The sequence below is a fragment of the Ochrobactrum sp. AN78 genome (genome assembly GCF_029909885.1).
GTDB lineage: Bacteria > Pseudomonadota > Alphaproteobacteria > Rhizobiales > Rhizobiaceae > Brucella > Brucella quorumnocens.
Map to the genome: position 1 here is coordinate 230,687 of NZ_JASAMU010000002.1, position 458,480 is coordinate 689,166.

The window sequence follows — 458,480 nt, forward strand, 5'->3', positions numbered from 1 at the left end:
TCGCCAGATCGACCTTTTCGTTCCAGTTCTGCCCCAACGCACCGCCATTCACGCTTCTGATAAAAACGTCCCCAATGGCAATGGCCGAATGAAATATGTGCCCGGCTCTGACATCATAGAAGCCGATTGCTCGTCCATAGGGCAGCGCCGAATAGCCATTCCACAGCTCTCCAGCTTTGAAATTCAGCAACGGAATCCAGTTTTGTCCAGATGTGCCGCGTAATGTATGCTCTGAAATACCAGCGCCCAGTAGGAACCGCATATAGGCGGTAATGTCGTAGCAAATGCCATCCATTACATCGATATTGACCTGATCGCCAATATCCTGTGCCGCGGCCAGTTGATGACCGCGATAGAACTGACTTGACCGGTCGGTGCGCACAAAGTTTTCGCCATAGCCGGTTAGATGCATAGAAAATCTCCACTTAATCAGATCGGGCAGATCGAGAAACCGCTCCGTTTTGGCTAAGGCTATATTCCTGTGATTTGGGAGAGTTGGTGTAGCTGACGGTTCTCTCAGGGGAACCACAACCCCAAATCTTGAAAAGTGGTCGCAATATTCCCATCTGCAGTATCGTCATGTCTTAGCTAAAAAGCGCATCCCGAAAAAGTGAAACAGTTTTCGGACGAAGTGTGCGGTAAAAAGCGCGTTAACTGGCTGACAGGAGTTTGAACGAAAGATGGATAGCGTCAAAATTGATGAAATCCTCGAACCCGGCGATGAGGGAGACTTCAACAATCGCAGCGAGCGGGTGAAAAAAGGATTCTGGAAGACCGCACGCCGTGCCGGTCGCATGGTCCCGTTCATGGATGAGGTCGTAGCTGCCTATTATTGTGCGCTCGACCAGAACACACCGACGCGCGTGCGTATGACACTGATGGCAGCGCTTGCCTATTTCGTTCTGCCTTTCGATGTCATCCCCGATATGTTGGTCGGCATCGGCTTTACCGATGATATTGCAGTGCTGATGGCGGCTCTGACTGCAGTTCGCACGCATATTACCCCGGCACATAAAATTGCCGCCCGTGAGGCCCTGCGCGACGAGGAAGAGGCAGCTTAAAGCAACCTCCAGTCTTCACATTTTTGTTATGGGGCATCATCACGATGATGATGCATTGACGCGATATGACAAACTCTTGCCGCTTTCTTTTGGATGAAGTTGGCAACGGGATCGCGGGGCCTTGGCCTGACTGCTCAAGTTTTCTTTCAAAACTTCACCGTTTGGTAACCCAGATTAAGGCACATTAAGGGTCACCAAACGGGACGGCGTGTTGAACGGCGACATCCCGATATTCGACTTTGAAGCAAACGAAAGAGAACCGGTAAAAAACCATGCTTGGAAAATCGATCGTCGCGGCTTCGGTGTTCACGATTGCAATGGCGGGCTCGGCTCTCGCCCAGACACCGACCCAGATTAAGCAGTTCGACGCCTGGGGCGCCTACAGCTATCAGTCAGGCAATGGCAAGGTTTGCTATGTCCTGTCCGTTCCGACGCAGAAAGCGCCAGCCAATGTTGATCACGGCGACAACTTCTTCCTCGTGAGCCAGAAGCCAGGGCAGAACATCAGCTTTGAGCCACAGTTCATGGCTGGCTACGAGCTGAACGCCAATGCGAATGCCAAGGTCATCGTCACCATTGGAAACCGCAATTTTACAATGTTCGTCAACGGCAAATCCGGCTGGATGGAAAACGCCGCCGAAGAGCCACAGCTGATTGCAGCGATGCGCGGTGGTTCAGATATGAAAGTGCAGGCACAGTCCAAGCGCGGCACCAAGACCAATTACACCTATTCGCTCAAAGGCATTTCGGCAGCACTCGCAGCCATTCAGAAGTGCAAATAAGCCAGTCGGTTCAAGCTAAATTACTAAGCCGGGGCTCCGCTCCGGCTTTTCTTTTCGATACCGAACCTATCATACTGCATATCAGCTAAAACATAGAGCGGGATGACGGAGCGAATATTGTGTGCTATGTCCGCGCGCAACAGGCTCGCATAATCAAATGAACGAGCCCATATATCCATGTAATTGGTAGTGTTTATCGGCGCGCTTTATGCGGCGTCCTCAACAGTTGAAAACAGATGTCCATTTCATTCGACTTAACCATTGATGATACGCGCGACCAGCTTGCCCGCCGTGTGCGCGCAAATATGGAGCAAAAGCCGTCGCTCATCGGCATGTCGCGCGAAGAAATGGCCGAGGAGCTGCTCAAGGTCGGCGTAACGCCAAAGCAGGTCAAGATGCGCATCGCGCAGCTCTGGCATTGGCTCTATGTGCGCGGCGTGTCCGACTTTGCAGATATGCGCAATATCTCCAAGGACCTGCGCGTTCTTCTGGCCCAGCATTTCACCATTGCGCGTCCGGAAGTCGTTGAAGAACAAATCTCGCAGGATGGCACGCGCAAATGGCTGTTCCGCTTTCCGCCTCGTGGCGCTGGACGCCCCGTCGAAATCGAATGCGTTTATATTCCTGAAGAAGGTCGCGGTACGCTCTGCATTTCCTCACAAGTAGGCTGCACGCTGACCTGCACTTTCTGCCATACCGGCACACAGAAGCTGGTACGTAATCTCACCTCAGAAGAAATTCTGGCACAGTTGATGACGGCCCGGGACCGGCTTGGCGATTTTCCAGACACGAACACGCCAGACGGCGCCATCGTTCCGGCCGAGGGACGCAAAGTTACCAATATCGTTATGATGGGTATGGGCGAGCCGCTTTATAACTTCGAGGAAGTGAAAAAGGCTCTGCTGATTGCGTCTGATGGCGATGGGTTAGCGCTTTCCAAGCGCCGCATCACGCTTTCAACTTCAGGCGTTGTGCCAGAAATCTACCGCACCGGCGAAGAAATCGGCGTGATGCTGGCAATTTCGCTTCATGCGGTGCGTGATGAATTGCGCGACCTTCTGGTGCCGATCAACAAAAAATACCCGCTGGAACAACTCCTCAAGGCTTGCCGCGAATATCCGGGTCTGTCGAATGCCAAGCGCATTACGTTTGAATATGTGATGCTCAAGGATGTGAATGACAGCATGGAAGACGCCAAGCTTTTGGTAAAGCTTTTGCGCGGGATTCCTGCCAAGATCAACCTGATCCCATTCAACCCATGGCCTGGCACCAACTACCAGTGTTCCGACTGGGAGCACATTGAACGCTTCGCTGATTACGTGAATGCTGCAGGCTACGCCTCGCCGATCCGTACCCCGCGCGGCCGTGATATCCTTGCTGCCTGCGGTCAATTGAAGTCGGAATCGGAACGCATGCGCAAGACTGAACGCCTGGCGCTCGAAGCCATGATGATTGCCGGACACGGAGACTAAGCGCGTTTGACCGATACATTCGATTACATCACGCGTTTTGTTGTTATTGTTTTCGGCTATTGCTGCGCGGTTCTCGCCGCAGGCTATTTTCTTGCCGCGGTTCTTTACGGCCAGTTCGACCTCAACGCGTTGCTCCGGCACGATGTTGATGGTAACGCCGCTTTCAACCCTTTTGTTGGAAATTGGGGCTCTGAAGGTTTTAAGGCTGCATTGCACTTGGGTGGATTCTTCTTTGCAGGCATTGCAGGCGTATTCAGCTTTTTCCCAGCACTTGGAATGGTCATCTATAGTGAGACCAAGCCTGTAACATCTTCGCTTTTCTATTGCGTAGGTGGACTGCTGATCAGCTTGTTTGCCATGATCTCAATCGGCCTTTTCACATGGCAGATGGAACCGATCGATTCATTCTCTGTCATGCTTTACACCACCGTCGCCTGCTCTGGCATTGTCGGCGGCTTCGTTTATTGGCTGATTGCCGGTCGCAAAGCCGGACGATTGTTAGCCCGCCCGGCTGAATAGCGATTTACTTAGCCTGTGCGGTGATGATTTTCAGCGCGAACGCTGAGAAAACACCGGCGAAAAGCCAATCCACAATCCGTGTGACCGTTGGGTTTTTCTTGAGAAGACCGGCAAACCTGTCTGCTGCAACCACCATAGGAATGGTGAAAGGCAGCGCTAGCGGAATGAACGACAGGCCAAGGAAGAACAGTTTTCCCATGGCGTGCGGATCATGTGCCGAAACGAACTGCGGCAGGAAGGTCATGTTGAACAGAATGATCTTCGGGTTGAGCAGATTGATGCCAAGCCCCGTCGCCCAATTCTGAACCAGCGTATGCTTCTTGCCGCCGTTTTTTTCCGGCGAGAATGCCGAACCTTTGCGGATCGCCTGCACTGCAAGCCAGACGAGATAAACTGCACCCACCACCTTCAATGCAGTGAAGGCTGCAGGCGAAGCGAGGATGAGCGCTGAAAGCCCAAGCGCTACCATGCTCGTATGCACAACAATGCCGGTGCTTGCACCTGCCATACAGGCAAAACCGGCTGCCTTACCTTCAGACAAGGCACGACCGACAAAAAGCGTCATATCCGGGCCAGGCGTTATGGATAAAATTGCAGTGGCGATCACGAACTGGACGAAGATGGTCCATTCGGGAATGAAGGTCAGATTTGTCAGAAAAGACATCGAGAGGCACTCCGAGAATTCGCGGCAAGCTAACGCGAATTCATTTCCGCCGCTATAGGATTTTTTAAGCCTTCTTGGAGACTCTTATTTATGCGTATGCGACCCACCCGCGATAGGTGAAAGACGCATAAAAAAGGCTCAGATTTTTGAAGCCCGCATCATGTATCAGCGTCTCATCCTGTTGCGGCGTAAGAATATGCAAACGCTCATTGATTGCAGCACTGGCTTTCACTGCACTTGCCAGATCGACACCGGAATCATTCAAAAAGGCAGAATAGCGCGACAGCCACAATGCTCGCTCATCAGCATCCTCTTGCTCAAAACTGAAATGCGCCATGATAAATGGTGCGTCGAGTTTCAGACGTCGATAAACGTCTGCAAGAGTTTGTCTGCGCGTTTCCTCATCGAGAAAATGCATGGTCAGCAAACAGACCGCTCCATCAAACGGTCCCAGAGCTGCGCTGTCGATATAGCCTTCCTGGAAATTCACGCGATCCGTATTAGGGCCAAGACTTTGCCGCGCCAATTCCAGCATTTCTGCGGAAGGATCGACACCTTCAAAGGTCCAATGCGGATGATTTTCAGCAAATAGCTTGAGTTCAAGACCACCACCCGCACCCAACACCAGAATACGTGCGGTATCGGGGACGTGTTCAGCAAGCAGCAAACGAGTCATACGCTGCATATCCCGAAAACCCGGCACAGCCTTCGGCGGCCCTTCTACATAATGCGCGACAACCTGCGGATCGTTAAATGGATTGCTTGATTTATTCATGTAACTTTTATAGTTACAAATCAAGATGGCAGTCAAGACTGTCCATATTGGCAGATGAAGCTTTCTTTTCGCCGACAAAGCGCCATCCGGCTTGCGCGCGGCTTAGCAACTGATAAAAGAACTGCAACATCCTGTTCTACAGCCCTTTGGGCTACAATCGCATCTCAGACGGAAGTGAACTATGAGCAAGCTGAAAGACGTTAAAAAGGTCGTTCTCGCCTATTCCGGCGGTCTCGACACCTCGATCATCCTGAAATGGTTGCAGACTGAGCTTAACGCAGAAGTCGTCACCTTTACCGCCGATCTTGGCCAGGGCGAAGAGCTTGAACCAGCACGCAAGAAAGCTGAAATGCTGGGCATCAAAGAAATCTTCGTTAAGGACGTGCGCGAAGAATTCGTGCGCGATTTCGTCTTTCCGATGTTCCGCGCCAATGCCGTTTATGAAGGCGTCTACCTGCTCGGCACATCGATTGCCCGCCCGCTGATCTCCAAACACCTCATTGAAATCGCCAAGAAGACCGGCGCCGACGCTATTGCGCACGGCGCAACCGGCAAGGGTAACGATCAGGTTCGCTTTGAGCTTTCCGCTTATGCGCTGAACCCGGACATCAAGATCATCGCTCCATGGCGCGACTGGACATTCAAGAGTCGCACGCATCTGCTCGAATTTGCTGAACAGCACCAGATCCCGGTTGCCAAGGACAAGAAGGGCGAAGCGCCGTTCTCCGTCGATGCAAACCTGCTGCACTCTTCGTCTGAAGGTAAGGTTCTGGAAGATCCGGCAATCGAAGCGCCTGAATATGTGCACATGCGTACGATTTCGCCAGAATCAGCACCTGATACACCAACCATCATCAAGATTGGCTTTGAAAAGGGTGATGCCGTTTCGATCAATGGCGAACGTCTGTCGCCTGCCACACTGCTTGCCAAGCTCAATGATTATGGCCGAGACAATGGCATCGGTCGTTTAGACCTTGTTGAAAACCGTTTCGTGGGCATGAAGTCGCGCGGTGTCTACGAAACCCCAGGTGGAACGATCCTGCTGGCTGCCCACCGTGCCATCGAGTCGATCACGCTCGACCGAGGGGCTGCGCACCTCAAGGATGAGCTGATGCCACGTTATGCAGAGCTGATCTATTACGGCTTCTGGTTCTCACCGGAGCGCGAAATGCTGCAGGCCGCTATCGACCTCAGCCAGCGCCACGTTGAAGGCGAAGTCACGCTCAAGCTCTATAAGGGCAATGTGATCGTGACTGGCCGTGAAAGCGATAAGTCGCTTTATTCCGACAAGCTCGTCACATTTGAAGACGATCAGGGCGCTTACGATCAGAAGGACGCAGCAGGCTTCATTAAGCTCAATGCACTTCGTCTGCGTACACTCGCAGCGCGCGACCGTCGCTAGGCCTTTAAAAGCACGACAAAAAGCCCGCCTCCCGGCGGGCTTTTCAATTCAAGAATACCTAAAAGACACACAGACATGGGGCATGAGATTTTGCTTCTCTATCTGGCGCTGCCTGCCTGTATTTTACTCGGCATTTATCTGCTGATCCGCTGCGTTTCCATCCTATGGAAAATCATTGCGCCTAATGTCCGTCACCGTTTTCCAGCTGATAGCCAGACGCAAAATTTTCATTTGCCAAAGGTAGGGCGATATATGATCAGCATCGTGTTTCCGCCGTTCACTGTTCTCACTGGAACGGCTTATTTCTCAGCCCAATTCACTATCAAAGCACACGCGTCTGGCACACGGGTTCCCTATCACTCCGCAAGCCGTTCTCTGCTAAGCGTCAGACGTACAGATATGCGCGGCTATGCTGCTCACGCCTTGGGTTATTTTGATTGCAACGTGCCGGGTGATTACGAGATTACCTGTCTTAATCCTGAAAATATCCGTGCGAATTTCCAGCTGGAAGTATCACCTCACGTTTCCTTTCTGAAGCTCGCGCCAGTCATTTTAGGAACCATTCTTGCAGCAGGAATGAGCATAGGTGGAACGATTGTTTCGCTACTTTGGATGACTGGCAGGATTGGTTGAGATTCAGCTGGCGTGCTTGATACCCGCCAGCATCTTTTCCTCGCCGGGGCGCAAGGTCAGCACCCGAACGCCATTGGCAGTGACAGCCACGGTATGCTCGAACTGCGCCGACAATTTTCCGTCGCGCGTTACCACCGTCCAGCCGTCCTGTTTCGTCTTCACCTTGGCTGCGCCTTGATTGAGCATTGGCTCGATGGTGAACACCATACCTTCACGCAAACGCTCACCTGTGCCCGGCTTGCCAAAATGCAGAACCTGCGGCTCCTCATGCATCTCGCGTCCAATACCATGCCCGCAATATTCGCGCACCACACTGTACTCATGACGCTTGGCGTATCGCTCGATGGCATAGCCAATATCGCCCAGCGTTGCACCGGGACGCACAGCGGCAATCCCCTTCCACAGTGCCTCATAAGTCACACGGACCAACCGCGAGGCAAAGGGAGCAACTTCACCAATCATGTAAGTCTTACTGGAATCGGCGATATAGCCATCCTTCTCCAACGTGATATCGAAATTGATGATCTCGCCATTCTCTATTGTGTCATCATTCGATGGCATCCCGTGGCAGACGACCTCGTTCTTCGAGGCATTCAACACATAGGGATAATCATACTGCCCTTTACTGGCGGGCCGCGCATTCAGATCCCGCGTGATGTAATCCTCGACCAGATCATTCACCTGCATCGTTGTCATGCCAGCAAGCGGCGTGCGGTCAAGGAGCGCAAAAACCGAGGCCAGCAATGCTCCCGATACTGCCATCTTTTCCACTTCGGCAGACGTCTTGGTCATGATGGCCTGACCACCATGACGGAAAGCTCTACCTGCGCTGCACGCAATTGCATCTGAACAATTTCATTGAATGACATGTCGGGATTGGCCTGCGCCAGCATGCCGATTTTCATCCAGTATTCGGCTTGTGCATTGATCGAGCGACACATGACATCGCTCGCCTTGCGCACTTCCTCATGCAGTTCGTCGTCGATTTTCACAATGCCCATAGCTCTACCCAGTTAAGTGATCCGTATGCGAAATATATATGTTTCGTATATACGCGTTTATCAGGTTTTCTCAATCATCGTTGTATCATAAAATGAATTGATTTTAATATGGCGCCATACTATATGGTGCCGTATGGATATTATAGAGCAAAAACATCACGCCCTGTTGAGCGAACTGAAACGTCGGAACAGCCCTTCTATGGGCGACCTCAAAACCTGTTTTGAGGTCTTATCTCTAGCTGCGGCAATAGACCGGGATTGCGCCAATAGGCTCGCGCCCCACAAGCTTTCTGAAGGTAAGTTTGTTCTGTTGTTTTTGTTGCAGAACGCACCTGATGGCCTTTCTCCGCACACACTTTCAGAGCGCGCGGGTGTAACACGCGCGACGATCACCGGCCTGCTGGATGGGCTGGAGCGGGATGGCTTCGTCAAGCGTCATTCCGACATGCAAGATCGCCGTAAGCTGACTATCCAGCTGACGCCCGAAGGCGCCCAACTGGCGCAACAGCTTTTCGATGAGCATACGACGTGGATTGCAAGCCTGATGAGCGATCTTTCTCTCGGCGAACAACAACTTCTGAGCACATTGCTACGTCGCATCTGGAGCCGCACCGATGCGGGACGCTCTTTCAAGATCAACGACACCTTAAGGGAAATGACATGACCTATTATCTCGCCGAGCTTTATTCTCCGAAATCGAGCTGGCACGCACTGAGCCCTGAAGACAGGCAAGCCTTCTTTGAAAAAGTCGGCGTAGGTATGGGTGGTCTTGCAGCTCTTGGTATCGAAGCCCTGGCTCTAGGTCCCGTTGATGCAACAAAGCCTTATGCACCGAAACAGAGCTTCTTTGCCATCTGGCGTTTTCCAGACGAAGCAGCACTCGATATGTTGATTGCCGGAATCACTGCTACCGGCTGGCACGATTATTTTGACACCATCAATGCAACAGGCGCAGGCACTGATCTTCCCGGCCATCTTGCGCAATTGGCAGCTGTGCCTTTCAAAGAAGCAGCCTGACCTGATAGATCCGCGGCTATAAATGCTCCGCCTTAGAGAGGCTATCTGATAAAACCAGATCGAAATACCCTCTAAAACGGAGCATTTTTCTTATCCACATTTCCTCACAGCTGATGCCGCTTGACTCTTGCTTCACACGATTCAATACTAGAACATATAGAGAACAAATGATGGAATCTAAACGTGAGCGGCATCGACATCGCGGCGTTGCGGTGCATGGTTACGGCCATTGAAGGCAACGACCCACAAGACAGTTTTGCAAATGAGGCACTCACGGGCTTCGGACGTGCGCGCAGCTTCACACTTGGTTTTCCCGGTATAAATGATGCTTTTCCGCATGGTCTTGCAGGCGATGCACTGCATGAGGTTTTTGCTGAAAACCCCGGCGCACATATGGCGGCAACTGGCTTTGCACTGGCGCTTGCGTTGCGGGCTTCGCAGGCACAAAGGCCGATCATATGGATCGAGGAAGAAAGCGCATCAAACGAATATGGCGGACTTTATCCGCCGGGCCTTCATGCCTTCGGTATTGATCCGTCGCGTCTTTTGATTGTGCGATGCCCCACTGCACAAGACGTGTTGAAGGCGGCGGGTGATGTATTGGTAGCAGGCAACGGCAGCAAGGCAGCGCACCTCGTTGCGGGCATCGTTGCCTCAGTGACAGGCAAACCGAAGTGTCTGGATCTCACAGCCTCGCGCCGTCTGCTTCTAGCGACCGAGACGGCCCAGCTTCCAGCGATTTTACTGCGTAGCCATCGGAGTGCAGTGCAAAGTGCCGCTGTCAGCCGTTGGCGTATAGCCCCTGCTCCGTCGCAGACCAGTGGGGCAAATGCGCCAGGAAAACCTGCCTTTGCAGCCGTTCTGGAGCGGAATCGCCACGGCACATGTGGTCAGTGGATCATGGAATGGAACAATGAAACCCTTGAATTTGGTGCAAGAGAAAGAGCAGGCCGAGCGTTCGTTCCTCGCACTCTGGTTCCCCTTTCTGCCGACGGATCGGTTACGCCGCGTCGCATCGCCTGAAACTGTGCGTAATCTGCCGCTTGTCGTCACTGAACGCACCGCCAATGCGCTACGAGTGACAGCAGTGGATGCAGCTGCAGCCACGCTCGGCATCTTTCCCGGCATGGCGCTGACTGATGCACGCGCACGGGTGGAGATGCTTGATGTGGCACCTGCCATGCCGGAGCGCGATGCAGCCCTCGTCAATCACCTTGCTCATTGGTGCGAGCGTTACACGCCGCTTGTGGCGTTCGACCCGCCGCATGGTTTGATGCTTGATATTACGGGTTGTGCCCACCTCTTCGGTGGGCTTGCAGCCATGCGTATTGATGTGACGAAGCGCATGGAACGAGCAGGCTTGTGCGTACAGGCAGCGATTGCCGATAATGCTTTTGCCGCACGGCTTCTGGCGCGCGGAACCAAAGGCGGTGTGTTTGACCTGGCACAAGCCGATGCGCTTTTGCCTCGCCTGCCGCTTTCTTCCCTTGAACTGGCAGAGGCCAGTGAGACAGGTCTCAAACGTGCAGGCCTCAAGCGCCTTGGCGACGTCATGCAGCTTCCGCGCTCTGCCCTTACGGCCCGTTTCGGTCCTGATCTTGCGGCCAAGCTTGACCGACTGGCACGGCAGACGCGCGCGCCGATTTCGCCACTGCGTATGATGTCGCTTGCCACTGTCGAGCACAGGCTTTCGGAGCCGATCACCGTCATGGAGCTTATTGAGCAGATATTACAGGAACTGGCACAGGAACTGTTCGCGAGGCTTGAAAAAGACGGTAAGGGCGCAGTCCTCATTGAAGCATCTTTTTTTCGGGTGGATGGTCAGGTTCGCCATATTCGGATTGAAACGGGTCAGCCTTTGCGCGACATCCGGATTTTCTGGCGTCTTGCGCGCGAGCGGCTGAATGCGCTGACAGATCCGCTCGACGCGGGTTTCGGCTTCGACATGATCCGGCTTGCCGCCCTTCGCAGCATCACACTCGCGCAGCATCAGACCGGACTTGATCAGCACGAAGAAGACGATGCCGGCTTCAGCCAGCTCATTGATCGATTGTCAGCACGGCTGGGTCCACAGCGCGTTCTGGTCACATTTCCACGAGATACCCATATGCCAGAGCGTGCCTTTGGCCTGCGGGCTGCTCTTCATTCGACGCGTCAAAATGAGGCAAGTTATCAAAGTGCTGCCGTCCTGCCAGGCGATCCGCCTGCACGACCTATAAAGCTGTTTCATCCACCACAGCTGATTGAGACAACAGCCGAAGTACCCGACAGTCCACCCTCGTTCTTCATATGGCGTCGGGTCCGTCATCATGTGCGTCTTGCCGAAGGACCTGAGCGGATAGAACAGGAATGGTGGCTCTCTATCGGTCAGACAGCCCAGGACTTGCGCGATTATTATCGGGTTGAAGACGAAGACGGCCAGCGATTCTGGATTTTTCGCGAGGGGCTTTATGTGGGCGATAATCTGCCACGCTGGTTCCTGCATGGGTTATTCGCATGATAAACCGCTATTATGAAATGGCTGCGGCCTCCAATTTTTCATTCCTCAGTGGTGCATCGCATCCGCAGGAACTGGTGGAGCAAGCCTATGCACTTGGGCTATCCGGCATAGGAATAGCCGATCGTAACACGCTGGCCGGGGTGGTACGGGCGCACGCTGCCTGGAAGAGTTTTCGCGACACGTGCAGCTTCCGGCTTTTCATCGGTTGCCGACTGACCTTCATTGACGGAACGCCGGAGATGGTGGTTTATCCGCGTGATCGTTCAGCCTATGGTCAGCTTTGTCGGTTGCTCACAGAGGGCAAGACACGCGCTGCAATCAAGGGCGAATGCCATCTTCTTTGGGCAGACTTACAGTTTCGGGCACGACAATTCCAGATCGCTGTGTTTCATCCCGAAAATCCGGGACCTGAGTTTTCAACCCGGTTGGCAGGCATCGCTACCGCAGCACCCGGCTGCGTCTGGCTGGCGCTTGCCATGCCGCATCAGGGGCAGGACGGACGACGCGCAGAACAGATTGCCCGTATTGCAACCGAAACCGGTGTGCCTCTTCTCGCCACCAATGACGTGCTTTATCATCATCCCGACCGCCGCGCTTTACAGGATGTGTTGACCGCCACACGCCATCACACATCCGTTTTTGCCGCTGGTCGGCTGCTTGAGAAAAATGCCGAGCGCCACCTGAAACCAACCCATGAGATGGTGCGGCTGTTTCGAAACTATCCGCAAGCAATCGATGCCACGTCCGACTTCACTGCCTCCATCACCTTCCAGCTCGATGAACTGAGTTATGATTATCCTGATGAGCCAGTGCCACCAGGCAAGACACCGCAACAGCATCTGCATGATCTCGCATGGGCAGGCGCTGCCCGGCATTATGGTGCGGATACGATACCGGAAAAGGTCAAAGGGCTGATCAACAAGGAACTAGCGCTGATCGAACAGCTCAACTATGCGGCCTATTTTCTAACCGTCAATGACATTGTGCAATATGCGCGCTCCAAGAAAATTTTGTGTCAGGGGCGCGGCTCAGCAGCCAATTCCGTGGTCTGCTTCTGTTTAGGCGTTACCGGCGTGGACCCGACTGAAGTGGATCTTCTGTTTGAGCGTTTCATTTCGGCCGAACGCAAGGAACCGCCGGATATCGACGTCGATTTCGAGCATGAGCGGCGCGAAGAGGTCATGCAATATGTTTACAGGCGCTATTCGACTGATCGTGCGGCCATTGTAGCGACTGTTATCAGTTATCGTTCGCGCAGCGCCATTCGCGATGTCGGCAAAGCACTGGGACTGACCGAAGACGTCACAGGCGCGCTTGCCAATACAGTCTGGGGCATATCGGGCGGTGGGATCGACAAACAGCATATCCGACAGGCGGGGCTTGACCCCGACAATCCGATCATAAGGCGCGCGGTAGAACTGGCGCTGGAGCTGATCGGCTTTCCGCGCCACCTTTCGCAACATGTCGGTGGCTTTGTACTCACCCGAGACCGGCTGGATGAGACTGTGCCAATTGGTCCTGCGGCGATGGACAAACGTTCTTTCATCGAATGGGACAAGGACGACATCGACGAAGTGGGCTTGATGAAGGTCGATGTGCTGTCACTTGGCATGCTTACCTGTATTCGCAAAGCCTTCGATCTCATTCACACGCATAAGCCTCAGCATTATGATGGCAAGAAGCTGACGCTCGCCACACTGCCGCGCGAGGACAAAGCCGTCTACGACATGCTTTGCAAAGGCGATTCGCTCGGCGTGTTTCAGGTGGAAAGCCGCGCACAGATGAACATGCTGCCACGCCTGCGCCCACGAACATTCTACGATCTGGTGATTGAAGTTGCCATCGTGCGCCCAGGCCCTATTCAGGGTGATATGGTGCATCCCTATCTGCGGCGGCGGAACGGTTTGGAGCCGGTGATATACCCCTCTCCGTCACCAGAGCATGGGAAGCCCAACGAACTACGCAATATTCTGGAGAAAACCAAAGGCGTGCCGCTGTTTCAAGAGCAGGCCATGCGTATTGCCATAGAGGCCGCAAAGTTCACGCCCGATGAAGCCAATCAGTTGCGCCGTGCCATGGCAACCTTCCGCAAGATGGGCACCATCCATACCATGCAGGAGAAGATGATCGACGGCATGGTGAACCGTGGCTACGACCGGACGTTTTCCGAGAACTGCTTCAACCAGATCAAGGGATTTGGCGAATATGGTTTTCCCGAAAGCCATGCGGCGAGCTTTGCGCACCTCGTCTATATTTCCGCATGGCTTAAATGCCATCATCCAGAGGTGTTCGCGGCAGCTCTTCTGAATTCCCAGCCCATGGGGTTTTATGCGCCTGCCCAGATCGTGCGCGATGCGCGCGAGCATGGTGTGACGGTGTTGCCTGTTGATGTGAATTTAAGCCAGTGGGACAATATTCTGGAGGATACGCTCGATATTCGACCAGCGCTTCGGCTCGGCTTTCGCCAAATCGATGGACTATCCGAAAATGCTGCAAAACTTCTGATTGCCGGTCGGCATGAGTCTTACCGTACCATTGAGGACATGCATCGACGCCTGCGGATTGACAGGCGCGCCTTCACGCTGCTTGCCGATGCCGATGCTTTCGGCTCACTCGACATTGACCGGCGCGCAGCCCTCTGGGCCGTACGTCGTCTGCCCAATGATGAAACACTGCCACTGTTCCGTGCCGCCGAAACAAGTGAACTGGCGGAAGAGCCAAAAGCCCACCTGCCAGCGATGGCAGCGTCCGAACATGTGATTGCCGACTACGAGACGACGCGACTTTCACTCAAGGGACATCCGCTACAATATCTGCGCGAAGGTCTGGCTGCGACAGGAGTCTCGACCTGTCACGCCGTGCAAGAGGGAGGCAATGGCCATCGCATGAAAGTGGCCGGTATTGTCACCGTACGCCAGCGTCCCGGCAGCGCCAAGGGCGTGGTGTTTCTCACCATCGAAGACGAAACAGGCATTGCCAATATCGTCGTCTGGCCAAAAATCATGAAGGCTTTTCGCCGTGAGGTGATGGGCGCTCGTCTCATCCGCATTGAAGGCCATGTCCAGCGCAGCCCTGAAGGCGTCGTGCATCTGGTGGCCGCAAAGCTCGAAGACCATTCAAACGCACTGATCGACTTAAGCGGTCGCGACCCGCAACGGCTCATTGCGCCATCACAGGCTGCGCATCACCCGAGAAACGTAAGAATTATGCCGAAATCCCGCGATTTTCACTAGAGCATTTCTGGATTAAGTTGAAGCATGATAAATTCTCTAACTATTTGTTTTTACGCACATCTTGTTTCGAAAACCGGCTCCCACTTTTCGGGACGTGCTCTAAAATAGCTAATTCCATGTGCCTACAAAGAACACCGCACAATAATGCAGTGCTGCGCCAACCACGACGAAGCCGTGCCAGATGGCATTCTGAAACCGCAGGCGTTCCCACACATGAAAGATCACCCCCAGAGAATAAACCATGCCGCCTGCCGCAATCAGCCAAAACACGGCCGAAGGCAATGATTGCACCATGGTGTCATAGACCATGACACCACTCCAGCCCAATGCCAGATAAAGCAGGATCGACAACCGATCAAAGCGACCCGGCATGAACAGCTTGAGCATGATGCCAACAAAAGCCACGCTCCACACAAAGAGCAAAAGTGGTATGGCGCGATCACCCATATGGACAGCAAAGGGCGTATAAGTTCCAGCGATCAGCAGATAGATCGCCGAGTGATCGAAGCGACGCAGGAACCATTTGGTGGGTGAAACCGGCCAGATATTATAGACCGCGGAAATTCCGAGTGCTGCAAGCAAGCTCGCGAGATAGACGCCGGACGAGATTAACGTGGCTGCAGACATGTTCGGCAGGAAATAAATGAGCATTGCAATGGCACCCGCAAAAGCAAGCGCCACACCCAGCACATGGACCACACCATCTGCCCAAAGCTCGGCCCGATCATACTTCCATTTAATTGGATAAGGCAGTTTTACATCCATCACACACGCTCACGTCTTCTAAGGCATCTCTCCCAAAAGTGGGCATCAGTTTTGGGAGACACCGCAACACTCTTTTGTTAAAGCATTTCCAGCAAAAGTTGGAACCGGTTTTGCGTTCGGAAATGCGTAAAAACAAATAGTTACAGCGGTTCCAACGAGTCAATAATAACTGGAACCGCTGTAAGACAGCAAACTGCCATCGCTTTGCAGCGTCAAGATTACAGTTTGTCGGATGGGGCTATTGCGCGGAAGGCGTATAGGAAGCCTGAATTGGTGCGACACCTGGCAACGGAGCAACAGCTGCATCTGGCAGAGTTGCCGTTTCGGATGACGCAGCGGCAGCATCGCGGGTCGGACCGGTACGCTTCCAGCTGCCATCAAGCCCGGTTTCCTGCAACAATCCCTTGCGCTTAGCATCGTAATAGTAGCCGCGTGCATAGAAACGAACGGCCTGACCTTCATCACCACCGGCAACCTTATACGCACCCGAGAGGTAACGAACCGCGTATTTCAGATTTGTTTCGGCGTCGAGAAGGCCCTTGGCATTGCCCTTATAACCCATGCCGCGCGCAGTTGGATGGCTGATCTGCATCAGTCCCCAATATGGTCCATTGCGCGCGCCCGGATTGAAGCGGCTTTCGCGATGCACAACGCGGCGCACCAGACGCTCCGGTACATCATAGGCAACAGAATATTTGGTAATCAGCGCATCAAGTTCTGCCGGCGCGTGATCGGGTGTCTCAAACGCCATGTTAGCAGCCATGGAAGCTGGAGAGGCTTCCGCCTGCGCACCAGCATAGGCCATCATTGGCTCGGACTGGCCGCGAATGCCCGGAATAGGGACATTGGTCGGGAGAACCGGGTTTTCCAGCGATGCAACTGTCTGCATTCCATCAGCAGGAGTGGCCGCATCCGCAACTGTGGTTGCGCCTGCGGCTGGAGTTGCCGTGTCGCCCGTTGCAGATGCGGTAGCCGTTGAATTTTCAGCCGGCGAAATCAGTGCGGTCTTTGCAGGCTTTCCGTCACTTGTCGTGTTACAGGCGCTGAGAGCAACTGCACAACCAAGGAGAAGAGCGCCTTTAAGAAAGGTCAGAGAAAGCGGTTTTGATTGAGCTTTTATACGCATGAGTGACCGATCCTATGAATCGAAATCTTGTTCGATACGTTTTTCGAGTTCAACCAGATCTGCTGGTAGAGGCATGCCTGTGGCTTTGAGCGCATTGAGCTTTTCGCGAACTGTCTCGCGAATCTCATGAACGTCCTGCGGCTGGTTAACCATCTGCTCAAACAGCAGAGCAATTTCCGCCTTGATGTCCTCGAATGCCATAAGACCCTCTTGGCTTGAGCGGGTCCGTTTTGCGACCCGGTTCAGTCAATATTCTTTCAATCGATAACCGTCATCTACCACGCAAAATACGTGAAGCGAAAGCCCAGAACGTCACGGACGTGTCAAAATGAATATTTCAATCGGTAACAGAACGCTCTTAAACCTTACAAAATACGCGGCAGCATCGTATCTATCGCATTGAATTCATGCGCGAAAATTCCAAAGTCATCCAGGCCGAGACCACCATCGGGATCGAACAGATAAATGCTCATCCAGACGAGCGCACATGTCAGCAAAATCGCCAATATCGTCAAAAGCAGAAGGCGGCGACCGAGGGCGGCTTTGTGGCCGGCTCCGTCCTGTGGTGTCTTGTTCATGTTCAATCGTCGTTTGTGGCGTTCAAATCTTCGGGCGGTGTACCATGTTCTGACGGTGCTGCAAGGTATCCGTGCTGCACGAGCGATTTACGCAAAATATGGATGATGGCCTCGGTCTGGTTCAGACCGGGATGCTTTTCGTTGATAAAGCGCTCAAGGGCGTCATGTATGTCAACGGGAAGATAGGTGCTCATCATTCCTCCTTCGAAAGGTTCTCGATACGCCAATCATTTCTGGCTGTTTCTGGCCGTTTCAGGACAGGATTTCGTCAAACAACTTTCACCGAAATCGTGCCGACACCATCCACATTTCCCTGCAGAATGTCTCCCCGCTTCACGGCACCCACACCGGCCGGTGTGCCGGTATATATCAGATCACCCGGTTGCAAGACAAAGAGAGACGAAAGATACGCGATGGTTTCGGGCACTTTCCAGATCATCTGGTTGAGATCACCTGCCTGACGCTGCTCGCCATTGATTTTCAGCGTAATTGCGGCTGATTGCGGATGACCGACTTCAGACACCGGCACGATGGCCGAGCAAGGTGCTGAATGTTCGAAGGCTTTCGCCACTTCCCACGGGCGACCGGCCTTTTTAGCTACAGCTTGCAAATCGCGCCGCGTCATATCAATACCGACCGCATAGCCATAGACATGATCAAGTGCCGTCTCGACCAAGATATCGCTGCCGCCTTTCTTGAGCGCCACAACCAGCTCGATCTCGTGATGCACGTCTTCGGTCTTTGGCGGATAGGGGAAATCGCCACCATCAATCACAAGGTTATCTGGGTTTTTCTGGAAGAAAAAAGGCGGGTTACGGGTTGGATCGCCGCCCATTTCGATGGCGTGATCGGCATAATTCTGGCCGACGCAATATATGCGATGCACGGGAAAACGTTCTTCAGTGCCCTTCACAGGCACAAAAGTCTGCGGTGAGGGCGCGAAAACATAATTGGTCATGAATGGCTGATCCCGTGAGAATTCTGATGCATTTCCAGCACAAGTACCTGAGCTTATTTGCGTGGGATAATGCGTAAAAGAGTTAGTGCAGTTCCAAAGATTCTATCTTAACTGGAGCCGCCTGCCTGCATCATGCAGGCAGGAATCGGCTGCTGCAAGTCTCGATAATACAAATTTCCGTCACGTCTTATGTCGAAGCGACCACGTATTCCGCATCGCGTGAAGTCGAAACCACGAGTTCGGCATTTGGAATATCATTGGAAAGCGCCCGCTCCCGGGCTGCACCTTCAGTATGCCCGTAATCGAGCCACCGCTGGATAAGACGACGCTCCAGTTCCGCAAAAGGCACGTCCAGAAAAATAGTCATATCGAAAAACGGCGCAAGGCGCGTCCACGGCTCCTGGTTTAGAAGCAGATAATTACCCTCAACCAGCAGAACCTGATGCTCGCCCCTAACGATTGATGCGCCAGCACGCGCCAGATCCAGCGTGCGGTCAAAAGCTGGAATGACGATGTCTTCAGAGGCTTTTTTCAAGCGCTCCAGAAGTACTGCAAAGCCTGCGCAATCAAAGGTCGGCGGCGAGCCTTTGCAGCTGCGCAACCCACGCTCATCTAGGATTGCATTATCGAGATGAAACCCGTCCATGGGCACGACCACGGCAGGTCCAACACCGTCTTTATTGATCGCGTCCCGCAGAAAATCCGACAGGGTTGACTTGCCCGCGCCGGGAGGTCCAGCGATCGCGACAATCAGACGATCTTGCTTGTTTGAAAGCCGTGCAAGAATTTCCGCAGGCAGACTTTCAGCTGGACAACGTGTCATAGGATGGAGCCTCAATCGAAAATTAGAAGAGTTTCTGTAAAACAGCACACAGTTTGTTATTTTCAAACAATAAGTTTGATCTATCTTGTCTTGCAATGACCGCAAAGACTGATCACTTGCTAATTCAAATTATTGAATCGAATGGGAAAATTATGACTGTCAAAACAGTTGCCACCACGCCCTTTCAGGATCAGCAGCCCGGCACCTCCGGACTGCGCAAGAAAGTCCCGGTTTTCCAGCAGCCCAATTATGCTGAAAACTTCATCCAGTCAGTTTTCGATGTGCTGGAAGGTTTCAAAGGTAAAACCCTTGTGGTCGGCGGCGATGGACGCTTTTACAATCGCGAAGTGATCCAGAAAGTCATGAAATGCGCTGCTGCGAACGGCTTTGGTCGCATCATGGTCGGTCAGGGTGGTATTCTTTCGACCCCCGCCGCATCCAATATGATCCGCAAATACAAGGCTTTCGGCGGTTTGATTCTCTCTGCGAGCCATAACCCCGGCGGGCCCAACGAAGATTTCGGTATCAAATACAATATCGGGAATGGTGGCCCGGCACCGGAAAAGATCACCGAGGCGATATTCGCCCGCTCCAAGGTGATCGATCAGTATAAAATCGCTGAAGTTGCAGATATCGATATCGACACGATTGGCACGGCCAAAATTGGCGAGACTGAAATCGTCATCTTCGATCCGGTTACGGATTATGCCGAACTGATGGAGAGCCTGTTCGACTTTGACGCAATCCGCGCCATGATCAAGGGCGGCTTTGGCATCAAATTCGATGCCATGCATGCCGTCACCGGCCCTTACGCCAAAGAAATTTTCGAACGTCGCCTCGATGCACCAGAAGGCAGCGTGATGAATTTCATGCCGCTGCCGGATTTTGGTGGCCATCATCCGGACCCCAACCTCGTCTATGCCAAAGAGCTTTACGACCTGCTGATGTCGGATAATGCGCCCGATTTCGGTGCAGCATCGGATGGCGATGGCGACCGCAACCTCATTATCGGTCGTGGCGTCTTCGTGACCCCATCCGATTCGCTCGCCATGCTTGCAGCCAACGCGCATCTGGCGCCGGGTTACAAAGATGGCATCAAGGGCATTGCGCGCTCTATGCCGACGAGTGCCGCTGCTGACCGTGTGGCGGAAAAGCTCGGCATCGGCATGTATGAAACACCAACTGGCTGGAAATTCTTCGGCAATCTGCTTGATCATGGCAAGGTCACGATCTGCGGCGAAGAAAGCTCCGGCACCGGCTCAGATCATGTGCGCGAGAAGGACGGGCTATGGGCCGTTCTCCTCTGGCTCAACATTCTGGCAGTGCGCAAGGAAAGCGTAAAAGCCATCGTGGCAGAGCATTGGGCGCGTTTCGGACGCAACTACTATACGCGCCATGATTACGAAGCCGTTGATTCCGACATAGCAAAGAAGCTTGTTTCTGATCTACGCGGTAAGCTTGCAAGACTGGCTGGCACGAGCGTCAATGGCCTCAAGATCGAGAAGACCGACGATTTCGCCTATCATGATCCGATCGATCATTCGGTAAGCGAACATCAGGGCATCCGCATCTATTTCGAAGGCGGGTCGCGCGTCGTTTTGCGTTTGTCAGGCACCGGCACATCGGGAGCCACTATCCGCATTTATATCGAGCGCTACGAAGCAGATCAGGCCAAGCACAATCTGGATACGCAGGAAACTTTGGCTACTCTGATTGACGCCGCCGAACAAATCACTGAAGTGAAAAAACGCAGTGGACGAACCGAGCCGAGCGTAGTTACCTAAAGCCAGTTTCCACTCTTGGGAGACGAACTATAATAAAAAGGGCCCGAAAGGGCCCTTTTCTAGTTTAGTCAAAAACAATCGCCGGAGCGGTCTTTCCAGCTCCCTTGCCCGCCTTCATGTTTTCCCAAACTTTGCGAGCGATTTCGCGATAGATCACCGCATGTTCGCTCTCCGGCTCCACGACTGTAATTGGCGTGCCATTATCGGAATGGGCGCGTACATCCATGTGAAGCGGCACTTCGCCCAGAAAAGGCACGTTCAGCCGTTCAGCTTCCTTGCGTGCACCACCATGGCCGAAAATATCGTAACGCGTGCCGGTATCAGGCGCGATGAAATAGCTCATATTCTCCACAATGCCCAAAAGCGGTACATCCACCTTACGGAACATGTTAAGGCCCTTGCGCGCATCGATCAAAGCCAGATCCTGTGGCGTAGACACGATGACTGCGCCCGCGAGCGGAACCTGCTGCGCCATGGTGAGCTGTGCGTCGCCAGTGCCGGGAGGCATATCGACGACGAGTACATCCAGTTCGCCCCACGCCACTTCACGCAACATCTGCGTCAGCGCCGAAATGACCATCGGCCCACGCCAGATCATGGGCGTGTCTTCTTCCACCATGAAGCCCATGGACATGACCTTAAGGCCATAATTTTCCATCGGCTTCAGCGTACGGCCTTCAATCGTTTCGGGTCGCCCCGAAAGACCGAGCAGGCGCGGCATGGAGGGCCCATAAATATCTGCATCAAGAATGCCGACCTTAAGCCCATTGGCCAACATGCCGAGTGCGAGATTGACCGCCGTCGTAGATTTACCAACGCCGCCCTTGCCTGATGCAACAGCGATGATCGCCCCAACACCGGGAACGCCGGGTTTGCCAGCAGGACGTGGCGGGGAAGCATGACTATGGGCGGCGGCAGGAGCTGGAGCCGGTCGTGGCTGAGGTTTCGGTGGTGGTGGAGCATCATCGCTGGTCCGACCACCTTTCTTTTCCGCAGTCAGTGTCACCAGCGCACCGGACACGCCCGGGATTTCCTTCACTGTTTTTTCAGCGGCAAGCCGCATCGGCTCAAGCGCATTTGCACGATCCGCCGGGACTGTGATGGAAAAGAAGACCTTGCCGTCGGCAATAAAAATATCCGACACCAGACCGAGCGACACGACATCGCTTTCAAAATCTGGACCTGTTACGGCCTTTAGCCGTTCCAGAACCTGTTCACGCGTTACGCCTGACATTATTCAAACCTCGTCTGCAGCAAGCCCTCGTCTGCAACACGCATTGAGCTTGCCCGCTTCGCATGTCTTGAGATAATCCAGTTTTAGCCAAAAGGCCAATAGATCCGATGAAAGAGTTTCCAGCAGGCAGGTGACATCATGGCTAAAGCCGTCCATTCAATGATACGCGTTCTCAATGAGGAAAGATCCGTTTCCTTCTACGATCAGGCCTTCGGGTTGAAGATCGCGGAGCGTATCGATTTTGAAACTTTCACGCTGATCTATCTGCGCAATGAGGAAACTGATTTTGAGGTCGAGCTGACCGTCAACAAAGGCCGTACTGAACCTTACAATCTTGGCGATGGTTATGGACATCTCGCCGTTGTCGTCGATGATCTTGATGCCGAATACACACGCTTCATGGAGCTAGGGCTCAAAGTCGGCAAGCTCGTAGACTTCAAGAATGGCGATGTCCAGGTCGCGCGCTTCTTTTTCGTGGAAGACCCGGACGGTTACAAGATCGAGGTCATTCAGCGCGGCGGGCGATATGTGTAATTAGGCAGTAAGGCAGTATTGCCGTTAGAACCTTACACAACCAAACATGCTGACCTATTCCCTTAAAGCGCTGCTATTTGACGCTTGGCAAAGACGACCATGATGAATTAGTTAAAGCTCTGCACAAAGGAGAAGCTGAGAGTTGAAGGCCGGTGCTACACATTTGCGGGTGATGCTGGCAGTACGCTTGCTAAGCGTACTGGCGCTGATGCTCGTTGCTTTCGCACACAAGCCGATCAATATCGCATCTGCTGAAGAGTTGCTGCTTGCAGAATATGTTCTGCCCGATGGCACTTATCCGGTGCTCTGCATCACTGATCATGCGGTTGATAAAAGCGGCCATGCCCGCGATCAGCATCTGCACAACAGCAATGTCTGCGAAGCCTGCCGAATTTCATCTGCATACCTGTGCCCGCAACCTGCTCCATCGACAGGGGCAGCACCGCAAATGGCTTTGGCGCTTACAGTTGTGCCATCCCAGCCTGTGCTCTGGCGTGACATCTATCCGCCATCGGCGCCGCCACAAGCGCCCCCCTTCGCCTGAAACCAGTCTTTCAACGCGTGCTTAAAGCTAAGCTGCGCCCGAACACATGACTATTCAGGTTTATCACAATGAAAAATTTTCGTTCTTTCGCACCTGCCGTTTCTATTATTGCTCTTTTTGCTTCCGCAGGGATAGCAACTGCCCATTCATCGCTTGAAAAGAGCGAAGCTAAAGCAGGTGGCTTCTATAAGGCGGTCGTTCGTATTCCACATGGTTGCGAGGGCAAGGCTACAACGGCGGTAAAGGTCGAGCTGCCAGAAGGTTTTATCTCTGCACAGCCGCAGCCAAAAGCGGGCTGGAAAGTTGAAACCGCCAAAGGCGATTACGCTGAGAGCTATAAGGTCCACGGCAAGGATGTGACCTCCGGCGTCAAGCAGGTGACATGGAGCGAAGGCGATCTGCCGAGCGATTTTTACGATGAGTTCGTCGTGGTTGGCCAGCTTGCAAAATTCGACAAGGACACAACACTCTCCTTCCCCGTAACGCAGTTCTGCGGAACCGATGATTCCGTTGCCTGGACCGAGATTGCCAAAGAAGGTCAGAACCCGCACGATCTGGAGCATCCTGCTCCGCAGCTTCAAGTGCTGGCAGCGACCGACTCCGATGAACATGTCGGCCACGGTGGGCATGGTTCGCATAACGACCAGGCAAATCATGGCGATCACGCCATGGCCCCAATCAAGGTCGGAGATCTAACAATCACCGCCCCTTCGATCCGCGCCATGGTTCCAGGTGCGAAAGTCGCTGGTGGTTTCCTGACCATTGCAAATGAAGGCAAGGCCGCGGACAAGCTGGTTAGCGTCAGCACCACAGGCGTCAAGCGCGTTGAAATCCATGAAATGAGCATGGAAAATCAAGTCATGAAGATGCGCAAGCTCGACGGCGGGCTGGATATTCCAGCGGGAGAATCCGTGGAGCTGAAATCGGGCGGATATCATCTGATGTTCATCCAGCCGGAAACGCCTTACAAGGAAGGTGACAAGGTTTCCGCGACGCTGGAATTCGAAAAGGCTGGCAAGATTGATCTCGAATTTCCAGTGACCCCGCAAAGCGGTAAATCCGACGACCATTCAAATCATTAAAGCATGTCTCCCAAAAGTGGAAACCGGTTTTGGGATAAAGAAATGCGTTAAGATAAACGATTAACGCGCGACACGCTTTAGAGCGCGTTTCGATCTGATTGGATCAGATCGGCGCTCTAATTATCTGTTTTAACGCGCATCTTTGTCCGAAAACCGTTTCACACTTTTCGGGATGCGCTTTAATATTGAGAGCAAAGGGCGATGACGCGCTTCTCTCCGTGCTTTATGCGCCCGTTTGCCGCAACCGCTACCCCGTTGTAGCGGTTGCGTTCTTCGCTTATTGCTGTAAACATGAATGTAATAGTCTAGAATAATTCTACACTATTGAAATAATTCACCTTTTTAAAAGCTGAGTAATTGACTCCAGATCAATTTGCAGCTTTTATGCGCGAGAGTTATTTTGTGCAACCTTTGATGTCTGGGCCTTGAACCCTTTCGATTGGAGGACCCGATGATCGGTCTCAGTGAATGCCGGTCCGCAAATGTGGATGGATTGCCATGGCAACTTCATCTTTTGCCGACCGGATATTGCAATGCGCGAGGGGAAACAGAACGCCTCGCGAAGCATAAGCAGCAAAGCTGCACATTTGTTCGGCCCTCTGAATGGAGGCGAACATGAATATGCGTATCTCGGAGCTGAACGGCACCAATAGCGTGGGCTATTATGATCGCCTGCCGGAAAAGCTGGTGCTTGAAGGCTATCGCCGCTGGACTGCCGGTTTTGAAACCGGATCGATCATTCCCTGGGAAATGACCTGGGGCCTCTATTCGGAAGTGCTTGGGACCTCTGAAGCAAAGCGTGCAATCGCCGAGCTTTCCCAGTTTATTCGTGTGCTGCGCCATTGTGCAAGCTGTCAGCTGCGCGCATTTCCATTCGACTCGCACCATGTGTGCCGAGAGGAATGTCTGACGCTGGGCCTGATTTCAGGTATCCAAAATCAGGATGGCTTGCTGCTCGATACCTGCCTTGAGGCAATCGCCTGTAAACGGCGTTGCGACGATGTGGCAGATGCGGCCCGCAATTTTGCCGACACATTGGCCGATTTCGGACAGACTTTGTTGCCAATACCGATCCATGCCATCGACATTGCTTTGAACATTACCCGTCGCGCGACCTTTCACTAATTTCAGGAACGCTGCGTAGGAAACCACTTTGATTGAGACCGCTCATTGCGGCGCGAGGAGAACAAAATGCAAGCCAGAACCGAACGACGCCTCGGCTTTGTTGCAGCCATTGCTTTGACGACAGCAGCCTTTGCCATGCCGGCAATATCCACCCAGATGGCGCAAGATATGACCGCCCCGAAATCACAGACACTCCACGCTTCAGTGGATAGCATGAAGATTGAGCTTTCACGCCTCGTCGCTTTTGCCGACACAGCAGCCAAGACAGGTCGTTACGAATAATCGTCGCGAACGAAGCATCCGAATAACCGGGCAATACGACCTCCAGTCAGCCCGGAAAACTTTAGAGCGTGTGCATTTCCTGAATGCACACGCTCTTTTCTCTTTGCGCGTCTTATCCGAAAACCGCTTCAAATTTTTCCGGATGCGCTCTAATTCTTTTGCGAGATGAAACACCGATCATCCAACGATGATCGGTGCCTTTCCCTGAACACGATTATATAGATCAATGATGTCCTGATTCATCAGGCGGATACAGCCCGACGACATCGACTGGCCAATCGACCACCATTCAGGTGATCCGTGGATGCGATAACCCGTGTCGCGACCATTCTGGAAGATATAAAGCGCACGCGCGCCGAGCGGGTTTTGCGGACCCGGCTCCTGACCGTTGCGATACTTTTCAAGGTCTGGCCTGCGCTGGATCATTTCCGGCGGAGGCGTCCAGCGCGGCCATTGCTTCTTGTACTGAACATTGGCGCGGCCCTGCCATTCAAAGCCCGCCTTACCGATGCCAACGCCATAACGGAGCGCTTCACCACCAGGGAGCACGTAGTATAGGAAGTGGTCCTTGGTGCTGACCACAATCGTTCCCGGCGCTTCGCCTGTCGGATCCGGCACTATCTGGCGACGGAATTCTTTCGGCACTTTGGCATAAGGAATCGCTGGAAGCGCATATTGCCCTTCCTGCACCGCCGCATACATCACGTCAGGTGTAGTGATCGCCTTGTCCACGCTGATTTGCGGACGCATCGGTGTAATGCCGCCGGTGGACATCGGATCGACGTTCATCTGGAATGCAGACATGTCCATCGTTTGTGAACAGCCCGTAACGCCACCCAGCAAGACAGCACCCGTACCGAGCAGAAAATGACGACGGCTTAATTTCTCATTCAACTTAGACATACAAATCGCCCAACTCGAAACAATCGGCAAAATGCCTTCTTATCGTTTCGACAATTTGCGTCCTTATGGTTGAGGAAGCGTTAATCCACTCGCGTAAACGTTAAGAAAAATGGTTGCCGCCAATTGTTGATTAATAAAAAAGGCCGGGCATGAGCCCGGCCTTTTTGATCAAATTCTGCCGATCGATCAATAATCTTTTTCGTAGAAAATACCGCCGCTGGAATCGCCTTCCGATCCCAAAGCACCCTTGACCTTGAGGTTTCTGGAAATGTCGAGATTGACGGTGCCCTTGGTCGAACCGCCGGAACCAGCTTCCACGCCAAGATAGATATTATCGCGAATATAACGACCGGCGCGTACAGCGGTTTCGCCCTTGCTGTCGGTTACGACATCAATATCGTCCAGGCCCGTTCCCTGGCGCAGTTTGCCCATCAGCGAGTTGTTGGAACCGCCAGCAAGTTCGGCCGCTGCGGCTGCGAGCTGCGCAATCTGGAAGGCCGACAATTCGCCAATCGAGCGCTTAAAGATGAGATGAGCAAGTACTTCATCCTGCGGCAGTTCCGGCGAGGAGGAGAAGACGATATTGAGATTATCGACCGTGCCAGTGACTGTCACAATGGCCGTAATATCATCACCTTCGCTGCGCGCAACGAAATTAAGCTGCGGATTAAGATCACCCACCAGCGTTACGTGACCTTCATCAAAGGTAATGCGCTGACCAAGAATACCGATGCGGCCACGGATCAGGTCGAACGAACCCACCGGTTTGATATCCGTCACAGGTCCGGTCAAACGAACGCGTCCACCCAATTCCGTATCGAGGCCGCGACCCCGCACAAAGATCTGGTTTGGCGCGTTCACAGTGACATCGAGACGTGGCACTGTTGGACGTGCTGTCGGTGTTGGCACCCTGCTGCGGCGCGTCTCTACCTTGGCACGATCGAGCGTTGCCTGAACATTCTTTGGCGTATTTATATGGCGAACAGGAACGTAAGCCGCTCCGCCGCCGAGATTTTCTGGAACCGTAATCTCGGCACGATCAACATCAATACGGCCTGAAATCAGCGGATCGCGCATCAGCGGGCCGGTGATCGAGATGCCGCCATTGACGGTCGCGACTACCAGCTTGCCGTCCGCGTAGCGAGCACGGTCAAGCTTGATGTCGATATTGGCAGGGAAATTGGCCGCTGCATTGGTCGAGATCGTGCCGGTCGCAGAAATTGCGCCACCGCTGCCAAAAGCTGCATTGACCTGACGGAGTGTAATGGTCTCACCCTCCATCGCCCCCATGACATTGATGTTGTTGAGGCGAACATTAGTTTCAGGATCAATGAACTGTGCGCCAGACGTCGAGAACATACCGCGCAGCTGCGGCTTATCAAAGCCACCCGAAACACTTGCTGTGAGCGACAGCGTACCACTTGCCTGCGCACCGCGATCCGCGAGGAAGCGATTGGCGAGCGCCAGAGGCAAGCTGCCCGAAACATTCACACCGAGCCCCTGTCCCGAGAACGGCACCTTGCCGTTTGCGGTAACATTGAGGCCCTGCGGGCCATCAACTGTCAGCGAGGAAATATCGACGGCCTTAGCGGCGTAATTTCCTGCAGCCTGAAGGCTCAAAGGTGCTAGGCCATTATCGCGCAGAGGTTTTGCCGCCAAACCTGTGCCACGCAGATTAAAGCTTGCGGCTGGATTGGTGAGAGGGCCTGTAATGCGCGCCGTGCCTGTTACATTGCCGGCAAGGTCCTGTCCCTTAACGGCACCATTAAGAGCAGTCAGCGGCAGATTGGCGAGATTGATATCGACCGCCATGTCGCCCTGCCCAAGCGGTACTCCGCCCTTCGCAGTGACATCGATGCCGCCTCCGCCCGTGACATGGGCATCAACATTCAGACGATTGTTGTCGGAGCTGCCCTTTGCATCCGCATTAAGTGCTGCGATGCCTTGATTTTTCAGCTCAGCTGCAGTCAAGCCGCGCGCAGCAATATCGAAAGCCGCATTTGGCTTTTCACGCGTACCTGTGACGCGTGCCGTACCGTTGATCGTACCGCCGAGGCCAAGCTCAGGTTTGAATGTATTGGCAAGTGCAAGCGGCAGATTGGAAAGAGCAACCGAAAGATCAAGACGCTCTCCGATTGCACCATTGACCTTGACCTGACCGTCACCCGTATTGACGATGATATCGCCAAACGAGATGTCGCTTCCCTTCATGGCAATGGTTGCAGGTGCCGCAAGCGTTGCTGACAATGCGCCTTGCTTCACGTCGGCCGATGTCAGCCCCAGTTCAAACCCGCCGTCCTTGGGTTCAAGTGAGCCGGCAGCATTCGCAACCGTACCAATTTTGAGTTTGGTGCTGGCCGTAAAATCAGTCTTTGTGCCGGTTGCATTGGCCTTGGCATCGAAATTATCGATCCCAAAAGTGCCGACCAGAATGTCGCGGGCACCCGCGGCACCATCCACAACCGGAACACCGAACAGGTCCTGTGCTGTGAGCGCGATGTCAGCAGACGCAATGTGATTGCCGTTGATCTTCAGACCACTGGCCTTGGCATTGACGGTCGCATTCTGGCGCTCGCCATTTGCATCTAGCGTGATGTCGGCATTCGCAGCGCCTGTTGCATCGGCAAGGAAAAGGGCGGCAGCCGTCGAAATATCCGGCGCATCCACATTTAACTGACCAGCCAGCAGTCCCTTGGCGTTCTGTGTGAAATTGCCCGAAAGATGCGCGCCACCTGCGTTGAAGACGAGGTTCGTCAGACGCTTCTCGTCATTGACAATATCGATCAGCGACCCGATATCGACGCGTTCTCCATTAAGGAATGCACCGCCTGCAAGCTTGCCTGAAAGCGATGCACCCGTAGTTGCATTGCCATCCAGAAGCGCGTTGAAATCAAGAGCCCCTTCGGAAAGCTTGCGGTCCGCAAGCGCCCCTTGTGGAGCATCGGCGCGTAGTGCCAGTGCAATCAGCTTGTCCTCGCCGCGCGCGCTGCCTTTGATCGTCATGCGACCGGAGGCTTTGTCAGACAGAAGCTTGAGATCAGACAGCGCGACGCCAAAATCGAAATCGGCTTTGTCGGATGCGAAAGAGCCATTAGCGGTAATTTCGCTCAGCTCGTTGCCGATGCGAAAATTGCGCGCAGAAAACCCTTGTGCGCTTCTTGCGATTCCACCGCTCAGCTGAACATTGCCGTCAAGAATATTGTCGACCGCTTCCGTGCCGGTGCGCATATTCTGTGCGTTGCCATCCAGCATAAAGTCAAACGCACCGCTGATCGGGCTAAGATTGCCTGATGCCTTCACATCAATGCTGCCCGCCAGATCGCGATCGGCCAGCGCACCATAAGGCGCGAGGCTTGCGACCTTAGCGAGAATATCGCCGTTGAAAACAAAATCATTGATCTTACCCTGAAGCTCTAAGCTGAGGCCGTTGCCTTCGATGCTTGCTTTGTCAAGATCGACAGCAGTACCGGCACGCCAGCCACCTGCGATCGCCAGATCAATTTTGTCGCCAAGCGCCTCAGCAATTTTTGCGTCTGTCGCATCGATACCGCTCACGCCGCCCTTAACATCAAAGGTTACACGGCGATTGGCGGCATCGTTGAGGTTTTCAGCAGCGCCACCCATGTCGAGCGCGATGCTCGACGCGGAAACAGTCGCATTCTTGAAGCCAGCAATCGCAAGCTTTCCGGTCCAGTCATTGGTCGGACGGTCGCCGTAAGCAATCTGAAGCGTTGCATTGTTGATGGTTGTCTCACCACCCTTGACCGGCAAGAGCACCTGCCCCTTGCTATCATCCTGAATATTCGCATCAACGCGCAGCTTGTTCAGAAAGCCATCGCTGCCCGATTCCGCAGAGGCTTTCACCTTCAATGCAGCCGTCGTCAACGCCAGATCGTCAAGGCGGAAACCACCACCATCTTTCAGAAAACCGTTCGCAGACAAGGCAGTTTCAGCACCAAAGAAGTCGCGAAATGCCGGAGGAACCAAAACAGCGATCGGACCATCCACACGAGTTGCAAAGACGCGGCCATCGGCCTGACGCGTCAATGTGAAGCCACCTGTCAGCGTGCGATTGCGATTGGTATCAAGTGCCAGGTCAATCTTGAGATCGTCAAGCGTTCCCTTACCCGTCAAAGTGAGATCAACCGGCGGGCGTCCATCGATATTGAGCAGATTGGCGACGATGCCATTGGCAGGCTCTGCGACTTTGAGATCAAGATCAAGCTTCTGATCGGCATTGGCATAAGCCGCTCTGAGCGCAAAATTGCCGCCCGGCCCATCAAGACGCTTGATATCAAAGGCTGAATTCAACGATCCGTCGGCGAGCGACAGATTGCCGTTGAGTGATACTTCCGACTGAAGCCCAAAAATATCCTGCCCAAAATGCAAGCGCGCCACATCGAGACTATCGATATTGACCGAGAGCGGTAGCTCCGGCAGGCTGAAGCTTGACGATTCCGGCGATGGCAGGCTGTTGTCCGGCAATGGCTTGCGGATGATATCGATACGCTCGGCCACCAACGACTGGATGCTCAGGCGACCAGTGAAGAGTGCCGTACGGCTCCAGTTGAGCTTGGCATTCTCGATACGCAGCCACACGCCTTCACGGTCGGCAATGGTTATAGCGCCAACACTTGCTTCAGACGACAGCAGGCCACTCAAGCCCGAAAACTGGATACGACGGTTCGGTGCGGAAAGTTTGCTCTCCACAAAAGAAATAAAATACGACTTCTCTTCTTCCGCCTGCTCCTGCGCGACCACAGGAATGGCAAAGAGAATGAAGGCTAAGAGTGCGAGAAATCTGGTCAAAACGCCTGTCCTATGCCTACGTAGAACGCATAGCTCGGATCGCCCGAGCGGCGGTTAAGTGGAAGTGCGACGTCAAGACGGATAGGTCCAAGCCCTGTCAGGTAGCGCAGACCCAAGCCCGCGCCGATACGCATTTCTTCCGAAAAATCTGGATAGGATTGCTCGCCCACATAGCCCGCATCGACAAAGCCGACCACACCGATGGAATCGGTTACGCGTGTGCGTACTTCGCCCGATGCCTCGACCAGAGAGCGACCACCGATAACGTCGCCAGTCGATGTTTCAACACCAACGCCACGATAGGAATAGCCACGGATGGAACCGCCGCCGCCTGCAAGGAAGAGCTGATTCGGTGGGAGATCTTCAATCTCCGCACCGACGATAGAACCAACTTTCACGCGGCCTGCAAGAATCACGCGGTTTGTTGCGCCAAAACCGTAATAGGCACGGCCTTCCGCGGTGAAACGGGTCGCAAAATTGCCCCGCTGGAATTCGTAGAACGGTTGAACATTGCCTTCGAGATAAACGCCGGAGCTTGGATCAGGCTTGTTGTTACGGCCATCATAAAGGAGATTGCCTTCAAGCCCGCCGGTCGTGAATTCGCGTGTTCCGAAATAATCGTCATCGAAGCGGCCATGGCTCGCCTTGGCATAAAGCGCACCTGAAAGCTCATCGCTGAAAATCTGCGTAAAACCGGTTTTCGCGTTGATCGAGGTTTCGGTATAAGCGTCGAGCACTTCGCGCTTGGCATCAAGTGCGGCCACGAAATCCGTATCCGGTGTGAAAACGCCCGGCTTCGTGAAGCTTGTGCCAACCATATAGGTGAAGTTGGCCGGATCGAACGAGTTGTCCTGCGAGCCACCGACACCGCTGACCTTGGCATCAAAGCGCAGACGCTCGCCTTTGCCAAACAGGTTGCGATGCATCCAATATCCAGTCACACCAAAACCATCGAGCGTCGAATATTCAGCACCAAAGCCAAAGCGGCGTGGTTTGCGCTCCTGAACATTGAGCGTCATCGGCAGACTGCCATCCGGTTCAATCTGCTCGGCTTCCTCAAAATTCATTGCACGGAAGACTTCCATGCGTCCAAGACGCTTCTTCGCCTTCTCAATATCGTGTGGATCATATTCCTGCCCCGGTTTCAATCCTGTCATCCAGGCGATGAATTGCGGGTCCATACGCGCAGTACCCACCACGCTTACAGGGCCATAATGTGCCTTGCGACCAGGATCGAGTGATACGTCGGCTGCAAGCGTGTTTCCATCGTGATCGGCGACGATATCTTCGCCTGTCACCTTGGCTTTCGCATAGCCTTGCTGACGCCACGCTTCAACCGCAAGACGTTCAGCTTTCAGGATTGTACCGGAACGTGCAACTTTGCCCGGTGCGAAACCTGCTTCTTCAGGCGATTGCACCTTGTCTTTCTTATCGACAGGTGGTGGCGCGATATTGGAAATTGCCGTACGCGAGAACAAAAACTGCGGACCGGGATCGACTGAAATATCGATTCTGGCATTGTCGGGAATATCCGCATCTACGGGAATGTCGTTGGCTTCGCGTCCATCAACCTTGATGGAAATCGTGCCGCCATAGCGCCCTTCGCCATAAAGCGACGACAGGATACGGCGGTAATCACCGCGTGCCTTGGCAAGCAGTCCAGCGGAACCTGAGGCGGGCTTATCCTCGTCTGAAACCAGACCGGATGCGCCTTCAATAACAGATTTCAAATCCGCATCGCTGCCATCGGCATTCTTTCGACTGCCTGTCGCTTCTACATTCACTGAATAGTGTTTCGGATCAGAGATGACCGCATCGGCATCTTCCGTCTTCTCTTTACCCCAAAGACGGACGCCAAAAATTTCGAACGCCAATGCAGGCGACACCGTCATTGAAGCAAATTGCACCGCGAGCGCGAGCACAATGAGACTTCTTCCCTGTATCGTCCTGTTACTCCAAGTCATACACGTTACTGTCCGGTTTCTATTTCACGACCGCTTGGGTAGCGCTTCGTCCTCCCCCAATCCCAGGACGATTCAGGGATTAACATAGAGTAGTGGGAAGGCCAAGCTTCAACCCAAATGCGTTATGACATTTCAAGCCCGGATGAGATTTAATCTAAGAAAAACCGAATATACGCGACGGTCCGATTAGAATCTCAAAGCGCTTCCAAAGCTCAAAGGTCAACTATTCCCTATTTTGAATAGATTGAGTCAATGGAGAGTTAATGGAGAGCGTTAATATTGAGACTGCTAGAATGCGTTTCGATCTGACCGGACCAAATCGGCTCGCTAATCATTTTTCTACGCGCATCTTATCCGAAAACCGCTTCACACTTTTCGGATAAGATGCGCTCTAAAGTTGGAACCGCTCAGATAACAAAATGATTGCGGCCCGCTGGAGGGAGGGGAGTCCAGCGAGCCGCGGATCAGGTCATCAGGAGGGGAAGATAACGACCTGATATTTAAAAGGCCGCTGTTATTTTTAACGCCCGGCGTGCATTGGCCTCATGTTTCCAAAATGCATGCCACCGCCGCCGAAACCACCGAAGTGATCTGGGCCAGACGTGAAACGTGGTCCTACACCCCGACCAGGCCCCCAGTTTCCACGTCCGCCGTTCGGCCATCCTCTGCCGCCCCATTGCGGGCCATGCCCCCAACGTGGGTTCCAGCCATTGCGTCCACCACCACGATTGGACTGGCAGTTGCGACCGATACAACCATTGATGTAATTCGGGCCACCGCGCCAGCCGGGACCACCACCCCAGCCTGGTCCCCAATAGCCACCGCCCGATGCCCAACCTAAACCGAGACCGAGTCCGAAGCCGGGAGCCCAACCATTATCGTATCCGTCATTACTGACGATTACGGTCGTGTTGGATGGGGCAGCGTAAGCGCCATTATACGAACCAAAGCGGACATAACGCGCCGAGACGAAACCAACACTGCTGCCATTATAAATCTGGCACCAGCCGTTGCGGCAGGAACCGGCATTAACCGTAATACCTGCAGGAAGTGTTGCAAGCCGTCCGTAATTTGCACCTGGGCCGGAGCGAACATTGACTGAAGCGGATATATAAGCCGTAGCCGCAGAAGCAATTGCGGGAGTGAAGAGTGCTGAGGCTACAATTGCCATACCAACAAGGTGGTTTTTTACGAGCATATTCTTAAATAAAGACATCACAAATTCTCCAAAACACAGAGCAAATAGAGACGAATTAATTATCAAACGCGATGCATACTATAACAATATTGCTCACAGTGCAAACAACATACATAAGAATGGTAAATCTATTACTTATATTAGAGCAATCTATAATTAGTTATCTGCGATATATATGTTGCGTTTACAATAAATTGATTAAAATTTTACATTTATTTACTTATATAATTCGAACTGCCGATTGGGTCGCTCTTCAGATATTTTGGGGCAAACTTTGCGCACTCGCGAAAACCAGCCGCCGTATCCTATCTGCGTCCGAAGGCAACACGGGATTATAGACGATCATCCCAAGGTCCGGACGTCCGTCGACGGCGAATCCCGAATATTCAAGTTCCAAACGCCCAAGCTTTGGATGCAAAAGTCGCTTGGTTCCTTCGCTGTAAATACCGATGTCATTGTCACGCCAAAGAGCTGCAAATTCCGCGCTTTGTTGACACAGTTCCTCGACCAGTTCAGTAACCTCCGATGCCGCTCCAGCACGTGTCGCATCGGCGCGAAATGCCCCCACTACAAAGCGGGCCACCTCGCCCCAGCCATCCTGTTTGGCCCTGATGTCGGAATTGCAAAAGATCCGTTTGAGAATATTGCGATCTTCCGGCGGCAGAGTGCTGTAATCTGCCAGCACAATTGCGGCGGCCCGGTTCCATGCCACAACATCCCATGTGGCTGTCTTGATGATCGCAGGGCTGGTTACCATTGCGTCGATCAGACGTTGCAGCCGAGGAGTGATTTCTGATGGCCGTTTGTAAAACACTTCGGGAGGATGACCGAAGGCAAGCATGAAAAGATGTTCGCGCTCCGGTTCAGTCATCATCAGTCCGGCCGCAATCCGATTTAGGACATCCGTCGAGGGTGAGCCACCCCGCCCCTGCTCAAGCCAAGTGTACCATGTTGGGCTGATATTGGCGCGCTGCGCTACCTCCTCACGCCTTAACCCGGGCGTGCGGCGGCGACCTGCAGCAAAGCCCAAGGCGGTCGGATCAAGCCGCGCACGACGGTCTTTGAGATATGAGCCAAGCAGGGAATTGGTCTTTTCCGACATGGTTTGCCTGTTAGTTATTATACTATGATAATGTCACTACTTTAATAGGATGATTAAGCATCGCAGATTGTCGCCAGAACAACAAGGAGACCATCTTCATGCGAATTTTTCTTACAGGCGCGACGGGCTTTATCGGTTCGCATATCATCCCTGAACTTATCTGGGAGGGCCATGACGTGCTCGGCCTCACCCGCTCCGATGCTGGCGCTGAAAAGCTCGTAGCGGCCGGAGCAGAAGCACATCGCGGTGATATCGAAGACCTCGAAAGCCTGCGTCGAGGTGCTGCTCAATGCGATGCCGTCATACACACCGCGTTCGACCATAACTTCGCGAACTTTCAGGCCAACTGCGCGAAGGATCATCGCGTGATCGAAGCCCTTGGCTCTGCGCTTGAAGGGACTGAGCGCCCGCTCGTCATAACCTCAGCCACTGCCATGGGAGCGGCAGTTCCTGGTGAACCTGCTGTCGAAAGTCACTTCAATCCCCATCATCCCAACCCACGTGTGGCTTCAGAACTAGCGGGATATGAGCAGTTGCAACGCGGCGTCAATGTATCCGTTATGCGGCTTTCGCAAATCCACGACACACGCAAGCAAGGCCTTGTGAGCGAACTCATCCCGCTTGCGGTCGGGTCCGGGGTCTCAGCCTATATCGGCGAAGGCGCCAATCAGTGGTCGGCAGCCCATATTGATGACACTGCGCACCTCTACCGGCTTGCAGTGGAGCGGGCGGAACCGGGCGCGCGTTATCATGCCACAGCCGAGCAAGGCATTGCGTTCCGCGCGATTGCTGAGGCCGTCGGCGCAGCGCTCAATCTACCGGTGGTATCACTTAATGGGCAGGAAGCGGCTGAACACTTTGGCTGGCTTACAGCATTTGTCAGCAAAGATATGTCGGCGTCAAACACATTGACACGCGAGCGGCTCGGCTGGAATTCACTCGGACCCGGATTGCTGGAAGATCTGGAGCAATTGGAGCGATGAAATAAGAAGAGTTATATGCTTCCAAAATGAAAGCGCCCCGGAGGGAACCGGGGCGCCACGCGGCTTTTAAGGGGGAGAGGGAGGAAAAAAGCCGCGGAACCGGGCCGTCAGGCCTGGTATCAGATGATCAGAAGGCCGGCCAAAACCGGCCTTTTGAAATGCGTTTATGGCAGATTACGCGCATCGTCCGGCGTCATATACATCGGCATCATGTTGGTATCGAGGTGATGCATGACCCAGATAGAACCAGCAAGCACGATGGCCAGAATGATGACCGTGAAGATCAGCGCGAGGATGTTCCAGCCATTTTCCGACTTCGGGTCAAGGTGCAGGAAGTAAACCAAATGCACCACGATCTGAACAGCAGCCATACCGATGACGATTGCTGCAGTCGTTGCTGGCGTAAAGTAACCGTTCATTGCCAGCATAAACGGAACGATGGTGAGAATGATCGCAAGAGCCAAACCAATCAGGTAGGACTTCAGGCTGCCATGTGCGGCTTGATCGTGTGTTTCGTGTCCAGAGCTCATCACAATACACCCAGCAGATAGACAAGGGTAAAGACGCCAATCCAGATGATGTCCAGGAAGTGCCAGAAGAGGCTCAAGCACATCACGCGCGTCCGATTCTTTTCAGTCAGGCCGTCACGCAGAAGCTGGGCCGAAAGCACCAGAATCCAGACCAGACCTGAAGTAATGTGGAGACCGTGCGTTCCGACCAGCGCAAAGAATGCCGAAAGGAATGCCGAGCGACCCGGTCCTGCACCTTCAACGATCAGGTGATGGAATTCATAGATTTCCATGACCAAGAACGCTGCACCTAGCAGGAAGGTAACGCCCAGCCAGAACAGAACACCTGCACGGTTATTCCTGTACATCGACAGCGTCGCCAGACCATAGGTCAGGGACGACGCCAGCAGCAGCATGGTTTCAGTCAACACAAACTGCAGGTCGAAGAGTTCACGGCCGGTTGGGCCGCCCGCGAACTGATGCGCCAGAACGGCATAGGTTGCAAACAATCCCGAGAAGAGAACGCAGTCGCTCATCAGATAGATCCAGAAGCCGACCAGCGTGGTCGACCCTGCATCATGATGATCTTCGTGAGCGGGATGCTCGTTTCCGCCCTTGAAAGGGCCGGTAGTCGTAACGGTCGCGCTCATGGATCAGGCCTCCTGAGCATTCAGTTGCCGAGTATGTGCGTCTTCGACGCGCTGTACTTCATCGGCCGAGACATAGAAGTCTCTGTCATTGTTGAAGGAGTGGGCGATAGCAACTGCGAAGACCGCGATAAACGATGCAATTGCCAGCCACCAGATATGCCACACCATTGCAAAGCCAAATGGAATGCACAGGATACCGATGATGAAGCCTGTTCCGGTGTTCTTCGGCATATGAATGCGAGCGAACTTTTCGGTACGACGAACATAACCGTTCTGTTTCATATCCCACCAGCTGTCGTGATCACGCACGTGCGGAACTTCAGCGAAGTTGTAGAATGGTGGAGGCGAAGAAATCGACCACTCGAGCGTACGTCCAGTACCCCAGGAGTCGCCATCAACGACGCGCAGTTTTTCACGATCGCGAATAGAGATCATGATCTGGAGAACCTGGAAGACGATACCAAGCAGGATGATTGCAACGCCGATAGCGGCAATGATCAGGTAGATGTGCCATGCCGGATTTTCGGTGTGGTTCAGACGACGGGTCATACCCATCAAGCCGAGCACGTAGAGTGGCATGAACGCCATGATGAAGCCAACGAGCCAGCACCAGAACGCCTTCTTGCCGAGACCTTCATGCAGCTTGAAGCCGAAAGCCTTTGGCCACCAGTAGATGAGACCGGCAAAGCAACCGAACAGAACGCCCGAGATGATCACATTATGGAAGTGGGCGATCAGGAATACGGAATTGTGCAGCACGAAATCTGCAGGCGGAACAGCAAGCAGAACGCCCGTCATACCACCAACAACGAAGGTACACATGAAGCCGATGGTCCACATGACCGGCGTTTCCATGCGGACGCGCCCCTTATACATAGTGAAGAGCCAGTTGAAGACTTTTGCACCTGTGGGGATCGAGATGATCATGGTCGCAACGCCGAAGAAAGCGTTTACGCTTGCACCGCCACCCATGGTGAAGAAGTGGTGAACCCAGACGAGGAACGACAGAATGGTGATGGCAACGGTCGCATAAACCATCGACGCATAGCCAAACAGGCGCTTGCCCGAGAAGGTCGCAATGATTTCGGAGAAAACACCGAAGCAAGGCAGAACCAGAATATAGACTTCCGGGTGTCCCCAGATCCAGATGAGGTTGACATACATCATCGGATTACCGCCACCATCATTGGTGAAGAAGTGGAAATTCAGATAACGGTCAAGTGACAGCAGAGCGAGTGTCACAGTCAGGATCGGGAACGCAGCCACGATCAAGACGTTCGAGCAGAGTGCGGTCCAGGTGAAAACCGGAACCTGCATCATACCCATGCCGGGAGCACGCATCTTAATGATGGTGGTGATTAGGTTCACGCCCGAAAGCAGCGTACCCATACCGGAAATCTGCAGGGCCCAGATGTAATAATCCACCCCGACATCTGGACTGAACTCCTTGCCGGAAAGTGGCGGGTAAGCCAGCCAGCCAGTTTTCGCGAATTCACCGATACCGAGAGAAAGATTGATCAGGATCGCACCAGCAACCGTCAGCCAGAAGCTCAACGAGTTGAGGTATGGGAATGCCACGTCACGCGCACCGATCTGAAGCGGTACGGCAAAGTTCATCAGACCAACAATGAAAGGCATTGCCACGAAGAAGATCATGATCACGCCGTGAGCGGTGAATATCTGATCGTAATGGTGCGGCGGTAGGAAGCCTTCATTGGCGCCAGAAGCCAAAGCCTGCTGGGCACGCATCATCACAGCGTCCGAGAAGCCGCGGAACAGCATCACGAAGGCCAGGATGATGTACATGATGCCGATGCGCTTGTGATCGACAGAGGTCAGCCAGTCGTTCCACAGAACGCCCCACTTTTTATAGTAGGTAATGGCTGCGAGAATAGCGAGCGCCCCACCAGCTATCGCGGTCAGTGTGACCATGATGATAGGCTCGTGATAGGGGATCGCTTCGAGCGTAAGTTTTCCGAACATTTCTATTCTTACTTCGATTGGAGTGCGATCAGCAGCTTAGCCCCGGATAGAACATCGGGGCTAAGCTGCATCGGCAAATCAGTTTTCAAGCTGCGTAAGACGCTGCGGCTGGATGGCGCAAATGATGTCATTTGCCCACAGGCTGAAATCGACCGGCGATGACTTGCGTAGATTTGCGCGAGCGGCTTGAGCCATCTGGGCCTGATGCATCTGATCATCAAGGCAGACGGACTTGCCGTCCCAGCAACGGTTCACGATGTTATGAAACAGTGCCTTGTCATTATAGGCAAAGTGCTGAACCGGAGACTTCTCGCTCGGCTGAACGAGCGAAGCATAACGCTCACGCGACAGTTCCTGACCCGACGCCTTGGCATCGGCGATCCATTTGTCAAAGCCTGCCTGATCAACAGAATGAGCCTTGAAACGCATCTGGGCAAAGCCCTGACCGCTATAATTGGCGGAAATGCCGTCAAACACACCTTCATGATCGGCAATCAGGTGCAGCTTGGTCTGCATGCTTGGCATGGAATAGACCTGACTACCGAGCTGCGGAATGAAGAAGGAGTTCATGATATTGCTGGAGGTTAGCTTGAAATTGACCGGCACACCGACTGGCATTGCCATTTCATTGACCGATGCAACACCCTGATCCGGGTAGATGAACAGCCACTTCCAGTCGAGCGCAACAACTTCGACATTGATAGGCTTCACATTGGATTCCAGCGGACGATAAGGATCAAGCTTGTGCGTGGCGATCCATGTCACTGTACCAAGAACCACAATGATGGCGCATGGAATAAGCCAGACAGCAGCTTCAATCTTCGTCGAGTGATGCCAATCTGGCTTGTACTCTGCCTTGTCGTTGGTGGCACGATACTTCCAGGCGAAGTAAAGGGTCATAAAGATGACCGGCAGCACGACGAGAAGCATCAATCCAGTCGCAAAAAGCATGAGATCGCGTTCTGCCACACCGATCTCTCCCTTCGGAGAGAGCAGGACCTGGTTCTCGCAGCCGGCGAGGAACGCCGTGAGGGCCAAGACGGCGAACGAAACGATCGTCCGGGGGGTGCCGTGTTTCATTTGTCTTTCCATCCTGCGCGCAGAGCTTTTGCTCTGGTGCATTCGTCATTTCCTAGATTTCGGTAAGTTCTGAAAATTTCAAACGTACCGTTATAACGAATAATTCCGTTTGTCACGCGTCAGACCAAAAATGTATTGGATCGAAATGTCGCGGCTGCATATGCAATGTGAGTCATAATCGCCCCACCCGGAATCAAATTGGATAAAACCAATTCCCGTCGGTGGCTCCCTACAAGTTCATCTCTGAATTTTCAAGACGATATTCAATGTTAAACTGAAAGTGATTAAATCTTACTCGAAAATCAAATATATAGAATTCATGAAGATTAAATAATACTAATAGAGTTTATTCAAATTTGCGAAGGTTAATAAGTTCAACATATAACAGCTTCGACATTGCCTATAACATAGCGATGCAAATAACTCTATGCATTTCGCTTCGCATTGGACTCTAGAGGGCTCTTCAATCTGATTGAATCAGATCAGCGCTTTAACGTTTTATTTTAACGCGCATCTTTTCCGAAACTGTTTCACACTTTTCGGGGTGTGCTCAGATCGATTCCAGTTCGTGTTTTGATGTTATAGGTTACACTTGCAGGAATATGATCTAACGGAACGCTTATGATTTTTGGTAATTGGCCGATTGAAGAAACTGAAGGAGCGATGCTTGCTTATGCAATTACTGCAGGCTCCCACAGCTTTCGAAAAGGCACTCTGCTCACACGCGATCAGATCAAGATACTAGGACAGCAACGCATCACGCATGTTTTTGCCGCGCGCCTTGAGGAATACGACATTGGCGAAGATGAAGCGGCTCTTGCTATCGGAAAACTGCTGATTTCAGACAATATAGAGCCGGGCAAACCTGTTACTGGTCGTATAAATCTCTTCGCCCGTCACGACGGACTGTTCCACGCAGATGCGACAGCCATCGACAAAATCAACCTGCTCGATTCACGCATTTCGGTCGCAACCTTGCGCAACGATTGCCGCGTTAACGGCGGCCAGATGGTGGCTACGGTTAAAATCATTCCCTTTGCCGTCCCGGCAATGCTGATCGAGAGCCTCCACATCTTACAAGGCGGGCAGAACGTTCTTGATGTCAGATCATTCAAGGCGACGAAGATTGGGATGATACAATCTCAATTGCCCACCATACGTGACACCGTTCTCGACAAAACAACGGAGTTGATTGCCAAACGCGTGGAGCGCAATCACGGCTCAGTCATAAAGGAGTGTCGTGTTGCTCATGAACAAGATGCAATAGCAAAGGCAATCGACGAACTTCTTTCGTCCTGCGATGTGGTCCTGATCTTCAGCGCCGCTTCAATCGCAGACGCAGCTGATATTGTTCCGCGCTCAATCGTGGCGTCTGGCGGAGAGATTTTGCGCATAGGAATGCCGGTTGATCCGGGCAACCTTCTCGTTCTGGCACAGTGCCGCACCAAACCTATCGTCGTCGCCCCCGGATCAGCGCGCAGTGCTCGCGAGAACAGCCTCGACTGGGTTCTGGATCGCCTGATGGCAAACATGGATCTTACTGCAAATGATCTTGGGAAAATGGGCGTTGGAGGGCTTCTGCTTTAAAGCTGCCTCCGAAAAGCGTGAAATAGCTTTCTGAAAACGCTTAAGCGTCGTAGTCGAACACAAGAATGCCTTCGATGCCATTTTCGGCAAGTTCGACAAGCCTTGTTCCAACAATCACGTGGTCAGGGTGAGGAAGATAGGCATTGCGCGCTGCTGTATCCGCAAAATCGACGACAAAGCCATGCCGGAAACCCTTCTCCAGAGCTTCAGGACTGACATTCCCGCCTGTGCTGACGGCAACAATGCCATCAATCTTATCCCGCAGCGCGATAACCTGATTAAGCGCATCCTCAATATCACCAGACCCGATATCAGACCTGAACCGAATAAGAACGATGTGGCGTATCATTCGTTACCTCCCCATGAAATATCGCGCCACATTAGGACGCATCGCGGAAACTGTGAAACGATTTTCAGGAAGATATGTATGAAATCAAAAGCCATGGGCATGAGGAAGTTTTCATTCCCGATTTCGAACGGCTCCGGTTAAGAGTGAATCGTTGGGGCTGCGTCTCACTCTTTTTCGTTAGGTAGTTTCGAACGAAAGCCGCACCACTCCCCCTGAAAGGGCAAATGCGGTCAAAGTCCAGTGTGTCGTTTCCAAAACGAAAAAGGCCGGGCTGAACCCGACCTTCCGCTTTCATTCTGGTTGCGCCAGTACATCCGTGGTCGCATTGCCGAATGAATTCCCGATACATAGAGAGATTTAGCACCCGTCCATTTCAAGATTGTGACAATCACAAACATTCCGCCTGATTGCCTAAGGTATTTGCAGCCAAAACCAAACAGGCTGATAGTTCAGCTCTTAACAAATTGCTCGCCCTTGGAGCGGGGTTCGCTCTCAATCAATGAGATCAACGCTCCAATTGTTCGCTTTTGCGCGCATCTTTTCCGAAAACCGTTTCACAGTTTTACGGATGCGCTTAAATCAAACTGCTTCCGATCACGCTGCCATTGGCGTGTGCGTCGGTTCCTGATGGTTGTATTCCCAAACCTCGATCAAACATTGCCGCATCAGATCAAGATCCACCGGACCAATCCGGCTTAGTACGAGATCCAGCTCATCAGGCTCCACACCTCTGTTGAGAAGCTCAACGATTGCCTCGGTCAGAACTCTTTTGTCGTCAAATCTATAGCGCTGCATAAAACCTGCTCCGCTAATTGCCCCATTATGATACAGACAGACTAAACCAGTATGGTTAACCGAAGCTTACCTTTTGATAACCATTCCGGAAAAATCGGCCCCCGCTTGTTGGTTCATTTTCGTATTGATTAGTGATACCAAACCTAAAAAAGCCCCTATTAAATAAAATCAAAATATATTCTTATAACAACAATATTGCGCCTTATTCTTACTACATAGATTGAGGAATCCAAGCAAAAAACAATTTCGCCCTTCATTTAATCATGTGCTTTTAAATGAAAACCGTGAACTTCTTCAAAAGTCATGCATCATGGTCTTTAAACCGCATGCGCTTGCCCAGCCTCCTGATCCTAATCGGAGCAGGTTTTCTGGGCGGCTATCTTGTTACGATTCAATATAAGGGTAATGTCCATACAATCATCGCAGGACAAGCCTATCGCTCCAATCAGCCAAATCCGTCTCGTATCACTCAGCTGCAAGCACTTTATGGCATCAAGACGATCATAAACCTGCGCGGCGCTGAGCCTGGCGCAAAATGGTATGATGAAGAGGTTGCAACTTCCAAGGCCCTCGGCATTCAACACACTGATTACGCGATGTCGTCCAGCCGACAATTGACGGCCGAGCGAACACGCGAACTCATCACGCTCATGCAAAAAGCTGAAAAGCCGATCCTTATTCATTGCAAAGCGGGATCCGACAGAACCGGCCTCGCCGCAGCGCTCTATGTAGCGGCCGTCGCCAAAGGAAGCGAGCGCAAGGCCGAAGGCCAGATGTCAATCGTTTACGGTCATTTCGGCGTTCCATTCAGTCCGACTTATGCAATGGAGCAGAGCTTTGAATCTATCGAAGCTGAACTTGGCTTTCCCGGTTCCTGAAAATCGAACTAAAATTGGGAAGCGCACTGCGAGCCCAAAACAAAAACGCCGGGGATGAACCCCGGCGTTTTCTGTTATTTCAGACAGAGATCAGTCGAGACCGACGATCTTGCCATCCGACCACTTGAACACGTCGAAGCTTGGCGAAGACAGATCGCCCGTTTCGCCGTAAGTCAGCTTGCCGATAACCGTTTCGATTGGCTGACCGTCACGAAGAGCCTTCGCAACTGCTGCTGAATCGTCAGTCGTACCGGCGCGTTCAATACCGCTCGCAAGAACCTGAACAGCGGCATATGCATTCATTGTGAATGCTTCGACCGGAATGTTCTTGGCTGTCAGCGCATCAACAGCTTCCTTCGAAGCCGGGTTTTTGGTCGCATCAACGGCGTTGGTGAAGAGCGTGCCTTCAGCATTGGTGCCACCGATGGCCCAATATTCGGTATTGGACAGGCCTTCGCCGCCGAGGATCAAAGCTTTGAGGCCCGCATCATGCAGCTGACGGGACAGAAGACCGCCTTCACCATGATAGCCTCCGAAGTAAACGATTTCGGTTCCGGCGGCTTTCAGCTTGGAGACGAGCGCGCTGAAGTCCTTGTCGCCTGGGGTAACCGAATCATATTGAACTTCGGTGATACCGCCTTTGTTGATTGCAGCCTTGAAGGAATCTGCGAGACCCTTGCCGTAAGCGCCCTTGTCATGAACGATTGCGACCTTCTTGTCTTTGAAGTTCTTCAGGAAATAGTCGGCCATGACATCAGCCTGCTGGTCATCGCGGCCGCAAGTGCGGAACACGTTTTCCAGACCACGTGCGGTCAGATCCGGGCCCGTTGCGGTTGGCGTAACCATCAGAACGCCGTTTTCCGAGAAAACGTCGGAAACAGGAATTGCCACGCCGGTCGTGACCGGACCCACAACGAACTTGATGCCGTCGCCAACGATCTGGTTGGCAGCCGAAACGCCCTGCTTTGGTTCACCGGCGTCGTCAGCAAACTTCAGAACGATTTTTTCGCCCTTAATCCCACCCTTCGCATTGATGACTTCAACGGCGGTTTCCGCGCCCTTCTTGACCTGATCGCCATAAGCAGCAACCGGACCGGTAAGCGGCGCAACGACGCCAATCGTGATATCTGCATAAGCGGCACCGGCGAAGCCGAGTGTAGCGGCGAAAGCCACGCTGGAAAGCAGTTTCAGATTCATTCTTTTTCTCCTTTGGTGAGGTCTCGTTTTTTCCCGATGACCTCAGACAACCCATGCCGGTCAAATCTCAGCGCGCTTGCGCTGCCGATTTACCGGGCCCTCCCTTTTTTTCATCGTACGATCTCAAAGGGTCAATCCAAAAGCACGCCGCACCATCACCCTTTTCAGGCGCCAGAGCCATAATATTATCCGAAATCGCACCTGCTCTTTCGGAATCATGCTCCAGAATGGGAGCGAGCTTTCATGATGTAATAAGAATGCATTTCCGGCTTCCGATTGCAAGGGGCCAAGTGCCCGCAACTACAACGAAAATCGGCCTCCCAATAAATGCCTACCCTCCTCTTTTCCATGATGGTGAAAGCTTCGCAAAAAAGGCCGCGATCCCCTCGGCGGCCTCTGGCGTTTCCCATGTATCGGCAAGGCGGGTGAGCGTCATTTCGATCACTGCTTCATCAATCGGCGCGCCGAGTGAATGCACCAGCCGTTTTGAGGCCGCGACCGCTGCCGGGGCCGTCGAGAAATAGGGTTTTATCTCAGCTTCAATCGCTGCATCGAGACTCTCGAATTCGACCACCTCGTGCAGCAAGCCCATATGCCTTGCTGCTTCTGCATCAAACAGCCGTGCCGAGGTGAATGTGCGCAGCGCATGCGCCTGACCGATGCGAGCCACCACATAGGGGCTGATGGTTGCAGGAATAAGTCCTAGTTTGGTTTCCGTCAGCCCGAAGCGTGCGCCGGTCAAACCAATCGCGGCATCGCACACGCTGATAAGGCCAACACCGCCGCCATAGGCTTGCCCGTTGACGCGCCCGATCAATGGCTTTGGCAGGTCGCGCAAGGCTTTCAGCATCAGCGCCAGCTTGCGCGCCGCCTCAATACGGTCCGCGCGCGTTGCATTCACCTGTGCCTGCATCCAGCCAAGATCGCCGCCCGCACAAAAACTTGCGCCACTGCCCGTCAGTACCACGATACGCACAGCATCATCATTTGCCAGTCGAAGCGTTGCGTTTAGCAGCTCATCGATCATCAGATCGGAAAGCGCATTATGCTGCTCAGGACGGTTCAGCGTCAGTGTCGCGACGCCGCGCTCATCGACAGCAATGCGGATCGTCTCAAAGTCTGTCATGCCGCCCTGTCCTGCCGTAGCGCCTGTGCGAACAACGCGGCTGATCGGAGCCTGTCGATATCAAGGCCGGTTTCAAAACCAAGTCCATGCAACATCTCGGCGACCAATAGCGTATCGACGTTGCCCTTGGCACCTGGTGCAAATGGACAGCCGCCCAAGCCTCCGACCGAAGCGTCGAACACGCGCAAGCCGTTCTCCAGACTGACGCGAATATTATCAAGCGCCCGCCCATTGGTGTCATGGTAATGACCGGCAAGACTGTGTGCAGGAGCGATGTTCAAAACTGCATCAAGCATTGGTGTAACCGTTTCCGGTGTTCCTCGCCCGATTGTGTCGCCGAGGCTCACTTCATGACAGCCAAGCGAAAAGAGCTGTTCCGTGACATCAGCCACTGCCTGCGGGGCTGTTGGACCATCATAGGGGCATTCCACCACGCAGCTTACATAGCCGCGGATAGCCAGACCGTCATTGATGGCAGCTCCAATGACCGGTGCAAGCCGCTCGATGCTTTCCGCAATCGTGCAGTTGATATTGGCCTTGGAGAAACCTTCGGAAGCCGAAATAAAAACGGCAATTTCATCGACACCAGCAGCGGCTGCCGCTTCATAGCCCCTCATATTCGGCACCAGTGCCGAATAACGAACGCTGTCGGCACGGCGGATACCAGCCATGACGTCCGAAGCATCTGCCAGTTGTGGCACCCATTTGGGGCTGACGAAACTCGTTGCCTCTATACGGGAAAATCCGCAATCGGAAAGCCGGTCGATCAGTGCGATCTTGTCACGAGTCGGCACAAAACGTTTTTCATTTTGCAGGCCGTCACGCGCTGCCATTTCGACGATTTCCACGTGCTCAGCCATGTTCTTCCTCCAGTTCGATTAACAACGCACCCTCGTTGACCTGATCGCCCGCAGCAACGCTTACAGACGCGACCTTGCCATCACGCGGCGCTGTCAGTGAAAGCTCCATCTTCATGGCTTCCATCGTGACCATCCTTTCGCCTTTGGCGACGTTGGCTCCTTCGACAACCGAAACCAGCCTTATCAATCCGGGCATCGGCGATAGAATACGGCTTTCGCCTGAAGCTTCCTCTTGCCCACTGACAGACTGCACATGATGAAATATGGTGTCGTAGCCTTCAAACTGCACGGTTACATCGTCACCGATACGCAGAACAGACGCCGCAGCAACGCGGCCATCAATAGCAAACCGAACCAGACCATTGTCGTACGAGCAGACTTCGAGACCGCCAAAGACGAAGTCGAAATGCCTACTGCCTTTGATGGTGAAGCGCACCAACTGGCGCTCGCCGTGATGATCGAGCAGAACCGAATGCGATGCATCACCCCACAAACGAAAGCCCGGCAGGCGCGCCCAGGGATCGCTTTCTTGCGGTGCATTGAGAAGATCGAGCGCACCGAGTACAGCCAGTGCGAAAGCAATCTCGGAAGGCTTCTCGTCCCTGAACAGAACGGCCGTCTCACCTGCAATCAAGCCAGTATCGACATCGCCTTTACGGAAAGCCTCAAGCTTGCAAAGATCGGACAGGAACTGCCGATTGGTGACAAGTCCGGCGATACGAGTTTTGCCCAGCGCTATATCGAGCCGGTTCAGCGCCTCGTCGCGCGTTGCTCCATGGGTGATGATCTTTGCGATCATCGGATCGTAGAACGGCGTGATCGTATCACCCGTACGCACACCTGAATCGACACGTGCATTTTCCGGCGGTGCAAACAGTGCAAGCTTGCCTGTTGCGGGCAGAAAATCGCGCGCCGGATCTTCCGCATAAATCCGTGCCTCGAAAGCCCAGCCATTGATCGTAAGCTCGTCCTGACGTTTCGGCAAAGCTTCGCCTGATGCCACACGCAACTGCCATTCGACCAGATCAAGTCCGGTAATTGCTTCCGTCACAGGATGCTCAACCTGTAGCCGCGTATTCATTTCCATGAAGAAGAAGCGGTCGGCGCGAAGTCCTTCCGACACATCGGCGATGAATTCCACCGTACCCGCACCACTATAGCCAATAGCTTGTGCGGCCTTGACCGCAGCCTCGCCCATCGCAGCGCGCATCTCCTCCGTCATACAGGGGGCAGGTGCTTCCTCGATCACCTTTTGGTGGCGGCGTTGCAGCGAACAATCGCGCTCAAACAGATGCACGGCATTGCCAAAACCATCGCCAAAGACCTGTACTTCGATATGGCGCGGCTTGGTCATGTATTTTTCGACCAACACCGCATCATCACCGAACGAAGCTTGCGCCTCGCGCCGAGCGCTTTCAAGTGCAGTTGCGAAATCCGCGCCCTGATCGACACGCCTCATACCCTTGCCGCCGCCACCAGCCCGCGCCTTGATGAGCACCGGATAGGTGATTGCATCAGCCTTATTTTTAAGAAAAGCGCCGTCCTGATTGTCACCGTGATAGCCGGGCACGACAGGCACACTTGCTTTTTCCATCAGCGCCTTGGCGGCGTCTTTTAAGCCCATGGCGCGGATGGCTTTGGCCGAAGGGCCGATAAAGACAAGCCCCGCGGCCTCGACTGCGTCCACAAAGCCTGCGTTTTCAGACAAGAAACCATAACCCGGATGGATGGCTTCTGCTCCGGTATCCATGGCAGCTTTTATGATCGCTTGGATATTGAGATAGCTTTGCGCGGACGGTGCCGGGCCGACATGCACCGCCTCATCGGCCATTTCGACATGCAGCGCATTCGTGTCTGCATCGGAATAAATTGCGACAGTGATAATGCCCATTTTGCGTGCGGTGCGGATAACCCGGCAGGCAATTTCTCCGCGATTGGCAATCAGTATCTTTTTGAACATCTGATCGCCCTCACATTCTAAACAGGCCGAAACGCGTCAGCTCAACCGGCGCATTCAGCGTTGCAGAGAGTGAAAGACCGAGCACTTCGCGGCTCTTGCGCGGATCGACAATACCGTCATCCCAAAGCCTTGCCGACGCATAAAGCGGGTGGCTTTGGCGCTCGAACATTTCCAGTGTTGGGCGCTTGAACTCCGCTTCTTCCTCTGCCGACCAGCTACCGCCGGTTCGTTCAATCCCATCACGCTTGACCGTTGCCAGCACGCCTGCCGCCTGTTCGCCGCCCATCACCGCGACGCGGCTGTTCGGCCATGTCCACAAAAAGCGCGGCGAATAAGCCCGCCCCGCCATGCCGTAATTGCCCGCGCCATAGGAGGCGCCAATCAGCATGGTGATTTTGGGCACATTGGCGGTCGCAACTGCCGTCACCAGCTTGGCACCGTTCTTGGCTATGCCTTCGGCCTCATATTTTCGCCCGACCATGAAGCCGGTGATGTTTTGCAGAAAAACCAGCGGAATATTACGCTGGCAGCAAAGCTCGATGAAATGCGCGCCCTTGAGTGCTGCTTCAGAAAACAGCACACCATTATTGGCGATAATGCCGACCGGCATACCGTAGACGCTGGCAAAACCGCACACAAGCGTGGTGCCGTAGCGCGCCTTGAACTCATCGAAATCGGAACCGTCGACCAGACGTGCGATCACCTCGCGCACATCATAGGGAATGCGCGTATCGGCGGAAACGACACCCAGGATTTCTTCCGGGTCATAAAGCGGGGGAGCGCCGTCGCCTCTTGGAATGAACCCGCGCTTTTCGCGGTTGAGATTAGCAGCAATCGCACGCGCAATTTGCAGTGCATGCGCATCGTCATTGGCCAGATGATCGGCAACGCCGGAAAGCCTTGTATGCGTGTCACCACCGCCGAGATCTTCCGCGCTCACCACCTCTCCGGTTGCAGCTTTGACCAACGGTGGACCCGCCAGAAAGATGGTGCCCTGATTGCGCACGATCACTGTCTCGTCGCTCATGGCAGGCACGTACGCGCCGCCTGCCGTGCAAGAACCCATGACCACGGCGATTTGCGGAATGCCCGCCGCCGACATTTGCGCCTGATTATAAAAGATGCGCCCGAAATGATCGCGATCCGGGAATACCTCATCTTGATTAGGTAAGTTCGCACCGCCTGAATCGACCAGATAGATGCATGGAAGGCGGTTTTCGCCAGCGATCTCCTGCGCCCGCAGATGCTTTTTCACGGTGATAGGATAATAGGTGCCGCCCTTCACCGTCGCATCATTGCAGACGATCATGCATTCGCGGCGAGATACACGCCCGATGCCGGTGATAATGCCGCCTGAAGGCGCTGCACCCTCATACATGCCGTGAGCTGCTGTCAGCCCTACTTCCAGAAAAGGCGAACCAGGATCAAGCAATTGCGCGACGCGGTCACGTGGCAGAATTTTCCCCCGCGAAACATGGCGTTCACGCGCTTTCTCGCCGCCACCATCGATGGCAAGTTGAGAGGCTTCCGCTACGACATCGATCGCCGCCAGCATCGCCTTGCGATTGGCTTCAAAAGTGGTGCTGCGGGTCGAGATTTCTGATTTCAGAACCGGCATCAGCGGGTCTCCTGAAAGAGTTCCCGCCCGATCAGCATCCGCCGGATTTCCGACGTACCCGCACCAATTTCATAAAGCTTCGCGTCACGTAAGAGACGCCCGGTCGGATAATCACTGATATACCCATTGCCGCCCAGTGCCTGTATTGCCTGCAACGCCACCTGCGTGGCGTTTTCAGCTGCATAGAGAATGCAGCCAGCCGCGTCCTTACGCGTCGTCTCGCCACGATCACAGGCCGCTGCCACCGCATAAACATAGGCGCGTGAGGCATTGAACAGCACATACATATCGGCAAGTTTGCCTTGCATAAGCTGAAACTCGCCAATCGGTTGGTCGAACTGCTTGCGCTCATGCACATAAGGCACGACGACATCCAGACAAGCCGCCATGATACCAAGCGGACCACCCGCCAACACCACGCGCTCATAATCCAGGCCGGACATCAGCACATTGACGCCCTTGCCCACCTGCCCAAGCAGATTTTCAGCCGGAACTTCGCAATCCTCAAACACCAGTTCGCAGGTGTTGGATCCGCGCATGCCAAGCTTGTCGAGTTTTTGCGCTGTCGAAAAACCCTTAAAACCTTTCTCAACGAGAAATGCGCTAATGCCGCGCGAACCTGCCGCCAGATCGGTCTTGGCATACACCACCAGCACATCGGCATCAGGACCATTGGTAATCCACATTTTGTTGCCGTTGAGAACGTAACTTTCGCCGCGCTTTTCAGCGTGCAGCTTCATCGAAACAACGTCAGAACCAGCCCCCGGTTCGGACATGGCGAGCGCACCGACATGCTCACCGGAAATGAGTTTTGGCAGATATTTTGCGCGTTGTTCGGGAGAGCCGTTACGCTTGATCTGATTGACACAGAGATTGGAATGCGCGCCATAGCTCAGGCCAATCGACGCCGACGCGCGGCTGATTTCTTCCATGGCAATGCAATGAGCGAGATAGCCCATACCAGCACCGCCATAGTCTTCAGGAGCAGTGATCCCAAGCACACCAAGCTCACCCAGTTCACGCCACAGATGCATGGGAAATGCGTTGTTGCGGTCGGTGTCGGCAGCAAGCGGCGCAATGCGGCTTTCCGCAAAACGGCGCACAGTATCCCGAAGGGCTTCGATCTCCTCGTCAAGACCGAAGTTCATGCCCGATGCAAACATACTCGTCCTCCACAAGTTCTGCCCGGCTGCTGTTTTTAAGAACAGCTATGTTCCGGTCAGAGTGTCCCGTGGCGATCAAATAGGCAATGGGTTTGCGCGGCGTTCTGTGGCTATTTATTACCCTATAACGAAATTATCTTTCGCTGTCTAATCCTGCTCAAGATCGACAAGATTGCGATAAAGTTCCAGTGCTTCCGGGTTCGCCAGCGCTTCCCTGTTTTTCACGTCGCGTCCGTGCACAATGTCACGCACGGCAAGTTCAACGATTTTTCCAGACTTAGTACGCGGAATATCTTTGACCGCCACGATCTTCGCTGGCACATGGCGCGGCGTAGCACCTGTGCGGACTTTCGTCTTGATGCGTGCTTTCAGATCATCGTCAAGCGCAACACCCTCAATCAACCGCACGAACAGCACCACGCGCACGTCATGATCCCAATCCTGCCCGATGCAGAGCGCTTCCACGATCTCCGGCATCTGCTCTACCTGATTGTAAATCTCCGCCGTGCCGATCCGCACACCGCCTGGATTGAGCGTCGCATCCGAACGGCCATGAATGATGATGCCATCATGCGCGGTCCATTCAGCGAAATCGCCATGACACCAGATATTGTCGAAACGCTCGAAATAAGCCGCCTTATATTTCTCGCCGCCCGGGTCATTCCAGAATTGGAATGGCATAGAGGGGAAGGCTTTGGTGCAGACCAGTTCGCCTTTTTGCTCACGTACCGGCTTACCATCGTCGTCCCACACATCGACAGCCATGCCGAGACCCGCGCCTTGAATCTCGCCTTGCCACACTGGCTCGGTCGGCACACCGAGTACGAAGCAGGAAACGATATCCGTACCGCCTGAGATTGACGCCAGATGCACATCCTTCTTGATCCCCTCATAGACGAAGGCAAAGCCTTCCGGCGACAAGGGCGAGCCGGTGGAGGAGATTGTCCGCAGTGCGGAAAGATCATGCGTCTCGCTGGGCTTCAATCCCGCCTTCGCTACAGCATCGATGAACTTGGCCGACGTGCCGAAATAGGTCATGCCTTCGGCTGCCGCATAGTCAAACAATGCGTTCCCATCAGGATAGAAGGGCGAGCCGTCATAGAGCAACAATGTTGCGCCGGTGGCGATGCCTGACGCCAGCCAGTTCCACATCATCCAACCGCAAGTAGTGAAATAGAAGAAGCGGTCACCATCCCGTATATCAGCATGAAGCCGCAGCTCTTTCAGGTGCTGCAACAACACGCCACCTGCACGATGCACGATGCATTTTGGAATTCCGGTCGTACCCGAAGAAAACAGGATGTAAAGCGGATGATCGAATGGCTGGCGGGTGAATTCGACCTCTTTTGCCATGATTGATGCAAGTGCATCATCAAGCGCAATGCCCCTCTCGGCTCGGCTTGCAACAGCTTCTGCCTCACCAAGATAGGTCACGATGACGGATCGTTTTAATCCCGGCAACTTCGCCGTCACTTCTGCAATCTTGTCGGATACGTCTATGCGCTTGCCATTGTACCAGTAACCATCGCAAGCGAAAAACAGTTTTGGCTCAATCTGACCGAAGCGGTCCAGCACACCCTGAACGCCAAAATCCGGCGAGCAGGATGACCAGACAGCACCAATCGACGAGGTCGCCAGCATGAGAGCCACGGCTTCCGGCATATTGGGCATCATACCCGCGATACGATCACCGGGCTTTACCCCTTCTGCCAGCATAAATTGCTGGATCTTAGAGACGAGTGCATGAAGGTCATCCCATGTCAGGCGGCGCTCGACCTTGTTCTCCCCACGAAAGACGATTGCTTCAGTCTCGCCTTTCTTGTGCAGGAGGTTTTCTGCGAAATTGAGCATGGCTTGAGGGAAAAATTGCGCCGTACGCATATGGCCTTCGTCGATAAGAGCTATCTCGCCACGTTCACCAATTACATCGCAGAAATCCCAGAGCGACGTCCAGAAACCGGCACGATCTTCTACGGACCAGCAATGCAATGCCTGATAATCGGCAATTTTCCGACCTGTCCTCTCCTCTGCCTGCACGCGAAACTTCTCGAGCGCGCTTGCCGCGATGCGCCTAGCATCGGGTTGCCACAGCGGATGGATGTCAACGGAAATAGCCTCTTTAATCATCATTCCTCCCAGAATCATGTGAAGCTGAAAACCGTCTTCCGGTCAGCTCCAACACGAATTTCTAAAAGAGACTTGCCGCCTCGTCCATGCCTTTGCTGAGAAACATATTTTCTTGATGCAATGCGATGTTCTTTACAAAGGTCAGGCGGTTCCCTCTGGAAGCGGCAACTTCGTAGATTCATCTTCTTGGTTTACCCACGCATTAATGCGCATAACGAGCCAGCGATTGATTGGGTTTTCAAAAAGGTGCCAAGCGACAACTGCTGCCAGAAGGCTTGCCGAAACACCACCACCGATCAGCAATATTGCCCCCATTGTGGTCTCTCCCCAATGTTGCGGAATGGCATTGAAAAAGACGAGCCCTACGAGAGGATGCAGAATGAAAATGCCGAAGCTGTATCGGGACAGCGTTACCAGTGGACGAAGCCGCAGCGGCGTATAGATATTCTCTATGGCGGCAAGATAAAGCACGTAAAGGCAAAAATAGAGAAAGGCCAAACGCAACGGACCCTCCAGCGTGGCCGGCTCGCCTGCAACGCTTTCTGGATGATAAAATAGAAAGATCATCAGACAAGCAGCGAGCGCAATCTTAATTAAGATTGCTGGAACTTTATGGTGCGTTTGCCGTGCAAGCCACATTCCAAAGAGGAACGACGGCAGAGCGCGTAAAACGCCAATATCAGCAAACTGAATACGAGTGATCGACAATACATTCAGCTTCTGCGCCAAATATTCCCCGCCCATCACAGCAACGATGATGACGATGAGGATCAAGCCTCCAAGACGGTGGCACAGAATGTCGAACAGCGGAAAACAGAGATACATCAAGAAGAGCGCGCTCAGCGACCAGCTGACGTAATTATAAGAAAGTGTTCTTCCGAGCCCCCAATCGTGAATAAGCAGCAATTGCGTGAGCCCATCCGACAGGCTCATATTGGGTTCAGCAGTAGGATGAAGCAGGCCGGTGGCAGTGAGGACAGACAGAAGCGCAAAGCACGCAAAGGTTATTGCGTTTAGCGGATAAATTCGCGCCAGACGCTTTCCGACAAAGCCAATATAATGGCGCCTATTCCATATATAATTATCTCGACGTGCAAGAAACAATCCAGAAACAATAAAAAAGACATCGGTAAAATAAGAGAATGTTAATATAAGCTCTTGCAGGTGATCGCTCTTCACGGGAAGCCGGAAGGAAAAATGAAAGATTGCGATTCCCAAGCACAGAAGAAACCGCAAACCGTCGAATTCAGCAATCCTCTTCATTCAACGTATCACTGACAATTGTTTCAATGAAACTTCAGTAGCAATATTGAGTGCAAAGTCGAGCGAAACTTAATATTGGTAAATATAAAACCAAATCAGGTTTTTCTGAATGTTTTTGTAAATCTAACATCACTGGGGATTTTGGTGGAGCCAAGCGGGATCGAACCGCTGACCTCTTGCATGCCATGCAAGCGCTCTCCCAGCTGAGCTATGGCCCCATCCGGCCTCTTTCGAGGTGGGCCAGACAGGAATTACTGTCTGGTGTGGCGGCTTATTAAATGGCTCGCTACAGAAGATCAAGAGCTAAATCACAACTCTTTTGGTATCTGCCAAAAATAATTTGCCGATTATGCTCAAGCTGCCTTCAAGATAGGCCAAAGCCGCAAAAAGAAATATTAAAACGCAACAAGGCGGCCCAATGAGCCGCCTTGTTGAAACTGATCCGTGAAGACCGGATTAGACTTCTTCGTCGTCACCGCCGACGCCGCCACCCAGAATACCGGATACGTCGTCGTCTTCGTCTTCCTCTTCTTCGAGGAATGTATCGTCATCATCGTCGCCAAGATCGACGTCGTCGTCGATTTCCGGCAGATCTTCGCCGCCCTTGGCTTCGTCGTCCGCATCCTCGAGAGAAACGAATTCTGGCTTTTCCAGTGCGGTATCCAGCTCTTCGGCTTCTTCTTCCTGTTCGGCCGCACGGCTTTCCGCTACAGTCGCTTCAAAATACGACCGTGGGTACGAAATGCCGGTGTAAGGCGAAACAATCGGGTCGCGATTGAGATCGTAAAACTTCTTGCCCGTTTCCGGATCGATGCGCTTGGTACCAAGTTCAGATTTTGCCACGTTTAGCCTCGTGAGTTTTTATCCCTGTCGTGCCTGTGGCACTCCACGCCTCTTGTTGTCCCCGTCGCGCCTGCGACGTTTTAGGCCGCTTGTTCATCCGGGTCACAAATTCATTCAAACCGCGTCTGCTACGCTTACATGCTTTAAGCTCGCCATTATACTCCAAACCTTCAGTTGGTGAGGAGAAGGCGTGAAGCGCGCCTTACGGTGTTGTTCGGTGCATAAACGCAATTTGCAGCTTTTGTCAAAGCTAAAGACTCATTCTGCTCTCTTACAATGCCTCAAATCACGCATTGGCGGATGACCCCGCCCTGTTCCTGTGCTAGGAAGCTGCCGCTTTGATCAATCCCGCGTGAATAACGCCCAAATGAGACAGTGAAAAATCCATGTCCCATTCTGCATCCCCGAAACCTGCAATCGCCCGCCATTCTGAGGCACTTAAGGGTGAAATCCGCATTCCGGGTGACAAATCTATTTCCCACCGCTCCTTCATGTTCGGTGGTCTCGCATCAGGTGAAACCCGCATTACAGGTCTGCTGGAAGGCGAGGACGTCATCAATACAGGCCGTGCCATGCAGGCCATGGGCGCCAAGATCCGCAAAGATGGTAATGTCTGGGTCATCAACGGTGTCGGCAATGGCTGCCTGTTGCAACCAGAAGCGCCGCTCGATTTCGGTAACGCCGGAACCGGTGCCCGTCTCACCATGGGCCTCGTCGGCACTTACGATATGACGACGACCTTTATCGGTGACGCATCGCTGACCTCGCGCCCTATGGGCCGTGTGCTTAATCCGCTGCGTGAAATGGGCGTTCAGGTAAAGGCTTCCGAAGGCGATCGCCTGCCGCTGACATTGACAGGCCCAAAGACAGCCAATCCGATCAGCTATCGCGTGCCTATGGCTTCTGCGCAGGTGAAATCTGCAGTTCTGCTTGCCGGCCTCAATACGCCAGGTGTCACCACCGTCATTGAACCGGTCATGACGCGCGATCACACTGAAAAGATGTTGCAGGGCTTTGGTGCCGACCTTTCGGTCGAAACCGACAACGAGGGTGTTCGCCATATCCGCATCACCGGACAAGGCAAGCTTATCGGCCAGACCATCGACGTGCCGGGCGATCCTTCATCAACAGCCTTCCCACTTGTGGCGGCGCTGCTTGTTGAAGGTTCGGATGTCACCATTCGCAACGTGCTGATGAACCCGACCCGCACTGGCCTTATCCTCACTTTACAGGAAATGGGCGCAGACATCGAAATCATCGACCCGCGTCTTGCGGGCGGTGAAGATGTTGCCGATCTGCGCGTGAAATCCTCAAAGCTCAAGGGCGTTACTGTTCCTCCGGAACGTGCGCCTTCGATGATCGATGAATATCCGGTTCTGGCGATTGCGGCTTCTTTTGCTGAAGGCGAAACCGTGATGGACGGGCTGGATGAGCTGCGCGTGAAAGAATCAGATCGTCTTGCAGCCGTCGCACGCGGTCTCGAAGCCAATGGCGTCGACTGCACGGAAGGCGAAATGTCACTCACGGTTCGCGGTCGTCCAGACGGCAAGGGCCTGGGCGGCGGTACAGTTGCCACACACCTTGATCACCGCATCGCAATGAGCTTCCTCGTCATGGGGCTGGCTTCAGAAAAGCCCGTCACTGTGGATGACAGTACAATGATTGCAACCTCGTTCCCTGAATTCATGACCATGATGCCGGACATTGGTGCGAAAATCGAAGTAAGCGAGCAGCAATGACAAGCTTCGTCGTTGCCATCGACGGACCAGCAGCTTCGGGCAAGGGAACTCTTGCCCGACGCATTGCCATTCATTACGGTATTCCTCATCTCGATACCGGGTTAACCTATCGTGCAGTTGCGAAAGCGCTGCTCGATAAGGACTTACCGCTCGATAATGAGGCGATTGCGGCGGAAGTCGCCCTTCATCTCGATCTGCACGAGATGGACAAGAACGTGCTTTCTGCCCATGCCATTGGCGAGGCGGCCTCCAAAGTGGCTGTCATGCCTGCGGTACGACGCGCACTTGTTGAAGCGCAGCGTAATTTTGCAGCCGCATTGCCATCAAGCGTGCTTGACGGACGCGATATCGGAACGGTCGTCTGTCCACAGGCCGAAATCAAGCTCTTTGTGACTGCCTCGCCGGAAGTGCGTGCACAGCGCCGCTTTGAAGAGATTGTCGCAAAAGGTGGCACGGCCGATTTCGATAAAATTCTGGCCGATCTCAAGACGCGCGACGAGCGCGACATGAACCGCACGGATTCGCCGTTGCGGCCTGCGGAAGACGCGCACTTGCTAGATACGAGCGAAATGAGTATAGAAGCGGCATTTCTTGCGGCGAAAAAGCTGATTGATCACGCTTTCGCGCAGCACAAGGCATAATATCGGGATAGTCGCGAGACTTTCTGGTATAATTATGCCCTAGAAATGCTGGATAATTCGGGGTTTGTTCCTATATAGGTCTCACCCGCATTTATAACCTGACTTCGCGTTCCACGCGCCGGTTGTCCCAAAGGGACGGAACCGAAGGACAGGCCTAACGCAACGCTAACCCCCGGCGCCGCATCCGATGTTGTTTCATACCGGATGCATCAGGAGTATTTATGTCTGAATTCAATCCCTCTCTCGCAGACTTCGAGTCGCTGCTGGCCGAATCCTTTGCCAACAATGACCTTGCAGAAGGTTATGTTGTAAAGGGTCGCATCGTTGCCATCGAAAAAGATATGGCAATCATCGATGCAGGCCTCAAGGTCGAAGGTCGCGTACCGCTGAAGGAATTCGGCGCGAAGGGCAAAGACGGCTCGATGAAGCCGGGCGACGAAGTTGAAGTTTACGTTGAGCGCATCGAAAACGCACTCGGCGAAGCTGTTCTGTCGCGCGAAAAAGCACGTCGTGAAGAAAGCTGGGGCAAGCTCGAGCAGAAGTTCGCCAATGGCGAGCGCGTCGATGGCGTTATCTTCAATCAGGTCAAGGGTGGTTTCACCGTCGATCTCGATGGCGCAGTTGCATTCCTTCCACGTTCGCAGGTCGACATTCGTCCGATCCGCGACGTTACCCCGCTCATGCACGTCCCACAGCCTTTCGAAATTCTCAAGATGGACAAGCGTCGCGGCAACATCGTTGTCTCGCGTCGTACCGTTCTTGAAGAAAGCCGTGCGGAACAGCGTTCGGAAATCGTTCAGAACCTTGAAGAAGGTCAGGTTGTTGAAGGCGTTGTCAAGAACATCACCGATTACGGTGCGTTCGTTGACCTCGGCGGCATCGACGGCCTCCTGCACGTTACTGACATGGCATGGCGCCGCGTCAACCATCCTTCGGAAATCCTCACCATCGGCCAGACGGTCAAGGTGCAGATTATCCGTATCAACCAGGAAACTCATCGTATCTCGCTCGGCATGAAGCAGCTCGAGAACGATCCTTGGGATGGCATCGGCGCGAAGTACCCGATCGGCAAAAAGATCACCGGTACTGTCACGAACATTACCGACTACGGTGCATTCGTCGAAATCGAGCCAGGCATCGAAGGCCTGATCCACGTTTCCGAAATGTCGTGGACCAAGAAGAATGTCCATCCGGGCAAAATTCTTTCGACCACTCAGGAAGTCGAAGTCGTTGTTCTCGAAGTGGATCCGGTCAAGCGCCGCATCTCCCTCGGTCTCAAGCAGACCCTCGACAACCCATGGACCACGTTCGCTCAGAAGTACCCACAGGGCACGATCGTTGAAGGCGAAGTCAAGAACAAGACCGAATTCGGCCTGTTTATTGGTCTCGACGGCGACGTTGACGGCATGGTTCACCTCTCCGACCTCGACTGGAACCGTCCAGGCGAACAGGTTATCGAAGAGTACAACAAGGGTGAAGTCGTTAAGGCTGTCGTTCTCGATGTTGACATCGAGAAGGAACGCATCTCGCTCGGCATCAAGCAGCTTTCCGGCGACAAGGTCGGCGAAGCAGCAGCTTCGGGTGAACTGCGCAAGAACGCCGTTGTAACCTGTGAAGTCACAGCAGTTACCGATGGCGGTCTTGAAGTTCGTCTCGTCGACCACGACCTCGACAGCTTCATCAAGCGCTCTGATCTGTCTCGTGACCGCGATGAACAGCGTCCAGAACGCTTCACCGTTGGTCAGAAGGTTGACGCTCGCGTCATCGCCTTCGACAAGAAGACCCGCAAGCTGCAGGTCTCGATCAAGGCACTCGAAATCGCTGAAGAAAAAGAAGCCGTTGCTCAGTACGGTTCGTCCGACTCAGGCGCTTCGCTCGGCGATATTCTTGCTGCAGCCATGAAGAAGTCGGAAACCAACTAATAGGTTCTGATCTTCTGCCAAAAATGAGAAAGCCCGCCATTCGGCGGGCTTTTTCTTTTCTGCATATGCATATCCATAAGAGCTTCGGCGCTTAGTTCTCAGACGAGTTTTGAGCTGATAAGAGTGAGATTCAACGCTCTAAACTCCTTTTAATTGAAGCACGATCTTATCGACCCTCGTTTCACTCTGCTCGGAATTATGCTTTAAAATTCCATCCTCACACGACGCCAAGCAGATGGATGAGACCCAAGCTGATTGCCCCCAGAACCAGCAGCGAAAGAATGGCCGTAAGCGTTACGCGTCCGCCCGCTGAGGCAACGGAGCGTATATCGACACCCAATCCCAGTGCAGCCATGGAAATAATCGTCAAGGCTGTCGATGCGAATTGAATGCCTGGCAGAATGGTGTTCGGGATGAGATGCAGCGAGCGCAGCGCCATCATACCGAGAAATCCAATGATGAACCAAGGCACGAGTTGCAGGAAGCCGGGCTTTACCTCTGCGTCCTTGTTACCGGCCAGAACCGATAGCGTCAGAATGACCGGACCCAGCATCAGCACGCGCACCAGCTTGACCAATGTTCCAAGCTGCACGCTGATGGTGGCTATCGGCGCAGTGGCTGCGAGAACCTGCGGCACGGCATAAACCGTTAAACCCGCGAGAATGCCATATTGTGTATGTGACAGGCCCAGCAGTGGCACCAGCAGCGGCAGGCACAGCACGACGACAACACCGAGAATGGCAGTAAACGCGATTGAGGCCGCGACATCTTCGCTGTCTGCCCCAATGACTGGTGCTGTGGCCGCGATGGCCGAGTTGCCGCAGATTGAATTGCCACAAGCAACCAGAACGGCCATGCGATGAGGCAATTTAAACAGCCGCCCGATGCCATAGCTGAAGGTAATCGCCATCATCACAACGCAGGCAATGCCGAGTATTAAGCCTGGTCCGGCATCAATCACAGCACTTGCACTGATGGAAGCACCGAGCAAGACAACGGCAATCTCCAGCAGCATCTTTGCCGAAAAGCTGATGCCTTTGGCAAATTGCTTGCCGGGGCGAAAAATGCTTCTGACTGCAGTCCCGATCAGGATCGCCAATACCAGCGCTTCGAGCCAAGCTTTGCCCGTATAGTGCTCCTCGACCTTTTCAAGCCCGACAGCAACTGCTGAGACGGCGAGGCTAAGTGCTAGGCCGGGGAGAATGTTCTTGAATTTATTCGATGGTGCGGCTGTCATCTGGTTTGGCATTCACATCTTGAGAAATATTTTCCAATCAGATGCCGCATTTCTTCTGTTCATTCCATCGCATTATATGTCACAATTCATTCGATAAAATCGAACGATTGACGCTATGACACTGGAACAATTGCGTATTTTCATTGAAGTCGCCGAGCGTGAGCATCTCACCCGTGCTTCCGAAGCGCTTCATCTGACGCCATCGGCGGTGAGTTCAGCGATCCGAACGCTGGAAGACCGCTATGGTGCGATGCTTTTCAATCGCATTGGGCGTCGGATTGAGCTGACCGGTGATGGGCGTATGTTTCTCGATGAAGCCCGCGCGACACTTGCGCGAGCACAATCGGCGGAGCGTATGCTTTCGGAGCTTGGCGGCGGCAAACGCGGCTCGCTTGCCATACATGCGAGCCAGACCATCGCCAGCTACTGGCTACCGCCCTATCTCGCACGGTTTCATGCCGCCTCACCCCTCATCGATGTTCGGCTAACGCTTGGCAATACAGAAAGTGTGACTGAAGCTACCGAAGCAGGGCTTGCCGATATCGGGCTGGTTGAAGGCGCTGTTCAGGCACCCACACTTTCATTGCGCAAGGTCGGCACAGATCAGCTCATTGTCGTCACACGACCTGATCACGAATGGTGCGATGCCGGTAAGCTCGCATGGGACACGCTGTTTCATGGAAAGTGGATACTGCGCGAACTTGGCTCAGGCACCCGCAGCGTATTCGAGGATGCAATGCGCGTCGCAGGCTACAATCCTTCACGTCTTAACATCGCACTGGAATTGCCATCCAACGAGGCCATCTGCTCTGCCGTATTGTCTGGCAACTATGTCACCGCGATTTCTGAACTGGTGGCAGCGCCACATCTTGCCGCGGGCACGCTGGTAAAAGTCAACTTCGTGTTGCCACAGAGACAGTTCCTCATGCTTTCGCACAATGATCGCTATCAGACCAAGGCGCTCAAATCTTTCGCCGACATGCTGATGAAAGAACCAGACATGTCGCGCACAGAACAACTCCCCGACCGATAAGCGCTGTAGGCTTCCAGCACGGGGATGTCCCCCGCACATCTCGACCCCATTATGCGGATCGGGACTGATCCGCACTGTCGATCTGGAGGAGGTAGACATGAGCAGGAATAGAGGCGTCGTGTATATGCGCCCGGGTAAAGTCGAAGTTCGTGACATTGATGATCCGGTATTGAGCGCACCTGATGGTCGCAAACTTGATCACGCCGTCATCCTGAAAGTCATCACAACCAATATTTGCGGCTCCGACCAACACATGGTGCGTGGTCGTACCACTGCCATGCCCGGCCTTGTGCTCGGTCACGAAATCACAGGCGAAGTGATTGAAAAAGGCAGCGATGTCGAAATGCTTGAAGTGGGCGACATCGTTTCGGTACCATTTAACGTCGCCTGTGGGCGCTGCCGCTGCTGCAAATCGCAGGACACAGGTGTCTGCCTCACAGTCAACCCCTCGCGCGCCGGTGGCGCTTATGGCTATGTCGATATGGGCGGCTGGATTGGCGGGCAAGCGCGCTATGTCATGGTGCCTTATGCAGACTTCAACCTGCTGAAATTTCCAGATCGTGAACAGGCCATCGAGAAAATTCGCGACCTGACCATGCTTTCCGACATTCTGCCCACCGGCTTCCATGGTGCAGTGAAGGCTGGCGTTGGGGTAGGCTCGATCGTCTATGTGGCAGGTGCCGGTCCTGTTGGGCTTGCTGCAGCAGCATCCGCCCGCATCCTGGGCGCTGCAGTCGTCATGGTTGGAGACTTCAATAAGGAACGTCTTGAGCACGCACGGAAAGTGGGCTTCGAGCCGATTGATCTGTCCGCCAGCGATCGCCTCGGCGATATGATTGCCGAAGTAACCGGCAGCAATGAAGTGGATAGCGCCATTGATGCGGTAGGCTTTGAAGCACGTGGTCACAGTGGCGGTGAGCAGCCGGCAATCGTGCTCAACCAGATGATGGAAATCACGCGCCCTGCCGGTTCCATCGGCATTCCAGGTCTTTATGTGACGGAAGATCCGGGTGCTGTCGACAAGGCAGCCCAGCAGGGAAGTCTTTCCTTACGCTTTGGTCTTGGCTGGGCAAAGGCGCAGTCTTTCCATACAGGACAGACGCCAGTGGTTAAATATAATCGCCAACTGATGCAGGCCATTTTGCACGGACGTCTGAACATTGCCGAAATCGTCAATGCGCAGGTGATTTCGTTGGATGACGCACCACAAGGCTATGAAAGCTTCGATCAGGGCGTGGCGAAGAAATTCGTCCTCGACCCGCACGGGATGCTGACAAAGGCCGCTTAAAATACTGATGCCGGGAGTTTTGGCTCCCGGCAATCAACGTTAGCGAATTGATTTTACCAGTTCAGGCTGGGTGAAGCAGGTCGGGGCCATTCCATTCTTGGATTGCCACAGACCGATTGAGCGGCGGGTTTTAAAGCCAGGCAGGCCATCAGCCTTGCCAACATCATATCCCTGTGCCTGCATGCGCTTTTGCATGGCCTGAATGTCAGAACGGTACATGGTGCCGACATTGCCCCATTGTGTTTGGAAATCGCCCGCGCCATAGGCAATGCGATCACCAACATGACCGATGAATAGCGCATAAAGATCGCTCATATTGTAATCTTTAATCACGTAGAAATTAGGCGTCACGATGAAGGCTGGGCCATAGCGACCAGCGGGCATAAGCAAAAAGCCTTCGCCCTTCATTTCATTGGCAGGAAATGCCTTGCCGTTAGCACGACTGATGCCGAGCTTTGCCCACTCGCCAAACGTCTTGCCCTGATCAGGCCCTTCCAGCGAACAAGAAACACTCTGAGGCACATTGACCTCGTAGCCCCAATCGCGCCCGCTCTGCCAGCCATGGATTTTGAGATAATTGGCAATCGATGCCAGCGTATCCGGGACTGAGTTCCAGATATCGCGCTTGCCATCGCCATCAAAATCAACGGCGTGTTTGAGATAAGAAGTCGGCATGAATTGCGGCTGACCGAGTGCGCCGGCCCATGAACTTTTCATCGAACCATTGGCAATGTAACCGCGCGAGGTGATCTCAAGTGCTGCGATCAGCTCCTTGCGGAACATGTCCTTGCGCGTTGCCATGAATGCTTTGGTGCCGAGCACTTCAAACGCATTGTATGGAATCTTGACCGTACCGAAGCCCGACTCACGTCCCCAAATGGCGACAACGATGCGCCCCGGCACGCCATATTGCTGCTCAATTTTTTTAAGCAGACTTGCATTCTGGCCAAGACGCGCCTTGCCACCACTGGTGACGGAACCAAGCGTCTTGACGTTGAAATATTTGCCAGGGGCACCGAATTCGGCCTGCTTCTGTTCTTTGGGCGTCGTTGGCTTTTCGCCGGGAATCACCAGATCAGGCAGCTTCCAGTTGATGGTAACGCCTGCAAAAGCTTGTTCGAAAATTGCACGTGAAACGCCGGCAGCTTTGGCTTCAGGCCAGAAATCTTTTTCTATCCAGTTGCGATACTGGCTTTCAATTTGCGCTTTGGACGGTGCTGCAATCGATGGAGTAATGGCAGAAGCCGCGAACAGGCCGAGAGCAAGTTTCAAGCTTCGGGTCCATCTTCCTGCCATCACGCCTGTCTCCAAATTTCAGAATGTTTATAGTGCGGTTCGCGCTCGCAGAGCTGCTGCAAGCGTTCCTTCGTCCAGATAATCAAGCTCACCACCCACTGGCACACCATGCGCAAGTCGTGTGACACGCACATCGAAATCGGTTAGCTGATCGGTAATGTAATGGGCGGTCGTCTGCCCTTCCACCGTCGCGTTAACAGCAAGAATCACTTCCTTGATTTCGCCAGATGCTACGCGTTCAACCAGCCCTTTGATGTTGAGATCATCCGGACCAATGCCATCAAGCGGCGACAGCCGCCCGCCAAGCACATGATAGCGAACATTCATCGTGCCAGCCCGTTCCAGGGCCCAAAGATCGGACACGTCTTCCACGACGATCAGCATGGATGGATCGCGGCGATCATCAGTACAAATGGTGCAAGGATCGGATGTATCGACATTGCCGCAGCATGAGCAGATGCGCACTTTTTCGGCAGCATCCTGCATCGCCCCGCCCAGCGGGATCAGCAGCGCTTCTTTCTTCTTGATCAGGTGCAGCGCCGCGCGGCGTGCCGAACGCGGGCCAAGCCCCGGCACACGGGCCAGAAGCTGGATAAGACGTTCGATTTCAGGACCGGCTATACGTTTGGACATGCTGCTTTGGGACGTAGGGCTGCTTCGGGGAGTAGAGGAATAAGGATGTAGGCAACGGCAGCAGAGGAGCAATCATGCTCTCTGCTGCCTTACTCTATCAAAACGGCAACTTGAAGCCCGGAGGGATCGGCAACCCAGCGGTCAGTGACTGCGTCTTTTCGGCCATTTCGGCTTCGAGCTTCGCCTTGGCATCGTTGTGGGCCGCAATGATCAGATCTTCGAGGATTTCCACCTCTTCTTCCTTGGCAAGCGACGGATCGATCTTGAGAGCCGATAGTGTGCCTTTGCCTGAAAGCGTGATCGTGACCAGACCACCACCCGAAGATGCGGTTGCTTCAAGATTGGCAATCTCGTCTTGCATGGCCTTCATCTTGGCCTGCAATTCTTTCGCCTGCTTCATCATGCCCATCATGTCACGCATGGGTTCACTCCATAGTCTTTTAAAATTCAGTCGTCGTCAGAAGGCGCGCCAGGCACGTCTTCAATCGTATCCAGATCAATATCGTCATCGTCACTCTGTTCTGCAACGGCAATACGGACATCCGTAATCTTTGCGCCAGGAAAAGCAGCCAAAATGGCGGCAACATCCGGGTCTGCCCGCGCATCGGTGACAAGATTGTCGCGACGCTCGGTTTCAGCTTCCGCAACCGTCTGTCCTGAAACATCACGCGCTACGGTCACAATCCAGCGAATGCCGGTCCAGTTAAGCAGGCGCTGCGAGATATCGCTCGGCAATGATTTCGGTGCATCATCCGTCAGGCCGATTTCAAGCCGCCCGGCGGCGATGGATGACAATCGCACGCAGTTCTTGACCAGAATCTTGAACTGCATGTCACGATACTTGTCAGCCAGAGCAACGATATCAGCAAGGCTGTTGATCGGCACCAAAGGCTGAAGCGTATTATCGACGAATTGCTGGGGCGCAGGAGGCTGTACTGGCTGCGGCTGTGTTTCCACAAGGCGCATCGCAGTCGCAGGTCCACCCGATACGGGCATCATGGACGACGCAATTGCATCCGCATTTACCCGTGCCTCGGACTGAGAGCCACCATTAGGCTTTGCTCCACCCGATGGCTGCGGACGCGATGCCGAAACCGAACCGTTCTCCAGTCCCTTCAGCGCTTCATCGAGCGTTGGCAAATCGGCAGCATGCGCCAGACGGATCAACAGCATTTCAGCTGCCTGAATAGGACGGGTTGCGGTGTCGACTTCCGCAATGCCCTTGAGCAGCATCTGCCATGTGCGCGAAAGCACACGGACCGAAAGCTTTTGCGAAAAATCGCGGCCACGCACACGCTCATCTTCCGACAGCGAAACATCTTCCGCAACGTCAGGCGTGAAGCGCAGGCGCGTCACCAGATGATTGAAGTCTGCGAGATCAGTCAGCACGACCGACGGATCAGCACCGACGTCATATTGCGCACGAAATTCGGTCAGAGCGCCAGCCACATCGCCACACATTAGCATCTCGAAGAGATCGATAATGCGCGCACGGTCGGCAAGCCCCAGCATGGAACGCACTGCCTCTGCCGAAACATGACCAGCGCCATGGGCAATCGCCTGATCGAAGATGGAGAGCGAATCGCGGGCCGAGCCTTCGCCCGCGCGCGCAATCATCGCAAGCGATGTATCGTCGACCTGGATCTGTTCGGCTTCCGCAATCCGCCGCAGATGTGCGGCCAAAGTGCCCGATTCGATGCGGCGCAGATCAAAACGCTGACAACGCGACAGGACCGTGATCGGAACTTTTCGGATTTCGGTGGTAGCAAAGATGAACTTCACATGCGGCGGCGGTTCTTCAAGCGTCTTCAAAAGGCCGTTGAAGGCCTGATTGGACAGCATGTGCACTTCGTCAATGATGTAGACTTTGTAGCGTGCCGAAACAGGGCGATAACGCACCTGCTCTATAATCTCGCGGATATCATCGATACCCGTATGGGAGGCCGCATCCATTTCGATCACATCGACATGGCGGCCTTCCATGATAGCCTGACAATGTTCGCCAAGCACTGACAGATCGATTGTCGGCTGGTCAATAGAATCAGTCTTGTAATTGAGTGCACGCGCCAGAATGCGCGCCGTCGTGGTCTTGCCCACACCGCGCACACCGGTCAACATCCAGGCCTGCGCAATGCGGCCAGTCTCGAACGCATTTTTCAGCGTGCGAACCATCGGCTCCTGACCGATAAGATCATTAAAATTCTGAGGACGATATTTGCGGGCGAGAACGCGGTAGGCGCCATCGGCGGCCAAGTCTGCGGATTTCGTGTCCATTGCGACCCTTCCGTTCCCTGTTCGCTTTTTTCCAATCTCGAAACTCTAAACAGTTTGGATCGGAGACGAAAGTGCCTTCGACAGTGGTTTACTGCCAATCAACAGCCATCATCGTCGTGAAAGAAAAGGTGGGAGGCTGGCACGGCGACCCGTGCCTGGCTCGTTAGGGCTGCTTCCTTCCGGACCTGACCCGGTTGGCGAGTGGCTCGTCCACCACCAACCTCCCACGCTGCATATCGTCAATTGCGAAGCAAAAAGCAAGCGAAGGGTCAAAAAAAATGATAAGAAATCAGTTATGGAACAGTTTGAACTCGATAAACGGCTTGATGCCGATACTTTTTCAGTCGCCAAGCTCGGCTTGTGCGAACTGCGTCTCATGAATGACAAGCGCTGGCCATGGCTGATCCTCGTGCCGCGCCGCGCAAAACTGGCTGAAATTCACGATATGACGCCGCTCGATCAGACCATGCTGACTTTTGAAGCCGCCATTGTTTCACAAGCGCTCAAGAAGGCAACTGACTGCCACAAGATCAACACCGGCGCTTTGGGCAACATTGTTCGTCAGCTCCATATGCATGTGATTGCGCGCAATGAAGGCGATGCTGGTTGGCCCGGCCCTGTCTGGGGTCATGGCACCCGCGAAACCTATGGCGACACAGATGCGCACACGCTGATCGAAAAAATCCGAACTGCCCTCTAATTCCTCCCTGAAACATTCTCCCGAGATCATCATGGCTTTCCGCCTTTACGACCTGCCGGAAATTGAACCGAGCCGTCTCGTCGGCTTCGCTGGCAACCGCATCGACCGTCTTTCCGAAAAGCGACAGGATGATTCGGCTTTCACCGCACTGGAACTGCCCGAAACGCGGATAATGATTCTGGGCGGAAGCCGACTGCTTCTCAATTACACAAAAGACAGCGCTCCTCGCGCGCTATTTACACTGAAAGAAGCTCAAGCTTTTTTGCCCGATCTGCATGAACCGGTGCTGCTGGGTTTACAGGACGGTGCACCGATGGTTGCACTCACGGCTCCACTTGATCCCGACCAGCTTGAGGCTCCCTATAAGGCGCAGGATTATCGCAGCATTTATATGGAAGGTCTTGTGCCCGCCGATATCATCGGTGCGCTGGCACAGGCTGCAGCCCTAACTGCATGGCATAGCAATCACCGATTTTGCGGACGTTGCGGCACAAAAAGCGAAATGCGCGCCGGTGGTGCAAAACGCGTCTGCCCAAATTGTGGAGCCGAACATTTTCCACGAACCGATCCGGTCGCGATCATGCTGCCCATTCGCGGTGAAAAATGCATTCTGGCACGCAGCGCGCACTTCGCTGCCGGGTCCTATTCTTGCCTTGCAGGTTTTATCGAGCATGGCGAGACGATTGAAGCCGCCGTTCGCCGCGAAAGTTTTGAGGAAATGGGGTTGGCGATCGGGCGCGTTGGCTATCACGCCAGCCAACCATGGCCATTTCCTTATTCACTGATGATCGGTTGCCATGCCGAAGTGCTGTCAGACGATTTCGCAATCGACCGCGCGGAGCTCGAAGATGGCCGCTGGTTCGAAAAAGCTGAAGTGCGTGAGATGCTTGCTGACACACATGAAAATGGGCTGCGTGTCCCGGCAACCGGAGCTATTGCAACCCATCTGATCAGAGCCTGGGCCGAGAACTAGAGCGGCTCAACCGCTTTAGTTCTTTGTTTGCGCATTTTCCCTCCGAAAAAGCGGTTCCCCGTTTTGCGGGAGATGCTGGAATTATTCAGCTGCCAGCAGCTGCGTACCGCGAATGTCGCTCCCCTTATAGACACCAAGTACGCGCACTTCTTTGGAGAAGAATTCAAGTTCTTCCAAAGCGAGCTGCACATTGCGGTCTTCCGGATGACCTTCGATATCCGCGTAGAATTGTGTCGCGATAAACCGGCCGCCCAGCTGATAACTTTCAAGCTTGGTCATGTTAACGCCATTGGTCGCAAAGCCACCCATTGCCTTATATAGCGCGGCGGGCACGTTACGCACACGGAAGACAAACGTGGTGATGATACGTTCGTCTTTTTCCGGGCGCGGTTCCCATTTCTTTGTCTTCGAGAGAACAACGAAGCGGGTCACGTTGTCTTCCGCGTCCTCAACATTTTCCTCTATGATATCAAGACCATAAAGTTCAGCCGCGAGACTAGGTGCAAGAGCTGCCATCGAACGATCCTGCAAATCAGCCACAAGGCGAGCCGCGCCTGCGGTATCGCCTGCGATCACCGGCTTCCAGCCATTACTCCGAATGATGTTGCGGCACTGACCAAGCGCATGGATATGGCTGTGAACCGTCTTGATCTCATCGCGCTTCACACCGGGAAGAACCATGAGCTGGAAATGGATCGGCAAGAAATATTCGCCAACAATGTGCATATCGGCAAGCGGCAGCAGGTAGTGAATATCTGCAACGCGACCCGCAAGCGTGTTCTCGATCGGAATCATCGCAAGATCAGCAGCACCGCTTTCTACAGCGTTAAACGCATCTTCAAAAGTCGGACACGGTAAAGGCTCCATATCGGGAAACATGTTGCGGCAAGCCGTGTCGGAATTGGCGCCCGCTTCACCCTGAAAGGAAATCCGGTTGGTCTTCATCGTGTTCGTACTTTCTCAAATGTCCTCGAAGAGCTGAGGGCTTTCTTGGTTATAAACCCTTTGCGATAATTTCACGTGCCCGGTCAAGATCAGCCTGCGTATCAACGCCCAGCGGAACTGTTTTGACGATCTCTGCGTCAATGCGCATTCCATCTTCAAGTGCACGCAGCTGTTCGAGCTTTTCGCGCTTTTCAAGCGGCGACGGTCCAATCTTCACAAAGCGCTCAAGTGCTGCACGGCGATAAGCATAAAGCCCAATATGATGGTAGAGCGGGCCGTCGCCATAAGGAGCTGTCGCGCGGGTAAAATAAAGCGCACGCAGACGCTCACCGCCGGGCTGTGGTGAACCGACAATCTTCACCACATTCGGATTGATCTTTTCTTCGTCCAGTGTGATTTCGACGCCAAGTGTCGCAATATCTGCAGGCCCATATTCCAAAGGGCGGAGCGCACGACGGATGGTTTCCGGATCGATCGTCGGCAGATCGCCCTGCACATTGATGATCGCCTCAACTTCACCCTGCGGATCAACTTTCTGAAGAGCCTCATAAATGCGATCAGAACCCGATTCATGATCGCCGCGCGTCATAATGACCTCATGACCATGCGCCCGAACAGCTGCAAAAATCTCTTCACTGTCAGTCGCGACCACGGTGCGTCCAAGCGATGCCGCCGCCGCACGATCTGCCACATGCACGATCATCGGCTTGCCGCAAATATCGGCCAGCGGCTTGTTCGGCAGGCGTGTTGAAGCCATCCGCGCCGGTATAAGTGTCAGTGTTTTCAAAGTCTGAAGCATGATCGCCTCTTGGTGTTTAATTTGGCCGTAAAAGGTCTGTTGAAGCCTTCTGGCAATCTTTATCTGCACGGCAAATGCAGCAAAAGTGTCAAAAAGTCACGGGTCTGGAACCCCTTATAGGTGTTGCATCACCCCTGTAAAAGACCTAGTTTCCGCCCGACGCCGGGGAGAGACTTGCCAGCCTTTTAACACAGGTTTTGCATGCCGGCTTTGGAGGGCGTTGAGTAGAGGGAGCGCTGACCGGCGATGAATTCAACCCGGACTAATAAGTTTATCATGGCTTTTCTGGCAACGGTTTTCGTTGTTATGACGACGGGCATTCTGTCCGACACGCTGTTTCATGCGCCAGCCCCTGAGAAGCCAGGTTTCATAATCGAAGCGGCAGAGGCTTCGACTGGTGGGGAAGCTGCACCAGCCAAGGAAGAAGTGTCGATTGCTACACTGATGCAATCCGCTGATCCGGCACGCGGCGAAACCGTCTTCAAGCGTTGCGCAGCATGCCATACAGGCGAAAAGGGTGGCGCCAACAAGGTCGGACCACATCTTTGGGATGTTCTGGACCGTCCGGCTGCCTCTGTTGAAGGCTTTGGCTATTCGGCTGCAATGAAGGAATTCGGCGCAGGCGGGAACAAGTGGGATTATGAACATCTCAACAAGTTCCTCACTTCGCCAAAGGGCTTCATCAAAGGCACGGCTATGGGCTTTGCTGGGGACAAGAAAGACAATGAACGCGCCGATCTGATCGCTTATCTGCGCACATTATCTGACAACCCAGCGCCGCTTCCAACCGCTGACGCGGCTCCTGCTGAAGGCACGGAAGCCAAGCCAGAAGGTGCAGCCCCTGCAGGCGAAGCAGAAAAACCTGCGGAAGCTCCAGCTGGAGAACAGAAGCCTGCCGAACAGGCCCCTGCTCCGGCACAGCCTGCCCCAGCGAACTAAGCTGATTAAATTTCAAGAAAAAGCCGGGTTTCGACCCGGCTTTTTTATTGCCGGCATGTTTTTTCAACTTGTGCCTTTCTTCCTCCGCAAAAACCCATAAAAATCAATTCGACAATATCCGAAGCAGAAACGGAGATGCTGGATGAGAGGTTTTTGGGCGGGAGCGTTCGCGGTCACCATGCTGGCGAGCACGGTATCGTTTAGTTACGCAACGGATGCCGCGCCAGAATGGCGATATGCATCAAGCCTTATCGGCGAGCCCAAATATCCGGCTGATTTCAAGCATTATGATTATGTGAACCCTGATGCACCCAAAGGGGGCGTCCTCAATCAGGTTGCAGTCGGTACGTTCGACAGCCTCAATCCATTCGTGGTTCAGGGTGTTGCCGCCGCAGGCCTCGCCGATTTCGGCGGCGGGATGCTCTACGATACATTGATGACCGATGCGCTTGATCAGGGCTCAACGCAATATCCGTTGATCGCTGAAGCTTTGCAGTATCCTGATGATTTTTCATGGGTGAAATTCAAGCTCAATCCCAATGCCAAATGGCATGATGGAGAACCGATTACCGTCGATGACGTGATCTGGTCGTTTGATATTCTCAAGAAGCAGTCGCCGCTCTATAACAAATATTATGGCGATGTGGAGAAAGCCGAAAAGACCGGCGACCATGAGGTAAAGTTCACCTTCTCGCAGTCAGGCAACCGCGAACTGCCACAGATCGTGGGGCAGCTCGCAATCCTACCCAAGCATTGGTGGGAAGGCAAGGATGCGCAAGGCAAGCAGCGTGACATCAGCCGTCCGACGCTGGAAATTCCACTCGGATCGGCCGCCTACAAGATCAAGAGCATGGTGCCGGGCCGCTCCATCGTGTGGGGACGTGTTGCCGATTACTGGGGCAAGGACCTTGGCGTCAATGTTGGGCGCAACAACTTTGATGAAGTGCGCTACGAATATTACTTCAATGAAGATGCGACGTGGGAGGCCTTCAAAAAAGGTGGCCAGTACGATTATCGTAATGAGAATCGCGCTCAGCGCTGGGCGGAGCAGTATAACTTCCCAGCCGTGCAGCGTGGCGATGTCGTCAAGAAATCCTTTCCGTTCAATGCTGTTGGCCGAATGCAGGGCTATTTCCTGAATACACGCAAGGAGAAATTCAAAGACCCGCAAGTGCGTCAGGCACTGACCTATGCGTTCGACTTTGAAACCATGAACCGCCTGCTGTTCTTCAATCAGTACACGCGCATCAACAGCTATTTCGCGGGCAACGAACTACAGCTGAGCGGTGCACCGACGCCAGAAGAAAAAGCAATTCTTGAAACTGTGAAGGATTCGCTTCCGCCCGAAGCGCTGACTGAAGAATTCAAGCTGCCAGTCTACGATACTCCACAGGCAACGCGCGATAATCTGCGCAAAGCGCTTCAGCTTTTTGGTGAGGCAGGCTGGAAACTGCAAGGTAACAAGCTCGTTGATGCCAATGGTCAGCAGTTCACGATCGAATTTCTTGGTAAAGATCCAACCGACGAGCGCATCTATAACCCGTTTGCCGCAAGCCTACGCAAGATCGGTATCAATGCGACTGTGCGTATTGTCGATACAGCTCAATACCAGGCCCGCGTCAATGATTTCGATTATGACGTAATCACTTCGATCACGGCACAGACTGCCTCTCCTGGCAACGAGCAGCGCGATATGTGGGGCTCGAAAGCCGCCGACTTCAAAGGCAGCCGCAATTATGCGGGTATCAAGAACCCGGCCATCGACAAGCTGATCGACCGCATCATCTATGCCAAGGATCGTGATGAGCTGGTGGCGGCGAGCCACGCGCTCGACCGCACATTGCTGTGGAACTATTACGTCATTCCACAATGGTATTCAGACCACATCAACGTCGCCTATTGGAACAAATTCGGCATGCCGGAACAGCAACCCGACTATCTTGGGATTGACCCATTCTCGTGGTGGATCGACCCGACGAAAGAAGCCAAGCTTAAAAACAATTCCGACTAGAGTGGCCTCAATTAAGATTGAATGGTTGAAACCGTTCTATCTATTTGTTTTTACGCATTATCCTACGCAAAACCGCTTCGCACTTTTGCTGAAAATGCTTTAAGGACGCCTTTCCAATGTCGGGCTTTCATCTCAATCGCCGCCATTTCCTTGGACTTTCAGGCAGTGCCGCTCTCGCAGCCTGCTTTCCGGAAATTGCTGTTGCAAAGCTCCCCACAGACAAGCCCTTGCATGGTCTATCTGCCTTCGGCGAACTGAAGTATCCGCCCGATTTCGCCCATTTCGACTATGTGAACCCCGATGCGCCAAAGGGTGGTACCTTTACGCTGGCGCCATCCACATGGGTGTGGAACCAGAACACGGAGACTTTCAATACGCTAAACACGCTGACGTTCAAGGGGGATGCGCCGCCGCGCATGGAGCTGACCTTCGACACATTGATGGTGTCAGCACTTGATGAGCCCGACGCTGTTTATGGCCTGATCGCTGAAAATGTAACACTATCCAAAGACCATCAGACCTGCCTCTTCAAGCTGCGCAAAGAAGCTCGTTTTCACGATGGTTCGCCAATTGAAGCGAAGGATGTTGTGTTCACTTACGAGACGCTTAAGGAAAAGGGACATCCGCAATTAAGGCAGATTCTTGCAGCGCTCGAAGCTGTAAAAGAAATCAGTGAACGCGAAGTGCAGATGCATTTTTCGGCTGAAAGTGGCCCCAATGCCATTCTCGACGCAGTTACACTGCCAATTCTCTCCAAAGACTGGTTCAAGGAGCGAAATTTCGATGCGACAGGCCTGGAACCGATCCTTGGATCAGGTGCTTATCGCGTCGGGAAAGTCTCTGCCGGGCAAGCGATTGAATATGACCGGGTTGATGATTATTGGGCCAAGGATTTACCAGTGCAGCGCGGCTCCAGCAACTTTGGCCGCATCCGCATTGAGTTCTACCGTGATAGACAGCCAGAATTCGAAGCCTTCAAGAAAGGCAATATCGATTTTCGATCTGAAAACGTAGCAAAGAACTGGGCCACAGCTTACGATTTCCCTGCCATTCAGCAGAATAAGATCATCAAGCGCACATTTCCAAGGGAAAAGCGCCCACTCATGCAGGCGTGGGCGATCAACCAGCGCCGCGAGCGTTTCAGCGACCCACGTGTGCGTGAAGCGATCAATCTGTGCTTCGATTTCGAGTGGACCAATGCAAACCTGTTCTATGATACCTACCAACGGTCGCAATCTAACTTCAACGGTTCCGACTTTCAGGCCGTGGGCATGCCGACTGCTGATGAACTGAAGGTACTTGAACGATTTCGGGGCAAAATTCCCGAAGCGGCCTTTGGCGAAGTCCCTGTCATGCCTGTTTCAGATGGTACAGGCCGCGACCGCAAGCAGTTTTCCCGCGCTATCGAGTTGATGGAAGCTGCAGGCTTTGAGCGAAACAAAGGCCAGTTTCACGGCAAAAACGGTGAAAAATTCACGCTCGAAATTCTAAGCAATTCCGAATCTCTCAATCGGGTCTACAATCCTCTTGTCCAGAAAATGCGCGCCATTGGCATCGATGCCAGTGTACGATTGGTGGATCCGAGCCAATACCAGGCCCGCATGCAGGATTTCGACTTCGATCTCGTCGGCATTGCGATGCAGTTTGGCGCAACGCCCACCAAAGAATCACTGGCTGGCATGTTCGGATCAGAATCAGCCAAAACACCCGGAAGTTATAATCTTCCCGGCACATCTGACCCCATTATCGACGCATTGATCGAGGATGTGGGCAAAGCATCCACGCGTGACGAACTGGTCGCAACAATCAGGGTGCTTGATCGGTACTTGCGTATCAGGCTTGAGTGGATTCCAAATTGGACGGTGGCGAATCACCTGGTAGCTTATTGGGATCGTTTTGGTTTCAAGGAGCCAAAGCCTGATTACGGCTTTCCAGTCGAGACGCTTTGGTGGATTAAAGCATGAGCCCGAAAAGTGGAAACCGGTTTTCGGGATCATGCTCATAATAAACAAGAAGGCAAAAACTGTTGGCAAGCCATAAGAACAAAATGAACATCCGGAGCATTGAAGGCTGATGGGCGCTTATATTTTACGCCGCCTTCTCCTGATGATCCCGACCATCTTGGGCATTATGGCCATATCTTTTGCCGTCGTTCAGTTTGCCCCCGGTGGGCCAGTTGAACGCGTCATTGCTCAGCTTTCCGGTCAGGGTGGCGATGCGTTAGACCGCCTTTCCGGCGGTGGCGGCGACTTCGGCCAGAGTGGCATGGATAGCGGCTCCGTCAACTCCAAATATCGCGGTGCGCAGGGCCTCGACCCGCAATTCATCGCTGATCTTGAAAAGCAATTCGGTTTCGACAAACCACCGCTTGAACGCTTCGGTCTGATGCTCTGGAACTATATGCGCTTCGATTTCGGGCATAGCTATTTCCGCGATATCAGCGTGATCGACCTCATCAAGGAAAAGATGCCAGTGTCGATTTCGCTCGGTCTGTGGCTCACATTCCTGTCCTATCTGATTTCGATCCCGCTTGGCATTCGTAAAGCGATCAAGGAAGGAACGCGTTTCGATACCTGGACCAGTGCGATCATCATCGTCGGCTATGCAATTCCGAGCTTCCTCTTTGCGATCCTGCTGATCGTGCTTTTTGCGGGCGGCTCGTTCTTTGACTGGTTCCCGCTACGCGGCCTGACCTCACCTGATTTCGCGCAAATGTCATTCTGGGGCAAAATCGGCGATTACCTTTGGCATATGGTGCTGCCTGTGACTGCTTTGGTGCTCTCGGCCTTCGCCACCACCACGCTTCTGACCAAGAATTCATTTCTGGAAGAAATCCGCAAGCAATATGTCACGACTGCACGTGCCAAGGGCCTGACCGAAAATCAGGTGCTTTACGGCCATGTTTTCCGCAATGCAATGCTGATCGTGATTGCCGGTTTTCCGGGCGCTTTCATCTCGGCCTTCTTTACTGGCTCGCTGCTGATTGAAACCATCTTCTCGCTCGATGGATTGGGCCTGCTTGGTTATCAATCGATTATCAATCGCGATTATCCGGTCGTGTTTGCCAATCTGTTCATTTTCTCGCTGATCGGGCTTCTCGTCGGACTCCTATCCGATCTCATGTACACATGGATCGATCCGCGCATCGACTTTGACCGGAGGGATGTGTGATGACAGATACCATTCTCACCCCGGCCACAAAACCTGTGAAGCGCCCATTCCTTTCGCCGCTCAACCGCCGCCGTTGGCAGAATTTCAAAGCCAATAAACGCGGTTACTGGTCACTGTGGATTTTCCTGTTTCTGCTTGTTGCAGCGCTCTGCTCCGAGTTTATCGCCAATGACCGCCCCATTCTCGTTTCCTATAAGGGCGAATTGCTGGCGCCGGTTTTTGTCGACTATCCGGAAGAGAAATTTGGCGGCTTTTATGCCGTGACCGATTATCGTGATCCCGTCATTCAGGACGAAATCAACCAGAATGGCTGGGCCATCTGGCCGCCGGTCCGCTATTCCTACAACACCGTCAATAACGATATTCCGGAAGCAGCTCCCTCAAAGCCTTTCTGGCTTTATACCGAGGAGCAGCGCTGCCAGCGTTATCCGCAAGGGGTGAATGATCCCAATTGCATTGTCGGCAATTTCAACTGGCTCGGCACTGATGATCAGGCACGTGATGTCTTTGCGCGTGCGCTTTACGGCTTCCGCATTTCTGTGATGTTCGGCCTGATCCTGACGTTCTTCTCGGCAATCATTGGTGTGACGGCAGGTGCAGTGCAGGGTTATTTCGGCGGCTGGGTTGATCTCATCTTCCAGCGCGTCATTGAAATCTGGTCATCGATTCCGGTGCTTTATTTGCTGCTAATTATAGCTGCGATCTTACCGCCGGGGTTCTGGGTGTTGCTCGGCATCATGTTGCTGTTTTCATGGGTCGCTTTCGTTGGCGTGGTGCGTGCGGAATTCCTGCGCGCCAGAAACTTCGAATATGTGAATGCGGCGCGCGCCCTTGGTGTGAAGAACGGCACAATCATGTGGCGACACCTTTTGCCCAATGCCATGGTTGCAACACTGACCTTCTTACCGTTCATTCTCAATGGCTCCATCACCACACTCACTTCGCTTGACTTCCTTGGGTTCGGATTGCCTCCGGGCTCTGCTTCGCTTGGAGAGTTGCTCGCGCAGGGCAAGAACAACCTTCAGGCGCCGTGGCTTGGTATTACCGGCTTTGTGGTGATCTCATTGATGCTGTCGCTTTTGATCTTTATTGGCGAAGCAACACGCGATGCATTCGATCCACGAAAGGCATTTCAATGAGTGGGCCAACGACCGGATCAATGAATAAAAAGATGCTTCTTTCCGTCCGTGATCTTTCGGTGGCCTTCCGTCAGAACGGCGAGGAGCGAATTTCCGTCGACCACGTTTCCTTCGATATTGCAGAGGGTGAAACCGTGGCACTTGTCGGTGAATCCGGTTCCGGCAAGTCAGTTTCTGCGCTGTCTATTCTCAAGCTCCTGCCTTATCCGGCAGCAAGTCATCCATCCGGTGAAATTCTTTTCAACGGCAAGGATTTGATGACGGCATCAGAGCCTGAATTGCGCCGCGTGCGCGGCAATGATGTCACCATGATTTTTCAGGAGCCGATGACCTCGCTCAATCCGCTGCATTCAGTGGAACGGCAGATCAGCGAAATCCTCAAAATGCATCAGGGTATGGGTGATCAGGCCGCACGTGCACGAACGCTGGAGCTTTTGCACGAGGTTGGCATTCGTGAACCGGAAAAGCGCCTGAGCGCCTTCCCCCACCAACTTTCAGGCGGTCAGCGTCAACGCGTGATGATCGCCATGGCACTTGCCAATAAGCCAAAGCTGCTGATAGCCGATGAACCTACAACCGCGCTCGATGTGACGGTGCAGGCGCAGATATTACAACTTCTCGCAGAGCTTAAAAGCGCTCAGGGCATGTCGATGCTCTTCATCACCCATGATCTTGGTATCGTGCGCAAAATCGCCGATCGGGTTTGTGTGATGAGCAAAGGTAAGATCGTCGAAACCGGTCCGACCAGGGAAATCTTCGACAATCCGCAGCATGAATATACAAAACATCTTCTCGCGGCAGAACCAAAGGGCGAGCCTCCGCTGGCTGATCTCAGCGCAAAGAAGGTGATGGAAGGCAAGGACGTCCGCGTCTGGTTCCCGATAAAGAAAGGGTTCCTGCGCAAGACCGTTGATCATGTGAAGGCAGTGGACGGCATCAATATCGAATTGCGTGCCGGTCAGACGCTCGGCGTTGTCGGAGAATCAGGGTCCGGCAAGACAACACTTGGTCTCGCTCTTTCACGCATGATTTCGTCGCAGGGTGAAATCCGCTTTGAGGGACGCGATATTGCGAAATACAGCTTTAAGGACATGCGCCCGTTGCGTCGCGAAATGCAGATTGTGTTTCAGGACCCATTCGGCTCGCTGAGCCCACGCATGACCATTGCCGATATCATCGCCGAAGGGCTTCTGGTGCATGAGCCGAAGCTGTCGGCCGACGCACGTGATGAACGTGTGGTGGCGGCACTCAAGGAAGTGAACCTCGATCCCGACAGCCGCTTCCGCTATCCGCACGAGTTCTCGGGCGGTCAGCGCCAGCGTGTCGCGATTGCGCGGGCGATGGTTCTCAACCCGAAATTCGTCATGCTGGACGAGCCGACCTCAGCGCTCGACATGAGTGTTCAGGCTCAGGTGGTCGATCTTTTACGCGCATTGCAGAAAAAGCATGACCTGGCTTATCTTTTCATAAGCCACGACTTGAAAGTGGTGCGGGCGCTGGCCAATGATGTGCTGGTGATGCGCAATGGCAAGGCAGTCGAATATGGAACGTCAAAGGAAGTCTTTGCCAATCCAAAAACCGACTATACCAAGGCGTTGATGGCGGCGGCCTTCCACATGGAGGCTACCGAGGGAGAAATAAGACAATGACGACAGCGGACAAAAAAATCTTTCTGTCTTTGACCAACTGGGATCCGGCTATTTGGGTCGACAGCTTTAAGACACACGCGCCTGAGCGCAATGTCGTGACTGAACGTGGCGAAACCGATCCAAGCGTCGAGTATGCGCTCGTCTGGAAGCAGAAGCCCGGCTCGCTGGCCAATCTTCCAAATCTCAAAGTGATTTTCTCGCTCGGTGCTGGCGTTGATCATGTCTTTCACGATCCGCACATTCCAGACGTGCCGCTCGTGCGTGTTATCTCAGATGATCTCACCATGCGCATGACCGAATATGTGGTCTGGCAGGTGCTTGATCACCATCGTCTTGGCGCAAATTACCGCAAACAGCAGAAGAACCGGGTCTGGCATGAAGACCCGCGCCAGCCAGCGGCCCATGAAGTGACTGTCGGTATCATGGGGCTGGGGGTTCTCGGTCGCGATGCAGCAGCCAAGCTCAAGACGCTCGGCTTCAATGTCACCGGCTGGAGCCGTCGCCCCCAGGAAATCGAGGGCGTTCAGAGCTTCAACGGCAAGGAAGGCTTCGTACGCTTTCTCAAAACGGCCGATATTTTCGTCTGTCTTCTGCCTTTGACACCTGACACCAAAGGCATTCTGTCGATGACCATGTTTGCGCAATTGAAAAGCGACGGCCCACTGGGCGCGCCTGTGCTGATCAACGCAGGTCGTGGCGGCTTGCAGAACGAAGCGGATATTCTGGCAGCACTGGATCGCGGTCTGCTTTCGGCTGTAACGCTTGACGTTTTCAATCAGGAACCGCTGCCAGTTGATAGCCCGCTCTGGACACATCCGAAAGTGACGATCACCCCGCATTCGGCTGCAAGCTCGTCAGCATCTGCCATTGTTCCCCAGATCATCCGTCAGATTGAAGCTTTCGAGCGTGACGGAACTTTGGAAAATGTGGTGGATCGCACCACGCAATATTAAGTTAAGTCCTAATTGAAATCTTTCCGTCCTCGCCGACCATCACGTGATGGCCGGCGAGTTTCTTTTGGGCCTCCCGATCATACTCGACGGCAATCGGCACGTCATGTCCCATCTCGCGCGCAACGATGAGACCAAGAAGCAGAATGGCATCTGGTTCGTGCAGAACAATCGCCGCCGGGGCCAGGCCAGCATGAACCAGTTCCAGCAACACGGCTGCCGCAGAAGACGACCCGATGGTGCCCGGCAGGCATAAGACATAACCCGAAATGCTCTGACCATGTTCAGGATGACGAACATCGGCGATACGGCCGGTTTTGGGATCAACACCGCCCCAGAAACTGATAGGGGCTGAGAGGACCAAAGCCTGAGCTTGAGCAGCCTTTCCGGCGACGAGGACGGACGATGTGAAAGTGATTTCACTCACGCTGCCTGCCTCGCAAAAATCGGGCGGCCAGCGACAGCACTCTCAACGCATTCCTCAAGCGACCCATACAGCACGCCATAGCCCGTATTTCCCGGCGCATAATGGGCAAATTTACCCGAATTGGTCATCAGAACGGCATTATCCTTAGTTGGCAAAATAGGTGTGACAACAACGCAAGTATCAGCGACAATCACAACGCCTGCTTTTTCAAGCAGTTGTCTGCGCCCATTCTTTTCCAGTTCCACAAGAGCATGTCGTCCGGTGCAGGCATAAAGCGGCACGGCCAGCTTGCGGGCAGCAATGGCATTTTCAAGACGGTCGAACTCAGCAATCGACAAATGCGGACTGCCAATAGCAACCGCATCAATCGCATCCACATGGTCGACCGTCGACAAACGTTTGCGCGTGGCCTCAATCATTTCCTGCGTCACATGGATGATGCGTTCAGGCCTCTGATGCTGAAGGGCGGTTTCAAGATCGGGTGCTTCCGGCGTTACACCGGCAACATGGAAAAGCCCGACTGAACCCACCGAGGCTGCGGCAGCACCAAAAGCTTTCAGTGCATCTTCATCCGGGTGCACACGGGCTCCAGCCACCACGCCAATATTTGTGCCCATACTGCGCCCAAACAGGTTGCCTAGAATCGGCCATGCGACCTCAGAACCAAGAAACGCAGGATTGATTGCCGAAATATCGAGAACGACCGTCGCGCGACGATTCTCAGTTCGATGCAGCCCGTAATCCGGCGCACGACCAGCGATAGCACAAGCTATATCGAGGAAATCGCCATAACGGTTGGTCCGTGCGCCCAGCACGGAATTACAAAAAACAACGGCATTCGATTCGCCCCAGGCAACATCGGTTCCTTTTTCCGGGCGATGACCCGCCTGATAAGGCGCACAAGTCCAAGTCGGCTCGCAACCAAGCTTGATATAGGCGCGCATCATGCGCTTGGCCATTTCCGCCTCATGCTGCGGCAGGAGATTGTGCGAGCAACCGGTGAGATCGATGGAACCAACATTCAGCGTTGCGCGCACTTTGGTTTTCGCACCACCATCAACCAGCCTTTCGGCAAACAGCGTACCGCTGTCCCCATGATAGAGCGCACCATCAATATGAGCTGAAGCAATTGGGATAAGACGCGGTGCGCCCATCAGTCGTGCTGTATCAGCCACAATACGCATAGCCATCGCGGCACCTTCGCCCTCAGCACCGGACGCTATCGACTGCTCTTCATGCGTTAATGTCAGTGCCACGTGTGATCTCCTTGCGCATGGTGATCGATGTCGTGCGCGTAAAGCCAGTATGAGCCGTCTCCGCTACCTTGCGATAGCCTAATTTCTCAAAGACCGCATGGTTGCGCGTAAGCTCAATGCGGGTCTGCAGCTCCATCACGGGTTTGCCACACGTTACTGCATGCTGCTCAACCTTTTCCACGAGGTTGCGCCCAGTCCCCTGACCTTCAAAGCCACGGGCGACTGCGAGCTTGCCAAGATAGAAGTGATCATCTTTTTCCTTGATGAACACACAGCCTGCCAGTTCTTCACCAATGAAAGCTGCAAATCCCGTTTCGTCTTTCGCCTTCTCCTGCAGATTATCTGCCGTCAGATGGCGTGCGGAAGATGGTGGATCAATAATACCATCCATATAGGCAAAACTCTCCTGAATGAGCCGGAGAAGATCTTTCCAGCGATCAAAATCCGAACCGATGAGGCAAATGCGGAGAGCCGTCATTTGGGTTTACGTGCCTTATAGCGAATGATTTCGAACCGCACATTCAATGCATTGTAGAGCAGAAGCCGACCAACAAGAGGCTCACCAATACCGGTCACCAGCTTGATCACTTCCATGGCCTGCAAACTGCCAATCACCCCCGGTAAAACGCCTAAAACGCCAGCTTCTGCACAAGTCGGCACTGAGCCCGGTGGCGGCATGTCTGGAAACAGATCGCGATAAGATGGATTGGGATTGCCGTCAGCACCACTGGCATAAGGCATAAGCACCGTGACTGTTCCATCAAAGCGATCCATAGCGCCCGTCACCAGAGGGCGCCCAGCCAAGGCTGCAGCGTCAGCCAGCGCATAACGGGTAGCAAAATTGTCAGAGCCATCGACAACAACGTCGTAATCGCTGATGAGAGCTTGTGCGTTCTCGGCATTGAGCCGCAACGAATAGCCTTTGACCTTCACATGCGGATTAATGCGAGCAATAGAGACCTTCGCACTCTCGACCTTCGTTTGACCGACGCTTTCCGTATCGTGGATCACCTGCCTTTGCAGGTTCGACAATGAAACCGTATCGTCATCGACGAGGCCGAGCGTGCCTATACCGGCAGCGGCCAGATATTGCAGCACAGGCGCGCCAAGTCCGCCTGCGCCCACAACAAGGACGCGAGCAGCTTTCAGCATTTGCTGACCTGGGCCACCGATTTCCGGCAGCACAATATGGCGCGCATAGCGCTCCAGTTCTTCGGATGAAAAGGGCTTTGATGGTGCATTCATGATGCTTGAACATAGGCCCGCTCAAATGACCTGTCAGCGATTATTTTTAGATTCTTGTCAGTTCGCCCGCCGCCACGTTGAAAAACTGCGCGTCGCCTTCTAGCGCTTCGAACAGCGACCGGTCGGTGCCAGTCATGAAGGCCTGCCCACCAAGATCATCCAGAATTCCGAACAGAGCGGCACGGCGCCCGATATCGAGGTGAGCCGCAATTTCATCAAGCAGCAGAATCGGCGCCATGCCCGAAAGCTCGCCCGTCAACCTTGCATGCGCCAGAATGAGGCCGATCAGCAACGCCTTCTGCTCGCCGGTAGAGCAAAGTGCTGCAGGCATGGATTTGGGCCGATGCTGAACAATGAGATCAGTACGATGCGGGCCATCCAAAGTGCGTCCGGCAGCGCGATCCCGAGCACGCCCGTCGCGCAATGTGCGCCGAAAATCCTCTTCAAGATCAAGGGCTGCTTCCAAACTAATCCGTTGTTCAAGCGATCCTTCGAGAAAGCAATCCGCTTTGGGAAATGGACCGTCACTGGGAAGCCGCTCAATCATCGCAGCAATCATACGCATTGCTTCAGCGCGCGCAGCAGCGATCGCGATGCCAAGTTCGGCCATTTGGCTTTCAATCGCTTCCAGCCACTGATTATCGCTGTTTCCGTCGCTCAACAGACGATTGCGAGAACGCATCGCCTTTTCATAATCAAGCACGCGCTTGCCGTGACTGGTATCGATTGCCAACACCATGCGATCGAGAAACCGTCGCCGATCCGATGCGCCGCCGGTAAACAGCCCGTCCATCGACGGAACAACCCAGAGAACGCGCGCATAATCAAGGAGTTCATCGCCTGATGCGGCAATACCATTGATACGGACCTTGCGGCCACCTTCGCCGCCACCTGCAGTACCTGTGCCGATTTCGACATCGCCATAAATCATACAATCGAGTGATGCGTGGATGGCAAAGCCATCATGCTTAATTTCGGGCCCATTCGTTCGCGCGACATCATCATAGGATGCGCGCCGCAATCCCCTGCCCGGAGACAGGAAGGACAAAGCCTCAATGAGATTGGTTTTGCCTGAACCGTTTTCGCCAGTCAGCACAACATGGCCGGAGCCAAGCGGCAACGTGAGTTCCGAATAATTACGGAAATCAGAAAGTTTAAGCCGCCGGACCGAGACTCGATCCGGACGGCTTAGATTTGGTTCAGAGATGCTCACGATCTGTTTTCTTTAAGGTCCTAAACACGCATCGGCATCAGGACATAAAGCACATCTTCGTCACCCGTATCGCGCACGAGTGTCGGCGAACCGGCATCGGCCAGCATGAAGACTGCTTCGGAACCGGAAAGCTGGCTTGTGATGTCGAGCAGGTACTTTGAGTTGAAGCCGATATCGATCGGATCAGCATCGTAATCGGCAGCCAGTTCGTCAGTAGCACTACCCGAATCGGGATTGTTGACCGTCAGTGTCAGCTGGCCATCGGCAATAGAAAGCTTAACCGCACGGCCACGTTCGCTCGAAATGGTGGAAACGCGATCAACAGAAGCCGCAAAATCCTGACGGCTGATCGTGAGCCTCTTGTCATTGCCCGAAGGAATCACGCGCTGATAATCCGGGAATGTGCCGTCGATCAACTTGGAAGTTAGAACGACGGAACCAACTGTAAAGCGAATCTTCGCATCTGACAGTTCAACCGACACAACAGTGTCCGGCACATCAACGAGCTTCTGCAGTTCAGCAACAGTTTTGCGCGGAATGATGATGCCTGGCATTCCTTCCGTGCCCGACGGTGCTTCCAGCTCAGCGCGAGCAAGACGATGACCATCGGTTGCAACTGCGCGCAGCTTCAGTGCACCGTCGCTTTCAATGGCATGGAAATAGATACCGTTGAGATAATAGCGGGTTTCTTCCGTCGAGATCGCAAACTGTGTGCGGTCGATGAGGCGCTTTAAAGCCTGCGCATCGATGCGGAAGGAATGCGAGAACGAACCGGCTGTCAGTTCCGGGAAATCAGACTGTGGCAGGCACTGCAAGCGGAACGATGACTTGCCCGAAATGACGGACATCGAGCCGCCATCGGGGTTGGTCGACAGCATGACTTCTGCGCCATCAGGCAGCTTGCGCACGATATCGTAGAGAAGATGCGCTGGAACCGTTGTTGCTCCGGCCTGTTCGACCATGGCAGCGGTTGCTTCGTTCACTTCAAGATCAAGGTCCGTTGCCTTGAGCGCGAGGCTTGCGCCTTCGGCTTGCAAAAGCACATTGGACAGAATCGGAATCGTGTTGCGACGCTCCACGACACGGTGGACGTGGTTGAGTGACTTGAGAAGGTTTGATCGCTCTAGGGTAACACGCATATTGAAACGCACTCGCTCTCTAGGACAGGGCAACCGCGTAACGGGCAGATGCCCCCATCAATAAGGCGCCTTAGCGCCAGAAGGTTTGCTAAAGTGGCAGATTTTTGAGCCGAAAAGCAAGCCCACGCCGCATCGCAAAACGACACGGCGCAGGCTTTTTAACGAATTTCTACAGATCAAGCAGCCTGATCGTTGATGAGGCGCTTCAGCAGCTCGAGTTCCTGCGCCAGCTTGCCATCGGCACCGACCAGATCTTCGATCTTACGCACAGCATGAAGCACAGTGGTGTGATCGCGCCCACCAAAACGACGACCGATTTCCGGCAGCGAACGCGGAGTCAGCATCTTGGCCAGATACATGGCAACCTGACGCGGCTTCACAATGGTGCGTGTGCGGCGATTCGAAAGCAGATCCTGCTTCGACACATTGTAATGACGTGCCACGATACGCTGAATTTCTTCAATGCGAATACGCTTAGGTTCGCCAACGCGGGTCAGATGGCCGAGGAGTTCATCGACACGGTCGATGGACAGGTTTGGCTCGAATGACTGGCGGAACAGAAGCTGGTTGAAAGCGCCTTCCAGCTCGCGACCCGACCCGGTGACGGTGCGAGCAACATGCGCGAGAATTTCATCGTCAATGTTGAGGCTTGAATCTTCAAGCTGTGCGGTCGTGAGGCGACGACGCAGCATTTCAACACGCATTTCGTAATCAGGTGCTGCAACTTCAAGAGCAACGCCACCCTGAAGGCGCGAGCGAACGCGGACATCAAGTGATTCCAGCTCCGATGGCGGGCGGTCTGCTGCAACAACAACTTGCTTGGCGCTATCGAGCAGCGTGTTGAGAAGATGACAGAACTCATGCTGGATCGACTTGCCCTGCAGAAACTGCATGTCGTCGATGACGAGCAGGTCGATGTCACGCAGCTGTTCCTTGAAAGAAAGCGCATTGTTGTCGCGAATCGCAGTCGCAAAACGCCACATGAAATATTCGGCAGTCAGGTAAACGACGCGGGCCTTTTCCTGACGCTGCAGGGCAGCCGCCGCAATCGCCTGCAAAAGGTGAGTCTTACCAAGACCGACAGATGCATGGATGAAAAGCGGGTTGAAGCGCACGGCACTTGAGCCTGCTTCTGCAATGGTGCGGGCAGCAGCAAGAGCCACGCGGTTGGATGCACCATCGATGAAAGAATCAAACGTGTAACGCGGATCGAGCGGGGAGCCGAGAACCGAACCGGAAGCCGATTCTGCCACGACAGCGGAGCCACGCTTTTCAGCGCTTGGCTGACCAACTGGGAAAACGACCTTTTCACGCATGGCGGAAGGTGACTTGGCGTCAATGGCTTCGTTGGTTTCAGCAGGTGCTGCAGTGCGAACGACACGGCTCACTCCGCGCACAACCACTTCAACTTTGAGAATCTGCGGGTGTTCTTCCTGCCATAGTTCGGTCAGCAGTTCAGAATAATGATTGTTAATCCATGAGCGAAGGAAAGCTGTCGGAACCGACAGGCGAACCACGCTTTTGGACAGATCGTCGAGCTTCAGACGGCCAAACCAGCTTGAATAGATCTCGCTGCCGACGCGGGCTTTCAGCTTTGCTGTCAGACGTTCGAAAACGTCATCACCGACGACATTACCAGCGCTCACCATGAGGCTGTTTTCTTTTCCAGTAGCAGAAGATCCATGGATACGGTTCGCATGCGCATCATCACCCATCGTTGCCGTCGACTTACCAGTCATCATTGCCATCGTCTCGCCTGCCTTCACATTCTTACGCGCCATTTTTGCGGCGCTTGTCGTTATTTCCTGCATTAGGTCCGCCGGACCTTATGATCCAGTCGCCTCGCGGGTACTCACTTCACACTGGCCCTTAACTCAGAGGGCCAAACACAAACTCAAACAGTCCACACTTCAAACAGCTGTCGTGGATCGGTGCCCGGATGCTCCTTTCCGGCTACGCGTTACGACTCATACAATTCTTACTCAAGGCTGATTGCCCGGAACGGGTCTTGCGACAACCATTCAATTAACGAAGATGCGCCTAAAACAGCATTCCGGTTAATGAATGGTAAGCAATAGCCATGAGAGACAAACTTAATAGGAACAGGGCCTTAAAGACCAGAACTCAGCACCCGCGGACAAGACTGCCCACGTCAATTGAAGACTCAATGTGATGCTAACTCCGGGCCGTGGGCCCACCCCTCTGATGTCCTGACTTTAGCGAAGCCTCGCGGCAAAGAGCAAGCCTAAGATCTGCAGTTTTTTCTTCAATTAAGACTTGCATGGTCGATGCCGTGGGCCAGAGAATCGGGCGTCAAAGAAATAACACCTTTGGATTCAATGCGTTTCCCGAACCGATTTTTTAGGTGGCCACGATATGTTCTCCGACAAAATAAATTTTAAAAAAATGGCTTGACTCAGACGGTCTTCCGAGTCCCTTGCGAGCCCTGTGGATAACTGTGGATAAAGATTTGCAAGTTTTTGAAAATAAAGAGAAATTTCCGTCATTCATTTTTCCGAGAGCTTGGAAATTATTGAAATAATATAAAATATCTCTAAAAAACATGCCCCTAGTTTAATGGGTGCTGTTCTTTAAAAAAGTTCCAAAAAAGAAAACCCGGCTAACAATGAGCCGGGTTTCTAAAACCTAGTTTTAATTTTAGGTTATATTAGGCGTTCAATGCCTTAACGCGTGCAGCAAGGCGCGAAACCTTACGAGCAGCGGTATTCTTGTGAACGACGCCCTTTGAAGCAGCGCGCATCAGTTCAGGCTCAGCAGCCTTGAAAGCAACCGATGCTGCTTCCTTGTCGCCGCTCAAGAGCGCATCTTCAACCTTGCGGAGGAAGGTACGAACGCGCGAGCGACGCGACTTGTTGATTTCGGTGCGGGCAGTGATCTTGCGCACTGCCTTCTTGGCCGAAGGAGTATTGGCCATAAATGCCTCTCTTTTTCTGTCAGCAGCCCACTGGATATAACCGTCGGGCACAAAACCTCTAGGGCAGCCATAGTGCCTAGGGCCGCCGATCCGTGGCGGGCTTATAGATCAGCTTTGCTCCCGCGTCAACGAGGATTCTGACGAGCAACTAAGCCAAAAGGCCGGATACGCGGCCTTCCGGCTTAAATTCGAGCCTCAAATAAAGCCCACCCGGCTAAACTGCCGCGGTCTGATTGCCTCTTATGATCAGACGATCAGCGATTCTTGAAGGATGGCGTGCGCTTATCGATGAAAGCGGACATGCCTTCTTTCTGGTCCTCAGTGGCAAAAAGCGAATGAAACAGCCGGCGCTCAAAACGCAGTCCTTCATCAAGTGTGGTCTCATAGGAACGGTTGACCGATTCCTTCACCATCTGAACTGAAGGCTGCGAGAAGGAGGCAATGCGCTCGGCAGCTTTCAATGCTTCCTCGATCAGTTCTTCAGGCGCCACAAGGCGCGAGACAAGACCACAACGCTCGGCTTCTTCCGCATCCATCATGCGACCGGTCAGACACATATCCATGGCTTTGGATTTACCGACATAGCGCGCAAGGCGCTGTGAGCCGCCCATGCCCGGCATAACGCCAAGCGTGATTTCCGGCTGTCCGAATTTGGCATTAGTGGCTGCAATAATGAAATCGCACATCATAGCGAGCTCGCAACCGCCGCCCAGTGCATAGCCCGACACGGCTGCAATGATCGGCTTGCGCACACGATCCACTTTGCACCAATCGGCAAACATGTCCTGCAAATAGGCGTCAACGAAGTTGATCGGCTGCATTTCCTTGATATCGGCGCCGGCCGCAAAAGCTTTTTCCGAACCGGTGAGCACGATCGCTCCGATTTTACCATCGGTGTCGAAAGCAGCCAGGGCTTCGGTCAGCTCTTTAAGAACTGTACTGTTGAGCGCATTGAGCGCCTGCGGTCTATTAAGGCGAACAAGACCAACGCCACCGCGCGTCTCAACAACGATCGTTTCATAGGCCATGGAATAGTTCTCCTCCTTCATCAGATCAGAATTTGCTGGACAAGGTGTACTGCCGGTTTCCGTTTGGCAAGATCAGCCAAATATCAACTTTGACATGATGCGCAGAAAAAGGTCGATCGACCCGCCTGCACTGCGCGCTCAATCATGCCTGTGCAGCCCGGAGCACGACAAGGTTGCGCCTCGCGCCCATAGACCGAGAATGAGTGCTGAAAATAACCAAGGGCACCATCGGCCTGAATATAGTCTTTCAAACTCGATCCACCAGCGGCGATGGCTTCTGCAATTACGGTGCGGATATCCTCGGCAAGGCGATCAAGCGTCTTCTTGTCTTTCGCAAGAGAACCTGCCGCACGCATGGGCGAAAGCCGCGAACGCCACAAAGCCTCGCAAACATATATATTGCCAAGCCCTGCGATCAGTCGCTGATCGAGCAGTGCCGCCTTTAATGGCGTCTTGCGACCTTCAAAGAGTGTGCCCAGTAATTCGCCGGAAAGCCGGTTGCCTGTCGGCTCAATGCCAAGCCCTTTGAGCAAAGGATGATCATCAAGCGCGCCTTTTTCAGCAAAGAGCATGAAACCAAAGCGCCTGGGGTCATTATAGATGATGCGCGCTTTTGAGCCATCCTGGCGCAACATATGAAAGACGACATGGTCATGTTTGGCGATTTTGGATCGCTCATGGTGAAAACCGCCGGGCATGCCCTCTGCATCATCCGCTTCAATGCGAAACGAACCGGACATGCCAAGATGGCTGATAATAGACAGCCCGTCATCCAGATGCATGGTCAGATATTTCGCACGGCGTCCCAGCGCCTCGATACGATGGCCTGATATGCGCTCTATGAATTGATCGGGAAAAGGAAACCGCAGATCGGGTCTGTTTTGCTCCACCCGCTCGACATTTGCGCCTTCCATGAAGGGCTGCAACCCACGGCGAACCGTCTCGACCTCTGGCAATTCCGGCATTGATACTCTTCCCAGCAAATAGTTCAGCCAGACTCATATAAGCCCCAGCAACTGCATTTGCCATCCGTTAACCCAAACCGGATCGAAGTCGCGCTCAAGCCTCTCTGGAGCGATATTAACGCTTTATTTTCCTTGTTTCTTAAACTCATCACAATTGGCGGGCATTAAAAGGAACCCCAACGAGACTTCAGCTCAGGGTAAGTAACATGCCGGCTTTGATGACGCGCTTTTTCAAGAACAGATCGGGTGCAGCGATGATCGAATGCACGCTCATCGGTGCGCTTGCCATTATTGCTGTCATCAGTGGCATGGCGCTCTTCGCCGGAAAACCCGCTTCTGCTTTCGATTACAACGCAGCCGCACAGGTTCAGTTCGTCGAACGAAACTAGAGTAGTTCTGGATTAAGTTGAATCATTGGAAATGCTCTATTTTTTTGAGCACATCTTATTCCGAAAACCGGTTCCCACTTTTCGGGATGTGCTCCAAGTTGTTTGGCCTTCATACAGAATTGAAAAGCCACCCGGTTCCCGCCGGATGGCTATTTGCTTATTAAAGTATCTAGCGCATCGTACTTTGTGGCCCCAACAGGGCGCATGGCGCTCTAAAAGTTTTCACCGCCGAGGAATGTCATGACCGTTAAGATCGTTACCGCAAAATCAGCAGACAGCCGCCCCATCTGGTTCATCGGAAAGAACAAGGTCGATCAGGCGGCTCTGACACCTGATGCTCAGTCCTGGGCCGGGGCGAATGATTTCAACGGGGAAGCCGGACGCGTTCTTGTGCTACCGGGCAAGGACGGATCAATCGCTGGCGCTCTGTTTGGTACAGGCGATGACGAACAGGGCGGTCAATCGCTGCTTCTAGCTGGTAAGCTTGCCCGCAGTCTGCCAGAGGGTGATTGGCATATTGAAGGCAATCCTGATCATGCCGAACTGACAGCACTCGCATTTCTCATGGGCGGCTATAGTTTCACGCGCTACCGCAAGGGCAATGGCAAGACGATCCGTCTGGCAGTTCCCGAAGGCGTGGATGCCGCTGAAACACAGCGTATCGCCGATGCTGTAACGCTTGCCCGTGATCTCATCAACACGCCGACCAATGACATGGGGCCTGATGCTCTGGAACAAGCGGCACGCGATCTTGCTTCCAAAAATGGTGCAACGATTAGCACAGTGGAAGGCGATGCTCTCCTGAAACATAATTTGCCCATGATCCATGCAGTAGGTCGTGCCGGCAGCATCGCACCGCGCCTGATTGATCTCAAATGGGGCAAAGACAGCGATCCAAAGATCACGCTCGTCGGCAAAGGCGTGTGTTTTGATACCGGTGGCCTCGATATCAAACCTGCAAGCGGCATGTTGCTTATGAAGAAAGATATGGGCGGTGCCGCCAATGTGCTGGGCCTTGCCTCCATCATCATGGACGCGAAGCTCCCTGTTCGATTGCGTGTCCTGATACCAGCTGTCGAGAACGCAATCGCGGGTAATGCATTCCGCCCAAGTGATGTTCTGCAAAGCCGCAAGGGATTGACGGTTGAAATCGGCAATACCGATGCCGAAGGTCGACTGGTTCTGGCAGACGCACTGGCACTGGCCGATGAAGAAGAACCTGAACTCATTATCGATATGGCAACGCTCACAGGTGCCGCGCGCGTAGCGCTCGGTCCGGATTTACCGCCTTTCTATACGCATGACGACACCCTTGCAGCAAGCATTGCAGAGAGGGCTGCTAAAACAGCAGATCCACTCTGGCGTATGCCACTCTGGCAGCCATATGCGCAGAAGCTTTCGTCGCGCGTAGCAGACATCAATAATGTCACCACCGATGGCTTTGCAGGCTCTGTGACGGCTGCATTGTTCCTGAGCCGCTTTGTCGAGAAGGCGAAAAGTTGGGCACACTTCGACATCTACGGCTGGGTGCCGGTAGAAAAACCTGCCTCTCCGATTGGTGGTGAAGCACAGGCAATCCGCGCCCTCTACCAGCTTCTCAAAGAGAAATATCCTGCCCAGAAATTGGCCCGATGACTGGCCCAACGATGGCCAAAGGAAATCGCTTGCCTGCAAAGCAAAAACAGCATTGAATGATACGGGTCCGAAACGATATTGAACGCATCGCGAAAAGCGTGAAGCGGTTTTGGGACAAGATGCGCGTATTGAAAGCGGCTTGTGATTTATGCCCGTTGAACTGAAACCTTTGCAGGCACTAACATTGCTGCGAACCTTGTCGCTGGAGCAGGTGCGGGACGAGATGCCCGATCTGACCACGCGTCAGGTGGCTATTCTTTTGACCATTTATCTGGAGCCCCCGCCGCATACCGTGCGAGGGCTCGCAGCCAAACTGAATGTCACCAAGCCGGTGATTACGCGTGCTCTCGATACGATGGGAACGCTCAATCTTGTATCCCGGCATCGTGATGAAAAAGATCGTCGAAATGTGCTAGTAAAGAGAACAGTTACTGGCGCACTTTATGTCGAAAGATTGGGCGATCTGGTGATCGCTAAGGCCAGGGAGTTACCACTGTGAGCATGCTCGACCGTCGCTTAAACGCCTATCGTCCCGATCTCGCTGATGAACGGTTGAGCGGGAAGGTTGAAGCGAGCCGTTTTACTGCTGGCACTTTGATGCAGGTCTCTGCGTCCGTCGTCGATCTTCGTTCTGAACCACGACCGGACAGCGGCCCACAAACCCAGATCATTTTCGGCGATATGGTACGCGTGTTCGAAGAGCAGGATGGCTGGAGCTGGGCGCAGGCCGAGCGCGACGGCTATACAGGCTACGTATCCTCAGCCTCGCTGGAAAAACCAGGCGCGGATGCGACGCATATGGTCATCGTGCCGCGCACTTTCATCTACCCCGGTTCTGATCTTCGTTTCCCGCATACCAAGGCTCTTTCGCTTGGCTCGCGCGTTCGCATTGTCGGTTCCGCTGAGACACGCGGCACACAATATGCACTGCTTGAGAATGGCGAAGCCCTGATTGCAGGCCACCTTGCGTCCCTTGATCAGCATGCGCCTGACTATGTAGCCGTTGCTGAGACCCTGCTGCACACGCCCTATCTATGGGGCGGAACATCGGGCTTTGGTATTGATTGCTCCGGTATCGTTCAGCTTTCCATGTGGGTTTCGGGCCGCAAAGTCTTGCGCGATTCGGATATGCAGCAGAACACCCTCGGCGAGATCATCGAACCGGATGCTGACTATTCCAATCTCAAGCGCGGTGATCTGGTGTTCTGGAAAGGTCATGTCGCGATCTGCGCATCGCCTGACATGCTGATCCATGCCAGCGGCCACACTATGACAGTGACCATGGAGCCACTGAACGATGCAATCAAGCGTATCGCCTATCTCTATGACCTGCCAACTCTGATCAGAAGGCCATAAGCGTGAGACGATGACGGGCAAAGGAACAATATGGATCGCTGGGCTGATTTTCGGCCTCGGCGCCTTTTTCCCTTCCGCCGTCTCCTTTGAAAGAATTGCTCGCATGACCATTACCGCTTCGCCAGCCAGCTTTGCCAGCGTCAATGGCATTGAGATGTATTACCGCGTCGTGGGTAAAGGACCGCCAATTCTTCTCATCCATGGCGGCTTATCAGACCAGCATGTCTGGGACGCGCAGCTGCCAATTCTTGCACGTGATCACACGGTGATTGTCGCAGATAGCCGTGGTCAAGGACGCTCAACGCGCACGACCGATCCACTCACCTATGAGCTTATGGCCGACGATTATGTAGCACTGCTGGATTATCTCACCATCGGCAAGGTCGATCTTGTCGGCTGGAGCGATGGTGGCATTATCGGCATTGATATTGCCATGCGTTATCCCGAGCGGCTTAAAAGCCTGTTTGCGCAAGCTGCCAATGTCACGCCAGAAGGCTCGACCGGCTACATGCTGGCGCGCGCTGAAGGCAAGCCGCTTCCCGAACTGCGCCACTATGAAAGCATCGACAAGGAAATCCATGCCTTATGGGCGAATGAGCCGAACTATACAGCTGAAGACCTGTCGAAGATAACGGTGCGAACCGCCATTGTAATCGGTGATCACGATACAGCGGTCACGCGAGAGCATACCGAGTTTATTGCGGATCATATTCCCGGTGCACGGCTGGTTATCCTGCCCGACTCCGGTCACGGCGTCCCGGCCGAAAATCCCCGGCTCTACGCACATACAGTGCTGAAATTCATTGCCGGCGATAGTCTTGACGGTTCGGTTACGGCCAGCAAATAGCTTCAAACACGATTAGGCAGGACACGATCCGGTGGGCGATGACCATCGACGAAAGCCCGGATATTGATAATCACCTTGTCGCCCATATCCACACGGCCTTCGATCGTGGCCGACCCCATATGCGGCAGCAAAACGACCTTGCCTTTTTCAGCAAGCGAAAGAAGCTGCGGATTGACGGCCGGTTCATGCTCGAACACATCGAGCCCCGCGCCCGCAATCTTGCCCTGTTCGATCAGCTCGACCAGCGCATTCTCATCGATAATCTGACCACGCGCCGTATTGACCAGATAGGCTGTCGGCTGCATGAGCGCTATTCTGCGGGCTGAAAGCAGGTGAAATGTTGCCGGTGTCGATGGGCAATTGACCGAAATGATGTCCATGCGAGCTAGCATCTGGTCGAGACTGTCCCAATAGGTCGCCTCCAGCTCTTCCTCGACCTGCGCGCTGACACGCTTGCGGTTGTGATAATGGATCGAGAGGCCAAAAGCCTTAGCGCGCCGTGCGACGGCAGTACCAATGCGGCCCATGCCGACGATACCGAGGCGTTTGCCCCAGATGCGGCGTCCCAGCATCCATGTCGGCGACCAGCCCGGCCATTCTCCATCGCGCTCGTTCAGTACATTCGCGCCCTCAACGAGCCTCCGAGGCACCATCAGTAGCAGCGCTAAAGTCATATCGGCAGTGTCTTCAGTCAGCACGTTGGGTGTGTTGGTGACGGTAATGCCTCGTTTTGCAGCTGCAGCCACGTCAATATTATCAACGCCATTGCCGAAATTAGCGATCAGTTTGAGATTTGGTCCCGCCTGCTCAATCGCCGCCGCATCGATCACATCAGTGATGCAGGGTACGAGAACATCAGCCTCTTTCATCGCAGCGATGATTTCAGGCTGTGACATGCGATGGTCGTCTATATTTAAACGTGCGTCGAACAATTCCCGCATTCGGGTTTCAACCGGGTCCGGCAGTTTTCGGGTAAGAACCACCAGTGGCTTCTTTTTGTTCGACATCTCCACCCCATTTTTTGAGCAAAGCTCTAAAAGTCGCTTTCAAGCATTTTCAGGCGCAAAACGCGGTTCACAATTCCTGAAAATCCTTTAACCAATATCCCGCGTTGAGACCTCCTTAACCAAGAAGGTGCAATATGGGATATTGCTTCGGCTGCACATCTCTAGCAAGGCGGCGCGGCAAAGACAAAGAAAAACAGAATCGTAAAATGGCAACAGAGCAGTCTCAGCATTCCTCACAGGCATGCAAAAGCCAAAACTCTTGTACCCGTTTTTCGATCACAAGCGGGAAACCCGTGTAGTTATTCGTTTTCAGAGTTTCAGTCGGTCCCTCCCCCTTGCCCTGAAACTGCTCGACATGACAGGACGGCGAGAGGTCAGAATTGTACCGAGTACTTTCGCAACGCTTTTTTATGGCAGTGCTTGGCAGCATCGTAATGCTGCTGGTCATTGGACCGCTTGGCGCATCGCACCAACATGCCGCAATGGCTCAAGCGACATCAGGCACGACACTGGGCGCAAGTGGCCTGCCCGTGCCACGCTTTGTGAGTCTCAAGCCTGCGCGCGTCAACTTGCGCGTGGGGCCGGGCCGTGACTATGCCGTGTCCTGGCTCTTTATGAAGTCGGGTCTGCCTGTCGAAATCATTCAGGAATACGACAACTGGCGCCGCATTCGCGATGCTGATGGCACCGAAGGCTGGGTTTATCAGTCACTTCTGTCGGGCAAGCGCACAGCAATCACCGCACCATGGCTCAAGAATAATGAAGGTTCGATGATCACCATGCATCGCGACCCAACCGAAACCTCGGGGCTTGCGGCAGAAATCGAACCCAATGTGATCGGCACAGTTCGCCAATGCAATGGCCAGTGGTGTCGAATGGACATGCAGGGCACTCGCGGCTGGATCAAGCAATCCGATCTCTGGGGCGTTTACCCCGACGAAGTTTTCGACTGATCCACGAAAGCAAACGTCGACGCTTGACGAGTAAGTGCCAGTGACGGTACTTCTCTCAAACAAATTAAGAAGGAGTTTTATGCGCAGAAGTTCATCGCTGCCGTTTTAACGGATTTGAACCCCGCCGTTGCGGTGGGATATTTGTGCATACCAAAACTCTGGAATAATCATGAAAAATATGTCGGTTACGATCCGTGCCTATGAGGCTGCGGACAAAGAAACCTTATCGTCAATCTGGTATTGCGCTTCTCTTGAAGCTCATGCATTTCTGGGATCAGACCTGCTTCGCGATCAGCAAAAGCTGATCGAAGACGTCTATCTCGAAAAGGCCGAGACTTGGGTTGCTATCATAGATAACAAGCCTGTCGGCTTTATCGGCCTACTGGACAGTTTCATCGGTGGCTTGTTCGTCAATCCAGCCGCTCAAGGCCATGGTATAGGGCGTAGGTTGATTGCCTACGCTTTGGCGATGAAGGGCGAACTTTCGCTCGAAGTTTATGTCAATAATGAAAGAGCATACCGCTTCTATAAGCAACTCGGCTTTCAGGAAATCAGCCGTCGTGCTGAAGACGATAACGGTTTTCCCTTTGCCAATATCGAGATGCAATTGAAGGATTAAAAAAAGCGGGGCGATCACTCGCCCCGCTCCGGCATTTCAGATTAACCCAACTATTACCAGGCCGGGATTACCGAGCCCTTGAAGGTTTCAGCGATAAACTGCTTCACTTCCGGGCTATGATAGGTGCTGATCAGCGTCTTTACCCATTCGGCATCCTTGTCAGCCGTACGGACGACCAGCACATTCACGTAAGGTGCTTTTTCACCTTCGCGGATAAGTGCGTCACCTGCCGGGTTCAGGCCAGCTTCCAAAGCGTAGTTGGTGTTGATGACAGCAGCGTCCACATCTTCAAGCGAGCGAGGCAACTGTGCGGCATCCAGTTCCACAAACTTCAAGTTCTTCGGATTTTCCGTTACATCAATGGACGTAACCTTCAGGCCCTTGGCAGCATCAAGCTTGATGAGTCCATTATCGGCGAGCACCAGAAGTGCACGGCCACCATTGGTCGGATCGTTTGGAATAGCAATGGTGGAACCGTCTGCCAGCTCGGAAACATTCTTCAGTTTCTTGGAATACATGCCCATCGGGAAGTTGACCGTCGGCGCTACCGTTTCAATCGGAAAGCCGCGATCTGCTACCTGATTATCGAGATAAGGCTGATGCTGGAACGAATTTGCCTCAAGCGAACCATCAGCCAAAGCCATGTTGGGAATCACATAATCAGAAAATTCCTGAATATCGATCTCGACGCCCTTGGCGGCTGCGACTTCCTTGACCTTTTCCATGATCTGCGCGTGCGGACCGGGTGTCACTCCAATGCGAATCTTCTCAGCGAAAGCACTCCCGGTTGAGAATAGCGCGAATGCGGTGGCCGCAATGATCAACTTACGCATAGATGTCTCCAGTCAAATCGTTTTCGACGCATTTATGCTTGGTTGGGAGGTCAGCGTTAAATGCGCCTGTGAAAGGTGATGGGGCGGATGAATCACTTTAGACCACGATGCGCAACAAAAAAGCGGTCCAGAAGACCGCTTTCTCAAAATCGATATCGGAACGCTTAGCGCGTTTTACGGCGCAGGCGGACGATAATATCCACATTGACGATTTCCATACCTTCAGGTGCTTCGGGCATATTGGAAACCGTTGGCTGGCCGCGCTCACCATGCGGAATATCGAAAACCACATTCTCCCCTTCGAGGAAGAAATGCTGGTGATCGGAAATATTGGTATCGAAATAGGTTTTCGACCCCTCAACCGCGATAATGCGCAGCATACCGGCTTCGGTAAACTGATGCAGCGTGTTGTAGACGGTCGCAAGCGAAACCGGTACATCGGCGAGCACCGCTTCTTCATGAAGGTCTTCAGCGGACAGGTGGCGATCGCCCTGAGCATAGATCAGGTTGGCGAGCGAAACACGCTGACGCGTCGGGCGCAAACCAGCGCCGCGAAGTCGTTCTTCCATTGAAACCATCGAGTGGTGGGCATGATAATTCTGCATATTCACCCTTGGATCCGTCACAAGCTTGTAGCAATTTCGTCAAACATTGAACGGGCTGTTGCCCATTGCCTACTGACATTGATATATGCCGTTGCGAATTAAGTATCAATAGGCATGGTAATTCCCTGCTTTTTTGGGAAAACCCTCTGCAATATTTTACTGCCGGAAACAGACTGTGTTAGGGATGTTCCGGAAACGACGACAACCCGGTCGGTCCTGACAACAGGAATGACCACATCAGAATGATCCTCAAGGGAGGCGTAATGGCAGAACAGAAATCGAGCTACGGGTATGAAGAGCTCCTCAGCTGCGCACGCGGCGAGTTGTTCGGTCCCGGCAATGCACAGCTCCCCCTGCCACCAATGCTGATGGTGCATCGCATCACCGAAATTTCCGAAACCGGCGGGGAGTTCGACAAGGGCTTTATCCGTGCCGAATACGATGTAAGCCCCGACGACTGGTATTTCCCATGCCATTTTCAGGGCAATCCAATCATGCCGGGCTGCCTTGGCCTCGATGGCATGTGGCAGCTGACAGGCTTCTTCCTCGGTTGGCTCGGTGAGCCGGGCCGCGGCATGGCGCTGTCCACCGGTGAAGTGAAGTTCAAGGGCATGGTTCGCCCTCACACCAAGCTTCTGCAATATGGCATCGATTTCAAGCGCGTCATGCGTGGCCGTCTGGTGCTGGGAACGGCTGACGGCTGGCTGAAAGCCGATGGCGAAACAATCTACAAAGCCAGCGACCTACGAGTCGGCTTGTCAAAAGATGGCGACGCCCAAAGCGCCTGATCATCTACAATTCACGGGCGCGACTGCAAAAAATATCGAGTTTTCATGCAGCCGCGCTCAAAACATGCGAAGATCGCACCTATGTAACCGGGTACAACGGTCAGCCTTCACCGGTTGATCTCACGGAACAGGTGTAAAGGAGAACGCGATGCGGCGTGTGGTCGTAACGGGTATGGGGATTGTATCCTCAATTGGAAATAACACCGAAGAGGTCACGGCCTCGCTGCGCGATGCCAAGTCCGGCATCTCACGCGCTGAGGAATATGCCGAACTCGGTTTCCGTTGCCAAGTTCACGGCACCCCCAAGATCGATGTCGAGGCTCTCGTCGACCGCCGCGCCATGCGTTTTCATGGTCGTGGCACGGCATGGAATCATATCGCCATGGATCAGGCGATTGCCGATGCGGGGCTTTCGGAAGACGAAGTCTCCAATGATCGTACCGGTATCATCATGGGTTCGGGCGGTCCTTCTACACGCACGATTGTCGATAGTGCCGACATCACCCGTGAAAAAGGTCCGAAGCGCGTTGGACCGTTTGCCGTGCCGAAAGCCATGAGCTCGACAGCATCGGCAACGCTTGCAACCTTCTTCAAGATCAAGGGCGTGAATTATTCGATTTCGTCTGCTTGTGCGACGTCGAATCATTGTATCGGCAATGCCTATGAAATGATCCAGTATGGTAAGCAGGACCGCGTTTTCGCGGGCGGCTGTGAAGACCTCGACTGGACCCTTTCAGTGCTGTTTGATGCCATGGGTGCGATGTCGTCCAAATATAACGACACGCCTGACAAAGCTTCGCGCGCTTATGACAAGAACCGCGATGGCTTCGTTATCGCCGGCGGTGCTGGCGTTCTCGTGCTGGAAGATCTGGAAACTGCGCTTGCGCGTGGTGCCAAGATTTATGGCGAGATCGTCGGTTACGGCGCAACTTCTGACGGCTACGACATGGTTGCCCCATCGGGCGAAGGTGCCGTGCGCTGCATGAAGATGGCGCTCTCGACCGTCAAAGGCAAGATCGACTATATCAATCCACATGCGACCTCGACACCCGCAGGTGATGCACCGGAAATCGATGCGATTCGCCAGATTTTCGGCTCAGGCGATGCCTGTCCGCCAATTGCGGCTACCAAATCGCTGACCGGTCACTCGCTGGGTGCCACAGGCGTGCAGGAAGCCATCTACTCGCTTTTGATGATGCAGAACAATTTCATCTGCGAAAGCGCTCATATCGAAGAACTGGATCCTGCATTCGCGGACATGCCTATCGTTCGCAAACGCATCGATAATGCTCAGCTCAATACCGTGCTCTCCAACTCGTTTGGATTTGGTGGCACCAATGCAACGCTGGTCTTCCAGCGCTATCAGAGCTGACGGAGAGGGACAATATGGAAGGTCTGATGCAAGGAAAACGCGGCCTCATTATGGGGGTCGCGAATAACCACTCGCTGGCTTGGGGAATTTCAAAGCAACTCGCGGCACAGGGCGCAGAACTCGCATTCACCTATCAGGGTGATGCACTCGGCAAGCGCGTGAAGCCGCTGGCCGAACAGGTTGGTTCGGATTTCGTCCTGCCTTGCGATGTTGAAGATATCACATCGGTCGATACCGTTTTCGCTGAAATCGAGAAGAAGTGGGGAAAGCTCGACTTCATCGTTCACGCCATCGGCTTCTCCGATAAGACCGAACTGAAGGGCCGCTATGCAGACGTCACCACGCGCGAAAATTTCAGCCGTACAATGGTGATTTCCGCCTACTCCTTCACGGAAATGGCGCAGCGCGCAGAAAAGCTCATGAAGGACGGTGGTTCGATCCTGACGCTGACCTATGGCGGTTCCACCCGCACGATCCCGAACTACAATGTCATGGGTGTTGCCAAGGCAGCCCTCGAAGCAATGGTTCGTTATCTGGCTGCCGATTACGGTCCGCAAGGGATTCGCGTAAACGCGATCTCGGCTGGTCCGGTTCGCACGCTGGCCGGTGCTGGTATTGGTGATGCACGCGCAATCTTCAGCTATCAGCGCCGCAATTCACCGCTGCGCCGCACCGTCGATATTGACGATGTCGGCAAATCGGCACTCTATTTGCTGTCTGATCTTTCGAGCGGTGTCACCGGTGAAATCCATTATGTGGATTCCGGCTACAACATCGTTTCGATGCCAACGCTGGAAGAGCTGAAAAGCTCAGACGCTGAACGCGGTGAATAAGCCAAACAATTAAAGAAAAGGCCGCCTCATCGGCGGCCTTTTTTCATTTCATTTCTTAGCATCGAATATTTTGAAGCCCTTGGCATCTTCAAGAACGGTCACATTCTTGAACAGGCTCTTGAGCGTCACCTCGTAGGGCAACTGACGGTTTGCGACCATCAATAGACGACCACCGATCTTGAGTCGCGAAGCAGCTGCAGCGATAAATGTCTGCCCAAGCGACATGTCGGTTGCACGACCTTCATGGAAGGGCGGGTTCATGATCACGGTATCATAAATACCCGCCATTTTTTCGCTCGTCGCATCAAACCAATTGAACGAGAGCGGCACGGATGCGCCAAGACATTCCAGATTACCGCGTGCGGCTTCCAGCGCCTCGTAATCAGCCTCAAAAAGATCAATACTCTTGATGCGGTCGGCATATTTGAGGCTCTGTGCCGCGAGATAGCCCCAACCTGCGCCAAGATCGGCAACGTTACCGAAAACGATCTTCTCCATATGTGGGACCAGCAGTGCCGATCCCTTATCGATCGCGCCATGCGAGAACATGCCGGGTTCGGTGCGGAATACATCATCGATCACACTTTCCGGCGGACGCAGGGCCGCAATGAAATCGTCGCTGAGATCAGCAGGCCGTTGAAGCCAGAATGAGACTGCGTGGTTCTTGGAAAGCCTGTCACTGATTTCTGCGATATTGCCGACCCATTTGCGGAAACTATCGACGCCGAGCTTTTTGTCGCCGGAGACGACGATCCAGCCGCCCGGCTCAACACGCGCCAGAAGCTCCGAAAACCACGCTTCGTTGCGTCCGCGGTGCTTTCCGAGCAGGAGCAACCCACCGGAATAACGCGTGCCTGCGGCAAGCCTTGGCTCAACCTGAAAGCCTTCCTTTTTCAGCGCCAGCCAATCAGGTCGCCAAGGTTGCAGGCAGGTCAAAGCCCGCTTCCATTCGTCCTCAAGCAGACGGTCTGCAGCGATACCGCAGCCAAGATAGGTTTGCCCTTCCTCGGGAAGGTCCAGAATCCCCTGATCGAAGGGAAGAAAGAGTGTTTTTTGTGCCGGTGTCATCATGGCTCATCCATGGTCTTGAATTGATTCACGTGCAACAAAAAAGCGCGCCTTTTAAGCGCGCTTTTATAGTTTGATAGAGACAGCGTTTCGCTTACCGCATGATCTTATCCAAAAAGTCTGTAACTTTTTGGGATCAAGCGTTATTCAGCGTCAGCTTCTGCCTTCTTTTCTGCAACAACTTCCTTGCCGGTTTCCTGATCGACAACCTTCATCGACAGGCGAACCTTGCCACGTTCGTCAAAGCCCATGAGCTTGACCCAGACTTTCTGGCCTTCCTTAACCACGTCAGTGGTCTTGGCAACGCGGTCGGAAGCGAGTTGCGAGATGTGAACCAGACCGTCACGTGGGCCGAAGAAGTTTACGAACGCGCCGAAGTCAGCGGTCTTAACAACCGTACCTTCGTAGATTTCGCCAACTTCTGGCTCAGCAACAATCGAATGAATCCACTTCTTGGCGGCTTCGATTTCCTTGCCGTTCGACGAAGCGATCTTGACCGTACCATCGTCTTCGATGTTGATCTTCGCGCCAGTCTTTTCGACGATTTCACGAATAACCTTACCGCCCGAACCGATAACATCACGGATCTTGTCGGTAGGAATGTTCATGACCTCGATGCGTGGAGCGAATTCGCCGAGTTCTTCACGCGACGTCGAAAGAGCCTTGCTCATTTCGCCGAGGATGTGAACGCGACCGCCCTTAGCCTGTTCCAGAGCGACCTTCATGATCTCTTCGGTGATACCGTCGATCTTGATGTCCATTTGAAGCGCAGTGATACCGTTTTCAGTACCAGCTACCTTGAAGTCCATATCGCCAAGGTGATCTTCATCACCCAGGATGTCGGAAAGAACCGCGAAACGCTCGCCTTCCTTGATCAGACCCATAGCAATACCAGCCACCGGGCGGGTGATTGGAACGCCTGCATCCATCAGCGCCAGCGACGTGCCGCAAACAGTTGCCATCGACGAAGAACCGTTGGATTCCGTGATCTCGGAAACGGTACGGATCGTGTAAGGGAACTGTTCAGCTGCTGGCAGCATTGGGTGGATCGCACGCCATGCAAGCTTGCCGTGGCCAACTTCACGACGACCCGGCGAACCCATACGGCCGGTTTCACCAACCGAGTATGGCGGGAAGTTGTAATGTAGCATGAAGGATTCTTTGTACGTACCGGTCAGAGAATCGATCATCTGTTCGTCTTCGCCGGTGCCGAGCGTGGCAACAACGATTGCCTGCGTTTCACCGCGGGTAAACAGCGCCGAGCCGTGGGTACGTGGCAGAAGGCCGACTTCTGAAACGATTGCACGAACAGTCGACAGATCGCGACCATCGATGCGGTTGCCTGTGTCGAGAATGTTCCAACGAACAATCTTCGCCTGCAGGTGCTTGAAAACGGTCGCAAACTTCTCAGCCGAGAATTCTGGCTCTTCAACACCCTCTGGGAAGAAGTGAGCCTTCGCTTTGGCCTTAGCAGCGTCAACAGCGACGTACCGGGCCTGCTTTTCGGTGATCTTGTATGCATCCCGCAGATCGTTTTCGACGACTGCGAGCATCTTGGCTTCCAGTTCCGACAGATCTTCCGGCTGAAAATCACGTGGTTCCTTGGCAGCAACTTCAGCGAGCTTGATGATCGCGTCGATAACTGGCTGGAAGCCCTTCTGACCGAAAACAACGGCGCCGAGCATAACTTCTTCAGAAAGCTCCTGAGCTTCCGATTCAACCATCAGAACAGCATCAGCAGTACCGGCAACAACCAGATCGAGCTTGGATTCTGGCATTTCGTCGATATTCGGGTTCAGTACGTATTCGCCGTTGATATAACCAACGCGAGCGCCGCCGATCGGACCCATGAAAGGAACGCCGGAAATGGTCAATGCAGCAGAAGCTGCAACCATCGACAGAACATCGGGATTGTTTTCAAGGTCGTGCTGAATGACGGTCAGAACAACCTGTGTGTCGTTCTTGTAGCCATCAACGAAAAGCGGACGGATCGGACGATCGATCAGGCGCGAAACGAGGGTTTCGTTTTCACTTGGACGACCTTCACGCTTGAAGAAGCCACCTGGGATTTTACCAGCTGCGTAGGTCTTTTCCTGATAGTTGACGGTCAGCGGGAAGAAATCCTGACCTGGCTTTGGTTCCTTGGCAGAAACAACAGTCGCTAGAACGACGGTTTCGCCATAAGTTGCGAGAACTGCACCGTCAGCCTGACGCGCAATCTTGCCGGTTTCCAGAATGAGCGGACGACCGCCCCATTCGATTTCAACTTTATGTGTGTTGAACATATCTAGTCCTTATGTGGAGACGCCGCGCAAAAGCGCTGGGACATCATCCGGGTTGGCGGACATGCCACGGGCAAGACAACGGGAAGTTCAGCTTTGATAGTATGATCCCGAAAACCGGTTCCCACTTTTCGGGATCATACTTTTCCCGGGTATTCTCTGATCCGAAAAGTCTGCAACTTTTCGGGATCGTACCCGCCGAACTACCTGCAATCCTGCCCCATGACTGGTCCAGGTCATGAGCCTCATGGCTCGGTTGGCATGACGGAATGCACCCAGTGCGCCGTCTCATGCCAGATGGGCATTTGCCCTATAAACGCATTCTCTTTCAGGAAAGCGGCTATCCGCTCGTCCTTAGAACACAGTAATATCTGCGCATCGTTCTGGATACGCTCCAAATCAAACGGGCGACGTTTGAAGACGTCGCCCGATTTTACCGTTAGCGGCGCAGGCCGAGACGGCCGATCAGCGCCTGGTAACGTGCCTGGTCGATGCCCTTGACATAGTCAAGAAGACGACGACGCTGCGAAACCAGCTTCAGAAGGCCGCGACGCGAATGATTATCATTCTTGTGGCCCTTGAAATGATCCGTAAGGTTCGAAATACGCTCGGAAAGAACGGCAACCTGTACTTCAGGAGAACCGGTATCGCCTTCCTTGGTAGCGAATTCCTTGATAAGTGCTTGCTTGCGCTCAGCAGTAATCGACATCGTACACCCTTTCTTGATGAGAGGAAAAAGAGACGCCCAGGCCGGGATGTCGTCCAGCGCGGGCCATTTACACGATCTGACGTATTTTAATACGATCGCTGAGGGGCATATAGTGCAAAAATGGCAATAATGCCAGCGTCAAATATGCTCCGGCTGTTTAGCCCGCAGTAAACACGCGCTTCGGCTTGAACTGACCATGCTCGATATAGCCAATTGCAAGTAACTTGCCGTGTGCTGTTACACAGGCTTCATCGGCTTCCAAGGGTGCATCGCGGCCACGCAGGATAACCGGATTCCCAAGACGCACCCTCTGCGCCTGATCATCTGTCAGTGGAACCTGTGGCAGGCAATCAAGAGCAGCACCCGTATCGATGACAAGAGCGTCAAGAGCCGAAAAGTCACGGCGTGGTGCCGGCTGTTCGATAACCTCGGCCTCAGCATCGGCCTCGCCCTCTTCCTTCTTGGGCGGGAGCGGTGGCCAGACTTCTTCAAGCTCCGTCAGTGTCACCAGATCCTCTTCGGTGAAAGGAGCTACTTCGATGCGGCGCAGATCAGAAATGTGACCAAAGCAGCCAAGATCGCGGCCCATGTCGCGGGCAAGTGAGCGCACATAGGTGCCCTTCGAACATTCGACTTCAAACTCGGTGCGATCAGCATCCGGCGACCCCACCACTTCCAGACGATCAATCTCGACTTCACGGGCCGGGATTTCTACCGTCTCGCCTTCACGTGCCAGATCATAGGCGCGCTCACCCGCGATCTTAATGGCAGAGAACTGCGGCGGAACCTGCGAAATCACGCCGGTATAATTTGGCAACAAGGCCTGAATGTCGTCGCTGGATGGGCGATTGTCGGAATTCTTGGTGGCAACGCCTTCAAGATCGTCGGTGGAGCGCTCTTCACCCCAGGTCACCGTAAAACGGTAAACCTTGGTGCCGTCCATGACGTAAGGCACAGTCTTGGTGGCTTCACCAAGTGCAATGGGCAACATGCCGGAAGCAAGCGGATCGAGTGTACCGGCGTGACCGGCCTTTTCAGCATTGAAAAGCCACTTGATCTTCGAGACTGCTTCGGTCGATCCCATACCTTTCGGCTTGTCAAAAATGACCCAGCCAGAAACCGGACGGCCTTTTTTCTTGCCCCGTCTTGCCATGCTTTATTCGTCTCCATTGCGGGAAGCGTTATGATCCGCTTCGTCATTTTCTTCATCGTCACGCACTAGATCGCGCGCCACTTCCGGGGAACGGAGCAGAGCATCGATCTTTGAAAAATTGTCAAAGCTCGTATCAGGCCGGAAACGGAATTCAGGCATATATTTCATTTGTGCGAGGCTTGGAGCCACGCGACCACGAATGAATTTCGCATTTGAGGCCAATGCCTTAATTACAGCCTGAACGTCAGAACTGCCGAGTGGTGTGATGAAACAGGTCGCGATCTTGAGATCAGGAGACATGCGCACTTCCGATACGGAAATAACGGTCTTTGCGATCAGATCATCGCGAATTTCACCGCGCTGAAGCACCTGAGCCAATGCGTGACGCACCTGCTCGCCCACGCGCAGCTGTCGTTGAGAAAGGCCGCCCGAGCCTTTCGGATCTGGAGAACGTGCCATAAGTTTATCCTCGATAGACGACCAGATATCGACGCGCTGCCATCAAAGGCTGCTCGACAATGTGGTCATGAATTGAAAGCGCAATCTACCACAGTTCCGATGGGAGTCAGACCCTCAGAACCGGGCGCGAAATACCCGCCCGCATTGTCTGCGGACGGGTAGAAGTTTCGTTTGGCTGTCGTTTATTACAGCGTACGCGTAATGTGCTCGACGCGGAACGCTTCGATCGTATCGCCTGCACGCATATCATCGTAGTTTTCGAACGCCATACCGCATTCCTGACCCATCGGTACTTCCGACACTTCGTCCTTGAAGCGCTTGAGTGTCTTGAGCTTGCCTTCGTGGATAACCACGTTGTCACGGATCAGGCGTACACCTGCACCACGTTCGACCTTACCGTCAACGACGCGGCAACCGGCAACCTTGCCCACCTTGGTGATGTTGAAGACTTCGAGAATCTCCGCATTACCAATGAATGTTTCGCGGCGTTCTGGCGACAGAAGGCCGGACATTGCTGCCTTAACATCTTCAATCAGATCGTAGATGATGTTGTAGTAGCGGATTTCAGTACCCTGCTGATCGGCTGCATCACGTGCCTGCTTGTTGGCACGAACGTTGAAGCCGATGATCGCTGCATTGGAAGCTTCGGCCAGCGATACGTCGCTTTCCGTAATACCACCTGCACCCGAATGAACGATGCGCGCACGCACTTCGTCGGTACCCAGCTTTTCGAGAGCGGTAATAATCGCTTCAACGGAACCCTGCACGTCGCCCTTGATAACAAGCGGGAATTCCTTCGTGCCTGTCACCTGCAACTGGCTCATCATCTGTTCAAGCGAGCCGCGCTGGCCAGACTGACGTGCAACAGCCTTATCGCGAGCAAGGCGCTGACGATATTCGGCAATTTCACGGGCCTTGGATTCGTTGGCAACGACGGCAAAACGATCACCAGCCTGTGGTGTACCCTGAAGACCGAGGACTTCAACCGGCATTGCAGGACCAGCTTCTTTCACATGATCGCCATGGTCGTTGACCAGAGCGCGCACGCGGCCCCATTCGTTACCGGCAGCGATGATATCACCCGGACGCAATGTACCCTTCTGGACCAGAACGGTTGCAACCGAACCACGGCCACGATCAAGCTGGGCCTCGATGACCACGCCTTCTGCCGTACGGGTCGGATCAGCCTTGAGGTCAAGAATTTCAGCCTGCAACAGAACCGCTTCAAGCAGCTTGTCGAGGTTGATCTTGTTCTTGGCCGAAACCTCGACGTCGAGCACTTCACCACCCATCGATTCCACGAAGACGTCGTGCTGCAGCAACGAAGTACGAACCTTCTGAGGATCGGCAGCTGGCTTGTCGATCTTGTTGATGGCAACGATGATCGGAACACCGGCCGCTTTGGCGTGGTTGATCGATTCGATCGTCTGCGGCATGACGCTGTCGTCAGCTGCGACCACCAGAATGGCGATGTCGGTTGCCTGCGCACCACGAGCACGCATTGCGGTAAAGGCAGCATGACCCGGCGTATCGATGAAGGTGATTTTCTGGCCGTTCTGTTCGACCTGATAAGCACCAATATGCTGTGTGATGCCACCAGCTTCACCCGATACCACATTGGCCTGACGGATCGCATCGAGAAGCGAGGTCTTACCGTGGTCGACGTGACCCATGATGGTAACAACAGGAGGACGCGACACGAGTGCTGCCTGATCATCCACCACGTTGAAGATACCTTCTTCAACGTCGGATTCAGCAACGCGCTTAACTGTGTGGCCGAATTCTTCAGCAATCAGCTGCGCCATATCGGCATCGATCACATCTCCCGGCTTCATCATCTGGCCCTGTTTCATCAGGTACTTGATGATGTCGACGGAACGCTCAGCCATACGCTGTGCGAGTTCCTGAAGTGTAATCGTTTCAGGCACGGTCACTTCACGAGAAATCTTCTCGCGGGTTTCCTGCATCTGAGAACGCTTGAACTTTTCCTGACGGCGACGCATTGCCGACAGCGAACGCGAACGGCCTTCATCTTCCAGATTGCTGGAGATTGTCAGCTTGCCACGACGGCGATCATCTTCGGTCTTGGTGACCTTTGGCGTGCGCACTTCCGGCTTTGCGGGTGCACCGCGACGAGCGGCAGTCAGACCACCGCCACGACGATCATCGTCATCACCGCCGGCTCCGCCTGGCTTGCGCTGCTGGCTCTGTGGAAGCGGCTTGTTTGCAGTTGGGATAACATCAGCAATAGCAGGGGCTGCCGGACGCGCATTCTGCTGCGGACGGCCACCTTGTGGGGGACGACCCGAATGCTGCGGACGACCACCCTGCGGTGCAGGACGGGAATCGCCGCGCTGTTCCGAACGGCCTTCCGACTGTGGCATGCGCTTGTTTGCTTCCACCTCGGCACGCGCCTTGGCTTCTGCTTCTGCCTTCAGACGTGCTTCTTCCTCTGCCTGACGGCGAGCGGATTCTTCACGTTCCTTGGCGCGGCGTGCATCTTCTTCGGCGCGACGCTTGGCTTCTTCAGCTGCGCGAACACGATCTTCCGCATCACGAACCAACGCACCTTCGAGCGCGCGGCGACGTGCATCCATTTCCGAACGTGACAGCGTATTCAACACCATACCCGAGCGATCAGACTGGCGTGGGCGCTGTGACTGCTGGCCGGGGCGCTGCTGATTACGCGGCTGCTGCTGTGCAACATGCGGCCGAGGCGTCGTTACAGGCGCTGCAGGTCCTGCTGCCGCAGGAGCCTTTGGCTGCTGCGGTGCAGGCGTCGCTGCGGGTGCAGGTGCCTGTGGAGCCACCGCTGCGGGAGCTGCTGGTGCAGGTGTCGCTACAGGTGCGGACGTCGCTGCTGGTGCAGGCGTCTGTGGGGCCGCAGCTGCGGGAGTTGCCGGAGCAGGTGCAGCTACAGGCTTTGGTGCCGCTACTTCAACTTCAGGCTTCTCATCAGGCCGTGAGAACTTGCGCTTCTTAGTTTCAACGACGACAGCCTTCGTGCGGCCGTGGCTGAAATTCTGGCGCACGGTGCTCTGCTCAACGCCTGGCCGCTTGATGGTCAGCGTCTTCTTGGAGTTGACGCTCAGCGTCTTGTCGTCGTTTGTTTTATCGCTCATTACGTTTCCGTTTCCTTCGCAGCTTCAGCCGCTTTACTCGAGCAGTATCCAATCAGATCAGATCATTTTGAATAATGCTCCAGTCATCCACTTCAGTGCATGATCCGTTTCGGCAACCAAGCCGAGTTTCCAGTTCATGCTCCAGAGCGGATCCCGTCTTCTCGGGATTAAGAGAACCGCTCTACTAATTTATACCACAGCAGTGTCGGACTGCCGTTTCAATTTCATAAAGCGCGCTCATGCAATCCTTGAGGATCACGCGCTTTAAACCCTATTTCTTCACCTGTCGTGATCGGAAACTGGCAACCGCCTTTCCGCGACAGTTTTATTGGCGCAGCTTCAAACGGGAAACCGGTTCCCACTTTTCCTTAAACTGCGCTAGTGGCTTTCACCACGATAGCGATGCAATAAAAGCACCCTTTGCACCACACCGACGGATGCCTTTCCGTCGAGCACGGCTGCATGTATCACATTTCCACCCCCAAATGCCAAATCCATTTCTTCTCCTTTGAAAAGAGAGAAGGCCGGGATTTCGGGGCCATCCATATGCACCACCACGCGACGGGCCTGATCAAGCTTGCGAACCCCATCGGAGGCCGCTTCCTGAGCATGCAACACAAGTGCCGCAGCGCCCGAGCGGATCGCCTGATCCACCTTGGTCGATCCAGACACCACAGCGCCTGCCTTGCGCGCCAAAGCCAGACTGCCAAGTGCGGATTTCGTCAGCAGCTGGTCAACCAGCGCGCCTAGATCTGCCTGTGGCGTTACGCCTTCCTTCAACGCCCGCGCAAAAAGCTTGCGCTTGACGGCTTCATCGACCAGACGCCGCTCGGCCTTGACCCAACAGCCTCTGCCGGGCAGGTTTCGCTTAAGGTCCGGCACAACCGAGCCATCGGGACCTGCTACAAAACGGATCAGGTCATCAGCAGAACCGCTTTCGCGCGTGACGATACAGGTTCTGTCATTCATATCCTGCTCCACACACAACTCCAAGCTCGGCGCAACTCCAAGCCAGGTCGGGCTTTGCCATCGATCACCATCAACTCAATTACAAATCTGGCAGCGGCCTAGCAGAGCTTACGTCACTTCTCAACATGAAACTCTGAAACAGCAACTTTTGCGCCCGGATCGCTCCGGGCGCAAAAGCATTGTGTTCTGATACTTTACGAAGCGGCTTCTTCCTCGCCAGCTTCAGCATCTTCGTCGGTTTCAACCGAAACCAGTTCGTCTTCCGTGATCCAACCAGCCTTCAAACGCGCGGTAAGGATCATCTGTTCCGCGTCAACACGAGAAACATCGAATGGCGTCAGGATACCGGTATGAGTAACCGTTTCGCCGTCTTTGCGTTCACGCCAGCCAACAAGATCGTCAACGGCATAACCAGCGAAGTCTTCGATGTTCTTCACGCCATCTTCGCCAACCGCAACCAGCATTGCTGTGGTCAGGCCTGGAAGATCGCGAAGTTCGTCTTCGACACCAAGCGCCTTGCGACGGTCGTCCTGCTCGCCTTCGATGCGTTCCAGGAATTCGCGTGCACGTTCCTGAATTTCACCGGCGGTGTCTTCATCGAAACCGTCGATAGAAGCGATTTCGCCTGGCTCGACATAAGCAAGCTCTTCAACAGAGGCAAAGCCTTCGGAAGCCAGAACCTGACCAACCATCTCATCAACGTTGAGGGCTTCCATAAAGAGGTTCGAACGCTCGGCGAATTCCTTCTGGCGACGTTCGGATTCTTCGTCTTCCGTCAGGATGTCGATATCCCAGCCGGTCAGCTGCGAAGCAAGGCGCACGTTCTGACCGCGACGACCAATTGCCAGTGATAGTTGGTCATTCGGGACGACAACTTCAATACGTTCTGCATCTTCATCGAGAACAACCTTGGCAACTTCAGCAGGCTGAAGCGCGTTGACAATGAAGGAAGCCGCATCTGGCGACCATGGAATAATGTCGATCTTTTCGCCCTGCAGTTCGGCAACAACAGCCTGAACGCGGGAACCACGCATACCAACGCAGGCACCAACCGGATCGATCGATGCATCGCGGGATACAACGGCGATCTTGGCGCGCGAACCCGGATCACGGGCAACCGACTTGATTTCGATGATGCCGTCGTAGATTTCCGGCACTTCCATGGTGAAGAGCTTCGCCATGAAGGATGGATGGGTGCGTGACAGGAAGATCTGCGGACCACGCTGTTCACGACGCACGTCGTAAACATAGGCGCGGATGCGATCGCCATAGCGGAATGCTTCACGCGGGATCAGTTCGTCGCGACGGACGATGGCTTCGCCACGGCCGAGATCAACGATCACATTGCCGTATTCCACGCGCTTGACTGTACCGTTGGCGATTTCGCCAACACGATCTTTGAATTCGTCATACTGGCGGTCACGCTCGGCTTCGCGCACTTTCTGCACGATGACCTGCTTGGCTGACTGAGCAGCAATACGGCCGAAATCCATTGGCGGCAGCTGGTCGGCAATGAAATCACCAACCTGCGCATCGGGATTGCGATCACGTGCAGTGAACAGCGAAATCTGCGTGGAATAGTCTTCTACGGTTTCGACCACTTCGAGAAGGCGCTGAAGCTTGATCTCGCCCGACTTCGCATTGATGTCGGCGCGGATGTTGCTTTCTTGTCCATACCGCGAACGCGCTGCCTTCTGGATAGCATCGGCCATGGCCGCAAGAACGATCTCGCGGTCAATAGACTTCTCACGTGCGACCGCGTCAGCGATTTGCAGAAGTTCCAGCCTGTTTGCACTGACTGCCATAGGTCTCTCCTTGGTGACGCATCCGGTCTTCTTCGAGAACCGGACGCCTGAAACTCACTTTGAAACTTATTTCTTTTCCGTTTCGGATTCGGCTTCCGGTGGCGCAAACTCTTCAGCCTCACCATCAAGATCAGAACCGTGACCATCGCCCAGGTCATCTCCGGGAATGCGGCCTTCACGTAGAGCTTTGTCTTTGCGCAGCGCATCACGGATTAGATCATCGGTCAGAACCAGACGCGCATCCGAAATCAAATCGAATGGGATGCGGACGACAGGTTCGTTTCCGTAAGAAATCTGATCGCTTTCAATCACGACCGAATCTGCATCGCCGATCACAATACGACCACGAAACTTCTTGCGCCCTTCATGGACGATAGAGGTTTCAACCTTGGCAATATGTCCGGCCCAATCCGAAAAATCGGACTTGCGAACCATCGGGCGATCAATGCCCGGCGACGAAATTTCCAGATGATACTTGCCGCTAAGCGGATCTTCAACATCCAGAACCGGCGCGACTGTTCGGCTCAACAATTCACAATCTTCAACCGTCATGGTGCCATCAGGGCGCTCGGCCATGATCTGCAATGTCTGACCGTTAAGGCCGGACAGGCGCACACGCACAAGGCGAAAACCCAGCGTGTTAATCACCGGTTCCACGATGTTTGCTACTTTTGCATCGATACCCGTTTCGCGAATGATGCGATCATCTGCGCTTACGGCTTCAACTGCGTGTTCCTGTTCCGTCACCCGATAAACCTTTTTTACAGAGCCGTAAGTAACAAAAAAGAGCGGGACCGGGGGGACCCACTCTTGTTCAAACGACCAAGAATTTGAAACTTATATACCAGCGGATGCGAATTTTTTCAAGGCCGCAATTTGCTTCCGTTTCAAAGCCGAATGAATGTCAGATAGGCTGCACGGCGGCCTTCACGAAAAGCCTTGGCCTCGTAGCGCGTACCTGGCCAGCCCTCATAGGCGTCGTTCCAGTCGGATGGTCCTTCTGCCTGCCATTCAAAAGCGTCATGTCTGCCACAATGCTGGAGTGTCCAGTTAACGTAATGCTCGATATCGGAAGCAAAACGGAATCGTCCACCCGGCTTCAGCACACGCGCGAAACGATCAAGGTTTTCGTCGCTCACAAAGCGGCGCTTCCAGTGACGACGCTTATGCCATGGATCGGGATAGAAAAGGTCGATACCAACCAGCGAAGCATCCGGTAGCCAATCGAGGACGGCTGTCGCATCCTCATCGTAAAGACGCAGATTGCTGCGTGGCGCTTCATCAAGGGCGGCCAGCATTTTGGCCATGCCGTTGACGAAAGGCTCTACGCCGATGAAACCTGTGTCAGGATAACGGCCCGTCTCGTTATGGAGATGTTCGCCACCACCGAAGCCGATTTCCATGCGCACATTTTCGACTGGCACTTCAAACAGCGAGCGCAAATCCTGTAGCGTAGCTGTGTCGAGGTCAATTTTCAGGCGCGGCAGCAAATCCTCAAACAGATTACTCTGATGCGGACGAAGTGGCTTGCCATGACGGCGGCCGAAAAAGTTTCCGGCCGCGCGTACAGGATGGGATTCATCAGTCATTTATCGCGATTCCAGTCAGAACGGGGTTGCTGGACCTGCTCTAACTTTTTTATTGTGGCGCTTTTCCAGCAAAGTTGCTTCTCAGTTTGCTGGAAATACTCTCCAAACAATCAGGCTGAAAGAGCAGCCTTCAATGCCTTGGTGAGATCGGTTTTCTCCCAGGAGAAGGAACCGTCACGACCCGGCTTGCGGCCAAAGTGACCGTAAGACGAAGTCTTGGCATAGATAGGCTTGTTAAGATCAAGATGTTTGCGGATGCCGCTCGGCGAAAGATCCATGACCTTGCGCAATGCTTCTTCGACCGCCGATTCATCCACCTTGCCGGTGCCATGTAAATCGACATAGACCGAAAGTGGCTGGGCGACGCCGATAGCGTAGGAAAGCTGGATCGTGCAGCGGTCAGCAAGGTTGGCTGCAACGACATTTTTTGCAAGATAGCGCGCTGCGTAAGCGGCAGAGCGGTCAACCTTGGTCGTGTCTTTGCCCGAGAAAGCACCGCCACCATGCGGAGCGGCACCGCCATAGGTATCGACGATGATCTTGCGGCCCGTCAGGCCTGCATCACCATCCGGTCCGCCGATGACGAATTTGCCGGTTGGATTGATGTACCAGTTGCAGTTTGCCGCAATTGGCAAATCTCCAAGCGCTTCACGAATGTAAGGCTCGACAACCGAACGGACCTTCTTGGAATCCCAGCTTGCATCGAGGTGCTGTGTGGAAAGAACGATCTGGGTTACTTCCGCAGCCTTACCGTTCTCATAGCGCACAGTGACCTGGCTCTTGGCATCGGGTCCGAGCTTGCCTGGATCGCCTTCACCCTTATGACGGGCTTCTGCCAGCTTTTCGAGAATCTTGTGCGAGTAATAGATCGGAGCTGGCATCAGATCCGGTGTTTCACGGCAGGCATAGCCAAACATGATGCCCTGATCGCCAGCGCCTTCTTCACCCTGACGGTCGGCTGCATTATCCACGCCCTGCGCGATATCGGCGGATTGTGGGTGCAGAAGCACGTCGATTTTCGCCGTACGCCAGTTAAAACCGTCTTGTTCATAACCAATTTCGCGGATCGCCTTGCGGGCTGCAGAACGGAAACGGGAAGGATTGATTAGAGGATGGCCTGCCTTGTCGTGAGCGACAGAGCCGTCCTTATTCTTCTTCAGGAAAGTTTCAGGTACCCGCACTTCGCCGGCAATAACCACACGATTGGTGGTGGCAAGCGTTTCACACGCGACACGGACGGTCCAGGGGTCAACGCCGGTACGGCGCGCCTCCTTGTAAATCATGTCTACGATTTCATCGGAAATGCGGTCGCAAACCTTGTCCGGATGACCTTCGGACACCGATTCGCTGGTGAAGAGATAAGAACTGCGCGACACGGGTAACCCCTCTTGAAAATCCAACGGAGCGAATGTCCGTTATGGAAACACAGTAGCGCCCGGAGTGATAAACAGGTTCCGGGCACATCATTGTGTTAGCGAAGTTGGGATTGGACCGTCAATGGATATTCTTGTTGCGACACAGCGTTGCTGGAAAAAATCCTTCCGGCTTACGCTTTTGTGAACAAATGAAAGCGCATCGTTTGAGTTTTATTCAAACGATGCGCTTTCATTATTTTCTTGAAGTGTTTCTTACGCCCAAAACTGCCCCCACGTTTGGGAGCCGTGTTTGAGGCCTTATTCGCCTTCGGCGGCGAGCGACTTCACCAGATCGATGATCTTGCGGCGCACTTTCGGATCCGCAATTTTCGTGAATGCACGGGTAAGCTGCACACCTTCATTCGAGTTCAGAAAGTCAACAACGTAAGTCGCTTCATTGTCCTCGGCAAAGCCCGCCTGCGATGTGGGGTTTGAACCGGGCGCATCTTCAAAAAAGAAGGCCACAGGAACCGTGAGAATGGAAGAAATCGCCTGAAGACGGCTGGCGCCAACGCGATTGGTGCCTTTTTCGTATTTCTGGATCTGCTGAAATGTGATGCCGAGGCTTTCGCCTAATTTTTCCTGACTGAGACCCAGCATATTGCGACGAAGGCGAATGCGGCTGCCCACATGCACATCAATGGGGTTGGGTTTCTTCTTATTCTCAATCATACGGCTTTCACTCCTCGCAACCGCGAGCTTTCATTCATGGCCTGTTCATCCGAACAGGGATAAAATACATTGTGGGAGGTAGTCAGACTGGTTTTCGAAAGAAACCGTCACAGCGAGAGCATAACAGCTTAACAAAATTGCCGTGTCAATGAAAACGCCGTCGGAAAGACAACCTGAACCACACGCATACGGCGAGTAGGGTTAATAGGAGTGAAAGAGTCTGTTTGCTGCCCGGTGCGGTGCCCCAAAATGGGACACGCTCTTCAGGTAAATAGGCATCAATTACACCGACAGCATCGAGTGGCAATTCCTCGATGATTCGACCATAGGCATCAACGACGGCCGAAATTCCATTATTAGCTGCACGAACCAATGGCAGGCCCTGCTCGACGGATCGCACCTGCGCCTGTCGAAAATGCTGATAGGGACCCGGCGTATCGCCATACCATGCATCATTCGTGACGTTCACAATCGCCGTCACTTTGCGGCCCGTATAGGACAGTTCATCAGGGAAAATCGCTTCGTAACAGATCAATGGCAAGAAGGTTTGTCCTTCCATCACATTGATTGCGTGACGCGCCTTTGCCGCCGTAAAGCCGCCCGGCATTTCCACCACTTCCTGAAGCCCTAGACTGCGCAAGATACCTTCAAAGGGCAGATATTCACCGAAGGGCACAAGGTGCACCTTATCGGTATAATCAGTGATCCGTCCCTGACCATTGATCGTGAGGATCGAATTGTAATAACGCGGGTCGCGCCGCGGCACGAGTTCTTCACGCACCGCCCCTGTAAGCAACACCTGATCGTCGCCAATCACATCACCAATCAGCGCGAGTGCTTCAGGCGTCGATGACAGAATGTAAGGCACAGCCGTTTCCGGCCAGATAACCACATCAGGCTTCGGTTTTCCCTCTGCAGGTAGCAGTTGCGTCATGGCAATAAACTTATCGAAAATCGCACGACGTTCATTGTTGTCCCATTTCAGGCTCTGCGAAATGGACGGCTGCACAATCCGGACCGAAAGCGTTGTCCGATCCGCATCCAGAGCTGGTGCTTTCGACAGGGTCCATGCGCCAAAGCCGATATGGGCAGCAATCAGCAGAACGGCCAAGATAATACCGGTCTTTGCCAGACGCCCGCCGCTCAACAGCGCCGGTGCTGAAAAAGCTAGCGCCGCAAGCGCGCTCATCCCGACAAGGCCAATGATTTCCACCGATTGCATCATCATCGGCGTGGGCATTGCGGCATAGCCGAGTGCGTTCCATGGGAAGCCCGTGAAAGCGAATGTGCGCAGCCATTCGGCGAAACCAAAGCCCAGCGCTATCGCAAAAATTCGCCCGATACCGTCCGACCAGAACAACCGGGCGAGCATTGCAGCCAGCCCGTAAAATATCGCAAGAAATGCCGGAAGACCAAGAACCGCGAGCGGTATGGCCCAGGCAAACTGCTGCGCGTCAACCAGAAGTGCTGTGCCGATCCACCAGAGGCCAGATACGAAATAACCGAAGCCGAACCACCAGCCAATGAGCGCTGCCGGGAAAAAGCGACGGATAGGACCTTTGTCTTTATCGGGGATGGCACCATCAATGAGCCAGACCAGCAGCGGAAAGGCAATGAAGCCCGCGATGAAAATATCGAATGGTGGCTGGGTCAGCGTCGCCACGGCACCACTGACAAAAGCGGTCAGCGCACGACACCAACCGCTCATAGAAGAGATCTTCCCCGCAAGCCTCTCTATCATCAAGCCTCTTTGGACGTTTCCGTTGTTTCAGTCGTGACCTCGGACGCATCATCCGATTTCACCGGGCTCACGGAGCGCTGTTGTCTGCGGCGATCCGCTTCCGAAAGAGGCACGATCCGAACACGTTTTACGCGACGTGGATCAACTTCAAGCACATGGAATTCATAGCCCTGAACCGCCTGTACGACTTCGCCGCGCAATGGAATACGTCCCAGAACGGAGAAGATAAGGCCGCCTACCGTATCGACGTCATCGCCATGCTCACCCACTTCAAAGGAAGAGCCGATCTTCTGAGACAATTCATCAAGGTCCGCGCGGGCATCGACGACGAACACGCCATCTGCCTCTTCGGCGATCATGATTTCTTCGTCGTCATGTTCGTCTTCGATGTCACCGACAACCATTTCAACGATGTCTTCGAGCGACGCCAATCCATCTGTGCCACCATATTCATCAATGACCAATGCCATCTGAATATGGGACGCCTGCATGCGCGCCATCAGTCCACTCGCCATCATCGATGGCGGCACGAACAACACCTTGCGCATGAGATTAAGCTCGCCAATCGTCTTGGTGAGATCAATGCGCCCCATGTCGAACTTGGCGGCACTTGCCTCGGCGGTCTTGCGCGCCGTGGTACGACGGGTTGTCTTCTGACGTGCCTGCTTGGTGATATAATTGAGCACATCGCGGATATGGATCATGCCGCGCGGATCATCCAGCGTTTCGGCATAAACCGGCATACGCGAATGACCGGAACTTTCAAACAGCTCCAGCGCTTCCCAAAGCGGAGTGGAAATTTCAACCGCCACCACATCAGCACGCGGGATCATCACATCTTCGACACGGATTTCACGCAGACGCAGGATATTGTGCAGCATCGCCTTTTCTTCAGGCGAAAAAACTGAGTCCTGCTCACTTGCGGTGCTGGAAATCGCATCGGCCAGATCTTCACGCAAAGAAGATGATTGGCGCGAACGCATGAAGGGAAAAATGTTCGACAAAAGGGAACGCTTTTCGGTCGCCTGCGACCGCTGCGTACTTTGTCCTTCTGAATCTTGTGTGTCGCTTCGGCTATCGCCTGCGGACGAGGAATTGCTTTGGTCAGCCATGATCAATCTGTTTCAACGTTTAAATCGGATACAGCATAAGGGTCGGGGATGGCAAGAGCATGAAGGATTTCGCGTTCACGTCGCTCCATCTCCTCGGCCTCATCTTCGCTCTCATGATCGTAACCCAAAAGATGCAAAAAGCCATGCACCACCAGATGGGTAAGGTGATTTTCGAGCGGTTTGCCTTCTTCGAGCGCTTCGCGTTCGACCGTTTCCCGTGCGATGATGATGTCGCCAAGCATCGGGCCCGGCTGCTCGCCAGCCTTCACAGGATAAGCGGGAAAAGACAGAACATTGGTGGGCTTGTCCTTGCCGCGCCATTCAGCATTGATTGCCTGAATGGAAGCATCGTCGGTAAAAACCAGACTGAGTTCGCTCTCTGCGGGCTTGAGCCGAAGATTATCCCAGGCCACCTCAACTGAGCGCTTTACAAGCCCTTCCAGGGCCGTTTCATCCGGCCAATTGCCGGCTTCGATCATGATATCGATTTGGATCGCGTTGTCTGACACTTCTGCCGCGGTTTGCGATGAAGCAACCGCTCTATCCTTCCAGTTGTTAAAAGATACGTCCGCTTGAAAGCGGACGTAATATTTTTACATCGTCATTTGACTGCAAAATTACAAGATAAACTTTGAATCATTCCGCTCGTGTATGCTTTTTCGCGTCGCTGTCGTAGGCGCTGACGATTGCTGCGACCAGCGGATGACGCACCACATCTTTCTCGGTAAAGCGCACCTTGACCACCGAATCCACTCCATCCAGCACCCGCAGTGCCTCAACGAGGCCGGACTTCTGGCCGGGAGGAAGATCGATCTGGCTTGGATCGCCATTGACCATCATGCGCGAACCTTCGCCCAGACGCGTCAGGAACATTTTCATCTGCATGGAAGTCGTGTTCTGTGCTTCATCGAGAATGACCGCAGAATGCGCCAGTGTTCGGCCACGCATGAAAGCGAGCGGCGCAATTTCGATCACACCGGCCGTAATGGCGCGTTCGACCTTTTCGGCAGGCATCATATCGTAAAGCGCGTCATAAAGCGGACGAAGATAAGGATCGACCTTTTCTTTCATATCGCCGGGCAGAAAGCCCAGACGCTCGCCAGCTTCAACAGCCGGGCGTGAAAGGATAATGCGTTCTACAAGACCGCGCTCCAGAAGCATCGCAGCATGGGCGACGGCAAGATAGGTCTTACCTGTACCCGCAGGCCCAACCCCCAGAACCAGCTCTGACCGGTCAAGCGCGCGCATATAGGCGTCCTGCGTCGGCGTGCGGGCAAAGATTGTCTTCTTGCGCGTCGATATCTGCGCAGCCGACATTTTCCCCTTCGTTTCAAGCGTCGGTAATATCAGCTGATCATCCGCAGCAATGGCAATGCGCATGGCACCATCAACATCCGACGGGCTCAACTCATGGCCTTTTTGCAGATATTCATAAAGCTGATCCAGCGTGCGCCGGGCCTGTTCAGTGGCCGTTGCGTCTCCACGAATGGAAAGCTCGTTCCCCTTCGAACGCACATCAACGCCAAGCTTCTGCTCGATACGTGCCAGATTCTCATCGAACTGACCGTAAAGCGCACTGGCGAGACGGTTATTATCAAAGGTGAGGACGATATGGGCCATGTCTGAGGCCCCGGACGCGGCCCTTGCAGCCGGATTTGTAACCGAACCTGAAATTGTGTTTGTTTGCGTTTGAATGGTTGGCTTGGCAGACTTCAACTTTTCCGTAGCGCTCAACCGCATCTCCCTAAGGTTCACGCATTGCAATCACAGTACTGGCAGAACGTTCGGTATAAGGCTACTCACCGCGACTACTGCCTTGACTGTATCATGCGCTTACACGAGCTTTTGCGCAATAAGACTATTGGTACCTGTACCTGTAATTTTCACGTGAATGATGTCACCGACCTGATCGCCATTGTCGTCGACGATCGCTGGCAAAAGCCATGGCGAACGACCAACCATCTGATGATCGAAGCGACCCTTCTTTTCCAGAAGCACATCCATTTCGCGACCGACCAGCGAATTCTGAAATGCATATTGCTGCTCGGAAAGCAGCGCCTGAAGGCGTTGCAGACGCTCGTCCTTGACCGCTTCCTCAACATGATCGGGAAGATCGGCACCCGGGGTACCGGGACGCGGTGAATATTTGAACGAATAGGCCTGCGCGTAATGCACCTCACGTACAAGCCGCATCGTGTCTTCAAAATCCTGATCTGTTTCACCGGGGAAGCCTACGATGAAATCGCCTGAAAGCGCCATATCCGGACGCACTTCACGGATACGCTCGATAAGCCGGATATATTCATCCGCCTTGTGACGACGGTTCATGGCTTTGAGAATACGGTCCGAACCCGCTTGAACCGGAAGATGCAAATAAGGCATCAACTGTTTGAGATCGCGGTGCGCAGCAATCAGCGCATCATCCATGTCGCGCGGATGGCTGGTCGTATATCGCAGACGCGCCACACCGGGAATGCGGGCAAGGCGGAACAGCAGTTCGCCAAGACCCCATTCACGACCGTCATCGCCCACGCCATGCCATGCATTGACGTTCTGTCCAAGAAGGGTGAGTTCGCGCACGCCACTATCGGCAAGACGCTCAGCCTCGGCCACAATCTGTGCAACACTGCGTGAAACTTCCGAACCGCGCGTGTAAGGCACAACGCAGAAAGTGCAAAACTTGTCGCAACCTTCCTGAACCGTGAGGAACGCCGAAACGCCGCGCTTGCGTGTTTCCTCGCGCTTTGGCGCAGGCAAATGTTCAAACTTGTCTTCGATGGCATATTCGGTTTCGACAATTTTTTCGCCGTTGCGCACGCGCGCAAGCGCGCTGGGCAGGCGGTGATAGGTCTGCGGTCCGATAACCAGATCGACATTGGGCGCACGGCGCAGAATTTCCTGACCTTCTGCCTGCGCAACGCAACCGGCAACACCGATGGTCAATTGCTTGCCATTTGGTCCGCGTGCATCCTTCATCTTGCGCAGGCGACCCAGCGCTGAATAAAGCTTTTCCGATGCCTTTTCGCGAATATGACAGGTATTGAGCAGCACCAGATCGGCATCATCGGGCGTATCAGTCGTGACGTAGCCTTCCTGCGCAAGGCTATCGGCCATGCGCTGGCTGTCATAGACGTTCATCTGGCAACCATAGGTCTTCACAAAGACCTTACGCGTGTTGCTGCCATCCGGGTTTGTCTTGATATCAGTCATATTTTCGCTCATGCGCGGCTATCTAGCGTTTTTATCGCCACTTTGGAAGGCGACAAACTTACGCTCTTATACCAAGGCGCTGAGATGCTGACACATCACGCCTTGAAAAAATTCAAACGCTACTCGGGCTTGGCCCAATTCCATTGAGTTTCACTCTCTGGAATTGGGTATCAGTCTTCCGCGATCTCACGTCCAAGAAGCGAGCTCTGCAACAGCGCCCTCACCCGGCTTTCCATGGTACGGGCAAGCGCCTTGCGGTCCGTCTCGGCAGTCACCATTATTGGTTCGCCAAAGCGCACTTCGACGTCGATGGCACCCTCGCGCAGAATACCTTTGAGATGCGGCATTAACTGCACGTCGCCCGGCCAAGAAGCTATCGGACGATGATAACGCCCCATCGCCATGCCATGCACGCCTGTATAGGCAATAGCCACCGGCTGTACGATCACTTCCGGTACGCCTGCCTCACGGATCGCCGCATGGGCTGCCCCAAAAAGCGCTGTCTTAAACGGCAGTACGCGATTGCCATCCGATGTCGTACCTTCAGGAAACAGAACCATGGCATCACCGTCCGCAATCCGCTTGGCAATATCGGAGGTCTGTTCGCCGGTCTTGCCGCGTCGTTCTCGCTCAACAAAGACTGTGCGCTGTAAAACGGCAAAGAAGCCGAAAACCGGCCAGCTTCTGACTTCCGATTTTGCAATGAACGACACCTGCCCTGCGGCAGACAAAACAATAATATCGCTCCATGAGGTGTGATTGGAGACCAGCAGCAATGGTCTTCCTTCGGGCATATCGCCGACGATTGTGATGCGAAAGCCAAACAGACGCGCCACAATGCGATGGAAGAAATTGGGAAGACGACGCTTCCATGTGTTTTTGAGTTTCAGAAACACATATTGTACCGGAATAAGTGACAGGCTGAGTGCGACCATCGCCGCCACCACAAAGATGATGCGGATCGCACCAATCATTGCGGCCTCACCAGATCACGCCGCAAAATAAAAGCGGATGATCGTCCATTTGCTGTTTCATAATATGCCGGTCTTTCGCCGACCTTGTTGAAACCGATGCGACGATACAGAGCGAGAGCGGCCACATTGGCCTCATCGACTTCAAGAAACAGCGTATCGGCACGTTCCTGATAGAGATAGCGCAATACAGCATCCATCAGCGAGCGCCCCACCCCTTGTTTTCGCACCTCGTTGGAAACCGCGATGGTGAGAATTTCAGCCTCACCCGCAACCAGACGCGCCAGCACGAAACCGCAAGCCTTACCTGGTTTGCCTTCCGGCCGCGCCAAAAAACCGAACACCGTATCCTGCGCTATCAGCGAGCGAAAATCATCTGAACTCCAGCCATGGCGGAACGCAAGCGCGTGAATACGCTGGATTTCTCCGCTGTCCTGTGCACCGAGCGTCTCAATCGAAACAGGCCTGCGACCAAAGCGGCCCAGCACAAAGCTCATCATGACGCTATTCTCCGCTTGCCTTACGCGGCAACGCAAAACCGGTTTGCGGCTTCACGTCCGGTCCACGCATATAAAGCGGCTTCGGCGCTTCGCCCGGCTCGCGTAAAGCAGCGAGTTTTGCAAAAGTGCCGATTTGTCCGGTCGGCTCACCCCGCGCGACACTGAAGGTTCCGGCAAGCATTTCGTTCAATGTGGCTGCGGCAGAACCGGCCAGAACTGTTTGGGACGATTGTTGCTGGATAAGCGCCAGCGCTTCGTCGCGAGAAACCACCATGGGATTGCTCCGAGCGTTGCCGTCAGCGCCAAAGGCCTGCGCGTAAATCTCACCCCGATGCGCTTCGAGCAGCACCAGAACGGGTTGCCCCGGATGGCTTATCGCGACTTCGGAAGCAAGCACATCAAATGCACTGACACCAATCGCCGGACGGCCGAGAGCCAGTGCAAAACCACGCGCTGCCGACACGCCAATGCGCACACCGGTAAAAGAACCGGGGCCGACATTCACCGCCACCCGATCGAGTTCAGACATGGCGATTCCGGCTTGCGTCATGACCTGTTCGATATAGTCCATCAGGACTTCAGCATGTCCCTTGCCGATATCCTCACTGACTTCAGCAAGAACGGCACCACTGCCAGAATCATAAACTGCGGCAGCACACCAGGAAGAGGCGGTATCGAGGGCAAGTATCTTCATAAGCCATCGGGTAAATCAGAAATCGTCCCGCGACAAGCAAAACACATAAAACGGCTAAAATTTACAAGCTGATCAAGGAACCAAACCCCACTTGAAGCGTTTTTATGCTGGATGCGGGGCGGATATCATTTACCGTATCCGGAGACCGGCCTTTCATTGAGATCTGGCGGGGCCGGTTTCAGAAAAACAAATCTGTTTTCCTTCAGCGATGTCCCAAACGCTGATACACAGCCGGATCGTGCAAAGGATATGAGGATAAAATGTCCAAGAAGTCGATGCATGCAACCCGCAACGATCTTCCCTCCAATACCAAGACCACGATGATAGCGCTGCTAAACGAAAATCTGGCAGCGACCATCGACCTTGCCCTCATCACAAAGCAGGCGCACTGGAACCTTAAGGGGCCACAATTTATCGCCGTGCATGAATTGCTGGATACTTTCCGTAAAGACCTTGATGAGCATGTCGATACGATCGCAGAGCGTGCAGTGCAGCTCGGCGGCACCGCCTATGGTACCACGCAGGTTGTTGCCAAGGATTCGAAGCTCAAGGCCTATCCGACGGATATCTATGCCGTTCATGATCACCTCGCCGCACTGATCGAACGTTATGGCGACGTTGCCAATCTCGTGCGCCAGTCGATCAAGGATGCAGATGACGCTGGTGACGACACCACGGCAGACATTTTCACTGCCGCGTCGCGCAGCCTCGACAAATCGCTGTGGTTCCTTGAAGCACATGTTCAGGAAAAGAACTGATCTTGGTACTCTGACCAATCAAAAATGAAAAAGGCCGGGAAATTCCCGGCCTTTTTGTATTTGCAAAGGTCAGTTGGCCCATTCGCCACCGCGCATCACAGGCTCGCGGCTGCCATCGGCATTGACACCATCTACGTCGATCTTGTCGGAACCGATCATCCAGTCGATGTGGATAAGGCTTGAATTGCCTCCCTGCGCTGCGATCTGTTCAGGGTCAAGCTTCGCACCATCAATGAAACATTTCGAATAGCACTGGCCAAGCGCAATGTGGCTCGCAGCATTTTCATCGAACAGCGTGTTGTAGAACAACAGGCCGCTTTGCGAGATTGGCGAGGAATGCGGAACCAGAGCCACCTCCCCCAAACGACGTGCGCCTTCGTCGGTATCCAGCACTTTGTTGAGAACTTCCTCGCCACGGCTCGCCTTGGCTTCGACAATACGCCCGCCTTCAAAACGCACGGAAATATTGTCGATAAGCGTTCCCTGATGCGACAGCGGCTTGGTGCTCGACACATGACCATCGACGCGCAGCGCGTGCGGCGTGGTGAAGACTTCCTCGGTCGGAATATTCGGATTGCACGTAATGCCATTCTTGGCAGTCGACGCACCGCCATGCCATTCGTGGCCATCTGCCAGACCAACCGTCAAATCGGTGCCCGGTCCCTTGAAATGCAGAGCGCTATAGGCCTTGCCGTTGAGCAACCGGGTGCGGGTTCGCAATGCTGCGTTATGTGCCGCCCATGCACCGACCGGATCGTCCACATCAACGCGCGACGCAGCAAAGATTGCATCAGCAAGTTTACGGGTCGCAACGTCTTCGGCCTCATTGGGAAACATCAGCTTCGCCCATTCCGGGTTCGGATAGGAAATGATATTCCAGTTGATGTCGAAACCGGCAATCTTCTCAAGAGCAGGCTGATAGGCTTTGGAGTTGGCACGGTTGGCGCGCGAAACCTTTGAAGCGTCCTGCGAAGACAGCAGCATTGGATTGTCAGCTGCAATCGCAAGGCGTGCTGCACCATTGGCATAGGCCTTGGCCATGCCCTCATAGAGCCAGCTCGCTGCACGGTCGAAGCTCTCGTCACTCGCGTTTTCATAACGCGCCAGCGCAATCGCATCGTCAGAAAAGAACGGCGTTACAAGTCCCGCACCTGCCTTATAGGCATGTTTTGCTATCAGGCGCACAAGCGGCAGAGCAACGACGGGAGCTGTGATGACAAGGTCTTGCCCTTCACGCAATTGCAGCCCGACGCGTACAGCCACTTCAGCCAGACGTTCGAGTTTTACCGGATCGATGACGGGAGCGTTATTGTCATGTGCCATATGGCTGCAAGCCTCGTGTTTGAAAGAATCAGCAGCAGTTTATCAGATGACTTAATTTCACCACGCTTTTTCCTGCCACTGCGATATATTGTTTATGCGGTCGATAGAAAATTTTAAATCACTGAGAGCAACAGCTATGAAGAAAAGCGTGCTTATTATCCTTGGTCTGACGGGCCTTTTGGCCGGTTGTCAAACCATGACACCGGAACAGCGCCGCGCAGCAGATGAACAAACCTGCCGCAGCTATGGTTTCAAGCAAAAATCCGATGCATTTTCCAACTGCCTTTTGCAGCTTGATCTGGATCGTCGTGCAGATCGCCGCGCCTGGCAGAACCGTGCCGATTTCTACGATACGCCGATGGTGATCTATCAGCCGATTTATCGACCAGTGCCAGTTCAAGCCAAGTAATAGTCGAGCCCAGTAACAGGCAGATAGAGCATTAAAAAAAGCGCCCTCTAGAGGCGCTTTTTTATTCAAATCACTTTTGAAATCGGGGCTTCATAGAGGCGATTCAGGACGCTCCTGCGACAGAAGCATGGCGCCAATAGCATCCACATGCTTCTTATCAGCGGTATATCCCAGAGATACATTCTGCGCGGCAGGAGCCGTTTCATCAAATGTCGGCTGGTAGCTTGCCACCTGCGTCAGCACCGGCTTTTCAGCTGGCTTAACGGGCAATGCAGCCAAACGATCACCACGCGCCTGCGGTCCCACACCTTCATTCTGCTGAACTTCGGTTGTCTTGGATGCCTCAGCCAATGCAACCTGTACAGTCGGCTGAGCCTGTGGAACCGGCACATCCTGTTGATCGGTTACATTGTAGAATGGACCTTCCGGCATGGACGGCGACTGAGGTGTCGAAGCATATGCCAGATTATACGGGGTCTGCGGTACTGGATTTTCCAGCGCGCCATCGCGGCCACGCTTTTCATAGAAGGAATTGCCGCCAGCAACCAGCACGTAATGCATATTGCGATAAGGGAATTTAAGGCCAGCGGTGTGGAAGAACATTGAATTCTTCAGCGATGGATGGCGCTTGCCCTTGAGAACGGAGTCAGCTGCCGCCTGAACATCCGGCAGAGCCCTGGAATTCATCTTGCGGGATAGAACGCCCGGTGCAAACTGGTTCTTCTGACCGACAACGCCGCAGATCGTATCCGGATAACTGCCCGATGCGAGACGGTTCATAACGACAGTGCCGACAGCCATGAGGCCATCAGGGCTTGAACGGTTTGATTCAAAGAACATCGCACGTTCGAGGCATTCGCGGTCTCTGGCGGTATAGGTGAAAGTCTTGACACCATTGACCGTCTTGACGTGGCTGGCCGCCGCCGTCTTTTCCGTTTTGGTCTTGGCGGTGCCTCCGGTCGTCGTGCAACCTGTCACCACGAATGGAGCAACCAGAAGCCCTAGAATAACGGGCAGTTTCCACTTAGAAGCGCGCGTCAACGGCTCAGTCTCATCGTTAGGACCCTTAACTGATCCAACCTGGCCTCCGCCCCGCAAAAGGCGTTTGAAACCTGGCTGTGGTGCCACTGCATAAAACTATGCAGCAGATCTGAACTAACAGAGCAGCCGTTGTGTATCCAATCGAGACACTCGGCGCTCCAGCCAAATAGAACGAAAATCAAAAAATAAACGTTCTGCTGTCACTCATTGCATTCAAGGTTTTGGAATTTTTAGGCCAAAAAAAGGCGAACGGTCAAATTCCTAAAATGACAAAGCCACCAAAACGGTGGCCAATCGAACCCGAATCCAGAGTTTAATTTCCCCCACAAACCCCTTAAATTTATTAACAAATCCTTAACGTAATTTAGCAAATCTTATAAGTTATTGATTTAACGCGATTCAATTTGCTGAAATACAGGCCACATCGCTGCCTTATTTCGCTGATGTTTCAAGATTTTACGCAGCCACGTTTTTTAACTTTTCAGATGCTGTTTTTGGCGCCGATTTCACGGTTCCTTCAACTTTGTCACGATCGATGTAACATCGCGTGATACTGGTCATTTTGGCACGTTATGGATGTCCATTTCCGAATCGGAAGGGCTTTGACTGAGTCGCGCCGCTCGCTCCCTTAGAGCCGTTTCGATCTGATTTATCAGACCGCCGCCCTCCCCCTTTTATTTGAAGCATAATCTTATCGATCCCCGTTTCACGCTGGTTGGATTATGCTCTAGAGCGCATCCCGAAAAGTGTGAAACGTTTTTCGGACAAAGATGCGCGTTAAAACAGATAATTAGAGCGCCGATCTGATCCAATCAGATCGAAACGCGCTCTAATGCAAAACGGCCCGTCACATTTTCAGTAACGGGCCGCTTCTTTGACGTTCTACATGTCGGGACTTTATTACCCGAAGGAATAGCCTGCGCCCCGCACCGTGCGGATTGGATCGAGGGCACGACCGACATTGATCGCCTTGCGTAATCGACCAACATGCACATCAACCGTGCGGTCATCGACATAGATATCCGGGCCCCAGACACCATCCAGCAACTGGCTGCGAGAGAACACGCGGCCCGGTGACATCATGAAATATTCGAGCAAGCGAAACTCTGTCGGTCCGAGACGGACTTCCTTTTCCTTGCGGTAGACGCGGTGCTGCTGACGGTCGAGAACCAGGTCCCCAACCTTGAGCACGTGCGAGAGAACGCTCGGATTGGCACGGCGCAGCATGGCTTTAACCCGCGCAAGCAGTTCCGGCGTCGAGAAGGGCTTTACGACATAATCGTCAGCACCGACACTCAAACCCCGGACACGTTCGCTTTCTTCGCCACGCGCCGTCAGCATGATGATCGGCAGGCGCTCGGTTTCCGGCCATTGGCGCAGACGACGGCAAAGCTCGATCCCCGATACACCGGGAAGCATCCAGTCCAGAATAAGAAGGTCCGGTACGTTTTCGCGCAGCGTGATTTCGGCTTCATCGCCGCGCAGCATCGCATCAACCTGATAGCCTTCGGCTTCGAGATTGTAGCGCAAGAGCACACTCAGGGCTTCTTCGTCTTCAACCACAGCAATCTTGGGTGCCTGTGACATCCAGTATTTCCTATCCAAAATTTAGAGCGCGTTTCGATCTGATAGAAACAGATTTCGCTCTAACTCATTGTTTAACGCGGATCCTGGCCGAAACCGCTCGGCACTTTTCGGGATGCGCTTTTTTCTTCACCGCGCAACTTGTCCAAAAACCGCTTCGCACTTTTCGGGATGCGCTTTTTTCTTCACCGCGCAACTTGTCCAAAAACCGCTTCGCACTTTTCGGGATGCGCTTTTTTCTTCACCGCGCATCTTATCCAAAAACCGCTTCACACTTTTTGGGATGCGCTTTTTTCTTCACCGCGCATCTTATCCAAAAACCGCTTCACACTTTTTGGGATGCGCTTAGGCTTCGCGGAAGATACAAGCCCCCGATCGACCGCGTGCCGTCGCGTTATTCTTACTCATGCATACATTCTGGTCCGTAAATAGCGGCACCAGTGTTCTTAGGATTTACGCGCCTCATCCACGACAATGCCGTGGCTCAGGTCTTCTTTCGGGCGTTCCGCAGGCATTTGCAGGCCGGTCACAATGTAATAGACCGTCTCCGCAATGTTGGTTGCGTGATCGCCGATGCGCTCAATGTTCTTTGCGCAGAACAGAAGATGCGTGCAGGCTGAAATGTTGCGCGGATCTTCCATCATATAGGTGAGCAGCTCGCGGAACAGCGAGGTGTACATCGAGTCAATTTCGTCATCGCGGTCGCGAACGACATTGATCTGCTGCACCGAGCGCGTTGCATAAGCGTCGAGCACATCTTTGAGCTGGGTCAAAGCGAGTTCGGCCAAAGTTTCAAGCCCGCGATAGAGCTTGACCGGCTGGCGTGATTCCGAAACGGCGGCAACACGCTTTGCGATGTTTTTACCAAGATCGCCAACGCGTTCCAGATCGGCGGAGATGCGGATCGAGCCGATAATCTCGCGCAGATCGACAGCCATTGGCTGGCGCTTTGCAATGATCATGACTGCCTTGTCGTCAATCTCACGCTCGCTTGCATCAAGGATGAGATCATCGGAAATAACGCGCTGAGCAAGCGCATTGTCCGCGTTGACAATCGCTGCAACGGACTGCTCGACCATACGTTCCGCATGACCACCCATTTCGGCGATCTTATGGGTCAGGAACTGCAGTTCTTCGTCGTAAGCGGTGACGGTATGCTGAGACGCCATAATAGACCTCAATTAAATTGCGGGGAAGCCGAACAGCTGTCTTCTCAAATCAGCCGTCGCTCCTGCTCATCTTTACCACGCATTATCCTACGCAAAACCGCTTCACACTTTTGCTGGAAATGCTCCAATTATTTTAGCCAAAACGACCCGTGATATAGTCCTGCGTACGCTTCTCGGTCGGTGCAGTGAACATCACATCCGTGTCGCCCACTTCCACCAGATTGCCCAAGTGGAACATTGCGGTGCGCTGCGAAACACGAGCTGCCTGCTGCATGGAGTGTGTGACGATTACGATCGTGTAGTTCTGACGCAGCTCGTCGATAAGCTCTTCGACCTTGGCAGTCGCAATCGGATCAAGGGCTGAGCAAGGCTCATCCATCAGGATGACTTCCGGGCTGACCGCAATCGCACGTGCAATGCACAGACGCTGCTGCTGACCACCTGAAAGACCGGTTCCGGCATCGTGCAGGCGATCCTTCACTTCTTCAAAAAGGCTGGCCTTCTTGAGGCTGGTGACCACGATTTCTTCGAGATCGGTCTTGTTGCGTGCCAGACCGTGAATGCGTGGACCATAGGCCACGTTCTCAAAAATAGTCTTTGGGAACGGATTGGGTTTCTGGAACACCATGCCAACGCGAGCACGCAATTCAACAACGTCGATTTTCGGATCGTAGATATCTTCGTTGTCGAGCGTGATCTTGCCAGCGATACGGCAGCCTTCGATCGTATCGTTCATACGATTGAGCGAACGCAGGAATGTAGACTTGCCGCAGCCCGAAGGACCGATCAGCGCCGTCACCATCTTCTCCGGAACGTCCAGATCAACTTCGAACAGAGCCTGTTTCTCGCCATAAAACACGCAGACTTTGTCGCCGCGCATCTTTATGGAGGGGGCGTTGGCGTTCATCTTTTCTCCTACGGCTTTTTCGAGAGATCGTTCGGTCATGAGATTCATCATTTCTCTCCCGTTTACCAGCGGCGCTCAAAGCGGCGGCGCAGAATAATTGCTGCAATATTCATGACTGCCAGGAACAGGAGCAGGACGATAATAGCGCCTGATGTCCGTTCTACAAAGGCACGCTCAGCTTCATTCGCCCACATAAAGATCTGCACAGGCAGAGCCGTTGCAGGGTCCATCGGCGTTGCAGGCATATTGGCAACGAAAGCCACCATGCCGATCAGAAGCAATGGCGCTGTTTCACCAAGCGCCTGAGCAAGACCGATAATCGTTCCGGTCAGAATGCCGGGCGCTGCAAGCGGCAGCACATGGTGAAACACCATCTGCGTTTTAGATGCACCAAGCCCAAGAGCTGCTGCGCGGATCGACGGCGGCACGGCGCGAAGTGCGGAGCGTGTCGCAATGATAATGGTTGGAAGCGTCATCAATGTCAGCACCAGACCACCGACAATTGACGCTGAACGCGGCAGATTGAAGAAGTTGATGAAGACTGCAAGCCCAAGCAGACCGAACACAATCGACGGAACAGCTGCCAGATTGTTGATATTGACTTCGATAATATCCGTGAGGCGGTTCTTTTTGGCATATTCTTCAAGATAGATCGAAGCGGCCACGCCGATAGGCAGTGCGAGAACCAGCACGATCATCATCATGTAGAAGGAACCGACAAGCGCAACACCGAGACCAGAGGTTTCAGGACGACTGGAAGCGCCATTGGTAAACAAGCCCCAGTTGAAAGCCTGGCTCATGATGCCTTCATTGGTAAGCGTCTTGATCCACTCAAACTGACGGTCTGAAACCTTGCGGTTTGCTTCTGGAACCTCAAAATCGATCTGCCCCTTATAGGCGGAGTCAATATCAGCAGCAGCCAGAACTGGAACTGTCTGTGTGGTGCCAATCAATGATGGATTATCCATCACCATCTGGCGAAGCTGAACACGAACACCATCGGAGAAGAAACGCCCAACTTCACGCATTTCAGCGCGATCCGTGCTCGGCACACCCAGCTTTTCAGCCAAGGCGTTACGTACCAGAAGCGGATAGTTGGCCGTGATCAACACATTCGGATCGGTTGCAAGCTTATTGCCCGGATCGATAACCTGTGCGTCAAGCTTGACCGGCAGATAAATCGTCGTCTGTCCGAAAGCCGTATAGCCCTTGGAAAACACCGAGAACAAAAGCGCACAGAGAAAGAACACACCAATCGCAATGGCAACCACACCATAGAGACGGAAGCGACGTTCAGCAGCGTAGCGACGCTTGATTCCGATATCGCGGCGCTGGGGCTTTGTTACCGCAGTGCCAGCATTGAGAGTTGAATCGGTCATTATTCGTACTGCTCCCGGTACTTGCGAACGATGTAGAGCGCAAAGATATTCATGATCAGCGTCAGGACGAAGAGGGTGATACCCAGCGCAAAGGCAACGAGCGTCTGCGGGGAATCAAACTCAAGGTCGCCGGTGAGCTGACTGACGATTTTGACAGTGATCGTCGTCATCGCTTCAAAGGGATTGGCAGAAAGGCGCGCTGCAACACCGGCTGCAAGCACCACAATCATGGTTTCACCAATTGCACGCGAAGCCGTCATCAAAAGTGCGCCGACAATGCCCGGAAGTGCTGCTGGCAGAACAACCCGCTTGATTGTTTCCGAACGCGTTGCACCAAGACCAAGCGAGCCATCGCGGAGAGAACCGGGAACCGCTGTGATAATGTCATCAGACAGAGACGACACAAACGGGATCAGCATCACGCCCATGACAAGACCAGCAGTCAGAACGCTCTGCGCCATAATGAAGCCCTGACCGCCAGCAATGGCTGCAGAGAGATCTCGCAGGAACGGGCCAACCGTTATCAGTGCGAAGAAGCCGTAAACAATGGTCGGGATACCGGCAAGAAGCTCAAGCACGGGCTTTACCACTGTGCGAACACGCGGCGACGCATATTCTGCCATGTAGATTGCGGAGAACAGGCCAACTGGTACAGCAAACAACATCGCAACGAATGCAATATAAAGCGTACCAGCCAAAAGCGGGATGAGACCAAACTGACCGACTTCACCACCCGAACCTGCAGCTGCGAAGCGTGGGTCCCAGACAGTTCCGAAGAAGAAGTCCATCGGGGCGATCGACTGGAAGAAGCTCACCGTCTGGAACAGAACAGAGAACACGATGCCGATGGTCGTCAGAATAGCGATACCGGAAGCGGCAATCAGGCCCCACAATACGATGCGCTCGACATTGTTACGGGCACGCGTGCGGCGCTTGATGCCGGAAAGTCCAAAAATCAGACCAGCAACCGCGATAACGAGAGCGATTGCGCTGCCAACCGTATGGGAAACCTTACTCGCCTTTTCGAGGAAGAGCGCAACTGGAACCATATAGTCCTGGCCTTCAGTCGCAAGCGCTACGCCTTTTGAGCCGAGAACATCACGGGCTTCCTTATAGGTCTGCGGTAAACTATCGATTTCAGCAGGCGTCAGCTTTTCCAAGCCGCCTGCAAGGCTGCGAATCATGCCAAGCTGCAAGCTGCGCTCTGAAAACGAACCATCTTCGACAGCAGCCGGCATACGAGCAGTTGCCGTATGATCGAGATAAACCGATGTACCAACCGCCCAGACCGCGAGAAACAAAATTGCGGGCAATGCGGAAACGAGGAAAACCCACCAGCCATGATAGAGCGGGCGGGAATGCATTTTCTCTGTGGCTGCGCCTGAACTGACGACAGGCTGAGCCTTGTCAATCGCAACGGCGCGCTGTCGACCTATAAAGAATCCGATCAGTCCGATTGCGACGACACTGACGAGAACCAGAAAGAAGGACATTCAATTTCCCCGGTTGCCCCAAAAAATGTGAAGATAGCTGCTCAAGCACAGTTTGCAGTCAGCCAATTCCACGCGAATGCGCCTGTCTTATCCGACCAGCGCAAAAGAGGAAGAATGTGGGAAGGAGTCCTCCCCACATTCCACAGATCAAAGCTTACTTGACTTCCATCAGCTTGCCTTCGGTGAAGGCAGTGCGCTGTGCTTCACGTTCTGCATCCGGAGCCGGAACCAGACCGTATTCAGCAAGCGGGCCTTCCGGGCCGACCATCTGTTCGGACAGGAAGAAGTCAACATATTCCTTGAGGCCTGGAATGACGCCAAGGTGAGCCTTCTTCACGTAGAAGAACAGTGGACGCGAAACCGGATATTCGCCCGAAGCAACGGTTTCAGCCGATGGCTTGACGCCGCCTACGGTCGCTACCTTCAGCTTGTCAGCATTGTTTTCGAAGAAGTAGAGACCGAAAACGCCAACGCCCTGCTTGTTGGAGTCGATGCGAGCCAGCGTTTCGCTGTAATCGCCATCGATATCGACAGCCTTGCCGTCCTTACGAACAGCGATACAGGCAGCAGCCGAAGCCTTGTCATCGAGACCGGTCTTCTTGATTTCGTCGAGAGCGCCCGATTCCTTGCAGCCGTCAGCAAGAAGCTTTTCTTCGAAAACTTCACGCGTCCCATGCTTTTCGCCAGGGATGTAGGCAGTGATATCCCAATCTGGCAGGTCTGCATTGACCTGGTTCCACTTGGTGTTTGGATTGTCGACCAGCTTGCCGTCTACGACGAGCTTGGCAGCAAGAGCCTTGTAAACGTCAACTGGAGCCAGTTTCCAGTCTGGACCGTTCGCATCGGTTGCAAACACGATGCCGTCATAGCCAAAGCGGACTTCCTGAACTTCCTTAACGCCTGCATCAATGCAGGACTTGAGTTCGGTGCCCTTCATGGCGCGCGATGCATTGGCGATATCGATGGTGTTTTCACCGACGCCCTTGCAGAATTCCTTGATGCCTGCGCCAGAGCCGCCCGATTCAATAACCGGCGTCTTGAAGTTCGGATAGGTTTCGCCAAAGGTTTCTGCAACGATCTTGGCATAAGGCAGAACGGTCGAGGAACCGGAAACCTGAATCTGATCGCGCGCATTCGCAGCGGAAACCGACAATACTGCAGCAATTGCGAGCGCTGCGGTCGAGGAAATCATCTTGTTCATGAGCACCAGCCCCTGTTGTAAAAGACACATGACGTGAAAGCGTCACCAGCCGTCTACGCGCTCTATATAACAGTCATATGACAGTAGTGTTACAGCTTTGTATCAATCGACTTTGCCCGCCGTTTTGCAGGGTTTTCCTCGCTGCTTAAACACTCAAAGTTTCAAAAGCGGAAGCCGCGCGGCCATGGCCTTAATGCCGGCAACGTCTGCATTGGCGAAAGCAAATCGCAAAAATGCATCCTGCTCATCTCCAAAAAAGCTGCCGGGTAGTGTGACAACACCTATGGACTTGGTGAGCATCTCGGCAACCTTGGCAGACGACACGCCTTCATAAGGATGACGCACAAATGCGAAATAAGCGCCCACTGCCTCAATATGCCAACCAGCCACATTACTCATGGAGACACGCAAGGCTCCCGCGCGCCGTTCAATCTCCTTGCGGTTGTCGTCGCGCCAAGCCTTGAGCGGTTCAATCGCTTGGCTGACCGCAATCTGTGGTGCACGTGTTGCGCAGATTTGCAGATTATCCATCACTTTGGCAACATTGGCCACCATCTCGGAACCTGCGACAATTGCCCCAAGCCTGTGGCCCGGAATGCAAAAGGATTTAGAGAAGCTGTAGAGTTGGACCAGATGCGACGGCCAGTCAGCCTCTGCGAACAGTCCATGCGGAGCTCGATCAGCATTGCTTAGAAAATCGCGATAGGTTTCATCGAGCAGCAGCCACGTCCCGTTTTCACGACAAGCAGCATAAATCTCACCAAGCAATTGCGGCGGATAAATTGCACCGGTTGGATTATTGGGCGACACCAAAACAAGCGCGCGCACGCCTTTATGTAAGGCCGCCTTTATATCTTCAATTGCAGGCACAAACCCGTTTTCAGCGCGGCAGGCGACTGTTGCCGAGTGGATGCCCAGCATCTCCAACGATGATTGGTGGTTGAAATAAAAGGGATTAGTCGCAAGAACCGTATCGCCGCTTTGGGCGACGCACATAATCGCTGCAATGAAAGCCTGATTGCAGCCCGATGTTATATGAACGTTGTGAGCCTGGATCTGAGCCTCATAGAGGCCACCAACATGGGCTGCATAGGCCTCGCGCAAAACCGTCTCGCCTTCAATCGGACCATAGCCCGCAGAGGTGACTGATCCTGCGGCCACGCCGAGAAACCGCAGCATATCGGGATGCGGCGGATAACCAGGAACGGCCTGCGAGAGATCAATCAGAGGACCATGCGCACCATCATAATTCCGCGCCCACGCCTGCACTGCAGGAATTGGCGGTGCGGAAAGCTTACCGATAAGCGGATTGATGGAAGGCAAAGGCATTAAGAGCTTCCGTTGCTATGTTATCTTATTCACTGGGGCGCGATAGAACGTAAGCCGCAGAGCCGAGCATAAAGATCGTGACAGAGACGGCAAGCAAAGGCCCCGGGCGCGCACCCCACCAGAACATGCCATAGCCGAATGCCATGCCAAGACAGGCATATAGTTTTGCCTTAGGCGGGATTGCACCGCGCTCGCGCCATTTGACAATAAGCGGACCAAATCGCGGATCAGCGAGTAGGCGCGCCTCAAATTTCGGCGATGAACGCGCGAAAAACCACGCAGCCAAGATGATAAAGATTGTTGTCGGCATCACCGGCAGAATGGCACCAATGATACCAAGCACCAGCATGAGAAAGCCAAGGCATAGATATAGAATACGTTTTCCCGCCGATATGGCTGGAAGCGTTGTGTCGGTATCGTCCTTTGGCGTTTTATCCTGCATGATTTTCCGTTCTGAAGATGAGCGCTTATAGCAGGATTTTGGCTTTTGCGTGCATGCGATGCGCGGTCAAAACTGTGTCATCGCGCTACATTTCAACAAAAGTTACAGGCGGCGTTACAAACTTTACCACCTCAAAAACAGCCCATGGTTGTATTCCGCCCGAAAAAGGCCGGATTCCGTCAACTTGGCTGAAGCGGCTGAAAACTGGGCCCACAAATAAAAATTGTACCGGGACGGTACGACTGTGACCATCTGCAAAGCAGCTTTTCTTGCACTTCCCGCCACAAAACATGGTTGAGCAACGGGCAAGCACAGAATCCTAACGAATCGTAAACAGTTTTACAGCAACACTGGCATATCGATTAAAATATTCCTGATATTTTCTTGAGTCATAAAATAAACAACGCTTAGTATAGGATCATTTTCCGCTTAGTTCATTAAATCTATTATCTCATTATACTCTCAATAACATCACGCCATCGCCACATTTAGATTCCAGTTGGCGCAGGTCTTTCTCGTCGTAACTCAAAATTACCGGACAGACTTTGTGAAACGACTCTTGGAATCAGTATGAACTTCAAAATCCGTATGGCTATGCTCGCCGTTGCGACGACTGGTCTTTTCTCGATCACCGCAATGGAAGCTCAAGCTGCACGCTGTGGCGGTGCTTCCTGGTATGCACTCACCTCACGCACCGCATCGGGCGAACGCATGAACCCATCAGGGATGACAGCTGCCCACCGCACCTTGCCGCTTGGCAGCAAGGTCAAGGTCACCAATCAGAGAAACGGCAAGTCGCTCATTGTTCGTATCAATGATCGCGGTCCGTTCATTAAAGGGCGTGTGCTTGATCTTTCCAAGGGTGCAGCGCAGCGCCTTGGTTTTATCAGTGCCGGACACACAAACGTCTGCTTCACACCGCTTTAAAAAAGCTTCCTGAACAAAGTCGGCCTGTTCAGACGCCGCTTTCGAGCAGCATCCCTTTGACAGAAATTTCAGCGTAAGCTTATATTATATATACGTAATTTTTAAACCGTCGCCCTTAAAGCGGCGGTTTTTTTCCTCATCATATACAATTTATAGGTGCATATACCGCACAATGCCCGCATTAACCATTAATTAAGATGTTAGGCGAAGACGCGGCAGCCTCAATTGACTCCGGGCATGTTTCATATTTTAACTTTTCGTTAATAAATGCCCAGTGCGGGCTGTGAAAAGGGCCTTGAGTATGTTTTGCGTAGTTCGCTCGAGCATGAAGTTTATCGCTGCTGCCAGCATCGGCATTGTCGCTCTTATGGCGAGCGTCGGTGCACAGGCTGGAACCGGTGCCTATATGCAGACTGGCAAGCTTACTTCACAACCAATCGGTCATTACGAGTTCTGCAAGCGCGAAGCCGCTGAATGCAACATCGTCAGCCGCGACACCCGTGCACTCTCGCTCAACAACAGCAATTGGCAGCACATTCAAACCGTCAATCTTTCGGTCAATGAACGAATCAAGCCGATGACCGACATGGAAATCTACGGCGTTGAGGAATATTGGGCCTATCCAACCACTGTTGGCGATTGTGAAGATTATGTTCTTCTCAAGCAGCGTGAACTTGCCAAGGCTGGTGTTCCGATGACGGACCTGCTGATCACTGTCGTTCGCAAGCCAGACGGCGAAGGCCACGCAGTATTAACCGTTCGCACGGATCGCGGCGATTTCGTTCTCGACAACCTGACTGACGAAGTTCTGCGCTGGGACGAAACCGACTACACCTACTTGAAGCGTCAGGCCGCAAACAATACCGGCCGCTGGGTCACAATCGAATCCCAGGACAATTTGCTGGTTGGTGCAGTGAAATAACCACCAGCCTTCTTCAAGTCTTTTGAAGCCGGGCCCGTTTGTGTTATCCTTTTCGGGTCTAAAAAGGAGAGTTCGGTGCGGTTAGCCCGATCCCCGCTCAAAAGCGGGTCCTGGCCTTCATTGGTGTTTTAGAGCGTATCTTATCCGAAGCGGTTTCAAACTTTTCGGTATGCGAGCTAATCCGACCAATTCGTCGAGTCCCTTGACCTTCAACTCCGATGCAATGGTGTATTGGAGAATATAGGGTCTTGATTATGAAGCAGCAAATCTCCGTCATCACGCTTGGCATCCAGGAACTTGAGCGCTCTCGTCGTTTTTACGTCGAAGGCTTTGGCTGGACGCCAATATTCCAGAACCAAGAAATCATCTTCTATCAGATGAATGGCTTTGTTCTCGGCACCTTCCTGAAAACTTCGCTTGAAGCCGATATGAACTGCTTCGGCCTGATGCAGCCGGGCGCATTCTCGCTGGCGCATAATGTTGGTGACAAAACAGACGTCCGGCCGCTCATGGAAAAGCTGACGCGCGCTGGTGGAAAGATATTGCGACCCGCCGATGCGCCAGTGCATGGCGGCTTGCGCGGCTACATTGCTGATCCCGACGAGCATGCATGGGAAATCGCCTGGAACCCGGCCTGGAGTATTGATGAAAACGGACTCGTGACGTTCGGACTCTAACAAATGCCGGGGAGAGTAAGCCGCTCCCCGGCAATCACGCAAAATCCTATTCACCTCTCAGCCTGATCTGCGCTATGCTCTGATTCTGGCTTTATCCACGCCTCCCCCCTCCGATCGGGAAAGCATTTTTCATGCGGGAAATCTCACCACCGAACCAACTGGTCGAGCGAATGCATAAGGAGGGATTGCAATCAAAGCTCGCAGGAGGTTTTGATGAAATTGTCGGCTCCGATCTATCATCTGAAACGCCGCGCAAAGCTTATCGCGCGCAATGAGAACATACCGCTTCATTTGGCATTGGATCGCATCGCTGCACACGAAGGCTTTAAAAGCTGGAGTATGCTGACCCACAAACATAACGACGCCGTTTCAGCAGCCGAACTTTATGCGTGCCTGCAACCCGGTGATCTGGTTTTGGTTGGTGCCCGGCCCGGCCATGGCAAGACACTGCTCAGCCTTGAAATCCTCATTGAGGCCATGAAAAAAGGCCATCGCGGCCTGTTCTTCTCTCTGGACTATACGAGAAAAGACATCGGAAAACGATTTGAGATGCTCGGTATCAACGAACGTGACTTTCAAACACAGTTTGTGTTCGACACATCTGAAGCAATCAGCGCAGATTACATCATCGAGCAATCGCAGAATGCGCCGCGCGATACATGTGTCGTTGTCGACTATCTACAATTGTTGGATCAGAAGCGTGAAAAACCGGAACTGATGGTTCAGATAAGAGCGCTGAAAGCTTTTGCTGAAGAGAAAGGACTAACCATTCTCTGTATCTCGCAGATTGATCGTAGTTTTGATGCAGACGCCAAAGCCTGCCCGGATCTAAGCGACGTGCGTCTTCCAAATCCGCTTGATCTATCGCTGTTCAGCAAAGCCTGTTTTCTGAACAATGGCAGCATGACGCTTCAGACCCTGAATTGCTAGAGCGTGTCGTGTTTAATCGCGCCCATGGTGCTCGCTCTAGATTCTTTTAATTGTCGCATGTTCGCGAACGTTAAATGAATCCATTTAACTGCGACATGCTTTAGAGCAGAAAGAGCTTCTGTGACGTGGTCTTCACGCCACAGAAGACAGTCTCTCAGCGCCCATGCGATAAGAAATCGCGCCAGCAAGATGTATGCGGCTGATCTGGTCCACTCCATCGAGATCGGCCAATGTGCGGGCCACTTTCAAAATGCGGTGATAGGCACGCGCAGAAAAGCGCATCTGTTCGCTCGCGTCGCGCAGCAGCTTTACGCCCGCAGCATCCGGCTTGGCGACTTCTTCAATCAGATTTGCCGAACAGTAAGCGTTGGTCATGGATGCATCCAGCCCAAGAGCTGCATAGCGCACGCTTTGTGTCGCCCGTGCCCGCGCGACACGTTTGGCAACGCTTTCGCTTCGTTCAGACTGCGACGGCTGAATGAGATCAAGGGCTGAGACGGCAGGCATATCGACCCTGAGATCGATTCGGTCCAGCAACGGCCCGGAAATGCGTGCCTGATAGTCGCTTTGGCAACGCGGGCCACGTGCGCATGTGTGACCTGGCTCCCCCGCCATGCCACAACGACAGGGGTTCATCGCTGCAATCAGCTGAAAGCGCGCCGGATAGCTGGTACGATGATTGACGCGTGCAATCATGCATTCGCCAGTCTCCAGCGGTTGCCTGAGAGAATCGATCACCTGTGGCGAAAACTCCGGAAACTCATCGAGAAACAACACGCCATTATGCGCAAGTGATACTTCACCCGGCCTCGCCCGCAGCCCCCCACCAACCATTGCAGCCATAGACGCCGAATGATGTGGCGCGCGAAAAGGTCTGCGGTCAGACAGTTTTCCACCCGATAGCTCGCCTGCAATGGATGTGATCATTGAAACGTCGAGCAGTTCGCGCGGGCTGAGTTTTGGCAGAATGGATGGGAGTCGCTGTGCAAGCATGGATTTTCCCGATCCAGGCGGCCCGACGAGAAGCAGATTGTGATTTCCGGCGGCAGCAATCTCCAGCGCACGCTTGGCAGTCTCCTGCCCCTTGATATCGGCAAGATCGGGCAGCACTTCGCTTGAAACCCGCATCGAAGGATCAGGCGGCGTCAGCACCTGTGTTCCCCGAAAATGGTTGGCCAGCGCAATCAGGCTGCGTGGCGCAAGAATATCGACATTGGCCCCTGCCCATGCGGCTTCTGGACCACAGTCATACGGACAGATCAGGCCCTTATCTTCACGATTGGCGCCAATTGCAGCAGGCAATACGCCCGCAACAGCCGTTATGGAGCCATCAAGCGAAAGCTCTCCCAAAACCAGATAGGATTGTATGGCGTCGATCGGAATTGCACCGATAGCTGCCATCAACCCAACGGCAATCGGCAGATCATAATGCGAGCTTCTGCCATATTCCCATATTTGATATCCACTACAACTTTAAGTTAAATTCTTAAGAACGATGTATCCGCCGTAAGGCGGATTCCATTTCGAATTAGAAAGACTGAATGGCGATGGATCAATGCTAAAGCCGATTCAGTCTTTCTAATAAAATGATGTGACGGCCATGGGCCGTCTCAATTCGGCGTCAAGCCGAACTAGGACCCGGCGCAGCCGGGCTTTGAAAGCATGCATCAGCACGGCAACACTGTTATCCAGGCAATAACACCCGGCTAAATCGATTTCTAATCGTAGCTCTTACTAAGCATGAATAAATGATGGAACATGGCGTCCAGTTTGCGTGATCGAATCGGAGGGGGTATGACCGGGTATTGGCAAAAAAAGACGGGTATGGCCGAGTATTTGCGTCTTTACACGCGCGAAGACAAATGGCTCGCTTGGGAAGACCAACCTGCCGATCCTAACGATCCAAGTAGCAGGACAATTCCCGGAGCGAAGAACAAAGTCGGAGAGACGCTTCGCAATGCTTTCAATTCTACAAATGTCATATTTCTCCTAGGGTCGGGTGCATCGTTCTCTGCTGTGAATTCGAGCGGCGGGGGGCAAGCCCCTAGCATGGCAACACTCTGGAAGGCTGTCCGCGATAAAATTGACAAGGACACACTTAAGAACGGCCAAAGCTTCGACGACATTGCCGAAGAATTACTCGGCATGTCGCCACCTAAACCTGAAGAGACAAGTGCAGGCAATATCGAAAAGCTGCTCAGTCTCTGTAAAATGAAGCTGGAGTTGCTAAGCGTTAGGGCCACTGACGAACAATTTGAGCAGCTTGATTCCGAAGTCTCGGTTCTTACAGATTTCATTTCGAAGGCCGAAACCGCTATTCTGAGCGAGGTTGGTTTCGTGGATGAGAAAACATCCCTGCCCGCTCATTCGAATCTGCTGAGAAAGTTTTCAAAGCGAAGTGCTGAGAAACCGCGCGTAAAGCTGTTTACCACCAATTACGATCTTTGTCTGGAAGAAGCTGGGGCGCGGCTGGGCATTGTTTTTATTGACGGATTTTCGCACAGCGCCGAACAACGTTTCAATAGAGATTATTTTCAAACAGATATCGTACGAAGGTCATCGTCTGGGACAAAGTCCGATTACATCGACAGCGTTTTTCATTTGTACAAAATGCATGGCTCCGTCGACTGGAGGCGACGATCAGATGGTGCAGTTATTCGGCGAGCCAAAGGCGAAGGAAATGACCTAACTCCTGTTCTGATCTATCCGAGGTCTACAAAGTATCAAGAGGCTTTCGAAACTCCTTATCTGGATATGTTTGCCGCGTTTCAATCTGCATTAAGAGAGCCAGATACTACTATCTTCATCGCAGGCTTTGGTTTCGCAGACGATCATATAAGCTCACCGATCTGGTCAGCGGTAGAATCGAACCTTTCGCTGAAGTTAATACTCGTTGACCCTGGGTTTGTCGCAGAGCAGCAGTTGGATGACATTCAACCAGAACACGCTTTGAAAGCAGTAGGTTCGCAGCCGAATAAATATCAAGCGCGATTGATGCGCTTGGTCCAGCAGGGAGACACCAGACTAACTATACTGAACGGTCGCTTCGAAGATATGATCGACGCGATTCCTTCCGTATCCGGTGAAACCGACCGCCAGAGGCTTCTAATGCGCTTGGAAGAACTGGGTGGCCTGTAATGATTGCAACAAACGATTATGCGTTGATCGATCCCGATAAACGTGTCGGAACCGTAACCCGGGTGGGGGCCGCGTCTGTTGAACTGACGGTTCCGCTTGGTTTGGCCATTAGCGGACAGCGGGGACTCGCCAAAGGAACTACAGGTGACTTCCTTTTTATTGATTGCGATGCAGCCATAGTTTTCGGTCGTTTGACTGAAGTCATCGTTCCGGAGCGACAACGCTCAGCGTTAGAGCGTCAACTGGACCAGGAAATCGTTACCGATCCTCAAGGCCGCGCCCAGTTGTTGGCCACAATTGATAAAACGACGAAAGAGGTGTCTCGCGGCATTAATACCCAGCCGAGGATCGGAGACAGCGCTTATTTGGCCGAGGGGCAAGCGCTCGCGTCAGCAATCCAATGTGCTCTTTCGGGGGAGACAAAAGAAGGGAAAGGAGCAGAACGCCTCATCGAGTTGGGATGCCTTTCTGGACTAAATGACGCCCATATTATGATCCCGCCGGAAAAACTGTTTGGCAGGCATTGCGGCATATTTGGAGCAACAGGCGGTGGGAAAAGCTGGACGGTATCGCGGCTAGTCAACGAAGTGGTGCGCCTCAAAGGCAAATGTATTTTGTTCGACCCAACTGGTGAGTTTGAGGGGAAAATTACTGGTGCAAAAGAATACCGTTTCTCGAAGGGCGATGCAGAACACCCGCTTGTAAGATTTCCTTACAAACATCTTTCGGAAACTGATTTGTATGGTCTCTTGACGCCATCAACACAAATGCAAGGTCCAAATTTACGAAGCGCCATTAAGAATCTCAGACTAGCGGCGCTATTACAGCGTAATCCGCAAAGGTTTAGTGCAAAAAAGCAGGATAATGGCAACACAATATACTTAGAAGAGAACAATCATTTCATAGAAATAAGGGAAAGTGGAACGATCAGAAAAATTGGGCGAAGTCGGAACGTCATCAGCAAAGCCCTGATCAATTATTCTTCCGAGCTGGACTCGCAATTCTGCGATTTCGATATTCACCTACTTTCTGCCCAAGTGCGAGAGGAATGCGTCAAGCACAGTTCTCAGGACGCTAATGCTAATGGATTCTATGGCAAGGTAGATGATGCAGCACTAGGGTTCTGTAACTCGTTGAATGTCAGAATCGAGAACTATCTTTCATCATCAGAAATGAAGTGCATCTTCTCCAACGAAGGAGAAGATGTGTGCGAAATTATTAGAAAATTCATTCAAGATCCAAAACAGAACGCGCTTTTGTTATCGTTTGAACACGTTAGTTTCAAATATAATACTCGCGAGATATTGCTCAATACAATCGGTAGATACCTCCTCAATTTGTCGCGAGAAGAAGCGTTTAAAGAGTGTCCGCTTATTTGTTTCCTGGACGAGGCTCATCAATTTGTGGGCCGTTCAATAGGAGACGAAACTAATCGTGTGTCATTAGATGCATTTGGCTTGATTGCGAAAGAAGGTAGAAAATATGGTCTAACGGCTGCGATTGCTACGCAGCGACCGAGAGACGTTCCGACCGACGTTTTAAGCCAGTTAGGAACTCTGTTTGTACATCGCCTAACCAATGATCGCGACCGGGAGACAATTGAAAGAGCATGCGGCGATCTAGATCGTGATGCGGCGGCCTTCATTCCGTCGTTGGCGCAAGGCGAGGCAATCATTGTCGGCCCTGATCTTCCCGCACCATTACCAGTCATCATAACTCATCCTGAAAAGGCCCAGCAGCCGGAATCGAAGGGGCCGGATTACCAGAAATATTGGGGATAAGCCCTCTATCAGAAAGTGCCCGGTAAGTTCGAATTAGCTTTCGCGGAGGCGACGACGTACGTAACTCAATACTAGACGGCGACGAGCAGCTTATAGTAACTGTTGTTAGTATTACATTACTGACGTTGGCAAAAATGAGGGCAACTGGATGAGATTGCGGGCAGTAAGCGTCAAAGGTTTGTTCGGACGCTTTAATCACGAGTTCAGCCTTACTTCATCGGATCAAATCACTATTCTGACAGCGCCCAATGGGTACGGTAAGACAGCGCTCCTCAGTCTCATAATGTTCTTTTTTTCTAAACAGTTTGCAAAAATGCGACGCTACGAGTTTACGAGCGTTACATTCTGGTTTTCCGATAGCATATTTGTGGTGGTTACCAAGTCAAAGGAAACGCGAGACGGAGGGAACGTTGGGTCGAAAACATCTCTTGTCTTCACATGCCACGGACGGGGGCCCGTAGAGCCATTTAATTATTCGCGAGGCGACGAGCCGCTTTCTCGCGAACTATCTATTATCGACCGATACATCCCTTATCTCACTCGAGTGGGGCCTGATAGCTGGATCGATGACCGTGACGGTCGTAGCTATACTCTCGAAGAGGTTATCGACACCTTTGCAGATATGCTACCTAAGAGCTTGCAGCGGCTAACAGATATACCGGAATGGTTAAGCGATGTAATCCAATCGACCGAATGTCATATGATCGAAACACAGCGCTTACTGCGATTGGATGTGGATTACGATGGGAGGTATCCCTCCCGAAGGCCGAAGGCAAGTCGGTCTGTTGTAGAAGGTAATGCAGAAGACCTTGCTCAAAAAATCGGAGATGCAATCAAGATCTATGCAGCCCAATCGCAAAAGCTCGACCAAACGTTTCCCAAAAGAATGGTACAGCAGTTCGGTAAAGACGCCCCACCGGAGGACGTCATCCGAAACAAGCTGCGCGAGTTGGAGGAAAAGAGAATACAGCTTGTCTCCGCTGGTCTCTTGGATAAATCTGATGCGGACCAAATAACTGAGTTTGATCGAATTGGCGAAAAAGAAATACGAAATTTCCTCAGAGTTTATTCGGAAGATACACAGAAAAAACTAAGCGTATTTGATGATCTGTATGAAAAGATTAATATTTTTCAAAATATTATCGCTGAGCATCTTACTTTCAAAAAGCTGAAGATCGACCCTAAAAGCGGAATGAAAGTTGAGGATGACGCAGGAAGAATCGTACCGCTTAATTCATTATCATCGGGAGAGCAGCATGAACTCGTTATAATATACGACTTGCTATTTCGCGTGTCTGATAACTCGTTGATTTTAGTCGATGAACCTGAGTTATCTCTGCATGTCGCGTGGCAAAAAAAGTTCATAACCGATCTTCAGCAGATTCAGAAGGCGCGGCCATTGAATGTCGCGATTGCAACTCATTCACCACAGATCATCAACGAAAGGTGGGATCTCGTCACTGAGTTGGACGGGGGCCTTGAATGAGCGCCATTAAAAAGGAAATTTCGTCAGCGACATTGTTTGCTGAGATCAAGCTACAGCGGGCGGTGCACAAAGGCAGCTTCCTTCTCGTAGAGGGTGACACGGATGCGCGTCTCTATGGTCAATTCATTGACGGTGGGCGGTGCAATATTGTGAATTGCATCAACAAGGATAACGTCCAAAATACAATCCTTTTGCTCGACGAGAACCAATTTTGCGGTGCTATCGGTTTAGTTGACGGAGACTTCGCCGATATCTCCAACGACAATGTGCCATCGTCTAATATTGTTAGGACGCAGGGCAACGACACAGAGGTTATGATCGTCGATAGCCCCGCTCTTGATAAGGTGTTGCTGCATTACGGAAGTGAACAAAAGATCAGAGCAATCTGCGCGAACAGAAATACAACAATTAAGCACATCTTGGCTGCCGAAGCAGCGAAGATCGGTGTGATACGCTTGGCATCTAAGCGGCGTGAGTGGAACTTGAAATTCAATGGGATGCGTTACCAGTTTACGAATAACGCAGAATGTTCGGTTGATGGTGCGTCGGCTGCGAGACATATACTCGCACGTAGTGGTGCAAACGCGCCCACTATAGTCGAACTTCAAGACGAATGCGCAGCGATAACCGCGCTTGGACATGACAATTTATTGCTATCGAGCGGTCATGATTACGTGCGCATACTAGCCCGAGCACTCAAGCGTGACATTGGAACTAATAATACGTTTGAAACTGATAGCTCGGAACTGGAAAAAGTCCTGAGGATTGCCTACGAGCGAAGTTATTTTTCAGAAACAACAACGTCGGAAGCTATAAGGAATTGGGAGACTCAGAATGTCCCATACATTGTCCTGCTGGCTTAGAATAATAAAAAATCTTACGCGGATATTTGAGAAGCATCGCTCCATCGGGTGCGGCGCTAAACTATCAATAGCCGCCTTCATCTCCGAACGCACGCTCACAGGAGGGCCGAAGATATGTCGAAGATATTCCGCGTCCTGCGTCCACCAACACCCCAAACCTTGATCGCTTCACCTAGACAACCGTTTCCTCGGCGTCGCCTTTACTGAACTTGCTGTGGAAGTGTGACGCTAGCAGTGTGCGTTAAGGCGGTCGTAGAACCCCTCCATACAACAGCTGTTAGCAGACATAATACAAAACGGGGCTGACGAGTTGTTCTCGAATGTACGGGGCGGTCGCGAAAATCACGCAATTTGTTTGACGGCTGTCCCCGCCTAGTGGTCGCCCTGACTGCTGCTACCAAGTTTAGCGGCTCTGTGATTTCATTTGTCGGAAGCTTGAAGACTTAACTGCTATTGAGTAGCAATTACATATCAGGGGTTTATGTAGGTTATGGTCACGATAGGATGAATAGAGACGAGTATTTAAATGGCTGCGCGAAGTACCTTGGTCGGCTAAGTCATGAAATCAGAGCCCTCAACGCGGCCGGTCGCTTCGACATCAACTCGGTGACTGAAGATTTTTTGGTTCCGATTCTCAAGGAGCTGTTCGACTGCCCTGAGCTTCAGAACCAAAATGAGATTCAACAAAATTTCCCCTCCATCGACCTCGGCTGCAGGAAGTCTAAAATTTCATTCCAAGTTACTACCGACGCTTCGAGCGGAAAGATAATCAAAACCCTAGCCAAATTTAGAGAACACCAGTTGGAGCAGCTTTTCGAGCGGGTTTGCATTCTGACAATTACAGAGAAGCAGTCAAGTTACACCGCAAAGGCATTATCATATGAGATAGCTGCACTTTCGATCAAATTCGATCCCTCGCGGGACATTCTTGACCTCACCGACATCGTGTCCCGCCTAAACAGCCTTAATACACATAAGCTCAGTTGCATTCATGCATATCTCGCGTCGGAATTTACAAAGAGAGATCGGCACTTACAATTCCGTGCCGAGTTGGAAAGATTTCTAGAATTCTCGCAGAATAAAATAGAGATCGAGAAGAACTCAAAAAAATACATTCCGAGTATTTTTGTCGAAACTCATAAAACTAAAGAGGAAATGAGATTTTTCTCTCATCCGCTATTTTTTTACAGGAAAATATGTGATTCGCTAAATAAAATTCATTATGATGAATTAAACTCCCTACTGAAACTGGGAAGGGAGCCTGAGCTTTGTCTTGAAATTTCGGCGGAAGTACTAAGCGCCACTCCGCAGACATTCTCTGAATTGTGGCCGTGGCTGGGCGCAGTCGATGAAGCTGTCGAAATTGAACTGCGAAAAATTGGCCCCTTATCCTGGTACTATAAAGAATATGGGGGAAAATACGCATCCGAAAACGGAAACACCGATGGCTGGTCAATCGTTCGTTTTAGAGTTGAAAGTTTAACAACTGGCATCGTCTGGATTCTGCAGGATGTGCGCTCGATGATTGCTTTAATGAGGCATAAGGTTTTCCTGATAACGAGTATGGCTGGACAGGGAAAAACCAACTTTGTTTGCGACTTGGTCGACAGGCAGTTTCGCGCATTTGAGCTACCCTGCATCTTTATACCCGCGAGGGAGTTGAATAGCTATCAACCGCGCCAACGCCTGTTCGGTTTTATATCAAATAACAGATATGCACCAAATTTTTCATCAATCCATCAGTACCTAGATTTTTTTAATGGGCTAGCGAACGAGTTTGGAAAACCATTTCTCATTGTAATTGACGGAATTAACGAGGTGAACGCGTTAGACGAGTTTAACGACGAGCTTAAAGATTTCTGTAACGCTGTCTGTCAGTACGATTTTATCAAAATCACAATTACATGCCGAAGCGAATTTTTCGAGGAAAAATACGCGTCCCTCTTGAACGAACCATTTAGCGACGCAGTCCACAGGGTTATGGACTTACGCGCAAAAATGTCTGATGCTGGTAAGAGTAGACTTCTCCGATCATATCTTAAACACTTCCAGGTAACCGGGCATCTATCTGGTTTCGCGAGAGAGTTTCTGCAGAACGATCTCCTACTTCTTCGCATCTTTTCTGAGCGCCATGAAGCACAGGATGTCGGTTATATGTCCGACATTTATAAGGGCGACTTATTTGAGGAATTCCTAAAAAGAAAAATCGAGTTGTTCCCCGAACGGCTAAAGGCGAATGCGTTCCCTACGCTGCTGAAGATCGTTACCTCAATGCTTGAAGCCGACGATTTCTCAACGGTTTCTGTCCGAAACTTCTCCGATAATGAGAAGGAGGTAGTTCATCGTTTTGTCGCCGATGATGTAATCTTGAGACAGGAAATCATGCCATCCGGGTTGGCTAGTCTTGGAGACCTTGTTATCTCATTCACTTATGACGAATTGAGAGACTTCGTCATCGCATATAGCTTTGTCCAGAATATGGAAAGCGAGACGAGCCTCAGTGGCGATCTCTCTTCCCTTTCTGGCCGCCCAATCTTTGAGGGTGTGTATCGATACGTGTACTTACTCGCCAGAAAGCTTGGGGCGAAAGCTGCGCTCAAGGCTTGCGAGAACTCCAATGACTTTATTGAACACTACACATTGAACGTCCATCTGCTACCTCCTCAGGTCCAGAATACACAGGATGTTGAGCGGATGAATATGATTCTGAGAGAAACAACGTTTCCTAATCGGGTTCGAAGCGCAGCATCATTTTTGGTAAGACGAAACAATTTAGCCGAGCTTTTGAATATTAACATTCTAATCGAGCATCTGAATAATTTGGACACGAAGAATCATTGCGAATACATTAGGATACTTTTTACCCGTCGAAACGATTTCCCTTCAAATAATTGGCAAGAAAAGCTTAATCAGTTTGTTGAGGATATAAGCGCCGTTGGGCCGGACCGGGTTTCAAGAAACCGCACCTCAGAATGGTTGGCATTTTTTCTGCACGTTTCTTCCTCTGCCGGTTGGTACGAACGAGAGCGCACCGCTGCACTATTCGCGGACTTTTCAAACAACTCAATATTAAACGGCGCGATAGGCCTAGTTCGAACTGCTAGGGCACACCCCCTACGCGCGCTGATATTTGAAATACAGTCGTCAGCGAAGGATAACTGAGATGGACGGTAATAGATTTATTTTAGCGGCTAACGTCATTCCCGAATTCAGTGATTTTTTGACTGCCCTCAAGATCAAGAATACTGGCCTCGGAAGACAGTTGTTTAAGTCCGTCTACGACCACATTTTTATATCGTCTATCGATTTGAAAAAGGAATACAGTAGATATTACTGCGTAGAGTATACATCGATATATCAGTATTTAGAATGTGCGCACGATATATATCTTCATGAATCTGCTTTCGATAAGAAACATATACTTATGTTCAAAAATGACAACGGTCTGATGAATCAGGCTTATGATGACAACATCCTTGAAATCGTAGTCGAATGCATTCGGAAACTGGAGAGAGATCATGAAAATTAAGATGGATTTTGTTTCCAATAGTTCGTCAACGTCATTCGTATACATCTCGATGGAGATGATTTCAAAAGAGAGTTTTTTTGATGCAGTAGGCGTAGAGCTAGACAGCCCCGTCGCGCCATTGTTTGAGTCTATGTTTTACCAATTGAAATCAAGCATTGAGCGAGGACAAGCCCTGCAATCCGTTGACGATATAGATGCTCTTGAGGGCAAACACGACTTCACTCACGAGGTTTTGGATCGTATGCGCGACGCCATCCGACAAGGAAAAAACGTCACGACGGGGCATCTTAGCAGCGACGAATGCCTTGCTGAAACAGTCCTTTGCACCGAAATTTTCGAGATAGAATCGGAAAGGTTTTATATCAATGCGTACGACAACTACTGGTAACGCGAGCGTAAGGATCAATCGCTACCAAGACTTGGGATATTCCACATTTTCGAACACGCGCACCGGGTTTTTTGCACGTGTTCCAGAAGCGGGCAAACCCGAACCATTTTGGTCGCCACATGGACCAGAATTGATGGACATATCCATCACGAATTGGTGTGATAAGGGATGCGTATTTTGTTACAAGTCTTCAACGAAGCACGGTTCTCATATGGCTCTGAAGGACTACAAACGCGTCATCGATGAAGCTGCCGAAATGCATACGTTCCAAGTTGCATTGGGCGGTGGCAACCCTAACCAGCACCCAGACTTCGAAGAAATTCTTGAGTACACGAGAACGAATGGTATCATTCCCAATTACACGACGAATGGCCGAGGACTTACGGACAGTATATTATCAGCGACACAACGATACTGTGGAGCTGTAGCGGTATCGGCGTATCCTCCTTATCGGGAAACTGCCGAAACCCTAAAATTGCTCGCCGAGTGGCAGATCAAAACAAACGTCCATTTTATAATTGATAGCCAAAGTATCGACACTGCTATCGAATGGCTCAGCGCTCCTCCAAAATTTTTGGATAAAATTAATGCACTCGTTTTTCTCAACTATAAGCCATCGGGGCGTAAGATTTTTGAAGAAAAACTACTTCGAAACAGCCCGCGTGTCGAAGAATTTTTCAAGTTAGCAACGTCTCCAGCAGCTAAGTTAAAGGTCGGCTTTGATGCTTGTTGTGTTAGCGGGGTGTTTGCTAGGACAAATGCGAACACAGCACTGGTGGACGCTTGCGACGCAGGCCGTTTTTCGCTTTATGTCTCCGAAGACTTGAAAGTGTATCCTTGCTCATTCCAGAGCGGACTGGTCGAAGGGGATCAATTGGGCGGTGAAAACTCCCTCCTCGATATTTGGCACAACTCGACGAACGTCGGCTCATTTCGAAACTACTTCGCTTCCGACCGATGCGGTAGCTGCTCGCACAAAAGAAATTGTATGAACGGCTGCCCCATTTTCGAGCAACTGGTTGTTTGCGGGAACCGTTAAAAATGATGTAAATGGCAGGTATTGGATGGAAAATAAAATTTGTCCCCTCTAATGGTCAGTATAAGCGGCAACACCCCGCTATACTATTAGTATCGTGACGTACGATGGTAACATACTTCAGGTTGGAAGTTGTAAGACGCGGCGAGATTTTATATGGCCGTTTTATACAAACGACTATCTTGAATAGCAGACAATTTGCAAATCAGTATTGAATATACTTGTTCTAAACGCAAATCATCTTACACGGTCGTTTAATTTAAATACTGTTAATGCAATTACTGAAAATTTAGTGCAGAGGTCGGGTCCTTTAAATTTGGCGATATTGGTTAGGCGAACATGAATGAAGGCATCTCCGGGGAACCGGTCATTAGGCGATACACATCAATTTCGGGCGTGATTGACATCCTGCGTAGGGGCCAACTCTCGCTCCTAGACCCGCAGTACTGGGATGACAAGAACGACAGCTACTTTATGCGCCTCTATCAAGAGCACCATGGAATTAAGGGTCTTTACACAATGTGCGCCGCCATGTGCCCAGAAACCTACCACCACTGGCGAGTATTTGCCGGAGGTGGAACCGGAGGCGCGTGCATAGTCCTGAAGCGCAAGCTTATTGAGAATGACCTTGGTGAAATGAAAATGCCAAGAGGCGAGAAAGTTCGGTTCGGCGAAGTAGAGTACCTCCCTCTGCGAAGGGTGGAACAGCTTGGTATTAAAGACATTCAACGGTTACCATTCCTCAAGCGGGTCGGTTTCGTTGACGAGGACGAGTATAGGATAATCATTGAGTCCTCAAAAGATCAGCAAGGGGCTTATCAAATCGACTGCCCTCCGGAATGGATCGACCGAATCTACTTGAATCCGTGGTTGCCGGTATCCGTCGCTGATAGCGTGGTTGATACACTTCTAGATTTGCCGGGATGCAATAATCTGGACATCAGACACTCACGTCTGATCGACAGTACAACTTGGAAGAAGGCAGGTGACAGGGTTGCAGGCAAGAAAACGGGAAAGCTGCTCAAGCTATCGTCACGACCGCGAAAGTAGCGGTAAAAAAGCTGCAGCGGGCGCATCGGCTAGCGAGTGCACTGGTCGAACCACTCTGAGCTTCGTCAGTGATTTCTTTCAAACCTAGGATGGGTTGAAGAGCTGGCCTTAGGGATAATTCGCGGACGATTGTCAGCGAGTGGATGCAAGATCGCCAGTAAGCTGTCTTCAATCGATCACCGTATGAAAAACAACCGAAATGAATTTAATTTTTGAGTTTAATCTTAGTTAGTGGAGCTGAAAATCCTGACAGATTAATGTGGCCAGCTTTTCGGCATTATTAAACCGAACCCCTTGGATTTATCTCTATAGATAAAGGTTACGCCTCTTCGTTCCAATGCCGATTGAATTTTGCGTTGGGTTTCAATTTTGACGCCTGCATTTCTTTCAAAGCTTCCGATGGTACGCACGCTTACACCCGCCTCTGCAGCGAGTTCTTCTCGACTTAAGTCGAGTGCGAGTCTTGCGGCCCGCAAAAGTGCAATCGGTATATCCATCCTTTTCTTTTAATTCAGGGAGTATGCAACCGCTACACCCCCTAATTTGCCTTAAATCGGTATTTATTTGCCATATTTAGGAATTTAATTGCCTAATTCAGGCAATTCTGACATAAGCCGGATTATCGCTCACACAGACACCGAATCAGTGAGTTGAAGATTTGATGAAATAGGCGGATTGCCCATTTTTGTCCGTCGATGACGTCATTGTCTGAACTGGTTTCATATCGAATTTGGCCCATGTAACCCATGTGCCGGACAGGAGAACTTATGCCTGAAAACTCCCCAATCGGTCATGTTATTCTCATGGAAAATGAAGTTCCACGACGGCATCCAGGACGTGGATTGAATGCGGCTTTGCAGCTAAGTGAACTTCACAACCGCATTAACAAGCAAGAACGCAATCTTCAAAGTACGGAGCGTGTCGACGAATATTTTCGTTACGCAATCTGGAGCGAGGGAGAAAAAATCATCGGTTTCCTGGAAAATATGATTTCCGCAACTGATGAACGAACTTCCACTTCGACGCCAGGCATCCCAATATTATCGCGTAGCGTTGATCAGTTGGCGGAGGTTCTTTCTCAGGAACCCGAATGCAATAAATTCCAAGGGCCCCCTCTAACGCCGACTTATTTATCAGGCGGTTTTGCTTTCGATCTCATCGTTTACAATAAGCCACAAAGATGCTTGCGTTATATTCAAATCGCCTATGGGATTGGCAATGAACGAAGTGCGCAGATACAATGGGAAGAAGATAAAGCTAAGCTTGCAAGCTTTTTGCCGCGAATTGGAACACAATATTTCAGCGTTGAGATAGAACGGACAGAGTTCGTCACCATAGACCCGTTACTTAGTGACACGAAGTATTTAGAGGGCGTGTGGGCTCTTCATGATTTGGATCAACTAACCGGTAAATCGGGTACTGCACAACATGCGCTGGAAATTCAGAGACAGCAAAGGCACATGCTGAGCTTTTGGTTTGGTAACAGCCTTTCCAGTGATGAGACGGAACAACATAGAAAGATCGATTTGATCATCAATCGGCTGGCGCTTGAAGAACTGGCACGAGCGAAGCCTTTGCACTTCCAAACACTCGTTCCTGATCGAGCCCAGTAAGCGGGGCTTCTGAGCCATTCTCCGACTGTTGCATGTTCCACGCTGAACGGTTCAGCGTTTGCTCGCAGCATTAATCAAACACGTTGAACAAGAAACGCCACTCCACGGGCGCGTTGCTGCGCGCCCGAATGGCCCCTCATTTCTTCATTCTCCAGGACCTCATTATGGCTGTCATAATCAAAAATGGAAAATACAATCGCGAACAACTCGAAATCGAAATCAATATGCTGAAAGCCCTAGTCACGGATCTTGAACGCATATTCAACGGTGAGCATCCAGACGAGCGCCAACTTTCACATTCTCCAGCAATAACTAGCTGGAAGCTCAGCGCTCGCCGCGCAACTTGCTTAGAGGGGGTATTATTCGAACATCCTCGGCTCGGACAAATCGTGCCGAATGGCATTACCTCTGAGCTCTGGCTTCTCGATCTCGACAGAAACTATGCGCGAACTTTCAGCCGCTTTTATCGCCTCGGGCAAAAGGACATCGGCAATTGAGAAAAACGCACATGCTGCTGCACGTCATCAACTGAATTCGCAGTTTGAATTTTTCTGCGGGTCAGTCGAGGAACGTGAGCGCCTGTCATAGACAGGCTTGGCATGAAAACTGTCGGGAATTGCGGCCAAGGAGAAAACAGAATGAAACTATGGATCTGGTCTGACGTCCATCATGAACTGCAAGAGGTCGACTACCCGGCGCGTGGAAACGCGCCAGAATGCGATGTGATTATCATTGCGGGCGATCTCAATGCAGCGCCTGACGTTTACATCACCTTGGAATTCCTAATCAGGCATTATGAGAAGCCAATTATTTATGTACCAGGAAATCACGAGTTCTATCAGAACAAATGGCTTATAGGTGACCGCGACCGTTCGCTTGAAAGCGACAGGCAGACCATCAAGGCAATCGAAACCCTTTCTCTGCAATGGCCGCAGCGGTTTTATTGTCTCGATGCCGATACGGTAATTATCGACAATACGCGCTTCGTTGGCGCAAGCCTATGGGTCGATTTCGAGATGAAACTCGCCACGAAGTCTGATCTACGACAGCGAATGCTGATGGCGCGTCAGATGCTCAATGATTTTCATGCAATCTACATGCAAGATGACAAACGCTTCACGCCTGAGAATATGCTGGATCTGCATCGTTCAGATGCAGCTTACATTCGAAAAAAGTTGGCAGAACCGTTTTATGGCCCCACCGTGGTGCTGACCCATCATATGCCGCACCCTGATTGCACGCCGCCAGCTTATGCAGGTCAAGACGCAAATTTTCTGTTTGCCTGTGGACCAAATGCATTTGAAGATATCCTGCACTCAGAACAGGCCCCAGACTTGTGGATCTGTGGCCATACGCATCATGCTTTCGATGTTCAGATCGGCCAAAGCCGCATCGTCTGCAATCCGTACGGTTACAGGTGGGAACAAGGCAAAAACGGATTTACGTGGGATTTGGTGATCGAAACGAGGTAGCGATAGTCGGCAGTCGCTTTTCACCTTCCTTCAGAAGAGCGCGTAGCGCCTACCTTCCTCTACAATTGGTTCCAATCGCTGCTGCTGACAAAACAGATGAAGCGCTTTCCGAAATTCTTCGCCATCCGGTGAATTCAACTGGTGAGCAATCGCTCGAACATAGTTAGCGTCGTTACCACTATCGACCATGATGGGGTGACCAAACAGAACCTCTTCCGCTTGAATTTGGTCGAGATAATGCCGCAGAGATTTTACACTCTTGTGCCCTAACAGCTTTCTCGCGAATTCAAGTACATTATCTACTAGCCAAGCTCGGCCGTTAACAGCTCGTTCCCGTACGTAAATGTCTCTTATGACTTCTTGGCAAAATGCAGCCCTTAATCTATGAAAGGTACCGTCAGCCTCTAATTTTTTAAATATACTATTATAAAAATTACCCATTGCCTCCTGAGATAGAGCGCCGTTTTTATAAGATAGAAAAACGTTGGGCGGAACTTTCTTGTTTCTCTTGAGAAAGCGCGCTTCTATTAATTCTTGACGAGACGTGCATATATAATCAATTAGCTCCCCACAAAGCTCTAGCGGGATTGCGATGGTCGTCCAGCTGCCACCTTTGTTCACAACGTCGCAATAAATGAAGTTCCTTTGGTCATTGCGCATGCGTTGCAGGGTGTGAACTATCAGACGCCTGTTCTCAGGCTGCAAATGATTATCGATGACGGATCTATAATTATCGATTTTTTTGAAAGCGGGCTCATTCTTCAACCCCTTGAGCAAGTTTGGAACGAGTAATCCAGCAATCCCCACACCACGCGATCCACTGTGTCGCGCTAAGCAGCCGATGAGATAATAAGTATGAGCCCGATTGGGGTCTTTTTGTTGAAGTGCCATCGTTAAAATCTCTTCGGATTCCTCCGTCGAGGGCGTACCAGGCCTTCTTCTCGGTTCGATCTTTCCAGGTCTACTGAAGTTTATTTCGGCCTTTGCCAACGATTTCTTTGGTCGAGCTAGCAACTCTTCCCTAATCTCCGCGAGCGTGATTCCACGGAATTTTCTTAATTTTTGCCCACGTTTGTTCTGCCAAAACTCATAAAATCCCACTATGATCCGAAATTTATGTAAGCTGGTTTGTGACCCAACAACACCTGCTTTATTGTTGAAAGCAATGACCGTGCCAGTGCGTTGACCGCCACCGAGCAGAAAACTACGGAGATGCCCCTCGTCTGCATTAAATATGCCCACATTTTTCAGTGTTAAGTAATCGTACCACTGATTTAATATGTACGCTTCTTTCTCTGTCGTGCGCCAAGCATCACCAATTCGAACGGCATTCTCAAGCAAGTAAGCCTGTATAGGAATTACGACCCCTTCATTGTCATTCACTGAACATGGCAGCCTGCCAACTGGTATCCCGTCAATTTGGTAGTCAACCGGTGCCTTGCTTAAACGGGTCGCAGCGCTGTTGCGTTGTGTGCTCATGGAAATGGTAATCTCGACAATGCTTCATTTTCGGGGTCCACCCGCGACAGAGCATCACGGAGTTCCATCACATTCCATATCAGAGCGGTATTCTGATGGATCAATACTGAGTTAAAGTGTTTTAAAGCGCTATCGGGATTCGTGCGCGCCGTCTTCTTCAAATATGTATCGGCCTTCTTTTGTAAGTTCCAATATCGATTGACTAGATCACCGAACACACCGTCGCGTTTTGTTACGTTGTTGCTCTTCCATCGAAAAATACCTTTTTGATCGTCTTCCCACGCTGCTAGCATAGCTAAGCTCGTTGGCCAGAATTGCTGATCTCGAACACCATTTTTTTGCCAACAACTTAACACCCGAGACATTTCTTCGATTTTTCGTTCGAATGAAGCACGCGTCGTAGCCGTCTTTTCTGCTCCGTAAAGTCGCTTAGCTTGCATTATAACCATCCGACCGGTGAGTGGATATTAATTCCAAACGCTCTCTGACTATTTCCGACTGAATGACATTTGAATGAGCGAGCGCCAACTCTGCTTCTTGGACGTCACTTTCCCATCTAGGAGCCATGGTTGGTAAAGCTGCTCTAAGTGGACAAACCAAGCACCCAGTATCCTCCGCATAAGCAAAGTCAGGCCCCATGGCTTCACTGCTCGACACGCCAGTTAGCTCGCGCCGAAGCTCCAGACATCGGGACGCACACCTCTGAGAGGTAATTTCATTTGATCCAGATCCCCACCCACATAAACTATGCCCTTCTGGATGGACTTGCAGGGAAGTCGTTTTCGCAAGCGCTGTCAGCGCTTTATCGAATGACGGCGAACTCGTTTGTCCACCTGTGATCTGTAGTTCCGGTAAATACCTTTTCTTAAGTTCTTCGACCTGCGCAGTTATGCGTTTACCAAGCGCGCCATCAAGCTTATCCCCTTTTGCGACGCCGCTTAGTACCCATAGGACGAAAGCCGACCTGCTCGATTCGAGATCAGATTTTCGTTCTCCTGTTCTCTCACGCGCCGCTGCCGCGAGCTTCTCGTCGCGCATGCGAAGGCCCTCTGCCGCCTCCAACTCGATGTAACCCCGTGTTGTTTCAGGATTGAAATGTCGGTAATGATATGTAAGCGCCGTGAGATTTGGAAACGCGTACCGCCAGAAATAGGTTACACCGAAAAGTTTCCTGAACTGATGAGGACGAAATTTCCATGCAGTTCCGTCCTCGAGCAGAGGCGTTTGAAAATAATCGTCTACGACCGACATTAATCGGTTTGTGTTAAACGACACATTCCTTTTCGTGATTGGGCAGCGAAACTTATATAGAATCTGTGATTCTCTGTTTCCAAGAGCCCGTATTTTCAAAACTATTTCCACCGCTCTGACTACGGATTCAGGGATAGGAATGCGTTGAGTACGCTTCAGATTTTTGGAGATTCTGCAGTTAAGCCAAGGTTGCCCCGCTTCATCCCGAGAAACGCAGTCCATTCTACTCATTGTGATTTCATTATCACGACGCGCTGAAAAAGCGGCGGTGATTATTCTCGCGGCCATGGGCAGAATTTTAAATAGAAGCTGACGCAACGTGGCCTTGTTTTGTGTTTTTCCTTTGCGAAGATGATAGTACTCTGATATCTCTGGAAAACCTAAAGAGGATAGGCGTTTGTTACACTCAACAAGAAGATCCTTGTTCTTCAAATCCCCATCTTTATTTACCCCGTGACCGACAAGATCGATAAGCTTTAAGGTAACGTGGTCCAATAAGATCTTTAGTGAGGAATTTATAAGGAAGCTTACTTGATACGCTGGGGCGTCTGGTGTTCGACGCGGCTCGCGGAAATGCTTCTGGCAGTACTCTGAAATTTCGCGGGCTGTTTTGAAAGCTCTATGCCCGATGGGGTCATGAGAGAGATGACTTCTTAAACGCCAAAGCTGAAACCAAATCGCGTAGCGTTTGGCTGCTGCTGTACTAACAACATTCTCCTCGCTCAATAAAGGTAGCTCTCGGCTCCTCGAATAGCGGGTGTACGGTATTCCCTCGCTTTTAAAGTACTGTTCTAGATAGTTGCGTGCATTTGGTGTTAGGGACGCTCCGCTGCCAACTCCAAGTAGCTTTGCAATTTCACCTATAGCAGCATCCCCCCTGCGGTCCGTAGCTATTTCAATAGCATTACTTTTGACCGCTAATAGAAGTGAACGTACTCGACTTTCGAGCTTTAACAGCCCTTCACGTCCGCTTCGCTTAAATGAGCTATCGTATTCATTGAACCAAACTGGACTCAGAGAATTATTATTCAATACCCCTCTGTCGGTACGCCACCGAACAAAATCAATATAGTGATTGAATTCAACAGACAAAGTGTCTTTTGAGCTTACCCATCCCACGGGTTTTTGTTTTAAAGCTAATATAATGAATTTTTTTATTGTAATTAGATCTTTTTCAAAATCAAAATCGGTAAGGGATTTCATGTTCGGCCACGGAGTGATCGGTTGATTAAAATCCAAAATCATCAGGCTTTCAGAGTCTGTTTCACCCAATTTTATAGCCCATAGATTATCTAAAAGAGTACCTCCTTCAAGCCAGTATGGTCTCGGAAGTGCTCCAATAATCTCGTCATGGAGCGGAAGAAATTGCATCTGTCTGCGTGACTTGATTACCATAAGAGTGGCGTCCTTAACTGCCCAGCTAGAAGTTTTTTCTCAACGTCATTACAAACCTTCGAAAACTGGAGACGAAAGCGGCTCTGCTCTAAACGTTCACAATAGCCTTCAACTATTGCCATCCACGGTAGCCACTTCCGCACAAATCGCTGGGGGTTAGTATTGACCATGAGTAAGCACTGCTCGCGAAGAGCGCGTCGAGCTAGGTCCAAATTCGTCATAGATGAAATCGAAACTGAAAACTCCTGAGCGGCATCGGACAAGTTTTCTGCAGAACCGACTTTTATTTTTGACCGCCGCTGAAGAACGCGAGTAGATAAAGCGGCTAAACCGTTGGCGATACCCAGCTGCGCTCGACGAAAAAGTTCCGCCTGCGGAATTCCGAGAAACCTTGCCGCAGCGTCTATATCTTGAACGCTCACTGCTTCCCAAGCTTCAATGAAAGCTCTTATTTTACTTTCTAGAAGCGATCTGACGGCCCCTTCGCTCAGATACTGAAAAGTAGTTTTAGTGCTCAAATGGCCCATCAGTGCTCGGTCGACAGCGATATCTGGATCTCCGTCCTCGCCTTTCAAATTGCGGACGGCGGTACGAATGTGTCGACGCTGGATTCGCAGCCCACCAAACATCTCGTTCTTTTTTTGGCGCTCTAGGAAGGCAGGCCACCGCTCGCTCGACATGGAAACTAACGAAGTTTCTACCTTAGTGGCCCCTGGTTTGCGCCACACCCAAAGACGTTCCATTGCTGGTCCTGCTTCACTTCTCATGGAGTGAGTTAGCATCTTCCACATGTTTATAATCATCACACCGGAGGGGCGATCCGGCACGGTTTTAGTCGCCAGGTATAACTCTCTCTCTGAGAGATCTTCTCTTAAAGATCCTGGAACAACTCTACCGTTGCTCCTATTTTTAATGAGATGAAGACTACGAACTTTTATCTTTCCTCGCTGAGGACCACCTGAAAAGCAGTCAAAAGCAATGTCATCAACTGGCTGGCAGTTCGCTCCTAGGTCAATTAATATTATATGATAAGCCGCGTTAAGGCTTTTAATGGTAGCCTCATAATAAGGTTGCGCTTCGTCATACCTAATTACACTTCTCATAAAAAGATCAGCTTTGCGAGAAATGCATCTCTTCTCTATTGAGCTTCTCTTATATATTTTTAAAGCCATTCCTAGAATTTGACTTCTATTAAATTTTATTTCCCTTTGTACAATTTTATCTCTAATTTTTTGATCCGTATAATTTCTTAACACCGATTCAAAATCTGAAACATCCGGTATTGAGGGATCCCTCATTAACCGGCTGCCTTCTTCATAAAGATCGATATTTTCCTTTAGCTCCAACCAAAGGCACTTTCGTATTTCCTCTAGCATTTCTCGGTTGCAAATAGAGAATTTATTAGCTGCATCCGACAAACTTGCGCCCGACACATCGAGGCGACCTGCTTCAAACTTAACGGTGGCCAAGCATTTCGAAGCTGCGCCAAACTCCTCTCTGATCCGACGACCTTCGAGCTCAACTTCTGGAATTAAGCCCTGCGATGACAGCCATCTAAGTGCACAACGTAGACTCTCAAACTTTTTATTCCGACTTTCTGGCGTTCCATTTTCAATAAAAGAATGATCGCGGAGATCGAGTATCGATGCAGCCATCTCTTCTAAGATCGCCCCCCATTCTTTAATGCTCGGAGTCCAGCTCTCTCTATCGCGAAACCCGCCTAAAATCAGACCACAAGGTGTATCTGGCTCGACTGCTCCTTTTCGGGCAATCAGAATAAAAGCCTTGCGGGCTGCTTTAAAATAATTGTCTGATGTCGCTCCGGACCGAAAAGATGCAGATTTTCTCCACGCGGTCTCGAATCTTCTGCAAAAACCTTCCCCATACAAGGGAACCAGTGCTGTGAGATGATACGAATGGCGATGCCCTTCGATGCTAAACGAGTATTTTAAGGGAACGGCCCTCGCCATGTCGTTAAATGGAGCATCGATGCGCTCACTTTCAGGCTCCATCACCTGCATCTTACCGCGACATCGTTCCTTGCGAATATTTTCGTAATTAACCTCCAAATCTCTCATCCTTTTATTTCATAATTCCCATTATTAGTATTTAAATAAAGGAATTGGATGATTTGATAATTATTTTCCTTTAAATAAGGCTATATTTAAAGGAAAAATATTATTTAATCATTATTTACATTATTAATACTCCTTCATATTCTCTAGAATCACTATTAGATGATCCTATACATTACATCAACTGTCAATAGACGTGATATAATCTTAAGTTAGGTTGAACGAAACTGATTTGGATTCCTCTGACCGCGCAGATCATCATCGGCGAACGCACCAATCCTCCCCTTCTACGCTAGAGGGGAGCAACGCGCGAATATCGAACAATATGAATAAAGGGGTTAGTTAGGGAGCTGACCGGTTCGCGCTTTAACGCTGCGAGCCAGCAGAGCGATCTTTATCAGCAGAAGTTTTTTTTACAACTACACGGTGCACATTGTTGAGTGCTACAATGGATATCAATATTCAGATGCTTTACGGAATAATATCAAGCAATTTCCAATAGTTGCTCAACTGGATACAGTTCACGATATGGCAGAAGGATTCCTTCTTTCGGCAGATCAGCCGGAGCCAGATTGACCGTGACACGCTTGGTCGGCATGGAAAGGCCGGAAGCATGAAGTGCGGCCTGTACACGTTCCCGGCTTTCGGCAACCGCTTTGTCGGGCAGGCCGACAATCGAAAATATTAGCTTTCCCTATTGGTATTTTGGGTGATTAACTTCCTATAGTTTGATTAAGAAACAAACGGAGATTAGAATTATTACAATTCTATTAACTGCAACCCTTAGCGTTTGTCACCGACGTACTTTCTCTTGGGCTTGTAACGGCATACAGGAAAATTTGAACAGGATCGAAACTCACCGTAACGACCGGTCCTCATAATCAAAGCTCCCTGTTTACAGGACGGGCATCTCTCTTCTTGGACGGCCCTCCCATCGAGGGTGGTGATTGCCACGGCCCCTTCTTTCTGGAGTTCCCTTAAGAAGGTCGAGCAATTCCCTTGCACAGTAAACATAGCCACACCACATCGAGCACGGGTCAACGCTACATAAAACAGGCGTCGTTCTTCGCTTTCGGGATAATCATCTCCTGCTGGCATAGCTAATGTCAAAACCGGATCATCTGCCCGATTGTTTGGGAAACTCCGGCCCCGTGAAGTACTAACCATCTCAGGTAGGATGATATAATCAGCCTCGCTCCCCTTGGAACGATGAATTGTAAGAAACGACACGTCTAAGTAGCGTTCGAAGCGAGACTTACGCGTCGGCATATATTGCCGGTCGGCGTTGTAGCGGCCCAAGATATAGACTGATATCTTCCCGTTCGCGCTAGATTTTATGGTGCCGTTTCGAACCCTCTCAACTAGTTGCTCCAAATAACGGGTGATTGCATCGGCAAGCTTTTCTTTGCTGTCCACCTGCAAGGTCTGAAGTACCGGTCCCCCGGTGGGCTTAATAGATCGCACCACCTTATGAATTTGGGCCGGATTTTTGGAAACAAACCTGCTTGATATATCACATAGCTCTTGAGGGCAGCGAAATGTCTGCTCCAGCTTGAGCAGTTGCCCATGACCAAACCAGTCTTGAAATCCCGTCATTACTGATACGTCGGCTCCAGCGAACCGATTGATGGATTGCCAGTCATCGCCAACGGCAAAGAAAAATCGATTGGATTTTTGCACTAAAGCCCGGCACAGGCGCGCTCGTGCCCGTGAGGCATCTTGGAATTCATCTGCCATCACCAGTTCGTAATTTTCCTCGACCTGCCCCTTTTCAAGATACTCTGCTGCAAGATTGAGCATATCCTCAAAATCGATGCCGCCCCCTGCAACCAACGCTGCATCCCACGCGTTCAGGATGGGGGCAACAATATCCAGAAACATCCAATAGCGGAGTTTAAAGGTATCTCCGGACATCGCGTCCAATCGCTCCCGCAGGGCCGAAACCGTCAGACTATTACTTTTGGTATGGCTGATAAAAACACGAATAAGGCCTGTGAGTTCTTCGGAGGGCATCGGCTTCTGCCCTCCTTCAGGGATCCTGCGGTCTGGATTCGGATCAAGTTCGACGCCTCGTTTTGCCAATTCTGCCGCCAGATGTTCAAAACCACTGACGCATCTGATCTGATGAGAGGTTGTTTCAATGAATGACGTACCACGCTCAACATGCAGTTTGCGTTTCCATTCCACCCCGGACAAGTAATCCTTGAAGTGCGGCGGTGCATTTCCCTGCGCATCGAGCGCAAAATGCTCATGGTACAGCTCAATATCGGGATAGTAAAAATCTGGGCGGTATTGGCGGTGGGTAGCGTCAGCGGTGTCGAATTCGTAGACTCCCTCAAACACATAGCTTACACCATTATAGAAAAGCCAGTTTGCGATCATCGCCTCTTCTTGGCTGCGAACTCTCGTCCCATCCGCCGTAAGGATCAGCCCGTTACCCTGTTCGTCCCAAACGTCGACCGATCCAGATAAGCCAAACTTAGGCAAATCCTGAGCATATACGAAACGAAAGAGGTCCCACTGCTCTCGGAAGGCAACTGAACTATCCTTGAGCCGATCAATCAATTCGGCCAACTTGCGTAGACCACTAGCTGTATCGATAGCCCAATCCGGGATGTCCGGTTTTTTTCCTGTAGCCTTCCCTATGATCCGAAGGCCGAGGGCATGAAACGTTGAAGCCTCAACGGATATTCCATCCATACCAAGTCGTTCGAATGACTTAGCGGCTCGCTCCTTCAGTTCCTCTGCTGCCTGTTTGTTGAATGCCAGGAGGACAATGCGGTCTGACGGCGCATACCCTCTATGAATGGCGTACGCGGCTTTTGCCACCATGGTTGATGTCTTGCCTGACCCCGCCGATGCCACTACCAGCACGCGGTTATCGAAGCATATCACTGCGCGGGCTTGGTCTTCAGTCAGCGGCTTGCTTTCCACCCGACCGAACAGGTGCTTGCAGGCTTCCAGCTCATTCTCAGTGTGGAGCGCATTCATTGCTGCCCAAAAGGGACGGTGATCGATTTCCCAAAGGGTTAAAGACAACTCTAGTGTAGTCAGTGCTTGCTTTCCAAGCCTCTCTTGAACACCGAAATCCTTAATATACTTTCGGAAGGCACGATCATTGATCGTAGGACGAGCCTCTTCAATCGCGATCTGCACCTCATGCGTTAACCACCTGTGTTGATGTTCGGCCTCAGTCTCCCGCTCTCTTTTTTCCCGAAGCCATTCAGAAATTAGCTTTTGTTCCCCTTGAAGGAATTTCACCTTTTCACGGATGCGAACCTCATAAAGAATGTGATCCAATGCAGCAATCAGTGTCTTGCTTTGGGTATTTGGCAAGCCACCAACTTCCAGAGCGCCAAACTGACCTGAATTTAAGGTGATAGATGTCCAAAATAGGCCTGATCTCACCTGATAAGAATTTTCGTCCTCAATAGAGACGCTGTATGAGTGGCCATCTAATGTTAGCGACAGCTCAAGTTCGTGCTGGATTAAACTCCAGTCACGCGCTCCTGTGAAACGTCGCCCCCACCAAGACGGCTCCCATTTATTACTCATCTAAGATTTACACTTTTAATATGCAGCTAATTTTTATGGTCCCGCTCTATCGTATGCCTTGCAGTTCTAGTCGCGGAACCAACTCAGAAGTATAAGTTCATCGCTCAGAAATTTGAACCAGATTTCCCTGAATATTTAGCGCACAACACCACATATAACATCAACATCGTGGTCGGCGACCATTTCATATAGTTTAGGCGACCGTTTCATATAGTTTACAGTGATGTTTTATCCGCTGTAAGCCTATGAAAGGCAATTCATGATTCGCAACATGTGTTCAACTCTCAAAAGTGGGCAACCGCTCTATCAAACACTACGTCGCTTGTGGGGATCACTGTCTAGGCTGATGCGGGAGTCCCGTAGCTAGGAGCACCCCAATAAGGTTTAATTGTCAATGTTCATCCAAAGCAGCCCCCCTCTGGGGCAATATTGCATGGCGATTAACGCCGATGTGTTTTTTTGCAATTGAATGTCCTATAGGCAGCGACTAATCGCATAGGCTCGCTCCAATCGCCCTTACTCGGAGGATTTATGCCCTCAGTAACCAGTCTTGAACTACCATTGCCAAGAAACTGGCAAGATTTCGAAACCATCGTTCGCGACGCGATGGCACAAAGATGGAAAAGCTCTACGCTTCAAAAGAATGGTCGAACGGGTCAACCGCAACAAGGGGTCGACATCTTAGGGCCGGATGAAATCGGCAGGCCAATCGGTATCCAATGCAAGCGCGTTAAAAAGTTGGGTACCAGTGATGTTCTCGAGGAGATTGAAAAAGCCGATAAATTCGAAGGGCAGCTTGTCACCTTGTTTATTGCCACGACTGCGGAACATGATGCCAAACTACAGCAGCAGGTGCGCAACCTATCCGACCAGCGAGTTGCACAGGGCCGGTTTTCAGTCTCGCTTCTTTATTGGGATGAGATCGTCGCTGGTCTGATACTAAATCCTGAGGTCTTTAACGCTCACTATCCACAGATGAAGTTGGAGACTGCAAAACCTGGCCGAGAGCGACTGATTGCCGCCTTGGAACTTGGTTACTACGGTGCAGACCTCTGGGCGTCTATCGAGTTGATTCTCGGAGAATTCGGTTGGATTGCACAGGTCGATCCAGACAGTATCTTAGCCACTATCAGAATATTAGAGCGCCGAACTGCACAGCTGCTCCCGCCAACTGACGCCGATAAAATCGCCCCTATGCTGGCGGAAGTTCACGACGGATGCGTTCTCGCAAAGGAGAAGACACCTGATTGGCGTGCGATGGAAGTGAAAGCGAAGCGGTTTTCGTCGCGGATACAGGCTGCTACGTCGCTCTTGCCGCTGGCGGAATCGAATTTACTGGAACTAAGCCTTATGCTTGGCCGAATAAATCAATATTGTGACGATCTGCCTTCGTCTGAAACCATACAAACCGTTCGTGACAAGGTTAGTGGTGTCCTGCCGACCGCAAGCGCCGATGCTATTAAAAAGGGCTTTTCTAACGCTAAGAAGGCCTCCTCTGGTTACCAATGGTCACAGAAAATCTTCAGTCTTCTAAACCATGAGTTGCGATATAAAATGTAACATCGACGATTGAAGTCGGTATAGGCGCTTGGTGAAATAATATTAATTAGCCCATATATCGACATGCCCATCTTGCCCGGTGCAACCATGACCTGCACATCGACAGGCACAGCTTCTATGCCCTGAAACGCAACTGTTCCTACTCGCGCGACCATGAGCCCCCACTCGGTATTTTACACACCTCTAACGTGAGTTTGTGCTTGTATACAACCAAAGGATTTAAGCATTTCTCGTACGAGAGAGCAAGCTTCGCAGATGCTGGCCTACTGGCTAAATCGGTCGCCAGCATTGAGCTTTCTGACTTGATTGTTATGCATATATGAATGCATACTTCATATAAGAACTGTGGAGGAAAAAATGTCTAACGTTGCGCCAACGGTCGGAGTCTCTTCGACAATGCCGACCGATATGCCGCCAGAACATGCCAGGTTACCGGTATGGAACGCCGAAAACTGGTTCTATGAGGATTGGCCAGTCGGGCAGAAGATCAGATCGTTGCGACGCACAATATCGGAAGGCGACAGCCATCAGTTCAATCTGCTGGTTACCGATATTCACCCTTACGTTCAGGATGAAATGTTCGCGCGCAGCGAAGGAATATTCGGACGAAGGCTGATTGCAGGCGCATTTGTCTTTTCCGCGGGCCTTGGCCTGGTGGCCACCAACTGCGTAAATGCGTTTTCTTATGGCTATGACAAACTGCGTTTCATCAAACCGGTCTTCATAGGAGATACGATTTATGCAGTGCGCACGAATATGGAAAAAACGCCGCGCTACAAGGAACTTGGCCTAATCCGTGCAAGCTATGAGATCTTCAAAGGCGAGGGAGAACTCGTCCTTTATTGCGAACATCTGCAAACGGTAAAATATAAAAACCCGGCTGATTTTATCGGCAAGACGGAAAAATAGCGGAATCGCGTCCGCAACGGACGCGATTCTCTTTCAAACGAAGGCTTAAAGCCCGATTTTTTACTTACGCTTGGCTTCAACCGCGTCCCAGAACAGGGCCGCAATATTGGTGCCGTCGAAGCGTTCGATTTCCCGAATGCCGGTTGGCGAGGTTACATTGATCTCGGTCATATAATCGCCAATCACGTCGATACCAACGAGGATGAAGCCGCGCTCTTTCAGCGACGGGCCGATGCGCGCGCAGATTTCCTGCTCACGTGCAGTCAGCTTGCTCTGTTCTGCACGACCGCCAACATGCATGTTGGAACGCGCATCGGTTTCCGAAGGCACACGATTGATTGCGCCGACCGGCTCACCATCAATCAGAATGATACGCTTGTCACCTGAGCGCACATCTTTGAGATAACGCTGCGCGATGAACGGTTCTTTGAACAGCTGTCCGAACATTTCGAGCAACGAGGTCAGATTGCGATCGCCATCAGCCAGATGGAACACGCCCGCACCACCATTGCCGTAAAGTGGCTTTAAGATGATATCGCCAAACTCGCGGCGAAACTCTAGAACCTCCTGCGGGTCCTTGGTAATCAGCGTTTCGGGCATCAGGTCCGGAAATTCGGTGACGAAAATCTTTTCCGGGCTGTTGCGAACCCATGCCGGGTCGTTCACCACCAGCGTCTTTGGATGGATACGCTCCAGAAGATGCGTAGTGGTTATATAGTTCATGTCGAACGGCGGGTCCTGACGCAGCAGAACCACATCCATTTCTGAAAGATCGCGGCGCACCGGCTCACCCAGCGTGTAGTGATCGCCCTTGATGTCACGCAGTTCCAGTTTTTCAACGCGAGCTGAAACAATACCATCGCGCATCGAAAGCCGGTCTGGTGTGTAATGATACAGCTCATGGCCGCGCTTCTGCGCTTCAAGTGACAGAGCAAAAGTGGTGTCACCCGTAATATTGACCGTGCTGATATGGTCCATCTGGACCGCAACTTTTAGCGACATGATTTCCTCGCGATTCTCAGTTGCCGGAACTTAGCGCATCGGCCCTAAAATCGGAATCAATTTTAGGAAAGCACGATGCGTAGATAAAATGCGTTGAGAGCGCCGATCTGATCAAATCAGATCGAAACGCGCTCTAAAGCGAATTTTGCAGACGACATAGCCGTTTCCGATCATGCAGGTTTCATAGACGCTTCATGAACACGCGCAGATTTTTGCAACTGGATTGCTGCTTGTCTGTTGATTATGCTGTTAACGCCAGAGCTGGACCAAAGCCGGGAGAGAAAAGTGACCGCAGTCAAAACAACATTCTTTGCTGATCATGTCACCGAACTGGGTGAAGGCCCGGGTTATGATCCGCTTACCGGTCAGTGCTGGTGGTTCGATATTCTCGGTCAAAGGTTGATCGAGAGAGACGACAGCGGTGAAGTTCGCACGCATGATCTTGGCATGAAAGCCAGTGCGCTTGCGGTTATTGATCGTGAGCGGCAGTTGATTGTCAGCGAGCACGGACTTTTTGTGCGCGAGCGTGCCAATGGGCGTCTCACACTGCATCATCCGCTCGAAGCCGATAATGCCATCACCCGCTCCAACGATGCACGTGTGCACCCGTCCGGCTCCTTCTGGATCGGCACCATGGGCAAGAAGGCCGAGAAGGGTGCCGGCTCGATCTGGTGGTATCGTGAAGGCCATGTGAAAAAACTGTTCTCTGGTATCACGATCACCAACTCAATCTGCTTTTCGCGGGATGGCAAGATCACTTATTTTGCCGATACCGACCGCAATATCATATGGCGGGTCGATACCGACCCCGAAACCGGCCTGCCGGTCTCTGAAAAAAGCGTTTTCCATCATCGTGTCGAAGATGGTGGCGTTGATGGCTCGGTGGTCGATGCGGAAGGCACCTTGTGGAATGCATGCTGGGGCGGCAGCGCCCTTAACGCTTATTCGTCGCAGGGGCGGCTCTTACGTTCGATCAAGCTACCCGTTACCCAGCCAACCTGCCCGGCTTTCATCGGTGCAGACGCCTCTGTCTTGATTGTCACCAGCGCGCACGAAGGCATGAATGAAAATGCCCGCAATGCAGATCCGCATGCGGGCAAGGTCATATTGCTTGATCTGTCTGTCTCCGGTCGTCACGACCCGCCAGTAAGATTATAATCAGGCGACGCCTTCAACGATGACGATTTCGCCGTCCGCTACGGTTTGGCGGATGGCTTTTGCGGCCTGATATTCGGACGAATTGTAGCAGTCGAGCGCGTGCTGCATAGACTCAAATTCGATGATGACATTGCGGGCACGCCCCGGCCCTTCAACGGCCTCAGCCTTGCCGCCACGTGCAATAAACTTTGCACCATAGCGCTCAAAAGCAGGCTTGGCGGTAGAAACGTAATCTTTGTAACGCTCCGTATCGCGAGCATCCACACGGGCGATCCAATAGGCTTTGGTCATATCATCCTCCTCTTTCAGCCAACCGAGCGCATTTCTTCCAGAATGGCAAGGGCTGAAGCCTTGCGATCAGCGGCGCCGACAATTGGCCGCGCAACGACAAGGTGGCTTGCGCCAGCTTTGAGAGCATCTGCGGGCGTCATCACGCGCTTCTGGTCGCCCATCTCGCTGCCTGCCGGACGAATACCCGGCGTAACAACTGCCATATCGGGACCGATTGCCTGACGGATGGCATAAGCTTCAGCGGCAGAAGCCACAATGCCGCCCATGCCCGCCTCACGCGCCTGCTCTGCGCGCTTGAGCACCAGTGCTTCCGGCGTATCGGAATAACCTGCTTCCTTCAGATCAGCATCATCCATCGAGGTCAGCACCGTCACGCCAAGCAGGCAGAGATCTGAGCCTCTCGCTGCTTGAACAGCCGCGCGCATGGCTTTCGGATAGGCGTGCAGGGTGAGCATGGAAACGCCCATCTTCGCGACATTCTCCACGCCCTTGGCGATGGTGTTATCGATGTCGAGGAGCTTCATGTCGAGGAAAACTTTTTTCTTGGCCGCAATCAGGCTCTTTGCAAAATCGAGACCACCTGCAAACACCAGCTGATAGCCAATCTTGTAGAACGTGACAGCATCGCCCAGTTCTTCGACCACTTTTTCCGCTTCAGCAACGGTTGGCACGTCGAGGCCCACGATCAGCCGATCACGCAAATCTGTCGTCGTCATGCTATTCTCCGATATGATTTTTAGTTTATTCGCACAACAGGGCGCGGTACGAAAGATACCGCGCCCTGAAATTGTCAGATAGAAACTAAATTTAACGTCCTGGATTGACCGAGTGCTTGATAAGGCTGGCGCAAACAGCGCTCAGCATTTTGGCGTGGCGCTCGTTCTTGAGCGTGCCGTCATCATTGAAAGCGTCAGCTGCACCACCGACCGAGCACTGCTCGCTGACGATCTGCGTGCCCACATTCATCAGAACGGCGCGTAGATGATAAAGCCCACGCATACCAGCAAAAGCGCCGTTTGACGTCGAACAAAGGCCGACCGTCAAACCCGCATAAGGCCTGAACGGCTTGTCACCATCTCTGGAAATACGGCTGGCCCAATCAACCGTGTTTTTAAGCAGCGGCGGAATTGACGCATTATATTCCGGCGAACAGATCATCAGCCCGTCATGTGCTGCAAAGAGACGGCCAAGCTTCATGGCGTTGTCAGGAATGCCTTCTTCAGCTTCCAGATCCTCATTCATAATCGGAAGCTGAAAATCGGCCAGCGAGATATGTGTTACGCTTGCACCCTGAGCTACCAGTTCCCCGGCGGCTGCATCTGCCATATGGCCTGAGAACGCCCCCTTGCGGATAGAGCCCGCAAAAATCAGGATCTTTGCCGTCATCAGATTACTTAACTCCGTATGGGATCAAACGAGCGGGCTGCGATAGACCCAGAGCTGCGCAGGAGGGACATTGCGCACAACGAAATCATAATGCTGCACAATGTAATTGCCCTTGCCTGCCGGAACCGGCGGGCGCGGACCATAAGTAATCTGTATCAGAGGACGACCACGCGGCATACGGGACAACAGGCTTTCCATAAGCTGAATGCGGCTTTCCATCGGAAAGTTCAGCATGGGAACAGCGGAAACGATGCTGTCGAATTTCTGATCTTTCATATCGCCAAGCGCCAGATCGAGATCGAACACATCTCCCTGAATGATGTTCACATCGGGAAAAGCCCGGTCAAGATGCTCCACGAAATCCGGTGAATATTCGACCGAATAGAGATCGGCTGGCTTCACACCATGGGCTAGAATGGCTTTGGTGATCACACCTGTGCCCGGTCCGAGCTCTAGAACTGGCAGACCTGATTTCGTGTCGATGACGCTCGCCATGCGTCGCGCCGTGATGGAACTTGTCGGCAATATCGCTCCGACCGCCTTTGGTCCGTCTATCCAACCTTTGAAAAAACGGATTTCTTCATCGAACTTAGCGGCCAGTTTCCTGCCGAGCTGTCCTGCCATTCTTCACTGCTCCCATTGTCGTTATCAGACAAGTTTATGCCGCATTGGAGTATTTAGGCAAGGCGACATTAAGGAAAGCGTAAAAAAAGGGAGCCAAACGGCTCCCTTTTCTTCACTCACCTATACCTTCGAAAAACTCCTTCATCCGGGAGAAGAAGCCTGCCGATTTCGGACTGTTCTCCTTGGACGAGAGTTGTTCAAATTCCTCAAGTAATTCGCGCTGACGTTTGGACAGGTTTTGCGGTGTCTCAATATCGATCTGGATATAGAGATCGCCCACTGCCTGCTGGCGTAAAACCGGCATGCCTTTGCCCTTGAGGCGGAACTGCTTGGCGTTCTGGGTACCTTCAGGCACCTTCACACGCGTCTGGGTGCTATCAAGCGTGGAGACTTCAAAATCTCCGCCCAGCGCTGCTGTCGTCATCGAGATCGGCACTTTGCAGTAAAGATCAGCACCATCGCGCTGGAAAAACTCATGCGGTTTGACCGACAGGAAGATGTAAAGATCACCCGATGGACCACCGCGCGTTCCAGCTTCGCCTTCGCCTGCGAGACGAATACGGGTGCCATCTTCGATACCGGCCGGAATGTTGACCGAGAGCGAACGCTCCTGTGTCACTCGGCCCTGACCGTGACACTTGCCGCAAGGGTCCTTGATGATCTGGCCGCGACCGTTACAGGTTGGGCAAGTGCGCTCTACAGAGAAGAAGCCCTGCGCGGCACGTACACGGCCCGAACCCGAACACATGGTGCAAGTGGTCGGCTGTGACCCGGCCTTGGCGCCAGACCCTGAGCATTCGTCACAGGTGATGGATGTCGGCACGCGAATCTGTGCGGCCTTGCCGGAATAGGCTTCCTCAAGCGTGACTTCCATATTGTAGCGCAGATCGGCGCCGCGTTCGCGTCCACCATTGGAGCGACGACGACCGCCGCCCATCATCTCGCCAAAAATATCTTCGAAAATATCGGCAAAGCCACCGGCTCCACCGAAACCGCCGCCACCACCACCAAAGCCATTGCCCATGCCGCCATTTTCAAAGGCTGCGTGACCGAAACGGTCATAGGCTGCGCGCTTTTGCGGATCTTTCAGCGTTTCATAAGCTTCACCGATTTCCTTGAACTTGCGTTCTGCATCCGGATTGTTCGGATTGCGATCCGGATGGTATTCCATGGCGAGCTTGCGAAAGGCGGTTTTGAGCACCTTATCGTCTGCAGTTCGCTCCACACCCAGAGCTTCGTAATAATCGATCTTCATAGTTCGTTATCCCGACGGCTGGATCGCATCCTTTTTCCGGATTGCGTCTCCACGGTCCCATTTTGCGCAAAGCGGCCTCTATATGACCTGTCTGCTGGACTGTTTTTTATTTTTGTCCGTCCGGTGCAACCGTCCCGAAAGGCCGCAAAAGCCCGGGAATGACCCGGGCTTAAGCTTTACGGACAAGGCTTACGACTTTTTCTTGTCGTCGTCGATTTCTTCGTAATCGGCGTCAACGACATCGTCGTTGGAAGAAGCCTGCTCGCCACCTTCAGCGCCTGCATCTTCGGCAGCCTGAGCTGCTTCATACATAGCCTGACCAAGCTTCATGGAAGCTTCGGCAAGAACCTGCGTCTTCGCCTTGATATCTTCAGCATCGTCGCCTTCAAGCGAGGTCTTCAGCGCTGCGATTGCGCCTTCGATTGCCTGCTTGTCTTCAGCCGAAACCTTGTCACCATATTCCTTCAACGACTTTTCAGACGAATGAAGCAGGCTTTCACCCTGGTTCTTGGCTTCAACCGCATCGCGGCGCTGCTTGTCGGCTTCAGCATTTGCTTCAGCGTCCTTGACCATCTTTTCGATGTCAGCGTCCGAAAGACCACCCGATGCCTGAATGCGGATCTGGTGTTCCTTGCCGGTGCCCTTGTCCTTTGCAGACACATTCACAATACCGTTGGCATCGATGTCGAAGGTGACTTCGATCTGTGGAACGCCACGCGGTGCCGGCGGAATGCCAACGAGGTCGAACTGGCCGAGGATCTTGTTGTCAGCTGCCATTTCACGCTCGCCCTGGAAGACGCGGATCGTCACTGCCGACTGATTGTCTTCAGCCGTCGAGAAGGTCTGCGACTTCTTGGTCGGGATCGTCGTGTTGCGTTCGATCAAGCGGGTGAATACGCCACCGAGCGTTTCAATGCCGAGCGAAAGCGGGGTCACGTCGAGCAGCAGAACGTCCTTGACGTCGCCCTGCAGAACGCCGCCCTGAATGGCCGCACCCATGGCAACAACTTCGTCAGGGTTTACGCCCTTGTGTGGTTCCTTGCCGAAGAAAGCCTTAACGACTTCCTGGATCTTCGGCATACGGGTCATACCGCCAACCAGAACCACTTCGTCAATGTCGCCAGCCTTCAGGCCCGCATCGCGAAGAGCTGCCTTGCATGGCTCGACCGTGCGCTGAACGAGGTCGTCGACGAGGCTTTCAAACTTCGAACGCGAAAGCTTGATTGCAAGGTGCTTAGGACCGGTCTGGTCGGCCGTGATGAACGGCAGGTTGATTTCGGTCTGCTGAGCAGCGGAAAGCTCAATCTTGGCCTTTTCGGCAGCTTCCTTGAGGCGCTGCAGAGCAAGCTTGTCTTTCTTAAGATCGATGCCCTGTTCTTTCTTGAACTCGGCAACCAGATACTCGACCAGACGCATGTCGAAGTCTTCACCGCCGAGGAACGTGTCACCGTTGGTGGACTTTACTTCAAACACGCCGTCGCCGATTTCAAGAACCGAAACGTCGAACGTGCCGCCGCCAAGATCGTAAACAGCGATGGTCTTGCCTTCGCTCTTATCGAGACCGTAAGCAAGTGCTGCAGCCGTTGGCTCGTTGATGATACGCAGAACTTCAAGACCAGCGATCTTGCCGGCATCCTTGGTTGCCTGACGCTGAGCATCATTGAAGTATGCCGGAACCGTAATAACAGCCTGCGTCACGGTTTCGCCGAGATATGATTCAGCGGTTTCCTTCATCTTCTGAAGGATCATCGCGGAAACCTGCGATGGGGAATACTTCTTGCCGTGGGTTTCTACCCATGCGTCACCATTGTCACCCTTGACGATCTTGTAAGGAACGAGATCCTTGTCCTTGGTGACCATTGGGTCATCAAAGCGGCGACCAATCAGACGCTTGACGGCAAACAGGGTGCCTTCAGGATTAGTGACAGCCTGACGCTTCGCAGGCTGGCCAGCGAGGCGCTCGTCACTATCGCTGAAAGCGATGATCGAAGGCGTTGTGCGAGCACCTTCAGCATTTTCGATGACCTTCGCGCTTTTTCCGTCCATGACGGCAACGCAGGAGTTGGTCGTTCCCAGATCGATACCAATAACTTTAGCCATATTTCTCTCCATTCAGCAAACCGCCAGGACCTCTACCGAGCGTTCCATAAGCGGCTCCTATCGATTTCACAATGCTTGCTTCAAGGTTGCGGTACGGAAGATCACCATTGACCAACCGGGCCTGTCATCAAAGCCTCGTGCGTGGCGTATATAAGAAAGGCTGTTTTTCACTGCAAGTCACAAGCTGTGTGAGAGCGAAAGATTCCTGCCTGTCAAAATTTACGGTTCTCTTAGACGTTTACGAAACCGTTGCTTTTACCCGCCATATAAATCGCATCGATGAATTTCTGATTTGCCTTCGAGTTTTCCAAAGAAAACAGCATCACGCCTTCGCCCTTCGTGGCCCGCACGAAGTTTTCAGCCTGAAGCTGGTAGTGGTTTGTATCGGAGAACGACCATTCAGTCGCCTCCGTATGTCCTGCATTATAGAGCGTAATGCGGCCATGGCCATATTTGCCGGTGTTGAATGGCGCGTGAACCTCAATAAATCCCTTATCGCCGTGGAAAACCATGGTTTGGCGACCAGCGAGCTGGGTTGCAACATAGAAGCTCAAGTCAAAGCCATCGAATCGCGCAGATACATTCGCATAGCGATCAGTGCCGAACCTCGGATCGAACTCGACCGAAGCCTGAACCGAGAGCGGCTCTTTTTCCGTTACCATCCGCGTGACCACCGTCGGATACACGCCAATATCGGGCAGCGCACCGCCACCGAGTTCCGGCTGATTGCGCATATTGCCCGGATCGTCGTTGAAATAGCTGAATGCGCCCTGCACGTGGCGCAATCTCCCAATGGCACCTTCCGCGAGAAGATAGCGAAGCTTGATCCATTGCGGGTGGTAATAGACCATAAAAGCTTCTGCGATTATGACCTTGTGTTTGTCGCGTGCCGCAATCAGCTGATCAATATCGTCGGCTTTCAAAGCAATCGGCTTTTCACAAAGCACATGCTTGCCAGCCTGAGCCGCCTTCAATGTCCATTCGATATGCTGCGAAGTTGGCAACGGGATATAAACGCCATCCACTTCTTCACTTGCCAGCAGCTCTTCATAGGAACCGAAGGCGAGCGGCGCGCCAAAACGGTCAGCAACAGCGCGAGCGCGTGCATGATCGCGGCTGGCAATCGCATGAACCACACCATTATCGGAAGCACACAGCGCCGGAATGACCTGCGTGACGCCAATCTTGGCGGTGGAAAGAATACCCCAACGAAACATGCTATTCCCTTATCTATATCGGCTTCAACCTTGTTCGCCCCAGCACTGAACAATCAGTTCGGGCCAGTGTTCCAACGCGCGACGAGCCTTGATGTCATATGTTTCGCGGTTATCGATGGCACGATTGGGCCGAATACGAAACGAAAAAATATCATCAAACCCAAAAGGAGCGTGAATAGTGAGCCTGCCGTCATTTTCCAGACGGACACCCACGCAATGCGCGATAGCTGCATAACGCTCTATCGATTCGGATGCGCAACGAAGCGGCATATAGGGCTTATTGAAACGCTTTTCGAACCATAGATGTACGCGAGCCTGATTGCGTATTTCGACAGGCAAAGGGAAACCTGCAAAGACTGACGCACCCGCCTGAATGACCTTATCCTCAGCTTCCCACGAAATATCCCGATCATCGAAATATGCGACGTCGATATCTTTGATACCATAGCCATGGGCGCGTCCAGTCAAAGCGTTCCACACAGAATTATAGAGCGCTCCCGATACAAGCCACCAATCGGAAAGGTTGAGACTGCGCACACGATGTAGCGCATCCCAAAGCACGGGATCAGCTTGGATGAGCCTGCTGAAATGCTCCTTCTTTGCCTTTTCAGAAAGGCCTGAGTAACGAAGAGGGTCCAATCTCACGCCCCAAGAAAGCGGTGCTGCATCTCATAAGATCCGCGAAAGAAATCAATGAATGCGCGCAAGGCAGGCCGCATCTGGCGGCGGCTTGGATAATAGAGATAAAGCCCGGCAAAAGGCTGGCACCAGTCTTCAAGCACTCTGACAAGCCGAGCGTCTTTCAATGCCTCGCGGACATGGTCCTCAAATAGATAGGCAAGACCGGCACCGTTAAGAATAGCGTCGAGAATCAGTCTGTCATCGTTAAGGATGAGCGAGCCGTTGATGGCAATTTCCAGTTCCTCACCCGCTTTTTCAAACTCCCAGCGATATATGCGGCCACTGGCAAAGCGATGACGCACGCAACGATGCTGCATCAAATCGTTGGGATGCTTGGGAATAGGTGCAGTTGCTAGATAGGAAGGCGACGCGACGATTGCTGCCCGCAGATCACTGGTCAGACGTGCGCAGACCATATCCGCTTCAAGACTTTCACCGAGCCGCATGCCTGCATCAAAGCCCGCCGATACAATATCGGTAAAAGCGCTTTCGACTGTCAGATCAAGGGTAATATCCGGATAGGCTTCAGCGAACGCTCCAAGCCGCGGTGCAATGACAAACTGCGCCGCAATATGCGGCAGCGTGATTCTCAGCGTTCCTGCAGGGCGCTCACGCGCTTCTATCGCCGCCCCGAGAGCCTGATGAATTTCCTCAAGCGCGGGCGCAAGTCGCTCCAGCAATTGGCGTCCGGCATCGGTGGGCGCCACGCTGCGCGTGGTGCGCGACAAAAGCCGGATACCAAGGCTATCTTCGAGAGCTGCAACGGCATGGCTGACAGCCGATGGCGCAATCGACAATTCTCTCGCCGCACCACGAAAACTGCCATGGGCTGCAACAGCGGCCAGAACTGCAAGTTGGGAAAGCTGATTTCGATTCATTGTTCTAAAATATAGAATAACCCGTGAAAATAAATCGGTATTATCGAACACGGATTCTGGGCGTAGTTTCTGCCTCACCGGAAACCCCGCAATTGCATTCCCCTTACGCACCTCTTGCCTCTCGGGGTTTCCGCGCTTTGTTCTGCATACATGTGCAGACATTCGAATTTCAGAACTCGTCCCGAAAGGAATACCGATGAAAACGCGCAAGCTTGGCCAGGAACTGACTGTGTCCGCAATCGGCCTTGGCTGCATGGGCATGAGCTATGCCTATGGCGGACAAGAAGAACAGGATGCCATTCGTACACTGCACCGTGCTTTTGATCTGGGCATCACATTCTTCGATACGGCTGAAGTTTATGGCCCCTATGAGAATGAGAAGCTCTTGGGCAAGGCGCTCAAGCCTTTCCGCGATAAAGTAACCATTGCCACGAAATTCGGCTTCAAAATCGAAGACGGCAAGCCGGTTGGTGTGGACAGCCGCCCCGAAAATATCCGTGCCGTGGCCGAAGCTTCTTTGAAGCGCCTCGGTATTGAAACAATTGATCTCTTTTATCAGCATCGCGTCGATCCAAACGTTCCCATCGAGGATGTAATCGGCACGATGAAGGACCTGATCAATGAAGGCAAAATTCGCACGATCGGCCTTTCCGAAGCGGGCGGAAAGACGATCCGCCGTGCGCATGCAGTTCACCCGATTGCCGCTCTCCAGAACGAATATTCACTCTGGACGCGTGATCCTGAACAGGAGGTTTTGGCACTCTGTGCCGAGCTTGGTATAGGCTTCGTACCCTATAGCCCGCTTGGTCGCGGCATGTTGACGGGACAGGTGCGTTCGCAATCCGATCTGGCAGAGGATGATTTCCGCAAGACGCTTCCGCGCTTCCAGCCGGGCAATCTTGAAGCCAACAACAAACAGGTCGATCTGATTGCCGAGATTGCACGTGGAAAGCAGGTGACTCCGGCCCAGCTGGCACTCGCCTGGGTACTCAATCAGGGCGATTACATCGTTCCTATTCCCGGGGCTCGCAAGATTAACCATCTGGAAGACAATGCGGAAGCAACCAACGTGACATTGACCACCGAAGAGCTTGACCGGCTCAACACGCTTTTCGATTCTGAGAAAATTGCAGGCAAACGTTATACCGATGCCTCGCTCGCCATGACCGGGCTCTGATTGTTCGAACTAGAATTCTAATTGACCTCGAGAGGCGGAATCATCTCCGCCTCTCTTTACTGACCGACTTCAATGGCCTTCTCTCTGAGAACACACGCATATTCATGCGAACATCTCCGCAAAGTAGAAGACTCTAATAAAGCTTGTCTTTCTTGCTTCCGCATGCTCTTTGCCCGCCATGCAAACAGGAACCATAACGAAAGTGCTTGGCATATTTGCCATCGCCGCCGCTGTCATTGCTTGCTTCTCCCTTGCGGGAGTGGGCCTGATGTATGGAATCTACGGCGTCATCTTCATTGATGGTGTCGCAAGCATTTTTGTTCTCATGGTTTGTTCTGCGATATTCTGGTTCACCAAAGTTGACTGGCGAAAGCCGGAAGCTACGGCAATCATGATTTCTTTCATGTCGTTCGTCGGCATGTGTTTGGATAGCCGTGGCAATCCAATCTACAACCAACCGTTCGCCTGGCTTTTGGGAAGCCGCGGCAGCCACCTTCAAATCAAAGAAATCGTCACACATGGCGGCGGCAGTACCGGCGTGAATTATGAGTTTCAGATCATCAATCTTTATGGCGCGAACGAGCGCACAATCAGTGGCTGGTTCGTTATGCCACTCCGCTTCGTCGAATATCTGATCGTGCTTTCAATCGCCGCGACAATCATCACTGTCATAAGGAATCGTTCCGGGCGTAATTGGCTCCCAGACAATGCCCGCGAATAAAATGCGCCCGCGAATAAATGGGCCCTCAAACAAATGGGCCAAAGAACCGCAGGGCCTGCGAATAGTCGGAGGGGGACATAACGTCCGGCTTTTAAAGTAAATATGCTGAAGACAATTTGCAGTTTTTAGAATGTGCTCAAAGAGGGAAAATCATATGAAACGCTTCTCGCCTCGTGCGATCCTGTTCACACTTCTGGCAGTCATTTTGCCAGTAGCAGCCTTTGCGCAATCTGCTGAAGAGGCTGATCCGAATGCTGCGATTGACAAGATGAACGCCTATGTTTCGCTTCTTAACCGAACCATTCGCGCCTCGGAATCGCTTGACCGCTACGACAGCTGGGTCGACATGAAGAAGGGCCCAACCGGCAAGGAACGCAACGTTTACGGTCTTTACTCGCTCTATGATGTACGCAGCGAGATCGAAGCGGCTGAAGCAGCCACCACGGCAGAGCCTAAATTGCCTGCTCTCGATGAGGCAATGGTGAGCTATATTGCGATCTATCAGAAGCTTGCACCCGTGATCGAGAAGGCCAGCAAGTATTACGACCGCAAGGACTACAAGTCCGACAAATATGCCGGTGCCAAGGAATTCCACAAGCAGATCGCAGAATATGCGCCGGAATTCACCAAGGAGCGCAAGCGTGTCGATGCATTGCTGAGCGAAGAAAAGAGTAAGGTCGATCTGGCCGAGCTTGATGCGCTTGAAAAGGCAGAGGGCAAAAAAGCCAGCTGGCATGTCCGCAATGTCATGATCCGCGCCAATGCTCTCGTCGAGTTGCTGCCTGAAAATGAGAAGCCGATTGTCGATATGGAGGCTTTCGGCAAAGCCATGGTTTCCTATGCAACCGCTGTCCGTGAAATGGACGACTATGCGACAGAACATCCAAACTCATTCCACGTCTTTGAATCCCGCCCGGCAAGCCTGCTGGGCAAGCTGCGCGATTTCCAGGAAAAGCTGGAGAAAACAAAAGGTGACGCACGCAAAGGCGGCGCCGCTTCCGATCTGCAGTGGATCGTGAATGATTACAACACGATGGTCTCGACATCACAGAGCGCGACGATGTTCTCAAAGGACTAAGAGACTCTCGAAATTAAAAGCCGGGGCATCAACCCCGGCTTTTTTTTGGTGCCCTTTGAACGAATTACATTCGACGCAAAGCGCGGGGTGCAAGGGTAAGCAGACCTCCAAGCGTCATGATTGCGCCCACCCAGAGTGGGGCGTGCAGGCTATAACCGGACTGTAGCGCCAGACCACCCGCCCAAGGCCCAAGGCCCAGCCCGATATTGATAACGGATGCATGCATCGCATTGACCAGTGCACCCGGATGCGCAATCCGCATTACACGCGCTATGAAAGCCGGGTTGAGCGCAATGCCGGTCAGACCAATCATGACGATTGCAAGAACCGTTGCAAATTTGAATTCCGCAAAGAGCGCGAAAATCACCATTGCTGCGAGCATGACGAGAATGCCAGTAAAAATAGCCGCAATCGTATGACGGTCGGCAAAGCGACCAACGATGTAGTTGCCGATGATGTTTGCAGCGCCGTAAATGGCCAACAGGAACGGCAGCTGCGCTTCAGGAAAGCCCGCCAATTTCGCTGTGATCGGCGACAGATAACTATAGACCGAGAACGATGCGCCAATCACCAATGCGCTTGTGGCATAGGCTGCCCAGAGCCTTGGCTTACGCATTTCATTAAGTTCGGAGCGCAGATTTACCTCGTCTTGGTTCGGTTTCGCCTCAATTTTGAGCGCAATAACAAGGGCGCAGAAGAGGATGACAACAACAATCGTCCAGAAGCTTGCCCGCCAACCAAAACTGTTGGTGATCACGGTTGCCAGAGGTACGCCCAGAACCGTGCAGAGCATCAGTCCCGCAAAGACCAGCGAGGAAGCGCGGCCACGCAGTTCAGGCGCAACCAATTGTGCGGTGATTGCGAGCATCAGACCGAAACTTGTTGCCGCAGCCATGCCGGTCAGAACACGTGCGATAAGCATCACGTGGAAATTGCTGGTCGAGGCAGCAATGCTTTGTGCGGCCGCATAGAAAATAAGCAGGAAGAGCAGGCCACGCTTGTTCTCAATCTTCAGGGCCAGAAACAGCACAGTTACCAGCGGCCCACCAATCATCATTCCCAGCGCGTAAAGCGAGATGAGGTTGCCAATATCAGAAATGGAACGCCCGAAAGCTTGCTGAAGTGCGGGCATCATTCCTGAAATCATCAGCTCGGAAGTGGTCAATGCAAAGACGCCCAGCGTCAAACAATAGACCACCAGTGGAATCGCCCGCGCCTCACTTGGCGACGCAACAACTTCTTCCGCCACGAGGGCAGAATCACACACTTCGTTCATGGGACGAATCCTATTTATATAGTCAATACTACATAATTCATATCGCCTTGCTCCGGAGCGTCAAGCAAATTATATAGGGATGACTACAGAAAGGTAGAAAAATGGTTCCGCGCGGGCGTCCACGCAGCTTTGATCGCGATGCTGCGCTGGAAAAAGTCATGAAAGTCTTCTGGGCGAAGGGCTATGAATGCGCTCAGATCAACGATTTCACGTTGGCAATCGGCATCACGCCGCCGAGCTTCTACGCCGCGTTTGGCAACAAGGAGCAGGCGTTTCGCGAAGCGGTCGACTATTATCAGCGCACCATCGGTGCTGCTCCATTTGACGCTCTCGAAAAATCCACAACCATTCAGGACGGCCTGCGCAAATGGCTGGAACTCACCGCCGATAGTGCCTTTGCCTGCCCTGCAGGCGGCTGTATGATCAGCGTCAGCTCCATCCAGTGCAGACCGGAAAATGTGCCTGTTAAGGAGTTCCTTCAGGTCATCCGCCACTCCAATCATGAACGGCTTTCAGAGCGGCTGAAACGCGGCATTTTAGCAGGCGATCTGCCTGCCGAAACCGATATCGTGCAGATGACCGAATTCTATCATATGATCCAGCAGAGCATTTCGTTCGAAGCCCGCGACGGCAATTCGCGTGGCGCCGTTCAAAAGATTATCGATATGGCAATGCTCGCGATGCCTTTGCGTCAGGCCGTTCCTGCATGACCGGCATCATATCCGCGGTTCTTGTGCATGTGAGCGATGTGGAGGCTGCAATTGACTGGTATCGCAAGGCCTTTCCGCAAGCCGTCCTCACACACCTTGAGGCATTCGATTTCAGTTATCTGAAAATCGGCAATGTCGATCTGGAGATTGTTCCTGCAGATGAAAAGGTAGCATCAGGAACTGCAGGCAGTGTTGTTTACTGGCATGTTGATGATTTCGACGCATCAGTCGCGCATTTCATGGCCATTGGTGGAACACTTTATCGCGGGCCGCTCGCTATTCAGGACAGTCTGCGCATGTGCCAGATCAAAGACCCATGGGGCAATTGCATCGGCCTGCGTGGTTAAAAAAGCCCGGCGTGCAGCGCATCCCGAAAAGTGTGAAACGGTTTTCGGACAAAGATGCACGTTAAAATAAGTAGCCAGAGTGTAGATCTGATTGAATCAGATCTACACTCTGGCGCCGGGCTTTTCATTTGCATTTAGCCGCGAAGAACGCCGCCGGTCTGCTTGGTGACACTTGCAATCACCTGCTTCGACAAGGTTTCGAGATCCTCATCGGTCAGCGTGCGATCCTGCGGCTGCAACAGCACTTCAACTGCAATGGACTTCTTGCCTTCACCGAGTGATGCGCCTGTGAAGATATCGAAGACCTGAACGCCTGCGATCAGCTTCTTATCGGCAGATGAAACCGCCTTCACAACGCTACCAGCTTCCACATTCGCATCCACCACAAACGCAAAATCACGCTTGAGGCTCTGGAACTGCGACAGGCTCAAAGCTGGCTTGGTGCGGGTTGCCTTAGCTTTCGGCTCAGGAATCGCATCAATGTAGACTTCAAATCCGCAAAGGCTGCCCGATACATCAAGCGCTTCCAGCGTGTCCGGGTGGAACTCACCGAAGTAACCCAGCACAACTTTTGGACCGAGTTTCAGCGTGCCCGAACGGCCCGGATGGAACCATTCAGGCCCACCGGCTTCTATCTGGATACGGTCAACTGGTGCGCCAGCTGCTTCAAGTGCTGCCAATGCATCAGCCTTGGTATCGAACACGCCAACGGTTGCCGCATTGCCTGACCAGAAACGACCCGAACCTTCAACGCCAGCCGTGCCACGACGGATGCCGCCAGCCACACGACGCTGCTGTTCAGGCTTGTCGCCTTCATAGATGCCCGATACTTCGAACAAAGCCGTATCGCCAAAACCGCGATCCGCGTTGCGCTGTGCAGCACTCAGCAGACCCGGCAGCAGCGAAGGCCGCATGTCCGACATATCTGCTGCAATCGGGTTGGCAAGTTTCAGTTCCGGCTTGCCGCCACCAAAGGCTTTGGCCTGCGCGTCGGAAATGAAGGAATAGGTCACAGCTTCCATCATGCCGCGCGAAGCAAGTGTGCGACGCGCAAGACGCGTGCGGATTTGAAGCGTCGTCAGGATACGGCCATTAACCGCACCATGATTTGGCAACGGCTGCGGCGCGATCTGGTTGATGCCATGAATACGCATGATTTCTTCAACGAGGTCGGCCTTGCCTTCGACGTCGCCACGCCAGCTTGGCACGCTCGCCTTGATGACCTTGCCATCGCCTTCAACGCCAAAACCAAGACGCTTCAGGATATCGAACGAGGCATCATAAGGCACTTCGATGCCGGTCAGGCGTTTGACTTCTGTAACCGGGAAATCGATGACGCGTGTCTGATAAGGTTTGTAACCAACCACGTCGAGAACTGTCGGCTGACCGCCGCAGAGTTCGAGCACGAGTCTGGTTGCAATTTCCGCACCCGGGATCATCATTTCCGGATCGACGCCACGCTCAAAACGATAGCGCGCATCCGTGACGATACCGAGTTCGCGACCCGTTCGGGCAATCATGCGCGGGTCCCAGAGAGCCGATTCGATCAGCACATCGACGGTGTTTTCGTCACAACCTGAATGCTCGCCACCCATGATACCGGCAATCGATTCGGGACCGTTTTCATCGGCGATCACATACATGCCCGGCTTGAACTTATACTCTCGCTGGTCGAGGCCGAGAATGGCTTCGCCGTCTTTGGCCGCACGAACTGTCAGATTGCCCTTGACCTTAGCCGCATCGAAGACGTGCAGCGGGCGACCAAGATCAAACGTCACGTAATTGGTGATATCCACCAGTGCATTGATCGGGCGCAGGCCGATAGCCTTCAGGCGCTGCTGCATCCATTTCGGGCTTGGGCCGTTTTTCACGCCCTTGACCAGACGCAATGCAAAACCGGTGCAGAATGGGTTCTCGGTGTCCTGATCGAGAACAACCTTAACCGGCGTCTCGCCCTCGCCCTTCGCAGGTTCGGCATCAAGCTTCTTGAGCGTACCAAGGCCAGCGGCTGCAAGATCGCGCGCGATGCCGCGAATACCTGTGCAATCGGCACGGTTTGGCGTGAGGCCAATTTCGATGATTGGATCATCAAGGCCCATATAGGCGGCAAAGCTTGTGCCGACCGGAACATCATCAGGCAGATCGATAATGCCATCATGCTCTTCAGAAAGTTCAAGCTCGCGCTCGGAGCACATCATGCCGAAGCTTTCGACACCGCGAATTTTGCCGACTGACAGCGTGACATCAAGACCCGGCACGTAGTCGCCCGGACGACCCAGAACACCGACCAGACCGGTGCGGGCATTTGGTGCGCCGCAAACAACCTGAACCGGCTGGCCTTCGCCCGTATCAACCGAGAGAACGCGCAGCTTGTCGGCATCCGGATGCTGAACAGCCGTCAGAACTTTGGCGACCTTGAACGCCTTGAAAGCGGCGCGGTCATCGACCCCATCCACTTCCAGACCAATGTCGGTCAGCTTTTCGACGATTTGTTCCAGCGTCGCATCGGTTTCAAGGTGATCCTTGAGCCAGGAAAGTGTGAACTTCATTTGCTTATCCTTTCCTGTCTTTACGCGCTCAAACCGCCGAACAGCGTCGGAATGTCGAGGGGACGGAAACCGTAATGATTGATCCAGCGCACATCGGCATCGAAGAAGGCGCGCAGATCAGGCATGCCATATTTCAGCATGGCGATACGGTCGATACCCATGCCCCATGCGAAGCCCTGATAGACGTCCGGATCGTAGCCGGAAGCGCGCAGTACATTCGGATGTACCATGCCGCAGCCCAGAATTTCGAGCCAGTCATTGCCTTCACCGAACTTCACATGCGGGCCGGAACGGTCGCACTGAATATCGACTTCAACCGATGGTTCGGTGAAAGGGAAGAAGCTCGGACGCATACGCATTGTCACCGAAGGCACTTCGAAGAAAGATTTGCAGAACTCTTCCAGCACCCACTTCATATTAGCAACATTAGCCGACTTATCGACGACCAGACCTTCGACCTGATGAAACATCGGCGAATGGGTGGCGTCGGAATCCATGCGGTAGGTCTTGCCCGGAATGACGATGCGGATCGGCTCGTCACGACCTTCCTTGTCACGCAGCGCTGCGAACTTCTCCATCGTGTGGACCTGCACCGGAGAGGTATGCGTGCGCAGCAACTTGCGCTCACCCTTCTCGTCTGCATTGAAGAAGAACGTGTCGTGCATTTCGCGCGCCGGATGGCCTTCAGGGAAGTTCAGCGCCGTAAAATTGTAATAGTCGGTCTCGATATCTGGACCTTCGGCAATCGAGAAGCCCATATCCGCAAAAATTGCAGTGATTTCATCGATAACCTGCGAAATTGGGTGAATGCGGCCACGCGATGCAGCGCTTTCACGAACTGGCAACGTCACGTCGACCTTCTCGCGCTCAAGGCGAGCGGCAATCGCTTGGCGACGCAATTCGGTCTTACGCTCAGTCAGCGCTTCGGTGACGCGGTTCTTCAAACCATTGATCGCCGGGCCCTGTGCCTGACGCTCTTCAGGAGACATTGAACCCAGCGTTTTCAGCTTCTCAGAGATCGTGCCCTTTTTGCCCAATGCAGCAACGCGCACCGCTTCAATCGCCTGCTCATCAACAGCCTGGGCGATATCGCCAAGAATTGTTTGTTCGAGTTGTTCAAGATCGCTCATTGTCTAAATCCCTGTCGCGCCTAAGGCGCTCCACGCCTCTTGATTTAAGTCCCTGTCGTGCCTTCGGCACTCCACGCCTCGTGTTTAGCTTGCCGCTCCACGCCTCTTGATCGGTGATATTTGCGGAGGCCGCCAGATACGAAAGAAAAACCCGCGCCAGCCGAGCCAGCGCGGGTTCCCAAAATTATCAGTATGCTTCGGGAAAGGCGGCTGGCTTAGCGAACAGCGCCTTCAAAAGCATTTGGGGTCTCGGTGTTCTTGAGGTACTCGAGAGCCTTCTTTGCCGACGCAACCAGCGCACCGAACGCATCCGGTTCATGAATTGCGATGTCGGAAAGAACCTTACGGTCAACCTCGATACCTGCCTTAGCAAGACCGTCGATGAAACGACCGTAGGTCAGGCCCTGCTCACGAACAGCAGCGTTGATACGCTGAATCCAGAGAGCGCGGAACGTACGCTTACGGTTCTTGCGATCGCGGTAAGCATACTGCTTCGAACGATCAACAGCAGCCTTAGCGGTGCGGATTGTATTCTTACGACGGCCACGGAAACCGGAAGCCTGATCGAGAACTTTTTTGTGCTTGGCGTGGGAAGTTACGCCGCGTTTTACACGTGCCATGATATGATCTCCTTAAAGGACAGCGGCTTAGAGGCCGTTAGGCAGGAACTGTTTTACAATCTTCGCATCTGCTTCCGAGAGCACCATGGTGCCGCGTGCATCGCGAATGAACTTGTTCGAGCGCTTGATCATGCCATGGCGCTTGCCTGCAGCCGCAGCTACAACCTTGCCAGTGCCTGTAATTTTGAACCGCTTCTTAGCAGCCGATTTGGTCTTCATCTTGGGCATTTTGCTACTCCTTTGTTTAGTCCCCGTCGTGCTTGCAGCACTCCACGCCTCTTGTTTAAGCGACGTCCGTATCCGCAAAAGACCGGAACCCTTGTTTGACTCCCGGACCGACCAAGTCCAGAAAGCATACGAAACCGCCACGGCATGCCCTGCCGGGCGGTTCGAACGCGGCCTTATAGGCCTAAAGCCTGAAAAACGCAATGCCCGAACTGGACTGAATCAGCGTGAATCTGGACGAGTTGCCGCCAAATTATCAATAAAGGCGCAAAAGCACTGGCAATGTACCGACATCCTGAAGATATTCGATGAATTCAAAGAACGGATAGGCGACGAAAAACACAAGGCCGTCCGTAAAAGTGCGATAAATGCGGTCGGGCTTTACAATCAGTTCCTTGTCGTCCCGAAACAAGGACAGTTTTGGAAAGAATCGCGGAACACTTGCGCAATAAGCCTCATAGGGCTTTCCGAAATTCGCCTTGAGAAACTTCTCTTCGGTCCGGATGACGGTGGCAAATGCCAGATAGCACAGAACACCGAAGCCCAGCGCAATGATGATGCTTCCCGTTTGCGCGCCGATGCCAATGGCACCGATGGCACTGAAAACATAAAGTGGATTACGCGTGATGGAATAAGGGCCGCTTTGCACGATTTCCGCACTCTTGCGTCCGCCGATATAAAGCGTGCACCACATGCGACCAATAATGGCCGCAACGATGAGGCTGATGCCAAAGGCTTCAATATATTCATGCATATGGCCTGTCGATTGTGAGCGCACAAACAACAGCGCAACCACAAGAAGCCCAATAACAATGGCAATCGCAAGACGACGTCGTTGCTGATATTTGCCCAGTTCGCCAAGTGTTTTCATCTTGATCTCTGAAAAGTGGAATAATCCAGAAAAAGAAAAACCGCCCGAAGGCGGCTTTTCAAAGGCAGCAACTTACTGTTAGCGCGGAGCCAACACCATCATCATCTGGCGGCCTTCGAGCTTTGGCTCGGATTCCACCTTTGCGATTTCAACAGTGTCTTCCTTCACGCGCAACAGAAGCTTCATACCGAGCTCCTGGTGGGCCATTTCACGGCCACGGAAACGAAGCGTAACCTTGACCTTGTCGCCTTCTTCGAAGAAACGCTGTGCAGCCTTCATCTTCACTTCATAGTCATGAGTGTCGATGTTCGGTCGCATCTTGATTTCCTTGATTTCGACCGTTTTCTGCTTCTTGCGCGCTTCGGAGGCTTTTTTCTGATTCTGATACTTCAGCTTGCCAAGATCCACGATCTTGCAGACAGGTGGCTCGGCGTTCGGCACGATCTCAACGAGATCGAGACCGGCTTCCTCAGCCATTGCAATTGCTTCCTGCGTCGGGATGCTGCCGTGGTTGTGGCCTTCGGCATCGATGAGCTGGACCCGGGGAACCCGGATATCACGGTTGGAGCGCGGTCCGTCTTTCTGGACCGGCGTCGCTCTGAACGGTCGGCGAATGGTCGTTATCTCCTGATTATTAACGTCAACAGCGGTGTAATTTCGTAGCCCGCGACGGCATTCCCCCATCAAACCGCAGTTTAACGCGGAAATGTGGTCAAGCGAGCGGTAAAGTCAATAGCATCTTTGAAGAGGAAAATCACCCCCGGCTGAATAAACTCGCATTTCCAAGGGGGCGAGCGACATATCGGTCACATTTGTTAATATTTCAAGCAGGTGGTCCGAGTATTTCAAGAGGGTGGAAGGCGGACAGCTTTTACCGTAGTGACATAAATGGCAAATGAGAGTGACAACTCCTTACAGGCAATCAGGAGACGGAAATGAGCGGAACACAGCCGGATTTTATCGACGTGAACGGCGCCAATATTGCTGTCCGTTACAGATCGGGGCGCAATGCTCCCGGCGTCGTCTGGCTTGGTGGCTATCGTTCCGACATGCTCGGCACAAAGGCTGTCGTTCTCGATGAATGGGCCCAAAAGAGCGGACATTCGGCACTTCGACTCGATTATTCGGGCCATGGTGAGTCGGGTGGCAACTTCAACCAGGGAACGATTTCGCGCTGGCTCGACGAAAGCCTCGCAGTTTATGCGAAATATGCGCAAGGCCCGCAAATACTTGTCGGCTCGTCGATGGGCGGGTGGATAGCGCTGCGCATGGCGCAAGAGCTGAAAAAGGCTGGCAAGTCACCTGCTGGGATCGTTCTGATCGCGCCGGCACCGGATTTCACCGCCGAACTCGTCGAGCCGTCGCTGACCGAAGCACAAAAGCGTGATCTCATCGAACAAGGCTATTTCGAGGAACCTTCGGAATACTCGCCCAATCCATACATCTATACCCGCGCACTGATCGAAGATGGGCGCCAGAATCTGGTTCTGAAGGGAATCATCGAGACGGGCTGCCCGGTCCATATTCTGCAAGGCATGGTGGATGAGGCTGTTCCCTATCAACACGCCTTGAAGCTGGTCGAGTATCTGCCGGTCGATGATGTGACGCTGACGCTGGTTCGCGATGGCGATCACCGTCTGTCCCGCCCGCAGGACCTCGATCTGCTCGTCCGCACTGTATCGGGCTTAGTCGAACGCATATCTGGCCCCATATCCGGCGAGGAATAATCCATGCGCTTTTCGGTCTTTGCATCTTCAGCCGTCGCGGCAATCGTCGGCTTTGGCTCTACGCTGGCGCTCATCATTGCGGCAGCAAATGCACTTGGTGCAACGCAGGCGCAAACAGCGAGCTGGGTAACAGCTGTCTGTCTGGCAATTGCCGCCTCGTCCGCCTGGTTGAGTGTTCGTTACAAGATGCCGATTATCGGAGCCTGGTCAACGCCGGGCCTGGCACTGATTGGCGCGAGCGTAGGTTTCACCATGCCTGAAGCCGTTGGCGCTTTTATTGTGGCAGCCATTGCCCTGATCCTGACCGGGCTAATCCGGCAGCTCTCGACGCTGGTATCGCGTATTCCGACCTCTGTCGCATCGGGCATGCTGGCAGGCGTATTGCTGAGTTTCGTTATCGCAGCGGCAAAGACCGTCTCACTTGACCCGGCTTTCGTGCTGCCCTTGGTGGCTCTGTTTTTCGTGATCCGCCTGTTTAACCCGTCTCTCGCCGTTATCGCCGTGCTGGTAATCGGCATGACTTACGCGCTCTTGTCAGGTCGCGCACCACAACTGCCTGCGCCCGAAATTTCGACGCTGACACTGATCTGGCCCGAATTTCACATGGGCGCGATTATTGCCTTGGCGCTTCCACTCTATATCGTCACCATGGCATCGCAGAACCTGCCGGGCTTTGCAGTGTTGCGCGCTTCAGGCTATGAGCCTCCGACCAGCGCCTCCTTGCAGGTGACAGGTCTTTTCTCCCTGCTCTCAGCCCCTTTTGGCGCAGGCACCAGCAATCTTGCTGCCATTTCTGCAGCTCTGTGCACCGGCCCGGATGCCCATCCCGATCATGCGAAGCGCTGGCTGACCGGTCCCGTCTATGCAGCAATCTATGTCGTCTTCGCTCTGTTTGGCGCTTCGCTTGTCGCGATCTTCGCTGTGCTGCCCACAACACTCATTGCGCTGGTGGCGGGCCTTGCCCTGACAGGCCCGTTCATCAACGCCATGTCGCTCGCCCTCAAACATGAAGAAGAACGGCTTGCAGCGGTTATAACTTTTGCTGTGACAGCCTCAGGCATCGCTTTTTTCGGCGTCGGTTCAGCCTTCTGGGCGCTTTTGGCGGGACTTGGCGTGGCTGTCCTCGAACATTTACGCAAAAAAATTTCGAGATAATCACATTGGTTAGCTCCCGTTATGCGGGATTAGACCAAGGATATTCTTGAAATAACGCAATTGGTTCACCACCTCAAAATCAAGCCGAGAGATTAACAACCGGCTCAGAGTTGACGGAGATAACCATGACCAATTCCGCATTGATCCGCCCCGCATGGACGCCAGCGACAATCGCGCTGATGGTGCTGGGTTTCATTTTCTTCTGGCCGCTTGGTCTCGCCATGCTCGCTTATATCATCTGGGGCGACCGTCTCGGTGATTTCAAACGCAGTGTGAATGAAAAGACCGACTCGATGTTTGGCTCGTTCCGCAACTGCGGCAAGAGCGAAAGCTTCGGCTTTGGCGGCACAACCGGCAATGCAGCTTTTGACGACTGGCGTCGCGAAGAACTCGACCGCCTGGCAGAAGAACGCCGCAAGCTGGAAGAAGCGCGCGCTGATTTTGAAGCCTATGCGGCAGAACTGCGCCGTGCTCGCGACAAGGAAGAGTTCGACCGTTTCATGGCTGAACGCAAAGCCTCCGGAAAACGGACGCCAGCGACACGCAAAAAGAACGACAGCAACGAAGTCACAGACATTTGACCTTTGGAGCGCTCTGCGCCCCTTGGGACGCATAGCGGGCACCCTAAAGTGTTGAAACTACGCATCCGACCTTTCTAAAATCGTTGTCTATACACGACTACGACGCGGGCTTCGTCCGCGTCGTTTTGCTAAAAAATAGAAAATTTTCTGGCTTTTTCTGCGAATCACTTATTCTTAAGTGATGGGCTTTTCCTTATTTCGTTCATCGAAGGCTAAAAAGTCGGCGATAGTTAGAAACGAACGCATTCATGCGGTCGCGGGACGTGAATTGCCTTTGCGCGTGCTGGAAAACCCGCGCGCCAAACGTTTGACCCTGCGCATTGAGACTGGCGGCAAAGGTCTGCGTGTCACCATTCCACCCGGTCTGCCGGATCGTGAGATTCAGAGCTTTCTGATCCGCCATGAGGGCTGGATCGAAAGTCGCATTGCGAAACTGCCAGATCAGGCAGGCATCCGCGCAGGCGTCAAAATCCCCATTCGTGGCGTTCCGCATCTCATCACTCATCAGCCGGGACGCGGCACGGTGGATTTGCTGGAAGGCAATATTCTGCTCGTTCATGGCGACCCTACGCATCTTGCGCGGCGCGTCGCCGATTACCTCAAGCGTGAAGTCAAGCGCGACATCGAACAACTGGTTGCTCGTCACACAACAACCGTGGGCCGTAAAGCCAAAGCGATCCGGTTCAAGGATACCAAAAGCCGCTGGGGGTCATGTACCTCGGAAGGCGTGCTTTCGTTTTCATGGCGCATCGGCATGGCCCCGCCGCCCGTCATCAACTATCTCGTCGCTCATGAAGTGGCGCATCTGATCGAGATGAACCATGGGCCGAAATTCTGGAAACTCTGCCTTGATCTTTGCCCCGACACCGAGCGCTGCAAAGCATGGCTAAAGCGCAATGGCAGCGCATTACAGGCTATCGACTTTACATGACATCAGACATTCAAATTGCAGTATCGGCCGAAATACTGGCCGCAGCGCGTATGCTATGGGATTACCATTGCATCTATGATGAACTTCAGACCGCCGATGTCATTATCGGATTGGGTAGCTACGATACACGCGTCGCAAAACACGCCTCAGAGCTTTATATGCAAGGCCTTGCCACCTGGCTCATGTTTACAGGCCACAGCGGCAACTGGACCGAAGGCCTATATAAAAACTCCGAAGCGGAAGCATTTGCAGAAATTGCGATTGCCGAAGGTGTCCCGAGAGAAGCAATCATCATTGAGCCAAAGGCCACCAATATTGGCGAAAACATCTTGTTCTCGCGTGAGAAAATGGTGCCGGGTGCTATCAGCCCGATTTTCGTGACCAAGCCACAAACCCAGCGTCGGGTTCGCGCGACTGTTGATCGGCAATGGCCCGAAGCCAAGGCTTTCGTTACAGCCCCGCCGACATCCTTCGAAGATCAGCCGACACCGGGCCATAGTTTCGAAATGCTCATGCGTGAAATGACCGGCGATATCCGGCGTATTCTCGAATATCCGGCGCAGGGCTTCCAGATTGCACAAGCAGTTCCCCTTGAGGTCATGGAAGCGTATGATTATCTGATCGCGAAGGGCTATGAGGACGGTTCCAGTTTGGGTTGAATAAGGGGCGCCGTTCTATTTCTTTGTTTTTGCGCAGTTCCCGGATTAACTTGAGTCGTGCAGCAATATGTGCGACGGAAACGCCATGGTTTTTGATATAAAAATATGCGGTCTTAAAACGCCTGAAGCAGTCGAGGCTGCGCTCATTGGCGGGGCGACCCATATTGGCTTTATCTTCTTTCCAAAAAGCCCGCGCCATCTCACGCCTGCCGCTGCGGGCCGATTGCGCGAAGCAGCCCGAAACCGCGCCAAAGTTGTCGCGGTGACGGTCGACGCTGACGATGCCACGCTTGATGAAATCGTGCGTGAGCTTGAGCCTGACATGTTGCAACTGCACGGCCATGAAACGCCGCAACGTGTTGCGGACGTGAAAAAGCGTTACAGCCTGCCGGTCATCAAGGCATTTGCGGTGCGGGAAGCTCACGATCTTGATGCGATCGCACCTTACAAGGGCATTGCCGATCGCTTTCTTTTTGATGCCAAGCCACCGAAAGGCGCAGACCTTCCGGGCGGCAATGGTGTATCCTTTGACTGGGCATTGCTCGACGCGCTTGACGAAAGTGTCGATTACATGCTTTCCGGTGGACTGAACGCGGGCAACATTGCCGAGGCGCTGCAAAAGACACGCGCGCCGGGTATCGATGTATCGTCCGGAGTAGAGCGCACACCCGGCGAAAAGGATGTGCGTCTGATTGAAGAATTTTTCCAGGCCGTTGCGACTGCGGATGAAAGACCATCTGCGAAGCGCGCCTGAACATGACGGAGTGGCAAGCGTTGAATAAGCCGGTTGAACCCAATTCCTATAAGACAGGCCCGGATGAAGAAGGCATGTTCGGCATTTTTGGCGGACGCTTCGTCGCCGAAACGCTGATGCCGCTGATCCTTGAATTGCAGGAAGCCTATGAAACGGCAAAGACCGATCCTGAATTTCAGGCCGAGCTTTCCAATCTGTCGACTTATTATGCCGGTCGCCCTTCCAAGCTTTATTTTGCGGAAGGCCTGACCAAGCATCTGGGTGGCGCAAAGATTTACTTCAAGCGCGAGGACCTGAACCATACCGGCAGCCACAAGATCAACAATTGCCTCGGCCAGATCCTTCTTGCCAAGCGCATGGGCAAGACCCGCATCATCGCGGAAACTGGCGCTGGCCAGCACGGTGTTGCATCTGCAACGGTTGCTGCGCGCTTCGGCCTGCCTTGCGTTGTCTATATGGGCGCGACTGACGTTGAACGTCAGAAGCCAAACGTTTTCCGCATGAAGTTGCTGGGTGCTGAAGTAAAGCCGGTGACGGCTGGAAATGGCACGCTGAAAGACGCCATGAACGAAGCGCTTCGTGATTGGGTCACCAATGTTGACGACACATATTACCTGATCGGCACCGCAGCCGGTCCTGCTCCTTATCCAGAACTCGTTCGCGACTTCCAGTCGGTTATCGGCATTGAAGCGCGCAAGCAGATTCTTGAACAGGAAGGCCGTCTGCCGGATGTGATCGTGGCAGCTGTCGGCGGCGGCTCGAACGCAATCGGCCTGTTCCATCCGTTCCTTGACGATTCATCGGTCAGGATTGTCGGCGTTGAAGCGGGTGGTCGTGGTCTTGACGGCGTCGAGCATTGCGCATCGATGAGTGCCGGCAGCCCCGGCGTTCTGCATGGCAACCGTACCTATCTGCTGCAGAACGAAGATGGTCAGATTCTTGAAGGCCATTCGGTTTCCGCAGGTCTCGATTATCCGGGCGTCGGCCCTGAGCATTCATGGCTCAAAGACAGCGGCCGTGTTGAATATGTGCCAATCCTCGATGATGAAGCGCTCGAAGCTTTCCAGCTCTGCACTCGCGTTGAAGGCATTATTCCAGCACTGGAATCCGCACACGCCATCGCACAAGCTGTGAAAATGGCACCATCCATGGGGAAGGATCAGGTTATGATCGTCAACCTGTCAGGCCGTGGCGACAAGGATGTCCATACGGTCGGGCAGTTGCTCGGCATGGACATGTGAGGACTCCATGAGCTTAATCGTCGCCGACACCAACTCCTACAGACCGCGTGCCGCATGGTTCGACGGACTGACAGAGTGCGGCCCGGCGACGATCAAGCTTAACATTATTGAAGCCGACCCTTCCAATCCGCTTGCAGAAGCAGCAGTCGGCATCGCACGACGGCAGATTGCAGCCGTTGCAGACAAGCTTGAGCACACGCCACATCTTGGCGCGGGCTTTGCTATTCTGCATCAGGGCGAGGAAAGCCTTTGGCTGCTCCTGCACTGGTGGCTGGAAGGCGGCATCGCAACCCAGATTCTCTGGCAATCCGAACTCAACGAAGAAGTTGAATTCGAGCCTGCACAGCCATTACTGATGGCCTGTGTCTGGGAACTGGGTATCATCGACTTTGAACGGCGTGCATGGATGGAAACGGTTATGTCCGGGCAGTCCACCGCCGATTATCTTACGCGCATTTTGCCACGGGGCACGGTATGACCACACGCATCGACACCAAATTTGCATCGCTCAAGTCCGAAGGACGTCCGGCGCTGGTTACCTATTTCATGGGCGGCGATCCGGATTACGCAACATCGCTCAATGTGATGAAGGCGCTGCCCAAGGCTGGCTCCGATGTGATCGAACTTGGCATGCCCTTCTCCGATCCGATGGCAGATGGTCCGGCCATTCAGGCGGCTGGCCTGCGCTCGCTCGATGCCGGGCAGACATTGAAGAAAACGCTGCAACTGGCCGCTGACTTCCGCAAGGATGACAACACGACGCCAATCGTCCTGATGGGCTATTACAATCCGATCTATATTTATGGCGTTGAACGCTTCCTTGCTGATGCAAAAACATCCGGCATTGATGGCTTCATCATTGTCGATCTGCCGTCTGAAATGGACAAGGAACTCTGCATTCCGGCAACGCAAGCAGGCCTCAATTTCATCCGACTGACGACGCCAACCACTGACGACAAGCGCCTGCCAAAGGTGCTGCATAATTCGTCGGGCTTCGTCTATTACGTCTCGATGAACGGCATCACCGGTTCGGCGATTGCCGATACAACACGCGTAGCCGACGCCGTGCGCCACATCAAGAAGAGCACCCAACTGCCGATCTGCGTCGGCTTTGGTGTGAAGACGCCTGAACAGGCTGCAGCCATTGCTGAAGCTGCTGACGGCGTTGTTGTCGGCACTGCAATCGTCAATGCGGTTGCGGCAGAACTCGACGAAAATGGCAAGGTTAGCGGCGATCCTGTCGCTGCTGTTACCAAACTTGTCAGTGCATTGGCAGCAAGTGTTCGTGCAACACGCCTTGAAGCTGCCCAATAAATCGTCCATTTAAGCGCTAGTTAGTTTTGAAGAACAAGAAACGGAACCAAACGTCATGAATTGGATCACCAACTACGTTCGTCCAAAGATCAATTCGATGCTCGGACGTCGCGAGATGCCGGAAAATCTTTGGATCAAGGATCCATCGACCGGCGAAATGGTGTTTCACAAGGACCTTGAGAGCAATCAGTTTGTGATCCCCGGCTCAGGCCATCATATGCGCATCAAGGGCAAGGACCGTCTGCGTTTCTTCTTCGACAATGGCGAATACACTACTCTGGAAAGCCCAAAAGTTCCTGTCGACCCGCTGAAATTCCGCGACGAGAAGAAATATATCGATCGTCTCAAGGACTATCGTTCGCGTACCGGCATGGAAGACGCGATCATCAATGGTCTTGGAACGATTGAAGGCTTGCCGATTGTAGCAACCGTTCAGGATTTCGGCTTCATGGGTGGCTCGCTCGGCATGGGTGCCGGTGAAGCGATCATTCAGGGCTTCCAGAAAGCCATTGAACTAAAGCGTCCGCTGGTTCTGTTCGCAGCATCGGGTGGTGCGCGCATGCAGGAAGGCATTCTGTCGCTCATGCAGCTTCCACGCACGACCGTTGCTGTGGAAATGCTCAAGGAAGCAGGTCTGCCTTATATCGTTGTTCTCACCAACCCGACCACCGGTGGTGTCACCGCTTCATACGCTATGCTGGGCGATATCCACATTGCAGAACCCGGCGCATTGATTGGCTTTGCCGGTCCACGCGTGATCGAGCAGACCATTCGCGAAAAGCTCCCCGAGGGCTTCCAGAGCGCTGAATATCTGATGGAACATGGCATGGTCGATATGGTCATTTCGCGTCTTGAGCTGAAATCGACCATTGCAAGTCTGTTGAAAATCATGACCAGGCAGCCAGCCAATACCGACACACCTGTAACGGCTCCGACACCAAAGAAGCCGGAAGCTGACAGCAAGGCGGCTTAATCGTGACAGGAAAAGCGGATGCCGTTATTGAACGGCTGATGCAATTGCATCCAAAAGGCTTCGATCTTTCACTGGACCGCATTCGCGGTCTTCTGGAAAAGCTCGGCAATCCGCATCTGAACCTACCGCCGGTGATCCATATTGCCGGTACCAATGGTAAGGGATCGGCAACCGCCTTCTGCCGCGCGCTTCTGGAAGCGAGCGGCTTTGGCGTGCATGTCCACACCTCTCCGCATCTGGTCAACTGGCATGAGCGCTACCGTCTGGCCTCAAAGTCCGGCGGCAAATTCGTTTCCGACGACGTTCTGGCTGAAGCCATCGAGCGTGTAGAAGCAGCAAATGGCGGTCAATACATCACCGTTTTCGAGATCCTCACCGCCGTTGCTTTTGTCCTGTTTGCGGAGCATCCGGCCGATGTTGTGATCATGGAAGTAGGCCTTGGCGGTCGTTTTGATGCGACAAATGTCATACCAGAGCCCGCCGTATCGCTAATCATGCCGATTTCCATCGACCATCAGGCATTTCTCGGCGACCGGGTTGAGCTGATTGCTGCCGAAAAGGCAGGCATTATCAAGAAAGACTGCCCCGTGGTCATCGGGTTCCAGCCTTTCGATGCAGCACGCGAAGTTCTGATTTCAACGGCTGATCGTCTGGATTGTCCTTTGTCGATCTACGGGCAGGATTTCCTCGCATTCGAAGAACATGGTCGCATGGTCTTCCAGAACGAGGATGGATTGATCGACCTTCCATTGCCACGCCTGCCGGGTCGCCACCAGATTGCCAATGCGGCTGCAGCAATTGAAGCCGTGCAGATGGCCGGTTTCACCATTACCGACAAAGCCGCCGAGAAGGCGCTGATGGTGGTGGATTGGCCCGCACGCATGCAACGCCTCACCCATGGTGAATTGACCGATCTCGCACCGGCTGCATCGGAAATCTGGCTCGATGGTGGTCATAATCCGGGTGCAGGCGCGGTGATCGCGGAAGCCCTTGGCGATCTTGAGGAACGCTCCACGCGTCCTCTGTTCCTGATTACCGGCATGATCAACACGAAGGACCCTGTCGGTTATTTTGAAGCCTTCGCGGGTATGGCACGCCACGTCTTTACAGTGCCGATCCCTTCAAGTGATGCTGGAATCCCCAACAATGAACTGGCGATCAGCGCACAGAAGGCAGGGCTTTCGGCGGAACCTGTCCATTCGGTTGCCAATGCGCTAAAAATCCTGCGCGATAGCTGGCCACACGATGAAGCGCCGCCGCGTATTCTTATCGGCGGCTCGCTGTATCTCGCCGGTGAAGTCTTGCGCGACAATGGAACACCGCCTCAATAAGGCGGTGTTTTTTTATGCACTCCGGAATTAGCGTTTATTCTCGCGTTTCCAGCCCTCAAATTTGGTTGCCCACTCATCCTTCGTGCAAGGGTAGAGCCCGATAATTCCAGCGCCATTTTTGACTTCTTCGAGAACAAAGTCCTCAAAGACTTCCATTCCAACGCATTCATCAGCAATTTCTTCGCAAAGATGTGCCGGGATCACCATCACACCATCGGGATCACCCACAAGCACGTCGCCGGGAAACACTGCTGCATCTCCGCAGGAAATCGGTACGTTGATATCAACTGCTTCATGCAAGGTGAGGTTTGTCGGTGCCGATGCCTTGGCGCAATAAGCAGGCATTTCCAGTTCACCAATGCCCGTAACATCACGGAAGCCGCCGTCTGAAACAATACCCGCCGCACCGCGCAAGGCCAGCCGTGTTACCAGAATGGAACCGGCCGTCGCCGCGCGAGCCTCCTTGCGCGCATCCATAACCAGCACCCAGCCCGCTGGACAGGTTTCAATTGCGACGCGCTGTTTGTGATCGGGATTGCGGAAAACTGTGATGGGATTGCGGTCTTCGCGCGCAGGGATATAGCGCAACGTGAAAGCCTGACCCACCATGTTTTCCGGCTTGCGCGCCACCTGAAACGAACCCTGAATGAACTGATTACGCAAGCCGCGCTTGTAAAGTGCTGTGGCAACAGAGGCTGTAGAAACCTTTTTCAGTTTCGCACGGGTTTCTTCGGGGAGGATATAGTCTGACATCTTCGTGCCTCTTAATAAATGACCGGCTCGTCAACCGGACGACCAAAATCGGTTTTCAGGAAATCAAAGTCGCAGCCTTTGTCGGCTTGCTCGACATGCTTGGAAAAGACGAAGCCATAGCCGCGCTCATATTTTGGCTCAGGCGTCTGCCATGCTGCGCGACGAACCGCCAATTCATCTTCGGAAACCAGCATATTGAGGCTGCGGGCCGGAATATCGAGTTCGACCATATCGCCGGTTTTGAGCAAAGCCAGCGGCCCGCCGACGAAGGATTCCGGTGCCACATGAAGAACACAGGCACCAAAACTCGTGCCCGACATACGCGCATCTGAAATCCGCACCATATCCCGCAGGCCGAGTTTCAGCAGCGCTTTCGGCATCGGGATCATGCCCCATTCAGGCATCCCAGGGCCGCCTTGCGGGCCTGCATTACGCAACACAAGTACAGTTTCCGGCGTCAAAGCATAATCGGGATCGTCGATAATTTTTTTAAGTTCCGGATAGCTATCTGCGACAAGCGCAGGACCCGTATGGCGATGAAATTTCGGATCGCAGGCAGCAGGCTTGATCACAGCGCCGTCCGGGCAGAGATTACCCTTCAATACGGCAAGCGAGCCTTCATGATACACGGGGTTGGACAGAGGGCGAATAACGTCTTCGTTGAACACCTGCGCTTTTTCCAGCCCTTCCGTCAGCGGTTTTCCGGTGACATTGATGGCGGAGGGATCAAGCTTGTCACCGAGTTGTTTCATCAGTGCAAGGATACCACCTGCATAATAGAAATCCTCCATCAGATAGGTCGATCCCGATGGCCGGATATTGGCAATAACCGGCGTTGTACGCCCGATCCGATCCAGATCATCAAGCTCCAGCGACACACCAGCGCGGCGCGCCATGGCAATCAGGTGAATGATCGCATTGGTCGAACAGCCGGTTGCCATCGCGACAATGACGGAATTCTTGACAGCTGCGGGCGTGATGATCTGATCGGGTGTCAGGTCTTCCCAGACCATCTCGACGATGCGGCGACCACATTGGGTTGACATACGCTGGTGATTGGCATCAGGAGCAGGAATGGAGGATGCTCCGGGTAATGTCAGCCCCATCGCCTCGGCGATTACCGTCATGGTGGACGCTGTACCCATGGTCATGCAATGGCCATAACTACGCGCAATGCCGCCCTCTATACCCTGCCATTCTTCCTTGCCGATAGTGCCTGCACGGCGCTCGTCCCAAAACTTGAACATGTCTGTGCCTGATCCGAGCGTCTTGCCAGCGTAATTGCCACGCAGCATTGGACCAGCTGGCAGATAGATAAACGGATAGCCCGCACTGGTCGCACCCATGATGAGCGCCGGTGTGGTTTTGTCGCAACCGCCCATCAGCACCGCACCATCTATAGGATGCGAGCGTAAAAGCTCTTCCGTCTCCATCGCAAGCATGTTGCGGTAAAGCATGGTCGTTGGTTTGACATAGCTTTCCGACAATGAGAGTGCCGGAAGCTCAAGAGGAAAACCTCCCGCTTGCAGAATGCCGCGCTTCACCCACTCGACTCGGTCCTTGAAATGCGCGTGACAAGGTTGTGCATCCGACCAGGTATTGATGATCGCGATGATTGGCTTGCCTTCCCAATCCACCGGATCATAGCCCATCTGCATGGTTCTGGAGCGATGCCCTGATGAGCGCTGGTCATCTGGCAGCATCCAGCGCGCCGAACGCAGATCTTCATAGGCTTTTCTTGTCATTTCAATGCCTTCCCGAAAACTGCCCTGCACCCGCTGGTGCAAGAGCGCATGCTGAGAAAAAAGCCCCACCGGAGAGCGTTTCTCCGGGACTTAAGATTGTCATCGCGGCATCCACGCCGAGCGATGGCCGATTGATGGCATCCGGCAGATGGCTGACCGGCTCTGCGCAAAAGACAGCGCGATCTTGCGGATTGAACACATGGAGATGGCGCAAAGCACCCTCTCCTTTTAGCTTCAAACCCGTGCCTGTCTCAGGCCAGCGAATGAATGCGGTCCGGCTTTCCCAGCCCGTGAAGCAGCAATTCACCAAGAGCAATCGAGATAACGGCGGGGGCCCGCCCGGCGTGAAACTGTCTACAGGCACAGCACGACCTTCCGGCAAGCCACGTGCATCAAGTCTCGGCGCGCCCATTGAGGAAAACTCAAGCGTGGCTTTCGCCGTCTTGGTGAACCAAGGATGCAGGCCAATACCAAACGGCAACCGCGACGGACCATTGTTGCGGATGCTAAGAGATATGCGAAAGCCTTCAGGCAAAATGCATAGTTCCTGCTCCAGCCGATAAGTGTAGGGGTGATTCTCACCTGCAACTTCATCCACCAGAACCGCACGGTCTTTGGTTGACGACAGGACCTGTGCACTGTGCATCCGTGAAAAACCGTGAATGGCCATCCCTTCATCCGGCGCGTTGATAGGTAATTGAACAATCGCACCGTCAAAGGTGAAACGTCCGCCATCAATGCGGTTGGCAAAAGGTGCCATCACGAAGCATCCGGCCTTCAAACCAGTTTGCGGTGTGGTCAATGGCTCGACCAGATCGACCCATTCACCGTCAGGATGACGCCACTGCGCAGACAACAACGTTGCGCCATGGTGCGGGTCGATCCGCAAGCGATAATTATGGGCGTCGAGTTCAAGCACCACTCGCTCAATCCTCACGCGAGTAATCATGGGCGGTAAATGTGCCGCCTTGAAACCTACTCGATATGGGATCACCGGTTTCAGCCAGATCGCCAAAGCGGGCGGCATCGTCCTGCGGCACATAACCGATCAGCGCCGCATCGTCCTTTTCCCACCAGCGCGCAGCATTGGCAGAAACACCCCAGACGACCGCAACATCGGTTTTGGGTGCTTCAACCGCTGCAATCAAAAGCCGCACCAGATCGTCATGGGAGAGCCACGTCGAGAGATGTCGTGCCTCTGTCGGCTCTGGCACACAAGAGCCGATACGCAGATGCACGCTTTCAATCCCGTGCTTGTCGAACATCATGCGCCCAAGCAATTCGCCATAGGCTTTGGAAAGCCCGTAATAGCCATCCGGCTTATATGGCTCTTCCGTGCTCAACGTCTCGTCACGAGTATAAAAACCAATCGTGTGATTGGAACTTGCGAAAATAATCCGCTGTTTTTCCGCTCTCGCCGCCTCGAAAATATGCGTCACACCGATCAGATTGGCTGTCGCAACCAGATCATAGGGCTGCTCAACACTGATGCCGCCAAAGTGCAGGATCGCGTCGGTTCCACGCACCAGATCAGCGATTGCTGTCGCGTCAGTAAGATCAGCCTGAATAAACTCTGCCCCTTCAGGCAATTCATCGGGAAACGGCGCGATGTCGGAAAGCCGCAAGCGATAACCCGCTTGCGCCAGCCGTGGTGTCAGCACACGGCCCAGATTGCCGGATGCGCCGGTCAGGAGAAGTTTTTTCATCGGATCAAACTCCCTTCATTCTGGCGACTTTTGCGCCTGCTACATGTGCCTTTGCCAGATGCACTCCACCCGATTGCGGCGCATCGGGAGCGCCCAATCTATGCGAAGTAATTGCAATAAGCGTGAGATCAGGGCCGCAAAAGCATGGCATTGTCGGCGCAGGAACGGGAGCTGGAACACAATCAAGCAATGTGCCGTCACGATCAAAGCGGTTTAATACGCCCGCCGAGACCCCGGCGCTCCAATAGGTTCCTTCTGCGTCACAGGCCCCGCCGTCGGGCCGACCTGTTTCCTCATCAAGATCGCGAATGCGCTTGCGATTGTTGATCGAGCCGGTCGTGACATCAAAATCATATCGGTCGATCCAAGGCCCACGAGAATCCGTGTGAAACATGGTCGATCCGTCCGCAGTCCAGGCCAATCCATTGGAAATCTCAAAGCCTTCTGCCTTGAGTTCGGCTTTGCCATCAGCTTTCACGCGATAGAGTTTTGAGATCGGTTCGCGTTGCGGACGTGCATCCATGCTGCCAACCCAGAACGCGCCATCCGGCCCAACTTTGCCGTCATTAAGACGCGATGTTTCAGGCTCATCATAACCGTCCCAGATCGTCTGGCGCGCTTCGGTTTCAGGGTCAAACAAGATGATGTGACGCGCAAGAGAAATGACCAGTTTGCCGCTTTCAGCAAGCCCAAGGCACGGAACCTCTGCTTCAAAAGTCCATTCGCGCAACGGTCCCTTATCCAGATCAATCTCGTAGACTTTGCGTCCGTTGATATCACACGCGAACAGCGTTCCCCGGCGTTCATCCCAGACTGGGCTCTCCATCAGTTGTCCGCGTAAATCGGCTATACAGCGAAACGGTCCCATCATACGGCTTTCGTGCTGTGACGGATGACATCGGGATGGTCGAGAACGAAGTCCGACAATTCAAGCCCCAGCCCGGCGCCTTCGAACGGATAGATTACGCCCTTTTCAATCCGCGGCATCACTGTCACCAGATCGCGATACCACGAGGTGTAATAGGCCCGCACCGATTCCTGAAAAATCGCGTTGGGTGCATTCAAGGACAGATGAATTGAGGCCGCAAAAACCACGGGGCCGGTGCAGTCATGTGGCGCTATAGGCCGCTGAAAGGCTTCGGCCATAGTGGCGATTTTCTTCGCTTCCGAAAGCCCGCCACACCATGAAATATCGAGCATGACATAATCGGTAGCGTCGGTGCGCAGCACTTCAAGAAACTGCGCGCGCGTTGCCATGGTTTCGCTCGCACAGACAGGAATGCCAGACTGTTGCGCATAGACGGCAAGCGATTGCGGGTTCATCATCTTGATCGGATCTTCCGACCAGAATGGTCGAAAGGCTTTTAGTTCGCGGGCGATAGCAAGCGCCGAGGTCAAATCCCACATGGAATGAAACTCGACCATGATTTCCATTTTATCGCCAACCGCATCGCGGATCTGACGGAACGGAACCAGCGCCTTGTCGAGATCGGTAGCGTGAATGAAGTTACCGCCATTGGCCACAGCATAGGGATCGAAGGGCCAGATTTTCATCGCCGTAATGCCTTCCGACAGAAGACTTTCAGCCAAGGCCCCGGCATCACGATGAAATGCCAGCTGATCCTCATACGGACCTTCCTTCGCATCATCCTGATCACCGATATAACGACGCGCGCCGCTCTTGTTATAGGTATAACCGGCGCAGGTATTATAGGTACGGATCGACGGACGCGAAAGGCCACCCAGCAACTGATGGATCGGCTGATTGGTCAGTTTGCCAAAGATATCCCACAGCGCGATATCAATTGCGGAGGCCGCACGAATTTCAACGCCCGATGAACGGAAACCCACATAGGGTTCGAGCAGAAGCTTGGAAATGCGATCGATTTCCAGCGGGTTTTTCCCCACCAGTTGCGGCGCTATATCACTATGAATATAGGCTGCGACCGCATTGGCCCCGCGGAAAGTCTCGCCCAGCCCAACGATCCCTTCATCTGTGTGGACACGCACCCAAAGAATGTTATTGAGGTGCGGAAGCTGCACCGTTTCGATGGCCGTAATTTTCATCATGCACTCCGAGAAATGTTGGCCGCATCAATGGGCAGAAGGTTGACGGTTGCGTGCTACGATCTGCGTCGGATTAACGAAGCGCAGCGCCAGCAACAGCCAGACCAGTGATGTAACCATGTAGATTACTGCCATTGCGTCGATGGATTGAACCGAACGCACCCCTGCAGCAAAGACCGAATAATAAAGCGCCACGACCAATGTCTGTGATGTTGGCCCAGCCGTCAGGAAGGTCAGCTCAAACATGGCAACTGTGCGCACCAAAACCAGCAGCATGGCCGCCAGAATGCCCGGTGTCAGCATCGGCAAAAGCACATGCAGGAACAGTTTGAATGTGCCTGCGCCAAAGACCCGTGCCGCCGCTTCCACCTTGGGATCAATCTGTTCGATGAACGGCACCATCACCAGAATGACGAAAGGGACGGTCGGCACCAGATTGGCGAGAACCACGCCCCAGAAAGTGCCACCGACACCAAACTTGTAAAGCACAGTTGCAAGCGGGATACCGAAGGTGATTGGCGGCACAAGCAGCGGCAGCAGAAAGATCAGCAGCACGAACTTCTTGCCGGGAAAATCACGCCGCGCCATTGCATAAGCAGCCGTCACGCCCAGAAATCCGGACAGAATAACCACTGCAAAGACGACCTGAAATGTCACCAGCAACACCTGATCGAGCTGGAACTCTGCCCAGGCGGCTGCATACCAGCGCGTCGTGAAACCGTCCGGAAACCAGGTGCCAAGCCAGCGCGTACCGAAGCTTGAAACCACGACAGCAGTGATAACCGCCAGCACATTGAGGACGAAGAAGCCCGTCACAAGCCAGACAACGGTGATCCAGAGCTTTGAAAGGACAGATGTATCGCGGATCATGGTCTATCCTTTCCCGCCAGCGGTCGAACCGCGATAAAAGAGTGAACGAACCCCGAGCAATGCACCGACGACAAGCAACTGCACCGCCGCCATGATCATGGCGATGGAGGAGGCCATGGAGTCGTCATATTGTTCAAAGGCAGCTTGTGCTGCGGCAATGGAAATTACGCGTGTCGGTCCCGAAGGCGCACCCAACAGCACAGCGGAAGGAAACACGGCGAAGGCCTGCACGAAGGTGAGACACGCAGCCACCACCAGCCCCGGCACCAGAAGCGGCAGCATGACATGGCGGAAGCGTTGCCAGCTGTTTGCTCCGTGCGTTGCTGCCGCCCGCTCAAGTGCGGGATCAATCCCGGTTATGTAGGACAGTGTCAGCAGGAACGTAAAAGGGAAAACCGTGATCACCAGAGAGGCGAACACGCCCCAATAGTTGTTGGTGAGTTTGAGCGGATTCTCGATAAAGCCGATAGCGATAAGACTGCGGCTGAACCAACCCTGTGGTCCCAGATAATTCAAAAGCCCTTCGGCAATCAACACTGTACCCAATGTCACGGGCAGCACGAGGATCGTCGTCAGAAGGCGCTGCTTGCGCATCAGCCGCACACGCATGGCAATCGGGACTGCAAACAGAACACTGATCAGTGTCACCGGAATCGCCAGCCAGAGTGTCGCGCCGATAGTCTTGTAAAGATAAGGATCGGAGAAGAACTTGCGGTAATTGGCCAGCGCTCCACCACCATCAAGCGGATTAAACGACAGCACCAGACCGTAGAGAAATGGATAGATGAAAACACCGATCACAAAAAGCAGTGCAGGCAGGATCAGCAGCGTGACACCGTCGAAACCACGATTGGCAAGCCGCTGACGCAAACCGGGTTTGAGCGTTGTATCGGAAAAACGTTCTTCCGCCATGGCTTAAGCCTCGCCCGCAAAGACCAGTGCGTGACTCGCATCGATGCCAAGCGTGATAATTGCCCCGGGTCCAACCTCCTGCGGGCCATGAAAGACCATTTCCATACCGGTTTCGGTGCGGGCTATGCCGACATATTCGCGCCCGCGATATTCAATCGTCTCGATGGTCGCCTCAATCGTATTGCGACCTTTTTCGCCGGAAATCACATCGTCGCCACGTGCCATCAGAACCGCATTGCTGCCAGGTGTAAGCGGATCCATTGCGCGCCCAGTCAGTTCCGTGCCCGCAACGGCGATTGTGGCCCGACCATCTTCAACGCGCACCACCTTGCCATGCAGCGCATTACGGAAGCCCATGAAGGCGGCAACATCGAGATAACGCGGTTGCTCGTAAAGCTCGTGCGGTGTGCCAACCTGCCGGATTTCACCATCGCGCAGCACTACAATGCGGTCTGCCAGCGACAAAGCCTCATCCTGATCATGGGTGACATAGATGGTGGTTGAACCCAACTGGTTATGAATGCGGCGGATTTCAGCGCGCATTTCCAGTCGCAACTTTGCGTCGAGATTTGAAAGCGGTTCATCCATCAGCACCAGTGGCGGCTCGATAACGATAGCACGCGCTATGGCAACACGTTGCTGCTGTCCGCCTGACAACTGGCCGGGAAGCTTTTCTTCCTGTCCCTGCAAACGCACCAGTGCAAGTGCTGCACGTGACCGTTTCTCGACCTCGCTTTTGGCAAGTCCGCGCATTTTCAGGCCAAAGCCGACATTTTGCAGGACATTCATATGGGGAAAGAGGGCGTAGTTCTGGAACACCATGCCAAAGCCGCGATCCTCGGGCTTCAACTGATCCACGCGCTTGTCATCGATATAGATGCCCCCGCCAGTCGTGCCCAAAAGACCTGCGATGCAATTGAGAGCCGTGGACTTTCCGCAGCCTGACGGACCGAGAAGAGCGATGAACTCGCCTTTGCCGATCGTGAGGTTAATCTCCCGCAGCGCGTTAAAAGTTCCAAATGAGCGGCTCATTCGGTCGAGCCGAAGTTCTTGAAAGGACATTGACGCAAGCACCGTAAATTGAGTGGTGTAATCTTAGGCGGCTAATGGCGGACCGATAGGATCCGCCATTGACGCTTTCGAGAAGCCTCAGCTGGCAGCGACGTCTTCGTCCCAGCGACGGAAGGCTGCGACGAGCGCTTCAGGCTCAAGCGGCAACTCAATCGGATTATTCGCAATCCAGTCGGCGTATTCAGGACGACCGAATTCGGCAATCACATCCTGACTTTCCTTCGGCGCCATCTCGATGGTGACATCCTTCACCGCTGGTCCCGGATAGAAGTAGCCAGCATCGTAGGAATAGGCCTGCTGATCCGGCTTGAGCGCGAATTTGATGAACTCCATCAGAACCGCGATCTTTTCTTCGGACACACCTTTTGGAATGGCGAAATAATGCGCGTCGCAAACCCAATGGAAGCCCTCAAGCTTGCTGACTGCCATCTCCTTTGGCACCACACCAAGCGCGCGCGGATTGATGTCCCAACCCGTTGTGGTCGCCGTCATATAGCGTGTGCCTTCGCCGAGCTCTTTCATAAGAGCGCCGGTTCCAGCTGGATAATATTCGATATTCTTGTGTAATTCCTTGAGATAGGCCCAGGTCTTGTCCCAGCCCTTGACCGGATCTTTCGGATCGCTGTCACCGAGCAGATAAGGCAGCCCCATCAGGAATGTACGCCCAGGACCGGAATTTGCCGGGCGGGCATAAATGAACTTGTTCGGATTTTCCTTGGTCCAGGCGAGAAGCTCTTCCGCCGTTTTTGGCGGTGTCTTCACCTTGTCGGGATGATATTCCAGCAATGGGCCTGACGGGTAATAAGACACAACGACGCCCTTACCCTTCGACATTTCCTGCATGCGCCAGGCTGGTTCAAGATAGACGTCCTGCAACTTTGGCAGGCCGTTATCTGGAAGAGCGATGATATCGGTCCAGATATCATCAGCCAGCCCTGCTGAAAGGGCGTCTGGGCCAATAATTACCAGATCAATATCGATCCGGTTGGCACGCTGCTGCGCCTTGATCTTGCCGGGCAATTCCGGTGCCGGTGCTTTGTTAAAAGTGAAACGCGATACCAGTGCCTTTTGTTCTGACGCGAAGTTATCGAAAATCGGCTGCGTCAGTGCCAGATTACCGGCAGCGTCGATCACGTTCAAGGCGACAGGCGACGATGGCAGTTTGGCCGATTGCGCCCATGCGGCACCCTTGGGCAATAAAAGCCCTGCACCGGTCGCAAGCCCTGCGCCCGCCATGAATGTGCGGCGTGAAATTCCTTTGGTCATGCTCTCCTCCAATTTTTTAATTGTCCAGCGCGCACCGCTTCCTCCCGCGTTACGCGCTGGTTTTCTAGTTTTCAGACAATTGCATCGGTCTCCCAACCTGCAACGACCTTTTCGAGTATCTTGCGGTCAGCCGTTTCGAGTTTCGGCAAGCCCGGAAGCCGAACATCACCGACAGCAATACCTTGAATTTGCAGTGCTTCCTTGACCACTGTGACGTTTGCACCATTGCGATATTTGGTTCGCATGGTTTCAAAATCAGCGATGCTCTCAACAACCTCGCGGGCGCGGGCATAATCGCCAGCTTCAAGCGCGTTCCAGACAGCCAGCGAACGTTCCGGCGCGACATTGACAAGACCGGACGTAAAGCCACGACCGCCAAGCGCGTAGAACGGCAGCGCCCAGCTTTCCGCCAGACCACAAATCCAGGTCGCGTCCGTCCCCTTGGTTGCGCGGCAGCACTCAAAGAACAACATGGTGTTCTGCGAGGCGAATTTGACGCCCGCGACCTTCGGATGCGTTGCCAGACGCACCATTTCGTCAAGCGGGATCAGATCGGAGCGGATATAGGCCACGATCGGCAGATCAATCGCCTCAGCAATTTCAATGAAGTAATCAACCTGCGCATGAGGCGCAGCAAAAGGATCAAGCGGATGATGGATCATCACGCCATCGGCCCCTTCGGCCTGAGCGGCTTTTGAAACCTTGATTGCATCACGCACGGAACGACCGGCCGCAGCTGTCACTGCGGCCTTACCATTCGCAGCCTTCACCGCGATGGCCTGCAAGCGGATCACCTCGTCCACAGTCATGCTGTAGAACTCGCCAGTATTGCCGCCGGTGACGATATTATGCACACCTGCCTTGGCGATCCGCTCGACAATTTTCGCCGTCAAAGCGGCGTTGATTTCACCATCTGCATTATAGGCAGTCGCATGCACGCCCGAGATGCCTCGCAGCACCCGGCGGTATTCGGCTAAATTCATTATACCCTCCCAGGTACTGGTCAGAAGACCAGTTCGATATGTGTATCCCCCGCCTTCACGATGTGCTCCCGCATCAATCGCTCGGCCAAATCGCCGTTTCTTGCAGTAATCGCCTGCATAATCGCTTCATGTTCACCAAACGATTGCCTGCGCACATCTTCACGTGACAACACCGTCACCCGTGCTGCATGGTCATACATGCGCTGCGCGTTTTGCAGCCGCCGCAGATATTCGCATCCCGACGCCTCATGAATGGCATCATGAAACTTCTCATTGAGTTCGATCAGCGCATCCACATCACCGGATTCCACTGCTGCCCGCATTTCCTCAATAACCGCACGCAGAAACACAAAAGCGTCTTCACCGCCATGCTTTGCAGCCTGCCGTGCAATGATGCTTTCAAGGGCAGCACGCGCCAGCGTCATCTCTTCGGCCTGCCGCGCATTGAACGACACAAATGTCCCGCGCCGCGCTTCCGTGCGGACCAGCCCCTCACCTTCAAGCTGACGCAACGCCTCTTTAAGCGGGCTGGTGCTGATACCCAGATCAGCTGCCAATTGCCGCTCATTCAATCTGTCACCGGATTTCAAACGCCCCGAAATAATCGCCTCGCGAAGATCGTCATGAACATGATCTCTGAGGCTCTTCACCTTGATCGGTGAAAATGGGGAAACGTTATCACGCAAGGGCGCACCTGACTGTCATCCGAAACTACGAGATGATCTTGGAGTACGTGGATTGATATGTCAATATCTGATGTATCAGGCATCAGATATTTGATTGCGGCGTTATCCTGAGATGAACAAAACTCATAATAGATTGAATTTATTATATTTTCATCCAAATCAAAAAATGGCTGTCATAAGCGGCAAACCAAATCGCCATTAATGACAGCCAGAAAAAGGCAGAAACTTTGCAATTAGCGGGCTAAACCTGCCGCCATCAAATACTGCACTGACTGCTGGATTTTGTTCTTGTCGCGCAGTTCAAGCATCAGGCGCGGATTGCTCTCAAGCTTCGACAAAGCAGCAAAGACTGCGTGCCAGCGGATCGTGCCTTCACCGATTGCCCAATGGCGATCTGCATGACCGTCTGCATCCTGAAGATGTACATGCTCAAGACGGTTTCCTGCACGACTGATGAAATAATCCACCGGATGAGCGCCCATGGAGCCATAGGCAAAATGCGCGTGGCCCGTGTCGACAGATACCGCAACAGAGTTTGAGTGGAAGCTATCGGCCAGAATGCGACGGGCATCGGGATCGATATCTTCGATGTTTTCGATCACCAGTGTGCAACCGATTTCTTCTGCGCGTTCGACGACCAGAGCGAGTGTGTCTTGGGCGTAATCGACGATGTTCTGCGCACTTTCCGGTACATTGTCGCGATTGTTGTTAAACCAGAAATTATAAGGGCTGTGCACGACCATCTGCGTTGCACCGATATATTCGCAGACTTCCAGACCCTTGAGATAACGCTCACGCACAACTGTGCGAATGTCTTCATCCGGGTTCGACATATTGAGCCCCCAGAACGGGCCATGGATGCCGAGACGACCCTGATAGCCGTCCAGCAGCGTCTTGATACGGTTTGCCGGTGTTTTCCAGTCACCCTTCAACAGGCCGACATCAAAGAAATCCTGAATTTCCAGATCGCGGTTTTCCGACAGGATAAACTCAAGATGGTTTTCGAGATACGACAATGGCACGGCTGCGCCGAGCAGCGGCAGATCAGACATGGTGTTCTTCCTGAAATTGACAGAGTAAGGTTTGTAGTGCTGGGATTTGTCAGGCGGGCTGTTTTGAGAGAGCGAGGCGGGAAGCAATCACCAGATCTGGACTATCCGACGTGATGTAAGCGACATCGCGTTGCATCCAACGGTCAATCAGGTCGCGCTCGTTGAGCGTCCACACGCCGAGACGTTCGTTTGGAAACAGCGACGTAATGCGCTCAAACTCAGCTTCGAACAGCGCATGATGAACGCCGACATATTGAACCAGTGGTTCGACGCTCGCAAAGAAATGCTCAAGCCCGCCATTGCGCTCAACCCATTCAGTGTTGAGCGACATCAGTCGCTCGATATCCGGTGCAACTTCGGCGCAGCGCTCAACGACACTGCGGTCAAAGGAATGCAGAACGACCCGCTCTTCAATGCCACGTTGCCTGATGATTTCGACGGCCTTTTCGACCAGTCCTTCATAAGGCTTGCCGTCAGAGCCTGACTTCAGCTCGACATAAAGCTTGAGTTCGGGTCTCGCCGCAAACACATCCAGCACTTCCTCGAAAGTCGGAATGCTATCCTCGGTCACATTGCCCTGCTCGTCTTTAAGACGAATGGAGCGGCGGGCATTGTCATCCAAATCGCGGACAGAACCGTGAGCGTCTGTGGTACGCTCCAGCGTGCTGTCATGGATAACCAAAATCTGTCCGGCACTGGTCAAGTGTAGGTCGAACTCGACACTATCGACATCCAGCTTCAGTACATTTCTGAAACCCGTCAGCGAGTTTTCAGCCCACAGATTGCGCGCACCACGATGCGCCATGATCTTTATCATTGCGATATTCCTATTGAACTGTTGGGTCCAGCTTGTCGCGCAGCCAGTCCCCGAGGAGTGAAATTGAAAGGGTGGTCAGTACGATCACCAGCGCCGGTGCCAGCATGATCCACGGTGCCTGCGTGAGATATTCGCGCGCAAAGCCAACCATGTTGCCCAAAGATGTGGCCGGGGGCTGCACGCCCAAACCAAGAAAGGAAAGCCCGGATTCCATCAGGATAATTTCCGGGAAAGTCAGCGTCATCGACACGATCAGCGTCGAGGCGACATTGGGCAGAATGTGATGAAAATAGACACGGAACGGCGAGGCGCCCAACTGCACCACGGCACTGGCATAGCCCTGCGCACCGGCAGAAATCGCAAGCCCGCGTGCAATGCGCGCATAACGTTCCCAGCCATAAAAACCCATCAGACAGATCAGCAGCGTCAGCGAGTTGCCGAAGAAGGCAAGAACTGCCAGAGCCAGTACCATGAACGGAAGTGCCGCCTGAAAATCCGCCAGCATCAGCACCACCTGCTCTACCCAGCCACGAAAGCGGGCGGCAAGAAAACCGAGCAGCGTTCCAAAAAATGCTGAGAGAATCGTCGCGCCAAATGCGATGATCAGCGATACTCGGATCGACTGGATGAGACGCGAATAGACATCGCGGCCAAGCTCATCCGTCCCCAGCCAATGTCCGGGCGTGCCAAACGGAACCAGCCGCGCCATCAGGTCCATTTTGGTGATTGGATATGGCCGCAAAAAATCGGCGAAGAACACCACAAAAAGCATCAGTCCAAGCCAGAAAATCGCGAATGCAACACTTGCAGGCACTGATTTGCGTAGACGTTTAATAAGCCCCGGTGCCCGGATTGCGGTCGTGCTATCGATAGCGGCGCTGGTCATCATCTGCCCTTTAAAGCGGAACGCATCCTTGCGATGCGCTTTAAGTTCTTATGTTTACGCATGTCGTTATCGGAAAACCGGTTCCCACTTTTCCGCGACATATTCTGTATTCACGCATATCGTTATCGGAAAACCGGTTCCCACTTTTCCGCGACATGCTTTAATGCGCAGCCTTTGATCTCAGGCGTGGATCAAGAACGCCGTAGAGAACATCGACAATGAGGTTGGAGACAACCATGCAGCTGGCAATCATCAGAAGAAGGCACTGCACGACGGCGAGGTCTCGGTTCGCAACTGAAACAACAAGCAGACGTCCGACGCCGGGCCACGAAAAGATGGTCTCGACAACAACCGCACCCGCAATCAGCGATCCGACCATGAAGCCGACAATTGTCACAATCGGTACAGAAGCATTGGGCAGTGCGTGTTTCCACACGACATCGTGCCAGCTGACACCCTTGGCGGAAGCTGTGCGGATATAAGGACTGCCAAGCACTTCGATCATTGCCGAACGCGAGAACCGCGCCAGAATTGCCGTGCCGCCGATGGCAATCGTCATTGTGGGCAAAATGCCATGGACCCACGTATCGCTGCCGCCGGATGGCAGAACGCCGAGTTGGATCGAGAAGATCAGAACCAGCACCAAACCAAGCACAAAGGACGGCACCGTAAAGCCAAGAATGGACAGCGTGATTACGCCACGATCCGCAAAGCCCTGCCGATGCAAGGCCGCATAAACACCTGCCGGAATGCCAAGGCCCAGCTTGATGATCAACGCGGGAATCGTAATTTGAAGCGTGGCGGGTATGCGTTGCAGCACCAGATCGATGGCCGATGCCTTGTCTCGCATGGAGACACCGAAGTCGAAGCTCAATATCCCCTTGAGATAAGAGATATATTGAAGCCACAGCGGGTCATCCAGCCCCCAGGCCTTGCGAAACGCATCAATGGATTCCTGCGGCGCATCTGGACCGAGCATGATCTGCGCCGGATCGCCCGACATGCGCAAAACCACGAAAGCGAAGGTCATGACCAGAAACACCGTGACCAGCGCGCGAAAAAGACGGGACGCTACATAAGATAACATTCAGGCCTCACGCCGCGGTTTTGACCGGCTCGACAAAATGACAAGCGGTCCGTCGGTCGTAACCGGAAACTTCAAGTTCTGGCATTGCTGTCGGACACTGGAAGCCAGCAATCGGACAGCGCGGATGGAAAACGCATCCCTCCGGTCGGTTGGCAGGATTTGGCGGCTCGCCCTTGAGGATCATGCGGTGCTCAAGCCGCTTTCCCGGAATTGGTACCGAGGAAACCAGTGCTTTGGTGTATGGATGCTGCGGCGTTTCAAAAATCACACCGGAACTTGCTTCCTCGACAATTTTACCGAGATACATGACCGCCACACGGTCGCAGATATTGCGCACGACCTTGAGGTCGTGACTGATGAAAATCATGGCGACGCCGTGCCTGTCCTGCAGATCGCGCAGCAGATTGACGACCTGCGCTTGAATGGAAACATCAAGCGCCGAAACCGGCTCATCGCACACCAGCAATCGCGGGCTTGTGGCCAAAGCACGTGCGATGATGACGCGCTGACGCTGGCCACCCGACAATTCATGCGGATAGCGGTCGCCCTGATCGCGTCTCAACCCTACCGATATCATCAGCTCATCAACACGATCTTTCAGCTCCGCACCTTTGGCCATGCCATGTATCTGTAAAGGCTCACCGATTTGCGCAGCAATGGTCAGGCGGCGATCAAGGGCCGCGAGCGGGTCCTGAAACACCAGCTGCATCTGCGCGCGAAGCTTACGCCATTCGAGCGTATTGCGCGGTGGCAACGGCTTGCCATCAAAAAACACTTGGCCTTCAGTGGCATCATCGATGCCCAGCAACATACGACCGAGCGTCGACTTTCCGCAGCCAGATTCACCCACAATGCCAAGAGTCTCGCCCGGCTGAATGCACAAGCTCACGCTATCGACTGCCTTAACCGGATCGGTCTTTTTGAAGACGCCGCCGCCCTGATAGGTGCGAACGAGATTACGGGCTTCAAGAAGGAAACTCATGCTGCCGCTCCTTCCGCACCGATGGTGCGATGGGCGTTTCCTGCCTCGATGAATGTGGTCTTAATCACATCAACCGCGTTGAAGCAGGCGACTTTCTGCGCGTTCAACTGCCGAAGCTCGGGATTATGTTTTTCACATTGCTCAGTTGCCTGCGAACAGCGCGGCGCAAAGGCGCAGCCTTGCGGCAAGTGTCGGGGATCAGGGACGGTGCCCGGAATGGCGCGCAGCCTTTCGCGACCGCCATCCAGCCGCGGAATAGCATCAAACAGACCCAAAGTATAAGGATGCTTCGGCGTCTCAAACAATTCCGACGTTTGTGCAGTTTCCACGATACGACCGGCATACATGACGCATACCCGCTCGCATATCTGGCTGACGGCCCCCAAATCATGGCTGATGAACACAATCGCCATGCCGGTTTCCTGCCTGATCTGGTTCAGAAGATCGAGAATTTGCGCCTGAATGGTGACATCAAGTGCTGTGGTCGGCTCATCCGCAATCAACACATCCGGCTCTCCAGCGAGAGCAATGGCGATCATGATGCGCTGACACTGGCCGCCGGAAAATTCATGCGGAAAGAGATCGACTCGACGCGCGGCATCGGGAATGCCAACCCGTTCCATAAGCCTGATCGCTTCAAGACGGGCAGCGTTGCCCTTCAATCCCCGATGAAGGGAAAGGGATTCCACGATCTGCGGACCAACTTTCTTGACCGGATTGAGCGAGGAACTTGGGTCTTGAAAAATCATTGCGATGCGACCGCCGCGAACGCTTTCCTGCACGTGACGCGGTGCATCGATGAGCTGTTGACCATCAACGACCACTGAACCGGAGACCGATGTCTTGCCCGGCAAAAGACCAAGGGCTGCAAGCCAGGTTACAGATTTTCCGCAGCCGGATTCACCAACCAGACCCAGAGTTTCACCCCGGTCGATGTCGAGATTGATACCGTGCAGAACCTGCACACCGCTGAAAGAAACCTTTAAATCCCGAATGGAGACGAATGCCACCGTCTTCTCCTTTCGCTCGGTCAATCGCGGTTACTGGCGATTTTCAGATGCATTTCATGAAAAGAAAAATGGCTGACGCGTAAACGCGTCAGCCGTTCATCAGGATCAGACGTTCCAGTTGTTTGAACGGAAATCCATGGCGAAGGCCGGAGCGGCTTTCCACTTCAGTTCCTTCTTCATGCCGGTGAACACAGCATTCTGATGCAGCACGCTGTAAACCGGATCTTCGCGCTCACAGATTTCAAGCATACGCTTGATCGCCTTCTTGCGCTCTCCGCGATCTGTCGAGGTTTCCATGATGACCGACAGCTTGTTGATCTCGTCGTTCGACCAGTCCTTCTTCTGCTGGACTTCGCCGTTCGGGCCAAACTGCACCACCATCGGTGTGATCGGATCGTTGATGTTGTTGGATGCCGACCAGTCGCGAACACCCTTGGTGCCTGCCGGATCATGGATTTGCGCCCAGTTTTCCTTCATCTCGATCTCGACATTCAGACCAACCTGCTTCCACATTTCAACGAGAACCTGAGCAGTCGGGGTCTGGTTGGTATAGTAGTTGTTGAGCAGACGGTAAGGGATCGCATCGCCCTTATAATTGGCCTGCCTGAGCAGATCGCGGGCGAGTTCCGGGTCGAACTGTGGTGGTTCCCAGCCTTCGATGAACATATCGGAGGTGCGGAAGCTTTCAAACTGCAGACCAGCAGGCACAACAGTCTGACCGGCCCAGAGCGAATCCACGATTGCCTGACGGTCGATCGAATGAGTCATCGCGCGGCGAACCAGCGGATCGCGCAGCACTTCATTCTGCGTGTTGAAAATCGTCGTGCGATGGTTCCAGATGGTCGAGCTCTGGACTTCGAGACCCGGATTGTTCGCAACATTGCCGATCTGATCTGGTGGAAGATCGCAGGCGAAGTCATACTGACCGGAAATCAAACCGTTTACGCGGCTTGCAACTTCCGGCACTTCGACGAAGCGGATCTGCTGCAATGGCGGGCGACCGCCCCAATATTCGTCGTGCGCTTCAAGCACCAGTTCTACGTCTGGCTTATAGTCAGCAACCTTGTAAGGGCCGGTTGTGACTGGCTTACGAGCCCAATCGGTATAGGACTTTGCTTCGTTCCAGGCGCGCTTGTTGGCAATCTGCGAACCGAAGGCGTAGAGGCGGCCTTCAAGTGTGACGTCAGGTGTCGCATTGTGGAAACGCACGGTATATTTGTCGACAGCTTCGACACCGCGAAGGGCTGGCCACAGGCGACGCGAAATGCCCGGAATTGCAGCTGGCAGTTCTTTTTCGGTCTGCGGCTTGAAGTTTGCTTCGTAAAGCGTCTTGCCGCCCGATGGCTCAGTACCTGCAAAAAGGCGCTCATCGGAGAACGAGAAAACCACGTCTTCAGCCGTCAGTTCATCGCCATTGTGGAACTTGACGCCCTGACGCAGCTTCAACTCAATGGTCTTGTCATCAAGACGCTTCCACTCGGTGGCAAGGCCGGGAACAGGTCCCTGATTGCCCATCCAGTCACGCAGGATGAGACCTTCCCACAAATTCGGGAAGAAGACACGCTCGCCAACATTCGACTGCTCGTTCCAGATGTCGAGCGTGTTGTTGTTGGTGATCTTCTGCACCGCGATCGTGATCGAGCGGCGCTGGTTGGCGCGAACGATGCCCGGCAAGACGAAAGTGCCGGCAGCAGCTCCCATCAAACCCAATGCGTGACGACGATTAATAAGCATGCTTTACCCCGAACGATGGCGACCGCCGGATGAACGACGGCCAGCTTTGAGACTGCACGGGGAATAGGCCTCATTTGTAACAGTATTTTCTCAGTTCATTGAAGCTTTCTTGAATGCTTGCGCTTTTGAGGCAGCATGAGCGCAACAAAAAACCCGGCACAAAGGCCGGGTTTTGTCAGAAATCAGAAGCTTGCTGATTAAGCAGCAGAAGCCTTGATCCAGTCGGCAAGGCGGCTCTTTGGAGCAGCGCCAACCATGTTGGCGGCGAGTTCGCCGTCCTTGAACATCAGCAGTGTTGGGATCGAACGCACGCCGAACTGTGCGGCGAGTTCTGGATTTTCGTCGATATTGATCTTGGCGATCTTAACCTGACCAGCCATTTCAGCGGCGATTTCGTCCAGAGCAGGAGCGATCATCTTGCAAGGACCGCACCATTCAGCCCAGAAATCCACGACGACTGGCTCGCTCGACTGAAGAACGTCCGACTGAAAATTGCTGTTATCGACCTTTACGGTTGCCATAGGGCTATCCTCATATCTGTTTGAGAGCATAAGACTCATCGAGAAACTGCTCATTTGACCATATCATGTGGCGTGTTGACTGCCATCCGTCAAGCTTTGGTTAGTAACCTTTCCTTGAGAGTCACCAAGCGCTTTCAGTGCCTCGTCCATTGCGGCCTCAGGCAGCGGCAGCAAATTCGGCCCTTCCGTGAAGAGCAAAGCGGCTTCAACAACCCTTCCTGGATAAAGGGGCACGAGCAATTCCCGGTAAAGTGCGAGCTGTGCGCGATAGGCGAAAGGCACGGCTTCAACGGTCTTTGGTGGAGGGCGATTGGTTTTATAATCCACAATCAGCACGCGGTTTTCATCAACGCTGATGCGGTCGATCTGGCCCGATACGGCATGATCTTTTCCACCGAGATTGATCGTACCCATGACCGCCACTTCACCGCGCGATCCTTTGGCAAAGACCGGCGCAAACTTTGGATCAGCCAGAATGGTCGCGACACTCGTCCATGCTTTCGCGCGTTCAGCTTCCGGCCAATCGGCAGCAATGCGTACGAGATAATCCTGTGCAAGCTTCTCACGCTCATTTATTGCCACTTCTGGCAGATATTGCAGCAGCATGTGGATGGCCGTCCCGCGACGAAGAGCAAATGCAGACGTCTCGCCGCCCTGCCCAAGAACAGGCGACACTATATCAAGCGGTGGCTCTTCATCCGCTTCAATCAGGGCCGATGCACCCGATGGGGCAAGTGGACGTGGCAAGCCCGGTTCCGGCTTTATCGGCTTTTTGAAATCGTCTGGCAGCGGCGGCAGAACTGCTGTTTGCGCCACTTCAGGCTCTGCAATCTCAGTGAGACCGCGCGGCGTGTTGCGATAGCGGCGGGCGGCAACACCCGATACCGGATGCACAAAGGTTTCGGCCTTCGTTGTCAGCGCATCTTCGACCAGCCTGTGCCATGTCTCGCCGCTTTCACGCGATCCGCGATAGCCACAGACAATCAGCCGGTCCTCCGCACGCGTCATTCCTACATAGAGCAGGCGGCGATATTCTTCTTCGGCGCGCACCTTCAGGCCCTCAATCTGCGAAGCCAGAAAGCCGGTTTGATAACCAGCATTGGGTTGCCAGAGATAGCCTTTCACCTGTGGTCCATCATTAGTAAGATCAAACGGAATGAGCTTTGGCGCGCGGGTCCCGCTCCAAACGGCATTGCCCGGATCAACCAGAAACACCACGGCTCCCTCAAGCCCCTTGGCAGCATGAACCGTCATGATACGCACTTCGTTACGGCCCTGATCAAGCTCGCGTTTGATTTGCGGTGATGCCGCATCGAGCGTTTCCAGAAATGCCTGCATGCCCGGCAGGCCAGCGCGTTCAGCCGAAAGCGCGTAGTTCTGGAACTCATCGATAATATCGCCTGCTTCCGGTCCAAGCCGCGCCAAAAGCTTACGTCTTGCACCATCGGCGCTGAGAATCCGCGCATAGAACTCGAAGATCGGCATCGTATCAGCCATATTGCGCCAGCGGCTCAGCGTCTTGTGCACACCGATCAATGCAGGTTCTTCAAGGGATGCATGGTAAAGGCGCTCAAACAGCGTTTCGCCGCTCTTGCGCGGATGGGCGAGCGCAAACAGCCTGTCATCATCCCAGCCAAACAGCGGGCTTTTGAGGAGAGAGGCCAATGACAAATCATCAGACGGCTGCAACACGAAACGCCCCAGCGCCATAAGATCCTGAATGGCGATGTGGCTTGTAAGCTTGAGCCGGTCGGCACCAGCCACCGGCACATGGCGCTCTTTGAGTGCGCGCGAAAGCGCTGGCATGAACTGATCGCGCTTGCGCACCAGCACCATAATATCTTTCGGCGCAAGTTTGCGGTTCTGGCCCGGAATGGTTTCGCCGCGATCAAGCCAGTAGCGAATGGTTTCTGCAATCTGTTCGGCAAGTTTTATGGCAGGTGCCTGCAAGTGGTCGACCGGCACGCGCCAGTCATCCGGCTCCTCAACCACTTCCGGCGTCAGCATATCCCAGATTTCCACCTCGCCCGGCTCATTATCACGAATGGCGGTGTGCGTAGTTGGGTCTCCAAGTCCCCTATGAGCTTCTGGGCGTGAGAAGACTTCATCTACTGCCTGCAAAACGTCTGGTGCAGAGCGGAAAGAGAAATTGAGCCGAACCTCTTTAAATGTAAGGTCCGCATCACGAGCTTTGGCGCTGATCGCTTTACCTTGAATAGCAAAGTCTTCCGGCACAGCGCCCTGAAACGAATAGATCGACTGCTTTTCATCGCCAACGGCAAACAGCGTGCGCTGCACACTACGCTGACCGAGGCCGGAGAAAAACTCTTCCGACAACATACGGATGACCTGCCACTGGTCGGGGCTGGTATCCTGCGCTTCATCGACCAGAATATGATCAATGCCGCGATCAAGCTTATATTGCACCCACTGCCCTGCCCCGTCGCGGGCAAGCAGCGCAACCGTGCGCGTGATCAGGTCTTCAAAGTCGAGCAGACCACGCTTTCGCTTTATATCGTGATAGCGCTGCAGGAGATTATCAATGAGCGTGAGTGCAGCCAGATTAAGCCGGATAAGCCGCAGCTCTTTGATCTTGTCGAGACCGAATTCCACACGCGAGGCAGCAGCGTTGAAATCCTCTTCGAAATCCGGCAGCAGCTTTTTGACAGCAGCCGAGCCCACATAGGAGCCGGATTTGGCTTCACCAGTGGCTTTGAGGAAAGCTGCACGCAGCACAGCTTCCTTGTCGAAACTGCTTTTCACCTTCTCATATTGCTTGAGCTGCAACGCAAAATCATGCGCACGCGCTGCACCCTTCTGGATCGACAAGATGAGATCGAGCGCATCATCGGAAAACTCCGGCACCGGCCACATCTCGTCAAGCAGATCGGATTCGCGTGTGCCTGGCCTGAAACCAAAATGCCGATGAAGGGTCTCGCTCCGCTCTCCCGCATTGCCAAGCGCGGCAATATATTGCTGCAAGCCGTGACGACGGTTCACGGCTTCATCGAGCAGCGATTGCAGCCCCATTTCGCCAGCCGCCTGCATGACGTCAGCAAAAGCGCTCGCAAGCAGCTCGTCGCCACCACCATGCGCAGTCTCAAGCAAAGTGCGCCTCGCCTCGCCGACCAGCGCCATTTGCATGAGATCGTCCATCATCTCGAAATGACCGGCGATATTCGCCTCAAGCGGGAACTGATGCAGGATCGCTTCGCAAAATGCGTGAATGGTCTGGATTTTCAGCCCACCCGGCGTTTCAAGCGCACGCGCAAAAAGCCGCCTTGCGACTTTCAAACGATGTTCGCCCGCGCGCCTGCCTTCAAGCTTGATAAGCCTGTCGGCCAAATCCTCATCCGGCAACATTGCCCATTCGGACAATCGCGCAAAGACGCGGTTCTGCATGACGGCTGCTGCCGCTTTGGTATAGGTCAGACACAGAATTTTCGACGGGTCAGTGCCTTCGAGCAGCAAACGAATGACGCGCTCGGTCAGAACGTGAGTCTTACCCGAACCGGCATTGGCCGACACCCAGACAGAGGCCAGCGGATTGGCGGCACTGGCCTGCGCGTCGATTGTTTCCTTTGGAATAATCCGTTGCTTTTTCATTCGCCGCCGTCCCCGCCCGCATCACCACCAGCGGACCATTCCAGCACGCGTGCCAGATGATCATAATCGCCCGAAAGCTCGGTTTCTTTGAACGGCAGCGCACGGGAAAGATAACCCTTAGCCGGATTCTGATATTCAGTAAGCAACTGCGCCAGTCGCTGCCATGCTTCTTCGCCAAGGGCTGGGGCGGTCTTTTCAGATGGTGGCCGACCGATTTTCAAAATCGATTCCGGCTTCACCTCACCACCTGCCCGCAATCGCACATAGGTCAGATCAGAAGCTCGAACAGAACCCAGTTCGCGGAACGCACCGCGCACGAGAAGAGCTGCTTCCAGCGCCAACTGTGGCGACAACAGCACATGCGCCTGCTTGGGCGATGGTGTGGAGCCGGTCTTGTAATCGATCACTTCCGCAGTTCCGTCGCGCATCAGATCAATACGGTCGGCACGGCCCGACAAGGTAATGCCAAGGCTTTCAATCTCGCGCTTATCCGACGAAATTTCTGCAAATCGAGTCTGAACATTATAAGCGCGTTCCCGCTCCCATTCGAGGAATTGCGGAATAAGTGCGGTAAAACGGGGCCACCAGACCGCTTCGATCTCCACAGGCAGGTCCATGTCGGCAAAGAAGTGCCGGCCGAACTCTTCCAGTTGCTGGGCTGCATCAGGCGCAAGCGGATCGATACCCTCTTGCGTAAAATGTCCCAGAATATCGTGAAAAAGTGTCCCGCGTTCTGCTGCTGCCGGATCGCGGATGAGCGGTTCCAGCGGGCGCAGTTTGAGAATTTTCTTTGCAAAGATCGCATAGGGATCGCGGCGCAGGGTTTCGATTTCTGTAACCGAGAAATGCTTGGGCCGTGCGCTCACAGGCGGTGCCGGTTCTGGCCGTTTGACGAAGGGTACATCGGGTGCCTGATCAATTTCGCGCGCCCAATGGATGAAACGCGCACCACGAGCACGCATATCCTTGGCCACATCGGCACCAAGCACAGTTTCAAGCCGCTGTAACCAGCGCGACGGAATGGTCGGCGCGTTATCCGAACGCTGCGAGCGCGACAACACGACATGATCCATGCCGAGCGCCATCTGAAAATCGTGCGCTGCAAGACCAGTGCGCCGCTCCGGTGGATCGAGTGCGATCATCGCCTTCATCGGGCGCGACATGAACGGATCATTGCGTGTCTTGGCGGGCCATGTGCCTTCGTTGAGACCACCGATCACAAGCGTATCCATCGTCTGCAAACGCGCTTCCAGCGCACCCCAGATGAAGACGCGCGGATGACCACCCGGATGCGGCTTGACGGTTTCGCCCGACATCAAGGCTTCGAGAATGGCGGGCCATTCAATAGCTTCAAAATCCAGTTCCGCTTCGCTCGATACAAGCTGACGCAGGAAGGAAGCCAGCTTCTCTCCATGTTCACCAGAATAATAGCGCGTGACACTGCCGCTTTCATCGCGCGCCAGATTTTCGAGCGCCTCAACAGTTGCGCAGGTGATTTCGCCTATTTCCGTTCGCCGGTTAATGACTGCAAAGGGTGCCAGCGGTGCGACCGCTTCAGACAGGCTCACACAAAGTGTACGTGCGGCATCAATCATGTCCTGCGTAACGGTTGAATGCCATGCGGGTTGCCACGGCTGGTTTGCACTTTCTTCCATGCGTTGATCGAAAAAAGCGGGCAGATCAATGATCGATGCGCGTCCCGTACCACCACGGAAAGCCACCAGCTCAAGCGTTTCCGCAGCCAGTCTCCGTTCAATACGCTTGCTGCCAAGCCGCAACATCGGATGCTTGACGAGAGCCAACAACGCTACCGGATCACCGGGATTAAACACCGTTTCGACCATCAGACGCATCAGCGTTGCAGTCTCGATATCGCGCAAATGACGACCACCGGAATCATCGGCATCGATACCAAAACGGGCAAGCTCGCCAACCACGCGACGCGCCAGATTACGATCCGCCGTTACCAGTGCCGCAGTCTTGTTTTCATCGCTGATGGCATCACGCAGCGCGAGTGCTACTGCCAGCGCTTCCTCGCGCTCATTGGCGGTTTCGATCAGATCAATCTTGTGTGCGGTCTTTCGAAGTTCTTCGGGTTGCATATCCGGGTCGCGACTGAGCTCGCTCCACGCGTCGGTGGTCTCAGCCGGACGCAGCGCCTGGCTCACCACGCGCTCCAGCACGCGCTTCTTCGTCGGCATATTCTCGATATGCTCGACATCCTCGCGCAGAATGCCAATGGCCTGCAACAGCTTATGAAGACCGTATTGCGGATGCCCGAATGTGGAGGGGTTATCATCCGAAGCCCCCAGCAGGTTCCACGCACCTTCATCGAGATCGCGGTCCAAACCGGGCAGCACAACTGCACCATTGGGTAGATTGGCGATCACAGAAACCAGCTCTGCGGTCGCAGGAATAGAGCCTGTAGAACCGGCAGCAATCACGGGGCCCAAAGGCGGATGATCGCGCAGCCGCCGCACCTCGCCCCAGATCAGTTCGTTGCGGTGTGCAGCCGGATTGGAAAGCTTGCGTTCTTCAAGAATATCCGGCCAGATTTTCGTAACAATATCGAGAAAGCCAAGCGTGACCTGCCACCAATCGGCCAGATCATCTGGGGCGATGCTCGCAAGCTCACTCCATTTGGCATTGTCGGTTTCGACCTGATCCATCAGACCTGCGAGATCGCGGGCAAGCCAGATTGCATCTGAGGTCGTGGCTGGAACCGACACATCCTCGACACCAAACAGTGCGCGCACATGCGCAGGCAGGGACTCCCGCCACGGACGAATAAGCCGCGCCAGCAATAACAGGCGCTCGGCCTTGCCGATCGGCGGATTGAGATCGAAAATTCCCGACGTGCTGGCATTGAAAAAAGCTGCATCCTCGTCCACGTCACCCAGCGGTCGTATCGTAGGCAGGATCGCACTCTTTTTTTCCCACGCATTTTCGGACGCGAAACCGGTTCCCACTTTTGTTGAAAATGCTTCTGCCGAGATCATATCGACCAGAATGGAGCGAAGTGCGCGCGCCGCGCGCCGTGTCGGCACATAGATGGTGGCATTCGCGAGCGCCAGCGGATCAGCCGCATTGCCCGGAAAACCTTCAACCAAACGACCTTCCAAAAGCGCTTTTGCAAAGGCTGGCAAAAAGGGTGTACCGGAAGGAATGGAAAACAGTTTTGGCGTTCTCATATTGATTCCTTCTTCACGCCAAAGCGCATCCCGAAAAATGTGAAGCTGTTTTCGGGAAAGATGCAGGCCACAAAATGCTTAGAGCGCCGATAGTACGGCCTCCGCCTCGCCAATTGCTTCTGGTGTTCCCACTGTCAGCCAATGCCCACGCATTGGCATACCATACAATCGACCTGATGCAATCGCCGCATCGAAATAGCGATTGAGCGATGAAACACCCGGTTCGCTATCTGCAAAAATCCGCGGATGAATGATTGCGGCACCTGCATAGATGACCGGATCCCCCGCAACATCACGCAGGCGGCGCAAGCGCCCCTCATCATCTGCAACAAAGTCACCCTTGCCTTCGAATCCCGTCGCCTGATCAAGCTTTGCGGTCATCAAAAGGATGTCCATGGAGGCGCCGTCCCATGCATCACGAAGCGCTGAGATATTCGGCTTCGCTTCATCACCAACCCAAAACGTATCTGCATTGAGTACGTAGAAAGGCTGGTTCTTGAGTTCAGGCAGCACATTGATGATACCGCCAGCGGAATCGAGTAACAGCGCCCGCTCATCCGAAATCACGATTTCAGGTGAGATACGATCATTAAGATAGGATATGAGTTGGTCGGCTAAGTAATGAACATTGACGATTGTCTTTTCGACATCAGCATTTGCCAGCGCGTCAAGACCCCAATCAATGAGCGGCTTACCCGCAACCTTAACCAGCGGCTTGGGCATGGTTTCGGTGATGGGACGCATGCGCTTTCCAAGGCCTGCCGCGAGCATAACCGCTGTATCAGGAACTGTCATTGTTTCTCCAGCAAAGCGAGATCATCAAACCAGCGAGCGACGGGCGTCATCACCGGATGCTGTAACACGCGGCTAAGATAGTCGTGAATGCGGGGCAGATGGGCGAGATAATGCGGCTTACCATCCCGCTCATCAAGCCTCACGAACAGGCCTAACAGCTTTGCATTGCGCTGTGAGCCCATCGCTGCATATGCCTTGCGGAAATTCTCTTCGTCGAACACATGACCGAGCTTGTGGCGCTCGTCGCAATAGGCGTCGACCACCGCTTTTTCGAGTTCCGGGGTAATTGTCACGCGGGCATCGAGCGCCAGAGAAGCCACGTCATAAGCAGCAGGCCCGATCATCGCATCCTGAAAATCGATAGTGCCGATTTTGTCGGCACCTTCGGCATCTTCAAACCAGAACAGGTTTGGTGAGTGATAATCGCGCAGAAGCAGGCTTTTCTCACACTCAGCGATGTCGTTCAGAACTACGTCCCACGCCGCCTCATAGGCTGCGATTTCGGTGTCGGTGAGCTTGCGACCCATGATGCGTGGCGCATACCATTGCCCCACGAGACTCACTTCCATGATCATCGCGTCGCGGTCAAAGCTCGCGATGATATGATCAAGATGGCCTGGAACCGGCGCGTGATCTGGCCATTGAACACCGTGGAGATGCGCCAGAAACCGTCCTGCTGCCTCATAGCGTTCGGCGACAGGTTCACCCGAGGGCATGCGGATGCCTTCTGTTCCCAGATCTTCAAGGATCAGAAACCCCGCATCTATATCCATTGCGCGCATCTCGGGCACCCGCAAACCATGTGCAGCAAGCAGACCGTCAATCGCCACGAAAGCCTGTATATTCTCAGCAATATGCGCAAGCTGGCGATAGGATTTTCCATTGCGCAGCGGCGGATCATACGGCATCGCAGGCGCATTCATCAGAACTTCAACACCATAGGCGCTTGTGACGATCTCATATTTGCGTGGAGATGCATCGCCCTGCAAGTAGCGCCGCTTGGCCCCTTTGCGATTGTTCGTTTCAAGAAAACTACGGATTTCAAGCGACCGCTCAAGGCGTGCAATCGCAGCTTCGAAACCCGCAATCGCAATGCGCCGCCCTACCCCTTCATGAATAAGCCGAACAGCAAAAGCTGGTTCTGGCAGAAAACCTTCAGCCTGTTCAGGCCATTCAGACAGCACCACGCCATCTTCGAGAAATTCGACGAGTCCCAGTTCGTCCAATTCCTCGCCATGCGAAATCCGATAGAGATCTGCATGCGCGACGGGGATACGCAAAGCCTCGTAGCTTTGGACCAGTGTGAAAGTCGGGCTTGGAACTTCAAAATCCTCATCGTCGGCTATCGCGCGGATGATCGCGCGGGCAAGCGAGGATTTGCCTGCGCCAAGATCGCCGGACAAGGTGACGAGATCACCTTTCATGAGCGCAAGGGCGAAGTCCTCACCAAAGCGCTGTGTGGCGGCCTCATCTGGCAGGAAAAACTCAAGAGTATTGATCGGGCTACTGATTGGGGTGCTCATACAGCACCATTTACCTTATTCGGCGGCAACACGGAAGCTGCGCGCCTCCGATGGGAAGCGACAAATAACCGTGGTTCCAATGTCCGCACCTGTTTCAATCTCGACCCTGCCACCATGCAGCTCGACAAAGCTTTTTACGATGGAAAGTCCCAAACCTACGCCGCGTTTGCGTCCGCCATTCTGATAGGCCTGAAAACGCTTGAAAACCGTATCGAGCACATCGCTTGGCATGCCCGGGCCGTCATCGTGCACGGCAAAGACAATATCCGTGCCATCGCGCGCCACTTGAAGCGCGACCGTCGAGCCTTCCGGTGCATAATTGGACGCATTGGAAAGGAGATTGAACAGAACCTGCCTTACGCGGTTGGCATCGGCCCTGAAAGTTTCGACATCATCGGCAATATCGATATCGAGCCCGATATCATGCTCTTGCAGACGCTCGCTGACCCGCTTTGCAGCAGCGGAAATTTCATCAGTCACCGACACATCATCAATATCAAGTTGCATAATACCGGCATCGACCGTCGCAAGATCGAGGATGTCGTTGACGATGGTCAGAAGGACTGCCGACGACGTGCCAATATGATCGAGATATTCAAGTTGACGTTCGTTGAGTGAACCGAAGGTCGGCGTTTGCAGCAGCTCGGTAAAGCCGATGATATTGGTCAACGGCGAGCGCAGCTCATAGGAAACATGCTGCACAAAATCGTTCTTGATCTGATCGGCCAGCGAAAGCGCTTCGTTTTTTTCCTTCAAAGCTCGTTCAACACGCACCGTATCGGTGACATCGATGAAGGTGAGCATGGTCTGCCCCTTGGGCAACGGTACGACGGCATATGAAAGGATAATGCCGTCATTAAGCTCCACCTGCCCCATGCGTCCGTTGCGCTCGTCGAGGAAGCCAGCCACCGAAGAGACAAAATCCTCCCAAAGGCCATCGCCGCCACGCTGGCCGCAAAGCTTGGAGATTGTGGAAATGTGCGTGCCTTCAACAGTAATGGCTGCAGGCAGCGACCAGAGATCGGCAAAAGATGGATTGGAAAGGCGCAACCGGCCATCGGAGCCAAACACCGCAACCGCTTCCGCCAGATGGTCGAGCGTTTCGCCCTGAACCTTGATAAGCGTGTTGTAGCGACCTTCAAGCTCGAACTTTTCGGTCATGTTCTCGAAGAACCAGGTCACGCCGCCTTGCGGGTGCGGATTGGCGACAACGCGCATGATACGCGTGTCCGGCAAATGCCACATATGTTCTTCCGGCTCGACCGAACGGTAGGCGGAAAGCAGAGAATCCTTCCACTTGCGCCATTCCGGCTGCTCCGGCAGCTTGCCTTCAGAGCGCAGGCGATCAAAAAGCAGCGTATTGCTCGGATGTGTTTCGAGCCATGCCGTATCAAGCGACCAGAGCGAAACGAAAGCCTGATTGAAGAATTGAAGCTTCATATCCGGATCGAAAATAGCCACAGCGGTCGAAAGCTGGTCAAGCGTCTCGGCGTGACTCTTCAAGGTGCGGCTCAGTTCTTCGCGCACCTGTTCCACTTCACTCAAATCAAATCCGAGGCCAGCAGAACCTGCCTCAGCACTCACATCGGTAACATCATAGATACGGCGGTCGCCGCGGACCACGGCAGGCATTTGCTCACGCATATCCGGCTCGGCAAAGCGGTCGCGCTCCAGACGCTGACGGGCCTGTGCGCCAAACAGCTCCCGGCCTTCCGAGCTTGCCTGCGTGCCGTCTGCCGCATCCACGGCGCGCGCGTAGGCACCATTGACCCATTCGATGCGCCCATCAGACCCACGCACCCAGACGGGCTGTTCGATCCGGTCAAGCAGATGGCGTAATAGTGCAAGCTTTTCAGAGAGTTCTCGGTTCTGCGACTGTAGTGCTGCGCGCTCCGCCTGTACACCCTGGAGGCTCAGGAAGCGCACGACGGCGAAACTGCCCGACGTGCGCCCATAAACGTCCAGAAGCGTGCCGTTGACGGTTTCAACTGTGAGATCAAAAGCATGAGCCTGCTCGCGCAAAGCCGAAACCGCGCGTTCAAGCTCGGTTACGGATTGCGGGCGCAGCCAGCGACCAAAGGCCAGAAAATGCGAACGGTCCTGCGGTGCACCGCAATCAAACGGCAATTGTCCGACGACATCAGCGCGTGCGCCGTGGGCATCCCAGACAACGATCCGCTGATCTTTGAGGTTAAGCAGTGCGTCATTGCGCTGTGCCGCCAGCCCCATATCGGACAGGCGCGAACGCAATTCGTTGTTTTCATTGGCGATCTTGGAACGATCGCGGATCAGCCAGCCAGCCGACAAAAGGGCAGCCCCCATGGCGCCCAGAAAAATCGAAAACTGGATGACATCGAAAGCACCAACGCTGCCACCAAATGGCAGATCTATGCGTGTGGAGTTTTCCGTGCTTTGTGCAAATGCCGGAGCCGCCGCAACCAGTGCGGCAAAGGAAACTGTTGCTTTGAGGATGACCCGTTTAAGAGGGCTGAAGCCGAACGAAAGCGAACCTTTCAGGTGTCTGCCTGCGCTGAATGCGGATTTGCTCCGCAAGCTCCCCGATGAGCCGACCACTGGCATATTTCCCTTGTCTCCGCCACCGGCAGCACCGCCCAAAAGCGAGGCTGCCATATTTCAAAACACAGCAACTGCAATTTCTGTCCCAACTCTCCCGCATCGCCACAATACAAAGAGCCCGGACCAGCAAAGCCAGACATGTTTCGAGGATGAATAAGCCGCCCGTCTTTTGCCCTAAACCGGCAAAACACGCCCAACGCAAACACCCGTCAAAACACATTGATTCGTCTTCACAATACCCTTACCGCGAATCCACGTGAAGCGTGTTACGTGTAAAAATAAAGACCGGGCAACCTGATGCTGCCCGGCCTACAACATGTAGCAGTATGGTTAACGGATACTTAATACCTGTAGTGTTCCGACTTGAATGGACCCTGTGGAGTGACACCGATATAAGCGGCCTGTTCCTCAGAAAGCACAGTCAGCTTCGCGCCAAGCTTGTCGAGATGCAGACGAGCAACCTTTTCGTCGAGATGCTTAGGCAGGACATAGACCTCATTCTTGTACTGATCTGTACGCGTGAAGAGTTCAATCTGACCGAGCACCTGATTGGTGAAAGATGCGGACATAACGAAGCTTGGATGGCCCGTTGCGTTGCCGAGATTGAGCAGGCGCCCTTCCGAAAGAAGGATAATCCGCTTGCCATCCGGGAACTCAACCAGATCAACCTGTGGCTTTACGTTGGTCCACTTGAGATTACGAAGACCTGCAACCTGAATTTCATTGTCGAAGTGACCGATATTGCCAACAATGGCCATATCCTTCAGCTTACGCATATGATCAAGCGTGATGACGTCCTTGTTGCCGGTCGTCGAGATCACGATATCGGCTGTTGAAGCCGCATCATCGAGCGTTACAACCTCAAAGCCATCCATAGCGGCCTGAAGGGCGCAAATCGGATCGACTTCCGTGACCTTGACGCGAGCGCCAGCGCCTGCGAGCGAAGCTGCAGAGCCTTTGCCAACGTCGCCATAACCACAGACGACTGCGACCTTGCCGGCCATCATGACGTCAGTGCCGCGACGGATACCGTCAACCAGCGATTCCTTACAGCCATACTTGTTGTCGAACTTCGACTTGGTGACGCTGTCATTGACGTTGATTGCCGGGAAGGGCAGGAGGCCCTTCTTCTGCAGCTGGTAAAGACGGTTGACGCCAGTGGTGGTTTCTTCCGTCACGCCCTTGATCGCATCGCGCTGTTTGGTGAAGAAGCCTGGCGTTTCAGCCATGCGCTTCTTGATCTGCGCGAACAGCACTTCTTCTTCTTCGCTTTCAGGCTTGGAAAGAACGTCTTCGCCAGCTTCAGCGCGCGCGCCGATCAGGATGTACATGGTGGCATCGCCACCATCATCGAGGATCATATTGGATGGCTGACCATCCGACCACTGGAAGATCTTGTCGGTGTAGGTCCAATATTCTTCAAGCGTTTCGCCCTTGATGGCGAAAACCGGTGTGCCAGTGGCTGCAATTGCTGCAGCGGCATGGTCTTGCGTAGAGAAAATATTGCAGGAAGCCCAGCGCACATCGGCACCCAGAGCCTTCAGCGTCTCAATCAAGACAGCCGTCTGGATCGTCATATGCAGCGAGCCGGAAATGCGAGCGCCCTTGAGTGGCTGTGATTTGCCGAACTCTTCGCGCGCAGCCATCAGGCCCGGCATTTCGGTTTCAGCAATATCGAGTTCCTTGCGGCCCCAGTCAGCGAGGCTTAAATCCTTGACGACAAAATCCTGACTTGCGGTCATCATCTGCTCCAATCAAATTTGTTTAGAAGCCCAAAATAATGCGAAAGGGCTTCGGCTGGCGTCCTGATTAGCAGATCAGCCCGGCCAGCACAACGCAACATAAAGAAATCTTTATGTGTCTATATCAATCAATTGAGAGGGAAGCCCGAAGCTTGATAAAACTCAGCATTCCTCGCCGAATTTATCGGCAATAAGCGCCTGAAGCGCATCAAGAACTGCATCGGCCTGTTCGCCCGATGCACGGACATCGATGCAGCAGCCGGGTGAGGCTGCTAGCATCATCAAGCCCATGATGGATGTACCGCCCACCGTCATACCGTCCTTGCTAACGCGAACATGGGCATCATAACTGTCCACAAGCTGAACGAATTTTGCCGATGCGCGGGCATGAAGCCCACGCTTGTTGACGATCTCAAAGGACCGGGACAGAGCGCTATCGGCATCGTATTCGCCAGTAACGGCCACGGTGGGATGCATGATTACTTTCCTGTGAGGACCTGGCTTGCGACGTTGATATATTTGCGCCCGGCATCCTGCGCTTCACGCAAGGCCGTCTTGATGTCGCCAGCAATACGAACGCTCGAAAGCTTGATAAGCATTGGCAGGTTAACACCTGCAATGACCTCGATCTTGCCTTCCTCCATTACCGAAATCGCCAGATTGGACGGCGTGCCACCAAACATATCCGTCAGAACGATGACACCTCTGCCACTATCGGCGCGCTCGACAGCATCGACGATATCCCGACGACGCTGTTCCATGTCATCTTCCGCACCGATACATACGGTCTCGAAATTGTCTTGCGGGCCAACTACATGCTCAACAGCATGGAGAAACTCCTCGGCCAGCCTTCCGTGCGTAACAAGCACGAGTCCGATCATACTTTAAAAGCTCCTGTCGCGTGCCCGCCGCTTCAACCCGCCAAAGGCGCAGATGGCACTAAAACCCTGCCGGACCTTAACCGACGAGTTGTGCATCTTGGCAGGGCAAATCTTGATAGCAAGTGAAAAATTTCAGCATTGCCTTGAAAAAAGCAAAATGCCGCAGCGTTAAGCACGCTTTTTGGACGTGACTTACAAAAAACGCCGGTGCCAGCACTTACGGCCAGGGTTTTAAAAACAAAGTAGCCTCAATCGCCCGCGAAAGTGCATTAGAATCGCCATTCGATGAAAGGGCAGGGAGCAGCAGACATGGAACTTCGACACCTTCGAAATGCCAGTTTTCGCCACTCGGATAGCGCTCGGCCCCGTCGCGATCGACCAGCCTGACCACGAGATCGAGCGGCGTCTGTTCCACATAAGCAACAGTGAAAAGGCCCGCGCCGCGGATTTCGACACCGCCAGCCAATGTTTGCGGCACACGCGCAATCAGCTTCCCGCTTTCCGCATGCAATAAAGTGCGGTCGTCGGCGACAAGTGAAGCCTGTTCATTGCGAGCAATCGCACGTTCGACAAGCGTAAGGGCTAGTTCTGTCTTCCCCGCGCCAGACTTACCCATCAGCATGACACCACGGCCCTGCAACTGCACAGTCGTTGCATGAAGGCCGCTTTTTTCCTCTTCGGGTGTCATCTCGGGATCACGCGCTGGCCGGAAGATCGACGATAAAGCGCGCGCCTTTCATATGATCAGGATCGGCTGGGTCGATGATGTTTTCCGCGGTCAGCGTTCCGCCATGTGCCTCGATAATCTGACGGCTGATCGAAAGGCCAAGACCAGAATTCTGGCCAAAAGCCTCAGAAGCCGGGCGATCAGTATAGAAGCGCTCAAAGATACGCTCGATATTTTCGATCGGAATACCAGGCCCGTTATCTTCGACCAGCACCCGCAAACGACCACCTTCGCCGTTCAGAGTGACAACGATACGCCCTGTATCTTCGGGAACGAAGGAACGCGCGTTTTCGATAAGATTGCTGATGACCTGTCCCAGACGCAAATCATGACCAGCAACAAAGAAGCCCTTTTTGCCGGACGGCAATTTGCCGGTATTAAATACGATCTCGGTGCCGATTTTGTTGCGGCGCACTTCGCGCGCGGCAGCCACCAGACTGTTCAACAGCGTCTTCATATCAACGCGATCAGAATGTTCGCGCGCCAGTTCCGCATCCAGACGTGAAGCATCCGAAATATCGGTAATCAGGCGGTCGAGGCGGCGGACATCGTGCTGAATGACGTCGAGCAAGCGTTTGCGCGAATCATCATTTTTGGCAAGTGGCAGAGTTTCGACCGCGCTTCGAAGCGAGGTGAGGGGATTTTTCAGCTCGTGGCTCACGTCGGCCGCAAAGCTCTCAATCGCTTCAATACGGGTATAAAGCGCATCGGTCATCGCACGAATAGAGGTCGACAAATGGCCAACCTCGTCCTGGCGTTCTGAGAAATCCGGGATTTCCTCGCGGCTTTTTACACCAAGACGCACACGGTCGGCAGCAGCAGCCAGCTTTCTGAGCGGGCTTGCAATGGTGGACGCTAGAAACAGCGACAAGATCACCATGACGGCAGCAACAACACCGAACACACGGAAAACGGCCATGCGCTCGCCTTGAACGATTTTATCGATGTCGTCGCCTTCGGTCGAAAGCAGAAGGACACCCAGAATGGCGCGCGATTGCTGGATTGGCACCGCAACCGACACCACCAGTTCACCTTGCTGGTTACGGCGCTGTGCCGTTTGTGGCGAGCCCGTCAGTGCGCGAACGATTTCCTGATAGGCGAGACCATTGCCGCCGGGTTGCTCCTGATAAAGCGGCAGACCGCCACCATAGAAAAGACGGGAGAACCAGCCGGTGAAACGCTCCCAGGCACTTGGCGTATCTTCTTCGATGGCTGGCAGATCATAGCGGTATACCGGACCACCGGAAGCAAAAGCCGGTGCGTAAAGCGAGCGGGAATCGAGCAGCAGGTTTGCGTAATGATCGTAAATGCGGGCACGCGTACTGGTTGGTGAAATCAACTGACGCAAGAGCGGCGATACTTTTTCCGGATTAATCGGAAACTCCCAATTATCGGGCGAATCAGGCGATGGCGTGATGCTCTGCCCGGCTTGAAGCTCCAAAAGCTTTTCCGGATCGATCATCAGCGAGTTGGTATCGACCGTGGCTGATGACGAAATAGCAGCCGCGATAATCTTGCCTTGTGTGAGCAGGCTTTCGATCTTGGCGTCAATCAGCCCCTCACGGAACTGGTTCATATAGAGGATGCCAGAAACCAGCACAGCAAGGGCGGCAAGATTGAGGAACAGTATGCGGCGCGTCAGGCTCGAGAACAGAAACTGACCGAGAAACCGGCTGAAAGGCGCAAAAAGACGACGCAGGAAGAGCGAACGTTGCCGCCGCGCCCTACGTTCTCTCATGGTAACGGCACTGTCTTTCCGGGTTTCGGCGACCATGTCGCTTCATTCTTACTTTCTTAATGAGCGCCGGGTCTCAAAAAAACCCGGCGCTCTGATACCTATATATTACGCTTCACGGAAGCGATAACCGACGCCATAGAGCGTTTCGATCATCTCAAAGTCGTCATCGACCGACTTGAACTTCTTGCGCAGACGCTTGATGTGGCTGTCGATAGTTCGATCATCCACGTAGACCTGCTCATCATAGGCCGCATCCATCAGCGCGTCACGGCTTTTCACAACACCGGGGCGCTGTGCCAGCGAATGCAAGATGAGGAACTCCGTCACGGTCAGCGTTACCGGTTCACCCTTCCAGGTACAGGTGTGGCGTTCCTGATCCATGACCAGCTGACCGCGTTCCAGCGACTTTGCCTGCTGACCTGTCGGCTTTGCAGTGCCGTCGCGCGCTGCGACGCGGCGCAGAACTGCCTTCACTCGCTCGACCAGAAGGCGTTGCGAGAAAGGCTTGGTAATAAAATCGTCGGCACCCATTTTGAGGCCGAACAATTCGTCGATCTCATCATCCTTGGAAGTCAGGAAGATCACCGGGAGATCGGACTTCTGGCGCAAACGGCGCAAGAGTTCCATACCATCCATGCGCGGCATCTTGATATCGAAGATCGCGAGGTTCGGTGGGCGCGCCATCAGGCCATCCAATGCGGAAGCCCCATCGGTATAGGTCTCCACGCGATAGCCTTCCGACTCCAGAGCAATGGAAACGGAGGTCAGAATGTTACGGTCATCGTCGACCAGCGCAATTGTCTGCGTTGCCGAAGCTTCCTTCATGCGGACCTTCTCCTTTTTTAACCGCCCCGATCACATCAGCGGCAGAAATTACCGAACGCCTTCTGGCGTCTCGACTTTAAACCCTCTTTGTCATCTCACTGGAATGTTGGTCCAGCGTCCTGACAAATCAATACTATAATAGTCGTCCCGCTTGTGCAGTACAAATTAGGTACAAAATGTGGCAACAGCTCAACTTGCCATCAATGCCCCAAAGCGAAACGTTTTTGCCGCTTAACGCAATCGAGAATTGTTCCAGACTGGAAATACACGCGATAACGTAAAGATTAAACGATTTAAAAAAGTTTCAATTTTTTTAAATCGATTAAATATTTGATTTGATTTAATTAATCTGTTTCTGACTGCCATCCCGGATTAAAATGAAATCGGGCCAACGCATTTTTGAACCAGATGGCGGAGAGACCATGAAAGAGATCGGCATTCACAATACTGCCGCTTCCATTGCCACTTCAGGATTGAAGGAACTGTCCGCAGTCTTTTATAATTTTGGACCGGCCCGGCTTTATGAAGAGACTATTCGCCGTGGCGAAGCAGAGCTTTCCGCGCAAGGAGCCCTTGTTGCTAAAACGGGCCAGCACACGGGCCGTTCGCCAAAAGACAAGTTCGTCGTTCGTGATGCAAACACCGAAGATCAGGTCTGGTGGGACAACAACAAGCCCATGACGCCGGAGGCTTTCGAGCTGCTTTATGCCGATTTCATCGAGCACGCGAAGGGCAAGGAGCTTTTCGTACAGGATCTGATCGGCGGCGCTGACGAAGATAACAAGATCAATGCGCGCATTGTCACCGAATATGCATGGCACTCGCTGTTCATCCGCAACCTGCTGATCCGCCCGGAAGAAGCAGCCCTTGCGTCTTATATACCTGAAATGACGATTATCGATCTGCCTTCCTTCAAGGCTGATCCTGCACGTTATGGTGTACGCACCGAAACGGTGATCGCGGTCGATCTTACCCGCAAGATCGTGTTGATCGGCGGGACATCCTATGCCGGTGAAATGAAGAAGTCGGTCTTCACCGCGCTCAACTATCTGCTGCCTGCCAAGGGCGTCATGCCAATGCATTGCTCGGCCAATGAAGGCCCGAACGGCGATACGGCTGTATTCTTCGGTCTTTCCGGCACCGGCAAGACCACGCTTTCTGCAGATCCGAGCCGCACACTGATCGGTGACGACGAGCATGGCTGGGGCGAAGATGGCATCTTCAATTTTGAAGGTGGCTGCTATGCCAAGACCATCCGCCTTTCGGCAGAAGCCGAACCCGAAATCTTTGCGACCACGCAACGTTTTGGCACCGTTCTGGAAAATGTCGTGCTGGATGAAAACCGCCAGCCGGATTTCGACGATGGCTCGCTCACGGAAAACACCCGCTGCGCCTATCCACTCGATTTTATTCCAAATGCATCTGCCTCGGGCAAGGGTGGCCAGCCGAAAAACATCATCATGCTAACCGCCGACGCTTTCGGCGTAATGCCTCCGATTGCCAAGCTGACGCCGGCACAGGCCATGTATCACTTCCTGTCAGGCTACACCGCGAAGGTTGCAGGCACCGAAAAAGGCGTGACGGAACCGGAAGCAACGTTTTCGACCTGCTTTGGCGCGCCATTCATGCCACGCCATCCATCGGAATACGGCAATCTTCTGCGCAAGCTGATCGCTGAACACAAGGTCGATTGCTGGCTGGTCAATACCGGCTGGACAGGCGGCGCTTATGGCACTGGCAAGCGTATGCCGATCAAGGCAACGCGTGCGCTTTTGTCAGCAGCTCTCGACGGCTCGCTCAACAATGCCGAGTTCCGCACCGATCCGAATTTCGGCTTTGCCGTTCCGGTTGAAGTGCCTGGCGTGGATGCGTCCATTCTCGATCCGCGTTCCACCTGGGCCGACAAGGCTGCTTACGACGCACAGGCCAAAAAGCTTGTCGATATGTTCGTAAACAATTTCGAGAAATTCGAAAGCCATGTCGATCACGATGTGAAGGATGCCGCCCCGGCAACCCAGATCGCTGCTGAATAACTCGCTTTTACGCATGTCTTTATCCAAAAACCGGTTCCCACTTTTTGGAGACATGCTTTTAGTATCCTGAGGAGGAGGGGAAGCCCGGCCGAAAGGCCGGGTTTTTCTTTTGTCTAATGGATAAAAAGCGGTGTATCACTTCGCATCATGGAAGAAAGCCGCAACATCATCCGCATCACCAACCGCCTGACCATCCACGAGGATGATCTGGAGGAGAGTTTTATTCGCTCATCCGGTCCCGGCGGTCAGAACGTCAACAAGGTTTCCACCGCTGTACAGCTGCGTTTTCATGCGGCGCGCTCAGGCCTACCGGAAGATGTGCTTTCCCGACTTTTCAAGCTAGCCGGTCAAAAAGGCACCAAGGATGGGGACATCCTGATCGAGGCCAATCGTTTCCGCACGCAGGAACGCAATCGCGAAGATGCACGCGAGCGGATGATTGCACTGATCGCCAAAGCGGCTGAACCGCCGCCGCCGCCACGCCGGAAGACAAAGCCGACCAAAGGCTCGGTCGAACGCCGCCTCAAGGCCAAGTCCGGTCGCTCGGATATCAAGAAGGGCCGCGGTAAGGTTTCTTATGATTAGAGCGCATCCCGAAAAGTGTGAACCGCCTACACGGGGAAATCAGTCTGCCCGACTGATTTCTGGTTCCACTTCGATCGGAAAAAGATGCACTTAAAAACGAACAGATAGAGCATTTGGGAACAGACGACATGACGATCAATTATCACGAGCTTGAAACCAGCCATGGCCGCATTGCAGTACGCGAAAGCGAAGGCGAGGGCGCGCCTCTTCTGATGATCCACGGCAATTCGAGTTCGGGTGCCATTTTTGCGCCGCAGCTCGAAGGTGAAATCGGTAAGAAGTGGCGCGTGATCGCACCCGATCTTCCGGGCCATGGAAAGTCCTCCGACGCCATCGACCCCGACCGCAGCTATTCGATGGAAGGCTATGCGGACGCAATGACCGAAGTGATGCAAAAGCTCGGAATTGCCGACGCGGTTGTTTTCGGCTGGTCGCTCGGCGGCCATATCGGTATCGAGATGATTGCGCGCTATCCGGCGATGCGTGGCCTTATGATTACCGGAACGCCACCCGTGGCGCGCGAAGAAGTAGGGCAGGGGTTCAAGAGCGGTCCTGATATGGCACTCGCCGGACAGGAAATCTTTTCGGAACGCGATGTGGAATCCTACGCTCGCAGCACTTGCGGCGAACCGTTTGAAACTTCGCTTCTCGACATTGTTGCACGCACCGACGGACGCGCACGCCGCATCATGTTTGAAAAATTTGGCAATGGAACCGGGGGCAATCAGCGCGACATCGTAGCGGAAGCAAAACTTCCCATCGCTGTCGTCAATGGACGTGACGAGCCATTTGTGGAACTCGACTTCGTGTCCAAAGTGAAGTTCGGCAATCTGTGGGACGGCAAAACCCATGTCATCGACAATTCAGGACATGCACCATTCCGCGAAGCGCCTGCGGAATTTGATGCCTATCTCGCGCGCTTTATTGGCGACTGCACAAAATAACTGTCCCATGTCAAACGGCATCGAATGATGCCGTTTGACAGCTTCCCACATCTGCCCAGCGCCCTAAGTTATCCTTCAGGAATACAAGAGTATCTTTTTATTCTACGCGCATCTTAGCCCGAAAACCGGTTCCCACTTTCGGGATGCGCTCAAAAGGGTGAAATAACCATGGGTATGACTGTTGCGGATCTTCTGGCTCAAACCTTGGCCGAAGCGGGTGTTAAGCGTATCTGGGGCGTTACGGGCGACAGCCTCAACGGACTGAATGACAGCCTCAGAAGACTTGGCAAGATCGACTGGATGCATGTCCGGCATGAGGAAACTGCGGCCTTTGCGGCAGGGGCCGAAGCGGCCATCACCGGCGAACTGGCTGTTTGTGCCGGAAGTTGCGGTCCCGGCAATCTTCACCTGATCAATGGGCTGTTTGATTGCCATCGCAATCATGAGCCGGTGCTGGCCATTGCAGCGCATATTCCTTCATCGGAAATTGGCCTCGATTATTTTCAGGAAACGCATCCGCAGGAACTGTTCCGCGAATGCAGCCATTTTGTCGAGCTGGTTTCCAATCCTGCGCAAATGCCCGAAGTGCTGAACCGCGCCATGCGTGCAGCCATCGGCAAGCGCGGCGTAGCGGTGATTGTTATTCCGGGCGATGTAGCGCTCAAACAAGCCCCCGAAGGTTCCAAGCAAAGCTGGACACCGATCTCGCTTCCACGCGTCATCCCAGCCGATGAGGACGTGGCGAAACTCGCAGATATTCTCAATGGCTCAGAGAAAATTACCATTCTTGCAGGCAGTGGCTGCGCAGGCGCACATGATGCGTTGGTCTCATTGGCAGAACGGCTTGAGGCGCCCGTTGTTCATGCGCTTCGCGGCAAGGAACATGTCGAATGGGATAATCCGTTCGACGTCGGCATGACAGGCCTGATCGGCTTTTCATCCGGCTACCACGCCATGTTCAACTGCGACACGCTGTTAATGCTCGGCACCAGTTTCCCTTATCGAAACTTCTATCCCGACAAGGCCAAGATCGTTCAGATCGACAATGATCCTTCGCAGCTTGGTCGCCGTGCACCGCTGACTTTTGGCGCGACGGGCGACGTTTCTGAAACGATCACAGCGCTCCTGCCCAAGCTTAAATCGGGTCGCAACACGAAATTTCTTGATGCAGCCAAGACCCATTATACCAAGGCGCGCGAGGCACTTGATGATCTGGCAGCGCCATCAAAGCCCGGCCAGCCAATCCACCCGCAATATCTCACGCGTCTCATCGATGAGATTGCCGACGAGAATGCGATTTTCACCGCCGATGTCGGGACGCCAACCGTCTGGGCAGCACGCTACCTCACCATGAATGGCAGGCGCCGCCTGCTTGGTTCGTTCAATCATGGCTCAATGGCCAATGCCATGCTTCAGGCGCTTGGGGCGAAGGCTGCAGCGCCGGAACGACAGGTGGTTTCGCTGTCAGGCGATGGCGGCTTCACGATGATGATGGGTGATTTCCTTTCGCTCAAGCAGCTTAATCTGCCCGCAAAAATCATTGTTTATAACAACGGCTCGCTTGGCTTCGTGGCGATGGAAATGAAGGCTGGCGGCTATCTGACCTCTGGAACCGACCTTGAAAACCCGAATTTTGCAGCAATGGCCGAAGCCATAGGCATCAAAGGTTTCAGGGTGGAGGAATCCGCTGATCTGCCAAATGCTTTGAAGCAAGCCTTTGCCCATGACGGCCCGGTTCTGGTTGATGTGGTGACGGCCAAGCAGGAGCTTGTCATGCCACCAAAGATCAAGGCCGAGCAGGCCAAGGGTTTCAGCCTTTATATGCTCAAAGCCATCATCAGCGGCCGTGGCGATGAAATCGTTGAACTCGCCCGTACCAATCTTGGACGGTAAGACGTGTCTTTTCCAACGGTTTTGCTAATTAAGTGTCCGTACCTATTGAGCAATTTCCGGAAATTCCTGCCTTGACCAATTTGAAAGGGGCTGTACTTTGTACCCCATTGATTGGCCGCAAGAAGCGCTGGCTCATCTCTGGTTCTGATATTTGATTGCATGCATCAATAAGTTAGCAACAACAGGGAGACTTGCCCCATGGGAATTTTCGATTTCGTGAAGTCGGTTGGAACCAAGCTTGGTTTCGGTGAAAATGAGCCCAAAGCCGATGATCTCAAGAAGGAACTCGACTCGCATAATCTCGGCACCGATGGCGTGCAGGTGAGCGTGCAGGGCGACAAGGCCGTCCTGACCGGCAATGTGAAGGATCAGTCGGCTTTTGAAAAAGCTATTATCGCAGTCGGCAATTCGCTGGGTGTTTCCAAAGTGGAAGCCTCGGAACTAAAAGTGGAAGGCGCTGGAACAACCGGTGCCGAGCCAGTCTTCTATACGGTGAAGAAGGGCGACAATCTCTGGAAAATCGCTGAAGCCCAGTATGGCAAAGGCAAGGGCGCAAAGAATGACATTATCTTTGAAGCCAACAAGCCAATGCTGACCCATCCGGACAAAATCTATCCGGGTCAGGTACTGCGTATTCCACCGCTTGCTTGATTAAGAACGCATCCCGGTAAGCCGAAAGCAGGTTTCCGAAACCGATAGGGGCGTCGAAGATTTCGGCGCCCTTATTTTTTTTGCTCTCATTAGTAAGCAGCTTTCAGGGGTGAGCGGATTACGGGATATAAATCTCGGCTTTCATGAATGTGACGGCTTTACCGGTGAGCAAGACACGGCCGCTTTTCAGCTCACATCCCAAATGTCCGCCACGGGCTGAAGCCTGATAAGCGGACATTTTGTTTTTCCCGATCTTTTGAGCCCAATAGGGAACAAGCGTCGCATGGATAGATCCTGTAACCGGGTCTTCCGGGATACCCGATCCCGCCGCAAAATAACGCGAAACAAAGTCGTGCGACGAACCTCGCACGGTGATCACCAGGCCGACTGATCCAAGTTTTTCAATCTGGATATGATCGGGAACGAAAGCCCTGACCGCAGCCTCATCCTCAAGCTGCACATAGATATTTTCGAAGTTCCTGAAGAACGTGGCTCCGCTCTCATTCTCAAACAGAGGCGCTATAAACGCGGGCAGTTCGGCAAGCCGGTCCGGAGCAATGGACGGGACATCAAGCACATAATCGTCGCCCGCGCGCGAAACCCTGATCTTGCCTATGCGGGTGTGAAAATGCAGTTCACCATCAATCTTGTGGTGCCAAGCCAGAACATGCGCCGTTGCTAAAGTCGCATGGCCGCAGAAATCGACCTCAAGTGTCGGCGTAAACCATCTGAGCTTCCAGCCATCCTCTGCAGGGCATGCAAAAGCAGTTTCCGCCAGATTATTTTCCGCAGCGATTGCCTGCATGGTCGCATCGCTCAGCCAGTCTTTCAGGATCAGAACTGCCGCAGGATTTCCGGCAAAGACGCGGTTGGTGAACGCATCCACCTGATACATTTCCAGCACTTGCGGCATTCAGGGTCCTTGAAATCTAAATCTTACGCAGCGCCACTTCTTCGATCAGATGGTCGCTGCCTTTGCGTAGAATGAGATCGGCGCGCGGACGCGTGGGCAGAATGTTTTCAAGCAGGTTTCTCATATTGATGTTGTTCCATAGGCCTTCGCCGATGGAGCGTGCCGCATCTTCCGAAAGTTGCGAATAGCGATGGAAGAAGGACTGCGGATTGACGAAGGCCGTCTCACGCAGACGCATGAAGCGATCAATATACCATTTGTGGATCAGCTCTGGCTCCGCATCGATATAGATCGAGAAATCGAAGAAATCGGAGACGAAAGGCACCATCTTGCCGTCTTCAGGCAGATCGCGCACCTGCAGCACATTGATGCCTTCGAAAATCAGGATGTCGGGCTTGTCGACAAGCTGATATTCGCCCGGAAGCACATCATAGCTCAAATGCGAATAAAGTGGCGCCTGCACCTGGCTCATACCTGCCTTGATCGCCGACAAAAAGCGCAAGACTGCACCCACGTCATAGCTTTCAGGAAAGCCCTTGCGCTCCATCATATTCTCGGTGCGCAGAACCGCATTGGGGTAGAGGAAACCGTCCGTCGTCACCAGATCAACCTTCGGACTTGAAGGCCAGCGTGCCAAGAGCTCTTTCAGAATACGGGCAGTCGTGGATTTCCCCACAGCCACAGAGCCTGCAATGCCGATGATGAAGGGTGTCTTGAAGCTCTCCTCCATATTGAGGAACTGCTGGCGCTGGCGGAACAAAAGCTGGCTGGCTTCCACATGTGCATAGAGCAGGCGGGACAGCGACAGATAAATGCGCCGCACTTCGTCAAGATCAATCGGATCGCCCAGCGAGCGCAGCCGCTTCACTTCTTCATAGGTGAGGGTGAGGGGGGTATCAGCACGAAAGCCCGCCCATTCCTCTGCCGAAAAGAAACGGTACGGCGAATAGCGTGACGGCGTCAGCTGGTCCACTTTTTCCCACATATTGTCGCTGCTCTCCCTCAACGCCAATTCACGTATATCCTGTTTAATATGCATTCAGAGCATTTCCATTTTAATGCAGAGAAAATGCTCTGATCACTTATTCTCACGCATGTCTTTATCCAAAAAACCGGTTCCGACTTTTTGGAGACATGCTTTACACCTTCGGACGACCGGCCTTTTCCTCAAGGCCTGTCTGTGCCGTACGGCGTTGCAACTCTTGAAGAACCTCATCAAGCGGCACGTCAGCAATCTTGAGAACCACCAGCAGATGATAAAGAAGATCAGCGCATTCGGTGACCACTTCCGAGCGGTCGCCATTAACCGCTGCAATGACCGTTTCTACGGCTTCTTCACCGAGCTTTTTTGCCGCCCGCGTTTGTCCCTTGGCAACAAGACTTGCAGTATAGGACGATCCATCCGTCGAACTCGCACGTTCCGCAACGATGCGCTCAAGATCGGAAAGTGTGAACTCAGTCATCGGATTTCCTTAAATCTTGTTTTCAACGGACCGGGTCGAGCCGCATCGGAATGCCAGCTTCGGCCATATAGCGCTTGGCTTCGCCAATCGTATAGGTGCCAAAGTGGAAGATCGACGCTGCGAGAACTGCCGTTGCATGACCATCACGGATGCCTGCAACCATGTGATCGAGATTGCCAACGCCGCCCGAAGCGATCACCGGAACGCGCACACTGTCGGCAACAGCACGGGTTAAAGCCACGTCGTAGCCAGCCTTGGTGCCATCACGATCCATCGAAGTCAGCAGGATTTCACCAGCGCCAAGGCCCACGACTTTCTGCGCGAATTCCACTGCATCAATGCCGGTTGTCTGGCGTCCGCCATGGGTAAAGATTTCCCAGCGGTCGCTTTCGCCTTCCCCTGAAACCTTCTTCGCGTCAATCGCAACAACGATGCACTGATTGCCAAACTTGTCGGCGGCTTCCGCAACAAATTCCGGGTTCTTCACTGCAGCCGTGTTGATCGAAACCTTATCGGCACCGGCAAGCAACAGCTTGCGAATGTCCGCGACCTGACGCACGCCACCGCCAACGGTGAGCGGCATGAAGCACTGTTCCGCTGTACGGGCAATGACGTCAAAAATTGTCTCGCGATTGTCCGAAGACGCCGTGATGTCGAGGAAGCACAATTCGTCTGCGCCTGCCGCATCATAGGCACGCGCTGCTTCAACCGGATCACCGGCATCGATCAGATCGACAAAGTTAACGCCCTTAACAACGCGGCCGTCTTTAACGTCCAAACAAGGAATTACGCGTGCTTTCAAGGTCATGCGGGAGTCCTCAGGAGAGCCAGTGCTTCGGCCGGATCGATACGACCATCATAAAGTGCACGACCGGAAATCGCACCTTCGAGCTTACGCGCGTCAGGAGCGGCGAGGCGCTTGATGTCATCCATGGAGGCAAGACCGCCCGATGCGATCACCGGAATGGAAACGCTATCCGCGAGGCTGAGGGTCGAATCCCAGTTGATGCCAGCCAGAACGCCGTCGCGGTCGATATCGGTATAGATGATGGCTGCAACGCCCGCACCTTCAAACTTTTTAGCGAGTTCGACCACGCCAAGCTCAGACGCTTCGGCCCAGCCTTCAACAGCGACATAGCCGCCCTTAGCATCGATGCCGACAGCAACCTGTCCCGGAAATTCCTTGCAAGCTTCGATCACCAGCGCCGGATCGCGCACGGCAACAGTACCGAGGATCACGCGGCGCAGACCCTTGGAAAGCCAGCTTTCAATATGAGCGAGCGTGCGAATACCGCCGCCGAGCTGGACCGGATTCTTTGTGGCTTTGAGAATGGCTTCAACAGCCTTGCCGTTGACGCTTTCGCCAACAAAAGCACCGTTGAGATCGACCACATGCAGCCATTCAAAGCCCTGATCCTCAAAAGCTTTGGCCTGTGCTGCGGGGTCTTCATTGTAAACGGTCGCCTGATCCATGTCGCCAAGCTTCAGGCGCACGCATTGACCGTCTTTCAAATCGATGGCGGGAAAAAGGATCATGTCTTCAAGGCTTCCATTTCAGGAAATTGGCAATGAGCGAAAGGCCAAGCAGCTGGCTCTTTTCAGGATGGAACTGCGTGCCGATCATGTTGTCGCGACCGACGGTTGCCGTGACATCGCCACCGTAATCGGTGACGGCAAGCACTTCGGCTTTGTTCTTGGCGTCGAACATATAGGAATGCACGAAATAGGCATGCAAGCCGTTCTCGCCGGTCTCGATACCGGCAAAGACCGGGTGTGAATGTTTCACGTGAATCCTGTTCCAGCCGATCTGCGGAATCTTGAGCGATGGGTCAGACGGAACCATTTCGCGCACGTCACCCTCAATCCAGCCAAGCCCCTCAGTCACTTGCTTTTCAAGCCCGCGCTCGGACATCAACTGCATGCCCACGCAGATGCCAAGGAATGGATGCGCTTTTTTGAGAACCACATCTTCCAGCGCCTCCACCATGCCGGGAACAGCATGAAGGCCGCGGCGGCAATCGGCATAGGCACCGACGCCCGGCAGCACAATGCGATCGGCGCTCGCCACGCGATCGGCATCCGCCGTCAGTTCGATTTCAGCATTCACACCGCTCTCATGGGCGGCACGCTCAAAGGCCTTGGTGGCCGAGCGAAGATTGCCGGAACCATAGTCGATAATTGCAACACGCATTTTCAGTTTTCTCCGCGATGACCGACAAATCCGATCGTCGAGCCAAAAGAGGAATAAGTGGGACGAGGGGCCTGCCCGGCCCATTCGGGTGCAGGCGCTTCCGCAGGGACTGTTGCAGGCTGGATAGCTTTTTCGATGCCATAGAAGTAGCGAATTTCCGCTTCTTCCAGGTCAGCCGCGTCGATGACGGCTTTCTCGATAAAACCCTGACGCTTAAGCTTTGCGATCTTCCAGTTGACGCCTTCCAGCGCCACAAACAGCGAAAACAACAAAGTGATCAGGGGAACCGCATTGGAGATGCCGAGCATGGAGCCAGCAAATCCAAGCAGGATCGTCACACCGAGAGCGGCAATGGCTTCAAACCCGAGCCGCTGCAACAATAGCCAGACAACCGGAAGGATCAGCGCCAGAGCGTAGAATCCGTCACGCACGAAAACCGCTTTTTCGGAACGTTGAGATCCGGCTGGTTCAAGAACGACGAATTGCGCCATGACACGTCCTTTCGGGAAAGACTTATCCCTTCAGCGACCCCTTGGTCGAGGGAATTGCATCCTTCTGGCGCGGGTCGGTTTCGAGCGCTGTGCGCAGAACCCGGGCCACGGCCTTGAAGATCGATTCTGCAATATGGTGATTGTTGGCACCATAGTGATTGTTGATATGCAGCGTAATGCCTGCATTCATCGCAAAAGCCTGGAAGAACTCGCGCACCAGCTCAGTATCGAAGGTGCCGATCTTGGCCGTCGTGAAATTCACGTTCCAGACCAGAAAGGCCCGGCCCGAAACATCGACCGCCGCACCCGTCAGCGTGTCGTCCATGGCGAGATCCATCGACGCATAACGCACGATACCGCGACGCTCACCAAGCGCTTTCGCCACAGCCTGACCCAGCGCAATGCCGGTATCTTCCACCGTATGGTGGTCATCGATATGAAGATCGCCCTTGGCCATCACGCGCATGTCGATGAGCGAATGTCGGGAAAGCTGCTCCAGCATATGATCGAAGAAGCCGACACCTGTTGTAATGTCGAACTTGCCGTTGCCGTCCAGATCGACCGAAACGGCAATGCTCGTTTCTTTCGTTGAACGTTCGATACTTGCTTTGCGGGCGCTTTCAGCCGTCATAGCATTTCCTCTGTTGAAATCTTTTCGCGTTCTAGAACAGCTGGCCGCTTTTGCCAATGCTTTTAGCGCATGCACCAATATTCTGACTTTTCTCACTGCGCATTTGATCCAAAAACCGCTTCACGCTTTTTGGAATGCGCTTTTTCCTCACGCGCATTTAATCCAAAAACCGATTCCCACTTTTTTGAATGCGCGTGAACCCATTTGCATTTTGCCAGACGCTTCTTAAATATTCACAACGAAACCCGATTCAGTTAGCTCTTGAGCCGACGAACCGAGGCTTCCCCCATATCGGGGCCCATATCAGGGGCTTATGCGTTTGCCAGATGGAAACGTACAGGTCGCCAAAGGAGTGATCCATGATCGAACACAATCCCACGACAATTTACGGCACGACCATTGTCACCGTTCGCAAGGGCGGCAAGGTTGTTATTGCTGGTGACGGGCAGGTCTCGCTCGGCAACACCGTAATGAAGGGCAATGCGCGCAAAGTGCGCCGCATCGGCAAAGGCAACGTCATTGCCGGTTTCGCCGGTGCCACAGCTGATGCCTTCACACTGCTTGAGCGTCTTGAAGCCAAGCTCGAACAATATCCTGACCAGCTGATGCGCGCCTCTGTCGAGCTCGCCAAGGACTGGCGCACCGACCGTTATTTACGCCGCCTCGAAGCGATGATGCTGGTTGCTGACAGCAAGGTTACGCTGGCGCTGACCGGGACAGGCGACGTGCTTGAACCAGAACATGGCGTCATGGCCATCGGCTCGGGCGGTAATTACGCACTGGCCGCAGCGCGTGCACTGATCGACACAGACAAGGATGCCGAGGAAATCGCTCGCAAGGCAATGGAGATTGCAGCCGATATCTGCATCTATACCAATCATAGCATTCTTGTTGAAAGCCTCGACGCCGAATGAGCTCAATAGCGCAAGCCTCAACTTCTAAAACACAACGTTGGGGCTTAGGTGCTCTGATCGTCCTTGCCATTCTCGCGATACAGGCCTCCTGGCTTTATCTCGATGGGCGGATACCCATGTGCGAATGCGGCACCATAAAATTATGGTCCGGTTCGCTGATGTCTGAGAACTCGCAGCATATAGCCGACTGGTATACGCTCTCGCACATCATTCACGGTTTTCTGTTCTATTGGCTTCTGAGCGTCATCGCACCCAAAGCCCCACTTGGCTTAAGGCTTGCCATGGCAGTCGGCGTTGAAGCCGTCTGGGAACTGGTCGAAAACTCGAATTTCATTATCGAGCGCTATCGCGCCAATACGTCCTCGGTGGACTATTTTGGCGATAGCATTGTGAATTCGGTTTCCGATACCATTGCTGCCCTGATCGGCTTTTTGCTTGCTGCAAAGCTGCCAACAAAAATCACCGTCGCTTTAGCGCTGTTCTTCGAAGTTCTTGCGCTGATTATCATCCGCGACAACCTTACGCTCAACGTGATCATGCTGCTGCATCCGTTCGAGTTCATCAAGCAGTGGCAAACCGGGTTATAATCATGAGTAATTTTTCTCCCCGTGAAATCGTCTCCGAGCTTGACCGCTTCATCATCGGCCAGAACGACGCCAAGCGCGCCGTGGCTATTGCACTTCGCAATCGCTGGCGTCGCCAGCAGCTGGAAGGCCAGATGCGCGAAGAGGTCATGCCAAAGAACATCCTGATGATCGGACCGACTGGCGTTGGTAAGACGGAAATCTCCCGTCGTCTGGCCAAGCTTGCCGGTGCCCCTTTCATCAAGGTTGAAGCCACCAAGTTCACCGAGGTCGGCTATGTCGGTCGCGATGTCGAACAGATCATCCGTGATCTGGTGGAAGCTGCGATTGGCCTCGTGCGTGAAAAGAAGCGCGAGGAAGTGAAGGCCAAGGCGCATATCAATGCCGAAGAGCGTGTGCTCGACGGTCTTGTCGGCAAGACGGCCAGCCCCGCCACGCGTGACAGCTTCCGCAAGAAACTGCGTGAAGGCGAGCTGGACGACAAGGAAATCGAGATCGAAGTTGCCGATACGGGTGCTGGTCAGAATTTCGAAATCCCAGGTATGCCGGGCGCCAATATTGGCATGATCAATATCGGCGATATTTTCGGCAAGGCCATGGGCGGACGCACCAAGACGCGCAAGACCACGGTCAAGGAATCCTATGCAATCCTGATCAATGACGAATCCGACAAGCTGCTCGATCAGGATCAGCTTATTCAGGAAGCTCTGCGTTCGACCGAAAATGACGGTATCGTTTTCCTCGACGAGATCGACAAAATCGCTTCGCGCGAAGGCGGAATGGGGGCAGGTGTATCACGCGAAGGCGTGCAGCGCGATCTGCTGCCGCTCGTTGAAGGTACGACCGTTGCAACAAAATATGGTCCGGTGAAAACCGATCATATCCTGTTTATTGCATCGGGCGCTTTCCACGTTTCCAAGCCTTCAGACCTTCTGCCGGAACTTCAGGGTCGTTTGCCGATCCGTGTTGAATTGAACGCTCTGACGCGTGAAGATTTCCGCCGAATTCTCACCGAAACCGAAGTCAGCTTGATCAAGCAATATATTGCCCTGATGGCGACGGAAGAAGTGAAGCTTGATATTACCGATGACGCGATTGACGCTTTGGCCGATATTGCCGTCGATCTGAATTCGACGGTCGAGAATATCGGTGCACGTCGCTTGCAGACGGTGATGGAACGGGTTCTGGACGACATTTCCTATAATGCACCCGATAAATCCGGCTCTGCTTTCAAGGTGGATGGCGATTATGTCCGCAAAACCGTTGGCGATCTTGCCAAGAATACGGACCTGTCGCGTTTCATTCTCTAAAAGCAGAAAGTGACCAGAAAGCCACGCTCGGGTCCCATAATCCTGAAACACAAAAATCCCCTCGACTTCATCGAGGGGGTTTTTTATTTTGCGCCAACTTTTACATGCTACTGCATAGTTTGAACTGATAGAGCGACCTTTGTGCGCCCACTGGGGCGCACGGCGCTCTATTAACCATATTGGGGCCGTTACCGCGCAATGACCAGCCGATTGAACCGTATTGCAGGCATCTGCCTTGCCATCGCTTTCTCCTGCCAGAGCGCCTTCGCAGCTGTTAGCGTGCCGCCCGGAAACCGCAATGACGATCAGCCGCCCATTCCTGGCGCTTCGGCCAAGCGCACAAAGGAACTGAGCACGACCTATGAAGCCAAGTATCGCAAGATTTATAATCTTCTGAAAAAAGATGCTTCGCTGCGCTCGAAAATCAAATCGACCGCTTCGGCTTACGGCATTGATCCGATCCATATCGTCGGCGCCATCGTTGGCGAACACACCTATAATGTCGACGTTTATGACAGGCTACAGACCTATTACGTCAAGGCTATGTCCTATGTGAACCAGGGCGTGAGTTTTGGCTATGATGGCGAAAGCATCGGCCAGTTCGTGAAGCGCCCGGAGTTTTCGGAGTGCCTCAAGTTCAAAGACAGCTATTCGCTGTGGGGTTGCCGTGAGACGGTCTGGAACAAGCAGTTCCGTGGAAAGTCCGTGAGCGGCAAGACCTATCCGAACAATCGTTTCAGCGCGGTGTTCTTCCAGCCTTTCTATGCAGGTCAGACATTCGGCCTTGGCCAGATCAATCCGCTGACGGCGCTGCAGATGTCGGACATGGTCAATCGTGTATCCGGCCTGCCGAAGCTGAACGCCGAGAACGGAAATGTGGTCTACAAAACCATCATGGACCCCGATCTCACGCTGCCATACATCGCGGCAACGCTTAAGCAATCGATCACTGCCTATCGCCAGATTGCCGATTTCGACATTTCTAAGAATCCCGGCCTGACCGCAACCCTTTATAATACCGGCGGTGCAGAAGTCCGCGCCCGTGCGCTTGCCAATGAAAATGCCCAGCGCAAAGCGTCCGGTCAGGCACCATTGATGCCGCAGGAAAACTATTATGGCTGGCTGGTCAACACCAAGCTCGACGAGCTGAAAGCGCTATTTTAGAGCCGATGGGGCTAATGGCTTAAAGCCGCGGCGGCGTTTGCGCGCGGCTTCTATTTCTTCGCTTAAATGTTTGATCGTCTCGCGATCAATGATGCGGATGTTGCGGGCGAGGAGATTGGCAAGCTCGGTCGCCTGTGGCGATAGTCCTGAGGTGTCGATCACCACGCGGGGATGCGAAACCGCCGCCAGATTTTGCAGTTCTTCGGCCTCGTCCCAGATAATATTGAAATAGGTGATGATGCGTTGCAGCAGATCCCAGGTCGGCTGTCCACGCCGTCCATGTTCAAGCGCTGAAAGGTAGGCAGGCGAAACGCGTAAGGCTACCGCCATTTCCTTTTGCGTCACATTGCGCTCGTCACGCAATTCGCGCAGACGTTTGCCAAAAGGGGTCATCGGATCAGACTCCCGTTCTGCGTCTGCTTGCGCAGACGCACATAAAGCGCGCCGTGACCGCCATGATGATGGGCTGCATCTTCATAGGCGCTCACCAGAAGCCGGAACAACGGCGTCGAGAACCAGTGCGGCACTGCCTGTTTCAGCACACCTTCGCTGCCAAATGAGCGGCCTTTTCCGGTAATGACCATCACGTGCTTGAGCCCGCGGGCATGTGCGCTCAGCAAAAATCCGTAAAGCAGCTCATAGGCATCGTTCTGCGTGAGCCCATGCAGATCGATACGCGCTTCGATATCCACACGTCCCTTGGAAATCTTGCGGTGCGTCGGCCGATCAAAGCTATGGATCGGCATTTCCTTGAGAGAGGTAAGCTTCTTTTTCGGCGTCGCTGGCTCGCTCGAAGGCGAGGGGGCTTTTTGCGAAGGCTTTTTATCAACCTCCTGCGCCATCACAGCTTTGAAATCCGGAAACTCTTCCTCTACAGCTGGCTTTTTGCCCACCAGCGGTTTGGCCGTTTTAGCAACGGTTTCCCAGAGGATGCGATCTTCTGGTCTCAGATAATCTTTCGCGGGCTTTTCGGTTTTGGGCGACATCGATCAGTCCCGCCCCATAGGGCGTCGTGCCTGCTTTCCTAAAATCGTATTCGATTTTAGGGCCGATGCACTGGCGCGCGGAATAAGCGCATAAAAATCGGCGTTGTGCTTGATGCCACCGGCGATCTCGCCTGCGGCATCCCCCGATCCCGCAAAGAGATCACCACGCGCCGGACCGACAATCGCCGTGCCGGTATCCTGCGCAATCATGAGGCGCGAGAATGGGGCATTATCGAACGCTGTAACGCTTGGTGCATCGACATAAAAGGGCGTCCCGAACGTGTGCAAAAATCTATCGACCGCAATTGAACGTCCAGCGGTCAGCGGGACTTTGGCCGCAGCGATTTGCCCCACATTCAGATCATCAACAGGTGCTTCGCGGAAGAAAATATAGGAGCGGTTCTGCCAGATGAGATCGTCGGCCCGATCCGGGTGCTCTCTCAACCATTGGCGGATCGTTTGCATGGAGATTTCATCTGCAGAAATCTCGCCTTCCGCCACCAGAATACGCCCGATTCCTGTAAAAGGATGGCCGGTTTTGGCCGCATAGGTGATACGCATAAAACTGCCATCGGTGAGTTTTAACCGCGCAGCCCCCTGCACATGGGCGAAGAAGGCATCAACACGGTCAGCCACATAGGCAAGTTCAAGCCAATGTTCTTTAAGACTGCCCTGTTCGATTGCCCGGCGATCATCGTATTCCTCAATGCCTTGTAGCGTTTTGCGCGCGAAAGCGAAGGAGGCATCAAGCCCGGCAGGGCGGTTCTCATCCGTAACTTTCACCAGATCGTCGGGTTTTTTGAGAAACGGCACTATGAAATGCGCATCTGGCTTACGCGAAGCTTCAATTTCCGGTTCATAGAAGGCCGTCACAAAACCTTCGGCATCAATACGGCACGGGACGAAATGCTTTTCAAAGAAAGCCCGCGCCTGCGCAGTATCGGGTTTATCAAGGGAACGGGCAGCAGCAAAAGCCGGTGCAAGCGCCTCGAAACTGATACCGAGGCTGCCGCTGTTATAGCGATTATGTTCCGCATAATCGGCTGAACGGCGAAAAGCCGAAAAGGCGAGTGCCTGATCGTCGTGATCCCAGCCCGGGCAATCTGAAAAACTGACCGGTCGTATGATGTTCGCCAGATTATGCACAAGCCGCATCCGTCACTAATTAAAAGGGCCGCTAACTCAGCATTTCCAGCAAAAGTGCGGAGCGGTTTTGCGTCGGATAATGCGCAAGGTAAAAAAGTGCGGCCCTGAATCGTCAACTCTCTTTAGTCTTCGGCTTCGGTCGCGACAAGCTTCCAGTTTGGATCGCGCGAACGTGTATCGCGGGCAAAGGTCCAGAGGTCGCGGATCTCGACGACGTTTTCCTGATCGCCTTCGACGAGATTACCGTCCTTGTCGAGTGTGGAAGAAATCATCTGGCTCACGATATTGAGCGTGACGTGCGCCTCCGAGCCCTTCATTTCGGCATTGGCGATTTCTGCCTTATCAATGCCTACAAAGGTTGAGCGTGTGCTTTCACCGCGTGCTTCGCGCTCATCGATTGCCGAGACAAAGCCCTCATAGACGTCCTTAGACAAAAGGTTTTTCAAAACCTTACGGTCGCCGTCGGCAAAAGACATCACGATCATTTCATAAGCGATCTTCACGCCATCAACGAAACTTGCGGGGTCGAAAGTTGGATCGGCTGCCTGAATGGCACGGAGCCCATCATTAATAGGCGTACCAGCAGGCGCGACCTTGTCGACTGCGGTAAAATCCTTTTCACCGGGACGCTGCGGCAGGGAAACGACATTGTCGGTTTCGCCACTTGCAGTCTGGGCATCGGTATTACGTGCGGAAGTATATGGATCTATTGGCGGTTTTTCATTTCCCGTACGGCGGCCAAGAACATTCCTCAACTGAAGAAAGATTACCACCGCCGCAATGAAGAAGAATATCGTGCCAAAATCAAAAAATTCCATACCGCCTGCCACCAATGGACGTTTCAGGATTACGAATCCGTCTCACGTCGTCAATTTCGTTACATATACATATAGATCGGCTTCACTGATCATTCAAATCCCGATCACGCATACCTATCTGATATTGTATGATAGAGAGTTTCAATTTCGTAAGAATGCGAAGCATTTTTGCATGTATGTCATGAATAGAACAAGCGAATGAAGTTTGCTTCATTACAAACGCAAATCAACATAAGGTCATAATCGACGTGTCCTCTTCCCTTGCACCCCTTGCCATACTGGCAATGCCATTCATCGAGATTGCAGGTTTTGTGATCGTCGGCAGCGAAATCGGTGTGTTTGCTACGCTTGGTCTCATTATCCTTAGCGCCATGCTCGGCTTTTTCCTGCTGCGCGTACAGGGGTTCGGGCTGCTGCAGCGCATCCGCGCCGAAAGTGCTGCAGGACGCGTGCCGGACCGCGAAATGATGCATGGAGCGATGATCGTTGTCGCCGCCATTATGCTGATCGTGCCCGGCTTTGTCACAAGCGCCATCGGACTTCTGCTTTTCGTTCCGTTTATTCGCAATCTTGTCTGGAACCGGTTTGTGCGCAATCGACTGGTCGTCGCGACCGCCTCGACACGCTATTCGGAAGCCTATCGTCCGTATGAACCTAGAGAAAACCCATATGAGCCTAAAGAAAACAACGTGATCGATCTGGACCCGGAAGATTATACCGCAAAGCCGGATGAAAACTCACCATGGAATCCCGATCGCAAGGATCGCTAATCGCGCAAATACTAACTTAAAAACGGTTTCTTGCCTCATCTACGCACACATGCTAGCCAAGCATCACTGCTTTTTGGGCAACAAGATAAATTATTAAAGAGAAGGCATACCGATAATGAGCGATAAGGCCGCTGCGGGCGAAGTAAAGAACGGCAATGGCGCAACCGCCCAGCCGTCCCTCAACATTCTGGCCCAGTACATCAAGGATCTTTCCTTTGAAAGCCCAGGCGCGCCTCTGTCGCTGCGCCCACGCGAAAAGGCTCCTTCGATCAACATCAATGTGAACGTAAACGCCAATCCGCTGTCCGAAACAGATTTCGACGTTGTTCTCACGCTCGAAGCCAAAGCTGTTGACGGCAAGGACGTTCTGTTCAACACCGAGCTGGTTTATGGCGGCGTTTTCCGCATTCAGGGCATCGCACAGGAGCACATGCTTCCGCTGCTGTTCATCGAATGCCCACGTCTGCTGTTCCCGTTTGCTCGTCAGATCATCGCTGATGCGACGCGCAATGGTGGCTACCCACCACTGATGATCGATCCGATCGATTTTGCTCAGATGTTCCAGAGCCGTATGGCCGAAGAAGAAGCCAAGAACGCTGTAAAGAGCTAATCTCTACACGCATCAAAAAAAACCCCGCTCTTGCGGGGTTTTTATTTAGACGTCAGCTTACGTATTTTTTCCAGATTGCCTTGTCGCCCATTTTCGCAACAAGAGCATCATGCGCAGCGCGTTCCTTTTCACTGATACGTGGCGCCAATGGTTTCGGACGCTGGCGCAAGACAATATTGCCGCCATTCTCAGAGCGGTCATTACTACCGGAACCACCGGAAGAACTGAGTCCAAGAGCGGTTTGTTTACCGCCAATCAGCTCGATATAGACTTCGGCGAGAATTTCAGAATCGAGCAATGCGCCGTGCAATGTGCGGTGCGAATTATCGATGCCATAACGCTTGCAAAGCGCATCAAGCGAATTGGGGCCCATCGGATTTCGACGGCGCGCAAGCGCAAGCGTATCGACGATGCGATCAACGGCTATTTCCGGCTTTCCCAAGCGGCCCAATTCCGCATTGATGAAACCAAGATCGAACATCGCATTATGCGCGACGAGTTTTGCACCATCGAAAAATTCCATGAATTCATCGAGAATGTCGGCAAAGCTTGGCTCAGTGAGCAATTGCTCGTCCGTAATACCATGGACCGCGAGTGCATCGGGATGAACCTTGCGCCCCTGTGGATTGATGAATTTGTGGAACGTGCGACCCGTGGGAAAGCGGTTGATCATTTCCACACCACCGATTTCGATCACGCGGTCCTCAAGCCGTTCAAGGCCAGTGGTTTCCGTATCGAAAACGATCTCACGCATGGAAAAACCTCTTAGAGAGCATCCCGAAAAGTGCGAAGCGGTTTTCGGATAAGATGCGCGTTTAAACAAAAGGGTTAGAGCCCGATCTGATTCAATCAGATCGAAACGGCTCTAAATGATTTGGTACTTTATAGCACGCTATGCCAGCTCTCAGGGCCAGCTCTCAGGACTGATTGACAGGCTTTCCACGCAATTCAGCGATGATGGCTTTGATCTGCGCCCGCGTTTCCTCAAAGTCGCCCGAAGAATCGATGACGAAATCCGCACGCGCACGCTTTTCGCTGTCCTTCATCTGTCGGGCTAGAATGGCCTCGAACTTCGCTTCCGTCATGCCTGCGCGGGAAAGAACGCGCTCACGCTGAATGTCGGCAGGCGCAGACACAACAGCCACTTTATCCACGCGGCTTTCACCGCCCGTTTCAAACAGCAAAGGAATATCAATGAGGGCAATTTCAGCGCCGCCGGCGCGCGCATTCGCAAGAAAGGCTTTTTCTTCTTCGTGCACCAGTGGGTGAATGATGGATTCAAGCTTTTTAAGCGCTTCCGGCTTGCCAAGCACGGCTGCTGATAGTTTTGTCCGGTCGACCGTGCCATCGACAACCGTTCCGGGGAAGGCGGCTTCGATCAGGGGAGCCGCCCGACCCGAATAAAGCTGGTGAACGGCATCGTCCGCGCTGTAGACCGGCACACCATTGTCGGCAAACATGTTTGCCGCAGTGGTTTTTCCCATGCCTATAGAGCCGGTCAGTCCGAGGATGATCATAAAGCACCAGCCTTTTTCATATCATCCAGAATATAATTACGAAGTGCTTCTGTCACTTCTGGTCTTTTGCCAAACCAGCGTTCAAAACCCGGAACCGCCTGATGCAGCAACATGCCAAGCCCGCCGACAGTTTTAAGACCCGCTGCTTCAGCGCTGGTGAGAAACGGCGTCTTGGGCGGAATATAGACAATATCGGTGGCAACGGCTGATTTCTGCGCCTCACTCAGATCAAGCGGAAACTCTGTCGCCTCGCCCCCACTGGTCATATGTCCGCTCATGCCGAGTGAAGTGGTGTTGACGATCAGACCCGCTTCTTTGACAAGACGCTGCGCTGCATCCCATCCATGCGCTGAAACGCCTTGGCCAAAATGGCTTGCCAGTTCTTCGGCCCGGCTTAGCGTGCGATTGATGATTGCGATGCGCGAGAAACCGCGCGTCTGCAAAGCGTGGACAATAGCGCGTCCCGCGCCGCCTGCGCCCAGAACCAGTGCCGTATCCGCATTGTCCCAACCGGGTGCCAGCGCATCCAGATTGGCCGCGAAACCATAAGCGTCGGTATTGCCGCCGCAAAGCCTGCCGTTGTCGAGCCAGAGCGTGTTGACTGCGCCAATGGCATTGGCTGCTTCATCGCGGATTTCCACAGCCGCAAAAGCCACTTCCTTATGTGGGATTGTGACATTACCCCCGACAAAGCCGTTTTGTTCAAGCGAGGTGGCAAATTCTGCAAAATTTTCAGGCGCGACCTCAATGGCTTCATAAGAGCCTTCGAGACCCAGCTCCCTGAGCCAGAAGCCGTGAATGAGCGGCGAGCGCGAATGCTTTATTGGAAAGCCGGTCACAAATGCCTTTTTAGCCATCGATCAGATTTTCCTTCCTCAATTCATTGAGCAGTGGCAACAGGGGCAATCCAACGATGGTGAAATAATCGCCTTCGATTTCTTCAAAGAGCTGAATGCCCGGACCCTCGACCTGATAAGCGCCGACACTTGAAAGGGCAATATCGCCAACGCGACCAAGATAGCGTCCGACAAAGCCCGGATCGAGATCGCGCATGGTCATGCGCGCCACCGAAACATGCCGCCACAGGGTCTTGCCATTTTTGACCAGCACGACAGCGCTATTAAGCTGATGCGTCTTGCCCGAAAACTGCAAAAGCTGGCGGCGCGCTGCATCCATATCCACAGGCTTGTGGAAAATCTGATCGCCCAAGGAAAGCGTCTGATCGCAACCAATCACCACGACATCTGGATGATTTTCACTGACAGATAAGGCTTTTGCTTCGGCCAGAACCTGCGCCACCTCTTGCGGTGTTGCACCGCTTTTATAGAGAGGAGCCTCAACCGCACGTTCATCGATATCCGCACTTTCGGTCGAAAACGCGATGCCGGCATTTTTTAAAATTGCCGAACGGAACGGACTCTTCGAGGCGAGAATAAGTTTCGTGGTCATGACTGATCTTCCTTCTTGCCATCGCGCAGCAAGGCCATGATAGCGGCTGCGGTTTCCTCAATCGACCGGCGCGACACATCAATAATCGGCCAACCGTGCCGGTTGCACAGGTTGCGGGCATAAGCCAGTTCTTCGGAAATTGAAACGCGGTCTGTATAAAGACCCGTATCAAGAGACGGTACATTGCCAAGCGGGCGGTTCTGTCTGATCTGGGAAATACGTTCCGCAGTTGCCACCAGACCGACAATCAAGGGTCGCTTTGCCGTAAAAAGAACCTCCGGCACCGGAATACCCAATACAATCGGCACATTCGTCGCCTTGATACCGCGATTCGCCATATAGATGCTGGTTGGCGTCTTCGATGTGCGGGAAATACCCACCAGAATGACATCCGCCTCTTCTATATCGAGCGGCAATTGGCCGTCGTCATGCTCCATGGTGAAATTAAGCGCGTCGATCCGGCGAAAATAGTCGGCATTGAGCACATGCTGGGCGCTTGCACGGCGATGCGCTGGTGCTCCGAGATAAGACTGAAACGTGTTGAGCACCGGCTCAAGTACCGAAACGCTCGGCACACCCATTTCCGCACAGGTGTCGTCGATGATGGCAGCGAGCTTCTGATCGACGATTGTATAGAGAACGATGCCGGGTTCAGCGTCGATATTCTCAAGCACTTTTCGCAGCTGCTTCTCTGTGCGGATGAGCGGATAGATATGCTCAATTGCCCGCGCATTGGCATATTGAGCGGCCGCAGCGCGGCCAGCCGCCAGGAGAGTCTCTCCCGTCGCATCAGAAATCAGATGAAGATGAAAGTAAGAAAGCGGTCTGGTCACAGTTTTCTCCCGCCCCTGTTGACGAGTGTGCGTAAAACACAGGTTTCATCCACAAGCCATGGCAGGCAGTGGGAAACTTGGCAAGTCATCCACAGCGAGCCCACATGTGAGAAGCTTCAGAAAGCCACTGTGGACAAGACTCGTAACATTTGGAAATCACAACAATATACCCAGCTTGTCCACAAAGAGGCCGAAACTGCGTCAATTGGTAACCCCTTCTATTCAATGAAAGATTTTAGTTTTCATTGCTTTTGTCCGAGCGATCGGTGAATTATCGCACAGGCTGAGATGGCCAGAGCGGAACTGTGGGGAAAAGACGGACAAACCTTAATCCCCGATTCCAACAGACTCTAAGAATCAAAAGATTCCTGAATCATCCTTTCTTTATGAGAGCCGGACGGGAAAACTTTCACACAGAACCACGGAAACAGATCAGACAGGGTGGAATGTAATGAAACGCAAGGTCCTGAAAGTGATAGACGGTGAGACAGTCTTTCCACCTCCAATCTGGATGATGCGTCAGGCCGGACGATACCTTCCCGAATATCGCGAAGTGCGCAAGAAAGCCGGAAGCTTCCTCGACCTCTGCTATTCACCCGATCTGGCAGTCGAAGTGACACTTCAGCCAATCCGCCGTTATGGCTTTGATGCAGCCATTTTGTTTTCAGATATCCTGGTTGTTCCTCACGCCCTTGGACGAGACCTTCGCTTTGAAGAAGGCAAGGGACCATTGATGACACCGATTGATGCCGATGAGATATTCTGGCTTGAGACTGAAGGTGTCGCCAAAAGGCTGGAGCCGGTCTATGAGACGGTTCGGCTGCTCCGCGAGCAACTCCCCGACGAAACAACGCTGCTGGGCTTCTGTGGCGCTCCCTGGACCGTTGCGACCTATATGATCGCCGGTCACGGCACGCCTGATCAGGCTCCCGCTCGTTTGTTTGCCTATCGTTTCCCGGAAGCGTTCGAAAAGCTTTTGAATGATCTGGCGGATGTTTCAGCGGAATATCTCATCGAACAGCTCGATGCAGGCGCTGATGCCGTGCAGATTTTCGATTCCTGGTCTGGCGTTCTCGATGAAGATTGCTTTGAACGTTTCTGTATCCGTCCGGTCGCCCGGATCGTCCAGAAGGTGAGGGCGGTTTATCCCGACGCACGTATCATCGGGTTTCCGAAAGGAGCCGGAATGCTTTATGCGGGCTACCGTGAAAAGACCGGTGTTGATGTGCTCGGCCTTGACTGGTCTGTTCCAAACTCATTTGCTCAGGAATTGCAGAAGGAAGGCGCCATTCAGGGAAATCTCGATCCGCTGCGCGTTGTGGCTGGTGGAGAGGCTCTGGATGAAGGGGTTGATGCAATCCTGAAAAATCTCGGTCAGGGCCCGCTGATCTTCAATCTTGGCCACGGAATTACGCCACAGGCGCCAATTGAAAACGTTCAGCGCATGATTGATCGCGTTCGTGGAGGCTGATGATGAGTGCCTCCGATAAAGCAAACAGCGGCAAAGCCGCTCTGATCCGTACCGTCGTCGGTCTTGCGGTTGTGGTACTTGGTTTATGGGGATTGTTTCACGTGAATCCAGCTGACGCTTATCTTTGGGTCAAATCGATCCATGTCATTGCCGTAATCGCCTGGATGGCGGGCATGCTCTATCTGCCGCGTCTTTTCGTCTATCATTGCGCGACAACACCCGGTTCAGAAACCTCGGAAACCTTCAAGGTGATGGAACGGCGGTTGCTTCGCTTCATCATTAATCCCGCCATGGTTGTGACATGGATAGCCGGTCTTTGGATGGCTTGGGAGATTTTCGGGTTTCGGGGTGGCTGGTTGCATGCCAAGCTTTTGCTGGTCGTTCTGTTGTCTGGCCTTCACGGTTATCTGTCAAAGGCAACACGGCTCTTCGCAGAAGATCGTAACACCAAATCAGCCAAACACTGGAGAATCATCAATGAAGTTCCGACACTACTGATGATCTTCATCGTTATTCTTGTGATCGTGAAGCCATTCTAATTTTCTATATTTTTCAAAGAAGCCCGATAGTTTTTTCGCGATTTTTTCGGGCTTCTACCTTTTTCCTATTGCACTAAGTTCCAGCAATCCTTAACTGAGACTTGCTCTTCATGCCGCAAACCGGTATGAGTGAGTCCTCTTCCCACCATGACAGCAGGCCTTCGATGCCGGTCACACTCCACGTGACCACCTTTCCGAACAACTGCATTTTCTCCTTATATTTCAAAAGAGTTCCTCACCCATGCAGGAAATGAAACTACAAGAACTTAAAAACAAAACCCCGGTCGAGCTGCTGGCATTTGCCGAAACGCTTGAGGTCGAAAATGCGAGCGCAATGCGCAAGCAGGAACTTATGTTCGCGATCCTCAAGAGCCTTGCTGCTCAGGACGTCGAAATTATCGGCGAGGGAGTTGTTGAAGTGCTGCAGGACGGATTTGGCTTCCTGCGCTCTGCCGATGCCAACTATCTGCCAGGCCCGGACGATATTTATATTTCTCCTTCCCAGCTTCGCCGCTTCTCGTTGAAGACCGGCGATACGGTTGAAGGTCCGATCCGTGGTCCTAAGGAAGGCGAACGTTATTTCGCACTCCTCAAGGTCAACACGATCAATTTTGAAGATCCGGAAAAGATCCGCCACAAGGTTCATTTTGATAACCTGACGCCGCTCTATCCAAATGAGCGCTTCAAGATGGAGCTGGAAGTTCCAACCTCGAAGGATCTTTCGTCCCGCGTTATCGATCTGGTTGCACCACTCGGCAAAGGCCAGCGCGGTCTGATCGTCGCTCCGCCACGTACCGGTAAGACTGTTCTGTTGCAGAACATTGCGCATTCGATCACTGCGAACCATCCTGAATGCTATCTGATCGTTCTTCTGATTGACGAACGTCCGGAAGAAGTGACCGACATGCAGCGTTCGGTTAAGGGAGAAGTTGTTTCTTCGACCTTCGACGAACCGGCATCACGTCACGTTCAAGTCGCTGAAATGGTCATCGAAAAGGCAAAGCGCCTTGTTGAACATGGCCGTGACGTTGTGATCCTTCTCGACTCCATCACCCGTCTTGGACGCGCTTACAACACCGTTGTGCCTTCATCCGGCAAGGTTTTGACCGGTGGTGTCGATGCAAACGCACTCCAGCGTCCGAAGCGCTTCTTCGGTGCAGCCCGTAACATTGAAGAAGGTGGCTCGCTCACCATCATCGCCACCGCGCTGATCGATACCGGTTCGCGTATGGACGAAGTGATCTTCGAAGAATTCAAGGGCACGGGTAACTCGGAAATCGTTCTTGATCGTAAGGTTGCCGACAAACGTATCTTCCCTGCCATGGACATTCTCAAGTCCGGCACACGTAAGGAAGACCTGTTGGTGCCACGCGCCGATCTCCAGAAGATTTTCGTACTTCGCCGCATTCTTGCACCGATGGGGACTACCGATGCGATCGAGTTCCTTATCGACAAGCTCAAGCAGACCAAGAGCAATGGCGAGTTCTTCGATTCGATGAATACGTAATTTCGGTTTATCCGTATCCAAACAAAACGCCGCGTTGAGACATCAGCGCGGCGTTTCTATTTTCTGGTCTCACAAATCGGCAGGCTTAGCCTCTCAGCAGGATTTCGAGTGCGGCAGGGGTCTCGACAGGCGCTAGGCAGACTTGCCCCTTGCAGAGCCAGGCTGACGGTTTATTGGCATGTGCAATGCCACCTGTCGGAAGCTCAATTTCTTTGCCTGCTTCAAATTGAACGAATTTATCAAGCCGCCTTGGATCGGGAATTCTTTCTGCCGTGGCAGCGAGTTCACCATCAGCACCTTCATCAGCAATCACCAGAGACAGCGGTTCGGCTGCAAAGCGGCACGCATTCAATATGCCGATCTGGCCATATTGCTGGACAAGCGCACGACCCATGGCCTGTTCAACCAGACGTTCATTTTTGATATAAAGGTGCATATCGCCTGTTGCGAGAAACAGCCGTGTGAAAGCTTCAATGATCTGGCTGGTGGCACTGGGGATCGCTTCGTCATAATCGCCATAACTATGCAGAATTACGTCCTCCGCATCGAGTGCGGAAAGTCGGTGATTGCCTGACGCGTCGCAATTGTTTGCATCAAGCGCGTCTTTGAGCGCAACCGCATCGCGAATGAATGTTCTGTCACCAGTTGCCTCAAACAGTGAAAGTGCGGCATTCATCATCGCGGCGTAATCTGTCGAGAGGGCAGGGTAGACCAGCACGTCATACATTCGGCAATGTGCGATGCGCCCATCCTGAAACGATGAACCTATCGAACGATAGGCCGAAACGGCGTAGTCAACCCAATCTGATCGCTTGAAACAACGGCCGGCCTCCGCCAGCGCGCGGATCATAAGAGCGTTCCAGTCGGTAAGAGCTTTTTCGTCGCGCCCCGGTCGAACACGAGCATTGCGATAATGGAGAAGCTTGTCTCTGGCCGCCGCGATATTCGACGGTACTAAACCGTCTTCATAGACGGCATGAAGACGGTTGATAATATTCATGCCTTCAAAATTACCCTCGGGTTTCACACCATAATAGGTTTTGAAGTTTCCCGCCTGATCGCCGAGGACGTTATCGATTTCCGCCTCTGAAAAGATATAGAACTTTCCTTCTTCGCCTTCACTGTCCGCATCGAGGCTTGATGCAAAACTGCCATCCGGCAAACGCATTTCTCGTATCAACCAATTGACTATCTCTTCGATTCGGACACGGAACAATTCATCCTTAGTCTCGGCATAGGCATAGGTTGCGTGTCGAATGACTTGAGCATTGTCATAAAGCATCTTTTCAAAATGTGGCACGAGCCAGTCTGCATCGACGCTATAGCGACAAAGTCCGCCACCCAAATGATCATAGATGCCGCCTTGCAACATCGTCTTCAATGAAAGCAGAAACATATCGCGGTGGGTCGCTTGCCGATTATAGAGCCAGGTTAACCAGAGGGCATCCATGAACGGCGTGTTCGGAAACTTCGGTGCGCCATTGATGCCGCCTCGAACCGGATCGAACATTTCATATATGCGATCTGCAACATCATCGAAGCGTACGATCTCGTTCGCGCTGGCATCGTTCTGCGCCGCAAGCCGTGCTTCCAGATGATTAAACACAGCCTCGGCGTTATAGTTAATTTTTTCTTTATTTCCCTGCCAGAGATTACTGACTGCCTTGAGCACGTCCAAAAAACCCGGCAAGTTATGTCGAGCCTGAGGTGGAAAATATGTACCACCCCAGAATGGCTTGCCATCAGGACGCAGAAACATCGTAAGCGGCCACCCGCCTTGCTGTCCCATGGCACTCAGCGCAGCCATATAGATCTGATCGATATCGGGTCGTTCCTCGCGGTCGACCTTAACATTGACGAACAGCGTGTTCATGACGCTGGCAACTTCCGGGTCTTCGAAAGACTCATGCGCCATGACGTGGCACCAGTGGCAGGCAGCATAACCAATCGATAGCAGGATAGGGCGGTTCAGCTCCTGCGCTGCATCAAGTGCATCTTTGCCCCAGGGCTGCCAATGAACCGGATTATCGGCGTGCTGACGCAGATAGGCGCTTGGTGCGGCTCCGAGTCTGTTGCTGCTGATATTGGTCATAAGTCTTTTCTTTCGTGGCGCGAATGAATATGCACGTGCTTACCAATATAGAACGGGAAATCAAATGAGCGAGCGGCAGCATCTTCAGGACACTATTTTTGCCTTGTCGAGTGGGCGCCTTCCATCGGGTGTTGCGGTCGTCAGGATATCAGGCCCGCAAGTTCGATTCGTAGTCGAAACGATTATTGGAAAGATGATTGAGCCGCGTTATGCAGCTTACAAGACGTTCCGCGCGCGGAATGGAGACGCCATTGACCGTGGGTTAGCATTGTTTTTTCCCGGTCCTAACAGCTTTACCGGCGAAGATTGTGCGGAGTTCCATCTTCATGGTGGTATTGCTGTCGTCGAAAAACTGCTTGAGGAGTTGGGCAGCTTCCCAAACTGCCGGATAGCTGAAGCTGGAGAATTTACGCGCCGAGCTTTTACGAACGGCAAGATGGATTTGACCATCGCCGAAGGTCTGGCTGATCTTATTGCAGCGGAAACGGAAGGCCAACGCCGTCTTGCTTTGCAGGTCGCTTCAGGTGCGCAGCGTCAACTTTATACGGAATGGCGCCAAAGGCTTGTGCGTGCCCGGGCTTTGATTGAAGCGGAGCTGGATTTCGCTGATGAAAGCGACGTACCGGGTTCCGTTTCGGGACAGGTATGGGAAGAACTCAGGTCACTAAGAACAGCAATTCTACGACATATTGAAAGCGGAAAGCGCGCAGCAATGCTGCGCGATGGACTGCACGTCGTTATCACTGGTGCACCCAACGCAGGAAAATCCAGTCTTCTGAATTTCCTGGCTGGTCGCGAGGTTGCAATTATTTCAGAAGAGGCAGGCACAACGCGCGATCTTTTGGAAGTCAAACTCAATCTTGCAGGCATTCCCGTCTATGTAACTGATACTGCTGGACTTCGAGAGACTACCAGCAAGGTTGAGAAGATCGGCATCGAACGTGCGCTAGAACGCGCGGCCGAAGCTGATCTGGTCTTGTTGCTGGAAGATATGCAAAACCCCATCGCTGTCTCTCTTGATGAGAGCGAAGCTGATGTCTGGACGGTTGGCACCAAAGTTGACCTTAGTAATTCTGAGACCGGTGGATGGAAATATCGTATTTCCACCAAGACCAATGCAGGCCTCGTCGAATTGCTCGCCGCGCTGCAAGTATTTGCGGAAAATCGCATCGGGCAGATCAATGACGCGGTTCCGACACGGCAGCGTCACATCAATCTCCTGCAATCAACGGTTTCGGAAATTGAAACCGCGGCTAATCGCGACGATCTTCCATTGGAATTGCGCGCTGAGAATATGCGTCATGCCTCACAGTTTCTTGGACGCATTACCGGTGACGTGGATGTTGAAGAGATATTGGACGTGATCTTCTCGCAATTCTGTATCGGGAAATGAGTGATTCACGTGAAACAGTGACGCTGGAGCGTAGGGCGGCATGAAAATTGTTTCACGTGAAACATCTGTGGAATCTGCCAGTTCGTATTGACTCCCAAACTCTTCCGTGAGTCGAGTTTCGTATCAACTTTATCAAAGAGTTGATCGACCTTCGCCATACTGCCTCTTCCGTTGAGCCGACAAACATGTCAAAGAGACTGCTTTCCAGAGTAGCTCTGATTTGAACTAAATCGCCCGGGCCGCTTTGTTCTTTCTTTTATGCATTATCCTACGCGGAGGGCTCGTCCACTTTGCCGGAAATGCGCTGGAACGGATTTGGACGTATCAGGATGAACATTTCAGGTTCTTCAGAAGTCACAACTTATGACGTGATCGTCATTGGCGGCGGACATGCTGGCTGCGAGGCAGCGGCGGCATCGGCGCGGGCAGGCGCTCGCACGGCTCTCGTCACACATCGTTTTGATACGATTGGCGTCATGTCCTGTAACCCGGCCATTGGCGGTCTGGGGAAGGGCCACCTTGTTCGCGAGATTGATGCGCTTGACGGTCTTATGGGTCGTGTTGCCGATAAGGCTGGCATCCAGTTTCGCCTGCTCAATCGTCGCAAGGGTCCGGCGGTCCGCGGTCCTCGCACGCAGGCTGATCGTAAGCTTTATCGGCTGGCGATGCAGGCGCTTATTTCTGCTCAAGAGAACCTCACTGTCGTTGAAGATGGAGCTGCCGACATTCGCATCACAGATGGCAGCATTTCAGGGGTCGTTTTGGGCGATGGACGCGAGCTTGGCTGTGCTGCAGTTGTGCTGACCACCGGTACATTCCTGAATGGTCTTATCCATATTGGCGAGAAGAAAATCCCCGCTGGACGTATGGGCGAGAAGCCTGCACTGGGCCTTTCTGATACTTTGCGTGGCCTTGGTTTTGCCGTCGGTCGGTTGAAAACCGGTACTCCGCCGCGTCTTGATGGCCGCACTATCGATTGGCAAAGCCTGGATATGCAGTCGGCAGACGAAGACCCTGTGCCGTTTTCGCTGATGACGGATAAGATCACGACGCCGCAAATAGATTGCGGTATTACCCGCACGACACCTGAAACTCATGCGATCATCCGCGCCAATCTTCATCGTTCCGCAATGTATTCGGGTTCGATCGAGGGAATAGGTCCGCGCTACTGCCCATCGGTGGAAGACAAGATCGTCAAGTTTGGCGACCGTGATGGACATCAGATATTTCTGGAACCTGAAGGGCTGGATGACCACACCGTTTATCCAAACGGCATCTCCACGTCACTGCCAGAAGAGGTTCAGCTTGCCTACCTCGCGACCATTCCGGGTCTGGAGAAGGCGGTGATGCTTCAGCCGGGATATGCAATTGAGTATGACTTTATTGATCCGCAAGAGTTGAAACGCAGCCTGGAGACACGACGCGTCACCGGGCTTTTCCTTGCAGGGCAGATCAATGGCACCACCGGTTATGAAGAGGCCGCAGCGCAAGGACTTCTCGCAGGCCTGAATGCCGCCAAACGTGCAGGGGGCAGCGATCCTATTATCATACAACGAACGGAAGCTTATATTGGCGTCATGGTCGATGACCTGACTGCTCGCGGCGTCAGCGAACCTTATCGTATGTTTACATCACGTGCGGAGTTCCGTCTGTCATTGCGTGCTGATAATGCCGATCAGCGGTTGACGCCTTTGGCTGATCAACTGGGCATTCTTGGCAATGATCGCCGCGAAAAGTTTACAGCGCGTCAGGATGCATTGTCGACCGCGCGTATGATGACCCAAGAGCTGACTATCACGCCAAATCAGGCCAGCCGATATGACCTTCATCTCAATCAGGATGGGGTACGTCGCTCTGCCTATGATCTGTTGTCTTATCCGGATATCGATTTGCAGAAGCTTCAGGCTATCTGGCCAGAACTGAATTCTATTGATTCAGCCACTAAAGAAGCGCTGGAAATTGAAGCGCAGTACTCGGTTTATATGGACCGCCAGCAGAGCGATATAGCAGTGATGGAACGCGAGGAGCGACTTTTCATTCCAGTGACATTGGACTTTGATGCAATTTCTGGTCTTTCAAACGAACTTAAAGCCAAGCTGAAACAGCGTAAACCAGAGACGATTGCCGAAGCGCAACGCGTTGAAGGTATTACACCGGCAGCACTTGCGCTGCTTATTACGCATATAAAGAAGCATGGCGCGCGCGAACGTGCAGCCGCTGTACTGGACGCCGAGAAGGGCGTGGCATGACTGTGGATAGACGTTATTCGAGCTTGAAAACTATCGTTCCTAATGTTTCACGTGAAACAACGGACCTCTTGATTGCGTTTGAAGAACTGTTCCGCAAGTGGTCATCGGCCATAAATTTGGCATCTCCTTCGACACTCGCTGATCTTTGGAACCGCCATATTCTCGATAGCGCTCAGATATTTCCGCTCGCACCTGAAGCGACGCGCTGGCTCGATTTGGGTTCGGGTGGTGGTTTCCCTGGCATCGTAACAGCCTGTTTTCTGAAAGACATTCCGGGTGCTTCGATTGATCTTGTTGAAAGTGCGGGAAAAAAGGCAGCTTTTCTACGCACTGCCGCAGGGCATGTCGGTGTTCCGGCGCGTGTCCATGCGGCGCGCATCGAGGCAATGTGGGATAAAATTGAGACGCCGCAGGTCATTACAGCCCGCGCACTTGCATCGCTGAACGTTCTTTTTGAGCTTGCCGGACCCTGGTTGTGCAGTGGTTCAAAGGCGCTTTTTCAAAAAGGTCGGGATTACCAGAGAGAAATCGATGAAAGCCGTGTCGGCTGGAGTTTCGATCTGGTACAACATGAAAGTGCTATCGATAATAACTCGGTGATACTTGAGATCAGCAATCTACGACGCATCTTAAGTTAATCCGCCCCAGTTATTTCGGAATCGATATGACAGAAAGCAGCAGGGCGACGGTAATGAGCAAAAGATCCAGGATCATAACCATTGCAAATCAGAAGGGTGGCGTTGGTAAGACAACGACAGCTATCAACCTTGCGACAGCACTCGCTGCTATTGGCGAAACTGTGCTAATCGTTGACCTCGACCCGCAGGGCAATGCCAGTACTGGCCTCGGAATTGATCGCCTCAACCGTCCGCTTTCGTCCTACGACGTGCTGACGCAGGCAGCATCAGCGAATGATGCCGCCATGCAGAGCGACGTTCCAAACCTTTATATCGTGCCTTCAACGCTCGATCTTCTCGGCATTGAGATGGAAATAGCGCAGGCTCCTGATCGCACACGTCGCTTGCGTGATGCGTTGCGATTTGATTCTGCTGTTGCTGATAAATTCTCGTATATTTTGGTTGATTGCCCTCCATCGTTGAACTTGCTGACGTTGAACGCGATGGCGGCAGCAGATTCGGTCATGGTTCCCCTGCAGTGCGAGTTCTTCGCACTGGAAGGCCTGAGCCAGCTCCTGCAGACGGTCGACCAAGTACGTTCAACCATCAATCCCGATCTGACGATACAGGGCATTGTTTTGACCATGTTCGACAGTCGCAACAACCTTGCCTCTCAGGTGGTGGACGATGTTCGCGCATTCATGGGTGAGAAGGTTTATCGTACCGTCATCCCACGCAATGTGCGGGTGTCAGAAGCGCCATCCCATGGCAAGCCAGCTATTCTTTATGATTTGAAATGCGCTGGCAGTCAGGCTTATTTGCAGCTCGCATCGGAAGTTATCCAGCGGGAGCGGCAGCTTAAAGCCGCATAATTAGCGAGTGTCGCAATTGCGATGCTTTGATCGATTCGACTACGTAACAATTGCAGGAACTGCCGACGATGAACGACGATCCTTCAAAAAAGCGCCTTGGCCGCGGCTTGGCCGCACTGATTGGTGAAATCGACCGCCCGGCGGAAGAGCGCAAGGTGCCGATCAGCAGCGAGCGTAACGTTCCGATTGAGTTCGTCACGCGCAATCCGCGCAATCCGCGACGCATGTTCTCGGAAGTAGAACTGGAAGATCTGGCGCAGTCGATTAAAGAACACGGCGTTGTTCAGCCAATCGTCGTGCGTCCGGCACCGGGTGAACCTGATCGTTTCGAGCTGATCGCCGGTGAGCGTCGCTGGCGCGCATCGCAGCGTGCAGGAGTCGATACGATCCCGGTTATCATTCGCGATGTGGATGATCGCGTTGCGCTTGAGATCGCAATTGTTGAAAACGTTCAGCGTGCCGACCTGAATGCTGTCGAAGAAGCGATGGGATATCAACAGCTTATCGACAATCATGACTACACGCAGAACGATCTGGCACAGGTGATCGGCAAAAGCCGAAGCCATGTTGCCAATACGCTGCGCCTTTTGAAACTACCGCAGCGCGTGCAGGATTTCATCTCGGATGGCGCTTTGTCTGCAGGTCATGCACGTAGCCTGATCACCATGGATGATCCAACTGCGCTTGCTGAGCGCGTGGTCAAGGAAGGTCTGTCTGTTCGTCAGGTTGAAGCGCTGTCACAAGCGCGCAATGGTGCTGAACCAAAGCCGGGCAAGAGCGTGCCGATTGAGAAAGATGCCGATACAAAGGCGCTTGAAAAGCTGCTTTCCGACGTCACTGGCATGAAGGTCGAAATCAATCACCGCGAGCGTGGTGGTGAGGTTAAAGTTCGTTACAGCTCTCTTGAGCAGCTCGACGAAATCTGCCGTCGTCTGCAAAGCTAGTGGTGTGATTCCGACATTTGCTTAGAAGTCTGAATTTGAAGCCGTGGAACATTTGTTTCACGGCTTTTTCGTTTTATCGACCGCGCGCTTTGATCAGCGAAAAGACGATAATTATCATCAGGATGATACCGATGATAACGCCGACCGCACTTCCCCAGAAGGCGCCGTAATTGCCGCCGATCAGCCAACCAAACAATGCACCGAGCATGAGCAGAAGAATTGGAGGTATGCAGCCGATCATTCTTATATTCCAATGACTTATAGTAAAATGGGGGCTTGAAAACTTGGGGTTGTCATTTCAGTTATGAAATCGAACCATATGGAATATTGCTGAATGCGCCAACAAGCTCAAGGTTGAGCGAGGCTGCTCACGTGCTCTTGATCAATTGCTGAATTATTGCAGCTGTCTAACACCCAACGCGGTTTCTGCCGGACTTTCGCTAATACCAAAGTTCATTGAGTAAGACTCATCGGACGTTGGTTAAGCCCGTGTGGCGATTGAACATTTTCGAGGCGTGCTGCATCAGCATCTTAGCGCTTTGGTATAAGTCTTATACTATTGAGATATTGCTTTTAGAACACCGCGCCGGGGAGATATTGTTTCATGGAAATGCTCACTCAAATCATAATTCATACACCGATCTATGTTTGGGGGCTGCTCGCTTATCTCGTCATACAGGGGGTGAAAGGGCGTGAAACAAGCACGGTTTCGGTCTGGAGACTGCTATTCGTCCCCGTGATCTTCATTGCCGTCGGTTTCATGCACTTTGATAGCGGTTCGGATGGATTCAGTTCATTCCTGATTGCGTGGTTTGCAGGACTGTTCGTGCTGGCACCTGTTGGTTATCTCACAGGCCCGCGTGTTCTCGCAGTTGATCATCAGAACAAAACCGTCGAGCGGGCTGGGACGATACTTCCGCTGATCCGCAATCTGATTTTCTTTTGCGCTCAGTATGTTCTGGCAGTGCTCAATGCGTTCTATCCACAGGAGCATTCCACATTGATGCTGGTGACAACCGTCGTATCAGGCGCATCAACGGGCTATTTCACAGGCTGGCTTGTATCGCTGTGGCGGAGGTATCGAGAAAGCCCTAGGCTAAACCTTAGCCGGTAGAGCTTATCTGCGTGCCAGCTTGGCAGCTTCGACAGCAATAGCAAGCAAGCACTGACGAATGATAGGCACGGAGAGTACCGCATTCTGACGGCTTTCCAGCACAGCGCGTTGCAGGCGCTCCATAACGCGCACGAGGTTCTCTGCCTTCCAGCGGTCAACAGCATTTTCGATCAGTTTCTTGCGATTGAAAAAGATCGGCGGACGCGCAGAGGCGACAACCACGGAAGCACTTTTGCGCTCGGTATCGGCGATATGGCGCAGGGTCTGAATTTGTTGGAATTGCCTCATGGCAGTGTTAAGCAGGAGAAATGGGGCTGTGCCGGATTTCACAACCCGGTCAAAAGATATTTCAAAACGGGGCAGGTCTGCCGTCAACACAGCATCAATGACTTCATCTGTTGAAAGACCTGCTACATCGCCGACCGCTTCACGCACATCGTCTATATCGATGCGTTCTTTGCCGCGCACATAAAGGCAAAGCTTTTCCAGTTCGCCACGCGTCGCAAGCCGATCGCCGCCAAGGCTCGCGCGCAGCAGCTGACGCCCGTCCATGGTGATCTGCATCTTCCATTCAGCCAAAACGTCGTCAATAACGCCGTCAATGCCGCGCGCGTCGTCCGCATAGCAGGGAAGGGCCATGCCAGCGGTCGCGTTCTCGACAGCGCTACGCAGGCCTGCACCTTTTTTGAGGTCGCCGGCTTCCACCAGAATATATGTTTCACGCGGTGGCTCATTTGCCAAAAGTTTCACGGCGTCGGCAAGCTTCTTCTGCCCGGCTGCGTTCTTGATCCAGATTAGCCGTTCACCACCGAACATAGAGATTGTACGCGCTTCATCGGCGAGCTTTGCAGGATCCGCATCGATCTCATCGGCTTCCATGCGAATGACCGCAAAGGGATCATCCAGCGGCAGTTTGGTGGCCTTTGCATAGCGGCGCGCACGTTCGCTCACCAGCCCCTTGTCTGGGCCATAAAGAAGTACGACCGGAAACGAGCTGCTCGGCCTGCCAATGAACTGATCTACTTCGTGTGCTTTTTTCTGCGCCATAAGGGATTAAGTAGCGCAATTCGTTTTCAAACGAAACAGCCGCCGGTCAAACTGAACGGCGGCTGTGAAACAAAGCTGTTTGCAAAGCTTAGAGCGTGTCGCGCTTAGTCGTACCCACTGCGCTCGCTCTATTTTCTGGTTTTGCGCATGCCGTTATCGGAAAACCGGTTCCCACTTTTCCGCGACATGCTTATTCGATCAGCAAAGCGTCATCATCGAGCGTCTGCCCACGCACTTTGCGGAACATCTCGATGAGGTCTTCAACGCCCAGCGTCTTGCGCTTGTCGCCGGTAACATCAAGCAGGATCTTGCCGCCATGCAGCATGATGGTGCGGTCGCCATAATCGAGCGCCTGACGCATGGAATGCGTGACCATCAATGCTGTGAGCTTGTTTTCCGAGATCAGCGTGCGGGTCAGTTCCATGACGAACTCAGCCATGCCCGGATCAAGGGCTGCGGTATGTTCGTCGAGCAGCAGAACTTCGGAACCGGCGAGAGTGGCCATGATCAGCGAGAGCGCCTGACGCTGACCGCCGGAGAGAAGCTCCATGCGATCCTGCATGCGGTTTTCGAGGCCGAGGTTGAGGCTTGCCACACGTTCGCGGAACCATTCGCGGCGCTTGGAATTGAGCGCATGGGTGAGGCCACGGCGCGTACCACGCGATGCGGCCAGTGCAAGATTTTCTTCAATCGTCAGCGTCCCGCAGCTGCCTGCGAGCGGGTCCTGAAACACGCGGGCCACAAGACCGGCACGTTCGGCTGTGGATTTGCGCGTTACATCCTGTCCGCTGATCACAACCTTGCCAGCGGTTGGGATGACATCGCCTGCCAGAACGCCGAGCATGGTCGATTTACCGGCACCGTTGGAGCCGATCACGGTGACGAACGAGCCCTGATCCATCGTCAGATTGATCTTGTTGAGCACCTGCTTTTCGAGCGGTGTCCCACGACCGAAAATGACCTCGAGATTGGAAACTTCGATCATGATGATGCTCCTCCACGGCGCAGGCGCGGCAAGATCAGTGCGAAGGTGACGAGAAGCGCTGTAGCGATATTGAGGTCGGAAGCCTGAAGCCCGACGATACTGCCATTGGAAAGCGCAAGCTGGATGGCGATACGATAGATGATCGAACCCAGGACGCAACCGATGAGAATGACAAGGATGAGACGCGTGCGCAGCAGTGTTTCACCGGTGATCACAGCGGCCAGACCGACAACGATCGTGCCAACGCCTGATGTTACGTCTGCAAAGCCGTTTGTCTGGGCGAATAACGAGCCGCCAAGCGCCACGAGCGCGTTGGAGAGGGCCATGCCCAGATAAATCTGGCGGTCGGTGCGTACGCCCTGCGCACGGGCCATTTTCGGATTGGCACCGGTTGCGCGCATGGCAAGGCCCATGTCGCTTTCAAGGAAACGCCAGACGAGGAAAACCGTGACAGCAACAAGCACGAAAAGGAATGCCGGACGCACATAATATTCAGGAATGCCATGACCGAAGAACGGTGAGAGCATCGTGTCCTGATTAATCAGGGCGATATTCGGACGTCCCATGACGCGCAGATTGACTGAAAACAGCGCGATCATTGTGAGAATGGAGGCCAGAAGATTGAGAATCTTGAAGCGCACATTGAGCGTTGCTGTCACAAGTCCTGCAAGCGAGCCTGCAATCATCGAAACAGCAGCTGAAAGCCAGGGGTTCCACCCAGCAATGATCAGAACGCCAGTCACGGCAGCACCAAGCGGGAAGGAGCCGTCCACGGTCAGATCGGGGAAATCGAGCACGCGGAAAGCCAGATAGACGCCGATGGCGACGAAAGAGAAGACGAGGCCCAATTCGACCGCACCCCAGAAGGCGATCTGACTCACATTGAGATTCCTTGTTCTTTGCCGTGGCTGAAAATGAAGATGGGTCTTATTCCGACACACATCAGTCATTGGCTTTTGCGACATGCGGACAATCTGTCCATTCATATCCAAAAGACCTTGCTTCAATCACGACCGGTTTTGGTCTGAGTTGGCTTCCGGTGATCTCCGTCACCTGAAACATTTCCCCGGTTTGATGCTTAGAGCGGCTTGCTTCCGATCGGTTGCATGACGCACGCTCTGACAATTGAATTATGCATTTCCGCATTGATTGCGGTTGTTCTGGCTATATCGTTTTCGGGATACAACTCAAAAAGCGGTAACACGCAAGCATTATCGCTGCAAATGCGCCAAAAAGCGCCATTCTGTGCGCCTGTTACAACATTCAGTCTGCTGTCCGTTAAAACCGTCTCCGGAACGCCGCTTTTCGGAATAGGCTTTTTAAAGAACAGGTGGGTACGGCGTTTGCGTATCTGAGCCTGAGCAGCAATCTGCGGTGAGTAGCAAATGACCCGCCGGTTCGACATTGCACGATCGACCGGTATGCCGCGTACGGCCTGAGTTTCTTGAAGGTCAATATAGGAGACGGGATAAGACACGTAAAAGAAGACCGTATGCAGGATGACACTTTCAGGAAAATGTACCCTTTTTGAAATCGACGGTCATACGCATCCGCCTCACCGAATGATACGCACTGACGCTGACGTAGCTCAGCAGAAATGAAAATTCCGCAGCAATACTTGAAAGATTGGTCTCATAAAATAGCAGGTTTAGATCAATGAGATTCGCTCTTATGGTTGGTGGCACTGTATCAATTCTATTGGTCTGATTCCGACATTTTCAATCAATTCCGTATCGCCACAAGAGGTTTCAAACGCATTATATACTGCATGATGGAGGATACTTTGAAGCTAGTCTATGTAATTGTAATATCAATCATAAATATTATTTTATTCAATAATTTAACATATTCACAAACAGCGCCAACAGTAACTTGTTCAACAAAAGGCACGAAGAATAATTTATTCTATATTGTATATTTACGTACTACTGATAAACCTGCTGAGCCGGAAACGCTTCTTTTTATAAACGGCTTCTCACGAGCAAGTATTATTGTTACTCCTGATGAAAATACTAAACCACCTGCTTTTGCACGTATAGATGGTGATTTACCAAACGACAGTCATATACAAAGAGCTTTTGAAAAAAGTCCGAGACAATCTGGCATTCAGAAGACTGTATTGTTTGATATTTATTTTCCAATGCTTAGAGGAATGAATAATCTTTCTATATCATTATATCCCAGCGGCACCGATCCCAAAAATATTACTGAGAATACACCAGGTGTAAGATGTAATATTCCACTAAATGCAACACTTGAAGCCAGCGCTCTGTTGTTGAATCAAGATAATAAAGAAAGAAATGTCAGGGTATTTCAAGTTGCGAATGCAGTTCCAGGAAATGCAGAAGGGAACAAGTCCGTTGAATATTTTTGGACAGGTCGAGACCTGAAAAACCCTAGCACCATAATTAGAAATGCAATAGCGCACGTAACAGAAGAGCATGATACTTTCTTAATAAAGTCTTTGATGTTTCGGCAAAGAGATTCGTCAACATCAGCCTTTACGGATCTGCCTATATTTATAGATCCATCTAATAGTGATAAAGCGCATTTATATTTTCTCACGGACGATACGGGAATAGCAAGATTAGACGTATTTCCGAAGTTTACACCTGCCGGTGGGCATTTAATATACTGGCCGTTTGCAGACAACACTTCGGAGGCCGCGAGAATAGTTGTTTATGATCCAACAATGCTTGCAAATGATCTTTTTGAGCCGATACCAACAAAAAATCCAGTAACAGTTTCTGCTGATAAAGCTTGTGATATACCAACGTTTAACATCAGAAATGACGATGCAAAAATAACCGAAAACGGTAGAGTATATTTATTGATTAATGAGAACTATGACAACTCTATATTTTCTTCTTCAAAAAAAACTATAACTATGAATTCCTCAAATAAATTTATTGAGACATCCAATAAAGATTTGCCGCAATCTAACACTGCGAGATACATATATGTTGCCGAAGATGGAAATGTTAACATATCGAGAAAATATTCATTCTTTGCTTATGAAGGTCGGGCGGATACGATTACAACTCAGGACAATACGGTAGTAAGTTTTTGTGAAGTAAACGCAAATATGGTGACTAGTTTTGATGTCCAATTGTTAGGATCTAAAGAAGTTCCACCTGTTGCAACTCAACCCAATGCATCTGGTCGAATTATAGCGAAATACAATGCTGCGGATCGACTTTTCGAGTGGTATGTAACTTATGCTGGTCTATCAGGCCCTCTTACTGCTGCTCATTTTCACGGTCCAGCGTCAGTATCAAGCACTGCAGGTGTCGTAATACCAATCGCTAGTGATGCATTAAATTCAGCTATCAGCGGGCGGCAAACTCTCACGAAACAGCAAGCTCAGCAACTCCTCGCAGGGCAATGGTATTTTAATGCTCATACAGCTGTAAACAAGGATGGGGAAATTAGAGGTCAGTTAGTCGCTAATTGAATCTCTTTAAGGTGGTTCTGTCGCAAAGTTATTGGTGGGCTAAATACGCTTTATCTCTGAACGCACTTATGTTGCGGTTCCACAAAGACCCGAGATGGCGATTGAAGACTGTTTGCGAACTGGTTCTTCCAGATCATATCGGCCACTTCGATACCCGCGATTTTGGCTGGGTGTAAAACATGGCTTTTCTTGCGCGCATCTCATCCGGCGGAAGCGGGATCGGATAGTAGTCCAATGAACTAGTTTCACCGCCTAGACGTTTCACACACATCTGGATGGGCTTCAAAGAAAAGGGCGGGAGATCATCCCGCCCTTTCTAATTACAATCTTGAGACCGATTATTCGACCTTGCTGGTCGCGCGGTCGATTACTGCCTGTGGAAATTCGACGCCCATCTTCTTGGCTGCAGAAAGATTGATGACGAGGTCGGTTCCCTTGGCGATGTCGACAGCGATATCACCTGGCTTTTCACCGTTGAGGATCTTGACCACGACAGCACCAGTCTGCTTGCCAACGTCGTAATAGTTGAAGCCGAGAGCAGCCAGCGCACCGCGCTTGACCGAATCCGTATCAGCGGTGAAGAGCGGAAGCTTGCTTTCTTCAGCAACGCCAACGGCACTTTCAAGAGCCGAAACGATGGTGTTGTCGGTTGGAACATACATGGCGTCCGCACGGCCCACGAGGGCACGCGCTGCACCCTGAACTTCTGCCGACTTGGTTGCAGCCGATTCAACGATTTCGATGCCTTCTGCGGAAGCGGCTTCTTTCAGCGCTGCCAGAAGCGAGACCGAGTTGGTTTCACCGGAATTATAGAGATAGCCTAGTTTCTTGATATTCGGCATCACTTCCTTGATGAGCTTGATGTGCTCGACAACTGGCGACATATCGGAAAGACCGGTCACGTTACCGCCCGGCTTTGTCATGTCCTTGACGAGCTGTGCGCCGACAGGATCGGAAACAGCGGTAAAGACAATCGGAATATCACGCGTTGCAGAAACAACAGCCTGCGCCGAAGGTGTCGAGATCGGGACGATGACATCCGGAGCTTCGCCAACAAACTGGCGTGCGATCTGGGCGGCCGTTGCCGGATTGCCCTGAGCGGACTGATAGACGAATTTAAGATTTTCGCCTTCCTTGAAACCGGCTTCAGCCAGCGCATCCTTCACGCCGTCGCGTGCGGCATCAAGTGCCGGATGTTCAACGATAGCAGTAACGGCGACCGTTACATCCTTGGCCTGTGCGTGAGTGGCGATAGCCGTTGCGGCCAGCAAGGCCAGAAGCATAGAACGCATAAAAATCTCCCCTGTTTTAGTGCGTTGCCTGTTTGGGCATTTCGTGGACATTGACCTTTCATCCAATCTCAAACTCTATGTTGGGCCCAAAATCTATGTTGGGATGGAAGGTCAATCCGCCTCATATCGAGGCTTAATCTGGTCTGTTTGGGCTGTCAACGTGTCGTCATCGCGTTGTCAGCACGTTGTCGGCATCGGGCAATACTTTGCCCGTTATATTCCGTTTCATGAACACTGTGTTCAGGGCCCTTTCAATGACTATCGCCTGCCGCCATATTCTGACAAAACTGATGAAAAGTGCCACTGCACAACGTTTGAAGCATAAGCCTGCCGGTCCGCGTTTGACGGTGGTTGGATTGTGCTCTGAGGAACATAGTCATGAAAAAAATAGGCTTTCTGTCATTCGGCCACTGGTCGCCTTCGCCGCAGTCTGGCACTCGTTCTGCGGGCGATGCGCTTCTGCAATCGATAGACCTTGCTGTTGCGGCCGAAGAGCTTGGCGCAGATGGCGCGTATTTCCGCGTGCACCATTTCGCCCGTCAGCTGGCTTCACCGTTTCCGTTGCTTGCGGCTGTTGGTGCCAAAACCAGCAAGATCGAGATTGGCACCGCTGTCATCGATATGCGTTATGAAAACCCGCTTTATATGGTTGAAGATGCAAGTGCTGCCGATCTTATCTCCAAGGGTCGACTGCAGCTCGGCATCAGCCGCGGTTCACCTGAACAGGTGATCGATGGCTGGCGCTATTTCGGTTATGAGCCTGAAGAGGGCATGACCGATGCCGATATGGGCCGCAAGCATGGTGAAGTGTTCTTTGAAGCGCTGAAAGGCGAAGGCTTTGCCCAGCCCAACCCACGGCCAATGTTTCCGAACCCTCCAGGGCTTCTGAAGATCGAGCCGCATTCGGAAGGCCTTCGCGATCGTATCTGGTGGGGCGCTGCATCGGATGCCACGGCAATCTGGGCTGCAAAGCTTGGTATGAACTTGCAAAGTTCTACCCTGAAAAAGGATGAATCCGGCGAGCCTTTGCATATTCAGCAGGCCAAGCAGATCCGCGCTTATCGTGAAGCATGGAAAGAAGCCGGACACACCCGCACGCCGCGTGTTTCGGTAAGCCGCAGCATCTTCGCGCTGGTTGATGACCGTGATCGGGCATATTTTGGTGGCGGTAGCAACGAGCAGGATTCGATCGGCTACATTGAAGAGGATTTGCGCGCCGTCTTTGGCCGCTCCTATGCGGCTGAACCGGATAAGCTCATCAAGCAACTCGAGAAGGATGAGGCTATTGCCGAGGCCGATACGCTGCTTCTGACTGTCCCAAACCAGCTGGGCGTTGATTACAATGCGCATGTCATTGAATCGATCCTGAAGCATGTTGCGCCAGCCCTTGGCTGGCGGTGATATTGCACCCTCGACTTGAAAAGCCTCGCGGCATGTTGTGCCGCGAGGCTTTTTATTTCTAGGTCAGAAATTTCCAGAAACACGGACCATGGCTCCGAACGCATTGCCGCGCGACACAGTTCGGGCGACATAGGGCGTCAAGGAAAGATCGACAGCATCATTGAAGGCATAGCTCAGACTCGTCCATGCAGAGCCTCTGATATGAGAAAAGTCTGAGTTGAGCTTTAGCGCGCCGATGTAATCAGCCGTCGCGTTAAAAACCGGGTCTTTATGTGCAAGATCCTGCTCGATTTCCAGATTGATCAACCACCGGATCTTGTCGGTCAGAGGCATGCTGTAATTAGCACCCGCATAGACAGTGGTCAGCGCGAACTTCATATCGCTATAGCTGAACGGGAACAGCGCATTGCTTTCGGTATAGCCGTCCATCGACAGATTGCTGTAACGCAGACCGCCATAATAGCCGAGGCGGGCATTATGGAAATTCAGATTGTCTTTTCGTCCCAGCTCCAGTGCAGTGCTCCAGCCTTGCAGCCTGCTTTCGCCGGTTCCGACTTCGGTATAGGGGAGAACGGGCCGGGTGATATCTGTATCGTAGCGATTGGCTGCGAGACTTGCTCGCACGTACCAGTCCCCAATGGCGGTTTTGTCTTTCCACTGTGCATAGAGACCGCCACCGAAATTGTCTCTTCCCGTGTCAAAACCGTCAGGCTGGTCGCGCCAGAATGAATGGGCGACAGTGACGCCTGCTGAAAAGTTGTCGGTAAACCCGTGACCGAGCGTAAAGCCTGAAAGCAAATCTTTTTGGCCACCAAACCCACTGATATCGGTAAACATCGAATAGCAGGTCTGGCGTGCGCGCTCGACATCGCAAAAATTCTGCAATTTGTTGAGTGTCAAACGCTGCGCTTCCATGGCGGAGAAACTGTTGTTCGCCAGCGAGAAGACTGTAGTTGCAGTGTGGTCGAGGTCTATGACCGCCGGCGAGGTTTCAGGCTCTTTTACAGGCGGATTTTCCCCCGATGGCGTTTCTGGACTGGAGCCGGGGTTATAGCCCGTTCCGGGATTGGTTTCAGGCTCTGTCAGTGGTGTTCCGGTATCCGGTTTTGGGAACTTCCATAATGTCGCGTGAAGTGCACCGTCAGCGGTTTCTGCGGTCCCGGCTATCACGCTACCATCATTGGAAATATCCCACGCGATAGCATTATTGCCTCCGATGGTGCCCAAATCGATCATACCGTCGCTTGCTGTCCACCGGAAAGCACGAAGCGCCATGCTGTCCGTGTAACTGTAGCCAACCACAGTCGAGCCGTCGTCGGACATACTCAGAGCATGGGAAAGCCCGCCGCCAAGCGAGTTAAGGCTGATCATGCCGGTTTCCTGTGTCCATCGGAAAGCCTGATTATCGCTGCTATTGAAAATGGCCGAACCCACGATAACGGTGCCATCATAGGACACGAGATTGGCAAGGCTTTCGTGGACATTTGTATGCGTGTTGATGTCGACCATACCGGTTTCCAGAGTCCATCGAAACGCATGTTGCTGGCTTGCAGCGGTGTCGCTGGCGCCAACAATCACAGAACCATCTGCTGAAACGCCGCGCGCTGTCGAATTGTTGCCGCCCAGTGTCTGCAGGCTGACCATGCCGGTGCTTTCAGTCCAGCGGAAAGCGTTTGTTTCAGAGGTGGCCATAGTGCTGTAACCGACAATCGTGCTGCCATCGGCGGAAATCGCATGCGAGAACGACGATGGTCCACCGAGAGTTCCAAGACCGGTTATGCCATCCTGTAAGGTCCAGCGGAAAGCATTGGTCTTGGTGTTTCCGACGAGATAGCTATCGCCCGCAACAACAGTCCCATTCGCCGAAACCCCAGCAGTATAGGACGCATTTCCTCCCAGAGTACCAATGTCGTGCATGCCTGTTTCATGCGTCCACCAGAATGCGTGCGATTCAAGCGGACTGGCAGAACTTACACCTATTGCTGCAAGGCCATTCGCTGATATTGCCTGAAGCGAAGCTTCATCGGAATCGCTTAGCGAACCAATATCGCATATGCCATCCTTGGTGATGACAAAAGATTTGTCGAAAGAGCCGTTCGAAGACTGACGCCTTACGCCAAATACCTTGCCGTCAGCGGATATACTCACAGCATCGGCCCGTATGCCCCCGAAAGAGCCGTGGACCTCATAAACAGGGGTTTCCGCCCAAGATTGAGATCCGTAAAATGAAAGTATTATCGAATTTATAAATAGATTATATTTTTTCATTAAAGTATTAACTCTCTATTAGAGCTTTATAAATTTAGGATAAATATCCTCTATCTATTATATATTGATTCCAATTAAACGAGTATTGGAATTTTATGCATAAAATTGGATTATTATTGAATTCGAAGGAATAATTCTGGACCTGTTTCGATCAGAAAAGAGGCGCGTTAAAACATTTCCAGCAAAACCGCTTCGCATCTCTGGCTCAAACGCTGTCGTTCAGGGCTAGTTTAGAGCGCATCCCGAAAAGTGTGAAACGGTTTTCGGACAAAGATGCGCGTTAAAACAGATAATTAGAGCGCCGATCTGGTCCAATCAGATCGAAACGCGCTCTAAGCCATAGACCGCGAGAAGATGTTTCATACGGGCGGTAGCCAGTTCCGGCAGATCGAAAACATTTGCTTGATCAGCAAGGCGGAAAATATCTGCATAATGGAGAATACTACGGGCTGATTGCATTCCTGCTGGCATCGTGAAATGGCTCTGGTGGCCGTTGAGCCAGGCAAGGAAAACCACGCCAGCCTTGTAATATTGCGTTGGTGCCTCAAAGATTTTCCGCGACAGAGGAACTGTCGGCTTGATGATCGTGCGGAAACGCTCCGTGTCTCCATTGGCAAGATGTGCCAATGCGCTGGAAGCCTGTGGTGCGACCGCGTCGAAAATACCAAGCAGTGCATGGCTGTGCTTGTCGCCGTCGCCTTCGATCAGCGGTGCATAATTGAAATCATCGCCCGTGAAACACAGCACGCCTTCTGGGAGGCGGTTGCGGAGTGCGATTTCATAGCGTTCTTCGAGTAGTGAAATCTTGATGCCTTCAACCTTGTGGCGATTGGCTTCTATGATGTTGATGACGGTATCAAGCGCGTCTTCAAACTTGTCCGAACCCCAATAGCCTTTGAGTTGTGGGTCGAACATATCGCCCAGCCAGTGCAGCACCACTTTTTCGCGCGCGTTGGTGAGGATTTGGTTGTAAACCTTGACGTAATCTTCAGGCGAGCGGGCGATACGCGCTAAGGCGCGGCTGGCCATGAGAATGAAACGACCGCCGTGTTTTTCGATGAATTCAGCCTGTGTCTCATAGGCTCTAATCACGTCATCAAGGCTCTTTGCGTCTACTGGGTCGAGATGATCAGTTCCGGCGCCGCAGGCGAGATCGGCACCCGCAACAGTCTTGCTTTCTGCAATCGAGCGGCGGATCAGTTCCTGCGCACCGGCCCAGTTAAGCCCCATTCCGCGCTGCGATGTATCCATCGCTTCCGCAATCTGGAAACCAAGGCTCCACAAGTGATGGCGGAAAGCCATTGTCACATCCCAATCAATGGCTGGACCACTCTGGGGATGAATATCTTTGAGCGGGTCTGAAACCACATGCGCCGCAGCATAGGCAATACGGTTGAAGCGGGGTGGTGAGGTGGGTCTTGGTGTCGGTGTGCCGATCAAGCGATAGGGTTTTACGCTGCCGTCAGCGAATGGCAGGGTCAGCACGTTTTCCGATGATGCGCTCATGTCAGTCCTCCAACTCCACGTTGGCATGAATAATTTAGATCGTTCCAAATTTCAAGATATAGCTGTAAAGTGAGGCTTGAGGCTCTATTTTTCCATTTTAGCACTGCGAAATGCATTAAGAATTGCGGCAAACTGACGTCAAAAATATGGCCATTTCGTGATAACCGAAAGGCGTTGACAAATTTGGATCGTTCCAATTAACTTAAGAGCGCAGGAGACAAATATGAGCAAGAGCAGCATTACGGTCATTGATATCGCACGCGAAGCAGGCGTGTCGAAATCGACCGTGTCGCTTGTTCTGCGTGACAGTCCGCTTGTTCATGCCGAGACCCGCGCCAAGGTTCAGGATGCGATTAAGAAGCTCGGCTATGTTTATAATCGCTCAGCCGCCAATCTCCGTCAGTCGAAATCCAAGATCATCGGGCTGGTGGTTAATGATCTGACTAACAGCTTCTTTGCCGAGCTTGCGGTGGGGGTTGATCGTGTCATGCAATCGGCCGGTTATGTGCAGTTTCTGGCCAATACGGCTGAAAGCATTGATCGTCAGCGCGAGGTGATTGCTTCGATGCGCGAGCATGGCATTGCGGGGCTGATCGTTTCGCCTGCGCGTGGCACCGAGGCTAGTGATCTAAAACCATTGGCAAAAAGCGGCCTGCCGGTTGTTCAAATGGTGCGCGATGTGCCGGGATCGGGGGTTTCTTCTATCCTGTCCGATAATCGCGGCGGCGTGGCAAAAGCGGTGGAGCATCTGGTTTCGCTGGGGCATCGGACAATCGCTTTCATGGGCGGCTATGCCGATACAGCTGTTTTTGCTGAAAGAGTTGCTGGCTATCGTGCGGGTCTTGAGCAGGCTCAAATTGTGTTTGATGATGCGCTGGTTTTCACAAGTGCGCCTTCACGTGCGGGTGGTGTCGAGGCTCTTGAGCATATGTTGCGGCACGGCATGAAACCGACGGCTGCTGTGTGCTTCAATGATGCTGTGGCTTTCGGTGTCTGCGATGGTTTGCGCGCTGCAAATCTTGAGCCGGGCCGGGATTTCGGGGTGGTGGGTTTTGACGATGTGATCGAAGCCAAGACGGCTGTTCCGGCGCTGACGACTGTGGCTGTTGACCCGCAAGGTTTGGGAGAACGTGCGGCACAGCTTTTGCTGAAACAAATTAATTCGGAACGGGTGGAGGCGGAGGCGCAGCGCTTGGCGGTGCGTCTTGCGGTGCGTGCAAGTTGCGGTACGCAATCTAAAAAGGAGGAGAAATTCGAATGGCAAAGTGGGGCCTTATAGGCGCAAGCACCATTGCAAAAGAATGGGTGATCGGAGCTATTCGCGCTACCGGCGGTGAAGTTGTGTCCGTTTACAGCACCAATGCTGCGCGTGGCGAGGCCTATGCCCGTGAGAACGGGATTGCCCGCTCTGTAACAAGCCTTGACGAGCTGTTGTCCGATCAGGAAATCGACGCGGTCTATATTTCCACCACCAATGAATTGCATCGCGATCAGACGATTGCGGCGGCCAAAGCGGGCAAGCACATTCTCTGCGAAAAGCCGCTGGCACTGACGATTGGTGATGCCCACGAAATGCTGAAAGCCGTGCGTGAAGCGGGCGTTGTGGCGGGCACCAATCATCACTTGCGCAATGCTGCAAGCCACCGCGCCATGCGTGATGCTATCGCTCAAGGCAAGATCGGCAAGGTGCTTGCCGCGCGGGTTTTTCACGCGGTTTATCTGCCGCCGCATTTGCAGGGCTGGCGCATCGAACGATCCGATGCCGGCGGCGGCGTCATTCTCGATATTACCGTGCATGATGCCGATACGTTGCGTTTTGTGCTGGGTGAAAATCCGGTTGAGGCGGTGGCTTTCAGCCAGCAAGGCGGCTTAAGCGGTAAAGGCATCGAAGACGGTGTGATGGGCGCACTGCGTTTTCCTTCCGGCGCGATTGCCCAGTTCCACGATGCCTTCACTACCAAATATGCGGAAACCGGCTTTGAAGTGCATGGCAGCGAAGGCTCGCTCATTGCACGCAATGTCATGACGCAGAAGCCGGTCGGGACCGTCACCCTGCGGGACAAGGACGGCGAGCGCGAATTGCCGCTTGATCATAAGAACCTCTACGAAACTGCTCTGCTGGCCTTCCACGAGGCTATGGCTGGCAAAGGGCAGCCTTCCGCTACATTGGTCGACGGCATCTGGTCGCTCGCAACGGGGCTTGCCGTCGCTGACGCCGCAAAGACCGGCAAGGCCACAGCCGTTCATTCAGGACTTTGAGAACTATGAACAAACATATTTCAGTTGCGCAAGCAGCCGCACTCATTCCCGACAACGCTGTCGTCTCAGTCTCTTCATCGAGCGGTCTTGGCTGTCCCGATCTGATGCTGAAAGCCATTGGCGAGCGTTTCGACGAGACAGGCCATCCCCAGAATATCACCACGCTGCACCCGATTGCGGCAGGCGATATGAGCGGCATCAAGGGCGTCGATTACATCGCCAAAAAAGGTCTTCTCAAAAAGATCATTGGCGGTTCTTATCCGTCAGGACCATCAAGCGCCGAGCCGCCGCTGATCTGGCAGATGATCACCAATAATGAGATTCCTGCCTATAATATCCCATCGGGCATTCTGTTCGACATGCATCGTGAGGCAGCTGCCAAGCGTCCCGGCGTGCTCACCAAAGTGGGGCTTGATACCTTCGTAGACCCGAAGCGCCAGGGATCGGCAATGAACGATAAGGCGCGTGAGGAGCCAGTTGTCAAACAGGTCAGTTTTGAAGGCGAAGACTGGCTCTATTTTCCCAATATCGTGCCGCATGTGACGATCATCCGCGCCACCACTGCCGATGAACGCGGCAATCTCACCTATGAACATGAGGGTGCTTATCTTGGCGGTCTCGATCAGGCGCTGGCTGCACGCAACAATGGCGGCATCGTCATTGCGCAGGTCAAGCGCATTGCCAAGGAAGGTACGCTGAAACCGCATGATGTGCGCGTGCCGGGCGTTCTGGTGGATTACATCGTTGTTGATCCCGACCAGAAACAGACAACACAGACGCTTTATGATCCAGCAATTTCCGGCGAGATTTTCCGTCCGCTGGATACATTCCGCTTGGCCGAATTCAATATTCAGAAGGCGATTGCGAGGCGTGTCGCACAGGAGTTGCAAGCGGGAAGTGCGGTCAATCTTGGCTTCGGCATTTCCGCCAATGTGCCGCGCATTCTGCTGGAAGAGGGTTTGCATGGCGCGGTTACTTGGGTGATCGAACAGGGTGCCGTTGGTGGCGTGCCGCTTCTCGACTTTGCCTTTGGCTGCGCGTCGAATGCCGATGCCTATATGCCGTCACCCTATCAGTTTACCTATTTTCAAGGCGCAGGCTTCGACGCCTCGCTTCTGTCCTTCCTTGAGATCGGTCGCGACGGCTCGGTCAATGTATCGAAGCTGTCATTCCGTCCGCATGTGACTGCTGGTGCTGGTGGTTTTGTCGATATTACTGCAAGGGCCAAGAAGATTGTCTTTTCCGGCATGTTCAATGCAGGGGCTAAATTGTCGGTCGCTGACGGTAAGCTGGTGATCGAGAAGGAAGGTAAGCTCAAAAAGCTCGTCAATGAGGTTGAGCATGTTACTTTCTCAGGTCCGCGTGGTGTCGAGCAGGGGCAGGATATTACCTATGTCACTGAACGCGCGGTCTTGAAGCTGACGCCGGAAGGGATTGTGCTGACCGAGATTGCGCCGGGTGTGGATTTGCAGACGCATATTCTCGATCAGGCTGAGTTCCCGTTGATTGTTTCGGATAAGCTCAAGATGATGGATGAGGCACTGTTCCGTGACCAGCCGATCGGGCTTGAATTGCCGCAAAAGCCTGCGCGAAAGCTGGAGGCTTAACATGGCTGAACGAATTGATATCAATGTCGAGAACCACATCGCGGTCGTGACGATCAGGCGGCCAGAAAAGCTCAATGCGTTTGATATTGAGCTCTTGCAGGAATTGTCTGCCGCCTGTGATCGGGTGGAAGCGGATAACAGTGTGCGGGTTGCGATCCTGACCGGCGAAGGCAAGGCTTTTTCCGCAGGCGGCGACATTAAGGCTTGGGGCGGCATGGAACCCGCAGAATTCGGCCATGCCTGGGTGCGCTACGGTCATCGCGTGTTCGAGCGGCTTGCGACTTTGCGTGTGCCGCTGATCGCAGCGATGAACGGCCATGCGCTGGGCGGTGGTCTGGAACTGGCAGGTGCCGCCGATATCCGCATTGTTGAACGACAGGCAAAAATCGGCTTGCCGGAAACATCGCTTGGCATGATCCCCGGATGGTCGGGCACGCAGCGCCTTGTGCGCCGTTTCGGTGCGCAGATTGTACGCCGCATGGTGCTGGGCGGTGAAATGTTCACAGCGGACGAAGCACTGTCGCATGGGCTGGTCGATGCTGTGGTGGAGACGGGTGCAGCCCTGCAGGCGGCGCAGGACTATGCGGCGCGGGTGGCCAAGCGCGGACCGGCTGCGCTGGAAATTTCCAAACTGATGCTTTCCATCGCCAATGGCGAGGATAATGGCACTGCGGTCGAGGCGCTGGGTTCAATACTCGTTGCAAAGACCGGTGATCTGAAAGAAGGCGTGCGCTCGTTTACCGAAAAGCGCGAAGCGAATTTTGAAGGAAAATGGTGATGAGCGTAGTCGTAAAACCGCAGCCGCTGAATGGGCTTGAAGTTCGTGAATTCTCGATGCTGATTGATGGTAAATGGGTTGGAAGCCAAAGCGGCGAGACTATTGAACGCGTAGCGCCCGGCCATGGCGTCACGGTAAGCCGCTATCCTGCTGGCAACAAGGCCGATGTGGAACGCGCGGTTGCGAGCGCGCGTAAGGCTTTCGATGACGGGCGCTGGTCGTCTAAAACCGCATCGCAGCGTTCGTTGACTTTGCTGAAGGCCGCCGATCTGATTGAAGCACGGGCGGAAGAGCTTGCCTATCTCGATGCGATTGAAGCCGGCAAACCAATTTCTCAGGTGCGCGGCGAAATTGCCGGTTCCGTGGATATCTGGCGCTATGCGGCAGCGCTTGCGCGCGATCTGCATGGTGAAAGCTATAACAATCTGGGCGATGGTACGCTGGGCGTCGTGCTGCGCGAGGCAATTGGCGTTGTTTCCATCATTACGCCTTGGAATTTCCCGTTCCTGATCGTAGGCCAAAAGCTGCCATTTGCGCTTGCGGCGGGTTGTACGGCGGTGGTGAAGCCTTCGGAACTCACATCGGGTTCGACATTGTTACTCGGCGAAATTCTGACTGAGGCAGGCGTCCCTGACGGTGTCGTCAATATCATCACCGGAACGGGCGCTGATGTCGGCCAGCATATGAGCACGCATCCGGATGTGGACATGGTGTCGTTCACCGGTTCCACTGGCGTCGGCAAACTGACTATGGCCAATGCGGCGCAGACGCTGAAGAAAGTATCGCTGGAGCTTGGCGGCAAAAATCCGCAAATCCTGTTCCCGGATGCGGATATGGATGCCTTTATCGACGCTGCGGTGTTCGGGGCATGGTTCAATGCGGGCGAGTGCTGCAATGCCGGTTCGCGGTTGATCGTGCATCGCTCGATTGTCAATGAGATCGTGGGGCGCGTCGCCGATCTATCGAAAAAGGTGATCGTTGGTGATCCGCTCGATGTCAGCACGCAAGTCGGCGCGATCATCACGCCGCAGCATCTTGAAAAGGTCGGTGCCTATGTCGATCAGGCTAAAAAGGCCGGCGCTGCAATTGCTCATGGCGGCGATGTGCTGGATCTCGGCCTTGGCCAATATATGGGACCGACCATCATTGCAGGCGTGAAAGCCGACATGGCTGTGGCGCGTGAAGAAGTGTTCGGGCCGGTTCTGTCGGTGCTTTCCTTTGACACGGTGGATGAGGCAATTTCGATTGCCAATGCGGTTGAATATGGCTTGTCGGCTGGCGTGTGGAGCCGCGATTTCGACACTTGCATGAACATTGGTCGCAAGGTGCGGGCGGGCACGGTCTGGATGAACACTTTCATGGATGGCACACCAGAACTGCCTTTTGGTGGTTATCGACAATCGGGTCTGGGCCGCGAGCTGGGCCGTCATGCGGTGGAGGATTATACCGAAACCAAGACGCTCAACATGCATATCGGCGCGCGCACCGGCTGGTGGATGCCGCAGGCTAAGTAGGGAGTGACGGCTTTGGGAGGACAGCCGGATATTGTGATCATCGGATCAGGTATCGGCGGCGCAACAATGGCCGTCGGTCTTGCCGCATCAGGTGCGGACATTCTGATTTTGGAGGCTGGTGAGCGGCTTGCTGACAGGCCGGAAAACCGCGACCCACGCGCCATTTTCCAGCGTGGTTTCTTTCGCCCGAAAGAGTTCTGGTATGAGACGGACGGCACGCCGTTCAATCCCGGAAATTATTACAATGTCGGCGGCAATTCCAAATTCTATGGCGCGGTGCTGGCGCGTTATCGCCGCGAGGATTTTGAGGAGCTTGCGCATCTTGAAGGCGTGTCTCCGGCATGGCCTTTTGGCTATGATGAACTTGAGCCCTGGTATTGCAAGGCGGAAGCGCTTTTTCAGGTGCGCGGCGAGCTTGGCGATGACCCGACCGAGCCGTATCATTCAAAGCCTTATTCTTATCCTGCAATCAATGATGAACATCCGATTGCCGATGTACGTGAGCGGTTGAAAAAGGCAGGGCTGCATCCGGCTTCCTTGCCACTGGGTGTTGATATCGAGCGCTGGCTGGCAAAGGCCAAAACGCCGTGGGATGCGCATCCCAACAGCAATGACGGCAAGATGGATGCGGAGACTTGTCCGTTAGCACTTGCGCTCAAACATCCAAATGTCCGGCTTGAAACATCCGCGCGGGTAACGAAGCTGGAAGCCGGGCCCGACGGAAAGACCATCACGGCAGTTCATTATGTGAAGAACGGCGAGGCGCTGGTCCTGCGTCCCAAACTGGTCATTCTTTCAGCGGGTGCGGTGCAGTCGGCAGCGCTTTTGCTGCGATCCGGATTGGCGAACCGTTCCGATCAGGTGGGCCGCAATTTCATGAACCACAATGCAAGTGCGGTGATCGGGTTTGATCCGCGCTATCGCAATGACAGCGTTTACCAAAAAACGTTTGGCTTCAATGATTATTATCTCTCGGATGGGGCTGGCGGGCCGCCCCTTGGCAATGTGCAATTGCTGGGGCGGGTTTCAGGCGCGATCCTGAAATCCAATATGCAGCGAGTGCCGGAATGGCTTTTGAACCGCATTGCCGGACACACCATTGATTTTTACGCGATGAGTGAGGACCTGCCATCGCCAGAAAGCCGCGTGAGCGTGGATGGTGATCGCATCATTCTGCATTGGGTGCGTACCAATTGGAAAGCGCATCTGATGCTGGTTGATAAGCTCAAATCCGCGCTCAGGCAGGCGGGCTTTCCAATTGTGCTGTCGCGGGCCTTTGACCGGCGAACACCATCGCATCAATGCGGCACGGTACGTATCGGCAATAATCCAGCAACAGCGCCACTTGATCCTTATTGCCGTGCTTATGACCATCCCAATCTCTATGTGGTCGATGCGTCGTTCCTACCGACTTCGGCGGCGGTCAATCCCGCGCTGACGATTGCTGCGCAGGCTCTGCGCGTTGCTGATCACATTCATGCGGAGGTACTGGCATGAGCCGTCAAAGACCTGTGGCACTTGTGACTGGCGGGCGGCGTGGTATCGGGCTTGGCATTGCCCGCGCTTTAGCCGCCAAAGGGTTTGATCTGGCGATTACCGACCGTGAACGTGATGAGGCGGTTATCCATGAATTGCGCGGGCTTGGGGGAAGGGTGGCTTTCTTTGAAAGCGACCTGGCATCTATCGAAACGCACGAAGCGACGGTTGCAGCCGTTGTGAATGAGCTTGGGGGCATCGATTGTCTGGTCAACAATGCAGGCATGGGCTCAATTGAGCGCGGCGATTTTCTTGGGCTGAAGCCTGAAAATTTCGATACGATCATGGGCGTGAACCTGCGCGGCACGGTGTTTTTCACCCAGGCCGTGGTGAAGGCCATGCTGGCGGTGAACGAGGTGCGTTTTCCACGCAGCATTATAACGATCAGCTCCGTTTCGTCGGTGATGACCTCGCCCGAGCGGCTTGATTACTGCATCAGCAAAGCAGGGCTGACGGCATTCACGCAAGGACTGGCATTGCGTTTGGCTGAAGCGAGGATCGGCGTGTTCGAAGTGCGTCCCGGCATCATCCGCACCGATATGACGGCGAAAGTTGCTCAGCGTTACGACGGACTTATTGAGGGTGGTCTGGTGCCGATGAAACGCTGGGGCGAGGCGGGTGATGTCGGCGCGATTGTAGCCGGGCTTGCCGGTGGAGATTTCATTTTTGCGACAGGCTCGGCAATCAATGCCGATGGCGGCCTGTCGATTGCAAAATTATAAGGGTAAGGCGATGGATTACGATTATATCATCGTTGGTGGTGGGCCTGCCGGTTGTGTTCTCGCCAATCGATTGAGCGAAGATGCAGCGATAAAAGTGCTGTTGCTGGAAGCCGGTGGAAGCGACTGGAATCCGCTGTTTCACATGCCAGCCGGGTTTGCCAAGATGACCAAGGGTGTGGCGAGCTGGGGCTGGGAAACCGTTCCGCAGAAACACCTCAAAAATCGGGTGTTGCGCTATACGCAGGCAAAAGTCATCGGCGGCGGCTCCAGCATCAATGCGCAGATTTATACGCGCGGGAATGCAGCCGACTATGATCTTTGGGCCGGCGAAGACGGCTGTACCGGCTGGGACTACCGCCATGTGCTGCCCTATTTTAAACGTGCCGAAGACAATCAGCGTTTCAACGATGATTTCCATTCCTATGGCGGGCCGCTTGGTGTTTCGATGCCATCCGCGCCACTGCCGATCTGCGACGCCTATATCCGAGCGGGCCAGGAACTCGGCATTCCGTATAATGCGGATTTCAACGGTCGCGAACAGGCAGGCGTCGGCTTTTATCAGCTCACCCAACGCAACCGCCGCCGCTCGTCTGCATCGCTTGCTTATCTGTCCACGATCAAGGGTCGCAAGAACCTGACGATCCGCATGAATGCACCGGTGCGCAGTATCGAAATGGAGAAGACGCGCGTCAACGGCGTAACGCTGATGAGCGGGGAGATTTTGCGCGCAAGCCGCGAGGTGATTGTATCGTCCGGCGCGATTGGTTCGCCGAAACTTCTGCTTCAATCCGGCATCGGCTCCGCGGATCATCTGAAAAAGGTCGGTGTCGCGGTCAAGCATGATCTGCCGGGTGTGGGCGAGAACATGCAGGACCATCTCGACCTGTTTGTTATTGCCGAATGCACAGGCGATCACACCTATGATGGCGTGGCAAAGTTGCATCGGACGCTGGGCGCGGGCCTGCAATATATCTTTCTGCGCTCTGGTCCGGTGGCGTCCAGCCTCTTTGAAACCGGCGGCTTCTGGTATGCTGATCCGGATGCCCGCTCACCGGATATCCAGTTTCATCTGGGGCTTGGTTCGGGCATCGAGGCAGGTGTTGAGAAGCTCAAAAATGCCGGTGTAACGCTCAACTCCGCCTATCTGCATCCCCGCTCACGCGGAAATGTGCGGCTGGCATCCAGCGATCCGGCAGCTGCACCTCTGATCGATCCTAATTACTGGAGCGATCCGCATGATCGCAAGATGTCGCTTGAAGGTCTGAAGATCGCGCGCGAAATCATGAGCCAGGATGCATTGAAACCTTACGTGATGGCCGAGCGTCTGCCGGGGTCAAAGGTCGTCAGTGACGATGATCTGTTCGATTATGCTTGCGCCAATGCCAAGACCGATCACCATCCGGTCGGCACCTGCAGGATGGGTACGGATGCTATGGCTGTTGTCGATCTGGAACTTAAAGTGCGCGGTCTTGAAGGTCTGCGGGTTTGCGACAGCTCGATCATGCCGCGCGTTCCCTCGTGCAACACCAATGCGCCGACCATCATGGTCGGCGAAAAGGGTGCGGATATTATTCGCGGCTTCGATCTGCTGCCGCCAGTCGTGTTTTCATGGGAGAAAAACGAGCAGAAGCGGCGCGCAAGGATTTAGTCAGCCTTGGTTTCATCAAATGGTTCGAAACGCAGATAGCCAGCAATGCCGGAACCTTTGTAGTTCGGATTGTCGGATGGGTGGTTCACGCCGTCATTGACGGGAATAACCTTGAAGTCGAAGGGGGAAACGCCTTCGAGGCAGGCCGCATTCACGCCGAACTGGTGCGGGCTGGAGCGGCGCTGGTGGAAGGTGTAAATCCCGCATTTCGAGCAGAAGAAGTGCTTCGCGGCACCCGTATTAAACGTGTAGAGCGTCAGCGCATCTTCGCCTTCGAGAATTTCCAGTCCATCCAGATCGGCGGAGACGGCAACTGCACCGCGCATCCGGCAATAAGAGCAGGTGCAACGGCGTGCCGTGTTAAGGCCATCGGAAAGTTTCACGCGAAAGCGCACTGTTCCGCAGTGGCAGGCACCGTTGGCTACTTTGATATCGGGGTTCATGCTGGTCTCCTCTTTCAGGAAACTGATATTTCCATTTTCACAGCTTTACCATTGCCTGAAGTTGATTAAATTGCCTTTCGAGATCCTTTGGGAGGGAATTTTATGAGTGGGTTTGCGATTGTCACCGGTGGAAGCACCGGCATTGGACGGCATCTTGTTTCTGCATTTGCGGAAGCCGGATATGCGGTTGCTTTCAGCTTCAGAGGCGATGACGAGGCTGCAAATACACTTATGGAAGAAGTCGAAGCTGCGGGCGGACAGGCGTTGGGGATCGAATGCGATGTCGGTTCTGGAGTTGAGGTCGAAGAGTTCTTCGATGAAGTCTGCAGCTGGTATGGTGATGCACCGGACGTACTCGTCAACAATGCCGGTATCCAGACTTGGGCGCCGTTGCTGGAGCTTTCCGAGGAAGGCTGGGACGATGTGATCCGCACCAATATGAAAGGCTGCTTTCTGAACACGAAAGCCGCTGCCAAGAGGATGGTTGACGTCGGTAAAGGCGGAGCAATTATCAATATCGGTTCGGGCTGTAACAAGCTCGCATTCCCGAAGCTCGTTTCCTACACGGCGTCCAAGGGCGGGATTGAGCAGTTTACCAAAGTGTCTGCCGTGGAACTTGGGCCGCATGGTATTCGCGTCAATTGCGTGGCTCCCGGTGCGATTTACAATGAGCGTACCGCCCAGGAACAGCCTGACTATGCAGCAACATGGGGCCGGATCACGCCACTGCGACGGGTTGGAACCGTGGAAGACCTTTCCGGTCCGGTGCTGTTTCTGGCGTCTGATGCTGCGCTTTTTGTTTCGGGCCAGACTATCTGGGTCGATGGCGGCCTGTTTTCACAAGCCAACTGGCCTTATGGGGCGTGAGGAAAATTAGACCGGGTCCCACTTTTCGGAATGCGCTTTATCGTCCGCGCATTTGTGCGCCCGCGTCTTTCGAGAAGCGAAGGTTCCAGAAGGTGGCCGTCAGCGATATGCCGGTCACAATAAAGAAAGCCATAGAGAAATCCGATGTCAGCGGTACGTCGCGCTCATGCCAGGCCATGGACGTGTGAAGCGCGAGGGCGCCGATACAAACGCCGAAAGAAAGCATGAGTTGCTGGAAGGTTGAATAGAAGCTGTTGGCCGAGCTCATCTGCTTTTCATCAACCTTGTCATAGGCAACCGTATTATAGGCTGTGAACTGAAACGACATCAAAAAGCCGGACACGAACAGCACGGCAAAGATCAGCCAATGCGGCCATTCAGGGCTGAACAAACCGCAGATTGCGTAACTGCATGACGAGAATATGCCGTTTACAACCAGTGACGAGCGGAAGCCGAACCGGCGAATGATTTTAGGCGCAAAGGCTTTCATGGTCATGGAACCAAGTGCGGTCGCCAAAACCATATTGCCTGCGGATACAGCCGAAATGCCGAAGGCTACCTGCAGCATCAAAGGCAACAGGAATGGGTGCGCGCCTTGTGTGATGCGGGTGATCGAACCAGCGACCATCGAGGTGCCGAAGCTTTCAATCCGCATCAGTGAAAAATCGAGTAGCGGAGCCGGGTGGCGGCGCGAGTGAATGACGGTCGCAATCGCAAACACAATGCCAACCACAAAGAACTTGGCCGCCAAAGCGCTGGTGGTACTGGCACTTTCAAGTCCGAAAAGCAGCGCACCAAGCGCTATGCCCGACAGGATCAAACCGATAAAGTCAAAAGGTTCTTTGGTGTCGCTTTTATATTCTCCGATATAGAGCGAGACGAAAATCATGCCCAGAATGCCAATCGGCACATTGATGTAAAAGATCCAGCGCCAGTCGAGCCAGGTCACGAACAAGCCCCCAATGGGCGGTCCGAGGATCGGACCCATAAGCGCAGGCACCAGCATCCACGACATTGCTGAGATGAGGTCCTTGCGCTCGACAGAACGGATCAGCACCAGACGTCCGACTGGCAGCATCATGGCGCCGCCAGCGCCTTGCAACAGGCGGGCAAAGACCAGAAAGGGAAGGTTCGGCGCCTGTGCGCAGAGGATAGAGCCAGCGATGAAAATACCTATCGCGAAGCGGAACACGGTTCGGGTTCCGAAGCGATCAGCGATCTTTCCGCTTGCCGGAATGAAAATGGCGAGGCTCAGAAGATATGATGTGAGCGCGACACTCATCGAGGGTGCGGCGACATCGAAATCTTTGGCCATGGTCGGCAAAGCAGTTGCGAGAATTGTCGCATCGAGTTGTTCCATCAGCATAGCACTCGCGACGATGAGGGCGATGATCCGGAAATTGCTTTTCGCTTCCAGTGACGCGCTTTGTTCACTGGTCGACGTTTCAGTTTCCTGGATGATAGTCATGGCTGCTTCAGCTTTGCAAACGCGCCGACCTGTCTTTCAAAACGGCCAGCCTAAAGGGTCGATCATCTGTGACGATCTTTTGGGAATCAATTTTCGGTCTGGGGAATGTGTCAGGAACGGTTACAAACTTACTCAGAGGATACGCGCCCAGTGGTTGGCCAAACCGTCAGAGAGATGAGAAAGCTCGCCACAAGACCGCGAGCGGGGTATAGCACAAATGGCTGGAAATCACAGGACTTCAAGATAATTTGAGCGAGATGGGATCGGCCGTTGCCGAGGGGTGAATGGTGATCCCGACTGGATTCGAACCAGTGGCCTCAAGATTAGGAATCTTGCGCTCTATCCTACTGAGCTACGGGACCAGTCATCAAAAACGCCCGGATATACCGGAGCATTTTCCGACACATACTGTTTTTCATGGCTTTCGCCAACCCCGCAAAAAGCGGGGCAGGCGCATTTCTTTGCATATCGAAAAGCGTCAGGCAGCGAGAGCGGTTTCAACCACTGACACGAAATAGCTCACGCCATAGGGAATGGCTTCGTCGTTAAAATCATAGGCAGGGTGATGCAGGCCCGGTGTGTCGCCATTGCCAAGGAAGATATATGCGCCGGGACGCGCTTCCAGCATGTAGGAGAAGTCTTCCGCAGCCATCATTGGAGCCACATCAGTTTTCACCTTGCCTTCGCCTGCCACATTCTTTGCAACGCGGGCAGCAAAGTCGGTCTGGTCGTCATGATTATAGGTAACTGGATAGTTGTTCTTGTAGCGCACGGTGATTTCCGCGCCGCTAACGGTTGCGATGCCCGCTGCCGCCTCGCGGATGCGACGTTCGGCATAGGCGCGCGTTTCCTTGCTCAGTGTACGCACGGTGCCTGAGAGTTTCGCCGTTTCCGGGATGACGTTATAAGCCTCGCCCGCATGAAACTTGGTGATGGAAATGACGAGTGAATCCAGTGGATCAATATTGCGTGCGACAATGCCCTGAATGGCAACATGCAGCTGCGAACCGGCTAGGATTGGATCAATCGTGCGGTGAGGCTGTGCGGCATGACCGCCGCGTCCCTTGATAAGCAGGTCGAACTCGTCGGTTGCGGCCATGATCGGGCCCTTGCACATGGCGAACTGGCCGACAGGAAGGCTCGGCAAATTGTGAACGCCATAGACTTCCGCAATGCCAAAGCGGTCCATCACGCCATCCTGAACCATGGCGAGCGCGCCTGCGCCGCCTTCTTCCGCTGGTTGGAAAAGCAACACGGCTGAACCGCGGAAATTACGGGTTTCAGCTAAGTATTGTGCAGCACCAAGCAGCATGGATGTGTGGCCATCATGACCGCAGGAGTGCGCTTTGCCCGGATTCTTCGAGGCCCATTCGACACCGCTGGTCTCGGTGATCGGCAGGGCATCCATATCGGCGCGCAGGCCGATGGCCGGACCATCGCCATGGCGTCCCTTGATGACCGCAACGACGCCTGAGCGCCCAACCCCGGTTTCAACAAGATCGCAACCGAATGATTTCAACTTTTCTTCGACAAAGCGTGCCGTTTCATGAACATCATAAAGAAGTTCGGGATTCTGATGCAGTTGACGACGCCATGTGGCGATCTCCGCTTGAGTTTCGACGGCACGATTGAGCACTGGCATTTCGGAAATATCCTGCAGATTCTCTTTATTCAGAAGAAACGAGAATATGACGTTTCGGTGAAAGCGGGCAATCCCTATTTGCCTTTTCCTTGCCACATGGCATAGATAAGAGCAGTACAAATTCTCCTTTTTGACTGGTGTATTCGCGAGCCGTTACGGCTTTTCCAGGTCGATACAACAGGAAGCGGAACCGATAACCCGCAGGAATTGCGGCTCTTGTTGATTGGAACTACGAAATGATTTCGAAGTCGTTGAAAATCTGGTTTGCAACTGCGGCGATTTCTGGCCTGGCCTTAGCTGGTGCTTTATCTCCTGCTTTGGCAAATCCATCGATTGCGGTGGATGTTGCAAGTGGCAAGGTCTACTCCGCGCAGGATCCTTTCCAGCGCTGGTATCCGGCTTCGCTGACCAAGATGATGACGGCTTATGTCACCTTCCGCGCGATTGAAGCAGGGCAGCTGACGCTCGAATCTCCTGTGCGCATGACGGTCAACGCCTCGAAAGAGCCACCGAGCAAGATGGGTTATCGTCCCGGCTCGGTGATGACGCTCGATACTGCGCTCAAGATCATGCTGGTGAAATCTGCCAATGACGTGGCCGTTGCGGTCGCGGAAGCTGTTGGCGGTACGGAATCTGCTTTTGTGCAGCGCATGAATGCGGAAGCACAGCGCATCGGCATGAGTGGTTCGCATTTTGCCAATCCAAACGGTCTGCATGATCCGAACAATTATTCGACAGCGCACGACCTTGCCGTGCTTGGCGTGCAGTTGCGCCGCGAATTCCCGCAATATGCCCATTATTTCGGAACTGAGGCCATTGATACGGGCGACGGCAAGAAGCCACAGGCCAATTACAACATTCTGCTCGGTCGCTTTGATGGTGCCGATGGCATGAAGACCGGCTTTGTCTGTGCTTCTGGCTTCAATCTGGCCAGCTCCGCAACCCGCCAGGGACGCACCATTCTGGCTGTTGTGCTGGGCGCGGACCGTCAGGAAGTGCGCGCGATACAGGCGGCGCAATTGATGACCGATGCTTTCAGGAGCAACGGCGCCGGAGTGCCAACGCTTGGGAGCATGGTGCCGCCAGCAAGCAGCGCCGCCTATCAGGCGGTGGATATGCGTAAGACAATCTGCAGCCAGCAAGCCATGGCTGATCGCTGGGATGGCCGTGATGTCGAAGGGCGTCTCCAGATCAATTCGCCTTATATCCATGCACTGACCCGTGAGCCGGTGCCGGTTCAGGTCGGACTTGTTTCCGCGCCGCCTGCAAAGGTGACCAAAGTCGGACAGCTCGATATTTCGCAGATCCCTGTGCCGATGCCACGCCCTCAGCGTGCTGCGGCAGGTGCCAATACAGCCACGATTAACTAAGAACAGAGCCATGCCGCATCCAATTCCTGTTTCTGTGCTGACCGGCTTTCTTGGCTCGGGCAAGACAACGCTGCTTAATCGTCTGCTGAAAGATCCGGCACTCACCGATACCGCAGTCATTATCAATGAATTTGGTGAGGTGAGCATCGATCACCTGCTGGTTGAAGAAGCCAGTGAAGGGGTTATCGAGCTTGCAGACGGCTGTCTGTGCTGCACGGTACGTGGCGAACTGGTGGACACACTGGCCGATCTGATCGACCGTATGCAGACGGGAAAGATCAAGGCGTTGAAGCGGATTATCATTGAGACGACCGGCCTTGCCGATCCGGCTCCGGTGCTGCATTCGATCATGGGCCATCCGGTTCTGATGCAGGCTTTGCGCCTTGATGGTGTGCTTGCGACTGTTGATGCGGTCAATGGCATGGCAACGCTCGACAATCACGAGGAAGCGGTCAAACAGGCGGCAATGGCCGACCGCATCATCATTACAAAAGCGGATATGCCGGAAGCGAAGCAGGGCTTAAACGCTCTGAAAGCAAGGCTGAAGCTGCTTAATCCGGCTGCGGATATACTGGAAGCTTCTGACACGCGCACGGGTTATGCAGCGTTGTTTGAATGTGGCCTGTATAATCCCGAAACCAAGACGGCTGACGTGCAACGCTGGCTGAAGGCAGAAGCCTACGAGGATGATCACGATCATCATCATGCTCATCACCATGACCACGACCACGACCATGAGTGTGGACCCGATTGTGATCATAGTCACGGGCATAGTCACGATCATGACCACCATCATGGGCACCACCACCATCATGATGACGCAATCCGCTCCTTCTCGCTGCGGCACAAGGAGCCAATCCCGTTTTCGACATTCGAAATGTTTCTCGATCTGTTGCGGTCGACCCATGGCGAGAAGCTATTGCGTGTGAAGGGGATTGTGCAGATTGCCGAAGACCCTGATCGTCCACTGGTCATCCATGGAGTGCAGAAAATCTTTCATCCGCCAGCACGTTTGCCGAAATGGCCCAAGGATGAGCATGAGACACTTCTGGTAATGATCGTGAAGGATTTGCCGGAAACCTACGTGCGCGAGCTTTTCGATGCGTTTCTGGGCAAGGCGGGGATTGATCGTCCCGACCGCGCAGCGATGATGGACAATCCGCTGGCTATTCCCGGCTATTCCACGCGTTAAACTTATCTCTTCTGAATAAGAAAGCGATGCAGTTTTTCGTCACGCTCTTGCGAAAGCAGGGCGTGACCTTCCTGTGCGCAGAAATGTGGAAGATCAATACCAGACAGCGGATCAGTCGCTTCCACCCAGAGAAGCGCGCCGCTCGGCATATCTTGAAGGCGATTGCGCGTCTTTAAAACAGGAAGAGGGCACTTAAGCCCTCTCAGATCATAGACGGGAACGTCTTTATCCATCTGCTATTAATTACCGCCCAGTTTCCACCACGCCTTTTTCTTTTCGGGCGCAGGTGCCGCGACATTATCCACAACAGTATCTGCCACTGTGCTTGCAGTGGTCATCGGCGAAACAGCTGCAGGGTTTTCCTGCGGAACAGGAACGGCTGCGGCCTGAGCAGTGGCAGCGGGTGCTGCTGGAGCAGCGACTGCTGGCGTTGCCGCAATAGCAGTCGCTGGCTGTGCCGAGATAGGCGTTGCCGCAGGCTGGATATCCGGTGCATTTGGCGTTTCAGCGGATGCTGGCGAAAGCGATGGCGGTTCGCGTGTTACCTTTTCACCGCGTGCACGCGCTGCACTCCAGGCGGAAACGAGCTTTGCTTCAGTAATGCCCTGAATGGATGGTGCTGGCTTCTTCTGTGCCGCACTGAAAGCGGACTGGAATGTCTTTTCATAAGACGACGTGTAGGCCATGGATTCCGAGCCGGCCGAAGGCGGGCAGGCATCTGTTGCCGATAGCGGTTGACCGTCAGGTGTAGGCACGTTGAAGACGTAACGCTTCTCGCAGACGTCAACCTTCGGCGGCACCTTGGTGGTTTCAAAGGCGTCGTAGCCCTGCTTGAGCATCTTCCAGAAGCCGTAATTCGGATCGCTCTTGTAACGCGCCATGTTGGCTGCGGTCATACGGAACGGAAAGGCCTGAATCTGGAAATCACGCTGACCGCCCTTGAAGGCATCGCGACCAAACGCATAAATCTCGCTGACGCTGTCATCAGTCATCGAATAACAACCCGATGACGAGCAGGCGCCATGCACCATCAAATTCTGGCCGGTGCGGTTATGGGCACGGTCATAGGCATTCGGGAAGCCCATGTTGAAGGCAAGATGATATTGCGAATTCGGGTTCATCTGGGCGGGACGAACATTATAGAAGCCCTCTGGTGCCTGACGATCACCCTCTACGAATTTCGGCCCAAGCTTGCCAGACCATTTGCAGATTTCATAAGAAGCAATCTGGTCGTATTTGCCGTTGTTCTTCTGCTTCCAGACTTCGAGGACGCCTTCTTCCTTGAAAATACGAACCATCACCGGCGAAGTGCGCGTCATGCCCTTCGTTTTCATCTTGGCGACGATTTTTTCGGAAAGAGGTTTTTCAGCGCGTAAGCTGAGATCGGAAACGGACGAGCCTTGACAGCCCGCAAGCAGAGCGGATGCCAAGAGTGTTCCAAGAAGTGCGGTTCTGATCTTCATATCGCATCGAGCCTGTCAGAGCATTTCCAGCAAAAGTGCGAAGCGATTTTGCATCGGATAATGCGTAAAAACAAATAGGTAGAGCAACGAGTACTCAGCTTTAATCAGAGCCTGCCCGAAGCCGCGTCTTCTGACGCATTTGAGCAAACCTGACTTTTCGGTGCCCGGATATTAACAACTAAACCTTTCAGTATCGTTGATAAACCGTTGCTCAATTACCTAAAAAACACCGTGTCCGCAATATGGCGGAAATGACGGCATGATGCAAATCCGGCGCACATAGTGGTCTAATTCTGACATTTGCTTGCCAGTGATACGGACGCTGAGCAAATGTCGGAATTATCAAGATCACTCAAATGCTTAAGTTTCTAGTGGAGTTTTCGAATTTGACGTTTGAAACAGCATTTATGTCAGTCGGGATTCAAACGTCAAATTCACTCCACTAGAGCGCCGTGCGCCTTCTTGGGCGCACAAAGGTCGCTCTAACGCTTTATATTTACAGCTTAATTTTACCTTAAACTGATGCAAGTCTAAGGAATTATGCTGTAGTGGCGCGCCGGAGCCAAAAACCAGTTTTATAGTAAATTAAAGGTTACGACCGATATCGAGGAACTTCTGGCGGCGTTCCTGCTTCAGCGTCTCGCCATCAACATCCTTCATCGAACGCAGTGAGGCGGTAATAATGTCGCCTGCAGCTTCAATCGTGGATTCCTTGCCGCGATGTGCGCCGCCGAGCGGTTCCGGGATGATGCCATCGATGACTTTGAGATCGAACAGATCCTGCGCCGTGATGCGCATGTTGGAGGCAGCGTCCTTCGCACGAGTGGAATCGTGCCACAGGATCGAAGCTGCACCTTCTGGCGAAATCACCGAATAGATCGAATGTTCGAGCATGTAGACGCGGTTTGCGACAGCAATCGCGATCGCGCCGCCTGAACCACCTTCACCGATGATGATGGAGATGACGGGCACGCGCAGCTTGAGGCATTCTGCGGTGGAGCGCGCAATGGCTTCTGCCTGGCCGCGTTCTTCTGCACTTACGCCTGGATAAGCGCCTGCTGTATCAACGAAAGTAATCAACGGCAGCTGGAAACGGTCAGCCATTTCCATGATGCGGACGGCTTTGCGGTAGCCTTCAGGACGGGCCGAGCCGAAATTGTGCTTGAGGCGCGTCTTGGTGTCCGAGCCTTTTTCCTGACCGAGAATGGCAACAGGCTGACCATTGAAGCGGGCAAAGCCGCCCTGAATGGCTTCGTCGTTAGCAAACTGGCGGTCGCCGGCAAGCGGCGTGAACTCAGTGAACAGCCGGTTGATATATTCAAGGCAATGCGGACGATCCGGATGGCGGGCGATCTGTGCCTTCTGCCATGGCGTCAGCTTGCGATAGATATCCTTGAGCGCATCGGCCGATCGTTTCTCGAGACGGCTGATCTCGTCACTCATCTCGACGCTTCCCTGTTCCTGTGCGAGCTTTTTCAGCTCTAGGATCTGGCCTTCGAGGTCTGCGACGGGTTTTTCAAAATCGAGATAGTTATACATCGGGCCTGACTATTGTGCGTTTCCAGAGATGTTGGCCATAGAACAAGCCCAATAGAGGCTGTTTTACGACGCCTTACATATTTACTTCGCGCGCATCTTGCAAATTTTTCTGAAATTCTCTTACCCGCCGCGCGCTTAATCGGCAAGCGGATGATGTTCACTTACCAGCTTATGCAGTCTTTCTTCCAGAACATGTGTGTAGATCTGGGTCGTTGAAATGTCCGCATGACCAAGTAATTGCTGCACTGTCCTGAGGTCTGCGCCATTCTGTAAAAGGTGGCTGGCAAAGGCGTGACGCAGCACATGCGGCGAGATGGATGCGCTCGAAAGCCCGGCGCGAGCAGCAAGACTTTTGAGTTCACGACCGAAAACCTGCCGCGCCAGATGGCCGCTTTCAGAGAAAGCCGGAAACAGCCACGGGTTATCGTCGTAGCCCGGCAGGGAATCGCGCAATGAAAGAAAGACCTGCAAAGCTTCGCGCGCTTTTTGCGACAGGGGCACCATGCGATCCTTGGACCCTTTGCCGCGCACGATCAGAAAGCGATGGTCGGTGCGGGCGACACTGACGGGCAGGCCAACAAGCTCCGAAACACGTAATCCTGTGGCGTAAAGCGTTTCAAGCAGCGCGTGAAGGCGAAGCGCTTTGATACGGTCTGCTGGCTCAAGCGCCTCTTTTGCCTCAAGGTCGGCGCGATCAAGGAGCCGACCGACATTTTCAACGCTCATGATTTTCGGCAGCGGCTTCTGTTTTTTGGGTGCATCGATAACGCCGGTCGGATCGTCCTGCCTGTAGCCTTCTGAATAGAGAAAGCGAAAGAATTGTCTGATTGTTGAAAGGCGGCGCGCCTGCGATGTCGCAGCAAAGCCTTCATTGGCCATGCCATCAAGCACCTGGCGTATATCGTCGGTTTTCGCCTCAGTCATATTGATGCCCCGTGCGGTCATGACGTCGGCTGCAGATTCCAGATCGCGGCGATAGGATTCAAGCGTGTTGTGCGCGGCCCCGCGTTCGGCGCTCATCATTTCGAGAAAATTCTCAATCGCCAAAGATGCCCGCATGTCTACTCCTGCTTGTCCGCCGCATCGGGCCCATCGGTCTGGCCGTCTGTGACGGTTTCTGACGGCATCGTTGCCGGTGCCGACGCCGGAGGTGGGGCAACGACTGTTTGCTTCAGTTTTGACGCCGGGATTTCGACGGTGATCTCATGCGTGACGGGCTTCACGAAATTGGCGAGCGAAAACATTGCGCCGTAGACAATGGCAGCGATCACAGCAAGCAGGACAAGAATGCGCGTCAGCGTGGGCATGGTGCGTTTATGCTGTGCTATTGAGACGAAAGCAAGGACAGCCAAAGCGCGTGCATAAAAAGCCCTATTTGGTGCCGTTCAGGCGATGAAAGCGGATGAAAGCGATTGACGCCGCGCGGTTTTTCATGTGGAACCGGAGGAAATGGATGAGGTTTATGAGCAGTACAACAAAACAGACAAATCTTAACGAGAAGGCGGACACTGTCCGTCAGCTTCTTGGTGCGAAAGTGGTTGTTCTTGTTGGGCTGATGGGCGCAGGCAAGTCGACAGTCGGTCGCAAGGTCGCAACAATGCTCGGCCTGCCTTTCCGCGATGCCGATAACGAGATTGAATCTGCCGCCCGCATGACGGTACCGGAACTGTTTGAAGCTTATGGCGAAGCTGAGTTTCGTGATCTGGAGCGCAGGGTTATCCTGCGGCTTCTTGAGGATGGTCCGATGGTGCTCGCAACCGGTGGCGGCGCTTACATGAACGCTGAAACTCGTGAGGCAATTGCCGCAAATGGTGTTTCTGTCTGGTTGAATGCGGAACTGGATGTGCTGATGGACCGCGTGTCTCGCCGCCAGAACCGTCCGCTTCTCAGGAATGATGATCCGCGCGGTGTGATGCAGCGGCTGATGAATGAGCGCTATCCGGTTTACGCGCTCGCCGATCTGCATGTGATGACGCGTGATGACAAGAAAGAAGTGATCGCCGGAGAACTGATTGACGTTCTGGCCGAGTATCTGGCCGAGCATCTGGATAAGAAATAAGTTTAGACTGCTTTGGAGTGGATTATGACTGCTGCCGATACTGTTACGGTTCCCGTCTCGCTGGGCGACCGATCCTATGAGATCCTGATCGGCAAAGGTCTTATTGCCCGTGCAGGCGAAGAAGTTGCAAAGCGACTTCCAGGCATTCGTGTGGCAATTGTCACCGACGAGAATGTTGCAAAGGCACATCTTGAAGCACTGACCGACAGTTTTGCGCGCGCTGGCATTCAATCCACGCCCGTTATCGTGACACCCGGTGAAAAATCGAAATCTTTCTCGACACTCGAAACCGTAACAAATGCCGTACTTGCTGCAAGGCTTGAGCGTGGCGACGCAGTCGTGGCTTTTGGCGGTGGGGTCGTTGGCGATCTTTCCGGCTTTGTCGCAGGCATTGTGCGTCGAGGCATGAATTTCGTGCAGATGCCAACCTCGCTGCTGGCACAAGTGGATTCGTCGGTTGGCGGCAAGACAGGCATCAACACGCAATATGGCAAGAACCTTGTTGGTGTTTTCTATCAGCCGCAGCTGGTTCTGGCCGATACCGAAGTGCTCGATACGCTGAGCCCGCGCGAATTTCGTGCAGGCTATGCGGAAGTGGCAAAATACGGCCTCATTGACCGCCCGGATTTCTTCGCCTGGCTTGAGAAAAACTGGCAGGACATTTTTGCGGGCGGTACGGCACGCACAGAGGCGATTGCCGAATCCTGCCGCTCAAAGGCCGCAGTCGTGGCACGTGATGAACGCGAAACCGGCGACCGCGCACTGCTTAATCTCGGTCACACATTCGGACATGCGCTTGAGACGGCGACAGGCTACGATTCAAGCCGTCTGGTGCATGGTGAAGGCGTTGCCATCGGCATGGCTTTGGCGCATCGTTTCTCGGTCAAGATGAACCTTTGTGGTATTGAAGATGCGGAACGTGTGGAAGCGCATCTGAAGGCCGTCGGTCTCCCGATTTCGCTCAATGATGTGCCGGGCGGTTTGCCGGATGCTGAAAAGCTGATGGATTACATTGCGCAGGATAAGAAAGTAGCGCGCGGCGCGCTCACCTTCATTCTGACGCGCGGTATTGGCCAATCCTTCATAGCCAAGGATGTGCCACCTGCGGCTGTGCTTGAATTCCTGAAGGAACGCCTCTCCGTCTGAATCTGAAAGGATTACGAGAATGGGTTTCGAGCTATGGGTTATGTGCGGCATCATCCTGCTCTGCATCGTTTTTTCGGCGTTTTTTTCCGGTGCTGAAACGGCGCTGACGGCGGCTTCCCGCGCCCGCATGCTCACCTATGAGCATAATGGCGATCAGCGCGCCTCGGTCGTACAGCATTTGATCGGCAAGCGGGACCGACTGATCGGTGTGCTTCTCATCGGCAACAACCTTGCCAATATTCTTGCATCCTCAATCGCGGCCAGCATTTTTCTCACCCTGTTCGGCGATGCGGGTGTTGCCTATTCGACATTGGCAATGACGGTCATTCTGGTCATCTTTGCCGAGGTGCTGCCCAAGTCATGGGCCATTTCCAGTCCTGACCGGTTTTCTTTGAATGTTGCACGTCCGGTTTCAGCGGTGGTGACAGTGCTGGGTCCGGTTTCGGGGCTGGTAAACTGGATTGTTCGGGTGATCCTGCGACTGTTTGGGATTAATCTGGCAGCTGGCCGTTCGATGCTTTCGGCGCAGGAAGAATTGCGTGGCGCTGTTGAAGTGCTGCATCGCGATAAGTCGCTGATCAAGGAAGACCGCGATCAGCTGGGCGGTTTGCTTGATCTCAAAGAGCTGGAGGTCAGTGATGTCATGGTGCATCGCACCTCAATGGGCACCATCAATGCCGATGCTCCAGCGGAGCAGGTGGTGCGCGAAATTCTGGCAAGCCCGCACACGCGGATGCCAGTCTGGCGCGATGAGATCGATAATATTATCGGCATCATCCACACCAAGGATCTGCTGCGTACGCTTTATGACGTCGAAAATGATTTTAAGCGTATCGACATTATGAAGGTGGCACGCAAGCCATGGTTTGTGCCCGATACCACGACACTTCAGGATCAGCTCGACGCATTCCTCCGTCGCAAGGCGCATATTGCCATCGTCGTTGATGAATATGGTGATGTGCAGGGGCTGGTGACGCTTGAGGACATTCTCGAAGAGATTGTCGGCGATATTTCCGATGAACACGATCTCGACATGCAAGGCGTCAGATTGCAGCCGGATGGTTCGGTTCTGGTCGATGGTTCGCTGCCGATCCGCGATCTTAATCGTGCGCTGGGCTGGAACCTTCCCGATGAGGAAGCAACCACCATTGCCGGCCTTGTGATCCACGAAACCCAGACGATACCCGAAGTGAAGCAGGCCTTCACATTCCATGGAAAGCGCTTTTCCGTGCTGAAGAAGGAAAAGAACCGCCTGACACGTCTGCGCATTGTGCCGCTCGATGCCGACGGCAAACCCATATCAGGTGTTATCGCCGCGAAGGTTTCAAACTGATGGGGGTTCCAGCGAACAAGCAGGAACTCCTTACAGCGATCGAAACGAACTATGCCCGGCTGGCAATTGATCTTGCGCGTTTGTCGCCAGAGCAAGCCATGGAAAACACCATGGAAGGGCATGCGAAAGGCACGATGATGAGCGTACACAATCTCGTTTCCTATCTGGTCGGATGGAACGAGCTGGTTCTGAAATGGTGCCAGTTGCGCGATGAGAGGAAGCCGGTCGATTTTCCGGAAACGGGTTTCAAATGGAACGAACTCGGCAATCTGGCATCCAAATTCTACCACGATTACCAGAGCTTACCATTCGCAGAACTCCTGTCGCGCTTCGAAGCCGCGAAAGACGCGCTGGTTGAACTGATTGAGGCACGCAGCGATGCGCAGCTTTATGGAGTGGCTTGGTACGAAAAATATACGCTTGGGCGCATGATCCAGTTCAACACGTCTTCGCCTTACGCCAATGCGCATGGTCGTCTGCGCAAATGGCTTAAAGCTCACGCGTAAGCAGATCAGCGCCGGGTTGGCTCGCCGGGAGCGGAAGGTTCGAGCGCCAGTGCATGAACGCCGCTGTTGAGCTCTTCTTTCAGAATATCGTTGATAGCGCGATGGCGGGCAATGCGACTCAGTCCTTCGAACTTGCCCGATACAATGCGTACACGAAAATGTGTCTCGCCGGTGCCATCGTAAACTTCATGATGGCCACTATCTTCATGGTGATGACCGGCATGGAGGTGGCTTTCATTTATGATTTCAAGCTGTTCCGGCGCGAAAGCGGCCGTAAGCTTCGCTTCCATTGAAGATTGTTTGCTATTGTGAATGGACATTCGAGCCAGTTCTCCCCATATAGGTGCTGTGCTTCATATAGACGTCGCCTCGGCGACATTGGTGGGGCAAATCCGCACAGGAAATGCAGTCTGCATCAAAATTTCGCCCTGAAGAATGGCCAAAACCAGTCAGGACGAAATGTCAATTCTTGTTTAGTTCCTCTTAATTCGCATAATCCGATTCGATGACAACGAACTCAAAATTTTTCGACAGCATCCGCATCCGTCCCAAGAAGGAAGCGGAAAAGAAGTCCAGCGGTCCCTGCTGCCAGTGGGATGGTTGCGATAAGCCGGGCACACATCGTGCGCCGGTCGGGCGCATGCGCGAGGGCGAGTATCTTCATTTCTGTATCGACCACGTCCGGGAATATAATAAGACTTTCAATTATTTCTCGGGTTTGTCGGACAAAGATATCTCCAAATTCCAGAAGGACGCGATCACAGGAAATCGTCCGACCTGGTCGACCGCGTCCAATTCCACAGCCACAAAACACACTTCGCCCGATATGGCGCAGAAGCGTTCGGGTTCGGCTGCCTATCACAACCGTCTGCGTGATCCGTTCAATTTCGTGAAAGACGCAAAAGCAGCGCCTGCGGGTAAAACCGCGCTTCGCAAGCCACGAACCTTGGAAGTAAAAGCGCTCGCCACGCTCGGTCTTGAACCAAATTCAACTAGCGATAAGATCAAGGCGCGCTATAAAGAACTCGTGAAGCAACATCATCCCGATGCGAATGGTGGCGACCGCGGGTCCGAAGAAAGATTTCGCGACGTCATTCAGGCTTATCAATTGCTCAAGCAGGCAGGTTTTTGCTAAAGCCTGTTTGGGCTTTATGAGCCGGGTATCGGAGTGGTTGAGGCATGTCGCGAAAAACGGGAACTGGTTTCCCCATGCGCCATGTTTTAATGCTCTAATACCAATATCCGATGAGTGGGACTCATGGGATATTGGTTAAGCCCGTGTGGCGATTGAACATTTTCAAGGCGTGATGCGTCAGCATCTCAGCGCCTTGGTATAACGGACATTCATCTGCCGCGCATTTGTGCGGACGCAAGTACGGATGCCCGCAACTGAACAGAAGGGGCGTCATCTGGCTCGCCGGAACCTGGCTCCCTGATCGAATTTGAATGTCGCGGTGGGACAATCCTGCCGCCCTGGAGGCATGATGAACAAGGTTGAGCGGGATATAGCCAATTTGCCGGATACGACGGTTTCGGTACGTGAGGTGTTTGGAATTGATTCCGACATGCGCGTGCCAGCCTATGCGGCAGGCGATTCCTATGTGCCGGAAACGGATCCGGATTATATTTTCGACCGTCAGACGACGCTCGCCATTCTCGCAGGTTTTGCTTTTAACCGCCGCGTGATGGTTTCAGGCTATCACGGTACCGGTAAGTCGACGCATATCGAGCAGGTCGCAGCGCGCCTCAATTGGCCTTGCGTTCGCGTCAACCTCGACAGCCATGTCAGCCGTATCGATCTCGTCGGTAAGGATGCAATCGTCGTCAAGGACGGCATGCAGATTACCGAATTCAAGGACGGCATTCTGCCTTGGGCCTATCAGCACAATGTTGCGCTGGTCTTCGACGAATATGATGCGGGCCGCCCGGACGTGATGTTCGTGATCCAGCGTGTTCTGGAATCGTCGGGTCGCCTGACGCTTCTCGATCAGAGCCGCGTGATCCGTCCGCATCCGGCATTCCGCCTGTTTGCGACCGCCAACACGGTTGGTCTCGGCGACACCACGGGCCTTTACCACGGCACACAGCAGATCAATCAGGCGCAGATGGACCGTTGGTCAATCGTAACCACGCTCAATTATCTGCCGCATGACAACGAAGTGAACATCATTCTCGCCAAGGCCAAGCATTATCAGAATGCAGAAGGCCGTGAGATCGTGAACAAGATGGTCCGCGTTGCCGATATGACCCGTCAGGCGTTCATCAATGGCGATCTTTCGACCGTGATGAGCCCGCGTACGGTTATCACATGGTCCGAAAATGCCGCGATCTTCAACGACGTCGGCTTTGCATTCCGCCTGACCTTCCTCAACAAGTGCGATGAACTGGAACGCCAGACTGTGGCCGAGTTCTATCAGCGTGCCTTTGGTGAGGAACTTCCAGAATCTGCTGCCAATATCGTTTTGGCATAAGACTGGATGATGCCTGCCGCCCATTTCGGGCGGCAGCGCAATAAAGTCATGACAGTAAGTCAGGGCAGTGAAGTCAGGATAGGCAGATGTCGGGCCAGAAGTCAGCAATAGGCGATAATTCGCGTGAGCGTAAAAACGGGCCGGTAGATTCCGAACCGTTCAAGCGGGCAATGACGGCGACCATGCGCGCGATTTCCGGCGAGAACGAGCTGGAAGTCGCCTTCAGCAATGATCGCCCTGCGCTGACTGCTAATCGTGCCCGCCTGCCTGACCTGCCAAAGCGCCCAACTGCTCATGATGTTGCGGTTACGCGTGGCCTCGGCGATTCCATGGCGCTGCGTCAGGCACGCCACAATGCCCGTATCCATGCAAGCTTAGCACCAGAAGGCAAGCAGGCACGTGCGATCTACGATGCGGTCGAACAGGCTCGCGTTGAAGCCATCGGTGCCCGTGCCATGGCCGGTGTTGCAGACAATCTTGCCACCATGCTTGCGGATAAATATACCCGCGCCAATTTCGCTTCTGTCACAGATAAGGAAGACGCGCCGCTTGAAGAAGCGGTATCGCTGCTCTTGCGTGAAAAGCTGACCGGACGCGCGGCACCTGCCGAAGCGGGGCCTGTACTTGATCTCTGGCGCGAATGGATTGAGCAGAAAGCTGGTCCTGAACTGGCACGTCTTGGCGAAAATCTGGAAGATCAGCAAGCTTTTGCGCGCACGGTGCGCGATATGCTGGCCTCCATGGATATGGCCGAAGAGCTTTCTCAAGAAGAGCAGAGCGACGAACAGGATCAGGACAACGAACAGACGCCAGACTCCGATGAAAACGAGGACGGTGGCGAAGAAAGCCAGGAAGGTTCTGATTCAGCCGAAAGCGATGAATCAGACAGTTCCAGTGAAGAGGGCGAGCAGGGCGAAATGGACGCCGCTGATGCTGCCTCCGACGATATGGATGACAGCGAAGATGTCGACGCGGAAACGCCGGGCGATACACGCCGTCAGAACCAGCCTTTTGCCAATTTTTCCGAGCATGTCGATTACAATGTCTTCACGCGCGAATTCGATGAAGAGGTCGAAGCGACCGATCTTTGCGATGAGGCCGAGCTTGATCGTCTGCGCGGGTTTCTCGATAAACAGCTTTCCAATCTTCAGGGCGTGGTCGGACGACTTGCCAACCGGTTGCAGCGCCGCCTGATGGCGCAGCAGAACCGTTTGTGGGATTTCGATCTGGAAGAGGGTTATCTCGATTCGGCTCGTCTGGTGCGTATTGTCATCGATCCGACGCAGCCACTTTCCTATAAGCAGGAACGCGATACGGATTTCCGCGATACGGTTGTAACGCTGGTGATTGATAATTCCGGTTCGATGCGTGGTCGCCCGATCACCGTTGCTGCAACTTGCGCCGACATTCTGGCTCGCACGCTGGAACGTTGCGGTGTGAAGGTCGAGATTCTCGGCTTTACCACCAAAGCCTGGAAGGGCGGCCAATCGCGTGAGGCATGGCTTGGTCGTGGCAAGCCTTCCAATCCCGGTCGTCTCAATGATCTGCGCCACATCATCTACAAGAGTGCCGACGCGCCATGGCGGCGTGCACGGCGCAATCTCGGCCTGATGATGCGCGAAGGGCTGCTCAAGGAGAATATCGACGGTGAAGCGCTGATCTGGGCGCATCATCGCCTGTTGGCGCGCCCCGAACAGCGCAAGATCCTGATGATGATTTCAGATGGCGCGCCGGTAGATGATTCGACGCTGTCGGTTAATCCGGGCAATTATCTGGAACGTCACTTGCGCGCAGTGATCGAAGAGATCGAAAATCGCTCGCCGGTGGAGCTGATCGCCATTGGTATCGGCCATGATGTCACGCGCTATTATCAGCGCGCTGTTACCATTGTGGATGCAGAAGAGCTGGCGGGTGCAATGACCGAACAGCTTGCTTCGTTGTTCGAGGAACAGGGTGCAGAGGCGTCTGGTAGAGGACGCCGCCGCGCAGGCAGGCGATAGAATAAAGGGGCCTTTTCGGCCCCTTTTTTAGGCTTGCTGGCGGGTTGCGGCCAGTACGATCTCACGAATGCATACGCCTTGCGGCTGATCATAGGCATAGACAATCGCCCGCGCCACATCATCTGCCGATAAGACTGGCGCGCCCATATCCTTTTTCCACGCCTCATAGCCTGCCTTGATGCCCGCATCATTGGTATGGCTGAGAAGTTCGGTTTCAACGGCACCCGGCGCAATCGTCACCACACGTACATCATGTGCAGACAGTTCTTCCCGCAGGTTTTCCGACAGGCCATGAACCGCGAATTTCGTGGCCGTATAGGCGACGTGGTTCGCGAATGTCTTGCGGCCGGCGACTGAACTGATGTTGATGATCGTGCCATGCTTGCGGGCAGCCATGCCGCTCGAGACGGCATGAATGCCATTCAGCAAGCCTTTGACATTGACCTCAAGCATACGATCCCATTCTTCGGGATTTTGTTTGGTTACGTCGCCCAACAGCATCACGCCAGCATTGTTGACGATGACATCAGCAGGGCCGAATTTTTCTTCAGCTGCCTGGACTGCCGCAAGCAGAGCTTGACGATCAGTCACATCAACGGATTTGCAAAGCGTGTTCGGCAGCTTGAGCTTTTCCATCGCGTTCAGGCGCAGGGCAAGCAGCAGCAACGGATGGCCGCGATCTGAAAACATTCGGGCTGCGGCCAGTCCGATGCCCGAGCTTGCGCCGGTAATAATAACAAGCGGAAGCTTTTCTTTATTATCTGACATCTAATTAACCTTTATCTAAATATAAAATATCAACAACAAGCATGAAATCCCCACTTGAAATAAATCAATGCGGATTATGCTCACTGTGAACAATATAGAAATCTAAACCAACAAAGAAAGTCGGCAGATTAATTCTGCCGGTTTATTGGAGCGCCGTATATAGAGGCCGAAGCACCTCAATGAAATCGATTTTTATTCAGATAAACCGATCGTGATGGGTGAAATCAACGCTTGTTCGTGTTCATCCGGTCGGGCGCATAAAGGGTTGGTGCGAAAATGGCCAGAATGGCTCCATAGGGCACCAGCATCAGCGTTCCCATGACAACTTTCACGAAGAAGTCGCCCGTTGCCAGCGAAGCCCACAGCGGCATTCCAAGACCGAGGAAGGCGGCGGGTTCGGCGAGAGATGAATCGGGCATGCCGGTGATCGCATCAATCCACGCGAAGCTTGCAGCAAAGGCAATGGAGAAAAACAGAATCGTATCGACGACCGATCCGAACATGGCGGCTGCAAATGGCGCTTTCCACCATGTCTGGCGACGCAGACGGTTGAAGACCGTGATGTCCATCAATTGTGCGACCAGAAATGCAGAGCCGGAGGCGATGGCGATACGCGGCGTTGCCAGCCAGATCGACATCAGCACGCCGAGCACAAAACCGGCATAGACAACCTTGCGCGCAGCCGAAGGGCCAAAGCGGCGGTTCGTCAGATCGTTGACGAGAAATGCCACCGGATAGGTGAAGGCACCATAGGTGAGCAGTTCACCAAGGCCAAAATGCTGAAAAGGATATTGGACAAGGATGTTGGAGGCCGCAACTGCCGCACACATCGCTATCACGGCCGGCCAGAGCCGGGCAAAAGAAGGACCTGTAATAGGCATTTTTTTATCCTGGGTGATGGAACCAGCAAAAAAGGCTGACGCGAGTCAGCCTTTTTTGTCAAACTTTAAAAAGCTGATTGCTTATGCAGCAACTTCAGCCTGCTTCTTCGCGATCTGACGCTTCAGCAGGCGGGCGCGCTGCGAGAGTTCCTTGTCGTCAGACTTGACGAGGAAAGCGTCGAGGCCACCGCGATGCTCAACCGAACGCAGAGCAGAAGCGGAAACGCGGAGACGGTAGCTCTGGCCGAGTACTTCGGACATAAGCGTAACGTTGCAGAGGTTTGGCAGGAAGCGGCGACGCGTTCTGTTGTTTGCGTGGCTCACATTGTTGCCGTACTGGACCGAGGTGCCGGTCAATTCACAAGCGCGGGACATTTTGGTCTCACCTTCAAATTTTTTGTTTCTCAGGCCCCGACCCGAATGTCCGAATTCAAAGCAATCATAGCAGTTTGCTGCTGCTGGCGCGCGATCTCGGACAGGCGGCCTATTGGGAAAGTCGCGTTTCTATAGTGACAGTAGCGAAAACAGTCAAGACAGATTCCGCTGTGAACCTCTAAAGGCGCGCATTTACAGCGTTTTGCATCCTCTGGTGGTCTGCCCGATCATAACTTCGCCGGTTTTTCCTGTTCGACAGAGAATGTAAAACGAGAATCTGGGGCCATTTATAGTCGGAAGCTTAAAGACAAACTAGAGCATGGGCCAGATAAACAGAATCGTTTTGCAGGCTCAATGCATGGATTTGGGCATGGATTTGGGCATGGATTTGGGCACGGATTTGGGCATGGACTTGGGCATGGACTTGGTTTGCTGGAGCGCTGTTCATGCGGGTGTATGGTGCTCTCGAAGTAGATATCGCGAAAGGAAAATCTGGCATGATCAATCAATCGCATTTCTTCAAGCCGATTGAGAGCAAGTTGATCAGGAATGGGGCAAAGCGGCGGGCACTTGCACTTCTAACCGGATTGACGATTGCGAGTGTGGCCGCGGTGGGAACCGCAAAAGCAGACGCTTTATACCGAACCGAATATGAAATCTCGATGTTTGGCCTTTCCATCGCGCGCTCAGCGATTGAAACCATTGTCAAAGGCGCCAATTACGGCGTCAATGGTCGCTTCAAGACATCTGGTATTGCCCGCGTTTTCGACGATACGGACGGGACGGTCTATGTGGGCGGCAGTTCTGCCCCCGGTAAGGTAACACCCTCGGCCTTCGATCTTGCCTATAAGCATGGACGAAAGAACAAGAGCACAAAGATACGTTTTGCAGGTGGCAACGTAACAAGCGCTGAAAATTTGCCACCAGTGAAAAAGCGCGATCCCTGGGTGGAGACAACTCCAAACGATCTGGTCAATGTGAGCGATCCGCTAAGCGCACTTATGATTCCGACCCGAGACCCAAAAGCTGTTTGTAATCGCACACTGAGTGTCTTTGATGGTCAGACTCGTGCCGATATCCGATTGGATTTCAATGGCACTGAATCCTTCACTACCGAAGGCTTCACCGGCGAATCGGTCATCTGTTCGGCCAAGTTCACACCAATCTCGGGCTATCAAAAGGGCAAGAAGGCGATTGATTATCTGAGCACCCGCAGCAAGATCACGATCTCCTTTGCATCGCTTGGCGATTCCGGTATCTATGCGCCCGTCGTGGCACGCATTGGCACACAGCTGGGGACACTGAAGATCGAGGCGACGCGATTTGAAAAGATAAGATAACGGGACGCCAAAGACGGCTTGAGCCGCGCGAGCGATCCCGCAAATGGGGGATCAATCATGAAGCTGGCGACGCTGATCGGCTTTTCGGCCATAGCGATGTGGGCGCTTCTGGCGCTTTTTACTGCCGGTTCCGGTCAGGTTCCTCCATTCCAGCTGTCAGCCATGACGTTTTCAGTCGGCGCATCCATAGGCCTCATTTCCTGGCTGTGGCGCCCGAATGCCGTCAAACATCTGCGCCAACCGCCAATCGTCTGGTTTGTTGGTGTGGTTGGCCTTTTCGGCTACCATTTTCTCTATTTTACCGCGCTCCGAAATGCGCCTGCCGTTGATGCCAGCCTGATTGCCTATCTCTGGCCGCTGCTGATTGTGATTGGATCTGCCCTGATGCCGGGCGAACGGCTCCACTGGTATCATATCGCGGGCGCGCTTCTTGGTCTTGGCGGGACCGTGCTGATCGTGAGTAAAGGTGGTGGTTTCGGCTTTGAAGCCCGTTACAGCTTTGGTTACGCAATGGCCGCACTTTGCGCTTTGACGTGGTCGAGCTATTCGCTGCTCTCTCGCCGTTTTTCGAGCGTGCCGACGGATGCTGTAACCGGCTTCTGCGTGGCGACCGCTGTTCTGTCACTGATCTGCCATCTGGCACTTGAACAGACAGTGTGGCCGGAAACCGGAATGCAATGGCTTTGCGTTCTGGCACTTGGCCTGTTGCCTGTGGGAGCGGCGTTTTATGCCTGGGATTTTGGAGTGAAGCGCGGCAATATTCAGGTGCTGGGCGCAGCAAGTTATGCCGCCCCGCTTCTCTCCACGCTTGTGCTGATCTTAGCCGGTACGGCCCAGCCATCCATGCGCATTCTCGCCGCTTGCCTGTTGATTACGGCAGGTGCGGCGCTGGCTGCAAAAGACATGATTTTTTCGCGGGGCAAAGAAGCGGTACCCGCCGAGTAAAGTTAGAGCATGTCCCCCAAAAGTGGGAACCGATTTTGGGATGAAGACATGCGTAAAAACAAATAGTGAGACGTATTTCTGGCGATTCATCTTAAACAGGAAATATTCTAGTGACTGGGATGCAGGCATTCCTCGTGATTGCCGAGAATTTCGATAACCCGGCACTGATCGATGCGGCCATGTGCTGTGCAATCGAGCATGCGTAACAATTCCGGCTTCAAAGACATCAGTTTTGCAATACGGTGCTCGACATCAATCAGCCGCGCACGCGCAATAGAATCAGCCGCTGCGCAAGACTGGTCGGGATTGTCCTGAAGGTCGAGAAGCGTGCGGATCGCGTCCACTTCAAAGCCCAGATCGCGGGCGTGACGGATAAACAGAAGCCGCTGGACATCGCTGTTGTCGTAAAGACGGCGATTGCCTTCCGTGCGTGGCGGAACCGGAAGAAGCCCGATTTGCTCGTAATAACGGATTGTTGGCACTTTTACGCCACTGGCTTTTGATGCCTCGCCAATCGGAACATTGGTAATCATTTTTTCGCTTGCTCCTCTAGTCACTAGAGGATGTAGATCTTGTTTCAGATAATTCAAGGGCGTTCTGAAAAGGGCAAATCATGAACGAGATTCTGAAACAAAACCGATTTCGTGTGGAAGGCATGGATTGCGCTTCCTGTGCGACGAAGATCGATACCGCTGTGCGCCGCGTTGCAGGTGTGGAAGATGTGTCCGTATCGGTGACGACAGGCATGATGACGGTGCGCCATGATGGCAGCAGCGATCTGGAAAGCGTTGCCAAAAAGGTGCGCAGCCTTGGTTACAGTGTTGAGCCAGTAGCGGATGAAAAAGCTCCGGCCAAGCATGACCACGATCATGCAGGTTGCAGCGGTCACGATCACAAGCATGACCATCATGATCATGATCATGATCACGACCATGAGGAAGCAGAAGCAAAGCAGATTACTGCCGGAACCAATAGTTTCCGCTTTCAGGTGGATGGTATGGATTGCGCTTCCTGTGCAGCCAAGATCGATACGGCTGTGCGTCGCGTTGGTGGCGTGCAGGATGTTTCAGTTTCCGTGACCAATGGTACCATGACCGTCAATCATGATGGCTCGGCAAACCCCGACGAGATTGCTGCAAAGGTGACGGGACTTGGCTATAAGGCCAGCGCGCAGCCAGCCGTTGGCAAGAAGGTATCGCCAACGGCTCCCGCAAAGCCCAAACGCTGGTGGCAGACCGGCAAAGGCCAGATGATGCTTGCCTGTGGCGGCGGTCTGGTGGTTGCCTATATTGTTGGCCATCTTTACCCGCCGATTGCCTTGTGGGCCTTCACGGCTGCGATGCTGATTGGTCTTATACCGATCGCAAAACGCGCTTATTCGGCAGCCATCAACGGCACTCCGTTCTCTATTGAAATGCTGATGACGATTGCCGCAATCGGTGCTGTTATCATCGGTGCCACTGAGGAAGCGGCAGCCGTCGTCTTCCTGTTCTTGGTTGGCGAACTGCTCGAAGGTGTTGCTGCCGGCAAGGCACGCGCAAGCATTCAGTCGCTGACAGCGCTGGTGCCCAAGACCGCATTTCTCGAAAGCAATGGTGGTTCGACAAGGGAAGTTTCAGCGGAAGACCTGAATGTTGGCGATGTAATCTCTGTGCGTCCAGGTGACCGTATGCCTGCCGATGGCGAAATTATATCGGGCGAAAGTGCTGTCGATGAAGCGCCGGTGACGGGCGAAAGCACGCCAGTTGGCAAGGTAGTGGGCGATAGTGTGTTTGCAGGCACCATCAATGGTGACGGTCTGCTTCGTGTGAAGGTAACGGCTGCGGCGCAAGACAACACCATTGCACGCGTTGTGCGGCTGGTGGAAGAAGCACAGGAAGCCAAGGCACCAACCGAGCGTTTCATCAATCGCTTTTCGACCTATTACACGCCGGGCGTTGTCCTGGTTGCAGCTTTGGTTGCGATCCTGCCGCCACTGGTGGGGGGGGGCGCATGGGATGAATGGATCTACAAAGGTCTCGCCATTTTGCTGATCGGTTGCCCTTGCGCGCTGGTTATTTCGACGCCTGCTGCGATTGCAGCTTCGCTTTCTGCTGGCGCACGTCGGGGGCTTCTGTTGAAGGGCGGTGCGGTTCTTGAGACAATCGGTAAGATCACTACCGCTTGCTTCGATAAGACCGGCACGCTGACTGAAGGCAAGCCGCAGGTAACGGATGTTCTTCCTGCAGGGCTTTCAGAAGAGGAAGTTCTGCGCTTTGCTGCGTCGCTTGATGCGGGCTCAAGCCATCCTCTTGCGCTGGCAATTGTCGGTGCAGCAGAGGCGCGCGGTCTGAAACTATCCGAGGTTTCGACAGGCAAAGCCCATGGCGGTAAGGGTGTGTCAGGCAAGGCCAATGGCATTGAACTGTTCCTCGGTTCGCGTAGGGCTGCCAATGAAATCTCAGCCATTCCAGATGAACTTGCGGCCCGAATTACCGCATGCAACGATGAAGGCAAGACGGTTTCGGTACTGGTCGCGGACGGCAGGATTGCAGGTGCCATCGCCATGCGCGACGAACCTCGTGCTGATGCGATAGCCGGACTTAAGACGTTGAAAGATGCGGGCATTCGCACCGTGATGCTGACTGGCGACAATCGCCGTACTGCGGAAGCCATCGGCAAGGATCTCGGCATCGAGGTGCGTGCGGAACTTCTGCCGGAAGACAAACAGCGCATCGTCGGTGAGCTTCGTAATGAAGGTCAGGTCGTTGCCAAGGTTGGTGATGGTATCAACGATGCGCCAGCGCTGGCTGCGGCTGATGTCGGCATTGCCATGGGCGGCGGCACCGATGTGGCTCTGGAGACAGCGGATGCGGCAGTGCTGCATGGTCGGGTGGGAGACGTTGCAGCCATGGTCGATCTGTCTCAGCGGACCATGCGCAATATCCATCAGAACATCACAATTGCCCTTGGGTTGAAGGCTGTGTTTCTTGTAACGACCGTGCTGGGGATTACCGGCCTCTGGCCAGCCATTCTGGCCGATACGGGCGCGACCGTTCTGGTAACGATCAATGCGCTGCGTTTGTTAAGACAGCCAAGCTGATAAAAAAACCGGCGAAGAAACTTCGCCGGTTTTTTCTTGATGCATTACTCGCCGATCAATTCGCGAATGCGCTCGCCATATTGTTTGCCGAAGGCCACGTGCTCGGGATTGATCTGCTTCACTTCATCGACAAGCTGATCTTCTTCCTCGGCATCAGCCGCCGCAAGTGCGCTCATCATGGCGAAATAGCCAAGAAGATAATCGCGCGGCTCGATATTCTCAGCCTTCATCACAGCAACAACTTGCGGGCGCGATTCAATGCTCTTCACCATGGAATCCATGGAAGGCTGCGCATCTTGCCCTTCTTCGGCAGTAGGTGAGAGCTGCATGTCTTCAAGCTTGTTATGGATCTTTTCCATCCGCGCGAGAAGGTCTTCGGTCAGCTTGAAATTGTTGATGTCAGCAGGCGTTTGCGGCGGTGTTGCGATTGCCAGTATATCTTCCGCAACGGCCACTTTCACAGACTGCGGCAGGATCATAAGCGATAAGCCGAAGAGGGCTGCAGCATGGAGGCTTTTAAAGTGGGAAAAGTTCTTCATGATAACATCCTAAAATAGATCTTTACGCTTACGGATTTCTGCAAAAACCGCTTCATCGGTAGCTTCCTGCATACCAAGACGTGAGCGGATATAGCCGTCGTGCCAGCGCAGGAATGGATTTGTTGCCATTTCGAGCGCTATGCTGGAAGGCAGGGTCATCTTATCTGCCGCACGCAACCGCGCAATACCCTGTGCCCGCTCTTTGAGCGCTGAATTATCCGGGTCGATAGTCAATGCAAAGCGAGCATTGCTTTCGGTATATTCATGGCCGCAATAAACCGCCGTGTCACCGGGCAGAGCGACGAGCTTTTGCAACGACCGGAACATGGTTGCAGGCGTCCCTTCGAACAACCGTCCGCAGCCCAGCGCAAAAAGCGTGTCGCCAGTGAACACTACTTTCGCTTCCGGCAGATAGAATGAAATCTCACCGGACGTATGTCCGGGTGTCGAAATAACCTGAACCTTGAACAGACCGAAGGTAAATTCATCCCCATCCGCAACGGTGCGATCAATGCCGGGGATTTTGCTTTCCTCGGCCTTCGGACCAATGATGCTGACGCCGAATTTGGCTTTCAGCTGCTCATTGCCTTCGACATGGTCGAGGTGGTGGTGGGTCGTGAAGATGAAGTCCAGCGCCCAGCCACGGCGCTTAAGCGCCGCTTCGATGGCATTTGCGTCGGGCGCATCGATCGCCGCCGTCAGGGCGCTTTCAGGATCATGAATGAGAACGCCATAATTATCGCTACGGCAGATGAATTGCTCGATATCGAGCCTTTTGTCGATCTGGGGCATGGCGTCCTCCATTTTCATGCATTTGTTATTCGGCTTGCGCCCTAACCTTGCTTATTCGCCTCAGGCAAAGTGTGCTTCTGGATAAGCGGCATTTGTGAAAGCGTGAAGACAATGGTGATCGGCATGATGCCCCAGACCTTGAAGGAAACCCAGGCATCAGTTGAAAAATTCCGCCAGACAAGCTCATTCACAATCGCGAGGAAAACAAAGAACAGCCCCCAGCGGAAGGTGAGTTTGCGCCAGCCCTCGGCGTCCAGCTTGAAAGCAGAATCAAACACATAACCGAGCAGGGATTTGCCAAACAAAAGCCCACCCAGGAGGATCGCGCCAAACAGCGTGTTGACGATGGTCGGCTTCATCTTGATGAAGGTATCGTTGTGCAGCCAGAGTGTCAGCGCACCAAACACCAGAACCACGATGCCTGAAATGAGCGGCATCATCGGCAATGTGCGCGTCATCGACCATGACACAGCAAGTGCTATGACAGTTGCCACCATGAAAAGTGCGGTTGCGAGAAAGATCGGTTCACCGATCTGACCGAGCAAGGGAAAGCGCTCAATCAGGCTTTCGCCGCGTGCATTGGCGAAAAAGAACACCAGAAGCGGTCCAAGTTCCAATGCAAGCTTGAGCAGCGGCGGAACTTCCTTGCGTTCGGCTTCTGTCTTTTCCGACGGGTCGCGTTCGAAAACGGGATGCTGCATCAGGCAACTCCTGCGATGGCGCGGGCAAAATCCTTGGCCGCAAATGGTTCAAGATCGTCGACACCTTCGCCGACACCGATGAAGTAGATCGGTAGCTTATGTTTGGCTGAGATTGCCACCAGAATGCCGCCACGTGCCGTGCCGTCGAGTTTGGTCATGACGAGACCATTGACGCCAGCGATGTTCTTGAAAATCTCGACCTGATTGAGCGCGTTTTGCCCAGTAGTGGCATCAAGCGTCTGCAAAACAGTGTGCGGTGCCTCTGGATCGTGCTTGCCTAAAACGCGGACGATCTTGGCAAGTTCTTCCATCAGCTCGGCCTTGTTCTGCAAGCGGCCAGCAGTGTCGATGATGAGCACGTCGCTGCCCGCATCTTTTGCCTGTTTCCAGGCATCATAGGCGAGACCCGCCGCATCGGCACCGAGTTTGCTTGAGACAACCGGCGAGCCGGTGCGTTCACCCCAGATGTGGAGCTGTTCAATTGCAGCGGCGCGGAATGTGTCGCCTGCTGCCAGCATGACCTTGAGGCCACCTGCGGTAAGTTTTGCCGCCAGCTTGCCAATGGTCGTGGTCTTGCCGGTGCCGTTAACGCCGACAACCAGAATGACATGCGGCTTGTGCGAAAGATCAAGTTCCAGCGGTTTGGCAACAGGGCCCAGCACCTTCTCGATTTCCGCACCCATGATGTTGCGGACTTCTTCGCCGGTCACATCCTTGCCGTAACGACCCGATGATAGCGCGTCCGTCACGCGCATTGCTGTTTCAAGTCCGAGATCGGCCTGAATGAGAACGTCTTCTAGGTCCTGCAACGTGTCTTCATCAAGTTTGCGCTTGGTGAAAATGCTGCCGATGGAATCGCTCAGCGAATTCGATGAACGCAACAATCCGCGACGCAGACGCTCAAACCACGACAGCTTTGGCTCTGGAGCAGCTTCGACCGGCGTTTCGTCCTGATGTTCTTCAACAGCCTTTGCAACCTTGACCTTTTTAGGTTTCACCGGCTCAGGTTGAGGTGCAGGTTCGACCACTTCCTCGACAATCGGCGTCTCGATAAATTCCGGAACGTCTGCGATTTCGGGCTGTTTCAGCTCAACGACAGGTTCTGGCTCAGGTTCAACAACCGGCTCGATCGCTGGCACTTCAACGACGACGGGTTCGATTGCCCCAAGCTCCATCACTGGAGGCTCCATAACAGGCGGCTGTTCGATAGGAATTTCGATCTCGGCAACCGGATGTTCCGGCTCAGCCTTTTCTTCTTCCACCGTTTGAGCCGCAGGTTCTTCAGCCGGCTCGGGCTCGGCTACGACCAAAGGCGTGTCCGGTTCGGAAACCACCACTTCAGCGACAGTGATTTCCGTTTCTTTGGGTGCTTCGACGGCTTCAGGAAGCTGTGCTTCCACTGCAGCTTCAACAGTAGCTTCAGCAGTATCGGGGGCCGATTGTTCGACCGGCTTTTCTTCGACCTCCTTCTTGCCGAAGGAGAACATTTTCTTGATGAAGCCCATTGCCATAAATTTTGATGCCCTGTTTAGCTTTAAGCCGCTTGCGGCTCTGCCTGACGGGTAAGGAGTTTTTCTCCGTCATGACCCGTCACAATTCTATCGATGATTTCGCCGGGATTGCCCTGATCGATCACGGCGAGCGTAAAGCCTTCCGTTCGCGCAATGCCTTCCTTCTCGATCAGCAGGCGCTGGTGAGTGCCGTTGAGAGAAGTGAGATGCTTTTCATAGGCGCGGTCGCCAACGGCACGCAGCCTTGCTGCACGTTCCTTGACGATTTCACGCCGAACCTGTGGCATGCGCGCGGCTGGTGTGCCTTCGCGGGCGCTATAGGGAAAGACGTGCAGATGCGTGAGCCCGCATTCCTCGACGATCTTCATCGAGTTTGCGAACATTTCTTCAGTCTCTGTCGGAAAACCGGCGATAATGTCGGCACCGAACACGATATCGGGACGCAACGCGCGTACATCCTCACAGAAGCGAATGGAGTCATCACGCAAATGGCGGCGCTTCATGCGCTTGAGGATCATGTCGTCGCCTGCCTGAAGCGACAGATGCAGATGCGGCATCAGGCGTTTTTCATTGGCGATGGCGTCCATAAGATCATCATCAGCTTCGATGGAATCAATGGATGAAAGACGCAGACGCTGCAAACCTGGCACCTGCGTCAGAACCGTCTTCACCAGTTTGCCGAGACGAAGACTTCCCGGCAGATCAGGACCGTAAGAGGTCATGTCCACACCGGTCAAAACCACTTCGGCATAACCGTTATCGACGAGGCGTTTGACCTGATCGATGACACCGCCCATCGGCACGGAACGCGAATTGCCACGACCATAAGGAATAATGCAGAAGGTGCAGCGGTGATCGCAGCCGTTCTGTACCTGCACGAAAGCGCGCGCACGGCCTTCGATGGCATCAACCATGTGGCTTGCAGTTTCGCGCACTTCCATGATGTCATTGACGCGAACCTTCTCGAACTGGTTCACGCCGAAATCAGGCAGCATGCGGTAGGAATTGGACTTGAGCTTTTCCTCGTTGCCCAGAATGAGGTCGACTTCATCCATCGCTTCGAATTTGGCCGATTCAGTCTGCGCAGCACAACCGGTGACAATAATGCGCGCTTCCGGGTTGTCTCGACGCGCCTTGCGGATTGCCTGGCGCGCCTGACGCACGGCTTCCGATGTCACCGCGCAGGTGTTGAAAATGATCGCGCCGTCTTTCAGCTCGCCCAGACCTGCGGCATCTGCTTCGCGCTTCATCACCTCGGATTCATAGGTGTTGAGACGACATCCAAAGGTTACGACTTCCACGCTCATCAGGCAGCTCCCCGGTCTTGATTGGGGGCGTACTCCCATTCGCCGGTTGCAGGATCAAATGTGCCGTCGAACTCCCATTCGGCAGGGCCGGTCATCATGACGTGATCATCCTCGCGCCATTCGATTTTAAGCGGACCGCCGGGGACGTTCACTGTGACGCTGCGCTCTGTGCGTCCGGTTCGTGCGCCTGAAACGGCGGCAGCACAAGCGGCTGAACCGCAGGCAAGGGTGAGACCCGCACCGCGTTCCCATGTGCGCAGATTGATGCTTTCACGTGATGTCACTTGAGCGATGGAAATATTGGCGCGTTCCGGGAAAATCGGGTCATGTTCCAACCCTGGCCCATATTGATCGAGCGCATAGGACCAGACATCGTTTTCGACCCAGAAGATCGCGTGCGGATTGCCCATGGAGGCAATCGACGGCGCTTGAAGAACAGGCGCATCGGCAGGGCCAGCAGACAGATCAATGGCGCGGGTGTCGTCCACTTCATGGGCGAGGGGGATTGCTTGCCAGCCAAAATGAGGCTTGCCCATATCGACCGTGATCAGCCCGTCTTCGTCCTCATTGGCGGTCAGGATGCCAGCCAGTGTCTGGAAAATGTAATCCTGTTTTCCGCTTTCATTAGAAAGCCACTGCACAACGCAGCGTGTTCCGTTACCGCAAGCCTGCGCCTGTGTGCCATCGCAATTGATGATCTCGATATAATGATCGGTGCCAGGCGTCTTGGGGGCATGTATGGCCATGATCTGATCAAATGAGGTTGCCTCATCTCCGGCCAAACGGATGGCAGCGGTCGGAGCGATACGATCGCTACGTCCGCGCATATCGGCAACAATGATCTTGTTGCCCAGTCCGTTCATTTTGGAGAAGACTGCCTTGCTCATTGCTGGTTCCGGGTCCCGTTCATCTGGCCGTTCATGTTGGAAAGGCTCTATATGGCGGAAAAGCCCACAAATTGCCAGTACCGGCGCGCTTTTGGCCGCACCGGTATCGGTTCATCATCTTTATGGATCGCAGATTACTCAGAAACTGTGTCCTTCCTGCGCCATTCTGAAAATTTCTAAGCTATTTCAAGCGTTCTTGATGCCATCTCACCCACATTTGCGCCATTGCACAGTTGATTTTTTAACCATATCGCCATTTTATCGGTGCAATATTGTTTTTAGGTCGAGTCTTCATGCTCGATGGTGCGAGGGGCACTCCCCCAATTAGTCAGGCCCCAGATCAAGCCCCAGATCACGCCCCAAGTACACGAAGGAATTGGAGAACCAGATGGGAATTTCAAAAGCAAGTTTGCTCAGCATTGCTGCAGCGGGCGTCATTTTGGCCGGTTGCCAAAGCTCCCGAGTTGGAGGCTTTGACAACAATGCATCGCCGCCGCCGCCAGCACCACTGAGATCTGCTCCCGTCAGTTCCGTACAGTCTGGTAATCTCAACGCTCCAAATTCCTTCCCAACCGCGCCGACGACCAGCACTGCTCCACAGGACGGGAATACGCAGGTTGCAAGCCTTCCACCCGAATCAGCACCTGATCTGACACCGGGTACGGTCGCAGGTGTTTGGAATGCATCGCTTGCCGGTCAGAACTGTAAGATCGCAACGCCGCAGACCAAGTATGGTCAGGGTTTCCGCGCGGGTCCGCTGCGCTGCCCGGGCGAACTTGGAAGCCTTGCTTCGTGGTCGGTCAGCGGCAAGCAGCTTTCGCTCTATGATGCGAATGGCGGAACAGTCGCGACGCTCTATTCCTCGGGTCAGGGCCGTTTCGATGGTCAGACCACAGGCGGTCAGGCAGTTTCGCTGTCGCGCTGATAAGTCATTAACGTTTAAAACAGGCGGAGCAGTCGCAAGACGCTCCGCCGTTTTTGCAATTAGAGCGTTTCCATTTTTGACGGAATTGGAAGAAATGCTCTAGTGGTTTGTTTTCAAGCATGTCTTTGTCCCCAAACCGGTTCCCGCTTTTGGGAGGCATGCTCTAAGCGGTGAACGGAAGCAATCATGTCTTTCGACGGTAATCTGAAAGCGTTTCCTTCGGTCAGCGAGCATTATGATGCGCTGGTGAGGGCAGGCGAAGTTGAAGTCGATCCAGCGCAGCTTGAGCTCACCAAACGCTATGATCGCCTGATCGAAGAAGTTTGCACCAAGCGTCTGTCACGCAAATCAAGCGCCCTTGGCTGGCTGTTCGGCAAGCGCAAGGAAGTCGCAATCGTCAAGGGACTTTACGTGCACGGCGAAGTCGGGCGCGGCAAGACCATGCTGATGGACATGTTCTTTCAGCTTCTGCCAGTTGAACGCAAACGCCGTGCGCATTTCAATGATTTCATGGCTGATGCACATGAGCGCATCAACGCCCACCGTCAAGCCTTGAAACGGGGTGAAACCAAGCAGGAAGACCCGATCCCGCCAGTCGCAGAAGCGCTGGCCGAGCAGGCATGGGTGCTTTGCTTTGATGAGTTTACCGTGACTGATATTGCCGATGCGATGATCCTGTCGCGTCTGTTCAGCGCCTTGTTCGCTCGCGGCGTGGTACTGATCGCGACATCCAATGTTGCGCCCGACAATCTCTACCGCGACGGGTTAAACCGCCAGCTCTTCCTGCCATTCGTCAATATCCTCAAGCAGCATGTCGATGTGATCAATCTCGATTCGCGCACCGATTACCGTCTGGAAAAACTTGATCGCCAGCCGGTTTATCTGACGCCGCTCGGTTCGGAGACGACCAAACGCATGGATGCCGCATGGACTGCCCATAAAAATGGTGCGGAAGAAAAGCCGGATGAGATCCACATCAAAGGGCGCGACATTCCCGTGCGCCATGCAGTGGCAGGAGCGGCACGGTTCACTTTCAATGAGCTTTGCGCGCAGCCGCTTGCTGCATCCGATTATATTGCTATCGTCACACGATATCAGACGTTGTTTATCGATGATGTGCCGATACTCGATTATTCACGCCGCAATGAGGCCAAACGCTTTATTCTGCTGATCGACGTGCTTTATGATCATCATGCGCGGTTATTCATCTCTGCCGAAGCGCAGCCTGAAAAGCTTTATGAAGCAAGACAAGGCGTGGAAGCCTTCGAATTTGACCGCACAGCTTCGCGCCTGTTTGAAATGCAGAGCGCTGAATATCTCGATGCATTTTCCGAGAAAGCAGAAAGCTGAGACAGGGCTTATACACTTTCCTTCGCGTATCATTGAACTGCCACAGACTCGACTTATAGGAACTACGGGCTATGTTGCTCTGGCAGGAGCTTGGGTTGAATGCGGTTGTTTCCTAATCGTGTGTCCTTGCCTGTAAAACTAATCTGCGGCCCGGCTGACGCATTATGAGCAATGCGAAACAGCCGGACGACGGCAGCGAATTGCCTTGAATTTGCCAGAATATCTTACGTTTACGTAAGAACATATAATTCTAAACGATTGAAAACATTAGTCGCAAAATAATGAGTTGAGTTTTTTTGCAAAGAGTCCTATCGAACCCTCGCAGCGCAGACGCGTTTTCCGGGAGGAAACCGGATAGCTTCATGCGTTTCTGGATCAAACTTGAGGAAAGAAACAATCATGGCACGCAACAAGATTGCCCTCATCGGCTCCGGCATGATCGGCGGCACGCTCGCTCATCTTGCTGGTCTGAAGGAACTCGGCGACGTCGTCCTTTTCGACATTGCGGAAGGCACTCCGCAGGGTAAGGGACTGGATATTGCAGAATCTTCACCGGTTGACGGTTTTGATGCGAAGTTCACCGGTGCAAACGACTATGCCGCAATCGAAGGCGCAGACGTTGTCATCGTTACCGCAGGCGTGCCGCGTAAGCCGGGCATGAGCCGCGATGATCTTCTGGGTATCAACCTGAAGGTCATGGAACAGGTCGGCGCAGGCATCAAGAAATATGCTCCTGAAGCTTTCGTCATCTGCATCACCAACCCGCTCGATGCGATGGTCTGGGCTTTGCAGAAGTTCTCCGGTCTGCCAGCACACAAGGTTGTCGGCATGGCTGGCGTTTTGGACAGCGCCCGTTTCCGCTACTTCCTGTCAGAAGAATTCAACGTGTCGGTCGAAGACGTCACTGCATTCGTGCTTGGTGGCCACGGCGACAGCATGGTTCCGCTCGCTCGTTACTCGACTGTTGCCGGTATCCCGCTGCCAGACCTCGTCAAGATGGGCTGGACCAGCCAGGAAAAGCTCGACAAGATCATTCAGCGCACCCGCGATGGCGGCGCAGAAATTGTCGGCCTGCTCAAGACCGGCTCGGCTTTCTACGCACCGGCAGCGTCCGCCATTCAGATGGCTGAATCCTACCTCAAGGACAAGAAGCGCGTTCTGCCTGTCGCAGCACAGCTTTCCGGTCAGTATGGCGTCAAGGACATGTATGTCGGCGTTCCAACCGTGATCGGTGCCAATGGCGTTGAACGTATTATCGAGATCGATCTCGATAAGGACGAAAAGGCCGAGTTCGAAAAGTCGGTCGCATCTGTTGCCGGTCTTTGCGAGGCCTGCATCGGCATTGCTCCGTCACTGAAATAAGTTCCAGACAAGGCCGGATCGCTGCGAGATACGCAGTCCCGGCCTTTTCCGGCTGTCAATTATCGGTCGAAGATTCGGGCCGTACCGGCTCAGTTGAAAGGGCCGGGAATCCGTAGAGGACAACCAGATGAATATTCATGAATACCAGGCCAAGCGCCTGCTTCACACCTTCGGCGCCCCGATCGCCAATGGTGTGGCTGTCTATTCCGTCGAACAGGCGGAAGAATGGGCAAAGACGCTTCCAGGACCGCTTTATGTCGTCAAGAGCCAGATCCACGCTGGTGGCCGCGGCAAGGGCAAGTTCAAGGAACTCGGTCCTGATGCCAAGGGCGGCGTGCGCCTTGCAAAGTCGATCGAAGAAGTGGTTTCCCACGCAAAGGAAATGCTCGGCAACACACTCGTTACCAAGCAGACCGGCGACGCTGGCAAGCAGGTCAACCGTCTTTACATCGAAGATGGTGCAGACATCGAGCGCGAGCTCTATCTCTCGATCCTGATCGACCGCACCGTCGGCCGTCCGGCTTTCGTCGTTTCGACTGAAGGCGGCATGGATATCGAAGCTGTTGCTGAAGAAACCCCTGAGAAGATCATCACGGTCGCAATCGATCCTGCCAAGGGCGTGACCGATGCAGACGCCAACAAGCTCGCCGATGCGCTGAAGCTTGAAGGTGAAGCCCGTGAAGACGGCCTCAAGCTGTTCCCGATCCTCTATAAGGCCTTCACCGAGAAGGACATGAGCCTTCTGGAAATCAACCCGCTGATCGTCATGACCAATGGTCGCGTGCGCGTTCTTGATGCCAAGGTATCGTTCGACGGCAATGCACTGTTCCGTCATCCTGACATTCAGGAACTGCGCGATCTGTCGGAAGAAGACGAAAAAGAAATCGAAGCTTCCAAGCACGATCTCGCTTACGTCGCTCTTGATGGCAACATCGGCTGCATGGTCAATGGCGCAGGCCTTGCCATGGCGACCATGGATATCATCAAGCTCTACGGTGCAGAGCCAGCTAACTTCCTCGACGTTGGTGGCGGCGCTACCAAGGAGAAGGTAACGTCGGCGTTCAAGATCATCACCGCTGATCCGGCTGTCCAGGGCATTCTGGTCAACATCTTCGGTGGCATCATGAAGTGCGACGTGATCGCTGAAGGCGTTATCGCTGCGGTCAAGGAAGTCGGCCTCAAGGTTCCATTGGTTGTCCGTCTTGAAGGCACCAATGTTGAGCTTGGCAAGAAGATCATCAACGAGAGCGGCCTGAATGTTATTTCGGCTGACGATCTCGACGATGCTGCGCAGAAAATCGTCGCTGCAGTGAAGGGAAACTAAGGCATGTCCATTCTCGTTAACAAGGACACCAAGGTTCTCGTACAGGGCCTGACCGGCAAGACCGGCACTTTCCACACCGAACAGGCGCTTGCTTATTATGGCACGCAGATGGTCGGCGGTATCAACCCTAAGAAGGGTGGCGAGACCTGGGAAGGTTCCAAGGGCGAAAAGCTTCCGATTTTCGCAACTGTTGCAGAAGCCAAGGAACGCACAGGTGCAGACGCATCGGTGATCTACGTTCCGCCAGCAGGTGCTGCGGCTGCAATCATCGAAGCGATCGAAGCTGAAGTCAGCTTCATCGTCTGCATCACCGAAGGCATTCCGGTCATGGACATGGTTCGCGTCAAGGAGCGTCTGGAACGCTCGAAGTCGCGCCTGCTCGGACCAAACTGCCCAGGCATCCTGACTCCTGAAGAATGCAAGATCGGCATCATGCCGGGCAATATCTTCAAGAAGGGTTCGGTGGGTGTTGTTTCCCGCTCCGGCACACTTACCTATGAGGCAGTGTTCCAGACCTCGAACGAAGGTCTTGGCCAGACAACCGCTGTCGGTATCGGCGGCGATCCGGTCAAGGGCACTGAGTTCATCGACGTGTTGGAAATGTTCCTCGCCGATGATGAAACCAAGTCGATCGTCATGATCGGTGAAATCGGTGGCTCCGCTGAAGAAGAAGCAGCGCAGTTCCTGAAGGACGAAGCAAAGCACGGTCGCAAGAAGCCAATGGTTGGTTTCATCGCTGGCCGTACAGCTCCTGCCGGACGCACCATGGGCCATGCTGGCGCCGTGATCTCGGGCGGCAAGGGCGGCGCAGAAGACAAGATTGCAGCCATGGAATCGGCTGGCATTCGCGTGTCTCCTTCGCCAGCACAGCTTGGCAAGACGCTGGTCGAAGTCCTCAAGGGCTGAGATCGCATTGCTGATTGAAATGCCCCGGCAGTGGCGAAAGCTGCTGCCGGGTTTAATACAGATACCGGAGACGGCCGGTTTAAGGGCCGATTTAAGAGAATGTCAGGCTTTGGCCATCATTCTTCTGCAGGACCATCATTCTTCTGCAGGAATTGAGTTTTGTGATCGAGTTATGCCGGGGTCTGTTGTGGTTCCTCCCCGGCGGCGTGAGGGATGAAGTTGAGAGAGCTTCCGGCCCGCGCATGATGAGCTACTACAAGGAGACGGAGCGGAGGCTCCGGATTAGGTTATGGCAAGGCAAGAACAAGCCAACGACGTTTTCGCCCTTACCTCGTTCCTCTATGGCGGCAATGCCGATTATATCGAGGAGCTTTACGCCAAGTATGAGGATGATCCCAACTCGGTCGATGCTGAGTGGCGCGATTTCTTCGCGCAGCTGAAAGACGACGCCGATGATGTGCGCAAGAATGCGCAGGGTGCATCCTGGACAAAGCCGAACTGGCCCATTCCTGCGAATGGCGAGCTGGTATCCGCGCTTGATGGCAACTGGGCTGACGTTGAAAAGCACGTTACCGACAAGCTGAAGGGTAAAGCCGGAAAAGGCGATGCCAAAAGTGCGGCAGCTGCTGCCCTGACAGCCGAAGAGATTGCACAGGCTGCACGCGACAGCGTTCGCGCCATCATGATGATCCGCGCCTATCGCATGCGTGGCCATCTGCATGCCAATCTCGATCCGCTCGGTCTTGCTGAAAAGCCAAATGATTTCAGCGAACTCGATCCATCGAGCTATGGGTTTACGCCTGCTGACTACACACGCAAGATCTTCATCGACAACGTACTCGGTCTCGAATATGCGACCGTTCCGCAGATGCTTGAAATCCTCAAGCGCACCTATTGCGGCAATATCGGCGTCGAGTTCATGCATATTTCCGATCCAGTTGAAAAGGCTTGGATTCAGGAACGCATCGAAGGTCCGGACAAAGGCTATGCTTTCACTGCTGAAGGCAAGAAGGCCATTCTGTCGAAGCTGATCGAAGCCGAAGGTTTCGAGCAGTTCATTGACGTGAAGTATAAGGGCACCAAGCGTTTTGGTCTTGATGGCGGTGAATCTCTGATTCCGGCACTGGAACAGATCGTCAAGCGTGGCGGCCAGATGGGCCTCAAGGAAGTCGTGCTCGGCATGGCGCACCGTGGTCGTCTGAACGTGCTTTCCCAGGTTATGGGCAAGCCGCATCGCGCTATCTTCCACGAGTTCAAGGGCGGTTCTTACGCACCGGACGATGTGGAAGGTTCGGGCGACGTGAAGTATCACCTTGGTGCTTCATCGGACCGTGAGTTCGATGGCAACAAGGTTCACCTTTCGCTGACCGCAAATCCGTCGCATCTTGAAATCGTCAACCCGGTTGTCATGGGTAAGGCGCGCGCCAAGCAGGACCTGCTTGTTGGCCGCACCCGCGATGACATGGTGCCATTGAGCGAACGCGCAAAGGTTCTGCCGCTGCTGCTGCACGGTGATGCTGCATTCGCCGGTCAGGGCGTTGTAGCTGAGTGCCTTGGTCTTTCGGGCCTTAAGGGTCACCGCGTCGGCGGTACGCTGCACTTCATCATCAACAACCAGATCGGTTTCACCACCAATCCGGCCTTCTCGCGTTCATCGCCTTATCCATCGGATGTGGCAAAGATGATTGAAGCGCCGATCTTCCACGTCAATGGTGACGATCCGGAAGCTGTGGTTTTTGCAGCTAAGGTTGCAATGGAATTCCGCATGACCTTCCACAAGCCGGTGGTCATCGACATGTTCTGCTACCGTCGCTTCGGCCACAATGAAGGTGACGAACCTTCATTCACCCAGCCGTTGATGTACAAGGAAATCCGCGCTCATAAGACCACTGTTCAGCTCTACAGCGAAAAGCTGCTTGGCGAAGGTCTTGTAACGCAGGCTGACATCGACAAGATGAAGGCGGACTGGCGTGAGCGGCTTGAACAGGAATTTGAAGCTGGTCAGAGCTATAAGCCAAACAAGGCTGACTGGCTGGACGGTGCCTGGGCTGGCCTGCGCACAGCAGACAATGCAGACGAACAGCGCCGCGGCAAGACCGGTGTACCGATCAAGACGCTCAAGGAAATCGGTAAGAAGCTTGTTGAAGTGCCGAAGGATTTCAACGTCCATCGCACCATCCAGCGCTTCCTTGATAACCGCGCCAAGATGATCGAAACCGGTGAAGGCATCGATTGGGCAACCGCTGAATCGCTGGCGTTTGGTTCGCTGGTTGCTGAAGGCAGCCCGATCCGCCTGTCGGGTCAGGATGTTGAACGCGGCACTTTCTCGCAGCGTCACACGGTTCTCTACGATCAGGAAACCCAGAACCGCTATACGCCCCTGAACAACATTCAGAAGGGGCAGGCGATCTACGAAGCCATCAACTCGATGCTTTCGGAAGAAGCAGTGCTCGGCTACGAATATGGTTATTCGCTGTCCGATCCGCGTGCTCTGGTCCTCTGGGAAGCTCAGTTCGGCGATTTCGCCAACGGTGCACAGGTCGTTTTCGATCAGTTCATCTCGTCGGGTGAGCGCAAGTGGCTTCGTATGTCCGGTCTCGTCTGCCTTCTGCCGCACGGTTTTGAAGGTCAGGGTCCTGAGCATTCCTCGGCACGTCTGGAGCGCTGGTTGCAGATGTGTGCGGAAGATAACATGCAGGTCGCCAACGTTACGACGCCGGCTAACTACTTCCACATTCTGCGCCGTCAGATGAAGCGTGACTTCCGTAAGCCGCTCATCATGATGACGCCGAAGTCGCTGCTGCGCCACAAGCGTGCTGTTTCGACCCTCAACGAACTGTCGGGCGATTCTTCGTTCCACCGTCTGCTTTGGGATGATGCCCAGTACAACAAGGGCGATGGCATCAAGCTTCAGAAGGATGCCAAGATCCGTCGCGTCGTTCTGTGCTCGGGCAAGGTCTATTACGATCTGTATGAAGAGCGCGAAAAGCGTGGCATCGATGATGTCTACCTGCTGCGTGTGGAACAGCTTTATCCGTTCCCGGCTAAGGCGCTCATCAATGAGCTCTCGCGCTTCCGTCATGCGGAAATCGTCTGGTGTCAGGAAGAACCAAAGAACATGGGTGCGTGGTCGTTCATCGATCCGTATCTGGAATGGGTTCTTGCACATATCGACGCCAAGCATCAGCGCGTTCGCTACACCGGTCGTCCGGCAGCAGCTTCGCCTGCGACGGGTCTGATGTCGAAGCATCTTGCACAGCTCGAGGCTTTCCTCGAGGATGCGCTTGGAAACTAATTTAATTTTCGGCTTGGAGCGGTTTGGAAAAATCGCTTCCAGCTTGAATTGAACGTAAAATCTAAAGATCGAAGATCACGGAAGAAGAAACCATGGCCACCGAAATTCGCGTTCCCACGCTTGGGGAGTCCGTTACTGAGGCAACCATCGGAAAGTGGTTCAAGAAGGTTGGCGACGCTATCGCTGCTGACGAACCGCTGGTGGAACTGGAAACCGACAAGGTGACGATTGAAGTTCCGGCAGCGGCTGCTGGCGTTCTCGCTGAAATCGTGGCGCAGGAAGGTGACACCGTTGAAGTCAACGCACTGCTCGGCCAGATTTCGGGCGCGGGTTCCGCTCCTGCTCCTAAGAAGGAAGAAGCCAAGCCAGCGGCTGCCGCTCCGACCGCCGCTGCTTCTGCCCCGGCTGCTTCAACCTCGGGACCTGCAATGCAGCCAGCCCCTGCTGCCTCCAAGATCCTTTCTGAAAATGGCCTTTCGGCTGATCAGGTTGAAGGTTCGGGCAAGCGCGGTCAGGTTCTCAAGGGCGATGTTCTTGATGCGATTGCAAAGGGCGTTTCGGCCGCTCCGGCTGCCGCCGCAGCACCTGCTGCTGCCCGTCCGGCATCATCAGCTGGCGACGCCTCGCGCGAAGAACGCGTGAAGATGACCCGCCTGCGTCAGACGATTGCACGTCGTCTGAAAGACGCACAGAACACCGCTGCAATGCTGACGACTTACAACGAAGTCGACATGTCTGCTGTGATGGAACTGCGTTCGCGTTATAAGGACATCTTTGAAAAGAAGCACGGCGTGAAGCTTGGCTTCATGGGTTTCTTCACGAAGGCTGTAACCCATGCGCTCAAGGAAATCCCGGCTGTTAACGCCGAGATCGACGGCACCGACATCATCTACAAGAACTTTGCGCATGTTGGCATGGCTGTCGGCACCGACAAGGGTCTTGTTGTTCCTGTCATCCGTGATGCAGATCAGCTTTCGATCGCTGGCGTTGAAAAAGAACTGGGACGTCTTGCCAAGGCAGCACGCGACGGTTCGCTTTCGGTTGGCGACATGCAGGGCGGCACCTTCACCATCACCAATGGTGGTGTTTACGGCTCGCTGATGTCCTCGCCGATCCTCAATGCGCCGCAGTCGGGTATTCTCGGTATGCACAAGATCCAGGATCGCCCGGTTGTTGTTGGCGGTCAGATCGTTATCCGTCCGATGATGTATCTGGCACTGAGCTACGATCACCGCATCGTTGACGGCAAGGAAGCCGTAACCTTCCTCGTCCGCGTCAAGGAAAGCCTGGAAGATCCGGAACGTCTCGTTCTCGACCTGTAAGATGCGATACCCCTGAAGGCACGGCTTTCAGGGGACGCGTACAACGGTTTCAGTTACGACTGAATCGTTGGAGCCGCTGTAACTATTTGTTTTTGCGCATTATCCAACGCCAAACGGCTTCGCAGTTTTTGGTTCAAATGCTTTAACAAGGAATTACGTGATGGAGCCGGGTTTATTTTCCGCGTCACCTTTTCTCCCGCTGATTGGCTGGAGTGTTGTCCTGCTGGTGTTTCATATCCTCCTGCAGGGCTGGACAGTGACGAAGGAACTCGGCTCTCAATGGAATGCGGGTCCGCGCGACAATGGGTTGAAACCCACCGGCCATCTTGCCGGTCGCGCGGAACGTGCCTCCAATAATTTCCGCGAAACCTATCCCGCATTTATCGCTTTGGCGCTTGCACTTGTGTTCAAGGGCGATGCTCACGGATGGGGGCTTTACGGTGCGTGGATCTGGTTTGCATGCCGCATTGTCTATATTCCGCTTTATCTTGCGGGTATTCCCTATATCCGCTCGCTCGTCTGGATCGGTTCGCTGGTCGGGCTTGCGCTCATGTTTTTCAATCTGGTTTTTTGACGGTTGTCCGCATCTGACGGGTGCGGAGCGAAGGAAAAGTGATGCATCCCTATCTGTTTGAACTTGCATCTCTGATGGCGATTTTCGTCTTTGCTATCGTTTCGCCGGGTGCTGATCTTGCGATGGTGATCCGTCAGTCGTTGATGCAGGGACGTCGCGAAGCGATCATCACCAGCTTCGGCATTGGTGCTGCCTTCATGATGCATGTCACCTATACGGTGCTTGGCCTGGGGCTGATCATTTCTCAGTCGATCTATCTCTTCAACATCGTCAAATGGTGTGGCGTCGCCTATCTGATCTATATCGGCATCAAGGCGTTGCGCGCAGGTGCCACCAAGATCGATGTCGATATGACCGCGCAGGAGCCGAGCCGCAAGCAAAGTGCACTCAAGGCTTTCAGCCTGGGCTTTGCCGCTAATGCGCTTAATCCGAAGGCGGTCTTCTTCTTCCTCTCCATCTTTTCGACGGTTATCAGCGTTCATACGCCAACCGAAGTCAAACTTGGTTACGGTGTGGTTATGGCCACGACTTTGATTTCGTGGTTTATCGGTGTCAGCCTTTTCATGACGACGCCTAAGATGCGTGCCGTTTTCTCGCGCGCTTCAAAATGGATCGACAGAACAAGCGGCGTGGTTTTCATTGCTCTTGGTCTGAAACTTGCCATCGTGAAAGCGCAGTAGCGCGAACTGCCGGACAACCGAGGAGAACCGACAGATGCATGACGTGAAGAAGCTCTTCAAGGTGGTGGCTGCATCGGCGCTGGCCGTGACGGTTTTTTCAAGCGCCGTTCAGGCCGCTTGTACGCAGAACCGCGCTGTCTATCGCGATCAGGGTGACGCCTACACGCTGACTTTTCATGCCGCGCAGTCCAATGCGCTCAAGATGAGCCCGGCACCGACCAACGAATTCACAATCACTGCCGATGATAAGCCAGAGTTCAAACTCTCCGGCCTCGTCATTTGGCCGGAAGAGGGGGTTGCACGCCCCTATGCGCTCATTACCTATAACTGCAAGAATGGTGGCACCGATCCGGAGGACCTCGATGATTGCAGCCTCTGGCAAAGTGTTGTCTACGCGCTGAAGGAAGGTGCAGAAGCGGATGTGCTGCCGAAGGCCGATGAGCCAGCAGCGCAGGCCATCCTGTTTCCCGATCTGGCAACGGCGCTGGACGGATATGATTTTGGTGCAGCGAAGCCTGAAAAGCCGCTGCAATTTGAAACGTTCCGTTTCAAATCGTGCTCGCCTGAAGAAGAATGACCGGATTACCGGTTGTATGAAAGTTTAAGGGTCTTAGAACGACCCATTCTGGATCAGACTGAAGAAGGATAGTTCAATGTCTTACGATGTGGTTGTCATCGGTACCGGCCCTGGCGGTTATGTCGCCGCAATCAAGGCCGCACAGCTCGGCCTTTCCGTGGCTGTTGTGGAAAAGCGCAAGACCTTTGGCGGCACTTGTCTCAATGTTGGTTGCATTCCTTCCAAGGCGCTGCTGCACGCATCCGAAGTGTTTGCTGAAGCCGGTCATTCCTTCGACACGCTGGGCGTTGAAATCGGTAAGCCGAAGCTCAACCTCGAAAAAATGCTGGCTCACAAGGACGCGACGGTAAAGTCGAACGTCACTGGCGTTGAATTCCTGTTCAAGAAAAACAAGATCACGCCTTTTATCGGCACCGGCAAGATCGTTGCCAAAGGCAAGGTTTCCGTGACCGCTGAAGACGGCACTGTTCAGGAAATCGAAGCTAAGAACATCATCATCGCAACCGGTTCAGACGTTGCTGGCATTCCTGGCGTCAAGGTCGACATTGATGAAAAAATCATTGTGTCCTCGACCGGCGCAATCGCTTTCGACAAGGTTCCGGGTCATTTGGTTGTCGTTGGCGGCGGCGTAATTGGTCTCGAACTTGGTTCGGTCTGGGCACGTCTGGGCGCGAAAGTGACCGTTGTCGAATATCTCGACAAGGTGCTTGGCGCGATGGATGGCGAAGTATCCAAGCAGTTCCAGCGTCTTCTCGAAAAGCAGGGCATTGTTTTCAAGCTGAACGCAAAGGTTACTGGCGTTGAAAAGGCCGGTAAGGGTGCGAAAGTGACCTTTGAACCAGTCAAGGGTGGCGATGCCGAAACCATTGACGCTGATGCCGTTCTGATTTCCACGGGCCGTCGTCCTTACACGGATGGTCTTGGTCTTGCGGAAGCAGGCGTGAATGTCGACGATCGCGGTCGCGTTGCAATCGACGGTCACTGGCGCACCAATGTCGAAGGCATCTATGCCATCGGCGACGTTGTGCAGGGCCCGATGCTTGCGCACAAGGCCGAGGACGAAGGCATCGCGGTTGCTGAAATCATCGCCGGTCAGGCTGGACACGTAAACTTCGATGTCATTCCGAGTGTTGTTTACACGCAGCCGGAAGTAGCGTCTGTTGGCAAGACCGAAGAAGAGCTGAAAGCCGCAGGCGTTGAGTACAAGATCGGCAAGTTCCCGTTCACGGCAAACGGTCGCGCACGCGCCATGCTGCACACGGATGGTTTCGTGAAGATCCTCGCCGACAAGGCAACGGATCGCGTATTGGGTGCTCATATCCTCGGTTATAATGCTGGTGAAATGATCCACGAACTGGCTGTTCTGATGGAGTTTGGTGGTTCGTCCGAAGATCTCGCACGTACCTGCCATGCGCATCCAACCATGTCGGAAGCTGTTCGTGAATCGGCACTGGCGACCTTCGCCAAGCCGATCCATATGTAATTGTTGTTTAAGCTCGGTATGCAAAAGGCCCGCGAAAGCGGGCCTTTTTTTAGGATTAGTTTTGTGCAGGCGGTGTGGCTGGTGGAGTTGCAGGCGGTGCTGCGGGCGGCATCGTGGTTTCGCCCTGTGCAGCAGGCGGCGGCGGTGCTGCCGTATCCGTGCTACTGCCGCCGCGATAAAAGAAATAGCCGAGTATCAGAATGGCGGCTACCAGAATAACAGCCAGCATAAGGCCGTTGCTTCCTCTGGGCTGTGGCGGCTTTCCGACGGGGGTGGCGAGCGGGTCGGCATGACGCGGACTGTTCAGCGGATCATTACGGGGATCGAGTGGGTCAACCATTAGCTCTCCTCCAGTTGGTTGTATCCATTGGAGAGTTAACGCAAAGAAGTTCCGATTGTTCCGTCTTGCATTGCCGAGACGCGATAACCCTCATTGCGTAACAATTCGACCAGACCTTCTTTGCCGGGCAAATGCAGCGCACCAACAGCAATGAACATCCCGCCTTTCTCAAGAAGTGGGGCTGCACGTTCCGCCATGGTGTGATTGCGGTCGGTGAGCATGACTTTCTGGAAAAGGTCATAGTCTTCATCGGTCAGATCACCGGGAACAATTTTGCGTAGAGCGGGCATGATCATTCCGGCTTCGCCCTGAAGATAAAGGGCGATCATTGTCTCTGTGGTGTCTTCGATTGCGTCGCCGAAATCAGCAGTGGCAATCAGATTGCGCATATGAAAATCGAGCGGAAGCTTGTTCATGGCGCCTAGTTGTTCGGCTGCTGTCTCCAATCCTTCCACGGGGCGTCCTTCTTCTTCGGCGTCCCCTGCAAGTTGACCATCGAGAAACGCTTCGCCGCGCAGCTTTCGTTCCCGCTCACATTTGGGAAGTGCCAGCAGGCTGCTGACGATCCACGGCTTCATTTTGGCGACAGCGCCAAGAACAATACCGCGCGCCTCAAGCTTTTGGGTGATTTCGGCAAGGCGATCGGGTGGCAGATGCGATTGTAGCGTCGTACCATCGGTAAAAAGCATCAGCTCCGGCTGTTCCAGCTTGAGCCGAAAAAGAGCTTTCTGATCAAGAACGTCGGTGGCTTCGATCACGATGGTGTCGGCAGACGCATAAGCCTTTGCAGCAGTATCCGGTAATTTCATCACACGAGGGTCGCTGAGATGAATGGTGCCGAAAAGATAAGACGGTGCCAGTCCGTCCTTTTCTATCTTCCAGATAATGCCTTTGTGATTGGGAATGGTCTCTGTTTCTGCGCGTAGCTCGTCCCAGAGTTTTGGGTCTTTCTTGTCCAGACCGTCGAGCAGATTGACACCACGTGTGGTGCAGGTCGTGGAAGCCTCTTCCGCGCGAACATGGATCGAGCTTGCAAAGAGGGCACAGGCAAACAGGAGGAACAGCTTTTTCATAAAGAGAATATAGGTGGTCGGGCGCGATATTAAATGCCAATTTTCAGGCGCGCGGATGCGCCTTGTCATAAACTTCGAGAAGTCGCGCCGTATCGACGCCGGTATAGACCTGCGTGGTCGACAGGCTCGCATGGCCCAGCAATTCCTGAATGGTGCGCAGATCACCACCGCGACCCAAAAGATGCGTGGCAAAAGAATGGCGCAGCGCATGTGGCGTTGCAGTATCCGGCAGACCAAGACCGGCACGGAGCTTTTGCATTTCTCGCTGGATGATTGCCGAATGCAGTATCCCTCCCTTGGCACCGCGGAACAGCGGCTTTTCGGCGGAAAGATCAAACGGACAAAGCGCGCGATATTGTGCGACCGCACGATGCACCGCCGGAAGCAGTGGCACCATGCGTGCCTTGCCGCCCTTACCAGTGATTGAGATCGAGAGGGCGGAAGCGTCATTGAGCGCGTCACCGGCAAGCCCAAGCGCTTCCGAGATACGCAGGCCGCAGCCATAGAGAAGCGTCAGGACCGCAGCATTGCGTGCTGCAATCCACGGCTCCTCTGCCATCTGTCCATCAGCTGCAACAACACGGCACGCATCTTCTGCGGTGAGGGGCTTTGGCAGCGATTTTGGCTGGCGGGGCGCACGTATCGCAGCCGCACCAGCCGCATTGACCAGACCACGTTTTTCCAGATGCCGCAGCAGTGACCTTACACCGGCAAGACCACGACCAAGCGTGCGCGCACCCACGCCATCATTGCGGCGATTGGCAAGAAACGAACGCAGATCAGCAACACGCAGATTACCGACATCCTTGATTGAGGGCGGTTCTCCCAGATGATGGGTTAGAAAATGCAGAAACTGGCGCGTGTCGCGTTCATAGGCTTCAAGCGTGTTTTCGGAAAGACGGCGCATATCTTTCAGCGTTTTCAGCCATTCTTCGCGCGCGGCCGCAAGATCGGCGCGGGCCGGGATCAGGATTTCGCTCTGTGTCGTCATGGCCGGGTTTCACTGCTTCCATTACAATCTACCCAGTTTGCCATTGATAGGTTGCCCAGCCGTAAAGATGCGAAATTGTATTTTTCTTGGCGTTTTTACAGGAAATTGAGTAAGCGGTATAAAACAGCCCTTAATTACGGAAATTTTCATGTCGCGCCCAGAGAACCCTATTCAGCTTGCCGTTATTGGAGCCGCCCATGGCATACGAGGCGAAGTCCGGGTCAAGACATATACCGACGACCCGCTGGCGATTGCCGACTATGGCCAGCTCTATGATGCACAGGGCAAAGCTTATGAGGTGCTTGAGGCACGTTCGGCCAAGACTGTGGTGGTTGTACGCTTTAAAGGTGTTAATGATCGCAATGCTGCCGAAGCGTTGAACGGAACCGAGCTTTTTATCGATCGTTCGCAATTGTCGGATGATGATCTTGATGAGGATGAGTTTTTTCAAACTGATCTGATTGGCCTTGAAGCACTTGATGCTGACGGCAAGTCTTATGGCGTTGTCAGTGCCGTTTTCGATTTTGGCGGTGGCGATCTGATTGAACTGAGCCTCAAGGGCAAGCGCCCCATGCTGATCCCTTTCACGGAAGCAGCAGTACCGGAGATCGATTTCGAGGAAGGCACGATACGTGTCGATCCCCATGCGGCGGGGTTGATCGCGGACGAAGACGACAATCCACTTCGTGAAGATAACAAGCCCCAGAGCGAAAAGAAGCGGCCGAAGAAATCATGATCGATCTGCCTGAGACGGATAGAGCCGAGCAGACATTTCATGCTTCCGTTCTGACGCTTTATCCCGAAATGTTTCCCGGACCATTGGGTATTTCTCTGGCTGGCAAAGCACTCGCCGAAAGCACATGGTCGCTTGATACGGTGCAGATCCGTGATTTTGCCGTAGGCAAGCACCGCATGGTTGACGACACACCTTCGGGTGGCGGGGCAGGCATGGTGATGAAGCCGGATGTTGTGGCGCGTGCGCTCGATTCGGTCGCGGATACTCGCCCTATGCTGTTGATGAGCCCGCGCGGTGCACCGCTGACGCAGAAGCGTGTGCGTGAACTGGCGGACGGTCCGGGTGCTATTATCCTTTGCGGACGCTTTGAGGGCGTGGACGAGCGGGTGATCGAAGGGCGTGAGCTCGAAGAAATATCGATCGGTGATTACATCCTGTCGGGTGGCGAGACAGCGGCAATCGTATTGCTCGACGCTATTGTGCGTCTTCTTCCGGGCGTCATGGGCAATCGCGAATCGGGCGAAACGGAAAGCTTCGAGACCGGACTTCTAGAGCATCCGCATTATACGCGCCCCCAGGTTTGGGAAGGGCGATCCATCCCTGAAATCCTGACATCCGGGAATCATGGCGCGATTGATAAATGGCGGCATACTGAGGCTCTACGCATCACAAAGGAACGGCGTCCTGATCTTTGGGAAGCCTATCGAGAGGCCAAACGCAAATGAACCTGATCCAGAGGCTTGAAAGTCTTTCCTTAGCGCTGCTGGCGCTCGGCGCTTACTGGATCAGTGGCGTGAGCTGGTGGCTTTTCGCGATCCTTATTCTCGCGCCGGATCTGTCGTTCTTTGCCTATCTGAAAGGCCCACGCACAGGTGCGGTGGTCTATAATATAGCCCATAGCTGGATTGGCGTGGTGCTGCTGTCTGTGCTGGGCTGGGTGATGAGCTGGCCGCTTTGCTTTGCGATTGCTCTTATCTGGGCCGTACATATTGGCGTGGATCGTGCGCTTGGGTTTGGTCTCAAATACGGGACCGGCTTTAATGATACCCATCTTGGGCGTATTGGCAGCTGAATAAAAATGCCCGGTGAATGCCGGGCATTTTTTGTTTAACGATCAGGCCATGTGGGGCTTTGCCACGGACTGTTGTTGTGCAGCGGATTTACGGAGCACAAAATAGACGCCACCACCAATTGCGACACCAAAGAACCAACCATAGGTCGCCCACCATGCAGGCAGGATATTGGTCGCCATCGGCAGGATCGATGAGAATAGTGCGCCAATTCCAAAAGCGATAAACGCTTTGATGTGCCAGCCATTTTGGAAACGGAATTCCCCATTCTCCTGATAAAGGTCGGCAACGTTTATCTTGCCACGGCGCAACAGATAATAATCGACCATCATGATGCCGAAAATCGGGCCCATGGTGGAGCCTAGGAAGTTCACAAAATGTGCTGCACCCGTTTCCCATGGTGCGAACGGATAGAGAATAAGCGCGATCAAGGCCGCAATTACACCACCGCGTTTGAATGACACTTTCTGTGGGAAGGTGTTGGAAAAATCGAATGAAGCTGACACGAAGTTTGCAACCACGTTGATACCCAGCGTCGCTACTGTGAAGGTCAAAGCTGCTAGAAGCGCAAGGAACCAGCTGTCAAATTTCGCAGAAATCTGGTCAGGATGGAGAAGCACTTCACCGTAAACCGTAAAGGCGGCGGTGGTCGTTACGCCTGCGACGAGACAGAATGCCAGAAGGTTGACGGGCAAGCCCCAAAGATTGCCACGGCGCAGAGAAGCCTCATCCTTCGCGTAGCGCGAGAAGTCGCAGAAGTTGAGATAAAGTGCTGCAAAATAGGTGATTCAGGTTGCCGAAACAGCAGCAAGCGCTGCAAAGGAGCCGGGTTCGCCGGTGACACCTGCATCCTTGGTCTTTTCAAGAAGGATATCGCGTGGAATTTCGCTGCCGAACGAGAATGTGCCCGACTTGATAAGAAGATAGATCGCAAGGATCAGCATCATTATCCAGACCGCGGGGCCTGCCCAATCCTGAAATTTACGTACCGTTTCCATGCCACGCTGGATGATGAGAAGCTGGGCTGCCCAGACCAGAACGTAGCACATGACTTCCAGTGTCGAATGGCCAAGCATGTGGCTGTTCTGATGGAAGGCGAGAACGCTTTCATTGCGAATGAGGAGGGCGACGATCGCCCCGGACGCGGCGGCAGTCTGCGCACCATACCAGAAGCAGGCGACGATGCCGCGTACGAGTGCTGGAAAGTTTGCGCCGAAAGTTCCAAACGATGCGCGCGCCAAGACCGGAAATGGCACGCCCGTTCGCACACCGGCATTGCCCACGAGGCTCATCAGAAAGAAAATCACCAACGATCCGATGCCAATGGCGATCACAAAATTCAGGAAGCTGCCGCAAAGAAGAAAGAGACTTGCGGCAAGATAATAGCCCCAGAGGCTATGCACGTCCGATGTCCAGACGTTGAAAATGCTGAATGCGCCCCATTTTCGTTCTTCAGCCGGTGCTAAGTCCTCATTATACAATGAGGGTGATGGATTTTTGATAGTCATTTTGTCCCCATTTTAGTTGTAGCTTATTGAGATTGTTTGCAATTTAAGCTCTTATTGTTGACAATAAGGTTGGCACAGTCTTGGACTGCTGGCTACGAAAATTTCTGACAGGGCGTGACAAGTTGATGGCGATGCTGTATGAGCCTGCCAGTTCGGGGAAATCCGACATCGTAATATCCGGTTCGGGCAAAGCCCGAGACGTCCGTAAACCAATAAATGGTGTACCGCTCCTGCCTGATTCTTTGGGCATAGCCGCAAGGCCAAGGTTGCTTGGCGGCAAGTGCAGAGCGCTCTGACTGTTTGAGAAGAATTCAGAAGGAGTCAGACGATGACCGACATCATTCGTCAGCTTGAAGCCGAACAGGCAGCAAAGATCGCTGAAAAGCGCACACTTCCAGATTTCCAGCCAGGCGACACCGTTCGCGTTCAGGTTCGCGTTACCGAAGGTACACGTACCCGTGTGCAGGCCTATGAAGGCGTTTGCATTGCCCGTTCCGGCGCTGGCATCAACGAAAATTTCACCGTTCGTAAGATTTCTTACGGCGAAGGCGTAGAGCGCGTATTCCCTGTTTATTCGCCAATCGTAGAAGGCGTTGAACTGGTTCGCCGCGGTAAAGTCCGTCGCGCGAAGCTTTACTACCTCCGTGGCCTCACCGGTAAGGCTGCTCGTATTGCTGAAAAGAAAGACAACCGCACCAAGGCCGAGCGTGAAGCTGACAAGCTAGCTGCAGCTGCCCAGGCGCAGGCTGCCAAGACCGCTGCTGAATAAGTTTTGAAGCAGAGATCTTTAAAAAGGCGGCCATTGGCCGCCTTTTTTGTTTGCCAAAGTCAAAATGCTTCGCATAATATCGCGCATAATTTTGCCTAAATCACGCAAGATTATTACTGCGACACCCTGTTGCGGTTTCGCTTTCTTGACGAAACGCCAAGGTGAGTGCATATGACAGCTCAATTAAGAACTATTCAAAGGAACTCTCGCAATGAGCGCGCCGCGTACACTTTATGACAAGATCTGGGACGACCATGTAGTGGATCAGCAGGACGATGGTACCTGCCTCCTTTATATTGATCGCCATCTTGTGCACGAAGTGACAAGCCCGCAGGCTTTTGAAGGTCTGCGCTTGACCGGCCGCAAGGTGCGCCATCCAGAGAGAACACTGGCTGTTGTCGACCACAACGTGCCGACCTCGCCTGACCGTATCAACGGCATCAAGAACGAGGAAAGCCGTATTCAGGTCGAAGCTCTGGCCAAGAACGCTGCTGATTTCGGCGTTGAATATTATTCCGAGCGCGACAAGCGTCAGGGCGTCGTCCATATTGTTGGACCTGAGCAGGGCTTTACACTGCCGGGTATGACGATTGTCTGCGGCGACAGCCACACGTCGACGCATGGTGCTTTCGGTTCGCTTGCACACGGTATCGGCACTTCGGAAGTCGAACATGTTCTGGCCACCCAGACACTGATCCAGAAAAAAGCCAAGAACATGCTGGTGCGTGTTGATGGTGAGCTGGCCCCAGGCGTCACCGCCAAGGATATCACGCTTGCGATCATTGGTGAGATCGGCACGGCTGGCGGCACAGGCTATGTGATCGAATATGCCGGTAGCGCCATTCGCTCGCTGTCGATGGAAGGCCGCATGACGGTCTGCAATATGTCGATTGAAGGCGGCGCACGCGCCGGTCTGATCGCACCTGATGAGACGACCTTCGCTTACATCACAGGCAAGCCACGTGCACCAAAGGGCGAAACCCTTGATCAGGCGATTGGCTACTGGAAGACTCTGCATTCGGATGAAGGTGCACATTTCGACAAGATAGTCGAACTGGATGCTGCCAAAATTTCGCCAGTTGTTTCCTGGGGTTCATCCCCGGAAGACGTGGTGTTCGTCACCGATATCGTACCTAATCCTGATGAGATCAAGGACGAAACCAAGCGTGCATCGAAGTGGCGTGCGCTCGACTATATGGGCCTGAAGCCAGGCACCAAGATGACCGACATTACGATTGACCGCGTCTTTATCGGTTCCTGCACCAATGGCCGTATCGAAGATCTGCGTGACGCTGCACGTATGGCGAAGGGCAAGAAAGTTGCCGCTGGCGTAAGCGCAATGATTGTTCCGGGTTCGGGTCTTGTGAAGGAACAGGCAGAAGCCGAAGGTCTCGACAAAGTCTTCATCGAAGCTGGTTTCGACTGGCGTGAGCCGGGCTGCTCCATGTGCCTTGCCATGAATGATGATCGGCTTAAGCCGGGCGAACGTTGCGCATCGACCTCAAACCGCAACTTTGAAGGCCGTCAGGGCTTCAAGGGACGCACGCATCTGGTTTCGCCTGCGATGGCTGCTGCCGCTGCTATTGCTGGTCATTTCGTGGATATCCGCGACTGGAACTAATCTTTCTTTTGAGAGAGTTTAAGTAAGTTTGGAAAAGCCGTCGGAGTAATCCGGCGGCTTTTTCGTGCTTGGAGTGGCGTCTGAAATCAGACTTTTACTTACTAAATTAGCTGCATTTATATGCGTTGAATGTATAATGCGTTCTGGTTGGCAAGTGCTTCTTCAGCCTGGCTGAAATGAGGGGTATTGTCAGGTAATCGGATCGGGGGATGCGGACCTATAGGAATGGTCCGTAGGCGTATGCCGGAAAGCGCGGATGGACGGAGCAGAGTTCATACTCCTGATCAATATGACCGTTTCGGGTCTGTTTGTGTTTACCTTTCTCGGTATTGCGGCCTTTGCGCGCGACAATGCTGCTGCACCGGTTTTTGCAATGGGCTTCGTTTTCGCGATGCTCTACTTCCTCACAGAACTGCTGATCCCATCGATCCCAAATCAGAAACTTGGCTATATGCTGGCCTTTGGCGCTTATTTCATGACGCTGGCCTGTCTGGTGATTGGACTTGCGCGCATGTACTCCTCGACGGTTCCATGGTGGCCGCTCGGGTTGCTGCTGATCGGATCACTGTCGCTGGTCTATGGCATTTACGACATTGCACGCAGCGAGATGATTGGCCAAATTCTGTATCAGTCGCCTTATTTCCTGACATTGATGCTTGCCGTCTGGGTGATCATGCGCGGGCGCTCAAACACGCGTGCACAAAATCGACCGTTTGGACGGTCCTGGGGCGCGCTTGATGGGCTCATGGCGGGGCTGTTTACGATCAGCGCCATTCATTTTCTGATCAAGCCAGTCTTGGCCTCGCTGGTGGGTGGGGTTGGTGTTGATCCGAACGACTATGTTCGCACTGACTATGCGCTGCTGGTGCAATCAATTGGAGCAGGGCTCTCGGTTGCGGCGGGTTTGCTACTTTTGCTGAGTCTCATGGGTGAATTGATTTCCGACGTCACGTTGCGCTCGGAAACCGATCAGCTTTCGAGCCTTCTTAATCGACGGGGGTTTGAGTTCCGGGCAGAAGCTGCAATTGATAAATCAAAGCGTGTTCGACAGGCACTCTCGCTCATTGTCTGCGATATTGATTACTTCAAGTCGATCAACGACACCCATGGACATGCGCTGGGCGACCGGGTGATTGCGGCTTTTGCCGATGAATTGCGCCGTTCGGCGGCCTCCAAAGGTGGGATTGCTGCGCGCATGGGCGGCGAGGAGTTTGCTGTTCTGCTTCCCGGCCATACGATCCAATCGGCATGGCGGTTTGCAGAAAGGGCGCGCCTGGCCTGTGCCGATATCACACTTCCCGGTGTTTCGGGCGATGTTGCCTTCGCAGTGAGTTTTGGTGTTACGGAAATGGAGTTTGATGACTACTTTTCCGATGTTTACAAGCGGGCCGACGGCGCGCTCTACGAAGCCAAGAAGAATGGCCGTAATTGTGTTCGCACAGCGCTACCGATGATGCTCGATGACAATGTGGTCGAGTTTCGGGGCATCAACAATGGCCGCAGGCTGAGCTGATTTTGCATGCAATGGGCTTTACTTTTATACCAAGGCGCTAAGACGCTAACCCATCACGCCTTGATAAAGTTCAAGCGCCACTCGGGCTTAATCAAAGCCTAATGAGTTTCACTCGATGCACTTTGGTATGGGCAGGGCTCTTGTCTACGCCCAGCACTTGTTTAACATTGAGATGTTTCCGATTTCAGGAAATATATTTTGAGGGAAAGATTGCTCATGACCGTAGATCATGCCGTCGATATAGCGCTTCTTCATCTGCGCGATGCCCACGAGTTCGCGCCGCTGCTTGCAAGCTATGCGCAGGCATTGAAGCGTGGCGCGCCGCGTCGTCCGGACGAGTTTTACGCGGAGCATTTGTTGCAGGACCGTGCTACCGAAATTCTGGGCGCTCGCGTTGACGGCGATCTCGTTGGTTTTGTGATCTTCTATGATCTCCCCGAGCCGGTATCGGGCCTTCGTGCAGGGCAGGTGGATCATATCTATGTGCATCACGATCACCGCGGCAAAGGCATCGCCAAGGCGCTCATCGATTTGCTGGCCGACAAGGCAGAAGAACGCAGCTGGTCGAAGCTGGTGCTCAATGCGCCGCGTGTACCCGAAGATGGTCGTAAGCTTTATGAGCAGATCGCAACTGCTGCCGACTGGTCGAGCTATGTGATTCGCTTCGGCAACTAGGCTTCATCCGCAAAAGTGGATGAAATTACACATGTTTTTGGGAATCTCGGTGTTCAATCGTTTAAATTCCCAAATCACGCGAAAGTGTCGTCCGGGTGCGACCAATTGTTAGTCTTTTCGTGAAAAAGCTTCTTTGACGTGATGGTAAAAGCGCAGTAGAAAGCGCCACATAGGGTCGTGCGACACGATCAAGCCACATTTTCTGGGTCGTGCCGGCGCAGGATCGAAAATTCTGTTCCCTGCGTTGTGAGCGACATCGAACTCGGTTTTGAAAAACCGGCCATTCGTTTCATTATGCCAAATAAAACTCCGGCACTATGAAATGGGTAGAAACGTCAGGGAAGCCCACGAGAGCCATGACACAACCGACCGTTACGCGTCAGCGTCCTTTGTCGCCACATCTGTCGATTTATCGACCGAAAGTCACGATGACGATGTCCATCATTCATCGTATCACTGGTGGCGCGCTTTATTTTGGAACCCTTCTGCTTGCTGCATGGCTGATCGCTGCTGCAATCGGCGAAGATGCATTCAACACGGTGAGCTGGGTTTATAATTCCTGGATCGGCTATCTGGTGCTGTTTGGCTATACGTGGGCGCTGCTGCACCATCTGGCTGGCGGCATACGCCATTTCATCTGGGACATGGGTGCCGGACTTGAAAAGCACACGGCCAGCAAGATTGCATGGCTGACGCTGGCCTTCTCGCTGCCTGCGACGATCCTTGTCTGGGTTGTTGCCTTCGCGGTGCGCTGAAAGGAATTCTGACATGAGCGATATGCGTACGCCTCTCGGCAAGGTTCGCGGTCTGGGGTCGGCCAAGGAAGGCACCGGCCATTTCTGGTTTCAGCGTATGAGTGCTGTCGCGCTCGTGCCGCTTGTTTTGTTTTTCATTGGTCTGGTTATCTCGCTCAATGGCGCGAGCTATGCGGAAGTGAAGGCCGTTCTGGCACATCCTTTCACAGCGCTCGTGATGGCGCTGTTCGTGCTGACCGGTGTCTACCACATGCGACTTGGCATGCAGGTCATTATTGAAGATTACATTCACGGCGAAGGCCTGAAGGTCCTGCTGGTTATGCTCAACACCTTCTTCACGGTTGTTGTTGGCGTTGCCTGCGTTTACGCGATCCTCAAGCTGAGCTTCGGAGGTTGAGAGCCTGATGGCTAGTGCAGAAAACAATGCAGCCAGTGCTGCGGGCGAAAAGTCCTATACGTTCGTCGATCACAAGTTCGATGTCGTCGTCGTTGGTGCCGGTGGTGCCGGACTGCGTGCAACGCTTGGCATGGCCGAACAGGGTCTGAAGACGGCTTGCATCACCAAGGTTTTCCCGACGCGCTCCCATACGGTTGCGGCGCAGGGTGGTATTGCGGCTTCGCTCAAGAATATGGGTCCGGATAGCTGGCAGTGGCACATGTACGATACCGTTAAGGGATCGGACTGGCTGGGCGATACTGATGCCATGGAATATCTGGCGCGTGAAGCGCCTGCCGCGGTCTATGAGCTGGAACATTACGGCGTTCCTTTCTCGCGTACCGAAGAAGGTAAGATTTATCAGCGCCCATTCGGTGGCCACATGCAGAACTTTGGTGATGGTCCGCCGGTACAGCGCACCTGCGCTGCTGCTGACCGTACCGGCCACGCCATCCTGCACACGCTTTATGGCCAGTCGCTTAAGAATAATGCGCAGTTTTTCATCGAATATTTTGCGCTCGATCTGATCATGACTGACGGCGTCTGCACCGGTGTTGTTGCCTGGAACCTCGACGACGGTACGATCCATCGCTTTTCCGCCAAGATGGTGGTTCTGGCGACCGGTGGTTACGGACGTTCCTATTTTTCGGCTACTTCTGCTCACACCTGCACCGGTGACGGTGGCGGTATGGCGGCACGTGCTGGTCTGCCACTTCAGGATATGGAATTTGTTCAGTTCCACCCAACCGGTATTTATGGCGCAGGTTGCCTGATTACTGAAGGCGCACGCGGTGAAGGCGGCTATCTCGTCAATTCCGAAGGTGAGCGCTTCATGGAGCGTTATGCGCCTTCCGCCAAGGATCTTGCTTCGCGTGACGTTGTCTCGCGCTGCATGACCATGGAAATCCGCGCTGGTCGCGGCGTTGGCAAGAACAAGGACCACATCTATCTGCATCTTGACCATCTCGATCCGGCTGTTCTGCATGAACGTCTGCCGGGTATTTCCGAGTCGGCCAAGATTTTCGCAGGCGTCGATGTGACCAAGGAACCGATCCCGGTTCTGCCGACAGTTCACTATAATATGGGTGGCATTCCAACCAATTATTGGGGTGAAGTGCTGAACCCAACCTCGGAAGATCCAGACCGCGTTCAGCCGGGCCTGATGGCTGTTGGCGAAGCAGGCTGCGCATCAGTACATGGTGCCAACCGTCTCGGCTCCAACTCGCTGATCGATCTGGTGGTGTTTGGTCGCGCGGCTGCGATCCGTGCAGGCGAGGTCATCGACCGCGCCGCCAAGATCCCTGATATCAACGAAGCCGCTGTTGAAAAGATCATGGATCGTTTCCATCGCCTTCGTTATGCCAACGGCTCGACGCCGACCGCAGAACTGCGCGAGAAGATGCAGCGCACCATGCAGGAAGATGCTGCCGTGTTCCGCACGGATGAGTCGCTTAAGCAGGGTGTCGCGCGCATGTCGGCAATCTGGAAAGAACTGCCCGACATTAAGGTCAGCGACCGTTCGATGATCTGGAACTCCGATCTGGTTGAGACACTGGAGCTGGAAAACCTGATGGCAAACGCGATGGTGACAGTCGTTTCGGCTGAAGCCCGTCACGAAAGCCGCGGTGCACATGCACACGAGGATTTCCCTGACCGTAACGACGCCGAATGGCGTAAACACACCCTGTCGTGGCTGTCGCCAGATGGCGAAGTGAAGCTTGATTACCGCCCAGTTCATCTCGATCCGCTGACGACCGAGGATGAAGGCGGCATCAGCTTGGCCAAGATTGCGCCCAAGAAGCGCGTTTATTGATCGAGGGAATGAGCAATGGTTGAACTCGCACTTCCCAAAAACTCCCGTATGCAGGAAGGCAAGACCTGGCCGCGTCCAGATGGTGCCAAGAATGTAACGGAGTTCCGTATTTATCGCTGGTCGCCGGATGATGACGCAAATCCAAGCATCGATACCTATTATATCGATCGCGATGATTGCGGCCCGATGGTGCTCGATGGTCTGCTCTATATCAAGAACAAGATCGATCCGACGCTGACGCTGCGCCGTTCGTGCCGTGAAGGCATTTGCGGTTCCTGCGCAATGAACATCGATGGCGCAAACACGCTCGCCTGCACCAAGGGCATGGACGAGATCAAGGGCTCCATCAAGGTTTATCCGCTGCCGCATATGCCGGTGGTGAAGGACCTTGTGCCGGATCTGAGCAACTTCTACGCCCAGCACCGTTCGATTGAGCCTTGGCTCAAGACGGTTTCGCCTGAGCCACAGAAGGAATGGCTGCAGAGCCACGAAGATCGCCAGAAGCTTGACGGTCTTTACGAGTGCATTCTCTGCGCTTGTTGCTCGACCTCGTGCCCAAGCTACTGGTGGAACGGCGACCGCTATCTCGGTCCAGCTGTACTGCTTCAAGCCTATCGCTGGCTGATCGACAGCCGCGACGAAGCCAAGGGCGAACGTCTCGACAACCTCGAAGATCCGTTCCGTCTCTATCGCTGCCACACGATCATGAACTGTGCGCAGACTTGCCCGAAGGGTCTCAACCCTGCCAAGGCGATTGCCGAGATTAAGAAGATGATGGTCGAGCGCCGGGTCTAAATCCTGCTCTGATAAACGAATACGAAGGGAGGCTTAGCCTCCCTTTTCTTTTATTGATCTATTGGCAGAGACTTGATCTTTGCCGTTTCGCCGATATCTGATCTATTCAGTAGAGTTCACCGCTGCTTTGAAGGTCTTTCATGCTCGATCATATCGGTTTCAACATTTCCAGCATGCCTAAATCCCGTGCATTTTACGATGCGGCTTTGTCGCCGTTGGGCATCACTCGGGCGATGGAATTCGGTGAGTGGGTCGGTTATGGCCGCAACGGCAAGCCGGAATTCTGGATCGGCAAGCAAAAAGGCTCAAAACTTGAAGGCGTGTTGCATGTAGCTTTTTCGGCGGGCACGCGATCTGAGGTTGATCGCTTCTATGAGTCAGCACTTGCAGCAGGCGGTCGTGACAATGGTAAGCCCGGGCTGCGTGAGCACTACCATCCGGACTATTACGCGGCCTTCGTGATTGATCCCGATGGGCACAATATTGAGGCTGTCTGTCATTTGCCGGAGTAAAAAAGCGGCATAGCGCGCCGTGCGCCCGGCTGGGCGCACAAAGGTCACTCTGCAGTTTAGTGCGCATCCCGAAAAGTGAGAAACGGTTTTCGGATAAAGATGCGCGTTAAAACAGATAATTAGAGCGGCCGATCTGATCCAATCAGATCGAAACGCGCTCTAAATTTTAGAGTGGCCTGCTTTTTGTGGAGTGATCGCTCAGACGAGCTTCGCGTCCAAAGTTACTTCAATCGCGCCCAGTGCCTTGGAAAGAGGGCAGGATTCCTTTGCTTTCTTGGCAAGGCTCGCAAAGTCGTCTGCTGAAATACCGGGTATGGTGGCGCTGAGTGTTAAAGCGCTGCGCGAGATTGAAAAACCGCCGCCGGAGGCAGGGCCAACCGTTACCGCAGCGGTGGCTTCCAGCTTCTCAGGGGGCGTGCCGTGCTCTGTCAGAAGTGCGGAAAGCTGCATTGCGAAGCAGCCTGCATGTGCCGCTCCAAGCAGTTCTTCAGGATTGGTGCCAGCGCGCCCGCTTTCGTCTTCAAAGCGTGCCTTGAAATCGTAAGGCAAATCTTTCAACGCGCCGCTTTGCGTGTTGAGCGTGCCTTTGCCGTCCTTGAGTGTACCTTTCCAGACCGCCGTTGCTTTTCTGTCCATGGGAAACTCCTCTGTTTGGGGTAACACCTCACATAGGGCGTCTTGCCATCGCTTCCAGTGCTGGCTTCAGGCGATCTTCCTGTTTGTGTGTGTGGCCGATGCGAGGGACAGCATCAGCACCATCGTAATGAGCATATTGAAAAAGAAGCGGTCATAGGGCATTGGAAAATAGACGAACTTGCCGAGCATTCCGATGAACATGGCGAAGATAATGCCATTGAGCCGCGGAATCGTCGTGTTGATCCCGGCTCTCGCCATTGCCGCCCAAGCAACCAGCGATACCAAAAGGATTGAAGGCCAGCTTTCAAGATACAGAGCCAAAATGATCCCGCGAACATAGGCTTTGACGAGAAGCGCGAGTGAGAAGTCTGGCTTGAAGCCAGCCATTGAATGCTGCATTTCGATGCAGGTGAAATAGAGATGCGCCCACCAGCCGGTATGCCCGGTGTAACTTGATATAACGAGGCCTATGATCACCGATGCGACGAATGCTGCGAGCAAGGGGAGTTTGCGCCAGCCAAAGAGCACCGCAGCAATCAGCAGGGCAAAAATCATAATTATATTATCGGGCCTGATCGTGAATGACAGAACGAGCAGAATAGATGCGAGCCAGTCACGCTCTTTCAACAGAGCAAAAATGGCTGCAAAGGAAAATGCGGCGAGAACGATGTCCGGAAAGACTGCCGAGGTCATTGGTCCAAAGCCTGCCAACAGAAGGGCAGGTCCGACTAGAAGACCGGCTTGAAGGGCGTTATAATAGGCAAGGATCGCGAGGATAATCAGACCAGAAGCAATGGCTGCTGCAAGACTGATGAGATGTCCTCCCAGGACGAGTCCTGTATAGGGTTCGATCAGACGCAACATTTGCACGTAACCGACCTTGACCCTGTACATGATGAGTTGTGACTGAAAGTTATCGGGACTTTCCCATTGGGCGCGACGGTAATCACCGGCGTATTTCAGAGCGTTGATCTCGTTTTGCGAGGTCGCAGCTGCGACCAGTCGCCATGTTTCGTCATGAAGCGCTACGGCATCAGGATAACGATCCTCTATCGCGGTGGCGATATAGGGGATCATGTCCCAGTTGTTGTCCGGTTTCGAGATGGAATAAATCACGGTGACAGCGATAGTCACCAAAACAGCAAGCGCGCCTGCAATCTTGGATAATCGGTGCAGCAATTCTGCTGAAAATAAGCCGCTCTGCATGCGGACGGCTTTGTCGATCAATCTGTCATCCGTATGCATATGCTCGCGAGTCCCCCGACGCCTAAGCTCGTGCGTGCTTTTTTCTAGCAGACGTTGAAGCCTTTGCCATCAGGAAGCATTGCGTTATTCCCGAAAAGTGAGGGTCTTTTTCTGGACAGACTCTATCTATTTGTTTTGACGCATTTCTGAACGCAAAACCGGTTTCCAATTTTGCTGGAAATGCTCTAAATCGCTTCGCCCTGCAAAAGACGTGGCGTATCGCCTGAAAGGCCAGCTGCCTGCTTGATGAAGAAGGATTTGAGGCTTGGCACGCGGTCAACAAGGCCAAGGCCGATGTCGCGGATCGTGCGAATAGCGGGATTGTCGTTGGAGAACAACTTGGTCAGTACATCGGTCGTGACACCCATCTGCACGGTGTCGAAGCGACGCCAAGCCTGATAGCGTTCAAGGGCCGCAAAGGAGCCAATATCGAGCCCAAGCCGATCTGTTTCGACAATCACTTCGGCAATGGCTGCAGCATCGCGGAAGCCAAGATTGAGGCCTTGGCCGGCAATCGGATGGATGCGGTGCGCAGCGTCACCGACCAGCGCAAATCGTGGCTTCACGAATTCACGCGCCAGTGTCAGTCCGAGCGGGAATGCGCGGCGCGGGCCTTCGACTGTCAGTGCACCAAGGCGATGGCCGAAACGCTGCTCAAGTTCGGCTTCGAAAATGAAATCGTCTTCACGAATCAGCCGTTCGGCATCTGCCGTGCGTTCTGTCCACACGAGCGAACTGCGGTTGCCGGTAAGGGGGAGAATTGCGAACGGACCGGCAGGCAGGAAATGTTCATCGGCGCGGCCCCCATGCGGACGTTCATGAGCGACGTTGCAGACAATGCCGGACTGGTCATAATCCCAGTTGACCGTCTTGATGCCAGCGATGTCACGCAGGCGCGACTTTGCGCCGTCGGCTGCAATCAGCAGGCGTGTGATGAGCGTTTCGCCATTTGCCAGCTTGACAGTGACGGATTCGGGATTGGTTTCGAAATTCTCGACACTCATGCCTTCGATAAAGGTGATGCCGAGTTTATCTGCCTGTTTGTGAAGTGCGGTGTTGAGAACACGGTTTTCAACCATATGCGCGAACGGCTCACCGGGGTTAACGTCGCCTGCAAAGGTGAGGTACACAGGGCGGACAGGATCGGATGTACGGGAATCGGTGACAACCATTTCGGTGATGGGCTGGGCGTCGGTGACGATTTCCTGCCAGCAGCCAAGCTTGTCGAGCATCCGAGAGGCAGCGGCAGCAATGGATGACGCGCGTGGATCTTTTTTCCATGCGCCAGCTGGGGCGCCGTCAATAACCGTCACAGAAAGATGAGGAGCGGCAGACTTGACGGCAACAGCAGTCACAAGCCCGACATAGCCGCCACCTGCGATGATGAGATCGTTCTTGTCGGTTGTCTTTTGATTGCTATCTGCAGACATCGCTCGTTCCTTTCGGATATTCAGATCAGCCTTCGGTGAAGCAAAGGCTTCCACTTGACAGTTTCTCTTGTGCAGGCACAAACAGTTCACCGAGAATATATTGCCTATATAGGATTTCAGGAGACAGGCTGTCCATGTCCGATAATGAAAAGACTGGGTCCAATAATGAAAAGCCCAACAATGAAAAACCGGGTGTATTGAAAAGCGAACAAACCGCGGCCATGCAGCAGCTGCTTGTAACGCTTGATCTTGAAACGCTTGAAATGGATCTTTTCCGCGGCAACAGCCCGCAGGTTGGCTGGCAGCGTGTTTTCGGCGGGCAGGTGATCGGTCAGGCGCTGATTGCTGCACAGCGAACGGTCGAGCCTGATCGGCAGGTCCATTCGCTGCACGGATATTTCGTGCGCCCCGGCGACCCGTCCATTCCGATTGTCTATGAGGTCGACCGTATTCGCGACGGCTCCAGCTTCAATACCCGCCGTGTGCTGGCCAAGCAGCACGGCAAGGCGATATTCACCTTGTCTGCGTCCTTCCAGATCGATGAAGAAGGTTTGAGCCATCAGATCGATATGCCGAAAGACCTGCCGATGCCGGAGCAATTGGTGGGCGATCATGATCTGAAAGAAAAGTATCTCCATCTGGCCCCTGCTGGCGTGCGCAAATACTGGGAGCAAGAGCGGCCGATTGAAATCAAGCCGGTTTCGCTCAAGCATTATTTTTCACGCGAAAAACTCCCACCCAGCCAGCATGTATGGGTGCGGGCGCGCGGCATCGTGCCCGACGATCGCGCATTACAGGCGGCAATTCTTGCCTATCTGTCAGATATGACGCTGCTCGATACGTCGCTGCATCCGCATGGGCGCACCATTTTCGACCGCGATTTGCAGGTGGCGAGCCTTGATCACGCGATGTGGTTCCATCGCCCTTGTCGGCTCGATGACTGGCTGCTGTACACGCAAGATACGCCAAGTGCTTCCGGTGCGCGCGGTTTCAATCGCGGCGCGCTTTATACGCGTGACGGTCTTTTGATTGCGTCGGTTGCTCAGGAAGGGCTTATTCGCGTGCACGAAAAAGATAAATGATTATATTTTAATCATCGATAAAGTCGACGATTAAATTTTATGCATTTGCGAAGTGGCTTGATCCGGCATGAAAAGCAAAAGCTGAATCCGATGAATCACTTAGAGCGGTTTTTCTGTCATCAGGAAGCCGTTCAATTTTTTATGCTGATATTTTTTGCGAACTCGGTGCAACTTCCAAGCTTCGCCAAAAAGCCCGGACTTTGGGCGAAAACTCCGTAATCAGCGCCATGTTTCCATCCGTTGTTGCGCAGTGAATACAAGAAAAAACGTATTTGAGCGGGGTTGCCCAGTGCAACTGGCACGATTTTTGTTTCTCTCAGTCTGAACCGGTCTTTTCAGCGCAGACGCGTTTGAAGCCGCCATTCGACGGAGATACTCGATGCTCATAACAGGAAGATTCAAGCAAACGGCTTTGGCCACCTTGCCAGCACTGCTCGTTCTTGCAGGAACGGCACTGGCGCAGGATGCAGCCGCAACCGCTCCGACCCCGACCCTTGATACCGGCGATACGGCCTGGATGCTGACTTCAACCGCGCTCGTGTTGATGATGACCATCCCGGGCCTGGCGCTGTTCTATGGCGGTATGGTGCGCAAGAAGAACGTACTTTCGACGGTCATGCAGAGCTTTGCCGTCACCTGCCTTATGTCGGTTCTATGGATGGTCGCGGGTTATTCGCTGGCCTTCACGGATGGCGGCTCCATGAACCCTTATATTGGTGGTCTCTCCAAGGCATTCTTCTCCGGCGTGACGATGGACTCGCTCACGGGTACCATTCCGGAATATCTCTTCATCGTCTTCCAGATGACCTTCGCGATCATCACGCCAGCACTTATTGCTGGCTCGTTTGCTGAACGCATGAAGTTTTCGTCCATGCTCGTCTTCCTGACGCTGTGGCTCTTCATCGTATATATCCCAGTGGCTCACTGGGTTTGGGGCGGCGGCTTCCTCGGTTCTGACGGCGTTCTCGACTTTGCCGGCGGTACGGTTGTTCACATCAATGCCGGTGTTGCTGGCCTTGTTGCAGCGCTCATCATTGGCAAGCGCGATGGTTACGGACAAACCAATATGGCGCCGCATAATCTCGTTCTCTCGGTTATCGGTGCAGCCCTTCTGTGGGTTGGTTGGTTCGGCTTCAATGCGGGTTCAGCTGCCGGTGCAAACTCCCTTGCAGCTGTTGCCATGCTCAACACGCAGGTTGCGACCGCTGGTGCGGCTCTCGCCTGGATGTTTGCGGAATGGGCGATTGCCGGTAAGCCAAGTGTTCTTGGCATTATTTCGGGTGCTGTTGCAGGCCTGGTTGCGGTTACCCCTGCTGCTGGCTTCGTCAATCCAACGGGTGCGCTCATTCTGGGCGTCATCGCAGGTGCCGTCTGTTATGTTGCAGCCGTCAAGATCAAGCATGCGCTTGGCTATGACGACTCGCTTGATGCATTCGGTGTCCATGGCGTCGGCGGTTTTGTCGGTGCGATCCTGACGGGTGTCTTTGCTGACGCGACGATCAATGCAGCCGGTGAAGGTGCAACCGTTGGCAAGCAGTTCTTTGGCGCTGCGATCACCGTTGTCTACACAGCAGTTGCAACGGCAATCATCCTTTATGTGGTCAAGGCCGTTATGGGGCTGCGTCCAAGTAAGCAGGCCGAAATGGAAGGCCTCGATATCGCTTTGCACGGCGAGTCTGTTCAGTAGAACAGGTTTGTCTCAACAGGAAAAAGGCGCGGGAAACCGCGCCTTTTTCATTTCCACTTTTTGTTCTCTCGCATCTCTCCTGTTATTTCTTTGTGTGGAAGCCTGCATGGTTAATGGGGAATTAACCATCGCCCCGTTAGGATCGCCCCGATTCATTGCGCCCGAGGCTTAACAACCAGACGGCAATAAAACATGGTTCGGGACAGGCTTTATGCGGCAAGGATATTCGCCCTCATACCCGCTGCGTGACGAGCGGATTTCGGAAGACAGGCTGAAACTGGCCAACATCTTCCGCAGGCAGTTCTATATCCTCTTTGGGCTGGGGTTGCTCTCGCTGACCGCTGCGGCTGTGGGTGCGCTTGCGACATGGAATGTTGCTGACCCCAGTCTTAGTCATGCCACGGATAATCCCGTAACCAACGCGCTTGGCTATCCCGGTGCCGTATTTTCCGATCTCGCAATGCAGTTCTTCGGCCTTGCGAGTGTTCCGGTTTTGCTTCCTCTGGTCATCTGGTCGCTGCTGCTCATGACGCGCGGCGGTATAAGCCGGGTTGTGAAGCGCAGCTTTGCATGGATGGGTGCTGCTTTGCTGTTTGCAGCCATCGCGAGCTGCTTTGCCGTGCCGGAAAGTTGGCCAATGCCTATTGGTCTTGGCGGCGTGTTTGGTGATATGATGTTGCGTCTGCCTGGGTTGTTTCTCGGTGCATTCCCGCAAGGTGCCATCGCATCGGGAATCGCGCTGGTGCTTGCTTTGCCTGCTTTGTGGCTTTGCCTGTTTGCAAGTGGAATTGTGGGGCGTCGTGAGGCACTGCTCAACACACGGGCTTCGCACGGCGCACCTGTTGAAGATGATTTTGCAGATAATGACGATGACGAGGATGAAAGCTCTTCAGGCGGTCTGTCGCAGTATGTTGGTGCTCTGACACATACGGTGCTCAGTGTATCCGCGACTTTCAAGCGACTCACTGGCCTCAACCGTCGTAAGCCGCGTGAAGACGAATATGGTGATATGCGCAGCGTACGCCGCACCGCTGAAACCCGAAACAGTGCACGTCGCGAGCCGGGCTTTGGCGGCGCTTCTTCCGAGCAACCACCATTCGATACCGATGACGACTTTGATGGCGGCATGGAAGCTGCCCCGCTTGCAGGTGAAGAATGGCATGATACGCCGCCACAACGCTCCAAGGCGCGTGTTGGCGAACGTGCGCCTGCACCAAAGAGCGGTGCGCGTATTCAGCGCGAAGCACAGCCCTCATTTCTGAAGGAAGGCGGCGCGTTTGAAATGCCGTCCCTGCACTATCTGGCTGAACCCAAATTGGTTCAGCGCGATGCATCGCTTTCCAAGGATGCGCTCGAACAGAATGCGCGTCTGCTTGAAGGTGTGCTGGAAGATTTTGGCGTGCGCGGCGAGATCATCAATGTGAAACCGGGGCCTGTTGTTACGCTTTATGAACTTGAACCGGCACCCGGTATCAAATCGTCCCGCGTGATTGGCCTGGCTGATGATATCGCTCGCTCGATGAGCGCGATTGCTGCCCGCGTCGCTGTTGTCCCGGGTCGCAATGTCATAGGCATCGAGTTGCCGAACCAGAAGCGTGAAATGGTTTATCTGCGCGAGATGCTGGCAAGCCGCGACTTTGAGCAATCCAAATCCAAGCTGGCACTTGCGCTCGGTAAGACCATCAATGGCGAGCCGGTGATTGCCGATATTGCCAAGATGCCGCACTTGCTGGTGGCCGGCACGACGGGTTCCGGCAAATCGGTCGCGATCAACACTATGATCCTGTCGCTGCTCTATCGTATGACGCCGCAGGAATGCCGTCTGATCATGATCGATCCGAAGATGCTGGAACTCTCCATCTATGATGGTATTCCGCATCTCTTGACCCCGGTCGTGACCGATCCGAAAAAGGCCGTTGTCGCGCTCAAATGGACCGTGCGCGAAATGGAAGACCGCTATCGCAAGATGTCCAAAGTCGGCGTCCGTAATATTGACGGCTTCAACCAGCGTGTCGGTCAGGCGCAGAAGAAGGGCGAGCAGATCGCCCGCACGGTGCAGACCGGTTTTGACCGCAATACAGGCGAAGCGATCTACGAAACCGAACAGCTCGATCTCGAACCAATGCCGTATATCGTCGTGATTATCGACGAAATGGCTGACTTGATGATGGTTGCAGGCAAGGACATCGAAGGTACGGTGCAGCGTCTTGCACAGATGGCGCGTGCGGCTGGTATTCACGTCATCATGGCAACACAGCGTCCGTCGGTCGACGTTATCACCGGTACGATCAAGGCAAACTTCCCGACCCGAATTTCCTTCCAGGTGACGTCCAAGATCGACAGCCGTACGATTCTTGGTGAGCAGGGTGCCGAGCAATTGCTTGGTCAGGGCGATATGCTGTTCATGGCAGGCGGCGGACGCATTCAGCGTGTGCATGGCCCATTTGTCGGCGACGATGAAGTTGAACGCGTTGTCCAGCACCTCAAGCTTCAGGGCGTGCCGGAATATCTCGATGCTATCACCGAAGATGACGATGAAGATGAAGGCGGTGGTCCGGCTGGAACGTCGAACCTTGAAAATTCCGACGATCCATATGATCAGGCAGTTGCAGTCGTATTGCGCGATAAGAAGGCTTCGACTTCCTATATCCAGCGTCGCCTCGGCATTGGCTATAACCGTGCGGCTTCGATCATCGAACGGATGGAGGAAGAAGGCATTGTGGGGCCTGCCAATCACGCAGGCAAGCGCGAGATACTGGTGCCAACGGAAGACGACTACTAAGGCCGAGGTATTTCGGCTTATCAGTTGCCACACTGGTGCCTAACTGCCGGATTATTTTAAGAAGATGATGAAAACAGAGAGTTTGCTGATGATGTTCTCCCGAATTTCCGTATTTGCGAAAGCCAGCCGTTTCGCAGCCTTCCTCGGATTGGGAGCATTGGTTCTTGGTGCAGCTGTGCCAGCGTTTGTGCCAGCTGCAGCGCAGGCGCAAGGTGCGGGAAACGCCGCCGCAGCTCAGCAGATTGCGGATCATTTTTCGTCGGTTCGTACAATGACTGGTGAGTTCGTGCAGTTTGGTCCCAAAGGCGACCAGACCGGCGGCACTTTCTATATCGAGCGTCCGGGCAAAATCCGTTTCAATTACAACAACTCGCCAGTGCGGGTAATTTCGGATGGCAATCAGGTTGTCATCAACAATCGCAAGCTCGACACTTGGGATATGTATGCGCTTGGCACAACGCCGCTAAAACTGCTTCTTTCTGACAAGATCGATCTTGGTGGCGGTCGCCTTCAGAGCGTCAAGCAAGACCCGGATATGACTACACTGGTTATAGGCGACAAAAAAGTTTTCGGCAGCTCCAAGATCACGCTGATGTTCGAGCCAAAGACCTACGAGCTCAAGCAGTGGACCATTACCGATGCGCAGGGGCTTGATACGACGGTGATGATCTTCAATCTGCGTACGGGTGTACGTTTCACCGATGATATGTTCAAGATCGACTATCAGCGCATCGCGATGAAACGAAAAGGTCAGTAATAGTCAGCTTAGAGCGGTTCCAGTTAAAATTGAATCGTTGGATTCGCTCTAACTGCCTGTTTTTGCGCGCATCTTATCCGAAAACCGTTTCACACTTTTCGGGATGCGCTTTAGTTGCTGCCTGATGTTTGCATTTTTTGGATAAATGGTTAGGTTCGCGACCATCTTTTGATGACCGCGAGTCTTTTTCCCATGACCTTTTCTGTTGCTACCTGGAACATCAATTCCGTTCGCCTGCGCATGCCGCTGGTCGAGCAGTTCTTGAGCGATTATCAGCCTGATGTTCTGTGTCTGCAGGAAACCAAATGCCCGGACGATCAATTCCCTTCCAAGGGTTTTCGTGCGCTTGGTTATGAGCATATCGCGATCAGTGGTCAGAAGGGCTATCATGGCGTTGCAACTATTTCCAAGCGCCCGCTGAGCGATGTCGAGAAGATCGGTTTTTGCGAAATGGGCGACTGTCGCCATCTCAGCGCGGTTGTTTCAGCCGGCGACAAAAAGCTGCGTATCCATAATTTCTACGTGCCTGCGGGCGGTGATGAGCCGGACCCGGTAATTAATCCAAAATTTGCGCATAAGCTCGGTTTTCTTGAGGAAATGCGAGCGATTGTGGCAGACAGGCAGGACGGAAATTCGTCGATCCTGGTGGGCGATCTCAATATCGCGCCACTCGAAAACGATGTCTGGTCGCACAAACAGCTTCTCAAGATCGTCAGCCACACACCGATTGAGACCACAACGCTGGAAGATCTGCGTGTGAAGGGTGGCTGGAGCGATCTGATGCGTCAGGTCATTCCAGCAGACCAGAAGATTTATACATGGTGGAGTTATCGCGCCAAGGATTGGGACGCCGCTGACCGTGGTCGCAGACTTGACCACATCTGGGGCTCTGCTGATCTCGAAGCTCATATGAAGGAGCTGCAAATTCTGCGTGAGGCGCGCGGCTGGGAGCGTCCTTCGGACCACGTGCCTGTCATCGCGACATTTGATCTGGATTAAGATCAATGGTAATAAGTTATTACAGAGCAACGGCTCTGTTATCTGACGCTAGTGAACAATGTTTGGCCGCATATACCTATTATTAAGGCAGCGAACGAATATCAGAGCGGTTCAAGTTAAGACTTAGTCGTTGGAACCGCTCTATCTATTTTCTTTCGCATTATCCTATGCAAAACCGCTTCGCACTTTTTCTATAAATGCTTTAATAGGAGCTCAAATCGATGAACCAGAACGCACTGTTTCTCATAACCAGTGTCTTCAATGTTTCTATGGTTCGTCATGATGGCTCTATTCACAATTCACGATATTTCCTGCGCAACGACTGACGGTCGTCTTCTTTTTCAATCCATCGATCTCAGCATTGATGCAGAGCGTATTGGTCTTGTCGGACGCAACGGTGTCGGCAAGTCTACGCTTCTGCATATAATTAGCGGTGCCGTGCCGCCAATGAGCGGCTCTGTAAGTGCGAATTGCACGATTGGTGTTCTTCGACAAGACATCTCGTCTGGACTTGCAGATACGCTGGTCGATCTCTTCTGCGTGCGCGATGAGTTTGATATACTTGCCCGCATAGAGGCGGGCGTTGCCAGCGATGATGATATCAGCACCGCGGATTGGTTGCTTCCGCAACGTTTTCACCGCGCACTGAAACAGTTAGGTCTGCCGGATATAATTCCTGAAACAAGACTTGCTGCGTTGAGTGGCGGGCAACAAACACGTGCGGCACTGGCAGCTTTGATATTTCAGAGCCCTGATCTGATTTTGCTGGATGAACCGACAAACAATCTTGATCGTGACGGACGGCACGCCGTGATTGGTCTGCTGCGCGGTTGGCGTGGCGGCGCTGTTGTGGTTAGCCATGATCGCGAATTGCTGCGCGAGATGGATCGGATAGCAGAACTGACGTCGTTGGGAATGAATTTTTACGGCGGAAACTGGGACTTTTACGCGGCCCGGAAAGCCGCGGAGCTAGAGGTTGTGAAACGCGACCTGAATTTTGCCCAGCACCAAGAAAAGCAGATTGAAAAAGAAGCGCAGCGCAAACTTCAAACGCGTGTGCATGGATCTGTCCGCTCCGTTGCTCAAGGATTGAAGAGTGGCGCGGATCGGGGCGCAATCCACGCCTTGAAGAACCGCGCTGCTGGTGCGCGGAATATGGATGCAAGCACGATCTCATCGCGCCAGCTTGATAAGGCGAAACAATCTGTTCAGGCTGCTGAGGAACAGATTGAGCGGCTGACCCCGTTTGGTTTTGAGATAAAGTCAGCCGAAGTGCCTGCGAGCAAGGTACTGCTGAAACTTGAAAAGCTGACGGGAGGTCCGGCACCGGATTTCCCGGTTATCCAGAAGCTTTCGCTGACAATTATAGGGCCAGAACGGATCGCAGTTACAGGGCGTAACGGGGCCGGTAAGACCTCATTGTTGCGGTTGATCGCAGGCGAGCTAAGGCCTCTGGAGGGCGAGATTGAAAGAAACGCGCATATCATCTTTCTCGATCAGCAGCTTAAGCTTCTCGACCGGACGAAAAGCCTGTTCTGGAACTATCGCAACCTCAATCCAAGCTGCAATGATAATGATGCTCGTGCGGCTTTGGCGCGATTTGCTTTTCGAGGAGATGTGGCCCTTCGTTTGGCTAAAGAGTTAAGCGGTGGCGAGTTGCTGAGGGCCGGGCTTGCAGTAACACTTGGGGGAACAGAGCCGCCACAGTTGCTCATACTGGACGAGCCAACCAACCATCTCGATATTGCGTCTATCGAAACGATGGAAACTGCACTCAACGCTTTCGATGGCGCGCTTCTGGTGGTCAGCCATGATCAGGCATTTCTTGATACGATAGGTATTCAGCGCGTCATCGCGCTCTAAAAAACTATTCGAGAAAAATGAAGTTCAGAAAAGGACAAAAGAGCAATGGATCATACAGCACTTTTTCAAACGATCAGATTTATCAGTTTTTACAGGGCTTGCGATGTCTTCTCTTCTTACTCTTCAGGATGTTTCCTGCGTCACGGCTGATGGCCGTAGTCTTTTTTCCGGTATTAATTTCAGCGTCACCGAAGGCCGCATCGGCCTTGTCGGGCGCAATGGTATCGGTAAATCCACGCTTCTGAAAATCATGAGCGGTGATTTGAAGTCCACAAGCGGAACTGTTACTCGAAGCGGCAGGATTGGCGTGCTCGCTCAAAATATCGGCAGCAATGGCGAGCGTACGCTGGCCGATCTGTTTGGTGCGTGCGATGCTTTTGATAGGCTAGCGCGTATTGAAGCGGGCGCGGGCACGGATACGGATTTCGAACAGGCAGACTGGTTGTTGTCGCATCGCTTTGATGAAGCTTTGCAGATGTTCGGGCTATCGCTTGAACCGCAAACCTCGCTCTCCGAATTAAGCGGTGGGCAGCAGACGCGCGCAGCACTTGCAGCCCTTTTGTTTCAAGAACCCGATCTCATATTGCTGGATGAACCGACCAATAATCTTGATCGTGATGGGCGTCAGGCGGTAGCCGACATGCTTGCAAAGTGGCAGGGCGCTGCAGTCGTCGTCAGTCATGATCGTGAATTGTTGCGGACCATGCATACAATAGCTGAGCTTTCGCAAGGTGCTCTAACGCTCTATGGAGGCAATTGGGATTTTTATTACGCACGCAAGGACCAGGAACGGGAAGGGGCTGCTCGCGATCTGGAGGTTGCTCAGCGCGATTTAAAGCAGGTCAGGCTCAAGGCGCAGGAAGCTGCAGAACGGCAGGCGAAGAGCGATGCACGAGGGCGCAAGTCGCGTGCTGATGCAGGTATGAGCAAGTTGCTGCTTGATGCCCGAGAGGATCGTGCACAGAAAACCGGCGGCCGCGGCGATGTGCTTGCTGAACGCAATGCAGATCGTGCTCAAAACCAGTTGCGCGAAGCGGAAGCAAAGGCCGAACGCGTCAAGCCCATGCGTTTTGACATCGAGGCATCGCTTTCACCCTCCGGGCGTGTGGTTCTGGAAATGCAGAACGTTTTTGGCGGGCCGGTGCGGGAACACCCGGTCATTCATGATTTCTCGCTCAAGATTGTCGGACCGGAGCGTATCGTCATTCGTGGCGCAAATGGTGCAGGCAAAACTTCGTTGCTACGTTTGATTACCGGGGATTTGCAACCCATTGCGGGGGAGATCCGGCGCTTTGTGCGCATTGCGATGTTTGATCAGCAGATGAGCCTGATAGATCGCGATGCGACGCTTTATGAGAATTTCCGACGAATAAACAAAGGGGCCAGCGATAATGATGCCCATGCAGCACTTGCGCGGTTTTCGTTTCGTGGTGAAAGTGTATCGCGTCTTGCAGGAGGCTTAAGCGGTGGCGAATTGCTACGCGCAGCTCTTGCTTGTGTTCTGGGCGGTACGCTCAAACCTGAACTGTTGATTCTCGATGAACCGACCAACCACCTTGATCTCGATTCCACAGAAGCGCTGGAAGCGGCCTTGAATGACTATGAGGGCGGGTTGCTGTTGGTGAGCCACGATCAGGCCTTCCTTGACGCCATCGGCATCGAGCGGGAGCTACAGTTATAATTTGAGCGGTTCCGGTTAAGACTGAATCGTTGGAACCGCTCTAACTGTTGTTTCTACGCATTATCCTCACGCAAAACCGGTTCCCACTTTCGGGATAAAAACATGCGTATAAATAAAGACTTAAAGCGCGCCGCGCTTTAGTCGTCGCTGCCAAGGCGCGGGCCCACTTTTTCAATATCGCTGATCAATTGCAGCAGATTTTGGCTGATATGTGCATGCAGCGAGGCTGCAGCTTCCGGATATTCTTCCAGAATGCGCCGGAAAATGGCGCGGCTGATGCGGATAACTTCCGTCTCCTCTTCAGCCATGGCACCGGTAAGGCGTGTGGTTTGCGCAATCAGCGCCATTTCGCCCAGCATCGCGCCGGGGCCGACGGGGCGGATCGTGATCCGCCCTTCGTCTGCATCGTGAAACAAGGTGATGTTGCCAGATACGACGATATAGCCGCAGTCAGCGCTTTGGCCTTCGCGGAAGAGCTCACGACCAGCGCGCAGCACCAGTCGTTCTGCTCCAAAGGCGAGCAGACGCAACTGTTCGGGAGTGAATGACTCGAACAGGCCTACTGAGCCGAGAATGCGAATATCGTCATCGAGCGCCATAGCTTGTCAATACACCCGCATCAGGCGCTGTCCATCATGGGACAAGTTTGTATCCCCCGCTTTCTGTAACCAGAAGCGACGCATTTGACGGATCCTTCTCGATTTTCTGGCGCAGGCGGTAGACATGGGTTTCCAGTGTGTGGGTCGTGACACCGGAATTATAGCCCCACACTTCCTCAAGCAGCACATCGCGGCCGATAACCTTGTCACCTGCACGATAGAGATACTTGATGATCGCCGCTTCCTTTTCAGTCAGGCGGATCTTGCTACCCTTCTCATCGAGAAGCAGCTTCTGGCCCGGCTTGAAGGTGTAAGGTCCGACGATGAAAGTCGCGTCTTCGCTCTGCTCGTGCTGGCGCAACTGCGCACGGATACGAGCAAGGAGTACAGCAAACTTGAAAGGCTTGGTGACATAATCATTCGCGCCCGATTCAAGGCCGAGGATCGTGTCCGATTCCGTATCGTGACCCGTCAACATGATGATCGGGGCCTTGAAGCCGCCTTTGCGCAGAAGCTTTACCGCTTCGCGACCGTCCATATCCGGCAGACCGACATCCATGATCAGCAAATCGACGACGCCATTGCGAGCGGTCTGGATGCCTTTTGTGGCGTTGTCTTCCTGAACGATCTGGAACTCTTCGCACAGCTCCAGCTGTTCGACGAGGATGGAGCGGAGATCTTCGTCATCGTCCACAACCAGTATTGTACGACCTGTCATGCCTGTCCTCGTTACTCTTTGATTCAAATAGTTGTTCGTGTTTTATGACATTTAATGGCGATAAGTTGAAGCCGTGAAAAAACGCGAGAGCTTTTCGGGTATAGCACCAAAAGTTTTCAAGCAGTCAGCATTTGAGGAGGCAGGCTTGACCAGAAATCAAAAAAGCCGCGGAATTGGCATCATCGACGTACGGGCAAAGCCCGGCCATAAGACGCGCGGCCTGCTTGCTGCTGGCAATTTGGTGCTCGAATGTGCGCTTGGCAAGGGGGGAATCAGTGCTTTTAAGCGCGAGGGCGACGGCGCAACGCCGCTTTCGTCCATGCGATTGCTTTACGGCTATCGACGCGGGGATGCAGGGCAGCTGCCTTCATCCCGTCTGCCCTTGAGACGTGTCCGCAAACTGGATGGCTGGTGCGATGCGCCAAATGACGCCAATTATAATCGTCCCGTCAATCTGCCCTTCAAGGCAAGTCATGAGAAGATGTGGCGCAATGACGATGTCTATGATGTCTGTATTGTCATGGACTGGAACATCAACCCGCGCAGGCGTGGCTGCGGCAGCGCGATTTTCTTCCATCTCAGTCGTTCAGGCTTCAGCCCGACTGAAGGCTGTATAGCATTGAAGCGCGCCGACATGGCGCGCCTCTTGCCGCATTTGACCAACAGAACTGTTATCCGCGTCCTGCGCTGATTAGAGCGCGATGCGCTCTAATTTTTATCTTATGCATTATCAACGCAAACCCGCTTCGCACTTTTGGCACAAATGCTTTAGTGCGCCGCCGCAGGCACGATCTTCACTTCATTGCCCTCGGCATCGTAGAGCTTACCATTGAGGATGTAATCGCCGTCATGCAGCTCTGCGATTTGATGGTGGCGAATGATGCGTTCGGTGCCTTCAGCAAAAACTGACATCTGGTCTGAATTGCCGCCTTTGAATTCGTTGAACATCAGGTTGAGTGCGATTGCCATCAAAGCGGCGGAGCTGATACCTGAATGGAAAATGGTTTCAAACCAAGCCGGGAACTGATGGTAGAATTCCGGCGCTGCAATCGGGATCATTCCGAAACCGATGGAGGTCGCCACAATGATCAGATTGATGTTGTTCTGATAATCGACCTTTGAAAGCGTACGGATGCCGCTTGCAGCGACTGTACCAAACAGCACGATACCGGCACCACCCAGCACCGCAGGCGGCACACAGGCAATCAGGCGTCCCATCACAGGCAGAAGACCCAGCGTGATCAGAATGAGACCACCCGTTGCCACCACATAACGACTTTTCACACCGGTTACGGCCACAAGGCCAACATTCTGTGCGAAAGCACTTTGTGTGAACGAGCCGACCACAGGTGCAAGAATGCTTGATGCCATATCGGCACGCAGACCATCGCCCAGACGGCGCGAATCGACCTTGGTTTCCAGAATATCGCCTACCGCCAGAATATCGGCAGATGTTTCCACCAGCGTAACGATGATGACGATGAACATCGACAGTGTCGCAGCAATGCTGAAAATCGGCCATCCAAAGTGGAAGATCTCAGGCAGTGCCATCACGGGCCCTTCAGATACACGGGAAAAATCGGTCATGCCGAGCGCCCAAGCAATGCCCGTACCAATAACCATGGCGAGCAGGATTGAAAGGCGTGAAATCGTGGCATTGCCGATCTTGCTTAACAGCAGCACGATCAGAAGCGTAAGCCCGGCAAGGCCGATATTGCCCATGCTGCCGAAGTCTGGCGCTTTGCTGTTCCCACCCATTGCCCAGCGTGCGGCAACCGGCATCAATGTGAGGCCGATGGTTGTAATCACAATGCCGGTGACAAGCGGTGGAAAGAAGCGTGTGACGCGCGAGAATATCGGCGTAATGAGAAAGCCGATCAGAGATGCAGCCATCACCGCACCGAGTACCACTTGAAGCCCGGCTTCTCCTGTTTGGGCAGATGTGACGATGGCGACCATTGTTGCGACACCGGCGAATGATACGCCCTGAACCAGCGGAAGCTGGCAGCCGAAAAACGGAATGCCGATGGTTTGCAGAACGGTTGCCACACCGCCCGCAAACAGCGAGGCGGTAATCAGCAGACCGATCTCACTGGGGCTGAGGCCCGCTGCCTGACCGATAATGAGCGGCACCGCAACGATGCCGCCATACATGGTCAGAACATGCTGGAAGCCATAAGCGAGATTGGCCGCAACAGATAGTTTTTCATCTTCGGGACGTGGACTGGCCACCATCCCTGTTGGGTGTGTATTCACGTTTATCCCTCCCGATGTCTCTCCTCAAAGACAGGGGGCGAGTATATCCTTCACGGGTCAACTGACTGCATTGCTTTTGGTTGAAGTTGTTTTCGATGTGAGCGGGTGAATGCAATCACCTCGACGCTTCGCGCATCGCATCGCTCAGAACGGCAAAGATATAGGGTTCAGTTGATTGTGCAACATTGAAACGCAGATAGCGTGTCGCACTGCGGGATGGGCTGAAGACATCGCCTGGTGCGAGAACAACACCCTTTTGGAGCGCATAGCGGGCGATCTGTCCCGAATCCGTACCTTCGGGCAATTGCGCCCATAGAAAAACGCCACCTTGCGGTTCTGTCCAGAGTTCAAGTCCGGTTGCTTTGAGCCGTTTTGCAGTCATGGTCATCGCGTCAGCGAGTTTCGCACGCAGATTGTCGATGTGGCGACGGTAGGTGCCGTCGGTCAGAAGTGCATGTACTATCTGCGCTGACAAAACATTGCTGCTAAAGGATGTGGCTAGCTTGAGGTCTGTGAGGCCATCGATCCAGTCACGGCGAGCGGCAATATAGCCGACGCGCGCTGCAGCCGAGAGCGTTTTCGAGAAGCTGCCGATATGCAGCACACGATCAAAGCCGTCGAGTTCAGCCAGAAGCGGTGTGGGCGAGGAATGAAAATCACCAAAGATATTGTCTTCCACCAGCTTGATGTCGTGCACTTCCGCAAGCTTCAGCAAACGATGTGCCGTGGAGGGTGTCATGGTACCGCCTGTTGGATTGTGCAGACCCGCATTGGAAATATAGAGCTTTGGCGCGTGCTCGGCGGCTGCCTGTGCGAAAGCCTCAAGATCAGGCCCTGTATGGGTATAAGGAATGCCAATGAGTTTGACGCGATGCGAAAGCAGCGACGCCTGAAAATTGAAATAACAAGGATCGTCGACCAGCACCGTATCACCGGGCTGCAACAGGAAGCGGCAGATGAGATCGATGGCATGAGTGCCGGAATCGGTCAGCAATATATCGCCGCCCGAAATATCGATGCCCTGCTCGGATAATTTTCGTGCCAGATGATTGCGCAACGGGCGAAAGCCTAGGGGCTCGCCATAGGCGACGAGATTGCTGTCCTCATCACGCGCGATGGTGCGCATGGCACGGCGAATGCCTTCGAGCGGTAGCCATTCATCCGGTAACCAGCCGCAGCCGGGCTTATAGGTCTTGTCATCTGCTTCAAGCGACTGACGCATGACCCAGAAAGGATCAATCTGCCGGTCCTTATGGGGAGCGGCGCTTGCCAGTGTAAAGGGCTGGCGCCCACGCTCGGAAACATAAAAGCCCGCACCACGACGCGACTGGATGATGCCTTCAGCGACCAGTCGGTCATAGGCTTCTACAACAGTTGATTTAGAAACATGCATGGTTTCAGCCAGACGACGTATCGATGGCAGCCGGGCACCGGGAGCAAGGCTCATGGCCCCAATACGATCCCGGATGATGGTCATGACCTTTTCGACAAGCGGCATCTTCTCAGACGCGGCCTTTTCATCGCCGCGCTCGCTTTGTCCGCCGAGATAGGCGGCCTCTACAGCCTCGAGGCTGCGCAATAGGCCTGTCGAAATCATCTGTACTATTCCTTGTATCAGTACAGTTTACCAAAATTGTCCGGTAATTGTCTCTGATTATTTGGCCGACTTCACGGCACTGTACCGGAATCATCTAAAGCGGTTTCGGTTCGAACGGAATTGTCGGAACTGCTTTAATTGTTTGTTTTTACGCATTATCCAACACAAACCGCCACGCAGTTTTGCTGGGAAATGCACAATACGATTACGAAGAAGGTCGAAAAGACAGAATGAACAAGACTGCGGGTTGGATTAACGGATTTCTGGGGGTTCTCATTTTTAGCGGGTCGTTGCCTGCAACGCGTCTGGCGGTAATCGATATCGACCCGACCTTCCTGACCATGGCGCGAGCGACGATTGCCGGCCTTCTGGGCCTGATACTTTTGTTAGCCTTTCGCGAGCCTTTACCACGTCGCAAGGACGTTATGTCGTTGATCGTTGTCGCCTTGGGTGTCGTTGTTGGTTTTCCATTACTGACCGGTATCGCGCTGCAATACATGACATCGGCGCATGCAATTGTCTTTATCGGTTTGCTGCCACTGTCGACGGCTCTGTTTGCCGTGTTGCGCGGTGGTGAAAATCCGCGCCCTCTGTTCTGGCTGTTTTCCGTCGCAGGGGGCCTCATCGTTGCATCCTACGCTTATGGGCAAGGCAGCCAGTCCACACTGCTCGGCGATGTCTTGATGCTCGGTGCAATCATTGTTTGTGGACTTGGTTATGCAGAAGGTGCGAGCCTTTCGCGCAGGCTGGGTGGTTGGCAGGTGATCTGCTGGGCGCTGGTCTTCTCACTGCCGGTGATGATGCCACTCAGCATCCTGACGCGTCCTGAAACTTGGTCCGGTATCGGTGCGATGGCATGGGGCGGGCTTGCCTATGTCACGCTGTTTTCGATGCTGATAGGCTTTTTCTTCTGGTATCGCGGGCTTGCACAGGGCGGTGCTGCGGCAGTCGGACAGCTTCAGTTGCTGCAACCGTTCTTCGGTTTGATGTTGGCCGCATCCATTGCCGGTGAACCGGTGAGCATGGGCATGGTGTTGACCGCTGGTGTGGTTGTGCTGTGCGTGGCGGGTGCAAAGAGGTTTGCTTAGCTAAATAAACGCCCAGACCGTCGTGCGCTTGACCTCTGCATCCTCAAGCGCACGCGTGACAGGCACCGTATAGACGGCAAGCTGTTCGAGCCGCTCCTTCGGCAGATAGGCGCGGCCGGGATCACCGACGATGATGCGGGCACCACGCGCTGAGAGCTTTGAAAACCATGGGGTCAGACGATCAGCGAGCGGTTTGTCATAAAACACGTCGCCCGCAAGCACCACGTCCCAGCCGTGATCCTGATCGATCAAATCGATGAGTGCCGGTGTGATGACAACACTGTTTGCTGCTGCATTGATTTCGATGGCTGGAAGCGCAAAAGGATCAATGTCTGAAGCCAAAACCCTTGTAGCGCCCACTTTCATTGCTGCAATGGCAACAAGACCTGAGCCGGATGCGAAATCCAGTACGGTTTTGCCTGCGACTGCATGCGGATGGTCGAGAATATAGCGGGCAACGCCCTGACCGCCCGCCCAGGCAAAAGCCCAGAAGGGAGGCGGCAGGCCGATGGTTGCCAGTTCTTCCTCGGTTCGATGCCAGAGGTCGTGAGCTTCGTCGGCCAGATAGAGCTGGATTTCCGGCACATGGGGCGGCGTTTGCAGACCAGTATTGGCCAGTATGAAATCGCGCGCGCCCTTCTTTGCCGGATCAAGCATCAAGCATGTCTCCCAAAAGTGGAAACCGGTTTTGGGAGAAAGACATGCATCAGATGTCTTTGGCGTCCAGCCCACCCATGCGGCAAACTTCGATCCATTCGTCTTCGGTCACTGGTTGAACCGAAAGGCGCATGGAAGTGACAAGCGCCATCTTCTCGAGCTTTGGATTGGCTTTCACATCTTTCAGCGTGACGGGCTTCGGCACATCGCGCACAGCCTTGATATCCACACAGTCCCAGCGCGGATCATCGGTGGTGCTGTCAGGATGCGAAAGAGCACAGATTTCGACAATGCCCACCACTTCCAGACCTTCGTTGGAATGGTAGAAGAAACCTCTGTCGCCAATTTTCATGGCGCGCATGTTGTTACGTGCCAGATAGTTGCGCACGCCGTCCCACTGCTCGCCTTTTTCGCCACGGGCTTTCTGCATTTCCCATGACCATTTGAACGGTTCGGACTTGAACAGCCAGTAAGCCATCATGTTACCTTCAAGCGTTTGCGGGATTGTTGATGGCCCAATTCCATGGACGAACGGCCACATCGGCAAACAGGCCTGCCAGCGCATAGGGATCATTGGCGGCGATCTTTTCGGCTTCTGCCTTGTCCGCTGTTTCAACGACAACGAGGCTGCCATTTGGTTTGCCATCTTCACCAAGGAAGGGGCCTGCGAATTTCAATCCATCGCCAAGGCCCTTGAGATAGTCGAGATGGGCCGGGCGCGTATCAAGGCGCACCTGCAGATGGTCGGGCTTGTCGTTGCATAGAAGAGCAAAAAGCATCGTTCGCTAACCTTTTTGTTTGAGCATTATCTTACACAAAACCGCTTCGCACTTTTGGCTCAAATGCTTTAATCCTCGGTCTTGAGTGGTCTGTTGAGAAGGGCCGTCACGGCCTCATCGATGGTGATTTTTCCAGCAAGAAGCGCTGCAACCGCTGTTATAATTGGGGCAGGGACCTCATGTTTTTTGCAGAGTTCGGCAGCGATTGGGGCTGTAGCCACGCCTTCGGCCAGTGGGCGATTGGTAAGGTCTTCACCGAGACCGATAGCAAGCCCGTATGAATAATTGCGCGATTGTGACGAAGAACAGGTCAGCATCAGATCGCCTAGGCCTGAAAGCCCCATGATGGTTTCAGGCTTTGCACCCATAGCCTGCGCAACACGGCGCAATTCGGCAAAGCCGCGGGTTACGAGTGCTGCCTGAGCGCTGGCACCATAGCCGCGCCCGATGGCAGCGCCTGCGGCCAAAGCCAGAACGTTTTTAAGCGCACCGCCGATTTCAACGCCCTTGAGATCCGTGGTGGAGTAGCAGCGAAAAGCTGGGCCGGAAAGCGTTGCCGCAAGCTGGTCTGCAATCGCAGCATCTTCGCAAGCGATAGTCACAGCTGTTGGCAGGCCTCGCGCCACATCGGTTGCGAAACTCGGGCCGGAAAGAGCGCCGATTGTGTGATTGGGCAGAACTTCAGCCACCACTTCCGACATAAGGCGCCCGGTCTCGCGCTCAATGCCCTTGGCGCAGAGAATGACGGGTGCTGATTGCGGAATAAGGGGGCTTAGTTCCTGCAGCCCTTTACGCATTACCTGTGCCGGTACAACGACTAGAACGATGTCGGCATCTTGGAAAACCGCTTTGGCGTCCGTGCTGGCGCGAATGCCTTCCGGCAATTCGATCTCGCCCAGATAAGCAGGGTTGCGGCGCTCATTGTTTACATGTTCAACCGTTTTGGTATCACGGGCATAAAGCCATGTATCGTGGCGGCTGATGGCTGCCATGGCTGCAAGTGCCGTTCCCCATGCGCCGCCACCAAGGACAGCAATCTTAGCGCGCTCACTCATGCTTTTGCCCCACGACGTCCCGTGCCAAACATGGGCGCAGATTTCTCATCAAGTGGCCAGCGCGAGCGTGGTGCGAGACTGAGCGAATCGGGGCCCTTCGTTGCGGCACGTTCCGCACCTGCCCAGGCGATCATCGCCGCATTGTCGGTACAAAGATTGAGCGGAGGCGCTATGAAGCTGAAACCATACTTGCTGCAAAGCGCTTCAAGCGACGCGCGTAATGTCTTGTTGGCGGCGACACCGCCTGCAACGATCAGGGAAGGTGTTGCGCAGTCGGGAAACTCTTGCTTGAACCGTTCCAGCGACCGCTTGACGCGATCCGACAAAGTGTCTGCGACCGCATCCTGAAAAGATGCGCAGATGTCGGCCACGTCCCGATCAGAAAGCGGAGCCAGCTCTGTTGCGGTCTGGCGCACAGCGGTCTTGAGGCCCGAGAAGGAGAAGTCGAGCCGTGCTTCGCCCTTAAGCGGTCTTGGCAATGGAAAACGCTTGGGGTTGCCTTGCAATGCCATGCGTTCAACAGCAGGACCACCCGGATAAGGCAGGCCGAGCAATTTGGCCGTCTTGTCGAAAGCCTCGCCTAGCGCATCATCGATTGTCGTGCCGAGGCGCGAATAATCACCCAAACCACGCACGAGAACCATTTGCGTGTGGCCACCGGAAACCAAGAGTAGCAGATAGGGAAACGGAAGATTGTCGGTCAATCGTGCGGTAAGCGCGTGGCCTTCCAGATGATTGACCGCATAGAATGGCTTGTTTGCAGCCATGGCCATGGCTTTGGCGGTCATCAGACCGACAATCAACCCGCCAATGAGACCGGGACCGGCTGTTGCGGCAATCGCATCGACTTCATCGAGAGTTAGGTTGGCGTCTTTGAGTGCGCGTTCTACCAGCTGATCAAGCGCTTCGACATGGGCGCGTGCGGCGATCTCTGGCACCACGCCGCCATAGGGTTCGTGTTCGGCGATCTGGCTGAGCACCACATTGGACAAAATATGGCCTTTACCGTTATCGTCGCGTTCAACGATGGCGGCGGCTGTTTCGTCGCAACTTGTCTCTATTCCAAGAATGCGCATTTGCGGTTAGACCCTGCCTGTCTCATAATTTCACGTAATATTTTCCGGAAACCCGGTATCATGGACGGCACGATATGCAAACAGCATCCTTGAAGATTGGCAGCTTGAAGATCGGCACTCGGGGCAGCAAGCTTGCTCTCGCTCAGGCCTATGAAACACGCTCCCGGCTGATTGAAGCGCATGGTTTCACCGAAGACGCCATCGAAATCGTACCAATGTCCACTGCTGGTGATCGCATTCAGGATCGCTCCTTGTCGCAGATTGGTGGCAAGGGCCTGTTTACCGAAGAGATTGAATCGGCACTGAAAGATGGTCGCATCGATCTTGCTGTCCATTCTACCAAGGATATGCCGACTGTTCTGCCGGAAGGTCTTCATCTTTCTGCATTTCTTGAGCGCGAAGATCCGCGCGATGCTTTTGTTGGCCGCACATCAAAGCGCTTTCTCGATCTGCCGCAGGGTGCGGTTGTGGGTTCGTCGTCGCTGCGTCGTCAGGCAATGATCAAGCGCCTGCGTCCTGACATTCAAGTGGTGATGTTCCGTGGCAATGTCCAGACGCGTCTTCGCAAGCTTGAAGAAGGCGAAGTGGATGGCACATTGCTCGCCTGTGCCGGATTGAAGCGACTGGACCTCGCCGATGTGATTACCGATATTCTGGACCCTGAAACTTTTCTTCCTGCACCCGGGCAGGGCGCTATAGGCATCGAAAGCCGTATTGGCGACGAAAAGATCGATGCATTGCTGAAGCCGCTGGCGCATCGTGACACGCATGTAGCACTTGCCTGTGAACGCGCATTTCTGGCGACCCTCGATGGTTCCTGCCGCACGCCGATAGCGGGCCTTGCGATTGTTGACGGCGACAAAATCTCTTTCCGTGGAATTATCCTGACACCTGATGGTCGCGAGGCGCATGAAGTGACGGCAGAAGGTTCTGCCGCCGATGCCGCTGAACTTGGATCGGATGCGGCCAAGCGCGTGCGGGCGCAGGCCGGTGCAAAGTTCTTTGAGGGCTGGGAGTAACATTGGCGGAACAGCGGAAGACTATGACCGGGGGGCGTGTTTTGATCACACGGCCAGAACCGTCGGCGTCATTGACGGCGGCAAAGCTTGCCGATCTTGGGTTTTCGCCTGTTTCTCTGCCGGTTAGCCGTACGGTCGCGCTTGAATTTTCGATCAAGAATCAGCTGTTTGACGCGCTTGTCGTGACGAGTGCCAATGCGTTTCGGCATGTGCCAAATGAACAACTTCAACCGTTGAAAACTTTACCATTGTTTGCTGTTGGTGAGGGTACAGCGCGTGCCGCACAGGAAGCAGGTTTTCGGACTGTGATTGAAGGCGGCGGTGATGCTGTACGCCTGGCTGCGAAGATGGCGGAAGTTTTGCCGAAAGGCGCAGAGGTTCTTTATCTCGCAGGACGTGTGCGCCAGCCCGTCTTCGAACATCAGGTGTCGAAGACGGACCTTACTATGATAGTCCGCGATGTCTATGGCATCGAGACAATCGACTATTCAGTCAATGAAATCAAAACCGCCCTCGACAAAGGTCCTTTTGTCGCGGTGCTGGTTTATTCTGCTGTCGCTGCAAAACTGTTTGTTGAATTGATGCAGAAAGCTGGCGCGCAGTTTGATGTAAAAACGCGGTTTCTATGCATTTCGGGGCGTGTTGCCGATTGCTTGCCAGAGGAATGGCGCGCGCAGGCACTGATTGCGGATCATCCTGATGAGAGCGGTATTTTTCGTTTGTTTTCCAAACTTTGACTCTTTTGCGCGCAACCTTCCTTCATCTCGTGATTTTATCTGATAAGCTTTAGAGACATTTTTTGCACTACGAGAGGACCCATGGCGAAATCCGGCACTCCGCGACATTCCAAACCGGCCCGTCAGCCCGTGACGATCAATCTCGATCCGTCAGATGTTAAACGCGTTGACGAAGCGGCAAAACCACAGGCGACACTTCAGGCGACACCGGCAGCCGAGCCAGTAGGGGATTTCTCGAAGATGACCGATCCAAAACCCGCCGCCGCTGCTACTCCAAAATTTGAACCCAAAGTGGAAAAGCCTCCCTTTAGAGCCGGTGTTAAGCCTGAAGGCTCAAGGGAAGCCCCGCGCACCACTGCATCAGTGCCGCCAGTGTCGGAAAAGAAATCTGGCTCAAGCGGCGCTTATCTTCTGGCGGGTGTCGCTGGTGGCGTGATCGCTCTTGGGGGACTTCTTGCTTTGCAATGGGGCAATGTGGTGCCTTCGCCGGGATCTCGCGTAACTGCCGAACAATTGGCGCGTATGGAACAACAGATTGCGGATCTGCGTACCAATCCAGCGCCAGCGCCTTTGGATGATGCCAGCAAGACGCAACTTGCCGATTTGCAGAAGAATGTCGAAGCGGCAGAAATCAAAGCGGAAGCTGTTGCCGGAAGCCTCACCGAAATTCAACAGCAGTTTGCGGCGCTGCCAAAGGCAGGGGAAGGCGGTTCTGCTCCCGCTGATGTTTCAGCGTTGACCGAACGTCTCGTATCGCTTGAGCAGCAACTGAGTGATGCGAAGAATCAGGCCGATCAGGCCGCAGCGGGAGTTTCGGGCAATAGCGGCACGATCTCCAGCCTTGAGCAAAAACTCGTCTCGCTTCAGGACAAGGTGAGCGAGAGTGCGCGCCAACCCGATGCATCGGCGCTTATTGCGGCCAATGCACTGAAGACAGCGATTGATCGCGGTGGTTCGTTCAAGGCCGAACTTGAGACTTATGCATCTGTGGCACAGCAGGATAAGTCGGTCGAAGGATTGCGTAGTTTTGCTGATAGAGGTGTTCCGACCATTGCCGATCTCAACGCATGGTTCGGGCCTGTTGCAAACAACATAATCGCCACAGAAAACAAGCTACCTGCCGATGCAGGCGTTTGGGATCAACTGGTGGCCAGCGCCAAAGGTCTCGTTAGCGTGCGCCCTGTCGCGGGAAATGTGAGCGGCACCGGTGTTGGCCCCACCACAGCACGTATGGAGGCGGCACTTCATGCCGGTGATCTTGAACGGGCAATCTCCGAATGGGAGCAGCTGCCTGCTGATGCGAAGGCTGCATCAGAAGAGTTCGCAAGCCAGATGAAAGCGCGGCACAATGCCGATGCATTGATCCAGCGTCTTGTGACCGACAGCCTCAAGCCAAAAACCGCAACAGACGCCACGGCGCCAAACTAAGGAGGCGTCGTCCATGCTGCGTGTGATATTTTACTTCGCTATTGTCGTCGTTCTTGGATTTGGCTTTTCGTGGCTCGCAGATCGTCCGGGTGAGCTCGACGTCACTTTTGCAGGCAATCATTACAATGTGCCGCTGATCACGGCCGCTGCCGGTGTGGTGGCGATTGTTGCTGTTATTCTGATCCTTTGGTGGCTCATCAAGAGCATCATCCAGTCGCCTTATACACTGCGCCGTCATTTCCGTGCCCGTAAACGCGACCGGGGTTATCAGTCCCTGTCGACCGGATTGATTGCGGCCGGTGCAGGTGACGCGGAAGCGGCACGCCGCATGAACAAGCAAGCAGCCAAGCTTTTGAACTCTGATCAGGAGCCATTGATCAAGCTTCTTGAAGCCCAGACAGCAATGCTCGAAGGCCGCACCGATGACGCCCGCAAGGGCTTTGAAGCCATGATTGAAGACCCGGAAACCAAGCTGCTTGGTCTGCGCGGTCTTTATATCGAAGCGCAACGCGTCGGCGCGCGCGAGGCCGCTCGTCATTATGCGGCAGAAGCTGCAAAAGACGCACCACAGCTTGAATGGGCATCCTCTGCCGTCATGGGCCAGCTTTGCTCTGAAGGCGATTGGGACGGTGCATTGAAATTGGTGGATGCCCGTAAACAGGCACTCGCTCACAGCAAAGATGTGGTGAAGAAGGAGCGCGCAGCGCTTCTCACAGCCAAGGCGATGGCGACGGTTGATGTGGATCATGCACATGCTAAGGCCATAGCGCTTGAAGCCAATAAGCTTGCGCCTGACCTTGTGCCTGCGGCCATTGTTGCTGCACGCGCGCTGTTTGCCGACGGCGAAGTACGCAAAGGCTCGAAAATTCTTGAAGCCGCGTGGAAGCGTTCACCGCATCCTGATATTGCCTCGACCTATGTTTATGGTCGCGCAGGCGACACGGTGCAGGACCGTTTGAAACGAGCGAAACATCTGGTGACGTTGCGTTCAAACAATGCTGAAGGCAGTCTGGCACTGGCGCGTGCTGCTTACGAGGCAGGTGAATATCGTCTTGCGCGTGACAATGCAGAACAGGTGTTGCGTGGCTCTCCGCGTGAAAGCGCTTATCTGCTGCTTGCGGACATTGAAGAGGCTGAGACAGGCGATCAGGGCAAGGTACGGCAGTGGCTTGCGCAGGCTGTTAAAGCGCCGCGCGATCCTGCATGGACGGCAGATGGTTATGTTTCTGAGCAATGGTCGCCGGTGTCTCCGGTAACAGGTCGTCTCAATAGCTTTGAATGGAAAGTGCCAGTTGAGCAGCTCTCGCCATTGATCGAAGTGGGAAAGCCGGAAATCGCTAAAGCGGTGGCTGATCACGTTGAGGAAAGCCGGGCAATCGTGCCGGTGGAGAAACCTCAGATAAAACCTCAGCCAAAGTTCGAAGATGTTGTCGAGGCGGAAGTGGTTGTGCCGGAAGCCGAGCCGGTAAAGGTGAAAACCGCACCGTCGCCATCAAAAATCGCTGAGGTCGAAAAGTCAGCTGTGATTGATGCCGTTTCACCAGAAAGTGCTGAAGACGATACCGATACCGTGAAAAACCGCGCAGCGCATATCATTGTCGATGATCCCGGTGTGGATGAAAGCAAGTCATCGCAGAAGGCCCAGAACGGGCTGCGACTGTTCTAAAGCATTAGTCTGAAATGTGGAAACCGCCGTCGTTGGGAAATCCGTTCACTGGCTGATTTATGATTCAGCTTTGATGGGAAGACGGAGTGCGTAACGCCGATATGATAAACACGGGCACTTTCGGTGCTTTCAGGGGGCAAAATGTTGCCTAAAGACCACGGCGACACCGCCTTGAGCTGTTGAAACGCGGCTAAGTCGGTTTGTTGTCTTGTGCCTTGTGACCAGCTCGCTACTTTCAATGCTTCTAAAGAGCGTCGGCTTGCCGATGTATAAGTGTTTCTGTGGCGAGGGTGAATGTTCGAGCGTTTGCTGGATTTTCTGAAAGAATTGCCGGGCAACGGTTTTCGTGAGCGTGGCAAGAAATTTTCCGATACCGATCCAAGACTTGCGGCGGCTGCCCTGCTGTTTCACATCATGGATGCGGACGGTGAAACGCGTGAAAGCGAGCGCGCAAAACTCTCGGCTATGCTTTCGCAGAAATATGGCCTCAAAGGCGATGCGCTTAAAAAACTGATCAAGGCTGCGGAAGAAGCTGATCAGGAATCGATCAGCCTCTCAGATTTCACTTCCGTGCTGAAGCGCCATCTCGATTATCAGGCCCGCGTCGATTTCGTGGCCTTAATGTGGGAGCTTGTTTACGCGGATGGGATCGTCAGTGAAGTGGAAGCCGATGTGATGTGGCGCATTGCCCATCTCATTGGCATCACCGAACAAGATCGCAATATGATCGAAGCGCGTGTCCATGCAGCCAATAAGAGCGTGCCAGAGGTCTGACACGCTCTGAAAATCAAGTTCTGCCCTGAAGATTGCGTGCTTTACGCAATTGCGGGAACATCACGGCCCAGGCCGCTGCGACGGCGATCGACCCAACGCCGCCAATCACCACCGCAGGAACTGCGCCAATGGCGGCAGCCATCAAGCCAGCACGGAATTCACCCAACTCGTTTGAAGCGCCCACAAACACCATGTTGACCGCGTTGACACGACCGCGCACATGGTCGGGCGTCCATAGCTGCATCAGGGTTTCACGGATATAGACGCTGATCATATCAGCAGCACCCGCCAAGGCGAGAGCGACGATCGAAAGCCATGTCAGTGTCGAAACGCCGAAGATGATGTTGAACAAGCCGAACAGAGCGACAAAGACGAACATTACACGTCCGGCATGATCGCGAATCGGATGGCCAGCAAGCCAGATTGCCGTGAGAACGGCACCAATGCCTGGAGCGGAGCGCAGAAGACCAAGCCCCCAAGGGCCGAGGTCCAGAATATCGCGCGCATAGATCGGTAGAAGCGCAACCGTGCCCCCAAGCAGAACCGCAAAGAGATCGAGCGAGATGGCACCGAGAACGATCTTCTCTTTCCAGATATAGCGGAAGCCTGCAAGCATGGTGGAGAGCGAGCGTTCTTCTGTGGTTGTATGCTGTTTGGGCTTCGGGATGGAGAAGATCAGGATAGAACCAGCGATCAGGAATACGGTCGCCACGCTATAGGCAGCGAAGTGCGAGACGCCATAGAGCAATCCACCTGCAACCGGGCCGACAATGGTCGCCACTTGCCATGCCGATGCATTCCAAGAAACGGCATTGGCGAAATCCTCAGTCGGAACCAGGTTGACCACGAGGGAGGCAGACGATGGTCCGAGGAACGCGCGAGCAACGCCAAAGATCAGCAAGGCTGCAAAGACGGTCAGCGGTTCAAACAGTCCGGTGAGCGTCAGGACGAGCAATATTGCTGTGACCACGCTTTCAAGAATGAGCGAAAGCCCCATGACGAGCCGTCGGCCAAAGCGATCGGCTGCGGCACCTGTGAACAGCACAAGCAGCAATGCGGGCAGGAACTGTACCAGCCCGACCATACCGAGATTGAAAGCATCGCGGGTCTGATCATAAATTTGCCAACCGACAGAAACACTAACGATCTGGACAGCGAACGCGCTCAGAAAGCGTGCGGCCCAATATTTCTTGAATGAAGTATGGCGGAATGCGGCATAGCGGTCCGCATGGGAAGCATCGGTGCTGGGGGACATTGCTCAGGACATCTGTAAAAGGGAATTTCTTCTTACCGCAATTTTTAGCGGGCAATGATCACTTTTTCTTGGAGAATCCCACGGTTCTGCAACATAAGCGGAGTATTTTCCGTCTGTTACTGATCGGGAAAAGCAAAAAGGCCGATATAAACCGGCCTTTTCGATGATTGTGTATTGTGTTTGCTGATCAGTCTTTACCGAGCAGACCTTTCCAGATGATGGCGCCAATCGCTGCACCAACAAGTGGAGCCACCCAGAACAGCCAGAGCTGACCAAGAGCGCCAGTTTCTGCAAACAGGGCCGCAGCTGCAGAACGGGCTGGATTGACCGATGTATTGCTGATCGGGATCGAGATCAGGTGGATCAGGGTCAGAGAAAGACCGATGGCAATCGGTGCAAAGCCCGATGGTGCGGTTGATGAAGTCGAACCGAGAATGACGATGAGGAAGAACGCCGTCAGTACGATTTCAGCAATCAATGCCGCTGTGAGGCTATAGCCGCCGGGTGATAGCTCACCATAGCCGTTGGACGCAAAGCCACCCGCTGTGAAGCCAGTCTTGCCAGTTGCTATGAGATAAAGAACCGCTGCCGCAGCAACGCCGCCAAGAACCTGTGCAACCCAGTAAGGAATGAGGTCTTTTGCTGGGAAACGTCCGGCAACCAGAAGGCCGAGCGAGACGGCTGGATTGAAGTGGCCGCCGGAAATGCCGCCGACGGCATAAGCCATCGTCAGAACGGTCAGACCGAAGGCGAGAGCAACGCCAGCAAAGCCAATGCCCAATTCAGGATAGGCCGCAGCGAAGATCGCGCTGCCGCAACCACCGAAGACGAGCCAGAATGTTCCGAAAAATTCCGCAGACAGTTTGTTCAACATGGAAGTCCCCAGTGTTGGTGTAGTGATAAATGCCAGTGCGAATCAGATGACTAAATATACAGTCGAGTTTTTCTTACATCAATCGTGCATAATTGGGCGATAGGATTGTGATATTTGTCAGATATTGCAATGATCACAGTAAATTTCACGTTGATTTCAATTTGTATTAGAATGTTCTTTTAAATGGTTCCAAACTTTCAAAACGACCCGAAAAGCCCATAAATTGGACGCTTTTTGGCCTTAATTTAAATCATGCTTGGTTTTGTCTTGTATATTGCGGCCGCAGGGCCACGCGCGTTATAAGAAACTTGTTCATGCAAATAATTGCGATGAGAACGATCTCGGCAAAGTGGGTGTTTCGTGGGGCATTATAGGGAGTTGCCAGCCTTGAATATTCAGATTGAGGCGCGAACATGCAGGTCGATTCTGCAATCCGTAATGGTCGTCGCCGTTGGTGCGGTATTATCCGGTTGCACGGCCACAGCATGGTCTGAAACCGTCAGGATCGATAGCGCTCCGCCTATGCCGAAGGAATGTGCCGGCTGGCAAAGGATCGACCTCAAGCAGCGCACGACAATGGTTCTGCTGCGTGAAGATGCGCGCCTCGTGACTGATATCGATTCCCACAATCTGAAAGGCCGCAATCTCGGCTGCTGGGAGTAGCATTCGTTCACGTTAGTGCGGTTCCAATTCAGAGTGATCGTTAGAGCCGCTCTAACTATTTGTTTTTTAATAATTTCGATAAGCAAAGCCGTTTTTCTTTTGTGGCTCACATGCTTAAATTTTTTCAATCAGGATGCAGCCGATTTGGCACTTGTCGGATCGCAGCGGGCTTTGTTGCGCTCATTCCAACAATTGCCTGAATGTTCTGCGTTATAAAAACACAATGCTCGCGCAATTTTTATAGATGATTGTGCCTGAAATAACCGCACATTAACCTCACATTAACCATGGAGGTTAAAGGTCATCTTGATATCGATTTCATCCGTAGCCCCAATCGGAATGCGGACAATTTAGAGAAGCACACCGGTGATACGTTTCGAGAATGTCGGCCTGAGATATGGAATGGGGCCAGAGATCCTCAAGGATGTCAGCTTTCATATTCCGCCGCGCTCATTCCAGTTCCTGACCGGCCCCTCGGGTGCAGGCAAGACATCATTGCTGCGTCTGCTGTTTATGGCGCTGAAGCCGACGCGCGGGCTGATCAATATTTTCGGTAAGGACGTTGCGCGGCTCGATCATAAGGAAGTGCCGCTTTTGCGTCGGCGAATCGGGATTGTATTCCAGGATTTCCGGCTGCTCGATCATATGACGACCTATGAGAATGTAGCGCTTCCGCTGCGTGTACGTGGCAAGGAAGAGGCGACTTATCGGCATGAGGTTGAGGAACTGCTGCACTGGGTCGGGCTTGGCGACCGTATGAATGTGCTGCCGCCGGTACTTTCTGGCGGTGAAAAACAGCGCGCAGCCATCGCACGCGCATTGATCGACCAACCCGAACTGCTGCTCGCGGATGAGCCGACAGGCAATGTCGATCCGCCGCTGGCGAAACGCTTGTTGCGGCTTTTTGCCGAGCTTAACCGCTCAGGCACCGCTGTCATCATTGCGACGCATGATCTTTCCTTGATGGACCAGGTCAATGCACGGCGCATGGTCCTCGAACATGGGCGGCTCGACATCTATGATTGAAGCTGACAAAGACTGGCAAAGAGCTCTCCGGAAGGTCATGGACGACCTGTACATACGCTTTGAAGACCTCAAGGATATGCTGATGGTCCGCATCGGTAAGCGCAGGAAGCGGCAAGGTCCAAGTCCAATCGTGCCTGATGGAAGCGTGACGGGTACGGCGCTGGTGATTGTGATTGCGATCATGACATTTCTTGCCTGCCTCACCCTTGGTGGCGTGACTTTGGTGCGTGCTTCGGCGGCACAATGGCAAAGCCAGATTGCGCGCGAGGCGACCATCCAAATCCGTCCGGTTGACGGACTTGATATGGACAAGGCACTGCAGGACGCGAGCGGCATTGCGCGCGGCTTTGCGGGTGTGAAAGATACCAGCATCATCGACAAGGATGCGACCGCTCGCTTGCTTGAGCCATGGCTTGGCAGTGGGCTTAACATTGATGAATTGCCGGTTCCGCGTCTGGTCGTTGTCACCATCGACGAGAACACACCGCCCGATTTTGAAACCATGCGCGCTGAAATTACCCGCGCCATTCCGAGCGCAAGTTTTGACGACCATCGCACATGGGTCGACAGACTTGTTTCGATGGCCAATACGACGGTGCTGATTGGTACAGGCGTCTTGTCGCTTGTGGTGGCAGCAACCGTTCTGACAGTTATCTTTGCCACCCGGGGCGCCATGTCCGGTAACGGTCATATCATCGAGGTTCTTCATTTCATTGGCGCAGAATCGAAATTCGTCGCGCGCGAATTTGAATGGCATTTCTTCCGCACAGCTCTTAAAGGCGCGCTGTTTGGTGGCATGGCTGCCATGTTTGTGTTTTTCGTCTTCTCATGGTGGGCGTCGCGACATATGGGGACACCGGCTGCGGATCAGGCCGCTGCGATGTTTGGCAATTTTGCCATTGGACGTGACGGCTATATTGGCGCGGCTGCGATCATCATTCTGGTGAGTGTGCTGACGATGCTCACAAGCCGTCTGACGGTTATTCGCCAGCTTTCTACGATGGATGGCCCGGGAGTACGGGCCGAATGACCGCTTTATTTGCTAATACCGATCGGAAATCACGAATTTCCGGCAACTTTCCGAGTTATCGCCGCAATGATGGCTATGATAACAAGGTGAGTGAACGCAAGGTTCAGCAAACGGTATCGGCGGGGCGTTCGGAAAGCGTTGATGCAGTGGCAGGCAGAGAAGCAAAGGCCGAAGCGCATATTGGCGCTGTGGTGTGGCGCCGCAGCCGCACAACGGATGCGCCGTCGGTACTTTCGCCATCCCTGCTTGCCTTGGTCGTTGGTAAATTCATATGGTCTGTCCTAATGCGTGTATTTCGACGACTCCAGCCTATTTCCATTGTGCTTTTTCTGGCTCTTGTCGCCTTTCTGATTGGCTTTGTGGCCTTCAGCGAGAAGGTAACCAGTATGCAGTCGCCTGTGTTGGGTGAGCCTGCTGACGCGATTGTCGTGCTGACAGGCGGACAGTCACGCATACAGGCAGCGCTTGATCTTCTAAAAGGAAAACAGGGCAAGCGTTTGTTGATCAGTGGCGTTCATCCGTCCACCACGGAAAAATCGCTACAACGTGCCACACATACCGAACAAAGCCTGTTCGACTGTTGCGTCGATCTTGACCGTTCCGCGCTCAATACAGTGGGAAATGCGACTGAAAGCGAACGCTGGATCCGCGCAAACAACTATCATCGTGTGATCGTCGTTACCAATAATTACCATATCCCGCGCAGCATTCTTGAGATGTCATACCGGATGCAGGATGTAGAATTTGTGCCTTATCCTGTGGTGAATGGCGAAAAGCGCGCTCATAGCTGGGTGGCAGAAGGCGATACGCTCAGGGTTCTTTTCATTGAATATGTCAAATATCTGGGGGCTGCTCTTCGCGTTGGGGGAGCCAAGATTTTCGGAAGCACATTCGAATCCTCCTAATAAAGTGACGCTGAATTGATCGTCGGGCGTTGAGATTTCCTTATGGAAAATGCTCAGCTTCCTGATATATCGGTGCCGCTGCTTTCTTGGAAAAGCTCCCAGTTTCTTTTACCTGATCTATTCGCCTCAAACTGATGCGTTGAACAGGCATAACCAAGGTTTTCGCCGATACGATGCTTCTCTATCTGCGCTCCATTCTGTTCAATATCGCCTTCTACATCGGCACTCTCGTGCAAATGATCCTCTATACGCCGTTCTATTTTCTGCTTCCCCGCAAGAAGGCCTGGATTGTTCCCAAAACCTGGGCACGGGTTAACTTGTGGCTTCAGAAATACATTGCAGGCACCGATTATGTGATTGAGGGCCTAGAGAATATTCCTGAGGGTGCTTATATCGTGGCGCCCAAGCATCAGTCGGCCTGGGACACTTATGCTTTTTTGCCGCAGCTCGATGATCCGGTTTTGATCCTCAAGCGTGAGCTGATGCGGATACCGCTCTTTGGCTGGTATGTCGCGAAGATGGAAATGATCCCAGTTGATCGCGGGTCGCGCGTCAAGGCGCTGCATTCCATTACGAAAGGCGCGCAGAAGGCCATTGCCGAAGGTCGGCAGATTCTCATCTATCCTGAAGGAACGCGCCGTTCGCCGGGCGCACCACCGCAGTATAAATATGGCATCGTGCATCTCTATGAAGCGCTGAACCTTCCGGTTCTGCCGATAGCGCACAATGCCGGGCTTTACTGGCCACGTCGTAAGTTCCTGCGTTTTCCGGGAACTATTCGTTGCCGTGTGCTGCCGCTTATTCCGGCAGGACTCGAAAAGGAAGAATTCTTACGTCGCTTGATCGATACAACGGAAACGGCCTGTGACGAACTTCTGGTAGCAGCAAGTCGTGACACCAACGCACCGCCCATGCCACCAACAGCTGTTCAACGGCTGAAAGAACTGGGTGAATAATCACTAAAACGAACAAATAACCTGATCGCGCTCTATTCCATTCAAGAGAACGACAATTCGTCGCGTTTTGTTGAACTTTCGTTTTTCTTGCGCGGAAACATGAAACCCGTTATCAGAGCGCGACACGAAAGGACCCATCATGAATATTGATGCTATCTCCATCGGCAACAATCCGCCAGAAGACGTCAACGTTATTATCGAAGTGCCGGTCGGTGGACAGCCGATCAAGTACGAGATGGACAAGAAGGCTGGCGCCCTGATTGTGGACCGCTTCCTCTACACTCCTATGACCTATCCGGGTAATTACGGCTTCGTGCCGCACACACTTTCGGAAGATGGCGACCCGATTGACGTTCTGGTTTGCAACACCCGTCCGCTGGTTCCTGGCTGCGTGATCAATGTTCGCCCAATCGGCGTTCTGGTCATGGAAGACAATTCCGGCAAGGATGAGAAGATCATTGCAGTTCCTTCGCCAAACCTGACTCAGCGTTATGCAAAGGTACATGATTATTCCGATCTTCCGGAAATCACCTTGAAGCAGATCGCGCACTTCTTTGAGCACTACAAGGATCTGGAACCCGGCAAGTGGGTTAAGATCGGTGACTGGGGCGATGAAGATTACGCACGCAAGTTCATCGTTGAAGCGATTGAACGCGCCAAGGTCAAGTAATCTGCCTTATATGTTTAAACAAAAACGCCCGGATGAAAGTCCGGGCGTTTTTGTTTGTCTGGTTAGGTATGGGCTTCTTACAGAAGCGCAGGAAGCAGCGTCGTCCACATGAACTGACGGATGAAGAAGATAATCAGCAGGACGACGATAGGCGAAATATCGATGCCGCCGAGATTGGGCAGGATATTGCGGAGCGGGCGCAGGACCGGTTCAGTTACCTTGTAAAGAAACTCGCCGATCGAAGCCACGAAACGGTTGGAAGAATTGACGACGTTGAACGCATAGAGCCATGAGAAAACGGCACTAGCGATAATAATCCAAGTATAGATATCGAGCGCCAGATCAATGGTGCGAAACAATGCGATCATAAAGGTCTCCTTGGCAATCGGAGCGGCACAGATCTTAAACTGACCCAGGAAAACCGCTCCAACCCTTTGAATCTTTGCATCGTGCTGTCCTAATCCAGTCAGGCTCCGGAGCGATGCTTTAGCCGAGATGTAGCGGTTGCTTTGGGCAAGAACAAGGGCAAGCCGTGCAAGCAATGCAACTTTAATATCTCCTGTCTGCTTACAGGAGAAATCAGGGGCAGTTTGCTACAGTTGCCGCTAGAGTTTTTCGCTATGTCCGTTCAGGCACCGATTTGCCTGCGATATTCGTCGGGGGTGATACCCATCAATTTGCGGAACATGGCGATGAAAGCCGATGCGCTGGCATAGCCAAGGTCAAGCGCCACATGTTCGACTTTTGCCCCCTTTTCGAGCAGCGGCATGGCTTTCAACGTCCTTAAACGCTGTTTCCATTCAGGGAAGCTCATGCCCAGCTCCTGTTTGCAGCGACGCATCAGTGTTCTTTCGGACGTATTGGCGATCTTCGCAAGAGTGTGAAGGGTGCGATTGTCACTTGGATCATCTTCAAGGATCGACAATATCTTTTGGAGGGCTGGGTCCGTGCTCGAAGGCAGATAGGAACCCGCACATGGAGCAATCGCCAGCTGGTCGAGCAGCGTATGCAGCAGTCGTGTTTCCTGCGGTTGCTGTGGTTGCGATGGCTTCTTCATACGCAGATGTTCAAGCAAAGTGCGGATCAGTGGATTGAGGTTGAGCGCGCAGGCCTTGGCTGGAAGATCGGCGCAAAGCTCTTCGGTCACATAGAGCGAGCAGTAGCATACTTCCTGACGATTGAGCCCTTGATGCTCGATATGCGGTGGAAGCCATATTCCATATTGCGGCGGGGCAAGCAGATGGCTGTCGCCAATACGCACTTCCATTACACCAGTGAAGGAATAGACGAACTCTCCCCAATCGTGGCGATGCATGGGATAGCGAGCAGCCGGCGGCATGCAGGCTGTGCGAAAGAACAGTCGCTCCGGCAAGGTTTCCGTAAAGGGAGGTTGATGCGTGGCTTCGAGAGCTAATACCGCCATTATGGCAATCCTGCGCTAAGGTTTGTCAGTTTCAAGCTATATGCTCTATACATGACAAGCGTACACCCATTGTTCGGATTAATCACGAGGATTCGGACAATGGAGCGTAAGCCCGTCGACACGCACGCGTTTGGAATGATGCTTCTTGTTGGTATCAGCCTCGGCTTGCAGCAGGTGCTGTTGAAATTGACGGCTGCGGATATTTCGCCATTGTTCCAGATCGCGCTGCGGTCGGGCGTAGGGGCTACATTAATCGCCGCTATTATGATCGCGCGGCGTGAAACATTGACCATTACCAATGGGATCTGGAAACCGGGTCTGCTGGTCGGTTTGCTGTTTGCGCTTGAATATCTGTTTCTAGGTGAGGGGTTGCGACTAACCTCAGCCGCTCATGCCGTGGTTTTGCTTTATACGGCACCACTCTTCGCGGCACTCGGTTTGCATCTTCTGGTGCCATCAGAGCGCCTGACGACCATACAATGGGGCGGCATCGGCATTGCCTTTGCAGGCATCGCGATAGCATTCCTTGTTCGTGGTGAGGCCGTCCATGGTGATTTCCACGCCATGGTTATTGGCGATGGGCTTTGCCTGCTCGCGGGGGTGGCGTGGGGCGCAACGACTGTTGTGGTGCGTGGTTCACGTCTTGCAGCACTGCCAGCGAAGCAGACCTTGCTCTATCAGCTTCTAACCGCCTTCGTGACCCTGTCGGTTGCCGCATTCCTCATGGGGCAAGTGAAGATCAACTGGACCACTATGCTGATGGGCAGCTTCGCGTTTCAGTCCGTCATTGTGTCTTTTGCGGTGTTTCTGATCTGGTTTCAGCTCTTGCGGATTTACCGCGCATCCCAACTGGGTTCGCTCTCCTTCATGACACCCATTTTCGGGGTGATCTTTGGCGCGATCATTTTGGGTGAGCCGATTGAAATCAGTTTCGTGGTGGGCACGGTATTTGTGATAACAGGCATCATGATCGTGAACGGCAAAGAGGCACTGGTCGATCACTTTCGTCGATCCAGACAGAGTTGATCAGGCTGCGTCGTGCTTTTGCCTGTTCACTTTGTTGCAGATCAGATCGTTGACATGTTCAAGCGCATGATCCCGCACACGCATATTGCGCAGATGCTCAAGCGTGTTGGAAACATAGTCAACATTGGCACCGGAATCGCCCTGTGCGGAAGCAACGATTGCTGCAGCATCCTCGGCTTTGAGCGAACCGGCATATTGGATATGCCGTCGGTCGGCGACATAGGTTACAGCCTGCACATTGCGCCCGTCCGCTAGCCGAAGGCGAAGCCATTTTTCGTGATAGACCTGGTTGGACATTTCGCGTTCGCGCAAATAGACCATGACTTCGTCTGTCATATCGCCGGGTACACGGAAGGCGATGCCGAGGCAGGAGCCGCCAGCGTCCAGACCCAGCACAAGGCCAGGATGGTCAGGCGTTCCGCGATGGACATGGGAATAAATACAAAGGCTGCGACGATATCCATGCAGGCGCGCGCGCATGGTTTCGACATGGGCAAAACCGGGCCGCCACATGAGTGAGCCGTAACCGAATACCCAGAAGTCGTTCATTCGCTGATCGTCAGTGCGCCTTGTCATGATGGGAATCAATATATGTTCAATTATGGCGAGTTTTTATCGGTAATCTCAGGATATCCCGCATTTTTTGATCGACGGAACTTCACAAGACTCAATCCTGCCATAATATAGCCACCTGTTGGGGACAGCAGAACAGATGATGATGGTTTGGGCCCGAAAATGCCCCGTGCTTTGTCAACGCAACCAAGTATCTGATTGAAAGAGGCTTTTTCAATGGCGCATGCTGGAATTGAACCCATGAAATCCAGAAAGCGCCCAATTACCATCGCGGTTATCGCTCTGGTGCTTATTGCAGCCTATACGGCGGGCTGGTTCTACGTCGCGGACAAGGTCGAAGCGCGCGCTAAGGCCGATATGGCTAAGCTTGCATCGCAAGGGATCGGTGTTCAATGCGAAAACCTGCATACCGGCGGTTATCCGCTGCGCGTAAATGTGGTTTGCGCCAGCATTTCATGGCGAAAGCCTTCCGAAGGCATGTCGCTGCGTGCAGGCCGCTTTACGTCGGGTTCTCCGGTTTATGCACCACGTTCGCTGAGCAACGAATTATCTGGCCCGGCCTTTGTCGAGTTTCCCGGTATCCAGCCTCTTGAGGTCAACTGGAGCAAGTTCACCTCCAACACGCGTCTCGCACGTCCATTTCCGACCGAGATCGAGTTGAATGCGCGGGACGTCAGCGTCGGTGTGCGCACGGAAACGACAACTACAGAGCTGGTCAGCAAGCTTGAGCAGATGAACTTCCGCATGAGCAGCGAAGACGATCAACTCAAGATCAATGGACGCTTTGCAGCCCTAAAGCTTGAACCTTATGTGATTGGCAATGCCAAAAGCCCCGAGATTGACGGACTGGTCGATATAGAGATTGCCGATGCTGCAACCTTCCTCGCGCCGAGCCCTTCGCAATTCAATGAACGGATGCGCGGTCATAACGGTGTGATCAATCAAGCATTCCTGTCTATGCCAAACGGGGCAGTGCTTTCGGTCGCGGGTCCGTTTTCGGTCGATATGGAAGGGGAGATTGATGCGGACCTGAAGGTTACGATGATCAATCCGCAATCCTTCGCACAGGCTGGACAGACGGTTTTCCCTGAGCAGGGCGGCAATATCGCCACCGTTCTTTTTGCTCTTTCCGCTATGCCGAAAGACGAAAACGGCAATCCCGTTATTGAGATTGCCGTTCGAAAGGGAAGAGCTAGTGCTGGATTTATTCCGCTCGGCCGAGTGCCCAGCCTATAAAGCCCAGTGGATTGAATTTGACGTTTGAATCCCAACTGACACATACGCTGTTTCAAACGTCAAATTCGAAAAATCCACTAGATTCATAAACTTGCTAGTGGTCTTCTTGATTCCGACATTTGTCCGATGCCTGTATCCGAGGGATGCAAATGTCGGAATCAGACCACTAGTTCCTACTTCTGTTCGCTTGGATGTGCGGCTGCCTGACGACCGAAGTCCGGCGCATCGACTTCCTGACCCGCGTCGATAATGCCACGACGCACAGCACGCGTGCGGGTGAAGAGGTCAAACAGAGCCTCGCCGTCGCCCCAGCGGATTGAGCGCTGCAGGGATGCCAGATCTTCCGAGAACCGTGCCAGCATTTCAAGAATCGCGTCCTTGTTGTGCAGGCAGACATCACGCCACATGGTTGGATCGGAAGCAGCCAGACGCGTGAAATCACGGAAACCGGAAGCCGAATATTTGATGACTTCTGATTTCGTCACCTGTTCCAGATCGCTGGCTGTGCCGACGATATTATAGGCGATGATATGCGGCAGGTGCGAGACGATGGCCAGCACCAGATCGTGATGCTGTGGGTCCATCTGATCAAGACGCGAACCGCAAGCTGTCCAGAAGGCAGAAAGCTTATCGATGGCTGCCTGATCGGTGTCGGGCAAGGGCGTAAGAATGCACCAGCGATTGGTGAACAGCTCAGCAAAGCCTGCATCAGGGCCCGAATATTCAGTTCCTGCCAGTGGATGGCCCGGAATGAAATGCACATTCTCCGGCAGCACCGGCTGCATCTGCGCAATGACCGATGCTTTGGTCGAGCCGACATCGGTGACGATAGCGCCTGGCTTCAGGTTGCCTGCAATCTGCTTGGCAACTGTGCCAGACGAGCCGACCGGCACCGACACGATGACCAGATCGGCATCTTTGACTGCTTCCGCACTATCGGTTGAATAGCTGTCGCCGAGGTTTAGTTCCTCGGCGCGCTTCAATGTTTCGGCACTGCGCGTGGCGATGGCGATATGACTGGCCAAGCCTTCGCGACGGATAACGCGCGCCAACGATGAGCCTATAAGGCCGATACCGATGAGCGCGACTTTATCAAAATGGATTGTGGACATCGTCTTATTTCAAAAACTCGGTAAGAGCGTCCACAACGCCACGATTGGCTTCTTCAGTGCCCACCGTCATGCGCAGCGCATTCGGGAAGCCATAGCCGCCGACACGACGCAGGATATAGCCGCGCCTGGAAAGCCATTCATCCGCCTTGTCTGCCGAATGGTCAGCATCGTCGGGGAAGTGCATGAGAAGGAAGTTCGTTACCGATGGCGTGACACGAAGCCCAAGCTTGGTGAATTCATCGGTTAGCCACGACAGCCACTTCTCGTTATATTCAACCGAGTTCACGACATGGGCGCGGTCGCGGATTGCGGCAGCACCTGCAGCAATCGCCGCCGAGTTCATGTTGAACGGGCCGCGTATGCGGTTGACTGCATCAATGACGTGCAGTGGTGCATACATCCAGCCGATGCGCAGACCCGGCAGACCATGAATCTTCGAGAAGGTACGGGTCATTACGACGTTTTCGTTGGACGAAACCAGTTCAAGGCCGGATTCGTAATCGTTGCGGCGCACATATTCAGCATAAGCAGCATCAAGGACCAGCAGGACGTGCTTTGGCAGACCAGCATGGAGGCGACGCACTTCCTCAAACGGCAGATAGGTGCCGGTCGGGTTTGCTGGATTGGCGATGAACACGATCTTGGTGCGCGGTGTAACACCAGCAAGGATAGCATCGACATCGATGCGTTCGTCCTTTTCCCTGACGGTTACAGGTGTTGCGCCTGCGCCCAGCGTCTGGATCTTATAGACCGCAAAGCCATGTTCAGTGATGATCGCTTCATCGCCCGGTGCCAGATAGGTCTGACAGATGAGGCCGAGTAGTTCATCCGAACCATTGCCGCAGATGATGTTGCCGATGTTGAGGCCCTGAGATTCAGCGATTGCTTCACGCAGCGCTATGGCCTGACCGTCGGGATATGCCGCGAGATGCTCGGCCCAGTGTCGATAGGCCTCGACCGCATGTGGGCTGGGGCCGATGGGGGTCTCGTTGGATGAGAGCTTATAGACCTTTGCGACGCCTTCAACATGTTCCTTGCCGGGCACATAGGCTGCGATATCGAGCAGGCCTGCCTTGGGCTGGGGACGGGAGAGGTTCTGCATATTGGTCATGATTTTGGCTCCGCCAAAAGGACTGTGTTTAAGGTTACGCAGCGGGCATAAACCGCCGCCGCGTTCAAGTCGAGAAAAACCTTGGCTCGAAAGGCTGCAGAGTTATTTTTTGAGTTCTTTTGATGAGGCTTTTCTCAAGCCGCTGACCGGCGAGCCATGCGGTGCAAGCACAGGCATAAAGACACGCCGTGAAGAGCGCTGGGCGACGGGCAGGCCCTGATAGAGCCGCTTCTGTGCCTCCACCACCAGAACGCCTGAAAAAAGCGGCCAGAGCTTCCGCCCCAAACCTTCAATCGCCATACAGGGGCGCATCATCCATCGACGCTTTACAGGTGGAAAGTGCAGCGCATTGCTGATGGTGTTCACGGTGAAGTTGGCTTCGCGCAGCAAGGCCGTCAGCTGTGTGCGGCTATAGGGGCGACCGCTACCAAACGGTGTTCGGTCAAGACGTGCCCAGACGCCACGCCGGTTTGGCACCACGATCACCAACCTGCCGTTGGGTGCAAGCACCCGCCACATCTCTTTAAGTGTTTCAGCGGCATTTTCTGCATACTCCAGAGCGTGGACCATCAGAATGCGGTCGATGGAGGAATCAGGCAAAGGCAGTTCTTCATCAAAAACCAAAGCCGTTGTCGATTTTTCCGAGGAGGGCCAGGCTATCGCGCCTTGCCCGGCAGGCATGAAGGCAAAGCTGCGTTCCGTATCAGTGCTGAAACGATCCAGATAGGGCAGGCTATAACCAAGGCCAATAAGCCGCTCACCCGGCACACGTCCCCAAAGTGCGGCCAGCGCCATGCGGATGGATCGCTCGGTCAGATGGCCAAGCGTTGTATCGTAAAAGGAGCGCAGTTCGATAATGTCTGGATGCATGATGGCCACGCTATAACAAATCAATGAAATGGCAAATGCTTATGCTTCGTTTGATTGTTCTGGAAGGGTACAATCCAAAATGATGCATTTCTCTGAAAGCATGATATAGAGCGTGCCTTTCAAAGCTATGTTAGGCTTATTTAGCAGGAGAAGCGGTAGATGCCTGAAGTCGGCGGCAAAACAATCGATGTGTTGTTCAGCTCGGAAGAAATTGCCGCGCGCAATCTCGAGCTTGCGAAGGATATCGCCGGCCACAAGTTTCATAATCTGCTAACGATTTCGATCCTTAAAGGCTCGTTCATTTTCGCAGCTGATCTCATTCGTGCGATGCACGATGCCGGAGTTGAACCGGATGTCGAATTCATCACCGTTTCAAGCTACGGCAAGGGCACGACCAGCACCGAAGTGCGCCTGTTGCGCGACATCGACAGCGATGTGCATGATCGCGATGTGCTGCTGATCGACGATATTCTCGAATCGGGCAAGACGCTCAAATTCGTGCGTGAACTGATGCTAGAGCGCGGTGCGCGCAGCGTCAGCATTGCTGTGTTGCTCGACAAAAGCGTGCGTCGCAAGGTTGATCTCAATGCGGATTTTGTTGCCTTTGAATGCCCCGACTATTTTGTCGTCGGCTACGGTATGGACGTAGCGCATTCATTCCGGCAGCTGCCCTATGTGGGCCATGTGAAGGAATGACCGCGATATTCACGTGCATTTTTACGCAGAACCGCTTCGCACTTTTGGCTCTAATATATGTTTTAACGCGCATCTTTGTCCGAAAACCGTTTCACACTTTTCGGGATGCGCTCTAGTCGAACTGCAAGAGGCGCTGGAGATATTCCTTCTCCATCTGTGGCGTCAGTGCATTGCCAAGCTTGCGGCGGATTTCATCGAGAATTTCACGGGCGCGCTGGATATCGATTTCACCCGGAATCTTGACACCATCTTCGTCTGACATGCCATTGCCTTGCTGGCGGCCAAGCGGATCGCGACCGTTCTGGCCATTCTGCCCGCTTTGTCCCTGACCCTCCTGACCCATGGCTTGCTGCATTTTTTGCATCATGTCGCGGCCACCCCGGCGTAGAGCATCGAGCGCGCTGCCCTGCTGATCGCTCGCTTCCGAGCCTTCGCTACGGCCAAGCGCATCGGCGGCGTTGCCCATCGATTTCCCCGCGTCGGAGAAATCCTGATTAGGATCTATGCCCATGCCTTTGAGGTCTTCATTGAACTTCTGCAATTCCTGCTGGAGCTGTTGCTGCTGCTGTTGAAGCTTGCGCATGGCCTCCGCCATTTCGGACGGTGTTCCGCCCTGCTGGCCATTTTGCTGCGATTCGCCCTGCTGTGATTCACCTTGTTGTGATTCACCGCGCCCCATCGTGCCATCATCGCCCGGCATCTGGTCTTCGTCGCCAAACTCGCCTTCGCTGTTGTTATACTGCTGCTGCATCTTCTGATCGAGATTGAAAGTCTCGTTCATCATCTGCTGCTGGCGCCGCATCAGATCGCCGAGCTTGTTCATCTGCTGCTGCATCTGATTGGCCTGCCCCTGACCCTGGCCTTGCTGGCTCGGTTGCCCCGGCTGGCCCTGTTGCAGATTATTCATCATATCCTGCAACTGCGACAGAAGCTGTTCCGCCTGATCGCGCGATCCCTGACGTGCCAGATTTTCAATCTGATCCATCATGCGCTGCAAATCTTTTTCGGTCAGCACACGTGCATTTGGATCGAGAGGCGCATTGCGAGCATTGGGATTCTGCTGTTGACGCTGGGCAAATTCACGCAGGAAATCCTGCATTGCCTTGCGCAGTTCTGCGGAAAGTTTAGCAATTTCTTCCTGCGAAGCGCCATTCTGCAGCGCATTGCGCAGCGCTTCCTGTGCCTGGCGCAGACGCTTCTCAGCTGCCGACAAATTGCCGTCTTCAATGCCAAGTGCCACCTGCCACATATAATCCGCTGTATCGCGCAGCGCATCGTCGCCAGTCGCAAAACGAAGTCGCGTGCCGATCGTCACAAGACCCAGAAAATGGGCGCTGTTCTTGATCGTTTCTTCGGGGCGCAGCATGAGGGCCGAAAGCATGTCCCGGACATGGTCACGCTGGGTACCATCGAATGCGAGTATGCGCCGTTGCTCCACAACAGCTTTTGCAAGCGGATTGGAGAAGGGGCGCTCCGGCAGTTTCATGATCTTGGTTTCACTGCGACCAGACTTGCCGTTTGCATCTGTCACAACAAGCGTGAGTGCCACTTCCTGACCAGCCCACGGATGCTCGGTTAGATCTTTGGCAGTGGTTGCTTCTTTCGTTCCGCGACGCGGTAATGCGAGCGGCAGATCCGGCGCATCGTAGAGAGGGGCGACTTCCTCGTCTTCGTGATCCATATCGAGAGGAACGATTTCACCATAGGCTTTGGCCGGACCGTAATCGTCGGTGATTTCATAGGAAAGCTGCAACGTGCCATTTAGCGCATGGCCCGGTTCTTTGGTAAACCGAATGGTCGGCGCATTGTCTGGTGTGACTGCAAAGGTCCAGCGCGCATCGGTGCCGGATAAGCTCAGCGTCTGGTCCTGTTGCAAATCATAGCGGAAGTTGCGGCTGCCATCGACAAGTGCCTGCTGCTCTGTCGCAACCGTCTCGCCCTCTTTAGGCTCGTTCTGAGGTGCGACGGGTTGTATCTCGCTGCGATGGCCGGTGGAATCCGTTGTGGTCAATCGTTCCGAACTGCCGCCAATAACGCGGATATTGACGATGCTGCCTTGCGGAACGGTGATCGGTTTTCCGACATTCGCTTCATCAATGGTTGTGCTCAGAAACACCGGCGCACGGCCGGTATAGCGTGGCGGCGTTACCCAGGCGTCGACGCGTGCAACGGCTGTAGGGCTACCCGCGCGGATATGAAACGCATCGGCAATGCGCCCGCTGTTTGGGCTGAGGCTATAAGCGGAAGCGGTCACAAACAGCAGAGCAACAATAGCGCGGAGCGCAAATGGATCACGTTCTGGAATGTGCGGACGTGGTAAGCCTGATTGCAGGTTTTTCAGGCGCTCAGCCATGCGGCGCTTGTGTTCCTGCCAGAGAGCGACAGCAAAGGGATCGTTGGTGCCAGTTGCCATTTGTCCGGTTTGGACTGCCAGCGGCTCGTGGATCAGACCGTTCACGTCCTCAATACGAGTCGTGATGTCGTCTTCATTGGGTAAGCGAAAACGGAAAGGCAGATAAAGGGCAACAAGACCAGCTAGAGCAAAGAGCCCCAGTACGCCGATATGCAGCCAACGTGGCATCAGCGAAAAAAGTCCAAACCAGCTCAGGCTTGCAAAAAGGGCAATCAGCAGAATCAGGGGAAGCAAAAGAGGCCAGAGCCTCTCGAAGCTAATCGTCAGAAAGCTTTTCAGGTGAAGGCGGCGCAAAGCAGCACCTTCGCCGGAAAACAGGCGGAAAAACGCATCGCGCTTGCGGATCGGCAAGTCTTCGCTGTTTTTTTTCTGCTGTGTCATCTGGACTTTCTGATGCGTGTAACGCCTATGGATTGTTCATAGAATAACACGCATCATGGCAAAGACGAGGCTTAAGCCCTATTTTATAGCCACTCGGGCACGGAATCGAGCGCAAGAAGTTCTTCATAGGTCCGGCGTGGACGAATGACGTGATAGCGATCACCATCGACCAGCACTTCGGGGATCAGAAGGCGGCTGTTGTAGGTGCTCGACAGAACTGCGCCATAGGCGCCCGTCGTGCAAACAGCAATCAGATCTCCTGGAGCAGGCTTCGCCACTTCACGGTCAAGGCCGAGATAATCGCCCGTTTCGCAAACAGGGCCGACAAAGTCGGCGCGAATGCGTGGGGCGTTATCCTTGGTTTCTTTGACTGGCTTGATGTCGTGGAAAGCTTCGTAAAGGGTCGGGCGAATGAGATCGTTCATTGCCGCATCGACGATCACGAAGTTCTTGGCATCGCCTTCCTTCACGAAAATCACCTCCGTCACCAGAAGACCGGCATTGCCGACAATCAGTCGACCCGGCTCAAACACGGTTTTGAGGCCCAGCGGCTTGATATGTTTTGCGACGATTTCTGCATAGGCCACCGGCAGTGGCGGCGGGTTGTTATCGGTGCGATAAGGAATGCCCAAACCACCACCGACATCGACATGGCGAATATTATGACCGTCGGCCTGCAGTTCTTTCACTATCTGAGCCATCAGAGCAAAAGCATTGTCGAAAGGTTCGAGATCAATGATTTGGCTGCCGATATGCATATCGATGCCGACCACATCGATACCGGGCAGGCTTGCAGCACGTGCATAGGCCTGACGGGCTTTGACGCGTGGAATGCCGAACTTGTTTTCGGACTTTCCGGTCGAAATCTTTGCATGGGTCTTGGCATCGACATCCGGATTGATACGCAAGGATACAGATGCAATTTTGCCAGCCTTGACGGCGCGCGCTGAAAGAATTTCCAGCTCAGGTTCGGACTCGACATTGAAGCAATAGATGCCAGCTTCGAGCGCGAAATCCATTTCATGCGGCGTTTTGCCAACGCCGGAAAACACGATCTTGTTGGCCGGAATACCTGCAGCTAAGGCACGGCGGATTTCGCCTTCCGAAACCGTGTCAGCACCGGCGCCGAGCTTGGCGAGTGTCTTGAGAACAGCCAGATTCGAATTGGCCTTCAACGCGTAAGTTACCAGCGTTTCCATATCCGCAAAGGCTTCGCTGAAGACGCGGAAATGGCGCTCGATCGTGGCGCGCGAATAGACGTAAAAAGGCGTGCCGACCTCTTTAGCGATTTCAGGCAGGCTTACGTTTTCAGCGTGAAGAACGCCGTCGCGATATTCAAAATGATTCACGGGAAACAGTCCCAGCTTGATCAGAGGTTAGAGCATAATTGGACCCCTGTGAAACGAGGATCGATAAAATTATGCTTCGTGTAAAAGACTTTAGAGCGCCGATCTGTAAAAATCAGATCGAAATGTGAACTAAAGAATTTTGTCGAGGATGAAGGGCTTGTCTTCCTTCGGTTTCTCGACTGTGCGGCCCTGTTCATTGGTGATGAGCTGCGCAGGCGGTGGCTCAAGTGGGCCTTTGCGTCCGCAAGCAGCAAGTGTGACTGCAAGGGCTACGATCAGAAGCACGGAGGAAGTGGCGGAGCGGCCTGTCATCAGCTTTGGTTCCCGGAATTTGTACTATGGGTCAGGTCTAACCCAAAATATCTGAAAGTGAAATCACTCCTTCAAGAGTGATGTCACTAAGATCGTATCGCTTATGCCTTGGTGATGCGCTTTTTCCAGTAACGGATCTGACGGCGCACTTCCTGGGGCGCGGTTCCGCCGAAGGACTGGCGGCTCTTGACTGACTTTTCAACCGTCAGATAACCGAAGATCGCATCGGTAATGCCCGGATTGATCGATTGCAGGTCTTCAAGCGAAAGCTTCGAGAGATCGACCTTTTTGCTTTCGGCCAGAGCCACGGCGCGGCCCGTGACGTGGTGAGCATCGCGGAATGGAAGGCCAAGCTCTCGCACCAGCCAGTCTGCGAGATCGGTTGCAGTCGAATAACCCGAGCCTGCGGCCTTCTTCATGCTTGCAACATTGATGGTCAGGTCGCGCACCATGCCACTCATTGCAGCAATTGCGAGTTCCAGATTTTCAGCAGCGTCGAAAACCTGTTCCTTGTCTTCCTGCATATCTTTGGAATAGGCGAGCGGCAGACCCTTCATGATGGTGAGAAGTGCAACAAGCGAGCCGTTGATACGGCCGGTCTTGGCGCGGACCAGTTCGGCCGCGTCCGGGTTTTTCTTCTGCGGCATGATGGAAGAACCGGTCGAAAATGCGTCGGACAGGCGAACGAAATTGAACTGTGGCGTCGACCAGATGACGATTTCTTCGGCAAGGCGTGACAAGTGACCCGCGCAGATGGCTGCGAGTGACAGGAATTCCAGAGCGTAGTCACGGTCGGAAACACTATCGAGCGAGTTGCGGGTTGGCTCACGGAAACCGAGTTCTTTCGCCGTCATATGACGATCAATCGGGAAGCCGGTTCCAGCAAGCGCTGCCGCACCCAAAGGCGATTCGTCCATGCGTTCAATCGCATCGCGCACGCGGGATAAATCGCGACCAAACATTTCCACATAGGCCATGCAATGATGACCGAAAGTCACGGGCTGCGCTGTCTGAAGATGCGTGAAGCCCGGCATGACGGTTGCGGCATGTTCTTCTGCACGCTCAAGGAAAGCTTCGATCAGACCTTTAAGAGCCACAGCGGTCTTCTGCATTTCCTGCTTGACCCAGAGGCGGAAATCAACCGCCACCTGATCGTTGCGGGAGCGAGCCGTGTGCAGACGCCCTGCAGATGCGCCAATCAGATCGGCAAGGCGCGCTTCGATATTCATGTGAATGTCTTCAAGCTTGCGCGAGAAGGTGAATTTGCCGTCCTCGATTTCCTTGAGGATGGTTTTCAGGCCTTCTTCAATCTTTTTATGGTCGTCTGCCGCAATGATGCCAGTCTTTGCAAGCATGGCAGCATGGGCGAGCGAGCCCTGAATATCCTGCGCATAGAGCTTGCGGTCAAAGCCGATCGATGCATTGATCTCTTCCATGATCGCATCGGGTCCTGAGGCAAAACGGCCGCCCCACATCTGATTGCTTGATTTTTGTTCGCTCATGCTCGTATGCCTCGGATACATGACTTAAGGAAAAGTGACGCGAGATGGCAGAAAACAACGATAAGGCAAAGCCAGGAAATCGGAAGATCGTCCTTCTTGCAGCTCTTGCCGGTGTCATTGCCGGTATCGGGGCGGTATACGTGATGGAACGGCCTTCTGGCAATGCATCTGATAGCAATGTTTCAGCCGCAAGCTCTGTTTCTGCTCAAAGTGATGAGGCTTCCGCACAATGTGCGTTGAAAGCAGATTCGCTCAAGAGCCTTGATGCCGCCGCAACTGGAAGTGTCGCTGCCATGCGTGCGGCGGAAAAGCCGATTTCGGTTGCCCATATCGCTTTCACCGGACCTGACGGCAAACAAATGACGCTTGGTGATTATAAGGGCAAAACGCTTCTTGTTAATCTGTGGGCGACGTGGTGCGCGCCATGCCGTGAAGAAATGCCGGAACTCGACAATCTTCAGGCAGCAAAGGGCGGCAGCGATTTTGATGTCGTTGCCATCAATATCGATACAGGTTCCGATGAAAAGCCGAAAAAGTTTCTTGAAGAGATCGGCATCAAGAGCCTGAGCCTGAACCGTGACGCGACCATGTCGAGCTTCAATGAGTTGAAGCGCAAGAATCTGGCATTTGGTCTTCCGGTGACACTGCTGGTCGATAAGGAAGGTTGTCAGATTGCCTCCATGAACGGGCCTGCGCCTTGGGATAGTCCCGACGCAATCAAGCTGATCGAGGCTGCACAGAAACTTTAGATAGACAAGTATCGCATTCAGTGGCTTCCTCTTTTTAAGAGAGAGGAAGTTGCTCATGAGCGTTGAAGTCTGGCTGGCATTTTCTGCCGCATCTGTCGTGCTTCTTATTATTCCGGGACCCACGGTTTTGCTGGTGGTGTCCTATGCGCTTGGGCAAGGCTGGAAAGCAGCACTTCCTATGGCTATCGGTGTCGCTCTTGGTGATTTCACCGCTATGACGCTTTCAATGCTGGGGGTTGGTGCATTGCTTGCAGCATCAGCCACGATTTTTACCGCCGTCAAATGGGCTGGCGCTGCCTATCTCATCTGGCTCGGCATAAAGCTGTTTCGCGCTGGCGGAACCATGGACGCCAAAGCGCGACATGATGCGGTGAAGCCGGTAAAAATGTTACTTCATGCCTGGCTGGTGACAGCACTTAATCCCAAAAGCATCACGTTTTTCGTAGCGTTTCTGCCACAGTTTTTAAGCCCGCATCGTGATTTCATGACGCAGATGCTGGTTTTTGAAAGCACGTTTCTCGTGCTCGCTTTCCTCAATGCCTTCGCTTATGCGCTGGTCGCCACGCGTGCGCGACGCTTTTTCGCAAATGAGCGTGCCTTGCGCATCTTCAATCGTGCTGGTGGAACGATGTTAATCGGTGCCGGCATTGCGACCGCATCGATACGCTCAAACTGATTTGAACCCCGAACGCTTGAGCTGGACGATTGCCAATTCAAGTGCCGACAGGAATGCCGAGCGGTCTTTGGGAGAAAATGGTGCCGGGCCACGCGTGACTTCGCCTGCGGAACGCAGCGAATCCATCAAGTTACGTGTGGCGAGCGTATTGCCGATGGTGCTTGTCGTGTGCACTTTTCCATTAGGCGCAATAACCGCCGCACCCATTGCAATCGACCGGCTCGCGAGCGGGATATCCGCAGTGATCACAACCGTGCCCGGTCGGGAATTTTCTGCAATCCAGTCATCGGCTGCATCAAGCTTGTCGGAAACCACCACACGCTCAACGCGTTCTGCGTCGCGCGGGATGGCGATATAGCTGTTGGCGACGAGAACCACGGGCAAGCCATGGCGTTCGGCAACACGATAGATTTCAGCCTTCACCGGGCAGGCGTCGGCATCAACGAGAATGCGGATTGTGTCGTTTTGAGCGTCCATGCCGTTTCATAAGTCGATGAGACGCATTTGGCAAATTGATCGCAGCAATCAGATTTATGTGATGGCACAATGGCTCCAACCAGATTAGAGCAGGCCGCAAGCAAGAAAGACTCTGTCATGGCCACCCGCTTTTTTCCCATCATGTTTGTCCTGCTCTGGGCTACCGGTTTTATCGGTGCCGGGCTCTCAATGCCCTATGCGGAGCCGTTCAGTTTCATGGCGGTGCGGTTTTCCATTGCAGCCACCATCATGATCCTCTGGGCATCGGCAAGCCACAGCGTCTGGCCAAGAGGCAAGGTTTTGATGCACGCCGCCATTACCGGCTGCCTTATTCATGGCGTTTATCTTTCAGCGCTTTTTTGGGCTGTGCATCACGGATTGCCCGCAGGCATGTCCGGACTTGTTGCAGGTCTGCAGCCCATGCTGACCACGCTGATTGCAGCGCTTCTTCTGGGAGAGCGTGCGAGCGGGCGGCAATGGCTGGGCCTTCTCGTTGGCTTTCTGGGCGTTGCCATGGTGGTTTGGCCGAAGTTTTCTGCCGGTAATGGCGTTGATCCGCAAAGCCTGTTCGCGGCCTTTGTGGCTGTTCTGGCTATCAGCATAGGTACGGTTTGGCAAAAGCGCTTTGGAACCGCAGGAGATCTTAAGGCTGGCACTGCTGTGCAATATATCGCAGCAGCGGCTTTGACCGCGATCGGGGCTTTCGCATTTGAAACACGCGTTATGATCTGGTCGCCGGAGCTTATCTTTGCGTTGGTCTGGCTGACACTTGCCATTTCCATAGGTGCCATTCTGGCGCTTCTGGTGATGATCCGCGAAGGTGCCATGTCGAAGGTGGCATCGCTGTTTTATCTCGTACCAGGTACGGCTGCGATCATGGCCTATCTGATTTTCGGTGAAACGCTTGGCCCGATCCAGATTGCAGGCATGGTGGTAACCACGCTCGGCGTGGCTCTGACTACTTTGCGTCGATAAGATCGGGCTGCTGCTCGCGTTTGCGGAAATTCATGATCGCCGCATTGATTTCTGCGCCGATGATGAAGATGGCCGAGAGCATGTAGAGAAAGACGATCGCCACCATGATCGAGGCAAGGCCCGCATAGGTGGTGACGTAGCTTGCAAATGTTTCGAGATACTTTGCGAAGGCGGTTGCGGCAGCAAGCCATGCAACGAGTGTGATCCCAATGCCCGGCAGAATGTCGCTCAGACGCCGGCGCCCGGCAGGCAACCAGATGTGCACGATAAAGAGCGCAAGCACCAGAACAATCACGGCAATCGTATAGCGCCATATCGCAATCGTGCCTGTGAAGGGTGCGATATCTGGAAACCATTGCTCGGCAAGGCGCACGGCCAGCGGTGCCAGAACCAGCAGAAAGCTGATCGCCATGAGACTGATTGTGCCAAGGAGTACAAAGCCCAGGCTTTGCAGGCGGCAGAAAATGATCGAGCGCTGGTCAGTTACGCGATAGGCGCGATTGAGTGACATGCGCAGTGCTTCCACGCCATTAGAGGCAAAATAGGCAGCAGCGATCACACTGACCGTCAACAATCCACCGCGCTGCACTGTCAGAACGTTCGTCACCTCATTGGCGATAGGGCCGGCAATGTTGGATGGCCACATGTCAAAAACGACGTGTACCGCCGTATTGGCGAATTCTTTAGTGCCGAGAAAGCTGGCGAGTGAGGTTGCAAAGATCAGAAACGGGAACAGAGCCATAAGGCCTGAAAGGGCGATATGCGAGGCGAATGCCCAGCCATCGTCTGTGCTGAAATGCCCATAAACATCGAAAGTGATCTGACGGATAAAACGTCTGATTTTTCGCATCCGCAGATTTTTCCCTTCGGTAAACCGACAAACGACCCAAGCGCCCTTAAATCTAGTATTAGATTCGACATTGCAAGGGCATAGAGCGCCTCGCGCCCTCTTTGGGCTCACAAAGGTCGCTCTATGCTATTGAATCTACGCATCGTGCTTCCATAAAATTGATTCCGATTTTATGGCCGATGCTGTAGCGATTTTAAACCGGGCACGAATCAAGCACTGTTGCGAAAACGCGACCGCGAGGAACAGGTTGATGGCTCCAGAGAGCGAAAAGCGCAGCATTATCGTCACCGGCTGCTCTTCCGGTATCGGTGCCTATTGTGCCGAGGCTTTGCATAAGGCCGGATGGCGCGTGTTTGCGACTGCACGCAAGGATGAAGATATTGCGGCACTCACAGCCAAGGGGCTTGAGGCTTTCTATCTTGATTACACCGAGCCGCAGTCGATTGAAGTGCTGGTCGATGAAGTTTTGCGTGCGACGGATGGCAAGCTGGACGCTCTTTTCAACAATGGTGCCTATGCGCAGCCGGGGGCAATTGAGGATCTGCCGGTTGAAGCATTACGTGCGCAGTTTGAAGCAAATTTCTTCGGCTGGCATGATCTGACACGTCGTATCGTTCCAGTGATGCGGGCACAGGGGTATGGCCGCATTGTGCATTGTTCTTCCATTCTTGGGCTTGTGCCGATGAAATGGCGCGGTGCTTATGTGGCATCGAAATTTGCGCTTGAGGGTTTGATGCTCGCGCAGCGGATGGAACTGGAAGGCTCCGGTATTGAGGTTTCGATGATTGAACCGGGGCCGATTGCCTCGCAGTTCACCTATAATGCAGCCATGCATGCGCGCGCCAATATCGATCTTGAGCATTCTGTGCATCGCGAGCTTTATCAGCGTCAGATGGCGAAACTCGATGAAGGCGGTACGAAGTCTAAAAACAAGCTTGGCCCAGAGGCGGTTTACGCGGTACTTGTGCATGCTTTGGAGGCGCCTAAGCCGCGTCCGCATTACGCGGTTACACGACCTGCGAAACTGGGTATTCTGGCACGACGCCTGCTGCCGTCGCGCTGGCTCTATCGAATGCTGTCCGACCAGTCTTGAAACAAACAAGCCCAATCTTAAAAACAGAGATGGCGGATTATGGGAGAGAAATAAATGGACTTTCTGTTCAAGGCTGCGGCCATGGTGGCCATGTTCGCGGTGGCAATTGTGCTGATTATCGGCCTGCGTAATATGATGCGCGGCGGTGACGGCAACTTCTCCAACAAAATGATGCAGCTGCGAGTCTTTTTGCAGTTCGTCGCGATCGTGCTGATCGTCGCAGCCGTTTATTTCGCGCGCCAGACGAGTGGGCAGTAAAATGGTCAAACTCAACAAAATTTATACACGCACAGGCGATGATGGAACAACAGGCCTGACCTCGGGTCCGCGCAGGCTGAAATCCGATCTGCGCGTTGAATCCTACGGCACGGTTGACGAAACCAATGCCTGTATTGGCCTGGTTCGGCTTCATACGACTGGTGCAGAGCATGGGCATATCGATGTGATGCTTATGCGCATCCAGAATGACCTGTTCGATCTTGGTGCCGATCTTTCAACGCCCGATGACGGTCAGCCACCTGCTTATGAGCCGCTGCGTATCGCTGCATCGCAGGTTACACGGCTTGAATCAGATATTGATTATCTGAATGCGGATATTCCTCCGCTGCGTTCGTTCATTCTGCCGGGTGGTTCGCCTGCTTCTGCGGCACTGCATCTGGCACGCACCGTTTCGCGTCGTGCTGAGAGGCTGATGGTACAGCTTGCAAAGACTGAGGGCGAGGTGGTCTCGAAAGAAGCGCTGCAGTATATCAACCGCCTCTCCGATTTCCTCTTTGTCGCCGCCCGCGCCGTCAATGATAACGGCGCGAGTGATGTGCTGTGGGTGCCCGGCGCTAACCGCTGATTTTTAAACGCCGCGTTTGTTGCCCCAGATCAATACATGAAGCTGGGGCAGGACGTGCGCCTCGAACCAGCGATCCTGCATCACCTTGTCGATCAGCCATTCCATGCGGCGCATGATGCCGTCCATATCGATCCGTGCATCGTCATCCTCGGGCGGCGGCGGCGTGTGATTGCCTGGTTGAAGATAAACTGCCAAATGCGGATGACGAGCCGATGCAGCTTTTGCAAAAGCATAATCCGCATCATCGAAGATAACGAATTTAAGCACAGTCTTCGGCTTTGAGCCTGCCGCATCGATGGAAGCGGCAAGCGCATCCCAATCCGTCTCCATGCCGCTTGAAGGCGGTTTCGGGCTCAGAACGAGCGTATCGAGCCTGGAAAACCAGTCCTTTGCTACCGATCCCTGTGTTTCGAGTGCAAAGCGATAACCCTGTGCGTGACCAAGATCGATCAGCTGTCCCAAAGGCTGGATGGCTGGGTTGCCGCCGGAAAGTGACACTGTTATTGGCTTTTTTCCAGAAAGTATCGTCACTTCATGCCAGATGGCGTCAACGCTCATCGGTTTCCAGTCATGGCGAAAGCGGCTTTCAACAGCGTGCAAACTGTCACACCATGCGCAGCGGTAGTCGCAGCCGCCCGTGCGCACGAAAACAGTCGGTTCACCGCTCAACAAGCCTTCGCCCTGAATGGTTGGACCGAATATCTCGCTGATGCGGATTTCGGTATCGGTCTTCATGGCCGATACCCGGGCCGATATTCTGCCCATGTCTTTGGCGTTTCGCTGACCCTTACAGCTGTGACTTCCTGCCAGCGGACCTTGCACCAGTCGTAAAGATGGCGCGCCAGAAACTCCGCCGTCACACGATGATGCCCGAGCACATCATTGAGATGGCGGTGATCGAGTTCATCATCAATATAGCGCTTGAGTGGTGCCAACTCGTGATAATCGCGCACAAAACCATATGCGTTGAGATCGGCGGCGGAGAGTTCGACTTCAACGATGTAGTTGTGCCCATGCAGCCGCGCACATTGATGATCGGCAGGAAGTTCGGTCAATTGATGCGAAGCGGAGAAATGGAATTCCTTGGTGATGCGAAACATCAGCCGTTCCTCTTCTCAATTGCTGCGCGCCAGAAGTTGGCATCCTCATAGTGTGTGGGGTCGTTGATGCAAGCCAGATGGAATGCCTCGCGACGTTCGACACAGGTGCCGCAACGCCCGCAATGATGCTCGCCGCCCTTATAGCAGGACCATGTCGCTTCAAATGGCGCCCTGTATTTTGCACCATCAAGAACGATGTCGCTTTTTGACTTGTGCACATAGGGCGCAAGCACCCGAATATCGGCATAACCTTCCAGCGCATGGTTTTGCATGCTCTGAAAAGCGTCGATAAATCCCGGACGACAATCGGGATAGATAAAATGATCGCCACCGTGAACGGCAAGCGCCACGGCATCGGCTTTCTGTGCTGCTGCCACACCGAAGGCGATGGCCAGCATGATGGCATTGCGGTTGGGAACGACGGTTACTTTCATCGTTTCCTCGGCATAATGACCGTCGGGCACATCGATATCGTCTGTCAGGGCCGAACCGGTGAGGCTCGCGCCAATGGGGCGAATATCGATGATCTGATGGGGCACGTTGAGCCGCTTTGCGCAGGCTTCCGCAAAGTTCAGTTCTTTTTTGTGCCGCTGGCCATAATCGAAGGAGATGAGGCCAGTGAGTTGATGTTCCGCCGCGATTTTATGCGCAAGCGAAACGGAGTCCAATCCGCCGGAGCAGATGACAAGCGTCTTCATAGTTTGAGTCCTTGTTTTGACCGGGTAGGCTGCGACCGGATGTTTACACGGCTCTCCTAGCGCATGAGTCCGGGCTTGTAAACGCCACGAAAATGCGAGGAGACGCGCGCAAAAGAAAAGTATCAAAGGGCATCAGACGAACAAGACAAGACCTGACAAACGTTAGTGCAAAAACGGAATGACTATCTGTCAGAATAAATTCATTTAAATCGATATTGCCGCCCATCCGCGATTGACGTGCACGTCAACCGTCTTTAGGTTTCGTGCCGGTTCCTGATGTTGCGGGGGAGTGCTGGTTTCGCGGCGTTTCTGTCAGCAACGTTTTCATGTCGGATTCTGACATGCGGGCAAAGATTCACGGCGGCATAGTCGTGCCGCAAAAGTCATTGAAGAGGTAATCGCGGATGAAAGTCCTTGTCGCAGTAAAGCGGGTTGTAGATTACAACGTAAAGATCCGTGTTAAGGGTGATGGTTCGGGCGTTGAGCTATCGAACGTGAAGATGTCGATGAACCCTTTTGACGAGATTGCAGTTGAAGAAGCGATCCGTCTTAAGGAAGCAGGCAAGGTGACGGAAATCATCGCGGTTTCGGTTGGCCCGGCACAGGCACAGGAAACGCTGCGCACGGCGCTTGCCATGGGTGCGGATCGTGCCATTCTGGTCAAGGTTGATGAAGCTGTCGAGCCGCTTGGTGTTGCCAAGGTGCTGAAGGGCGTTGTCGAGGCTGAACAGCCAGACCTCGTGTTCCTGGGCAAGCAGGCGATTGATGACGACGCCAACCAGACTGGTCAGATGCTTTCGGCGCTTCTCAACTGGAGCCAGGCAACTTTTGCATCGAAAGTTGAACTGGGTGACGGTTCGGCCAAGGTGACCCGCGAAGTTGACGGCGGTCTTCAGACCATTGATGTGAAGCTTCCAGCCATTGTGACAGTTGATCTTCGTTTGAACCAGCCGCGTTATGCATCGCTGCCAAACATCATGAAGGCCAAGAAGAAGCCACTTGATGAAAAGTCGCCTACCGATTTCGGTGCTGATATTGCGCCGCGTCTTAAGGTCTTGAAGACTGAAGAACCGGGTGGCCGCAAGGCGGGCGTCAAGGTCGGTTCGGTTTCCGAACTGGTCGAGAAGCTCAAGGCCGATGGCGTATTGTAAGAAATCGGAAGGGACAAGATAAATGGCTATTCTTCTTATTGCCGAACATGACAATGCAAGCCTTTCCGATCAGACCGCAAAGGCACTGACGGCTGCCGGTAAAATCGGTGGCGATGTGGACGTGCTGGTTGCAGGCAAGGGTGCGAAAGCTGCAGCTGACGCAGCTGCAAAGCTTTCCGGTGTGCGCAAGGTTCTGCTGGCTGAAAGCGATGCGCTGGAAAACCGTCTGGCTGAGCCATTGGCAGCACTCATTGTTGAACTTGCAGGCCAGTACGACACGATCATCGCACCAGCAACCACTTCGGCCAAGAACGTGCTTCCACGCGTTGCAGCACTTCTCGATGTGATGCAGCTTTCTGAAATCATGGAAGTGGTGTCCGCTGATACGTTCAAGCGTCCGATCTATGCAGGCAATGCAATCCAGACTGTGCAGTCAACTGATGCCAAGAAGGTCATCACCGTTCGTACGGCTTCGTTCCAGGCTACCGGCGAAGGTGGTTCGGCTGCGGTTGAAAGCGTGAATGCTGCGAGCGATCCGGCACTGTCGAGCTTTGTTGAGAACGCGCTTTCGGGTGGTGATCGTCCGGAGCTGACCTCTGCCAAGATCATTATCTCGGGCGGTCGTGCACTTGGTTCATCGGAAAAATTCCAGGAAGTGATCCTGCCTGTTGCTGACAAGCTTGGTGCTGCGGTTGGTGCCAGCCGTGCGGCAGTTGATGCGGGCTATGCACCAAACGACTGGCAGGTTGGCCAGACCGGCAAGGTGGTTGCACCTGATCTTTACATCGCAGTTGGTATTTCCGGCGCGATCCAGCATCTTGCAGGCATGAAAGACAGCCGCGTGATTGTTGCGATCAACAAGGACGAGGAAGCTCCGATCTTCCAGGTTGCCGATTACGGCCTCGTAGGGGATCTCTTCACCGTGTTGCCGGAGCTCGAAAAAGCGCTCTGATCATAAGAAAGGCGGCAGGGAAATCTGCCGCCTAGTGGATTGAATTTGACGTTTGAAACCCGACTGACACACATGCTGTTTCAAACGTCAAATTCAATCCACTAGCTCATTTGTTGCCCGTCCTTTGCGTCGACTTTTTGCCGGCGTTCGGGCGGGTTCTTTATAAGTGCTGCGTAATACTCGGCTTGAAGTTTAGGATTGCATTTTGACAGGCAAGCTGTCTTGTTAACCGGGCTTTCAAGCGATGTCAGATACAAAGCTTGGCATGGGCCGCATGCCGGCCGGGTAAGACCCAGATACAGGTACTCTGTATTTGAAGAATGGATATACTCAAGCAGATCTCCGCTATTGGGCGAGAGCATGAAGGAGTTGAGACTGTGGCGATCAAGACGGTAGGCATTGTTGGCGCAGGACAGATGGGAAGCGGAATTGCCCATGTGTGTGCGTTGGCAGGATACGACGTGCTTTTGCATGATGCGGCGGCGGACCGGCTGGAAAAGGGTATTGCCACAGTTAATGGCAACATGGCGCGACAGGTGTCATCCGGTAAGCTGGAAGAAAAACAGCGCGCCGATGCCATGAAGCTGATCCGCGCAGCGAATTCCATGGAAGATCTGGCGGGTGTCGATCTGGCCATCGAGGCGGCGACAGAGGACGAAACCGTCAAGCGCAAGATTTTCGCGCAGCTTTGTCCGATCCTGAACCCGGAAGCGATTGTCGCAACCAACACGTCGTCGATTTCCATCACGCGACTTGCTTCGACCACAGATCGTCCGGAGCGTTTCATCGGTATTCACTTCATGAATCCGGTACCGCTCATGAAGCTGGTTGAGCTGGTGCGCGGTATTGCGACTGAAGAAGATACGTTCCGCAAATCAAAGGATTTTGTAACGGCGCTCGGCAAGACCGTAACGGTTGCCGAAGATTTCCCGGCTTTCATCGTTAATCGTATTTTGCTGCCGATGATCAATGAGGCGATCTACACGCTTTATGAAGGTGTGGGCAGTGTCGAGGCCATCGATACGGCGATGAAGCTTGGCGCCAACCATCCTATGGGGCCGTTGCAGCTTGCTGATTTCATCGGTCTCGATACGTGTCTTTCGATCATGCAGGTTCTGCATGACGGGCTGGCCGACTCCAAGTATCGCCCATGCCCGCTTTTGGTCAAATATGTTGAGGCGGGATGGCTTGGTCGCAAGACGGGCCGCGGTTTCTATGACTATCGTGGCGAACATCCGGTTCCGACGCGCTAACCCCTCTATATTTTCCCGACAAAGCCGGTGTATTCACGCCGGCTTTTTTAATTGTGTCTAATTTCTCACGCCTGTGGAAAACCTGAATATCGTTACCATTAACTTACTGTTAACTCTGACGATTCAGGAGTTATTCATCTTTAATCGTTAAAGTTTTCATTAAGATGTTCGGAAGCTAAAAAGCATTCAACTCGACCCCCGTGGTTGCGTGGCGAGCATCACTTTCGAGCAGAAAATTCTTGATGAGGTGAAGGCGATGAACATTATCGTTCAGCTACGTGACAGTGTTAATGTCATCCGTGAGTTCGTCGCACCGAGCTACAGGCCCGAGCGCCATTACATGCGCGGCCCGGGTCCGGCTTGCGCGGCACGCACGGCAAACTAAATACTGAGCTTCGGTTCTCATTTTCAGAGACGAAGCCTGTCAGGCTCTTGTTGAAAATGGCTAAGTTCAGGCAACAGAAAAGCCAGAGCGGATGACCGCTCTGGCTTTTTGTTTTGTCGAACCGACGCTCGCTTATTCCAACCCTTCAAACAGCGCTGTCGAAAGATAGCGTTCTGCAAAGGATGGAATGATGATGACGATATTCTTGCCCTTGTTTTCTGGGCGCTTGCCGACTTCGATGGCGGCTGTAAGCGCCGCACCCGATGAGATGCCGACAGGAATGCCTTCAAGACGCGCAATCAGGCGTGCATTGGCAAAGGAATCCTCGTTGGAGACAGTCACCACTTCATCATAGATTTCGGTGTCGAGCGTCTTTGGTGCAAAGCCTGCGCCGATGCCCTGGATCTTGTGCGGGCCGGGTGTGCCACCTGAAAGAACCGGGGAATCCTTAGGCTCAACAGCGATCACTTTGAACGATGGCTTGCGTGACTTGATGACCTGACCGACGCCGGTAATAGTGCCGCCGGTGCCGATGCCGGAAATCAGAATGTCAGCTTCGCCATTAGTGTCATTCCAGATTTCCTCAGCCGTTGTGCGGCGATGAATTGCGGGATTGGCCGGGTTTTCGAACTGCTGAGGAATGATCGCATTCGGATTGCCTTCTGCGATTTCCTCAGCCTTGGCGATAGCGCCCTTCATGCCTTTCGGGCCTTCTGTCAGCACGAGTTCAGCACCGAGCAACTTGAGAAGCTTGCGACGCTCGATCGACATGGTTTCAGGCATGGTCAGCACAAGGCGATAGCCCTTGGCAGCCGCAGCAAATGCAAGTGCAATACCGGTGTTGCCGGAGGTTGGCTCTACAAATACGGTCTTGCCAGGAACAGCTTTGCCCTGCGCTTCAAGCGCTTCGATAAGCGCAAGACCGATACGATCCTTGACGCTTGCCAACGGGTTGAAGAATTCCAGCTTCACCAGAAGATTGGCTTCGACGCCGTTTTCCTTGGCGAACTTGTCGATACGGACCAGAGGCGTATTGCCGATGGTATCGAGAATGGAATCATAGATTCGACCGCGTCCTACGGTTTCACCGTCTTTTGCGCCAAGGGGCTTGCTCATGGAATAATCTCCTTCTGTTTGAAGCGAAGTTTATGAGGAAATGGCGCAAAAGCATAGCTGGGACCATGCTTCGGATTGCATAAAATTAGAATTATATTCTTTAAAGATTTGGTTCTTAGTAGATAATTCCAAGTAATTGGGTATCAACAGAGTACACGATCATTTGTGCAAAAATTGGTCGTTCCCGACACAGAAACCTTGTCCCCGATCTTTCGATAAGCTTCTCGTGTCTATAAGCTTTTGCTGTCTTAGAGCGGTCCCAGTTAAGGTTGAGTCGTCGGAACCGCTTCGCACTTTTGGCTCAAATGCTTCATTGATCCGCATCAATGCTCTTTCCGTCAGGACAGGCATGATCGGATGACCATCACAATCTGGAGGTCCGAACTGTGTATAAGTCTATTTTGATCGCAACCGATGGATCTGAACTCGCCGATAAGGGCGTGGACCAGGGGCTTACTCTTGCAAAGCAACTTGGGTCAAAGGTGTTGTTTGTTTCGGTGACCGAACTTCTGCCGTCCTATGGCATTGTTGTTGCTGCGGAATGGGCATCGAGCCCGGCAGCTTTTCAGGAGTATCGTGAGGCAATCACCCAAGCTGCCGCCGAGCTTCTCGCAAAGGCTAAGGCAAAAGCCGAGAGCGTGGATGTTCCTGCCGAGGTTCTGCACATTGAGAACCAGTCACCAGCACAAGGGATTATCGAGGCGGCCAAGCACAAGCAGTGTGATCTGATAGTTATTGCATCGCATGGTCGTCGTGGCGTCAACAAATTGCTTCTGGGCAGTCAGGCAGCAGAAGTGTTGTCGCTCAGTGCTGTTCCTGTTCTGGTGATTAAATAAGCCGCGCAATCTGCGTGATGATATCGATGGAATATTTTTCGTTGCCGCTCGCTTGAGCGGTCAACAACGCAAGAAGATTCCCGAACGTCTCTGGTAAGCTGTTCCCGCTCACTTTGTTGAGCGGGAGGATCTTTTACAGGAGACAAACATGACCGCGCCTCGTCCAAATAAGACCAGCATCGGCAATCATGTACTTCATCCAGAAACCCAGATGCTCAATTATGGCTATGATCCTGAACTTTCCGAGGGTGCGGTCAAGCCGCCGGTGTTTCTGACCTCAACATTCGTTTTTAAGACTGCCGAAGACGGGCGCGATTTCTTTGATTTCGTTTCCGGTCGTAAAGAGCCGCCAGCGGGCGTTGGTGCGGGCCTTGTCTATTCACGCTTCAATCACCCCAACAGCGAGATCGTGGAAGATCGCCTTGCTGTCTACGAAGGGACCGAGAGTTGCGCGTTGTTTTCGTCCGGCATGTCGGCAATTGCGACAACCTTGTTTGCTTTCGCGCGTCCCGGGGATGTAATCCTGCATTCTCAGCCGCTTTACGGCGGCACCGAAACATTGCTCGCGAAGACTTTCCATAATTTCAACGTTGCGGCTGTGGCGTTTGCCGATGGTGTGCATGAGACGTTGATTGAAAAGGCCGCTGATGAAGCGACAAACAAGGGGCGCGTCTCGGTCATCTTGATTGAAACGCCCGCCAATCCGACCAACAGTCTGGTCGACATCGCAGCCATCCGGCGCGTTGCCGAGAAGATTGCGGCAAAGCAGGAAGGGCTACGCCCTGTCATCGTTTGCGATAACACTTTGCTGGGCCCTGTTTTCCAGAAGCCGCTCGAACACGGTGCAGATATCTCGCTTTACTCGCTGACGAAATATGTCGGCGGTCATTCCGATCTGATTGCTGGCGCTGTTCTCGGTGCCAAGGCCGTGGTCAAACAGGTGAAGGCGTTGCGTGGGGCGATTGGAACGCAGCTTGATCCGCATTCCTGCTGGATGCTTGGGCGCTCGCTTGAAACCCTCGGCATTCGTATGGATCGTGCTGACAAGAATGCGCTTGCAACCGCTGAGTTCTTGCGCGAGCACCCGAAAGTCGAGAAGCTGCATTATCTGCCGTTTTCAGATGAAGCATCCGCTGTCGGACAATTGTTCAAACGCCAGTGCACAGGTGCAGGCTCCACCTTCTCATTCGATATCAAAGGGGGGCAGGCGGCAGCTTTCCGTTTCCTGAATGCTTTGCAGATCATCAAACTCGCTGTCAGCCTTGGTGGAACAGAATCGCTGGCAAGCCACCCGGCAGCCATGACGCATTCAGGTGTTCCGATTGAGGTGCGTGAGAAGATCGGTGTGCTTGAATCGACGATCCGTCTGTCGATTGGCATTGAGCATCCGGATGATTTGATTGCAGATCTCGCACAGGCGCTGGAAGCAGCGTGAATAATGGGTGGTGGGACAAATGGTGCGGGTGGTCGGAATCGAACCGACACTCCTTGCGGAACCGGATTTTGAGTCCGGCGCGTCTACCAGTTCCACCACACCCGCACACGACTGCCAATGCAGTCTGACATGGTCCAAAAACGGACAGCGGGGAGGGATATACCGGCTAAACGAAACAAGGTCAATCGCCCTCAAGCTGCTTGACCGATTATACTTTCAAGTTAAGCCGCGAAGTCGGCGAGACAGGCGATTTGGCTTGAACAAAGCGCTCACCCGTCAGTCCAAAAGACCTTTTCAAAGCTGTTTAGAGTGCCGTGCGCTCTCTTGGGTGGACAAAGCAAGCTCCTAATTACTGAGTCTACGCATCGTTCTTTCCAAAAATCTAATCCGATTTTTGGGCCGATGCTTAGAGCAAAATCCGGACTGAGTGAAACTGGGATCTACAAGATTGTGATTCTGGTAAAAGACCTGAGCGCATATCCCGAAAGGTGTAGAGCGCCTAAGCGGGATCAGACAAAACACAAATTAAACCAGATCTGGGAGCGCAGATCTCAGTCAGTCAAATCGGAATACTCTCTACATCATAATTCCTTAAACTTGAATCAGTTTAAGGTAAAATTATGCTGTAAATATAAAGTATTAGAGCGACCTTTGTGCGCCCAAGAGGGCGCACGGCGCTCTAGAGCGTGTAGCGCATAATCGCACCCATGGCGCTCGTCCTGAATCCCTTTAATTGTCGCATGTTCGCTAACGCTAAATGTGTCCATTTAGCTGTGGCATGCGTTAGCCTCAGCGGCGCAGATTGTACTCGACGATATTCCAGCAGACCAGAAAGGCAATAAATCCGAGCACTATCAGGTCGAGGGTTTTCAGATAAGTGAGATATTCAAACATAGCGCATCTCCTTCCCAAGGGAGGCGCTTTGGTGTTTGTGAGCGGCGAAAGATGGTCGTGTTTATCGGTTTACTTAATCGCAATTGAGTAAAACTCAATGCCAAGCAAATCAGACCCTCATTTTTCGCCTGCCAATTTTGATTTCAGGCGCTCTCCCAAAAACAATGATAGCACAGCTTCCGATTATCTCAAGTAATCGCATCTTTTTTCTTTTGTCTTGGCTACCTGTTATTTGCGCTCGGTAAAGTTGCGGATGCGATTTCGGATAATGCGCGTGAGATTGCGCGTCCGCTGATAGAGGTGGATTTGCGATGCTGCCTGCCGAACATTCTTGTCAGCTCCCGGGCGAAGACCAACCACCAGAGTTTCAATGGTTTCGTGTTCTTTAAACAGACGGGACATAACCGGATGATCAGGCACAGCGCACGAATCCGTGCGTGTGATGTTCGTATCCTCAAGATGATTTTTAACCACCTCAATCATTAACAACATGCCCGGTGAATAGGTTTGAAGCGTTTCGTCATAGGCTGTTTTCCAGGTCCATGCTTCGCCTGAGACAGTGAAAACAATCAGGATGGCTACCACACGGCCAGCGAGTTCCAATGTGTGGATGCGAACGCAGTCGCGCTCTGCAAGATTGTTGACGGCTTCACGGGCAAAGGCCGCGCGAAAGCGGTCAACAGCCATGGCAGTTCCACGTCGGCCTTTCCAGCCACTGGCTTCCAATGTCAGGAAATGCTCGAACGCATGGCGGACTTCATCTGGCGTTCTTGCAATACGGTGTGCGAGTTCGCCTTTTTCTGCAAGGCGGCGCCATAGACGACTATATTCGCGACGATGATGCGCACCGATAGCCTGCTTGACGTAGTCTTCCCCATCCAGGTTGCTTTCCAGGAACGGACGCTCTTTCTGCTCGATTGAAACGATGGGCAATTGTCGACCCACCGCTACCGAGCGGATTAGTTTTGCGACCGAACCATTGGCCCGCATTTCGGGAAGCACCAGGACTTCCGGCATTTTGATATGATCGCGTGCAAGAATATCGAACAGGTCTTCCAGAACGCCAACGGGGTCATCATGGTCGATAAGCGGCGTGCCCTGCGGACCAAATGGCGTTGCCCAGGCACGAATGACAGGTGCAGAAAGCGGTAGCCCGGGGCGCTCGATGGTGTAGGGCATGACGAAACGCAGCCGGCTACGAACTTCGTTTTCATCGCGCATGACCATGAAGCGCACTTCGCGGTCCTCCAGACGCGGCATGGCCGGGGCGAGAAAACGTGCGTTGAAAAAGATGTTCGGCTCAATCGTGCGATTGCTCAGGTGGTCAAGCTCGTCACGCAATTCAAAGCCTGCCGATGCACCGTAGATTGCAAGCTTGCGTGGGATATCGCGGCTATGCAGGCTTTCCTCCAGTCGTTTAGTCGCATCCATAGCTGGCAGATTTTCGGACAATTGCGAAATGATGCGGGCTGTGTGTCCGCCTGCGGATTCTTCAAGCAAAGGTTTCGCGGCCATTACAAGGTCTCCTCAGAGCTATTGCTGCGGGCATCTCGGGTGCGCTTTTGGGGAATAAGAATAAACATCGTAATCTGCATGGTGCGGTGCACAGCGGTTGAAAGCAGAACCGCCTCAAGCAGCATCGAGATGGCTGTCGAGAAGGCGGCTCCCATCAGACCAAAGCGCGGAATGAGAATAAGGTTGAGCGCGACGTTAACGGCAAGCGTCACTGCATAGAGCAGAGCACAGATATTCTGCTTGCCAGACATGTTGAGCAGGCTTTCGGCAGGTCCGACGCTTGCGCGTGCAATCACGCCGATGATCAGAATGAACAAAAGCGGATAGCCTAGCGTGAAGGCGCTGCCGAAGAGCATCAACAGCGGATAGCCCATGGCAAGGATGACAATGCCGAGAAACAATGTCGGCCAGAAGGTCCAGCGGGTCGATGCTTCAGCAAAGGCTGCAAATTCCGCACGGTCGCCGCTGTGCAGCAGATCAGAATAGCGTTGTGCGACGCTTGCCTTGACCGCGAAATAAACAAAATGGGCCAGCGCCATGATTTTTGTTGTCGCGAAATAGATCGCCACATGCTGCGGGTCCATGATGTGGCCAACCATTAGCACATCGACATTGATCAGAAGGAAGAAAAAACCTTCGACAAAGAAAATCGGCAGGGCAACTTTCATCCATGCCGCCAAATGGATCTCCTTTGGTCCATATGAGATATCTTTTGCAAGTGACCGATCAAGGGTCAGCAATTGCCCGATCGTGGTCACCCAGGTTGCGGCGATGGAAACAGCGAGTGCATTTGTAGCAGTTGATGGCAATCCTGCGGCGTGAGCTGCAATCATGAAAATGAGAACGAGCAGCGGACGGATGATATAGCTCGGCGTCAGTGCCAACATGATCCATGTACGCGACCGGGCAATGCCATCGAGCATATCGCCAAGCGCAATCATTGGCAGGCACACGAAGCCGAGAATGAACGGAATGAGATAATAGCTCTCGATACGGTCTTTCAGGAGTGCCAACAGCACGACGCCTAACAAGGCGATCGCGGTTGCTGATCCGAGCGCGAAAAGCCGTCCGGTATAAAGAATGCCGCGTAGCGGATTAAGCAGGTTGCGCTGAATATATTCAGGCACATAGCGGATGATTGTTGTATGCAATCCGAAACAGGCGAGATCACCGATAATGATCATGGTTAGCCAGACGAGAACGAAAATGCCATACTGGAATTCACCCATCCAGCGGGCGAGGATAACCTGTGAAAGCAGAGCTATTGCCGCACTTGCTGCACGCACAGAAAAGGCCAGCAGCGACGAGCGCTGGGCACTTGCCTGCGGGCCTGCTCCCATTAAGACAGCATCAACCCGCTCCGTCATGGGACGAAGTCTGGCTGCGATCTTGCCAGGCAAAAACTGGCTCGCTGCTCTCGTTGCCGAAAAACCCACTCGTTGCCAACCCTGTTTATCGCGGAGCTTAAAGCGCGTCGCGTTTTAGGTCTTTGTTCTTACCGCGGCTCCAGTTAAGACTGAATCGTTGGAACCGCAGTAACTATTTGTTTTTACGCATTATCCTACGCAAAACCGCTTCGCACTTTTTGCTGGAAATGCTTAAAGCATGTCGTTATCGGAAAACCGGATCCCAATTTCCCGCGACAGGCTTTAGTTCAAGGCTCCGCTATTTTTTCTGATCTTCTTAAGGACCATCTTTTATACGCATCCGAAACTGTTTCGGTTTTGCAATGGCTGATCATTAGATGGCAGTTCTTTAAAAAGGTAAAAAGAAAAGATCTTTGCTGTCAAAGCGGAGCCAAATTGAAAGAGATGGTAATTACTTTCTGAAGATATCAGTTTTTAAGCAATTGCTGAAATTGAAGTGTATGGCGATCTATGTCTTCTTCACTCGTTTCTGATGTGTCGCTTTGATGTTTAAAATATGCGGGCAGCGGCACCAAGTGTACAAAGAAAAACCCCGGCGATTTCACGCCGGGGTTTTGTATGAGACAACACTTTTCGGTATGCGCTTAATCAAACGCTCCGTGGCAGTGCTTGTACTTCTTTCCTGATCCGCAAGGGCAGGATTCATTACGGCTGACCTTACCCCATGTCGTCGGATCTGCCGGGTCACGCTCGCCAGCCGGGATGACACGTTCATCCTGCTGATGCTCTGCCCATGCGTTCTCATCAAAGTCATTCTCGCCGGTGGTGCCGTCGATATGGCGACCGGTCATTGGCGGAAGCTCCGGCTCTGGTGGAGCTTCACGAACGATTTCAACGCGCGAGAGCTGTGTTATGACCACTTCACGTAAATTCGCGAGCATGGACTGGAACAGCTCAAAGCCTTCCGTCTTGTACTCGTTGAGCGGATCGCGCTGAGCATAGCCACGGAAGCCGACAACCGAACGCAGATGGTCGAGATTGACCAGATGTTCGCGCCACAGATTGTCGAGCGACTGCATGATCACCGACTTTTCGATGTAAGTCATGATCTGCGGGCCGAAGCGCTCTGCCTTCTCGGCAGCGGCCTTGTCGGCAGCTTCCTTGATGCGGGCTTCAAACTCTTCTTCGGCGATGCCTTCTTCCTTGGCCCAATCTTCAATCGGCAGGACAAGGTTGAGCTTGGTAAGAACGTCGTCTTTCAGGCCCGCAATGTCCCACTTTTCAGCGTAAGCATCTTTAGGGATGCGCAGAGTGACCATGTCCTCTATGACCTCATGGCGCATTTCCGCCACGGTCTCAGTCAGGTCTTCTTCGTCCATCATTTCAAGGCGCTGCTCGAAGATCACCTTACGCTGATCGTTCATGACGTCGTCGTACTTGAGCAGATTCTTGCGGATTTCGAAGTTACGCGCCTCAACCTTGGTCTGCGCCTTTTCAAGCGCCTTGTTGATCCATGGGTGGACGATGGCTTCGTCTTCCTTGAGGCCGAGCTTCTGCAGCATGCCGTCCATACGGTCGGAGCCGAAGATGCGCATCAGATCATCCTGAAGCGACAGGAAGAATTTCGAACGGCCCGGATCGCCCTGACGACCGGAACGGCCACGCAGCTGGTTGTCGATACGGCGGCTTTCGTGACGTTCGGTCGCCAGAACGTAAAGGCCACCGGCAGCGAGAGCTTTTTCTTTCAGCCGCGCGATATCAGCCTTGATCTCGGTGATCTTCGCATCGCGCTCTGGGCCTTCAGGCACATCCGAAAGCTCTTCACGCACGCGCATTTCAAGGTTGCCACCGAGCTGGATATCCGTACCTCGACCCGCCATGTTGGTGGCGATGGTCACGGCACCCGGCACGCCAGCTTGCGCGATGATGAAAGCTTCCTGCTCGTGGTAGCGGGCGTTGAGGACCTGGAAGTCCTTCACACCTTCCTTGCGCAGACGCTCAGCCAGAAGCTCTGACTTTTCAATCGAGGTTGTGCCGACGAGGACCGGCTGTCCCTTTGCATGCGATGCGTGAATGTCCTTGACGATGGCTTTGTATTTTTCTTCGACCGTGCGATAGACTTCATCGTCTTCGTCAATACGCTTGACGGGAAGATTGGTCGGAATTTCCAGAACTTCGAGACCGTAAATATTGCCGAACTCTTCCGCTTCCGTTGCAGCCGTACCGGTCATGCCGGAGAGCTTGGTATACATGCGGAAATAGTTCTGGAAAGTGATCGAAGCCAGTGTCTGGTTTTCAGGCTGGATCGTAACCTTTTCCTTCGCTTCCAGTGCCTGATGGAGACCTTCCGAATAACGGCGGCCCGGCATCATGCGCCCAGTAAACTCGTCAATGATGACGATTTCGTCATTGCGGACGATATAGTCTTTGTCGCGCTGGAACAATTTATGCGCCCGCAGCGCGTTGTTCAGGTGATGGACGATCGCGACATTCTCGATGTCGTACAGGCTTTCGCCTTTCAGATGTCCCGCAGCGTCGAGAAGCTGCTCGACCTTTTCGGTGCCGACTTCGGTGAAGATGGCTGTCTTCTGCTTCTCGTCGATCTCAAAATCTTCCGGCTCAAGGGCTGGAATGAAAGTGTCGATGAGGTTGTAGAAGTCGGAGCGATCTTCGAGCGGGCCGGAAATGATCAGCGGCGTACGCGCTTCGTCAATGAGGATCGAATCCACTTCGTCGACGATGGCGTAGTTGTGACCGCGCTGTACCATCTGGCCGCGCTCATACTTCATATTATCGCGCAGATAATCGAAGCCGAGCTCGTTATTGGTGCCGTAGGTAATGTCGCAGCCGTAAGCGGCTTGCCGCTCGTTGTCATCAAGGCCGTGCTTGATGACGCCCACGGTGAGACCGAGGAAGTTATAAACCTTGCCCATGGTTTCGGCATCGCGGCTGGCGAGGTAATCATTGACCGTCACCACATGCACGCCCTTGCCTTCAAGCGCGTTGAGGTAAACAGGCAGCGTCGCCATCAGCGTCTTGCCTTCACCCGTGCGCATTTCAGCAATGCCGCGTTCATGCAGGACCATGCCGCCGATCAGCTGTACGTCGAAAGGACGCATACCGAGCACGCGCTTGGCGGCTTCACGCGCCGTTGCAAAAGCGTCCGGCAGCAGGTCGTCGAGCTTCTTGCCTTCTGCGAGTGCTGCGCGAAATTCCGCAGTCTTCGCCTGAAGCTCTTCGTCGGTGATTCCTTCGTAATTCTTCTCAAGCGCAGTAATCTGTTCCGCACGAGCCCGCAGTGATTTCACTTGGCGGTCGTTGGATGAACCAAATATCTTGCGGGCGAGGCCGCCAAAGCTGACCATTCCTGGTCCTTTCCTGTCCGTTCAGCCGGAAGCGCTTCCGGCAATGTCGAATGCTTTATTCACGCGTATTGAAACAAATGCAAGAAAACTGCGCTTTAAAAGCCGCCAGATACGGCGCATTTTTCGCGTAATTCCCCCGGTCGCTTACTGGACGACAAGTCGAAGGACAGATAAGAGGGGCTTCAAGCGATGTCAACGTTGCTCGACAGGCCGGAAATCCTGTCTTTTATAGCGGAGAACAGTCCTCCCGGGCCAAATTCCGCCGCATTCATGGGGCCGGTAGGCGGTCTCGAAGGAGAGAATCTCATATGAAAGCCATTCTCAAAGCCCCGTACCGCAAGGCTCTTGCCATTCTTGCCACGTCTGTTGCACTGGCAGGTTTTTCGGGCACCGTTGTCTTTGCGCAGGATGCTGCACCAAAGCCAGCTGAAGCCACCCAGTCCGAAGCAACACAGTCTGCAGCTGCTTCCGAAGACCCTGCAAAGGTTCTTGCGACTGTAAACGGTAAAGATATCACCGTAGGTGAAGTTGATCAGGCCGCTGGTGATCTTGATCCGCAATTTGCACGCCTTCCGGCTGAACAGCGCCGTCTGGCCGCTCTCGCAGCTCTCATCGACATCAAGGCGATGGCTGATGAAGCCGCGAAGGAAAAGCTCGATCAGAGCGATGAATTCAAAAGCCGTATGGAATTCCTGCGTGAACGCGCACTCCATAACGAATATTTCAAGGATGCGGTTGTCGACAAGATTTCTGACGCCGATGTTCGTGCGCGTTACGACAAGGAAATCGCAGCTATTCCGCCGCAGGTCGAAGTGCGTGCACGTCACATTCTTGTGAAGACCAAGGAAGAAGCTGAAGCGATCATCAAGAAGCTCGAAGGTGGCGCGAAGTTTGAAGATCTCGCCAAGGAAAGCTCGACCGATGGCACTGCTGCTAATGGCGGCGATCTCGGTTACTTCTCCGAAGGACAGATGGTTCCGGAATTCGAAAAAGCAGCTTTTGCATTGAAGCCAGGTGAATATACCAAGGAACCAGTGCAGTCGCAGTTTGGTTTCCACGTGATCCAGCTAGAAGATCGCCGTACAAAACAGCCACCAGCATTCGATCAGGTTTCTGAGCAGATCCGTTCGATCATCATGCGTGAGCGTTATGTCGAAATGGTCAAGAAGCTGCGCGATGGCATGAAGATCGAATATAAGGATCCGGCTGTCGATAAAGCCATGAAAGAAGCCGCAGCGGCACAGGAACAAGGCGATGAGGGCGATGCCCCAGCCGCTACCCAGCCGCAGCAGTAAGCCTTGAAAGAAATACAAACGCCCCGGATTTCCGGGGCGTTTTTCATTGTCGCTCAGAGCGTTTCAATTTTCCCTGTATCAGGGGAAACGCTCCAAATATTTGCTTTGGCGCGCATCTTGTCCAAAAACCGCTTCGCACTTTTCGGGATGCGCTCCAGTTAATACTTGATTTTACGCCGCAAACATTTCCAATGCGCCAGAATCAAATCGCATCTCTTCAGAGGCAATCATGTCCGCTTCCGTATCACCGCTCGCCCCTAAACATTATCCATCCATGCCGGTTATTCACGGTGTGCGCATTGCAACCGCCGCTGCCGGTATCAAGTATAAGGGCCGCACGGATGTCATGCTGATGGTGTTCGACAAACCAGCAGAAGTGGCAGGCGTTTTCACGCGTTCGCTCTGCCCGTCAGCGCCGGTTGATTTCTGCCGTGGCAATCTCGCACACGGCAAGGCGCGCGCAGTCGTGGTCAATTCGGGCAATGCCAATGCTTTTACCGGTCTCAAGGGCCGAGCAGCTACGGAAGCAACGGCTCAAGCGGCAGCCAAAGCTGTGGGCTGCAATACGACCGATGTGTTTCTTGCCTCTACCGGTGTTATCGGCGAGCCGCTGGATGCGTCCAAGTTCTCCGGACTTCTCGACGATATGGCGAAATCTGCCAGCGACGATTTCTGGACAGAAGCAGCTAAAGCCATCATGACGACCGACACTTATCCGAAAGTGGCGACCGAAACGGTGTTGCTCGGTCAGGTTCCGGTCACGATCAATGGGATTTCCAAGGGCGCGGGCATGATCGCGCCTGATATGGCGACCATGCTTTCATTCGTCGTCACCGATGCACCGATCAAGTCGGATGTCCTGCAAAGCTTGTTGTCGAAGGGCGTCGGCTCGACATTCAATGCAGTCACAGTCGATAGCGATACCTCCACATCCGACACGCTGATGTTGTTTGCAACGGGTTCCGCTGCTGAACGCGGCGCACCTGAAATTACAGACGCCTCAGACAAGCGCCTTGGCGAATTCAAGAAGGCATTGGCACGTGTTCTTAAATCTCTGGCGCTTCAGGTCGTGCGGGATGGCGAAGGTGCGCGCAAGATGGTCGAAGTCGAAGTGACTGGCGCAAAATCCGCAGCTTCCGCCAAGAAAATCGCGCTTTCCATTGCCAATTCACCGCTGGTCAAGACCGCCGTTGCCGGTGAAGACGCCAATTGGGGCCGTGTGGTCATGGCTGTCGGCAAAGCCGGAGAACCGGCTGATCGCGATCTGTTGGCAATCTGGTTCGGCGATATTCGTGTTGCATATCAGGGCGAACGCGACCCGGCCTATTCCGAAGAGGCAACCTCGACCTATATGCAAGGCGAGGATATCCTCATCCGAGTTGATCTCGGGATCGGTAGCGGCAAAGCAACGGTTTGGACCTGCGATCTGACAAAAGAATATGTGGCTATTAATGGCGACTACAGAAGCTGAGTTTACGGAGTTGACTGTGACAAAGCCCGGTTCCGCGCAAAATCTAGCTATCGTTCGCCAGCTTGAGGCCGTGGGCTTTCGTGCGTGGCCTGCGACATCCGTTCATTATGACGGGACATGGGCGATACGCATGACGGCTGCACATCCTTCAAAGCGCCTCAACTCGGTCAATCCGCTCGATCCGGGTGATACGCGTGATATTCCGGCGCGTATCGAACTGGCTTCACAGCGCTTTCGCGCTTACGGACGTGTGCCATGTTTCCGGCTTTCGCCGCTCGCGCCGGTCGAACTTGAAGATTATCTCGAAGGTCTGGGATGGAAGCGTCAGGACGAAACCATCGTCATGACCTCCAATCTGGAAGAGCTGGATCTGTCGCAGGAACGGGATCAGATACCTCTCAAAGATATCGGGCGGTTTGTCGAGGCATCCGTGGCGATCCACGGACGCCCCAAAGAACTTCGTCCGGGGTTCTCTGAGCTGCTCGACGGCATTCGTCCCAACAAGGGCATGTTTGTTCTCGAAGATGGCGGACGCGCTGTTTCCAATGTGCTTTGTGTGCAGGACGGTGTTATGGCCGGTCTTTTCGATGTAGGCACATTGCCCGATGCCCGTCGCAATGGATATGGGCGCGCCATAATCGGGTCAACGCTTAAATGGGCCGCGAGCCTCGGTGCTAAAAAGGCATGGCTTCAGATTGAAGCGGACAATGTGGCGGGGCTTGCGCTTTACAAGCGCTTTGGCTTTGAGGAAGCCTATCGTTACGCTTACCGGGAGAGCAATGAAAAATGAGTGAGAGTAAATCCCGCCGTATCGTGCTGGTTGCGGCCTGCGCGCTTGTGGATGCTGATGGACGCGTTCTTCTGGCGCAACGGCCGGAAGGAAAATCGCTTGCCGGTCTCTGGGAGTTTCCCGGTGGCAAGGTTGAACAGGGTGAAACTCCCGAAGAAACACTGATCCGCGAGTTGCAGGAAGAAGTTGGCATTACGACAAAGGTAGCGTGTCTTGCACCGCTGACCTTTGCCAGCCACACCTATGACGACTTTCATTTGCTGATGCCACTGTATGTCTGCCGCCGGTTTGAGGGCGTTGCACAGGGGCTGGAAGGACAGGCGCTGAAATGGGTCCGGCCAAAGGATATGCGGGACTATCCGATGCCACCTGCCGATGAGCCGCTGATACCGTTTTTGATCGATCTTTTATGAGCTGTGGAAAGTCTAAAAATAGCTGACAATTCCTTACGATTTACAGCCCGCGTTAATCGATGATTCACTCCACTGCGGCATTCTCTGGGACAAGTCCCCGGAGTTTGCCTCATGAGTTTCGATAATAATTATTTCAGTGCAGATCATAATGAATATACGCCGGGACCACTCTCGAAAGCTGGTCGTGGCATTTTGCGCGTCGTGCTTCTTTTTGGTTCCGCCGCTGTTGCCCTCGCGCTGATCATTGTGCCGGTTTTAAATGATCAGGCTAATAAGGTTGCAGCCCAATCCGTGCTGCCGGATGGTATTGATCGCACCATGACCGGTTCGATCAAACGCGATCCAGTCGTCGCGCGTAAAGCACCTGTACGCCCGATCTGTGTCATTGACCCAGACGGCAGCCATACGGGCGACTGCTAGAGCATTTCCTGTTTAAGATGAATCGTAGAAAAGGCTCTATCTGTTTGTTTTTAAGCAGGTCTTTACCTCAAAAACGGTTCCCATTTTCAGGAGAGATGCTCTAAGAGTTTATTCGACATTTTTCAACGCATCAGCCAGTGAAACCTTGGCAGAGCCGGGCTTGAGTGGCTTTTGCTGCGATTCGTGTGGTGCCCAGCCCGATAACCAGATTGTCGAGAACGTGGCACGGATACGCCCGTCAGGATCGCTGAAGCGTTCGGCATAAATTTCGGCTGCGCGCAGGAAAAGTCGCCGCGATACCGGCTTGCGCGAACGGTCACGCAATACATTCTGCATGCCCATGGCACGCAGATCGGTCATCAGGTTGAAGAGACTATCGTAGCGCACGGTGACGTTTTCCACGTCCGTTACTGGAAGCGCAAAACCTGCACGTTGCAAAAGGCCACCTACATCACGCACATCCGCAAATGGAAAGACGCGTGGAGAAGCGCCGCCAGTCAGTTCAATTTCGGCCTGTAAAAGACTTTCGCGCAATTCGCCCAAGGTCCCATTGCCGCTGAATGCTGCGAGGAAAAGACCATCGGGCTTAAGCGCACGCGCGATCTGCACCATTGTGCCCGGCGTATCATTGGTTGCGTGCAAAGACATGAGCGAAACGATAAGATCGACGCTACCGGGCTTGAGCGGCAGAATCTCTTCATCGGCAACAATCGCTGCAAAAGGGCCTTTCAAGAACGCTTCATCGCGTTCGATGCGCAGGATCAGATCGGCTTTGCCTGATCGGCCAATGGCTGCTGCGGCGGATCCATTATGACCTGCAAGATCGACAGCAACAGGAAAGCGGCGTTTGACTGCATCCAGACGGTCTTCCAGATCTTCGGCAACACGATGCAAGAGAAAATCCGCGCCCGGCTCAGCGCGTCTGAATGCGCGTCGACGGAAGGCAAGCAAAAGATCGCGATCAAAAATCGCGCTTTCGTGTGCGGGGGCAGATGAGGAAGCAGCCATTTCGATTACGTCTTCTCTTTCGAGCATGCTGAGATAAAGTAGAAGCATTTCCAGCAAAAGTGTGAAGCGATTTTGCGTAGGATAATGCGTAAGAGCAAATGATTAGATGCATTCGAACGGGGGCGAATGCAATGGCAGATGACGACAGATCGCATCAAAGCTTGTTGTTCAGGATCAAAACGAACACGCTGATCGTCGTTCGTGGCGGCTTGCGCTATTATTCGGATATTTTGTTTCCAGCAAGTTGTATCGGTTGCCGGACGCATGTTTCCGAACCCGGAACATTGTGCCCGCAATGCTGGCCCCAATTGCGCTTTATTGAAAAGCCCTATTGTCCGGTGCTGGGCATTCCTTTCAATCATGATTTTGGCGAGAACTTCATGAGTGCGGAAGCGATTGCCGATCCACCGCCATTTCGACGTCTGCGTTCAGCTGTTTTGCATAGAGGTGCGGCGCAGCGCATGGCAGTGGCACTTAAGTTTCATGACCGAACCGATCTTGCGCCGTGGATGGCACGCTGGATGCTGCGGGCAGGGCGAGAATTGCTGGATGAATGCGATGTTATTCTGCCTGTGCCTCTGCACAGGTGGCGCTTCTGGTCGCGACGGTTCAATCAATCGGCAGAATTGGCCCGAACATTATCGGAGCTAAGCGACAAGCCTTTTGCACCGCAAGCGATCAAGCGAATTCGCCGTACCGATCAGCAGATCGGTCTTGGGTTGAAAGAGCGAAAGCGGAATGTTGACGGCGCGTTCCGCGTCCCCAAAGAACATAACATTCATGTGCGTGGGCGGCGGGTTTTGCTGATCGATGATGTCTATACAACCGGATCGACCGTGAAAGCTGCGACCCGCGCCCTGCTGCGCGGCGGAGCGAAGAGTGTGGATGTATTGACGTTTAGTCGCGTCCTACCCGACACGTAAATACAGTTTCGTGAATGCATGAGGGGCTTCCAGATCAGGTCGTTGCCACTTATATAGTGGGCAACGAATGGAGTTTTTCATGGTTGATGTTACCGTTTATACCCGCCCTGGCTGCCCTTATTGCACGCGCGCAGTGGGCCTTCTCAATGACAAGGGCGTTAAGTTCAACGAAATTAATGCGGCTGCCACACCTGAACTGCGTGCAGAAATGCAGGAACGTTCGGGCCGCAATACTTTTCCGCAGATTTTTGTGGGCTCGGTTCATGTCGGCGGTTGCGATGATCTTTTTGCGCTCGACAGTCAGGGCAAGCTTGACGGTCTGCTTGCAACCGGCGCATTGAGCTAAGTTGGAATAAGGGAGATACCAATGAGCACTTTTCGCGCCGCCGCTGTCCAGATGCGTTCAGGCACCGATATTGTTCGCAATGTCGAGGCTTTGGAAAAACTGGTTTCCGATGCTGTGGCTCAGGGTGCTCATTATGTGCAAACCCCTGAAATGACCGGCGCGATGATGCGCGACCGTGCTGTGTTCGCAGCAAGCCTGCGCGATGAAAGCAATGACCTTGTGTTCAATGCAGCATCGGCACTTGCAAAAAAGCATGGCATCTTTCTGCATATCGGCTCGACGGCCATTGATGTCGGTGACGGCAAAATTGCCAATCGTGGCAGCATCTTCGCGCCTTCCGGCGACAAGATTACGACTTATGACAAGGTGCATATGTTCGATGTCGATCTCGACAATGGTGAAAGCTGGCGCGAATCGGCAACCTATGAGCCGGGCAAAGAAACTGTTATTGCCGAATTGCCCTTTGCCAAAGTCGGCATGGCTGTCTGCTACGATATTCGTTTCCCGCAGCTTTTCCGTGCACAGGCACTTGCCGGTGCCAATGTGATCACCGCACCTGCTGCTTTCACCAGGCAGACAGGTGAAGCCCACTGGCATGTTTTGCAGCGTGCACGTGCCATCGAAAACGGTGCGTTCCTGATTTCGGCAGCACAAGGCGGTCTGCATCAGGATGGTCGCGAGACCTACGGCCATTCGCTGATCGTCTCGCCTTGGGGCAAGGTTCTGGCGGAAGCAGCCCACGATGAGCCAGCTGTGATTGTTGCAGATATTGATATTGCGGAAAGTGCGAGTGCACGTGCCAAAGTGCCCAATCTCAAGAATGCACGCGAGTTCTCGGTTAAGATTGCTTCAGCAAAAGAGAAAGAGGACGCATAATCCATGATCCGCTTTTCGCTTCATTGCGATCACGGCCATGAGTTTGAGGGCTGGTTTCGCGACAATGCCGATTTTGATCGGCAGTCGGAACGTAAACTTGTCTCCTGTCCTGTCTGCAATTCACCAGACATTCAGAAATCACTGATGGCGCCAGCAGTCTCCACCAGCCGCTCGAAAGAGCAGGTGGCGATTGCCATGGGTGAGGCGCAGAAGCAGGTGCTTGAGCAAATGCGGGAGCTGAGCCGAACGGTTCGCGAAAATGCGGATTATGTTGGCGATCAGTTTGCTGAGCAAGCGCGCAAGATCCACTTTGGTGAGACTGAAGTGCGTGGCATTTACGGCGAAGCGTCCAAGGAAGAAGTTCATTCTCTTATCGAAGATGGTGTCGATGTGATGCCGCTGCCGGTGTTTCCAGAAGATAAAAACTGATTTTCTAAAAATATTGATTGCGTAAGGGGACAGGCGCATGAAACTGATGGATTCGGCGCCTTTTCTGCTGATCACTACTGGAACGCTGCTGGGGTTAATTCTTCCCCTCGGGAAAATTGCTGCAGAAGCTGGTGTTCCGCCTGCAATGTGGACATTCCTGTTCTCAGCAAGTGCCGGGACTATCCTGCTGCTTGTGATGCTTTTGAGTAAAAAGCGGGTCGGTTTTTCAGACGGCAGGCTGCGTTATTACATTTGCACCGCTGGAATTTCCTATGCGCTGCCCAATTTCCTCATCCTGTCTGCTATCCCGCGGCTTGGCGCTGGTTTCACGGGAATCATGTACACGCTGTCGCCGGTTATGACGCTGGTGATCTCAATGGGGTTTGGTCTGCGCCGCCCCAACGGGCTTGGGATTGCGGGGATTACGGCTGGTTTCATCGGTGCAATCATGGTGGCAGTGACGCGCGGGGAAGTGGGTAAACCTGCTGATCCGTTGTGGATCGGGCTTGCGCTTCTCATCCCGGTCTTGCTTGCGATGGGAAACGTCTATCGCACACTCGACTGGCCGAAAAATGCTGACCCGACTGAACTCGCCGCAGGCAGCCATCTGGCTGCGGCCGGGATGCTTTTTATCGGCATTTTCCTGTTTAACGGTAATTTCCCAATTGAGACACTCGCTCTGGCACCGATGACGGCAGTTGTACAAGCTATTGCTTCGGCGGGCATGTTCGCGCTTTTTTTCAGGCTACAGGCAGTCGGTGGACCGGTTTATCTCAGCCAGATAGGTTATGTTGCAGCGGCTCTCGGTCTGATTTCCGGAACTTTGTTTTTAGGCGAAAGCTATCCACCGCTCACTTGGATTGGCGCGGTCGTCATAGCCTTTGGTGTGGCGCTGACGACGAAGGCACAGAAGCGCTGACAATCGAATGTTTATGCGGGCCGTTCGGCGAGAACCATGTAGTTCACGTCGGTGTCGCGTGAACGGCTCCAGCTATCGGCAAGTGGATTATAAGTGACGCCGAGCTTGTCGATGAGGCTGAGGCCAGCCTTGGAAAAGGCAGCTTCCAACTCTTCCGGGCGCACCAGCTTTTCATATTGATGCGTGCCGCGAGGTAGCCAACGCAGTACATATTCAGCACCGATGATTGCAAGGCCATAGGCTTTGAGCGTGCGATTGATGGTGGCAACGAACATAAGTCCACCCGGCTTCACCATTTCGCTCGTGGCAGACATGAACAGATCAACGTCTGAAACGTGTTCAACCACTTCCATGTTGAGAACAACGTCGAACTTCTCACCAGCCTCAGCCAAGGCTTCGGCAGTGGTAGCGCGATAATCGACCTCGACACCGCTTTGGGCGGCGTGGATTTTTGCAACTTCGATATTGGTTTCGGATGCGTCCGCGCCAACCACTGTTGCCCCAAGCCGTGACATCGGTTCACACAGTAGACCACCACCGCAGCCGATATCGAGAAAGCGCAGACCTTCAAACGGGCGAGGGCTGTTCGGATCGAGTTTGAACTTCTCGCAGACCTTTTCCTTGATATAGGTGAGCCGCGTTGGATTGAACTTGTGAAGCGGACGGAACTTACCCTGCGGGTCCCACCACTGCGCAGCAATGCGCGAAAAATGCTCGATTTCGGAAGCATCGATTGTGGTACGGGCAGTCTCGGTCATGTCATTCTCCAGCGGACGCAGCATGCAGTCCTGCTCTCAAGGTAGCGTGTTAAAGTCAAGGATCAAATCAAATTCCCGAATCCGAAGTGCTGATTATTGTTTCACGGGAATCATACTCTTGCGGAAGCGCGACATTTTAGCTATGTGACCCCGGGTTTGTCTGTCGCAAGAAAATAAGGTTTCGGCAGGCGTTAGTGTAATTTTTCAAAAGACGGGACGTATCCTTAAATGGCGCGCATCGTGATGAAATTCGGCGGCACTTCTGTGGCCGATCTGGAACGCATCTCTAATGTGGCGCGCCACGTCAAACGTGAAGTCGATGCCGGCAATCAGGTTGCCGTCGTTGTCTCCGCCATGTCGGGTAAGACCAACGAACTGGTCAACTGGGTGCAGAGCATGCCCAAGGTCGCCGGCGGCACCTCACCTTTTTACGACGCACGCGAGTATGATGCGATCGTTGCTTCTGGCGAACAGGTAACAAGCGGCCTTCTGGCAATTGCGCTTCAGGCGATCGGGATTGACGCTCGTTCTTGGCAGGGGTGGCAGATTCCTATCAAGACCGACAATGCGCATGGCGCTGCTCGTATTCAGGAAATCGACGGTTCGGAAATTATCCGTCGCATGGAAATGGGGCAGGTTGCTGTTGTTGCAGGTTTTCAGGGCATTGGCCCGGATAATCGCATTGCAACGCTTGGCCGCGGTGGCTCAGATACCTCCGCTGTGGCGATTGCAGCTGGTGTGAAGGCTGACCGTTGCGATATTTATACGGATGTTGATGGCGTCTATACGACCGACCCGCGCATCGAACCCAAGGCAAAGCGCCTTTCCCGCATTACATTTGAAGAAATGCTGGAAATGGCTTCGCTTGGTGCCAAGGTTCTGCAGGTGCGCTCGGTAGAGCTTGCCATGGTACACAAAGTTCGCACCTTCGTGCGCTCAAGTTTTACGGACCCCAATGCACCGGGCATGGATGATCCGATCAACCCGCCCGGAACGCTCATTTGCGACGAGGAAGAAATCGTGGAACAGCAGGTCGTCACTGGTATCGCCTATGCGAAGGATGAGGCTCAGATTTCGCTCCGACGTGTGGCCGACCGGCCGGGCATTTCGGCTGCGATTTTCGGACCTCTGGCCGAAGAGCACATCAATGTCGATATGATCGTGCAGAATGTGTCGGAAGACGGTTCGAAAACCGACATGACTTTTACAATTCCAACCGGTGATATCGATAAAGCACTGCGCGTTCTCGATAAAGTGAAAGCAGAAATCGGCTCCGATCATATCCAGTCGGAAACTGGCCTTGCCAAGATTTCGGTGATCGGTATCGGCATGCGCAGCCATGCGGGTGTTGCAGCAACAGCCTTCAAGGCGCTGGCTGAAAAGGGCATCAATATCCGTGCTATCACCACGTCGGAAATTAAGATTTCTATCCTGATAGACGGCCCTTACGCTGAACTCGCTGTACGCACACTACATGGCGTCTATGGACTTGATAAATAGCCGATCCTTAGCCGGCTGTGATGCCGAGATCTAAAGTCGCATGTAAAGACCCGTTTTGAAACAATGCCGCTCACCGCTTTTGAGAGCGGCATTGTCTTATTATAGAAGTTGTCAGATTTTCTGACGAAGAGACTAGACGCGCGTGTCAAAAATGCTCACAAAGGATTTGGCGTAACGCTTCGCAGGCGGGTAATGGGAACTGGCTTTGCGACAAGCTGAGCCTGTACCAGAATGAGGAGCCCCCGACGATCATGCGTGATCTGACAACCGGTCCCCGCGTGCTGTTGAAGCGGCTGCGCGAATTGATGGCGGAGCCGCTGGAGCCGCAGGAGCGTCTTGACCGGATTGTCCGTGAAATCGCGCAAAATATGGTCGCGGAAGTCTGCTCCTTTTACATTCTTCGCGCCGATGGCGTGCTTGAGCTCTACGCCACCGAAGGTCTTAATCCACAATCCGTTCACCTGGCGCAGTTGCGTTTGGGGCAGGGTCTTGTCGGCACCATTGCAGCTAGTGCTCGTCCTTTGAACCTGACAGACGCACAGAGCCATCCGGCTTTTGCTTATCTGCCGGAAACGGGCGAAGAAGCCTATAATTCATTCCTCGGTGTGCCTGTGCTACGCGCTGGCCGCACTTTGGGCGTTCTTGTTGTCCAGAATCAGACCAAGCGCGCTTATCGTGAGGACGAGGTAGAAGCACTTGAAACGACAGCCATGGTTCTGGCCGAAATCATTGCGACGGGAGATGGTCTGCGTTTCGCGCGTCCAGGTATTGAACTGGATCTTGGTCGTCCTATGAGTGTGACTGGCAATGCGCTCAACGATGGCATCGGCCTTGGTCATGTCGTGCTGCACGAGCCGCGTATCGTCGTAACCAACCTTTTCAATGAAGACAGCCAAGCTGAGCTGATCCGACTGGAAGAAGCGCTGGGGTCTCTGCGCATTTCGATTGATGACATGCTTTCACGCCGCGATGTGGCTGTGGAAGGCGAGCATCGTGAAGTGCTCGAAGCCTATCGCATGTTTGCGCATGATCGTGGCTGGGTGCGTCGTCTCGAAGAAGCTGTGCACAATGGTTTGACCGCTGAAGCCGCTGTCGAAAAAGTTCAGAGCGACACACGTGCGCGCATGGTGCATCTGACCGATCCGTATATGCGTGAGCGCTTGTCTGATTTCGATGATCTGGCCAATCGTTTGCTGCGTCAGCTCATGGGGCGCGATGCCAAGACAATGGCCGAATCGCTCGCCAAGGATTCGATCATTGTCGCCCGTTCAATGGGTGCAGCAGAGCTCCTTGATTACCCGCGTGAGCGCTTACGCGGCGTGGTGCTCGAAGACGGTGCCGCGACGAGCCATGTGGTGATCGTTGCGCGCGCCATGGGGATTCCGGTTGTGGGACAGGCCAAAGGCGCTGTTTCCATGGCTGAAAACAATGATGCGGCGATTGTCGATGGCGATGAAGGCATCGTGCATCTGCGTCCGCAGGCTGATGTTGAAGCTGCCTATGCCGAAAAGGTTCGTTTCCGGGCCCGCCGTCAGGCGCTTTATCGCGAATCGCGTGACAAACCCGCTCTGACGAAAGACGGGGTCGATATCTCGTTGCTGATGAATGCTGGTCTGCTGGTGGATCTGCCGCAACTTTCGGCATCAGGCGCTGCAGGTATCGGCCTGTTCCGTACCGAACTTCAGTTCATGGTGGCATCGACCTTCCCACGCGCGGAACAGCAAGAACGGCTTTATCGCTCGGTAATCGAGGCGGCAGGCAATAAGCCTGTCACCTTCCGGACGCTCGATATTGGCGGCGACAAGGTACTCCCTTATTTCCGTGCCACAGCGCAGGAAGAAAATCCGGCTCTCGGCTGGCGTGCAATCCGTTTGACATTGGATCGTCCCGGCTTGCTGCGGACACAGTTGCGCGCGTTGCTGAAAGCTGCGGGCGGGCGTGAACTTAAAATCATGCTACCGATGGTAACCGAGGTTAGCGAAGTGAAGGCCGCGCGCGAGATCATTGATCGCGAAGTCCGTCATCTTTCCCGCTTTGCCCATACGCTACCGCTCAATCTGAAGCTCGGGGCCATGGTTGAAGTGCCAGCACTGCTGTGGCAGCTCGATGAGTTGATGTCGATTGTGGACTTTGTCTCGGTCGGTTCCAATGATCTATTCCAGTTCCTGATGGCGGTCGATCGCGGAAATTCGCTGATTTCCGGTCGCTTCGATCAGCTTTCGCCAGCCTTCCTGCGCACACTTCGACATATTGTCGATGCTGGAAATCGTCACGGAAAGCCGGTCACATTGTGCGGTGAAATGGCGGGCCGTCCGCTGACTGCGATGGCGCTACTCGGCCTTGGCTTCCGTTCGATTTCCATGTCGGCGGCCAATATCGGTCCAGTGAAGGCGATGCTTGGCGCGCTTGATGTGAGCAAGCTCAACGCATTGTTGAACGAGAAACTGGACAAGCCCAATGGCGCACATTCGATGCGCGAATTGCTGCTTCAGTTTGCCGAAGACAACGATATTCCGTTATAGCGTAGAAAATTGCATGGAATGTTTGGGTGCCGCGCATTGTGTGCGGCGCTCAATACTGTTTATTCACGCGCTGCTTGCTCTTTGTATTTACGCATTTGCCTCACGCAGTTTTGGCTCAAATGCTCTGATTAGGACGAAACAATGATTGCCTTGCCACAGGACCGGATGGACCAGCTTCTGAAGCGGTTCTCGATGATTGAAAGCCAGATGGCGAACAATCCGGATTCGGAAACCTATGTGAAGCTTGCGTCGGAATATTCCGAGCTTCAGGAAGTCGTGGGCAAAATTCGTGAACTGACAGATGCACGCAATGAAGCGCGGGATCTCGCTTCTATGCGCGATGAAGCATCAACTGACGCTGAAATGCGGGCGCTGGCTGTGGAAGAACTGCCAGGGGTGCTTGAACGGATCGAGGGGCTGGAGCAGGAAGTGCAGATTCTTCTTCTGCCGAAAGACGCGGCAGACGAGAAGAACGCGATCCTTGAAATCCGCGCCGGTACGGGTGGGCTGGAAGCAGCGCTTTTCGCAGGTGATCTTTTCCGCATGTATGAGCGTTTTGCAGCTGAAAAAGGCTGGCGCGTTGAGCTGGTATCATCCAGCGAAGGTGACGCAGGCGGTTACAAGGAAATCATTGCCACGGTTTCGGGCAAGGGTGTTTTCTCCAAGCTCAAATTCGAATCAGGTGTGCATCGTGTGCAGCGCGTCCCGGAAACTGAAGCAGGTGGACGTATTCATACATCCGCAGCAACCGTTGCGGTGTTGCCGGAAGCCGAAGATATCGACATTGAAATCCGCAATGAGGATATCCGCATCGATACGATGCGTGCGTCTGGTGCCGGCGGACAGCACGTCAACACGACTGACTCGGCTGTGCGTATCACCCATATTCCTACCGGCATCATGGTGGTGCAGGCCGAAAAATCGCAGCACCAGAACCGCGCCCGGGCAATGCAGATTTTGCGTGCGCGTCTTTATGATATGGAGCGGCAAAAGGCCGATAGTGAACGTTCGGAATCGCGTCGCAGCCAGGTTGGCTCGGGGGATCGTTCAGAGCGCATCCGCACCTATAACTTTCCGCAGGGGCGCGTTACCGATCACCGTATTAATCTGACCCTCTACAAACTCGACCGAGTGATGATGGGTGAACTCGACGAATTGGTCGATGCATTGATCTCCGATCATCAGACAGCACTTCTGATGGAACTGGGCGAAAACACGTGAGTGGCGAACGTCTTGATAGCTTGACGGCATCAAGCCGCGCACGACTTCGTGCGGCACACCTCGATACCCCCGATCTCGACGCGCAGCTTCTTGTCGAGTGGATCACTGGCGCAACGCGGCTTGATCTGATTTCCGCGCCGGAAAAGCTCATTGATGAAGCGCAGGTTGCGCAATTGAATGACGCATTGGAGCGTCGGATAGCGGGCGAGCCTGTGCATCGCATTATCGGAATGCGCGAGTTTTATGGTTTGCCATTCCGGCTTTCGCCCGAAACACTAGAACCGCGACCCGATACCGAAGCACTCGTTGAGCTGATCTCACCTTATATCGAAAAGCTAATCGCACAGCACGGTCGGGCAACGATGCTCGATATGGGCACGGGTACGGGTGCCATCGTGATTTCACTGCTGCATCAGTTTGAAAAGCTGCACGGTATTGGACTGGACGTCGCGGAAGGTGCACTGGCCATGGCACGGATCAATGCGGCCATGAATGGTGTTAGCGATAGATTTGCGGCGCTGAAAAGCGATTGGTTTTCCAATGTGCGCGGTCGGTTTCATCTTATTGTTTCAAATCCCCCCTATATTCCGCATAAAGACATCGCGGATCTGTCACGAGAAGTGCGTGAGCATGATCCGATGGCGGCCCTCGATGGGGGAATGGATGGACTGGATTTTTATCGTGCTCTTGCAAAGCATGCAGCAGAGTACCTATATAAGGATGGAATAGTTGCCGTCGAAATTGGCGCAGGCCAGTTTGACGATGTGAGCGCGGTTTTTAAAAGCGCTGATTTCCATTTGATCAACAGTGCGAGCGATTTCGGTGGCCATAGAAGGGCCATGGTTTTCACGCAGAAAGATGCAACGGGCTTTTAATAGAACGAGTGTCGGAGTTGTGTTTGGTCTGATTGAAACAGATTGACACTCCAACGATGTTTTCAGTGTGCATCATGTCCAAAAACCATTTCACAGTTTTCGGGATACGCTGTAAAAAACGCTCGATGTTGCTAAAAAAGCGCTTGGAATTTACGGCGAAGCCGTTTAGTTTCCAGCCACCGTATACAGCCAGAATGGTTTTGCCCGCTTGAGGGCGGTGGCGGAAATGCTCCATGACGACTTTAGGTCATGCTCCCATGTGGATTTTTCTCATGGGATGGTTTGTACGGAAGTGCACGACTTTCAAAAATAGTTCCGAGAAGTTCGTCTTTTCGGATCGGGTCTTGCAAAGTGCCAACCCGAAAGGTTCGTGTTGTCTTTGATAGACGACGCGGAACTCAGAACCATTCGATGTGTGGGAAGTTTTAGGGTGTGCTTCCTCCATGGCTCGATAATGCGAAGCCGGTGGCTTTACGCTACAGGAATTTTACGCCCTTTAATCTGAAAAGAGATGACTATGAGGCCAGCACAGCAGAACAGGCGCATGCGCGGACGGGGGAATAACAATAATAATAACAACAATAACCGCAAGGGCCCCAATCCTCTGTCGCGTAATTATGAAAGCAATGGTCCGGACGTAAAAATCCGCGGCAATGCTCAACATATTGCAGAAAAATATACGACACTGGCTCGTGACGCGCAGGCGTCCGGTGATCGTGTCATCGCTGAAAATTATCTTCAGCACGCAGAACATTACAATCGCATCATCATGGCTGCCATGGCGCAGCAGAACATTCCGTATCAGCGCGAAGAAAACTTCGACAATGACGGTGGTGATGAAGATGAAAATGAAAACGGCTTTGTTCAAGCCGCTTCCGCACCGCAGCCAGTAAACGGTTCGGGTCCGCAGCCTGTTATTGAAGGCACGCCCGCTGAAGTCGTCTATGGCGAACAAGGCAGCGAGAACCGTTCGGAAAATCGCTCGCAGTCACGTGATGGACGCGATCAGCGTCGTCTTGGTCGCGGTCGTCGCCCACAGCGCGAACGTTTCAATGCGGACGATAGTTCGGAACAGCCTTCAGTAGACGTACAGGTTGCTGCAGCTGACGAACAACCAGCCGCAGTATCAGCGCCCGTATCGGCACCGGTTGTTGAAAAGCCAGCTCGCGCTGAAAAGTCTGCCAAGGTTGTAGAGGAAGCTGCCCCTGTCGTGGAAAAGGCCGCTCCTGCGGCTGAAGCGCCGGTCGAAGCTTCGGCTGAAGAAGAAGCTCCAGTCCGTCGCACACGTCGTCCGGGTCGTCCGCGCCGTGTTGCCAAGGATGAAGGTGCTGGCGATACGTCGGTCGCAGAAACTGCGGATTCCGACGCTTAATTTTCAAAACTGCAACTGATTAATATTTAAAGATGGCGAGGTTCTCCGCGCCATCTTTTATTTGTGCGTTTGTAGTGATTACGGTCTTGCCGAAAACGTCCTATCTTCCCATATGACTTTACGGATAGGGAGCCTGCCGAATTCGGGGGCTCCGTCACCCAATATCTTTCGATGCCAGAATGGGTCGGAAGGAAAAGGAGACATCATGAATATTGAAAAATACACTGAACGGGTTCGGGGTTTTATTCAGTCGGCTCAGACCTTTGCGCTTTCATCGGGCAACCAGCAGTTCACGCCTGAGCATCTTTTGAAAGTACTCGTCGACGACGAAGAAGGCTTGGCTGCATCTTTGATTGAACGTGCGGGCGGCCGCATCGCTGATGTGCGTCTTGGATTACAAAATGCGCTAGAGAAACTTCCGAAAGTAAGCGGTGGCAATGACCAGCTTTATCTTGCGCAGCCATTGGCAAAGGTTTTCACCTTGGCCGAAGAGCTTGCGAGCAAGGCAGGCGACAGCTTTGTCACGGTCGAACGACTACTCACGGCACTTGCGATTGAGAAATCTGCTAAAACATCCGAAATTATGGCCGCTGCTGGTGTAACGCCAACGGCGCTCAACAAGGTCATCAACGATATGCGTAAGGGTCGTACCGCCGATTCGGCTTCCGCTGAAAGTAACTACGATGCGCTCAAGAAATATGCGCGCGATCTGACGGAAGATGCACGTGCGGGTAAGCTCGATCCGGTTATCGGTCGTGACGAAGAAATTCGCCGCACGATTCAAGTGCTGTCACGCCGTACCAAGAACAATCCCGTTCTGATTGGTGAGCCAGGCGTGGGCAAAACCGCGATTGCAGAAGGTCTGGCACTTCGTATTGTCAATGGCGACGTGCCTGAATCGCTTAAAGACAAGCAGTTGATGGCACTCGACATGGGGTCGCTGATCGCTGGTGCAAAATATCGTGGCGAGTTTGAAGAACGTCTGAAGGCAGTGCTTTCGGAAGTGCAAACGGCTGCGGGTCAGATCATTCTGTTCATTGATGAAATGCACACGCTTGTCGGCGCTGGTAAATCAGACGGTGCGATGGATGCATCGAACCTTCTCAAGCCAGCACTTGCTCGTGGCGAATTGCACTGCGTTGGCGCGACCACGCTTGAGGAATATCGCAAATATGTTGAGAAGGACGCTGCCCTTGCTCGTCGCTTCCAGCCGGTGTTTGTCGATGAGCCGACGGTTGAAGATACTATCTCGATCCTGCGTGGGCTGAAGGAAAAGTACGAGCAGCACCATAAAGTTCGCGTCTCTGACTCGGCACTTGTGGCAGCCGCTACGCTTTCAAACCGCTACATCACGGATCGCTTCCTGCCGGATAAGGCGATCGATCTCGTCGATGAAGCCGCATCTCGTTTGCGGATGCAGGTGGATTCCAAGCCTGAAGAACTCGACGAAATCGACCGCCGTGCAATGCAGCTCAAAATAGAGCGTGAAGCGCTGAAGGTTGAAACCGATGCGGCCTCCTTAGATCGTTTGCAGCGTCTTGAGAAAGAGCTGTCCGATCTCGAAGAAGAGTCGGCTGAACTGACGGCGAAGTGGCAAGCTGAAAAGCAAAAGCTCGGACTTGCGGCGGATTTGAAGCGTCAGCTCGAAGAAGCTCGCAATGCTTTGGCCATCGCGCAGCGCAGCGGCGAGTTCCAGAAGGCAGGTGAACTTGCCTATGGCACGATCCCGCAGCTCGAAAAGCAGCTGGTCGATGCTGAAAGCAGTGAGAACAAAGGCTCGTTGCTGGAGGAAACCGTGACGCCTGAACATGTCGGGCAGATCGTTGCTCGCTGGACTGGCATTCCGGTCGAACGGATGCTGGAAGGTGAGCGTGAGAAGCTTCTGCGTATGGAAGACGAAATCGGCAAACGGGTTGTCGGTCAGGGTGAAGCCGTTCAGGCGGTTTCAAGAGCTGTCCGCCGTGCACGTGCCGGTCTTCAGGATCCGAACCGGCCAATCGGCTCGTTCATTTTCCTCGGACCAACCGGCGTAGGCAAGACCGAGCTGACCAAGGCACTGGCTTCGTTCCTTTTCCAGGACGACACGGCAATGGTGCGTATCGATATGTCGGAATTCATGGAGAAGCATTCCGTGAGCCGTCTGATCGGTGCACCTCCCGGCTATGTCGGTTACGAAGAAGGTGGTGTTCTTACGGAAGCCGTGCGTCGCAGACCTTATCAGGTGATCCTGTTCGACGAGATCGAAAAGGCGCATCCAGATGTTTTCAACGTGCTGCTTCAGGTACTCGATGATGGTCGTTTGACTGATGGTCAGGGCCGTACGGTTGATTTCCGCAATACGGTCATCATCATGACTTCCAACCTTGGCGCTGAATATCTTGTCAATCTTGGCGAGAAGGAAGATGTCGAAAGCGTTCGTGATGAGGTGATGGGTGTCGTACGGGCTGCGTTCCGTCCGGAATTCCTGAACCGCGTCGATGAAATCATCCTGTTCCACAGGCTTCGTCGCGACGATATGGGTTCGATTGTCGACATCCAGATGAAGCGGTTGCAGGCTCTTCTGCATGATCGCAAGATCACGTTGGAGCTTGAAGACGATGCCCGCGAATGGCTGGCAAACAAGGGGTATGATCCGGCTTATGGCGCGCGTCCGCTGAAGCGCGTCATCCAGAAGGAAGTTCAGGACCCATTGGCCGAGCGTATTCTGCTTGGCGATATTCTTGACGGTTCCATCGTCAAGATACTGCCCGGCTCAGATCGCCTCAACTTCCGCTCGATTCGCGTCGCAGTTGAAGGTGAGCCTGTGAAGGAAAACGCAGACGCGTAAAGCCCGACGTGTGATTTTGAAAAGCGCCGCACTCATTCGATTGTGGCGCTTTTTCTTTTTTCTGTAGGCGCGAACGGTATTTATGGCCATCTTCATGTCCAGTTCATCTGGCATTTGCTGTTATTGAATAAACAATTGTTAACCATATAACTGCATCCATACGGCCTAAGATCATTCAGGGTTTCCTACATGTCGCATCTCTTACGCATGCTTTGCTTCGGATTGTTCGGTTCTGCAATCATTCTTGCAGCGGGGGCGGCAGCTCATGCGGAAGAGCGCGATGCGACGAACAATGTTTCGCAGCCCGTGCAGATGGCTCAGCTTTTCGACTGGGGTCGCGAGCGCAGTCCCGATCAAGGCGGTGGTCGGGGAGTGCGGGTTTACACCGATGAATATGGGCGTCAGGTAACGCTCGACCGCCGCGGACGTGTCATCAGTATTGAAGATCCGCGCGAATCCGACCGTTATGCGCGTGGTGGTCAGCAGGGCGGGAACTGGTCTGAAGGCCCAGTTGGTGGCGGTGCACCCTATGATGGCTTTGGTAATGTGCCAGAGGATCCGAACTATTATCCAGATGCGCCTTCCGCACCAGCTTATGATTATAACCGCGACGGACAGGTGCAGCGCTCGGAGTTGCCGCCAGCCGGCACCGAATATCCTGACACTGAGTCGCCAACAGCCAGCATTAATCGTGATCCGGGATATGAGCAGCCGTCGATGCAACCGCATGCTGTACCCAATCCGGATGACATGACTCCAGCTATAGAAATGCCGAAAGGGCAGGGAGCCAAGGAAAAGATCGCGGCCTATCAGATTCTGCTTGATCGGGCTGGTGCATCGCCGGGCGTCATTGATGGTCGTTCGGGCAGCAATGTCGATAAGGCTGCTGCAGCTTTTGGTGAGATGACTGGCAAGATTCTCAATCCGAAGGATGACGCTGCGATCAATGCAGAGCTGGAAGCGACCGGCGGCGCAGCCTTCACCGAATACACGATCACCAACGAAGATGTAGGGCGTCAGTATGTTGCGTCCATTCCTGACGACTATGCCCACAAGGCGCAACTTCCGGCCATGGCCTATACGTCGGTCACGGAAATGCTCGGTGAGAAGTTTCATATAGATGAGGCTTATCTCAAAGAGATCAACCCGGGCGTCAACTTCAATCAGCCGGGCTCTGTCGTCAAAGTCCCTAATCTGGGAAAGCCGGTTCGCATGAAGGTTGCCCGAATCATCGCCGACAAAGGCCGTAAGCAAGTGCGCGGCTATGACGAAACCGGCAAACTCGTTGTGGCCTATCCTTCGACAATCGGTTCATCGGATACGCCATCACCGTCGGGCATTGTGCAGGTGCAGCGTATCGCCATCAATCCAAACTACACCTACAATCCGAAGATCAACTTCAAGCAAGGCAGCAATGACAAGGTTTTGACCATCCCTCCTGGCCCCAACGGTCCTGTTGGTACTGTCTGGATTGCGCTTTCCAAGCCGACATACGGTATTCATGGAACGCCTGAGCCTTCGCGGATTGGTAAAACATCAAGCCATGGCTGCGTGCGGTTGACCAATTGGGATGCTGAAGAACTGGCCAAGCTTGTAAAAGCAGGCGTGACCGTCGAGTTCACGGAATAAACACGGCGAAAGCTTCCTAATAAAGACAAAGCGCGGTGCATTTTGAAAGATGCGCCGCGCTTTCGTGTTTTGTGGGGTCTGAGATAAACCAATATGCGAAGGAAGAATTATTAGCTCTTTGTCGATCCGCTGGAGGCAAGCTTAGTGCCATTACCCGCATCGTCTGTATCCAGAAGCGTATCGATACGGTCCCGTTCCTGCTTGAAAGCTTCAAGCTCTTTGCCCTTGAGCGCTTTATTGTCTGGCAGGCGGATACGAAGCGGATCAACTTTGGTGCCGTTGACAATCAGCTCGTAGTGAAGATGAGGACCGGTTGATAGCCCGGTTGATCCGACATAACCTATAACTTGGCCCTGACGTACGCGCGAACCCGCAGTTACGCCACGCGCAATCGCGTTCTGATGACTGTAGCTACTGACATAGCCATTGGCATGACGAATCAAGGTCTGATTACCGTAGCCATTGGTCCATCCAGCCTTTTCCACCACACCGTTACCCGATGAGATGATCGGCGTACCGCGTGGGGCCGCCCAGTCGACACCTGTATGCATTCGGCTGTAGCCAAGAATTGGATGCCGACGCATACCAAAAGGAGAACGGAACACACCGTTTGGAACGGGATTACGCAATAAAAACTGCTTTGCGCTTTTGCCGTCTTCATTGAAATAGTCGACGGCCCCGTCCGGCGCTTGATAGCGATAGAATTTACGTGTCGTACCGCTGAAGGTCGCTGAAACGAAAAGGAGTTGCGAATCACCCTCAATCTTCTCTGGATCCTCTGGAAGCGAGAAGAAGGCATCAATATTATCACTCTGCGAAAGTCGGGCCTGAAGGTCGACGTCTGTTGCAAGCATTTTGACGAGCTGCTCGCGCATGGTTTCGGTCATGCCATAAGCAAGTGCTGCGCGGCTTATGCCATCATAGACACTTGGGAGATTGCCACGAATCGCACTCGGTGGCGCATCACCATCAAAGGCTGATGCGAGAAGCGGTGTTTCTTCGGGCTGATCGGATGGTACATATTGCTTGCGATCATTAAGAGAGACAGTCACCAGATGGGTCGTCCGGTGATAAATGCTCGCCCTGACGATACGATCCTCACCATCCTGAGTTTCGGTGCCAATACGCAGCACGCTGCCCTCTTTAAGGCGTGGCGAATTCAGCAGCTTCGTGAGCGCATCAGCCATATTCGTAGCATCTTCGCCCGTATAGCCAGCATTTTGCAGCGCTTGATCGATTTCCATCGTCTGACGGAAAGGAATCAGTTCTTCCGAGAAACCATCACTGGCCTCTTCGTCGTCAGCACGCTGGGAAACACTGACGTTTTCCTGCGTGATTTTTACGCCAAGAGCTGGGCTAAGCGCAAAAGACGAATCTGTTCCGCCGAAGCGGGCAGGATCGACATAATGTAATGAGGCAACCTGAACATCACCGTCGGTCAACAAAACACCGGTGTCTCGAACGACCTTCTCCACCTCATCGACAGTCAAATCATTCGATGGGTCGAATGTTGTGCTGTTCAATGGGAAGTCAGCAACTTTGAGGCTGACTTCGCTTTCGACTTTGGCACCATAAATCTGGCTCGCATCAGCAGGTTGTGGTGCCGCAGGCCCTTCCGAAAAAATAGCCATTGCATCAAAAGCCGGGTATTTTCGGTTCGACGGGTGATCGACGGCCAATGCCATGCTGACCAGTTCGAAGGGACGCGTGCGGATAACTTCACGCTCACCGACTTTTTGCATGGTCGATAGATCGAAGCGACGGCGGTCGTTGGCTTTCTGTTTGGAGATAGTGCTTACGAGGCGGGCGCCTTTTGTGACGTTGGTATCATTAACGACGCCAGGCATGTCATTGCGCGCGAGAATTTCAGGCGGGGTTGCCAATTGTTCGCGACCATCAAGAGCTGCAAACAATGCAACGCCGATCAACATACAAGAAGTCACACCTGTGAGAAATGTGCCAGCGAGCCAGCGTGCAGAAACTTCACGCCTGTCCGGCGGACGACGCCGTCCACCTACCGTGAGCGGGGGCTCGTCACCTGGATCGAGATTGTTCGGCCCCAGTTCTTTCATGCTGCTCTTGTAGGCCCTTCTTCAAATCTGGCCGCACATAAAGGTGCGTGAACATCATTTTTCAGAAAGCAGGGTAACTGCCGTCCGACGTATGGTGTCTTCCCTTAATTATGGAAGTCCCTCAAGCGGGTTATTGAGTTTTGCCTGCCACAACGCGTTAAGTCAACGATAAGCGACGGAGCTTTGGTTATTCACAGCGCTTTGCAGGCCAACTTTCAATCCGCGCAGACGCTATTGCAATAATGAGGCCGGTTTGTGGCTCTTCTTTATCTATAAGGAGCAGAGATGATGCTGTTATATAAAGACAAGCCGTGGAAAACTTGCGGACTGTGGAAATCTGTCAAAAAAAGTTCAAAAAAGTCAGATTAGGCGTTGACAGTTTTGTTTAGTGGGACGTATATAGCGACACAACGAGGGCGGCGGCGTCGCAAGCGACAGGCTGATGCGTCCTTGGAGTTGACATA

Annotated in this window: 418 protein-coding genes, 3 tRNA genes, 1 other RNA gene and 6 pseudogenes (1 of these 428 cut by a window edge); 198 read left to right on the forward strand and 230 right to left on the reverse strand. The window is 53.4% G+C overall.

Annotation, left to right across the window (positions count from 1 at the left end; all coding sequences use genetic code 11):
- A protein-coding gene (locus QBD00_RS04635) for a hypothetical protein (RefSeq protein WP_095445849.1) crosses the window boundary here: on the reverse strand, positions 1-412 show its 5' portion. 86 nt of this gene lie to the left of the window's left edge; the window shows 412 of its 498 coding nt (coding positions 1-412); it begins with the start codon at positions 410-412; its stop codon lies off the left edge, out of view.
- Positions 413-680: 268 nt separating this feature from the next.
- Here QBD00_RS04635 and QBD00_RS04640 point away from each other — a divergent pair, with 268 nt between their 5' ends.
- From QBD00_RS04640 to QBD00_RS04655, 4 genes are all read left to right on the forward strand, one after another.
- Positions 681-1,061, forward strand: a complete 381-nt coding sequence (locus QBD00_RS04640; protein ID WP_095445848.1) for a YkvA family protein — start codon at positions 681-683, stop codon at positions 1,059-1,061.
- Positions 1,062-1,333: 272 nt separating this feature from the next.
- On the forward strand, positions 1,334-1,843 hold the full coding sequence (locus QBD00_RS04645; protein WP_024898243.1) for an invasion associated locus B family protein: 510 nt from the start codon (positions 1,334-1,336) through the stop codon (positions 1,841-1,843).
- 236 nt (positions 1,844-2,079) lie between these two features.
- Positions 2,080-3,315 carry a 23S rRNA (adenine(2503)-C(2))-methyltransferase RlmN gene (gene rlmN, locus QBD00_RS04650; RefSeq protein WP_318578768.1) on the forward strand — a complete coding sequence of 412 codons (1,236 nt, stop codon included), beginning with the start codon at positions 2,080-2,082 and terminating at the stop codon, positions 3,313-3,315.
- A 6-nt stretch (positions 3,316-3,321) separates the two neighbouring features.
- Positions 3,322-3,834 (forward strand): hypothetical protein, encoded by a 513-nt coding sequence (locus tag QBD00_RS04655; protein ID WP_318578769.1) that lies wholly within the window; start codon positions 3,322-3,324, stop codon positions 3,832-3,834.
- Between the two features lie 4 nt (positions 3,835-3,838).
- Here the strand turns inward: QBD00_RS04655 and QBD00_RS04660 are convergent, their stop codons facing one another.
- Both QBD00_RS04660 and QBD00_RS04665 read right to left on the reverse strand, forming a co-directional pair.
- Positions 3,839-4,498 (reverse strand): LysE family translocator, encoded by a 660-nt coding sequence (locus QBD00_RS04660; RefSeq protein ID WP_095445845.1) that lies wholly within the window; start codon positions 4,496-4,498, stop codon positions 3,839-3,841.
- Between the two features lie 88 nt (positions 4,499-4,586).
- Positions 4,587-5,273: a class I SAM-dependent methyltransferase gene (locus tag QBD00_RS04665; protein ID WP_318578770.1), complete on the reverse strand. Its 687-nt coding sequence runs from the start codon at positions 5,271-5,273 to the stop codon at positions 4,587-4,589.
- 181 nt (positions 5,274-5,454) lie between these two features.
- Here QBD00_RS04665 and QBD00_RS04670 point away from each other — a divergent pair, with 181 nt between their 5' ends.
- Both QBD00_RS04670 and QBD00_RS04675 read left to right on the forward strand, forming a co-directional pair.
- Positions 5,455-6,675 (forward strand): argininosuccinate synthase, encoded by a 1,221-nt coding sequence (locus QBD00_RS04670; RefSeq protein WP_318578771.1) that lies wholly within the window; start codon positions 5,455-5,457, stop codon positions 6,673-6,675.
- Between the two features lie 75 nt (positions 6,676-6,750).
- Positions 6,751-7,308 (forward strand): hypothetical protein, encoded by a 558-nt coding sequence (locus QBD00_RS04675; RefSeq protein WP_318578772.1) that lies wholly within the window; start codon positions 6,751-6,753, stop codon positions 7,306-7,308.
- A 3-nt stretch (positions 7,309-7,311) separates the two neighbouring features.
- On the opposite strand, the gene map is transcribed toward QBD00_RS04675, so the two are convergent.
- Positions 7,312-8,100 carry a type I methionyl aminopeptidase gene (map, locus tag QBD00_RS04680; protein WP_095445842.1) on the reverse strand — a complete coding sequence of 263 codons (789 nt, stop codon included), beginning with the start codon at positions 8,098-8,100 and terminating at the stop codon, positions 7,312-7,314.
- Positions 8,097-8,309, reverse strand: coding sequence for a ParD-like family protein (locus tag QBD00_RS04685; protein ID WP_318578773.1), 213 nt, complete (start codon positions 8,307-8,309; stop codon positions 8,097-8,099). The genes map and QBD00_RS04685 overlap by 4 nt, the downstream gene beginning before the upstream one ends.
- Positions 8,310-8,442: 133 nt before the next feature.
- Here QBD00_RS04685 and QBD00_RS04690 point away from each other — a divergent pair, with 133 nt between their 5' ends.
- The 5 genes from QBD00_RS04690 (at position 8,443) to QBD00_RS04710 (ending at position 15,059) form a co-directional block, all read left to right on the forward strand.
- Complete coding sequence (locus QBD00_RS04690; RefSeq protein ID WP_095445840.1) at positions 8,443-8,973, forward strand: MarR family winged helix-turn-helix transcriptional regulator; 531 nt, start codon at positions 8,443-8,445, stop codon at positions 8,971-8,973.
- Positions 8,970-9,326, forward strand: a complete 357-nt coding sequence (locus QBD00_RS04695; protein WP_095445839.1) for a DUF6616 family protein — start codon at positions 8,970-8,972, stop codon at positions 9,324-9,326. Before QBD00_RS04690 ends, QBD00_RS04695 begins: the two co-directional genes overlap by 4 nt.
- 183 nt (positions 9,327-9,509) lie before the next feature.
- Complete coding sequence (locus tag QBD00_RS04700; RefSeq protein ID WP_318578774.1) at positions 9,510-10,349, forward strand: hypothetical protein; 840 nt, start codon at positions 9,510-9,512, stop codon at positions 10,347-10,349.
- Entirely contained in the window at positions 10,240-11,826 is a 1,587-nt protein-coding gene (locus tag QBD00_RS04705; RefSeq protein ID WP_318578775.1) for a DNA polymerase Y family protein, read from the forward strand. Before QBD00_RS04700 ends, QBD00_RS04705 begins: the two co-directional genes overlap by 110 nt.
- Entirely contained in the window at positions 11,823-15,059 is a 3,237-nt protein-coding gene (locus QBD00_RS04710; RefSeq protein WP_412534980.1) for an error-prone DNA polymerase, read from the forward strand. The genes QBD00_RS04705 and QBD00_RS04710 overlap by 4 nt, the downstream gene beginning before the upstream one ends.
- Before the next feature lie 108 nt (positions 15,060-15,167).
- On the opposite strand, the gene trhA is transcribed toward QBD00_RS04710, so the two are convergent.
- The 7 genes from trhA to QBD00_RS04745 all read right to left on the reverse strand — a co-directional run bounded on the left by trhA (position 15,168) and on the right by QBD00_RS04745 (position 19,309).
- On the reverse strand, positions 15,168-15,824 hold the full coding sequence (gene trhA, locus QBD00_RS04715; protein ID WP_095445835.1) for a PAQR family membrane homeostasis protein TrhA: 657 nt from the start codon (positions 15,822-15,824) through the stop codon (positions 15,168-15,170).
- A 238-nt stretch (positions 15,825-16,062) separates the two neighbouring features.
- Entirely contained in the window at positions 16,063-16,950 is an 888-nt protein-coding gene (locus QBD00_RS04720) for a lytic transglycosylase domain-containing protein (RefSeq protein ID WP_318578776.1), read from the reverse strand.
- A gap of 12 nt (positions 16,951-16,962) precedes the next feature.
- Positions 16,963-17,151, reverse strand: a complete 189-nt coding sequence (locus QBD00_RS04725; RefSeq protein ID WP_024898257.1) for a hypothetical protein — start codon at positions 17,149-17,151, stop codon at positions 16,963-16,965.
- Between the two features lie 164 nt (positions 17,152-17,315).
- Positions 17,316-17,528 carry a hypothetical protein gene (locus QBD00_RS04730; protein ID WP_095445833.1) on the reverse strand — a complete coding sequence of 71 codons (213 nt, stop codon included), beginning with the start codon at positions 17,526-17,528 and terminating at the stop codon, positions 17,316-17,318.
- Between the two features lie 2 nt (positions 17,529-17,530).
- A complete protein-coding gene (locus QBD00_RS04735) occupies positions 17,531-17,722 on the reverse strand; it encodes a hypothetical protein (RefSeq protein ID WP_318578777.1) in 192 nt (63 codons plus the stop codon).
- Between the two features lie 74 nt (positions 17,723-17,796).
- A complete protein-coding gene (locus QBD00_RS04740; protein WP_095445832.1) occupies positions 17,797-18,486 on the reverse strand; it encodes a fumarylacetoacetate hydrolase family protein in 690 nt (229 codons plus the stop codon).
- Positions 18,487-18,673: 187 nt separating this feature from the next.
- Complete coding sequence (locus QBD00_RS04745; protein ID WP_318578778.1) at positions 18,674-19,309, reverse strand: nucleoside/nucleotide kinase family protein; 636 nt, start codon at positions 19,307-19,309, stop codon at positions 18,674-18,676.
- A gap of 152 nt (positions 19,310-19,461) precedes the next feature.
- Between QBD00_RS04745 and QBD00_RS04750 the strand changes: the two genes are divergently transcribed.
- Positions 19,462-21,093 carry an alpha-D-glucose phosphate-specific phosphoglucomutase gene (locus tag QBD00_RS04750; RefSeq protein WP_318578779.1) on the forward strand — a complete coding sequence of 544 codons (1,632 nt, stop codon included), beginning with the start codon at positions 19,462-19,464 and terminating at the stop codon, positions 21,091-21,093.
- 64 nt (positions 21,094-21,157) lie between these two features.
- On the opposite strand, the gene QBD00_RS04755 is transcribed toward QBD00_RS04750, so the two are convergent.
- Positions 21,158-22,327 (reverse strand): Mrp/NBP35 family ATP-binding protein, encoded by a 1,170-nt coding sequence (locus tag QBD00_RS04755; protein WP_318578780.1) that lies wholly within the window; start codon positions 22,325-22,327, stop codon positions 21,158-21,160.
- Between the two features lie 138 nt (positions 22,328-22,465).
- Between QBD00_RS04755 and QBD00_RS04760 the strand changes: the two genes are divergently transcribed.
- The 5 genes from QBD00_RS04760 (at position 22,466) to QBD00_RS04780 (ending at position 25,894) form a co-directional block, all read left to right on the forward strand.
- Positions 22,466-22,861 (forward strand): VOC family protein, encoded by a 396-nt coding sequence (locus tag QBD00_RS04760; protein ID WP_264230506.1) that lies wholly within the window; start codon positions 22,466-22,468, stop codon positions 22,859-22,861.
- A gap of 142 nt (positions 22,862-23,003) precedes the next feature.
- Complete coding sequence (locus tag QBD00_RS04765; RefSeq protein ID WP_412534981.1) at positions 23,004-23,405, forward strand: hypothetical protein; 402 nt, start codon at positions 23,004-23,006, stop codon at positions 23,403-23,405.
- A 68-nt stretch (positions 23,406-23,473) separates the two neighbouring features.
- On the forward strand, positions 23,474-24,487 hold the full coding sequence (locus QBD00_RS04770; RefSeq protein ID WP_318578781.1) for a DUF1775 domain-containing protein: 1,014 nt from the start codon (positions 23,474-23,476) through the stop codon (positions 24,485-24,487).
- Between the two features lie 615 nt (positions 24,488-25,102).
- A complete protein-coding gene (locus tag QBD00_RS04775; protein WP_191793747.1) occupies positions 25,103-25,612 on the forward strand; it encodes a hypothetical protein in 510 nt (169 codons plus the stop codon).
- A 66-nt stretch (positions 25,613-25,678) separates the two neighbouring features.
- A complete protein-coding gene (locus QBD00_RS04780) occupies positions 25,679-25,894 on the forward strand; it encodes a hypothetical protein (RefSeq protein ID WP_024898268.1) in 216 nt (71 codons plus the stop codon).
- Positions 25,895-26,071: 177 nt separating this feature from the next.
- Here QBD00_RS04780 and QBD00_RS04785 read toward each other — a convergent pair whose 3' ends face one another.
- The 5 genes from QBD00_RS04785 to QBD00_RS04805 all read right to left on the reverse strand — a co-directional run bounded on the left by QBD00_RS04785 (position 26,072) and on the right by QBD00_RS04805 (position 35,870).
- Positions 26,072-26,797 (reverse strand): L,D-transpeptidase, encoded by a 726-nt coding sequence (locus QBD00_RS04785; protein WP_095445825.1) that lies wholly within the window; start codon positions 26,795-26,797, stop codon positions 26,072-26,074.
- Positions 26,798-26,983: 186 nt separating this feature from the next.
- Complete coding sequence (locus tag QBD00_RS04790) at positions 26,984-31,606, reverse strand: translocation/assembly module TamB domain-containing protein (RefSeq protein WP_318578782.1); 4,623 nt, start codon at positions 31,604-31,606, stop codon at positions 26,984-26,986.
- The gene (locus QBD00_RS04795) at positions 31,603-33,528 is read right to left on the reverse strand and encodes an autotransporter assembly complex family protein (protein WP_318578783.1); all 1,926 of its coding nucleotides are present in this window, start codon (positions 33,526-33,528) and stop codon (positions 31,603-31,605) included. Before QBD00_RS04795 ends, QBD00_RS04790 begins: the two co-directional genes overlap by 4 nt.
- 562 nt (positions 33,529-34,090) lie before the next feature.
- Entirely contained in the window at positions 34,091-34,786 is a 696-nt protein-coding gene (locus QBD00_RS04800) for an SH3 domain-containing protein (protein WP_095445822.1), read from the reverse strand.
- A 235-nt stretch (positions 34,787-35,021) separates the two neighbouring features.
- Complete coding sequence (locus QBD00_RS04805; RefSeq protein WP_318578784.1) at positions 35,022-35,870, reverse strand: helix-turn-helix transcriptional regulator; 849 nt, start codon at positions 35,868-35,870, stop codon at positions 35,022-35,024.
- Positions 35,871-35,968: 98 nt separating this feature from the next.
- On the opposite strand from QBD00_RS04805, the gene QBD00_RS04810 reads away from it, so the two are divergent.
- Complete coding sequence (locus QBD00_RS04810; protein WP_318578785.1) at positions 35,969-36,853, forward strand: SDR family oxidoreductase; 885 nt, start codon at positions 35,969-35,971, stop codon at positions 36,851-36,853.
- Between the two features lie 164 nt (positions 36,854-37,017).
- Here QBD00_RS04810 and cyoD read toward each other — a convergent pair whose 3' ends face one another.
- The 4 genes from cyoD to cyoA all read right to left on the reverse strand — a co-directional run bounded on the left by cyoD (position 37,018) and on the right by cyoA (position 41,075).
- A complete protein-coding gene (gene cyoD, locus QBD00_RS04815; RefSeq protein ID WP_095445819.1) occupies positions 37,018-37,383 on the reverse strand; it encodes a cytochrome o ubiquinol oxidase subunit IV in 366 nt (121 codons plus the stop codon).
- Positions 37,383-38,012: a cytochrome o ubiquinol oxidase subunit III gene (gene cyoC / locus QBD00_RS04820; protein WP_095445818.1), complete on the reverse strand. Its 630-nt coding sequence runs from the start codon at positions 38,010-38,012 to the stop codon at positions 37,383-37,385. Before cyoC ends, cyoD begins: the two co-directional genes overlap by 1 nt.
- A 3-nt stretch (positions 38,013-38,015) precedes the next feature.
- Complete coding sequence (gene cyoB, locus QBD00_RS04825; protein WP_318578786.1) at positions 38,016-39,995, reverse strand: cytochrome o ubiquinol oxidase subunit I; 1,980 nt, start codon at positions 39,993-39,995, stop codon at positions 38,016-38,018.
- A 78-nt stretch (positions 39,996-40,073) separates the two neighbouring features.
- Positions 40,074-41,075, reverse strand: coding sequence for a ubiquinol oxidase subunit II (gene cyoA, locus QBD00_RS04830; protein ID WP_095445817.1), 1,002 nt, complete (start codon positions 41,073-41,075; stop codon positions 40,074-40,076).
- Between the two features lie 621 nt (positions 41,076-41,696).
- Here cyoA and QBD00_RS04835 point away from each other — a divergent pair.
- Positions 41,697-42,662: a molybdopterin-binding protein gene (locus QBD00_RS04835; protein ID WP_318578787.1), complete on the forward strand. Its 966-nt coding sequence runs from the start codon at positions 41,697-41,699 to the stop codon at positions 42,660-42,662.
- A 40-nt stretch (positions 42,663-42,702) separates the two neighbouring features.
- Here the strand turns inward: QBD00_RS04835 and QBD00_RS04840 are convergent, their stop codons facing one another.
- Both QBD00_RS04840 and QBD00_RS04845 read right to left on the reverse strand, forming a co-directional pair.
- Entirely contained in the window at positions 42,703-43,011 is a 309-nt protein-coding gene (locus QBD00_RS04840) for a Dabb family protein (RefSeq protein WP_318578788.1), read from the reverse strand.
- A 594-nt stretch (positions 43,012-43,605) separates the two neighbouring features.
- The gene (locus QBD00_RS04845) at positions 43,606-43,806 is read right to left on the reverse strand and encodes a hypothetical protein (protein WP_095445814.1); all 201 of its coding nucleotides are present in this window, start codon (positions 43,804-43,806) and stop codon (positions 43,606-43,608) included.
- A 284-nt stretch (positions 43,807-44,090) separates the two neighbouring features.
- Between QBD00_RS04845 and QBD00_RS04850 the strand changes: the two genes are divergently transcribed.
- The gene (locus QBD00_RS04850) at positions 44,091-44,684 is read left to right on the forward strand and encodes a tyrosine-protein phosphatase (RefSeq protein ID WP_412534994.1); all 594 of its coding nucleotides are present in this window, start codon (positions 44,091-44,093) and stop codon (positions 44,682-44,684) included.
- A 90-nt stretch (positions 44,685-44,774) separates the two neighbouring features.
- Here QBD00_RS04850 and QBD00_RS04855 read toward each other — a convergent pair whose 3' ends face one another.
- The 10 genes from QBD00_RS04855 to QBD00_RS04900 form a co-directional block, all read right to left on the reverse strand.
- Positions 44,775-45,881, reverse strand: coding sequence for an ABC transporter substrate-binding protein (locus QBD00_RS04855; protein ID WP_095445812.1), 1,107 nt, complete (start codon positions 45,879-45,881; stop codon positions 44,775-44,777).
- 331 nt (positions 45,882-46,212) lie between these two features.
- Positions 46,213-47,007, reverse strand: coding sequence for a crotonase/enoyl-CoA hydratase family protein (locus QBD00_RS04860; protein WP_318578790.1), 795 nt, complete (start codon positions 47,005-47,007; stop codon positions 46,213-46,215).
- A complete protein-coding gene (locus QBD00_RS04865; RefSeq protein WP_318578791.1) occupies positions 47,004-47,867 on the reverse strand; it encodes a hydroxymethylglutaryl-CoA lyase in 864 nt (287 codons plus the stop codon). Before QBD00_RS04865 ends, QBD00_RS04860 begins: the two co-directional genes overlap by 4 nt.
- The gene (locus tag QBD00_RS04870) at positions 47,860-49,827 is read right to left on the reverse strand and encodes an acetyl/propionyl/methylcrotonyl-CoA carboxylase subunit alpha (protein WP_318578792.1); all 1,968 of its coding nucleotides are present in this window, start codon (positions 49,825-49,827) and stop codon (positions 47,860-47,862) included. Before QBD00_RS04870 ends, QBD00_RS04865 begins: the two co-directional genes overlap by 8 nt.
- A 10-nt stretch (positions 49,828-49,837) precedes the next feature.
- Positions 49,838-51,445, reverse strand: a complete 1,608-nt coding sequence (locus QBD00_RS04875) for a carboxyl transferase domain-containing protein (RefSeq protein ID WP_318578793.1) — start codon at positions 51,443-51,445, stop codon at positions 49,838-49,840.
- A complete protein-coding gene (locus tag QBD00_RS04880; protein ID WP_318578984.1) occupies positions 51,445-52,593 on the reverse strand; it encodes an isovaleryl-CoA dehydrogenase in 1,149 nt (382 codons plus the stop codon). Before QBD00_RS04880 ends, QBD00_RS04875 begins: the two co-directional genes overlap by 1 nt.
- A gap of 162 nt (positions 52,594-52,755) precedes the next feature.
- Complete coding sequence (locus QBD00_RS04885) at positions 52,756-54,738, reverse strand: acetoacetate--CoA ligase (protein ID WP_318578794.1); 1,983 nt, start codon at positions 54,736-54,738, stop codon at positions 52,756-52,758.
- A 138-nt stretch (positions 54,739-54,876) separates the two neighbouring features.
- A complete protein-coding gene (locus QBD00_RS04890) occupies positions 54,877-55,998 on the reverse strand; it encodes an acyltransferase (RefSeq protein ID WP_318578795.1) in 1,122 nt (373 codons plus the stop codon).
- Positions 55,999-56,140: 142 nt separating this feature from the next.
- Positions 56,141-56,216 (reverse strand) — tRNA-Ala (locus tag QBD00_RS04895).
- A gap of 238 nt (positions 56,217-56,454) precedes the next feature.
- Positions 56,455-56,841 carry a TIGR02300 family protein gene (locus tag QBD00_RS04900; protein ID WP_095445805.1) on the reverse strand — a complete coding sequence of 129 codons (387 nt, stop codon included), beginning with the start codon at positions 56,839-56,841 and terminating at the stop codon, positions 56,455-56,457.
- Positions 56,842-57,227: 386 nt separating this feature from the next.
- On the opposite strand from QBD00_RS04900, the gene aroA reads away from it, so the two are divergent.
- The 3 genes from aroA to rpsA all read left to right on the forward strand — a co-directional run bounded on the left by aroA (position 57,228) and on the right by rpsA (position 61,143).
- The gene (aroA, locus tag QBD00_RS04905) at positions 57,228-58,580 is read left to right on the forward strand and encodes a 3-phosphoshikimate 1-carboxyvinyltransferase (protein ID WP_318578796.1); all 1,353 of its coding nucleotides are present in this window, start codon (positions 57,228-57,230) and stop codon (positions 58,578-58,580) included.
- Entirely contained in the window at positions 58,577-59,221 is a 645-nt protein-coding gene (gene cmk, locus QBD00_RS04910) for a (d)CMP kinase (RefSeq protein ID WP_318578797.1), read from the forward strand. The genes aroA and cmk overlap by 4 nt, the downstream gene beginning before the upstream one ends.
- A gap of 221 nt (positions 59,222-59,442) precedes the next feature.
- Entirely contained in the window at positions 59,443-61,143 is a 1,701-nt protein-coding gene (gene rpsA, locus QBD00_RS04915) for a 30S ribosomal protein S1 (RefSeq protein ID WP_095445802.1), read from the forward strand.
- A 217-nt stretch (positions 61,144-61,360) separates the two neighbouring features.
- Here the strand turns inward: rpsA and QBD00_RS04920 are convergent, their stop codons facing one another.
- Positions 61,361-62,380, reverse strand: a complete 1,020-nt coding sequence (locus QBD00_RS04920) for a YeiH family protein (RefSeq protein ID WP_318578985.1) — start codon at positions 62,378-62,380, stop codon at positions 61,361-61,363.
- A gap of 115 nt (positions 62,381-62,495) precedes the next feature.
- Between QBD00_RS04920 and QBD00_RS04925 the strand changes: the two genes are divergently transcribed.
- Both QBD00_RS04925 and fdhA read left to right on the forward strand, forming a co-directional pair.
- Positions 62,496-63,413, forward strand: coding sequence for a LysR family transcriptional regulator (locus QBD00_RS04925; protein ID WP_318578798.1), 918 nt, complete (start codon positions 62,496-62,498; stop codon positions 63,411-63,413).
- A gap of 97 nt (positions 63,414-63,510) precedes the next feature.
- Complete coding sequence (gene fdhA, locus QBD00_RS04930; RefSeq protein ID WP_095445800.1) at positions 63,511-64,701, forward strand: formaldehyde dehydrogenase, glutathione-independent; 1,191 nt, start codon at positions 63,511-63,513, stop codon at positions 64,699-64,701.
- Positions 64,702-64,740: 39 nt separating this feature from the next.
- On the opposite strand, the gene QBD00_RS04935 is transcribed toward fdhA, so the two are convergent.
- The 5 genes from QBD00_RS04935 to ffs all read right to left on the reverse strand — a co-directional run bounded on the left by QBD00_RS04935 (position 64,741) and on the right by ffs (position 69,129).
- A complete protein-coding gene (locus QBD00_RS04935) occupies positions 64,741-65,997 on the reverse strand; it encodes a lytic murein transglycosylase (RefSeq protein WP_412534982.1) in 1,257 nt (418 codons plus the stop codon).
- A 27-nt stretch (positions 65,998-66,024) separates the two neighbouring features.
- Positions 66,025-66,630: a recombination mediator RecR gene (gene recR, locus QBD00_RS04940; protein ID WP_095445798.1), complete on the reverse strand. Its 606-nt coding sequence runs from the start codon at positions 66,628-66,630 to the stop codon at positions 66,025-66,027.
- A gap of 97 nt (positions 66,631-66,727) precedes the next feature.
- On the reverse strand, positions 66,728-67,051 hold the full coding sequence (locus QBD00_RS04945) for a YbaB/EbfC family nucleoid-associated protein (RefSeq protein WP_094578639.1): 324 nt from the start codon (positions 67,049-67,051) through the stop codon (positions 66,728-66,730).
- Between the two features lie 26 nt (positions 67,052-67,077).
- Positions 67,078-68,904, reverse strand: a complete 1,827-nt coding sequence (locus QBD00_RS04950; RefSeq protein WP_318578800.1) for a DNA polymerase III subunit gamma/tau — start codon at positions 68,902-68,904, stop codon at positions 67,078-67,080.
- Positions 68,905-69,032: 128 nt separating this feature from the next.
- Positions 69,033-69,129: signal recognition particle sRNA small type (gene ffs, locus QBD00_RS04955), an RNA gene on the reverse strand.
- Between the two features lie 70 nt (positions 69,130-69,199).
- Here ffs and QBD00_RS04960 point away from each other — a divergent pair.
- Both QBD00_RS04960 and nudC read left to right on the forward strand, forming a co-directional pair.
- On the forward strand, positions 69,200-69,604 hold the full coding sequence (locus QBD00_RS04960) for an HIT domain-containing protein (RefSeq protein ID WP_095445796.1): 405 nt from the start codon (positions 69,200-69,202) through the stop codon (positions 69,602-69,604).
- Positions 69,605-69,635: 31 nt separating this feature from the next.
- Positions 69,636-70,577: an NAD(+) diphosphatase gene (nudC, locus tag QBD00_RS04965; protein WP_318578801.1), complete on the forward strand. Its 942-nt coding sequence runs from the start codon at positions 69,636-69,638 to the stop codon at positions 70,575-70,577.
- Between the two features lie 81 nt (positions 70,578-70,658).
- Here the strand turns inward: nudC and QBD00_RS04970 are convergent, their stop codons facing one another.
- Positions 70,659-71,522 carry a prephenate dehydratase gene (locus QBD00_RS04970; RefSeq protein WP_264230487.1) on the reverse strand — a complete coding sequence of 288 codons (864 nt, stop codon included), beginning with the start codon at positions 71,520-71,522 and terminating at the stop codon, positions 70,659-70,661.
- A 49-nt stretch (positions 71,523-71,571) separates the two neighbouring features.
- Positions 71,572-72,321 carry a 3-deoxy-manno-octulosonate cytidylyltransferase gene (locus QBD00_RS04975; protein WP_318578802.1) on the reverse strand — a complete coding sequence of 250 codons (750 nt, stop codon included), beginning with the start codon at positions 72,319-72,321 and terminating at the stop codon, positions 71,572-71,574.
- 246 nt (positions 72,322-72,567) lie between these two features.
- Between QBD00_RS04975 and QBD00_RS04980 the strand changes: the two genes are divergently transcribed.
- From QBD00_RS04980 to QBD00_RS05010, 7 genes are all read left to right on the forward strand, one after another.
- Entirely contained in the window at positions 72,568-73,260 is a 693-nt protein-coding gene (locus QBD00_RS04980) for a cytochrome c family protein (protein WP_318578803.1), read from the forward strand.
- 142 nt (positions 73,261-73,402) lie between these two features.
- Positions 73,403-75,271 carry an extracellular solute-binding protein gene (locus tag QBD00_RS04985; RefSeq protein ID WP_318578804.1) on the forward strand — a complete coding sequence of 623 codons (1,869 nt, stop codon included), beginning with the start codon at positions 73,403-73,405 and terminating at the stop codon, positions 75,269-75,271.
- A gap of 116 nt (positions 75,272-75,387) precedes the next feature.
- Positions 75,388-77,235, forward strand: coding sequence for an extracellular solute-binding protein (locus QBD00_RS04990; protein WP_318578805.1), 1,848 nt, complete (start codon positions 75,388-75,390; stop codon positions 77,233-77,235).
- Positions 77,236-77,344: 109 nt separating this feature from the next.
- A complete protein-coding gene (locus tag QBD00_RS04995; RefSeq protein ID WP_024898308.1) occupies positions 77,345-78,442 on the forward strand; it encodes a microcin C ABC transporter permease YejB in 1,098 nt (365 codons plus the stop codon).
- On the forward strand, positions 78,442-79,581 hold the full coding sequence (locus QBD00_RS05000) for an ABC transporter permease (protein WP_095445789.1): 1,140 nt from the start codon (positions 78,442-78,444) through the stop codon (positions 79,579-79,581). The genes QBD00_RS04995 and QBD00_RS05000 overlap by 1 nt, the downstream gene beginning before the upstream one ends.
- Positions 79,578-81,230, forward strand: a complete 1,653-nt coding sequence (locus QBD00_RS05005; protein WP_412534984.1) for an ABC transporter ATP-binding protein — start codon at positions 79,578-79,580, stop codon at positions 81,228-81,230. Before QBD00_RS05000 ends, QBD00_RS05005 begins: the two co-directional genes overlap by 4 nt.
- A complete protein-coding gene (locus QBD00_RS05010; RefSeq protein ID WP_318578807.1) occupies positions 81,227-82,183 on the forward strand; it encodes a glyoxylate/hydroxypyruvate reductase A in 957 nt (318 codons plus the stop codon). Before QBD00_RS05005 ends, QBD00_RS05010 begins: the two co-directional genes overlap by 4 nt.
- A gap of 1 nt (position 82,184) precedes the next feature.
- Here QBD00_RS05010 and QBD00_RS05015 read toward each other — a convergent pair whose 3' ends face one another.
- From QBD00_RS05015 to mutM, 10 genes are all read right to left on the reverse strand, one after another.
- Positions 82,185-82,598, reverse strand: coding sequence for an aconitase X swivel domain-containing protein (locus QBD00_RS05015; RefSeq protein WP_095447816.1), 414 nt, complete (start codon positions 82,596-82,598; stop codon positions 82,185-82,187).
- A gap of 5 nt (positions 82,599-82,603) precedes the next feature.
- Positions 82,604-83,863 (reverse strand): aconitase X catalytic domain-containing protein, encoded by a 1,260-nt coding sequence (locus tag QBD00_RS05020; RefSeq protein ID WP_318578808.1) that lies wholly within the window; start codon positions 83,861-83,863, stop codon positions 82,604-82,606.
- Positions 83,841-84,341 carry a GNAT family N-acetyltransferase gene (locus tag QBD00_RS05025; protein WP_095445786.1) on the reverse strand — a complete coding sequence of 167 codons (501 nt, stop codon included), beginning with the start codon at positions 84,339-84,341 and terminating at the stop codon, positions 83,841-83,843. The genes QBD00_RS05020 and QBD00_RS05025 overlap by 23 nt, the downstream gene beginning before the upstream one ends.
- Positions 84,338-85,108, reverse strand: coding sequence for a molybdopterin-synthase adenylyltransferase MoeB (locus tag QBD00_RS05030; RefSeq protein WP_318578809.1), 771 nt, complete (start codon positions 85,106-85,108; stop codon positions 84,338-84,340). The genes QBD00_RS05025 and QBD00_RS05030 overlap by 4 nt, the downstream gene beginning before the upstream one ends.
- Positions 85,109-85,154: 46 nt before the next feature.
- Positions 85,155-86,321 (reverse strand): DNA replication/repair protein RecF, encoded by a 1,167-nt coding sequence (recF, locus tag QBD00_RS05035; protein ID WP_264230478.1) that lies wholly within the window; start codon positions 86,319-86,321, stop codon positions 85,155-85,157.
- Between the two features lie 20 nt (positions 86,322-86,341).
- Complete coding sequence (gene dnaN / locus QBD00_RS05040) at positions 86,342-87,460, reverse strand: DNA polymerase III subunit beta (RefSeq protein WP_318578810.1); 1,119 nt, start codon at positions 87,458-87,460, stop codon at positions 86,342-86,344.
- Between the two features lie 176 nt (positions 87,461-87,636).
- Entirely contained in the window at positions 87,637-89,202 is a 1,566-nt protein-coding gene (dnaA, locus tag QBD00_RS05045) for a chromosomal replication initiator protein DnaA (protein WP_095445782.1), read from the reverse strand.
- Between the two features lie 926 nt (positions 89,203-90,128).
- Complete coding sequence (rpsT, locus tag QBD00_RS05050; RefSeq protein ID WP_095447814.1) at positions 90,129-90,395, reverse strand: 30S ribosomal protein S20; 267 nt, start codon at positions 90,393-90,395, stop codon at positions 90,129-90,131.
- 254 nt (positions 90,396-90,649) lie between these two features.
- Positions 90,650-91,423, reverse strand: a complete 774-nt coding sequence (locus QBD00_RS05055) for an enoyl-CoA hydratase (RefSeq protein ID WP_318578811.1) — start codon at positions 91,421-91,423, stop codon at positions 90,650-90,652.
- A gap of 83 nt (positions 91,424-91,506) precedes the next feature.
- On the reverse strand, positions 91,507-92,388 hold the full coding sequence (mutM, locus tag QBD00_RS05060; RefSeq protein WP_318578812.1) for a bifunctional DNA-formamidopyrimidine glycosylase/DNA-(apurinic or apyrimidinic site) lyase: 882 nt from the start codon (positions 92,386-92,388) through the stop codon (positions 91,507-91,509).
- 206 nt (positions 92,389-92,594) lie between these two features.
- Between mutM and QBD00_RS05065 the strand changes: the two genes are divergently transcribed.
- The 5 genes from QBD00_RS05065 to QBD00_RS05085 all read left to right on the forward strand — a co-directional run bounded on the left by QBD00_RS05065 (position 92,595) and on the right by QBD00_RS05085 (position 96,615).
- Positions 92,595-92,777 carry a Flp family type IVb pilin gene (locus QBD00_RS05065; protein ID WP_095447812.1) on the forward strand — a complete coding sequence of 61 codons (183 nt, stop codon included), beginning with the start codon at positions 92,595-92,597 and terminating at the stop codon, positions 92,775-92,777.
- A gap of 240 nt (positions 92,778-93,017) precedes the next feature.
- Entirely contained in the window at positions 93,018-94,412 is a 1,395-nt protein-coding gene (locus tag QBD00_RS05070) for a leucyl aminopeptidase family protein (protein WP_318578813.1), read from the forward strand.
- 148 nt (positions 94,413-94,560) lie between these two features.
- Positions 94,561-94,911, forward strand: a complete 351-nt coding sequence (locus QBD00_RS05075; RefSeq protein WP_095447810.1) for a MarR family transcriptional regulator — start codon at positions 94,561-94,563, stop codon at positions 94,909-94,911.
- 2 nt (positions 94,912-94,913) lie between these two features.
- A complete protein-coding gene (locus QBD00_RS05080; protein WP_318578986.1) occupies positions 94,914-95,768 on the forward strand; it encodes an NlpC/P60 family protein in 855 nt (284 codons plus the stop codon).
- Between the two features lie 10 nt (positions 95,769-95,778).
- Entirely contained in the window at positions 95,779-96,615 is an 837-nt protein-coding gene (locus QBD00_RS05085) for an alpha/beta fold hydrolase (RefSeq protein WP_264230475.1), read from the forward strand.
- A 2-nt stretch (positions 96,616-96,617) separates the two neighbouring features.
- On the opposite strand, the gene QBD00_RS05090 is transcribed toward QBD00_RS05085, so the two are convergent.
- Positions 96,618-97,622: a 2-hydroxyacid dehydrogenase gene (locus QBD00_RS05090; protein WP_024898326.1), complete on the reverse strand. Its 1,005-nt coding sequence runs from the start codon at positions 97,620-97,622 to the stop codon at positions 96,618-96,620.
- A 380-nt stretch (positions 97,623-98,002) separates the two neighbouring features.
- Between QBD00_RS05090 and QBD00_RS05095 the strand changes: the two genes are divergently transcribed.
- Positions 98,003-98,575, forward strand: coding sequence for an SH3 domain-containing protein (locus QBD00_RS05095; RefSeq protein ID WP_095447807.1), 573 nt, complete (start codon positions 98,003-98,005; stop codon positions 98,573-98,575).
- A 169-nt stretch (positions 98,576-98,744) separates the two neighbouring features.
- On the forward strand, positions 98,745-99,194 hold the full coding sequence (locus QBD00_RS05100) for a GNAT family N-acetyltransferase (RefSeq protein WP_318578814.1): 450 nt from the start codon (positions 98,745-98,747) through the stop codon (positions 99,192-99,194).
- Between the two features lie 53 nt (positions 99,195-99,247).
- Here the strand turns inward: QBD00_RS05100 and QBD00_RS05105 are convergent, their stop codons facing one another.
- The gene (locus tag QBD00_RS05105; RefSeq protein ID WP_095447805.1) at positions 99,248-100,027 is read right to left on the reverse strand and encodes a MetQ/NlpA family ABC transporter substrate-binding protein; all 780 of its coding nucleotides are present in this window, start codon (positions 100,025-100,027) and stop codon (positions 99,248-99,250) included.
- 164 nt (positions 100,028-100,191) lie between these two features.
- Positions 100,192-100,632 (reverse strand): iron response transcriptional regulator IrrA, encoded by a 441-nt coding sequence (gene irrA, locus QBD00_RS05110; RefSeq protein WP_095447804.1) that lies wholly within the window; start codon positions 100,630-100,632, stop codon positions 100,192-100,194.
- A 263-nt stretch (positions 100,633-100,895) separates the two neighbouring features.
- Here irrA and fabA point away from each other — a divergent pair, with 263 nt between their 5' ends.
- From fabA to fabI, 3 genes are all read left to right on the forward strand, one after another.
- The gene (gene fabA / locus QBD00_RS05115; RefSeq protein ID WP_151094821.1) at positions 100,896-101,420 is read left to right on the forward strand and encodes a 3-hydroxyacyl-[acyl-carrier-protein] dehydratase FabA; all 525 of its coding nucleotides are present in this window, start codon (positions 100,896-100,898) and stop codon (positions 101,418-101,420) included.
- 148 nt (positions 101,421-101,568) lie between these two features.
- The gene (fabB, locus tag QBD00_RS05120; RefSeq protein ID WP_095447802.1) at positions 101,569-102,792 is read left to right on the forward strand and encodes a beta-ketoacyl-ACP synthase I; all 1,224 of its coding nucleotides are present in this window, start codon (positions 101,569-101,571) and stop codon (positions 102,790-102,792) included.
- A gap of 14 nt (positions 102,793-102,806) precedes the next feature.
- Positions 102,807-103,625 carry an enoyl-ACP reductase FabI gene (gene fabI, locus QBD00_RS05125; RefSeq protein WP_095447801.1) on the forward strand — a complete coding sequence of 273 codons (819 nt, stop codon included), beginning with the start codon at positions 102,807-102,809 and terminating at the stop codon, positions 103,623-103,625.
- A 48-nt stretch (positions 103,626-103,673) separates the two neighbouring features.
- Here the strand turns inward: fabI and QBD00_RS05130 are convergent, their stop codons facing one another.
- The 20 genes from QBD00_RS05130 to tsaB form a co-directional block, all read right to left on the reverse strand.
- Positions 103,674-104,696, reverse strand: a complete 1,023-nt coding sequence (locus QBD00_RS05130; protein WP_318578815.1) for a class I SAM-dependent methyltransferase — start codon at positions 104,694-104,696, stop codon at positions 103,674-103,676.
- A 140-nt stretch (positions 104,697-104,836) separates the two neighbouring features.
- Positions 104,837-106,978 (reverse strand): polyribonucleotide nucleotidyltransferase, encoded by a 2,142-nt coding sequence (gene pnp / locus QBD00_RS05135; protein WP_318578816.1) that lies wholly within the window; start codon positions 106,976-106,978, stop codon positions 104,837-104,839.
- Positions 106,979-107,414: 436 nt separating this feature from the next.
- On the reverse strand, positions 107,415-107,684 hold the full coding sequence (rpsO, locus tag QBD00_RS05140; RefSeq protein WP_095447798.1) for a 30S ribosomal protein S15: 270 nt from the start codon (positions 107,682-107,684) through the stop codon (positions 107,415-107,417).
- Positions 107,685-107,841: 157 nt separating this feature from the next.
- On the reverse strand, positions 107,842-108,837 hold the full coding sequence (gene truB, locus QBD00_RS05145; protein WP_318578817.1) for a tRNA pseudouridine(55) synthase TruB: 996 nt from the start codon (positions 108,835-108,837) through the stop codon (positions 107,842-107,844).
- 3 nt (positions 108,838-108,840) lie between these two features.
- Complete coding sequence (gene rbfA, locus QBD00_RS05150; RefSeq protein WP_318578818.1) at positions 108,841-109,296, reverse strand: 30S ribosome-binding factor RbfA; 456 nt, start codon at positions 109,294-109,296, stop codon at positions 108,841-108,843.
- Between the two features lie 185 nt (positions 109,297-109,481).
- A complete protein-coding gene (infB, locus tag QBD00_RS05155; protein ID WP_318578819.1) occupies positions 109,482-112,418 on the reverse strand; it encodes a translation initiation factor IF-2 in 2,937 nt (978 codons plus the stop codon).
- A 378-nt stretch (positions 112,419-112,796) separates the two neighbouring features.
- On the reverse strand, positions 112,797-113,387 hold the full coding sequence (locus QBD00_RS05160) for an RNA-binding protein (RefSeq protein ID WP_036567503.1): 591 nt from the start codon (positions 113,385-113,387) through the stop codon (positions 112,797-112,799).
- Positions 113,388-113,581: 194 nt separating this feature from the next.
- Entirely contained in the window at positions 113,582-115,192 is a 1,611-nt protein-coding gene (gene nusA, locus QBD00_RS05165) for a transcription termination factor NusA (protein WP_095447794.1), read from the reverse strand.
- 66 nt (positions 115,193-115,258) lie between these two features.
- Positions 115,259-115,939, reverse strand: a complete 681-nt coding sequence (rimP, locus tag QBD00_RS05170) for a ribosome maturation factor RimP (RefSeq protein WP_318578820.1) — start codon at positions 115,937-115,939, stop codon at positions 115,259-115,261.
- Between the two features lie 140 nt (positions 115,940-116,079).
- Positions 116,080-116,781, reverse strand: a complete 702-nt coding sequence (locus QBD00_RS05175) for a tRNA (guanosine(46)-N(7))-methyltransferase TrmB (RefSeq protein WP_318578821.1) — start codon at positions 116,779-116,781, stop codon at positions 116,080-116,082.
- A gap of 110 nt (positions 116,782-116,891) precedes the next feature.
- Complete coding sequence (metK, locus tag QBD00_RS05180; protein ID WP_095447791.1) at positions 116,892-118,157, reverse strand: methionine adenosyltransferase; 1,266 nt, start codon at positions 118,155-118,157, stop codon at positions 116,892-116,894.
- Positions 118,158-118,454: 297 nt separating this feature from the next.
- On the reverse strand, positions 118,455-118,868 hold the full coding sequence (locus QBD00_RS05185) for a helix-turn-helix domain-containing protein (RefSeq protein ID WP_095447790.1): 414 nt from the start codon (positions 118,866-118,868) through the stop codon (positions 118,455-118,457).
- A gap of 145 nt (positions 118,869-119,013) precedes the next feature.
- Positions 119,014-120,609 (reverse strand): apolipoprotein N-acyltransferase, encoded by a 1,596-nt coding sequence (gene lnt / locus QBD00_RS05190; RefSeq protein ID WP_318578822.1) that lies wholly within the window; start codon positions 120,607-120,609, stop codon positions 119,014-119,016.
- Positions 120,609-121,721, reverse strand: a complete 1,113-nt coding sequence (locus tag QBD00_RS05195; RefSeq protein WP_095447788.1) for a hemolysin family protein — start codon at positions 121,719-121,721, stop codon at positions 120,609-120,611. Before QBD00_RS05195 ends, lnt begins: the two co-directional genes overlap by 1 nt.
- Before the next feature lie 2 nt (positions 121,722-121,723).
- Positions 121,724-122,230 carry an rRNA maturation RNase YbeY gene (gene ybeY, locus QBD00_RS05200; protein ID WP_318578823.1) on the reverse strand — a complete coding sequence of 169 codons (507 nt, stop codon included), beginning with the start codon at positions 122,228-122,230 and terminating at the stop codon, positions 121,724-121,726.
- A 127-nt stretch (positions 122,231-122,357) separates the two neighbouring features.
- Positions 122,358-123,455 carry a PhoH family protein gene (locus tag QBD00_RS05205; RefSeq protein WP_191793753.1) on the reverse strand — a complete coding sequence of 366 codons (1,098 nt, stop codon included), beginning with the start codon at positions 123,453-123,455 and terminating at the stop codon, positions 122,358-122,360.
- Positions 123,456-123,554: 99 nt separating this feature from the next.
- Positions 123,555-124,943, reverse strand: coding sequence for a tRNA (N6-isopentenyl adenosine(37)-C2)-methylthiotransferase MiaB (gene miaB, locus QBD00_RS05210; protein WP_318578824.1), 1,389 nt, complete (start codon positions 124,941-124,943; stop codon positions 123,555-123,557).
- Between the two features lie 158 nt (positions 124,944-125,101).
- A complete protein-coding gene (locus QBD00_RS05215) occupies positions 125,102-125,905 on the reverse strand; it encodes a 1-acyl-sn-glycerol-3-phosphate acyltransferase (RefSeq protein WP_318578825.1) in 804 nt (267 codons plus the stop codon).
- Entirely contained in the window at positions 125,902-126,402 is a 501-nt protein-coding gene (gene rimI / locus QBD00_RS05220; protein ID WP_095447784.1) for a ribosomal protein S18-alanine N-acetyltransferase, read from the reverse strand. The genes QBD00_RS05215 and rimI overlap by 4 nt, the downstream gene beginning before the upstream one ends.
- Positions 126,403-126,406: 4 nt before the next feature.
- The gene (tsaB, locus tag QBD00_RS05225; protein ID WP_095447783.1) at positions 126,407-127,096 is read right to left on the reverse strand and encodes a tRNA (adenosine(37)-N6)-threonylcarbamoyltransferase complex dimerization subunit type 1 TsaB; all 690 of its coding nucleotides are present in this window, start codon (positions 127,094-127,096) and stop codon (positions 126,407-126,409) included.
- Positions 127,097-127,356: 260 nt separating this feature from the next.
- Here tsaB and dps point away from each other — a divergent pair, with 260 nt between their 5' ends.
- Positions 127,357-127,854 carry a DNA starvation/stationary phase protection protein Dps gene (gene dps, locus QBD00_RS05230; RefSeq protein WP_095447782.1) on the forward strand — a complete coding sequence of 166 codons (498 nt, stop codon included), beginning with the start codon at positions 127,357-127,359 and terminating at the stop codon, positions 127,852-127,854.
- Positions 127,855-127,923: 69 nt separating this feature from the next.
- On the opposite strand, the gene QBD00_RS05235 is transcribed toward dps, so the two are convergent.
- Positions 127,924-129,177, reverse strand: coding sequence for an aminopeptidase (locus tag QBD00_RS05235; protein ID WP_318578826.1), 1,254 nt, complete (start codon positions 129,175-129,177; stop codon positions 127,924-127,926).
- Positions 129,178-129,313: 136 nt separating this feature from the next.
- Between QBD00_RS05235 and QBD00_RS05240 the strand changes: the two genes are divergently transcribed.
- Entirely contained in the window at positions 129,314-129,586 is a 273-nt protein-coding gene (locus QBD00_RS05240) for a hypothetical protein (RefSeq protein ID WP_095447780.1), read from the forward strand.
- Positions 129,587-129,676: 90 nt separating this feature from the next.
- On the opposite strand, the gene QBD00_RS05245 is transcribed toward QBD00_RS05240, so the two are convergent.
- The 9 genes from QBD00_RS05245 to QBD00_RS05285 form a co-directional block, all read right to left on the reverse strand.
- A complete protein-coding gene (locus QBD00_RS05245; protein ID WP_318578827.1) occupies positions 129,677-130,627 on the reverse strand; it encodes a cell wall hydrolase in 951 nt (316 codons plus the stop codon).
- A gap of 900 nt (positions 130,628-131,527) precedes the next feature.
- Positions 131,528-132,214 (reverse strand): phosphate regulon transcriptional regulator PhoB, encoded by a 687-nt coding sequence (gene phoB, locus QBD00_RS05250; RefSeq protein ID WP_024898358.1) that lies wholly within the window; start codon positions 132,212-132,214, stop codon positions 131,528-131,530.
- Between the two features lie 443 nt (positions 132,215-132,657).
- Positions 132,658-133,380, reverse strand: a complete 723-nt coding sequence (phoU, locus tag QBD00_RS05255) for a phosphate signaling complex protein PhoU (RefSeq protein WP_024898359.1) — start codon at positions 133,378-133,380, stop codon at positions 132,658-132,660.
- Positions 133,381-133,513: 133 nt separating this feature from the next.
- Positions 133,514-134,287, reverse strand: a complete 774-nt coding sequence (gene pstB / locus QBD00_RS05260) for a phosphate ABC transporter ATP-binding protein PstB (RefSeq protein WP_235901785.1) — start codon at positions 134,285-134,287, stop codon at positions 133,514-133,516.
- A 62-nt stretch (positions 134,288-134,349) separates the two neighbouring features.
- Entirely contained in the window at positions 134,350-135,666 is a 1,317-nt protein-coding gene (gene pstA, locus QBD00_RS05265; RefSeq protein ID WP_318578828.1) for a phosphate ABC transporter permease PstA, read from the reverse strand.
- Entirely contained in the window at positions 135,666-137,159 is a 1,494-nt protein-coding gene (pstC, locus tag QBD00_RS05270) for a phosphate ABC transporter permease subunit PstC (RefSeq protein WP_095447777.1), read from the reverse strand. The genes pstA and pstC overlap by 1 nt, the downstream gene beginning before the upstream one ends.
- A gap of 154 nt (positions 137,160-137,313) precedes the next feature.
- Positions 137,314-138,360, reverse strand: a complete 1,047-nt coding sequence (locus QBD00_RS05275; RefSeq protein WP_264230464.1) for a PstS family phosphate ABC transporter substrate-binding protein — start codon at positions 138,358-138,360, stop codon at positions 137,314-137,316.
- A gap of 153 nt (positions 138,361-138,513) precedes the next feature.
- Positions 138,514-139,683: an aminotransferase gene (locus QBD00_RS05280; RefSeq protein ID WP_318578987.1), complete on the reverse strand. Its 1,170-nt coding sequence runs from the start codon at positions 139,681-139,683 to the stop codon at positions 138,514-138,516.
- A 31-nt stretch (positions 139,684-139,714) separates the two neighbouring features.
- Positions 139,715-140,131: a YbaN family protein gene (locus tag QBD00_RS05285; RefSeq protein WP_095447774.1), complete on the reverse strand. Its 417-nt coding sequence runs from the start codon at positions 140,129-140,131 to the stop codon at positions 139,715-139,717.
- Positions 140,132-140,701: 570 nt separating this feature from the next.
- On the opposite strand from QBD00_RS05285, the gene QBD00_RS05290 reads away from it, so the two are divergent.
- The 4 genes from QBD00_RS05290 to QBD00_RS05305 all read left to right on the forward strand — a co-directional run bounded on the left by QBD00_RS05290 (position 140,702) and on the right by QBD00_RS05305 (position 143,587).
- Positions 140,702-141,058: a septal ring lytic transglycosylase RlpA family protein gene (locus QBD00_RS05290; protein WP_095447773.1), complete on the forward strand. Its 357-nt coding sequence runs from the start codon at positions 140,702-140,704 to the stop codon at positions 141,056-141,058.
- Between the two features lie 301 nt (positions 141,059-141,359).
- Positions 141,360-141,980 carry a transglutaminase-like cysteine peptidase gene (locus tag QBD00_RS05295; RefSeq protein ID WP_318578829.1) on the forward strand — a complete coding sequence of 207 codons (621 nt, stop codon included), beginning with the start codon at positions 141,360-141,362 and terminating at the stop codon, positions 141,978-141,980.
- A 254-nt stretch (positions 141,981-142,234) separates the two neighbouring features.
- Positions 142,235-142,657 carry a VOC family protein gene (locus QBD00_RS05300; protein WP_318578830.1) on the forward strand — a complete coding sequence of 141 codons (423 nt, stop codon included), beginning with the start codon at positions 142,235-142,237 and terminating at the stop codon, positions 142,655-142,657.
- 213 nt (positions 142,658-142,870) lie between these two features.
- Positions 142,871-143,587: a DNA helicase gene (locus tag QBD00_RS05305; RefSeq protein ID WP_318578831.1), complete on the forward strand. Its 717-nt coding sequence runs from the start codon at positions 142,871-142,873 to the stop codon at positions 143,585-143,587.
- 132 nt (positions 143,588-143,719) lie between these two features.
- On the opposite strand, the pseudogene QBD00_RS05310 reads toward QBD00_RS05305, so the two are convergent.
- Positions 143,720-145,021, reverse strand: a pseudogene (locus QBD00_RS05310) (YifB family Mg chelatase-like AAA ATPase); the annotation flags it as partial.
- A 360-nt stretch (positions 145,022-145,381) separates the two neighbouring features.
- Here QBD00_RS05310 and QBD00_RS05315 point away from each other — a divergent pair.
- From QBD00_RS05315 to QBD00_RS05350, 8 genes are all read left to right on the forward strand, one after another.
- The gene (locus QBD00_RS05315) at positions 145,382-146,725 is read left to right on the forward strand and encodes an SIR2 family protein (RefSeq protein ID WP_318578832.1); all 1,344 of its coding nucleotides are present in this window, start codon (positions 145,382-145,384) and stop codon (positions 146,723-146,725) included.
- The gene (locus QBD00_RS05320) at positions 146,725-148,506 is read left to right on the forward strand and encodes an ATP-binding protein (RefSeq protein WP_318578833.1); all 1,782 of its coding nucleotides are present in this window, start codon (positions 146,725-146,727) and stop codon (positions 148,504-148,506) included. Before QBD00_RS05315 ends, QBD00_RS05320 begins: the two co-directional genes overlap by 1 nt.
- A gap of 148 nt (positions 148,507-148,654) precedes the next feature.
- A complete protein-coding gene (locus QBD00_RS05325) occupies positions 148,655-149,992 on the forward strand; it encodes an AAA family ATPase (protein WP_318578834.1) in 1,338 nt (445 codons plus the stop codon).
- A complete protein-coding gene (locus QBD00_RS05330) occupies positions 149,989-150,855 on the forward strand; it encodes a DUF4435 domain-containing protein (RefSeq protein WP_318578835.1) in 867 nt (288 codons plus the stop codon). Before QBD00_RS05325 ends, QBD00_RS05330 begins: the two co-directional genes overlap by 4 nt.
- A gap of 504 nt (positions 150,856-151,359) precedes the next feature.
- Positions 151,360-154,017 (forward strand): SMEK domain-containing protein, encoded by a 2,658-nt coding sequence (locus QBD00_RS05335; RefSeq protein ID WP_318578836.1) that lies wholly within the window; start codon positions 151,360-151,362, stop codon positions 154,015-154,017.
- A 356-nt stretch (positions 154,018-154,373) separates the two neighbouring features.
- Positions 154,374-154,772, forward strand: coding sequence for a hypothetical protein (locus tag QBD00_RS05340; protein ID WP_318578837.1), 399 nt, complete (start codon positions 154,374-154,376; stop codon positions 154,770-154,772).
- A complete protein-coding gene (locus QBD00_RS05345) occupies positions 154,750-155,811 on the forward strand; it encodes a radical SAM/SPASM domain-containing protein (RefSeq protein ID WP_318578838.1) in 1,062 nt (353 codons plus the stop codon). Before QBD00_RS05340 ends, QBD00_RS05345 begins: the two co-directional genes overlap by 23 nt.
- A 336-nt stretch (positions 155,812-156,147) precedes the next feature.
- A complete protein-coding gene (locus QBD00_RS05350) occupies positions 156,148-156,858 on the forward strand; it encodes a hypothetical protein (RefSeq protein ID WP_318578839.1) in 711 nt (236 codons plus the stop codon).
- 254 nt (positions 156,859-157,112) lie between these two features.
- Here QBD00_RS05350 and QBD00_RS05355 read toward each other — a convergent pair whose 3' ends face one another.
- The gene (locus tag QBD00_RS05355) at positions 157,113-157,355 is read right to left on the reverse strand and encodes a helix-turn-helix transcriptional regulator (RefSeq protein WP_318578840.1); all 243 of its coding nucleotides are present in this window, start codon (positions 157,353-157,355) and stop codon (positions 157,113-157,115) included.
- Between the two features lie 270 nt (positions 157,356-157,625).
- On the opposite strand from QBD00_RS05355, the gene QBD00_RS05360 reads away from it, so the two are divergent.
- From QBD00_RS05360 to QBD00_RS05370, 3 genes are all read left to right on the forward strand, one after another.
- Positions 157,626-158,471, forward strand: a complete 846-nt coding sequence (locus tag QBD00_RS05360; RefSeq protein WP_318578841.1) for a hypothetical protein — start codon at positions 157,626-157,628, stop codon at positions 158,469-158,471.
- A gap of 83 nt (positions 158,472-158,554) precedes the next feature.
- Positions 158,555-158,968, forward strand: coding sequence for a hypothetical protein (locus tag QBD00_RS05365; protein ID WP_318578842.1), 414 nt, complete (start codon positions 158,555-158,557; stop codon positions 158,966-158,968).
- A 141-nt stretch (positions 158,969-159,109) separates the two neighbouring features.
- The gene (locus QBD00_RS05370) at positions 159,110-159,943 is read left to right on the forward strand and encodes a metallophosphoesterase (RefSeq protein ID WP_318578843.1); all 834 of its coding nucleotides are present in this window, start codon (positions 159,110-159,112) and stop codon (positions 159,941-159,943) included.
- 30 nt (positions 159,944-159,973) lie between these two features.
- On the opposite strand, the gene QBD00_RS05375 is transcribed toward QBD00_RS05370, so the two are convergent.
- The 6 genes and pseudogenes from QBD00_RS05375 to QBD00_RS05400 form a co-directional block, all read right to left on the reverse strand.
- A complete protein-coding gene (locus tag QBD00_RS05375; RefSeq protein WP_318578844.1) occupies positions 159,974-161,422 on the reverse strand; it encodes a hypothetical protein in 1,449 nt (482 codons plus the stop codon).
- Positions 161,419-161,862 (reverse strand): hypothetical protein, encoded by a 444-nt coding sequence (locus tag QBD00_RS05380; RefSeq protein ID WP_318578845.1) that lies wholly within the window; start codon positions 161,860-161,862, stop codon positions 161,419-161,421. The genes QBD00_RS05375 and QBD00_RS05380 overlap by 4 nt, the downstream gene beginning before the upstream one ends.
- Positions 161,852-164,068, reverse strand: a complete 2,217-nt coding sequence (locus QBD00_RS05385) for a hypothetical protein (protein ID WP_318578846.1) — start codon at positions 164,066-164,068, stop codon at positions 161,852-161,854. The genes QBD00_RS05380 and QBD00_RS05385 overlap by 11 nt, the downstream gene beginning before the upstream one ends.
- Positions 164,062-166,137, reverse strand: coding sequence for a hypothetical protein (locus QBD00_RS05390; protein ID WP_318578847.1), 2,076 nt, complete (start codon positions 166,135-166,137; stop codon positions 164,062-164,064). The genes QBD00_RS05385 and QBD00_RS05390 overlap by 7 nt, the downstream gene beginning before the upstream one ends.
- Positions 166,138-166,684: 547 nt before the next feature.
- Positions 166,685-166,837: pseudogene (locus tag QBD00_RS05395) on the reverse strand (magnesium chelatase domain-containing protein); the annotation flags it as partial.
- Between the two features lie 89 nt (positions 166,838-166,926).
- Positions 166,927-169,698: a UvrD-helicase domain-containing protein gene (locus QBD00_RS05400; RefSeq protein WP_318578848.1), complete on the reverse strand. Its 2,772-nt coding sequence runs from the start codon at positions 169,696-169,698 to the stop codon at positions 166,927-166,929.
- Positions 169,699-170,229: 531 nt separating this feature from the next.
- Between QBD00_RS05400 and QBD00_RS05405 the strand changes: the two genes are divergently transcribed.
- Positions 170,230-171,258, forward strand: a complete 1,029-nt coding sequence (locus QBD00_RS05405; RefSeq protein ID WP_318578849.1) for a hypothetical protein — start codon at positions 170,230-170,232, stop codon at positions 171,256-171,258.
- A 47-nt stretch (positions 171,259-171,305) separates the two neighbouring features.
- On the opposite strand, the pseudogene QBD00_RS05410 reads toward QBD00_RS05405, so the two are convergent.
- Positions 171,306-171,413, reverse strand: a pseudogene (locus QBD00_RS05410) (ATP-binding protein); the annotation flags it as partial.
- A 202-nt stretch (positions 171,414-171,615) separates the two neighbouring features.
- Here QBD00_RS05410 and QBD00_RS05415 point away from each other — a divergent pair.
- The gene (locus QBD00_RS05415) at positions 171,616-172,167 is read left to right on the forward strand and encodes a MaoC family dehydratase (protein ID WP_151092494.1); all 552 of its coding nucleotides are present in this window, start codon (positions 171,616-171,618) and stop codon (positions 172,165-172,167) included.
- Between the two features lie 60 nt (positions 172,168-172,227).
- Here QBD00_RS05415 and gshB read toward each other — a convergent pair whose 3' ends face one another.
- Positions 172,228-173,169 carry a glutathione synthase gene (gene gshB, locus QBD00_RS05420; RefSeq protein WP_095447768.1) on the reverse strand — a complete coding sequence of 314 codons (942 nt, stop codon included), beginning with the start codon at positions 173,167-173,169 and terminating at the stop codon, positions 172,228-172,230.
- 285 nt (positions 173,170-173,454) lie between these two features.
- Between gshB and QBD00_RS05425 the strand changes: the two genes are divergently transcribed.
- The gene (locus QBD00_RS05425) at positions 173,455-174,327 is read left to right on the forward strand and encodes an SMP-30/gluconolactonase/LRE family protein (protein ID WP_318578850.1); all 873 of its coding nucleotides are present in this window, start codon (positions 173,455-173,457) and stop codon (positions 174,325-174,327) included.
- On the opposite strand, the gene QBD00_RS05430 is transcribed toward QBD00_RS05425, so the two are convergent.
- The 9 genes from QBD00_RS05430 to QBD00_RS05470 all read right to left on the reverse strand — a co-directional run bounded on the left by QBD00_RS05430 (position 174,328) and on the right by QBD00_RS05470 (position 182,759).
- Complete coding sequence (locus tag QBD00_RS05430; protein WP_095447766.1) at positions 174,328-174,618, reverse strand: DUF1330 domain-containing protein; 291 nt, start codon at positions 174,616-174,618, stop codon at positions 174,328-174,330.
- Between the two features lie 14 nt (positions 174,619-174,632).
- Entirely contained in the window at positions 174,633-175,334 is a 702-nt protein-coding gene (pyrF, locus tag QBD00_RS05435; RefSeq protein WP_318578851.1) for an orotidine-5'-phosphate decarboxylase, read from the reverse strand.
- Positions 175,335-175,425: 91 nt separating this feature from the next.
- Entirely contained in the window at positions 175,426-176,004 is a 579-nt protein-coding gene (locus QBD00_RS05440) for an NAD(P)H-dependent oxidoreductase (RefSeq protein WP_318578852.1), read from the reverse strand.
- A gap of 24 nt (positions 176,005-176,028) precedes the next feature.
- Complete coding sequence (gene pmtA, locus QBD00_RS05445; protein WP_095447763.1) at positions 176,029-176,628, reverse strand: phospholipid N-methyltransferase PmtA; 600 nt, start codon at positions 176,626-176,628, stop codon at positions 176,029-176,031.
- A gap of 112 nt (positions 176,629-176,740) precedes the next feature.
- Complete coding sequence (dnaJ, locus tag QBD00_RS05450; RefSeq protein ID WP_095447762.1) at positions 176,741-177,883, reverse strand: molecular chaperone DnaJ; 1,143 nt, start codon at positions 177,881-177,883, stop codon at positions 176,741-176,743.
- A gap of 189 nt (positions 177,884-178,072) precedes the next feature.
- A complete protein-coding gene (dnaK, locus tag QBD00_RS05455) occupies positions 178,073-179,983 on the reverse strand; it encodes a molecular chaperone DnaK (protein ID WP_095447761.1) in 1,911 nt (636 codons plus the stop codon).
- Between the two features lie 230 nt (positions 179,984-180,213).
- Positions 180,214-181,200 carry a Gfo/Idh/MocA family protein gene (locus QBD00_RS05460; protein WP_151092488.1) on the reverse strand — a complete coding sequence of 329 codons (987 nt, stop codon included), beginning with the start codon at positions 181,198-181,200 and terminating at the stop codon, positions 180,214-180,216.
- Between the two features lie 24 nt (positions 181,201-181,224).
- On the reverse strand, positions 181,225-181,839 hold the full coding sequence (locus QBD00_RS05465) for a nucleotidyltransferase family protein (protein ID WP_318578853.1): 615 nt from the start codon (positions 181,837-181,839) through the stop codon (positions 181,225-181,227).
- 2 nt (positions 181,840-181,841) lie between these two features.
- Positions 181,842-182,759 (reverse strand): LysR family transcriptional regulator, encoded by a 918-nt coding sequence (locus QBD00_RS05470; RefSeq protein WP_095447758.1) that lies wholly within the window; start codon positions 182,757-182,759, stop codon positions 181,842-181,844.
- 196 nt (positions 182,760-182,955) lie between these two features.
- Here QBD00_RS05470 and QBD00_RS05475 point away from each other — a divergent pair, with 196 nt between their 5' ends.
- On the forward strand, positions 182,956-183,936 hold the full coding sequence (locus tag QBD00_RS05475; RefSeq protein WP_318578854.1) for an aldo/keto reductase: 981 nt from the start codon (positions 182,956-182,958) through the stop codon (positions 183,934-183,936).
- 102 nt (positions 183,937-184,038) lie between these two features.
- Here the strand turns inward: QBD00_RS05475 and QBD00_RS05480 are convergent, their stop codons facing one another.
- Positions 184,039-184,173: a hypothetical protein gene (locus QBD00_RS05480; RefSeq protein ID WP_264230453.1), complete on the reverse strand. Its 135-nt coding sequence runs from the start codon at positions 184,171-184,173 to the stop codon at positions 184,039-184,041.
- Positions 184,174-184,204: 31 nt separating this feature from the next.
- Here QBD00_RS05480 and QBD00_RS05485 point away from each other — a divergent pair, with 31 nt between their 5' ends.
- Both QBD00_RS05485 and QBD00_RS05490 read left to right on the forward strand, forming a co-directional pair.
- The gene (locus tag QBD00_RS05485; RefSeq protein ID WP_318578855.1) at positions 184,205-184,657 is read left to right on the forward strand and encodes a hypothetical protein; all 453 of its coding nucleotides are present in this window, start codon (positions 184,205-184,207) and stop codon (positions 184,655-184,657) included.
- Between the two features lie 154 nt (positions 184,658-184,811).
- Positions 184,812-185,735 carry a YiiG family protein gene (locus QBD00_RS05490; protein WP_318578856.1) on the forward strand — a complete coding sequence of 308 codons (924 nt, stop codon included), beginning with the start codon at positions 184,812-184,814 and terminating at the stop codon, positions 185,733-185,735.
- A 64-nt stretch (positions 185,736-185,799) separates the two neighbouring features.
- On the opposite strand, the gene QBD00_RS05495 is transcribed toward QBD00_RS05490, so the two are convergent.
- On the reverse strand, positions 185,800-187,011 hold the full coding sequence (locus tag QBD00_RS05495) for an MFS transporter (RefSeq protein WP_318578857.1): 1,212 nt from the start codon (positions 187,009-187,011) through the stop codon (positions 185,800-185,802).
- 101 nt (positions 187,012-187,112) lie between these two features.
- Here QBD00_RS05495 and QBD00_RS05500 point away from each other — a divergent pair, with 101 nt between their 5' ends.
- Together QBD00_RS05500 and QBD00_RS05505 are read left to right on the forward strand one after the other, a co-directional pair.
- Positions 187,113-187,721, forward strand: coding sequence for a TetR/AcrR family transcriptional regulator (locus QBD00_RS05500; RefSeq protein WP_318578858.1), 609 nt, complete (start codon positions 187,113-187,115; stop codon positions 187,719-187,721).
- Positions 187,718-188,068 carry a VOC family protein gene (locus QBD00_RS05505; protein WP_095447752.1) on the forward strand — a complete coding sequence of 117 codons (351 nt, stop codon included), beginning with the start codon at positions 187,718-187,720 and terminating at the stop codon, positions 188,066-188,068. The genes QBD00_RS05500 and QBD00_RS05505 overlap by 4 nt, the downstream gene beginning before the upstream one ends.
- A gap of 134 nt (positions 188,069-188,202) precedes the next feature.
- Here the strand turns inward: QBD00_RS05505 and pheT are convergent, their stop codons facing one another.
- From pheT to infC, 6 genes are all read right to left on the reverse strand, one after another.
- On the reverse strand, positions 188,203-190,617 hold the full coding sequence (gene pheT / locus QBD00_RS05510) for a phenylalanine--tRNA ligase subunit beta (protein ID WP_318578859.1): 2,415 nt from the start codon (positions 190,615-190,617) through the stop codon (positions 188,203-188,205).
- A gap of 20 nt (positions 190,618-190,637) precedes the next feature.
- Positions 190,638-191,747: a phenylalanine--tRNA ligase subunit alpha gene (gene pheS, locus QBD00_RS05515; RefSeq protein ID WP_095447750.1), complete on the reverse strand. Its 1,110-nt coding sequence runs from the start codon at positions 191,745-191,747 to the stop codon at positions 190,638-190,640.
- A gap of 215 nt (positions 191,748-191,962) precedes the next feature.
- Complete coding sequence (gene rplT / locus QBD00_RS05520; protein WP_095447749.1) at positions 191,963-192,367, reverse strand: 50S ribosomal protein L20; 405 nt, start codon at positions 192,365-192,367, stop codon at positions 191,963-191,965.
- Positions 192,368-192,394: 27 nt separating this feature from the next.
- Positions 192,395-192,595 carry a 50S ribosomal protein L35 gene (gene rpmI / locus QBD00_RS05525; RefSeq protein ID WP_024898386.1) on the reverse strand — a complete coding sequence of 67 codons (201 nt, stop codon included), beginning with the start codon at positions 192,593-192,595 and terminating at the stop codon, positions 192,395-192,397.
- Positions 192,596-192,848: 253 nt separating this feature from the next.
- Positions 192,849-193,463 carry a methyltransferase family protein gene (locus QBD00_RS05530; protein ID WP_095447748.1) on the reverse strand — a complete coding sequence of 205 codons (615 nt, stop codon included), beginning with the start codon at positions 193,461-193,463 and terminating at the stop codon, positions 192,849-192,851.
- A 78-nt stretch (positions 193,464-193,541) separates the two neighbouring features.
- Positions 193,542-194,078, reverse strand: a complete 537-nt coding sequence (gene infC / locus QBD00_RS05535) for a translation initiation factor IF-3 (protein WP_095448014.1) — start codon at positions 194,076-194,078, stop codon at positions 193,542-193,544.
- 320 nt (positions 194,079-194,398) lie between these two features.
- Between infC and QBD00_RS05540 the strand changes: the two genes are divergently transcribed.
- From QBD00_RS05540 to QBD00_RS05590, 11 genes are all read left to right on the forward strand, one after another.
- The gene (locus QBD00_RS05540; protein WP_318578860.1) at positions 194,399-195,190 is read left to right on the forward strand and encodes an alpha/beta hydrolase; all 792 of its coding nucleotides are present in this window, start codon (positions 194,399-194,401) and stop codon (positions 195,188-195,190) included.
- 3 nt (positions 195,191-195,193) lie between these two features.
- Positions 195,194-196,345 (forward strand): benzoate/H(+) symporter BenE family transporter, encoded by a 1,152-nt coding sequence (locus QBD00_RS05545; RefSeq protein ID WP_095447746.1) that lies wholly within the window; start codon positions 195,194-195,196, stop codon positions 196,343-196,345.
- A gap of 125 nt (positions 196,346-196,470) precedes the next feature.
- Entirely contained in the window at positions 196,471-196,926 is a 456-nt protein-coding gene (locus tag QBD00_RS05550; RefSeq protein ID WP_095447745.1) for a DUF2852 domain-containing protein, read from the forward strand.
- Between the two features lie 181 nt (positions 196,927-197,107).
- A complete protein-coding gene (locus QBD00_RS05555) occupies positions 197,108-197,857 on the forward strand; it encodes a M48 family metallopeptidase (protein ID WP_095447744.1) in 750 nt (249 codons plus the stop codon).
- On the forward strand, positions 197,854-198,516 hold the full coding sequence (locus QBD00_RS05560) for a YdcF family protein (protein WP_318578861.1): 663 nt from the start codon (positions 197,854-197,856) through the stop codon (positions 198,514-198,516). Before QBD00_RS05555 ends, QBD00_RS05560 begins: the two co-directional genes overlap by 4 nt.
- An 85-nt stretch (positions 198,517-198,601) precedes the next feature.
- Complete coding sequence (locus QBD00_RS05565) at positions 198,602-199,270, forward strand: phosphoribosylanthranilate isomerase (RefSeq protein ID WP_318578862.1); 669 nt, start codon at positions 198,602-198,604, stop codon at positions 199,268-199,270.
- 20 nt (positions 199,271-199,290) lie between these two features.
- Positions 199,291-200,511 (forward strand): tryptophan synthase subunit beta, encoded by a 1,221-nt coding sequence (gene trpB / locus QBD00_RS05570; RefSeq protein WP_095448013.1) that lies wholly within the window; start codon positions 199,291-199,293, stop codon positions 200,509-200,511.
- Between the two features lie 7 nt (positions 200,512-200,518).
- A complete protein-coding gene (locus QBD00_RS05575) occupies positions 200,519-200,989 on the forward strand; it encodes a hypothetical protein (RefSeq protein WP_095447741.1) in 471 nt (156 codons plus the stop codon).
- The gene (gene trpA / locus QBD00_RS05580) at positions 200,986-201,825 is read left to right on the forward strand and encodes a tryptophan synthase subunit alpha (RefSeq protein WP_264230445.1); all 840 of its coding nucleotides are present in this window, start codon (positions 200,986-200,988) and stop codon (positions 201,823-201,825) included. The genes QBD00_RS05575 and trpA overlap by 4 nt, the downstream gene beginning before the upstream one ends.
- A gap of 55 nt (positions 201,826-201,880) precedes the next feature.
- Positions 201,881-202,798 (forward strand): acetyl-CoA carboxylase, carboxyltransferase subunit beta, encoded by a 918-nt coding sequence (accD, locus tag QBD00_RS05585; protein WP_095447739.1) that lies wholly within the window; start codon positions 201,881-201,883, stop codon positions 202,796-202,798.
- Between the two features lie 38 nt (positions 202,799-202,836).
- Positions 202,837-204,129 (forward strand): bifunctional folylpolyglutamate synthase/dihydrofolate synthase, encoded by a 1,293-nt coding sequence (locus QBD00_RS05590; RefSeq protein ID WP_191793339.1) that lies wholly within the window; start codon positions 202,837-202,839, stop codon positions 204,127-204,129.
- 27 nt (positions 204,130-204,156) lie between these two features.
- Here QBD00_RS05590 and QBD00_RS05595 read toward each other — a convergent pair whose 3' ends face one another.
- The 31 genes from QBD00_RS05595 to QBD00_RS05745 form a co-directional block, all read right to left on the reverse strand.
- Positions 204,157-204,882 carry a ribonuclease activity regulator RraA gene (locus tag QBD00_RS05595; protein WP_318578863.1) on the reverse strand — a complete coding sequence of 242 codons (726 nt, stop codon included), beginning with the start codon at positions 204,880-204,882 and terminating at the stop codon, positions 204,157-204,159.
- An 11-nt stretch (positions 204,883-204,893) separates the two neighbouring features.
- Positions 204,894-206,627, reverse strand: coding sequence for an L-arabinonate dehydratase (araD, locus tag QBD00_RS05600; RefSeq protein ID WP_318578864.1), 1,734 nt, complete (start codon positions 206,625-206,627; stop codon positions 204,894-204,896).
- 1 nt (position 206,628) lies between these two features.
- Positions 206,629-207,549 carry a hypothetical protein gene (locus tag QBD00_RS05605; protein ID WP_318578865.1) on the reverse strand — a complete coding sequence of 307 codons (921 nt, stop codon included), beginning with the start codon at positions 207,547-207,549 and terminating at the stop codon, positions 206,629-206,631.
- A gap of 4 nt (positions 207,550-207,553) precedes the next feature.
- Positions 207,554-208,333 (reverse strand): NAD(P)-dependent oxidoreductase, encoded by a 780-nt coding sequence (locus tag QBD00_RS05610; protein WP_318578866.1) that lies wholly within the window; start codon positions 208,331-208,333, stop codon positions 207,554-207,556.
- Positions 208,334-208,337: 4 nt separating this feature from the next.
- Entirely contained in the window at positions 208,338-209,204 is an 867-nt protein-coding gene (locus QBD00_RS05615; protein ID WP_318578867.1) for an SMP-30/gluconolactonase/LRE family protein, read from the reverse strand.
- Complete coding sequence (locus tag QBD00_RS05620) at positions 209,201-210,400, reverse strand: mandelate racemase/muconate lactonizing enzyme family protein (protein WP_318578868.1); 1,200 nt, start codon at positions 210,398-210,400, stop codon at positions 209,201-209,203. The genes QBD00_RS05615 and QBD00_RS05620 overlap by 4 nt, the downstream gene beginning before the upstream one ends.
- Positions 210,401-210,427: 27 nt before the next feature.
- Positions 210,428-211,270, reverse strand: a complete 843-nt coding sequence (locus tag QBD00_RS05625) for an ABC transporter permease (protein ID WP_024898404.1) — start codon at positions 211,268-211,270, stop codon at positions 210,428-210,430.
- Between the two features lie 3 nt (positions 211,271-211,273).
- Positions 211,274-212,182, reverse strand: a complete 909-nt coding sequence (locus tag QBD00_RS05630; RefSeq protein WP_264230441.1) for an ABC transporter permease — start codon at positions 212,180-212,182, stop codon at positions 211,274-211,276.
- A 3-nt stretch (positions 212,183-212,185) separates the two neighbouring features.
- Complete coding sequence (locus tag QBD00_RS05635; protein WP_318578869.1) at positions 212,186-213,244, reverse strand: ABC transporter ATP-binding protein; 1,059 nt, start codon at positions 213,242-213,244, stop codon at positions 212,186-212,188.
- An 87-nt stretch (positions 213,245-213,331) separates the two neighbouring features.
- Positions 213,332-214,519 (reverse strand): extracellular solute-binding protein, encoded by a 1,188-nt coding sequence (locus QBD00_RS05640; protein WP_264230440.1) that lies wholly within the window; start codon positions 214,517-214,519, stop codon positions 213,332-213,334.
- Between the two features lie 71 nt (positions 214,520-214,590).
- Positions 214,591-215,502, reverse strand: a complete 912-nt coding sequence (locus QBD00_RS05645; protein ID WP_095447728.1) for a dihydrodipicolinate synthase family protein — start codon at positions 215,500-215,502, stop codon at positions 214,591-214,593.
- A gap of 20 nt (positions 215,503-215,522) precedes the next feature.
- Entirely contained in the window at positions 215,523-216,188 is a 666-nt protein-coding gene (locus tag QBD00_RS05650; RefSeq protein WP_095447727.1) for a GntR family transcriptional regulator, read from the reverse strand.
- Positions 216,189-216,421: 233 nt separating this feature from the next.
- On the reverse strand, positions 216,422-217,240 hold the full coding sequence (locus QBD00_RS05655) for a sugar phosphate isomerase/epimerase family protein (RefSeq protein ID WP_318578870.1): 819 nt from the start codon (positions 217,238-217,240) through the stop codon (positions 216,422-216,424).
- Positions 217,241-217,289: 49 nt separating this feature from the next.
- Positions 217,290-218,057 (reverse strand): glycerophosphodiester phosphodiesterase family protein, encoded by a 768-nt coding sequence (locus QBD00_RS05660; protein WP_318578871.1) that lies wholly within the window; start codon positions 218,055-218,057, stop codon positions 217,290-217,292.
- A 10-nt stretch (positions 218,058-218,067) separates the two neighbouring features.
- The gene (locus tag QBD00_RS05665) at positions 218,068-218,943 is read right to left on the reverse strand and encodes an ABC transporter permease (RefSeq protein WP_318578872.1); all 876 of its coding nucleotides are present in this window, start codon (positions 218,941-218,943) and stop codon (positions 218,068-218,070) included.
- A 160-nt stretch (positions 218,944-219,103) separates the two neighbouring features.
- Positions 219,104-220,030 carry an ABC transporter permease gene (locus QBD00_RS05670; protein ID WP_318578873.1) on the reverse strand — a complete coding sequence of 309 codons (927 nt, stop codon included), beginning with the start codon at positions 220,028-220,030 and terminating at the stop codon, positions 219,104-219,106.
- Positions 220,031-220,037: 7 nt separating this feature from the next.
- The gene (locus tag QBD00_RS05675; protein WP_318578874.1) at positions 220,038-221,012 is read right to left on the reverse strand and encodes an oligopeptide/dipeptide ABC transporter ATP-binding protein; all 975 of its coding nucleotides are present in this window, start codon (positions 221,010-221,012) and stop codon (positions 220,038-220,040) included.
- Entirely contained in the window at positions 221,009-222,022 is a 1,014-nt protein-coding gene (locus QBD00_RS05680) for an ABC transporter ATP-binding protein (RefSeq protein WP_318578875.1), read from the reverse strand. The genes QBD00_RS05675 and QBD00_RS05680 overlap by 4 nt, the downstream gene beginning before the upstream one ends.
- Positions 222,023-222,127: 105 nt before the next feature.
- Positions 222,128-223,756: an ABC transporter substrate-binding protein gene (locus QBD00_RS05685; RefSeq protein WP_318578876.1), complete on the reverse strand. Its 1,629-nt coding sequence runs from the start codon at positions 223,754-223,756 to the stop codon at positions 222,128-222,130.
- A gap of 197 nt (positions 223,757-223,953) precedes the next feature.
- Entirely contained in the window at positions 223,954-224,277 is a 324-nt protein-coding gene (trxA, locus tag QBD00_RS05690) for a thioredoxin (RefSeq protein ID WP_318578877.1), read from the reverse strand.
- 63 nt (positions 224,278-224,340) lie between these two features.
- A complete protein-coding gene (gene addA, locus QBD00_RS05695; protein WP_318578878.1) occupies positions 224,341-227,883 on the reverse strand; it encodes a double-strand break repair helicase AddA in 3,543 nt (1,180 codons plus the stop codon).
- Positions 227,880-231,074: a double-strand break repair protein AddB gene (addB, locus tag QBD00_RS05700; protein ID WP_318578879.1), complete on the reverse strand. Its 3,195-nt coding sequence runs from the start codon at positions 231,072-231,074 to the stop codon at positions 227,880-227,882. Before addB ends, addA begins: the two co-directional genes overlap by 4 nt.
- A 78-nt stretch (positions 231,075-231,152) precedes the next feature.
- The gene (locus QBD00_RS05705; RefSeq protein ID WP_095447717.1) at positions 231,153-231,869 is read right to left on the reverse strand and encodes a nucleotidyltransferase family protein; all 717 of its coding nucleotides are present in this window, start codon (positions 231,867-231,869) and stop codon (positions 231,153-231,155) included.
- On the reverse strand, positions 231,866-233,392 hold the full coding sequence (gene tsaE / locus QBD00_RS05710) for a tRNA (adenosine(37)-N6)-threonylcarbamoyltransferase complex ATPase subunit type 1 TsaE (RefSeq protein WP_412534987.1): 1,527 nt from the start codon (positions 233,390-233,392) through the stop codon (positions 231,866-231,868). The genes QBD00_RS05705 and tsaE overlap by 4 nt, the downstream gene beginning before the upstream one ends.
- 15 nt (positions 233,393-233,407) lie before the next feature.
- Positions 233,408-236,023: a PAS-domain containing protein gene (locus QBD00_RS05715; RefSeq protein ID WP_404901857.1), complete on the reverse strand. Its 2,616-nt coding sequence runs from the start codon at positions 236,021-236,023 to the stop codon at positions 233,408-233,410.
- A 287-nt stretch (positions 236,024-236,310) separates the two neighbouring features.
- Positions 236,311-237,711: an adenosylhomocysteinase gene (gene ahcY, locus QBD00_RS05720; RefSeq protein ID WP_095447716.1), complete on the reverse strand. Its 1,401-nt coding sequence runs from the start codon at positions 237,709-237,711 to the stop codon at positions 236,311-236,313.
- A 162-nt stretch (positions 237,712-237,873) separates the two neighbouring features.
- Positions 237,874-238,188, reverse strand: a complete 315-nt coding sequence (locus QBD00_RS05725) for an HPr family phosphocarrier protein (protein ID WP_024898423.1) — start codon at positions 238,186-238,188, stop codon at positions 237,874-237,876.
- Positions 238,189-238,190: 2 nt separating this feature from the next.
- Positions 238,191-238,592 (reverse strand): PTS sugar transporter subunit IIA, encoded by a 402-nt coding sequence (locus tag QBD00_RS05730; RefSeq protein ID WP_024898424.1) that lies wholly within the window; start codon positions 238,590-238,592, stop codon positions 238,191-238,193.
- Positions 238,593-238,809: 217 nt separating this feature from the next.
- Complete coding sequence (locus tag QBD00_RS05735; RefSeq protein ID WP_095447715.1) at positions 238,810-239,280, reverse strand: HPr kinase/phosphorylase; 471 nt, start codon at positions 239,278-239,280, stop codon at positions 238,810-238,812.
- Positions 239,281-239,287: 7 nt separating this feature from the next.
- Complete coding sequence (locus tag QBD00_RS05740) at positions 239,288-241,093, reverse strand: stimulus-sensing domain-containing protein (RefSeq protein ID WP_095447714.1); 1,806 nt, start codon at positions 241,091-241,093, stop codon at positions 239,288-239,290.
- Between the two features lie 69 nt (positions 241,094-241,162).
- Positions 241,163-241,882, reverse strand: coding sequence for a response regulator transcription factor (locus QBD00_RS05745; RefSeq protein WP_024898427.1), 720 nt, complete (start codon positions 241,880-241,882; stop codon positions 241,163-241,165).
- A gap of 422 nt (positions 241,883-242,304) precedes the next feature.
- Between QBD00_RS05745 and QBD00_RS05750 the strand changes: the two genes are divergently transcribed.
- The 5 genes from QBD00_RS05750 to lysM all read left to right on the forward strand — a co-directional run bounded on the left by QBD00_RS05750 (position 242,305) and on the right by lysM (position 247,988).
- On the forward strand, positions 242,305-243,915 hold the full coding sequence (locus QBD00_RS05750) for a phosphoenolpyruvate carboxykinase (RefSeq protein WP_095448010.1): 1,611 nt from the start codon (positions 242,305-242,307) through the stop codon (positions 243,913-243,915).
- A 147-nt stretch (positions 243,916-244,062) separates the two neighbouring features.
- The gene (arfB, locus tag QBD00_RS05755) at positions 244,063-244,500 is read left to right on the forward strand and encodes an alternative ribosome rescue aminoacyl-tRNA hydrolase ArfB (RefSeq protein ID WP_095447713.1); all 438 of its coding nucleotides are present in this window, start codon (positions 244,063-244,065) and stop codon (positions 244,498-244,500) included.
- 128 nt (positions 244,501-244,628) lie between these two features.
- Positions 244,629-245,444: an alpha/beta hydrolase gene (locus tag QBD00_RS05760; protein ID WP_318578880.1), complete on the forward strand. Its 816-nt coding sequence runs from the start codon at positions 244,629-244,631 to the stop codon at positions 245,442-245,444.
- A 168-nt stretch (positions 245,445-245,612) separates the two neighbouring features.
- Positions 245,613-247,337 (forward strand): ubiquinone-dependent pyruvate dehydrogenase, encoded by a 1,725-nt coding sequence (gene poxB, locus QBD00_RS05765; protein ID WP_318578881.1) that lies wholly within the window; start codon positions 245,613-245,615, stop codon positions 247,335-247,337.
- Positions 247,338-247,535: 198 nt separating this feature from the next.
- Positions 247,536-247,988 (forward strand): peptidoglycan-binding protein LysM, encoded by a 453-nt coding sequence (lysM, locus tag QBD00_RS05770; protein ID WP_095447710.1) that lies wholly within the window; start codon positions 247,536-247,538, stop codon positions 247,986-247,988.
- Between the two features lie 118 nt (positions 247,989-248,106).
- Here lysM and QBD00_RS05775 read toward each other — a convergent pair whose 3' ends face one another.
- The 8 genes from QBD00_RS05775 to hisB form a co-directional block, all read right to left on the reverse strand.
- Positions 248,107-248,901 carry a PhzF family phenazine biosynthesis protein gene (locus QBD00_RS05775; RefSeq protein WP_318578882.1) on the reverse strand — a complete coding sequence of 265 codons (795 nt, stop codon included), beginning with the start codon at positions 248,899-248,901 and terminating at the stop codon, positions 248,107-248,109.
- Between the two features lie 16 nt (positions 248,902-248,917).
- A complete protein-coding gene (gene coaA / locus QBD00_RS05780) occupies positions 248,918-249,886 on the reverse strand; it encodes a type I pantothenate kinase (RefSeq protein WP_318578990.1) in 969 nt (322 codons plus the stop codon).
- 154 nt (positions 249,887-250,040) lie between these two features.
- Positions 250,041-250,364 carry a phosphoribosyl-ATP diphosphatase gene (locus tag QBD00_RS05785; protein ID WP_318578883.1) on the reverse strand — a complete coding sequence of 108 codons (324 nt, stop codon included), beginning with the start codon at positions 250,362-250,364 and terminating at the stop codon, positions 250,041-250,043.
- Positions 250,365-250,386: 22 nt separating this feature from the next.
- Positions 250,387-251,172 carry an imidazole glycerol phosphate synthase subunit HisF gene (hisF, locus tag QBD00_RS05790; RefSeq protein WP_095447706.1) on the reverse strand — a complete coding sequence of 262 codons (786 nt, stop codon included), beginning with the start codon at positions 251,170-251,172 and terminating at the stop codon, positions 250,387-250,389.
- Entirely contained in the window at positions 251,169-251,900 is a 732-nt protein-coding gene (gene hisA, locus QBD00_RS05795; RefSeq protein WP_318578884.1) for a 1-(5-phosphoribosyl)-5-[(5-phosphoribosylamino)methylideneamino]imidazole-4-carboxamide isomerase, read from the reverse strand. The genes hisF and hisA overlap by 4 nt, the downstream gene beginning before the upstream one ends.
- A gap of 4 nt (positions 251,901-251,904) precedes the next feature.
- Positions 251,905-252,555 carry an imidazole glycerol phosphate synthase subunit HisH gene (gene hisH, locus QBD00_RS05800; protein ID WP_318578885.1) on the reverse strand — a complete coding sequence of 217 codons (651 nt, stop codon included), beginning with the start codon at positions 252,553-252,555 and terminating at the stop codon, positions 251,905-251,907.
- Positions 252,556-252,557: 2 nt separating this feature from the next.
- Positions 252,558-253,046 (reverse strand): DUF2628 domain-containing protein, encoded by a 489-nt coding sequence (locus tag QBD00_RS05805; RefSeq protein WP_318578886.1) that lies wholly within the window; start codon positions 253,044-253,046, stop codon positions 252,558-252,560.
- 22 nt (positions 253,047-253,068) lie between these two features.
- Entirely contained in the window at positions 253,069-253,677 is a 609-nt protein-coding gene (gene hisB / locus QBD00_RS05810) for an imidazoleglycerol-phosphate dehydratase HisB (RefSeq protein ID WP_007872453.1), read from the reverse strand.
- Positions 253,678-254,036: 359 nt separating this feature from the next.
- Here hisB and hslV point away from each other — a divergent pair, with 359 nt between their 5' ends.
- From hslV to QBD00_RS05830, 4 genes are all read left to right on the forward strand, one after another.
- Positions 254,037-254,591, forward strand: coding sequence for an ATP-dependent protease subunit HslV (gene hslV / locus QBD00_RS05815; RefSeq protein WP_095447702.1), 555 nt, complete (start codon positions 254,037-254,039; stop codon positions 254,589-254,591).
- Positions 254,588-255,178 carry a DUF2585 domain-containing protein gene (locus tag QBD00_RS05820; protein ID WP_264230424.1) on the forward strand — a complete coding sequence of 197 codons (591 nt, stop codon included), beginning with the start codon at positions 254,588-254,590 and terminating at the stop codon, positions 255,176-255,178. The genes hslV and QBD00_RS05820 overlap by 4 nt, the downstream gene beginning before the upstream one ends.
- A 2-nt stretch (positions 255,179-255,180) precedes the next feature.
- Complete coding sequence (hslU, locus tag QBD00_RS05825) at positions 255,181-256,485, forward strand: ATP-dependent protease ATPase subunit HslU (RefSeq protein ID WP_095447700.1); 1,305 nt, start codon at positions 255,181-255,183, stop codon at positions 256,483-256,485.
- Positions 256,486-256,683: 198 nt separating this feature from the next.
- Positions 256,684-257,649, forward strand: a complete 966-nt coding sequence (locus QBD00_RS05830; RefSeq protein WP_318578887.1) for a DUF1402 family protein — start codon at positions 256,684-256,686, stop codon at positions 257,647-257,649.
- Here QBD00_RS05830 and QBD00_RS05835 read toward each other — a convergent pair.
- The 4 genes from QBD00_RS05835 to QBD00_RS05850 form a co-directional block, all read right to left on the reverse strand.
- The gene (locus QBD00_RS05835; protein WP_318578888.1) at positions 257,641-258,042 is read right to left on the reverse strand and encodes a helix-turn-helix transcriptional regulator; all 402 of its coding nucleotides are present in this window, start codon (positions 258,040-258,042) and stop codon (positions 257,641-257,643) included. The genes QBD00_RS05830 and QBD00_RS05835 overlap by 9 nt on opposite strands.
- Positions 258,039-258,635: a Smr/MutS family protein gene (locus tag QBD00_RS05840; RefSeq protein WP_318578889.1), complete on the reverse strand. Its 597-nt coding sequence runs from the start codon at positions 258,633-258,635 to the stop codon at positions 258,039-258,041. The genes QBD00_RS05835 and QBD00_RS05840 overlap by 4 nt, the downstream gene beginning before the upstream one ends.
- A gap of 3 nt (positions 258,636-258,638) precedes the next feature.
- Positions 258,639-259,790 carry a murein transglycosylase A gene (locus QBD00_RS05845; protein ID WP_318578890.1) on the reverse strand — a complete coding sequence of 384 codons (1,152 nt, stop codon included), beginning with the start codon at positions 259,788-259,790 and terminating at the stop codon, positions 258,639-258,641.
- 113 nt (positions 259,791-259,903) lie between these two features.
- On the reverse strand, positions 259,904-260,599 hold the full coding sequence (locus QBD00_RS05850) for a Tim44/TimA family putative adaptor protein (protein ID WP_318578891.1): 696 nt from the start codon (positions 260,597-260,599) through the stop codon (positions 259,904-259,906).
- 248 nt (positions 260,600-260,847) lie between these two features.
- Between QBD00_RS05850 and QBD00_RS05855 the strand changes: the two genes are divergently transcribed.
- A complete protein-coding gene (locus tag QBD00_RS05855; protein ID WP_318578892.1) occupies positions 260,848-261,369 on the forward strand; it encodes an FxsA family protein in 522 nt (173 codons plus the stop codon).
- A gap of 115 nt (positions 261,370-261,484) precedes the next feature.
- On the forward strand, positions 261,485-261,979 hold the full coding sequence (gene secB / locus QBD00_RS05860) for a protein-export chaperone SecB (RefSeq protein WP_095447693.1): 495 nt from the start codon (positions 261,485-261,487) through the stop codon (positions 261,977-261,979).
- A gap of 52 nt (positions 261,980-262,031) precedes the next feature.
- Here the strand turns inward: secB and dnaQ are convergent, their stop codons facing one another.
- From dnaQ to QBD00_RS05885, 5 genes are all read right to left on the reverse strand, one after another.
- Positions 262,032-262,733, reverse strand: a complete 702-nt coding sequence (gene dnaQ / locus QBD00_RS05865; RefSeq protein ID WP_318578893.1) for a DNA polymerase III subunit epsilon — start codon at positions 262,731-262,733, stop codon at positions 262,032-262,034.
- A 163-nt stretch (positions 262,734-262,896) separates the two neighbouring features.
- On the reverse strand, positions 262,897-263,496 hold the full coding sequence (coaE, locus tag QBD00_RS05870) for a dephospho-CoA kinase (protein WP_318578894.1): 600 nt from the start codon (positions 263,494-263,496) through the stop codon (positions 262,897-262,899).
- Positions 263,493-264,353 carry a shikimate dehydrogenase gene (locus QBD00_RS05875; RefSeq protein WP_318578895.1) on the reverse strand — a complete coding sequence of 287 codons (861 nt, stop codon included), beginning with the start codon at positions 264,351-264,353 and terminating at the stop codon, positions 263,493-263,495. Before QBD00_RS05875 ends, coaE begins: the two co-directional genes overlap by 4 nt.
- Positions 264,346-264,945, reverse strand: a complete 600-nt coding sequence (locus tag QBD00_RS05880) for a Maf-like protein (RefSeq protein ID WP_318578896.1) — start codon at positions 264,943-264,945, stop codon at positions 264,346-264,348. Before QBD00_RS05880 ends, QBD00_RS05875 begins: the two co-directional genes overlap by 8 nt.
- Entirely contained in the window at positions 264,942-265,778 is an 837-nt protein-coding gene (locus QBD00_RS05885) for a pyruvate, water dikinase regulatory protein (RefSeq protein ID WP_095447688.1), read from the reverse strand. The genes QBD00_RS05880 and QBD00_RS05885 overlap by 4 nt, the downstream gene beginning before the upstream one ends.
- A 451-nt stretch (positions 265,779-266,229) precedes the next feature.
- On the opposite strand from QBD00_RS05885, the gene hemE reads away from it, so the two are divergent.
- From hemE to rho, 3 genes are all read left to right on the forward strand, one after another.
- Positions 266,230-267,249 carry a uroporphyrinogen decarboxylase gene (gene hemE / locus QBD00_RS05890; RefSeq protein ID WP_318578897.1) on the forward strand — a complete coding sequence of 340 codons (1,020 nt, stop codon included), beginning with the start codon at positions 266,230-266,232 and terminating at the stop codon, positions 267,247-267,249.
- A 2-nt stretch (positions 267,250-267,251) separates the two neighbouring features.
- Complete coding sequence (hemJ, locus tag QBD00_RS05895) at positions 267,252-267,788, forward strand: protoporphyrinogen oxidase HemJ (RefSeq protein WP_095447686.1); 537 nt, start codon at positions 267,252-267,254, stop codon at positions 267,786-267,788.
- Between the two features lie 241 nt (positions 267,789-268,029).
- Positions 268,030-269,295 (forward strand): transcription termination factor Rho, encoded by a 1,266-nt coding sequence (gene rho, locus QBD00_RS05900; RefSeq protein WP_024898458.1) that lies wholly within the window; start codon positions 268,030-268,032, stop codon positions 269,293-269,295.
- 85 nt (positions 269,296-269,380) lie between these two features.
- Here rho and QBD00_RS05905 read toward each other — a convergent pair whose 3' ends face one another.
- The gene (locus QBD00_RS05905) at positions 269,381-271,387 is read right to left on the reverse strand and encodes a thioredoxin domain-containing protein (RefSeq protein ID WP_318578898.1); all 2,007 of its coding nucleotides are present in this window, start codon (positions 271,385-271,387) and stop codon (positions 269,381-269,383) included.
- A 64-nt stretch (positions 271,388-271,451) separates the two neighbouring features.
- Here QBD00_RS05905 and mnmE point away from each other — a divergent pair, with 64 nt between their 5' ends.
- The 5 genes from mnmE (at position 271,452) to QBD00_RS05930 (ending at position 277,462) form a co-directional block, all read left to right on the forward strand.
- Positions 271,452-272,780, forward strand: a complete 1,329-nt coding sequence (mnmE, locus tag QBD00_RS05910) for a tRNA uridine-5-carboxymethylaminomethyl(34) synthesis GTPase MnmE (protein WP_318578899.1) — start codon at positions 271,452-271,454, stop codon at positions 272,778-272,780.
- Between the two features lie 329 nt (positions 272,781-273,109).
- Positions 273,110-275,029: a tRNA uridine-5-carboxymethylaminomethyl(34) synthesis enzyme MnmG gene (mnmG, locus tag QBD00_RS05915; protein WP_318578900.1), complete on the forward strand. Its 1,920-nt coding sequence runs from the start codon at positions 273,110-273,112 to the stop codon at positions 275,027-275,029.
- A complete protein-coding gene (rsmG, locus tag QBD00_RS05920) occupies positions 275,026-275,667 on the forward strand; it encodes a 16S rRNA (guanine(527)-N(7))-methyltransferase RsmG (protein WP_318578901.1) in 642 nt (213 codons plus the stop codon). Before mnmG ends, rsmG begins: the two co-directional genes overlap by 4 nt.
- Positions 275,668-275,720: 53 nt before the next feature.
- Positions 275,721-276,518 carry a ParA family protein gene (locus QBD00_RS05925; protein WP_094578485.1) on the forward strand — a complete coding sequence of 266 codons (798 nt, stop codon included), beginning with the start codon at positions 275,721-275,723 and terminating at the stop codon, positions 276,516-276,518.
- Between the two features lie 68 nt (positions 276,519-276,586).
- The gene (locus QBD00_RS05930; RefSeq protein ID WP_095447681.1) at positions 276,587-277,462 is read left to right on the forward strand and encodes a ParB/RepB/Spo0J family partition protein; all 876 of its coding nucleotides are present in this window, start codon (positions 276,587-276,589) and stop codon (positions 277,460-277,462) included.
- A gap of 73 nt (positions 277,463-277,535) precedes the next feature.
- Here QBD00_RS05930 and QBD00_RS05935 read toward each other — a convergent pair whose 3' ends face one another.
- Entirely contained in the window at positions 277,536-277,703 is a 168-nt protein-coding gene (locus QBD00_RS05935; protein WP_157743478.1) for a hypothetical protein, read from the reverse strand.
- A gap of 363 nt (positions 277,704-278,066) precedes the next feature.
- Here QBD00_RS05935 and QBD00_RS05940 point away from each other — a divergent pair, with 363 nt between their 5' ends.
- Positions 278,067-278,576 (forward strand): hypothetical protein, encoded by a 510-nt coding sequence (locus QBD00_RS05940; protein ID WP_318578902.1) that lies wholly within the window; start codon positions 278,067-278,069, stop codon positions 278,574-278,576.
- Between the two features lie 3 nt (positions 278,577-278,579).
- On the opposite strand, the gene holA is transcribed toward QBD00_RS05940, so the two are convergent.
- The 4 genes and pseudogenes from holA to QBD00_RS05960 form a co-directional block, all read right to left on the reverse strand.
- On the reverse strand, positions 278,580-279,623 hold the full coding sequence (gene holA, locus QBD00_RS05945; protein ID WP_095447679.1) for a DNA polymerase III subunit delta: 1,044 nt from the start codon (positions 279,621-279,623) through the stop codon (positions 278,580-278,582).
- 190 nt (positions 279,624-279,813) lie between these two features.
- A complete protein-coding gene (locus QBD00_RS05950) occupies positions 279,814-280,608 on the reverse strand; it encodes an ABC transporter ATP-binding protein (protein ID WP_095447678.1) in 795 nt (264 codons plus the stop codon).
- Positions 280,605-281,489, reverse strand: coding sequence for an ABC transporter permease (locus QBD00_RS05955; protein ID WP_318578903.1), 885 nt, complete (start codon positions 281,487-281,489; stop codon positions 280,605-280,607). Before QBD00_RS05955 ends, QBD00_RS05950 begins: the two co-directional genes overlap by 4 nt.
- 452 nt (positions 281,490-281,941) lie before the next feature.
- Positions 281,942-282,158, reverse strand: a pseudogene (locus QBD00_RS05960) (IS6 family transposase); the annotation flags it as partial.
- A 233-nt stretch (positions 282,159-282,391) separates the two neighbouring features.
- Here QBD00_RS05960 and QBD00_RS05965 point away from each other — a divergent pair.
- Positions 282,392-284,062, forward strand: a complete 1,671-nt coding sequence (locus tag QBD00_RS05965) for a CHRD domain-containing protein (protein ID WP_318578904.1) — start codon at positions 282,392-282,394, stop codon at positions 284,060-284,062.
- Between the two features lie 338 nt (positions 284,063-284,400).
- Here QBD00_RS05965 and QBD00_RS05970 read toward each other — a convergent pair whose 3' ends face one another.
- A complete protein-coding gene (locus tag QBD00_RS05970) occupies positions 284,401-285,354 on the reverse strand; it encodes an ABC transporter substrate-binding protein (RefSeq protein ID WP_095447674.1) in 954 nt (317 codons plus the stop codon).
- Positions 285,355-285,732: 378 nt separating this feature from the next.
- Here QBD00_RS05970 and QBD00_RS05975 point away from each other — a divergent pair, with 378 nt between their 5' ends.
- Positions 285,733-286,755 carry an LLM class flavin-dependent oxidoreductase gene (locus QBD00_RS05975; protein WP_318578905.1) on the forward strand — a complete coding sequence of 341 codons (1,023 nt, stop codon included), beginning with the start codon at positions 285,733-285,735 and terminating at the stop codon, positions 286,753-286,755.
- A gap of 63 nt (positions 286,756-286,818) precedes the next feature.
- On the opposite strand, the gene QBD00_RS05980 is transcribed toward QBD00_RS05975, so the two are convergent.
- Complete coding sequence (locus tag QBD00_RS05980) at positions 286,819-288,903, reverse strand: autotransporter domain-containing protein (RefSeq protein ID WP_318578906.1); 2,085 nt, start codon at positions 288,901-288,903, stop codon at positions 286,819-286,821.
- Positions 288,904-289,338: 435 nt separating this feature from the next.
- Complete coding sequence (locus tag QBD00_RS05985; RefSeq protein ID WP_318578907.1) at positions 289,339-290,529, reverse strand: dihydrodipicolinate synthase family protein; 1,191 nt, start codon at positions 290,527-290,529, stop codon at positions 289,339-289,341.
- Positions 290,530-290,752: 223 nt separating this feature from the next.
- Between QBD00_RS05985 and QBD00_RS05990 the strand changes: the two genes are divergently transcribed.
- Genes QBD00_RS05990 through QBD00_RS06025 form a run of 8 tightly spaced genes read left to right on the forward strand, consistent with a single transcriptional unit; the run spans position 290,753 to position 300,593 of the window.
- On the forward strand, positions 290,753-291,808 hold the full coding sequence (locus tag QBD00_RS05990; RefSeq protein WP_095447668.1) for a LacI family DNA-binding transcriptional regulator: 1,056 nt from the start codon (positions 290,753-290,755) through the stop codon (positions 291,806-291,808).
- Positions 291,787-292,788 (forward strand): Gfo/Idh/MocA family oxidoreductase, encoded by a 1,002-nt coding sequence (locus QBD00_RS05995; protein WP_318578908.1) that lies wholly within the window; start codon positions 291,787-291,789, stop codon positions 292,786-292,788. The genes QBD00_RS05990 and QBD00_RS05995 overlap by 22 nt, the downstream gene beginning before the upstream one ends.
- A 5-nt stretch (positions 292,789-292,793) precedes the next feature.
- Positions 292,794-294,395: an acyl CoA:acetate/3-ketoacid CoA transferase gene (locus tag QBD00_RS06000; RefSeq protein WP_318578909.1), complete on the forward strand. Its 1,602-nt coding sequence runs from the start codon at positions 292,794-292,796 to the stop codon at positions 294,393-294,395.
- A 1-nt stretch (position 294,396) separates the two neighbouring features.
- A complete protein-coding gene (locus QBD00_RS06005) occupies positions 294,397-295,173 on the forward strand; it encodes an enoyl-CoA hydratase/isomerase family protein (protein WP_318578910.1) in 777 nt (258 codons plus the stop codon).
- A complete protein-coding gene (locus tag QBD00_RS06010) occupies positions 295,167-296,687 on the forward strand; it encodes an aldehyde dehydrogenase family protein (RefSeq protein WP_318578911.1) in 1,521 nt (506 codons plus the stop codon). Before QBD00_RS06005 ends, QBD00_RS06010 begins: the two co-directional genes overlap by 7 nt.
- 12 nt (positions 296,688-296,699) lie before the next feature.
- Positions 296,700-298,184 carry a GMC family oxidoreductase gene (locus QBD00_RS06015; RefSeq protein ID WP_318578912.1) on the forward strand — a complete coding sequence of 495 codons (1,485 nt, stop codon included), beginning with the start codon at positions 296,700-296,702 and terminating at the stop codon, positions 298,182-298,184.
- Positions 298,181-298,945, forward strand: coding sequence for a 3-ketoacyl-ACP reductase (locus QBD00_RS06020; RefSeq protein WP_318578913.1), 765 nt, complete (start codon positions 298,181-298,183; stop codon positions 298,943-298,945). Before QBD00_RS06015 ends, QBD00_RS06020 begins: the two co-directional genes overlap by 4 nt.
- A 10-nt stretch (positions 298,946-298,955) precedes the next feature.
- Positions 298,956-300,593 (forward strand): GMC family oxidoreductase, encoded by a 1,638-nt coding sequence (locus tag QBD00_RS06025; RefSeq protein WP_318578914.1) that lies wholly within the window; start codon positions 298,956-298,958, stop codon positions 300,591-300,593.
- Here QBD00_RS06025 and QBD00_RS06030 read toward each other — a convergent pair.
- Positions 300,590-301,036: a GFA family protein gene (locus QBD00_RS06030; RefSeq protein ID WP_095447660.1), complete on the reverse strand. Its 447-nt coding sequence runs from the start codon at positions 301,034-301,036 to the stop codon at positions 300,590-300,592. The genes QBD00_RS06025 and QBD00_RS06030 overlap by 4 nt on opposite strands.
- A gap of 102 nt (positions 301,037-301,138) precedes the next feature.
- Here QBD00_RS06030 and QBD00_RS06035 point away from each other — a divergent pair, with 102 nt between their 5' ends.
- The gene (locus tag QBD00_RS06035; protein ID WP_095447659.1) at positions 301,139-301,903 is read left to right on the forward strand and encodes an SDR family NAD(P)-dependent oxidoreductase; all 765 of its coding nucleotides are present in this window, start codon (positions 301,139-301,141) and stop codon (positions 301,901-301,903) included.
- Between the two features lie 37 nt (positions 301,904-301,940).
- On the opposite strand, the gene QBD00_RS06040 is transcribed toward QBD00_RS06035, so the two are convergent.
- The 3 genes from QBD00_RS06040 to QBD00_RS06050 all read right to left on the reverse strand — a co-directional run bounded on the left by QBD00_RS06040 (position 301,941) and on the right by QBD00_RS06050 (position 305,013).
- Positions 301,941-303,371 (reverse strand): DHA2 family efflux MFS transporter permease subunit, encoded by a 1,431-nt coding sequence (locus QBD00_RS06040; protein ID WP_318578915.1) that lies wholly within the window; start codon positions 303,369-303,371, stop codon positions 301,941-301,943.
- 285 nt (positions 303,372-303,656) lie between these two features.
- A tRNA-Arg gene (locus QBD00_RS06045) sits at positions 303,657-303,733 on the reverse strand.
- A 116-nt stretch (positions 303,734-303,849) separates the two neighbouring features.
- Positions 303,850-305,013 (reverse strand): M20 aminoacylase family protein, encoded by a 1,164-nt coding sequence (locus QBD00_RS06050; protein ID WP_318578916.1) that lies wholly within the window; start codon positions 305,011-305,013, stop codon positions 303,850-303,852.
- Between the two features lie 236 nt (positions 305,014-305,249).
- Between QBD00_RS06050 and QBD00_RS06055 the strand changes: the two genes are divergently transcribed.
- The gene (locus tag QBD00_RS06055; RefSeq protein ID WP_318578917.1) at positions 305,250-306,383 is read left to right on the forward strand and encodes a D-alanyl-D-alanine carboxypeptidase family protein; all 1,134 of its coding nucleotides are present in this window, start codon (positions 305,250-305,252) and stop codon (positions 306,381-306,383) included.
- A gap of 10 nt (positions 306,384-306,393) precedes the next feature.
- Positions 306,394-307,575: a GTP-binding protein gene (locus QBD00_RS06060; RefSeq protein WP_318578918.1), complete on the forward strand. Its 1,182-nt coding sequence runs from the start codon at positions 306,394-306,396 to the stop codon at positions 307,573-307,575.
- 2 nt (positions 307,576-307,577) lie between these two features.
- On the opposite strand, the gene QBD00_RS06065 is transcribed toward QBD00_RS06060, so the two are convergent.
- The 5 genes from QBD00_RS06065 to QBD00_RS06085 all read right to left on the reverse strand — a co-directional run bounded on the left by QBD00_RS06065 (position 307,578) and on the right by QBD00_RS06085 (position 311,884).
- Entirely contained in the window at positions 307,578-307,808 is a 231-nt protein-coding gene (locus QBD00_RS06065) for a sulfurtransferase TusA family protein (RefSeq protein ID WP_412534989.1), read from the reverse strand.
- Positions 307,809-307,814: 6 nt separating this feature from the next.
- On the reverse strand, positions 307,815-309,038 hold the full coding sequence (locus QBD00_RS06070; protein ID WP_318578919.1) for a hypothetical protein: 1,224 nt from the start codon (positions 309,036-309,038) through the stop codon (positions 307,815-307,817).
- A 585-nt stretch (positions 309,039-309,623) separates the two neighbouring features.
- Entirely contained in the window at positions 309,624-310,577 is a 954-nt protein-coding gene (locus QBD00_RS06075; RefSeq protein ID WP_095447652.1) for an acetyl-CoA carboxylase carboxyltransferase subunit alpha, read from the reverse strand.
- Between the two features lie 135 nt (positions 310,578-310,712).
- The gene (gene xerD / locus QBD00_RS06080; RefSeq protein ID WP_318578920.1) at positions 310,713-311,636 is read right to left on the reverse strand and encodes a site-specific tyrosine recombinase XerD; all 924 of its coding nucleotides are present in this window, start codon (positions 311,634-311,636) and stop codon (positions 310,713-310,715) included.
- 2 nt (positions 311,637-311,638) lie between these two features.
- Entirely contained in the window at positions 311,639-311,884 is a 246-nt protein-coding gene (locus QBD00_RS06085; RefSeq protein WP_095447650.1) for a hypothetical protein, read from the reverse strand.
- A 155-nt stretch (positions 311,885-312,039) separates the two neighbouring features.
- Here QBD00_RS06085 and QBD00_RS06090 point away from each other — a divergent pair, with 155 nt between their 5' ends.
- From QBD00_RS06090 to QBD00_RS06105, 4 genes are read left to right on the forward strand one after another with little or no spacing between them, the layout of a single operon-like run.
- Positions 312,040-312,636 (forward strand): shikimate kinase, encoded by a 597-nt coding sequence (locus QBD00_RS06090; RefSeq protein ID WP_318578921.1) that lies wholly within the window; start codon positions 312,040-312,042, stop codon positions 312,634-312,636.
- A gap of 24 nt (positions 312,637-312,660) precedes the next feature.
- Positions 312,661-313,782 carry a 3-dehydroquinate synthase gene (gene aroB / locus QBD00_RS06095; protein ID WP_151092446.1) on the forward strand — a complete coding sequence of 374 codons (1,122 nt, stop codon included), beginning with the start codon at positions 312,661-312,663 and terminating at the stop codon, positions 313,780-313,782.
- Positions 313,783-313,801: 19 nt separating this feature from the next.
- Positions 313,802-315,115 carry an HlyC/CorC family transporter gene (locus QBD00_RS06100; RefSeq protein WP_095447647.1) on the forward strand — a complete coding sequence of 438 codons (1,314 nt, stop codon included), beginning with the start codon at positions 313,802-313,804 and terminating at the stop codon, positions 315,113-315,115.
- A complete protein-coding gene (locus tag QBD00_RS06105; protein WP_318578922.1) occupies positions 315,115-315,621 on the forward strand; it encodes a ClbS/DfsB family four-helix bundle protein in 507 nt (168 codons plus the stop codon). The genes QBD00_RS06100 and QBD00_RS06105 overlap by 1 nt, the downstream gene beginning before the upstream one ends.
- A gap of 5 nt (positions 315,622-315,626) precedes the next feature.
- Here QBD00_RS06105 and QBD00_RS06110 read toward each other — a convergent pair whose 3' ends face one another.
- Positions 315,627-315,941 carry a BolA family protein gene (locus tag QBD00_RS06110; protein ID WP_095447645.1) on the reverse strand — a complete coding sequence of 105 codons (315 nt, stop codon included), beginning with the start codon at positions 315,939-315,941 and terminating at the stop codon, positions 315,627-315,629.
- 185 nt (positions 315,942-316,126) lie between these two features.
- Between QBD00_RS06110 and QBD00_RS06115 the strand changes: the two genes are divergently transcribed.
- The 3 genes from QBD00_RS06115 to cobT all read left to right on the forward strand — a co-directional run bounded on the left by QBD00_RS06115 (position 316,127) and on the right by cobT (position 320,092).
- Positions 316,127-316,756, forward strand: a complete 630-nt coding sequence (locus QBD00_RS06115) for a J domain-containing protein (RefSeq protein ID WP_095447644.1) — start codon at positions 316,127-316,129, stop codon at positions 316,754-316,756.
- 349 nt (positions 316,757-317,105) lie between these two features.
- Positions 317,106-318,092, forward strand: a complete 987-nt coding sequence (cobS, locus tag QBD00_RS06120) for a cobaltochelatase subunit CobS (protein ID WP_095447643.1) — start codon at positions 317,106-317,108, stop codon at positions 318,090-318,092.
- An 86-nt stretch (positions 318,093-318,178) separates the two neighbouring features.
- Complete coding sequence (gene cobT / locus QBD00_RS06125; protein ID WP_318578923.1) at positions 318,179-320,092, forward strand: cobaltochelatase subunit CobT; 1,914 nt, start codon at positions 318,179-318,181, stop codon at positions 320,090-320,092.
- A gap of 27 nt (positions 320,093-320,119) precedes the next feature.
- Here cobT and QBD00_RS06130 read toward each other — a convergent pair whose 3' ends face one another.
- The 3 genes from QBD00_RS06130 to rpmB all read right to left on the reverse strand — a co-directional run bounded on the left by QBD00_RS06130 (position 320,120) and on the right by rpmB (position 322,116).
- Positions 320,120-320,860, reverse strand: coding sequence for an SDR family oxidoreductase (locus QBD00_RS06130; RefSeq protein WP_318578924.1), 741 nt, complete (start codon positions 320,858-320,860; stop codon positions 320,120-320,122).
- Between the two features lie 224 nt (positions 320,861-321,084).
- Positions 321,085-321,741: a queuosine precursor transporter gene (locus QBD00_RS06135; RefSeq protein WP_095447640.1), complete on the reverse strand. Its 657-nt coding sequence runs from the start codon at positions 321,739-321,741 to the stop codon at positions 321,085-321,087.
- 81 nt (positions 321,742-321,822) lie between these two features.
- On the reverse strand, positions 321,823-322,116 hold the full coding sequence (gene rpmB, locus QBD00_RS06140; RefSeq protein WP_024898504.1) for a 50S ribosomal protein L28: 294 nt from the start codon (positions 322,114-322,116) through the stop codon (positions 321,823-321,825).
- Positions 322,117-322,613: 497 nt separating this feature from the next.
- Between rpmB and QBD00_RS06145 the strand changes: the two genes are divergently transcribed.
- Together QBD00_RS06145 and QBD00_RS06150 are read left to right on the forward strand one after the other, a co-directional pair.
- On the forward strand, positions 322,614-323,456 hold the full coding sequence (locus tag QBD00_RS06145; RefSeq protein ID WP_095448007.1) for a DUF3108 domain-containing protein: 843 nt from the start codon (positions 322,614-322,616) through the stop codon (positions 323,454-323,456).
- Positions 323,457-323,513: 57 nt separating this feature from the next.
- Positions 323,514-324,401 (forward strand): DMT family transporter, encoded by an 888-nt coding sequence (locus QBD00_RS06150; protein ID WP_264230390.1) that lies wholly within the window; start codon positions 323,514-323,516, stop codon positions 324,399-324,401.
- 107 nt (positions 324,402-324,508) lie between these two features.
- On the opposite strand, the gene QBD00_RS06155 is transcribed toward QBD00_RS06150, so the two are convergent.
- Complete coding sequence (locus QBD00_RS06155) at positions 324,509-324,931, reverse strand: helix-turn-helix domain-containing protein (RefSeq protein ID WP_318578991.1); 423 nt, start codon at positions 324,929-324,931, stop codon at positions 324,509-324,511.
- 83 nt (positions 324,932-325,014) lie between these two features.
- Here QBD00_RS06155 and QBD00_RS06160 point away from each other — a divergent pair, with 83 nt between their 5' ends.
- A complete protein-coding gene (locus tag QBD00_RS06160) occupies positions 325,015-327,483 on the forward strand; it encodes a heavy metal translocating P-type ATPase (RefSeq protein WP_318578925.1) in 2,469 nt (822 codons plus the stop codon).
- Between the two features lie 44 nt (positions 327,484-327,527).
- On the opposite strand, the gene QBD00_RS06165 is transcribed toward QBD00_RS06160, so the two are convergent.
- The 6 genes from QBD00_RS06165 to dapF are packed head-to-tail and all read right to left on the reverse strand — an operon-like array spanning position 327,528 to position 333,220.
- On the reverse strand, positions 327,528-328,022 hold the full coding sequence (locus QBD00_RS06165; protein WP_095447636.1) for a hypothetical protein: 495 nt from the start codon (positions 328,020-328,022) through the stop codon (positions 327,528-327,530).
- Positions 328,023-328,031: 9 nt separating this feature from the next.
- Positions 328,032-328,814 (reverse strand): hydroxyacylglutathione hydrolase, encoded by a 783-nt coding sequence (gloB, locus tag QBD00_RS06170; protein WP_095447635.1) that lies wholly within the window; start codon positions 328,812-328,814, stop codon positions 328,032-328,034.
- Positions 328,815-328,855: 41 nt separating this feature from the next.
- A complete protein-coding gene (locus QBD00_RS06175; protein WP_095447634.1) occupies positions 328,856-329,515 on the reverse strand; it encodes a septation protein A in 660 nt (219 codons plus the stop codon).
- Positions 329,515-331,026, reverse strand: a complete 1,512-nt coding sequence (ftsY, locus tag QBD00_RS06180) for a signal recognition particle-docking protein FtsY (protein ID WP_318578926.1) — start codon at positions 331,024-331,026, stop codon at positions 329,515-329,517. The genes QBD00_RS06175 and ftsY overlap by 1 nt, the downstream gene beginning before the upstream one ends.
- Positions 331,027-331,049: 23 nt before the next feature.
- The gene (gene mtaB / locus QBD00_RS06185; protein ID WP_264230386.1) at positions 331,050-332,333 is read right to left on the reverse strand and encodes a tRNA (N(6)-L-threonylcarbamoyladenosine(37)-C(2))-methylthiotransferase MtaB; all 1,284 of its coding nucleotides are present in this window, start codon (positions 332,331-332,333) and stop codon (positions 331,050-331,052) included.
- Positions 332,333-333,220 (reverse strand): diaminopimelate epimerase, encoded by an 888-nt coding sequence (dapF, locus tag QBD00_RS06190; RefSeq protein WP_318578927.1) that lies wholly within the window; start codon positions 333,218-333,220, stop codon positions 332,333-332,335. Before dapF ends, mtaB begins: the two co-directional genes overlap by 1 nt.
- A 388-nt stretch (positions 333,221-333,608) precedes the next feature.
- On the opposite strand from dapF, the gene QBD00_RS06195 reads away from it, so the two are divergent.
- From QBD00_RS06195 to lpdA, 11 genes are all read left to right on the forward strand, one after another.
- Positions 333,609-334,145 (forward strand): protease inhibitor Inh/omp19 family protein, encoded by a 537-nt coding sequence (locus QBD00_RS06195; protein ID WP_095447630.1) that lies wholly within the window; start codon positions 333,609-333,611, stop codon positions 334,143-334,145.
- A 186-nt stretch (positions 334,146-334,331) separates the two neighbouring features.
- On the forward strand, positions 334,332-335,495 hold the full coding sequence (gene zapE, locus QBD00_RS06200) for a cell division protein ZapE (protein WP_318578928.1): 1,164 nt from the start codon (positions 334,332-334,334) through the stop codon (positions 335,493-335,495).
- 399 nt (positions 335,496-335,894) lie between these two features.
- Positions 335,895-336,857: a malate dehydrogenase gene (gene mdh / locus QBD00_RS06205; RefSeq protein ID WP_095447628.1), complete on the forward strand. Its 963-nt coding sequence runs from the start codon at positions 335,895-335,897 to the stop codon at positions 336,855-336,857.
- A 127-nt stretch (positions 336,858-336,984) separates the two neighbouring features.
- The gene (sucC, locus tag QBD00_RS06210) at positions 336,985-338,181 is read left to right on the forward strand and encodes an ADP-forming succinate--CoA ligase subunit beta (protein ID WP_095447627.1); all 1,197 of its coding nucleotides are present in this window, start codon (positions 336,985-336,987) and stop codon (positions 338,179-338,181) included.
- Between the two features lie 3 nt (positions 338,182-338,184).
- On the forward strand, positions 338,185-339,087 hold the full coding sequence (gene sucD, locus QBD00_RS06215; protein WP_318578929.1) for a succinate--CoA ligase subunit alpha: 903 nt from the start codon (positions 338,185-338,187) through the stop codon (positions 339,085-339,087).
- Between the two features lie 289 nt (positions 339,088-339,376).
- The gene (locus QBD00_RS06220) at positions 339,377-342,382 is read left to right on the forward strand and encodes a 2-oxoglutarate dehydrogenase E1 component (RefSeq protein WP_095447625.1); all 3,006 of its coding nucleotides are present in this window, start codon (positions 339,377-339,379) and stop codon (positions 342,380-342,382) included.
- Between the two features lie 92 nt (positions 342,383-342,474).
- Complete coding sequence (gene odhB / locus QBD00_RS06225; protein ID WP_095447624.1) at positions 342,475-343,704, forward strand: 2-oxoglutarate dehydrogenase complex dihydrolipoyllysine-residue succinyltransferase; 1,230 nt, start codon at positions 342,475-342,477, stop codon at positions 343,702-343,704.
- Between the two features lie 160 nt (positions 343,705-343,864).
- Positions 343,865-344,278 carry an MAPEG family protein gene (locus QBD00_RS06230; protein ID WP_095447623.1) on the forward strand — a complete coding sequence of 138 codons (414 nt, stop codon included), beginning with the start codon at positions 343,865-343,867 and terminating at the stop codon, positions 344,276-344,278.
- A 41-nt stretch (positions 344,279-344,319) separates the two neighbouring features.
- Positions 344,320-344,958, forward strand: coding sequence for a LysE family translocator (locus QBD00_RS06235; RefSeq protein ID WP_095447622.1), 639 nt, complete (start codon positions 344,320-344,322; stop codon positions 344,956-344,958).
- 34 nt (positions 344,959-344,992) lie between these two features.
- Entirely contained in the window at positions 344,993-345,535 is a 543-nt protein-coding gene (locus tag QBD00_RS06240) for a hypothetical protein (protein ID WP_095447621.1), read from the forward strand.
- Between the two features lie 76 nt (positions 345,536-345,611).
- Entirely contained in the window at positions 345,612-347,018 is a 1,407-nt protein-coding gene (gene lpdA / locus QBD00_RS06245; protein WP_318578930.1) for a dihydrolipoyl dehydrogenase, read from the forward strand.
- Between the two features lie 55 nt (positions 347,019-347,073).
- Here the strand turns inward: lpdA and QBD00_RS06250 are convergent, their stop codons facing one another.
- The 3 genes from QBD00_RS06250 to QBD00_RS06260 are packed head-to-tail and all read right to left on the reverse strand — an operon-like array spanning position 347,074 to position 349,422.
- Positions 347,074-347,358, reverse strand: coding sequence for a hypothetical protein (locus QBD00_RS06250; RefSeq protein WP_318578931.1), 285 nt, complete (start codon positions 347,356-347,358; stop codon positions 347,074-347,076).
- Between the two features lie 35 nt (positions 347,359-347,393).
- Positions 347,394-348,431, reverse strand: a complete 1,038-nt coding sequence (locus QBD00_RS06255) for a TraB/GumN family protein (RefSeq protein ID WP_318578932.1) — start codon at positions 348,429-348,431, stop codon at positions 347,394-347,396.
- Positions 348,432-348,474: 43 nt separating this feature from the next.
- The gene (locus tag QBD00_RS06260; RefSeq protein WP_318578933.1) at positions 348,475-349,422 is read right to left on the reverse strand and encodes a tyrosine recombinase XerC; all 948 of its coding nucleotides are present in this window, start codon (positions 349,420-349,422) and stop codon (positions 348,475-348,477) included.
- 148 nt (positions 349,423-349,570) lie between these two features.
- On the opposite strand from QBD00_RS06260, the gene rimM reads away from it, so the two are divergent.
- From rimM to QBD00_RS06275, 3 genes are read left to right on the forward strand one after another with little or no spacing between them, the layout of a single operon-like run.
- The gene (rimM, locus tag QBD00_RS06265) at positions 349,571-350,158 is read left to right on the forward strand and encodes a ribosome maturation factor RimM (RefSeq protein ID WP_151092430.1); all 588 of its coding nucleotides are present in this window, start codon (positions 349,571-349,573) and stop codon (positions 350,156-350,158) included.
- Positions 350,155-350,883, forward strand: a complete 729-nt coding sequence (trmD, locus tag QBD00_RS06270; RefSeq protein ID WP_318578934.1) for a tRNA (guanosine(37)-N1)-methyltransferase TrmD — start codon at positions 350,155-350,157, stop codon at positions 350,881-350,883. The genes rimM and trmD overlap by 4 nt, the downstream gene beginning before the upstream one ends.
- Entirely contained in the window at positions 350,880-351,230 is a 351-nt protein-coding gene (locus QBD00_RS06275; protein WP_095447615.1) for a DUF4260 domain-containing protein, read from the forward strand. The genes trmD and QBD00_RS06275 overlap by 4 nt, the downstream gene beginning before the upstream one ends.
- Before the next feature lie 42 nt (positions 351,231-351,272).
- Here QBD00_RS06275 and QBD00_RS06280 read toward each other — a convergent pair.
- Positions 351,273-352,736, reverse strand: a pseudogene (locus QBD00_RS06280) (NCS1 family nucleobase:cation symporter-1).
- Between the two features lie 328 nt (positions 352,737-353,064).
- Between QBD00_RS06280 and rplS the strand changes: the two are divergent.
- From rplS to QBD00_RS06325, 9 genes are all read left to right on the forward strand, one after another.
- Entirely contained in the window at positions 353,065-353,505 is a 441-nt protein-coding gene (gene rplS, locus QBD00_RS06285) for a 50S ribosomal protein L19 (protein ID WP_095447613.1), read from the forward strand.
- A gap of 211 nt (positions 353,506-353,716) precedes the next feature.
- Positions 353,717-355,126, forward strand: a complete 1,410-nt coding sequence (leuC, locus tag QBD00_RS06290) for a 3-isopropylmalate dehydratase large subunit (RefSeq protein WP_095447612.1) — start codon at positions 353,717-353,719, stop codon at positions 355,124-355,126.
- A gap of 256 nt (positions 355,127-355,382) precedes the next feature.
- Entirely contained in the window at positions 355,383-356,639 is a 1,257-nt protein-coding gene (locus QBD00_RS06295; protein ID WP_318578935.1) for a GGDEF domain-containing protein, read from the forward strand.
- A 216-nt stretch (positions 356,640-356,855) separates the two neighbouring features.
- Positions 356,856-357,314: a GNAT family N-acetyltransferase gene (locus tag QBD00_RS06300; protein WP_024898536.1), complete on the forward strand. Its 459-nt coding sequence runs from the start codon at positions 356,856-356,858 to the stop codon at positions 357,312-357,314.
- Positions 357,315-357,670: 356 nt separating this feature from the next.
- A complete protein-coding gene (gene sdhC / locus QBD00_RS06305; RefSeq protein ID WP_095447609.1) occupies positions 357,671-358,069 on the forward strand; it encodes a succinate dehydrogenase, cytochrome b556 subunit in 399 nt (132 codons plus the stop codon).
- Between the two features lie 13 nt (positions 358,070-358,082).
- Positions 358,083-358,466: a succinate dehydrogenase, hydrophobic membrane anchor protein gene (gene sdhD, locus QBD00_RS06310; protein ID WP_095447608.1), complete on the forward strand. Its 384-nt coding sequence runs from the start codon at positions 358,083-358,085 to the stop codon at positions 358,464-358,466.
- Between the two features lie 7 nt (positions 358,467-358,473).
- On the forward strand, positions 358,474-360,318 hold the full coding sequence (gene sdhA, locus QBD00_RS06315; RefSeq protein WP_264230377.1) for a succinate dehydrogenase flavoprotein subunit: 1,845 nt from the start codon (positions 358,474-358,476) through the stop codon (positions 360,316-360,318).
- A 15-nt stretch (positions 360,319-360,333) separates the two neighbouring features.
- Positions 360,334-361,113, forward strand: coding sequence for a succinate dehydrogenase iron-sulfur subunit (locus QBD00_RS06320; protein WP_007872174.1), 780 nt, complete (start codon positions 360,334-360,336; stop codon positions 361,111-361,113).
- A gap of 140 nt (positions 361,114-361,253) precedes the next feature.
- Positions 361,254-361,625, forward strand: coding sequence for a VOC family protein (locus QBD00_RS06325; protein ID WP_095447606.1), 372 nt, complete (start codon positions 361,254-361,256; stop codon positions 361,623-361,625).
- Positions 361,626-361,823: 198 nt separating this feature from the next.
- Here the strand turns inward: QBD00_RS06325 and QBD00_RS06330 are convergent, their stop codons facing one another.
- From QBD00_RS06330 to QBD00_RS06340, 3 genes are all read right to left on the reverse strand, one after another.
- The gene (locus QBD00_RS06330; protein ID WP_095447605.1) at positions 361,824-362,261 is read right to left on the reverse strand and encodes an OsmC family protein; all 438 of its coding nucleotides are present in this window, start codon (positions 362,259-362,261) and stop codon (positions 361,824-361,826) included.
- Positions 362,262-362,327: 66 nt separating this feature from the next.
- Positions 362,328-363,488, reverse strand: coding sequence for a hypothetical protein (locus QBD00_RS06335; protein WP_318578936.1), 1,161 nt, complete (start codon positions 363,486-363,488; stop codon positions 362,328-362,330).
- A gap of 203 nt (positions 363,489-363,691) precedes the next feature.
- The gene (locus QBD00_RS06340) at positions 363,692-364,936 is read right to left on the reverse strand and encodes a ubiquinone biosynthesis hydroxylase (RefSeq protein WP_318578937.1); all 1,245 of its coding nucleotides are present in this window, start codon (positions 364,934-364,936) and stop codon (positions 363,692-363,694) included.
- Positions 364,937-365,157: 221 nt separating this feature from the next.
- On the opposite strand from QBD00_RS06340, the gene tesB reads away from it, so the two are divergent.
- The 7 genes from tesB (at position 365,158) to QBD00_RS06375 (ending at position 375,787) form a co-directional block, all read left to right on the forward strand.
- Complete coding sequence (gene tesB, locus QBD00_RS06345) at positions 365,158-366,018, forward strand: acyl-CoA thioesterase II (protein WP_264230643.1); 861 nt, start codon at positions 365,158-365,160, stop codon at positions 366,016-366,018.
- A 379-nt stretch (positions 366,019-366,397) separates the two neighbouring features.
- A complete protein-coding gene (locus QBD00_RS06350; RefSeq protein ID WP_264230373.1) occupies positions 366,398-367,705 on the forward strand; it encodes an ammonium transporter in 1,308 nt (435 codons plus the stop codon).
- Between the two features lie 211 nt (positions 367,706-367,916).
- Positions 367,917-370,487 carry a DNA translocase FtsK gene (locus tag QBD00_RS06355; RefSeq protein ID WP_318578938.1) on the forward strand — a complete coding sequence of 857 codons (2,571 nt, stop codon included), beginning with the start codon at positions 367,917-367,919 and terminating at the stop codon, positions 370,485-370,487.
- Between the two features lie 88 nt (positions 370,488-370,575).
- Positions 370,576-371,244, forward strand: a complete 669-nt coding sequence (locus QBD00_RS06360) for an outer membrane lipoprotein carrier protein LolA (RefSeq protein ID WP_191793336.1) — start codon at positions 370,576-370,578, stop codon at positions 371,242-371,244.
- A gap of 192 nt (positions 371,245-371,436) precedes the next feature.
- Positions 371,437-372,243 (forward strand): exodeoxyribonuclease III, encoded by an 807-nt coding sequence (xth, locus tag QBD00_RS06365; RefSeq protein ID WP_095448004.1) that lies wholly within the window; start codon positions 371,437-371,439, stop codon positions 372,241-372,243.
- Between the two features lie 279 nt (positions 372,244-372,522).
- Entirely contained in the window at positions 372,523-374,106 is a 1,584-nt protein-coding gene (locus QBD00_RS06370) for an ABC-F family ATP-binding cassette domain-containing protein (protein WP_318578939.1), read from the forward strand.
- A 103-nt stretch (positions 374,107-374,209) separates the two neighbouring features.
- Entirely contained in the window at positions 374,210-375,787 is a 1,578-nt protein-coding gene (locus QBD00_RS06375; protein ID WP_318578940.1) for an ABC-F family ATP-binding cassette domain-containing protein, read from the forward strand.
- Positions 375,788-375,924: 137 nt separating this feature from the next.
- Here the strand turns inward: QBD00_RS06375 and QBD00_RS06380 are convergent, their stop codons facing one another.
- Positions 375,925-376,386: a cyclic nucleotide-binding domain-containing protein gene (locus QBD00_RS06380; protein ID WP_095447597.1), complete on the reverse strand. Its 462-nt coding sequence runs from the start codon at positions 376,384-376,386 to the stop codon at positions 375,925-375,927.
- 34 nt (positions 376,387-376,420) lie between these two features.
- A complete protein-coding gene (locus tag QBD00_RS06385) occupies positions 376,421-377,104 on the reverse strand; it encodes a response regulator transcription factor (protein ID WP_095447596.1) in 684 nt (227 codons plus the stop codon).
- 145 nt (positions 377,105-377,249) lie between these two features.
- Between QBD00_RS06385 and QBD00_RS06390 the strand changes: the two genes are divergently transcribed.
- On the forward strand, positions 377,250-377,795 hold the full coding sequence (locus QBD00_RS06390) for a L,D-transpeptidase (RefSeq protein WP_318578941.1): 546 nt from the start codon (positions 377,250-377,252) through the stop codon (positions 377,793-377,795).
- Between the two features lie 77 nt (positions 377,796-377,872).
- On the opposite strand, the gene QBD00_RS06395 is transcribed toward QBD00_RS06390, so the two are convergent.
- Entirely contained in the window at positions 377,873-379,339 is a 1,467-nt protein-coding gene (locus QBD00_RS06395) for a nucleobase:cation symporter-2 family protein (protein WP_318578992.1), read from the reverse strand.
- Positions 379,340-379,475: 136 nt separating this feature from the next.
- Positions 379,476-380,957, reverse strand: coding sequence for a PLP-dependent aminotransferase family protein (locus QBD00_RS06400; protein WP_318578942.1), 1,482 nt, complete (start codon positions 380,955-380,957; stop codon positions 379,476-379,478).
- Positions 380,958-381,187: 230 nt separating this feature from the next.
- On the opposite strand from QBD00_RS06400, the gene QBD00_RS06405 reads away from it, so the two are divergent.
- Positions 381,188-382,045 carry a DMT family transporter gene (locus QBD00_RS06405; protein ID WP_095447593.1) on the forward strand — a complete coding sequence of 286 codons (858 nt, stop codon included), beginning with the start codon at positions 381,188-381,190 and terminating at the stop codon, positions 382,043-382,045.
- On the opposite strand, the gene QBD00_RS06410 is transcribed toward QBD00_RS06405, so the two are convergent.
- The 5 genes from QBD00_RS06410 to tsaD all read right to left on the reverse strand — a co-directional run bounded on the left by QBD00_RS06410 (position 382,046) and on the right by tsaD (position 385,612).
- Positions 382,046-382,702, reverse strand: coding sequence for a methyltransferase (locus tag QBD00_RS06410; RefSeq protein WP_318578943.1), 657 nt, complete (start codon positions 382,700-382,702; stop codon positions 382,046-382,048).
- A 49-nt stretch (positions 382,703-382,751) separates the two neighbouring features.
- Positions 382,752-383,180 (reverse strand): EVE domain-containing protein, encoded by a 429-nt coding sequence (locus tag QBD00_RS06415; RefSeq protein WP_095448001.1) that lies wholly within the window; start codon positions 383,178-383,180, stop codon positions 382,752-382,754.
- A gap of 10 nt (positions 383,181-383,190) precedes the next feature.
- The gene (locus tag QBD00_RS06420) at positions 383,191-383,481 is read right to left on the reverse strand and encodes a YciI-like protein (RefSeq protein ID WP_095447591.1); all 291 of its coding nucleotides are present in this window, start codon (positions 383,479-383,481) and stop codon (positions 383,191-383,193) included.
- A gap of 68 nt (positions 383,482-383,549) precedes the next feature.
- Positions 383,550-384,536, reverse strand: a complete 987-nt coding sequence (locus QBD00_RS06425; protein ID WP_318578944.1) for an NAD(P)H-dependent glycerol-3-phosphate dehydrogenase — start codon at positions 384,534-384,536, stop codon at positions 383,550-383,552.
- Positions 384,533-385,612, reverse strand: coding sequence for a tRNA (adenosine(37)-N6)-threonylcarbamoyltransferase complex transferase subunit TsaD (gene tsaD / locus QBD00_RS06430; RefSeq protein WP_151092420.1), 1,080 nt, complete (start codon positions 385,610-385,612; stop codon positions 384,533-384,535). Before tsaD ends, QBD00_RS06425 begins: the two co-directional genes overlap by 4 nt.
- A 74-nt stretch (positions 385,613-385,686) precedes the next feature.
- Here tsaD and hemC point away from each other — a divergent pair, with 74 nt between their 5' ends.
- The 5 genes and pseudogenes from hemC (at position 385,687) to QBD00_RS06455 (ending at position 391,236) form a co-directional block, all read left to right on the forward strand.
- On the forward strand, positions 385,687-386,631 hold the full coding sequence (gene hemC, locus QBD00_RS06435) for a hydroxymethylbilane synthase (RefSeq protein ID WP_318578945.1): 945 nt from the start codon (positions 385,687-385,689) through the stop codon (positions 386,629-386,631).
- Positions 386,632-386,654: 23 nt separating this feature from the next.
- Positions 386,655-387,368 carry a uroporphyrinogen-III synthase gene (locus QBD00_RS06440; protein ID WP_151092504.1) on the forward strand — a complete coding sequence of 238 codons (714 nt, stop codon included), beginning with the start codon at positions 386,655-386,657 and terminating at the stop codon, positions 387,366-387,368.
- Positions 387,369-387,449: 81 nt separating this feature from the next.
- Positions 387,450-388,796 (forward strand): COG4223 family protein, encoded by a 1,347-nt coding sequence (locus QBD00_RS06445; RefSeq protein ID WP_318578946.1) that lies wholly within the window; start codon positions 387,450-387,452, stop codon positions 388,794-388,796.
- A gap of 13 nt (positions 388,797-388,809) precedes the next feature.
- A pseudogene (locus QBD00_RS06450) lies at positions 388,810-390,136 on the forward strand (heme biosynthesis protein HemY); the annotation flags it as partial.
- Between the two features lie 620 nt (positions 390,137-390,756).
- Positions 390,757-391,236: a TerB family tellurite resistance protein gene (locus tag QBD00_RS06455; RefSeq protein ID WP_318578948.1), complete on the forward strand. Its 480-nt coding sequence runs from the start codon at positions 390,757-390,759 to the stop codon at positions 391,234-391,236.
- A 13-nt stretch (positions 391,237-391,249) separates the two neighbouring features.
- Here QBD00_RS06455 and QBD00_RS06460 read toward each other — a convergent pair whose 3' ends face one another.
- On the reverse strand, positions 391,250-392,491 hold the full coding sequence (locus QBD00_RS06460; RefSeq protein WP_095447583.1) for an MFS transporter: 1,242 nt from the start codon (positions 392,489-392,491) through the stop codon (positions 391,250-391,252).
- Between the two features lie 187 nt (positions 392,492-392,678).
- Complete coding sequence (aqpZ, locus tag QBD00_RS06465) at positions 392,679-393,365, reverse strand: aquaporin Z (RefSeq protein ID WP_095447582.1); 687 nt, start codon at positions 393,363-393,365, stop codon at positions 392,679-392,681.
- A gap of 387 nt (positions 393,366-393,752) precedes the next feature.
- Here aqpZ and QBD00_RS06470 point away from each other — a divergent pair, with 387 nt between their 5' ends.
- The 6 genes from QBD00_RS06470 to ppa all read left to right on the forward strand — a co-directional run bounded on the left by QBD00_RS06470 (position 393,753) and on the right by ppa (position 398,615).
- Positions 393,753-394,028 carry a hypothetical protein gene (locus tag QBD00_RS06470; RefSeq protein ID WP_264230357.1) on the forward strand — a complete coding sequence of 92 codons (276 nt, stop codon included), beginning with the start codon at positions 393,753-393,755 and terminating at the stop codon, positions 394,026-394,028.
- 402 nt (positions 394,029-394,430) lie between these two features.
- On the forward strand, positions 394,431-395,054 hold the full coding sequence (gene ftsE, locus QBD00_RS06475) for a cell division ATP-binding protein FtsE (RefSeq protein WP_024898570.1): 624 nt from the start codon (positions 394,431-394,433) through the stop codon (positions 395,052-395,054).
- A 37-nt stretch (positions 395,055-395,091) separates the two neighbouring features.
- Entirely contained in the window at positions 395,092-396,084 is a 993-nt protein-coding gene (locus QBD00_RS06480) for a cell division protein FtsX (protein WP_404901673.1), read from the forward strand.
- A complete protein-coding gene (locus tag QBD00_RS06485; RefSeq protein WP_264230356.1) occupies positions 396,081-396,989 on the forward strand; it encodes a YdcF family protein in 909 nt (302 codons plus the stop codon). Before QBD00_RS06480 ends, QBD00_RS06485 begins: the two co-directional genes overlap by 4 nt.
- 173 nt (positions 396,990-397,162) lie before the next feature.
- Complete coding sequence (locus tag QBD00_RS06490; RefSeq protein ID WP_095447578.1) at positions 397,163-397,945, forward strand: lysophospholipid acyltransferase family protein; 783 nt, start codon at positions 397,163-397,165, stop codon at positions 397,943-397,945.
- A gap of 139 nt (positions 397,946-398,084) precedes the next feature.
- Positions 398,085-398,615, forward strand: coding sequence for an inorganic diphosphatase (gene ppa, locus QBD00_RS06495; RefSeq protein ID WP_318578949.1), 531 nt, complete (start codon positions 398,085-398,087; stop codon positions 398,613-398,615).
- Positions 398,616-398,692: 77 nt separating this feature from the next.
- Here the strand turns inward: ppa and QBD00_RS06500 are convergent, their stop codons facing one another.
- Complete coding sequence (locus QBD00_RS06500) at positions 398,693-398,983, reverse strand: YggT family protein (protein WP_007872091.1); 291 nt, start codon at positions 398,981-398,983, stop codon at positions 398,693-398,695.
- A 260-nt stretch (positions 398,984-399,243) separates the two neighbouring features.
- Positions 399,244-400,038 carry a helix-turn-helix transcriptional regulator gene (locus QBD00_RS06505; protein ID WP_318578950.1) on the reverse strand — a complete coding sequence of 265 codons (795 nt, stop codon included), beginning with the start codon at positions 400,036-400,038 and terminating at the stop codon, positions 399,244-399,246.
- Between the two features lie 99 nt (positions 400,039-400,137).
- Between QBD00_RS06505 and QBD00_RS06510 the strand changes: the two genes are divergently transcribed.
- On the forward strand, positions 400,138-401,064 hold the full coding sequence (locus QBD00_RS06510; protein WP_318578951.1) for a DMT family transporter: 927 nt from the start codon (positions 400,138-400,140) through the stop codon (positions 401,062-401,064).
- Here the strand turns inward: QBD00_RS06510 and QBD00_RS06515 are convergent, their stop codons facing one another.
- Complete coding sequence (locus tag QBD00_RS06515) at positions 401,065-401,640, reverse strand: gamma-glutamylcyclotransferase (RefSeq protein ID WP_318578952.1); 576 nt, start codon at positions 401,638-401,640, stop codon at positions 401,065-401,067.
- Positions 401,641-401,853: 213 nt separating this feature from the next.
- Between QBD00_RS06515 and QBD00_RS06520 the strand changes: the two genes are divergently transcribed.
- Positions 401,854-402,873: a DUF2125 domain-containing protein gene (locus QBD00_RS06520; protein ID WP_318578953.1), complete on the forward strand. Its 1,020-nt coding sequence runs from the start codon at positions 401,854-401,856 to the stop codon at positions 402,871-402,873.
- Positions 402,874-403,046: 173 nt separating this feature from the next.
- On the opposite strand, the gene QBD00_RS06525 is transcribed toward QBD00_RS06520, so the two are convergent.
- The 3 genes from QBD00_RS06525 to QBD00_RS06535 form a co-directional block, all read right to left on the reverse strand.
- On the reverse strand, positions 403,047-403,985 hold the full coding sequence (locus tag QBD00_RS06525) for a prephenate/arogenate dehydrogenase family protein (protein ID WP_095447574.1): 939 nt from the start codon (positions 403,983-403,985) through the stop codon (positions 403,047-403,049).
- Positions 403,986-403,989: 4 nt separating this feature from the next.
- Entirely contained in the window at positions 403,990-405,096 is a 1,107-nt protein-coding gene (gene hisC, locus QBD00_RS06530; protein ID WP_318578954.1) for a histidinol-phosphate transaminase, read from the reverse strand.
- A gap of 102 nt (positions 405,097-405,198) precedes the next feature.
- Positions 405,199-405,966 carry a class I SAM-dependent methyltransferase gene (locus QBD00_RS06535; RefSeq protein ID WP_318578955.1) on the reverse strand — a complete coding sequence of 256 codons (768 nt, stop codon included), beginning with the start codon at positions 405,964-405,966 and terminating at the stop codon, positions 405,199-405,201.
- 159 nt (positions 405,967-406,125) lie between these two features.
- Between QBD00_RS06535 and hpt the strand changes: the two genes are divergently transcribed.
- Positions 406,126-406,662: a hypoxanthine phosphoribosyltransferase gene (gene hpt, locus QBD00_RS06540; protein WP_095447572.1), complete on the forward strand. Its 537-nt coding sequence runs from the start codon at positions 406,126-406,128 to the stop codon at positions 406,660-406,662.
- A 112-nt stretch (positions 406,663-406,774) separates the two neighbouring features.
- Here the strand turns inward: hpt and QBD00_RS06545 are convergent, their stop codons facing one another.
- The 4 genes from QBD00_RS06545 to argH all read right to left on the reverse strand — a co-directional run bounded on the left by QBD00_RS06545 (position 406,775) and on the right by argH (position 412,619).
- Positions 406,775-409,456, reverse strand: a complete 2,682-nt coding sequence (locus tag QBD00_RS06545; protein WP_318578956.1) for a TIGR02302 family protein — start codon at positions 409,454-409,456, stop codon at positions 406,775-406,777.
- An 83-nt stretch (positions 409,457-409,539) separates the two neighbouring features.
- Positions 409,540-410,805 carry a diaminopimelate decarboxylase gene (lysA, locus tag QBD00_RS06550; protein WP_095447570.1) on the reverse strand — a complete coding sequence of 422 codons (1,266 nt, stop codon included), beginning with the start codon at positions 410,803-410,805 and terminating at the stop codon, positions 409,540-409,542.
- Positions 410,806-410,934: 129 nt separating this feature from the next.
- Positions 410,935-411,117 (reverse strand): LPS translocon maturation chaperone LptM, encoded by a 183-nt coding sequence (lptM, locus tag QBD00_RS06555; RefSeq protein ID WP_095447569.1) that lies wholly within the window; start codon positions 411,115-411,117, stop codon positions 410,935-410,937.
- Positions 411,118-411,218: 101 nt separating this feature from the next.
- Complete coding sequence (argH, locus tag QBD00_RS06560) at positions 411,219-412,619, reverse strand: argininosuccinate lyase (protein ID WP_095447568.1); 1,401 nt, start codon at positions 412,617-412,619, stop codon at positions 411,219-411,221.
- A 44-nt stretch (positions 412,620-412,663) separates the two neighbouring features.
- Between argH and tlpA the strand changes: the two genes are divergently transcribed.
- A complete protein-coding gene (gene tlpA, locus QBD00_RS06565; protein ID WP_095447567.1) occupies positions 412,664-413,368 on the forward strand; it encodes a thiol:disulfide interchange protein TlpA in 705 nt (234 codons plus the stop codon).
- A gap of 55 nt (positions 413,369-413,423) precedes the next feature.
- The gene (locus QBD00_RS06570) at positions 413,424-414,044 is read left to right on the forward strand and encodes a LysE family translocator (protein ID WP_318578957.1); all 621 of its coding nucleotides are present in this window, start codon (positions 413,424-413,426) and stop codon (positions 414,042-414,044) included.
- Here the strand turns inward: QBD00_RS06570 and QBD00_RS06575 are convergent.
- Positions 414,036-414,521 (reverse strand): YaiI/YqxD family protein, encoded by a 486-nt coding sequence (locus QBD00_RS06575; RefSeq protein WP_318578958.1) that lies wholly within the window; start codon positions 414,519-414,521, stop codon positions 414,036-414,038. The two genes, QBD00_RS06570 and QBD00_RS06575, sit on opposite strands and share 9 nt — an antisense overlap.
- 117 nt (positions 414,522-414,638) lie before the next feature.
- On the opposite strand from QBD00_RS06575, the gene QBD00_RS06580 reads away from it, so the two are divergent.
- Positions 414,639-415,496, forward strand: coding sequence for a DMT family transporter (locus QBD00_RS06580; protein ID WP_318578959.1), 858 nt, complete (start codon positions 414,639-414,641; stop codon positions 415,494-415,496).
- On the opposite strand, the gene QBD00_RS06585 is transcribed toward QBD00_RS06580, so the two are convergent.
- Complete coding sequence (locus QBD00_RS06585) at positions 415,480-416,346, reverse strand: YihY/virulence factor BrkB family protein (RefSeq protein WP_095447563.1); 867 nt, start codon at positions 416,344-416,346, stop codon at positions 415,480-415,482. The two genes, QBD00_RS06580 and QBD00_RS06585, sit on opposite strands and share 17 nt — an antisense overlap.
- Before the next feature lie 250 nt (positions 416,347-416,596).
- On the opposite strand from QBD00_RS06585, the gene QBD00_RS06590 reads away from it, so the two are divergent.
- Genes QBD00_RS06590 through QBD00_RS06600 form a run of 3 tightly spaced genes read left to right on the forward strand, consistent with a single transcriptional unit; the run spans position 416,597 to position 418,283 of the window.
- Positions 416,597-417,439 (forward strand): SDR family oxidoreductase, encoded by an 843-nt coding sequence (locus QBD00_RS06590; RefSeq protein ID WP_318578960.1) that lies wholly within the window; start codon positions 416,597-416,599, stop codon positions 417,437-417,439.
- Positions 417,440-417,493: 54 nt separating this feature from the next.
- Positions 417,494-417,697, forward strand: a complete 204-nt coding sequence (locus QBD00_RS06595; RefSeq protein WP_024898593.1) for a twin transmembrane helix small protein — start codon at positions 417,494-417,496, stop codon at positions 417,695-417,697.
- Between the two features lies 1 nt (position 417,698).
- Entirely contained in the window at positions 417,699-418,283 is a 585-nt protein-coding gene (locus QBD00_RS06600; protein WP_095447561.1) for a cob(I)yrinic acid a,c-diamide adenosyltransferase, read from the forward strand.
- Between the two features lie 3 nt (positions 418,284-418,286).
- On the opposite strand, the gene queE is transcribed toward QBD00_RS06600, so the two are convergent.
- The 3 genes from queE to queC are packed head-to-tail and all read right to left on the reverse strand — an operon-like array spanning position 418,287 to position 420,081.
- Positions 418,287-419,018 carry a 7-carboxy-7-deazaguanine synthase QueE gene (gene queE / locus QBD00_RS06605; protein ID WP_318578961.1) on the reverse strand — a complete coding sequence of 244 codons (732 nt, stop codon included), beginning with the start codon at positions 419,016-419,018 and terminating at the stop codon, positions 418,287-418,289.
- Positions 419,015-419,383, reverse strand: a complete 369-nt coding sequence (queD, locus tag QBD00_RS06610; protein WP_318578962.1) for a 6-carboxytetrahydropterin synthase QueD — start codon at positions 419,381-419,383, stop codon at positions 419,015-419,017. Before queD ends, queE begins: the two co-directional genes overlap by 4 nt.
- Positions 419,383-420,081 (reverse strand): 7-cyano-7-deazaguanine synthase QueC, encoded by a 699-nt coding sequence (queC, locus tag QBD00_RS06615; RefSeq protein WP_095447558.1) that lies wholly within the window; start codon positions 420,079-420,081, stop codon positions 419,383-419,385. Before queC ends, queD begins: the two co-directional genes overlap by 1 nt.
- Before the next feature lie 404 nt (positions 420,082-420,485).
- On the opposite strand from queC, the gene QBD00_RS06620 reads away from it, so the two are divergent.
- The 4 genes from QBD00_RS06620 to QBD00_RS06635 all read left to right on the forward strand — a co-directional run bounded on the left by QBD00_RS06620 (position 420,486) and on the right by QBD00_RS06635 (position 423,822).
- Complete coding sequence (locus QBD00_RS06620) at positions 420,486-421,232, forward strand: electron transfer flavoprotein subunit beta/FixA family protein (RefSeq protein WP_318578963.1); 747 nt, start codon at positions 420,486-420,488, stop codon at positions 421,230-421,232.
- Positions 421,233-421,254: 22 nt separating this feature from the next.
- Positions 421,255-422,184, forward strand: a complete 930-nt coding sequence (locus tag QBD00_RS06625; RefSeq protein WP_095447556.1) for an electron transfer flavoprotein subunit alpha/FixB family protein — start codon at positions 421,255-421,257, stop codon at positions 422,182-422,184.
- 377 nt (positions 422,185-422,561) lie between these two features.
- A complete protein-coding gene (locus tag QBD00_RS06630; protein ID WP_024896859.1) occupies positions 422,562-423,437 on the forward strand; it encodes a 3-hydroxybutyryl-CoA dehydrogenase in 876 nt (291 codons plus the stop codon).
- Positions 423,438-423,693: 256 nt separating this feature from the next.
- Entirely contained in the window at positions 423,694-423,822 is a 129-nt protein-coding gene (locus QBD00_RS06635) for a hypothetical protein (RefSeq protein ID WP_268875812.1), read from the forward strand.
- 132 nt (positions 423,823-423,954) lie between these two features.
- Here QBD00_RS06635 and cysK read toward each other — a convergent pair whose 3' ends face one another.
- Entirely contained in the window at positions 423,955-424,938 is a 984-nt protein-coding gene (gene cysK, locus QBD00_RS06640; RefSeq protein ID WP_318578964.1) for a cysteine synthase A, read from the reverse strand.
- A 386-nt stretch (positions 424,939-425,324) separates the two neighbouring features.
- Between cysK and QBD00_RS06645 the strand changes: the two genes are divergently transcribed.
- Both QBD00_RS06645 and QBD00_RS06650 read left to right on the forward strand, forming a co-directional pair.
- Positions 425,325-425,774: a universal stress protein gene (locus QBD00_RS06645; RefSeq protein WP_151095793.1), complete on the forward strand. Its 450-nt coding sequence runs from the start codon at positions 425,325-425,327 to the stop codon at positions 425,772-425,774.
- Positions 425,775-425,922: 148 nt separating this feature from the next.
- Complete coding sequence (locus tag QBD00_RS06650; protein ID WP_318578965.1) at positions 425,923-427,209, forward strand: cystathionine gamma-synthase family protein; 1,287 nt, start codon at positions 425,923-425,925, stop codon at positions 427,207-427,209.
- Between the two features lie 20 nt (positions 427,210-427,229).
- Here the strand turns inward: QBD00_RS06650 and QBD00_RS06655 are convergent.
- The 4 genes from QBD00_RS06655 to secA all read right to left on the reverse strand — a co-directional run bounded on the left by QBD00_RS06655 (position 427,230) and on the right by secA (position 434,350).
- Positions 427,230-427,314, reverse strand: a tRNA-Leu gene (locus tag QBD00_RS06655).
- 1,017 nt (positions 427,315-428,331) lie between these two features.
- On the reverse strand, positions 428,332-429,618 hold the full coding sequence (gene bspF, locus QBD00_RS06660) for a type IV secretion system effector crotonyl transferase BspF (protein ID WP_318578966.1): 1,287 nt from the start codon (positions 429,616-429,618) through the stop codon (positions 428,332-428,334).
- The gene (locus QBD00_RS06665) at positions 429,618-430,985 is read right to left on the reverse strand and encodes a lipopolysaccharide biosynthesis protein (protein ID WP_412534996.1); all 1,368 of its coding nucleotides are present in this window, start codon (positions 430,983-430,985) and stop codon (positions 429,618-429,620) included. Before QBD00_RS06665 ends, bspF begins: the two co-directional genes overlap by 1 nt.
- A gap of 644 nt (positions 430,986-431,629) precedes the next feature.
- Complete coding sequence (gene secA / locus QBD00_RS06670) at positions 431,630-434,350, reverse strand: preprotein translocase subunit SecA (protein WP_318578968.1); 2,721 nt, start codon at positions 434,348-434,350, stop codon at positions 431,630-431,632.
- A gap of 308 nt (positions 434,351-434,658) precedes the next feature.
- Between secA and QBD00_RS06675 the strand changes: the two genes are divergently transcribed.
- The 5 genes from QBD00_RS06675 to QBD00_RS06695 all read left to right on the forward strand — a co-directional run bounded on the left by QBD00_RS06675 (position 434,659) and on the right by QBD00_RS06695 (position 438,739).
- A complete protein-coding gene (locus QBD00_RS06675; RefSeq protein WP_095447998.1) occupies positions 434,659-435,645 on the forward strand; it encodes a peptidylprolyl isomerase in 987 nt (328 codons plus the stop codon).
- 229 nt (positions 435,646-435,874) lie between these two features.
- On the forward strand, positions 435,875-437,116 hold the full coding sequence (gene argJ, locus QBD00_RS06680; RefSeq protein WP_318578969.1) for a bifunctional glutamate N-acetyltransferase/amino-acid acetyltransferase ArgJ: 1,242 nt from the start codon (positions 435,875-435,877) through the stop codon (positions 437,114-437,116).
- Positions 437,097-437,906, forward strand: coding sequence for a GNAT family N-acetyltransferase (locus QBD00_RS06685; RefSeq protein WP_318578970.1), 810 nt, complete (start codon positions 437,097-437,099; stop codon positions 437,904-437,906). Before argJ ends, QBD00_RS06685 begins: the two co-directional genes overlap by 20 nt.
- Complete coding sequence (gene mutT / locus QBD00_RS06690; protein WP_095447547.1) at positions 437,903-438,319, forward strand: 8-oxo-dGTP diphosphatase MutT; 417 nt, start codon at positions 437,903-437,905, stop codon at positions 438,317-438,319. Before QBD00_RS06685 ends, mutT begins: the two co-directional genes overlap by 4 nt.
- Before the next feature lie 111 nt (positions 438,320-438,430).
- Positions 438,431-438,739 (forward strand): hypothetical protein, encoded by a 309-nt coding sequence (locus tag QBD00_RS06695; protein WP_095447546.1) that lies wholly within the window; start codon positions 438,431-438,433, stop codon positions 438,737-438,739.
- 108 nt (positions 438,740-438,847) lie between these two features.
- On the opposite strand, the gene QBD00_RS06700 is transcribed toward QBD00_RS06695, so the two are convergent.
- Positions 438,848-439,747 carry a methyltransferase domain-containing protein gene (locus QBD00_RS06700; protein ID WP_095447997.1) on the reverse strand — a complete coding sequence of 300 codons (900 nt, stop codon included), beginning with the start codon at positions 439,745-439,747 and terminating at the stop codon, positions 438,848-438,850.
- Positions 439,748-439,878: 131 nt separating this feature from the next.
- Between QBD00_RS06700 and QBD00_RS06705 the strand changes: the two genes are divergently transcribed.
- From QBD00_RS06705 to QBD00_RS06725, 5 genes are all read left to right on the forward strand, one after another.
- Positions 439,879-440,670 carry a ComF family protein gene (locus QBD00_RS06705; RefSeq protein WP_318578971.1) on the forward strand — a complete coding sequence of 264 codons (792 nt, stop codon included), beginning with the start codon at positions 439,879-439,881 and terminating at the stop codon, positions 440,668-440,670.
- Between the two features lie 79 nt (positions 440,671-440,749).
- The gene (grxC, locus tag QBD00_RS06710; protein ID WP_095447544.1) at positions 440,750-441,016 is read left to right on the forward strand and encodes a glutaredoxin 3; all 267 of its coding nucleotides are present in this window, start codon (positions 440,750-440,752) and stop codon (positions 441,014-441,016) included.
- 21 nt (positions 441,017-441,037) lie between these two features.
- Positions 441,038-441,892, forward strand: coding sequence for a carbon-nitrogen hydrolase family protein (locus QBD00_RS06715; RefSeq protein ID WP_318578972.1), 855 nt, complete (start codon positions 441,038-441,040; stop codon positions 441,890-441,892).
- A 3-nt stretch (positions 441,893-441,895) separates the two neighbouring features.
- Positions 441,896-442,321, forward strand: a complete 426-nt coding sequence (locus QBD00_RS06720) for a DUF1178 family protein (protein ID WP_318578973.1) — start codon at positions 441,896-441,898, stop codon at positions 442,319-442,321.
- Positions 442,322-442,358: 37 nt separating this feature from the next.
- Complete coding sequence (locus QBD00_RS06725) at positions 442,359-443,240, forward strand: DMT family transporter (protein WP_318578974.1); 882 nt, start codon at positions 442,359-442,361, stop codon at positions 443,238-443,240.
- Positions 443,241-443,251: 11 nt separating this feature from the next.
- Here QBD00_RS06725 and ubiG read toward each other — a convergent pair whose 3' ends face one another.
- Entirely contained in the window at positions 443,252-443,998 is a 747-nt protein-coding gene (gene ubiG / locus QBD00_RS06730; protein WP_191793975.1) for a bifunctional 2-polyprenyl-6-hydroxyphenol methylase/3-demethylubiquinol 3-O-methyltransferase UbiG, read from the reverse strand.
- A gap of 228 nt (positions 443,999-444,226) precedes the next feature.
- On the opposite strand from ubiG, the gene QBD00_RS06735 reads away from it, so the two are divergent.
- The 7 genes from QBD00_RS06735 (at position 444,227) to QBD00_RS06765 (ending at position 455,944) form a co-directional block, all read left to right on the forward strand.
- Positions 444,227-445,498: an aspartate kinase gene (locus QBD00_RS06735; protein ID WP_095447540.1), complete on the forward strand. Its 1,272-nt coding sequence runs from the start codon at positions 444,227-444,229 to the stop codon at positions 445,496-445,498.
- 251 nt (positions 445,499-445,749) lie between these two features.
- Positions 445,750-448,020: a phosphoenolpyruvate--protein phosphotransferase gene (gene ptsP, locus QBD00_RS06740; RefSeq protein WP_095447539.1), complete on the forward strand. Its 2,271-nt coding sequence runs from the start codon at positions 445,750-445,752 to the stop codon at positions 448,018-448,020.
- Positions 448,021-448,161: 141 nt separating this feature from the next.
- Positions 448,162-449,241: a peptide chain release factor 1 gene (gene prfA / locus QBD00_RS06745; RefSeq protein WP_318578975.1), complete on the forward strand. Its 1,080-nt coding sequence runs from the start codon at positions 448,162-448,164 to the stop codon at positions 449,239-449,241.
- Positions 449,238-450,116, forward strand: a complete 879-nt coding sequence (prmC, locus tag QBD00_RS06750; protein WP_095447538.1) for a peptide chain release factor N(5)-glutamine methyltransferase — start codon at positions 449,238-449,240, stop codon at positions 450,114-450,116. Before prfA ends, prmC begins: the two co-directional genes overlap by 4 nt.
- 517 nt (positions 450,117-450,633) lie before the next feature.
- A complete protein-coding gene (locus QBD00_RS06755) occupies positions 450,634-451,488 on the forward strand; it encodes a DUF4167 domain-containing protein (RefSeq protein ID WP_318578976.1) in 855 nt (284 codons plus the stop codon).
- A gap of 205 nt (positions 451,489-451,693) precedes the next feature.
- The gene (gene clpB, locus QBD00_RS06760) at positions 451,694-454,315 is read left to right on the forward strand and encodes an ATP-dependent chaperone ClpB (protein WP_095447535.1); all 2,622 of its coding nucleotides are present in this window, start codon (positions 451,694-451,696) and stop codon (positions 454,313-454,315) included.
- A gap of 189 nt (positions 454,316-454,504) precedes the next feature.
- Positions 454,505-455,944, forward strand: coding sequence for a L,D-transpeptidase (locus QBD00_RS06765; protein WP_412534992.1), 1,440 nt, complete (start codon positions 454,505-454,507; stop codon positions 455,942-455,944).
- A 110-nt stretch (positions 455,945-456,054) separates the two neighbouring features.
- Here QBD00_RS06765 and QBD00_RS06770 read toward each other — a convergent pair whose 3' ends face one another.
- Entirely contained in the window at positions 456,055-458,016 is a 1,962-nt protein-coding gene (locus tag QBD00_RS06770) for a M23 family metallopeptidase (protein ID WP_318578977.1), read from the reverse strand.
- Positions 458,017-458,480: the final 464 nt, after the last annotated feature.

Excerpts from the sequence above, each read along its gene's own strand:
- QBD00_RS04640 (WP_095445848.1), top strand. The coding sequence starts at position 681 with ATGGATAGCGTCAAAATTGATGAAATCCTCGAACCCGGCGATGAGGGA.
- QBD00_RS04645 (WP_024898243.1), top strand. The coding sequence starts at position 1,334 with ATGCTTGGAAAATCGATCGTCGCGGCTTCGGTGTTCACGATTGCAATG.
- rlmN (WP_318578768.1), top strand. The coding sequence starts at position 2,080 with ATGTCCATTTCATTCGACTTAACCATTGATGATACGCGCGACCAGCTT.
- QBD00_RS04660 (WP_095445845.1), bottom strand. The coding sequence starts at position 4,498 with ATGTCTTTTCTGACAAATCTGACCTTCATTCCCGAATGGACCATCTTC.
- QBD00_RS04665 (WP_318578770.1), bottom strand. The coding sequence starts at position 5,273 with ATGAATAAATCAAGCAATCCATTTAACGATCCGCAGGTTGTCGCGCAT.
- QBD00_RS04670 (WP_318578771.1), top strand. The coding sequence starts at position 5,455 with ATGAGCAAGCTGAAAGACGTTAAAAAGGTCGTTCTCGCCTATTCCGGC.
- QBD00_RS04675 (WP_318578772.1), top strand. The coding sequence starts at position 6,751 with ATGGGGCATGAGATTTTGCTTCTCTATCTGGCGCTGCCTGCCTGTATT.
- map (WP_095445842.1), bottom strand. The coding sequence starts at position 8,100 with ATGACCAAGACGTCTGCCGAAGTGGAAAAGATGGCAGTATCGGGAGCA.
- QBD00_RS04685 (WP_318578773.1), bottom strand. The coding sequence starts at position 8,309 with ATGGGCATTGTGAAAATCGACGACGAACTGCATGAGGAAGTGCGCAAG.
- QBD00_RS04690 (WP_095445840.1), top strand. The coding sequence starts at position 8,443 with ATGGATATTATAGAGCAAAAACATCACGCCCTGTTGAGCGAACTGAAA.
- QBD00_RS04695 (WP_095445839.1), top strand. The coding sequence starts at position 8,970 with ATGACCTATTATCTCGCCGAGCTTTATTCTCCGAAATCGAGCTGGCAC.
- QBD00_RS04705 (WP_318578775.1), top strand. The coding sequence starts at position 10,240 with ATGAAACCCTTGAATTTGGTGCAAGAGAAAGAGCAGGCCGAGCGTTCG.
- QBD00_RS04710 (WP_412534980.1), top strand. The coding sequence starts at position 11,823 with ATGATAAACCGCTATTATGAAATGGCTGCGGCCTCCAATTTTTCATTC.
- trhA (WP_095445835.1), bottom strand. The coding sequence starts at position 15,824 with ATGGATGTAAAACTGCCTTATCCAATTAAATGGAAGTATGATCGGGCC.
- QBD00_RS04720 (WP_318578776.1), bottom strand. The coding sequence starts at position 16,950 with ATGCGTATAAAAGCTCAATCAAAACCGCTTTCTCTGACCTTTCTTAAA.
- QBD00_RS04725 (WP_024898257.1), bottom strand. The coding sequence starts at position 17,151 with ATGGCATTCGAGGACATCAAGGCGGAAATTGCTCTGCTGTTTGAGCAG.
- QBD00_RS04730 (WP_095445833.1), bottom strand. The coding sequence starts at position 17,528 with ATGAACAAGACACCACAGGACGGAGCCGGCCACAAAGCCGCCCTCGGT.
- QBD00_RS04735 (WP_318578777.1), bottom strand. The coding sequence starts at position 17,722 with ATGAGCACCTATCTTCCCGTTGACATACATGACGCCCTTGAGCGCTTT.
- QBD00_RS04740 (WP_095445832.1), bottom strand. The coding sequence starts at position 18,486 with ATGACCAATTATGTTTTCGCGCCCTCACCGCAGACTTTTGTGCCTGTG.
- QBD00_RS04745 (WP_318578778.1), bottom strand. The coding sequence starts at position 19,309 with ATGACACGTTGTCCAGCTGAAAGTCTGCCTGCGGAAATTCTTGCACGG.
- QBD00_RS04750 (WP_318578779.1), top strand. The coding sequence starts at position 19,462 with ATGACTGTCAAAACAGTTGCCACCACGCCCTTTCAGGATCAGCAGCCC.
- QBD00_RS04755 (WP_318578780.1), bottom strand. The coding sequence starts at position 22,327 with ATGTCAGGCGTAACGCGTGAACAGGTTCTGGAACGGCTAAAGGCCGTA.
- QBD00_RS04760 (WP_264230506.1), top strand. The coding sequence starts at position 22,466 with ATGGCTAAAGCCGTCCATTCAATGATACGCGTTCTCAATGAGGAAAGA.
- QBD00_RS04770 (WP_318578781.1), top strand. The coding sequence starts at position 23,474 with ATGAAAAATTTTCGTTCTTTCGCACCTGCCGTTTCTATTATTGCTCTT.
- QBD00_RS04775 (WP_191793747.1), top strand. The coding sequence starts at position 25,103 with ATGAATATGCGTATCTCGGAGCTGAACGGCACCAATAGCGTGGGCTAT.
- QBD00_RS04780 (WP_024898268.1), top strand. The coding sequence starts at position 25,679 with ATGCAAGCCAGAACCGAACGACGCCTCGGCTTTGTTGCAGCCATTGCT.
- QBD00_RS04785 (WP_095445825.1), bottom strand. The coding sequence starts at position 26,797 with ATGTCTAAGTTGAATGAGAAATTAAGCCGTCGTCATTTTCTGCTCGGT.
- QBD00_RS04800 (WP_095445822.1), bottom strand. The coding sequence starts at position 34,786 with ATGTCTTTATTTAAGAATATGCTCGTAAAAAACCACCTTGTTGGTATG.
- QBD00_RS04805 (WP_318578784.1), bottom strand. The coding sequence starts at position 35,870 with ATGTCGGAAAAGACCAATTCCCTGCTTGGCTCATATCTCAAAGACCGT.
- QBD00_RS04810 (WP_318578785.1), top strand. The coding sequence starts at position 35,969 with ATGCGAATTTTTCTTACAGGCGCGACGGGCTTTATCGGTTCGCATATC.
- cyoD (WP_095445819.1), bottom strand. The coding sequence starts at position 37,383 with ATGAGCTCTGGACACGAAACACACGATCAAGCCGCACATGGCAGCCTG.
- cyoC (WP_095445818.1), bottom strand. The coding sequence starts at position 38,012 with ATGAGCGCGACCGTTACGACTACCGGCCCTTTCAAGGGCGGAAACGAG.
- cyoB (WP_318578786.1), bottom strand. The coding sequence starts at position 39,995 with ATGTTCGGAAAACTTACGCTCGAAGCGATCCCCTATCACGAGCCTATC.
- cyoA (WP_095445817.1), bottom strand. The coding sequence starts at position 41,075 with ATGAAACACGGCACCCCCCGGACGATCGTTTCGTTCGCCGTCTTGGCC.
- QBD00_RS04835 (WP_318578787.1), top strand. The coding sequence starts at position 41,697 with ATGATTTTTGGTAATTGGCCGATTGAAGAAACTGAAGGAGCGATGCTT.
- QBD00_RS04840 (WP_318578788.1), bottom strand. The coding sequence starts at position 43,011 with ATGATACGCCACATCGTTCTTATTCGGTTCAGGTCTGATATCGGGTCT.
- QBD00_RS04845 (WP_095445814.1), bottom strand. The coding sequence starts at position 43,806 with ATGCAGCGCTATAGATTTGACGACAAAAGAGTTCTGACCGAGGCAATC.
- QBD00_RS04855 (WP_095445812.1), bottom strand. The coding sequence starts at position 45,881 with ATGAATCTGAAACTGCTTTCCAGCGTGGCTTTCGCCGCTACACTCGGC.
- QBD00_RS04860 (WP_318578790.1), bottom strand. The coding sequence starts at position 47,007 with ATGACAGACTTTGAGACGATCCGCATTGCTGTCGATGAGCGCGGCGTC.
- QBD00_RS04865 (WP_318578791.1), bottom strand. The coding sequence starts at position 47,867 with ATGGCTGAGCACGTGGAAATCGTCGAAATGGCAGCGCGTGACGGCCTG.
- QBD00_RS04870 (WP_318578792.1), bottom strand. The coding sequence starts at position 49,827 with ATGTTCAAAAAGATACTGATTGCCAATCGCGGAGAAATTGCCTGCCGG.
- QBD00_RS04875 (WP_318578793.1), bottom strand. The coding sequence starts at position 51,445 with ATGCCGGTTCTGAAATCAGAAATCTCGACCCGCAGCACCACTTTTGAA.
- QBD00_RS04880 (WP_318578984.1), bottom strand. The coding sequence starts at position 52,593 with ATGAACTTCGGTCTTGACGAGGAGATCGAAGCCCTTCGGGATACTGTG.
- QBD00_RS04885 (WP_318578794.1), bottom strand. The coding sequence starts at position 54,738 with ATGATGATTAAAGAGGCTATTTCCGTTGACATCCATCCGCTGTGGCAA.
- QBD00_RS04890 (WP_318578795.1), bottom strand. The coding sequence starts at position 55,998 with ATGAAGAGGATTGCTGAATTCGACGGTTTGCGGTTTCTTCTGTGCTTG.
- aroA (WP_318578796.1), top strand. The coding sequence starts at position 57,228 with ATGTCCCATTCTGCATCCCCGAAACCTGCAATCGCCCGCCATTCTGAG.
- cmk (WP_318578797.1), top strand. The coding sequence starts at position 58,577 with ATGACAAGCTTCGTCGTTGCCATCGACGGACCAGCAGCTTCGGGCAAG.
- rpsA (WP_095445802.1), top strand. The coding sequence starts at position 59,443 with ATGTCTGAATTCAATCCCTCTCTCGCAGACTTCGAGTCGCTGCTGGCC.
- QBD00_RS04920 (WP_318578985.1), bottom strand. The coding sequence starts at position 62,380 with ATGACAGCCGCACCATCGAATAAATTCAAGAACATTCTCCCCGGCCTA.
- QBD00_RS04925 (WP_318578798.1), top strand. The coding sequence starts at position 62,496 with ATGACACTGGAACAATTGCGTATTTTCATTGAAGTCGCCGAGCGTGAG.
- fdhA (WP_095445800.1), top strand. The coding sequence starts at position 63,511 with ATGAGCAGGAATAGAGGCGTCGTGTATATGCGCCCGGGTAAAGTCGAA.
- QBD00_RS04935 (WP_412534982.1), bottom strand. The coding sequence starts at position 65,997 with ATGGCAGGAAGATGGACCCGAAGCTTGAAACTTGCTCTCGGCCTGTTC.
- recR (WP_095445798.1), bottom strand. The coding sequence starts at position 66,630 with ATGTCCAAACGTATAGCCGGTCCTGAAATCGAACGTCTTATCCAGCTT.
- QBD00_RS04945 (WP_094578639.1), bottom strand. The coding sequence starts at position 67,051 with ATGCGTGACATGATGGGCATGATGAAGCAGGCGAAAGAATTGCAGGCC.
- QBD00_RS04950 (WP_318578800.1), bottom strand. The coding sequence starts at position 68,904 with ATGGACACGAAATCCGCAGACTTGGCCGCCGATGGCGCCTACCGCGTT.
- QBD00_RS04960 (WP_095445796.1), top strand. The coding sequence starts at position 69,200 with ATGGAACAGTTTGAACTCGATAAACGGCTTGATGCCGATACTTTTTCA.
- nudC (WP_318578801.1), top strand. The coding sequence starts at position 69,636 with ATGGCTTTCCGCCTTTACGACCTGCCGGAAATTGAACCGAGCCGTCTC.
- QBD00_RS04970 (WP_264230487.1), bottom strand. The coding sequence starts at position 71,522 with ATGAAGACCAACCGGATTTCCTTTCAGGGTGAAGCGGGCGCCAATTCC.
- QBD00_RS04975 (WP_318578802.1), bottom strand. The coding sequence starts at position 72,321 with ATGCTTCAGACTTTGAAAACACTGACACTTATACCGGCGCGGATGGCT.
- QBD00_RS04980 (WP_318578803.1), top strand. The coding sequence starts at position 72,568 with ATGAATTCAACCCGGACTAATAAGTTTATCATGGCTTTTCTGGCAACG.
- QBD00_RS04985 (WP_318578804.1), top strand. The coding sequence starts at position 73,403 with ATGAGAGGTTTTTGGGCGGGAGCGTTCGCGGTCACCATGCTGGCGAGC.
- QBD00_RS04990 (WP_318578805.1), top strand. The coding sequence starts at position 75,388 with ATGTCGGGCTTTCATCTCAATCGCCGCCATTTCCTTGGACTTTCAGGC.
- QBD00_RS04995 (WP_024898308.1), top strand. The coding sequence starts at position 77,345 with ATGGGCGCTTATATTTTACGCCGCCTTCTCCTGATGATCCCGACCATC.
- QBD00_RS05000 (WP_095445789.1), top strand. The coding sequence starts at position 78,442 with ATGACAGATACCATTCTCACCCCGGCCACAAAACCTGTGAAGCGCCCA.
- QBD00_RS05005 (WP_412534984.1), top strand. The coding sequence starts at position 79,578 with ATGAGTGGGCCAACGACCGGATCAATGAATAAAAAGATGCTTCTTTCC.
- QBD00_RS05010 (WP_318578807.1), top strand. The coding sequence starts at position 81,227 with ATGACGACAGCGGACAAAAAAATCTTTCTGTCTTTGACCAACTGGGAT.
- QBD00_RS05025 (WP_095445786.1), bottom strand. The coding sequence starts at position 84,341 with ATGACGGCTCTCCGCATTTGCCTCATCGGTTCGGATTTTGATCGCTGG.
- QBD00_RS05030 (WP_318578809.1), bottom strand. The coding sequence starts at position 85,108 with ATGAATGCACCATCAAAGCCCTTTTCATCCGAAGAACTGGAGCGCTAT.
- dnaN (WP_318578810.1), bottom strand. The coding sequence starts at position 87,460 with ATGCGTGTTACCCTAGAGCGATCAAACCTTCTCAAGTCACTCAACCAC.
- dnaA (WP_095445782.1), bottom strand. The coding sequence starts at position 89,202 with ATGATGACTGGTAAGTCGACGGCAACGATGGGTGATGATGCGCATGCG.
- rpsT (WP_095447814.1), bottom strand. The coding sequence starts at position 90,395 with ATGGCCAATACTCCTTCGGCCAAGAAGGCAGTGCGCAAGATCACTGCC.
- QBD00_RS05055 (WP_318578811.1), bottom strand. The coding sequence starts at position 91,423 with ATGGCCTATGAAACGATCGTTGTTGAGACGCGCGGTGGCGTTGGTCTT.
- mutM (WP_318578812.1), bottom strand. The coding sequence starts at position 92,388 with ATGCCGGAATTGCCAGAGGTCGAGACGGTTCGCCGTGGGTTGCAGCCC.
- QBD00_RS05065 (WP_095447812.1), top strand. The coding sequence starts at position 92,595 with ATGCCGGCTTTGATGACGCGCTTTTTCAAGAACAGATCGGGTGCAGCG.
- QBD00_RS05070 (WP_318578813.1), top strand. The coding sequence starts at position 93,018 with ATGACCGTTAAGATCGTTACCGCAAAATCAGCAGACAGCCGCCCCATC.
- QBD00_RS05075 (WP_095447810.1), top strand. The coding sequence starts at position 94,561 with ATGCCCGTTGAACTGAAACCTTTGCAGGCACTAACATTGCTGCGAACC.
- QBD00_RS05080 (WP_318578986.1), top strand. The coding sequence starts at position 94,914 with ATGCTCGACCGTCGCTTAAACGCCTATCGTCCCGATCTCGCTGATGAA.
- QBD00_RS05085 (WP_264230475.1), top strand. The coding sequence starts at position 95,779 with ATGACGGGCAAAGGAACAATATGGATCGCTGGGCTGATTTTCGGCCTC.
- QBD00_RS05090 (WP_024898326.1), bottom strand. The coding sequence starts at position 97,622 with ATGTCGAACAAAAAGAAGCCACTGGTGGTTCTTACCCGAAAACTGCCG.
- QBD00_RS05100 (WP_318578814.1), top strand. The coding sequence starts at position 98,745 with ATGAAAAATATGTCGGTTACGATCCGTGCCTATGAGGCTGCGGACAAA.
- QBD00_RS05105 (WP_095447805.1), bottom strand. The coding sequence starts at position 100,027 with ATGCGTAAGTTGATCATTGCGGCCACCGCATTCGCGCTATTCTCAACC.
- irrA (WP_095447804.1), bottom strand. The coding sequence starts at position 100,632 with ATGCAGAATTATCATGCCCACCACTCGATGGTTTCAATGGAAGAACGA.
- fabA (WP_151094821.1), top strand. The coding sequence starts at position 100,896 with ATGGCAGAACAGAAATCGAGCTACGGGTATGAAGAGCTCCTCAGCTGC.
- fabB (WP_095447802.1), top strand. The coding sequence starts at position 101,569 with ATGCGGCGTGTGGTCGTAACGGGTATGGGGATTGTATCCTCAATTGGA.
- fabI (WP_095447801.1), top strand. The coding sequence starts at position 102,807 with ATGGAAGGTCTGATGCAAGGAAAACGCGGCCTCATTATGGGGGTCGCG.
- QBD00_RS05130 (WP_318578815.1), bottom strand. The coding sequence starts at position 104,696 with ATGATGACACCGGCACAAAAAACACTCTTTCTTCCCTTCGATCAGGGG.
- pnp (WP_318578816.1), bottom strand. The coding sequence starts at position 106,978 with ATGTTCAACACACATAAAGTTGAAATCGAATGGGGCGGTCGTCCGCTC.
- rpsO (WP_095447798.1), bottom strand. The coding sequence starts at position 107,684 with ATGTCGATTACTGCTGAGCGCAAGCAAGCACTTATCAAGGAATTCGCT.
- truB (WP_318578817.1), bottom strand. The coding sequence starts at position 108,837 with ATGGCAAGACGGGGCAAGAAAAAAGGCCGTCCGGTTTCTGGCTGGGTC.
- rbfA (WP_318578818.1), bottom strand. The coding sequence starts at position 109,296 with ATGGCACGTTCTCCAGATCCGAAAGGCTCGGGCGGCCTTTCTCAACGA.
- infB (WP_318578819.1), bottom strand. The coding sequence starts at position 112,418 with ATGAGCGATAAAACAAACGACGACAAGACGCTGAGCGTCAACTCCAAG.
- QBD00_RS05160 (WP_036567503.1), bottom strand. The coding sequence starts at position 113,387 with ATGAATGACAGAACCTGTATCGTCACGCGCGAAAGCGGTTCTGCTGAT.
- nusA (WP_095447794.1), bottom strand. The coding sequence starts at position 115,192 with ATGGCAGTCAGTGCAAACAGGCTGGAACTTCTGCAAATCGCTGACGCG.
- QBD00_RS05175 (WP_318578821.1), bottom strand. The coding sequence starts at position 116,781 with ATGACTGATGAATCCCATCCTGTACGCGCGGCCGGAAACTTTTTCGGC.
- QBD00_RS05185 (WP_095447790.1), bottom strand. The coding sequence starts at position 118,868 with ATGATTGAGAATAAGAAGAAACCCAACCCCATTGATGTGCATGTGGGC.
- lnt (WP_318578822.1), bottom strand. The coding sequence starts at position 120,609 with ATGATAGAGAGGCTTGCGGGGAAGATCTCTTCTATGAGCGGTTGGTGT.
- QBD00_RS05195 (WP_095447788.1), bottom strand. The coding sequence starts at position 121,721 with ATGGCTGACCAAAGCAATTCCTCGTCCGCAGGCGATAGCCGAAGCGAC.
- miaB (WP_318578824.1), bottom strand. The coding sequence starts at position 124,943 with ATGAGCGAAAATATGACTGATATCAAGACAAACCCGGATGGCAGCAAC.
- QBD00_RS05215 (WP_318578825.1), bottom strand. The coding sequence starts at position 125,905 with ATGATTGGTGCGATCCGCATCATCTTTGTGGTGGCGGCGATGGTCGCA.
- rimI (WP_095447784.1), bottom strand. The coding sequence starts at position 126,402 with ATGATGAGCTTTGTGCTGGGCCGCTTTGGTCGCAGGCCTGTTTCGATT.
- tsaB (WP_095447783.1), bottom strand. The coding sequence starts at position 127,096 with ATGAAGATACTTGCCCTCGATACCGCCTCTTCCTGGTGTGCTGCCGCA.
- dps (WP_095447782.1), top strand. The coding sequence starts at position 127,357 with ATGTCCAAGAAGTCGATGCATGCAACCCGCAACGATCTTCCCTCCAAT.
- QBD00_RS05235 (WP_318578826.1), bottom strand. The coding sequence starts at position 129,177 with ATGGCACATGACAATAACGCTCCCGTCATCGATCCGGTAAAACTCGAA.
- QBD00_RS05240 (WP_095447780.1), top strand. The coding sequence starts at position 129,314 with ATGAAGAAAAGCGTGCTTATTATCCTTGGTCTGACGGGCCTTTTGGCC.
- phoB (WP_024898358.1), bottom strand. The coding sequence starts at position 132,214 with ATGTCACAGGCACCCAAGATTGCTGTGGTTGAAGACGAAGAAGCCCTG.
- phoU (WP_024898359.1), bottom strand. The coding sequence starts at position 133,380 with ATGGCGTCTCAGCATACCGTCACCGCTTACGACGAAGAACTGCAGTTC.
- pstB (WP_235901785.1), bottom strand. The coding sequence starts at position 134,287 with ATGAACGCCAACGCCCCCTCCATAAAGATGCGCGGCGACAAAGTCTGC.
- pstA (WP_318578828.1), bottom strand. The coding sequence starts at position 135,666 with ATGACCGATTCAACTCTCAATGCTGGCACTGCGGTAACAAAGCCCCAG.
- pstC (WP_095447777.1), bottom strand. The coding sequence starts at position 137,159 with ATGTCCTTCTTTCTGGTTCTCGTCAGTGTCGTCGCAATCGGACTGATC.
- QBD00_RS05275 (WP_264230464.1), bottom strand. The coding sequence starts at position 138,360 with ATGAACAAGATGATTTCCTCGACCGCAGCGCTCGCAATTGCTGCAGTA.
- QBD00_RS05285 (WP_095447774.1), bottom strand. The coding sequence starts at position 140,131 with ATGCAGGATAAAACGCCAAAGGACGATACCGACACAACGCTTCCAGCC.
- QBD00_RS05290 (WP_095447773.1), top strand. The coding sequence starts at position 140,702 with ATGAACTTCAAAATCCGTATGGCTATGCTCGCCGTTGCGACGACTGGT.
- QBD00_RS05295 (WP_318578829.1), top strand. The coding sequence starts at position 141,360 with ATGTTTTGCGTAGTTCGCTCGAGCATGAAGTTTATCGCTGCTGCCAGC.
- QBD00_RS05300 (WP_318578830.1), top strand. The coding sequence starts at position 142,235 with ATGAAGCAGCAAATCTCCGTCATCACGCTTGGCATCCAGGAACTTGAG.
- QBD00_RS05305 (WP_318578831.1), top strand. The coding sequence starts at position 142,871 with ATGAAATTGTCGGCTCCGATCTATCATCTGAAACGCCGCGCAAAGCTT.
- QBD00_RS05315 (WP_318578832.1), top strand. The coding sequence starts at position 145,382 with ATGACCGGGTATTGGCAAAAAAAGACGGGTATGGCCGAGTATTTGCGT.
- QBD00_RS05320 (WP_318578833.1), top strand. The coding sequence starts at position 146,725 with ATGATTGCAACAAACGATTATGCGTTGATCGATCCCGATAAACGTGTC.
- QBD00_RS05325 (WP_318578834.1), top strand. The coding sequence starts at position 148,655 with ATGAGATTGCGGGCAGTAAGCGTCAAAGGTTTGTTCGGACGCTTTAAT.
- QBD00_RS05330 (WP_318578835.1), top strand. The coding sequence starts at position 149,989 with ATGAGCGCCATTAAAAAGGAAATTTCGTCAGCGACATTGTTTGCTGAG.
- QBD00_RS05335 (WP_318578836.1), top strand. The coding sequence starts at position 151,360 with ATGAATAGAGACGAGTATTTAAATGGCTGCGCGAAGTACCTTGGTCGG.
- QBD00_RS05340 (WP_318578837.1), top strand. The coding sequence starts at position 154,374 with ATGAAAATTAAGATGGATTTTGTTTCCAATAGTTCGTCAACGTCATTC.
- QBD00_RS05345 (WP_318578838.1), top strand. The coding sequence starts at position 154,750 with ATGCGTACGACAACTACTGGTAACGCGAGCGTAAGGATCAATCGCTAC.
- QBD00_RS05350 (WP_318578839.1), top strand. The coding sequence starts at position 156,148 with ATGAATGAAGGCATCTCCGGGGAACCGGTCATTAGGCGATACACATCA.
- QBD00_RS05355 (WP_318578840.1), bottom strand. The coding sequence starts at position 157,355 with ATGGATATACCGATTGCACTTTTGCGGGCCGCAAGACTCGCACTCGAC.
- QBD00_RS05360 (WP_318578841.1), top strand. The coding sequence starts at position 157,626 with ATGCCTGAAAACTCCCCAATCGGTCATGTTATTCTCATGGAAAATGAA.
- QBD00_RS05370 (WP_318578843.1), top strand. The coding sequence starts at position 159,110 with ATGAAACTATGGATCTGGTCTGACGTCCATCATGAACTGCAAGAGGTC.
- QBD00_RS05375 (WP_318578844.1), bottom strand. The coding sequence starts at position 161,422 with ATGAGCACACAACGCAACAGCGCTGCGACCCGTTTAAGCAAGGCACCG.
- QBD00_RS05380 (WP_318578845.1), bottom strand. The coding sequence starts at position 161,862 with ATGCAAGCTAAGCGACTTTACGGAGCAGAAAAGACGGCTACGACGCGT.
- QBD00_RS05385 (WP_318578846.1), bottom strand. The coding sequence starts at position 164,068 with ATGGTAATCAAGTCACGCAGACAGATGCAATTTCTTCCGCTCCATGAC.
- QBD00_RS05400 (WP_318578848.1), bottom strand. The coding sequence starts at position 169,698 with ATGAGTAATAAATGGGAGCCGTCTTGGTGGGGGCGACGTTTCACAGGA.
- QBD00_RS05405 (WP_318578849.1), top strand. The coding sequence starts at position 170,230 with ATGCCCTCAGTAACCAGTCTTGAACTACCATTGCCAAGAAACTGGCAA.
- QBD00_RS05415 (WP_151092494.1), top strand. The coding sequence starts at position 171,616 with ATGTCTAACGTTGCGCCAACGGTCGGAGTCTCTTCGACAATGCCGACC.
- gshB (WP_095447768.1), bottom strand. The coding sequence starts at position 173,169 with ATGTCGCTAAAAGTTGCGGTCCAGATGGACCATATCAGCACGGTCAAT.
- QBD00_RS05430 (WP_095447766.1), bottom strand. The coding sequence starts at position 174,618 with ATGACCAAAGCCTATTGGATCGCCCGTGTGGATGCTCGCGATACGGAG.
- pyrF (WP_318578851.1), bottom strand. The coding sequence starts at position 175,334 with ATGACGACGACAGATTTGCGTGATCGGCTGATCGTGGGCCTCGACGTG.
- QBD00_RS05440 (WP_318578852.1), bottom strand. The coding sequence starts at position 176,004 with ATGACGGCAAAGATCCTGATTTTTGCGGGCTCTATCCGCAAGGGGGCG.
- pmtA (WP_095447763.1), bottom strand. The coding sequence starts at position 176,628 with ATGGCAGGACAGCTCGGCAGGAAACTGGCCGCTAAGTTCGATGAAGAA.
- dnaJ (WP_095447762.1), bottom strand. The coding sequence starts at position 177,883 with ATGAAGATCGATTATTACGAAGCTCTGGGTGTGGAGCGAACTGCAGAC.
- dnaK (WP_095447761.1), bottom strand. The coding sequence starts at position 179,983 with ATGGCTAAAGTTATTGGTATCGATCTGGGAACGACCAACTCCTGCGTT.
- QBD00_RS05460 (WP_151092488.1), bottom strand. The coding sequence starts at position 181,200 with ATGTTTCGTTGGGGTATTCTTTCCACCGCCAAGATTGGCGTCACGCAG.
- QBD00_RS05470 (WP_095447758.1), bottom strand. The coding sequence starts at position 182,759 with ATGAATCGAAATCAGCTTTCCCAACTTGCAGTTCTGGCCGCTGTTGCA.
- QBD00_RS05475 (WP_318578854.1), top strand. The coding sequence starts at position 182,956 with ATGAAAACGCGCAAGCTTGGCCAGGAACTGACTGTGTCCGCAATCGGC.
- QBD00_RS05480 (WP_264230453.1), bottom strand. The coding sequence starts at position 184,173 with ATGACAGCGGCGGCGATGGCAAATATGCCAAGCACTTTCGTTATGGTT.
- QBD00_RS05485 (WP_318578855.1), top strand. The coding sequence starts at position 184,205 with ATGTATGGAATCTACGGCGTCATCTTCATTGATGGTGTCGCAAGCATT.
- QBD00_RS05490 (WP_318578856.1), top strand. The coding sequence starts at position 184,812 with ATGAAACGCTTCTCGCCTCGTGCGATCCTGTTCACACTTCTGGCAGTC.
- QBD00_RS05495 (WP_318578857.1), bottom strand. The coding sequence starts at position 187,011 with ATGAACGAAGTGTGTGATTCTGCCCTCGTGGCGGAAGAAGTTGTTGCG.
- QBD00_RS05500 (WP_318578858.1), top strand. The coding sequence starts at position 187,113 with ATGGTTCCGCGCGGGCGTCCACGCAGCTTTGATCGCGATGCTGCGCTG.
- QBD00_RS05505 (WP_095447752.1), top strand. The coding sequence starts at position 187,718 with ATGACCGGCATCATATCCGCGGTTCTTGTGCATGTGAGCGATGTGGAG.
- pheT (WP_318578859.1), bottom strand. The coding sequence starts at position 190,617 with ATGAAGTTCACACTTTCCTGGCTCAAGGATCACCTTGAAACCGATGCG.
- pheS (WP_095447750.1), bottom strand. The coding sequence starts at position 191,747 with ATGAGCGATCTTGAACAACTCGAACAAACAATTCTTGGCGATATCGCC.
- rplT (WP_095447749.1), bottom strand. The coding sequence starts at position 192,367 with ATGGCACGTGTAAAACGCGGCGTAACTTCCCACGCCAAGCACAAAAAA.
- rpmI (WP_024898386.1), bottom strand. The coding sequence starts at position 192,595 with ATGCCCAAGATGAAGACCAAATCGGCTGCTAAGAAGCGGTTCAAAATT.
- QBD00_RS05530 (WP_095447748.1), bottom strand. The coding sequence starts at position 193,463 with ATGAAAACACTTGGCGAACTGGGCAAATATCAGCAACGACGTCGTCTT.
- QBD00_RS05540 (WP_318578860.1), top strand. The coding sequence starts at position 194,399 with ATGAGCGGAACACAGCCGGATTTTATCGACGTGAACGGCGCCAATATT.
- QBD00_RS05545 (WP_095447746.1), top strand. The coding sequence starts at position 195,194 with ATGCGCTTTTCGGTCTTTGCATCTTCAGCCGTCGCGGCAATCGTCGGC.
- QBD00_RS05550 (WP_095447745.1), top strand. The coding sequence starts at position 196,471 with ATGACCAATTCCGCATTGATCCGCCCCGCATGGACGCCAGCGACAATC.
- QBD00_RS05555 (WP_095447744.1), top strand. The coding sequence starts at position 197,108 with ATGGGCTTTTCCTTATTTCGTTCATCGAAGGCTAAAAAGTCGGCGATA.
- QBD00_RS05560 (WP_318578861.1), top strand. The coding sequence starts at position 197,854 with ATGACATCAGACATTCAAATTGCAGTATCGGCCGAAATACTGGCCGCA.
- QBD00_RS05565 (WP_318578862.1), top strand. The coding sequence starts at position 198,602 with ATGGTTTTTGATATAAAAATATGCGGTCTTAAAACGCCTGAAGCAGTC.
- QBD00_RS05575 (WP_095447741.1), top strand. The coding sequence starts at position 200,519 with ATGAGCTTAATCGTCGCCGACACCAACTCCTACAGACCGCGTGCCGCA.
- trpA (WP_264230445.1), top strand. The coding sequence starts at position 200,986 with ATGACCACACGCATCGACACCAAATTTGCATCGCTCAAGTCCGAAGGA.
- accD (WP_095447739.1), top strand. The coding sequence starts at position 201,881 with ATGAATTGGATCACCAACTACGTTCGTCCAAAGATCAATTCGATGCTC.
- QBD00_RS05590 (WP_191793339.1), top strand. The coding sequence starts at position 202,837 with ATGCAATTGCATCCAAAAGGCTTCGATCTTTCACTGGACCGCATTCGC.
- QBD00_RS05595 (WP_318578863.1), bottom strand. The coding sequence starts at position 204,882 with ATGTCAGACTATATCCTCCCCGAAGAAACCCGTGCGAAACTGAAAAAG.
- araD (WP_318578864.1), bottom strand. The coding sequence starts at position 206,627 with ATGACAAGAAAAGCCTATGAAGATCTGCGTTCGGCGCGCTGGATGCTG.
- QBD00_RS05610 (WP_318578866.1), bottom strand. The coding sequence starts at position 208,333 with ATGAAAAAACTTCTCCTGACCGGCGCATCCGGCAATCTGGGCCGTGTG.
- QBD00_RS05615 (WP_318578867.1), bottom strand. The coding sequence starts at position 209,204 with ATGATGGGACCGTTTCGCTGTATAGCCGATTTACGCGGACAACTGATG.
- QBD00_RS05620 (WP_318578868.1), bottom strand. The coding sequence starts at position 210,400 with ATGAAAATTACGGCCATCGAAACGGTGCAGCTTCCGCACCTCAATAAC.
- QBD00_RS05625 (WP_024898404.1), bottom strand. The coding sequence starts at position 211,270 with ATGATCCGCGATACATCTGTCCTTTCAAAGCTCTGGATCACCGTTGTC.
- QBD00_RS05630 (WP_264230441.1), bottom strand. The coding sequence starts at position 212,182 with ATGGCGGAAGAACGTTTTTCCGATACAACGCTCAAACCCGGTTTGCGT.
- QBD00_RS05635 (WP_318578869.1), bottom strand. The coding sequence starts at position 213,244 with ATGTCCTTTCAAGAACTTCGGCTCGACCGAATGAGCCGCTCATTTGGA.
- QBD00_RS05640 (WP_264230440.1), bottom strand. The coding sequence starts at position 214,519 with ATGACCAAAGGAATTTCACGCCGCACATTCATGGCGGGCGCAGGGCTT.
- QBD00_RS05645 (WP_095447728.1), bottom strand. The coding sequence starts at position 215,502 with ATGAATTTAGCCGAATACCGCCGGGTGCTGCGAGGCATCTCGGGCGTG.
- QBD00_RS05655 (WP_318578870.1), bottom strand. The coding sequence starts at position 217,240 with ATGTCTGATCTGCCGCTGCTCGGCGCAGCCGTGCCATTGTCGTATCTC.
- QBD00_RS05660 (WP_318578871.1), bottom strand. The coding sequence starts at position 218,057 with ATGATAAAGATCATGGCGCATCGTGGTGCGCGCAATCTGTGGGCTGAA.
- QBD00_RS05665 (WP_318578872.1), bottom strand. The coding sequence starts at position 218,943 with ATGACCAGCGCCGCTATCGATAGCACGACCGCAATCCGGGCACCGGGG.
- QBD00_RS05670 (WP_318578873.1), bottom strand. The coding sequence starts at position 220,030 with ATGTTATCTTATGTAGCGTCCCGTCTTTTTCGCGCGCTGGTCACGGTG.
- QBD00_RS05675 (WP_318578874.1), bottom strand. The coding sequence starts at position 221,012 with ATGAGTTTCCTTCTTGAAGCCCGTAATCTCGTTCGCACCTATCAGGGC.
- QBD00_RS05685 (WP_318578876.1), bottom strand. The coding sequence starts at position 223,756 with ATGCTTATTAATCGTCGTCACGCATTGGGTTTGATGGGAGCTGCTGCC.
- trxA (WP_318578877.1), bottom strand. The coding sequence starts at position 224,277 with ATGGCAACCGTAAAGGTCGATAACAGCAATTTTCAGTCGGACGTTCTT.
- addA (WP_318578878.1), bottom strand. The coding sequence starts at position 227,883 with ATGAAAAAGCAACGGATTATTCCAAAGGAAACAATCGACGCGCAGGCC.
- addB (WP_318578879.1), bottom strand. The coding sequence starts at position 231,074 with ATGAGAACGCCAAAACTGTTTTCCATTCCTTCCGGTACACCCTTTTTG.
- QBD00_RS05705 (WP_095447717.1), bottom strand. The coding sequence starts at position 231,869 with ATGACAGTTCCTGATACAGCGGTTATGCTCGCGGCAGGCCTTGGAAAG.
- tsaE (WP_412534987.1), bottom strand. The coding sequence starts at position 233,392 with ATGAGCACCCCAATCAGTAGCCCGATCAATACTCTTGAGTTTTTCCTG.
- QBD00_RS05715 (WP_404901857.1), bottom strand. The coding sequence starts at position 236,023 with ATGGCAGCCTCGCTTTTGGGCGGTGCTGCCGGTGGCGGAGACAAGGGA.
- ahcY (WP_095447716.1), bottom strand. The coding sequence starts at position 237,711 with ATGACCGCAAGTCAGGATTTTGTCGTCAAGGATTTAAGCCTCGCTGAC.
- QBD00_RS05725 (WP_024898423.1), bottom strand. The coding sequence starts at position 238,188 with ATGCATCCCACCGTGGCCGTTACTGGCGAATACGATGCCGATAGCGCT.
- QBD00_RS05730 (WP_024898424.1), bottom strand. The coding sequence starts at position 238,592 with ATGATCGGACTCGTGCTTGTTACGCACGGAAGGCTGGCCGAGGAGTTT.
- QBD00_RS05735 (WP_095447715.1), bottom strand. The coding sequence starts at position 239,280 with ATGACACCCGAAGAGGAAAAAAGCGGCCTTCATGCAACGACTGTGCAG.
- QBD00_RS05740 (WP_095447714.1), bottom strand. The coding sequence starts at position 241,093 with ATGGTCGCCGAAACCCGGAAAGACAGTGCCGTTACCATGAGAGAACGT.
- QBD00_RS05745 (WP_024898427.1), bottom strand. The coding sequence starts at position 241,882 with ATGAAGGAAGCTTCGGCAACGCAGACAATTGCGCTGGTCGACGATGAC.
- QBD00_RS05750 (WP_095448010.1), top strand. The coding sequence starts at position 242,305 with ATGAAAGAGATCGGCATTCACAATACTGCCGCTTCCATTGCCACTTCA.
- arfB (WP_095447713.1), top strand. The coding sequence starts at position 244,063 with ATGGAAGAAAGCCGCAACATCATCCGCATCACCAACCGCCTGACCATC.
- QBD00_RS05760 (WP_318578880.1), top strand. The coding sequence starts at position 244,629 with ATGACGATCAATTATCACGAGCTTGAAACCAGCCATGGCCGCATTGCA.
- poxB (WP_318578881.1), top strand. The coding sequence starts at position 245,613 with ATGGGTATGACTGTTGCGGATCTTCTGGCTCAAACCTTGGCCGAAGCG.
- lysM (WP_095447710.1), top strand. The coding sequence starts at position 247,536 with ATGGGAATTTTCGATTTCGTGAAGTCGGTTGGAACCAAGCTTGGTTTC.
- QBD00_RS05775 (WP_318578882.1), bottom strand. The coding sequence starts at position 248,901 with ATGCCGCAAGTGCTGGAAATGTATCAGGTGGATGCGTTCACCAACCGC.
- coaA (WP_318578990.1), bottom strand. The coding sequence starts at position 249,886 with ATGTGGGAAAAAGTGGACCAGCTGACGCCGTCACGCTATTCGCCGTAC.
- QBD00_RS05785 (WP_318578883.1), bottom strand. The coding sequence starts at position 250,364 with ATGACTGAGTTCACACTTTCCGATCTTGAGCGCATCGTTGCGGAACGT.
- hisF (WP_095447706.1), bottom strand. The coding sequence starts at position 251,172 with ATGACCTTGAAAGCACGCGTAATTCCTTGTTTGGACGTTAAAGACGGC.
- hisA (WP_318578884.1), bottom strand. The coding sequence starts at position 251,900 with ATGATCCTTTTTCCCGCCATCGATTTGAAAGACGGTCAATGCGTGCGC.
- hisH (WP_318578885.1), bottom strand. The coding sequence starts at position 252,555 with ATGCGTGTTGCAATTATCGACTATGGTTCCGGCAATCTTCGCTCGGCC.
- QBD00_RS05805 (WP_318578886.1), bottom strand. The coding sequence starts at position 253,046 with ATGGCGCAATTCGTCGTTCTTGAACCAGCCGGATCTCAACGTTCCGAA.
- hisB (WP_007872453.1), bottom strand. The coding sequence starts at position 253,677 with ATGACGGCTGAAAGCGCCCGCAAAGCAAGTATCGAACGTTCAACGAAA.
- hslV (WP_095447702.1), top strand. The coding sequence starts at position 254,037 with ATGATCGAACACAATCCCACGACAATTTACGGCACGACCATTGTCACC.
- QBD00_RS05820 (WP_264230424.1), top strand. The coding sequence starts at position 254,588 with ATGAGCTCAATAGCGCAAGCCTCAACTTCTAAAACACAACGTTGGGGC.
- hslU (WP_095447700.1), top strand. The coding sequence starts at position 255,181 with ATGAGTAATTTTTCTCCCCGTGAAATCGTCTCCGAGCTTGACCGCTTC.
- QBD00_RS05830 (WP_318578887.1), top strand. The coding sequence starts at position 256,684 with ATGACCAGCCGATTGAACCGTATTGCAGGCATCTGCCTTGCCATCGCT.
- QBD00_RS05835 (WP_318578888.1), bottom strand. The coding sequence starts at position 258,042 with ATGACCCCTTTTGGCAAACGTCTGCGCGAATTGCGTGACGAGCGCAAT.
- QBD00_RS05840 (WP_318578889.1), bottom strand. The coding sequence starts at position 258,635 with ATGTCGCCCAAAACCGAAAAGCCCGCGAAAGATTATCTGAGACCAGAA.
- QBD00_RS05845 (WP_318578890.1), bottom strand. The coding sequence starts at position 259,790 with ATGCGGCTTGTGCATAATCTGGCGAACATCATACGACCGGTCAGTTTT.
- QBD00_RS05850 (WP_318578891.1), bottom strand. The coding sequence starts at position 260,599 with ATGGAATTTTTTGATTTTGGCACGATATTCTTCTTCATTGCGGCGGTG.
- secB (WP_095447693.1), top strand. The coding sequence starts at position 261,485 with ATGAGCGATAAGGCCGCTGCGGGCGAAGTAAAGAACGGCAATGGCGCA.
- dnaQ (WP_318578893.1), bottom strand. The coding sequence starts at position 262,733 with ATGCGTGAGATCGTTTTCGATACGGAAACCACTGGCCTTGAACGGCTT.
- coaE (WP_318578894.1), bottom strand. The coding sequence starts at position 263,496 with ATGATCATCCTCGGACTGACCGGCTCTATAGGCATGGGAAAAACCACT.
- QBD00_RS05875 (WP_318578895.1), bottom strand. The coding sequence starts at position 264,353 with ATGGCTAAAAAGGCATTTGTGACCGGCTTTCCAATAAAGCATTCGCGC.
- QBD00_RS05880 (WP_318578896.1), bottom strand. The coding sequence starts at position 264,945 with ATGACCACGAAACTTATTCTCGCCTCGAAGAGTCCGTTCCGTTCGGCA.
- hemE (WP_318578897.1), top strand. The coding sequence starts at position 266,230 with ATGAAACGCAAGGTCCTGAAAGTGATAGACGGTGAGACAGTCTTTCCA.
- hemJ (WP_095447686.1), top strand. The coding sequence starts at position 267,252 with ATGAGTGCCTCCGATAAAGCAAACAGCGGCAAAGCCGCTCTGATCCGT.
- rho (WP_024898458.1), top strand. The coding sequence starts at position 268,030 with ATGCAGGAAATGAAACTACAAGAACTTAAAAACAAAACCCCGGTCGAG.
- QBD00_RS05905 (WP_318578898.1), bottom strand. The coding sequence starts at position 271,387 with ATGACCAATATCAGCAGCAACAGACTCGGAGCCGCACCAAGCGCCTAT.
- mnmE (WP_318578899.1), top strand. The coding sequence starts at position 271,452 with ATGAGCGAGCGGCAGCATCTTCAGGACACTATTTTTGCCTTGTCGAGT.
- mnmG (WP_318578900.1), top strand. The coding sequence starts at position 273,110 with ATGAACATTTCAGGTTCTTCAGAAGTCACAACTTATGACGTGATCGTC.
- rsmG (WP_318578901.1), top strand. The coding sequence starts at position 275,026 with ATGACTGTGGATAGACGTTATTCGAGCTTGAAAACTATCGTTCCTAAT.
- QBD00_RS05925 (WP_094578485.1), top strand. The coding sequence starts at position 275,721 with ATGAGCAAAAGATCCAGGATCATAACCATTGCAAATCAGAAGGGTGGC.
- QBD00_RS05930 (WP_095447681.1), top strand. The coding sequence starts at position 276,587 with ATGAACGACGATCCTTCAAAAAAGCGCCTTGGCCGCGGCTTGGCCGCA.
- QBD00_RS05935 (WP_157743478.1), bottom strand. The coding sequence starts at position 277,703 with ATGATCGGCTGCATACCTCCAATTCTTCTGCTCATGCTCGGTGCATTG.
- QBD00_RS05940 (WP_318578902.1), top strand. The coding sequence starts at position 278,067 with ATGGAAATGCTCACTCAAATCATAATTCATACACCGATCTATGTTTGG.
- holA (WP_095447679.1), bottom strand. The coding sequence starts at position 279,623 with ATGGCGCAGAAAAAAGCACACGAAGTAGATCAGTTCATTGGCAGGCCG.
- QBD00_RS05950 (WP_095447678.1), bottom strand. The coding sequence starts at position 280,608 with ATGATCGAAGTTTCCAATCTCGAGGTCATTTTCGGTCGTGGGACACCG.
- QBD00_RS05970 (WP_095447674.1), bottom strand. The coding sequence starts at position 285,354 with ATGCGTTCTATGCTTCTGGCCTTGCTGGCCGCAACGGCTATCGCCACT.
- QBD00_RS05975 (WP_318578905.1), top strand. The coding sequence starts at position 285,733 with ATGAAAAAAATAGGCTTTCTGTCATTCGGCCACTGGTCGCCTTCGCCG.
- QBD00_RS05985 (WP_318578907.1), bottom strand. The coding sequence starts at position 290,529 with ATGAGCGCATCATCGGAAAACGTGCTGACCCTGCCATTCGCTGACGGC.
- QBD00_RS05990 (WP_095447668.1), top strand. The coding sequence starts at position 290,753 with ATGAGCAAGAGCAGCATTACGGTCATTGATATCGCACGCGAAGCAGGC.
- QBD00_RS05995 (WP_318578908.1), top strand. The coding sequence starts at position 291,787 with ATGGCAAAGTGGGGCCTTATAGGCGCAAGCACCATTGCAAAAGAATGG.
- QBD00_RS06000 (WP_318578909.1), top strand. The coding sequence starts at position 292,794 with ATGAACAAACATATTTCAGTTGCGCAAGCAGCCGCACTCATTCCCGAC.
- QBD00_RS06005 (WP_318578910.1), top strand. The coding sequence starts at position 294,397 with ATGGCTGAACGAATTGATATCAATGTCGAGAACCACATCGCGGTCGTG.
- QBD00_RS06010 (WP_318578911.1), top strand. The coding sequence starts at position 295,167 with ATGGTGATGAGCGTAGTCGTAAAACCGCAGCCGCTGAATGGGCTTGAA.
- QBD00_RS06020 (WP_318578913.1), top strand. The coding sequence starts at position 298,181 with ATGAGCCGTCAAAGACCTGTGGCACTTGTGACTGGCGGGCGGCGTGGT.
- QBD00_RS06025 (WP_318578914.1), top strand. The coding sequence starts at position 298,956 with ATGGATTACGATTATATCATCGTTGGTGGTGGGCCTGCCGGTTGTGTT.
- QBD00_RS06030 (WP_095447660.1), bottom strand. The coding sequence starts at position 301,036 with ATGAACCCCGATATCAAAGTAGCCAACGGTGCCTGCCACTGCGGAACA.
- QBD00_RS06035 (WP_095447659.1), top strand. The coding sequence starts at position 301,139 with ATGAGTGGGTTTGCGATTGTCACCGGTGGAAGCACCGGCATTGGACGG.
- QBD00_RS06040 (WP_318578915.1), bottom strand. The coding sequence starts at position 303,371 with ATGACTATCATCCAGGAAACTGAAACGTCGACCAGTGAACAAAGCGCG.
- QBD00_RS06050 (WP_318578916.1), bottom strand. The coding sequence starts at position 305,013 with ATGCCAGTGCTCAATCGTGCCGTCGAAACTCAAGCGGAGATCGCCACA.
- QBD00_RS06055 (WP_318578917.1), top strand. The coding sequence starts at position 305,250 with ATGATTTCGAAGTCGTTGAAAATCTGGTTTGCAACTGCGGCGATTTCT.
- QBD00_RS06060 (WP_318578918.1), top strand. The coding sequence starts at position 306,394 with ATGCCGCATCCAATTCCTGTTTCTGTGCTGACCGGCTTTCTTGGCTCG.
- QBD00_RS06065 (WP_412534989.1), bottom strand. The coding sequence starts at position 307,808 with ATGGATAAAGACGTTCCCGTCTATGATCTGAGAGGGCTTAAGTGCCCT.
- QBD00_RS06070 (WP_318578919.1), bottom strand. The coding sequence starts at position 309,038 with ATGAAGATCAGAACCGCACTTCTTGGAACACTCTTGGCATCCGCTCTG.
- QBD00_RS06075 (WP_095447652.1), bottom strand. The coding sequence starts at position 310,577 with ATGTATAACTATCTCGATTTTGAAAAACCCGTCGCAGACCTCGAAGGC.
- xerD (WP_318578920.1), bottom strand. The coding sequence starts at position 311,636 with ATGCGGGCATCTTTGGCGATTGAGAATTTTCTCGAAATGATGAGCGCC.
- QBD00_RS06085 (WP_095447650.1), bottom strand. The coding sequence starts at position 311,884 with ATGCCCACGCTGACGCGCATTCTTGTCCTGCTTGCTGTGATCGCTGCC.
- QBD00_RS06090 (WP_318578921.1), top strand. The coding sequence starts at position 312,040 with ATGAGCAGTACAACAAAACAGACAAATCTTAACGAGAAGGCGGACACT.
- aroB (WP_151092446.1), top strand. The coding sequence starts at position 312,661 with ATGACTGCTGCCGATACTGTTACGGTTCCCGTCTCGCTGGGCGACCGA.
- QBD00_RS06100 (WP_095447647.1), top strand. The coding sequence starts at position 313,802 with ATGGGTTTCGAGCTATGGGTTATGTGCGGCATCATCCTGCTCTGCATC.
- QBD00_RS06105 (WP_318578922.1), top strand. The coding sequence starts at position 315,115 with ATGGGGGTTCCAGCGAACAAGCAGGAACTCCTTACAGCGATCGAAACG.
- QBD00_RS06110 (WP_095447645.1), bottom strand. The coding sequence starts at position 315,941 with ATGTCCATTCACAATAGCAAACAATCTTCAATGGAAGCGAAGCTTACG.
- QBD00_RS06115 (WP_095447644.1), top strand. The coding sequence starts at position 316,127 with ATGACAACGAACTCAAAATTTTTCGACAGCATCCGCATCCGTCCCAAG.
- cobS (WP_095447643.1), top strand. The coding sequence starts at position 317,106 with ATGAACAAGGTTGAGCGGGATATAGCCAATTTGCCGGATACGACGGTT.
- cobT (WP_318578923.1), top strand. The coding sequence starts at position 318,179 with ATGTCGGGCCAGAAGTCAGCAATAGGCGATAATTCGCGTGAGCGTAAA.
- QBD00_RS06130 (WP_318578924.1), bottom strand. The coding sequence starts at position 320,860 with ATGTCAGATAATAAAGAAAAGCTTCCGCTTGTTATTATTACCGGCGCA.
- QBD00_RS06135 (WP_095447640.1), bottom strand. The coding sequence starts at position 321,741 with ATGCCTATTACAGGTCCTTCTTTTGCCCGGCTCTGGCCGGCCGTGATA.
- rpmB (WP_024898504.1), bottom strand. The coding sequence starts at position 322,116 with ATGTCCCGCGCTTGTGAATTGACCGGCACCTCGGTCCAGTACGGCAAC.
- QBD00_RS06145 (WP_095448007.1), top strand. The coding sequence starts at position 322,614 with ATGATCAATCAATCGCATTTCTTCAAGCCGATTGAGAGCAAGTTGATC.
- QBD00_RS06150 (WP_264230390.1), top strand. The coding sequence starts at position 323,514 with ATGAAGCTGGCGACGCTGATCGGCTTTTCGGCCATAGCGATGTGGGCG.
- QBD00_RS06160 (WP_318578925.1), top strand. The coding sequence starts at position 325,015 with ATGAACGAGATTCTGAAACAAAACCGATTTCGTGTGGAAGGCATGGAT.
- QBD00_RS06165 (WP_095447636.1), bottom strand. The coding sequence starts at position 328,022 with ATGAAGAACTTTTCCCACTTTAAAAGCCTCCATGCTGCAGCCCTCTTC.
- gloB (WP_095447635.1), bottom strand. The coding sequence starts at position 328,814 with ATGCCCCAGATCGACAAAAGGCTCGATATCGAGCAATTCATCTGCCGT.
- QBD00_RS06175 (WP_095447634.1), bottom strand. The coding sequence starts at position 329,515 with ATGCAGCATCCCGTTTTCGAACGCGACCCGTCGGAAAAGACAGAAGCC.
- ftsY (WP_318578926.1), bottom strand. The coding sequence starts at position 331,026 with ATGGCAATGGGCTTCATCAAGAAAATGTTCTCCTTCGGCAAGAAGGAG.
- mtaB (WP_264230386.1), bottom strand. The coding sequence starts at position 332,333 with ATGAGCGTGGAAGTCGTAACCTTTGGATGTCGTCTCAACACCTATGAA.
- dapF (WP_318578927.1), bottom strand. The coding sequence starts at position 333,220 with ATGAGCAAGGCAGTCTTCTCCAAAATGAACGGACTGGGCAACAAGATC.
- QBD00_RS06195 (WP_095447630.1), top strand. The coding sequence starts at position 333,609 with ATGGGAATTTCAAAAGCAAGTTTGCTCAGCATTGCTGCAGCGGGCGTC.
- zapE (WP_318578928.1), top strand. The coding sequence starts at position 334,332 with ATGTCTTTCGACGGTAATCTGAAAGCGTTTCCTTCGGTCAGCGAGCAT.
- mdh (WP_095447628.1), top strand. The coding sequence starts at position 335,895 with ATGGCACGCAACAAGATTGCCCTCATCGGCTCCGGCATGATCGGCGGC.
- sucC (WP_095447627.1), top strand. The coding sequence starts at position 336,985 with ATGAATATTCATGAATACCAGGCCAAGCGCCTGCTTCACACCTTCGGC.
- sucD (WP_318578929.1), top strand. The coding sequence starts at position 338,185 with ATGTCCATTCTCGTTAACAAGGACACCAAGGTTCTCGTACAGGGCCTG.
- QBD00_RS06220 (WP_095447625.1), top strand. The coding sequence starts at position 339,377 with ATGGCAAGGCAAGAACAAGCCAACGACGTTTTCGCCCTTACCTCGTTC.
- odhB (WP_095447624.1), top strand. The coding sequence starts at position 342,475 with ATGGCCACCGAAATTCGCGTTCCCACGCTTGGGGAGTCCGTTACTGAG.
- QBD00_RS06230 (WP_095447623.1), top strand. The coding sequence starts at position 343,865 with ATGGAGCCGGGTTTATTTTCCGCGTCACCTTTTCTCCCGCTGATTGGC.
- QBD00_RS06235 (WP_095447622.1), top strand. The coding sequence starts at position 344,320 with ATGCATCCCTATCTGTTTGAACTTGCATCTCTGATGGCGATTTTCGTC.
- QBD00_RS06240 (WP_095447621.1), top strand. The coding sequence starts at position 344,993 with ATGCATGACGTGAAGAAGCTCTTCAAGGTGGTGGCTGCATCGGCGCTG.
- lpdA (WP_318578930.1), top strand. The coding sequence starts at position 345,612 with ATGTCTTACGATGTGGTTGTCATCGGTACCGGCCCTGGCGGTTATGTC.
- QBD00_RS06250 (WP_318578931.1), bottom strand. The coding sequence starts at position 347,358 with ATGGTTGACCCACTCGATCCCCGTAATGATCCGCTGAACAGTCCGCGT.
- QBD00_RS06255 (WP_318578932.1), bottom strand. The coding sequence starts at position 348,431 with ATGAAAAAGCTGTTCCTCCTGTTTGCCTGTGCCCTCTTTGCAAGCTCG.
- QBD00_RS06260 (WP_318578933.1), bottom strand. The coding sequence starts at position 349,422 with ATGACGACACAGAGCGAAATCCTGATCCCGGCCCGCGCCGATCTTGCG.
- rimM (WP_151092430.1), top strand. The coding sequence starts at position 349,571 with ATGTCGCGCCCAGAGAACCCTATTCAGCTTGCCGTTATTGGAGCCGCC.
- trmD (WP_318578934.1), top strand. The coding sequence starts at position 350,155 with ATGATCGATCTGCCTGAGACGGATAGAGCCGAGCAGACATTTCATGCT.
- QBD00_RS06275 (WP_095447615.1), top strand. The coding sequence starts at position 350,880 with ATGAACCTGATCCAGAGGCTTGAAAGTCTTTCCTTAGCGCTGCTGGCG.
- rplS (WP_095447613.1), top strand. The coding sequence starts at position 353,065 with ATGACCGACATCATTCGTCAGCTTGAAGCCGAACAGGCAGCAAAGATC.
- leuC (WP_095447612.1), top strand. The coding sequence starts at position 353,717 with ATGAGCGCGCCGCGTACACTTTATGACAAGATCTGGGACGACCATGTA.
- QBD00_RS06295 (WP_318578935.1), top strand. The coding sequence starts at position 355,383 with ATGGACGGAGCAGAGTTCATACTCCTGATCAATATGACCGTTTCGGGT.
- QBD00_RS06300 (WP_024898536.1), top strand. The coding sequence starts at position 356,856 with ATGACCGTAGATCATGCCGTCGATATAGCGCTTCTTCATCTGCGCGAT.
- sdhC (WP_095447609.1), top strand. The coding sequence starts at position 357,671 with ATGACACAACCGACCGTTACGCGTCAGCGTCCTTTGTCGCCACATCTG.
- sdhD (WP_095447608.1), top strand. The coding sequence starts at position 358,083 with ATGAGCGATATGCGTACGCCTCTCGGCAAGGTTCGCGGTCTGGGGTCG.
- sdhA (WP_264230377.1), top strand. The coding sequence starts at position 358,474 with ATGGCTAGTGCAGAAAACAATGCAGCCAGTGCTGCGGGCGAAAAGTCC.
- QBD00_RS06320 (WP_007872174.1), top strand. The coding sequence starts at position 360,334 with ATGGTTGAACTCGCACTTCCCAAAAACTCCCGTATGCAGGAAGGCAAG.
- QBD00_RS06325 (WP_095447606.1), top strand. The coding sequence starts at position 361,254 with ATGCTCGATCATATCGGTTTCAACATTTCCAGCATGCCTAAATCCCGT.
- QBD00_RS06330 (WP_095447605.1), bottom strand. The coding sequence starts at position 362,261 with ATGGACAGAAAAGCAACGGCGGTCTGGAAAGGTACACTCAAGGACGGC.
- QBD00_RS06340 (WP_318578937.1), bottom strand. The coding sequence starts at position 364,936 with ATGTCTGCAGATAGCAATCAAAAGACAACCGACAAGAACGATCTCATC.
- tesB (WP_264230643.1), top strand. The coding sequence starts at position 365,158 with ATGCAGCAGCTGCTTGTAACGCTTGATCTTGAAACGCTTGAAATGGAT.
- QBD00_RS06350 (WP_264230373.1), top strand. The coding sequence starts at position 366,398 with ATGCTCATAACAGGAAGATTCAAGCAAACGGCTTTGGCCACCTTGCCA.
- QBD00_RS06355 (WP_318578938.1), top strand. The coding sequence starts at position 367,917 with ATGCGGCAAGGATATTCGCCCTCATACCCGCTGCGTGACGAGCGGATT.
- QBD00_RS06360 (WP_191793336.1), top strand. The coding sequence starts at position 370,576 with ATGATGTTCTCCCGAATTTCCGTATTTGCGAAAGCCAGCCGTTTCGCA.
- xth (WP_095448004.1), top strand. The coding sequence starts at position 371,437 with ATGACCTTTTCTGTTGCTACCTGGAACATCAATTCCGTTCGCCTGCGC.
- QBD00_RS06370 (WP_318578939.1), top strand. The coding sequence starts at position 372,523 with ATGATGGCTCTATTCACAATTCACGATATTTCCTGCGCAACGACTGAC.
- QBD00_RS06375 (WP_318578940.1), top strand. The coding sequence starts at position 374,210 with ATGTCTTCTCTTCTTACTCTTCAGGATGTTTCCTGCGTCACGGCTGAT.
- QBD00_RS06380 (WP_095447597.1), bottom strand. The coding sequence starts at position 376,386 with ATGGCGCTCGATGACGATATTCGCATTCTCGGCTCAGTAGGCCTGTTC.
- QBD00_RS06385 (WP_095447596.1), bottom strand. The coding sequence starts at position 377,104 with ATGACAGGTCGTACAATACTGGTTGTGGACGATGACGAAGATCTCCGC.
- QBD00_RS06395 (WP_318578992.1), bottom strand. The coding sequence starts at position 379,339 with ATGGTGGCCAGTCCACGTCCCGAAGATGAAAAACTATCTGTTGCGGCC.
- QBD00_RS06400 (WP_318578942.1), bottom strand. The coding sequence starts at position 380,957 with ATGATTTCGACAGGCCTATTGCGCAGCCTCGAGGCTGTAGAGGCCGCC.
- QBD00_RS06405 (WP_095447593.1), top strand. The coding sequence starts at position 381,188 with ATGAACAAGACTGCGGGTTGGATTAACGGATTTCTGGGGGTTCTCATT.
- QBD00_RS06410 (WP_318578943.1), bottom strand. The coding sequence starts at position 382,702 with ATGCTTGATCCGGCAAAGAAGGGCGCGCGCGATTTCATACTGGCCAAT.
- QBD00_RS06415 (WP_095448001.1), bottom strand. The coding sequence starts at position 383,180 with ATGGCTTACTGGCTGTTCAAGTCCGAACCGTTCAAATGGTCATGGGAA.
- QBD00_RS06420 (WP_095447591.1), bottom strand. The coding sequence starts at position 383,481 with ATGCTTTTTGCTCTTCTATGCAACGACAAGCCCGACCATCTGCAGGTG.
- QBD00_RS06425 (WP_318578944.1), bottom strand. The coding sequence starts at position 384,536 with ATGAGTGAGCGCGCTAAGATTGCTGTCCTTGGTGGCGGCGCATGGGGA.
- tsaD (WP_151092420.1), bottom strand. The coding sequence starts at position 385,612 with ATGCGCATTCTTGGAATAGAGACAAGTTGCGACGAAACAGCCGCCGCC.
- hemC (WP_318578945.1), top strand. The coding sequence starts at position 385,687 with ATGCAAACAGCATCCTTGAAGATTGGCAGCTTGAAGATCGGCACTCGG.
- QBD00_RS06440 (WP_151092504.1), top strand. The coding sequence starts at position 386,655 with ATGACCGGGGGGCGTGTTTTGATCACACGGCCAGAACCGTCGGCGTCA.
- QBD00_RS06445 (WP_318578946.1), top strand. The coding sequence starts at position 387,450 with ATGGCGAAATCCGGCACTCCGCGACATTCCAAACCGGCCCGTCAGCCC.
- QBD00_RS06455 (WP_318578948.1), top strand. The coding sequence starts at position 390,757 with ATGTTCGAGCGTTTGCTGGATTTTCTGAAAGAATTGCCGGGCAACGGT.
- QBD00_RS06460 (WP_095447583.1), bottom strand. The coding sequence starts at position 392,491 with ATGTCCCCCAGCACCGATGCTTCCCATGCGGACCGCTATGCCGCATTC.
- aqpZ (WP_095447582.1), bottom strand. The coding sequence starts at position 393,365 with ATGTTGAACAAACTGTCTGCGGAATTTTTCGGAACATTCTGGCTCGTC.
- ftsE (WP_024898570.1), top strand. The coding sequence starts at position 394,431 with ATGGGGCCAGAGATCCTCAAGGATGTCAGCTTTCATATTCCGCCGCGC.
- QBD00_RS06480 (WP_404901673.1), top strand. The coding sequence starts at position 395,092 with ATGGACGACCTGTACATACGCTTTGAAGACCTCAAGGATATGCTGATG.
- QBD00_RS06485 (WP_264230356.1), top strand. The coding sequence starts at position 396,081 with ATGACCGCTTTATTTGCTAATACCGATCGGAAATCACGAATTTCCGGC.
- QBD00_RS06490 (WP_095447578.1), top strand. The coding sequence starts at position 397,163 with ATGCTTCTCTATCTGCGCTCCATTCTGTTCAATATCGCCTTCTACATC.
- ppa (WP_318578949.1), top strand. The coding sequence starts at position 398,085 with ATGAATATTGATGCTATCTCCATCGGCAACAATCCGCCAGAAGACGTC.
- QBD00_RS06500 (WP_007872091.1), bottom strand. The coding sequence starts at position 398,983 with ATGATCGCATTGTTTCGCACCATTGATCTGGCGCTCGATATCTATACT.
- QBD00_RS06505 (WP_318578950.1), bottom strand. The coding sequence starts at position 400,038 with ATGGCGGTATTAGCTCTCGAAGCCACGCATCAACCTCCCTTTACGGAA.
- QBD00_RS06510 (WP_318578951.1), top strand. The coding sequence starts at position 400,138 with ATGGAGCGTAAGCCCGTCGACACGCACGCGTTTGGAATGATGCTTCTT.
- QBD00_RS06515 (WP_318578952.1), bottom strand. The coding sequence starts at position 401,640 with ATGACAAGGCGCACTGACGATCAGCGAATGAACGACTTCTGGGTATTC.
- QBD00_RS06520 (WP_318578953.1), top strand. The coding sequence starts at position 401,854 with ATGGCGCATGCTGGAATTGAACCCATGAAATCCAGAAAGCGCCCAATT.
- QBD00_RS06525 (WP_095447574.1), bottom strand. The coding sequence starts at position 403,985 with ATGTCCACAATCCATTTTGATAAAGTCGCGCTCATCGGTATCGGCCTT.
- hisC (WP_318578954.1), bottom strand. The coding sequence starts at position 405,096 with ATGACCAATATGCAGAACCTCTCCCGTCCCCAGCCCAAGGCAGGCCTG.
- QBD00_RS06535 (WP_318578955.1), bottom strand. The coding sequence starts at position 405,966 with ATGCATCCAGACATTATCGAACTGCGCTCCTTTTACGATACAACGCTT.
- hpt (WP_095447572.1), top strand. The coding sequence starts at position 406,126 with ATGCCTGAAGTCGGCGGCAAAACAATCGATGTGTTGTTCAGCTCGGAA.
- QBD00_RS06545 (WP_318578956.1), bottom strand. The coding sequence starts at position 409,456 with ATGACACAGCAGAAAAAAAACAGCGAAGACTTGCCGATCCGCAAGCGC.
- lptM (WP_095447569.1), bottom strand. The coding sequence starts at position 411,117 with ATGACAGGCCGCTCCGCCACTTCCTCCGTGCTTCTGATCGTAGCCCTT.
- argH (WP_095447568.1), bottom strand. The coding sequence starts at position 412,619 with ATGAGCGAACAAAAATCAAGCAATCAGATGTGGGGCGGCCGTTTTGCC.
- tlpA (WP_095447567.1), top strand. The coding sequence starts at position 412,664 with ATGGCAGAAAACAACGATAAGGCAAAGCCAGGAAATCGGAAGATCGTC.
- QBD00_RS06570 (WP_318578957.1), top strand. The coding sequence starts at position 413,424 with ATGAGCGTTGAAGTCTGGCTGGCATTTTCTGCCGCATCTGTCGTGCTT.
- QBD00_RS06575 (WP_318578958.1), bottom strand. The coding sequence starts at position 414,521 with ATGGACGCTCAAAACGACACAATCCGCATTCTCGTTGATGCCGACGCC.
- QBD00_RS06580 (WP_318578959.1), top strand. The coding sequence starts at position 414,639 with ATGGCCACCCGCTTTTTTCCCATCATGTTTGTCCTGCTCTGGGCTACC.
- QBD00_RS06585 (WP_095447563.1), bottom strand. The coding sequence starts at position 416,346 with ATGCGAAAAATCAGACGTTTTATCCGTCAGATCACTTTCGATGTTTAT.
- QBD00_RS06590 (WP_318578960.1), top strand. The coding sequence starts at position 416,597 with ATGGCTCCAGAGAGCGAAAAGCGCAGCATTATCGTCACCGGCTGCTCT.
- QBD00_RS06595 (WP_024898593.1), top strand. The coding sequence starts at position 417,494 with ATGGACTTTCTGTTCAAGGCTGCGGCCATGGTGGCCATGTTCGCGGTG.
- QBD00_RS06600 (WP_095447561.1), top strand. The coding sequence starts at position 417,699 with ATGGTCAAACTCAACAAAATTTATACACGCACAGGCGATGATGGAACA.
- queE (WP_318578961.1), bottom strand. The coding sequence starts at position 419,018 with ATGAAGACCGATACCGAAATCCGCATCAGCGAGATATTCGGTCCAACC.
- queD (WP_318578962.1), bottom strand. The coding sequence starts at position 419,383 with ATGTTTCGCATCACCAAGGAATTCCATTTCTCCGCTTCGCATCAATTG.
- queC (WP_095447558.1), bottom strand. The coding sequence starts at position 420,081 with ATGAAGACGCTTGTCATCTGCTCCGGCGGATTGGACTCCGTTTCGCTT.
- QBD00_RS06620 (WP_318578963.1), top strand. The coding sequence starts at position 420,486 with ATGAAAGTCCTTGTCGCAGTAAAGCGGGTTGTAGATTACAACGTAAAG.
- QBD00_RS06625 (WP_095447556.1), top strand. The coding sequence starts at position 421,255 with ATGGCTATTCTTCTTATTGCCGAACATGACAATGCAAGCCTTTCCGAT.
- QBD00_RS06635 (WP_268875812.1), top strand. The coding sequence starts at position 423,694 with ATGAACATTATCGTTCAGCTACGTGACAGTGTTAATGTCATCCGTGAG.
- cysK (WP_318578964.1), bottom strand. The coding sequence starts at position 424,938 with ATGAGCAAGCCCCTTGGCGCAAAAGACGGTGAAACCGTAGGACGCGGT.
- QBD00_RS06650 (WP_318578965.1), top strand. The coding sequence starts at position 425,923 with ATGACCGCGCCTCGTCCAAATAAGACCAGCATCGGCAATCATGTACTT.
- bspF (WP_318578966.1), bottom strand. The coding sequence starts at position 429,618 with ATGGCCGCGAAACCTTTGCTTGAAGAATCCGCAGGCGGACACACAGCC.
- QBD00_RS06665 (WP_412534996.1), bottom strand. The coding sequence starts at position 430,985 with ATGACGGAGCGGGTTGATGCTGTCTTAATGGGAGCAGGCCCGCAGGCA.
- secA (WP_318578968.1), bottom strand. The coding sequence starts at position 434,350 with ATGGTCAGCTTTGGCGGCCTCGCCCGCAAGATATTTGGTTCATCCAAC.
- QBD00_RS06675 (WP_095447998.1), top strand. The coding sequence starts at position 434,659 with ATGAAAGCCATTCTCAAAGCCCCGTACCGCAAGGCTCTTGCCATTCTT.
- argJ (WP_318578969.1), top strand. The coding sequence starts at position 435,875 with ATGTCCGCTTCCGTATCACCGCTCGCCCCTAAACATTATCCATCCATG.
- QBD00_RS06685 (WP_318578970.1), top strand. The coding sequence starts at position 437,097 with ATGGCGACTACAGAAGCTGAGTTTACGGAGTTGACTGTGACAAAGCCC.
- mutT (WP_095447547.1), top strand. The coding sequence starts at position 437,903 with ATGAGTGAGAGTAAATCCCGCCGTATCGTGCTGGTTGCGGCCTGCGCG.
- QBD00_RS06695 (WP_095447546.1), top strand. The coding sequence starts at position 438,431 with ATGAGTTTCGATAATAATTATTTCAGTGCAGATCATAATGAATATACG.
- QBD00_RS06700 (WP_095447997.1), bottom strand. The coding sequence starts at position 439,747 with ATGGCTGCTTCCTCATCTGCCCCCGCACACGAAAGCGCGATTTTTGAT.
- QBD00_RS06705 (WP_318578971.1), top strand. The coding sequence starts at position 439,879 with ATGGCAGATGACGACAGATCGCATCAAAGCTTGTTGTTCAGGATCAAA.
- grxC (WP_095447544.1), top strand. The coding sequence starts at position 440,750 with ATGGTTGATGTTACCGTTTATACCCGCCCTGGCTGCCCTTATTGCACG.
- QBD00_RS06715 (WP_318578972.1), top strand. The coding sequence starts at position 441,038 with ATGAGCACTTTTCGCGCCGCCGCTGTCCAGATGCGTTCAGGCACCGAT.
- QBD00_RS06720 (WP_318578973.1), top strand. The coding sequence starts at position 441,896 with ATGATCCGCTTTTCGCTTCATTGCGATCACGGCCATGAGTTTGAGGGC.
- QBD00_RS06725 (WP_318578974.1), top strand. The coding sequence starts at position 442,359 with ATGAAACTGATGGATTCGGCGCCTTTTCTGCTGATCACTACTGGAACG.
- ubiG (WP_191793975.1), bottom strand. The coding sequence starts at position 443,998 with ATGACCGAGACTGCCCGTACCACAATCGATGCTTCCGAAATCGAGCAT.
- QBD00_RS06735 (WP_095447540.1), top strand. The coding sequence starts at position 444,227 with ATGGCGCGCATCGTGATGAAATTCGGCGGCACTTCTGTGGCCGATCTG.
- ptsP (WP_095447539.1), top strand. The coding sequence starts at position 445,750 with ATGCGTGATCTGACAACCGGTCCCCGCGTGCTGTTGAAGCGGCTGCGC.
- prfA (WP_318578975.1), top strand. The coding sequence starts at position 448,162 with ATGATTGCCTTGCCACAGGACCGGATGGACCAGCTTCTGAAGCGGTTC.
- QBD00_RS06755 (WP_318578976.1), top strand. The coding sequence starts at position 450,634 with ATGAGGCCAGCACAGCAGAACAGGCGCATGCGCGGACGGGGGAATAAC.
- clpB (WP_095447535.1), top strand. The coding sequence starts at position 451,694 with ATGAATATTGAAAAATACACTGAACGGGTTCGGGGTTTTATTCAGTCG.
- QBD00_RS06765 (WP_412534992.1), top strand. The coding sequence starts at position 454,505 with ATGTCGCATCTCTTACGCATGCTTTGCTTCGGATTGTTCGGTTCTGCA.
- QBD00_RS06770 (WP_318578977.1), bottom strand. The coding sequence starts at position 458,016 with ATGAAAGAACTGGGGCCGAACAATCTCGATCCAGGTGACGAGCCCCCG.